Origin of the sequence: Acetivibrio saccincola (assembly GCF_002844395.1) — a bacterium.
Classification (GTDB): domain Bacteria; phylum Bacillota; class Clostridia; order Acetivibrionales; family Acetivibrionaceae; genus Herbivorax; species Herbivorax saccincola.
In genome coordinates this window covers 3,114,263-3,575,635 of record NZ_CP025197.1, presented here as the reverse complement: position 1 = coordinate 3,575,635, position 461,373 = coordinate 3,114,263, and the positions used below count along the sequence as shown (strand labels likewise).

Sequence of the window (461,373 nt, the reverse complement as noted above, 5' to 3'; positions counted from 1 at the left end):
GGTTATGCTTATAAATAAAAGTTATGTTCTGCAGGATTTTAAGGAAAAAGAATCGGATATAGTATATAGGTTAAAGATAAAGGGTAGGAACGTAATATTTTATTGCTTGTTGGAACTGCAATCATCAGTTGATTATCAAATGCCGCTAAGACTGTTGTTCTACATGATAGAGATATGGCGTGATATACTAAAAAACACTGAGCATCATGAGGCAGAGCGAAAGGGTTTTAAACTTCCCTGTATAGTACCTATTGTACTGTACAATGGAGTAAATAATTGGACGGTATGCAGAAGTTTTAGGGAAATGCTTGATGGCAATGAAATATTTTCAAATCATGTATTAGATTTTAATTATATATTGTTTGATGTAAACAGATATGAGGAAGAGGAACTGCTGGGACTTGCAAACCTTATATCAGGAGTATTTCTATTGGACCAGAAAATAGATTCTGAACAGTTAAAAGACAGATTGGTAAAAATGATAGAGATATTAGGGGACCTGTCGGAAGAGGAATTTGGTTTATTTAAAGGTTGGCTAAAATGGATATTAAAGCCGAGGATATCAGAAGAATTGCGTTTTAAGATAGATGACATACTGGAAAAATCGAGACCAACGGAGGTGGAAAATATGGTTTACAATCTTGCCAATACAATTGACGAAATGACTCAAAAAGCTATGGAAAAGGGAATAGAAGAAGGATTACAAAAGGGAATAAAAGAAGGGGTATTGAAAGTTGCGAAATCAGCCTTGGAGAAGGGGGCAGACATAGACTTTGTAGCAAGTATTACCGAATTGGATATTGAAATAGTAAAGAAACTAAAGGAAGAAATTGAAAGGACAAAATAAAAATTTTATAAGTATGTCAAAAGTATTCTAAAAGCAAAGAGAAGGGGAATAGTTCCCCTATATTTTTTGTTTAAAAGAGGGAATGAAGAGGAACTGCCGTATGAATATTTCTTTGTGTGGTGGTAAACGGCAGTAGGATAAACTTTCCGGATGCTCAGCCCTTTATTGATGAAAATGGACGTACACAGGTACCTGTAAGATTTGTAAGTGAGGCATTGGGAGCAGATGTAGGATGGGACGGCAAAACAAAGACGGTCACTATAGAACAGGGAAGAAATAAAATAACTTTGGTGGTAGGTAAATCAGAGTATACAGTTAACGGCAAGACAATGGAAATGGACACAACTGTGCTTTTGTTGGAAGACAGGACATTTGTACCTGTAAGGTTTGTAAGTGAGGGACTAGGTGCAAATGTTGAGTGGAATGCTTCAATAAGGACTGTGTATATAACAACAGGAGGAACTGTGCCAACTCCAAGTCCTGAAGAGGGGGAAATAAGGTATTATGACGGCATTGCCTTTAATCCTGCAACAGATGTTGATGAATTTGGAAGGATGACAATAGAGAAGTCCCAGGAGTTTTTATTAAAGATGGCAGACCAGTTAGCTTTTGTGAAAGAAAACGGCAGGTATTATATTGTAGGTGAGTATCCTGAAATACCGGAGGAATTTGAGTGGGCAGTGGGGATAGGTATAAACCTCAAAAGCGGAGGAAGGCGAAATTTTTCAACTTTAACTGCTCGTAAAGAATATCTTATACCTAATGAAGGTTCTTTTAAAAAGGATACAACAGGATTGATAGATATAAATGATATTGATAGTTTTGGTATAACAATTTCGGTACTTAATAAGGATATAAATGAGGATTTAGGGATATTAGAAATTGCATATGTTATAGATGGCACTTTAAGTGACGGCAACGACAGAAGGGTGGCTTTTGTTCCGGAATCAGGTTCAATTCCACAAATATCTTATACCGATTCTTTTAACTTTGAGAAAATGTTTCAATGGTAAAAGAAGGTAGGTGAAAATATTAGTGAAAATAAAAGGTATTTTTATAATAATATTCATTGCTTTTATAATTGTTGGTGTATTGTTATTAGATAATTATGCAAAAGCACTGGGTAATAGTGTAAATATAGAAATTTTAATAGATGGAGTAGATGATGTGCCAAAGGTCGGACGTATAGGTGAGCCTATTAAATTTGAAGAGTATATTGAAATGTGGCATAGTAGCGGAGGTTATTGGATATATAAAGATATAAGGATTTATGATACTTCTTTAAATCGTGATTTACTTAATGAAAATACTTTAGCAGATGCTATTAAAGGAGAGTTTAAATTTGAATATGAACTGGATTCTGAGCTGTATGAGAAGTTGATTAAAACTGAAGATTTAAAGGTGGTTTGTTCGACAACTTTAAAAAATCCGACAACAGAAGACCAATACAGGAACTAGGAGCAATTGCCCCTTCACAAATAAAAGATTCTTCAGGGCATCTTGTAGAGGGATTTAAACTTGTATGCGGAGGAAAGGTATATGTTTCCGATGAATGCTCCGTTGGTTCAGGAACATTTAAAAATGGCGGGGCTGTGGGCTTTCGTTTTGACTATCCGATTGTACTGACCTTTTACGCACCGGGAAATGACCTGTCTGCAAATTTTGAAGAAATACCTTCAGGTGCTGTAAAAGACAGCGAAGTTTTAGTAAGTGTCGTAGTTAATTCCACCTTTGAAGAAGAAATAAAAACAAACTATGAGTGGGAAATTATAGATAAAAAGTGAAAAAATATGAAACAGAAAGGACATTTGATTTACCATATAATGCACTGTCAAGAAAAATACGCTTTCCTTTAGCTGAAGGCGAAGACATTACCGCCCATTTAACTAAACCACGGGGGGAATGGAAAAAAGGAAGTGTTGCTACAGGAAGTTTAAACATAGAGCAAAAAGATTCTCAAATATTAAAAGGCATTAAACTATTCAAATCATACAGCCCAAAGAAAATCAGTGTTAGTGAAAACAGTGATACAATAGTATTAAACCCTGATGTAACGGCAACTGTTGAAAGACCTGTTTTTGGAGATGACCCTTTAAAGAAGAAGTGGCTTAATTTACCTGATCCTAGAAAACCCAAGGTTTTAGACGGGGAATTTACATACGGTGGAGAGGTAAGAAGGACATATGTTTACAAAAGAGATACCGGTCTGTATGACGAAGATGAAATAGAAGTTGAAGGAGTGGCAAAGGCACCGTTTAATCCAGGAAGTGATAGAATATTTATAAATGCCTACATATATAACGGCAAAAAGGATTTAAAACCACCAAGTTTTGAAAATAAAATAGAGAACAACGGAAACATGTACTTGCAAAAGAGACTTTTATGGCAGAGTGAACCTTATACTTTTGACGTGATAAGATGGATGTGCCACATAAAGGCTACAGTGAATCAGGTACTTTAGACAGCAGGGATAATTTTAAATACAGGGAATATGTAAAAGAAGGCCAGAGCATGTACAAAATAACCGAGACTACGGAAATCACAATTAAAGTGAACAAAGACAATATAAATTTTTATACCCATGCACATATGCCTGACGGAGAGTACTACATAAGGGTATGGATGGCGGATATAAACCTTGCAAGTAATAATTTTACAAGCATAAATAATGCATACAATTCATTAGGCACTTTAAAAGGAATAGTACCTTTGGATGAAATTATTATTACAGTAAAAGGCTCCATGTATGATGATACAAATTAATTGAAAGGTGAACAATTGGTTAAATATTTTGCTAAAAAGGATAACTGTTGCTTTTAGGCGGCAGTTGTTCTTTTTGTAAGAGATGATATTTTACTATTTATCAATATTAAAATACATGGGTATTTTTTGTAAGTACATAAGTTTTAATATGGTAGCTTATCAGGAAAAAAGACAGGTACGGGAATGGAAATAGCTTTATGATATTTTCACAATAGTTAAAAAATGATATACTATAATAAAAGGAAAAAGAGGAGTAAAAAATGCCGGAAGGAAGGATAAATAAGGAACATGACCTGGGCTACAAGCATTTATTGACGCATAAAAAGACCTTTATTCAACTGTTGAGAAGTTTTGTAAAAGAAGACTGGGTAAAGGAAATAGATGAAAGTCAGGTTATGCTTATAAATAAAAGTTATGTTCTGCAGGATTTTAAGGAAAAAGAATCGGATATAGTATATAGGTTAAAGATAAAGGGTAGGAACGTAATATTTTATTGCTTGTTGGAACTGCAATCATCAGTTGATTATCAAATGCCGCTAAGACTGTTGTTCTACATGATAGAGATATGGCGTGATATACTAAAAAACACTGAGCATCATGAGGCAGAGCGAAAGGGTTTTAAACTTCCCTGTATAGTACCTATTGTACTGTACAATGGAGTAAATAATTGGACGGTATGCAGAAGTTTTAGGGAAATGCTTGATGGCAGTGAAATATTTTCAAATCATGTATTAGATTTTAATTATATATTGTTTGATGTAAACAGATATGAGGAAGAGGAACTGCTGGGACTTGCAAACCTTATATCAGGAGTATTTCTATTGGACCAGAAAATAGATTCTGAACAGCTAAAAGACAGATTGGTAAAAATGATAGAGATATTAGGGGACCTGTCGGAAGAGGAATTTGGTTTATTTAAAGGTTGGCTAAAATGGATATTAAAGCCGAGGATATCAGAGGAATTGCGTTTTAAGATAGATGACATACTGGAAAAATCGAGACCAACGGAGGTGGAAAATATGGTTTACAATCTTGCCAATACAATTGACGAAATGACTCAAAAAGCTATGGAAAAGGGAATAGAAGAAGGAATACAAAAGGGAATACAAAAGGGGATAGAAGAAGGATTACAAAAGGGAATAAAAGAAGGGGTATTGAAAGTTGCGAAATCAGCCTTGGAGAAGGGGGCAGACATAGACTTTGTAGCAAGTATTACCGAATTGGATATTGAAATAGTAAAGAAACTAAAGGAAGAAATTGAAAGGACAAAATAAAAATTTTATAAGTATGTCAAAAGTATTCTAAAAGCAAAGAGAAGGGGAATAGTTCCCCTATATTTTTTGTTTAAAAGAGGGAATGAAGAGGAACTGCCGTATGAATATTTCTTTGTGTGGTGGTAAACGGCAGTAGGATAAACTTTCCGGATGCTCAGCCCTTTATTAGGGAAGAAATAAAATAACTTTGGTGGTAGGTAAATCAGAGTATACAGTTAACGGCAAGACAATGGAAATGGACACAACTGTGCTTTTATTGGAAGACAGGACATTTGTACCTGTAAGGTTTGTAAGTGAGGTACTAGGTGCAAATGTTGAGTGGAATGCTTCCATAAGGACGGTGTATATAACAACAGGAGGAACTGTGCCAACTCCAAGTCCTGAAGAGGGGGAAATAAGGTATTATGACGGCATTGCCTTTAATCCTGCAACAGATGTTGATGAATTTGGAAGGATGACAATAGAGAAGTCCCAGGAGTTTTTATTAAAGATGGCAGACCAGTTAGCTTTTGTGAAAGAAAACGGCAGGTATTATATTGTAGGTGAGTATCCTGAAATACCGGAGGAATTTGAGTGGGCAGTGGGGATAGGTATAAACCTCAAAAGCGGAGGAAGGCGAAATTTTTCAACTTTAACTGCTCGTAAAGAATATCTTATACCTAATGAAGGTTCTTTTAAAAAGGATACAACAGGATTGATAAATATAAATGATATTGATAGTTTTGGTATAACAATTTCGGTACTTAATAAGGATATAAATGAGGATTTAGGGATATTAGAAATTGCATATGTTATAGATGGCACTTTAAGTGACGGCAACGACAGAAGGGTGGCTTTTGTTCCGGAATCAAGTTCAATTCCACAAATATCTTATACCGATTCTTTTAACTTTGAGAAAATGTTTCAATGGTAAAAGAAGGTAGGTGAAAATATTAGTGAAAATAAAAGGTATTTTTATAATAATATTCATTGCTTTTATAATTGTTGGTGTATTGTTATTAGATAATTATGCAAAAGCACTGGGTAATAGTGTAAATATAGAAATTTTAATAGATGGAGTAGATGATGTGCCAAAGGTCGGACGTATAGGTGAGCCTATTAAATTTGAAGAGTATATTGAAATGTGGCATAGTAGCGGAGGTTATTGGATATATAAAGATATAAGGATTTATGATACTTCTTTAAATCGTGATTTACTTAATGAAAATACTTTAGCAGATGCTATTAAAGGAGAGTTTAAATTTGAATATGAACTGGATTCTGAGCTGTATGAGAAGTTGATTAAAACTGAAGATTTAAAGGTGGTTTGTTCGACAACTTTAAAAAATCCGACAACAGAAGACCAATACAGGAACTAGGAGCAATTGCCCCTTCACAAATAAAAGATTCTTCAGGGCATCTTGTAGAGGGATTTAAACTTGTATGCGGAGGAAAGGTATATGTTTCCGATGAATGCTCCGTTGGTTCAGGAACATTTAAAAATGGCGGGGCTGTGGGCTTTCGTTTTGACTATCCGATTGTACTGACCTTTTACGCACCGGGAAATGATCTGTCTGCAAATTTTGAAGAAATACCTTCAGGTGCTGTAAAAGACAGCGAAGTTTTAGTAAGTGTCGTAGTTAATTCCACCTTTGAAGAAGAAATAAAAACAAACTATGAGTGGGAAATTATAGATAAAAAGTGAAAAAATATGAAACAGAAAGGACATTTGATTTACCATATAATGCACTGTCAAGAAAAATACGCTTTCCTTTAGCTGAAGGTGAAGACATCACCGCCCATTTAACTAAACCACGGGGGGAATGGAAAAAAGGAAGCCTTGCTACAGGAAGCTTAAACATAGAACAAAAAGATTCTCAAATATTAAAAGGCATTAAACTATTCAAATCATACAGCCCAAAGAAAATCAGTGTTAGTGAAAACAGTGATACAATAGTATTAAACCCTGATGTAACGGCAACTGTTGAAAGACCTGTTTTTGGAGATGACCCTTTAAAGAAGAAGTGGCTTAATTTACCTGATCCTAGAAAACCCAAAGTTTTAGACGGGGAATTTACATACGGTGGAGAGGTAAGAAGGACATATGTTTACAAAAGAGATACCGGTCTGTATGACGAAGATGAAATAGAAGTTGAAGGAGTGGCAAAGGCGCCGTTTAATCCAGGAAGTGATAGAATATTTATAAATGCCTACATATATAACGGCAAAAAGGATTTAAAACCACCAAGTTTTGAAAATAAAATAGAGAACAACGGAAACATGTACTTGCAAAAGAGACTTTTATGGCAGAGTGAACCTTATACTTTTGACGTGATAAGATGGATGTGCCACATAAAGGCTACAGTGAATCAGGTACTTTAGACAGCAGGGATAATTTTAAATACAGGGAATATGTAAAAGAAGGCCAGAGCATGTACAAAATAACCGAGACTACGGAAATCACAATTAAAGTGAACAAAGACAATATAAATTTTTATACCCATGCACACATGCCTGACGGAGAGTATTACATAAGGGTATGGATGGCGGATATAAACCTTGCAAGTAATAATTTTACAAGCATAAATAATGCATACAATTCATTAGGCACTTTAAAAGGAATAGTACCTTTGGATGAAATTATTATTACAGTAAAAGGTTCTATGCATGATGATACAAACAACTAAAAAACGAGAAGACAACAAATAATAGTAAGACAATTTAAATACTTGTCTAAAAAATAGCTGTCACTTTTTAGGTGGCAGCTATTTTTTATCTGGATAAATTCCGGATGAATAAGTTTTCCTTAAAAGTGGCGCAAAACGTCTTTCAAACTAATTTAAGGAAATAAAATAAAAAAGCAAAAATCATAAAAAAGGCAATAAACATAGAAAAACATTTTTCCTCCTAGCTTTATACAACCATTTTGTAGTATAATGTATATAAAGAACTCTACTTTTTTGCAAAAATGGTCTTACAATTTGAGTCATGTCACTTACCAAATCCATAATCAGGCAGGAAAGTTGAGTTGGGAAAAACAAAATATGGGGGAGGATGATGTAGAATGAGGTTTATACAAGCTATGTCCTACAAAGGTGCAGACTACTTGATGAAGCAAAGGCAGGAGAACCATGAAAAAAGAAGGGTATACTACTATGGTTTTCAAATTTTGATAGGCGGTATGGTAAAACTCATATTACTGACTCTTCTGGCTCTGATAACTCAAACCCTCAAATCATCAATTGTCATAGTACTTATATTTTCATCATTCAGGATGCTTGCCGGCGGATATCATATGGATACATACGGTAAGTGCATAGGGGTATCGGTAGGTCTTTTTATAATTGCCGGTATGGTATCTACATACACCTATCAGCAATGGCCCACATATTCAATTATTGCTTTAATTGGTATTGTATTTATCATCTCTATTATAAGTGTTATAAAATGGGCGCCTTCAGATAATCCAAACAGGCCGATTACAGATGAAAAGGAATTTTTGAGGTTTAAAAGGCTGTCAATTGTATATGTAGTAGTATGGGGAGGTGCTGTTTTGACAGCTTTATATTATAATTACAATATGTATGTACTGGCAGCATGTTTTGGGTTACTTCTGGAGGTGTTTTCAATTACTCCTTTAGGGCATAAATTTTTTGATACTGTTAAAAATAGTTTTAATAAGAAAAAGAAAAGAAAAGTGTCACACTGATATTAAACAAAATGACACAAAACACATTCATTTCTTACAATTGCCACAAAATACAACAACTTAACCCAATATAAGTTAATATATGGACGCATTATAAATTTTTATCTTTACAAAAAGCAATTAAAGTATTAAAATTTAAAATTAAAGCATTAAAATTTAAAAGATATGGTTGAATATTAGTAAACTACATAGTAATATATTTATTAAAAAACAATTAACTAAAAAGTTTGTAAACGCATAAATTTATTATAAAAGTTTATTGTGAAATATATAAATAGGCAGGTAAGGATTTAAAGATGAATAAGAATGAAATCAGAAAAAAAATATTAGAATTAAAAGAACAAAGGGACGCTATAATTGTAGCTCACAATTACCAGATTGATGAGGTACAGGAAATAAGCGATGTAATAGGGGATTCACTGACTCTCAGTAAATATTGTGCAGAAAGTACCAAGAAAGTTATTGTATTTTGTGGTGTGCATTTTATGGCAGAGAGTGCCAAGATACTGTCACCTGAAAAAACAGTACTACTGCCTGAGATAGATGCAGGATGTCCAATGGCAGATATGGTGACTGTAGAAGAATTAAGGAAAGCTAAGAAGAAACATCCTGAGGCGGTTGTTGTATGCTATATAAACTCATCAGCAGAGGTTAAGGCAGAGAGTGATATTTGTTGTACATCTTCTAATGCTATACAGGTGGTAAAATCCATTAAAGAAAAGGATATACTATTTGTGCCTGACCAACACTTAGCAAGTTATGTTGCAAAAATGGTCCCGGAAAAGAACATCATTCCGTGGCCGGGATACTGCATTACACACCACAGACTGACACTTGAGGATGTAAGAAAGGTAAGGGAACTGCACAAAGACGCTGAGCTTTTAATTCACCCTGAGAGCCCTAAAGAAGTTGTGGATAAAGCAGATTTTGTGGGCAGCACAAAACAAATAATTGAATATGCTTCAAAGTCCAAATCAAAGAAATTTGTAATAGGTACAGAAATGGGAATAATGTATAAGCTAAAGAAAGATAACCCGGATAAGACATTTTATCTGCTTTCACAGGGTCTGATTTGCCCGAACATGAAGAAGAATACCCTGATGAGTGTATATAATGCACTAAATGAAATGAAATATGAAATTAATATAGATGAAAACATCAGGGTTAAAGCAAAAGAAGCATTAGACCGTATGCACAATATCCAGCTTTAAACCTTTGAGGGGAAGCTTTAGGGAGATGAAGTGTTAATTGGAAACAGACAGGTATCTTATAGATTTTGACACAAAGGATATAGAAAAACAATGCTATGATGTGGTTATCATAGGAAGCGGCATCGCCGGTGTGTATACAGCATTGGAGATACCAAAAGATTATAATGTCCTAATTTTAACAAAGGAAACTATAGAGATAAGCAATTCCGTACTGGCTCAGGGAGGAATTGCTGTATCTTTAGATAAGGATGATTCCCCAGGACTTCATTTTAAAGATACAATTAAGGCCGGTGCAGGTCTATGCAATGAGGAGAGCGTATGGGTGCTTGTAAATGAAGCAGCCCAAAACATAGAAACCCTGTGCGAGTATGGGGTTGAATTTGACAAAGAAGGCATCAACCGGCTTTCGCTGACAAGGGAAGGGGCTCACAGTAAAAGAAGAATAATACATGCAGGGGATACCACAGGAAAGGAAGTCTGCGACAAGCTGGTTTCCGTTGTAAGGACAAAGGAAAATGTAAAAATAAAAGAAAGAACCTTTGCTGTGGATCTTATAACAGAAGGGGATGCTTGCAAAGGCGTTTTAGCCTATGATGAAGATACATCTTCATACATTTTATATTTATCTAAAATGGTAATTTGTGCTACAGGTGGTTTTAGCAAGCTTTATTCATACACAACCAACCCGGAAGTTGCAACAGGGGATGGTGCTGCATTGGCATACAGGGCAGGGGCGGAATTAATGGATTTAGAATTCATTCAATTCCACCCGACAGTATTATTTCACCCTGAAAATAAAAGCTTTCTTATCTCTGAAGCAGTAAGGGGTGAGGGGGCTTACCTTAGGAATGTCAATGGAGAAAAATTTATGCCCCAATATCATGAGCTTGCTGAATTAGCACCAAGGGATATTGTTTCCAGGGCGATTTTTAACGAAATGCAAAAAACTAAATCTAGCAATGTGTATCTTGATATAACATTTAAGGATAAGGAATATTTGCAAAAGAGATTTCCCAAAATATATGAAACCTGCTTAAGCTACGGGATAGACATGTCAAAGGACTATATCCCTGTTGCTCCTGCTGCCCACTACTGTATGGGGGGGATTAAGACGGATATTTACGGCAGGACAAATATAAAAGGGTTGTACGCCTGCGGGGAAGCTGCCTGCAATGGTATTCACGGCGCCAACAGGCTTGCAAGCAATTCATTGCTGGAAGGTCTTGTATTTGGAAGAAAAATAGGATTTGAAGTTCAAAGTGTGATTAAAAAGGGTAAAGAGCCTTTAGAATTCAATGATTTTTCGGTAAAATCAAAAAGAGTTTCAAAAGCTATAAATAAAGAGGAAGTAAAATCAGAAATACAAAATATTATGACAAAGTATGTAGGAATAATAAGAGACCGTGGAGGTCTTCTTTATGCCAAAGATAAAATAAATGAATATTATAACGCCGTGAAAGATATGGAAAATCACGGAATAGAGGATTTTGAACTGCAAAATATAATTTTGTTATCAAAATTGGTTGTTGAATCTGCTTTAGAACGTGAAGAAAGCAGAGGCGCACACTACAGGATGGATTTTCCAGAAACTAATGATGTAAAATGGAAGAAAAACATAATAAAATCTAAAAAATAGCACATAATAATAGGGAAGGATTAACAAATGTTAAATGCATTTGAAATTGATAAAATAATATTAGCCGGTTTAAAAGAGGATATGCCCTTTGGGGATATTACAACTGACAACTTAATTGATGAAGCTTCACAGTCGGAAGCAGTATTAATTGCAAAGGATACAGGTGTAATAGCCGGCATTGACATTGCCAAAAGGGTTTTTGAAATTTTAGACAAAAATGTTGTTTTTGAAAAAAAGATAGTAGACGGGGAAAGGGTAAAAAGTGGTGATATAATAGCAGAAATAAAAGGAAATACAAGGGCATTACTAAAGGGAGAAAGAACAGCTTTAAACCTCCTTCAGCATCTTAGCGGCATTGCCACAAAGACAATGAATTTATGTGATAAGATAAAAGGCACAAAATCTAAAGTTGTTGATACAAGAAAGACCACTTTAGGACTCAGGGCTTTGGAAAAATACGCTGTAAGGGTGGGAGGAGGGAATAACCACCGGTTTTCCCTGTCAGATGGTGTAATGATAAAAGATAACCATATAAAAGCGGCAGGTGGTATAAAAGAAGCAGTAAAAAAAATAAGAGAAAAAATACCCCATACAATTAAAATTGAAGTGGAAACAGAGACGCTAGAGCAGGTAAAAGAGGCACTTGAGGCAGGAGCGGATATAATTATGCTGGACAATATGGGGGGTGACAAAATAAAAAAAGCTGTTAAAATAGTTAGTGGAAAAGCTGTCATTGAAGCTTCTGGAAATGTGGACTCAGATTCTATATCAGCAATAGCGGAAGCCGGAGTTGACATAATTTCAGTTGGTTCACTGACACATTCAGTAAGTGCCTTTGATATAAGTATGAAGTTCAAATAACTGTCTTATTAAGGAAGGAAGGTCTGATTTAAATTCCATATTTAGCAAGTAGAAAAGTTCAGGTTAAGATGTAATGACGACTTGTGGATAAAACGTAAAACTATCCACAGATATTCAATGTTATTCACATATTTAATTGTGGAAAATTTAAAGCCCTTGATTTAAGCGGCTTTGGAGATGTTTATAATTTTATAGATATCCACAGTTTTGTGGATATCTCATGTTGATAAACCTAAAAAGGTCTTAATATTTCCTTCTTTTTATCAACAGGATAATCCAATTTTTCCTTTAACATTTGGTGAATTCTTTCAAAAACTTTTTTATTGTTTAAAATTCCTTTATGATTGGGAGCTTCTAAAATACTTCCATCAAGGAGATTGTCCATTGTAAATTTGTTTTCTTCCACACTGAAAATTTCAGTTTTTATATTCCATTCATCAAGGCCGGCGCTTTCTAATGTGACAACCTCATCATACTGGCTGTAGATATTTCCCACTTGTATTGAAGAATTAAGACCTTCGTTTATCATATTGGAGAATGTTGTGGAAAAGAGAGGACTGTCCGGAACCAGGTCTTTTATAGACCGGTCATTAAAATAGTTCTTTCCAATTGATGCAATATGTGAGCCACTGTGAGGCACCGACAGAAAAATCATTTTATATACATTCTCATGTTCTAAATAATCTTCACTGGATGTATAGTATCTGGAGACAAGGCCTCCTAAGCTGTGGGAAATAAGGGTAAACTTATTTACCAGTATTCCCTCCTTTAAAAATTCTGACTTTTTTTCTTTTAGGAATTTTTTTAGCTCATTAGAAGCAAAAACAACACCTTTGGTAGAATCAAAGTCAACAGAAAGGGTTGTAAAGCCCTTAGATACCAAAAATTCATTCATGTTGTCAAATACCATTGAGCTTTCCTGGTACCCGTGGACAAAGACAACAGGTACTGGGATAAGTTTAAAGGAAAGGGATGAATATATATCTGTATCCTTTATTTTAGATTTAATAGTCACGATTAAAGGGTTTAATGGGTTTATTTCGTGACTTTCAGGAGGGATATAAACAGAAAGCAGCTCACCGTATTTATTTGTTGTTCTACTTAAAGTAAGTATTTCCCCCAAGCCCTCTTCAATGGTAATTTCAACTTTGGCACCGGGCATAACCTTTCCGTTGGAATTTTTAACCACGGTTTTTATATATACTTTATTTGACGGTTCACTTACCACAGTATTAATTTGGCAATTTAAAAAATGTGAGTGAATTTTAAGGCTGCTTTTGTCATACATAAGGTAAACAAAACGGTTATATAAAAAATTAAAGTTGGCTATTATAATAAGGAATAAAAACAGCAGGATAAAAACAATTTTGGATTTATTTAACTTAAACACAAATATCATCCCTTCACATATTTAATTATAACATCTTAGATAATTAATATGAATAGATTTTAAAGGTTTTTAGTCAGGAATATTTTACACCGATTAAATTAAATTCTGACGGGGAAAATATCATTGAGACTGATATAAGGGGAGGATTAATTTGAAGGTTAGGGACAAAATGACCAGAAGTGTTGCATATGTTGACCCTGGAAAAAGCGTTGTAGAAGCAGCACAACTAATGCAAAAGCATAATGTTGGTTCTATTCCTGTCTGCGACCACACAGGTGTGGTGGGAATTGTAACCGACAGGGATATAGTTGTAAGAAATGTAGCACATGGTAAAACACCCCATGACACAAAAGTCCAGGATGTAATGACGTCACAAGTTATGACAGTAACACCGGATATGGATATAGAAGATGCAACAAGCCTTATGGCACAGGAGCAGGTAAGAAGACTTCCTGTTGTTGAAAACAACCAGATTGTAGGTATGCTCTCATTAGGTGACATTGCATCAGATGTAAGGTTTGACATGGAAGCAGCAGAAGCATTATGTGAAATATCAAAACCATCAAAGCCTTTCAAAATGTAAACTGCTAAGTTATCCGCAAATTTTTAAGCATAAGCTTTTATCCTTTAATTAAAGGAAAAACAGAGGAGGTAAAAAAATGAGCAAGCGTAAAGTAATGTCCGAAGAACTAAAGACGGAGATTGCTAAGGAACTAGGAGTCTACGACACAGTTGCAACTGAAGGATGGGGCTCAGTAACCTCCAGAGACTGCGGAAATATAGTGAAAAAGGCAATAGAAATTGCAGAAAGAAATATTTCTAAAAAGTAATTAATATTAAATAAACTAACGGCCGGCGATAAGCCGGCTTTTAGTTTATTTTTATGAATCATGGTTTGTTTCAATTCTATTACAATTTCTTTACACTTAAAATCTACATGTTGACTCTCAAAAAAGCCGATGATATAATTAGTTTTGAATTCGAGATAGGTTTGTGCGCCCATCTTGAAGCAAAATGCAGGATAGGTCAGGTTAGTAGACAAAGGGATAAGGCGGACCTGACTTTTACATCTAAAGCCAACATCCCAAAAAAAACTTACAAGGAGGATTTGAGAGTATGAAAAATCTCAAAAAATTAGTGGCATTATTTGTTGCAATCGCAATGATCTCAACACTTATGGTGCCTGCATTTGCGGATTCTTCATTCAAATATGAAGAAGAAGCAAGGGATATGTATGATCTAGGATTGTTTAAAGGAGAATCAGAAACTGAGTATGTTCCTAACCTAGGCGAATTGCTTAGCAGGGAAACAGGTGCTGTTATGCTTCTAAGAATTTTTGCTCAAGAAGACGAAGCACTTGAAATGTCAGACGAAGAAGCGGATGAAAAACTTGCAGCATTCTCAGACGGCGACACTGTTGCAAACTGGGCTAAGAAGCAAGTTGCATACGCTACTGACAAAGGATATATAAAAGGATATCCTGATGGAACATTTGCTCCAAAAGAAGCTCTTAACGGAAAAGCTTATTGTTCATTAGTACTTCAGTTGCTAGGATATGATGGAGACTTCAATTATCATACAGCAGCAACAAGCCTAAGCGAAGTTGGCGGATTAACTTCAGCTGAAGCAGCTATATTCAACTCTAATGATCCTATTAACAGAGATTCATTAGTAGGTATTTCCTACGGTGCATTAAAAGCTACTTTTAAAGGATCAAACGAAACTCTAATTCAAAGACTTGTTCGCTTAGAAAAAGTTGATGCGAACTTAGCGAAAGACAAAGGTCTTGTAGACGCTGTTATTAAAGAAGTTGCTGAATTAGAAGACGTATACGTTAAAGTTGGAGAAACTGCAAATCTTCCAAGCACTGTAGAAGTAACTTATGACAATGATGAAACTGGTGAAGTTGAAGTAACATGGCCAACAGTTGACACATCAGAAGTTGGCGAACAAGAAATCGAAGGTATAATCGCAGGTACTCCATTAACTGCGAAAGTTAAAGTTATTGTACAGCCTGATGAGCTTACAGTAACAAGTGTAACAGCTGACAACTTAAAAGAAGTAGCTGTTGAATTCAGTGCAGCTCTTGATGAGGACACTGTAAATGCTGACAACATTTATGTTAAAGATGTAACTGGTTCAGTTGAACTACAGGAAGACGGCAGAACAGTTATTATAACTGTTGATGGTGATGACGGTGGTGATGACGGTTTAGATAACTCAGGAGAATATACTCTTGTAGTTAAAAATGTAAAAGACACAACAGGAATGGAAATTGAAGAAACTGAAATAGACTTTGAAGCTTTTGACGGAACAAGACCGGAAGCTGAAGAAATAAAAGTAACAGGTCCTTCAAACTTAGAAATAACATTCAGTGAGCCTATTAAAGAAGGCGATGGTGACGACATTGAACTTAAGATTGGAGATACTACAATAGGTGCTGAAGTTGATGAAGGATATGGTACAAGAACTCTCTCAGTTTCTGTTTGGGATGAATTAGAAGATGGTAAAACTTACGAAGTAACAGTTAAAGGTTTTAAAGACTATGCTGGTTATACAAATGTAACAAAGACTTTTGAATTAGAATATGTAAAAGATAATGAACCACCAGTAGCAGAAATTACAAAAGTTGACCAAAAATATATAAAAGTTGAATTCAACAAACCGGTGACAGGACTTCATCCTCAAAACTTCTACCACACTTTCACAGCGTGGGAAGCTACAGGAATATATAAAGATGAAGCAAGGACTGACGAAATTAAGCCTGAAAATTCAGTAAGTACAGTATGGGTTTATTTCATGGATGACGAAGATGATAAAAATAGCAAACCTTTAGCAGAAGGAACTCAGAAGGTAGGAATCAGAGGAAAATACGATGACGTAGATGTAGTTGACAACTGGGGCAATAAATTTGAAACTGTAGAAATAGAAGTAACTGTGACTGTTGATAAGGAAGCACCTGAAGTTACAAGTATTACAGTTGAAAGTGAAGATAAGATTAAAGTTACTTTCAATAAAGTTGTAAACTTTAGCGAAGATAACATTGAAGTACTTGATACTGACGGAAAAGAAATTGCAAGTGTTTCTTCTATAGACCCAGCAGAAGAAGCTGCAAAAGAATTTACAGTAAAATTAAGTGAACCAGTTGAAGGAAAAACTATTATTGTAAAAATTGCTAACGTAGAAGATACAGCATTAGAGCCAAATAAATTGTCAGAGTATAAAGCAACAATAGAAGTAGGCGACCAAACTGCTCCATCAGTAAAAGTAGCTAAAGACGAAGCCGGTGAAGCTCTATACTTTATCTTTAATGAAGATGTATCAAATACTGCACTTGACAAAAACAACTACGCAATAATGGACGACAGTAATGGAAAATTAACAAACTTCAAGAACTCACCAAAATTTGCTGAAGGAAGCAGGATTGTTAAAATTGAACTTGCAAATGATGAGAATTTAACAGGTAAAAAGATATTCGTGCAAAAGATTGAAGACAAAGCTGGAAATGCTATGGCAGGCGTTATAGTTGAATATAGTGGTATAGATACTCTTGATAATGCTGTAGCTCCTAATGTAGAATCAGTTGAAATAACTGCAAAGGACAAAATAGTTATAACATTTGACCAATATCTCAAAGAAGCTCCTATAGATGGATTTGTAGTTACAGTAGATTCAGAAACATTTGATAAGAAAGCTGATTATAAATCAACATCTGTAACAAGAAACAGCAAAGGAAATACAGTTGTAACTCTTGTTCTAAAGAGCGCAGATATCAAAGCTGATGCAAGTAACGTTACTGTTCAGGTACTTGATAATAAGTTAAAGAACAGACTTGATGTAGCAGTTAAAGGAGTAATATTTAACCCAGCAGCAGACGACGAATTACCAGGACAAAAATATGTTGCTGATAAAATAGCTCCTTCTATAAAAGAAAAAGAAGAAGAAGACGTTCTAGACGTTACAGCAACAGCTGGTAAAAACACTATTAAAATAGAGTTTACTGAAGATATTAATGATAATGCATTATCAAGCAAAACTTTTAAAGTTGACGGTTATACAGTTGAAAGTGTAGAAGCTTCTGGTAGCACAGTAACTATAACTTTAACAGATAATATTGAAGCTGGTAAAGTTAAAATAACTCAAGCGCAACCGGTAGAAGACATGGCCGGAAACGAATACACTCATAAGGGTACAATTACCATAACAGTAACAGAAAGCGACGACTAATATCAACGCGAAAACTTATGAAACTTAAACAAAATAACCCTTGGCAGGTCATGAGAGCAACCGCTCTCATGGCACCAAGGGTTTTCTTTTTAATAAGAGGCAGATTTTCATACCCTGATTCCACAATCAAGACATAAAAATCTGCCTCTTATTTCTTACCTTTAAATAGCACACTTTGTGACATTATTCACTTCACATGAATTTAAACCTGAATTGGCATCTTGGTTTACAATCTTGTTAAACCTGGATAATACCTTATCCAACCTCTGACTGTAGTGCAAAACTTCCTCATCAAGTAAATTATAATTTTTCTCCTCAATAAGCTGGTTTAACCTAAGATGCATTTTTGTAATAAGGATGTACATAAGCTCCTTAGACATGACTTGCAGCCCCCTTTAAGAATTTTTTAAGAAAGCCACTTACAAGAAAGAAGAACAACTATAGTTTGGACATCCACCTTTTTCTATTATATCACATATCAGGCTAATTTCAAATAAATTTATTCAAAATACAAGTAAAATTTAGAGTTAAGTATTACAAAAAGAATATTATGGTGCAATTGCTGTAAAATATATATTCTTTTTTTTAATATAAATGTTATAATTGAAAATAGAGAGTACAGGTCACTTAAAATAAAAAAGAAAAGGGTGGTTCTTATGGACGAGAAAATTCTTATAGTAGATGACGAAAAAAACATTGTCGATATCCTCAAATTTAATTTGACCAAGGAAGGATTTACAACACTTGAAGCATATGACGGTGAAGAAGCTGTTAAAACAGCTTTAAATGAAAACCCTGATTTAATACTGTTAGATGTAATGCTCCCTAAAATAGATGGTTTTACAGTTTGCCGTAAACTAAGAGAGTCTATATCCACTCCTATTATAATGCTGACAGCCAAAGAAGAAGAAGTTGATAAGGTTTTGGGATTAGAATTAGGTGCTGATGATTATATAACAAAGCCTTTTAGTACAAGAGAGCTGATGGCAAGGGTAAAGGCAAATCTTAGAAGGGTTGCTGCAAATAATACAATGAAAGCACAAAAGGTATTGAAATTTGGCGATTTAGAAATTGATATAGACCGCTATGAAGTAAAGAGAGAAGGTAAGGTTATAGAACTTACTCTTAGGGAATTTGAATTAGTTAAATTTTTAGCATTACAGCAAGGTCAGATTTTTACAAGGGAAACCCTTCTTGAAAAAGTGTGGGGTTATGAATACTATGGTGATGTCAGGACGGTGGATGTAACAGTAAGAAGAGTGAGGGAAAAAATAGAGAAAAACCCCAGTGCTCCAACCTACATCTTAACTAAAAGAGGCGTGGGATATTATTTTAACAAGCAGGAGGACTAGATTTTTAATTTACCATGTACTGTTTTGCTAGTAAAGACATCAGGTGGGATTTAAAATCCACCTGATGTTAAAAAAGGGGAAGTATTATGCGGTTAATAAGACGGCTTAGATTTTTTAGAAGTCTGCAGTGGAGACTTGTTACAATTTTTATACTAATAGCATTTGTCCTCATGTCCACAGCGGCAGTATCCTTAAATCTTTTTGTGGAGTCTTTTTACTACAATACCTTTAAACAAGGTTTAGAAGGGGGATTTGAGAGAGGTTTTTTAAACCCAGGAGAGGATGCCACAGAAGAGGATGCAGAAAGAATAGTAAGGCATTATTCCAGTAATAAAGCAAATGCCATGCTGGACTTTTATTTAAATGACCATAAGACATTTACCATACTTGACGGAAGGACAAATGAAGTTAAGTTTTCAGATGAAAGGTCATTTTCTCAGGACTGGGATAGTTTGAGTTTGGAAATACAAAAGTCAAAAAATTATCTTAAAGCTTTAGCCGGTGAAATAGGGGACAGCGAGTCTCTTTTTATAGTGGGGAATAAGGAGTATTTTGACTATGCCCGGCCAATAGAAAACACTCCCTTGATTTTTTACTTTAGATATGACAGGGAAGAATGGGCAGGTCTTATGGATGAGTTTAATAAAATAATACAGCTAAGCTTTCTGATTGCTATTATACTGTCGCTGCTTTTTGGATATGTTCTTTCTAAGACCATAACAGTCCCTATAGTAAACCTTATGCACAGGGCTAGGAAAATTGCTTCCGGGGACTTTGGAAGGGTGCTAGAGGTAAAATCAAAGGATGAAATAGGCAAGCTTACAAAAGCATTTAACTATATGGCAAGTGAACTTAAAAAGAATTTAAATGAAGTTTCAAGGGAAAAGAACAAAATTGAAACCATTTTAAACTATATGACAGACGGGATAATTGCATTTAATCTTAAAGGGGAAGTTATTCACATTAACCCTGTTTTAAAGGTGATGCTTGGAATAAAAGAAGAATGGGATATGAATTTTAATGAATTTTCAAAGAGGTATGATTTAGGTGTTTCAATTGAGGAAATATCATATCTTGAAACATATAAAACCAAAGAAGTAAACACAACCATAGGGGATAAATATGTAAAGGTTTACTTTGCCATTTTTACAGATGAAAACAAAAAGCCGGATGGTGTCATTGCAGTTTTTCACGATGTAACAGAACAGCAAAAATTAGATGAAATGAGGCGTGAATTTGTTGCTAATGTATCTCATGAACTAAGAACCCCTTTAACATCAATTAAAAGCTATTCAGAGACATTATTAGAAGGTGCTTTGGAAGATAAGGAAACAGCAACAAAATTTTTATCTGTTATTAATTCAGAAGCAGACAGAATGACAAGGCTGGTTAAAGATTTACTACAGCTTTCAAGACTTGACAACAACCAAATGAAGTGGAATATTACAAAGTTTTCTTTAGAGAAGCTTGTAAGAGATTGTATTCAGAAACTGGAAATTTCAGCAAATGAAAAAGATCAGACAATAGAATGCTATAAAATAGGGGATGTAGAGGATGTTGAAGCTGACAGGGACAGAATTGAACAGGTATTGATAAATATACTGTCAAATGCAATGAAATATACGCCTAAAGGCGGAAAAATAAGTATTTATGTTGGAAAGATGTACAGCAGTGTATATGTGAAAGTGAAGGATTCGGGAATTGGTATTCCAAAGGAGGATCTTCCCAGGATTTTTGAAAGATTTTACAGAACAGACAAAGCCAGGTCCAGGGAAATGGGAGGAACAGGTCTTGGTCTTGCAATAGCAAAGGAAATTATTGAGGCACATAATGGTGAAATTTCTGTTACAAGTGATATTGGAAAAGGTACTGAATTTACAATCAAACTCCCGGTAAAATGCGGACTTTGATGTAATTCAATTTTAAATGCCATGTAATTTAGCTGTAATATAACTATAGTATAATTTATCTATGGAGGCTTGAGGTAATTTCAAGGATTTATTACCCGGGTTTAAGAGGTGTGGATTATGTTGAAAAGATTAATAGGGCTTTTTGTTTTTGCAATGCTTCTGTTAGGGTGTTGCATAAGTACATATGCTAATGATACTGCTAATGTGCCTGCCGTTAATATAATAAACGATGGTACAAATCAGGAAGAACTAAGCCTAGATGATGCACTATTTAGAAATAAAGACACAGAGGATACAGAGCAGTTTTTAGTAACCATTACACGACCGGAAGGTGATGAGTCAACTTTTAGAAAATCGTACATAGTTTGTGGAAATTCAACTGCTGAAGGTATTACAGTTAAACTATATATGTACAGTGAAGAAAGCGGGACTTTTGAACCTTTTAAAAACACAGAAGGGGAAAGCTCATGGAACATTGGTATTTCAGGTTTTTTTATAAAGGAAATTGAACTTCCCAATGTAGGAGCTAACAGAATAAGAATTGCAGCATATAAAAACGGCGGCGAATTGGTATTAGGTGAAAATGCACAAGTTAATACTTTTACAGTTACATTACTTGACAGCGAGGTTAAGAACTCACTGAAAAGAGGTTTCTTTAACATTAATCAAATGCTAATGAAAATATTTGGAACATAAAGGTCTGGGATATTATATGTTCTTAATTAAAAGCGAAAGAGTTAAACAGTACATATTGATAATTTTAGTAATAACAAGCATAATACAAGTAGGTATCCTCTGGAACTATCAGAGAAGGGGAATGCCTACTAATTTTTTATGGAATATAATTAGCGCTAAAAATAACCAGGCAACCATTGATATGGAAGATTTTTTTAAACCTTTCAAAATAGTGGTTTCAGGCGGTTTTGAAAATCCCCACTGGGTATTAAATGAGGAAGATTCATATTACGATGAAATTTGGAAAAATGCCAAGCACTATTTAAAAAACATAATTACCCAGAAGAAAATAACAGACGAAAGGGAATATGGAGAAAGTAAGTGGAAGGATGTAATTGAAAAAAAATCATTTATCATTGAATTTAAAAATAATATAAGTTCAAATTTAATGGCGGCATTTCTGGGTGTGGCGACATCCGGCGGTATTAAACCACAAGAAATATATAAAATAGCAATTTTGCCTGCAGAGAATATAAATAACAATGTAAATGTATATATTTATGACGGTGAAAAGGTGTATCTTTATACAATGTCCTTTTATGACAAAGGGCTTAGCAGGTGGGATTATGATTTAATTATTGAAGAGTTGTATGAGGCGAAAAAAGAAAGTTTTGAAGTTGTAAGTGAAATAATCAGAAGTACAGACAGATCTCCCTTTTATTTCAAACCTGACGTTCTCATTGTGGCAAAGGGAAACAAATACAGAAGTTTTAGAAATGCCATAAGCAGCATACCTTTTGATATGCCTGATTTGGATTCTAAAAGCAGTGAAGATATTGATTTAATTGCTGAAGAAGTCCTTGGAAATGAAAAGGACAGCTTTATACAGAGTGTGGATATGGAAGATGTAATAGTATTTAAAAATTTCAGCAACAGGTATAATATTTACAAGGACGGGCTTTTAGAATACAAATATCTGTCTGTAATAGGCAAAAGAGACAAGGGAAATGAGACAGAGGCATTTAAAAAGGCGTTGGAATTTATAAAGATCCGGGGAAATTTAATTTCAGATGTTGATATTTATTTGGCAAAAGCTGTTGATGAGGGTGAATATTATTCATTCTATTTTGATTATAAATTTAATAATATGCCTGTAGTTGTAAACGGGTATCCCGTAAAGAATTCAGATAAAAGACTCAATCATGCAATTAACATTAGTGCAAACAGCAAAAGGGTTTTAAGCTGTGAGTGGGTGCTTAGAAATTTTAAAGCCGGGGATGAAGTTTTGGAGCTGAATATGAATTTTGGGGATTTGTTGGATGATACATTTGAAATGTATACTGACCTTGCCACCGGGGGATTTTCCATAAAGGATAAAAATGTGTCGTATGAGATTAAGTACAGTGTAAATACTGAAAGCATTGTGCCAACCTGGGTGATAGAAGGCATTGACGGCAGGCGGTATATCGTTCCAATGAAAGAAAAGTAAAGAAGGTGTATGGACTTGGACTGGTCAAAAGCTAAAAGCATTTTAATAGTGATATTTGTCATTCTAAACCTTTTTCTTGCAGGTGTTATAATAAAATTGGCAAATGATGAAGGCATATCCCAGGATACAATTGAAAATGCAAAAAAAGCTCTTTTAAACAGAGGAGTTATTGTAAATTCTGAAATCCCGTTATATAATAAAAAAATAGGGACATTAGTTTATGGTGATGAAAGTATAAATAAGAAGAGAATTGTTAAAAACTTTTTAGGGCAGGAAGAGTATATAAAAGAAGAGTTAACGGAAGATTTAGAGGAAGGTTCAAAAGAAAATTTAAAAGAAGACTTAGAAGAGAGTGCAAAAGAAAAAAATATGTCCCAAGAGATTATTGAAAAAGACGGGAAGGAAATAATTTTTAAGGATAACGATAATTTTATTTACAAAAACAAAAATTTGTCATATATTATAAGTGCAGACAAAAGCAGCGGGGAGGTACTTGATAGTTTAAAAAAACTGTTTAAAGGAACCGGTGTACCAATAAACCAGTTTGTATTTGATAAAATGGAAAACGGGGATACCTATATTTTTAGACAGAAGTACAATGAATTCTGGATATTTGAAAACTATATTTCCGTTCTTATGTCTAAAGAGGATGTTTTACAATTAGAGTGCAGATACAGGAAAATAGACGGGATAGAACAGGGCAGTGATATATTAACAGCTCATCAGGTTTTGATAAAAAACCATGACAGTATAAAAGACATAGAAATTGTAGCAATTGATTTGGGTTTTAAAGAAATTGCCGTTCAAAACGGAGCAAGGGAGACGACAGATGATATACCGGTATGGCGTATCAGGACTTCCGGAGATGAAGAGTTGTTTTACAGGGTATATGACGGTGAAAAAATAAATACACAGTAGTAGCGGCAGGATATAAAGTCAGCACATATTTAGATAGTTGGGGGCGTTACAATGGAAAAGTTAGTAATAGAGGGTGGAGTACCTCTAAAGGGTGAGGTTAGTATCAGCGGAGCTAAAAATTCAGCTGTTGCAGTAATTCCGGCAACTATATTGGTAGATGGACCATGCACCATAGAAAATATTCCGGATATAAAAGATGTAAAAGTATTAATTGATATACTGAAAAATCTAGGTTCTGAAATAAGCTGTGGCGGGGAAGGAACCATTACCATAGATTCTAAAAATATAAAATCCAGTGTAGCAACATACGATATGGTTAAATGCCTTAGAGGCTCATATTATTTATTAGGAGCTCTTTTGGGACGGTTTAAAAAGGCTGAGGTGGCACTTCCGGGAGGATGTGATTTTGGTTTTAGACCAATAGACCAGCATATAAAGGGTTTTGAAGCCCTTGGGGCAAAGGTGGAAATAAACCATGGAATAATAAAGGTGGAAGCGGAGAAGCTTACAGGAACGCAAATTTACATGGACGTTGTAAGCGTAGGTGCTACCATAAATATTATGCTGGCAGCAGTTAAGGCAGAAGGGGTTACAACCATTGAGAATGCGGCAAAAGAGCCTCATGTGGTGGATGTAGCCAATTTCCTCAATGCAATGGGGGCAAATGTAAAGGGAGCAGGGACAGATGTTATAAAAATTAAGGGAGTTCCAAACCTTTCCGGCAAGGCAATCCACTCTATAATACCGGATCAGATAGAAGCAGGCACCTTTATGATAGCAGCAGCTGCTACAAAAGGTGATGTAACTGTCAAAAATATAATTCCCAAGCACATGGAATCATTAAGTGCAAAGCTTATAGAAATGAATGTTGAAGTTATAGAAGGCGGGGACTGGATAAGAGTCAAGGGTACTCCGGATATCCACAGGGTAAATATAAAAACCCTTCCGTATCCGGGCTTTCCAACGGATTTGCAGCCTCCTATTTGTGTTATGCTGTGTTTGGCAGATGGCACAAGCACAATTACAGAAGGGGTTTGGGAGTCCAGATTCCAGTATGTGGATGAATTAAAACGTATGGGTGCTTCTATAAGAGTTGAAGGCAGGATGGCAGTTATTGAAGGGGTAAAGAAACTTACAGGTGCACCTGTTGAGGCACTTGATTTGAGGGCAGGGGCTGCCATGGTTGTTGCAGGTCTTGTTGCAGAAGGCAGGACAGAAGTGTATAATACATATTATATAAAAAGAGGTTATGAAAAATTAGAGGAAAAACTAGAGGCTTTAGGTGCCAGGGTAAAAGTAGTTAAATAGTGCGGGCATTTTAGAATTTAGACAGGAGATTTACAAATGATAAAATTTTGTAGTTTATATAGCGGAAGCAGTGGAAATTCTATTTTTGTTTCTTCAGGCAGGACAAAATTATTAGTTGACAGCGGTTTGAGCGGCAAAAAAATAATAGAAGCTCTTTGTTCCATAGGAGAGGATCCAACTGAAATATGTGCTATTTTAATATCCCATGAGCACAGTGACCATATTAAAGGAGCCGGGGTACTTTCCAGGAAATTTGATATACCTATATATGCAAATGAAAAAACCTGGTGTGAGATGGAAAAAGCAATAGGTCCTGTGAGTGTAAAAAATAAAATGTACTTTGATACAGGATGCGGTTTTGAAATAGGTGATATTTTTGTGAATGCATTTCCAATTCCCCATGATGCGGCAGAGCCTGTGGGTTTTAATTTTTTTGCAGACAATAAAAAGATAACAACGGCAACAGATATAGGTCACATGAACAGGCAGCTGTTAAACAACTTAGAAGAAAGTGACTTATTGCTTATAGAGTCAAACCATGATGTAGAAATGTTAAAGATGGGCAAGTACCCATGGTATTTAAAAAAAAGGATAATGGGGGAAAAGGGTCACTTATCCAATGAAGTGGCGGGAAAAGTAGTGGCTTACCTGGCTGAGAACGGCACCAGGCGCTTTATATTGGGACATCTTAGCAAAGAAAATAATTTTCCCCAGCTGGCATATCAGACGGTGAGCAATATATTAAGGGAAAAAAATATAGATATAGAGAAGGATATTATGCTTTCAATAGCATCAAGGTCGGAAGCAGGCAAGGTAGTGGAAGTTTAATGGATGTTTTTAAAAAGAGGTATATATATGAAGATTAATATAATTGCAGTAGGGAAGTTGAAGGAAAAGTATTTAAAAGAAGCGGTAAATGAATACAGCAAAAGGCTTTCTAAGTTTTGTCAATTAGATATTGTGGAAGTAAGCGATGAAAAGGCACCGGACAAATTAAGCAAATTAGAAGAGGAAAAGGTAAAAAAAAGAGAAGGCCAGAGGATTATAAAAAAAATAAAGGATGGAAGTTTAGTTATTGTTTTGGATATTAAGGGGGAGAAGCTGGATTCTGAAGGCTTTGCCAATAAACTTAATTCTTTTTTTATTTCAGGTAAATCAAACATTACATTTATAATAGGTGGTTCATTGGGGTTAGATGATGAGGTGCTGAATTTAGCAGATTTTCGTTTTTCCCTGTCAGATCTTACTTTTCCGCATCAGCTTGCGCGGGTTATACTTTTAGAGCAAATTTTCAGGGCGTTTAAGATTTTAGCCAATGAGACATATCATAAGTGACAATTGTTTTAGATTTATGAGACTTAAAAAATAATATCTCCTTAGTATATACTAAGAAGATATTAAATAAAAATATTCATCTGGAGACGAACAAGGTCTCCGATAGTCATTGTCGTTTGTTCATAGAAATGAACATATATGTTCATATAATATAATATGCAGAATCCTTAAAATTATGTGTATAAGAGGACAAGTATATACTTGTCCTCTTATACACAATATAAATATTTTCTTCTGGGAATGAACAAGATTCCCGACATTAAAATGATTCGTCAGTTCGCGAGCACCAGTAATAATTACCAGAGACGAACGATATATATTTATGTAATTAAATTATATAATTTATATTAAAAATTGTCAATCATTAATTTTATAATTGTAAAGCAGATTTTAACCTTTTTTTAATTTGCTTCATGTCTGTCGCTAAGTCTACAGAACATATATATTGACCTAACCGAGCCTTGCTTACAACTCTAATATCTTCGCATTGAACTGCAGAATCAAAAGCCAACTGTGGATACTTACTTTTTTTAAGTACATAATGTGTATCATATTTCAGTTTTCGTTTTGTTATAGGGTCTTCCCATTTAATATTTTTACTTAATGTGACAACAATTACATTACCACTTTTCCTATTAATGTTATCTGCTGATACAATTAATACAGGTCTACCAATTCCACATTTTTCGTCACCAATATTTTCACCGAAGTGACAAGTATATATATCTCCTCTTACTGTAAACCAATTTCTAAAATTATTATTTTCATGTTTCTCTTGTAAATACATCTTTACGCAAAACCATCTTGCAAGTTTTTTTGCCTTATCATCCAATGGTATACCTCCTTAAAGAATTATTGTATTGGTTTATATTATATAATAAATATACCTTGTTTTAAATATAAGAAAGAGTTAAAATTTGTATAAAAAATAGAAAAAAGAAATAGATTGTCGTTAGATATCATATGTGGCTTAAGGGAGAGCAATAAGAAGAAATCGGTATTATTTACGAATTTGTGAAGTCATGTATTCGGTAAACAACGGCGAGACATATCATAAGTAAGAGGGCAGTATTGTCCTTATAACACAGTATAACATATTTAAATGTCTTTTGGAATGAAAGGCAGTGTTGTAATATAGTGTAAATTTCAGATGTGTTTGTGATATAATATTAGTATAACAATATATGATGGGCAGGTGAATAATGTGAGTCCGCTATCGAGAGAATTAATTATAAAGTTAGCAAAGGAAAATGACACAGAACTTCTCAAAGAAGTTTTAAATTATTATGCCTTTCTAAAAAACAAGAAAGAGAACGAAGTAAAGAAACAGTGGGAAAGCGTTAAAGAAGTCCAGCCCGATGAGGAAGAAATAAAAATCATTGATGAATTTGAGAGAAATCCTGAAAAGTTTGAGTTTGTCAGTATGGAAGAAGTTCTGAAGGAGTTAGGGATTAATGAATCTGAACTATAAGATTAGTATTAGTAGAATGCTTTAAAATTTATTAATAAACAGGATATTCATCAAAGAAAGAGAATTTTATCTGCTGTTTATAGATTGCCTGAAGGAGATGTAAAAAAGTTAAAGGGTTATAAATATTATAGGCTTAGGGTTGGACATTTTAGAATTATTTTTTCCAAAAATGACCAAGAACTCACAATACTAGTTATTGATATAGGAAATAGAGGACAGATATATGAGAATTTATAAATTTGTAGTATATAATGTAGGTCTTAAAAAACAAATAAACTATTAAAGAGGTGAAGTTTGCAGAAAATTTAAATGTGCAAACTTTGACTTTTTATGGTATAATATTTTGCATATATTTTTAATTATACAAATATAGTGTTGTTAAATTAGCAATATTAGACATGAGCTAAGGTTGGGAGGAGTTATTTTGAGCAAAAAAATTAGAATTGGTATTGTAGGATATGGGAATTTAGGAAGAGGTGTAGAAACCGCCGTTAAAAAAACACCTGATATAGAATTAGTTGCAGTGTTTACCAGAAGAGATCCTGCTGCTGTAAAGACAAATGACCCAAATGTTAGGGTTTTTCATGTTGATGATGCAGTAAAGTATACAGATAAAATTGATGTAATGATTCTTTGTGGAGGGTCTTCTTCAGATTTGCCAAAACAGGGACCTGAATTTCTCAAATTGTTTAATACTGTGGATAGCTTTGATACTCATGCAAAAATTCCAGAATACTTTGAAACCATGGATGCTGTTGCAAAATCCAGTAAAAAGATTGGAATTATTTCTGTAGGATGGGATCCAGGGCTTTTTTCAATGAACAGGATGCTGACAGAAGCGATACTGCCTGACGGGGTAGGTTATACTTTTTGGGGTAAAGGTGTCAGTCAGGGACATTCTGATGCAATAAGAAGAGTTGAAGGTGTAAAGAATGGCGTTCAGTACACAATACCTAAGGAGGAAGCCCTTGAAAAGGTAAGGGCAGGCTTGTGGCCGGAGCTTAGCAACAGGGACAAGCATTTACGAGAATGTTTTGTTGTGGCGGAGGAAGGAGCAGATAAAGAAAAAATAGAAAATGAAATAAAATCAATGCCAAATTATTTTTCAGATTATGAAACGGTGGTTCATTTTATTTCAGAAGAAGAGCTAAAGAAAAATCATTCAGCAATGCCCCATGGCGGAAGAGTCATACATACTGCTGTTACAGGAGAAGGCAATAAGCAAATTGTAGAGTTTTCCATAAAACTTGACAGCAATCCTGAGTTTACATCCAGTATTTTAGTGGCATATGCAAGAGCGGCTTATACTATGTATAATGAAGGGCACATTGGTGCAAAAACGGTATTTGACGTGCCTCTTTCATATTTGTCATATAAGCCGGCGGCACAGCTTAGAAAAGAGTTATTGTAAAAACAGGCAAGGTTTTTCCCTTGCCTTATTTTTTTGTTTATATATTGACATAATAAATAAAAAATTACTTTTATAAATATAAGTATTGATTATTTATGGAAATTGATATATAATAATCTAGAATTTTGTTTAATTATATAAAATTAATTATTTCAAGGGGAGTTTTTTTATGAGAAAGTTTAAATCTATCATTTCTAAAGTTTTATTAGCAGTTCTTTTAACATCCTTTTTTATGAAAAATAACAAGAACACAAAAACTTTCTGTTGTTTTTATGATAGTTAAAAGTTTTACAGAATTAGTTATAAATTTTTTAAGCGTTAGCAAATATTGCTGACACTAGGTTTTTAAACAGTAGCGTATGAACCTATAATATTGATGTAAGTTAACGTAAAGTTATTTTAGGGAATAATAAATAAAAAGAGGTGGCTTATGATGAAGAAGATAATCAAGGTAGTCAAGATAATAAGTATACCGGTAATGATATTTTTGTTTTTTTAGGTTTTTTAAGTGATATGTTAGCAGACTTTGAATTGGGATTAATTTGCATAAGTTTATTTACAATTTTGGCCATTGCAAATATAGTTTTTGCCATAAAAAAACACAGAAAAAATTTAAAGAAATTGATTCCAATTGTTGTATCACTGGTGCTGGTTGTATGTTTTGCATTTTTTATAAGGATTTTGTTAATTGAGTTTGCACATGTAAGTACTACACACAAAATACTTATGCGTACTATTGATACAGTAGAAAGATATTTTGAGAATTCAGGGGATTTTGATTTAAAAGGAACTGTTGACGGAGAACGGATAGGAAAGGTTTTAATTAATAGACCGGACTTAGATGAAGACAGGATAAATGACTATTTCAATAGAAAAAATAGAGGATAGAATTGAATTTGTAATGTCAACAGGGGAAACACCAAGGTTAGCTCCTGACGGGAAGACTTTAGAAGGCGAAATAATAGTATTTAAAGATTAAATCAAGAATTAACTTCTGAAAATATAGAAATGAGGCAGGAAATATGGGGGATAAAGTAAAAAAATTATATTATTCATACCAATAGCCATTTGCTTTATAATTCTATTTTCTTTTGGATTGTCATATATAAAGTCCAAGATTGTCGATACTGACTATGCAATAAAATATTCAGAGGTATTTGGAAGTTACGATATAAATGAAGTGGATAAATACTTGGACGAAGATACATTAATTGTCTACAAAGGTATGACAAAGACATATAAAGAATTAAGAAACAATATTATTAAGGCTTTTAATGAAAAGAAGTATGTTATGCATAATGATTCATACGGGCATGGTAACAATAAATTTGTCGATGGTATTCAGGAAATAGGCGTTCTTACATATGTTGAGTATAATGAAAAAAGAAGTGAAGATGTTATATTAGAACTTGAGCGTAAAGGGTTGTTTTCTTACAGGATTAGATCCCTTAAAAGTGAAGGGCGGTTTAGGAGCGGTCAGATAGGGATTTATAATTCCTGAAAAATTCGGCATAGTCGTTGATATTCGGCTATGCCGTTTTTTGTTTACTTTGGCAAATCAATAGCACCAATGCAGTTATAGAAAATTTGAATCCGCTGGGTTCTGCGGCCATCTATCTTTTCAGCCTTAAATACAATAATTTTGTCAATGAACTCTCGGATAATCTCTGCATCCAATTCTGTAATTTCTGTGTACTTTTTAACCAGTGCCAAAAAGCGGTCGGTATTGAGGGACTGTTCATTTGCTGTATCAATGGTATGCTTTAATTTGGTTATCCTTTCTTCCAGTGCCTTCTGCTCCGCTTCATATTCAGCCGACATCTTGTAAAAACGCTCTTCGGGAATTTTGCCCATCACATTGTCCTCATATAGCTTTCGAATGATTTTATCTATGTCAGCAATGCGAGTCTGTGCTTGTTCGTACTCCTTTTGACTTTGGCGGAGTTCTTTGGCAAGTTCCTTTTCTGAATTATTCATTACTATACGGATGAATTCCTGTTCATGGTCTTTGGCAAAGGAGGTTACACGTCTTAAGTCTTCTAGCAAAAGCTGTTCCACTACAACATTGCGTATCTGATGTGAACTGCACATACCCTTTTTCTTGCGGTAAGTAGCACAAACGAAGTATTCCTTATCGTGTGTCCATCCCTTGCCTCTAACCTGATACAGCTTTGCTCCACAGTCGGCACAAAACATCATGCCAGAGAGCATTCCCATTTCACCTAATCGTGATGGTCTTCGCTTGCCATCTCTGATTTTCTGCACTGTTTCCCAAGTGCCTTCATCAATAATTGCTTCATGGGTATTTTTGAAAACCAGCCAATCTTCTGGATTGTTCAATATCTTGACTTTGCTCTTATATGACTTTTTAGAAGTCTTGAAATTTACCGTGTGACCTAGATATTCCATTTTAGCCAGAATATCTGCTACGGTACGAGCCGACCAAGCATATGGGTTTTCAGGTGGTCTTGCTGGAGTGTTAATACCCATTTTGCGAAGATGAACCGTAGGTGTATCAATGCATCGCTTTTCAAGTTGCTTTGCTATCTGCGTGGGTCCAAAACCAGCCATACACAGTCGGAAAATATCTCTGACCACCTCTGCGGCTTCTTCATCTATAAACCAGTGCAACTTATCTTCAGGGTCTTTAATATAACCGTAAGGCGGATTGGTGCAGAGTGGCTTACCGGACTGTCCCTTGGATTTGAATACAGCACGGATTTTCTTGCTAGTATCCTTAGCATACCATTCATTAATAATGTTAAGAAACGGTGTAAAGTCACTGTCTGTTTGGTTAGCACTATCAATACCGTTGTTAATAGCAATGAATCGTACATCTGATTCAGGAAACATAATCTCGGTATAATATCCTACTTTAAGGTAATCCCTGCCAAAGCGGGACATATCCTTGATGATAATCGTTCCGATTCTACCGGACTCTACATCAGCAATCATGCGGTTAAAGTCTGGTCTATCAAAAGTTGTACCGCTGACCCCATCATCCACATAAAATTCGATGTTGCGAAAACCGTTGTCCTCAGCATACTTTTTTAGAATTGCCTTCTGGTTTACTATACTATTGCTGTCCCCTGCAAGCTCATCATCACGGGAAAGCCTGCAGTAAAGAGCAGTAATTTTCGCTTCTTCAAATGCTAATGTTGATTTACGTATAGTGCTAAATGTTGACTGTCTATTCATTTTTATCCTCCATTTCCGACAGTCTTCAAGCGGTTTAGCACTATGTATATTACCGTACTACCTTGAAGAAGTCGAGTTGATTTCCGTGGATTTATTTGAACTATTTGATAACTTTGAAAGGCTTTTTGCGTTGACCGTAATCAGTCGTTTCAGCTTGGAATATGCACTTTCCTTTGCTGAATCACTTATTCGTGATTCCACCACATAGACCGTACCTCCGATATCGGATTTGGTTGTGCGGCTGCTAATTTGGTTTTCCATATCGTGACCTCCTGTCCGATGTTTTGAAGGAACTGGCACTGAGCCGAATTGATGACCCAGTGCCTAATCCATTATTTAAGCTTTTATTTGTAATATTTTCAGAGCATCCGGTTGAATTAGCTTTCCATCCAATCTCTCGTAAGCAGAAAATCCAATTTGCCCCTGCAATGCATATAACTCACTTAATTTTTTTATTGTTATTGGTTGACGCTCAATCAGCCAGTAGTATGATAAATCTCCAAATACAATGCTTTTTGCTCCTGCTAATACTGTAGGCATATATGGAGAGGTAACTACAGGCTTTCCGAAGATGGTGTTATCTGAAGAATTCCACAGATAACTGCCGCTTGTATCCTTAAGGGTTCTAAGAAGCATGGCTGTATTATCGTGCATGATAAACACAGCGTTATTTCGGTATTCAGCTTTTAATGAAAAATACAGAGAGATGATTTCATCAAAAGAGATGGTACTATTGTCTGTTGTAGTTACATCTGCGTCTGCCGTAAGGATACCTGTTGGCTGAGTTGTGCCATTTCCATTAAGCAATGCATTTTCCTCAGCCTTGCCAAAACGCTTCGCAAAATCACCCATCAGATATTTTTCAAGATTAAAGTTCATATCGGTGACGAATGAGCGGTTTAGCTTGACAAGAGATGCCAGCTTGTATGATTTCACCAGAAACTGTGTAAATGTATCGGCACTTTCGGGAATTGGATCTCCGTCTTCAACCCAATCTGCTGTACCCGTTGAGGATACCGCTTGAATTTTACCTTCTGCAGAAGATAGATTGATAACAGTAGCAAATCTGCGGAATATATTCTCCTTTGCCAAAGCAGTGTTAAAGCCTTCTCGGAACTCGTCTGGTGCGACATAGGCTCCTGCATTATCAAAGCCCTCGCTTAGATTTTGATTATTTTCTTCTTTTCCTTTCATAACATTCCAAAACGCTCTATTATAAGTTGTTGATGTTGCCATAATCGTTTACCTCCTAAATTCTATTAAATGTGGGGTATATACCCCGTTTGAAACTGCGTTTTTTTACGCGTTGCCCCACGCCCGTTGTCCAGATGAAAAGGTGTGGAGATTTGACCTCCCCTAGGGGGACATGGAGTTGTATCCAGTGGTTTTAGTGGTTTTAAGCTTTGTAGCAAGATGTAGCAGGTAAAAACTAAACTCTCTATACGAGAGCGTTTTTTTATATAACCTGTTTTTTTTGCTACAAGCTGCTACACTGTGTTTAAATAAGAAGAAATTCTTCTTCTGTCAGCTTATATCCGATAAGCATTGTGGTCATTCCACCACCAGAACGTGGTCGTTTCCGTTCTACACGGGCGATAGCTGTTAATGCCTGTTTAAAGTTTCTTGCATTCTCCGAATAACATCCATTGGCACTGCACCAACGCTGATACCGGGCATACACTTCGGATGTCCGCACCTCACTGTTAGGACTTTCCTCCAAGGCATCCTCGAAAAATAATGCTATTTTATCGCTGTCACGTTTATAAGCCTCCGTTGCTGTCTTAACGGAATCAGGTAAAGTAAAGCCTTCCTTTTTTAACAGCTGATAGCCTTCAATTAGCCAGTTAAAGATAGCACTCTGATTCTTCGGTTTGGCAAATTCACGTTTTAAGCTTTTATCCTGTTCGCTTTCATCGAAGTGTCGTTCAAAAGGGATGATTACCACTCTGCCACTGGAAAACAGCGTCATATCCGTAATAACGGGCAGATAATTGGTGTTGATATACAGCTTAAACTTTGGCGAAAAATCAAAGGAATTCTCATGTAGAAACCTTGCGTTGATGGTGTCACCACCCGTCATGCTTTTTACCTGTGCAGCATTTAAGACAAGTCCTCTGCTAGGTTCGGAGATATTCACAAAGCGTACTCCTGCAAGCCGGGCAATATCTTCACTTGGACTTGAACTGTTATTGTTCTTTTTCAGACTGATAGTCTCTGGCCTTGCGGTACAGCCATAACTGCCTAATACCTTAAGAATGCTCTCACACAGCGTACCTTTACCATTTCGAGTTGTAGCACCATAGAGAACAAACAGGCATTCATACCGAGTGTCTCCGCTGATACTGTAGCCAAAGGCTTTTTGGAGGAATTTTGCCTTTTCCTCATCTCCGCTCATAATCTCATGAATAAATCTATCCCATCGCTCGCTTTTTGCTTCCGGGTCATATTTAACACCAGATATCTTTGTGAGTCTGTCCTCGCTGTTGTGGGGATGAAAATCCATGGATATTAAAAACAATGTTCCATTGGCACAGTTGAGTACCTGCGGGTCTTGGTCAAATTCAGCCATTGATATGGGATATACGCTCTGTGCATCCTTAAGTACCGTTTCTCGGTATCTTCTTGACTGCCACTTTCGGCAATAGTCAATGTATGCCTTTCTTTGATGTTCATCCTGAATAGTTAAAGCATAGGTTAGCAGTTGGTTAGCCAATGATTTACACATTTCCATTACTTTTAGATTACCGACATCAGGAATCCAAATGCCATTCTCATAGCAAAACCACATCTTCCTTTCAGGAACAAAGCGGGCAAAAGATTTATAATAATCAGCAAACAACCTGCTTGCCCCAATATCCGTCCAAGGGTAGCGATCGTTACTCTCAGGCTTAAAGCCAGCAAGGGAACATTCACCAAAATCTTCTGTAGCTGATGAACGCTTACCACCTGGTTTGTATATCTCAGTAGCATTTGCGATTGCTTTTTCTATGGTTATCATTCCATAACTGCTGCCGGACTGTGGTCTATTCCATTTATCTCGCATTAGGCCGCTCTGCCGGAAAAGTCTGTCCATCTGCCCAATATCCCTGCCACACCAAAATGCCAGCATACCGCAAAGTGCCAAATCAGCTTCACTGGCAGAAGCATAGCCTGACGTATCTCCTTGCCATAATGCTTTGAATTTTTCTCCATTTGCCGATTTTAAAGCCTTCTCAATAACAGACTTGTCAGACAGATAGGATTGACTTTCTGTATCCAGAATTTGCTTCACAGGGGTAGGACGCAACATATACTTGTCTAGTATCATCTGTAGTTCATTCGATTTCTCCGCTATATCACCATTTGCATATACATTGCCTGTTACGGTAACAAAACGATTTGTTGCTCCGCCCACATAGACCTCAACTCCCAGCTTTCTGTTGTTGATATAATATTTTGTTTTGTCAAAGTTAAAGCCTGTGGCCTTAAAGAAAATATGAAGCCCTTTTTCAGATGGACTGTGTTCCATATAGCAATCAATAAAAGCGTCTACAATACTTTGGACAACAGGCTTAAGCTTACCACCGCTATCAAAGCAATCATCTAAGTCGATAACACAAATGTCATTACCTACCAAAAATCCGATACCGTCATAATCACTTATAGCAGCTACCGCCGAACTAAAATCTTTAAATGTACCACGTTGATTTGGTTTTGCCCTTTTTCTCGTTACTGGGTTATAGGGAACTTTGGTTTTTCTACCACTTCGTTCTTCATATTTCCAACAGCAAAACTGTGGCTTATCTTTAAGCACCTGTGGCAAGTTATCATATTGTGGTTTCAGTTATTTCACCTCCTTGCCTGTTAAAAATGACCCGAAACGCTACTGTTCCAGAGGGTTTGCCTTGTTGGACACAACCTCGTTATCTTTCAAGGATTACGCTCGGAATTATCGTCATGGCATATTCTGCTTGAAGTATCTCTTGCATTTCGGGGTATTCAGTTGTCAAGGAGCAGTGAGAGAAAAACTCTGCTTTTATTGGTGGATTATTTTCCTCTCACCTTATAGCCTTGGTAGGGCACATTAGTTGAGGATTTTCTAAAAATATTTTTCTTCCTCATCCATAAGCGAAGAATTCTATTGATTCGAACCCCTAAAATAAAAAATAGCCTGTCTGTTTTCCAGAAAAGACGGCTGTAATGCTTATGCTTTTGCTCAAATTTGAGCGAAAGTGGCATTAAATTTAAGAAGGCTGAATGTTATAACTTTGCCTTTGGTTTTACATATAGACTTACAGACTTTTTTGTCTAAAAGTATTTATTTAAATAAAAATCAAAAATAAAGGCATACACAACTATCATTATCTTTGTTAACATTGTAAAATTACTTCACAAACACAGAATTATCATGTTTCTTTTGAAGAAAATGTGCTATAATGGAAAAAAGATATAAAGAGGTGACCAAAGTGTCCGTTAGCTATAAAAAGCTTTGGAAATTGTTGATAGACCGCGATATGAAGAAGAAAGATTTGCAAGCTGCTGCGGGAATAAGTCCATCGTCAATTTCAAAGCTTTCTAAAAACGAATATGTCAGTATGGACGTTCTTGTAAAGGTTTGTACGGCACTTGGTGTCGATTTTAAAGATATCATGGAATTAGTGCCAAATATGGTTGAAGAAAGGGAGTAGAGTTATGGAAAATAACAGAAAAGAACAGGAACGGGCGGAATTACACCGCACGATATGGAATATGGCAAATGATTTAAGAGGCAGTGTAGATGGATGGGACTTTAAGCAATATGTTTTGGGAATGCTGTTTTACCGCTACATATCTGAAAATATTACTGCCTATATTAACGCCGGAGAATGGGAAGCTGGCAATACGGAATTTGATTATGCCAAGCTATCCGACGAAGAAGCAGAACAGGCACGAGAGGATTTAGTTAAGACAAAAGGCTTCTTTATTTTACCCAGCGAACTTTTTGAAAATGTCCGAGCTCGTGCAAAGGATGACGAAAACTTAAATGAAACACTAGAGCAGATTTTCAGTAATATAGAAGCATCTGCCCAAGGAACAGAGAGTGAAGATAATTTCAAAGGTCTGTTTGACGATATTGATGTTAACAGCAATAAGCTAGGTAACACTGTAGCAAAGCGTAATGAAAAACTGGTTAAGCTATTGAATTCTGTTGGAGAAATGAAGCTGGGAGATTACAAAGATAATACTATAGATGCTTTTGGTGATGCTTATGAATTCTTAATGGGTATGTATGCATCCAATGCAGGAAAAAGTGGTGGTGAATACTATACGCCGCAGGAGGTTTCTGAACTCCTTACCCACTTAACATTAGTAGGAAAAACTGAAGTCAACAAGGTATATGACCCCGCTTGCGGTTCTGGCTCTCTACTGCTAAAGTTTGCAAAAATCTTAGGAAAAGAAAATGTACGTCAAGGTTTCTTCGGTCAAGAAATCAACATTACAACCTACAACCTGTGCAGAATTAATATGTTCCTGCACGATATTGATTATGACAAATTTGATATTGCCCTTGGTGACACACTAACAGATCCGCAACATTGGGATGATGAGCCTTTTGAAGCCATTGTATCAAATCCACCTTACTCTATTAAATGGAAGGGCGATAATGATCCTATTTTGATTAATGACCCTCGCTTTTCTCCGGCAGGAGTATTGGCTCCTAAATCCAAGGCAGACCTTGCTTTTATTATGCATAGTCTTTCTTGGCTTGCAACAAACGGAACAGCGGCTATCGTTTGTTTCCCCGGTGTAATGTACCGCGGAGGCGCTGAAAAGAAAATCAGACAGTACCTGATTGATAATAACTATATCGACTGTATCATTCAGTTACCGGATAACTTGTTTTATGGTACCAGCATTGCTACCTGCATTATGGTTCTAAAGAAATCTAAATCAGAAAATAGCACCTTATTTATCGATGCATCAAAGGAATTTGTCAAGGTTACGAATAACAACAAACTAACACAAGAAAATATTGAGACCATTCTTAACGCATTCAAAGATAGAAAAGATATTGAGCATTTTGCTAGGCTTGTGCCAAACAGTGAAATAGCTGAACAAGATTATAACCTGTCTGTTTCAACATATGTGGAACAAGAGGATACGAGAGAAAAGATTGATATTGTTGCTCTTAATGCTGAGATAGAAAAGATTGTGGCGAGAGAGCAGGTTTTAAGGGAAGAAATAGATAAGATTATTGCGGAAATTGAGGTGGGCAAATGAGTAAGTTAGATGAATTGATTGCTGAACTTTGTCCAGATGGGGTGGAGTATAAATTATTGGGGGATTTAGAAAAGGATAGCATACTGGAATTAGGAAGAGGTAAAGTAATATCTAAAAAAACAATAAGTGATAATCCAGGGAAATATCCTGTTTATTCTTCATCAGCAATTGGAGAAGGACTAATGGGAAAATATAATCAATATATGTTTGATGAAGTACTTTTATCATGGTCAATTGATGGTGGTGGTAGATTTTTCTACAGAAATAAACATAAGTTTTCTTTAACAAATGTATCAGGATGGTTAAGAGTATTAAGAAAAGATGTATTGAATATAAGATATTTATATTATGTAATGGATAGTCTTTGGTTGGGGAAAACTTATGACTATGTAAATAAGGCACATCCATCAGTTATTAAAAATGACTATTTAATTCCCCTTCCCCCTCTGCCTGTTCAGCAGGAAATTGTCCGTATTCTGGACAATTTCACAGAGCTTACAGCAGAGCTTACAGCAGAGCTTACAGCAGAGCTTACAGCAAGAAGAAAGCAGTATGAGTATTATAGGGATTTGCTATTGACATTTGGAGATGAGGTAGAGTGGAAGACTTTAGGGGAGATTGGAAAATTAATAAGAGGAAGTGGATTATTAAAATCTGATTTTGTAGAAGAAGGTTTTCCATGTATTCATTACGGACAAATACATACTTACTATGGTACAAGCGCTACTGAAACAATATCATTTGTTTCAGTAGACAAATCAAAAAAACTGAAAAAGGCTAAAAAGGGAGATGTACTCATTGCAGGTGTAAGTGAGAATGTTGAAGATGTATGTAAGCCTTTGGCTTGGCTTGGTGGAGATATATGTATAAGTGGTGATATGTTTGCCTTTAGACATAATCAAAACACAAAATATATAACCTATTTATTACAAACAACAGATTTTAGCAGATACAAAGAAAAATTTGCTCATGGTGCAAAGGTAACAAGGTTAAGACAAGATAAATTATTGGCTTATAAAATCCCTGTTCCACCCTTAGAAGAACAAGAGCGCATCGTAGCTATCCTCGATCGCTTTGACGCCCTCTGCAACGACTTAACCAGCGGTATTCCTGCTGAAATTGAAGCACGTCAAAAGCAATATGAATATTACAGAGATAAACTGTTATCTTTCAAGGAGGTGACGGCATGAGCATTTACAACATCGTTGCCAGTACTGATGAAGCAACGGTTGTTGCTGAATATGCAGCTGAATATAATGTCCGTCCTGAAAAGTATCAGAGCGAGGCAGAACTTGAGCGGGAGTTTATCAGGCAACTAACTTCACAAGGATATGAATATATTTCAGTACACAATGAAGCTTCATTGATAGAAAATCTCCGAAAGCAACTTGAACTGCTTAATGATTTTACATTTACTGATAGTGAATGGGATAAATTTTTCACAGAATGTATAGCAAATACTAACGAGGGAATTGTTGAAAAGACCAGAAAAATTCAAGATGACCATATCCAGATTCTAAAACGTGAAGATGGAACAACAAAGAATATCTACCTCTTAGATAAGAGGAATATCCATAACAACCGCCTACAGGTTATTAACCAGTACGAAGAAGCAGGCGGCAAGCATGAAACTCGATATGATGTAACAATCCTTGTAAATGGACTTCCACTAGTTCATGTAGAGTTAAAGCGTCGTGGTGTTGCTATCCGAGAAGCCTTCAACCAGATAAAAAGATACCAGCGTGACAGTTTTTGGGCGGCTTCTGGTTTATTTGAGTATGTGCAAATATTTGTAATCTCCAATGGCACCCATACAAAGTATTATAGCAACACCACAAGAAACGCACATATCAAGGAGCAAAATAGCAGTGAACGTCGAAGAAGCAAAAAAACAAGCAACAGCTTTGAGTTTACCAGCTTTTGGGCAGATGCAAATAACAAAATTATTCCTGACCTTGTGGACTTTACTAAAACATTTTTTGCCAAGCATACCCTCTTAAATATACTAACAAAATATTGTATCTTTACATCTGAGGATCTGCTCCTTGTAATGCGTCCTTATCAAATAGCGGCTGCAGAACGTATATTATCACGCATTGTAGTATCAACCAACTACAAGAAGATGGGCACAACTGCAGCTGGAGGATATATCTGGCATACAACAGGCTCTGGTAAGACATTGACCAGTTTTAAGACAGCCCAATTAGCTTCTGCCTTGCCTTACATAGACAAGGTACTGTTTGTCGTTGACCGTAAAGACCTAGACTATCAGACTATGAAGGAATATGACCGTTTTGAAAAGGGAGCTGCTAATGGTAATACGTCCACAAGAGTTCTTCAAAGACAATTGGAAGACAGGGATGAAAAAGGAAATCCTCATGAATACAAAATCATTGTAACCACTATTCAGAAGTTGGATATATTCATCCGTAAAAATAAACAGCATGATATTTATAAGAAACACGTGGTGCTGATTTTTGATGAGTGCCACCGTTCCCAGTTTGGTGAAATGCATCAAGCTATCACGAAGAGTTTTAAGAACTACCATATCTTCGGCTTTACGGGAACTCCGATTTTTGCTGCTAATGCCAGTTCAGGAGGTAACCCATTGCTTCGTACAACCGAGCAGGCTTTTGGAGAAAAGCTACATACTTATACCATTGTAGATGCCATCAATGATGGGAATGTTCTGCCTTTTAGAATAGATTTTATCAATACCATTAAGATGCCTGATTACGTTAATGATAAAAAAGTCTATAGCATAGATAGAGAAAAAGCCTTAGCAGATCCACAGCGAATCAGTGAAATTGTTTCTTACGTTCTTGAACACTTTGATCAAAAGACGAAGCGCAATAGTTATTACACATTCTCTGCGAAATGGGAAGAAGCAGAGAAGCACAACCCTAAAAAGATGATAGAAAAGCGTGAAACAAGGCGAGTTGCCGGTTTCAACTCCATATTTGCTGCTGCATCCATCCCAATGGCAATCAGATACTATAATGAGTTTAAGAAGCAGATAGCGGAAAAGAACCGTAACCTTACCATTGCAACTATTTTCAGTTTTAGTGCAAATGAAGAAGAGCCAGATGGATTGCTTCCTGAAGAGGATTTTAATATGGAAAACCTTGACCAGAGCTCCAGAGATTTTCTTGAGGCGGCTATCCGAGATTACAATTCCACATTTAACACGAATTACGATACTTCCTCGGATAAGTTCCAGAATTATTATAAAGACCTCTCTCTTCGTGTAAAGAATCGGGAGATTGATATATTGATTGTTGTCAATATGTTCCTGACAGGTTTTGATGCAACAACCCTGAATACGCTATGGGTAGACAAAAATCTGCGCCAGCATGGACTTATTCAGGCTTTTTCAAGAACCAACCGCATCCTAAACAGCGTTAAGACCTATGGTAATATCGTTTGTTTCAGAGATTTGAAAGAAGAAACAGACAAAGCTATTGCACTATTCGGCAATAAGGATGCTGGCGGTATTGTACTGCTAAAAACATACGAAGAATACTATAACGGCTATGATGATAAAGGTGAGTATAAGCCGGGCTATGCTGAATTGATTACAACTCTTACAACACAGTATCCCCTTGGACAACCTATTCTCGGAGAAGAAGCGGAAAAAGACTTTATCAGGTTATATGGAGCAATACTCAGGCTCAGAAATATTCTTACTTCTTTCGATGACTTTGAAGGAAATGAGATTTTATCTGAAAGGGATTTTCAGGACTATCAGAGCATTTATATTGACCTGTATCAGGAATATAGAAAAGGTACTGATGGTGACAAAGAAACTATCAATGATGACATAGTTTTTGAGATTGAACTGGTCAAACAGATAGAGGTAAACATTGACTACATCCTTATGCTTGTAGCTAAATATCAACAATCCAACTGTAAGGATAAAACCATTCTTACAACTATTGATAAGGCTATCAATTCGAGTATTGAACTTCGAAGTAAGAAAGAACTTATCGAGCGTTTTATTGAGCAAGTCAATGTATCGACCAAAGTGGATGAGGATTGGCGTAAATTCCTCCATGAGCGTAAGGAAGCGGATATTACAGCAATTATAGAAGAAGAAAAATTAAAGCCCGAAGAAACCCGCCGTTTCATCGACAATGCTTTCCGAGACGGAATGCTTAAAACGACCGGTACAGCCATTGATAAAATCATGCCACCTGTATCCCGCTTTGGCGGAGGCAGAGCCGCGAAAAAGCAAGGAATTATTGAAAAACTGATGTTATTCTTTGAGAAGTATTTAGGGTTGGTGTAGCAAAATGCATTACGATCATTAATTATAATTAGCATTATAGTTGCTATGCTAATTTTTAGGGGGAGGGAAGACAGTGGAAATAGAAAACTTGAAAAGTGAAGAATATGGAGAACAATATAAGGATCATTTACTTGAACAATGGAAGACCTGTGTTGAAATGGCTAATTGTAATAGTGAGAGACGAATCAGTACTAACAATGTATACATCACAGTCAATGCTGCTATTATTGCGTTGATTTCATTTACGTTTGATTATAAAAGCATACTTCTATCTATGGTCGGAGCAATTGTAAGTATACTGTGGTTAAATTCGATAATAAGCTATAAGAAACTTAATAGTGTTAAATATCAAATAATAAATGAAATCGAAAAAAAGTTGCCCATATCTCCATATGCCTATGAATGGTCATTGCTTGGAGATAATAAGAAGTATAGGCGATTTACACATCTGGAACGAATTCTTCCATGGCTTTTTATTATCCTCTACATAATATGCATATTTTGGCAAGTGGCAATTTGTATTTTTAAATGAATACATACATGAACAATAGTTGTGCAGTAGTATTACGAAAATACATGTAAAAAAATTTTTATACTAAGGAGGTTAATAAAATGTATAATTTATTAATAAGCCATTCATGGACTTATTCGGATGCATATGACAGATTGGTTGATCTATTAGATAACGCTAGCTATTTCTCGTATAGAAATTATTCTGTGCCTAAAGATGACCCTATACACAATGCCCCGACACAGTGGCAGCTAAAAGAAGCCATTAAAGCTCAAATGGCTCCTGCCAGTTGTGTTTTAATTCTTGCTGGTGTCTATTCTACATATAGTAAGTGGATTAATATAGAAATAGACCTTGCGAAAAATGGTTTTTATACTCCAAAACGGATTATTGCAATTGAGCCTTGGGGCTCTGAACGAACTTCACAAGTTGTTAAAAATGCAGCTGATGAAATTGTTAAGTGGAATACAAGTTCAATTGTTGGAGCTATACGCAAATAATTGTATAAAAAAGAGACCAGTCACTACAAGCAATTACGCTTGAACATGACTGGTCTTTTTTGCCACGCTTGAAGCTGTTCATTTAAGTTTTCTTCAATCCCTAAGTGAACGCTTCTTTTTTGGCTATCTTTTCTTTGGTATAGAGGAGTAATGAAAGTTTATAAAATAATCTGGAAAAATTAACAGGAAAAATGAGTCAGGAATTTGCTTCCTGACTCATTTCAACAAGGTGTTTCCAATATCTTTTTGGGAGGAACCGTTTTTGAAGTTTAGGATTAATTCTTTCCTTAATGCAAATACTTTTGAAAAACTCCTTAAACAGAGTTTCATACTCATCTGTTTTAACCATTGGCTGCCCGCTAATTTCTCCCAGTAAATCTGTAATTATACAATTGTTTTTGTTGTACACAGCTGCAATATTTCTTTTTATATCATGTATTATCCAGTTTTGATTTGAAAGCCTTTTGGAAAAATGTGAAACCAAAAGGGAAGTTATATTGTGGTCAGGTTCATAAGAGGCATAGTATAAATCCTCATGGAGGCATTTAAACCTCAATATACCCAATATTAGATGCCTTTCCATTTGGACCGATTTAGCTGCTTTATGTACAGCAAGGACGTTTTCGTCTGTTAAGTGATAATCCACTTCTTTACCTAACTTAAAACCAAGTTTTAAGTATTTGAATATGTTCTGGCTGATACCTTCAATTTCTGAAAGGTATGCATGGTACACATTTTTTAAAGCATCATAGGAAATTTTTTTATATATTGCATCATATACCTTTGATGCCTTTTCCTCTGAAGTTTCAATTTTTACATTTGTTGAAAACAACTGCATTTGAATATTCTTTTCTTCAGGCATAATAGTCGGAGATTCCCTCCTGTAGTATGCTTCATATATAGCTGTCAAAAGCCCTTCAAAACTTCCGTCATAATAGTAAAATATCATTATATCTCACCTGTTATGCTCATAAAATTATCATTTGCCGTAGGGACTTTATCAATCATGGAAAAAAGGGAAATCTGCTCCCACTTAATATTGTCGTCATTGATTTTAACATTGTCTGTAAGGGCATACCTTATAAGTCCGCTGTCTATGTCTATTCCTCCGCTGTATCTGCCGTTACATGTGATAAAAAATTTAGCCCGCTTTAAAACTATACCCAGTTTTTTCAGGTCATCATAATTTAGTGCTTTAACCTTCCGTGCCCTTAAGATTTTATAGGCAGAGCGTATGCCTATACCCGGCACACGGAGAAGCATTTCTAAGTCAGCTTTGTTTACCTCCACAGGAAAATAATTTAAATTATTAAGAGCCCAATTGGCTTTTGGATCCAGCTCTACATCAAAGTTTGGGGTTTTTTCATCTAAAAGTTCGTCAGCATTAAACCCGTAAAACCTTAAAAGCCAATCTGCCTGATAAAGCCTGTGTTCCCTCAATAGCGGGGGTGTGTTTATCGCAGGAAGATTGGGGTTTGATGAATTAACAGGCACATATGCAGAGTAGTATACCCTTTTTAATTTATAGTGCTGATACAGTTTTTCAGAAAGACGTATAATGCTTAAATCATTTTCAGGACTTGCCCCTATAATCATTTGAGTGCTTTGACCGGCAGGAACAAAGCCGGGGGCTTTTTTTAAATGTCTTCTTTCATCTTTTTTTTCAAGTATTTTTGATGTAATAAAGGACATGGGTTTTAGTATTGATTGCTTTTCTTTCTGGGGCGCTAAAATTTTAAGGCTGCTGCTGGAAGGAAGCTCGATGTTTACACTCATTCTGTCCACCAAGAGTCCTGTTGCTTCAATAAGCCTAAGATCAGCACCCGGAATGGCTTTTATATGTATATAGCCGTTAAAACGGTATTCTTCCCTTAAAAGCCGGACAGACTCATACAGAAGTTCCATGGTGTAGTTTGGGTTTTTTATAATGGAAGAGCTTAAAAAAAGCCCCTCTATGTAATTTCTTTTATAAAAATTAATGGTAAGGTCCGCAACTTCTTTCGGGGTAAAGCTTGCCCTTGGAACGTCATTTGATATTCTGTTTACACAATAGGCACAGTCATAAACACAGTAATTTGTAAGAAGGATTTTTAAAAGGGAAATACACCTTCCGTCATCAGCCCAGCTGTGGCAAATACCGCAGTATGCACCGTTTCCGATTCCGCCTTTAGTATTTTGCCTGGAACTTCCACTGGAAGAACAGGACACATCATATTTTGCAGCAGCTGATAAAATTTTAAGCTTTTGTTGAAGCTCCATAAAAACCCTCATCTCCAAACCAGGTTAGTTGTTGGTGTAATTTATAAATAAATTATACCACAAAAAACAGAACAAATCAAACATATGTTCGAAAAAATTCAAAAGAAACAGCACCCTCTTTTAGATGGTGCTGTTTCTTTTAAGTATTTATTATCAAGTTTATATAATTATTCTACAGTAGGATTAAAGAAGTATGCCCGGTCAGTGTTATCTGCACCGGTAATTTGAATTCCGTTTGCTGCAAAGCCTATTTTTTTAACTCCTGTTATATCGATATCTTCAACTTTTTTTATTTCACCGGCCATGACAGTTATAGATGCTAATTTTTCTCCATTATCAATATTATAGATAATGATTTCATAAGGTCGTTTGCCAAAATTATCTTCGTGGGTAGCAACATATGCATCAAAAGATAGGTTAGTATAACCTCCCCCAATATTAGCTTGATATGCCCTGTCAGCATTAGCAGAAGAGGTTCCGTTCCAGATTCTAAAGCTTACTCCGTCATTATACACGATATCTGCCCCATTGGCTCCTTTAACTGTAAGGGAAGCTTTGTCAGTTACTTTGCTGCTGTAATCAGATGTTTTTCCTTCAAAGCTTAATACACTTTTCGGAGGCTTTTCCTCAGTTCCAAGGATAACGGTTTTTGTACTTGCATCCCAATCAACGGGTATGCCCATCATATCGCTGATAGCACGGACAGGAAGGTATGTAGTACCGTTATAGACGATAGGATATACAGGATTGCCTGAGCCGTCTTTCATCTCTTGAACTTCACCGTAATACTTGATTGTAAATTCCTGGGTTAGTATTGCCTTAATCTCAGTGGTAAGAGAAGATGCAAAAGCAACTATACCTGCACATAAAACAATAACACTAGTTAAGACAATAAGTTTTGTTAGATTCTCTTTTTTCAAAATTTTCAGCTCCTTAAGTATTTTATTTTTTAAACCATGATTACTAATTGTATTATAAAAATTATGTTAATGCAAATATCGGTAAGTTTTTAATAAGACGCAATGGCTAAAAAAAGGCAATAAATTATAAAAGATAAAACTTGAACTTATAAAAAACACTTCCATAATAAGTTATTATGTTATCTAATAAGGTGCAAATAATTTCATAGTGCCTTAAAAGGAAAATGAGTAAGTAGAATATGAAGCTTTAAGAAAAAGGCTGAAAAAGGTTGTTTAAAAAAGTACGAAAGCTTAAGCCTTCGTACTTTTTTAAAATTTTACTTTTCTTTCGGAAATGTTGTAATTATCTCAAGGAGATATCTGCTAAAAAGTGAACAGTCAACGGTATCAACTACTCCATCCCCATTTAAATCTGCTGCAAGGAGCTGGTTTTCTGAAAGGGTGGACACTTCTAAAACATGTCTTGTCACTAAAGAATAATCTATTGTATTGATTATCCCGTCTTCATTTATATCACCAAGGGTAAAGTCAGGCGGTTCTATAATAGCACCTTCTGGAGGGTATACTTCAAATGTGTAGAGTGAGTTACCCCACTGGGTTGCACGCTGCATACAGTAAAGCCTTACATACCTGCCGGTTGCCTCAACTTCAATTTCTTCAATACCGCCTTTGCCGTTGTACTCAACATGGATGTCCGTCCAATTTTCTGCATCATTGGAAACTTGAATTTTGTATTGAGCTGCATATGCATCTTCCCACTCAATGTAAATTTTGCCTATTTCGTACACATCTTCAAGATCCACATATAAGTATTGAGGGTCATAATAATCAGAAGACCACCTTGTAGTTACATCCCCATCCACTGCATGTTCAGGAATGTTGCCCAAACCAGGTTCTGTTGAAGAGACAAAAACAGGTTTGTTGCGTGATAAACTGCCTGGCGGAAGTGAAAGGTCAGGTGGTGGAACATTAGATGGCTCAAGCATTGAAGCCGGGCGTACTGCAATATTTTTTATACTGTATTCATGGGTTACACAAACTTCCAAACCCCATCCATGTAAAGATTCATATGTACCATCGGTTGTCATATCAAGAAAAGTCTGAGGATTGTTTCCAGGCCCCCATGACCATGGCATGTATCCAATTTCATTTAAATAGCACTGTTCCATTATTGTCTTATAAGGAATAGCACCTTGTTCAGTTTCTTCCCAGGCATTTCCAAACTCACCGACGATAAGGGGAAGCCCCATTTCAACAGACTCTCTTATTTCATTAATAACTCTCTGCTCATCATTTCCCCACATGTATGGCCACCACATATGTACTGAAAACATAAGATTTTTATCTGGGTCAGCCTCTATCAGATAAGGTCCTGTTGCTTGCAAAATATCTATATTTTGACCCCAGTTGCAGGCGTCAATTATAAGGGGAACGTGAATTCCCGCCTCTCTCATTCTTTTTACAGCTGTTTCATAGCCTTCTTTAAAATCGCTTTCAGAAACTTCTGCACCTACTTCATTGCCAATGTTAATGAGAAGGTATTCCTGGTGTTTTTTAATAACCTCTACAATCTCAGGACTTGTCCAGTAGTCCACAAGTTGGGGGAGCTTGTGCCATTCACCTGTTGCATCATGAAGTTCAACCATTGGTATCATATTGTTTTTGCGGCAGTTGTATATTGCCAGGTCAAGATTTCTGGCAGAGCCGGTAGTAAGCCAGACTATTCTGATGGCATTTGCCCCTGTTTTTGCAATTTCGGCAAAAGTTTTTTCACCGCTTATCTCGCCCCATATGGTCATTATATTTGGACCATAGAGGATGACTTTTTCCCCTCTGTTGTCATAAAGGTGTCTTCCTATTACCCTGAATCCCGGGTATATGTCTTCTTCTGCAAATGTTATGTTTGGAAGGCAGGCAGCAAGAAGAATTATCACCACCATAAAAAAACTAAACTTTCTCATATATAAAACCTCCTTTAAAATAATAAACCAATAGGACGAATCCTTTTACAATAAAATTCGATAAATTTAGCAGTTTTAATGGATATTTGGTTTTAGACAAACATAGTTATTAATATAGAGTTGTTAATATAAGTTTCTAATATAGTTACTGATATAGCTATTAATGCAGTTATTAATAATGTATCTGGTTTTTAAAAACCACTAAAAAAGATTTAAAAATTACTAAAATAAAAGGAATATTAAGTATGAAAAAATTTGTTGATTACGTTTTTTTAATGACAATGGTTATAGTGCTTTTACCATTAATAATAGTGCGGGGATGCAGCACCGTTGCTGAAGAACTTATACCTATAGACGACGGCGGGTTTTTGCCGCCTGAAGAAGATGCCGGAAAAGAAGAGGGTGAAGAGGAAGTGCTTTATCTGGATGTTTATATAGCATCTGAGGATGAAGTAAAAAAAATGTCCCTTGAAGAGTATCTTTTAGGAGTGGTGGCAGCGGAGATGGCGGCAAATTTTGAAATTGAGGCTTTGAAGGCTCAGGCAGTAGCTGCAAGAACATATGCGTATGGGAGAATGAAAAAGATGTATGCAGCCAACGGTGCAGATGTTCACAAAGGGGGAGATATCTGCACTGATCCCGGACATTGCCAGGCTTGGATTAGTAAAGATGATGCCCTTAAAAAATGGGGTGAAAGCAACGGGCAAAAAAACTGGGATAAAATTAAAAGAGCTGTTGATGAGACCAAAGACATAGTCATTTTGTATGAAAATAAAGTTATTAATCCTCTTTACCATGCAAATAGCGGTGGTGCAACTGAAAATTCTGAGAATGTGTGGGAAGGGGTGGAAGTGCCCTATTTAAAAAGCGTAAAAAGTGAAGGGGAGGACGCTTGTTCAGATTATGAAGTGGTGACAGCATTTAAACAGGAGGACTTTATAAGTGCAATTAAATGTGAAATTCCTGATTTAAAAATTGAAGGTGAAAACATTATAGATGAAATTGAAATACTTAACAGGACAGATAGTGAAAGGGTGGATAAAATTAAAGTGGGGGATGTTACTTTAAAGGGTACTGATTTTAGAAGGATTTTAGATTTAAGGTCTACAAATTTCAGCATAGAAGAAGGGGAAGACGGGGAAATAAATATAATCACCATAGGACATGGCCACGGGGTTGGGATGAGCCAGTGGGGAGCTAACCACCTTGCTAAAAACGGAAAAGACTTTGAAGAAATTATAAAATATTATTATAAGGGTGTTACTTTAGAACATATACAAAATTTAGAAAAAACTAGAAAATTTTTAAAAAATCTTTACCTCCATGTATATTGTTCCCATTTGCGGAAACAATAATTTATGGAGGTGGAAAAAGTGAATTTCAAAAAATTATTTCCGGACAAGAAAATTACGCAAAAGAAAGTGCTGGACTTTTTTGACAAGAAAGGATTTTTTATTGTTTTAGGTTTATGTTTGATAATTATAGGTGTGACGGGTTATTTAGTGGCATTTGACAATGACGGGGAAGAAATAATTACTCCTGATATGATGGGAAATATGGACCAAAGCACTGCTTATTTTGAAAGGGATAAGGAGGTGATTGCCCAAAATCAGGATGAAGGAGATATTTCTGTAAGCGACAATGAAATATTTGAGGAGGACTATAAGGGAGACAGGGGAGAAACAGAAGGGCAGGCTTCTATTGAAGAACAGGGAGATGAGGCTTTAGACGGGAAAGCTTTAGAAGAGAAGAGTTTAGAAGAGGGGAATGAAAAAGTTTCTTTGGAAGGGAGTGCAGAAACTGCTTTAGAAGACGCAGTTGAGACATTTGGGACAGCCGGGATAGTTGAGGCAGAAGAAACAATTGCACAAGACCAGGAAGATGTTCTTGAAACGGCTGGTACCCCTAAATTTATCATGCCTGTTCACGGGGAGATAATACTGGAATTTGCTGTAGACAAGCTTGTTTTCTCAAAAACTTTAAATGAGTGGAGAGCCCATACAGGAGTTGGGATAAGTTCAGAAAGGGGAACACCTGTAAAAGCTGTGGCAGATGGTGTCGTAACCAGTATTAAAAATGATCCGAGGTTGGGCGTAACAATTATTGTAGAGCATTCAAAGGACTTAAAAACAGTATATGCAAATCTTGCAAGTGATGATATGGTTACTCCTAATCAAAAAGTAAAGCAGGGAGAGGTAATAGGATGTGTTGGAGATACAGCAGCTTTTAAAGCAGCAGACCCTTCACATCTTCACTTTGAAGTATTGAAAGACAACCAACCTGTAAATCCGGTAGAGTACTTACCAATTGACTAATGCTTTATTGACTAATGCCTTTTAGAAAACGGGTCAGACTTAAGTAAATTTACTTGTATATATGTGCAGGTAAATTATTTAAGCCTGACCCTATTTATATATCATAAGTGTATCTGATGCAGCATATATATTACTGTAGTTATTGAAATTTGGGGGGCATACCATTGAAAGGATACATAGAAGAAAGAGCTATAGAGCTTGCTGGATTTATAATTGAAAACAATGCTACAGTGAGGGCTGCAGCTAAAAAATTCGGGATAAGTAAAAGTACGGTACATAAAGATGTCACAGAAAGGTTGGCAAAAATAAACACTGTGCTGGCTGAAGAGACTAAAAAGGTTTTAGAAAAAAATAAAGCTGAAAGACATATCAGAGGCGGGATGGCAACTAAAGCTAAATATAAGCAAAGAAGCGAAGCTATGCTTAAAAAGAAGCGAGAAAATGATAAATATAAACATGGGTAAAAGGCAGTATAAATATGTTTATTAAAATGATAATTTTATAAAAGTTGATGGTAACTGAAGGCTTTGAGTGAATTTTTATACACTTAAAGTCTTTTCTTTATAATTGCAAAAAATAATTGTAAAAATAATAACAAAAAAACCAAAAACTTAGTCAACAAAAATCTTGCAATATTAGTATAGTGTGATAATATTAATATGGTATAAATAATTCGGGGTAATTTTTATTTTTTCTATCTTGAATTTCGAAAGGAAGATGCGTTTTGTTTGGAATTGGGCAGGATATAGGAATAGATTTGGGAACAGCTACAATACTTGTATACATAAAGGGAAAAGGTGTTGTGCTGAGTGAGCCTTCAGTTGTGGCATTGGATCGAAACAACAACAAGCTTTTGGCTGTAGGGGAAGAAGCCAGGAGGATGTTGGGAAGGACGCCGGGTAACATAGTTGCAATACGCCCTTTAAAGGACGGTGTAATTTCAGACTACAATATAACCGAGAGAATGTTAAAGTACTTCATTAATAAAGTCACAGGAAACAGGATATTCAAATTTTTCAAGCCAAGAATTATTGTATGTGTCCCAAGCGGTGTAACGGAAGTTGAGAAAAGGGCTGTAAGGGAGGCAGCCAACCAGGCAGGTGCAAGAAGAACGCACCTTATTGAAGAGCCTATAGCAGCAGCTATCGGGGCAGGGATAGACATTTCAAAAGCCTGTGGAAGCATGGTTATAGATATTGGCGGGGGGACTACTGATATAGCGGTTATATCTCTGGGCGGGACTGTTGTGAGCACTTCCATAAAAGTAGCTGGAGACAAATTTGATGAAGCCATTGTAAGGTACATGAGAAAGAAGCATAACATAATGATAGGTGAACGTACTTCTGAGGAATTGAAGATAAATATCGGAACTGTATATCCCAGGGTTCAGGAAGTTACAATGGATATCAGGGGAAGAAATCTTATATCCGGACTGCCTAAAACCATTACCGTTTCGTCAACAGAGATTATGGAAGCATTAGAAGAGCCTGTTTCCAGTATTGTTGAAGCTGTCCATTCAGTACTTGAAAGAACTCCGCCGGAACTGGCATCAGACATCAGTGACAGGGGTATTGTTATGACAGGCGGTGGAAGTCTTATATATGGTTTTGACAAGCTGATTCAGGAAAAGACAGGTATAGATGTGGTTGTTGCAGATGACCCTGTATCATGTGTTGCTTTAGGTACAGGAAAAGTTCTTGAAAACATTGAAATTGTAGAAAAAACTGAAGAAGCAGAACAGATGAGTCGGAGATAATGCAAAAAAAGCAATAGCAGACAATAAAAAACTTGAAAAGAAAAGGGAACAGTTTAAAGAGAAAAGGGAAAAGCTGAATTTAGAATGCTTTTTCCTTTTTTGTTTTTAAATGTTCAAGTCTTGCATATGTTTATAAAAAACACCTACTTACTTAACTCTAAAGGGGAATACTCTGCATCTTATTTTCTTATAAAGGATTTTACCCTTTGATAAAGAATTATATATATATGCAATATAATATATACAATATATACAAACAAACACAAACAAAATATACAAATAAGCAACAAACAAATAAAACATGGAGGGAATATGAATATGATACTTAATCTAAACGGTATCTGGAAAATGAAATGCACGGATGAGAATAATTGGTACAAAGCAAATGTACCGGGGACTGTATTTAATGATTTATTAAATAATGGTGTTATTGACGACCCCTTTTACAGGGATAATGAAATAAAGGCTTTGGAAATAGCAGCAAAGGATTATGAATACAAACGGGAATTTTATATAGATAAAGAATTACTAAATCATAAAAGGCTTGTTTTGTGCTGCAAGGGGCTGGACACATTGGCTGAAATAAGAATAAATGACAAGCCGGTGGGAAGGACCAAAAATATGCACAGAACATATGAATTTGACATTAAGGAGTATGTTCACGAGGGGGAAAACACAATACACATTATTTTTGAATCCTCCTTAGAGTATGTGCGGAAAAAGAATGAAGAAAACCCTCTGTGGGGCGCAGAGGACGCAGTTAAAGGCTTCCCCCACATAAGGAAGGGGCATTGTACCTTTGGGTGGGACTGGGGACCCCAGATACCTGATTTGGGCATATGGAGGGATATATTTATAAGGGGCTATAGTTTTGGAAAGCTGGATGATGTGTATATTACACAAAAACATGAAGAGGGCAAAGTGGGGCTTCTTATAAAAGCTGATATTGAAAATTTTTGTGGAGAGCTTTTAGACCTAGAGGTTACTGTTACTTCACCGGATGGGGAAGTGATTGCTTCCAAAACAAAAACAAAAGATAATAAAAACCATATTTACCTGGATATTGAAAACCCAAAACTTTGGTGGCCAAATGGCTACGGGGAACAGCCCCTTTATACTGTGGAAGTTAAACTAAAAAATAAGGATGTGGAATTAGACAGCAAAAAATTCAGAATAGGGCTTAGAACCATAAAAATCAACAGGCAGAGGGATGAGTGGGGCGAAAGCTTTGAGTTTGTCGTAAATGGTAAAGATATATTTGCAATGGGTGCAAACTACATCCCGGAAGACAGCATACTGGCAAGGTGCAGCAGGGAAAGAACCGAATACCTTATAAAAAGCTGTGTAGAGGCTAATTTTAACACGATTAGGGTATGGGGCGGGGGAATTTATCCTGAGGACTACTTTTTTGATTTGTGTGATGAATACGGATTAATTGTGTGGCAGGATTTTATGTTTGCATGTGCTATATATGAGGTTACGGATGAGTTCATTGAAAATGTGGAAGAGGAAGCTATAGATAATATAAAGAGAATAAGACATCATGCATGTCTTGGACTTTGGTGCGGAAACAATGAAATAGAGAGCGGTTGGTTTTATTGGGATTTTGAAAGAAAAGCAAGGCACAAGACAGGGTATATAAAACTTTTTGAAATTGTTCTTCCTGAGTTGGTGAAAAAATACGACCCTAACAATTTTTACTGGCCTTCATCCCCTAGTTCCGGCGGAGGTTTTGAGAACCCTGACGATGAAAATACAGGGGATGTTCACTATTGGGATGTGTGGCACGGGCTGAAGCCTTTTACCTACTACAGAAATTTCAAGTTCAGGTTTGTAAGTGAATTTGGATTTCAATCATTTCCTTCTGAGAAAACCATTGAGTCCTTTACCCTGCCTGAGGATAGAAATATATTTTCATATGTTATGGAAAGGCATCAGAAAAATGGTGCTGCCAATGGAAAAATACTTTACTACCTGTCTGAAACATTTAAATACCCAAAGGATTTCAGCTCCTTAATATATGTCTCCCAACTTCTGCAGGCTGAGGCAATAAAATATGGTGTGGAGCACTGGAGACGGAACAGGGGAAGGTGTATGGGTGCTATTTACTGGCAGCTTAATGACTGCTGGCCTGTTGCTTCCTGGTCTTCTATAGACTACTACGGCAGGTGGAAAGCCCTTCATTATTTTGCAAGAAAGTTTTTTGCCCCTGTTTTACTATCGGTAAATGATGAGGGTACACAGGTGGAATTTCACGTGACAAATGAAACTATGGAGAATGTAAAGGGAAGTGTAGTGTGGAAGCTGAGAAATGTAAAGGAAGAAATTTTAAAAGAGGGAAAGGTGAGTTTTGAAATTGCCCCTCTTATGGCAAAAAAGCTTAAAACATTAGACTTTAAAGATGTTCTGTCTTCATATAATGATAAAATGGAAACCTATTTAGAGTACCGGCTTTACACAGAAAAAGGGATAGAATCTGAAGGTACGCTTCTTTTTGTTAAGCCAAAGCACTTTTTATTAAAAGACCCGGAAATAAAAGCAGAAATAACGGAAAAAGAGGACAGGTATTTAATATCCTTGACCTCAAAGGCATTAGCTAAATATGTGGAGCTAAATATAGAAGGGGAAGATATCATCTTCATGGACAATTATTTTGATTTAGTTCCCGGAAATGAAAAGGTAATTGAAGTTGAAAAAGATATTTTTACAAGTGTAAAAGATATAGAAAGTTTAAAAGATAATTTAAAAATCAGAAGTCTTTTTGATACGGTGGAACAAATGTGATTTTGAATTTCCAGGAAAAATATCACCTCCGGGGGTTATTTTAACCGTTAAAATACCGATAAATAATATAGTGGTAAATTTATATGCTTTAAAATTTATAAGTTTTATATGAAAAATTTTAACATAGAGCAATTTTAATACTAAGAACTCCAACGTATTAGCATTTATGGATTAATAACCCTTATAACAGGAGGAAGCACCATGAAAAAGCACACAAAGCCAATAATATTTTTGGTAGTATTGATTTTACTGGCATTTGCTATTGTTGGTTGTGGCTCTAAGACAGGTATTAATAATGATGTTGATAATAAGGCTGATGCTAAATCCGGTGAAGAAAGAGATGAGGAAGATGAAAATTTAAATATTAATAAGGAAGATATAAGGGATAAATATGAGGCTTTTGACTTAGGAGGAAGGACTATAAAAATTTCAAGCTGGTGGCCTGTAGTGCCGGACAGCAATATGAAAAAACCGGATCCTACAGTCTACTCAGAAGATATAGCAAAGTACGAAAACATTAAAAGAATTGAAGAAAAATACAATTGCGCAATTGAATTTATTGAAGTTCCATGGGAACAGCTGGAATCTAAGCTGGAGGAGTCTGTTTTAGAAGGTTCGCCTTTTGCAGATATTGTATATTTGCCAATGAATTTTTCCGTTTCGGCTATTGCAAAAGGATATCTTCTGCCTGTTAGTGAGTTTGTATCCCCCAATTCGGATGTTTTGACAGACAATATTGTAGTTACATTAATGGGGAAGTTAATAGATGATGAGTACGGTATAAAAACTGTTGAGGTACCTGATAATGGTGTTTTTATGGGATACAATAAATCAATTATTGACGAATTAGATCTTGAGACACCAATGGAGATATACAAAAATAATTTTAAGAGTTGGAACTGGGAAAAGTTTTTGGAATATGCTAAGGCTGCAACCGGCGATACCGACGGGGATGGAGAGATAGACAGGTTTGGATATGGAGGATTTATACACCGGACTATAGCAAATTTTGTGGTTGCCAATGACGGAGAAATATTCAGTGATTTTGAATCAGGAAAGCACCGGTTAAAAAGCCCAAAGACTATACGTGCACTGGAGTTTATAAATGAATTGTACAATGTGCACAATGTGGCTTATATTGCAGAAGGGGATTTATGGAATTATGAAGCCAATTACTCATCCTTTAAAAATGGAAATATTTTATTTTTTCCTATTCTCTCATGGATGCTTGAAGAAATAAAGGGACTTTCATTTGAATATGGAATTGTTCCTTTTCCAACAGGACCTGACAATATAAGCGGGAAAACATGTGCAATTTCCTATGATGCATTTTATATTCCAAAAGGTGTAAAGGAGCCGGAGAAAGTATACCAGGTCCTTGAAGAATTGTTATGGTTTTTTGGTGACAATATAGACTTAAGAGATGCCGGTAAAGAGAAATGGCTGAGAGGTTTATGGGTGACGGAAGAGAGTTATGAAATGTCCATAGAGGTATCAAAATACCACGGCAAATTAGAAATGTATGAATTTGTCCCTGATTTTCCCATGGGAGAGATAATGGGTGCCGTTATTTTAGAAGGAATGACGGTGAAAGAGGCAGTAGAATTATATGATAAGCAGGCACAAGATGCAATTGACCGGCTTCTTGAAAAAAACAACTAATTTCATTATTAATTTCATTTCCCAAACAAGTTATTAGTTATTTATTTTTTTAGCCATTTATATTATTTATGGTCATTTATACTTTCAGTCATTTATTTTTTACCCGGTTATATTAAAATGCTTATTTTCTAAGACAGTTTTTTACTACCAAATTATTTTTTTTGTTGTATAATATTGATATGTAAATAGAAAATTTATGAATATAAAAATTTTTAGGGGAGTAGAAGTAAATATGGTTAAGGTAGTAAAAAAAGCGCATTTCACTACTAACGACAAAATGTGCCAATTCAAGCTAAACAAAGCAATTCTTGCCATGACTTCAGATATTAAAAAAAGATACAATAGGATTGCAGTAGTGGGCATCGGCTCTGACAGGGCTACAGGGGACAGCTTTGGACCATTAGTGGGGCATATGCTTTCTAAATACCGGGTTTATGATTTTGATGTTTATGGCACAATTTCAGATCCGGTTCATGCAAAGAACATAGAAGAAACCATCAAAAGTATTGACCACTCCAATACACTTGTTATAGCAGTGGATGCATCTGTAGGAAGTCCGGAACATATCGGGCATATTGTTTTGAGCAACCAGCCAATTAAGCCGGGAAACGGTGTAGGAAAAAACCTGCCGCCTGTGGGTGACATAAGCATATCTGCTGTTGTGGCTGTTGCGGGTTTTTTACCGTTGATTATGCTTCAAAATACAAGCCTGGGAATGGTGTATAAAATGGCAGAAATAACTGCCAACTCCATAAGACATGTGCTTTATAAACAGCAGCTTGAACCTGTGAGGAGAAATAAAATTAACTTACATATTCAAACCTGATTTCCGATTGTAACAATCTTTTATATAGTCTGTATTGTCTATGTAGCTCCCTTTTCTTTATGAAAATATTTGTAAAAAACTCCCATAAAAACACCCAACCCCCAACAAAAATACCTTCGTGTACAATATTATATATTATATTTTCAGTGTCCCAGGAAAAAAAGTATCCTATGCCTAAAAGAAAAAGGGACAGGCACAAGTAAAAAACAGTCCTGTTATTTAGATTTGAATTAGCTCTTTTGTGTCTTTCTATTGCGTATTGGTAATAATTGCGGAAAGCCGCTATTAATGTGGATTCTTTTCTTTCGTCTTTTTTATCTTGGGGCAGATAAAGCACCAGAGTTATGTTGAAAGTTAGGGGGATGTCCATTGAAGAATCCAGTATAAAATCGCTAAATTCATCTTCTATATCTCTTTTTTTAAAAGGGGAGGGATCCCAGTCATCAAAAACATCATCATAATCATCAAGAGATACTTCTATTAAATAGGTCTTTGATTTCTTGTCAAATTTATATAGCTTTTGAAAAAAACCTCTTCTCATAAGTAATACTCCTTAAATATGACTCCTTAAAATTAAAGAAACAATGGTATCTTACATAATATTCCATATTATTTTCTAATTATCAATTATTTATTATATCAATTGTTATAAAAATATTTATTATATTATTAGTATCGGGAAATTGGAATTTAAGTTTTAATATAATAAAAAAATGACTAAATAAAAAAATTGGCTTAAAAAAGAATTGCCGGCACGTTTATAGAAAAAGGTGCAATGAATTTTAATTGTTACCGGTATGCACTGTATGTAGTAAAGGAAATTTCAAGAAAGAAACTTCAAATGGTATATCAATATTATTATATTGAAAGATGGTGATAAATAAGGTGATTGTTACTCCATATAGTACAATAAATGTTAGTATAGTTTTTTGGGGATATATACTTGTTCTTTAAAAATCATTGCAACCTTTAGATTTTATATTCTCTATATTTTTATTTTCTATATCCTTTACATGTATTTTGCAGTATTTTTGAAAAACTTACAATTCGCAAAATAGACAAAAAAAATCCGGTATTTAAATTTCTTTTGTCTATTTTGCACATGGGTATAATTTATTTTAGAATTAAGATAAGTAATTACAGTTTTCAATATGGACAATTATAGTTTTACATTTTTGCTATATAAGGTACAATTATAACTGGGAAAGTCATATTTATAATAAAAATTATTTTAAAAATTATATTTTAAAAGGTGATTTATTTGGATAAACAATATAAAACCGTTTTAAAACATGCTGTAGCTGAGATGGAAGAAAAAAAGTCAAGGTTTATTGCATCGGTTATGCCTGTTGCAACTGAAAAAGAGGCGCTGGATTTTATTAATGAAATAAAGGCAAAATACTGGGATGCCACCCACAATGTATATTCTTACTACATCGGGGGAAAGAGTATTATACAGAGGTTTAGTGACGATGGGGAACCTTCCGGGACGGCGGGACTACCTATACTGGAAGTTATAAAGAGAATGGAAGTAAGGGATTTGGTGGTTGTTGTTACCAGATACTTTGGCGGCACTCTTTTAGGTGCGGCAGGTCTTGTACGGGCATACGGGAAAAGTGCTTCTTTAGGCATTGAAGAGGCGGGGATTATAACAAAAAAATTGTGTACGGAAGTAAATATTGTGATTGAATATGATTTATTTGGGAAAGTACAGAATACACTTATTTCTAAAGATTATATTATAAAAGACATAATATATGAGCAGGATGTAGAGATAATAGTATATGTAGAGGAAGGCGGGCTTGGGCATTTAACGGAATTAATTAACGAAGTGACAAATGCAAGATGTTTAATAGAGGCGGGAAATAAAACTTATATTTCCCTTGATGAACAAGGGAAGCTGATTTTGTAGAGGAGGATTTTTATGTTGGAGCAAAAAATGCTGGAGAAAAAAGTATGGGCCGTTGTAGGCGTAAGTCAAAATCCTGAGAAATATGGAAACATGATTTATAAAAAACTAAAGAGATATGGGTATAAGGTATACCCTGTAAACCCCAATTACCAGACTATAGAGGGGGACAAATGCTATAGCAGCCTTTCACAGCTTCCGGAAAAGCCGGATGTTGTAAATATGGTTGTTTCCCCTAATATAGGGAAATCAGTAATTGAAGAGGCGGCAGACTTAGGAGTTGAATATATATGGCTTCAGCCAGGGACTCATAATGAGGAAATTGTAAAATTAATAGATAAAAAGGGTATGAATGCTGTTAAGGCATGTGTCCTCATGTCCTTGAAATAAGCCAGGTTCCCTTACAAGCAACCTTATTACAGGTTCCTCCCTTACAGGCAGAGGTTTAAACCGGCTTAAATTCTAATAAGCGGGAAAAATGTCTGAAAACTCAATTTTTATAGAGTCTATAATTCTGTCGTTGTTTTCACGCCTGCAATTTTTCCGGGGTGTGGTACTGCCTTTTTTAATTGGAATTTTTATCAGAAAATCACTTCCTTTATTGAGGATGCTGTTTACTTCAATGGTGCCGCCGTGAAGCTCAACAAATGATTTTACAATTGAAAGTCCTATCCCGCTTCCTTCAATTCCTGTTGTAAGGGAGTTTTTTATTTGCTGGTATCTTTTAAATATATTATTTATTCTTTTTTTAGGAATACCTATGCCGGTATCAGATACCTTTATTACGAAAGAATCTTTTTCCTGGTATACGTTTACAGAAATTTTCCCCCCGGGTTCTGTATACTTAATTGCATTTGACAAAAGGTTAAGTAGTACCCTGTCGAATTTTTCAATATCCACGCTGGCAATAATTTCTTCTGCTGAAGTATCAAATTCTAAATATAGGTTTTTTTGCTCTACATAAGGTACCACAGACTGGGTTATTTCTTCAACCAGGTATACTATATTGCAGCTTGTAGTGTTTATTTTTATATAGCCGGATTCTATACGGCTGATGTCTAATATGTTGTTTATTAGCCTCAAAAGCCTATAACAGTTTTGTTTTATAATGAAGAATTGTCTTGCGGAATATCTCTTTTCAGTAACAACCTGTGAGTTTTTCTGATCTATAAGCTGAATAGCACCTAATATTACAGTTAAGGGTGTTTTGAGCTCATGGGAAATATTATAAAAGAACTCGCTTTTTTCTGCACATAGTTTTTCAGTTTCCTTGCCAATGGAAGAAAGCTTTTTTATGCATTTGTTTTTCTTCTCTATTTCTTGTTTGTGCAGTTCAATTAATTTCTTTTTCTCCTCTTCAAACTTTTGTATTAGTGCCTTTTTCTTTTTATTCATATTGCAAAAAACAACCAATACAAAGAGAAAAAAACTAATGTTTAGCACCAGTAAGAGACAAAATTTATCAGAAACAGACAAAGGCAGAAAGGATTTTATTGCATAGACAATGGATTTTTCAAAAGGCGTTAAAAAACTTGCAGAGATTATGTTTATAGCAATTAAAAAGGTAAATATGAATATTGCAAATACTTTTACAGGTCTAGACAAACTAATTTTGTTACCCAAGAGACATCAACCCTTCTCATAATATTTAAATTAATGAATTAAATTACACAAACATAATGTCATAACATAAGTTACATATGTTAGTTAGTAGGACATAAAATGTCATAAACATTTTATACAAAATTTCTCAATATGTAAATAGATTTTTGTATTACCCATAAATTTTTTTTGAAAAAAAGAAGAAACTTTAGCAAATACCTTTATAAATTATGATATTAATATTATAATTTATATATACATTGATTTTAATTAATTCATTTAATTATAGGAGGTTTTTTAATGGCTGGGCATTCTAAGTGGTCAAATATTAAACGTAAGAAAGAAAAGACAGATGCGAAGAGAGGAAAGATTTTTACCAAATTAGGCAGGGAGATTGCTATTGCAGTTAAAAGTGGAGGACCTGACCCAGAAGTAAATCCTAAGCTCAGGGATGTTATAGCCAAGGCCAAAAGTGCAAATATGCCTAATGATACAATTATGAGAAGTATAAAAAAGGCTTCCGGAGATGCAGAAGGGGAAAGCTATGAAGAAGTTGTATATGAAGGCTATGGCCCGGGAGGGGTAGCTGTTATTGTAGAATCTGCTACGGACAACAGAAACAGGACTGCTGCAGATGTAAGGCATTATTTTGATAAATTTGGCGGGAATTTAGGGACTACCGGCTGTGTATCCTTTATGTTTGATAAAAAAGGATTGATACTTATAGATAAGTCCACTGTTGAAAGTGAAGATGATTTAATGATGGAAGCACTAGAAGCAGGGGCAGAAGATTTTAATGCGGAAGAAGAATATTATGAGATAATAACAGACCCTAGTGATTTTTCTAAAGTGAGGGAAGCACTTGAAAAGAGTCAGGTTAAATTTATATCTGCTGATTTGGAAATGATTCCTCAGACTACAACTAAGCTTACAGATGAGAAGCAAATTGAAATGATGAAAAAACTTATTGACAATTTAGAGGATTTAGACGATGTTCAAAATGTTTACCATAATTGGGAAATACCAGAAGAAGAGTAAAAAACGGAGGGGTTTAAAAAGTACCCCTCCGTTTATAAGATATGCTCTTTTTGTGATGTTATGCTTATTCTCTTGCAGGTTCTGCCTCCCTGAACAACAGGCTTATGGTGTAAAGCCCGGAAAGCCCCACTATTGAATATATAATTCTTGATAATAATGTGCCCATTCCAAGTAAAGTTGACACTTCATAAACTAAATTATAATCCAGTAATCCTATCAGGAGCCAGTTTATTGCGCCTATAATAACAAGAACAAGTGCTACTCTGTCTAGGGCTGTTCTGTTCATAACGACAACTCCTTTTGTTTTAAAAAACTGTGTTACGATATATTATTCTCTCCTTATAATTATTCTTAATTCATAGAAAAAAAGATTTATTTTTCCTACGATTGCCACATGAAACATAAGTTTTTAAATTAAGTTTTTAGATGCTTCATATTTTTATTGATACTTTATGTTCAGCCAACCGGTATTTTAATTAAAAGAAGGTTAGCTGACGCATGTCAGATAACCTTCTTTTGACTTTTTTTAAAAACTTTTTCTTCGAAAAAAATACAATTGGATTTTACCGAGGCTGAGTTTTTGCTGACAATATCAAGTGTACACTTGCCGTCTACCTGGTGGATACAGTTTGAAGAGCAGTTTATCGTTGTCATAATTACACTCCTGATAAAAGGGTTTTAGTGTGTAAAATATTTTATATGTTAGTATTGTTCCACAAAATTTAAAAATATATAAAGTTAAATAAAGTTATAAATAATATATTGCTCCAAGGCAATATATTTCTCTAAGATATGAAATGGGGCCGTTGCTTTGCAACAGCCCATTTATCTGAATAACTAATAATTTCATAAAGAAATTATTAGTTAGTAGCACTTTTATAAATGCTGTATTTTATTGCATCATAAAAAAATTTTATTGCATCATAAAAAAATTACTGTACAATAATTTATATATGGCATATATTTATATATTATGTAAGAAAGAAAGGACAGGAATCTTGTCCCATTAAAAAATATAAATTATTTTTATTTGGAAATTATTTAAAAATGCATTATAAAGCAGGAGACAGAAGGGTTATGAATTTTTTGGACATTCCTAATTTACCTGAAAAAAAAGTAAACCTGGTACTGGTTGATGGCAGGATAGGACAAGATATAGAAGAGAAACTTATGTCGCTTAAAATTAATTACATAAAAACAAAGCCTTTAGATTCTTTATATCCAGCCATTTCATATCATCCGGATATTTTTTTTCACCATTTAGAAAAGAATATTATTGTATATGCGCCGGGGGTATGTAAAGAAATTTTAAAAAAATTACATAGTTTAGGGTTTGAGCTTTTGGAGGGAAAAAGCCGCTTAACTTCAAAATATCCCGGAAACATTTGTTATAACGGTGCAAGGGTGGGGAAATATTTTTTCCACAATACAAAATATACAGATAGTGTTATACTGGAGCATTTAAAGAAGAAGGATATAGAAATTGTTCATGTTAATCAAGGGTACACTAAGTGTTCAGTATCAGTTGTTAATGAAAATTCAATAATAACCATGGACAGGGGAATTGCAAAAATTGCTGAAAAAAAAGGACTTGATGTACTGTTAATTGAAGAAGAGGATAGAATTGTCCTTGAAGGCTTAGACAAAGGATTTATTGGTGGAAGCACTTTTCTTATTGACAAATATAAATGGGCAATTTGTGGAGATATTGAAAAATTAAAGACAGAAAAAAAGATACGGGATTTTCTTGATAAAAAAGGAATGGAAATTGTTAGCCTTGGAAATGAAAATTCTGTGGATGTTGGCTCTGTAATACCTCTTTTGACAGGTTAAAACATACATATTATCATCTTATAAAGACACACTTATATTGGAACTTACAATTTCTTTTTGCATATAATGAACATATAACATGGTGATATATGCTTTAAAAAAATATGGTAAAGATTGCATATAACCCTTACTGCATACAACAAATTGCAAAGACATATACTATGTTTGAAGGGATGTGAAGTTGATGCAGTTTCTTTGTATTGAGGCTGGAGAGAGTTCAGAAGATATAAAAGATTATATAAATAGAGAATTAAATAAATTTGATATAGATTGTTTTATTGAAAATGTTGTTAATTCTGAAGGGAAAATAACCGTTAAATGTAAAATTGATTTGTCTAAAATAGAAGAAGAAAGGCAACACATAATTTTTGATGAAATAAAAGCAGGTATTTCCAGTGCATTAGCAGATTATATAATTAAAGAATATGAAGAAAAATTAATATACAGGATAATAAACAACAATTACTGCTATTTTAATTCGTTGGAGAAAAAAGAAATATTTAGAATTGCGGTAAGTACAATAAAAAATAGTGAAAAAAGCTTTTTAAACAGCTTATTTCAAATAAGAAGGAGAAATATCATCATACGAAAATTATTAGACTACTACCAGGGAGCTAATGATTTAATTTTAGATGGTTTTGTTAATTTCAGACTAAAGGAATATATAAAAGACTTAGAAGAAATAGTGGATAAAGCTGTAGATGATTTTTTAATGGAAAGAGAGTACAGGGAATTTATTCGGTTATTAAGGTATTTTGTGGACATTCAGGAGCCAAAATTCAACACTATACATGTAATTGCAGGGTATGATGATAAATATATTCTTTTAGATGAAAATAAAAGGGAAATTACAAATGAATGCATACAGGAGTTTATGAATGATATTTCCAGTGAAGAAATAAAATATGATGATCTGCTTGTAAGTTCCCTTATTACTATGGCACCTAGGAAAATAATGATTCACGGTGCTAAAAATTTTAAAAATAAAGAACTGTTAGAGACAATAAAGAATGTTTTTTGGGAAAAGACCTTTATATGTGCAGGTTGTGAACTATGCATTGTAAATATGGTAAGAAATGAAGAAAAGGTATAAATGAAGAAAAGGTATAGTGTATGATTTTAAAAAAAATCAGATTTTTTGTAACATATGTATTGACAATTATTTATCTAATGATACAATATATTGTGGAACACAATATATTGTATTGTTTTATCTAAAAAACTACACTATGTTGATATTGCTTTTAAGTGGACACGCCATGAAGCTATCTTGGGGAAAAACAGCATGAAGCTATACAGGAGGCAGACATCATAATTTTATATATCAATTTCTTTCTACTTAAGATAAAAAACTTAAAAGCAAAAGATAATTACAGTAAAAAACAAAAGATAATATTTTTAGGTAAATAGAAAAAAGAGAGTATTGACCTACTCTCTTTTTCCCTTTTAGAATAGTGTTATAATATTAAAAAATGGTATAATGTTATATAGGGATTATTTTTAAATAAAGTTTTTTATTTTATAGAGTTTATTTATATAGAGTTTATATAATGTTATATAGAGGTTATTTTAAAAGGTTGGAGGTATAGTTTTGAATGTTGTTGGTTTTATAGGACCAAGTGGGACCGGTAAAAGCCATAGGGCTGTCTGGGTGGCTAAGGAAAGAGGTATTGATTTTATTATAGATGATGGTCTTTTAATAAGGGGAACGCAGATAATAGCAGGAACTTCCGCTAAAAAGGAAAAAACCAAAGTGGGTTCCATTAAGCGTGCCCTGTTTACAGATGATGAACATGCAAAAGAGGTAAAGGCTGCCCTTGAACAATATAAGCCTAAATCCCTTCTTATTTTGGGCACATCTGACGGGATGGTTGAAAAAATTGCCCAGCGCCTGGGGTATAGTGTAAATGAAAAAGTCTATATTCATGAAATTGCCACAGAGTTTGAAATAAAGCAGGCTCTTACAACAAGAAAAGAGCAGGGGAAGCATGTTATTCCGGTGCCAACCTTTGAAATAAAAAAGGACTTCTCCGGGTACTTCCTTGACCCTCTGCAGATATTCAGAAGAAAGGGAAAGGGAAGTTTCCAGCTGGTGGGGGAAAAGTCTGTTGTAAGGCCTACATTTAGCTATATGGGAAACTATACAATTTCAGATTATACAATATATCAGATTGTGGAATATGTTACTTCAAGTATAGAAGGGGTAAATAAGATATCCCGTTTCAGGGCGGAAAATCATTCTGACGGGATTTATATTGAAATGGACCTGGTGCTTGTTTATGGATACAAGATAAGACCTCTTTTAAGGGAAGTACAAAAAAGGGTTATTGATGAGGTGGAAAAGCTTACAGCCATAAATATTAAAAGACTAAATCTTCTTGCCAAAAGCCTTGTTGTAGATACTAAAAAACAGGAAGCCAAAAAACAGGAAGCTAAGAGACAAGAACTGAAAAAACAGGAAGCTAAGAGACAAGAACTGAAAAATCAGGAAGCTAAGAGACAAGAACTGAAAAATCAGGAAGCTGAGAAACAAGAGCTTCAAAAGCAAGAGCCCAAAAAAAAAGAACTTAATAAAAAGCAAAAGTCCAAAAAGCAAAGGTCCCAAAAATAGCTATTTGAATATAATTATTTTAAATTAGAGTAGCCTACAAGCTTTTGTATGCTTCTTAAAAGTGCATCCTTTGAGTTTTTCCAAGGTGCATCATTATAGCGGTAGTCAAATTTTTTGGTAAACCAGTTGACTTCTTCTTGTATACGCTCCATATTTTCAATCTGGATGGACATAAGTTTATTTATAAAAATAGCTGTTTCTTTTGGAGCAAGGTATTTTTTTGTACCTTCGAGAAGAAGCTTTAAGTGCTTTAAGCAAAAACCTTTTTGATTGTCAAACATATTTTTAAAATCCTCTTCTTTAAAATACAAATACAATATTACATCTACATACCTGTCCATGGTTTTGTTTAATCTATTGCAAATTGTACATGAGCTGTTTAAGTCATCTAATTTTTCTATAAGGGCATCCACAAATTTTTTAGATTCTGTCTGTTTGGATATGATTTTTCCGGATAAGTTTTTTATCATGGATATTTCAGAATCTCTTCTTAAAACCTCTTCATTTTCACTATACATTTTTTTTAAAATACTATTTTGTTCACAAAGGAGGGTATCAACAATGAGTCCTAAGCCTAACCTATTTGCCTGTGTGTTGTACAGCATTTCAAAATGCTTTTGGCAAAAGCCTTCTTTATTGGTTTGTATCCTTCCTTCAGGTTCCATTAAAAAAGGACCTAAAATGTATTCAACATTTTCATCTTCTAATTTTTTCTCTAAAATGCACATGGGGCATTCACAGTCATTTTTAAATGCATCTGTAACGGGTATGGTATAAATTTTTTCTTTCATAAACAAATTCCTTTCTAAAAGTTATTATTAATTTAAATTATAACAGAAAAACAGGGTATTATATATATAATAATTAAAAACAGGGAACAAAATAAATCAAGGGGAAGTAATATGAAATATAAGGGTTGTGTGGAATATAAGGGGTACAAAATAATACCGGGAGACAATAAAGTTTTAATAGAAGGCGTAAAAGATTTTAATCTTACCCATACCTTTGAATGCGGGCAGTGTTTTAGGTGGGTTAGGCAAATAGACGGGAGTTATACGGGAGTTGCAAAAGGACGGGTTGTAAATGTAAGTTTTAATAAAGAAAGGCTTCAAATATACAATTCCAATGTGGAGGATTTTATAAATATCTGGTATCATTACTTTGACTTAGGGACAGATTATTCAGAAATTAAAAAAAACATAGTTAATGATAAAATAATGGAAAAAGCCGTAGAATTTGGATGGGGTATAAGGATTTTAAAACAGGATTTGTGGGAAACACTGGTTTCATTTATTATTTCCGCCAATAATAGAATACCCAGGATAATGAAATCGGTGGATACATTAGCCCGGCTTTACGGAAAAGAAGTTTATCTGGGGGTAAAAAAATATTATACATTCCCGGAGGCTGAAGAGATAGCCAACTCTACCCTTGAAAGCTTAGAAGTCTGTAAAGCAGGTTTTAGGTGTAAATATGTGCACGGAACTTCAAAGATGGTGAGCAGTGGAAGTATAAATTTGGGAAATATTAAAAAAATGAATACTGATGATGCCAGGGAGTATTTAATGGAACTTCCGGGAGTAGGTCCTAAGGTAGCGGACTGTGTTTTACTTTACAGCGGTACTAAAAGGGATGTATTTCCCACAGATGTATGGGTTAAGAGGGTGATGGAGGAACTTTATTTCAAGAAAAAAACAGCCTTAAAAGATATTCAAAAAATGGCCAAAGAAAGGTTTGGGGTTCTTTCTGGATTTGCCCAGCAATACTTGTTTTATTATGCCCGGGAAAATAAAATTGGGGTGTAAAATTTAAATTATAAAGTTTTATAATAAAGTTGAATTTTTAAGAAATCAAAAGCCTAACATTAATTTACTTAGTATAAAAGCTTTAAACTGTATTTTCGGTTATTTGAAATTAGGGTGGGTATAATGATATAATGTCATTAAGTTGATTAGATAGGTTTTTGCCTGAAATGTACGAAGTAAACTATAATTTTGAACCTACATTTGACATAAGGGAGTCCGGAGTTTAAAAACGTATGCCAGGCCTTAAGCTAAAGCCGGATTATGCTTTAAAGCATAGGTCACGGCAAGGGAAGGCAGAAATTTTTAACAGGACACCCACCTAGTTGCGGCTAGGTGTCAAAATATAGTGAAACGGCATTTTGGGTTACATTTAATAAAAGAAAGCCTCCTAAATATTTGGCGGCTTTCTTTTCCTTATGTGCTGTTATGCATTTTTTTGTATAATAATTAAACTCATGTCTCAATAATTTTTACTCATGTCTTTTCAAGGTTTTTATATACCTTTAAACTTAGTGAAATTACATTGCTTTAGCCGGTATGACAGCGTCAATAATACCATAAATCAAAGCACCTATTACAGCACCCCAGAAGTCAACTTCAAATCCTGAGACAAAAAATTGTGTAGCATAGATTATCGCTGCTGCCAGTATAAAACCTGTAATTCCTTTTCCAAAGGGTGTTGCGTCCAAACCAAATATTCTTGTTACCAGGTAGTCCAGCGCTGCCAAAACGATTGCACTTACTACAAGAGGTAAGAGTCCTGATATTGAAAGGCCTTTAGTTACATAAGATGTAATTGCAAAAACAACGCTTCCTACAATCACTCTTATTATAAAATGCGTAATATTAAAAGTTTCTGTCCGTGCATTGTTTAAATCTGCCACAAAATCACTTCCTTTCAAAGGCTAAATAATTATAAAAGCTTAAAAAATATCAGCTTTTATCAATATTATTATTTATAAATATTATTATAATTATTCAAATTGCAAAGAATATATATACCTTGCACAAATAGCAATATTTAAATATGATAATAACTGTGGTGGTTTTTTAAAATAAAAAAGCGATGAGAGGAGAAGGTGGAAAATGGTAAAAGTTAGATTTGCTCCCAGCCCTACAGGACATTTACATATAGGTGGAGCCAGGACGGCATTATTTAATTATTTATTTGCCAAAAAACACAACGGTAAATTTTTAGTGCGTATAGAGGATACTGATTTAGTAAGGTCTTCTGTTGAATCAGAGCGGGTTATAATAAATGATTTGAAGTGGCTTGGTATTAACTGGGATGAAGGTATAGATGCAGGTGGTGAAAACGGCCCTTACAGGTCTACAGAAAGAAGAGAGATATACAAAAAATATGTAGATAAACTTTTAGAAGAGGACAAGGCATATTACTGCTACTGCACCCAGGAGGAGCTGGAAGAAGAGAGAAAGCGCCTTGAAGAAGCAAATTCAGATATGCTTGGGTATTCCGGCAAGTGCAGCAATCTTACAGAAGAACAAATAAAAAAATATGAGGCTGAAGGCAGAAAACCTACCATCAGGCTAAGAGTTCCTAAGGATCAGATTATAGAAATAGACGACATAGTAAGAGGTCATGTGGAATTTGACAGCAACGGGGTAGGGGATTTTATAATTGTAAAGTCTGACGGTATCCCTGTTTATAATTTTGCAGTTGTAGTTGATGATTACCTTATGGGAATAACCCATGTAATAAGGGCGGAGGAACACCTTTCAAACACCCCGCGGCAAATATTGATATATGACGCTTTAGGTTTTAAAAAGCCTCAGTTTGCCCACGTATCATTGATATTAGGGCATGACAGGACCAAAATGAGTAAAAGGCATGGGGCTACATGGGTTGAGCAGTACAGGGACTTAGGGTATTTGCCGGAAGCCATTGTAAATTTCCTTGCCCTTATGGGATGGTCTCCGGAAACTGAAGAAGAGTTTTTTACCATTGATGAGCTTATATCTCAGTTTTCTCTTGAGAGGGTATCAAAAAACCCGGCGGTTTTTGACAATGAAAAGCTCAACTGGATGAATTCACAGTATATAAAAAATGCGTCCTTAGAGAGAATAACCGATATGGCTATACCTCACCTTAAAAAGGCAGGTTTTATTGGTGAAGAAGTTGACGGTGAGACGTATGAATGGATTAAAAAGATGGTAAAAGCTGTAAAACATAGTTTGGATTATGTGGCGCAAATAACGGAAAAGGTAAAAATATTTTTTAATGATGAAATATCCCCTGAAAATGATGAAACCCTGGAGGTGTTAAAGGGTGAGCAAGTTCCACAGCTGATGGATGCATTAATTTCTAAAGTCAATGAAGCAGACGTTATAGATGAGGAATTTGGAAAGAGCGTATTTAAAACAATTGGAAAGGAAACAGGAATAAAGGGGAAAAATTTATTTATGCCTATCCGTGTTATGCTTACAGGACAAATGCACGGACCGGAGCTGTATGACATAATATCAGTTTTAGGAAAGGAAAAAATCATTAAGCGCATAAACTGGATAAGAGAAAACTACCTGTAAAGGGTTTTATCTATTTACTTTACACTATGATTTTGATAAAATGATAAAAAAATTTTGATTAATTAGGGGCACTTTTTGGTAGATATAATTATAGTATAATAGGAGTATTTTAAAAAGAATATCCGGCTAATTATATTAATTTAAAATGAGTTGGAATGTGAGAGGTTTTATTTATGTTTAAGCAATTAATTGAAGATGCAAAATCTATTGCCGAAAGGGATCCTGCAGCAAAGGGTATTTTAGAAGTTATTTTGCTGTATTCAGGGTTTCATGCAGTGTGTCTTCATAGAATAGCCCACTGGTTTTACTGTAAAAAGCTATTTTTCATTGCCCGTTTGATTTCCCAGATCAACAGGTTTTTGACCGGCGTAGAAATACATCCGGGGGCAAAAATAGGGAAAGGGCTTTTTATCGACCACGGAATGGGTATTGTTATAGGGGAGACTGCTGAAATTGGTGATAATTGTACTATATACCATAATGCCACTCTTGGCGGTACCGGAAAGGATAAGGGAAAAAGGCACCCTACAGTGGGTAATAATGTTCTTATAAGCACGGGAGCTAAGATATTAGGTCCATTTAAAGTAGGGGACAATGCAAGGATAGGGGCTAATTCTGTGGTTTTAGAAGAAGTGGAGCCTAATACTACAGTGGTAGGTGTGCCGGGGAGGGCAGTGAAGAGAGGGGACCAGAGAATTGCACCTTCAGTTGAACTTGACCAGATAAATATAGGTGACCCTATCGCCCAGGAATTGTGCAAGCTTATTGCCAGGATGGAAAGAATGGAGAAGCTTTTGGAAAAACATGGGATAAAAATGGAAGACGAAAAGGTTGATTTGTCTAAGGATATATTAAAAAAAGCGTGCAAAGATAGGAAGGAGACAGGTAATGAAGATATACAACACTCTAACTAGAAAAAAAGAAGATTTTAAGCCTCTTGATGAAAAGGAAGTTAAAATGTATTCCTGCGGACCAACAGTATATAATTATTTTCATATTGGAAATGCAAGACCCTTTATTATATTTGACACTTTGAGAAGGTATCTTGAGTACAAAGGGTACAAGGTCAAATTTGTCCAGAACTTTACAGATATTGATGATAAGATGATAAAGAGGGCAAGTGAAGAGGGAGTAGAGGTATATGAACTTGCCCAAAAATACATTGATGAATATTTTAAAGATGCAAAGGGTCTTGGCATCAGGGAAGCTACCATTCATCCTAAGGCTACTGAAAATATAGATGCAATAATAGACATTATAAAGAAACTTGAAGAAAAAGGATTTGCGTACAATGTGGACGGGGATGTGTATTTTAGCACCAGGAAATTTAAGGAGTATGGAAAATTATCTCACCAGTCAATAGAAGATTTGGAAGTTGGTTCTAGGGTAGAAGTTGACTCTAAAAAGAGGGACGCCTTAGACTTTGTGTTGTGGAAAAAACACAAGCCAGGGGAGCCCTGTTGGGAAAGTCCCTGGGGGAAAGGCAGACCGGGATGGCATATAGAGTGCTCTGCAATGGCAAACAAGTATTTAGGAGAGACAATTGATATACATAGCGGGGGACAGGATTTGATATTTCCACACCATGAAAATGAGATTGCCCAGAGTGAAGCTGCCCATGGGAAGCCTTTTGCAAGGTACTGGATGCACAACGGTTTTATAAATGTGGACAATGAAAAAATGTCCAAGTCCAAAGGAAACTTTTTTACTGTAAGGGATATCGTAGAAGAATTTGACTATGAAGTAATAAGGTTTTTTATGCTTTCTGCCCACTACAGAAGTCCCATAAATTTTAGCAGGAAGCTTTTAGAACAGGCTGAAAGCGGGCTGGACAGAATTTATACTTGTATTGAAAATTTAGAGTATTTAATGGAAAATGCAGATAAATCAGAAATTACTGATGAGGAAAAAGAAGTAGCAAAAAAACTTGACGGTTTAAAAGGAAAATTTATAGAAGCCATGGATGATGACTTAAATACTGCAGATGCAATTGCTGCAATTTTTGATATAGTGAAAGAAAGCAATACAAATATTAATGCTGGTTCGTCCAAGGGGATAATTGAAAAAGCACTGTCTCTTTTAAGGGAACTGGGAGAAGTTTTGGGAATAGGTTTAAAGAAGAAGGAGAAAAAACTCGATAAAGAAATACAAGAACTTATTGAAAGAAGGCAGCAGGCAAGAAAGGAAAAGAACTGGAAGAAAGCTGACGAAATCAGGGACAAGTTAAAAGAAATGGGAATAACATTACAAGATACCCATCAGGGAGTAAAAGTGATTTATGACAAACGGTAAATATTTACTTGAAAGCATTGATGTTATATAATATTGATAATAATGATGTTATATTATATTTAGTGTTATATAATATTAATAGTATATGATGCTGATGTTACAAAATAGAGTGTTGGAAAATAAAGTATCGGATAAGGTGTCCGGTAAATTGTCATGACTCATTAGAGGTAAAATATGTCTGAAGAAACATGTTGTGGTTTTGTAGAGAGATTTGAATTTAGTGAAAATGCAATAAACAGTTTGTCACCATTGGCACTGGCATATGTGGGTGATTCTGTATATGAGGTCTTTGTGCGTACATTTTTGGTAAGCAAAGGGAATGCCCCTGTGCATGTGCTTCACAAAAAGTCCATTAATTATGTAAAGGCAAAAGCCCAATCGGATATAATACATAGAATAATGGACGTTTTAAATGATGAAGAACTGGACATAGTAAGGCGTGGGAGGAATGCCAAATCCGGCACCGTCCCTAAAAACGCCAATGTTGCTGACTATAGATATGCTACAGGTTTTGAATCCCTGATAGGGTATTTGTATTTAAAGAAAAGGTACAAGCGTTTAATGTATATACTTGAAATAGCTGTTTTAGGAGATACGGAGGAGACTAATATAGATTATGGCAAAGAACATGGGAAAAAAGAATGTGAAAAATAATAAGAAAAACAATGGGAAAAGTATGGGGAATAACAACAATAGGGAGAGTAACAACAAGAAAAATTCCAACCTGGATATCAATCCGGATATACTAGAGGGGAGAAATCCTGTATTAGAAGCCATAAAGGCCAACAGAACAATAAATAAGCTATTGGTCCAGAAGGGAAATAAGGAAGGTTCTATAAATCACATAATTGCTTTAGCCAGGGAAAGAGGAATTGTAATACAGGAAACAGACAGGTCTAACTTGGATAAAATCTCAACTACCTACGCCCACCAGGGAGTAATTGCATATGTTGCTGCAAAGGATTATGTTGAAGTTGATGATATTTTAGAAATTGCACAGTCAAAAGGGGAAGAACCTTTTATTGTCATCCTGGACGGTGTAGAAGATTCACATAATTTAGGTTCTATTTTAAGGACTGCAGATGCAGTCGGTGTCCATGGGGTTATCATCCCCAAAAGAAGGGCAGCAGGTCTTAATGCGGCTGTTTCTAAAGCTTCGGCAGGTGCCATTGAGTATGTGCCGGTAGCGCGCGTTACTAATATTGGACAAACTATAGAGTATTTAAAAAAGAAAAATATATGGATAGTGGGAACGGATCTTTCGGGTGAGAAGACATTTTACCAAAGTGACCTGAAAGGACCGCTTGCACTGGTTTTAGGCAGTGAAGGGGAAGGAATGAGCAGACTCGTTTCTCAAAAATGCGATTTTATTGTAAATATACCCATGAAGGGTAATATATCTTCCCTGAATGTAGCCGTAGCAGGTGCTGTAATTATGTATGAAGTTTTAAGACAAAGAAATCTTTAAGAATCTTTAGTTTATCTACTATAGTAAAAAAATAAAATGCCGATAATAATACAAACGGTTTATTTAAAAAATAATAAGGCTTAGATACACAGTAATTACTTTACTTAAAGTATGGAAAGTGGCAAATAGCACTTGACAGATGGATTGACTCTAATGTATAATGTCAATGGGTGTGCTTTAATTTTGAGTGAAAAACTGCTTATCTATTTATGTTCAGTTTTTCGTATTTATTCCTATTCTGTATATCTAGCCTTAAAACCTTATAGTTAACAAAATAAAAGGGGGCGTTATTTTGAAGTCAAACGCGCAAATGGAAACAGCAAAAGTTTTTAGTACCATGGTTGATGAAGAAATAGTTGAAGATAGCAGAGCTGGTGATGATAAGGCCCTCGAGTATTTAATCAACAAGTATAAAGGTTTTGTCCGTGCAAAGGCAAGAACCTACTTTCTCATTGGAGCGGACAGAGAAGACATAATCCAGGAAGGAATGATAGGCCTTTATAAAGCAATAAGGGATTACAGGGGGGACAAGCTTTCATCTTTCCGTGCTTTTGCAGAGCTCTGCATAACCAGGCAGATTATAACAGCAATAAAGACTGCTACCAGGCAAAAGCATATTCCGTTAAATTCGTATGTTTCCCTCAACAAACCCATATTTGATGAAGAGTCCGACCGTACACTCATGGATATAATAAGTGAGGAAAGGGTTAGCGATCCTGAGGAAATGGTTATAAGCCGTGAAGAGTTTTCAGGTATTGAGACAAAAATGAATGAGATTTTAAGCGGCTTAGAATGCGATGTTTTAACGCGGTACTTACAAGGAAAATCCTATCAGGAGATTGCCGAGGATTTAAACAGACATGTAAAATCAATAGATAATGCCCTGCAAAGGGTGAAGCGTAAGTTGGAAAAGCATTTTGAAGAAAGCAGATCATAAATGATAAAGCAGTTTGTAAAAGCCGCAAGCAGCTTATTGTATATTCTTTGAAAGGGTTTATATGAAAGCTTTATAAAAGTTACAATAAAGCTATAATAAGCTATTATAAAAGGCGGTAGAAAGCTTAAATAGTAAGTAAAAAGTAATTATAAAAGTGAGAAGAAAAATGGCTACAAAGATTAATTATAACCTTTGTAGCCTTAATTTTGTCTTCAATGTATTTTTATTCAAATGTTTTAATTTCGATACTTATTATCTTAACATCTTCAACAGGTTTATCATTTCCATCCACTTCTACGGCTGCTATTTTATCCACAACATCCAGTCCCTCATAAACCTGTCCAAATACTGTGTGGCGGCCGTCAAGATGCGGAGTTCCACCAAGTTCAGTGTATTTTTCCAATATTTCCTTGTCGGTTCCGGCCTGTCCTGCAGCTCTCAGAGATGCATAATCCACTTTTTTATTTTGCACTATAAAAAACTGGCTTCCGTTTGTATCAGGTCCTCTGTTGGCCATTGAGAGGGCACCCCTGTAGTGGCGGTAGGAGTCGTGAAATTCATCTTCAAAAGGCTCGCCCCAGATGCTTTCGCCGCCTCTGCCGGTACCTTGTGGGTCACCGCCCTGGATCATAAAATCGTTTATTACCCTGTGAAAAATTACACCTTCATAATACCTGTTTTCTGCATGGGTTGTAAAATTTTCAACAGCTTTTGGTGCTATATCAGGGAAAAGTCTTATTTTTATTTCCCCCATACTTGTAGTCATAATTGCAATCTTGTCCCCTGGCTTGGGGGGATTTAGCTGCTCAAATTTGTTTTCCCCTTCACTTCCTGCGCTATTTTCCTTAGAGTTTGATTTGCAGGCTGCAATGCCAAATAAAAGTGCTATGGTTAAAAAAACAATAGATATTTTTTTAAACATATTTTACTTCACCTCATGTTATGATTTGTTCTTTGGACTACTTATATTAAACAGTATTTTGAGGTGTTTTTCAATAAGTGCTGTTTAAATTTAAATAATTGTTTACACTTTCTTTAAACTTTAATTATGCGCAATTGTTTAGATTTCCTTAATGGATACCCATATTTTAAAGACTTTTGATAAAAGTATTCTTTCCACTTTGAGTCTGTATTCTTTTTCTTCCAAAATAAAAACATCCCTGTCCACAACATTTGTCAAAAGCTCCATGTCAAGAGTATCAACTTCTTTTCCCAATATGCTTTCATATTGTTTTTTTATATATTTTTCAAATTGTATTTTATCAAAAATATCTTTTTCCACATTATCATAAATTAAATAAACTACGATATCTTCCACAATAAATTTATTTTTGTCCAGTTCCTCTAAAGACTCTTTGAGTTTTGTATATTTTATTTTGGTCTCTTCCACAGTATTTTCTAAAGATACTATTTTTTCGTGGTAGCTGTCAATCCTGTAGCTGATTAAACATGTCATTGCTGTGCAGCCAATTAAAATACCGGCTAAAAGTCCTGTTATAGAGGAAATTAAAAATTTAACCGCTATAGTTTTCATTTTATTATTGACTCTCCGCACTTTTGAATTAGCCTTATAAACCCGTACCCCATATTTGCACCTAAAACCGCTACCACAACGTAAACGGCTTGCTTTATAATTGATTTTATTTCCCCTTTGAATATGCCCTTTTCTATTGCTTCAAAGGAAGAAAATGTTCCTCCTAAAGCAACGGCTACTGCCCAGATTTTTACCGAGCCGGCGATGTTAAACATGGTTTTTAAAGGGGGGTGGTCGTTAATAAGTGCCCCGATTCCCGCTAAAAGGCTTGCGCCTACAATTACACCAAAGGATATTAAAAAATTATATATTATATTGCTTGGAAGAAAAGACATATTTGTCACCATATCTTTTAGATTATTTCTCTATATCCTATGACAAAGACAAAGGGTTTATTCTTTTAGGTTTTTTTCTTAAAAAGCGGTATAAAAAAAGCGGTTCATAGATACAAGACCATTAGCATAAATTTCTATATAAAAAACTTCGGGGTTACCGGAAAAAAATTCGGAATTACCGGAATAAAATCAGCAGAAATACCAAGAGAGTTATCAGATAAGTGCAAGAATAGAAATACCAGAAGAGATATCAGGATAAATACAAGGAGAAGTATCAAAGAGATATCAGAATAAATACAAGGAGAAGTATCAAAGAGATATCAGGATAAATACAAGGAGAAATACCTGGAGATATATCAGGATAAGTAACAGGAAAAATAAGCGGAATATAAGGGAAAATACGGGGGAAGGGTTATGAAGTTGAAAATACTCTTAATAGTTTTAAATTTTGTAGTTGGAACGGGTTTAATTATGTACGGGGTAAATTTAATGAGCAGCGGCCTTGAAAAAGCAAATGTAAAGTTTATAAAAAAGCTGCTTTCTAAATTTACCGGGAGGGTTTTTACTGCATTTTTAACAGGTACTTTCCTTACGGCACTGGTGCAGAGCAGTACAGCAGTGACGGTTATAACTGTAGGACTTGTAAATTCCGGCTTAATAAAGCTACCCCAGGCGGTTGGAATAATATACGGTGCAAATATCGGGACAACAATTACTGCACAGCTTATGTCCATAAAAGTGGATAAAGCAGCATATTTTATTGTGCTGCTTGGCATTCTCATAAGATGCATGTCCGGGAAAAAATCAATAAAAAGTTTAGGTTCTGGGGTTATAGGGCTTGGACTTATGTTTTCAGGCTTTAACATTTTAAACCTGAGTGTGTCATGTATGAAGGATAGCGCTTTTTTACACGGGATATTCCAGAAGTATGGGCAAAACTGCCTTTTGGGTATTTTTGCAGGGGTGATAAGCACCATGCTGGTACACAGCAGCAGTGCAACGGTGGCAGTAACAATAGCTCTTTTTAATTCCGGCTTAATAAGTTTAGATGCAGCTTTGGGCCTTATGTTTGGGGACAATATCGGAACTTGTATTACCGCCCAGATGGCAAGTTTCAAAATGAGCGTACACGGGAAAAGGGCTGCCTGGGCACATACCATGTATAATATAATTGGTGTGCTTATTGCTCTTGTTTTTTTCATGCCATTTGTTAAAATAGTACAGGGAATTACATATTATGTGGGACAGGACAAAAATAAACTTATAGCCAATGCCCATACTATTTTTAATATATTTAGTGCTGTACTGTTTTTACCTTTTACGAAATACTATGTAAAATTTATTGAATGGATGGTACCTGATAAAAATTAAAAAATATTTATTTTATATGATTTTTTTTATATAAATATATAATAAAAATAAAATATCATTATATAAATGTTAATAAAATTAATAAAGGGGTAATAAAATGTTTACATAATGTTCACAAAATTATTATAAAATATTATGACATTCTTTAATATTTTGTAGTAAAATAGTTAATAGAAGAATTGTTAAAAAATAATTATCAACTTTAGCTGTTAAATATTCACAAAAGCAATAGTATAAAGCATTAAGTTATAAAACTAAAATAAAATATATAGAACAGGGGTTAATTTACTATGTTGCAAGTTGTAAGGGATATAAAAGACAATCCACATTACGGGGAAGCATTTTATTGGATTTTTTTTATCTTTGCTATTTTAATAAAATGCATATATTTTCAATTTACCACTAACATAAATAATGAGCCATATTTTTCTTTTACCAATTTAATGATGACAATATCAACTTTTGCAATTATATTGATGATATGTGCTTTTATAGCACTGGTGTTTAACAAAAAAAGAATTCAGGCTTTGTTTGTTACAAACATTCTTTTAACTGCATTATTAATTGCAGATACTAATTTTTTCAGGTATTATTATGACGTAATCACAATACCTGTATTTAGCAATCTTGACAGCAGGATAATGAATTCAATTAATCAGAGTATATCAAGCCTTATTAATGTAGCTGATATAATTTTTATCATTGATTTTCCTGTAATGGTGGCAGGTCTCATTGTTTTAAAAAACAGAGTGGGAGAAATACAGTTTTACAAAAGGACGATAAGGTCACTGGTTTTATTGTTAGTGGGTGTTTTAACCTTTTTAAGTGTCTACGGTAAAGTGGAAATTACAGCCTTTGCATACAGTAACAACTATTCTGCACAAAATTTAGGGGTTTTTTACTCTCATTTTTACAGCACAAAATTATTTATAAGGGAAAAGTTATCTGAGGATGACGACATTACATATGAAGAAAAAGAAATGATTAAAAATATGTTTGAAACTAAGAATAAAGAAAGGACCGGAGGAAGATATTCAGGCATTGCAGAGGGTAAGAACCTTATTATAGTGCAAATGGAAGCTATTCAGAGCTTTATAATAGGCAGAACTATAAACGGGAAGGAAATAACTCCTAATTTAAATAAATTTATAAATGAAAGTATTTATTTTGACAATATATATTATCAGACAGCAGGGGGAAATACATCTGATGCAGAGTTTTTATGCAATACCTCCCTGTACCCTGTGGCAGAAGGAGCGGTGTATTACAGGTTTTATGAAAATACTTATCATTCCCTGCCTAAGGTACTGAAAGAAAAGGGGTATGATACATATGCCTTCCACGGGTATGATGAGGTATTTTGGAACAGGAATGTAATGTATGAGACCCTTGGGTTTGATAAGTACATTAGTGAAAAAGACTATGAATTGGATGAATTTGTAGGCTGGCATGGTGAGGCTTTAAGCGATATGTCCTTTTTCAGGCAGTCTTTTGATAAAATTGATACAAATAAGCCCTTTTACGGCTTTTTTGTGACCCTTTCCTGCCACCATCCTTTTGACTACTTTGAAGATTATGATTTTGACGTTGGTGAACTGCAGGGAACTTATTTAGGAAATTATATAAAGGCTGCACATTATGCTGATAAATGCATTGGCTATTTTATTGATGAGCTAAAAAGGCGTGATTTATTTGATGATACCTTGCTGGTTTTATACGGGGACCACAAGGCTATCCCAATAGTAAATGCAAAGGAGCTTTATGAATTTTTAGGCTTGGAGGAAAGGGAAGATATATGGGCAAAGCTTCAAAAAGTACCCCTTATGATAAAGTACCCTAATCAAAATACTCCGGAGGTAATAAGCCGTATAGGCGGACAAATTGACATTTTGCCAACTATATCCAACATGATGGGATTTGATTTCCCGTATGCCTTAGGAAAAGATTTGTTAAATACAGATAAGGAGTATGCAATATTTAGAAACGGCACCATAGTTACAGATGAGTATGTGTATATTAATTGTTCCAGGAATGTGTATGACTATAGCGATGGGACAATGTTGGATCTAGAGCTTTTTGAAGAAGAAATTTCTTCTTACTTGAAAGAGCTGCGGGTGTCTGATCTCATTATTACAAAGGATTTATTTAAAAAATAAATTAGGTTAAAGTATAAGTTAAAGATATCAAAAAGGGCTGTGCAAAGCATTTTTTAAGTGCTTGTGCGACAGCCTCTTTTATTTCACATATTATCATCTTTTAACCATTTTCCGTTTTTAATCATTTCTGGTTGTTAACCGTTTTTGACCGTTTTTACTGGCCGCAGCATTTTTTGTATTTCTTGCCGCTTCCGCACGGGCAAGGTTCGTTTCTGCCTATTTTATTGCTAACTGCTATTTTTGACCTGTTGTAATCTTTAATCATCTTGTCACGTTCTTCTTTTGAATAAATATTGTCCCACATTGGTAAATTATAGAGCCAGTGGGCTTTAGCATCCAGCATATTATAAAATAGTTTTTTAAAGTCAACTTCCAGTTTTACATTGGAATCTTCTTCTAATGCATCTAAGTCCAGCTCTTTTACCAGACTGTCATTAATTCCGTCTAAAAAACCTAAAAAGTGTGTGTTTTCCATTTCAAATTTTTTTGCAAGTTCACTTACAGTTCCCTCTACAACTTCATCATGATGGGTAAGTATATACTCATAGACATTTTTTTCTTGAATGAGATAATCATTCCAAAATTTATTCTGCTCTTCTTCACTTCTTTCTATGTCTGTGAGGTCTTTCCATTCACTGTATATACTCATTTGTAATTTATCTCTCCTTCTTATTTTTTTTTATGTATTTTAAATTTTTAAAATTATCATGAAAATTATTATAGCACAATTTATTTTTTTATAACAGCTTTTATTCTAAATACATCTCTGGCTCTTCCAAAGCCTAGCCTTTTTGACCACTGGGTGTCAAATTCTTTTAAATCCTCATTGTCCACTATGTCAATTTGAAAAATATCAATTCCACAGGACTGATATATTGGAAAAAGGGTTTTTTCAATGTATTCAACAGAAAGGGAAGGGAGATTTCTCCGGCTGATTTCCCCTGCTTCATGAAGGTCGTTATATGTAAACCAAATTTCCAAATGAGCCTTTGAGGGCTTGGAAATATTTACAATGTTATTTAATATGACAGGGTTTCCCTTTACCACTCCCTCCAGCAAACTTCCCCAGGGAAGGTTTACATATATTTTGTCTGCTTTATTGTATAGTTCCCGTGGCATTTCTTCTGCAGCTGCAACAACATAAAGGGCGTTGGAAATACCCCCTTTAGACGGCTTCTTTATGGATTTTGAGGCGTATTCTGCCATGTTTTCAGAGACGGGGTCAATTCCTACATAAAAAATGTCGGGGTTTTTTTTAGCATTTTTATATACAAATCTGCCATTGCCCGTCCCAATGTCCACAATTATTGAATTGTATCCTTCAGTTATTTTGTCAAAATCAAAAAAATCAACTGTTGTTTTTCCCTTTAGTACCTTCAATGTAAACAAATCCTTTGCAAACTATTTTAATAAGGTTTACAAGTTTAATACGGCTAAATGTTTAATAAAGCTACAAGTTTTTTAATTTGAGCTGTTTTAATTCAAGCTGTCTTTTTACACATGCCGTTTTAACATTAAGATTATAGCATTTTTACGTCTTTATGTACAAGTGGTAATGTTTTAGTTTAGAAAAACTTTAAAAGTGCTGGTTCGATTGAAGGCATAAAATTGGAGCAATAAAATTGAAGCTATTAAATGGGTGCCTATTAAATTGCCAGCTATTAAATAGGCAGTTATTAAATTTGGAAGTTATTAAATTGCAATTATTGAATTGAAATTATTAAATTACAGCTATTAAATTGTAGCTATTAATGGCATATGATATAATTTTTGTGAAAGGATTGCATAAAGGTATTTAAAGAAAGTGAGGGGGAAATTTTTTGCTTAAGAGGGTTAATACAATAATTTGTGTTTTGGTAATGCTGTGCACAGTTTTTATATTTCCAAAGAATAATGTATTGTCATCTGAATGGGAAGTAAAAGTGGGAAAGGGAAGCTATTCCACTGTTTTGCCCCCGGGTGCGGAAAATGTCCTGCCCACAATATACAGGACGAATAATTTAAAAGGACCCATGTCAACAAATGACTGGTGGAGTTCTACAGCTTTTTTGCGGTATTCAGAGAGACAATACCCCCATCCCCTTGCAGTGATAAATAAAAAAGAAGGTATACAGGTATATTACCCGGGACCTTCAATATTTGCAAACAAGGATGCCATTTGTGGATGGATGAACTTGCCGGAAGATACTCCTGATGATTTTACAATAGGGCATTCCCAAGTCCAGGTATTTCCTGATACAAGATGGATGTACCGGGCAATGTCAGACCCTGCTGATGCAATAAACCAGATGGAGGCAGGCATTGACGACAGCTCAAACTGGTTGGAGGCCGGAAATTCAAAAGCACACACTTATCATTGGATACATAATTTTAATGCCGTTGGCCATGTGTACAGAAATGTTACTTCCAGTCACCCGGTTTATGCTGTGTTTAATAAAGAGGGGAAAAAGACATATGTGGCTTATAACTACGGGAATTCCCCAATAACGGTATCTTTTTCAGACGGAAAAACCGTGAATGTGCCTCCAGGGTCCATGGCTGTATCGGCAGAGGAAGCTACGGGTGAGAGTTTGGTTATAGATGATTTTAACAGTTCTGCCCAATGGGATTCTGCTAAAAATGATTTGGGGGAAAAGATTATTAGAAATGGCGGGCTTTACAATTTAGAAGCCAATACCAATTTGTATTTTTTCTATAATGGAGGAAACAGTCCTGAATCCTTTGATACATATATAAACAGGGATATTTCTTCTTACAGTCATCTTGTTTTAAATATAAAGGGAGGCTCCGGCGGGGAAGAAAAGTCTGTAAGGATTATTTTAAACGACGGCTCAAATCACGGTGTTTCCCTGTCAGACTACGGGAATTTGACTACAGAATATAAAGAAATTAAAATACCCCTTAAAGATTTCGGGGCAAATTTAAAGAATGTGAATTACTTGAGAATTGAGGGGACGGGAACTGCTAAAGTTTTGAGAATAGAGGAAATAAGACTTTCTAAAACCGGGACGGTTTTGGTATATGGGGATCTTGATGGCGATGGGATTATAAATTCAAATGACTATGTATTAATTTCAAGATATATATTAGAGGTTATAAATAATTTACCCGGCCCCTATGCTAAAGAGGCGGCGGATTTAAACGGAGACGGCAGGATAGATACACTGGATGCCGCTATTTTGAAAAGATATTTGCTTGAGATAATTAATGAGTTTCCAGTAGGAAATTACAGATTTATTATTTTGTTAGTTTAGCTGCAATTTCAGCTACATATTTTCCTTGGAATCTGGCACCGGCCAGTTCTTTTTCAGACGGCATCCTGCTTCCGTCATTTCCGGCAATGGTTGCAGCTCCGTATGGAGAACCGCCCATAATTTCTTCCAGTGTATTTTGTTCGGTAAAAGTATAAGGCAGACCTACAATAATCATTCCGTGGTGAAGTAATGTGGTATGAAAGCTTAGTATAGTTGATTCCTGGCCGCCATGCTGTGTGGCAGTACTTGTGAATACACTGCCGATCTTTCCAACCAGTGCACCTTTTGCCCAAAGTCCCCCTGTTCCGTCTAAAAACTGCCTCATTTGTCCTGCCATATTTCCAAAACGGGTAGGGGTTCCGAAAATTATTGCATCCGCTTCAGCCAATTCATCAACGGTGCATATGGGTATATGTTCAAAGACTTTTGCAGCATCGAAAGCTCCAATTTGTTTTAGTAAGTCTTCGGGGAGGGTTTCAGGTACTCTTCTTAAAATAACTTCCGCACCTTCAACTTCCCGTGCCCCTTCAGCAACAGCTTCTGCCATTCTGTACGTGTGTCCGTAAGCAGAATAAAATACAATTAGTATTTTCATAAAATCAGCTCCTTAGTTTTGTTTTTTAATAGATATATAACCATATATTTATTTGTTAAACGTAAATTTGTTATTAAAAAATTTCAAAGAAATGAAAAAAATAATGCTGGACATATTTAAAAATTAATGTTATAATTGTTGTGTTTCCAGCAGTGCCCTCATAGCTCAGTTGGTAGAGTGCATCCATGGTAAGGATGAGGCCACCGGTTCAATCCCGGTTGAGGGCTCCAGGATTAAAGCCACTGAAACTATTGAATTTTAAAGGTTTCAGTGGCTTATTTTTATGTTTATGTGAAAATTAAAATTATTGTGAATAAAACTGCTATAAAACCTATTATACTTACCAAGCATCCGCCGCCGGTCACTATCCTTCCTATTTTTTGCTGCCTTCCGGTTTTAGTAGTGGGTATCCCTGTTTTTCTGGCTATTTTTTGTTTCATACCGGATATTCCGGTTGCCCTTTTCCAGGAAAAACTAAATCCGTATTTTTTTCTTCTCCGTGCCATTAAGCCAACATCTCCTTTACAAGATTTTAAACCAGCCTTAATCCGTCTGAATTTCTTAATTTTCCTGACAATTTGTGCCATAGAAGTATTTACACTTTTATCGGCTTTATTTACATTTTTATTAACATTAACGGCAATTTTATAAAGCCAGGTGGTAATTTTCCAGCTGCTATTATATTTATAAAGGTTTTTAAATACACTTATAAATGTTTCTTGAAGGATGTCCTCCGTATCTTCCTTTGATAACGTCATTTTAAAAATAAATGAATATATTTTATCTTTATAATATTGCAATTTAATGGAAACAACTTTTTTAAAGAATCCAGCTACCTTTACACTAAAAAATTCTGATTTTAATATTGTTGCAAAAATTAAAATATCAAAGGATCATGCTGAGTATTCAGTAAAAATTTTGTTTTAGATGAAAGTAATTTTTAAAAAAAAATTTAATTTTTGGGTTGACAAATATTAACATATTTAGATATAATACAACTCATAGATAAAAATAAATTTATTACAAGGGGAAGAATTTAATATGAAAAAGAAGTTATGTAGTGCAATTCTTATTTCCTTTTTATGCGTTTTTCTATGTGTGTTAAATTCACATGCACAGGTTCAAACAGAAGAAGGAATGGAGCAAAAGGAAGAGGTATATGCTAGCGTAATAAGTGAAAATTTGACGTTAAGCGGAAATTTTGTAGTTGAAGGTAACTTGTTAATTCGTGGTGGTAATGTGAATTTAAATGGGCATAATCTCATCGTAGAAGGAACATTGAGGCATGTAGATGGAAGTTTGAGAATAAACGGAGGCACATTGGAGGTAAAGGGCAACTACTACATTGAAACAATTGAAGGCGATGAATCAGATGGAACTTTGGTAATGTCCAAAGATTTTGATACTGTAAAGGTATTTGGGGATTTTGTGATGAATTCAGCAATGGGGAGTGGCTACAATGTTTTTTCTGCCGGAGTTATGGAAGTGAAAGGTAATTTTATACAAAAGGGATCTGGCAGTAGCGAAAACTTTGTTGCAAAATCAAATCATAAACTAAAATTAAATGGTGGTGACCTGATAATTACAGCCAATATAGATTTAAATGGGCATACACTTGTAGCAAAAGGAAATTTATGGCATACTGAAGGAAGGATCTCTGTAAATAACGGAAATTTAATAGTATACGAAAGTTATTACATTGAATCTTTTGAAGGCGGGCAAGTAGATGCTAAGTTAGCAATGTTAAATGAAAAAGATTATGTACAAGTATTTGGAGATTTTGTTATGCATTCAATTAGCGATAATGGTAGTATTTTAAGAGCAGGAACATTGGAAGTAAAAGGTGATTTTTATCAAAGGAACGAACGAAATAATTCAAATGCAGTACGTAATTTTGAGGCAAATGGAACACACAGGGTAAGATTAAGCGGAGATAAAGTGCAAACTGTTGTTTTTATAGATTATCCAAATTCAATGTTTAACATACTTGAAATAAGTCTTTGGAAACCGGTTATTTATTCAGAAATGAAGCGCAGGTATGGAAAGTACTCGAGACAGAAGAAAAATCTATACTTTACGGCGATTTAAATAATGATGGAGTAATAAATTCAGTGGATGCGTCAATGCTAAAAAGATATATCATTACATATAAATAAAAAAAATAAAAAACCTCCTTCATGTTTGGTGAATCAAATGTGAAGGAGGTTTTTTACGGGCTTTAATAATGCCTGACAATCCACCGCCGATTATTGCTACTTTCAAGTGCCATTTTGCGGGATCATTTCCCCAAAGAATTTTGCCACTTCAGTACATAATGGGTGGATAGGCATTTTTACATCTTCAACATATGAAATAGCTGCAACTCCCAATAAACTGTTTGTTAAAAAGCCTCCTTGGGAGGATTTAAGCTGTTCTTTAGTGATGTGTTCTTCATAAACGGTGAAATTTTCAATAACTTTTTGGCGGATAATCCCGGGCAAAAGTCCATCAGAGACGGGAGGGGTTAATATTTTGTCCTTATAAATGATAAATAAATTGGCAACAGCGCTTTCTGTAATATGACCCTTTTCATTTAAAAACAGGCAGTCGTCAAATCCTGATTCTTTTGCCTTCCGGAGTTCCAAGATATTTTCGCCAAAGTTTAGGGTTTTATGAGTCAAAAGCTTAGAGTGGCTGCTTTTTATCACATTACTAATGGTTACTTTTCTTCCCTTTTGGTATGTTTCTAAATTATATGAAATAGGGCGGGTCATGGCAAAAATGTTTTTTTCCGTGGCAATTATTTTTAAAGCGGTATTTTTTAAAGAACGAGCTTGTATCAATTTTTCCACAGCCTCAAAAGGCACATAATTCTCGAGCCCGAATTTTTTCAAACTGTTATTAAGGCGCTGGAGATGTTCCTTTAAAAAGTATGCTTTTTCCCTTATTAAAATGGTCTCAAAAAAACCAATGCCAAATTGAAGACCTTCATCCACTTTATATAATACAGCTTGGTTTTTCTCTTCATCAATATATATAATATCATCATATATAATTTCATCTTTTAAATAACTGTTTTTTTCCCCCATAATATACCTCCACAGGATTTTTAAACACCCGGTTTTAAATTAAATAGTCTGCATTCAGGCTTTTAAACAGGGCAATTGCTTTTGCAATGGTTTCATTGTACTCCCACATGGGGTCTGATTGGCTGGTGATGCCGCCCCCAACACCAATATGTGCATATTTGTCTTTTATTAAAATGCTCCTTATGACAACATTAAAATCTGCATTCCCGTCAAATCCAAAGTAGCCAATTGAACCTGTATATATATTCCTTTGGTTTCTTTCCAATCCGGAAATAATATCCATAGACCTAAGTTTTGGAGCCCCAGTTATAGAGCCGCCTGGAAACATTGCTTTCATACAGTCTACAGAGGTACAGCCATCCTTTAAGATACCGGTTATGGTAGCTACCAAATGAAAAACCGTGGCAAAGGATTCAACTTTAAAAAGTTCAACAGTCCTCACAGTGTCTTCTTTGCACACCTTTTTCAGGTCGTTTTTCTCAAGTTCCACTATCATTGCAAGTTCAGATTTATCTTTTTCACTGTTTTCTAAAGTCCGCCTGTTTATTTCGTCCTCATTAGGGGTTTGTCCCCTTGGAATGGTGCCCTTTATAGGGCGTGTTTCAACAATTCCGTTTTTGACTTTTAAAAACCTTTCCGGGGATGAACACAAGACATAAAACCCGTCTAAAGGCAAAAACGCCGAGAATGGGGCAGGATTTACCTTTCGTAAGTTTTCATAAGTGTCTTGAGGATTGTTTTGAAAAACACCGGAGAAGGTATGAGTCATATTAGCAAGATAAATATCACCTTTACGGATGTAATGTTGTAATTCTTTAACCGCCTCTAAATATTCTACTTTGGAAAAAGGGGATTTAAAAAAAGGTTTGGGCACTGCCTTTTCGAAAACTTCTTGTTTATTCTTAATGTATTTATTTTCAACATTACCAGCACACTTATTATTAAATTCATTATTTTTTATAAATTTATTATTCTTTATTAGAGTAACTAAAGCATCAACACTTTTTTCAGAGTCTTGTAGAATTCCAAGCCCGGTAACGGATACTTTTTTAGTGCTGTGGTCAATAATGACGGCATTGTCATAAAAAACAAAGTATACTTCAGGAATCGATGCAATTTGTTTTGCAGGCATTTTAATATTTTTAAGACGGCACCCAAAATCATAACTGAAATATCCTATAGCCCCTCCTATAAAAGGGAGGTCTGTAGAATTATTGAGTTTGTATTTTTGAATTTTTTCTTTTAAATAATCAAATACATTTATATTTGTACCCAGCGGGGAAAAAGATTCCCCTCCGGCTTTTTCATAAACACAATTATTTTCATATTTTACAGTTAAAAACGGATTTACGCCAATTATGCTATACCCGCCATAGGGAAGTTCCCTTTTTGAACTGTCTAAAAAAATGCAGTCTTTACCATTTTCCACAAGCTTATAAATATAAAATGCATCTGAAGGTGTGGAAAAGGTTTTTATATGAAATTGTACAGCCATATTTCACTCCTCATAGCCAAATAAATAGATAAATGCAAATAAAATATACAAACGCAAATTAAATGGCAAATTAAGTCAATTAAGCCTGTTAAACAGTCAGGCAAAAATCAGAACAAACCAGGGAAATCGGGGTTGTTAAAATCATTTTCTTTTTGGTTTTCTTCTAAATTCCCTTCTAATTTTTCATCTAATTTTTCACTTAAGTTTTTATCTGAATCTTTATATACACTGTCCTCAGCATTATCCTCATTTACTGTTTTACTGTTTTCATCTTTGTTTTCTTTTTTCTCACCTTCTAAATAATCAGGAAGCTCCATGCCTGCCATATTAAATAAATCCTTCAAAGGTGGGATGGATTTAAACATTCCTGATAGGAAATTTGCTGTTGAAGGTGTGCCTTTTCCATTACCCATACTGTCCCAGACAGTAATTTTATCAATTTTAATTCCTTTAATTGCTTCAACTTGTGTTTTTATAAGTTCAGGAAGTTTGTCAGCTACCATAAGCATTACTGCCTTTTGAGCATCCCCGCCAGCCGCTGCTACTATCTTTTCAAAACCTTCCGCCTGTTTGGTCATTATTTCTTTTATACCCCTTGCTTCAGCTTCCATCCTGGCAAATATTGCATCTGCTTCCCCTTTGGCTTTAATGCGGATTTTTTCAGCTTCTGCATCAGCGTCAATTTGTGCTTTTCTCTTTTCAATTTCAGCAGGAATGATGACGTCTGCTTCACGGGTAGCTTTTTCCCTGTTTGCCCTTGCTTTTTCTGCTTCTTCTTCTGCATGATATGCCTCTTCAAGGGCTTTAGCCTGTTGCACTTTTTCTGCTGCAATAGCCCTTTTATTGGCTTCTGCTTCCTTTTCTCTTCTAATTGCTTCTGACATTGCTATTGTTATTTGAGAGTTATTTTCCCCTTCCACGGCTGCTGCGTTAGCTTCTGCAACTTTAATTCTTTCGTCTCTTTTTGCGTTAGCCTCACCTATAGAACCGTCCCTGTTCTTTTCTGCAACGCTTTTCTTTGCATCGTTGATGGCTTTTGCAGCTGCTTCCTTACCAAGGGCATCTATGTATCCTGATTCATCGTTTATATCCGTTACGTTAACGTTTATAAGTCTTAAACCTATTTTCTTTAATTCAGCTTCAACGTTTGCAGTGACATTGCTTAAAAACTTATCCCTGTCAGAATTTATTTCTTCAATTTCCATTGTAGCTATTACAAGTCTTAGCTGACCAAAAATAATATCCTTTGCCAGTGCTGCTATTTCATCCTGCTTTAAGCCTAAAAGTCTTTCAGCGGCATTTTGCATTGTACTTGGCTCTGTAGATATAGCCACTGTGAATATTGACGGGACATCAACCCTTATGTTTTGTCTGCTTAATGCACTTTGCAGCATTACCTCAATGGATATTGGTTTGAGGTCTAAAAAGCTGTAATCCTGGATTATAGGCCATATGAAAGCGGCTCCGCCATGAATACACTTTGCAGAACGCGTACCACCTTCTTTGTTTTTGCCTACCTTACCATATACTACAAGTATTTTGTCCGAGGGACATTTCTTGTACCTTGAGAATAGCGCTATTATAGTAGAAAAAATCATAACTACAATAATGGTAACTAAAATTAACAAACTGCCTGATAGTCCTATTTTACATAACATGATACCATCACCCTTTCATATCAGTTTTTGTTACAACAAAAGTATCATCATCCCTAAGTTTAATAATTAGTACTTTTGTACCTGTGGGTAGAGATTCTTCAGGGGTTACCGCATCTATTTCCCTGAAAACCCCGTTAAAAGTTACATGTACCTTGCCGATTCCCGACTCATTTGCAGGTATTGGCACATATACTTCTCCTATATGGCCTACCGCATCTTGTAAATTAACATTTCCACTTTCTGTTAGGCGAATAATGGTTAAAAACAACATTGATATTACTATTGTTACTGCCAATGCAAGAAAAATAGAAGCAATAACAGTTATAATTTTACCTGCCCCGATATTGCAAAATGTGATGCCTGCCCAGCCAAATATGGTAAAGAAGGTTATGATATTTCTAATGGACAGTACTTTAAACACACTTGAAAAAATGCCGTCATCAGCATCATCCGGTATATCAACACCGTCCGGCGGGTCACCACCGTCTAATACACCGGAACCCTTTAAAGGAGCATCTAAAGAACCGTCTAAAACACCGGAGCCGTCAAACATGTCAGCATCGCCCGGTATATCGCCGGCATCATCGCCAAGACCTATAAACAGCATTATTAATTGGATGAGAAAAATTAGTGTAAAAGGTATAGCGAAAAACCAAAAGAATTTCTCAAAGTCTGGTATGGCGTTCCACCATTCTGCCAAACATATTCCCCCTTTCTTGATGATATTTAAATAAACAACACATTTTATCAGCAACATAAAACTTTATCTATCTGTTATTACAATTATATCAAAAGTTAACCAGTATATGCTATTATTTTTATAAAAAACTTATTTTTTTCAGAAAATTTATTTAAATTTTATTTTTATGTATGGTTTTCATCTATTATCTATTGTTTTCTGTTAAAAGCAAAAGCAGAGCATATATTGCTTCCAGGTTTGGTACTGGAAAGTTTTTCTTTCTGGCAAGCCTTACAGCATTCCCCAAAATAGCTTCCACTTCAAGACGCCGGTTATTTTCATAATCCAATAACATACTTGTTTTATAAGGTTTCATTTTTACAGTAAGTGCTATATTTTCATCCACCAGGTTTTTAGGTAAATTGTGTCCGTAAATATTTGCTAAGTCTATAACCTCGTTCATTATATTTTTTACAAGTTTTAAAGATTCACTGTTATTTATAATAACATCGGTGGTAACTCCCCCGCCTATTACGGATACCGGATTAAAGGGAGCATTCCAGATGAGTTTTTTCCATCTTGCAGTTACTATGTTTTCATCTATTATACATGGGACATCTGACGCATTAAACATTTCTTGAAGTTTTTCAACTTTTTCTGACTTTCCTTTTGGATATTTACCTATGACAATACGGCCGTATTCTTGATGATTAATTTGTCCCGGACCTGTTTTTGATACACCGATAAAAGCAAGACAGCTTATAATTTCATTTTCAGGGAAAGCCTTTGCGACAGGCTCTTCAATATCAATGCCATTTTGGATTAAAACTATAGCAGTATTTTTTCCAACTTTAGGACGTATTATTTCTTCTACATTTATACCTGGAATAACTTTAGTTGAAACAATTATATAATCAGGTGTTTTTGAGTAGTTGTCAACTTTTTGTACAACTTCGTCCGGTTTAAAAACAAAGTCACCATTTATACTTTTTATTTTTATTCCATTTTCTTTTAAGTATTCATAATCAGACCTTACAAGGGCACTTACATTTGCCCCTGCCACAGAAAGTTTTCCGCCGTAAAAGCTTCCAACTGCACCAGTTCCCACTACTAATATATTTGCCGGCTTCATACACTTCTCCTTCTGTTTATTTTATTAAATATTTATTACTTATTTGTTTTTTAGTTTTTTGATTTTGTCACTTTTATAATAACAAAAAGTATGTATTGCAACAAGTTATTGTTTAAAATTATTTTTAATTGGTATGAATAATAAAAAGGTGCTGCTTAAAAATTTTTACATGTCGGATTTAACAGAGTCAGGCATCAAATATGTAAAAATAAAATAAGGAGGGCAATTATGAGCATATATGATTTTAAGGTAGAAAGAGTTGATGGAAGCAAGATTTCACTAGGAGAATACAGAGGGAAGGTTTTACTTATAGTTAATACGGCAAACTCCTATAAAAATTAGTGTAATTAGTGTTTTATAATGTGTAATAAAAAAACAGACAGTGTACTTAAATAAAAATACTAAAATTAAAACGTCTTATAACCATCGGAGCTATAAGACGTTTTTTACAGCACAAAAAACACATTTATTACTCCTCTATTCCCATAGGGTATATTTTTGCAATAGGGATGCTAAACATAAAACCCACGCCGGGTCTTGGAGCATGCCCTATAATGTTTTGGACAACAGATACAGCCTCATCTAAAAGCTCTTCCTTTTCTATTACGGTAAAGATGGTTTTGTTGTACGGCCGGCTGTCTTGCATAAATTTTTTCAAATGCCCGTATAGAAAAGAATGCTCTTTGCTGCTTTTGACAATGATATTTGCCATACCCTGGCTGTCTAAAACTGTTGCACCGCTTAAACCAATATCAACGAATCCCGCCAGGATATCGTCTAAATAATCTAATTCATTTAACACTATAAAAAGTACGTGAATGATACTCACCTTCCCTTGTACGGATTTAGTAAGCTATTTTTGGATTTTCGTTGTTTTTACTGGCTAAATCCCTTCTTTTCTTTCCACCGTCAATTTCTCCTGCTTTTTGCAGGGCAATCTTTGCAAAAACCGGTCCTAATAATTCGTACACAAGTATGCTAAACATGATAATTGTTGTAATATCTGTTGCATATTGCGGCAGCTGCTGTCTTACCAATACTGAAAGCCCTATTGCCACCCCTCCCTGTGGAAGCAAGGAAAGACCTAAGTACTTTCTTACTGCAGGATCAGCTTTAACTGATTTTGCTCCAACCCAGGAACCCAGCATTTTACCTGCAGCCCTGGCAAAGATATACGCCACCCCCATCAAACCAACCTTAGTAAGTATGCTTATATCCAGACTTGCTCCGGCTAAAGTGAAAAACAGCACATAAATTGGTGATGCAAAGTCGTCCACTGAGTCAAAAACCCGCTGGGGCTTGTGGGCTAAATTTACCAATGTTGTTCCCATCATAATACAGGTAAGCAAAGGTGAAAGATTGAGATAGTGTGCCAGACCTGCAGCAATTCCAATGGCTGCTAAAGATGTTACCTGCATTTCGTCCCTGCCCTTAGCTTTTTTAGTAATTAGGGACAATAAAATACCCAGTACCAGTCCTAACAGGAGAGAGCCTCCTATTTCTATAAAAGGACCGCTGAACATTTTAAATAAAGAAGTTTGCTGGTTCCCTACAGATAATTTGGCTAATGACATTGCAATTCCGAAGGAAACAATTCCAAATACGTCATCTAATGCTACTACAGGCAAAATGGTTTTTGTAAGTGGTCCTTTTGCATTATACTGCCTTATTATCAGTAAGGTTGCTGCTGGTGCTGTAGATGCTGACATAGCTGCAATTACAGCGCTAAATGCAAAGGACTGGTTAAACAAAAAGTACATAATGGAAAATACTATAGCTACAGCTCCTACAACTTCTGCAAAGGTTATAATTGCTATGGACTTTCCCAGCTTTGACATTTCTTTTATGGTAAACTCGTTGCCAATGCTAAATGCTATTATACCCAGGGCAAACTCACTAATAATTGTAAAGGAATTAATATCTCCACTGCTTAAATAGTTAAAAAAGGATGGTCCTAAAAGCAGTCCTGCCACCAGGTATCCTGATACATTAGGAAGTTTAAAGTGACTGGTTATTTTACCCCCTATTGCACCAGCTAATAAAACAATACAAATTTTTAAAATTAACTCCAACTTAACTCCTCCACATCATAAATATTATAAATTATGATGGTGGCGCTTTTCATTTTAGCTATTTTTAATCAAAATATAAGAGTAAAACTCACCTTCCCTTCTTTTATGTATTGGCTTAAACAAAGGTCCAAAGGCGTTTTTCCCTTGGGCCTTTGTTTAATGCCAAACAGTTAAAATGAAAAAAGCGCATCACCCTACTCAAAAATGAGTTTGTCATACGCTTGGTTACATCCTATGGGGTTAGCTGACGGGTTAGGACCACCAAGCAGCCCTTCTTAAAAAATTAAGATTCACCCCTGAAAATTGGTTCCCCCATTACCAAAAGGTATTCGGATTTTCTATATTTAGAATAACATTTTATTGCTTTAAAGTCAAATAACTGTGGTTTTATTCCGAACCATGATGAGCAGGGAGGAATGAAAATCTGTAGCTTAATCATTTACAGAATTTTTAAATTTTCTTTTTGAATATTGAGGATATAGGAATTTAAATCCCACTGGGATTTAAAAATTTAATGCATGCTAGACCAAAGAGAACATGTAAGGCTTTCCCGGAAGGTATTCCTGACGTAATATTTGATAATTTGTTTATTCATACAAAGCATTATGAGGGCGATCAAGGAATACTGTATGAACCAAGAGAAGAGAGGTGCAATAGGTGATGCCCTTTTACAAAAAACTTGCCATCGGCAAAATGCTGAGTTATTATATTTTTAAAAGAAAATACGGTAAGCTGATATATTTAGCCAAAATAACCATTGATATTGAAAGGAACATAAAGTTGAAAAAAAACAAATATCAAGGCCATGTTATTAAAAAAGTACACATAAATTCAATTGCTGATGAAATGGATATCAATGTGGGGGATATTCTTTTGACAATAAACGGTCGGGAGATAGAGGATGTATTTGACTACAGGTACCTTATTACAAATGAATATATAGAGGTTCTAATTAAAAAGCAAAACGGCGAAGAGTGGATTTTAGAAATTGAAAAAGACTATGAAGAGGATTTGGGTATTGAGTTTGAAAGCGGCCTTATGAGCGCCTGCCGTTCATGCCGCAACAAGTGTATTTTCTGCTTTATTGACCAGATGCCCCCCGGCATGCGTGAGACATTATATTTCAAAGATGATGATTCCAGGTTGTCATTTTTACAGGGAAACTACATTACCCTCACCAACATGAGCCAGAAAGATGTTGACAGGATAGTTAAGTTCCGTTTGGCGCCAATTAACATTTCAATACACACCACAAACCCTGAATTGCGATCTAAAATGCTGAACAACCGGTTTGCAGGGGAGAAGCTGAAATATCTTGAAACCTTTTATAAAGCAGGCATTGAAATGAACGGTCAGATAGTGCTTTGTAAAAATGTTAATGACGGGGAGGAACTTAAGCGTTCCATTGATGATTTATCTAAGTTTTTGCCTTATTTAAAAAGTGTGTCGGTTGTTCCTGCAGGTGTTACAAAGTACAGGGACGGGCTTTTTAAACTTGAAATGTTTAACAGGCAGGATGCAGACAGGGTTATTGATATGATTGAAAGCCGGCAGCAGGAATTTTATAATAAATATGGACTGCATTTTATACATGCCAGTGATGAGTGGTATATTATGGCGGAGCGTGATTTTCCGGAAGAAAACAGGTATGATGGCTATCTTCAAATTGAAAACGGCGTTGGGATGATGAGAAGTTTTATAAACGAGTTTTATAAAGCCCTGCACAATATTAAGCGCCGTAAGGATTATAACAGCCTTTCAAATAATATAAAGAATAAGTTAACAATAGCTACCGGAAAGCTGGCTTATGCTGCAATAAATGATTTTGCAAAAAAAATAACCGAGGCATTTCCCCACATAGAGATTAACGTAGTTTGCATACGGAATGATTTTTTTGGGGAAACCATAACGGTGTCCGGCTTAATTACAGGAAAGGATTTAATTAAGCAAATAAAAGAAAGGCTGGATAAAGGGGAAGAATTGGGAAAAACGCTAATGATACCTTCAAATATGCTCCGGGTGGGGGAAGATGTTTTTTTGGATGATGTAACGATTTCCCAGGTGGAAAAAGCTTTAGGGATGAAGGTTGTTCCTGTGGACTCAGACGGCAAGAAATTTTTAGATGCCGTAAGTAAACAAGGGCAAATGTAAAGGATAATAAAAGCGTAAAGAATAATAAACATATAAATATAAAAACACAATAAAAACAATAAGTATGCTTAAGCTTTGGAAAAGAGGAAGAAAAATGAACAAAATTAATTATCACAAACTGATGACTGCAGAAATAGAGAACATAAAAAACAAAGGGTACTGGCCTAAATTGGTGCTCCACAGCTGCTGTGCTCCATGCAGTACACATGTTTTAAATGTACTTAGTGAAACTTTTGATATGGAGATATTATATTTTAACCCCAATATATACCCGGAAGAAGAGTATTACAAGAGATTACAGGAGCAAATTAATCTCATACCTAAAATGGGACTTGATGTAAAAGTTGCAGAAACAGGTTATGAAAGCCACTTATTTTATGAAAAAGTCAAAGGACTGGAAAATTTAGGCGAAAGAAGTGAGCGGTGCAAACAGTGTATTGCACTGAGACTGGAAAAAACAGCTGTGTATGCCGCTGAAAACAAGTTTGGTTATTTTACCTCGACCCTGTCAATAAGTCCTTTAAAAAATGCTGATATGATTAATGAAATTGGACAAACACTGCAAGACAAATATAATGTCAAATTTTTAGCAGCTGATTTTAAAAAGAATAATGGTTTTAAAAATTCCATTGATTTATCAAAAAAATACAACTTGTACCGGCAAGATTATTGCGGCTGTGTTTTTTCAAAAAAAGAAAGAGAGTCAAAAACCTCTTTCTAAAATCATACCTTTTATCATGCCTTTTTCTAATGTCATATCTAAAATTTTTAAATGTGATAAATGCCATATATAATTTTTCACTTCATTTTAGTGTGTTTTTTTGCACTTCGATTTAATTTTTACTTCAATTATTTTAAAAAAAATTTACCGGTTTACTTTGAAAAAAGGCTGCATTGAAAAATAAAATTAATAAAATTAACTTAAAAATTAAAAATATTTAATGCCCAATTGACAAATATTAAATAATATATTATTATAATAAATATAATGAAAGAAAGACGTGAATAAATATGAGGAGTGATTATATGAACAGGGAAGTGTTGGGCAAATGTCCTGTATGCGGCGGTGACACTTCAATAACTAAAATCAGGTGCTCTAAATGTAAAACCACCATTGAAGGAGATTTTGGTTTGTGTAAGTTTTGCAGGCTTACTCCTGAGCAAAAAGAATTTATCGATGTATTTATCAGGTGCAGGGGGAATATAAAAGAAATAGAGAAAGAATTGGGAATTTCATATCCTACAGTTAAAAATAAAATTGAAGATGTGGTAATGGCTTTAGGACATAAAGTTGATGATAAAGTATATGAGTCAATAGACAGAAAAGAAATTTTGGACAGATTGAATAATGGAGAGATATCTGTTGATGAAGCTCTTGAATTGTTGAAACAATAATTGTTTATTCTGATGGTAAAAACCAAAAAAAGGAGGATACTGATTATGCCATTTAGTGAGGAAAAGATGTATATACTTAAAATGCTGGAAGAAGGAAAGATCACCAGCGAAGAAGCAGCAAGGCTTCTTGAAGCTATAGGTCCGGATTCAAAGAGTACTGAATATGATTTTCTTAAGAAAAAAGATAAAAAGGTTAATTTTAACGAAGAAATTACAAAAGTTAAAGATAAGTTAAATGACTGGAAGAATGAATTTAAAAAGACCTATAAACAAAAGGATTTTGACAAAGCTGTTGAAGAGTTTGCATCTAAAATGGAGAAGGTTGGAAAAGGCGTAGCGTATGCTACCATGGGAGTTGCAGATAAAATAGTAGACTTTGTGGGAAGTGTTGTAAATATAAATGCATTTGATATTTTCGGAAATTACAAAGCTGTGACTAAAACCTTTGAAATAGAAAATGTAAATGAAGATATGGAAATTGAAGTTGAAGGGTTGAATGGACATATTCTGGTTAAAAAGCATATGGATAATAACATAAAAATAAGAACTGTAATAAAAAGCCCTCAGGACAATGCTGATGAAATTTTAAATTTTTCCCAAAGCGACAATTTGGTATCCGCAAAATACAATAAGATAGGTAATATAAGTGTTTCCCATGAAATATTTTTGCCGGTTATAAAATTTAAAAAATTGAGTCTCACAACCAAGAACGGAAAGATATATGTTGAAGATGTACAGGCAGGAGATTTTAAAACAGCTACAAGCAGCAGCAGTATAGACCTTATGGGTGTTACAAGTGACAAACTGAGTGTTTCAAATAAAAACGGTAAAATACAATTTGGGTACATTATAGGAAAGGACATAGATATTAATACCGACAACTCAGTTATAGAGATAAAACACATAAAAACTGAAAATCTCAATGCTTCAACCAGAAACGGCAGGATATTGGTTGAGAATATTCACCACTATGAAGGCTCTTCAATTATAAACATGAATTTAAACACCCAAAATTCAGGAATAAAAGTCAATATGAATGATATGGACACTAGGGGATATAAAGTTAAAGCGCATGCTACAAATGGGGAAATTAATCTTTTAATACCGGAGATGGTGTATAAAAATATAAGCAAGCAGATGAAAAATAATTTTGTTGAAGCAGAAAGTAATGGATATGAGAGCTTTGGCAATAAAGTGAATATTATAGCAGAAGCCCAAAATGGATACATTGAAATCATAAAATAAATTCAAATTATAAAAAATGCTTGTAAAATGAATATGTGTATAATGTAAATACAGTGCAATAAATCCATTGAGGCAGCGGGGTAAGATGGATGAAATTTATTTAAAGTCCCTGGAGAACTATCTTCAGGGGTTTTTATTTACACCGACCATTAATTCCCAATCAAATAACAATGCTAGTATAAAATACAAATTCGTGATATAATACTTCATTGGGAATTTTAAATATTGTTAAGAAACCAGGGGTGTAATATGTTTGATAAACTTCAAGCTGCAGAAAACAGATATGAGGAAATAAATAATAAGCTTCTTGATCCGGAAGTGTTAGGGGATCAAAATGAATACAGAAAGCTGATGAAAGAACATTCGGATTTAGAAGAGATTGTTGCAAAATATGGGGAATATAAAAAGATAAACAAAGAAATAGAAGAGGCAAAAGAGCTTCTTGGTGAAAAGCTTGACAGGGAATTTAAGCAGATGGTTGAGGCAGAGCTTAAAGAAGCTGAGAGACATCTTGAAGAGGTGAAAAAAGAATTAAAAATTTTACTCCTGCCTAAAGACCCTAATGACGATAAAAACGTAATTGTTGAAATAAGGGGAGGCGCAGGCGGAGATGAAGCTGCCCTCTTTGCAGCAGACCTTTTTAGGATGTACTCTAAGTATGCTGAAAAGCAAAGGTGGAGTACAGAGATACTTGATTCCAATCCAACGGAAATAGGCGGGTTTAAGGAAGTTATATTTTTAATTAAGGGTAAAGGTGCATACAGCAAATTAAAGTATGAAAGCGGTGTGCACAGGGTACAAAGAGTTCCTACAACAGAGGCGAGTGGAAGAGTCCACACATCTACGGTTACAGTAGCTGTTTTAGCTGAGGCGGAAGAAATTGATATAGAAATAGATCCAAATGATTTGAGAATTGATACATTCAGAGCATCTGGAGCAGGGGGACAGCATGTTAATAGAACTGACTCCGCCATAAGGATAACTCATATCCCGACGGGAATGGTTGTTACATGCCAGGATGAGAGGTCACAGCACAAAAACAGGGATAAGGCCATGACCATCCTAAGGTCAAGGCTTTATGAAATTGCCCGGCAGCAGCAGGAAGGGGATATTGCCCAGGAAAGAAAGAGTCAGGTGGGAACCGGTGACAGGAGTGAAAGGATAAGGACATATAATTTCCCTCAGGGGAGAATTACAGACCACAGAATAGGGCTTACAATTTATAAACTTGAAGATGTGCTAAATGGTGAAATAGATGAAATAATAGATGCACTTATTACAACTGACCAAAGTGAAAAACTTGCCAGCGGGGAAGGTAATGGTAAATAATGTATTGGGCACCTGAATATAATATAGGGATATTATGAGGGTGCTGGGTGACACATGTGAATTATTTACTAAAAGTAACCTTGACAGGTCTTTTGACAGGAATGATAGGTACAGGTATAGGCGGTCTGACTGTTTTTTTTGTAAGTGGGATAAATAAGCGGCTTTTAAGTTTTGTACTAGAATTTTCAGCAGGGCTTATGACAGCGGTGGTTTGCTTTAAACTGCTCCCTGAAGCCATAGGGTTTGGAGGAATAATACTGACACTTGCAGGCGTGGCTGCAGGTGTTTTGTCAATTGTATGTGTTGAAGAAATTATCAATAAAAAAGGCCGCAAAAAGACAGTTGTTGGTAGTAAGGCAATTGTAAGCAGAAAGGCAGCTTTAAGCGAAAAGAAAGTTTTAGGCAGAAAGACGGCTGGAAATACCGATATAAAAACAACAGGGCTTTTAAGGGCAGGAATACTGATGGCGATAGGAATAGCCATCCACAATTTCCCTGAAGGTTTTGCCATAGGGGCAGGTTTTGAAGCATCTGTGAGTCTTGGGATTATACTTACTGCGGTGATTGTGATACACGATATTCCTGAAGGGATTGCAATGGCAGTTCCAATGAAGCTGGGAGGATACAGTTCAAAAAAGGCTTTTTTCCTTACCCTTTTGTCCGGTGCCCCCATGGGCTTAGGAACCCTGTTAGGGGCAATTTTGGGAAAAGTATCCACAGACTTTGTAGGAATATGCCTGGCTTTTGCTGCAGGAGCAATGCTTTATGTGGTACATGCTGAACTTATAATTGAGTCAAAAAAACTTTATATGGGAAGATTGCCGTCACTGGGTAATGTAACTGGGATAATTTGTGGTATAATAATATCAATGCTTAATTAATTGTACGGGAGTAAGTGGAGTTGAAAACAGAAATACTTAAAATAGATGAAAATAATATAGATTTTGAAAAAATAAAATATGCAGCTAAGGTATTAAAAGAAGGAGGATTGGTGGTTTTTCCCACAGAGACAGTCTATGGTCTTGGGGCTGATGCTTTAAACGGAAAAGCTGTTTTAAAGATATTTGAGGCAAAGGGCAGACCTTCGGACAACCCGTTGATTGTACATATAGCCTGCAAGGAAGAAATATACAATTTAATGGTGGACATACCTTGCGATGCCCTAAAGCTTATGGATAAATTTTGGCCGGGACCTTTGACTTTGGTGGGGAAAAAGACGTCCAACGTTCCTGACAGCGTTACAGCAGGTTTAGATACTGTGGCTGTAAGAATGCCAAAAAATAAAATAGCTTTAAGCCTTATAGAGGAGGCAAAACTTCCTGTAGCGGCTCCAAGTGCCAACTTGTCAGGAAGACCTAGCCCTACAACGGCAAAGCATGTTATTGATGATTTAAATGGAAGGGTGGATGTTATTATAGAAGCCGGTAATTCAGATATAGGAGTGGAGTCAACGGTTTTGGACATTACCCTTTGGCCGCCTGTAATTTTAAGACCCGGCGGTGTTTCCAAAGAACAGCTGGAGGAATTTTTAGGGAAAGTAGATGTTGACCCCTCTCTGACAGAAAAGGATTTGGACGGGCTTATTCCAAAATCCCCAGGTATGAAATATAAGCACTATTCCCCTAAGGCAGAGCTAATCGTGGTTGAAGGGGAAGTTTCAGATGTTGTAGGAAAAATCAATGCCATAGCAGGAGAATATAAGGAAAAGGGGTTGTCTGTCGGGGTTCTCTCGACAGAGCAAACTAAAAATTTGTATAACGGGGCAGTGGTGATTTCATTAGGAGACAGGTTAGAGCCTGAAACCATTGCTTCTAATCTTTTTAAAGCTTTGAGGGATTTTGACGATTTAGGGGTACAGATTATATTGGCTGAAGCAATTGATGATAAGGGAATAGGTTTTGCAGTAATGAACAGGATGCGAAAGGCGGCAGGCTACAAAATAATACACATATAGTGTATACATATATCAATGCATATATTGATATATACATTAATATATGGCGCTATATATTTTACTATATATCAATATATAGTAGCACATATAGTAGTATAACTTGGTGGTATACCTGTATATTTGGTGATATACTATATTTGATGATATACCTATATATCAGGAAAAGGAGAAGACCTAATGAAAAACATTCTTTTTGTGTGTACCGGAAATACATGCAGAAGCCCTATGGCAGAGGGAATATTTAACCATGTCGTTTTAGGGGAGGAAAAGCTGGAAGGTGTCAGGGCTTTTTCTGCCGGAGTATCTGCATTTAGCGGGGATGGTGCAAATCCTAAAGCCCAAAAGGCTGTAAAAGAGCTTTTTGGAATTGATATAAGCGGTCATAAGGCAAAGACAATTGGCGAAGAGGATTTAATAAAAAAAGCAGATATAATACTTACAATGACAGAGGGACACAAAAAAATAATTTTATCTGTTGTGCCTGAGGCAGAGTCTAAAATATGGACTTTAAAGGAATATGTTTCAGGGTACAAAAAAACAGATGAAAGTTTGGATGTGCAAGACCCTTATGGAATGGGTGAGGAAGAATATAAAAGCTGTGCAAAAGAATTAAAGCATCTTATTGATGAGCTGATAGAAAAACTAAAGAAAGAGGGAAGCTAATAATAAAAGAGAGAAGCTAATAATATAAGAAATAATATAAGAAAGAGAGATGCTAATAATATTTGAATTTTTAAAATAGAAAAAAATAAGCTAAATTAATCCAAGAGGTTTTTTGACACGGGGAGTCTAATATTATACAATATATTCTTAATAACGGAGGTTCGTATGGTAATAGCAATTGGAAGCGATCATGCAGGTTATGAATTAAAAGAAGAAGTAATCAAATATTTAGAAGAAAAGAATATTAAATGCATTGATTTTGGGACATGCAGTTGTGACTCTGTTGACTATCCCGATTACGGGCTAAAAGTTGCAGAGGCAGTTAAAGAGGGTAAATGTGACAGAGGAATTATAATATGTGGAACAGGTCTTGGAATTTCAATGGCGGCCAATAAAGTTCCAGGGATAAGGGCTGCTGTCTGCACAAACAGCTATATGGCAAAAATGGCCAGGGAGCACAATGATTGCAATGTCCTTGCTTTAGGAGCCAGGGTGGTAGGAACTGGACTTGCCCTGGATATAGTAGAAACTTGGCTTAACTCTGAGTTTGAAGGCGGGAAACACAAAAAGAGGATAGATAAAATTAGTGAAATAGAAAAAAAGTATATATATATAAAGGAATAAACCGATAATAGGAGTGGCAGAAATGGAAAACCTTATTGTTTTAGATCATCCTCTAATCCAGCACAAGATATCGCTGTTAAGGGATAAAAATACCAAAACAAAAGAATTCAGGGAACTTGTTTTAGAAATATCCATGCTGATGGGGTATGAAGTAACAAGGGAAATGCCTCTTAAAGAGGTGGAAATAGAGACTCCTGTGGGAGTGGCAAAGGCAAAAGTTTTATCAGGCAAGAAACTGGGAATTGTACCTATACTAAGGGCCGGGCTTGGAATGGCAGACGGGATATTAAATCTTTTGCCCATGGCTAAAGTAGGTCACATAGGTTTGTACAGGGAGCCTGATACATTAAAGCCTGTGGAATATTATTGCAAGCTGCCTGAAGATGCAGAAGAAAGGGAGATTGTTATTTTGGATCCCATGCTTGCCACCGGCGGTTCGGCATCTTTGGCTATACAGTACTTAAAAGAAAAAGGAGTAAAAAGTATAAAGCTTATGTGCATAATTGCATCAGAGGACGGGATAAAGACAATAAACAAAGAACATCCTGATGTTACCATATATGCTGCTGCAGTTGACAAAACTTTAGACGAAAAAGGTTATATTGTTCCAGGTCTTGGGGATGCCGGAGACAGATTATTTGGAACAAAATAAATATTTTTAAGTCAAATATATGGAGGGGGTTTTATGAGGCCGTCTTGGGATGAGTATTTTATGGATATAGTGGAACTTATAAAAACCAGGTCCACTTGTTTAAGGCGTCAGGTAGGAGCTTTGATTGCAAAGGATAAGCGGATTCTTGCCACAGGATACAATGGTGCTCCTACAGGCTGCAAGCACTGTGAGGAAGTTGGGTGTTTAAGGGAGAAGTATAAAGTTCCTTCCGGGCAGCGGCATGAACTGTGCAGGGCTATACATGCAGAGCAAAATGCAATAGTCCAGGCTGCATATTCAGGAGTAAGTGTAAAAGGTGCAACTATGTATGTTACCAACCAGCCATGTGTGCTATGTGCAAAAATGATTATAAATGCAGGAATAGAAAAAATTGTTTTCAAAGGAGATTACCCTGATGAAATTGCCATGGATCTTTTAAAGGAGGCAAGCGTCAGGGTCATTAAATATGAAAACATTAAAAAGCTGTAATGGCAGATTTAATTTAAAAATGATATGGTATATTTGGAATTGGTATAGTATAATAAAATATACTTGACTAAAAAAGTAAAATTGGAAAAGTGTATATTTTAAAAATATTTTATTAAGGACTGTATTTCACCAAAGATACCATTAAGGATTTTAAATTACAAAAGTAAAATCCTAATACAAAAGAAGGTGTTAATTTATGAATTACGAATATATTATTCTATTTGCTCTGGCATTTATTGTAGCCTTTTCATCCACACCGGCGGTGAGGAAGCTAGCTTTTAAAATAGGGGCTGTAGACATCCCTAAAGACACAAGGAGAATGCACAATAAGCCCATTGCAAGGCTGGGAGGTATGGCGATTTTTCTTGGATTTGTTGTGTCTTTAATGTTTGGGGTGGTAAGTACATTTTTAGGTGCCTCAGGAATACTTCCGGACAGAGAGCTTTTAGGGCTGCTTATAGGGGCGCTTATTATAGTGGGGATTGGAATTGTTGATGATATAAAACAATTAGGTGCAAGGTTTAAACTTGTATTTCAAATAATTGCAGCATTATGTGTGGTGTTTATTTCAAATACAAGGATTACAAATCTCACCAACCCTTTTGCAAGTGAAGGTGTATCACAATTAAATGATATAACATCTTATGTAATTACTGTATTGTGGATTATTGGGATAACAAATGCAATAAATTTAATAGACGGGCTTGACGGACTTGCTGCAGGGGTATCTTCTATATCTTATTTATCACTGTTTTTCATTTCAATTTTAAACGGGGAATCTAGTGATGCCACCATTATAGCAATTTTAGCCGGTGCAACTCTTGGATTTTTACCATATAATTTTAACCCTGCAAAAATATTCATGGGAGACACAGGCTCAACTTTTTTAGGATTTACTTTAGCTGTTGTTTCTATTCAAGGTATGATAAAGACATATGCGGCCTTTTCCATAGCAATACCTCTGTTGGTTTTAGGACTGCCGCTATTTGACACTATTTCTACGATAATCAGAAGAATTTTAAAAAGGAAACCTATTATGCAGCCTGACAGGGAGCATTTACACCACAGGCTCATAGACATGGGGCTTTCCCAAAAGCAATCGGTAGGTGTCATGTATACAGCAAGTGCAGTTTTAGGTCTTTGTGCAGTTGTATTAACGGACAGAGGGGTTATAGGTGCAATTGTACTTATTGCTTCTGTTTCAATATTTATAATTGCTGGTGCAAAATATATGAGTGAAATGGAAGATATAGAGGTAGAAGAGAAGGAAGAAAGCAAAAGAAGCATTGGCAATCTTTCAATTAAAAAAGTAAAAGATGCAGAGCGTTAATAAAAATGTAACTATTTCACAGACCTCGTAATATTATGTATATTAGATGTTAGAATAGTCCTTATAGGACAATAAAAGAGGAGGACTGTGATTATGACAGAAATATGGGCAGAGGAAAGGGGGATGCCGGGAATGTATTCTATGCACCCTGCGCCCTGCATACCCCAGGAAACTGTTTTAAGAAATGTGAGACTTGCAAGGGCATATGTTCCTTTCCAAAAATTATGCAGTCTTTATCCGCCAATTGAAGCGTTAAAAAGAGGCACTGCATTTCCAGAATTATATAGCCCCTACAGAGGCGTCGATAAAAATTACAGACCACCCAGGGATTAATAGAAGGCTAAGTTAGAGGAGGGTAAAATATGCATAATAGGAATGAACTTTTAAAGCAATTGACTGCCCTTGATTTTATGGCTGTGGATCTTCAGCTTTATCTTGATACACATCCAAATGACAGGGAAGCTCTTTGCAAATACAATGCTATAGTTACTCAGGCTGCCATGCTAAGAAGCATGTATGAAAGATTATATGGGCCATTGTATTCATTCAGATCCTGTAGTCAATATCCGTGGCAGTGGATAAACAACCCATGGCCATGGAATTATAGTTTTAATTTTAGTCTTGCAGGAGAGGAGAGATAGAAAGTGTGGATATATGAGAAAAAACTAGAATATCCTGTGAAAATAAAAAATCCGGATCCTAGAATGGCAAAAGTTATAATTACACAATTCGGCGGACCGGATTTAATGTTTTTATAGTGTATTTTTTTAATGTGTTTTATAGTGTGTTATAGTGTATTAATATTTTTTTAGCGAGTTTTAAAATGTTTATTTTAAACATTTATTAGTGCCCTTTAAGCAGTTTACAATTCAAATGTAAAATGTATTTTAACTGTATAGTCCTTACTGATTTCGACACTTCTAACCAGCTTTTTTAAGATAAATTTCTTCACATGGTAATCAGCTTTCTCAAGGTTTTCTAAAGTACTCAAAACTTTTTCTGTAATAAATTCCAGCTTTTTATCTAATTTAAAACCACTTTCATTTATCTCTTTTATTATATTAATTTTGCTGGTAACTTCTTTTTTTTCTTTCCTCAATTGTTTCATTCTGATACCGTATTCTTCAATGGAAATAACATCTTTTTCGTAGGCTTCCTGCTGTTTTTTTATAGCCGTATTTATTGAATGGAGATTTGTCTTCAGTTGTTTTATGTGTTTTTCGCTGATATTTTTATTTCTTAACATATATTTTTCTTTTATTATTTTCTTAATTAAATTTTTATCTTCAAAAAACTTTTTAATTTCAGCTAAAACGGCATTATCAACCTTTTCCATATTCCAATACTTGGTTTTGGTATTACAAAGGCCATATCTGTTTTGATCCACATAGTAGTAAAAAACCTTTGATTTATCAGGGGTAGTTTGTCTGCCTCCATAGAGTTTTCCTTTACATACGCTGCAGTAGAGGATTCCTGATAATAAATATTTCTTTTCTTTAGTCCACTCTCTGCAAAACTTTTTTTTTCGGTTTTCAATTATATCTGTAATTTGATTGTATTCCTCCGGGGTTATAAGGGGAGGGTGGGTGTTGTGGCGCACTATCCACTCTTCCTTAGGGCGGACCACTCTTTTTTGTTTTCCGGAGCTGTCCCTTATTAAAGTTGTGGCGTTGTATATTGTAATTCCAAGATAAACAGGGTTCATTAAAATTGACTTTATGGTATTTGTGTGCCAACATTTTGCCCTTTTTGGCGGAATGCCTTGCTGGTTTAGCCATTTGCATATTTTAAGCTGTCCCCAGCCCTCCAAAAACTTTTCAACAATAAATCTGTATATTTTTGCTTTTTCCTCATCAATAACAAGATACTGCTTGTCTGGGGACAATTTATACCCGAAGGCAGGAGAAGGGACGTTGGTTTTGCCTTCCCGGGCCTTTAGCATTTGTGTTATTTTCACCCTGCCGGCAGTTGTTTTCCGCTCTTTTTGGGCAAGGGCTGCATAAATTATCAGCAAAAACTCATCATCATCCGTCCTGCTGTCGTAATTTTCTTTTAAGGATATAAAAAAAGCGCCGTGGCTTTCTAAAGTTCTTTTTAACTCCAGCACATCCATAATGTCCCTGGAAGTTCTGGAGATTTCTTTTGCTACAACGCCTTTTATTATTCCTGATTTTACATCCTCTTTTAGCAGCTGCATTTCATTTCTGAGGTAAGAGAAGCTGCCGCTTTTAATATCCGTATAAAATTTTAGCAGGTTGTATCCGTTTATATTTGCCCATTCCTTTAAAACTTTTTTCTGATTCTCTATAGATGTAATTTGAGCTTCTTTTTTTGTGGAGACCCGTATGTACCCTCCAAGGTCAAGACCGCTTTTCCCAATGGTTTTATGAGAACTGACAAAGCTTTCAAGATTATTGCAGCTAACTAAGGGAGGAATATAATTTATTTTGTCATTCATAATCCTCCCTCACTTCTTTTTTAAATATTTCCCAATCTTCCATGGCTTTTGTTATCAGATATTCAATTATGTCATTTAAAAGCTCGATTTTTGACATATTTCCTAACCTCAATTGATTAATACAATTTTATATAATATAATATTCATATAATAGTTTGTATCATAACTATAAATAAAATTTGCATTATTTAAAAGTTTGACAAAAAAATTAATCTTTTGAGAATGTTAATTAGGGGCAGGTTTTTAAAAGGTAATTTTTAAAATATGCCAATGAAAAAAGAGATAACTTGACATTGTAAAAAAAAAAATAATATTTATTAAGTGCCAGGATGAATTTTTATATGTGTTAATCTTAATTGATATACTTTTTAAAAAGGAGTGATTTTTATGGGTAATAAGAAAGATATAAACTTATTACCAGAGGAGTATAGATCTGTATCGCCTAAAGTAATAGCCAGAAAGAAAGAAGGAGTAAAAAAAGAAGGTATATTACATAAAGATGTAAGTGACGGGATAAAAGGTCTAATGGACATGATATCTTCCAGGGTTGCAACAATTCAATATGAGAAAAGTAAACAGAAGATAACTGAGTTTTCAAAAAATCTAAAATACAGGTTAACCGGCAACTTGCAACAAAATCCTGGTGTAAAAATAAATTTAATTCAATATCTTAAAAATCATAAATTAAGAAGGTTAGAAAAGCTTTTAGGTTTACAAAAAAGAGATTTAATTGTATCAAGCAAAATGAATTATATGTACTGTACAGATACAGGCAAGGTTGTTATTGTGGATAAAGATATAGGAGGGGAGCCTTGTACCGTTACTATAAAAGAATCACATAAGGTTACCATTAAAAGTGTAAAATTTTTCAAAGACAATCCTTTCATTTTCCCTGTATTTAACGAAAAGAAACTGGTTGGTGACATAGTTTATGTCGATACAAATGAGATTTGGTATGTGGACAAAGATGAAGCCACGCTGGTGCTGTTTGAAAATGATGAACCGGTGTTTTTAAAGATAGATCTAAAGAAGTTGCGCCACAACAAGAGCTATAAAGAATTAACCAACTACCTTAACAACCATAAAATGCTGTACCTGAATGAAGATTTAAAAAAGATGCTGTTAGAGGATAGAGGTCTTGCAGTTGAGGATATATTGAGAATTACTATGTCATATATAATATACAAAGAAGACGAGGAGTTCAGGGTTATACTATTAGGTGACAACAAAGAAATATATAATGAAGTTAAGATGCATAAACTTCCTAATGTAAATGAGGAAGCCTGGGATATCCTGTTCTCAAGGGAAATTTACGATTACATAGTAAAAAATGGCTACTCATTTGATAATTTCAGACAGGATGAAGATTTTATAGAATATTGTCAGGAAATAGGGGATAGAAAAGTTTGTGTTATGAGATGTAAAATATAAATAGAATAAAAGATTATGCATAAATTTTTAATCACTATATAAAAGACATGTAATAAAATGTGATTATTTTTTTGTATAATGTATTCAATTCTACCTTAAAATATCTTAAAATCCTATTAATTATGGCTTATCGTGTCTAAAAAAGGCGTGTATTTTTAAATTTATTCTACTATATCGCTACTATAAAAAAATTAAATCAGGCGGGCCGGATGGTGAGCTAGCTGCCTCCTTAAGGTATTTAAGTCAAAGGTTTTCAATGGTAACTCCCCAGGCAAGGGCTATATTAAATGATATTGGCACCGAGGAACTTGCACATCTTGAAATGGTAGGAAGTATAGTACGGCAGCTAATAGAAGGCGCAAGCATTGATGAAATGCAAAAAGCTGGATTTGATGCTAGTTACGCAGACCACGGCAGGGGTATTTACCCAATGTCCGCAGCAGGCAACCCCTTTACAGCAGCATATATTCAGTCAAAGGGAGATCCCATAACGGATTTGTATGAAAATATGGCTGCTGAACAAAAGGCAAGGTCAACTTATGAGTATCTTATAAATATGGCAGATGACCCGGATGTAATAGAGCCTCTTAGATTTTTAAGGGAAAGGGAAGTTGTGCATTTTCAAAGGTTTGGGGAAGCACTTAGGATTGTACAGGATTACCTAGACAGCCCAAAGCTTCACCACATACCAAAACCTGAATGTATGAAGTAATAGTTGTAAAAGGAAAATAGTGAGGATTTTAATTAATGGTGCAGTGTAGAAGGAATAAGACTAAAAGATTCATCTTGTGATGAATCTTTTAGTTTGAAAAAATATAGAAATTAAAGGAATTTTAAAACTGTAAACAATATCCCATAATTTATTAACTTTAAACAGTAATTTACCGATATAAATATTGAAGTGTAAGTATTGAAAAAATCCAGGCTATTTATTAATATACGGGGGTTTTACTATGAAGAATACGATGAAGTTACCGGTTGCAATAATTATACTAAGTTTACTATTGGTAAACTCTGTACTCTTTAAAATGAACATTGTCCATGCTGCAGAGGCTGTTAATATTTATGTTGAAGACTATTCAGACGGTGTTTTAACCATCAGGTGGATAAGACCTTCTGGAACTAATTCCTTTAAAATTACATATCATACTCCTTCAGGGACAGAAGAGACAATTGAAAGTAATGAAGGAAATGTTAACACATATAAAATAGAAGGGCTTCAAAATGATTTTATTTATGATATAAAGGTTGAGTTTTATAATGGTGAGTTTGATGAAAGTTCAAATCAGAGTGGAGAAATAATAGGAGAAGGACTTTTGTATTTCCTTCCCCGCATATCTTTTTATGCTTCCCGTGCAAATCAGGAAAAAGAAGAAATACCGGGTGGAGGCTATCAAATCGGGCATAAGCCAAGACTTAATTTTGAATGGGCTATGCCTAAAGTGTGGAATGGTAATGGTGTAGTAGAGGCATCATCTGCTGTAAGTTTTATCAATGACAATTTAAGCCAAATCTATGGTAGCGATTTAAACATAAGTAGTTTAGATTTTAAAATAAATATTTCCACTGATTCATCAAACCTAAACAGCGGGCCTTCCCAGGCATCTGTTAATATTAATTATAATTATGATGGTGGTTATACGGCACATGTAGCAGGAAATGAAGATGATACATTAAATGTTCAAAACTCCGGTAAACCTGATTTTTTAAATTTTGACATTATCGGAAGAAGCGATTTGACTGCTCCACTTCCGAAAGTAGGAGAGCCGGAAGCAGAAGGTGCATTGCCACATAAAGACATACTTCCGGGAACTGTATACTATATGAACATTAAGCCTGAGTTTAAAGACAGCGATGGAAATACAAAATCGGTAATATCAGTGGGCAAACCTTCAGATTTTAATGGAAGCCGTCTGGCGGGAGAACATTCATACACATATACTCCTATAAGATTTGAACTTTCAAAAGATTCTGATAACAATATATATGTTAAGATATACAGGGTAAATGAAGGAAGCCTTGATTTGCCAAGACTTTTTTATGAAGTGCAGTCAAGTGTTGATCCGTCAATACCAGGGGATTGGCCGGTCAGAAAAACAATAAACGACACCTTTTTTACAGAAGGAGCCAAAAGTGCCATAACGGTTATATCAGGGGTTAATCCTGACAACCAGATATATTATAAAATAGTTGTTAAGACAGATGGCGCAGATGACCGGATAGAGTCACTGCCAATGGACTATACGCTGAAAGAAGATACAAGTAAGCCTCCTGTGCCAAGGGAGGTAACAATTGTTGACAGAAAGCTTGTAAGCAGAATTAATGAAGAAAGCGGTGAAGTAGAATACTCCACTGATGTAACTATTTCATGGGCAAAACCCCACAACTGGGATGAAATAAAAGCCAACACAGACCCGGATAAGGATATTGTGTTTCATTTTATGCTGAATACCCACCAATCTGAAATTGAAACGGGAAACAATCCTGAACTTATAGCGGATGGTAAATCATACGGGCAGTTTCCTTTAAAATACAGACTTGTCTTGTCGGTTTCTTCCAAAGCCGTCAGGGATGTTGGAAACCGTTTGGAGTACACAATTGAAGGATTTAATCTCTTTAAGTACGAGAGGTTTATAGGAATGAGTGATGGAGAACCACAATTTAAAAAACATGACATTCAAAATGAAGAGGGTTACCCTGACTTTTTGCTGCCTAATACCGTGTATTACCTTCAAATGTTCACAACAGGCGCAGCCGGTGAAGAAGATTTTGACGAAAAGTTTAAAGAATTGGAAAAGTTATCAGACAAATCTGTAATAGTAAGCTTTACCACCCGTTCAGTGAGGGAAATTGATGTACCGCTGCCTATAAATTTAAGAGTCAGCAAAAATGATGCGGATGTTTTAATTGACGGTGAAAATATAGAAATATCAAACTATATAGAAATGCAGTTTGACAAAGTAAATATAAACTGGTCAAATTACCTTCTGGACACATCTGTTGAGAAAAAAATATATTATGACATATATATGAGCACAAGACCGGATATAAACTCATTTAAACTAATAGGTACCACTGAGGATTTGGACGGGGATTTGTTGTTTATTGGAGTGGATGACCCAAGAAGCACATCCATAAAATTTACAGTGAGGGAATTTTCCCAGGACAATCCGGGGTATGCTGCCTTTGGGAAGAAATTAAGACCAAATACCACCTACTACTTTATTGCAAGAACCAGGCTGAGCATAAAAGATGAAGACCAAGAGAGGGAACGCCTGTCAGAATATACACCTGCTGTATCGGTTACAACAGTTAAAGGAGAAGTAGGTGACGGGGATGAATCAGCCAAAAGACCACTGGCGCCTACAGATTTTGCAATTGCAATGGATGAGGAAGGAAACCCGAAAGTCAGTGGCTCTTCTGTGGAATTTGCCTGGATGAGAAGGGAAAGCAATGTAATTTATAATATCATATGTACAGCAAGGAGGGTTGAACCTAATGAAGGTATATACAGCGACGTTGAAGATGCCATATATCAAAGCTTTATGGCTAATTTTGGTGAAATACTTTTAGATCCTTTGGCAGAAACACCTGCAGATAATTTTGTATACGATCCGCTAACTGAACAGATGAAATATATAATAGATAAATGGCTGTTTCCAAACAGGCTGTATTACTTTAGCATAAGGGCAATAGATAAGGATGATCCTTCACGTTACAGTGTCTGGGTTTCCATTCCGGTTACAACATCTTTGATAGAACAGCCGGAGTTTTTGGAAGCGGTAACAGATGTACAATTGGGATTCTTTTTTGACGACCATGATATATACACAAAATCTGAGGACTACACCGTTTATATAAAATCAGACAAAGACTTAAAGCTTAATTTACTTACAAGGGACAAGTATACAATAGTAAAAACAGGCACCAGGTGCTATGTGAGGATGGTAAACTTAAAACCTAATTCTTATTATGACGTGAGGGTATATAAAAACAACGGCACCACTTTGGTATATACTAAAGACGGGTTTACCACAAGGGATGCTTACCACAATGTGGAGGTTAAATGGAGAGGTATCCCTGAGTACAAATATGAGTTTGCAATTAAAGCTGAGTTGGATGATGAATATACCGTACTTACCGATGCAAATTTTGAAAGATATATAGATGAAAACGGCAGAATACGCCCGTATTATGGCGAAAAAAGCATAAGGACAAGCGGCACACAATATGTGGACTATTACGCCAGGATAAAAACAATTCCCGTTGAAACGGAAGACGGGGATGTTAAAAATGTTCCTTTGTCATCAAATACCAAGTACCACATAAAGGTACGGGCTGTCAGGGAAGACCCTGTGGACAAGTCACTTGTTGCATATTCAAAATATGCAGGACCTGTTCAAATCAGGACGGATTTTAACCAGGAGGACTATGACGAAGAAGACACCAAAAGAAGAAAAGAAGCAATGTTTTATGACAAGATAGACAAGCTTGAAGAAGCCCTTTATTGGAGAGTGGATATTGAAAACGGAGTGTCGAACAAGATACTTATTAAAAGGGACAGAATGGTAAATGCAATAGAAAATAATATAAATAACATACTTGTATTGGACATTTCAAAACATGCAGAAGGGCTTTCTGAGGATATTATATATATACCTGTAAAAGTTATTGAAGCTTTGGATGCTTCGGGAAAAGGTCTTTGTATCAAAACAGCGGGGGCGGAATATACACTAAGACCCGGTGTGGTAGATACAAACCATATTGATGTTAAAGAGATGTTAAATACGGCAAATATAAATGATATTTACTATAAATTAAATATCAGGCGTTTGGATAAACCTGCAATAAAATTATCTAAAGATGAAAAGCCTGTATCGATAATCAATAAAATGAGCATGGACATTGTGGGAACAACAATAACTTCCACAAAACTTGAAGAAGAAATATATGACAGGATGTACAACAAAAGCTCTGGAATTGTGGCAAGAAAATTAAATGAATTTTTAAATACACCTATAAAGGGAAGTGTTTCGTCTAAAGAAATTGAAGATGAAGTACTTAAAATAATTGAAGAAATAGAGTATGAACTTTCAAAATTTTTAAAAAACAGGATTGAAGGTACCAGAGGCGTAAGTCCTGTAATGGCAAAAACCAAAGAAACGGCACAATTTGAAAAGCCTATAATGGTAAGACTTGTGCATACCGGAGAAAAGGGATTGAAAATACCTTATGTAAGCTACAACAGTGATAAGGACTGGAACAAGGTATCAAATGCCGTTTATATTCAAAACAGTATAGTGTTTAATGTGTTTGAGCCTGGTGAATTTGTAATTATAATATTGGACATTCCTGCAAATGATGTTTATGAAGGACATCCTTACAGTGAGGATATTAGGCTGCTTTTATCCAAATATGACTTAAGGGAAGTTTTTGGTTCATTGGAATCTTTTTATCCAAAAGAAAATGTGAGGGTAAATGAAATAATTTTGCTATATGAAGTTGTGACGGAAAAGGACATTTTAAATGGCGGCCTTAACATAAGGCAGAGGGCTCAGAAATATAATCTTGAGGATTTGTTAAATTCAGGCGGGACGGCCAGGAATGTAAACAGGCAGGAAACAGCCAGGGTTATAATGATGGTTTATTCAGACAGGACTAATTTAAACCTTGATTATGCCGTACCTTCCAAAAATATTTACATTAATGATGAGAATAAAATACATAAAACAAATTACGGGCAGGTTTTGATGGCATTGGATTTAAACATATTCACATTAAATGAAGGGTATAATTTTGAACCTGATAAACCTGTTACAAGAGGAGAGATTGCCGCACTTTTAGTTAAAACTTTAAAGCTTACAGGCGATATGTAAGCACAGCCGATATAAAAAATTTAATAAAAGCGGTTTAAGAGCATTAAAACCAGGTAGCAAAAAAGTATGCAGATAAGGTATGTAGCAAAATTTTACATAAAAACCGGCGAAGGGCAGGGGATAATGTTATGAATGCAGCAAAGAAGCTTATTCCAATAATCATTATATTAAGTATGGTTATTCAACCGGAAATTGGATTTGCGTCCAACAGTGCAAATCCTCCAACGGAATTGAGAGTTGAAGCAATAAATGATGATCAGCCTGCTATCGGCTATAATGAATATGACAGGTATTATGTTGATTTTGCCTGGAATTTAACTTTTCCCGGAGAGGCTGTAGGTAAATATGTAAACTTTTACACCAGAAAGATTCCGAAATCTTATAGTCCGGGGGGAGCAAGGACGTTAAAAGAAGGAAGTATTCCGGTTACCTCAGGTGCGTATAAGCACAGGTTGAGGGAATTAGATTCAGGTACAATTTATCATATTGACGCAACGTCATACTATACCTACTATAACGAAGGCGGAAATATTCTTTACAGTACTGAATCCGGCCGTTCAAATATAGTAAAAGTACTGACGGATATAGAGTTAAATGCATATGCACTAGGAACAAATCAAATTAAAATAGAGTGGGACGATGTCTGGGATTCTGACGGGAGAATAGGTTACAAGCTGTATGTATCGGAAAACGAAACTTTTGCCAATACTCCTCCTATATTTATAAGGAAAGACCAGATAGGGGAAGGAAAAGCGGTGTCCGTCAATGAATCTACGGGGAAGCTTGAGTATATACACAATGTAAGGGACCCGGGAAGGGTGTATTATGTAAGGATTGAACCTGATATTACAGATGAGGAAATAAAGAGAAACCAGTACACCAAAACCATTGCGGTGAGCAGTTTTATACTGGTAAAAACCACAAAAATGTCTTCCACACCGGAGGGTACCGTGTGGAAATTGGAATGGACTCCTGTGGTTACAGGTTTAGGTGACGGGGATATAGATATTACATATCATATATACCGAGGAAATGCTGATTCAAATGAGTTGCCCCAGTACATGTCAGAGGTTAACGGAACAGAGTTTTTTGTTACCATCCCATATGATGATATACAGCATTACTTTATAATCAGGGCAATAGTGACCAGGAATGGGCAGGATGTCTATAAAGGCATTAGAATTGAGTCCCAGGAAGTCTTCCTGAAAGAGTCAGAAGTGCCTTCAAGACCTGCATCACCTGAACTTGTGGATTCGTTTAAACGTTTTGACGGGGAAGTTATTATAAGCTACCAGGATGAATTAGAACCCCGCAGTGCTACAATTTTGTGGAGGGCACCTGCTAAAGCAGATGGGGAAATTGATACAGATGTTTTATATGACATCTGGCTTGTTGATGATCCAAATACCGTTGATAATCCACCGCCCCATACTAAGATTGCATCGGATGCAAATATGGGAAGCGGGAACTTTGTATTTGACGGGAATAATTTAATTGGGTATAAATTTTCTATTACAGGTTTGACTCCTAATTCCACTTATTATCTTAAAATAGTTGCCAAAAAACAGTATATTGAATATGTAAACGATGTACTTCAATTGGTAACTTATAATTCAGATCCTGCTTATAAAATTATAATAACGCCTCCGGAAGGTCCGGATGAGCAGCCGCTGGTGCCTGGAAGACCGCCTCTTAGGGTAAAAAAAGATGCAAAGGGCAATAATATGATTACCCACGACTCGGTGGTAATCCAGCTTAAAAACTTATGGTATGAGAAATACAACCATGAAACGGGCAAGTGGGAATATATAAGTGCTGAGGAATATTTTGAAAAAACCAATCCAACAGCCGGAGAAGAAGAGCCGGAGGAAGAAGAGCCGGGCGGAGGAGACCCGGACGGAGGAGACCCAGACGGAGGAGACCCGGACGGAGGAGACCCGGACGGAGGAGACCCAGACGGAGAAGACCCAGACGGAGAAGACCCGGACGGAGGAGAACCTGACGGAGGAGACCCAGACGGAGGAGACCCGGACGGAGGAGACCCGGACGGAGGAGAACCTGACGGAGGAGACCCAGACGGAGGAGACCCGGACGGAGAAAGTGAAGAACCGGAGGAATACAGGATAGTTTCATACGATCCCGGAGTTACCATTGATGTTGGGTGTATAGAATTTGTTGAAGGAATGTCTTACGACATTTTAGCCACAATACCGGCAGATAAAATAACGGATTTTCCCACAGATCCCAATGATGATATGGAAAATCCAAACTTAAACCCTGACAAAAAGAAGCACAATATTGATATTGTTGTAACAGGTCTTAAACCAAATACCACTTATGTAATATGGGTAAGGGCTACAAGAAAAAGCGTGGGGCTTTCTTCAGGACCGTCAGAGCCTTTAATAATAACCACCAATCCTGTAATAGACCCTCCTGTTGAACAGCCTGTTGTACCTGCATTTAACTACAGCCTTGCAAGTGATACGTATGTAGACTTAGGCTGGGAATATGTACCTACATATAACTACTACATTAAATACGGGACAGAGGACAATATTAATTCAGCAGGGCAGGAAATCCAAATAACACCTGAAGACTTATACGAATCCATATACTACAGGGTGGGAGGACTATCCCCAGATACGCTGTACTATTTCTGGATACAGGCAGAATCGGTAAATGAATCAGGTGAAACAAAAAGGTCTTTGTGGAGTGACTCATATTCAGTCAGAACTTTAAAGTACATTCCACCGGATACTCCTGTGGGATTTGGGATAAAAAACAGCCTTGATGCCATTACTTTAAACAGCATAACTTATGAATGGATGATGGAAGAAGGTTTAGAATATATAATTGAGATATCCCGGTATTATGATTATAAAGAAGCAGTGGAATACAATGTGGGAGAAGTTTCTGAGTATACCGTGGAGGGGCTTCTTTCAAATCACAGGTATTATGCCAGACTTTATGCATATGACAGGGAAAAGGGTTTAAGGTCTGAACCCACTTATAGTGTAACTGTAAGGACAAAATCAAGCTCAGAGGATTATGACTCCGGTCAGGATATAGATGATGCAATAACGGGGGATTTTGTTGAAAAAGATGAAAAAATAACAGACGGGGTATGGAATGTAAGAATTACAGGTGTTAATGCAGACAGGCTATTGGAAAGTGTTATTAAGGATAAAAATCCGGACTACAAAATTGACCTTACAAACCCCCCGGGTAAATACAAAAAAATAAGAATGCTTGTGTCTGACAGGGTTTTTATGGGATTTACCAGGCTTAAGAAAAATCTTATTATTGCAACAAAGGAAAGTTCCATAATAATAAGACCCGGCACCGTTACAACTGAAGACAGCAACCCTTTGGCAGGAGGCAAAAGAAGGATTGATTATGAAATTGTAATTTCACTTCCGGAGAATTTTAAAACAGATGTAGAAAACATGAACTTTAAAAAGGAAGTTTGCAATATAGAAGTTGGAATAAGGGACTTAGGATATATTACTACATTTGATAATCTTTTAAAACCTCTGAAATTTTCGGTGGAGTACAGTGATAGCAGCTGGTATGCAAATGGGAAGACTTTTGGTTATGTGTATGATAAAAACACCTCTCTTTGGCAAAAACTCAATACTTCTGCCTCTTATAACGGGGATAGGAGAAAGGGAGAGGTTTTTATAGAGACCAAAAAACTTGGGGATATAGCAATTGCTGAGCCGGCAAAAGACTTTTTTGACGACATTTACTACCACAGGTTTGAAACAGCCATAAACAACGTGGCATCGGTATATCAGCTAAAAAGCATTGAAGGTAGGTTATTTAAGCCTGATTTGTATGCTACATTAGGTGATACCGTAAAAATCATGTTTGATATTTTAGGATATCAATACAGCAATAACTATATGCTTGAAGCTGCAAAGGCAGGTCTTATAGAAAACCGGGAAGTTTCAAGACAGGTAAGAAACTGCACTGTAGATGAAGTATATGAAATGATGATAAAAGTTTATGAATTAAAAACCGGTGAGGTTTTAGGACATAAAGAAAGACAAGAATTTATTAAGGAAAACGGTATGGTTTTAGTAAGGGAAAACGGAAGAATTGCAGAGGGCGGAAGTGAAATCACAAGAGGAGAAGTTGTGTGGCTTTTAGAAAAGCTTTTGGTATATACAGGAGAACTTTATTAATGCAAATTAGTAAGAAAAAATTACATTAGTAAAAAAGAAGGAGTTGGGGGACATAATAATGAATATAAATAAGGTGAAAGTATACATAATATGTTTAATATTTGCCAGCCTGCAAGTTGTAAATGTAGGCGCGGCTGCAAATAACAGTGATACCGTATATACTGCTGCACATAATAGTGAAACTTTACATGATGAAACTTTAAAAAACAGCGGAGATATAAACGGCGGTGTAAAAAACGGCGGAGCTGTTTATAATATAGAGGAAATAAATGAGTCTCAAATTTTAATTGAGATTAGCCAAAGAGACGAGAAGGCATCAGAAGGAATAGGCATTGTTTACTTTTACCTTGTTAATGGAAAAACTTTGCATGTAGGTTATGAAACAGGAGAGAATATGCCTCAAAAAGCCTATTTACGCTACAACTTGATAAATGCGATACCACCTGTAAAGGTGAGATTAATAAATGTAAACAATAGAAATTGGCTGCCATTTAGTGATATAAAAGGTATTGAAGCAGAAGAATATATTATGCATTTATACGATGCCGGAATTGTAAACGGCAGGGGTGATGGGACATTTGCACCTGATAGCTTTATAACCAGGGCTGAGTTTATGGCTCTTTTGGTTAACTCCCTGAAGCTGAAAAGAAGGACGGAAAATGCATATACTTTTTCTGATATAAATAACCATTGGGCAAAGGATATTATATTAATTGCAGCAGAAAACAATTTTATATCCGGCTACCAGGACAATACAATAAGACCTGATAATTTTATAACACTGGCGGAGGCCAGCTCCATAATAACTAGGGCATTTAATTTTAAAACATCAAAAAACGGAATGTATTCCAAGTTAAAAAAAGACAAGTGGTACAGTAATCAGGTTAAAAAAATGTTTGACTCCGGAATTCTTAAAGTTACTGACCGGATATATAATGATTTTGACGAAGAAAGATTTATAACAAGAGGAGATTGTGCTATTATGATAAGCAGGGCACTTTCTACATATTGATGTAAAAAATATTGGACGTATATCCCTGTGAATAAAGGGCAATAATTTAACTATGACAACCGGTTAAATGGTAAAAAGGGGGATATACGTGAAAAAGGCCATTGCTAAAAATATATATTTTTTGATTTTAATAATGACAATACTATTTACAATTGTATATATTAAGTTTTATCATATAGAAGGTTCTACTTTTTCTATACTGAAAGAAGCTTTTAACTCCTCAGGGGCGGAGCATTTAAACAGTGAAGTTTATATATGGAGCCGGGGGGGAAGTTGGTTTGGAGATTTTAGCAGTTTAAAAAAAATGGCAGAGGAGTTTGAAACTGATTTTGGAATTATCCAAAATGATTTGTACTCAAAAAATTACATCAACAACAACTTTGTCAGCAAAATAGAAATAATAGGAGTAACTTGGGATGGAAACAAAATAAATATTACTGCACAGACCGGCGGGGAAAATTCCGGTTCAAAAGAAACCTATGTTTCAGTATGTGTATCCACTGATTTTGAAAACTGTGAACTAGAGGGGGTAATAGAAAACATTAAAGACAGCTTTAGAAAATACAATTTAGAGCCTGTAGTAAGTACTTGCATAACGGGATACTTTGACGGGAAGCTGGATTACAAAGCCCTTAACGCCATAAGTAAAAACATATTCAAAGACTCTAATGCAAGTAAGGTAAACGGCATTGCAGACAGAAATTTAATAAGCGTTTCCGCCTATTCTCCGGCAATTGGTGACTCAATAAATGTAGATGGTAAAAAGATTAACTTAAATTTAGCAATAAGATATAACTCTTATGAAGACAAAACATATATATGGCTTGCATCACCTGTGATAACGGTTGAATATTGACGACCGGGAGGCTACAGTTTAATTACAACTTTTATGAAAAATAAAAAGTTGTAGGTGATTGAGCCATGAGATTAAAGAAATGCATACTAAAGAAAAAATATAATAAAACACGAAAGGAAGAATTGATGTGCCAAAAATAATTGTATCTGAAGGAAAACCTTTAAAAGGGGTTGTACGAGTAAGCAGTGCCAAAAACTCTGTACTGCCCATTATAGCTGCATCAATTTTAGGGGATAAGGAAAGCATTTTAGAGGAAATACCTTATCTTACAGATGTAAAAGTTATGGCTGATTTACTAAAATGTTTCGGCGTAGATGTTGAGTTTTTTGACGATAAAAATAAACTCCGCATAAAATGCAGCAATATAACAAATACAACTGCACCATATGAATTGGTAAATAAAATGAGGGCGTCAATTCTGGTTATGGGACCTTTACTTGCAAGGACAGGTGTGGCAAAAATATCCCTTCCGGGAGGTTGTGCCATAGGAACCAGACCTGTTGATCTTCACCTTAAGGGTTTTGCCGCAATGGGAGCGGAAATCAACCAGGAACATGGGTTTATTGAGGCAAAAGTAAACGGGAAGCTTAAAGGAAGCAAGATATATTTAGACTTCCCAAGTGTTGGAGCTACTGAAAACATTATGATGGCAGCTGTTTTGGCGGAAGGGCAAACCATTATTGAAAATGCAGCCATTGAGCCGGAGATAGTTGACCTTGCCACTTACCTTACATCCATAGGGGCAGATATAAAGGGTGCAGGAACTGATACAATAAAAATAAACGGTGTAAAATCACTGGGGGGAACAACCCACACAGCCATACCTGACAGGATTGAAGCAGGTACGTTTATGACAGCTGCAGCAATAACAGGCGGGGATGTATTAATTGAAAATATCGTACCTGATCACGTAAAGCCTATAACTGCAAAGCTTAGGGAGGTCGGCGTTGAAATTTCAGAAGAACTGTCAAGTATTCATGTTAAGGCTGGGGACAACATAAATCCTATAGATATAAAAACCCACCCGTATCCAGGTTTTCCAACAGATATGCAGCCACAAATGACATCTTTAATGACTAAGGCTAAAGGCACAAGCATGATTATAGAGACTATTTTTGAAAATAGATTTATGCACTTAGCGGAATTAAAGAGAATGGGAGCTAACGTTAAAATTGAAGGCAGAAGTGCAATTATAGAAGGAAGTCCTTTGACAGGTGCAAAAGTTAAAGCAACGGATTTAAGGGCAGGGGCAGCTCTTATCCTTGCAGGTATGATTGCGGAAGGCACCACTGAGATTACTGATATTGAGCACATTGAAAGAGGATATGTAAAAATACATGAGAAGCTTAGGGCACTAGGTGCTAATATTGAAAGAGTTGAAGATGAGGAAGAGTAATACATACTTAGTTTCAGTGTATTCTAAAAGCATATTTAAAAGTGTATTTTAAAGGCAAATTTTAAAGTCTTATTTAAAAAGTGTTTTTTAAATGAGAATGATATGTACTGTGTTTTTTCAGAATTTTGCCGATATATACACTGAAACTATAAAATGTGAGGTGCAAAAATAATGACGAATGATACAATAAAGAGGGAAACACTGTTAGAAAATGATGCAGCAACACTATGGTATTATCCGGATTACGGGATAATTCACCATAAAATTCATAAATTCATAATGGGGGATAAATTCAAAGAAGTAATGCTTACGGGGGCTGAATATTTTGAAAAGAAAAACTGTAAAAAATGGCTCTCTGACAATAAAAATAGTTCAGCCCTTAGAAAGGTGGACGTGGATTGGGGAAAAGAAAACTGGAAGCCAATTATGATTAAAGCCGGCTGGAAATACTGGGCGGTGGTGATGCCGGATTTAATGGCAGGAAAGCTCACTATGAGATCCATTATCGAATATTATAAAGAAAGAAACGTAACGGTGGAAATATTTGATGATGTTGATTTAGCATTAAAATGGCTAATGGAAAATGACTGAACTGACTGAACTTACTGAACTGATAAACTTACTGAGATAAATTAAAATAACAGCAAATATAAGATTAATTAAGAGCCGGGGAAATTTTTCCCTGGCTCTTAAAATATTTGAATAAATTAAGGCGCAGTGTTATTCTTTTTATTGGGATTGGGTTTTAAAGAAGGAAATTTTCGAAAAATACTTGCAGTTATTTTAAAAGGAGGGGGCTTAATATGAATAAATATATGAAAAGGCACGAAAAGCTTATTTCAGAACTTTTAAAAGAGCGGCGAGATATTGATTTTTTAAAAAAATATAATAAAGAGCAAATAGGGATAATCCAGCATGAGAGGTTAATCCACCTTTTGGTTACTTTGTTTTTTGGGTTGATTTTTTTTATTTCTGTTTTATTTGCAGTGGTTTATGAAAAACTAGTGCTTTCATCTTTGGCAGGTTTGATGCTTGTATTGCTGATTCCATATATATTTCACTATTACAGGCTGGAAAATGGCGTGCAAAAATGGTACAAGATTTACAATGATATGATTTTGGGTGATAGGGAAAATAAAGACTCAGAATAAATGCTTTTTTTCTTTGTATTGTTTTTTATTCTTTAATAGTTTAATATTAAATGTGTTTATTATAAAATATGTTTAATATAAAATATGCAGGATAAATATTAATAGTAAGATAAATATAGATAGTAAGGATGATTAAAACATGGACGTAAAAACATTATTTACCGACTTAGACGGGACATTGGTGGAACACAGCGGTGATGTAACTGAAGATATTATAAAGTCAGTGAGAAAGTTATTGGATAAAAAAATAAATGTGGTTTTGGCATCCGGAAGGCATCCTGATATGATGAAAAGCATACATTATAAGCTGGGACTAAAAACCCCTGTTATAGCTTGTAATGGAGGGATAATTAAGGATTTAAACACAAAGGAAGTTCTATATGCAAACCCCTTGTCTAAAGATGTTATAAAAAGAGCTATAGAAATAGCAAGGGAACTTGGGGTAGAGTGGGTGGTTTATGAGAAAAACGATATACTTTTTGAAAAAATGCCTCCAAAGTCCTACAAGCTTCCATATATTAATCCTCACCTACCAAAGCATTTGCAGGCAAATTATTTAAAAATAAACTCTTTAGAGGAAGTATTTAAAGATGATTGTTTTTTCTTAAAGATATTTCTTTTATTTGACAACAAAGTAGAGGCAATGGAAAGAGGAAGGCAGATGTTAAGTGAAATAGAAGGTATTGATGTGGTACAATCTGCAAAAACTTATTTAGATGTTATGGTACATGGTTCATCAAAGGGACAGGCTATGAAAAGGTATGTGGAATTAACGGGTATTGATATAAAAAACACCATAGCCATTGGGGATGCGCAAAATGATATAGACATGATTGAATATGCAGGTTTTGGCATTGCAATGGGAAATGCCGTGGACAGTGTAAAAAAAGCGGCTGATTATGTGACAACACCGCATCCGGAAGGGTTTAAGGATATGGTTGAGTACTTGATTAAAAATGTGTGATATGTTTTAAAATTTAATTCTTACCATAGGGTATAGTGCTTTAGTTAGTACCTTAGTTAGTCCCCTAGTTAATACTTTGGTTATATTGAATTTAATTACAGGTTATGATAAAATTCAAAGAGAAGTATTTTATATGGAAGAAAAAAGGGGGGTATAATAGTGAAAACTAAAATAAAGAGGATATCTTTATTTGTAGTTTTAATCACAATGCTTTTTTTTAATGCAGTTTATTTAAATGCTAAAGAAAGTATGCTAGAGGACAGGACCATTGGTGATATAGTTGAAAAATATCAAGAAAACCCGTTCCGCTTTAATGTAGCTGTTTTTGACGGGTATGAAATTGAGCCAAAGGCAGAAGCACCATATGTTGCAGGGAAATTAAAAAACCAGTACTTAGAGGAAGCATTAAACTGCGTGAATTTTATGCGCTATCTGGTGGGGCTTCCTGCTGATATTACTTTAAATGAAGAATACAACAATTATGCCCAGCACGGGGCGGTAATACTTGCAAGCTTAAAAGGCTTAACTCATTTTCCGGAAAAACCTGCTGACATGCCGGAAGAATTTTATGAACTTGCATACATTGGAACTTCAAGGGCTAATATTGCTTTTGGTTATCCATCTATTATGGACAGCATAATAGGATATATGCATGATTCTATAGGTGAGTCAAATATCAATACAGTGGGACACCGCAGATGGATATTAAATCCGGGTATGCAGCAAATAGGATTTGGTCAGTGCGGTATTTTTCATTCTACATATACATTTGATATAAGCAGAAGACCGGCCATTCATTTTGATTTTATATCATGGCCTGCAAGAAATTATATGCCTTTAGAGTTTTTTGATGAGGATACCCCTTGGTCAGTTAACCTTGGAGGGGATTATGGGCTTTCATCTTTAGATGATATTGAAGTAACCCTTACAAGAAGAAGTGACAATAAAGTATGGGTTTTTAATAATAGCAGAGATAATACTGAAAAATACGGGCTTTTTAATGTAAATGATGAGAATTATGGAATGAGGAAATGTATTATCTTTAGACCTAAAGATGTTGGCGGGTATAATAAAAATGATGTATTTGATGTAAGCATTAAAGGGATAAAGGAGTATATTGAACCTGAAATAATAGACGGTAAGCTTTATACCAGCATACCTGCCGAGATTAATTACACTGTTGAATTTTTCAGCCTGCTTGATGCCATTGATGAAAAGGAAGAAGATTATATATATGGGGATTTAAATGATGACGGGGAAATAAACTCAATGGATTTAGCGGTAATGTCAAGGCATATTTTAGAGATAAAAGAAATTTCAGATATTAAAGCGGCGGATTTAAATGGTGACGGAAGGATAGATACAGTTGATTACCAATTGCTTATGCGGTATATTTTAGGAATTATAAACGGGTTTCCTGTTGAGTAGTTTTTAGTGTAATTTGTAAGTTTAAGTTGTAGGCTAAATTAAAGTTGTAATCTTAGATTATAATCTTAAATACAAATAATGATGTATAATTCTATGTTTTGTTAATGAAAAGCATTGGTTAGTTTTAACCTGTGAGAGTTGGCAGTTATCTAAAAAAAGAGATAGCTGCCAACTTTATTTAAAATTAAAATATAGTGTTAATGTGAATTATATTTATAAAAATAGTAACTATATGTTACATTTAGTTAAAAACTGTTGTAAAATATTTTAAAAATGCTTGTAATTATTACAAAAAAATATAAGGGGGGAGTAACAAATGAAGAAGTTATTTTTTTGTATCATTTTAGTGATTTTATGCACTTTAAATTTTAAAGTACAAGCTGGGTATGTATCGTTAAGTGATGGAGAATATGAGTAAGATACTCAAGTTAATGAAATATCGACATTAGAAGGCAAATTAGAAGTAGAGGAAAGAATAGAAGAAAGATTTGAATATAAAGAAAATAACAATTCAAAAGATGTTGATAATCCAAAAAATAATTTTAAAAAAAATAGTTCTAAAACGACAGATGCTATTTACAAAGCATCTAGTGTGACGACTCAATCTGAAAGGATGTATGGGGATTTAAACGGAGATGGAATGTTTAATACCAGTGATTATGTTTTGCTCCAAAGATACATTCTAGAAATAATTAATGATTTTTCATACAGTGAAGCTAAAATAAATGCAGATGTTAACGGGGATGACAGAATAAGTAGTTTAGATGCATCTCTATTTACAAGAAAAATATTAGGTATTATTGATGCGTTTCCAGTTGAAAATATTATTGGACCATCAAAACCTACAAATCTCCAGTTAATTAAAACTACTAATTCTTCAGCAACTATATCCTGGACAGAGTCTATTAGTGATGTAGATATAGAAGGATATAAAATATATAATAACAATGAACTTGTTGGCACGACTACTGATACAAGCTATACAGTTGAGGGATTGGAAATATTCTCAGAGAATATATTTACTGTAGAGGCATTTGATAAAAATGGCAGACACTCAGGTAAAAGTGCTCCATTGCGTGTGGTTATAGATTTTGTTTTGGAAGAAGATATTGTAATTGATAAAGATTATGAATTAGGTGACAATACAATATATTTAAATGGGTTTACTCTAACAGTGAATGGAACACTTAAACAAAATTCAGGAGAAATTAATTTAGGTGAAGGTAATTTAATTATTAATGGAGATTTCATCCAGTCCGGTGGAATAGTCAATGTGGAAAGCGGTAAGCTATATGTAAAAAATGATTACCTCATATGATCACAGACCTCATTTAAAAGCAGGAATTATTAGATTAAGCTGTTGGGATTTGAAAGTATCCGGTTAATCTTGCTTATCGCTGCATCACAGCTTGCCAATAAAGTGTGTATCCCACGAATTTGTCCCTCCTTGAGCTTGTCTGAAATAGTGACAACAACAGTCATGTCCCGACCCCATATGTTTTTAAAGGTGCGATAAGCCATAATGGTCTTTCTGTTGACCTCGGTTTCCTCAAGTCTTGTGGATGCCTCCTCTACCAAGCTTTTGTGATGGAAGGGCATCAGAGCCCCTACATATTTCATACCAAGGGATTCTACTAATTCTATATTCTTTTTTGAGTTGTTTCCACGGTCAAAAACAATAGTATGGTTCTTTGTGTCTGCTCCAATTGTTTCTAATCTGTTCTTTATTTTCTCTATCACTTTTCGGAACACTTTGGCATCGTTCATGTTCCCTTCATAGGAATGGTGGAACAGGGGAATCATATCGTCTTTGGTCACAACAAGAGCTAGTCCGATTTGGCGAAGATCCATGCGTTTTTGCTTATTCTTGCCTCTTTTTGCAATATGGCATCTTCTGCACTTTCTATTGCTTCGGCAGGAATTGTTTTAAAAATTTAAATTTTATGATAAACTCACGCTAGGCTTGGAGATGATTTATGCAATTATTCCAAGGACTTTTTAAAGGTGCTTAAGAATTTGGATTGTAAGAATGACACAGTAGAAGTGATATCGGAGGGCGGGGATGATGCAATAGAGGCGATTTCCAAGAATATCGATCCGGATTTAATTAAGAAACTTGATGACTTTGGTGTTAAACCCTCTGATTATGATAATTTCAGAATTACCGGACGTGAATCGGCAGAGAAAGTGGCTAAAGCTGTTGAAATGGGCAATTCTCTTAAAGAGATAACCCATCTGGATGATGCACTTGATGCAATTAGAAGTTTATCATTTAGCGGACTGGATGATATAAAAATTAAGTCAATGTTAAAGAATATAGATGACAGTGCAATGTCAGTTTACGATAAAGTAACCGCCAAAGCGACTTTGTTTGAGAAGGCATTAGTCGATGGAGTAGTATTGCCGGATGTACTAGTTATAAAGAGCTCATCCTTTGTTGATGAATTTGGAAATGCTAAATGGGCAAAAGGAGGATGAAGCAGCCCCTCAATGGTAGCTTCCTTTGCCACTTAGATTTCTAGAAGCTTTAGGATTTATTAATGAATTATTTTAAGTAAGGAGGCATGAACATGCTAGACAGGGAAAAAGTCAGAAAAGAAGTTGAGAGCTGGGAATCTTTTTTCTACAATTATAACTTAGGTGATAGACCTATGAGGCATAATGAACTTGGAATACGTTTGGTTGATGGAAAATGGCAGTTATATCAGTCTTTTGAAAGAGGAGGGTATAATGTAATTGATACATTTGACAAAGAAAGTGACGCATGTGAAGCATTATTATATTATCTTCGATCTGAAAAAAGAAGGCAAGAGAGATATAGAAAGTTTAGAGAACAAGAACTATTAAAACATAAAGAAAGATTAAAACGTGAGGAAGAATTAAGAAAACAAAATACTGATGAATTCAGGACAGTCGATCCTTTTGATTGGAGGTGAGTGAAATGGTGGAAAAGGAGTTATTGTTAAAGCTATTGAAAAAAACGAAATAATTAAATATTTGCAAGGCAGAGATGGGTATAGAGTCGAAATGGAGCCTTGGACTCCTGGCGTTCTTCCTACGGATTGGATGAAAATTATACCTGACGGTATTTATGAGGTGTATAAAGAAAATCCGGAATTAGGATTAGACAAAATGTTTGAATATGCTATATTAGAAATGATGGATGGGGAACCTTTTGATACTTATGTAGCATTTTTTGGTGTACATTCAATATAAAAGTATTTCACGGTCAAAAACTTGCTTTAATTAGTAGTTAATATAGGGAGGAAAATACAAAACATATGAAAAAGAAGGTTGCGTTTGTATGTGTTCACAACTCTTGCCGTTCCCAAATGGCAGAAGGTTGGGCTAAAAAATTAGGAAGTGAAGTATTTGAGGTGTACTCAGCAGGTACTGAAAGTTATCCTGAAGTAAAACCTTTGGCAATTAAGGTAATGGAGGAAGCAGGGGTGGACATGAGCGGCCATTATCCGAAGTTATTAAGTGATATTCCGACGGAAATAGATATATTAATAACCATGGGCTGTAATGTAAAATGTCCTCATGTGCCGTGCAGATATAGAGAAGATTGGGGGATTAGTGACCCGTCAGGGGGAACAATAGAGGATTACAGGGGGACAAGGGATGTAATTAAAGAAAAAGTAGAGGATTTAATTGAGATGGTAAGGAGGGAGTGTAAATAATTTTATGCTGGGTTTGATGTTCTGTTTTTAATTATTTCAACAATTATTTTATTTAAATTTTACAGTTGTGGAAGTATCTTTTTACACTTGTCAGCATTGTGAGTATATAGGGGCAATTTTTCATATTTATATTTTGTAAATTCTTTGACTTTTACAAATTATATTTTACCGGAGCCATTTTAACTGCATGATCTGCCAGTCGGGTTGTTTCAGAGAGATGGTATTTAGGAGAAAGTTGCACATAAGCTAGTTTATATACTACAAAACTACAATTTATTAATAGCATTTACGTGTATTAAGGGCTTTCAGACAAACAAAAATGAATTTTGCATACAATTATTAAACAAATATGTGATAATATAAAATAGAATAATAGCAATAAAGGGAATGGGAATATGCTTGATAACAACTATTATGTGTACAAAAAAGAAGTGGATTGGTCGCTGCTGCATCAGGGGTTAACCATCCCTGTAACTATACAGGTAGTTTTTCATAATGCTGTAAACAAATTTTTACCAAGAGGTAAGTCCACAGATATATATCTTGTATTAGAAGGGAAAACTTATAGAGCAGAGCTTGTAAACCAAAAATTTAATGAGAAAAAATATCCCAACAGAAAGGATATCCTGCAAATAAGGTATAATCCTCGAAGCGGGATTGCTGAAAGGCTTAAGGAAATTTTTGCTGCAAGTTACAGGTATATATTAGAACAAAGAAATAATTTGCCTGAAAATTCACGCAGAAAATATATCAAAATACCTGAAGAACAAAAAGAATACCTGATTATGTATACAACAGAGTATCCGGATACGTATCTTCTTGAATGCATTACACAGGATGATACAAGAGTAATAAAAGAAACAATAGCCCGTGAAGATGAGCAGAAATATGAAGCCGACATAAACTACAACATTGTTGATCCTAATGCTGCCATTAATGAAGTTAACCAAATAGTAAAAATCCGTAAACTTAACAGGGCTATAGGGGAAACCTTGAAACTTCTTTATAATTACCGCTGTCAGATATGCGGAGAGAATATCAGTGTAAAATATGGAGTTAATATTGTAGAATCCCACCATATAGACCCTTTTGTCGAATCTCTAAATAATAATGCTGAAAATCAGCTTATTGTTTGTCCTAATCACCATCGTATTATTCATATAGCAAAACCTGCTTTTCACAGGAGGAAATTGATTTTTGTTTACCAAAATGGAGTAGAAGAAAGAATTGTATTAAACAGGTATTTATAGAAAACGGTGCAGCAGATTATGGGGTTGGAATGGTAAAATTCACTGAAAGAGGTTACACCGTCAATAAAATAATTTATAGTGAATCGGCTTACAATTCCGGCAACAATCAGGTTATTTTTTATTTTGTTGACCATAAAGCTGCTGCAGAAAAAGATTTTTAGCTGCAGTTAATAAACGAAACGGTAAGGTAGGGGTTACCGGTATGATTTTACTGATGACAATATAAAGACGCTGTTATCAGATTATAAGTAATGTTTAGAAAATTGCTTAATAAGCTTAAACTTTCTACATTAATTAGGTTACACAGTTTAGTTTTATGTGGTCTTTTTTTCTAAAAACAGAAGTATTTTAAACAGATTAGTGATATAATTATTTTAGCAATATAAAACATATAGGGGGTTAGGAACAATGGATGATTTTATGAAAAATGCAATAAATCCGGGGAGAGATCCTATTGAAAGACAGATGATAATATCAGAGGCTATATGGGAACTTTTAAAAGAGAAAACCGGGCTTACCGATGAAGATTTGGTTAAAAAAGTAAGGGAGATAGACCTAAGAGACGGGGTATTAGATGGGAGGGTAAAGCCGGAGCCTCCGGTAGCTTGTCCAAAATGCAACAAGAAGATGAAGAAAGGCTCCTCAACATGTATTTATTGTGGGCACATTATTCCGGCTGATGTTTTTTCACGATAATAAATTTGGGCATTTTTAACAGTTGGTTTGTAGTTATTATTTATTTTTTATAGATATTATTTATTATTGAAGTTTTAATAGTGAGTACCAAGAAACTGCAGAATTATGTCAAAGAGGGGATTGAGTGAATAATACAATAAAGAATAGAATAATTTTAGGATTAAAATCCTTTATAATCATATTTTTAGGAGGATTATTATTAGAATTAATTGTTGCAAATATTGGACATCATAAAATAAATATTTTAAAGAGTTTTTTAAATTCATTTGGCTTTTCAGTGGGTTTATCGGTGTTTGGTAATGTATTTATTACGGCAAAGAAATTAAACAATGAGACGTTAGAAAATGAAAAGCTTGACAGATCTTTTTATGGGAGTTGTAAACATACCTTCTTTTTCTCTTATAATACTAAGTATACTAGGAATAGCTTATGCAGCCCTATCATTAAAAACATCAAAAAACAAAGTTGTAATAGCAGGTGGCGTTTTAAGCTTTGTTAGTTATTAGCTTTGGTATTCTATGCAAGTTGTTTATACGCCCAATTAATTTAAAAATAGTTAAAGTTTAAAACTATTCAAATGTTTATTTACAAATCTAATGGGTAATTAGATTTGTAAAGGGAGGTGCTGTTTTAATGAAAATCGGTTTGGTTGGAATAGGAAAGATGGGATATAACCTTGCATTAAACATAAAAGACAAAGGGCACCAGGTGGCTGCATATGACAAATGTTCTGAATCAGTAAAGGAAATTCAGAAACATGGGATAGAAGGAGCTTTAGACTTAAAACAGCTTGTTAGCCTGCTGCCGGAGAGAAAAATTGTATGGATTATGGTTCCTGCAGGGGATGCCGTAGAAGAGACTGTAAACTGTCTTTATGACCTATTAAATAAAGGCGATATTGTCATAGACGGCGGTAACTCCCATTATAAAGACACTTTAAGAAGGTTTGAACTATTACAAAAAAAAGGGATAGATTTTGTGGATATAGGCACAAGCGGCGGACTGGAGGGAGCCAGAAACGGAATATGTGCCATGGTTGGTGCAGAAAAGGAAGTGTTTGAAATTATTGAACCTTTAATAAAAGATATTTCTGTTAATAACGGGTATATCCACACCGGCAAAACAGGTTCCGGCCACTATGTCAAAATGATTCACAATGCCATTGAATACGGTATGATGCAGGCAATCGGGGAAGGTTTTGAAATTTTAAAAAAAGCACCCTTTGAACTTGATCTGGTGGATATATCAAGGGTTTGGAACCACGGTTCCGTCATCAGAAGCTGGCTGATGGAGCTGACACATCAACTTCTTTTAAAAGAACCTTCTTTAGACTCCATTAAAGGAAAAATTAAATCATCAGGTGAGACCATATGGGCTCTTCATGAGGCACTGGACCTTGGAGTGCCGGCACCTGTAACCGCTCTTTCCCAGTTTACAAGATTTAGCTCTGAAACGGAAGATTCTTTTTCCAACAAAATTGTTGCAGGTTTGAGAAATGAATTTGGAGGCCATTCAGTAACTAAGAAGTAATATGTCAAAGACAGTAGGTCAAGATGATAAGTCAAAAATAATAAATTAATAATATGTCAAAGACAGTAGGTAAGGATAATAAGTCAAAAATAATAAATTAATAATATGTCAAAGACAGTAGGTCAAAGATAATAACTTAAAACAATAAGTCAATGATAAATTTAGCGACAAATTTAGCGACTAAAAATAATGGGGGATTGACATGAAGAGTGGATTTTATCATAATACTCCGCTGGCTTTTGCTATATTTGGCGGGACAGGTGATTTAACCAAAAGAAAGCTTATTCCGGCTCTGTTTTCCCTTGTAAAAGAAAAAAGAATTTCAGATGAAATTTCCATTGTTTTGGTAGGGAGAAGAAATAAAGATGTAATAGAATTTAAAGAAGAACTTTTGGAGTTTGTAAAAGCTTATTCAAGGCATAAAGTAAAAAAGGATGACTGGGAAGCATTTGCTGAAAAAATTAATTACTGCAGGTTTGATTTCGAAGATGAAGAAAGAGGATACAATGATTTGGCTAAAATTTTAGAAAACTGCCACGACAGGATTTTTTATCTGGCAGTGGCACCCGGGCTTTTTGAAATTATCATTAAAAACCTTAAAAAATACAATCTTATTGAAAGGGATACGGGTTTTCAGAGAATTATGATTGAAAAACCCTTTGGTTTTAGTCTTGAAAGCGCCGGAAAGCTAAATGCGGCCATAACAAAAATAATTCCTGAGAAAAAGATATTCAGGGTAGACCACTACCTTGGAAAAGAAATGATACAAAATATTCTTTCTATAAGATTTGGCAATTCCATTTTTGAGCCTTTGTGGAATCACCATTATATTGACAATATCCAGATTATATCAACTGAAACAATAGGTGTGGAAAACAGGGGTGGGTATTATGACAGCACAGGAGTTGTTAAAGACATGCTTCAAAACCACATTCTTCAAATGCTTGCCCTTATAGCTATGGAGCCCCCTGTGGATTTGGAGCCGGAATCCATAAGAAACGAAAAAGTTAAGGTGTTAAAATCATTAAGATTATTTGACAAAGAAAGTGCACAAAAGAATATTGTTAGGGGGCAGTATGGAAGAGGAATTATAGGTGGTGTGGAAGTTCCGGCATATAGGGAAGAGGAGAGGGTTTCTGAAAATTCAAATACAGACACATTTATTGCCCTTAAAATAAATGTGGATAATTTCAGGTGGGCAGGGGTGCCGTTTTATGTTAAGACGGGAAAAAGACTTGATAAAAAAACAACCCGGATAATTGTCCAGTTTAAAAAGCTTCCCGGGATAAATTTTTATAAAAATTTAAATAATGGGAAACCTAACCTTTTGGTGATAAAAATTCAGCCGGAGGAAGGTGTGTTTTTTCAGATAAATGCAAAAAGCCCGGGAATTGACTTAATAGAACCTGTAAAAGCGGATTACTGTCATTCCTGCAGAGCGGATTATAATTCCCCGGAAGCCTATGAACAAATTATACTGGAGGCAATAAGAAATAACTCCTCTATTTTTACCAGGTGGGATGAATTGGAATGTTCCTGGAAGTTTGAAAAGAGCATTAGTGAATCCTTTGAGGGAATAGAGCCTAACTTTCCAAACTATGCGGCAGGTTCTAAAGGTCCTGTGGAAGCTGCAGAGCTTTTAGAAAGGGATGGCAGAATATGGTGGGACACTTTTATTTAACAAAAACAGATCTTTGTTGGGATAAAAGAATTAAAATTAAAGAGTTTAAAATAAAGCATTAAAATAAAAAAACTTTTTAAAAACCTTTAAAAATATAAAAACCTTTAGAAATATAAGAAGGGTTTTAGACAAAGGGAGGAGATTTCATGAAGATATTTGACGTCTCTATGGCAATACATGAAAATATGACGGTTTATAAAAACCGTGAATCCAAAAGACCGTCTGTAAAAAGGGTTAGAAATTTTGAAGAGGATGGCATTAATGAATCGGAAATAACCATGAACCTTCATACAGGTACTCATATAGATGCCCCCTTACATGTTTTTAAAGACGGAAGTGCTGTGGAGAGTATAGATATCCAAAGGCTTATAACAAAATGCAGGGTGCTGGACATGACAGGACTGGAAAAGATTACAGAGGCTGATCTTAGAAAAAAGGAAATTGAAAGGGGCAGCTTTGTTCTTTTAAAAACAGACAATTCTTATACCGATGATTTTGGAGACGGATTTGTTTTTCTTGAAAAAAGTGGTGCAGAATACCTGGCAGGTTTAAATGTAAAAGGTGTGGGAATTGATGCATTGGGCATAGAAAGAGACCAGGGAGGACATCCTACACATAATACTATAATTGGAAGCGGGGCAATTATTATAGAAGGCTTGAGGCTTAAAGAAATAGAAGAGGGAGACTATATGATGTATGCTCTTCCCTTAAATATCCTAAATGCTGACGGTGCCCCTGCAAGAGTGGTATTAATAAAATAATAAAGCTGTGGATTGGCTTACAGGACTGAAAGAAGCTATAAATGCTGTATTTCCTGTGGAGGAGATACAAAGATGCATAATACACCAACCATCTTTATTTATAACTCTATCTTTTTTTCCGTTTTTCCTTCGGCATTAAATTCCTTGGCAAATTTACTTGCCCTAAAGGGTGAATTTGTAGCCTCGAAAGCAATGTAACTGACCGAATTGTCCTCTTCATAGCTGAAGATCAAATAAGTCCGTATATTGGTTGATGTTCGTGTATTTGCACGACCGACGATTATGGCGCCGACAGGTTATATTCATATTCTATAATCTCTTTTCGTTATGTATTATTTGATAATAGTTTGTCGACATATAAGAATTTTATACAAAGGGATATTATTTTCGAATTATGTTTCTTATTTTATGAAGATAAAAACAAAAGAAATTTTTGCCATACTAATGCAGTTGATATTGAAATATGGTATAATTATCTTACATTTAAATATCGGTTATGTTATAAATTTAAAATTCTATTTATACATAATTACTATGTCCTACAATATTACTATGTCCTGCAATTTTGAGACAGTATCTGAATATGCTAAGTTCTACGATATCCATGCAGTATCCGTTTTTTAAAATATGCTTTATTTTTAATTCCTGAAAAATTTATTCATATAACAATGTTTCGTCTTGTAGTATAGATGATACAAATTGCCACAGCATGCCATGGTTTGCATTTTTCAAATGACACTTATTGATTTTAATATAAATTTTATTTTGGGAGGGTAATGTATGTTAAAAAAAAGTATTTCGCAATGGTTAGCAATGATTTTATGTATGGCTTTGTTAATTGGGGTGACAAGCTACTTTAGCCCTGCACCCGTAAAAGCGGCTTCCTTTGCAAAAGGGGCGGACATAAGCTGGGTACCCGGAATGGAAGCACAGGGCTATGTGTGGTATGACAAAAACGGCAATAAAAGAGATATATTGGATATCTTAAAAAATGCCGGCTACAGGAAAGGTGCATGGAACAGTGACGGCAGACCCACCATTGCCCTGGAGGGTTTTGGCTACAACGAAAATACCCCTGTGCCTTCAGGAGGCAATAACGATTCCCATAACAAAAACTCCCAAAGAATATATGGGGATTTAAACGGTGACGGGGAAGTTAACACTATAGATTACTCCCTTCTTCAAAGATATGTTTTAGAAGTGACAAAGACATTCCCTACACAAGATGGACTGATAAGGGCGGATTTAAACGGTGATGGAACGGTTAATTCTGCCGATGCGGTTTTTATGGGACGTTATCTTTTAGAAATAATAGATAAGTTTCCGGTTGAAGGAAATACAAATCCTCAGCCAGGCAGGCAGTCAATTAAAAATTTAACTGTTTACGATGCGGAAAACAGGAATAATTGGAAAATCATGAACAATTTAAGTGCCGGACAAAAAGCATTTGGCGACAGGGAGTACACAATATCATACGTGCCTCAGGAGCTGGCAGGGGCAGATTGGATTCAGCCGGCCATGAATTCAAGAGCCAACACGTCCTTAGATAATTATGCATCTTTTGAAGTTGAAACAGACGGTTATGTATTTATAGCCCATTCTGACAGGGTTTTGGTTAAACCTCAATGGTTGTTAGAATACGAAAAAACCGGTCTTTCTATAAAGGTTAGAGAGTCAGATACTGTGGAAAGGACCATGACAGTTTATTGTAAAAAGGTATCTGCCGGAGAAAGAGTTAATTTAGGAATAAACTCAAATGACGGCACAAGCTATTCACTTATTTATCTGGCTATAGCTACCGGAGATATAGAATTACCATCTCCTCCACCTCCACCGCCGACACCTGAGCCAGGTTCAGGAAGACAGATGGAATACTTAGACCGTGGACTGGTTGCAGTAAGAACTGACAATGGGGTATTTATAAGCTGGCGCTTATTTGGTACTGATCCACAAAATATTGCATTTAATATATACAGGGATGGAACAAAAATAAACTCCAATCCAATTACATCAAGCACCAATTATCTGGACAGATCTGGCAGCAGCAATTCAAAATACTACATTTGCCCGGTTATAGAAGGCAGGGAAATGGAAAAATCAAAAACTGTAAGTGTATGGAATCAAAATTATCTGGAGATTCCGTTAAACCGACCCGCCGGCGGAAGTGTAGGAGGTTCTTCATATACATACAGTCCTAATGACATAAGTGTGGGTGACCTTGACGGTGATGGTGAATATGAACTGGTTTTAAAATGGGAGCCGTCAAACGCAAAGGACAATTCACAGGCAGGTCATACAGGAAATGTTATAATTGACGCATATAAGCTTAATGGTACCCACCTTTGGAGAATAGATTTAGGCAGAAATATCCGTGCCGGTGCCCACTACACCCAATTTCTTGTATATGATTTTGACGGCGACGGAAGAGCTGAAGTTGTAATGAAGACAGGTGACGGCACAAGGGACGGAAGGGGCAATGTAATAGGCAATCCTTATGCAGATTACCGCAACGGGGAAGGATTTGTTTTGGACGGTCCTGAGTATTTAACTGTTTTTGATGGTTTGACGGGAGCCGCTCTTGAAACCATCAATTACATACCTCCAAGGGGAAGGGTTACAGACTGGGGGGATAACTACGGAAACAGATGTGACCGCTTCCTTGCAGCAGTTGCATATCTTGACGGTGAAAGACCAAGCATTGTAATGTGCCGTGGTTACTACACCAGAACTGTTTTAGCAGCATTTAACTGGCGTGACGGAAAGCTTACCCACCTTTGGACATTTGACAGCAATACCGCAGGAAATGGCTATACCGGTCAGGGAAATCACAATCTCAGTGTAGGTGATGTTGACGGGGATGGCTGCGATGAAATTATTTATGGTGCAATGGCAGTGGATCACGACGGAAAAGGACTTTATACAACAGGATGGGGACATGGGGATGCAGGTCATTTGTCTGACTTAATACCTGACAGACCGGGGCTGGAGTACTACCAGATTCACGAAAACCCACCCCAATATGGAGCCACTGTCAGGGATGCCCGTACAGGACAGTTGATATTTTCAATAGGCACAGGTGATACAGGAAGGGGACTTGCAGCAAATATTGACCCTAGGCATATTGGTTACCAGTTTTGGAGCAGTACATCCGGAGGCCTTTATAACTCAAGAGGTCAGAGAATTACCACCGCTACTCCTTCATCTACAAACTTTGCAATATGGTGGGATGGGGACCTTTTGAGAGAGCTGTTGGACAGCAACAGAATAGATAAGTGGGATTGGAATAACAACAGGACTTACAATATATTCACTGCAGTTGGATGTTCCTCCAATAACGGAACAAAATCAACCCCGGGTTTAAGTGCAGACATATTAGGTGACTGGAGGGAAGAAGTAATATTTAGAACAAATAATGACAATGCCCTTAGAATATACACAACTACGCATCTAACAGACCAAAGGATATACACGCTTATGCACGACCCCATTTACAGGCTGAGCATTGCATGGCAAAATGTAGCTTATAATCAGCCGCCACATCCGGGATTTTATTTAGGACATGGCATGGAGGCACCTCCGGTTCCACATATATACCTGGTTAGGAGAAATTAATAATGTGTTTAAGTAGATTTTAAAATGTGAATAAGGGCTGTCTAAAAAGTGTTAAATCTTTTTAGACAGCCCTTATTTATAAAGTAAATAACAAGGGATTTCACCTTTTTAGAACAAACCCTATTCCAAACTGGATTTCCAGAGTCCGTGAAGATTGCAGTAAGCATAAACATCTACATTGTTTCTGTCACGGAAAACAGCTTTTGGTTCATTTCCAGGTGAAAGTTCTATTCTTTCAATTCCATCATCAGATACAACGGCAATCCACTCTATATAATGCTCTTCTGTCATTGGATGTTCTACTGAGCCAACTGTAACGTAAATTTTTCCGTCTTTTCTTTCAGCAGCGGGAACGTGTTTTTCAGTGGAAGCATCAAAGGTATTCGGGTCAAGTTTTACCATGGGTTTGCCACAGCATACAAGTTCTCCTCCACCATTATTTATAAGCTCTACAAGGTTCCCACAGACTTCACATCTGAAAAATGCTATTTTAGATCTCATATTGACAGCTCCTTTCAAAAAAAATAAAAATTCTCTTCCTTCATAATGTTTATACCCAATAGTTCATACCGTAAACATTTTTTTAAAATATAAAAATTCAAAACAAAAGTCGTCATAATGTGTTCCCATTTAATTATTCATTTGCATATTATGCAGTATGTAAATTTATTTTGGAGAGATGTTCATGGCAAAATTTGACATAGGGGATATAGTAGTTAGAAAATCTTATGGAAAAGATATATATTTTACAGTAGCCGGGATAAGGCAAGATGAATTACGTAATACAGAATATGTTTTAAAAGGGGTGTTTTACAGAATAGAAGCGGATGCCCATGAGGAAGACCTGTTAAAAGAAGATGTTCGGAATGTGGAATTAAACTTAAGAGCGGAGCTTATGAGAGCAAGGAAAAATGCTTTAACAAAAGCTCATGTAAGCAGAAACTATTTAGGAAGAATATTTGGAATATACCGTTTGAGAAAAATACCGGGAACAATTTTGCACATTGATTCAAGCAGCAGGTTTTTGAATATGTGTACCAAGCTGTACAAGGAAGCCGGTATAAAGAGTAAGGGATATGTTGTGGCTGAGAAAAACCAACCAGGCATAATAAGACAGGCTTTGATGCGGGTAAAGCCGGATATACTTGTTATAACAGGGCATGACGGTATAAAAAAGGGAAAAAGCAATTTGAACAATATTGAGAATTACAGAAATTCAAAATATTATGTTCAAAGTGTTAAAGAAGCAAGGCGGTATCAAAAGGATCCTGATAAATTATGTATATTTGCAGGAGCTTGCCAGTCTTATTTTGAGGCGATAATGGAGGCAGGGGCAAATTTTGCAAGTTCACCCGGCAGGATAAATATTAATGCACTAGACCCTGCATTATTATCGGAAAAAGTGGCTCTTACAGACAGAAGGAATTATGTAACTCCTGAAGAAGTGGCAAGTATTATTATTTCAGGAAGCGCTGGTATAGGGGGAATAAAAACAAGGGGACGATTGACTGTTGTGTAACGGTATGTGCTTTTGCCTTGTCTTTCTATAGGGGTTGTTGTAAAATAAATAAAAAGAAAGGCAATCAAGGAGGAAGCTTTGGGTAAAAGTTTATATATAACGGAAAAACCTTCTGTGGCATCAAGTTTTGCAGAAGTCCTTGGCATAAAGATAACACCCCGGGACAGGAAAAGAGGTTTTGCAGAGTCGGATGATTCTGTAGTGACCTGGTGTTTTGGTCATCTTATTACATTGGCTCTTCCCGACGAATATGATCCCATATACAAACAGTGGAGAATAGAGCACCTTCCCATAATTCCTAAAGAGTATAAGTATGTTGTCATTGATAATGATGGTGTAAAGAAACAGTTTGAGACCATAAAGGCATTGATGACAAGGGAAGATATTGATTTAATATACGCATGTACCGATAGCGGGCGTGAAGGTGAGTATATCTACAGGCTTGTGTATGAACACAGTGGTTCTGCCAAGCCTGCAAAGAGGGTGTGGATTTCTTCCCAGACAGAAGAAGCAATCAGGGAGGGAATTAAAAATGCAAAGGACATAAATGAATACAATTCCCTTTCTGATGCTGCATACTGCAGGGCAAAGGAAGACTGGCTTTTTGGTATGAATTTTAGCAGGATTTATACATGCATGTACGGAAGGACGGTATCAAATGTAGTAAAGGAGGAAAAGTCCTCGGTTATTGCCGTTGGAAGGGTTATGACATGTGTTTTGGGTCTTGTTGTGGACAGGGAACAGGAAATAAGAAATTTTGTGCCCAAAAAACATTATGGAATAACTGCAAGTTTTTTATCCGGAAAAAGCAATCTTGAGTATAAGGGAAAGTGGCAGCCCCAAAAGAAAGACAAGGATGATGAGGAAAAATACATTGAAAAAAAAGAGGCAGAAGAGGTTATTGAAAGGCTAAAGGGTAAGGTGGCACAAATTAAAAAAGTTGATATCAAAAAAAAGAGAGAGCAGCCGCCCCTTCTTTTTAACCTTGCAGAGCTTCAGTCGGAAGCAAATAAAAAATTTAAACTTCCGGTGGAAAAAACCCTTGAAATTGCCCAAAAGCTCTATGAGAGAAAGCTAATAACCTATCCCAGGACAGACTGCAGGGTGATTTCTACAGATGTACTGGCAGAAGTGCCGAAGGTATTAAACGGGCTTTTTAAGAATCCCGATTACAAGGAAAATGTTTCAAGAATTAAAGAATTTGGGGAGCTTAGGGTAAAAAAGACTACAAAGAGGTTTGTTGATGATAAAAAGGTAACGGACCACTATGCAATTATACCCACTTATGTTACCGCTGATATGGACAAGATGGACAGCAATTCTAAAAAAATATATGATTTAATTGTAAAAAGGTTTTTGGCAATTTTTTATCCACCGGCAGTTTACAATACAGTGAGGGTTGAGACGCATATTGATGAGGAAGTTTTTGTATCAAACGCAAAGACATTAGAAGACCCGGGATGGAAAGAAGTATATGAGGTTACATCCTCTAAAGAGGATGACGCTACAAATGTACCCATTCACCTTTTAAAGAAAAATGAAAATTGCAAGGTGGAGGCATTTGATTTGGATGAGAAGGAGACAAAGCCCCCTTCCCGCTATACAGACGGTTCCCTTATAATAACAATGGAAAAGGCAGGGAAATTTATTGAAGATGAGGAACTGAGGGAACAAATAAAAACTTCCGGTATAGGAACTTCAGCCACAAGGGCGGGGATAATAAAGAAACTAAAAGACATAGGATATATAAATATAAACCCTAAAACCCAGGTTGTCACCCCTACAGTGAAAGGGGAGGCAATAGTTGAGGTGGTGAGAAGGACTGCTAAGGAGCTTTTAAACCCTTCCTTTACTGCCAGTTGGGAAAAAGGTCTTGCCATGATAGAAAATAATGAAACTACGGTAGAAATTTTTGAAGAAAAACTTCATAAATACATTATGAGGACGATAGATAAAGTTAAGAGAAGCAAGGGGAACTTTAACTTAGCCAGCATTATCAACCGGAGTTATTAAACAGATTGCCAGGCGCAGCAAGTTAGGACGTAGTAAGTTGTGAAAAATAAAAAAACGGCTGCAGCATATCAGTATACAAGCTGCAGCCTTTATAAAATTAATGCATTAAGGGGGATATAACAATGTTATAACTGTTATATCCTTTGTTATAACAATGGGGCTAAGAGCATGATTTCCTCATTGTTTCTGTATATTGTATCGAACTGTTGTATTGGAAGGGGATTTCTGCCTAAGCCCACTTCAATTGTAAAGCCTGGCCGGCGGTATTCTTGTATAAACCAATCTTTATAGCCTGCAAAAGCAGCTTCAGGGGGAACATCAGCAACTTCATAACCGCTGGCTCTTGCAAAGAGATTTGCAATTTCTAAAGATTCAGGTGGAGCCAGGTCCAAAAAAGACCAGAAAATAACCCTTCCTTGTGAATGATATGAAATAACCAGACTGAAATCCCGCCGGTTGGTGAAATTTGCAATAGCCGTTGTCTCAGGTTCTGACAGAGGGTATGGACCGCCGTACCTTGTAGGTCCCGGTCCGTATACGCCAAGTTCTTCTTCCTGGGCTTTTCCCAGTTCCCATCTGGCGGGATAATTTCTATTTAAATCAACGCCACGGATGTTGGCATTCCAAACTTCTGAAAAAGGCCTTCCGGTGGTATTCCAGGCAAGAAGCTGTTCATAAAAAGGATATGAAGGATCAAGACCTTTTAATACCAGATCTACTCCGTCAGGATTTACCATAGGGACGATATATATGCTGCTCCTATTCCATATATCAGCTATATCATATCCCCTTATCTGACCGCCTTCAGAGTATGCCTTTAGAAAGTTTTCGGCAAATTTCATAACCAGCGGGCTGGTAATCCATTCAAGGGAGTGGTGTGCACTGTTGTAAAAGACTTCATTAGGTCCGTTTCCCAATTTTAAATAGTATAGGTTTTTACCTAAAACACTTGTGCCAATGGAGCCTGTTTCCAGAAAAGGATACCTAGCTTTCAGGCCTTCTATGTCTCTTTCCAGTATCTCATATGTATAATCAATGTCGGTAAAAACCACTTCTATGTTATAGGGGACAACTATCTGCTGTCCGGGATATATAAGGTTTGGGTTTATCCCCGGGTTTGCAGTTATAATTGTATTTAGCGTGGTATTGTACCTTCCGGCGATATTGTAAAGGGTATCCCCTGACCTGACGGTATAAATATCGTATCCTCTTAAAAACTTTAAAAACACATTCCACGTTCTTTCCCTCACAATACCATCGGGGGTAAGACCGTTATCCCTTTGAAAATCAATAACCGCTCTTTGGGTTTGGGAACCATAGACACCGTCTATTTGACCGGGTGAATATCCCAGTTTTATTAAAAGGCTTTGAATAAGTTTTACATTTGGTCCTGTTGACCCAAGTCTTAAAGTCTCCATTTAGTACCACCTTCAAAATATTAGCTATTATATAGCATATTAAGGTGGTACTGTTTTTGTTCATGAAATTTAAATTATTACACTAAGAATAATAAATTATCACACTAAAGAATAAATTATTAACCACGAAATTAAACTATGGAATTAAACTATGAAATTAAACTACAAAATTAAGTGAGCTTTCAGAAAGCCAGCGTATTTTATCCCCTAAATTTTCTATATCTATACCTATACTTCCTAGTATTGCCGGAGCAAAGAAAGACAGCACTGTGAGAATGATTGCTGAAATTAAGGCTCCTAATAAAGCACAAAAAAGAGACTTTTTCATATCAAGACCTAAAACAGCAGCCACTGCTGATCCTGTCCATACACCTGTTGTAGGAAGGGGTATACCAATAAATATAATAAGACCAATTTCTTTATATTTTTCAATTTTAGGTGTGTTTTTCTGAAGTCTGTTTTCTATAAAGCCTGTAAACCAGTTTAAAAACTTAAATTTTTTCAGCCAATTAAATATAGGATTAAATAACAAAAGAATTATAGGTGCAGGTATTAAACTTCCAAAAAGGCAAGTTAAAAAAACTAAAGCGGGGTTTAAATTAAAAAGCAAAATTCCTATAGGTATAGATCCCCTTTGCTCAATCAGAGGAATTGCTGAAATAAAAGTAATAATAGCATAAGGTATTAATTTTTCCATTTTAAATCCTCCACACAGCACTTTTAATAGTACTTTACTTATATTTAAATTTTAAAATAAGTGCAAAGTATCCTTTTCAAATAGTTTGTTATTAAAATAACTTCTAACAATATACCATATTGTAGCTTAAGTTGCAATGCTTGTTTACCGTTGAAAGAAAAAGGGTAATTATATATACTTAGAAATATACTTTTATATACATATAAATATGCTTTAAATAATGAAATAAGATATGCTAATTAGTATACTTTATGGGAGGGGTATCATGTCAGTTCCTAAATTTTACATAGGGGATATTGTAGAGTTAAAAAAGCAGCATCCTTGTGGAAATAAACAGTGGGAAATTACAAGGCTAGGGATAGATATTAAAATTAAATGTTTAGGCTGCGGGCACCAGGTAATGCTTCCGAGGATAAAATTTGAAAAAAGCGTAAAAAAAATTATACAATCTAAACAAAACCAAGATACAGAAAATTAAAATTTATTAAGATTTAATAGTACTTAATAATATTTTAATAATATTTATTTAGACTTATTTGATTAATATTTATTAAGACTTATTAAAACATATATTAAATTCATATTGAGAATTATCCCCAAAATAGTGTTTTTTAAGGTTGAATTCTTTTAGGTTTTCATTGAGATAATAAAAATAAAAACCTAAAAGGATGATTTTATGTTTAGTGATGGCAAAGAAAGATTCAAAAATTTTACAAGGATATTGCTGACGGTGGTTTTCACAACTTTAGCAATAGCCTTAGTTATGATTTTTGGGCTTACAAGTTATATATCGAAAAACAATGTATCTAAAAATCCTGATTTTTCTTTACAAAAACAAAATACTCAAATGGATGAGAATCCTGATAATCCTCCAAGGAATATTCAGGTGGGATATTCAGAGGATAACAATTTTGTTGCAGATGTTGCAAGAAATGCATCTCCGGGGGTAGTTGGGATATCGGTTTTAAAAGTTGACAGCAACGCCCTGTTTGATACAGGGGCTTCCCAGAAATGGGGAATAGGCTCCGGGGTAATTGTCAGCCCTGAAGGGTATATTCTTACAAATCACCATGTAGTCGGAGGCAGAAACAAAAAAATTATAGTATCCCTGGCCGATGGAAGAAATATTGAAGGGGTGTCTGTGTGGTGTGAACCAGTACTGGATCTGGCAATAGTGAAAATAGAAGCCCCGGATCTCGTGGCTGTACCTTTGGGGGACGCAAGCAAGCTCAAGGTGGGGGAACCTGCCATAGCGATAGGAAACCCTTTAGGACTTCAATTTCAAACAACGGTGACATCAGGGATTATAAGTGCATTAAACCGTACCATTGAAATAACCACCGACCTTGGAACAAGTTATATGGAGGATTTAATCCAGACTGATGCCAGCATAAACCCCGGTAACAGTGGGGGACCCTTGTTAAATTCCAAAGGGGAGGTTATAGGAATAAATACAATAAAAGTAGCCAGTGCAGAGGGAATGGGGTTTGCAATACCCATAAACGTGGCAAAACCCATTATTAAGAGATATGTTAGTTTCGGTGAGTTTATAGAGCCCTATATAGGGGTTTTTGCCTACGACAGGGAAGTGATAAAATATTTAGACGGCAATATAGATTTAGAACATGGGATATATGTTGCCAATATAGATGAAAACGGACCTGCATACAGAAGCGGGATACGGACAGGGGATATAATAACCCATATTGACGGAAGGGAAATTGATACAATGATGGAATTAAGAAGTTATATATACTCTAAAGATCCTGGAGATAAAGTGACAGTAATATATGACAGCAAGGGTGAGACAAAAGAGGTGGAAATTATACTGGCAGCCAAAGAAGGTTATGGGGAAAACAGATAAATACTATGAAAAAACATACAAAAGCATGGTAACTTCTACAAAAACAAGGTATCTTCCGTAGAAAAAGTGGAAATAATTACAGGTGTATCAATAAATAGAGAACTTTACGGAGGATAGAAAGTTGGGTAAAAATAAAAAACTATATAAAAGAAGTGAGTTAGAGAAAATTTTAAGGGAGTATTTAAGGCAGGCCAAGTGCAAGCTAGAACATGAATATCCCGGTACCAGGGAAGCTATGAAACTTGTTGCAGAGAGTAAGACAAGAGAATTTATGCAAATTATGGACAGAGGGCTGGACCGGGAAGAAAGGGATTTTTTAAGCTCACTGATTGTATCAGGAATGTATCAGTCCTTTTGTTATGGATACGGAGTTGGAAAAGTTGAAGCAAAAAGTGAAAGTTAACAAAACCCTGCTCATATGCGGCAGGGTTTTGTTATTACCATTCTTTTGTTAGTAGGAAGATAAAGAATGAAAGGCATGGTAGTAGAAGTTAGCGTAAAGTTATTGTAGGGAATGAGACATAAAATACCATATATAATTGAAAAGAAGATGACATCCTGTTAAGATATTAATTAAGCAAAAATAATAAATAGAAAGGATGACATCTTCTATGTATAATAGTATACAACATTTTAATGAATTTGGGGTAAAAAGAATTGAAAAAAAGATAAAAAATTTTATTGAAGAAGGAAAAGACTTAGCTGATCTTGTTCTTGGTCTAAAAGAAGATTTATTTAAACTTGGACGCGATATACTTAAAGAAGTGCTTGAAGATATGGATGAATATTTCCGTAACTGTGAAATAAGGAAACAGTATTGGGAAATTATAAGAAAAGATAAAACAGCTATTTTAACGACATTTGGAACACTAAGTTATAACAGGACATATTTTAAGCATAAGGAAAATGGTAATAGACAACACCTAGTCGACAGGATTGTAGGTGTAGAACCACATGACAGAGTAAGTGCCGATGTTGTAATTAATGCAATAGATGAAGCAGCTGACAGCAGCTACAGAAAGGCAGGAGAAAAGGCGACATATATTGATGAAATCAGCAAACAAGCAGTGATGAATAAAATACATAATATTGAAATAGTTGAGCCTGAAATAAAAGTAGATAAAAAGAGAGAAGTAAAAATATTGTATGTTGAGGCCGATGAGGACCATGTAGCATTACAACAAAAAAGTATATTGAGACAGAATGAGAAGGGCAAGAGAAATACAATTATGCCAAAACTTGTATATGTGCATGAGGGAATTGACTTTGAAAAAAGTAATAAGAAGAGAAAAGTATTAAAGAATGTTCGATATTTTGGGGGAGTGTATAAGAATTCAGAAGATTTGTGGCTTGAAGTATCGGAATACATATATAAACAATATGACGTTGATTTTTTAGAGACGGTGTATATATCAGGAGATGGGGCGTCATGGATAAGGCAAGGAGTTAACTGTCTTTCAAAAAGTAAATTTGTACTTGATAGATACCATCTTCAAAAATACGTAAGAGTTGCGACCACACATTTAAATGATGAAGCAATAAGCCAAGATTTACAGGAGGCTTTGAATTTATCTGATAAAAAAATGCTAACAAAGGTTTTTAAAAAGATAATCGAAAAGACAGGCGATAATGAAAGTAAAATAAAGGCTATAAAAAATGCAAAGCGATATATTTTAAATAATTGGGATGGTATAGAAATAAGGTCAAACAGAGGAATAGTGGGTTGTAGTGCTGAAGGTCATGTGAGTCATGTATTTTCATCCCGTTTAAGTTCAAGACCTAAAGGCTGGTCGAGAAAAGGTGTAGAAAAGATGTCAAAGCTGATAATATACAAGAAGAATGGCGGTAAGGTATATGACATAGTTATGGCACAAAAACAAAAAAAGTTAGCAGCTAGTAGGCAAGAAATTCAGGAAAAATTAATTAAGGAATTAAAGAAGTCATCAAACAGGTATGAGAGTGTATGGAATAGTAATTTAACTGTTATTCATAAGGGGTGTAAAACTGGTTTATATAAAGAATTAAGGCGTATTATAGGTATATGCGGATAGGGATGAGGTAATAATAAAGCAAAAATTACGGGAAAGTTTACAAGTAAGCCTATCCAATAGGAATTATACATATCTGGAAAAAAGACAAAGAAAAAAAAAAAAACATAAAAAAAGAAAAAGAAAAGAAAAAAGCAAAACTTTAGTACCATGACCCGCGGAGCCCTACTACTTGTCAAGGCCGGGCTTTGCCCGCTTGTTTTAGCCTTGACAAAATGGAAAATGGTACAATAGAAATACTTTTTTCTTTTAAAAGTAGCGTTAAAATGTGAAGGAACATAGATAACAAAACGTACTGATTTGTGACAATCATTGAGTAAAATGGATTCTTTATAGGAAGAAAGAGTTATATGGTATAATAGAGAATAAGTTAGAGGAGTTATAAAAGAAAATAATTAGCTCAGCATGCAAATTATGCAAAATACTCTCGTTACTAAGAGACCGTTATTTGAAATAGTTGTATAAAAAATGGGATGCCATCTACTTTTCTTTTTCCTACAATAAATTGACGCTATCGTAGTAGAAAATCTCCTTTACAATTGGTATAGCTTGGAATATAATGATGTATCGAAGGGGTAGTGTTTTTTGTACAATCATTTGCTGTGGATGAATTTTACAACCACAAATCTCAAACAGATAATGAAATCCAGATAGAAAATGCAGAGGTGGGAGATGATTCTCAAAATAGTTTAGAAACCGATGTTGTATTGCCCACGGGTTTGGAAGATGACAATAGTGAAGAAGAGATAGAAATTCTTGTTGAAGATTCAGATACAGGATTAATAGCATGGTATATATTTGATGGAAATACCACTGACCTTATAAATAATAATAACGCAACTGTTTCAGGAAGCGTGGACTATATTGACGGAGTCTTTGGAAAGGGTATTGAACTTGATGGAAATGGTTACGTTTACATTGATGATTTAGAAATGAATTCTTCCCACAGGACTATTTCTCTTTGGGTGTCCCCCTATAAAAATAACAGTTCATCTAATATATTATCCAAACATGGAAGTAAAAATGATATAGAAGTTTTGCTTGGAACAACAAATGAAAGAGAATATTTTACACAAATAAATGTTGGCAATGAGTATTTTGATTTGAGTGATGAAACTTCAAAAGGAAGTACTTTTATAAGTGATTATGATTTAATTACGGAAACATTTGACGGAAATGAAATCAGGCTTTACGTTAACGGTATATTAAAAATAAAAAGATCTGCATCTGGAGAAATATGCAATAATGATTTACCGTTGGTTATAGGAACTAATGCTTATCCGGCGGGCTCAGAAGGATATTTTAAAGGGTGCATTGATGATTTGAGAATTTATAACCGTACATTATCTTCTGATGAGGTGCAACAACTCTATAATGAGGCAAGAGAACAACTGCCTGTAGATGATGTTCCGGACAACTTGGAGATTAAGTCAAAAAAATTAGGTAAAGATAATTTAATAGTATAGGAATTTGCATTTTAGCCTTTGGTCTTAGTAGGTAAAAAATACATGTCAGAGAAATAAAATTGTTGATTGGATTGCAAAATTTGTATAAAATAAAGTGGAATATATGTATAAAAGGTGGGTTATAGTTTTTAAGAATAAAAGTGATAACAGAAGAAGAAAAGAAAGACAAGAATATATTTAAGCAGATAATAGAAGAGAACTGGGAAGACTTCAAAAAGAAGTACCCATCGTATAACAAACCGTATTATGAAGAAGTTATAAAAAAGACATTGCTATGTGGGTCAGAGCAGGGAGGATATACGGAGTATAGATGTATGGAATGCGGACAGGGGATGAGGCGTATACCATTTACCTGTAAAAGTTGTTTTTGTCTTTCGTGTTCAAAAGTTTATACAGATGAAGTAGTAAGCCAAGTTAGTAAGATGCTAAGGTCTGGAATGAAGTACCGACATGTGGTGCTGACAATTCCAGAGCAATTAAGAGAAGTATTTTATAAGGATAGACATAACGGGAAAATATTGTCTGAATTAATGCGTACAGGCTACAGATGTGTGGAAGAAGTAGTAGGAACAGCAGTAAAAAGGAAAGTGAAAATAGGCATGATAATGGTGCTGCAAACCCATGGAAGATCAGGACACTATAATCCCCACTTGCATATACTTTTGACAAGTGGAGGAATAAATGAAGAGAGGAAAGAGTGGAAGGAATTGGGGTACCTGCCTTTTGAGATTATCCATACGAAATGGCAGTATCATTTATTGAACATGATAAGAGAACAAGTACCCACCAAAGAGATGAATAAAATGGTAGACAATTTGTATAAGTTATATACAAAGGGATTTGTTGCAAATGTAAGTAAGGGGGAAGCACCTGAGAAAGCAAAAGGTATTGCAAAATATTTGGCAAAGTACATGGCATCACCACCAATCAGTGTAAGGAGAATCATCAGATATGACGGTGAAACAGTAACATATTGGTATAATGATCATGAAACAAAAGCTAGAAAAGAAGAGAGTTTGGATGTGTTGACCTTTATAGGTCGTATGGTACAGCATATACTTCCGAAGGGATTTCAACGTATAAGATATTATGGTTTGCAGGCAACAAAAACATATGAAAAATGGAGTCAAGTGATAAAAGAAGGTCTTAAGAACTTTTGTAAAGCAGTACAAGGAGTTTATGAAGTAATTGAATCTAGGAATTATAGACAAAGATATAAAGAAAGTAGTGGGAAGGACCCGTTAAAGTGTCCTTTTTGCGGGAGTGAAATGAAAGTATGGAAAATATGGCATCCGATATATGGAGTAATATATGACGAAGAGAAAAATATCAGACAGGGAAAGTATGAAAAATATTCTAAACCAAGAGATAGAGGAGGATGTACCCTTCGGGGGTGCACCAGAATATTACAAATATCGATGTTCTCATTGTCACTTTGAGAACACAATGAATGAGGCCAATGTAGATGTGGCTTTCGGTTGGACTAAGAAAAGGACAAAATGTTCAAGGGGGTTAATGCCCGTACTTGAATGTCCCATTTGTTCATGCTTAACATATGAATGTGTGGATTAAAAAAGTCCGCCCGATAGGGCGATAAGTTCATTGGCTTTTTGTCAATATAAGAAGGAATTTAATTATTCATTCATACACAAAATTTGTTACATCCTTAAAGAAGCAGACAACAGTCGACCGTCATCAGATTAATTTCCACATATTACATTTTAAATCATATTTCACCTTTTTGTCACACCCGCGTTCTCTCAAAGAAGTTACGGCATTTTCCAAATCATCCAATGTGCTGATGCCATTGAGTATATATATATACCGATTTCATCGGTTTGAACTTCCTGTAAATCTATTAACAGTCCGTCCGTGCACATTTCAAACAATTCGTTAACGATATTTCCGTCCATGTTTTCTTTTCCTGATTTTTTTAATGCCTGTGACACTTTATAGTTCAAAACACTCTTATATTGCGATATATCGCATAAATATGTGTTGTTCCATATACCGTCGTCATGACATAAATAAGCGTATTCATTTATCAGACTGTCTATTTTAAAGGAGTCTAAAGGTTCTTTCATATGACTCATGTATAGCAGTCTGGCAAGTTCCTCTTTTGTTACCGAATCCAGTTGTTTTTCATTTTCAAAATCAACCCAGCAAAAATCTCCAAATGCCTGGACATTCTGCTCAATCAGGGAATCAGCCTGCTCTTTGGTGACATATTGCAGGAATAATTTCATATGGAACTTGTACTCATCAGGGGAACCTGCCATTATCCGTATGCCGTTATTCTTCATTGTAAGCTTATAAAAACTTTAATCTTCATACTGTATAAAATTGTTTTATGTCTATTTTGCCGGCAAAATATCAATAAACTTAATTAAATCAATTTCACATTTTTAGTATATTACTTAAAAAAGTCAAAACCGCACTTTACATATAGGTATTGCATTTTAATATGTGTTCATGTTAGAATGTTTTAAGTAAGCAGAGAGTTTAAAGTAAGTGGAGAGATGGCTGAGCTGGTCGAAGGCGCTTGACTCGAAATCAAGAGAACGTCATTGGCGTTCCGTGGGTTCGAATCCCACTCTCTCCGCCAATTATTTATTCTTAACAGAAGGAGTTTTTTTTTATGAGTAATAATCAGGTAGTTGCTAAAGTTGGGGACAGGGAAATTACAAAAAGAGAAGTGGAAGAGGTTTTAAAACATGTGGACAACAGAGCTAAAGCCGAATTTGCCGGTCCCGGAGGTATAAAGAAGCTGGTAACCCAGTTGGCACAGCAGGAACTTTTTTACTTAGATGCTGTAGAAAGAGGACTGGATAAGGAAGCTGACTATATTGAAGAAGTTGAAAAGACAAAGGCAGCTTTACTTAGAAGATATGCCATAGATAAATTTTTAAATGCGATAGTTGTAAGTGAAGAAGAGATGCAAGAATTTTACGAAAAAAACAAACAAAGATACATTCAGCCGGAGACCATAAAAGCCAGTCACATCCTTGTTAAGGATGAGGAAACAGCAAATAAAATTATTTCTGAATTGGAAAGCGGTTTGAAGTTTGAAGAGGCTGCAAAGAAATATTCCATGTGCCCGTCAAAGGAAAGGGGCGGGGATTTAGGATTTTTCCCAAGGGGAAGAACCGTTCCGGAATTTGAACAGGTGGCATTTACTTTAGAAAAAGATGAAATTACCAAAAAACCTGTAAAGACCAAATTTGGATACCATATTATAAAGAGGACGGGAAGAAGGGAAGCAATGCAGCTATCCTTTGCAGAAGCTAAAGATATAGTAAAAAGAGAGTTAATTTTAAGAAAACAGGAAGAAATTTATTTTAGCAAAGTTGAAGAGTTGCAGAATAAGTATAAAATTGAAATATTTATATAATTATTTTTATGAAAAAAGAGCTGAATTTAATAGTATAAAAACTGAAATGATGCAGAAAACCCATTCTATTATGCTGCCTGTTTTAAAAGTCAGGGGGAAAGAATACTTTTTATTAACAGGAAATAGTAGGCTTACCCCTCTTTGTGTACACATGTCTCCTAATATGTGGCTTGACATGCCAACACAAAAACTTAGTGAATAGTCAAATATGCCATAAAATCTAAAAGTATATCTCAATATAACAAAGGCTAAAACTACAGCTATAAAAGAGTGGGAATATCCTCTGTGGGTTGACAGAAGTAATGACAGCAAGTACAATCCCAGCAGCACTAAGGGTATGTGCCTGAAAAAGAAGCCTGCCGTAACTAATGACAATGAGATTAGTATTACCACGGCTTTTTTTATGCCATTAAAAATTTTAGATGATATGTTGTTGAGATTTAGTCCACCTAAAATTACCAACACCAAAAATAAATATATGTACTCACTGCCTCTTAGAAAAAGTGCCCCTATAATCATAAAAAGTGCAAATATAAAGTTTACCGCCGCCTTTATGTATTTTTGCTTTACAGGGCTGAATGCACCGGAAATAGTTGATTTGCCCGTATCTATATCACATATGAGAGAACCGGTAAAGGCAAAAGCATATGGAAGTAATTTTTCAGTTGCAGCGGCATTTTCTGCAAGCGGCAAAAAACTTGCTGCAGCAAGACCTATAAGTGCATGGGTATGTCCTTTCATTTTTTCTCCTTATCTAAAGTATTTTAACTAAACATTTTTCATATGTAGTTATTTATAAGTTATTTATATATAGTTACTTATTAGATAGTGGCTTATAGCAATATAGCAAATGCAAATATAAGTAACATTATGAGTACAATTATAAATACAATTAATTTAGTCAATACCTATTAATATTATAGTATTAGTGAAATGTTTTGAAAAGTGCTGTAAAGCTTTGAAGGGGGATTTTGTTGACATGAAATTTAAAAAAACCTATACTAATAATTAGAATTAACAAATTTAACATTTATATAAAAATTTTTATAAACAATTTTCGAATAAACACAAATTACACAAATAAATATTAATTATTAAATAAATCAAAATAAATATAAATAATTTTAAAGGTGGCATGTTATGATAAAAAAATTTTTAGTATATTGTCTGTTAATATTAATTGTTTTCACAATTCCGTTTACAGTAAAAGTGGAGGCATCTGATATTGCAAATCTTGGCTTTGTGGAAACTGACATAATCCTGTTTCCTGACGGGGATGCCCTTGTTTCTTACACCGTACGGTATAATTTGGTGGAAGGCAAGACTATGCTGGCATTTACCATGGGGGGATTTGACAGGATAAAACCTGTTTTTGATTTTGAAAATGCATGGGTTATAACTGATGACAATACTTCTTATGGTATTGATATAGTGGATCTAGGGGGAGGAAAATACGACATTATAAATGCCGGTGAAAAAAGGCTTGGGGGAAAACATCTCACATACAAGTTCAGGTTTATGGCAGATATGGCGAGGGCAGGGTATCTGGCTAAAACCACCTCCCGGGATGGTCACAAATTAGTGGTATTTCACTGGGCGCCCAGTGAGTGGGATGAGAAAATGGATCATTATACCGTCAGGATAAATTACCCCTTAGAGTATCCACGTAAATCTGCTTCAAGGGAAGAAGTGGAAGAATTTTTGCTGAGCCATAATTTTGCAACAGAGGAGTGGATGAATAAGGAATACCTTATAGACTACAAAGTGGAAATGATAGACGGGACGTACTGGGTGCAGGTACAGCTTCATAAAGATAATGTGCCAAAAAACTATTCTTTTAAAATCCAACAGTACATTTCAGAGGAGATTTTTACCGGTATTGATCATTTGGTTCAATTATGGATTCAAAGACAGGTGTATTTGCATGCCATTCTGCCTGCCATGATGCATGCCACTCAGCCTGTCACTCGGCGTGCCATTCGGCATGTCATTCTGCATGCCACTCAGCTTGTCACTCCGCCTGCCATTCTGCTTGTGTAAGCGGAGGTGCCAGATGAAGAAGCATAAGCTTGCCTGGGTGGATGAATTTTTAAAAAGAATAAAGCCATATGTTTATATGCGCCTTAGCGACAATGTTTTAATCAGAATGCCCAATGAGGCCTTTAAGCTTAATACAACCGGTGCAAGGGTTGTAGCCCACATTTTAAACGGGGGTTCGGTTTTGGACTTTATAAAGGTCAGGGCTGATTTTCCGGAGGCAGAAAACCAATTAGAGAGGTTTTTTGTAGATTTTTTAAGGGTGTGGAACGGGGAAGTTTGTGAAAATTACAAAACCGATGCTGTAAGAAGGGTGGAATTTAACCTTGGGTATATTGAACTTCCTGTTTTGTCAGAGGTGGCACTTACCTACAGCTGCAATATAAAATGCCGTTTTTGCTACGCAAGCTGTACAAAGGACAGAAAGGCTTCCCTTGATATAGAAGGGTTTAAAAAAGTTTTGGATATTATCCGCTATGAAGCAGAAGTGCCAAGTGTCTCCTTTACAGGTGGGGAGCCACTTTTAAACAAAGACCTTCCCAAACTCATAAAGTATGCTTCAAAGAAAAACAAAATGAGGGTTAACCTTATTACCAACGGAACACTTATTACCCCGCGAAAGGCAAAGGAGCTTGCTCGCATGGGACTTTCCTCAGCCCAGGTGAGCATTGAGTCTGCAAACAGTTTAGAACATGATAATATTACAGGGATACCCGGTTCACATGAAAAATCTGTAGAAGGTTTTAAAGCCTTAAAGGAAGCAGGTATAGTTGTACACCCTCATATGACAATTTGTAGTTTAAATAAAGACAGTTTAATGAAATATCCTTACTTTTGCAAAGAAATTGGCGCAGACAGGTTTTCCGCCAATTTAGTAATTCCGGCAGGCCGGGGCGGGGATGAGAAGCTTAAAGTAAGTTATGCCGGTATAGGCAAGCTGGTGACGGCTTTAATGAAGGAAGCAGAAAGAGCAGGTGTAGAATTTATGTGGTACTCCCCCACTCCCATATGTCTTTTTAATCCACTGACTGCAGGGCTGGGGAATAAGGGCTGCAGTGCATGTGAGGGGCTGTTGTCTGTAGACCCTGTGGGAAATGTACTACCCTGTTCAAGCTGGCCTTCTCATAAAGAACAAGACAGTGTACAATTTTATATTTTTAAAAGCATTCCTTACACCACCAGGATGACCATGTACTCGATGCTTATATTAGTAGGGTTTGCATTTCAGTTTTTAACATTTACTGCTTCTTCGGGTGTTGTTTTTCTGGTATGTGCCACTTTGCTAAATCTGATGAAAGGATATAACGGCAGGATTAACATTCAGGAATTAGACTTAGCTGAAGAGTGGACAGCAGTGGATATGGAGCGCATTAATGAAATAGAAAAAATAGATGATAACATATCGAAGTGGAAAAGAGACTTTTTTGACATTACCAATGGAAAAGGGATACTTGGTTTTATACTTACAGGCTTTGTGATAGTGGTTTTATCTGTGATTTTAGAGGAGTTTTTTGAAAATTTCCAAATAGCCAAAATAATTTTAATTGATTCGGCAATTCTCCTGCTGCCCTTATGGTTTAACGGGACTAAGCAGGCATTCAGACAGAGTGGACTTAAACAAAAAGCAGGCATTATCAAAGAAATGGAAAAATGTTTTCAAAGTGTAAAAAAGGAAGGTGAAAGCTTCAAACCTGCATTAAAGCTTGCCAGGGACAAAGATGGCAAAACCATTCCCATTGATGCACGGTTTACCGTTTTTTTTGACGGCATGCCTTCTGATTTTTACGGACTTCAAGCACAAATTAGTATGAATAAAGTCCAGACAGCTCAGTACCCTTATTTTTACTGTGTTATTCCTGCAAAACCTGGCTATGGACTAAAAAATTACATAAACAAAATATCCAAGAATAAAAAAATTATTGTGGAATTTCAAATGGACCTGCAGGCGGAGGTAATTGTCATCCGCCAAAACCCTGACAAAGTCCCGGCGGGTTATCATACAAAGAAAAACGACTGCATAGATATTTTCATGACTGCTTTAGGGACAGCAAGAAAGATTTTAAGTGAAACAAAATAAAAAAGGACGGGTACTTCACCCGTCTCTTTTATTTTAAATTTATTTTAAAATTATAATTATTTTTTGACTAAAACATATTCTTCGCCAAATTCTTTAAATATTAAGCCTTTTACACTGCCGTCCTCACCTTTTACAAATTCAATCACTACTTCATAATCTTCATAGAAAAATTCCGTTTCTGACATTGGGAATATTTCTAAATATAAATGCCCGGTTATTTGGGCAAAAATCCTGTCGTCTTCCGTTGAAACCGTCAGTACAAGACCTGTTTCAAACTCATATTCCCCTGCATATTCTTTATAAATTTCAGGGTCCACTTCTGCAATTTTCTTCTCTTTTAAAGCAACATCGGTTTTTACCGTATCTATAACTATATCTCCCTGTTTAAACTGAAGACCTGTTATATTTCCGGTATCATCTTTTGTAAAAGTGATGTAGGCTTCTATCACTTTATAGAAAAACTCCGTTTCTGACATGGGGTATATTTCAGCCTTATCCTGGCCGGGAAGCTGGGCGTAAAGTTGGTTTTCACTTTTTGTAATGGCAATGTTGGCTCCACTGGAGTGCTCATAAAGTCCGGTGTATTTTTCCAAAACTTCTGGGTCGGGTTTTATTTCTTTAATTTCAGCCGGCATTTGATAATTCTTTTTATTTAAAATTCTAAACAAAACTTCAGCTACAGCATCATAATTGTAATTATCTTTATTTATTGCCACTATAATGGTATAATTTTCATCTACATATCTTGACATATAACAAGTAAATCCGTTTATTGTTCCGGGATGGTATATTATGTCCCCAAAATCTTCAGATTTAAAAATAAACCATCCGAGACCGAAACCACCTGGGAAGAAATCATCCTTTACATGAACGTCAAAAATCATATCAAGGGTTTCCTGCTTGACAAGTTTGTCAGTTTTAAGTGCTAGGTCCCACTTAAACAAATCTTCCACCGTTGAATACATATAGCCTGAAGCATAAGTGGTTTTTATAATGGTTTCATTGTCCTCTAAGGGTTTTAGCTCTAAAAATCCAAAATAGCCTTTAGCCAGGTCTTTTATATCACTTTCGGAATAAACACCTGTATCATTCATTTTTAAAGGTTTGAATATATTTTCTTTAAAATATTCTTCCAAAGTAAGGCCGCTTACCTCTTCAATAATATGACCTAAAAGCACGTACCCGGAATTGTTGTACTGCCAGTCTGTACCAGGTTCGAAAATAGGAGGATAATTTTTTATAAGGTCAATAATGATTTCTTTATTTAATTTTTCAGGTTCAATTTCAATCATGCCGATTATATCGGTATAATTTACTATACCGGAAGTATGGGTAATAAGATGCTTAATGGTAATATTATCGCCATAAGCCATATCTGGTATATACTTTGAAATTTTATCTTCTATGTTCAAAAGTTTTTTCTCATGAAGCTGCATTACTGCCATTGCAGTAAATGTTTTTGTAAGTTCTCCAATGGCAAACTTTGTTTTGGATGTGTGTTTTATATTATTTTCAATATCTGAATAGCCGTAGCCTTTGGTAAACAGTATTTCATCATCCTTTGCAATTAAAACGGCGCCGTTAAAGCCCCTGTTTTTCTCCATTGCAGAAAGGTACCTGTCAAAGTGTTCCGGTAAAGTTAAAGTATCGTCAAAAGGTGTTGATATTAATACCGTCCTTGTATTAGCATCCCAGTCAACATCCATGTTAAAAGCTTCACTTATAAACCTTAAAGGTACATAAGTCCTGTTTTCAAAAATCTGAGGCACCGTGTCAAAGTCTTTTTCAGTACCGTTAACTAAAGCTGTATTTTTACCTATTGTAAGTAAAATTTCAGTGGATTCTTTGGTAATCAGTACAGTTTTATTGGCACCGTTCCATTCAACTTCAGCCCCTAAATTTTCAGCAATAAATCTTACAGGGCAAAGAGTTCTGGAATCTTCGTTTATAAAGGGCTTTGCATCCGGAAAGTCTACCGCTTGTCCGTCAATTTTCACAACTATGTCCTGAGAGTTTGCCACCACTTGAAAACTCATAAGGGACATAATTATTGCCAGTACCGTCAGAATAGTAATTAATTTTTTAGCCATCTTTTACGCTCCTTTAAATCAAAGTATTTCTTTTATATTAACACTGAAAAGGCATAAAAAACAAGCTTTCATCCCTGCAAATGGGATGTTAATTTCTAACACAGGGTGTAAAATGGGTGGTAAATATATTTTTTAATTGATAGTAAAAAAAACATATGTTACAATAAGTATTATTATGTCGAAAGTAATAATATGTAGCAATAACATGATACAAATTGTTTTTTAAAAACATGATTTTGTAATACCTGAAATAAACATTGTAAAGAAAAGAATTTAAACTTGAAAAGGGGGAAAAAAATGAATACTAAACGTTGGGTAGCAGTAGGAGTTTTTATTGGTTTACTATTCATCCAGTTATTATCAAACACGGCAATTCAAGGTGACGACATAAGCAGCTCTGCGGGTGGCGTAACTTGGTCTACTAAGTACTACAAAACGGGCACATCGGGAGCCATTGCCCTTCTTGATATTAACGGGATTATTCAGGAAACAAGTGAAGTATCTATGTTTTCCGGTGAAACATACAAGCATAGTGTTTTTTTAGACCAGTTGGAATATGCATTTAGCAGTGCTGATATAGACGGTATTGTGCTAAGGGTAAATTCACCAGGCGGCGGGGTTTATGAAAGTGATGAAATTTACAATAAGATAATAAGCCTAAAAGAAGAATATGACAAACCTTTTGTAGTATATATGACTCAGCTGGCAGCTTCAGGAGGATACTATGTTTCAGCACCGGCAGATAAAATTTATGCAAACAGAAATACAATTACAGGCTCAATAGGTGTGGCGCTGGGCGGACTTAATATGAAAGAGCTTATGGACAAAATAGGGATAAAAGATACCACTATCACCAGTGGCAAAAATAAAACCATAATGTCTTCTACTCATGAGATGACAGATGAACAAAAACGAATTCTTCAGTCCATGGTGGATGAATATTATGACCAGTTTTTAGATGTGGTTAGCCAGGGCAGGAATATTGATAAAAATGAGTTAAAGCCTATTGCTGACGGAAGGATATATACTGCACGGCAGGCTAAAGAAGTGGGATTAATAGATGAAATAGGGGAATTAGATGATGCTATAAATGAAGTTGCCGGTATGGCAGGGCTTTCTGACCCTAAGGTTTTACAATTTACTCACAGTGATTTCGGGTTTTTAAGCATTTTTTTAAATAAGGCTGCAAATGTTTTCAGCTCAAAGGATTCAATTAATTTAGAAAGTGCCGGGAAATTAGCTGATATAAAATCTTCATTGCCAATGTATTTGTGGGAACAATAAAGGGGTGAAAATTGTGAATCATTATAGAGTTGCTGGATTTTGGTCAAGGTTTTGGGCATATGTTTTGGATTTATTTTGTGTTTTTGCTTTAAGTTCCGTTATAGTATCAGTTATTGTTGCAGTTTTTAAAATTCCGCAAAATTATTTGAGTTGGATGAAAACAAACACCTATATGTTAGGGGCAGTGGGATTTGCTTATTTTGCAATTATGACCCGCTATTGGGGGCAGACAATAGGAAAGATGATATGTGGAATTATGGTTATAAGGGAAGACGGAAAAGAGATGGACTGGATAACCGCTTTAGTAAGGGAAGTGGCAGGAAGAACGGTATCACAGTTTCTGGGAAGCTATATTGGTTATTTAATTATCCCGTTTGTCAAAAATAAGCGTTCATGCCACGATTTACTGTGCGATACTTATGTAGTTCATGTTGATGAGTTGGAAGAAAAAAGATGGGTAGCCATTAATGCAAAACCTGATGCAGAAACTGTTGATGAATTTAAAATTGAGGACAAAAAAGATATATTTAATGGCTTTGTAAAAAATACAGAAGAAAAGTACGCAGAAAAAACAACAGATGCAGCAGATGGTGTAAGTAAAACAGGTGATGTAAGTCTGACAGGTGATAATGAAGAAAAAACCGGTGAGAAAGAGGATGTTGAATTTTAAAAATAAAAGTGTTTTGTAGTAAATGTGTCTTATAGCCTGAAAGGTTATAAGGCATTTTTATTTAATCTTTTTAATGCATTTTTGAAATTTTTATGAAGGAAAAAGTTTCTGTAAATAAAAGAGTGATTTTTATACACATATATTATATAATTGTGTTATGAGTTATTTTCGTGTTTACTTTGTAAGTAAATTACATTGGTAAATCACACTAGTATATGAATTGATAAATTACATTAGTAAATACTTACATGCACTTTTTAGATTATAATTTTAGATGTGTATTTTGGGAGGGTCAGGATGAGAATTAATTCATTTATTGCTTTTTTGTCAAGTTTAATTGCCGGGGTAATGCTTTTTTTTGTTTTGGGTGGGAAGTTCACCATTTATTTAGTTATACCCCTGATTTTAATAAGCATTTTCCTGGGCGTATTTGTGTTTTACAAGAAAATTCCGTTTGCAAACAAATTACCATTTAAGATATCTTTATCTATACTGTCAGCAGTGGTATATCTGGCAATGGCAGTTTTTATTTTGATATATGCTATAAATTACCCGCCTGAAGGGAATTTTGAAGAAAAACTGGAGTTAACCATTGGTACTGAAGAAGAATACAAAAATGGTGAAGAACTCTTTGAATTATTAAATGAATTCAACGAAGTATTTCATTTATTAAACGTTGAAGTTAAAGAAGATGAGTGGGATTCATATGCTGTTGAATTTTTAGAAAAGACTGCTGATAAGAGGAGGAGCATTTCAAAATTTATAAGAACTAATGACATTGCAATCTCCACCAGACCCATCTTAGAACCTAAAGATTACATCTTTTCAGATCCAGAAAGCGGGAAGTTTGTAGATGCGGTGATTAATTTTATAAGTCTTGAACTGGTGGAAGTAAAGACTTTGCAAAATCAAGGAAAAGGCCAGGAGGCAGCTAGCAAGTATATGGATTTATGGCGTACTGTGGACGCTATTACTTCAATAAAAAATACCAGTGTTTATTATGCAATGTTGTACAGCTATATAGTGGCACAAATGGGAGAGTACTATTATAACAATCAGGAAGAGCTTAAAGAATATGATTTTTCACGGATTAGCAGTATTACTGAAAATGCATTGGAAAAACTTGATAAAGCATATGAAAACCTAATTATAGCTGATTATCATATTATAAAGAATAATAAACTTGAAGTATCCCAAGTTTTAAAATGGCCGTTTTTTGATTTAAATGCTACACTGAAGAAATATCACAGTTATTTTTATTCAATGACCCAAAGGCTAAAAGCACCCTATGATGAAACTATAACCTATGAAAAGCCGTTGGAAAAAGTAAATATTTTTGTCAGGAATGCTTTAGGTGAAGTACAATACGCTGAGGAAATTAAGAATTTTGAAATTGCTTTGTATGAAAATGTTATAAAGAACTATATAAATAAAAAGACAGAGATAGGTGTATATATGTATGCAATAAATTACAATAGAAATCCTGATAACATTCCTAAGGACTATAAAACAGGGGGAGAAGTTCAAATAAGAGATTATGATGATGTTATAGAAATTTTTATAGGTGGGGAAGATTCAAGGGAGAAAAAGTTTCAAATATTGAAATAAAAAATATTATTTAATGATTTTAAAATTCAAAAAATCACTAAAAACAAATACTGCGAAAAACAAATGATATGAAAATTATAATACTTTTTCAAAACTACCGGATTAGGTAGTTTTTTTATAAATATCTATACATGTATGAATAATTAAGGATACTCCTAATAAAATTCATAAATAACATTCATAAATAACATTCATAAATAATATTCATAAATAATATTGTTTACAACTTAAATACCAATTAATACACCATATGCATATAAAATAACAATTACGACAATGGTATACATAAAAAAGAAATAATTTATAATTACTTCTACATCATAAAAGTTAGAGGAAATAAAATATTTTAAACATAGCTATTATAGGTATTTCCCTTTATAGAATTTTTATACAAATACTAAAAACACATGCCCAAAGTTTACATAAAAACAATTCAGGTAACAAAAAACACAGACTTATCCACAGATAAAACAAGCTTATATAAGTTATTCACAAAACTATCCACATTATCCACAGCATTTATGTGCACAAAACAGGTGTTTTGTGAAAAAAGTGTGGGGAATAGTGTGGAAAACTTTTTTATCCGGCTAAAAGCCTGATAATACAGTGCATTTGTCCTGGGGACATGGTGTGGATAAAGGGGTATGGAATAAAAAGTTATCAGTTTAAAATATTAAAGATAGGACTATTTTTTGAAGGAATTATTTGCTTAACGTAGAATTAATAATAGTATATAATATTCTTTAAAACATCCCTGGTTGCAAAAAATACCAAAGCCAGATTTTACGTTTTATTGGGGATGTTTTTGGGTAAGAATATTATAGGAATATAAAGACAAGCATTTTTAAATATAATTTATTTAAAAATGCTTGTGGAGGACAGAAAGGGGCTGTAGACGTATATGAAATTCATTGTCAGTGGGAAGAACATCGAGATAACTCCGGCTTTAAAAGAGACAGTTATTAAAAAAGTAGGGAAGTTAGACAAATTTTTCCGACAAGATGTAGAAGCATATATAACAATGAGCGTTGAAAAAAACCGGCACATAGTTGAAGTTACCATTCCATTTAACGGCGGGGTTTTGAGGGCAGAAGAAGAGAACCATGATATGTACACATCAATAGATAAAGTAGTGGACAGCTTAGAAAGACAAATGAGAAGAAACAAAACAAAGATTGAGAAAAAGTTTCACGGCGGAAGTTTGCGCTTAGAGAATTTCCAATTTGAAGATGACGATGTAGATGAAGAGCAAGAATTTAAAGTAGTCAGGACAAAAAGATTTGCAATAAAACCTATGGCAGTAGAAGAAGCTATTTTGCAAATGAATTTGTTAGGTCATCAATTCTTTATGTTTTCAAATGCAGAAACCAACGAGGCAAATGTAGTCTATAGAAGAAAGGACGGAAATTACGGTTTAATTGAGCCAGAGTTTTAAAATCCACTACCCCTATAAATAATTAATCACAGTAGAATAACCATTTGTAATTTAGCTTATTTTTTACTATAATAAAAAATGCCGAAGCTTTTTAAGTTTCGGCATTTAAATTTTTTTATAACTAATTTACAAACTCATATTTTTTATGTATTTATTTGCATGTATATTTACAAAATTATTTAGGAATTTACGGAGAGGAGAACTATGGATTTATTAAGTGCTTTAAATAAAGAACAAAGGGAAGCTGTACTTCATGTGGATGGGCCACTCCTTGTGTTAGCAGGTGCAGGAAGTGGTAAGACAAGGGTTTTGACCCACCGTATTGCTTATTTAATAAGTGAAAAAAATGTACATCCGGCAAGTATCCTTGCAATTACATTTACAAATAAAGCAGCCCGGGAAATGCGGGAGAGAATAGATGCCCTTGTAGGTAGGTTTAGTGATTACATATGGGTTAGTACATTTCACTCTATGTGTGTCAGAATGCTTAGAAGGGATATTGAAAAGATTGGATACGGAAGCAATTTTGTTATATTTGACTATTCAGATCAGCAAACCCTTGTTAAGGAATGCCTTAAAGAACTAAATATAAATGACAAAAACTTTCCGCCAAAATCTGTCCTTTCAGCAATAGGAAGAGCAAAGGATGAGCTGATTACACCTGAAAAATTTACAAAAATGTATCAGACGGATTTCAGGATGAGCAAAGTTGCAAAAATTTATGAACTGTATCAAAAAAAGCTAAAAAACAACAATGCCCTTGATTTTGATGACATAATAATGCATACAATTAAGCTGTTTACAGAGCATCCTGAAGTTTTGGAATACTATCAGAGAAAGTTTAAATATATACTTGTGGATGAGTATCAGGATACAAATACAGCACAATATGTGCTGGTTAGTATGTTGGCAAAAGAACACAAGAATCTGTGTGTGGTAGGGGATGACGACCAGTCAATATACGGCTGGAGAGGTGCTAATATTAGAAATATACTGGATTTTGAAAAGGATTTTAAAAACACCAAAGTAATTAAACTTGAGCAAAACTACCGCTCTACAAAGACAATACTTGAGGCTGCAAACAGCGTAATCAAAAATAACCACGGAAGAAAAAGCAAAAAACTTTGGACTGACAATGAAGAGGGAGATCCTATAAGTGTATCAGAGTGCATTAATGAGCACCAGGAAGCTCATTTTATTGCCGGTGAAATAAAAAGGCTAAGAGAGAAGGAAAATTTTAAACTAAGGGATTTTGCAGTATTGTACAGAATAAATGCCATGTCCCGTGTTATAGAAGAAATGTTTATGAAAGAAGGCATTGCTTATAAAATATTTGGAGGGCTAAAGTTTTATGACAGAAAAGAAATTAAAGACATTATAGCTTATTTAAGGGTTATCCAAAACCCTTCAGACAATATAAGTTTAAAAAGGATAATAAATGAGCCAAAAAGGGGTATTGGAAACACTACTTTAGAAACGGCAGAAAGATATGCCAATGAGGCAGAAGTGAGTATATTCACTGTAATTTCCAATGCTTCAAAGATACCCGGTTTGTCAAGGGCGGCGTCAAAGCTGGAAGATTTTGCATCAATGATAAATGTCCTCAGAACATTAAAAAACACCATGACAGCATCTGAGATAATTGAAGAAGTTATTGAAAGGACAGGGATAGTTAGAAAATACGAGGAAGAAAATACCCCTGAATCAGAAACCCGGATAGAGAATATAAAAGAGCTTTTATCCGTTGCTTTAGAGTTTGAAGCTCAAAGCGAAGAAAAGGGATTAGAAGAATTTTTAGAGCACATCTCGTTGGTTACTGATGTGGACGAGATGGATGATGAAAGTGATTATGTTGTTTTGATGACGCTGCACAGTGCAAAAGGTCTTGAGTTTCCCGTTGTATTTATGCCGGGATTGGAGGAGGGGGTTTTCCCAGGGTACAGGTCCATGTTAAGTGAAGATGAACTTGAAGAGGAGAGAAGACTTTGCTATGTGGGAATTACCAGGGCAAGAAAAAAACTCTACATCACTCATACTTTTACCAGAACTTTATTTGGAAATACTACCCATAACAGAGCTTCCAGATTTTTAGATGAAATCCCAGACAAATATACCTGTGCTGAGGACACCAATGAAGTGGGAATAAAATCCGCAGCAAATAAACTACCTTTTATAAACCAATTTAATAAAACATTTAACCCTGCTGCCGGTTTTAAGCCTCAGAATGCAATTAACCCCCGTGGTGCAAGCCAGGCCGGTAAAAAAACCACTTTAGAATTTAACAAAGGAGATCAAGTGGAGCATAAAAAATTTGGTTTTGGAATTGTAACCTCTGTTGAAAAAGAAAATGATGATTACAAATTGGAGATACATTTTAAAGGGGTGGGTATGAAAAGGTTAATGGCCTCATTTGCCAATTTGGTAAAAATAAAATAATATTTTTAAGTTTTTCAACATAAGTTTTTTTGATAAACCTGCCGATGATAATATAGAAATAGTACACGATTTAGTAATATTTACAGATAAATTTGAAGATTAAATATTCTAGAGGGTGGTGTTTATTGCTAATGCTAAAAGACAGAAAAGACAAAAAAGACAAAAAAGGAAACATACGCAAAACCAAGAAAACTGTTATTTTGCTGCTAAGTTCTATTATTACCATTTTGTCAAGTATAATGTTAATGGATTTTCTGGTAGACGATCCCGAAAAATACAGAAATATTCAGGGTATTATGTATATAATTTCTTTATTTATAATATTTTATCTTTTTTATTTTTCATTTAGGTTTTTTAAGGGAATTGACTTAATAAATTACAATGCATATTTAATGGCAAAAGGTGAGCTGAATATCAGTGATATAATATTAGACAAAGCAAAAGGTCTTGAAACCTTATGCATAGCCTTTAACGACATGAAAACCAATTTATTGACCTTTACAGAGTTGACCAAAACCAATATAGTTATAATTTCTGATGCAGTGGATGAGGTAACAAAAAGTGTTGACAACAGTCTTAAGGGAAATGAACAAATTGCTGCCAGTATGGGGGATTTGGCAGAAAAATCACTCCAGCAGTTAAAAAATGCAAAAGAAACTTTAGACAGCATTTCCAATGTTGATGAAAGAGTAAGTTCCATTGAAAAAAATCTGGCTAATATAGAGAAAATCGTAAAAGAAGTAGTGGCTTCCACCACCCGGGGCAATCAAAACTTAGACGAATACCATCATCAGATGAATGTTATTACAAAGGATCTTAGCAACACTTCCGGGTCTATAGATCGGTTAAACAATGAGTTAGAAGAAATCAACAAATTAGGCGAATTGATAACCGAAATAGCAGAACAGCTAAAGATGCTTGCGCTAAATGCATCCATCGAGTCAGCAAGAGCAGGAGAGAGCGGTATAGGATTTTCTGTTGTGGCAGCTGAAATGAACAAACTTTCTGATGAAACAAGTAAAAGCATTAAGAAAATTAATTTACTTTTAAATACCGTTTCTTCCAGTAGTGAGAATGTTAAAAACAGTATTGCAAATTGTATTGAAAACTATAATTTAAGTAAGGATTTGTTTTCTAAAGTTAAAGAATCTTTTTATACAATTAAAAACAGTACGGATATATTAAGTGAAAATGTAAACCAGGTATATTCTGAAGCAGGTATCATATCAAACAGTACCCATGAAGTAAAAGAAAAGAGCAAGTATTTCTTAAATGTATCTGATAATATTTCTTCAGCAAGTACAGAAGTTGCAGCGGTAACACAGGAAGAAGTTGCCAATACAGAAGTAATCAGCAAAAACATTTTGTCGCTAAAAGATATGCTGTTTGAGATTGAAAAGTTGGTAAGACGTTTTAAAACTTCTGTAATCCCGGTGGATAAAGTAAGTGAAAAAAGGCTTAAAATTGTTTTTCTAAGTCCTTTAGATCATGAATTCTGGTATGGCGTAAGGCAGGGGGCAATGTATGCTAAAAAAGAATTAGCTGAAAAAAATGTAGATGTAGAGTATTATGGCTTTACTGAAAAAAGCTGGAAAAACACAATTGATACATTTCAAAAAGTTTTGGAAGAAGGGGCAGACGGAATTATACTTCCTGGATTTAGTAAAGAAGCTGTACCGTTAATAGAAAAGGCATCACTAAGAAATATACCTGTAATGACTTATAACTGTGATTTACCTGTGGAATCAAAGAGAATGGCATATTTTGGTCCGAATATAAGTGAAGCGGGGATTTTAGCTGCTGATTTTATGGTAAAAGCTTTAAACGGAAAAGGTAAAGTAGCAATAGTAAACGGGTCTGATATAACTGTTTATAATACCCGCAGGGAAAAAATAATAGAACGCTTAAAAAAGAAGAAAAAAGTAAAAATAGTTGTAGAACTTAAAGGCGGTCATGATAACGAAAAAGTATATGCCATGATTAAAGACTTGTTAAATAAGCATCCTTATTTAAATGGTATTTTCATTGTAGGACTAGGGGTAAGAGGTGCAGCAAAGGCTTTAAGGGAACTAAACATGGTTGGGAAAGTAAAGGTTATATGCTTTGATTTTGATAAAGAAATTTTTGAGTTAATAAAAGAAGGTTCAGTATATGCTGCCATCGGACAAGACCCCTTTGGACAGGGACATGACCCTATTATATACATGTATAATTACCTGGTGACAAATAAAAAGCCTGAAAGAGAAATGATCTGGACAAGAACAGATGTGGTAAATATAGATAATGTTGAGGATTTAATATAAATGATACAAAAATAATGGGCAAACATTTGAATTTTTTGTATTTTTCATTTGATATTAAGCATATTTAGTATTTAACATTTGGTATTTAACCGAGAAGGCTGTTGCACAAGGATTAAAAATTCTGTGCACAGCTTTTATTATTATTTTTGTTTTTTAAAAAAATTAATTTTGTCCTGTGCTTGACATAGGATAAAAGTTGTTTTATAATAAAGCATAATTTATCAATTTAGCGTGATAAAGCGATAAAGAGGAGGGGAAGATTTGGCAAAGTGGAGAATTTATACTCCTGAGGGAGTTCAGGATATATTGGCAAAAGACTGTTATCATAAAAAGAATTTAGAAAACAAAATAAGAAATGTGTTTAGAAGTTATGGTTACTACGAGATTGAGACACCTATAGTGGAGTTTTATGATGTTTTTATTTCAGAGGATGAAATAACACCCCAGGAAACTATGTTTAAATTTTTTGATAAGGAAGGTCGTATATTGGTTTTAAGGCCGGATATGACCATACCAACAGCAAGGGTGGCTGCAACAAAGTACAAAGATGCCGACTACCCGCTAAAATTTTCTTATATAGGAAATACCTTTAAGTACAATGAAGTTGGCGGAGGAAAGCAAAAGGAATTTACCCAGGCGGGTATAGAAATAATAGGTGTCAATACCCCGGAGGCAGATGCAGAGGTTATTGCTGCTGCAATTGACTGTGTAAAAGCTTCAGGACTTGAAAACTTCCAGATAGACATAGGGCAGGTGGAGTTTTTTAAAGGCTTAATGGAAGAAGCAGATTTGCCGGCTGAAGAAGTTGAGCAAATGAGAGTACTTATTGACAGGAAAGACTTTTTAGCCGTTGAAGAATTGGTTAAAAAACACAACATAAAAGAACATTTGAAAGAAATTATATTAAGTTTGCCTAAATTATTTGGTTCTATAGATGTCATTGAAAAGGTTGAAAAGTATTCAATCAATAAAAGATGCATGAATGCCCTTGAAAACCTCAGAAAAATAATTGAGATACTTGAAGATTACGGGGTTTCTAAATACGTTTCAATAGACCTTGGAATGGTTCAAAGCTTAAATTACTACACAGGTATAATTTTCAGGGGATTTACCTACGGCGTAGGTTTTCCGATACTAAGCGGCGGAAGGTATGACGGGCTTGTGGAAAGTTTTGGCAAAAAAGCCCCTGCCACAGGTTTTTCACTTGGGATAAATATGATAATGATGGCTTTGGACAGACAAAAGATAGAAAGAGAAGAGCTTAAAACAGACAGTTTAATTTGCTATCAGCCAAAGGGAAGGAAAAATGCATTTAGTATTTGTGATGCATTGAGAAGACAAGGCCTGGACATTGAAATGGATATTACAGGAAGGAGTTTTGAGGACATTAAAAAGTATGCAAAGGACAAAGGCATAGGTGGCATACTCCACGTTTTAGATGAGGAGAATATAGAGGTACATAATTTAGAAAAAGAGGAAGTCAGGAAGGTAACGGTAAAAGAACTTTTAGAACGGTAATTACAAGTGTGCATAAATCAGGAGGTAGCTTATGAGATATTTGACAATAGCCCTTTCAAAAGGGCGCCTTGCAAAGCTGTCAATAGAGCTGTTTGAAGCAATAGGTCTGGACTGTTCAGAACTTAAAGAATCATCCAGGAAGCTTATTTTTGAAGATGAAAAAAATAAAATAAAATTTTTTCTTGCAAAGCCCAGTGATGTTCCAACTTATGTGGAATACGGCGCTGCGGATTTAGGAATTGTAGGAAAGGATACCCTTTTAGAAGAAGGCAGGCATTTATATGAAGTTTTAAACCTTGGATTTGCAGCCTGCAGGATGGTTGTAGCAGGACCAAAAGAGTACTGCGGCAAGCTTGACCAGCTTACCAACAAAAGGGTTGCCACCAAGTATCCTAAAATTGCAAGGGAATACTTTGAACACAAAAGAGGCGAGTCCATAGAGGTGATAAAGCTCAACGGTTCGGTGGAGCTGGCACCTTTGGTAGGGCTTTCTGAAGTAATTGTTGACTTAGTGGAAAGCGGCAGGACACTTAAGGAAAACGGTTTGGTTATTCTTGATGAAATTGCAGATATAAGCGCAAGACTAGTTGTAAACAGGGTAAGCATGAAAATGGAAAGTGAGCGCATAAACAAAATAATTGATGGTTTAAGAAGAGAGCTTGAAAAGAGGTGATTTTTTTGATAAAGATTATAGATTTAAGAGACGGCAGGGACAGCGGTATATTTGAAAAACTTGCATCAAGAAGCCAGATAGAATATGGTGATGTATTAAGGCGTGTAGAAGATATAGTTGGGAATGTAAAAAAAGAAGGAAACAGTGCAGTTATTAAGTACACTGAAATGTTTGACAAAGTTTCCCTTAAAGAAGAAGAGCTAAAAGTAACACCGGAAGAAATAGAAGAAGCCTATGGGAAAGTTGACCGAAATCTTTTAGAAGCCATAAGAAAGGCCAGGGAAAATATAGAAAAATTTCATGAAAAGCAAAAGGAAAAATCCTGGTTTTCCACAGAAGATGACGGTGTGATTTTAGGACAGTTAGTAAGACCAATAGAAGTTATGGGAATATATGTGCCAGGGGGGACAGCTGCGTACCCATCCTCAGTTCTCATGTGTGCAATGCCGGCTAAAGTTGCAGGGGTTGGCAAAATTATTATGGCAACACCACCGGGAGAAGGCGGCAAAGTCAATCCTGTCATATTGGTTACTGCATGTGAAGCCGGTGTGGAAGAAATATATAAGGTTGGCGGGGCCCAAGGGGTTGCTGCCATGGCATTTGGTACAGAGACCATACCAAAGGTTGACAAAATAGTGGGACCTGGGAATATATACGTTGCAACAGCAAAGAGAATTGTATATGGATATTGTGATATAGACATGATAGCAGGGCCCAGTGAAATTATGGTTGTAGCTGATGATACTGCAGAGCCGGCTTTTGTGGCGGCAGATTTGTTGTCACAGGCAGAACATGATGAGCTTGCTTCCTCTGTGCTGGTTACAACTTCAGAGGACATTGCCAAAAGTGTAAAAGGGGAAATTGAAAAACAGGCAGAAAGACAGCCAAGAAAGGAGATGATTTTAAAGTCTTTAGAAAACTACGGTGCAATAATTATCGTTGACAATTTAGATTCTGCAGCAGAAGTTGTAAACAGAATTGCCCCTGAACACTTAGAACTTTGCATAGAAGATCCCTTTTCATTTTTAGGAAGTGTAAAAAATGCAGGAGCCATATTCTTAGGAAATTATTCAACAGAATCTTTAGGGGACTATATTGCAGGACCTAACCATGTTCTTCCTACAAGCGGGACAGCCAGGTTCTTTTCACCTTTAAATGTTTCTGATTTTATAAAAAAGAGCAGTATTATTTCATACACCAGAAAAGCTTTAGAGAAAGTAAAAGACGATGTCATTTTATTTGCTGAGTCAGAGGGGCTCAAAGCTCATGCTGACGCAGTAAGAGTCAGATTTGAAGAATAAATAGCGGGGGATTTTTATGGTTAAAAATTTAGTAAGAAGAGACATTAGGGAATTTGATCCATACAAGACAAATCAGATTCCGTACAAAATAAAGCTTGATGCCAATGAAAGTCCGTTTGATTTACCTGAAAAAATAAGGCAAAAGGTTGTGGATTTTTTCTTAAAAGGTCCGGAACTTAATTTATATCCTGATACAGAATCCACTGAACTTAGAAAAATATTGGCATCTTATTGGAAAGTTGACAGTGATAATATAGTTGTAGGAACCGGTTCAGACCAGTTAATACAGGTTATAATAAATGTTTTTGTAGAAAAAGGGGATAAAGTAATATGCCCTATGCCAAGCTTTGGCATGTATAAAATAAACACAATTATAGGCGGGGGGACCCCTGTAGAAGTTCCTTTAAAAAGAGAAGAGGATTTTGAATATGATATAGACCTTTTTATTGAAACAGCTAAAAAAGAAAAAGCAAAAGTGGTATTTTTATGTACTCCCAATAATCCTACAGGCGGCTCTATTCCTAAAGCAGATATTGAAAGAATTGTAAAGGAATGTCCAAATACAGTTATAGTTGTAGATGAGGCCTATGCAGAGTTTTCAAAAGAGTCTTCTGTAGACCTTATATTTAAATATGACAACTTGATTATACTCCGTACTTTTTCAAAGGCATATGGTCTTGCAGGGATAAGATGCGGGTATTCTTTAAGTTGTATTGAAATGGCAGAGGAGTTAAGCAAGGTTAAACCGCCGTATAATATAAGCTCCCTGTCCCAGTATATAGCAATCCTTACTTTTAAAGAGAGGGAAATTATAGACAAACAAGTGGAATACTTAATTGAACAGAGGGAGTACTTAATGAGGGAACTGAAAAAAATAGATAAAATCCATGTTTATCCTTCCCAGGCCAACTTTATATGTTTTGAAGTGCCGGATGCCTCTTTGGTACACAAAAAATTAGAAGCTAAAGGAATATTAGTTAGAAGTTTTGGAAACGCACCTGTTCTAGGAAATTGCATAAGGATAAGTGTGGGAAGCAAAGAACAGAATGACATTTTATTAAAAGAGCTGTCAGAATGTTTGAAATAATTAAAAACTGGGCCGTTTAGCCAAACTAGACGGCTTTTTTTGTTTAATTAGATTTTTTATGCAAATTAGTAGAATTAACGCCCTTTTATCTGTTATAATAAAATGGACTTTATATATACCATATGTTTTTGGCTTAAAAAGAAAAAATACCTGGCCTTTAGATACAGGCATTTTAACTAAAAGCATTTATAAATAATAAACTTGGAGGTAAAGGATGATAAGAAAGGCAAGTCTTAAAAGGAAGACTTACGAAACAGACATCAGTATGGAACTTAATATAGATGGTGAGGGGAAAAGCAACATCAGTACAGGGATAGGTTTTTTTGACCATATGCTGAATCTTTTTGCAAGGCACGGGCTTATGGATTTAACGGTGGAAGCAAAAGGGGATTTAGAGGTGGACGCCCATCACACCGTTGAAGATGTTGGAATTGTACTTGGACAGCTGATAAAAGAGGCATTAGGGGACAAAAAGTCTGTAAAAAGGTATGGAACATCCTATGTACCCATGGACGAATCATTGGTTTTGGTATCCCTTGATTTAAGTGGCAGGCCGTTTTTGGTATTTGATGTCAATTTTGCCTGCGAAAAGACAGGTACTATGGAAACTGAGCTTTTTGAAGAGTTTTTTAGAGCAGTATCTCATAATGCAGGTATGACACTGCATATAAAATTGCTGCATGGCAGCAATTCACACCATATAGCAGAGGCTGTTTTTAAGGCTTTTGGAAGAGCTCTTGATGAAGCAACAAAGATAGATGAGAGAATCAAAGGAATTATGTCAACTAAAGGAACACTTGATTAAAATAACAATTAATACAGCACTGTTTTTAAAATGCAGCAATGTTTTTGAATTGTGGGAGGTATTTAATTATGATTATTTATCCGGCAGTAGATATTAAAGACGGGAGATGTGTAAGGCTTCTTCAGGGGGAGTTTGACAAGGTTACCGTCTATTCTGATGACCCTTTAGAGATGGCTTTAAAATGGGAAAGCCTTGGAGCTGAATACCTTCATGTAGTGGATTTAGACGGGGCAAGAACCGGGGAACCTAAAAATATTTCCATTACAAGCAAAATAGCCGCAAAACTTAATATACCGGTTCAGTTAGGAGGGGGAATCAGATCCATAGAGACAATTGAAAAGGTCATTTCTATGGGGATTAGAAGGGTAATACTGGGAACTTCTGCAGTAAAAAACCCTGATTTGGTAAAACAGGCAGTGGAGAATTTTAGGGAAAATATAGTTATTGGAATAGATGCAAAGGACGGAAAGGTAGCAATTGACGGATGGGAAAAAACAAGTGAATTTACAGCCATAGATTTTGCCAACAAAATGGTAGAGCTAGGTGCAAAGACAATAATATACACTGACATTTCACGGGATGGCATGCTTACAGGTCCAAATTTAGACGCTATGAGGGAAATGGCTCAGTCAGTAGACGCAGAAATCATAGCTTCCGGCGGGGTAAGTAACCTTAAGGATATAAAGAATCTTAAAGAAACAGGAGTATCGGGAGTTATTGTGGGAAAAGCCCTGTATACAGGAAATGTGGATTTACAAGAAGCTATAAAAGCAGGAAAGGAATAATTTCTTCGGATTTAGGATATAGAGTAAGGAGGGGTTTATAAATGTTTGAGGGACAAGAAATGTTCATAAAAAGGGTAATTCCTTGTTTAGATGTGCATGAAGGAAGAGTTGTTAAAGGGGTTAATTTCGAGAATTTAAAAGACGCAGGAGATCCTGTGGAAATTGCCGCTTATTACAACCAAGCCGGAGCTGACGAACTTGTCCTTTTGGATATATCAGCCACAGCTGAAGCAAGGAGTATAATGCTTGACATCGTTGAAAAAGTTGCAGAAAAACTAACCATTCCTTTCATTGTAGGGGGAGGAATAAGAACAGTAGATGATGTAAGGGATCTTTTAAAAGCCGGGGCTGATAAAATATCAATTAATTCTGCTGCTATAGAAAATCCCCAGCTCATTACAGAGTGTGCTTCACGTTTTGGCAGCCAGTGTGTTATTGTAGCCGTTGATGCAAAAAAACGTGAAGACGCTTCAGGATGGGATGTTTACAAAGACGGGGGAAAAGTAAACACTGGAATGGATATTGTACAGTGGGCAGCACTAATTGAAAGCCAGGGGGCAGGAGAGATTCTGCTCACAAGCATGGACTGTGACGGTACTAAAAACGGGTACGATATTGAGCTTCTAAAAGCAGTAACCGATACAGTGAGACTTCCTGTTATTGCCTCAGGCGGGGCAGGACAAATGGAACACTTTTATGATGCAATAGAAGAGGGAAAAGCAGATGCAGTGCTTGCAGCATCATTATTCCATTTTAGGGAGATTGAAATAATGGAATTAAAGAAATACTTAAAAGAAAGAGGAATAGAGGTAAGGATGAATGAAAATGAGTGAAATATTAAATAGCATAAAATTTGACGACAGGGGATTAATACCTGTTATAGCCCAGGATCATAGCACCAATGAAGTGCTTATGATGGCATATATGAATAAAGAGGCATTGGAGAAATCTTTAGAAACAGGTAAGGTTCATTATTTTAGCAGAAGCAGGAATAAATTATGGCAAAAAGGCGAAACCTCCGGTCACTATCAGTACATAAAATCAATAAAGGTGGATTGTGACGGGGACGCACTTTTAATAAAAGTAGAGCAGGTTGAAGGTGCATGCCATACCGGGCATTTCTCCTGTTTTTACAGGGAAATTAGTGATGAAGGACTAAAAGAAACACAAAAAAAAGTATTTGATGAAAAAGAAGTATATGATGGGTCTAAAGTTTTAAAAGAAGTATATGATGTAATAGTTGACAGGACTATAAACCCTAAAGAGGGATCTTATACAAACTATTTATTTGAAAAAGGTCTTGATAAAATATTAAAGAAAGTGGGAGAAGAGGCATCAGAAGTCATTATTGCTGCAAAAAATAAAGACAAAGGTGAAATTGTGTATGAAATTTCAGACCTATTTTACCATCTCTTTGTTTTAATGGTTGAAAGAGGGGTAAAACTTGAGGATATATACAATGAATTAAAGAAAAGACGGTAAAATTCTTCCGGAGGTTTAACATTGGATAGTTGTAAGCTTAGGGCGCTTTTAAAAAAGGAAGAAGGGCCAAAACTGGACTTCAAAGCAAAAATTAGTCTGGAGACCTATGGGGATAAAAAGGAATTTGTCAAAGATGTTATCGCCATCGCCAATTCCAGAGGTGGAAGGGGATATATAATTTTTGGCGTCCAGGACAAAACCAAAAAAATTTTAGGCATCAATCCTGAGGATTATAATGAAGAGCGCATCCAGCAGGTTATATACAACAGGTGCGACCCGCCTGTAGCTGTTTCTATGGATTTTATTGAGCTAGAGGGAAAGACATTAGGGGTGCTTACAATTTACAAAAGCCATCACAGACCCCATCAAATGATTCAAAACGGTGCTTTTTACATAAGAAGGGGCTCTACCACTGACACGGCAAGAAGAAATGAAATAGCTAATTTATTTCAGGAAAATGGGCTGATGAGATATGAAACAGTAGTACTAAAAAATGTAAGTTTAGATGAAATTGATGAGACAATTGTAAAAAGTTACTTTGAAAGATTAGGATTTGTCGGCGAAAAGCCTAGTGAAATTTTGATGGAATCTTTGGGAATAATTAGCCAAAAAGTCGGGGGTGAAGGTTACAGTCCTACAATAGGTGGGCTGCTTTTGTTTGGCAAAAACCCCTTTCTATACCTTCCCCAGGCTTATATAAAAGTAATGTATGATGATAAAACAGAGCTTTTTTATGGAAATATTTTAAATATGCTGGATAATACAATGGGGGTTTTAAAAGATTTAATAAAAGACAAAGACTATCCCTTTGAGGCATTAGAAGAAGTAATTGCAAATGCATTGGTTCACAGGGATTACTTGGACGACTCAAGAGGTATTACAATAAATATTACGCCCGGATTTATTGAAATTACCAATCCGGGTGCACTTGTGTCCCAAAACAGTGCCTACCAGTTTACCAGGGGAAACAATCCTTACAGGAGAAATTCATGGCTGTACCAGAGGCTTTTAATGCTGGACCATAAAAAAAGATTTATGAGAACCGGCATAGGAATGACAAGAATAAAAAATTCTTTTTCCGGTATAGGGAAAGTTAAATTTATAAATATAGGTTCTCAAAACTTGTTTAAAGTTATACTACCTAGAAATACTAATACAAGAGAAAACAAAGGAAATTGATAAAATCATGAGAATTTCTGTGATATACCCTTGTAAACCCTTAAAACAATTAAATATAGTGAAAATACGCGTTTGATAATAAAATGCAGAATATAATAATATTATATTTGCGATTAGCACTCACTAGGGGTGAGTGCTAACAAGAAGATGTCTATTTATTTTAATTGTGAAATTACAATGAAATTACAAGTAAAAGAGGAGGTAATATTATGAACATTAAGCCTTTGGCGGACAGAGTTGTTGTTAAAATGGTAGAAAGCGAAGAGACTACAAAGAGCGGTATAGTTTTACCAGGTTCAGCAAAGGAGAAGCCACAAATAGCTGAAGTTGTAGCAGTTGGTCCAGGTACTGTTCAAGACGGAAAAGAAGTAAAAATGGAAGTAAAGGTAGGAGACAAAGTTATTATAAGCAAGTATTCAGGAACAGAAGTTAAATTTAATAATGAAGAATATACAATTTTAAAGCAAGGGGATATTTTAGCTATAGTAGAGTAATATAAAGCAATAAATATGTACTTATTTTTCTAAAAACGTTGGGAATAGCAGTTTATTAGCAATTTGGAAACAGTAGTTTAGCAATTAGTGATTTTAAGAAAGTATCTTAAGGAGGGTTATTTTATGGCAAAGGAAATTAAATTCTGTGAAGACGCTAGAAAAGCATTGGAAAACGGTGTAAATAAATTGGCAGATACCGTGAAAGTTACACTTGGACCTAAGGGAAGAAATGTTGTATTAGATAAAAAATTTGGTACTCCTCTAATTACAAATGACGGGGTTACAATTGCAAAGGAAATAGAATTGGAAGACCAGTTTGAAAATATGGGTGCGCAGCTGGTTAAAGAAGTTGCAACAAAAACTAACGATGTAGCAGGAGACGGTACTACTACAGCAACACTTCTTGCACAGGCTATTATAAGAGAAGGTCTTAAAAACGTAGCTGCAGGTGCAAACCCAATGATACTTAAAAAAGGAATAGAAAAAGCAGTAGATAAAGCTGTTGAGGGAATAAAAGAAATCAGCCAGAAAGTAAAAGGAAAAGAAGATATAACAAGGGTTGCTTCAATTTCCGCTAATGATGATGTTATTGGAAACCTTATAGCTGACGCTATGGAAAAGGTTACAAATGACGGTGTTATCACTGTTGAAGAATCCAAGACAATGGGAACAAACTTAGAAGTTGTTGAGGGTATGCAGTTTGACAGAGGTTATGTATCCCCTTACATGGTAACAGACACTGAAAAGATGGAAGCAATCTTAGAAGATCCATACATCTTAATTACAGACAAGAAGATTACAAATGTTCAAGACATTCTTCCTCTACTAGAGCAAATAGTACAGCAGGGCAAAAAGCTTGTTATAATTGCTGAAGACGTTGAAGGCGAAGCTTTGGCTACTTTAGTGGTTAACAAATTAAGAGGAACATTTACATGTGTTGCAGTAAAAGCTCCTGGCTTTGGAGACAGAAGAAAAGCTATGTTAGAAGATATTGCAATTCTAACAGGCGGTCAGGTAATTACTGAAGAGTTAGGACTTGACTTAAAAGACGCAAAAATTGAACAGCTAGGAAGGGCAAGACAAGTAAAAGTACAAAAAGAAAATACTATAATTGTTGACGGTGCAGGAAAACAAGATGAAATTCAAAAGAGAATTGCATCAATAAAAGCACAGATTGAAGAAACTACTTCAGAATTTGACAAGGAAAAATTACAAGAAAGACTTGCTAAGCTTTCAGGCGGCGTAGCAGTTATACAAGTTGGTGCTGCAACAGAAACTGAAATGAAAGAAAAGAAATTGAGAATTGAAGACGCACTTGCAGCAACCAGGGCTGCTGTTGAAGAAGGTATAGTATCAGGCGGCGGAACTGCTCTTATAAATGTTATACCAAAAGTAGAAGAACTATTAGACGCAACTTCAGGGGACGAAAAAACAGGTGTTCAAATAGTTTTAAGAGCATTAGAAGAGCCTGTTAGACAGATTGCAGAAAATGCAGGACTTGAAGGTTCAGTTATAGTTGAAAAAGTTAAAGCTAGTGAAAAAGGCATAGGATATGACGTATTAACTGATAAATACGTTAATATGATTGAATCAGGTATAGTTGACCCTGCAAAAGTTACAAGATCTGCTCTTCAAAATGCTGCGTCCATAGCTGCAATGGTTCTTACAACTGAAGCTGTTGTTTCAGAATTACCTGAAAAAGAAAATCCAATGGCGGGAGCACCAGGCGGAATGGGCGGAATGTACTAATTTAGCATAAAATTCATGAGTTTTGCCAATAAAAAGAATCCTCTGGACAGAAAGATGTACCTTCTGGTTCAGGGGATTTCTTTTTTGCCATATAATTTCTTACCCTACAGGGTATTGCACATCTTAATTAAAAAGTATAAAATGATATTATGTTATTTTAAAAATTAGGGGGAAAAGAATGGATATATTTGTAGAAAGGATTATCGAGCGGAAGAAAAACATTATTGACTACATGGTGATATTTTCCATATTCTTTGGCTCATTATTTGTAGCACTGCTTATAATTTTGTTTTTTAATATTAACGCCATATCCGCTGCTTTATTAATAGCGCTGGGATACCTTGTGTATTATCTCATTTCAATGAGGAATGTAGAGTTTGAGTACGCATTTACAAACGGCGAACTTGACATTGATAAAATAATAGCCCAGAGAAAGAGAAAGAGACTGTTTAGCGCAAATTGCAGGGATTTTGAGGCTTTCGGAAAGCTGGACAGTAAAAACTTTACTGATGATATAAAAAATATCCCGCAACAGATAAAGGCAGTTACTTCAATGAGTTCACAAGATGTATATTTTCTTGTAGCCAATTATAAAGGAAACAGAACTTTAGTGTATTTTGAGCCGGATGAGAGAATGCTCAATTCATTAAAGCCTTACATTTCTAAAAGGATAACCATGTGATAATTTAATAATAAGTACCCTGTTTGAACTTTTTGCAAGCAGGGTATTTATGTTACCTGACAAGAGGGGGTACAAATTGTGAAAAAAGCTGCTGCTATTGTTATAGCTATTCTGATTGTTTCTGCATTGGCATATGTTGTTTTTAGATTAAACCATTCCAATGAAAATTTAATTCCTGCCTTTGAAGAGGGAGGGTTTAATCTTATAATTGAAGATGAATATATAACTTCCCCCAAAAGCTTAAAAATTGAAAATGGGGAGATACTATTAGATTTTGACACTTTAAAAAAGTATTTTGACCCTTCTCTTAAATGGGATGAAACTTCACAAAAGGTTATAGTTTCAACAAAGGACAGAACAATAAAAATGAAAACAGGAGGTCTTACTTCCTTTGTAAATGACGGTCTTTTAAGCTTAAATATTCCCATTGTACAAGATGAGGATGTAATTTATATTCCCATAGAGTTTTTAAGTGATTTTTATGGTATTGAAATTACACATGTAGAGCAAAACAATGTGGTTATAATAGATTATAAAAAGGATTTTCTCCATACGGCCAATATCATAGAACCCGGAGCAGTGCTAAGAAGCGGAAGGGATTCTAAATATCCTATACTCCGGAGGTTTGATGATTTTGACGGCACCGGTAACAGCTTCAAATATCAAATGAGGATTTTTGAAGAATATGATAAATGGTATAAAATCAGGACATGGGATGGGATTGTAGGATTTATAGAAAAACAATATGTAGTTGCAAAAATAGAAGGTGGGACTATATCAGGGAAAGAGCAAAAAGAATCATTAGATGAAGAAAAAGAAAAAAAGTCTTCTTCTGAGGCTTATGAGGGTAAAATTAATCTGGTGTGGGACATGGTGTATACCAGAAGAAGCAATCCCTGGTCTGTACCTGATATGAAAGGTTTGGACATTATATCCCCCACATGGTTCCAGCTTCAAAATTCCAAAGGGGATTTAATGAACAGGGCATACTCTGGCTATGTAAAATGGGCTCATGAGAAGGGATACAAGGTATGGGCGCTATTGAGCAATGATTTTCAGGATGCAGAGATGACAAGTAAATTTTTAAAAGATGATAAAGCCATAGAAAATTTTACAAGACAAATTTTAGCGTACGCATCCCTTTACAATTTAGACGGCATAAATATTGACTTTGAAAACTTTTATCAAAGGGACAGGGATTTATTTACCCGCTTTATAGAAATTATAACCCCAAAATTAAAAGAACAGGGGCTTGTGGTTTCCGTTGATGTAAATGACATTCCCTGCTACGACAAAAAGGCTCTTAGCATGACTGCGGACTATATTATGTACATGTCATACGACCAGCACTGGAGAACAAGTCCGGTGGCAGGCTCTGTGGCACAGGTTTCCTGGCAGGAGAGGATTTTAAAAAGGGTTCTTGAGGAAGAAGGTGTTCCAAGGGAAAAGCTCCTTTTAGGGCTGCCTTATTACACAAGGCTTTGGGAGGAAAAGACGGAAAATGGTGCCATGAGCCTTTCAAGTGTGGCTCTTACAATGGAAGAGGCTAAAAATACAATTATAGAAAACGACGCAGAAGTTGTGTGGGATGAGGAAAGCGGGCAGTTTTATGCAGAATATGAAAAAGAAAATTCCAGGTTTAGAATCTGGCTGGAAGACGAAAACTCAATAAACCTTAAATCTTCCCTAGTTCATAAATACAATCTTGCAGGTGTATGTGCCTGGAGTATGTATTTTGTATCTGACAATATATGGGACGTACTTTACCGGAATTTAAAGGAAATAGATGGATACGAACAATGGCTTAAATTAAACGAAAACAATGAATATATATTTGTTTATTGATTTTCCTTGACGCTGATTATGTTCTTTTAGTATAATTATCCTAACTATTTCTGAAGATACTTATTAAGCAGTATTTTAGATTAAATAGTATTTTGGGCTTTTGTGAACTTGTAGCATAAAGCTTTATAAAAAAACCGTTACAAAATAACATGGATAATAATAAAACAGGGTATTATATTTTTGTAAAACAGGGAGGGACCGATGTGGAAGATAGATTTTCCAAAGTAGGACTAACATTTGACGACGTGCTTTTGATACCGCAAAAATCAGAAATTTTGCCAAGGGATATTGATGTATCCACCTATTTAACAAAAGAAATAAAGCTGAATATTCCCCTTATGAGTGCTGCTATGGATACCGTTACTGACTCAAGGCTTGCCATTGCCATAGCAAGGGAAGGCGGGATAGGCATAATACACAAAAATATGTCTATTACAGACCAGGCACAAGAAGTGGACAAGGTGAAAAGGTCAGAACACGGTGTAATTGTAGATCCCTTTTACCTTTCACCGGAGCATCATGTATACGAAGCCATGGAGTTGATGGCAAAATACAAAATTTCCGGTGTTCCCATAACAGAAGGCACTAAATTGGTGGGTATAATAACCAACAGGGATTTAAGGTTTGAAACAAATCACCAAAAGAAGATTAAAGAAGCCATGACAAAGGAAAACTTGGTGACAGCGCCGGAGGGGACAACCCTTGATGAAGCCCAGGAAATATTGAGAAAACACAAAATAGAAAAACTTCCTATTGTGGACTCAGAGGGGAATTTAAAGGGGCTTATAACCATAAAGGATATTGAAAAAGCCATTGAATTTCCTAATTCAGCAAAGGATTCCAAGGGAAGGCTTTTAGCGGGGGCTGCAGTAGGTGTTACTTCTGATATGATGGAAAGGGTAAAAGCCCTTGTAGATGTTAAGGTTGATGTCATAACTTTAGATTCTGCCCATGGACATTCCAAAAATATCATTGAAGGGGTAAAGAGAATAAAAGATGCGTACCCTGATATCCAGGTAATTGCAGGTAATGTGGCAACTGCAGAAGCTACAAGGGATTTAATAGAGGCCGGTGCGGACGCTGTTAAAGTGGGAATCGGACCCGGTTCAATATGTACCACCAGAGTAATTGCAGGTATCGGCGTTCCCCAAATTACTGCTATATATGACTGTGCTCAGGCTGCAAAGGAATACGGGATTAAAATAATAGCAGACGGCGGCATTAAATATTCAGGTGACATTGCAAAAGCAATAGCAGCAGGAGCTGATGTTGTCATGATTGGTAATCTTTTTGCAGGTACGGAAGAGAGCCCGGGAGAATCAGAAATCTTCCAGGGCAGAAGGTTTAAAGTATATAGGGGAATGGGTTCATTAGCTGCTATGCAAAAAGGAAGTAAGGACAGGTATTTTCAGGAAGATGCAAACAAACTTGTGCCTGAAGGGGTTGAAGGAAGGGTACCATATAAAGGGCCTTTATCAGACATTGTATTCCAGCTTGTTGAGGGCTTAAAGCATGGAATGGGTTACTGTGGTGCAAAAAATATTGAAGACCTTCAAACCAAGTCAAAATTTATACGCATAACAAATGCAGGTTTAAGAGAAAGTCATCCTCATGACATTTATATAACAAAAGAAGCTCCAAACTACAGCATTAATTCTTTACAGTACTAATTTAAAGGTGTTATAAAGGAGCAGGCCGTAAGGTTTGCTCTTTTAATTTTTTATAAAATAAAAATATTTATATTTCCCAAATGTCTCCTTACAGAATATATAATTACCTGAAGTAATATATATAGATAAAAGCAAGGCAGCATTTGAATTTTACAAAAGGTCTTAAATAGATTTGGAGATGTGTGGATAGATGACTAATTTAGGATTAATTGTATTTTCAAGCAAAGAAGAAAGTAAATTATTAAAGATAAAAAGGTTTTTTTTAAGAAAATTTATTGATGAACCAACAAAAAAAATAAAAATAAACGAAGAACTTAATATATACATTATAAGAATTAAATATACACTGGAAGAAATAAATAAATTTAAGAGATTTAAAATAAAAAGATTTAAAAAAAACATATATAAATATTCTGTGGAAAACCGCTTGGATAAATGCATTTTACCTGTTTCAGCACCTGAAAGCCTAGAATTTGGAATATGCATTAAAAACCCCTTTTCAGGGCATTTTATCTATGCTGCACTTTTAGTTAACATTTTAGAAATAATAGCAGAGAAAAAAGGTGTAAGCATTAAAGAATTTGAGATTGGAATTTTGCATGGGGACAATAATAATTTACTTTATTCATATATAAAACTTTTGTCACCTTTAGTGAAGTTTATTACTATCATAACTAATAAAAAGAAAAATATTCAGGAGGAGATTGATAAGATATATTATGAAACCGGTTTATCTATAAGACTTACCGAAGATATTGAAAGCGGTTTAGACGGTTTAGATATAATTATAAACTTAGGTGATTTTAATAATTTTAAAAAAGGTAAAAAGATAAAATCCAATGCAATAGTGATAAATTACGGCACTCTCAATTCAGATGAGATTATTTTTAGTAACATAGTTGTGAACGGTATTTCCATTAAGTTTGATAATTCATTTGAAAGTGCATTGGATAAAAATACAATAAGCTGTTTTACAAAACTTGAGCTGGCATCTATTATTTTTTGCCATAGTGAAGACAGGACTAATGTTAACGGGAATATTGCCGATAATAGTACTGTAAGCAGTATATTGAGCCAATTTTTAAAAAGTGGTTATAAAATAACTTCCCTTGTGGGAAGTTTTCAGGGGACAGAGTGTAAAAATTTAGATTTAAAAATTTAACATAGTGTAAAATAATTGTAGGACATTTTAAGGATAAAAAAACAAGAGATCCTCACTTTTTGATACAATAGAATCACCATCAAAAACCTTTGAAAAGGAGGATCTCTTGTGAATACTATTGTAATACAAAACTGCAAAAATTTCATCCATAAAATCATGAATTTCATGAGCGAACCTAATGCTAAGAAACTAGAAGAACTGGAAACTGGACTAGAGACCATCACCTTTGACTTCATACTAAATATGATGAAAATCTACGTGGAAAACCTTGATAAGGAGATAAAAGCCGATAAGAAATGGCGAAGAAAAAACGGCATTGTAGTAGAGCGAAATAGTGATAAACGAGAAATCTTTACAAAGTTCGGAGTGCTCACATACCACAGGACCTACTTTTACGATAAGAAAAATGATACATATATATACCTAGTCGATACAGTCTTAGGAATAGACCCCTATGATAGAATATCAACAGCGGTAGCAGCTGACATGGTAGAATACTCCGGCGATAACTCCTACGCTAAAAGCAGTCAATATACAACCGGTGGCCTGATAAGTCGGCAAACAGTAATGAACAAAACGAGAAAACTAAAGGAAGAAAAACTAAAGATGGAAGCTGAAGGGCCAAAGCGCAAAATGCAGGTTATACACATAGATGCCGATGAAGACCATGTTGCTCTGCAGAATGGCAAAAACGCCATAGTTCCACTGATTACCATATACGAAGGCACAAAAAGAATAGGAAAACGGGGAAAATGTATAAATCCCTACCACATACATGGATACGGTCAAAATCCTGAAGAAACATGGTTAAAAGTTGCCAACTACATTTATGACAGATATGACATAGACTATTTAAAGCGCATCTATATTCACGGAGATGGTGCCCTTTGGATAAAAACCGGCCAAGAATGGTTACCCAAATCCAAAATGGTCCTAGACAAATATCACCTAAACAAAGCCATCCTCAAAGCTACAGCAGGTCAAGAGCAATACAGAAAATCAATATACAGAAGTATTTACGAAGGCAATTGGATTGAATTTTGTAAACTAGTAACAGAGCTTAAGCATGGTGTTCAAAGCCCTAAAAAGCGAGAGAGAATACATGAATTTAGAACCTACATAAAAAACAACTGGGAAGCCATCACTATATACAAAGAAGAAGGAGTAAGTGGCAGCTGCACAGAGGGTCATATTAGCCATATATTATCCAGCCGTTTTAGTTCTCGACCTATGGGCTGGAGCAAGAAAGGTCTAAAAACCATAGCAGATATAAGAATCTATTGCCAAAACGGTGGGAAGATAACTCCAAATCATTTTACAAAAGTAAATTTACAATACAAGATAAAAAAAGAAACCATAAAAAAGGGCAAAGAAGTATTTAGTAAAACTACACATGAGAAATTAAACAACATACCCGCTTTTAACATGGGTAAAAAAACTCCAATATCAACAATTTTAAAGGGCATACAACGCAGCGGGTATGTGATATAGCCCGTTGTATCAAAAAGATGGGGATACCTTTAAGTTTAATTATCCTACAACAAATTGACACTATCAAAATTTAATCTGTTATTGACAATATTAATATAGTGGTCTATAATAGTTAAAAGTTTTGATAAATATATTAGGGAACATTTTACATTCAAAGTACTAAGCTCTGTATCTGAACTTATAAGCACAATAGCCGTGTTTTTCTGTCTTCAATGCAATTTACTATTTTCTTTAAAAAAGTTTTAAAAGGTTTTTTTAAGGGATACTTGAATAAAGTATAAATACTTTATTTTGTAATTGTGAGTTGCAATGGACTAGAATAAAAAAACAAAGCATATATTATCAACACAAAATTATAAGTAAAGGAGAGGCTTCAAATGATTAACAAAGAAGTTGTTCTAACGTTCGAGGGTCTGAAAAAGTTAGAACAAGAGCTGGAATACCTAAAAACCGTCAAAAGAAGAGAAGTAGCAGAGAGAATAAAGCAGGCACTTTCGTTTGGAGATATATCTGAAAATTCTGAATATGATGAAGCTAAAAATGAACAAGCCCAGGTGGAAGGAAGAATTGTTCAACTTGAGGGTATGTTAAAGCGTGCAAAAGTTATTGATGAGGATGATATAAAGACTGATGTTGTAAGCATTGGTTCAAAAGTAAGTATTTATGATATGGAATATGATGAGGAAGTTGAGTATTATATAGTTGGCTCCACAGAAGCAGATCCAAGTAAATACAAAATTTCCAATGAGTCACCTGTAGGTAAAGCACTTATTGGAAAGGCAAAAGATGAAATTGTAGAAGTCCAGGTACCGGACGGGGTTATTAAGTATAAGATTTTAGATATCCGCAAATGATATTAAAATGTTGTATAATTAGATATAAATATTATATAATTATAGAATAACAGTTTACATTGATAGTGTAAGCTGTTATTTTATAATTATGAGTAGTTAATAATTATAGTTAGTTTATTTTATAGTCAGTTTATTTTATAATTATATTAGCTTTTAATACTTTTGATTTTAAAATATAGTTTGTTAGTGGGAGGATTAATAATGACAAATATAAATAACATTGATGAAAAAAAGCAACAAACCAATGCTGAAAGCCAAGACTTACAAGATTTAAATGAAATACTGAGAATAAGAAGAATGAAGCTGGAAGAACTTCAAAAGAACAATAAAGACCCTTATAAGGTAGTAAAATATGATGTAAGTCATTCAACAAAATTTATAATTGATAATTTTGAAGATATGGAAGGCAAAGATGTTTCCATTGCCGGCAGGATTATGTCCAAAAGAGACATGGGGAAAGCAAGTTTTTGTGATATACAGGACAGGGACGGAAGAATTCAAATTTATATAAGAGTTAATGAAATTGGTGAAGAAGCATATGAAGGTTTTAAGAAATTTGACATTGGTGACTTTCTTGGGGTAAAAGGGGAAGTTTTCAGAACCAGAAAAGGAGAAATATCTGTAAAGGCGAGTGAAATACAGCTGCTTTCAAAGTCCCTAAGGCCATTGCCTGAAAAATGGCATGGACTAAAGGATGTGGATTTAAGATACAGGCAGAGGTATTTAGACCTTATTGTAAATCCGGATGTACGGGAAACTTTTATTACAAGAAGTAAAATAATAAGGGCTATAAGGTCATTCTTAGATGAAAGAGGATTTTTAGAAGTGGAAACACCTCTTTTAAATGTTATCCCGGGCGGGGCAAATGCAAGACCTTTTATAACCCATCACAACACATTGGATATAGATTTGTACCTTAGAATAGCTCCTGAGCTTTATTTAAAGCGCCTTATTGTGGGAGGCCTTGAAAAGGTATACGAATTGGGAAGGATGTTCAGAAATGAAGGAATGTCAGTAAAACACAACCCTGAATTTACACTTATGGAGGTTTATGAAGCGTATACTGATTATGTGGGAATGATGGAGCTTACAGAAAGTTTAATTTCTAAAGTGGCAGAAGAGGTATTAGGTACAACTGTAATTACATATCAGGGAGAGAAAGTTGACCTTACACCTCCATGGATAAGGATGACCATGATTGAGGCTGTTAAAGAATATGCAGGGGTTGATTTTGATAAAATAGAAACTGATGAAGAAGCAAGGCAGATAGCTAAGGAAAAATCCCTTGAAGTTGAGGAAGGAGCTACAAAGGGAGAGATTCTTTTCCTTATGTTTGAAGAATTTGCAGAGAAGCATCTTGTACAGCCAACTTTTATAATGGACTACCCCGTTGAGGTTTCACCTCTCACAAAGAGAAAACCAGAAAGACCGGAATTGACTGAGAGATTTGAATTGTTTATTACAGGCAGGGAAATGGCAAATGCTTATTCAGAGCTGAATGACCCCATTGACCAGAAGGAAAGGTTTTTAGACCAGGTAAGGAAAAGGGAAGCAGGGGATGAAGAAGCTAATATGATGGATGAAGATTTTGTAACTGCATTAGAATACGGAATGCCTCCAACAGGCGGACTAGGTATTGGTGTTGACAGGCTGGTAATGCTACTTACTGATTCTTATTCCATACGTGATGTACTGCTGTTTCCAACAATGAAGCCTAAAGATTAGTAATATATTAAAACAGAAACTTTATAAAAGAACAGAAACTTTATAAAGCTGCTGTTTAATCAGTTATTGTTATAGGAGGAGGTGCCATTTGTATGGCTGAAGAGCTGAACTTTGTAGAGGAGATAGCCGGTGACCACGTTAAAGTGGTTTTGTCCGGGGAAGTTGATATTTATACTTCCCAGGAACTAAAGGAAAATCTTTATAGAGTAGTTGAAAGTAATAAAAAGGACGTAATAATTGATTGTAAAGAACTTAATTATATTGACAGTACCGGTCTTGGGATTTTTGTAGGTGCTTTAAAAAAAGCAAAGCAGTATGAAAAAAAAATAAAAATAATAAACCTTAAAGATAATATTAAAAAATTATTTATCATTACCGGTTTAGACAAAATATTTGAAGTGGAATAGAGAGGTGAAAGGTATGGAAGGTGTTTCTGATAATATAGAACTGGTCCTGCCCTTTAAAGCCGGGTATGTAAGTGTTGCAAGGCTGGTAGCTTCAGGTGTTGGAAGCAGGATAGGTTTTGATATTGAAGCCATAGAGGATATAAAAGTGGCAATATCAGAAGTGTGCAATAAGCTGGTGAGCATCGGGAGCAAAGTTTCTGACTGTTATAAAATTGTGTATTCAGTTTCTGAAGAGGGCCTCAAGGTTACATATTTATGTGATGACCCTTCAATAAAATGTGTATTTAAAAAAGAAAGTGATGCTCTGGCAATTCACATAATAAATGCTTTAATGGATGAAGTGGAATTGTGCACAGATAAACATGTATTATCTATGTTCAAAGTACTTGAGAGGGATGCTTAAATATGGAAAATAACACAGAGAGTGCTATGTTTTTAAAATATCAAGAAACAAGGGATGTTAATATAAGAAATGAAATAGTAAATGAATATCTTTATTTAGCAGAAATAATTGCAAAGAAGTTTATAAACAGGGGAGTGGATTATGAGGACTTGTATCAGGTCGCGTCTATTGCCTTGATTAAAGCTGTTGAGAGATTTAACCCTGAAAAAGGTGTTAAGTTTGTCAGCTTTGCAACCCCGACAATTGTTGGTGAGATAAAAAGGTTTTTCAGGGACAAAGCATCAGTTATACGGATTCCCAGGAGGATTTATGAAGAATACAAGAAGGTAAATTATGCAAGAGATAATCTGACACAGAAACTAGGCAGACCTCCACGCATTGATGAAATAGCAAAGCATTTAAATATTAGTGAAGAAACAGTAATAGAAATAATAGAGTCTAATAATGCTTATAATATCCAGTCTTTTGATCAAAATGTATATACAGATGAAAATTTTGAATTTCATGAAGCTATAGGGGAAGAGGATTCTACATTTGAAAGGGTAGAAAACCGTGACTTTTTAGTAAAAAGTCTAAACAAATTTAATGAAACAGAGAGAGATTTCATTAACATGAGATATTTTAACAGCAAAACCCAGAAAGAAATAGCAGAAAAGCTGGGAGTATCTCAAATGTATGTATCAAGACTAGAAAAGAAAGTATTAAATAAATTCAGGACTATATTAGAGAAATAAAGTTAATTGGGGAAGTAAATTTTTTGGGGAAGTAAATTTTGTGCTTATCCTTTTTTGCTCTCTCAACAAAAGAATAAAAGAATAATTACATAAAAGATGATTTTAAGTACCTGTTTTTATCTACCTATTATAATGTTTACCGTACAAATTAGTGGGTATTATTATAATATGGCTAAATTATCAGTCATGTTAATTTATTTAGTGATTTAAATTTATTTAGGAGATTTGAGGAAATTGAAATCATCAAATTCATTTAAGCTATTTGTAGTTAACAAAAATACAAATATCCGTACCTTAATAGAGGAAATACTAAAATTCTTGTTTGATGAAGGGATATGCACCAAACAAGATATTTTGTTTGAAATTAAAGTTATTCTATATGAACTTATTCAAAATGCCATATGTCATGGCAATAAAAATGATGCAGTAAAGTCAGTTAAGCTTAATGTAAAAACAGAAGGGGATACCATTTGCATCATTGTAGAGGATGAAGGTGAAGGGTATAACTTTAAACAACTTTTAAACTCTATTAAGGATGATGAATCAATTAATTGTGATGTATGTGATTTAAAAGAAAGCGGCAGAGGGATGATTTTAGTTACAAATCTTTCTGAAAAAATATCATTTAACGCCAAAGGAAACAGGGTGGAAGTGATAAAAAGGCTGAGATAATTATTATAAAGCAAACACCATATATAAGGTAGAAATAAAAATTTAAAATCATTTCATAGTAAAATGACGAATAAAGCATATTTTAAAAGAATAATAAAGTTTTATTTGTTTAAATTGTTCTTATAGTTTAAAATTGCAGTATTGTGAAGTTGATAAAGCAACGCTAAAGATGTTATATTATTAAAGCTGTTGCACATAAGGTTGCAGCGGTAAGGTTTAAGTCAGCACTAAAAAAATATTTAAAAAAAGTGTTGACAAAGAAAAAAACCTGTGGTAACATATAAAAGTCGCTCTCAGAGAAGGGCGCTTTTTAAAGCAAGGTTGGACTTTGAAAAGTGAACAGTGTAACATGGAAATGAAATCCGTTAATTCATTTGAGTACTCTAGCCAAGAAGCATGGAGTAATTCATGGATAAGAAGCGTAAGAGCTAGATAAATTTTCTAATGAAAATAGTGGAGTTAGCGCGAGCTGACTTTACGGATAAATTTTTATTAGAGGGTTTGATCCTGGCTCAGGATGAACGCTGGCGGCGTGCCTAACACATGCAAGTCGAGCGGGGTATACGGAGCAGCTTGCTGCACTGTAGACCTAGCGGCGGACGGGTGAGTAACGCGTGGGTAACCTGCCTTACACAGGGGGATAACACTGGGAAACCAGTGCTAATACCGCATAACATCATTTTATGGCATCATGAAATGATCAAAGGAGAAATCCGGTGTAAGATGGGCCCGCGTCCGATTAGCTAGTTGGTGAGGTAATGGCTCACCAAGGCAGCGATCGGTAGCCGGACTGAGAGGTTGGCCGGCCACATTGGGACTGAGACACGGCCCAGACTCCTACGGGAGGCAGCAGTGGGGAATATTGCGCAATGGGGGGAACCCTGACGCAGCGACGCCGCGTGAAGGAAGAAGGCCTTCGGGTTGTAAACTTCTTTGATTGGGGAAGAAAAATGACGGTACCCAAAGAACAAGCCACGGCTAACTACGTGCCAGCAGCCGCGGTAATACGTAGGTGGCGAGCGTTATCCGGAATTACTGGGTGTAAAGGGCGTGTAGGCGGGGATGCAAGTCAGATGTGAAATTCCGGGGCTCAACCTCGGCACTGCATCTGAAACTGTGTCTCTTGAGTGCTGGAGAGGAAAGTGGAATTCCTAGTGTAGCGGTGAAATGCGTAGAGATTAGGAGGAACACCAGTGGCGAAGGCGACTTTCTGGACAGCAACTGACGCTGAGGCGCGAGAGCGTGGGGAGCAAACAGGATTAGATACCCTGGTAGTCCACGCCGTAAACGATGGATACTAGGTGTAGGAGGTATCGACCCCTTCTGTGCCGTAGTTAACACAATAAGTATCCCACCTGGGGAGTACGGCCGCAAGGCTGAAACTCAAAGGAATTGACGGGGGCCCGCACAAGCAGTGGAGTATGTGGTTTAATTCGAAGCAACGCGAAGAACCTTACCAGGGCTTGACATCCCTTGACCGCTGTAGAAATACAGTTTCCCTTCGGGGCAAGGAGACAGGTGGTGCATGGTTGTCGTCAGCTCGTGTCGTGAGATGTTGGGTTAAGTCCCGCAACGAGCGCAACCCCTGTCGTTAGTTGCCAGCACGTAGAGGTGGGCACTCTAGCGAGACTGCCGGTGACAAATCGGAGGAAGGTGGGGACGACGTCAAATCATCATGCCCCTTATGTCCTGGGCTACACACGTACTACAATGGTTGCTACAGAGGGCAGCGAAGCCGCGAGGTGGAGCAAATCCCTAAAAGCAGCCCCAGTTCGGATTGCAGGCTGAAACTCGCCTGCATGAAGTCGGAATTGCTAGTAATGGCAGGTCAGCATACTGCCGTGAATACGTTCCCGGGCCTTGTACACACCGCCCGTCACACCATGAGAGTCGGCAACACCCGAAGTCAGTAGTCTAACCGCAAGGGGGACGCTGCCGAAGGTGGGGCTGATGATTGGGGTGAAGTCGTAACAAGGTAGCCGTATCGGAAGGTGCGGCTGGATCACCTCCTTTCTAAGGAGAACTTAGTTCTTCGGAAGAATAGAATTCCGGAGACAGTATCCTAGGTCGGTCTAGAAGCCAAGTGCTTTTAGTATAACGGGTTCATTCCAGAAGTTACACTGTTTAGTTTTGAAAGGTTTCCAACCTTTGAAAACCGGAAGCAGGATAAAGGAGTTATGTTTTAGCATGGTTAATGAAGGCATGCTATAAATCCAAGCTCTGGTATTTAAACGGGGATATAGCTCAGTTGGGAGAGCACCTGCCTTGCAAGCAGGGGGTCAGGAGTTCGAATCTCCTTATCTCCACCAAATAGAGGTTAGAAGTGAGAGATAAGAAGTGTGGACATCCGACTTCTAACATCTAACATCTAGCTTCTGGTATATGTACCTTGAAAATTATATAATGTAAGTGAAGCGAAATGAGAAGCAAAAGGGTAAAGAGCATACTTTAAAGTATAAAACTTTAAGGGGTGCAAAAGACTCTTAGGAAACTCATTAAGATGGTAAGAGGCAAGAACTTTACGAGAACCGAATAGGTCAAGCTATTAAGAGCATAGGGTGAATGCCTAGGCACCAGAAGGCGAAGAAGGACGTGGTAAGCTGCGATAAGCTGCGGTTAGGCGCAAACAGCCATTGACCCGCAGATTTCCGAATGGGGGAACCCACCTGAGGTAAATGCTCAGGTACTATTGCATGAATCCATAGTGCAATAGGGCGATACGTGGGGAACTGAAACATCTAAGTACCCACAGGAAAAGAAATCAACAGAGATTCCGTGAGTAGTGGCGAGCGAAAGCGGAGGAGCCCAAACCATACTAGCTTGCTAGTATGGGGTTGTGGACTGGCATAATGATTCTCGGAGCTTAGCAGAATCAGGCTGGAAAGCCTGGACCATAGAGGGTAAAAGTCCCGTATGCGAAAAGTGAAGAGACAGGCCAGAATCCAGAGTACCACGAGGCACGTGAAACCTTGTGGGAAGCAGGGAGGACCACCTTCCAAGGCTAAATACTAACTGGTGACCGATAGTGGAGCAGTACCGTGAGGGAAAGGTGAAAAGAACCCCGGGAGGGGAGTGAAAGAGAACCTGAAACCCTATGTTTACAAGCAGTTGGAGAGCGTTAAGGCTCGACAGCGTACTTTTTGTAGAACGGTCCGGCGAGTTACTGTATGTAGCGAGGTTAAGTACTAAAGGTACGGAGCCGCAGGGAAACCGAGTCTTAATAGGGCGATTAAGTTACATGCAGTAGACCCGAAACCGGGTGATCTATCCATGGGCAGGTTGAAACGAGAGTAAAATCTCGCGGAGGACCGAACCCGGAACCGTTGAAAAGGTTTGGGATGACCTGTGGATAGGGGTGAAATGCCAATCGAACTCGGAGATAGCTGGTTCTCCTCGAAATAGCTTTAGGGCTAGCCTCAAGGTAGTCTAACGGAGGTAAAGCACTGATTGGGCTAGGGGCCTTACCGGGTTACCGAACCCTATCAAACTCTGAATGCCGTATAGATGTTCCTTGGGAGTCAGACTATGTGAGATAAGTTTCATAGTCGAGAGGGAAACAACCCAGACCACCAGCTAAGGTCCCAAAATCGCAGTTAAGTGGAAAAGGATGTGGGTTTGCTAAGACAACTAGGATGTTGGCTTAGAAGCAGCCATTCATTTAAAGAGTGCGTAATAGCTCACTAGTCGAGTGAACCTGCGCCGAAAATGTCCGGGGCTTAAACTGTGTACCGAAGCTGTGGCTTTGTGTGAGAGCACAAGGGGTAGGGGAGCGTACTGTACTGGCAGAAGCATGATCGGAAGGACATGTGGACGGTACAGTAGTGAGAATGCCGGAATGAGTAGCGAGAGTAAAGTGAGAATCTTTACCGTCGAAAGCCTAAGGTTTCCTGGGGAAGGTTCGTCCGCCCAGGGTAAGTCGGGACCTAAGCTGAGGCCGGAAGGCGTAGGCGATGGGGAACAGGTTGAAATTCCTGTACTACCGCTGTTCGTTAAGAGAAGTGGGGACGCAGGGGGATAGGTTAAGCGAGCGGCTGGAAGAGCTCGTCCAAGGGAGGTAGATAGGCCGGTAGGCAAATCCGCCGGTTGTTTCGAAGTCCTGATGGGGAGGGAAATATAAGTACCGAAGTAACTGATTCCGCACTGACAAGAAAAGCCACTATCGAGAGCAGAGGTACCCGTACCGCAAACCGACACAGGTAGGTGAGGAGAGAATCCTAAGACGAGCGGGAGAAGCGTTGTTAAGGAACTCGGCAAATTGACCCCGTAAGTTCGCGAGAAGGGGTGCCTGGTAAGACAGGCCGCAGAGAGTAGGCCCAAACAACTGTTTATCAAAAACACAGGTCTCTGCTAAATCGAAAGATGAAGTATAGGGGCTGACGCCTGCCCGGTGCTGGAAGGTTACGGGGATCTGTTAGCTTAGAGCGAAGCAGTGAACCTAAGCCCCAGTAAACGGCGGCCGTAACTATAACGGTCCTAAGGTAGCGAAATTCCTTGTCAGGTAAGTTCTGACCCGCACGAAAGGCGTAATGATTTGGGCGCTGTCTCGACAACGCACCCGGTGAAATTGTAGTACTCGTGAAGATGCGAGTTACCCGCGACAAGACGGAAAGACCCCATGGAGCTTTACTGTAGCCTGATACTGGGTTTTGGTATTCTTTGTACAGGATAGGTGGGAGGCATAGAAGTATGTACGCCAGTATATATGGAGCCGTCGTTGGGATACCACTCTAAGGATGCTGAAGCTCTAACCAGAGGCCGTGAATCCGGTCTTGGGACAATGTCAGGTGGGCAGTTTGACTGGGGCGGTCGCCTCCTAAAAGGTAACGGAGGCGTCCAAAGGTTACCTCAGCACGGTTGGAAATCGTGCATTGAGTGCAAAGGCATAAGGTAGCCTGACTGCGAGACAGACAGGTCGAGCAGGTACGAAAGTAGGGCTTAGTGATCCGGCGGTATGAGAGTGGAATTGCCGTCGCTCAACGGATAAAAGCTACCCTGGGGATAACAGGCTTATCTCCCCCAAGAGTCCACATCGACGGGGAGGTTTGGCACCTCGATGTCGGCTCATCGCATCCTGGAGCTGGAGTAGGTTCCAAGGGTTTGGCTGTTCGCCAATTAAAGCGGTACGCGAGCTGGGTTCAGAACGTCGTGAGACAGTTCGGTCCCTATCTGTCGTGGGCGTAGGATATTTGAAGGGAGCTGTCCTTAGTACGAGAGGACCGGGATGGACAAACCTCTGGTGCACCAGTTGTCACGCCAGTGGCACAGCTGGGTAGCTAAGTTTGGAAGGGATAAACGCTGAAGGCATCTAAGCGTGAAGCCCCCCCTAAGATGAGATATCCCACCGTTTACGGTTAAGACCCCATGAAGACTACATGGTAGATAGGCCAGGTGTGCAAGTGCAGTAATGCATTTAGCTGACTGGTACTAATAGGTCGAGGGCTTGATCAAGAAAAAGGAGAGTCTTTTACTGTAGCTTAGTGAGTGAAGAGCTTCTTAAAAGCTTCATTACATTATATAATTTTGAGGGTATATCCTTAAAAAGTTTACAATTTTCTGGTGGCTATAACGAGGAGGACACACCCGTTCCCATACCGAACACGGAAGTTAAGCTCCTCAGTGCCGATGATACTTGGATGGAGACGTCCTGGGAAAGTAGGTCGCTGCCAGATTTATATCAAGACTCTGAGTTGATTTCTCAGAGTCTTGTCATTTTAAATTGCAATATTAAACTTAAAAAAGTTCTTGCAAAATTAAAAAAAGTGTAGTAAAATATTGAATGTTGTGACAAGACATACGATGAATTGGGAGATTGCTGTACTAGATACAGGGAACTTCCAAGGAGAATGTCCGATTCTAAGAAACCGGGCGACAAGTCACTGTACATTTTGTAATGCATAAAGTATAGGTATTGACTAAGTACAGCTCAGGTTTTAGTACCCTAAAAAGAGAGGGATTATTGCCTGAGTTTTTAAATAGCTTAAAAAGAAACACCCGGCATAGTGTACAGATAGTTGCTTGTTGTACGTAATAATTATAAGGAGGATTATGTATGGCAAACAAACAAAAAATCAGAATCAGGTTAAAAGCGTTTGACCACCAGATTCTTGACCAGTCGGCTGAGAAGATAGTTGAGACAGCGAAGAGAACGGGAGCAAGTGTATCAGGGCCGGTACCACTGCCCACTGAGAAAGAAATAATTACTATATTAAGAGCTCCACATAAGTACAAAGATTCACGTGAGCAGTTTGAGATGAGGACTCACAAAAGACTTATTGATATACTTCTTCCAACATCTAAGACTGTTGATTCATTAATGAGACTTGATTTGCCAGCTGGGGTTGACATTGAAATTAAACTGTAAGGTATTGTTTAGAGAAAAGGTCATGTTCACTTTCATTTAAGTGAACCAATAACCAATAGGAGGGAAGAGAGATGGAAAAATTTATACTAGGCAAAAAGCTAGGGATGACACAAGTTTTTACTGATGACGGATTGGTAGTGCCTGTTACAGTAATAGAGGCTGGTCCTGTTACTGTTGTTCAAACAAAAACTAATGAAACGGACGGATATACAGCTGTAAAAGTAGGATATGAGGATGTAAAGGAAAAAGCATTAAATAAGCCGGAAAGAGGCGTATTTGCTAAACATAAGTTAACTCCTAAAAGATATTTAAGAGAATTCAGAGTTAGCAATACAGAGGGGTTTGAAATCGGACAGGAAATCAAAGTAGATGTATTTGAAGAAGGAGACAAAGTAGACGTAACCGGAACATCAAAAGGTAAAGGATTTGCAGGTGCTATAAAGAGACACGGCTATTCAAGAGGACGTGAAACTCACGGTTCACACTATCACAGAGGAGTAGGGGCACTCTCAGGATGTGCAGATCCAGGAAAGGTTTTTAAAGGCAGAAAGCTTTCAGGTCATATGGGAGTAGAAAGGGTTACTGTTCAGAATCTTAATGTGGTGAAAGTAGATTCAGAAAGGAATTTACTATTAGTTAAAGGTGCTGTGCCAGGAGCAAGAGGCGGTCTTTTAATGATTAAGAGTGCAGTTAAGGCTAGCAAGTAAACTAGACGGAAGGAGGAGAAATTCAAATGCCAAAAGTAGATGTTTATGATATAAACGGAAATGTAATTGGTGATATTGAACTTAGTGATAATATATTTGCCGTTGATATTAACAAAGGAGCGGTTCACCAGGTAGTAGTTAATCAACTGGCAAATAAAAGGCAGGGTACACAGTCTGCCAAGACAAGAGCTGAAGTCCGTGGCGGCGGGATAAAGCCATGGAGGCAAAAAGGAACAGGAAGGGCAAGGCATGGTAGCATACGTTCACCTCTATGGATAAAAGGTGGAGTTGTATTTGCACCAAAGCCAAGAAGCTACAGATATACACTTCCTAAAAAACTAAGAAGGCTTGCGCTAAAGTCAGCACTTTCTTCAAAAGTTGCTGAAGACCAAATTATTGTTTTAGATTCACTTAATTTAGATTCAATTAAAACAAAGCATATGGCAGAGATATTGAAAAATTTAAAAGTGGACGATAGTGCAGTTATAGTTATCCCTGAAAAGAATGAAAATATTGAAAAATCATCCAGAAATATACCTGGTATAAAGACGCTTCTTGTAAATACAATTAATGTTTATGACATTGTAAGACACAATAAATTCATTGTAACCAGGGAGGCAGTATCTAAGATAGAGGAGGTGTACGCATAATGAAATTAGCTGAAGATATTATAAAAAAGCCTCTTATAACGGAAAAGAGTAATATGGAAGTAGCAGAGGGCAAGTACACCTTTATAGTTGACAAGAATGCTACAAAGACAGAAATAAAGAAGGCTGTTGAAAAATTATTCCAGGTTAAGGTTCTAAAAGTTAATACCATGAACTTTAAAGGAAAGAAAAAGAGAATGGGCGTTCATGAAGGATTCAGACCTGATTGGAAAAAGGCAATTGTAAAAATTGACACTGATCCAAAGCCAGTGTCTTACATTGAAAAAGGCGGTAAAGAAGCTGTTATTAATAAGAAGTTCAAGACATCCATCGAAGAGTTTGGAGCTACACAATAGAATTGACCTTGTGATGTAAGATTGATAAAGGAGTGAAAAGGTGAAATGGCGATAAAAAAGTATAAACCCACTTCTCCAGGCAGAAGATTTATGTCAGTATCTACTTTTGAGGATATAACCAAAAAAGAGCCTGAGAAATCCCTGGTAATGCCTTTAAAGAAAAATTCCGGAAGAAACTCATACGGAAGAATCACAGTTAGGCACAGGGGTGGCGGTGCGAGAAGGAAATATAGAATAATAGATTTTAAGAGGGATAAAGACGGCATAAAGGCAAAAGTAGCAGCTATTGAATATGACCCGAACAGGACAGCTAACATTGCACTATTACACTATTTTGATGGTGAGAAGAGGTATATAATAGCTCCTGAAGGCTTAAAACCAGGGGATATTGTGGAATCAGGTGAAAATGCGGACATAAGACCTGGAAATGCATTACCTCTTATCAACATACCTGTAGGAACAGAAATACACAATATTGAGCTTAAACCTGGCAAAGGTGGTCAGCTTGTAAGAGCGGCAGGTAACTCAGCCCAGCTGATGGCTAAAGAAGGAAAGTATGCACAAGTAAGACTTCCGTCAGGTGAAGTTAGAATGATTAATGTGAAATGTAAAGCTTCCATTGGTCAGGTAGGCAATATTGAACATGAAAATATTACAATAGGTAAAGCTGGAAGACAAAGATGGCTAGGCAGAAGGCCAAGTGTAAGAGGGGTAGTTATGAACCCTGTGGATCACCCACATGGTGGTGGAGAAGGTAAATCACCAATTGGTATGCCAAGCCCTGTTACACCTTGGGGTGTGCCTACATTAGGATACAAGACCAGAAAGAAAAATAAAGACTCTGATAAGTATATTGTAAAGAGAAGAACTAAGAAGTAATTTTAGGAAGCGGTTTTTCCTTCTCTATATAATCAGAATGAAAGGAGGACACTGAGTAATGAGTAGATCCACAAAAAAGGGGCCATTTGTTGACAAGAAGCTGTTTAAAAGAATTGAGGAAATGAATAATAAAAATGAAAAGAAAGTAATTAAGACATGGTCAAGGGCATCTACCATATTTCCACAGATGGTTGGACATACAATAGCGGTGCACGATGGAAGAAAACATGTGCCTGTATATATAACAGAGGATATGGTTGGACATAAATTAGGTGAATTTGCTCCTACAAGGACATTTAGAGGTCACGGGAGCCATACTGAAAGGTCAACGGCGTTAAAGTAAAGGAGTTCATCATGAAAGGAGGAGATCAAGTTGGCAAAAGAAACTATTTCTAAAAGAGAACTTCTTAAAGACAGGGAAAAAGCTTTAGAAGTTTATAGTAAAAAGCATAGAAAATCAAATAAACCTGCTTTGCTTACCAAGAAGGAAAGAAAAGCTTTAGGGATTGGCAAGGACAGGGGTATTGCAACACTTAGGTATGCGAGAATATCTCCTAGAAAAGTTAAGATTGTTTTAGATCTTATAAAGAATAAGGACATTGGCGAAGCTTATGCGATTTTGAGATATACTCCAAAAGCTGCATCGGAGATATTATTTAAACTTTTGAAATCTGCTGAATCAAACGCAGTGAATAATAACGATTTAAACAGGGATGAATTGTACGTGGCTGACTGCTATGCTAACCAAGGTCCTACATTAAAGAGAATAAGGCCAAGAGCTCAGGGAAGGGCCAACAGAATAAGAAAAAGAACAAGTCATATTACCATAGTAGTTAAGGAAAGAGAATGATGTGAAAAGGAGGGTGGATAATGGGACAGAAAGTTAATCCACATGGGTTAAGAGTTGGAATTATAAAAGACTGGGATACAAAATGGTATGCAAATAAAAAGACTTTTTGTGAGTTTCTTATTGAAGATGTTAAGATAAGAAATTTTATAAAGAAGAAACTTTATACAGCAGGTATTGCAAGAATAGAAATTGAGAGAGCAGCTAATAAGGTTAAGATTAATGTTCACACTGCAAAGCCGGGTCTTGTAATTGGAAGAGGCGGTTCAGGAATAGACGAATTGAGAAGACAGTTAGAAAAACTTACACAAAAGAGTGTGCTTATAAATATAACAGAAATAAAAACTCCGGAACTTAATGCACAGTTAGTAGCTGAAAACATAGCGGCACAGCTTGAAAAGAGAATTTCCTTCAGAAGGGCTATGAAACAGGCAATGGCAAGAGCCATGAAATTAGGTGCAAAGGGTATAAAAACCCAGGTTTCAGGAAGATTAGGCGGTGCAGAGATAGCAAGGACTGAACATTATCGTGAAGGAACAATACCACTTCAGACTTTAAGGGCAGACGTGGATTATGGATTTGCTGAAGCTGATACAACTTACGGAAAATTAGGCGTTAAAGTCTGGATATATAAGGGAGAAGTTCTTCCAGCTGCTAAGAGGGATAAAAGGGCGGAAGGAGGAGAGAAAAGTGTTAATGCCTAAAAGAGTGAAGTATAGAAGGGTTCACAGAGGCAGAATGAAAGGTGTTGCAACAAGGGGCAACAAAGTAACTTATGGTGATTATGGTATAAAAGCTGTAGAGCCAGGATGGATTACAAGTAATCAAATAGAAGCTGCCAGAGTAGCTATGACCCGTTTTATAAGAAGAGGGGGAAAAGTTTGGATAAAAATTTTCCCAGACAAACCTGTAACACAAAAACCTGCGGAAACACGTATGGGTAGCGGTAAAGGTTCACCGGAATACTGGGTAGCTGTTGTGAAACCGGGAAGAGTTATGTTTGAAATTGGCGGAGTGCCAGAAGATACTGCAAGGGAAGCTCTAAGGCTTGCTATGCATAAACTTCCCATTAAGTGTAAATTCGTGGCACGTGAAGATGAAATGGGTGGTGAAGCAGATGAAAGCTAAAGAAATAAGAGAAAAATCACGGGAGGAATTAAATAAAGAATTAATGGATTTAAAATCCGAGTTGTTTAAATTAAGGTTTCAACATGCTACTAACCAGCTTGACAATCCAATGAGATTAAGAGAAGTAAGAAAGTCAATTGCCCGTATTAAAACTGTTTTAAGGGAAAGGGAACTTAATGATATAAAGGTGTAATCCTGGAAGGAGGTAGGCTAAGTGTCACAAAGAGGTTTAAGAAAGACAAGAGTGGGCAAGGTAACAAGCGATAAAATGGATAAAACAATAGTTGTAAGTGTGGAAAGTGCAGTAAAGCATCCATTATATAAAAAGTTTGTTAAAAGGACATATAAACTAAAAGCCCACGATGAAAACAACGAATGCCGCGTAGGCGATATTGTAAGAGTTATGGAAACACGTCCTTTGAGCAGGCATAAAAGATGGAGACTTGTAGAGATAGTTGAAAAAGCCCGTTAGGATTATTTATAACACCAAGTTGCTTTTGAAAGGAGGTTTTAAACATGATTCAGTCAGAATCCATGCTTAAGGTGGCTGATAATACTGGAGCAAAAAAAGTAATGTGCATAAAGGTTCTTGGTGGTTCTAAAAGAAAGTATGCAAATATCGGTGATGTAATAGTCGCTTCAGTTAAAGATGCAACGCCAGGCGGCGTTGTAAAAAAAGGTGAAATTGTAAGGTGCGTAATTGTCCGTTCTAAAAAGGGAGTTAGAAGACCTGACGGTTCATATATCAGATTTGACGAAAATGCAGCGGTAATAATAAGGGAGGATAAAAACCCCAGAGGAACGCGTATATTTGGCCCTGTAGCAAGGGAACTAAGAGATAAGGAGTACATGAAAATATTATCACTTGCGCCAGAAGTTTTATAGGAGAGGAGGCGGCTTTTAAATGAAAAACAAGATTCATGTAAAAAAAGGTGATACTGTTATAGTTTTAAGCGGAAAAGATAAAAACAAAAAAGGTAAGGTTATAAGAACTTTCCCTGGAAATAGCATGGTTTTGGTTGAAGGGGTTAACATGGTGAAAAAGCATGTAAGACCAAGACCGCCAATGCAGCAGGGAGGAATTATAAATCAGGAAGCACCTATACACAGTTCAAAAGTAATGTTGATTTGTTCAAAGTGTGGCAAACCTTCAAAAACGAAAATAACTGTCTATGAAAATGGTGCAAAGGACAGGGCATGCAAAAAATGCGGCGAGGTTATAGATTCAATAAGAGGACCAAAGAAATAAGTACTATGTGTAGGGAAGGAGGTTGTTTAAATGCCGGGACTAAAAGATAAATATTTAAATGAAGTGGCACCAGCTTTGAAATCAAAGTTTAATTATAAAAGTGTAATGGAAGTTCCCAAACTTGAAAAAGTTGTGCTAAATATGGGAATCGGAGATGCAAAGGACGATCCAAAAGCATTAGATGCTGCAGTGAATGACTTGACATTAATTTCAGGTCAAAAACCTATAGTTACAAAAGCTAAAAAGTCTGTTGCGGCTTTTAAGCTTAGAACAGGTATGAATGTTGGCTGTAAAGTAACTTTAAGAGGAGACAGAATGTACGATTTTGTTCATAAGCTCTTTAACGTAGCACTACCAAGAGTTCGTGACTTTAGAGGGGTACCTGTAAATTCCTTTGATGGAAGAGGTAATTATTCCTTAGGCGTTAAAGAACAGTTGATATTTCCTGAAATAGATTATGACAAGGTTGAGAAGATAAGAGGAATGGATATAACTTTTGTGACAACGGCTAAGACTGATGAGGAAGCAAGAGAGCTTCTTAAGTTAATGGGAATGCCGTTTACACAGAGCTAAAGGAGGGATTTTTGCGTGGCAAAAAAGGCGATGATATTAAAGCAACAGAGAAAGCAAAAGTATAAGACAAGAGAGTATAACCGTTGCAAACTGTGTGGACGTCCACATGCTTACATTAGAAAGTTCGGCATATGCCGTTTGTGCTTTAGGGAATTAGCTTATAAAGGCCAGATACCAGGTGTTAGAAAAGCAAGTTGGTAGTTATCTTGTGAAAGGAGGTTAAGCACATGCAGGCAACAGATGTAATTGCAGATATGTTGACAAGAATAAGAAATGCTAGTTCTGCAAAACATGAAACAGTTGATGTACCGGCTTCCAATATAAAGAGATCAATAGCAAAAATACTATTGGAAGAGGGTTATGTAAGAGATATAGAAGAAATAGATGATGGTAAACAAGGTATTTTAAGGATAAAGCTAAAATATGCTCCTACTAGACAAAGTGTAATTACAGGAATTAAGAGAATTAGTAAACCGGGACTAAGGGTTTATGTAGCAAAAGATCAGATACCAAAGGTGCTTGGAGGTTTGGGAATAGCGATAATTTCAACCTCTAAGGGCGTTATGACTGATAAGAAAGCAAGAGCTGAAGGTGTTGGCGGAGAAGTTTTAGCTTATGTATGGTAATAAAATGTATCTGAAAAGGGTTCAAAGTATTTGGGCTCATAATGTTAAGAACAGGAGGTTTAGTTATGTCCAGGATAGGTAAAGCACCTATAGAAATACCTTCAGGCGTTGATATCACTCTTAATGACGACAATACCGTTGTTGTAAAAGGTAAAAACGGTGTTTTGACAAAATCATTTCATAAAGATATGATTATAAAAGTAGAAGACGGAAAAGTTGTAGTTGAGAGGCCTTCAGACCTGAAGAAGCATAAATCATTACATGGATTGACAAGAACGTTAATAAACAATATGGTTGTTGGAGTAACTGAAGGGTTTCAAAAGGCCCTTGAGATACACGGGGTTGGTTACAGGGCACAAAAGCAAGGGAAAAAGCTAGTACTCTCATTAGGGTATTCCAACCCGGTTGAGATGGAAGAGCCGGAAGGTATAACTGTTGAGGTACCAGCTCCCAACCAGATTATTGTAAAGGGAATAGACAAACAGGCGGTAGGGGAATTTGCTGCTAAAATAAGAAGCAAGAGACCACCAGAGGTTTACAAAGGCAAAGGTGTCAGATATGCTAATGAAGTTGTAAGAAGAAAAGAAGGTAAAACTGGTAAGTAGAGGGAGAGTGAGACTGGATGATTAAAAAGCCTGGTAAAAATGTGGCTAGACTTAGAAAACATGCTAGGGTGCGTAAGAAAATAAAGGGAACAACAGAAAGACCACGTTTAAATGTATATAGAAGCCTTACAAACTTTTACGCCCAGGTTATAGATGATACCACAGGAAAAACTCTTGTTGCTGCATCATCACTGGACAGCAGCATAAAAGGAAAATATAAAAATTGCGGGAACAAAGAAGTTGCCAGGGAAGTTGGAAAACTTCTTGGTCAAAAAGCCATTAAAGAAGGTATAAAAAAAGTGGTATTTGACAGAGGCGGATACTTGTACCATGGAAGAGTAAAAGAGTTTGCAGAAGGTGCAAGAGAAGCGGGATTAGAATTCTAAGTAAGGAGGGAGAATAAATTGCAACGAATTGATGCCAGTGTATTGGACTTAAAAGAAAAAGTAGTTAATATAGGACGCGTAACCAAGGTTGTTAAAGGTGGTAGAAACTTCCGTTTCAGTGCTTTGGTAGTGGTAGGCGACGAAAACGGTCATGTTGGAGCTGGTATAGGAAAGGCTGCTGAAATACCTGACGCAATTAGAAAAGGTATAGATGCTGCTAAGAAAAACCTTATAAAAGTTCCAATTGTAGATACAACAATCCCACATGAAATGATGGGGGAATTTGGTGCCGGAAAGGTACTTTTAAAGCCAGCCGGTCAGGGTACCGGAGTTATAGCTGGGGGTCCTGTGAGAGCGGTATTGGAGTTGGCAGGTATTAAAGACATCAGGACAAAATCGCTGGGCTCAAACAATCCTATTAACATGGTCAGGGCAACCATTACAGGTCTCTCTCAGCTAAAAACTGTAGAAGAGGTTGCAAAGCTTCGTGGTAAAACAGTGGAAGAAGTATTAGGTTAGGAGGGGACTTTGGTGGCAAAACTCAAGATAACTTTAGTAAGAAGTACCAGTAAACTTAAAAAGCCCCAATTAGCGACTTTAGAAGCTTTGGGCTTGAAGAAAAAAATTGGTTCTTCTGTGGAGCAAAATGACAATCCGCAAATAAGAGGTATGATAAAGAAAGTGGAACATGTAATAGCTGTAGAAGAAATATAAAGGGAGGTGTAATCAATGAAGCTATACGAATTACAACCTAACAAAGGAGCTAGAAAACAGCCTAAGAGAAAAGGAAGAGGCTATGGCTCTGGCCTTGGAAAGACGGCTGGAAGAGGTCAAGGCGGCCAGAAATCCCGTTCAGGCGGCGGCGTAAGGATTGGATTCGAGGGCGGACAAATGCCTCTTTATAGAAGGGTTCCAAAAAGAGGTTTTAACAATATATTTGCAAAAGTTTACTCGGTGGTAAATGTTTCGGACTTAAATATTTTTGATGACGGGACTGTTGTTGATGAAAACTTACTAATAGAAAAAGGTTTAGTAAAAAAAGTGGTAGACGGTGTTAAAATTCTAGGTGACGGGGACTTAAAGAAAAAGCTTACTGTAAAGGCTACCAAATTTACCAAAACAGCTTCTGAAAAGATTGAGGCTGCAGGAGGAAAGGTCGAGGTGATATAGTATGCGAGCGATAATAGAGACCCTGAGGAATGCCTGGAAAATAGCAGACCTGCGTAAAAGAATACTGGTTACCTTGTTTTTTCTGTTGCTTTTCAGGCTAGGAGCTGCTATACCTGTACCTGGATTAAATCCGGATATTCTAAAAGAACTGCTAGGCGGTGCCTCCATATTTAACTTTGCCAACATTATCGGGGGAGGTGCCCTGGCAAGAGCAACAATATTTGCATTAGGGATTACACCATATATTACTGCATCCATTATTATGAACCTATTGGCCGTTGCAATTCCAAAACTTGAACAGCTTGCAAAAGAAGGAGAAGAAGGACGGAAAATAATGGCTCAGTATACCAGGTATGGGACTGTAGTTTTAGCATTTTTGCAAGCAACAGGTTTTTACTTTGGATTGCGTGATGCTGTAATGACAAGAGGATGGTTTTCATTTGTGACAATAACGCTAACTTTTACAGCAGGAACTGCAATTTTAATGTGGTTAGGAGAACAGATAACAGAACATGGAATAGGAAACGGGATTTCACTTATAATTTTTGCAGGTATTCTTTCACAGGGTCCCGCAGCCTACGGCGCATTAATGGCTCAAAAAGAAAATATAGGAACAGGAATAATGCTTTATGTAGGAATAGCTGCAATTGTACTTGTATTTTTAGCTGTGGTAACAGCTGTTGTGTGGGTGCAGGAGGCTGAGAGAAGAATTCCTGTTCAATATGCAAAGAGGGTTGTAGGAAGAAAAATGTATGGTGGCCAGAGTACCCATATACCAATTAAGGTAAATATGGCCGGAGTTATACCTATAATATTTGCATCTTCATTTATTATGCTTCCACCTACAATAGTAGGGTTCTTCTGGGCTAATTCCACCCATCCCGTTGCGGTATTTTTCAGACATTTTCCGGAAAAACCATGGGTGGCTGCATTAAACGGTGTTTTAATAATGTTCTTCACATTTTTCTATACTTTTATACAGTTTAACCCAGTAGAACTTGCAAATAACTTAAAGAAGAACGGCGGATTTATACCGGGAATAAGGCCAGGAAAGCCAACTTCAGACTACATTTTTAAAGTTGTTAACAGAATAACTTGGTTTTCAGCAGTATTTATTGCGGCAATACAATTATTCCCATCCTTACTTGGAACTTTGACAAAATTACAGGGTGTTTGGATTGCCGGATCCAGTATAATGATTATGGTTGGGGTTGCACTAGAAACTGTTAAGCAGATAGAGTCACAGATGATAATGAGACATTACAAAGGATTTTTAGAGTAGTTGCCAGTAGCAGTTAATATTTAAAATTATGGAGGATGCTATGAGACTAGTTATATTAGGTGCCCCGGGAGCGGGCAAAGGTACACAGGCAGTGAATTTAGCAAAGACCCATAATGTTCCTCATATCTCTACTGGGGACATATTCAGAAGCAATATTAAAAACGGGACGGAACTTGGGAAAAAAGCCAAAGAGTATATTGACAAAGGGCTGTTGGTTCCGGACGAAATAACAATAGGAATAGTAAAAGACAGGCTGACAGAGCCGGATTGCCAGAAAGGTTTTATTTTGGACGGGTTCCCCAGGACAATTGAGCAGGCAGAAAAACTGGATGCTATGCTGGAAGAAATGGGTGTTAAGCTTGACAAAGTGTTAAACATCCATGTTCCGGATGATGAAATAGTAAAGAGAATGTCCGGGCGGAGAGTTTGTCCAAAATGCGGAGCAAGTTATCATACAGTATATAAGCCCACAGCTAAAGAGAATGTATGCGATAACTGTGAAGCAAATGTTGTACAAAGGGAAGACGACAAAGAAGAAATTGTAAGAAAAAGACTTGAAACCTATCATAAGCAGACAGAGCCATTAATTGAGTACTATACTAAAAAAGGAAACCTTGTCACAGTTGTAGGCAAAGAGAAAATAGAAGACACGACTAACGAAGTAATTAAAGCTTTGGGTGAATTTTAATGATTTCAATAAAGACAAAAAGTGAAATAGATCTTATGAGGACAGCCGGAGAAATAGTAGCTTTAGTTCTTAAAAAGATTGAAGAGAATATCAGCCCTGGAGTTACAACCATTGAACTTGACAGAATTGCTGAAGAATCCATCAGAAGCAAAGGGGCTATACCTTCCTTTAAAGGATATAAAGCTGCATATGCTAATATTGATGATTTCCCGGGAAGTATATGTGCATCAATAAATGATGAGGTAGTTCATGGAATACCAGGTTTAAGAGAACTAAAAGATGGCGATATTATAAGTGTTGACGTTGGAGCTTATATAAATGGGTTTCATGGAGATGCAGCAAGGACTTTTCCTGTAGGAAATATATCATCTGAATCCCGGAGACTGATTGAAGTTACCAAAAAAAGCTTTTTTGAGGGACTAAAAAAAGCGGTGGTGGGAAACAGGATAATTGATATTTCAGGAGCAATTGAAGACTGTGTGGTAGAAGCGGGATACTCTGTTGTACGTGAGTTTGTAGGTCATGGTATCGGGAGAGAAATGCATGAAGAGCCGCAGGTTCCCAATTATCGCTGCAGATTCCAAAGAGCAAGGTTAGTGGAAGGAATGACCCTTGCCATAGAGCCAATGGTAAATGAGGGCGGCCACGAAGTTAAAGTTTTAGACAATGGATGGACGGTGGTTACAGCCGACGGAAAATTATCAGCTCACTATGAGAATACCGTCGCCATCACTGAAAAAGGTCCTCTAATATTGACCATGCTTGACTAGGTTACCATGCAAAACTAGTTTTAGGGATTTTAATAGAGGTGATGTAATGGATGTTGACTTAGGACGGGTAGTGTTATCAATTGCAGGCAGAGACGCAGGAAGAGTATTTGTTGTAGTAGGAAGAATAGATGACAAGCATGTTTTGATTTCAGATGGTGACTTAAGGCGCATTGAAAAGCCAAAGAAAAAGAAGATAAAACATATAAAGGCTACTAAAGAAGTTATTTTACCTTTGAAAGAAAAACTTTCTAAGGGAGACAGGATTTCAAATTCAGAAATCCGGAAGGCATTAGCTGAGCTGGAGAATGAAAAAAGCGGCACTTAGTCTTTTGGGTGGATGATATTTGATTTAAGAGATAAGGAGGGGTTTTAATCTTGTCTAAGGAAGATGTAATTGAAGTTGAAGGAAAAGTTGTTGAGGCGCTGCCAAATGCGATGTTTGAGGTTGAATTGGAAAATGGACACAAAGTTTTGGCTCATATTTCAGGCAAACTCAGAATGAATTTTATAAGGATTTTACCTGGGGATAAGGTTACCGTAGAACTTTCTCCTTATGACCTGACCCGGGGTAGAATAACATGGAGGGCTAAGTAATTTAAGGAGGTAGTGATAATGAAAGTAAGACCATCTGTTAAGGTTATATGTGAAAAATGTAAAATCATAAGAAGAAAAGGCAGAGTAATGGTTATATGTCAAAATCCTAAACACAAGCAAAGACAAGGCTAAAAAAGGATTGGACTATAAAATAAAAATAACATACAGGAGAGCGGCTGCGTAGGTAATAGTTCTGTTACCTATGTCCTGGTGTGTTTATTTTATAGATTATAAAGTTATTAAACAGTAATACTAGTGGAGGTGTAAAAAAAATATGGCGCGTATTGCCGGAGTAGACTTACCCAGGGAAAAAAGAATTGAAATAGGATTAACCTATATCTTCGGTATTGGAAGAAGCTCTGCTAAAAGAATAGTAAGAGAGACCGGGGTTAATCCGGATACAAGAGTAAGAGATTTGACAGATGAAGAAGTTAACAAGCTTAGAGAATTTATAGATAGGAATTTTACTGTTGAGGGGGATCTTAGAAGAGAAGTAGCCCTTAACATAAAGAGGTTAATGGAAATTGGATGCTACAGGGGAAGAAGGCATAAACAAGGACTGCCTGTAAGGGGTCAAAGGACCAAAACCAATGCAAGGACAAGAAAAGGTCCAAAGAGAACAGTAGGAGTTCAAAGAAAAAAATAGTTAAAGGAGGTTAACGGTTTAATGGCAGCTAAAGCATCTGGTGGAAAAAGAACCACTAGAAGAAGAAGAGAAAGAAAAAATATAGAGCGTGGGGCAGCACACATACGTTCTACATTTAATAATACAATTGTGACTATAACTGATGTTGCAGGTAATGCAATTTCATGGTCTAGTGCAGGAGGGCTTGGTTTTAGAGGCTCAAGAAAAAGCACTCCATATGCAGCTCAAATGGCAGCTGAAACTGCTGCAAAAGCAGCAATGGAACATGGTTTAAAAACTGTAGAAGTATATGTAAAGGGTCCAGGGTCTGGAAGGGAAGCTGCTATAAGGGCACTTCAGGCTGCGGGACTTGAAGTTAGTCTTATAAAAGACGTAACTCCCATCCCTCATAACGGATGTAGACCGCCTAAGAGAAGAAGAGTGTAGTTGTTTGAAAATTTAAAAAATTGCTGGAGGTGTAAAAGTAAATGGCGAGATATACCGCTGCATCTTGCAGACTCTGCCGCAGGGAAGGTGAAAAACTTTACCTTAAAGGGGAAAGATGCACTACAAATAAATGTGCTGTTTCAAGAAGACCATATGCTCCTGGACAGCATGGACAGGGCAGAAAAAAACTATCTGAGTACGGTTTGCAGCTTAGGGAAAAACAAAAAGCAAGAAGATACTATGGTGTTTTGGAAAGCCAGTTTAGAAAATATTTTGACATGGCTGTTAAAAAAGAAGGAATCACTGGGGAAAATTTACTTCAAATATTAGAACTAAGGCTTGATAATGTTGTTTACAGAATGGGGCTTGCTATGTCCAGAAAAGAAGCAAGACAATTAGTAAGACATGGTCACTTTACTGTGAACGGCAAAAAAGTTAATATACCATCATATTTAGTTAAAGTTGGGGACGTTATATCTTTAAGGGAAAAGAGCAGAAATTCAGCTAAATTTAAAGACAATGCAGATTACGCAGCTTCTAAGCCGCCTACCAACTGGATTGAGTATGATGCGGACAATTTAACTGGTAAAATAGTTTCACTACCTACCAGGGAAGACATAGATTTACCAATAAAAGAAAGTCTGATAGTTGAGTTATACTCCAAGTAATTATAGTATATTTTTAGCTGTATTTGTTTGGTTCAGCAACTGAGGATCTATGCCAGAGATGAAAGTTTAAAAGCGGGTATTGTACAGTAATCAGAGTTTTGAATCAGTTGCCCTCAAAAAAATCAAAAGCTATTAAAAGGGAGGGTTTTTGATGATAGAAATTGAAAAGCCAAGAATTGAAAATGTGATAACTACGGAAGATAACGTGTATGGCAAGTTTGTGGTGGAACCATTGGAAAGAGGATATGGTATAACTCTTGGTAATTCACTAAGAAGAATATTACTTTCATCTTTGCCCGGTGTAGCTGTAACATCAATAAAAATAGATGGAGTATTACATGAATTTTCAACTATTCCCGGTGTAGTTGAAGATGTAACAGAAATAATTCTTAATCTTAAAGGATTGTCACTGGACATACACAGTGAAGGACCAAAAGTTATTTACATTGATGCTGACGGTGAAGGAGAAGTAACAGCAGGTGATATTAAGGCAGATGCTGATGTGGAAATTTTAAACCCTGACCACAAAATAGCCACTCTTACTGGTGAAGGCAGGCTATATATGGAAATGACAATAAACAGAGGCAGAGGATATGTATCTGCTGAAAAAAATAAGCTGCCCTCCCAGCCCATAGGAGTTATACCTGTTGATTCAATTTTTACTCCGGTGAGAAAGGTTAATTATACAGTTGAAAATACTCGTATCGGTCAAGTTACAGACTACGACAAGCTGACGTTGGAAGTATGGACTAACGGAAGTATAAAGCCGGACGAAGCAATTAGTTTAGGTGCAAAAGTGATGAGTGAACATTTGAACCTCTTTATTGATTTATCCGACAGTGCTAAGAACGCAGAAATAATGGTAGAAAAAGAAGAAACAAAGAAAGAAAAAGTTCTGGAGATGACAATTGAAGAACTGGATCTTTCAGTAAGATCTTATAATTGTCTGAAGAGGGCAGGAATTAACACTGTTGAAGATCTTACAAACAGGACAGAAGAAGATATGATGAAAGTCAGAAACTTAGGTAAAAAGTCATTAGAAGAGGTTTTAAGCAAATTAAAAGCACTAGGTCTTTCACTTGCACCAAGTGAGGATTAGTAAGGGATTAGTAAGTGTATTGATTTTTTATGCAAAGGAGGTATTAGAGAAATGCCATCTCATAGAAAATTAGGGCGTCCTACAGCACAAAGAAAAGCAATGCTTAGAGGTTTGGTAACCGCCCTTATTGAAAACGGAAGAATTGAAACAACTGAGGCAAGAGCTAAAGAAGTTAAAAGTATTGCAGAGAAACTTATTAGTGCAGCTATTAAAGAAAGCGATAATTATACATCAAAGCAAGGCAAGATAAGTACTGCAAAAGTTGACGCAAAAGGTAATAAAGTTACAGTTTCCAAAGAGTCAAAGCGTGGCAATACGTACGAAGTTGTTGAAAGAGAAGTAAAAACAGACATGGTAACGGTGGATAACCCATCAAGACTTTCTGCAAGAAGAAAGGCTATGAATTGGCTGTACAGGGTAAAGGACGAGAAAGGAAACAGAATAAACCTTGTAAACAAGCTGTTTGATGAAATCGCACCTAAATACAAAGGTGTAAATGGCGGATATACAAGGATTTACAGAATTGGTCCTAGAAGAGGCGATGGCGCCGAAATGGTTATTTTAGAGTTGGTTTAAGTGAAAAAGTCAAGCTTTAAGGGGTCAGGGGACTTATAACGTCAACTTGGCCCCTATAGTGTATTTAGAGATAAAAAGATGTTTTTTGTTATAAGTACAGGATATTTTTTGTCCGAAAAATAAAGACATTCTTTGTCTTAAGGGAAAATAGATGACAAGATGTGATAAAATGCTTATAAAAATGGAGGATGTCCAATACAGATACAAAAGAAATTCAAAAGGTAAACCTGCAGCAGACGGTATAAATTTAAAAATAGACAGAGGGGAATTTGTCTCTGTAATAGGCAGAAACGGTTCGGGAAAATCTACCTTTGCAAAGCTTCTAAACGCCATCCTTATTCCCACAAAGGGAAATATATATATTAATGGAGTGAAAACCACAAATGAAAAATATATTTGGGAAATAAGAAAAACTATAGGGATGGTATTTCAAAATCCTGATAACCAGATTGTTGCTGCTACAGTGGAAGAAGATGTGGCCTTTGGGCCTGAAAATTTAGGGCTTTCAAGGGAGGAAATATTAAAGAGGGTAAAGAAGGCTTTAAAAGATGTGGGGATGCAGTCTTACCGCCAATTTCCCGTACAAAATTTATCGCAGGGTGAAAAACAAAAGGTTGCAATAGCCGGGATACTTGCAATGAAGCCTGAATGTATAATTTTAGATGAAGCAACTTCCATGTTAGACCCTTTAAGCAGGAAAGAAGTGCTGACCATTGTAGAGAGATTAAATAAAGAAGAGGGCATTACTGTAATATACATAACTCACCATATGGAGGAAGCAGTGAGAGCAGACAGGATTTTGCTTTTTGATGAAGGAAAAATACAAAAAGACGGGACTCCTGAGGAGATATTTTCTAATGTTTGCTACATGAAAAAGGCAGGTCTTGATGTTCCGGAAATTACCCAATTATTTTATGAATTATCCCGGGAAGGATATATAAAATGCGATAAAAGCATTTTGACGGCAGAAGAGGGCATAAAAGCCTTTAAGGATTTATTACATTCTTGATTTTTTATATTTATTAATTTTAAATTTTAAATTTTATATTTAATATTTATAATTGTTGCTTTGTACACTTATTTATTGTTTTATCTTATTTATTCTTTATACTCTTAATTATCCAATATCCCTTGCTCCTGTTTACAACTTCACAATTTCCGTATATAGAATTAAGCTTTTCAACAGTTGAGGGGGCGCCTTGTTTTTTCTGCACCACCATGTATATGGACCCGCCTGGATTTAAAAAATTAATGCTGTTTTCATAAATGGGATATATAACCTTTTTCCCCGCCCGTATTGGGGGATTGGTTACAATAAGGTCAAACTTTTCTGTGACATTTGAAAAACCGTCGCTAAAAAAGGCACAGGCGTTTTTTATATTGTTTAAATTAATGTTTTTGACGGCTAAATCAACTGCACGTTTGTTTATATCAATCATTGTAATAAAAGAATGAGGGTTTAAAATTGCAAGGGAAATTCCTAAAACACCGTATCCGCACCCTATGTCCAAGGCTTTGCCTTTAAAAGGGGGGACTGATTTTATAAGCAAATCACTTCCAAAATCCACTTTGTTTTTAGAAAAAACTCCGGAATCTGTGATTATTTCTATGGTACGACCATTTATACTGTAGCTTATTTTGCCTAAATTGTGCTTTACATCCGGATCTTTTGAAAAATAGTGTTCCATACGAAATCTCCTTTAAAAGTTAGTGCATTTTTTTATTATACCACTAAATTATACCACTAATTTATTGGATTGCCATATAAATTTCAAGAGGAAATTATTGTATTTAAAGGTATGTTGTAAGGTTTTACAGTCTAGTGCTATAATCAATATAAAATATTAATTCAACATAATATAAAAATGAAATATAAAATAAAAGCGAAATATAAAAGTAAAAAGCTTTTGGAGGAAAAATGGCAGTACAAATAGATAGCCTTACACATATTTATATGAAGGGGACAGCCTTTGAAAAAAAGGCGTTGGACAATATAAACCTTACCATTGAAGATGGTGAATTTGTAGGGATTATAGGGCATACAGGTTCGGGAAAGTCTACATTGGTGCAGCACCTTAAAGGTATTTTAAAGCCTACATTCGGCAGCGTCTGTATTGGGGGTAAGGAGGCAAATGTAAAAAACAGTGTGGGTATTTTGTTTCAAAACCCGGAACATCAGCTTTTTGAAGATACAGTATATGAAGATATAGCATATGGCTTGAAAAATAAGGGAATGGACAAGGGGCTTATAGATGAAAAGGTTAAAGAAATTGCAAAAATTTTAGGTATTGGTGATGAAATTTTAAAAAGCTCACCCTTTGAGCTTTCATGGGGCGAGAAAAAACTGGTTGCTATGGCAGGTGTGCTGGTTTTAGAGCCTGAAATATTAGTGCTGGATGAACCAGGTGCAGGATTGGATGCAAGGGGAAGGGATGCAATTTTTAATATTGTACAAAATCTTTATAAAAGAAAAAATTTAACGGTTATTTTTGTATCTCACTGTATGAAAGATGTAGTAAAGTTTGTGAACAGGGTTATAGTGCTGGATAAAGGGCAGATAAAAATGGACGGCCCTAAAAAAGAAATTTTTAATTGTATGGAAGAGCTTAAAAAAATGGGGATTGATGTTCCTGAGATGGTGTATTTTATGAAAAGTTTAAAAAGTTTTATTCCTGATTTAAAAGATGATGTTTTTACTGTAAGAGATGCAAAGGAAGAGATTAAAAAAATTTTAAAACTTAAAAGTTTTGGGGGAGAGAAAGTTTAAATGCTAAAAGATGTGACGTTAGGGAGGTATTACCCGGGAAGTTCACTCCTTCACAGGACAGATCCAAGAATAAAAATTATTTTGACAATATCTCTTATGATAACTGTACTTTTTACAAAATCATATGTGGCATTTGGAATACTTGCCCTTTTTATTTTCTTTGGGATAAAACATGCCGGAATTCCGATGTCTTTTACTTTAAGAGGCTTAAAACCTGTTGTATATATAATTATTTTTACAGCTTTAATTAATGTTTTTCTTACCCCGGGAAGGACGGCATTTGAATATGGGTTTATTAAAATAACCTTTGAAGGGTTGGACAGGGCCTTTAAACTGGCTCTTAGAATTTTACTTCTCATGGCAGGTACATCACTATTAACCCTTACCACCACCCCGATAGCCCTTACAGACGGGATAGAAAAGCTTTTAAAGCCGCTAAAAATAGTAGGTGTCCCTGTAAATGATTTTGCACTTATTATATCCATTTCACTAAAGTTTGTACCTGTCCTTTTGGATGAGACTAATAAAATAATAAAGGCTCAGGCGTCAAGGGGTGTGGATTTTGAGACAAAAAACCCGGTAAAGAAGCTTAAAAATTATATTCCCGTAATGGTGCCATTGTTTATAAATACAATTAAAAGGGCGGACGAACTTTCCTTGGCCATGGAGGCCAGGTGCTACAGGGGCGGGGAAGGACGAACCGGGTTAAGAAAACTTAAACTAACGGCAAGGGATATTTTGGTGCTGCTTTTTGTATTGGCATTTGAAGGCATGCTATTATATGTACAATTTTTTAAAATACTAGTATAATAATTGTTGGAGCAATAGAATTTAATAAGGGTGCATCATAATGATGTATTTTTCGAGCAAATAACAAATAATGTTTGGGAGGAAAGAAATGTATTGTGTAGGAATTGATCTTGGGGGAACAAATATAGCAGCAGGTCTGGTTGATTTGGATGGGAACATTATATATAAAGATAGTGTACCTACCCAAAGGCAAAGGCAGTATCAGGAAATAATAAAAGATATGGCAATGCTGGCTAAGGAAGTTATTGAAAAATCCAATGTACCAATGGAAAAAGTTAAAAGTATAGGGGTTGGAAGCCCTGGAACGCCGGATTGTAAAAATGGAATAATTGTATATAACAACAATTTAAACTTTAGAAACGTACCAATAAGGGAAGAAATGCAAAAGTATTTGGACTTGCCTGTTTATGTGGACAACGATGCCAACTGCGCAGCTTTGGCAGAAAGCGCCGCAGGGGCAGCAAAGGGAACAAAAACTTCTGTGACAATTACTTTAGGTACAGGAATAGGAAGCGGTATAATAATTGACGGCAAAGTTTACAGCGGGTTTAACTTTGCAGGTGGGGAAATAGGACACACAGTTATAGTAGTGGACGGAGAGCAGTGTACCTGTGGAAGAAAGGGATGCTGGGAAGCTTATGCGTCTGCAACTGCTTTGATAAGACAGACAAAGCGTGCTGCAGTGGAAAATCCTGAATCAGCCATAAACAAGCTGGTTGATGGGGATTTGGATAAAATAGATGCTAAAACCGCATTTGATGCTGCAAAACTTGGGGATGAGACAGGAGAAGCAGTTGTAAAGCAATATATAAAATATATTGCTGAGGGAGTTATAAATGTTATAAATATATTTATGCCTGAAGTTTTGGTTATTGGCGGAGGAGTTTGTAAAGAAGGGGATTATTTATTAAATCCTTTAAAGGAAATGGTAAAGGCGGGGGTTTACAGTAAAGAGGAAATACCCCAGACCCAGATAAAGACTGCACAGCTGGGAAATGACGCAGGAATTGTAGGCGCGGCAATGCTGGGTGCGTAAATCTAAAGGTTATAATAATCAATAAAAAATAGTTTTAGAATAAAGGGGACATATTACAGCAGGGTAAATGTGTCCTCTTTATATTAAGTGTGATGACTAATTTGTGACGGTTAAGCGAGGAATGTGCTATGAGAAATATTAAACTTACAATAGAGTATGATGGGACAAATTATCACGGGTGGCAGATACAAAAAAACGCAAAAACAATTCAAGGTGTGATTTTAGACGCTATAAAAAAGCTTACCAGGGAAGAAATTGTTTTAAATGGGTCCGGGAGGACTGATTCTAAAGTTCATGCATACGGGCAGGTTGCAAATTTTAAAACAAATTCAAACATTCCTCCGGAAAGATTTGCTCATGCCCTAAACAGGATACTTCCTGATGACATAGTGGTGAAAAAATCAGAAGAAGTGGATATGGATTTTCATGCAAGGTACAGTGCACAGGCTAAGATTTACAGGTATCTTATATACAATTCAAAATTTCCCTCTCCCCTTTTAAGAAACAGGGCTTGGTATGTTCCCTATTCTTTAAATTTTGAAGAAATGATGCGGGCAGCGGAATTTTTCCGCGGCACCCATGATTTTTCTGCATTTAGGGCAGTGGGAAGCACTGTTGAATCTTCAATAAGGACAATTAGCCGCATATCTTTAGAAAAAAATAGTGACATAATAAGTTTGGAAGTAACCAGCAACGGTTTTTTATACAATATGATGCGTATTATTGCAGGGACTTTAGTTGATGTTGGAAGGGGGAAATTTAAATGTGAGGACGTAAAGGGGATAATAGAAAGCCGGGATAGAAAAAAAGCCGGTCAGACAGCACCGCCGGAGGGTTTATATCTTGTCCGTGTATATTATTGATTACAGTAAAAAATTACCGTTGACACAAGTGCATTGAAATGCTAAAATAAAAATTTTTGACATTCATTTCTCAATGTAGTATACTTATATATAGAGTTCAATTAATTGCATTTATTTTTAATAAGCAGTTCTCTTTTATGCAAATGTATTTTTTGTTATACCTTGCTAAAGTATAATATTTTAATTTTTATATAAATAAAATAACTATGTTTTTATATTTGTGGAGGAGTTCATATGTATAATGTCGGTGATAAGATTGTATACCCTATGCACGGTGCAGGTATTATAGAGTCAATTGAAGAAAAGGAGATTTTGGGAAACAAGCAAAATTATTATGTAGTCAAAATCCCAATAGGCGAAATGAGAGTACTTATTCCCACTGAAAATGTAGAGAATATAGGAATCAGGGAAATAATAAGCGAGAAGGATGCGGACAAAGTATTTGAAATGCTTGGCAGCAAAAGCAAAATAAGCAACGACAGCTGGAACAAAAGGTACAGGGAAAACATGGACAAAATAAAAAGCGGGAATATCTATGAAGTTGTTGAAGTTGTCAATACTCTGATACAAAGAGAAAAGGAAAAAGGGCTTTCTACAGGTGAGAAAAAAATGTTAAGTAGTGCAAAGCAAATCTTGATAAGCGAACTTGTATTGGCAAAAAACATGGATCCCTTTGAAGTTGAAAATATAATTGATGGATTTTTAAATCACTGAAACTATAAATATTGCATATATAAAATACATATACATTATAAGGCATACATGAGGAGCTGTTGTATAAGTAGTTAAAAAATGCTTTACACGGCTCTTTTTTATGGGTTAGGCTGGGATTGATTCTAAAATATAACGTGTTGAAAGTGTTATTCTAAAAAATACAGTTTGATATTCCATTTAGATGAAAATAATGATATTATATCATTAGGCTTTTAGAAACAAATATAGACTGTCTAATATTATGAGTTTTGGAAATAATTCATGTTGTGTCATAGAAGTTCTGTAGGTAATTAAGTAGTTTTATTAGCATAATTTTTAAAATATATTAATGCAAAATTTCCTTTTGATAAGAGTTTAATAGGAGGAAAAATGATAGGAGTAAGTTTTAATAAATTTGGTTATGTTGAAAACGGTGAAGTTGATTTAAACAAACTAACTATTTTAACAGGAGAAAATAATACCGGAAAAACATATGTTAGTTATGCTATTTATGGTTTAATCGGGAGCATGAAAGATGTGGTAATTGATGATATTGTTGATGGTTTTGAAAATATAACCGGTTCGGGAGTTATTGTTGTTAATTTGCGTGAAGTTCTAAATAAAAGCTTTAGAAAATTATTAAATAAAATTTCGTCATCATATTCAGAAAATCTTCATGATATTTTTAGTGTATCTAGAGAAACTTTTAAAGACAGTCTGATAAAACTAAAAATTGATAAGGGGCTTTTCTTTGAGAAATTATATGAGAAATATCTAGAGTCTAAAATTAAATTTCCTAGTACAAGCTAAGACATTTGACAAAGTAATTAATTCTTTTAATGAGTCTTCAGACGAAATTTTTTATACTCTTCAGGAGGAAATGAAAACCTACAAAAAGAGGAGAGATTATTTACCAAAATCATTGCGGCTTAGAATGCACAATACAAGACTGCAATAGAGAGTATAACCTTTTTCAGTTTTTATGCAGTTAGTTTAAAACTACGAATATTTTGCCATAGATCCTTGGCTTATAAGCTGGGGATTTGTTTTTACACAAAATGAATCAGTACTCAGATTTTTTAGAGCAACAGTACTTAGTTTTAAAATAATAGATAAAAACAGCTTTTAACTTTATAAATTACGTTATAAAAGATAAAGAACAGGAGAGTTTGATATGAGAAAAAACAAACTTTTTATAAGTTCAGTTATTGTTGCAGGCGGCAAAGGAACCAGGATGAATATGGATATAAACAAGCAGTACATATACATTGGTGACAAACCTGTTCTTGCCAGGACCCTTGAGGTATTTGAACAATGCCCTGCTATAAATGAAATTATTTTGGTGGTAAATGAAGAAGAAATATTTTACTGTAAAGAAAATATTGTTGACAAATTCGGGTTTGAAAAGGTGAAAAAGCTGGTATCGGGGGGAGTGGAAAGGCAAAACTCAGTATACAAGGGATTGGTGGAAGTAAATAAGCAGTCTGATGTTGTGGTTATACATGACGGGGCAAGGCCTTTTGTAAACAGCAGAATAATTTTAAACTGTGTCCAGGAGGCGTTGGAATTTGGAGCGGTAACTGCAGCTGTCCCCGTTAAGGATACTATAAAATCAGTTAGTGATGGCTTTGTGGAAAAGGCGTACGACAGAAAAACCCTGTGGTCAATCCAGACACCCCAGGTTTTCCTGTATGACACAATTATGAAAGCCCATGAAAAGGCAAACAGGGAAAATATAATTGCTACTGATGACACAACCCTTACAGAGATGTTAGGAATTAAAACCAGGATTGTAAACGGCAGCTATGACAACATTAAAATAACCACAAGAGAGGATTTGGTATTTGCAAAGGCTATAGTAGAAAAAACAATATAAATAGTAGAAAAAACCATATAATAGGAAACAATATAATAGAAAACAACATAGTTAAAGTTTAGAGGATTTTTGTTTTTGCCAGCGGTATACACTATAATCTGGAGGATAAATATGATTTTTCTGCAAATAGAACCAACGGATGCTTTGAAAGCCCAAGGTTTTTTCAGCAGCAAGATGCTAATGCCTATAGTTTTTATTATTCTGGGAGCTGTAATTGCCGTCTCAGTTATTCAAATAATAAAAATATGTAAGCTAAGAAACAACACAATTATTGAAAGAGAAAGACTTGCCCGGTTAGGAGAAATTACCGCAGGTATAATCCACAATTTAAAAACTCCTGTAATGTCCATATCGGGAAGCTTAGAAGAGTTAAAGAGCCTGGTAGATGAGTATGAGAATTCCATAGGGGACAAAGAGGTTACAGATGAGGATCACCAGGAGATAGCAGCTGAAATGCGGGAGCATATTTTAAAAATAAAGCCCTACTGTTCATATTTATCGGATGTTATAGCCACGGTAAAAGAACAGGCAGCTGTGAAGAAGCATTCAGGAGATGAAAGTTTTACAATTAAGGATATGATAAAAAAAGTAGAAATACTTATGGGATACCAGCTAAAAAAAGCTACCTGTAAATTAAATGCAGACATAAAAACAGAGGAAAGCCTTGAGATACAGGGAAGTGTAAATGAATTTGTCCAGGTAATGAATAATTTAATTTCAAATTCAATTGACTCCTATGAAAATAATGCTGGAGAAATTGGTATATTGATAGAAAAGGAAAAAGACATTGTAAAGTTTAAAGTTACCGACTATGGCAAGGGAATACCTAAAGATGTAAGGAAGAAGCTTTTAAAAAATATTATAACCACAAAAGGGGAAAAGGGTACGGGACTTGGACTTTATATATCTTATCACATAATAAAAAATAATTTTAAAGGCTCAATGGAAATTGAAAGTGAAGAGGGAAAGGGTACAACCGTCTATATTACCGTCCCAATAAAGCAGGCTAATCAATAGTTACACAGCAAAAAGCCTGAATACCTTTACCCTGCCCAAATGCAGTAAGTCCTTCTCCTGTAGTCGCAGTTATGCCTATGCTGTTCTCAGGAATTGAGAGGATATTGGCAATGCTTTTTCTCATTTCAGGTATTTTAGGACTTATTTTTGGTGTAAGGCATTCTATGGAAATTGATACATGTACAATTTTTCTGCCGTTTAAGTATTTTAAAGCTTCTTCTAGGTATACTTTACTGTCTTTGATGCCTTTTTCAAGGCACAGTTTATCGCTTATCTTTCCTAGAATGTTGACACAGGTAACGCCGGAAATGGCATTGGTTATGGCATGAAGGACAACATCTGCATCGCTGTTGCCTTCTAAGGGTGGGTGGTTTTCAAACACAACCCCGCCTAGAATAAGTTTTTTTGATTTATCGTTAAAGTCAAATTTATGGCTGTCCTGCCCGATTCCAACTCTCATACCATTAGCCCTCCGAAAATATAATACAAACATTATATATTAAATGTAAGTGGAATGTCAAAATATAAGCCAGGATTTAAAAAACCTTAAGAGCTGAGTATTGCGGGGTTTATTATCAGGAATAGATAAGCCGGAGGATAGTATATTATATTTTATGAACAGAATGTTAATTTATTAACAAATTTGTTGTTTCCTTGGTACGTCGGGTTCCGGAAAGTCAACTCTGTTAAACGTTCTTGCCGGTCTTGAAAAATCCACAACGGGGAGTATAAGAATAAAAAATATTTCCATTGAGAAGTTAAATGAAAAAAACTGCTGAATTCAGGCAAAAGAACATAGAGTTTGTTTTTCAATCATATAATCTTGTGAATCATCTGAATGCTGTGGAAAACGTAGCCCTGACTCTTATATTCAGAGGTATACCCAAAAAAGAGAGAACCAGACGGACCGTTGAAATTTTAAAGGCAGTAGGGCTTTCTAAGCATTTAAAAGTACAAACCTACCCAGATGAGTGGGGGACAGCAGCAAAGGGTGGGCATTGCCAGGGCTTTTGTGGCAAACCCTGATATTGTATTTGCCGATGAGCCTACAGGTAACCTGGATTCTAAAATGTCAAAGGAGGTTTTAGACCTTTTGGTTGATTTATCAAAAAAGAATAATAAAACATTAATAATGGTGACCCGTGATTTACCGAATACATGACTCCAAATTATCCGTGCTTTTCATGTGTTATGCTAAGAACAGAAGAGAAGCGCAGGAAGGAGGCATGTTATTATGGGTAAAATTGCAGTATATACAAGGGTTTCATCGGCACGACAGGCTGCAGATGATGCTTATTCCTTGGATGTGCAAAAAGAGAGATGCATTTTTCTTTTAAAAAGTAAAGGATATAATGATGCAGATATTGATTTCTATTGTGATGCTGGAATATCTGGAACAACTATACTAGAGAGAGACCAATTAAAAGAACTGTTGGATAAGTTAGAAAGAGGGCAATATGATGGTATATGCTGCTATGATTTAAGCCGCATCAGTAGAAGTATCAGCCATACACTTCAGATTTTCAAATTATTGAAGGAAAATAATTTAAGGCTTTACACCTGTGATGGCGCTTTCAATGGGGATATAAATGGGCAAAATGCAAAAATTATGGTGAGTATATACAGCATGCTCAATGAATTATTTATCGACCAACTTAGGGAAAGGGTAATTGACGGTATGAGCAAATCTGTAGAAGCGGGGAATTATTTTGGAGGGCCACCTCCCTATGGGTACAAATATGAGTATTTCTCAGTAAAGCAAGAAAATAACTTTCAAGAAAATCAAAACAGCAAAACAAAGAAAAAAGATATAAAGAAGAGGCTTATTATAAATGAAGAAGAAAAACCTATAGTGGAATTGATTTTTACTTTATTTGTTAGAGAAAAGTATAGTATAAAAAATGTAGCCCAATACTTAAATTTACATGGTTATAAAACAAGGGCGGGAAAACAATTTGCAACTGCAACTGTTCAAAAAATTTTAGAAAATCCTGTATATTGTTCGAGACTTTTTTGGGCAAAACGTAGGCAGAAGAAAAAAACAGAAGAAGGTGTGCGGGTTTGGGAAAAGAAAACTATATTTGATGTAAACTTTTATGATTTGCCTTTAGGAAACCATCAAGCAATAATTCCGGAAGATGTTTTTCTTGAAGCATTAGAGCGTTTACGCAGCAGAAGAAAAGTTAGAGTAAATGAAAATACAGCAGATGCCATGCGTGGGATTACAAAACAGCAGTTTGACGATGCAAATAAAAAAATGTTTATAAATATTTTAAGATGTCCTGGATGTGGCGGAAGAATGACATCCTCTCTACAGCCAGCACCTAAATTGGCCAATGGAAAAAGAGGTAAAGCAAAAGTATATTATAAATGCAATAGTTTTAATGCGGGTCGGAACTACTGCGATGGCTATTATTCAGTACAAGAAGAGCGAGCGTTTAATCTGATAAAAGAAGATTTTTTTAAGCGACTTAAAGAAGCATTTATGTTAGTTAAAGAATATCAGCAATATATTTACGAGAAATACGGAACTGATGAACAAATGCTTTTTGATAAGGAGATTGCCAAAATTAAAGATGAAATAAAGATACTTGAGAAAAATAAAACTAGGTTAGTATCAAAGTTGGATACTTTGATTGAACGCCAACTATTAGAGGATTCTGGAACCTTTAAATATGAAAGGCTTCAGAAAATGATAAATGACACAGAAATTGATATTGCAAAAGTTCAACAACTAATAACGGAACAGCAAAATAATATCAAACAAGCAGAAAGACGTAAAGAAGCCCTGTTAAAGGAAAGTCGGGAACAAGAACAGTTTGACAATATAGAAGACTATTTTTCTTCATTACCATGTAAATTTTCAAATTAAATTAGATAATATTTTCAAATTATTTTAGGTCAATTTTACCACAAATTGGTGAATATTTTCAAATTAAAATAGGAACGCGATAATCAAATTTTCAAATTCCAGTAGGATTCAAAATAAAATTTGGAAAAATAAGTATTGCATAACACTTTCAAATTTGTATAATAAAAATGAGCAGATTAACTGCTCTTAAAATTTTAATCAAAATATTGATAATAGAAAACTTTTAAGTATAAATTCAATAAGTTTACAACATTTATTACTTAAACGGTTTATAACCGTTGTACTAAGGCTGCCGGTTAAAGATAAAAGTATTTTAATCAACTTTCGCAGGAAACAACTGATAGCTTTGCCTTGATATAATCGGGCAAAGAAGAGACAAAGTAGCCCAAAAGTTCGTTAATTGTCTCCTTTGACAAAAACAGTTTTTCCTGTAAAGTTACTTTTAAAGCTTCTATTATGAGCTGCAATGCTTCAACAAATTTGATATCCTCAAGTTCATCGCAGCAGTAGTAGAACAAAGCACCAATCGTACGCAAATCAGTATTATTGCGGTTTTCAACCGCTAACATGATGTACCTTGAAAAAACAATAGTAGTATGGGCAACCATCATATCGTACGAACGGCCTTGGAATTCCTTTGCAAGCTTTAAGTATGACTTGCACATTTTAAAGAACACCTCGATGTCCCAGCGTTTTCCATATATCCTGATTATCTCTGACTCAGGAAGATTCATATCCGTTGAAATTAGAGCCAGCCATTTGCTCCTATTTCTTCGGTCACGTACAAAGACAATTTTTGCTGGAACAAGGTTATCTTCTTTGTCGTGCAGTTCTACCGCGACAGACGCCAAGTATTTTGCCCTTCCTCTACGTTTCCTGACAGTTCGGTATATCTCGCGTAATGATTTCTTTTCACCATTGAACGTGTAGTAAATCTTTGGCGTGTCTTTTAACATGGCTATTACATTAAGATTCATTTTGCAAATCTTGATAATAGTAGCCGGAAAGGAGAACCAACTGTCAAACAGGACGTATTTTGCCTTAATGCCCACAGACATAGCTTGTTTCAGCATTGAAAGAGCAGATTCCGGCGAAGTAGTCAAGGCATTTTGACGACGTTTAAACCCAACAGTTCTTTTATCTATACATTGTCTCGCTGGATTGATACGAACCTTTGAATTTGCTGAACTTAAGAGGTTAAAGGCTACAGGAACAAATGAATTGCCGTCTGTCCAACCAAGAGTAAGCATACGAAAGCCTTTTTTTGTTTTTATTACCGTCAGCATGATCTTTGACCCAGCATAGGAGTTCTACTGCTTTGCTTCTTGTCCTGCTAAAGAAGGAATCGTCTATCACAAATGCATCAGCTCGTTCATCTGTTGTTAGTGGAGCAATATGATGGTTTATAACCTTAGCAGAAAGTAACAAGAGAAATCTCTGCCAGTTGATATGCATAGAATTCAGGAATCTGTAGGCTACATCCTTTGCAAATGTATATCAGAATTTTCGGTTTCATAATTCATAAACAAGTTCATACCTGTAAAAACAAGTTTGAATAATACTTTGAAAACTTTGACACAAGGGACACCCTTTTCTTTATATGCATTTGCCTGTTTTAGCAATGAGCCTACAGAAAACTTTTTGAAAAAGTTATCAACTGTCATAGAAAACCTATTTTCTGCTTTCATCTTATGTGATATAATAGACATGTTCAAGAACCTCCAAAGTGTTGATTTTAATGGGTTTTATTCACTTCTATTATATCACATATAAGAGGTTTCTTGAACTTCTTTATTGCCAAAAACTATTGATTTTTCAATGTTCACTGCACATTAACTATGTGCGAAAGTTGATTCAAATTGCTAATTCTTGGACACTTATGATAAAATATTGATAAGTGTGGCATCTATGTTTAGGATTTAATTATTAGGACCGGGGTGATATTGGTGAACAAGAAGGATTTATCTGAAAGGGATATATGTTCTAAATACATAACCCCCGCTTTAATAAATGCAGGATGGGATTTAGAAAGACAAATTAGAGAAGAAGTTACCTTTACCGACGGAAGAATTATCGTCAGAAAAAAATTGGTTACAAGAGGAGAAAGGAAAAGAGCAGATTATATACTATATTATAAATCCAATATACCTCTTGCTATCATAGAAGCAAAAGATAATAAGCATCCAGTAGGGGCTGGCATGCAGCAAGCATTGAATTATGCTGAAATACTGGATATTCCATTTGCCTTTTCAAGTAATGGAGATGCATTTTTAGAACACGACAGAACAATTAAAGAAGGAAAAAAAGAAAGAGAAATACCTCTTAACCGGTTCCCATCTCCTGAGGAATTGTGGAATAGATATAAAAGTGCAAAAGGAATCACTGAAAAAGAAGAAGCAATTGTTACACAGGAATATTATTTTGAGCAAGATGGAAAGACCCCAAGATATTACCAGCGTATTGCCATAAACAGAACGGTAGAGGCAATTGCCAAAGGACAAAAACGAATTCTGCTTGTTATGGCTACTGGTACTGGGAAAACTTATACAGCCTTCCAAATTATCTATAGGCTTTGGAAATCAAGGGCTAAAAAGAGAATTCTATTTTTAGCCGATAGGAACATTTTGGTAGACCAGGCTATGGCAAATGATTTTAAATATTTCGGCGACAAAATGACGAAAATCACCAACAGAAAGATAGATAAAGCCCATGAAATTTATTTGGCACTATATCAAGGAATTTCAGGTGAAAATGAATTTAAAAATGTATATAAGCAATTCTCACCAGACTTTTTTGATTTAGTTATTATTGACGAGTGCCATAGGGGAAGTGCTAAAGAGGATTCCGCATGGAGGGAAATCTTGGAATACTTTTCTCCCGCCACCCAAATAGGACTTACGGCAACACCTAAGGAGACAAAGGACGTGTCAAATATAGAATACTTTGGTGAACCTATTTACGTCTACTCACTAAAGCAGGGAATCGAAGATGGTTTTCTTGCTCCATACAAGGTTATAAGAGTAATATTGGATAGAGATGTAGAAGGTTATAGGCCGGAAAAAGGGAAAAGGGACAAGTATGGCTTTGAAATTGAGGATAGAGAATATAATATAAAGGATTTTGATAAAAACTTAGTCATTGAAAACCGGACAGAGATTGTTGCCAAAAAAGTGTCTGATTACTTAAAAAAGAATAATTCCAGGTTTGCTAAGACAATTTTTTTCTGCGTAGATATTGAGCATGCCGAAAGAATGAGACAGGCACTTGTCAATGAAAATGCGGATTTAGTAGCGGAGAATCCCAAATATGTCATGAGAATTACAGGGGATAACGAAGAAGGCAAGGCTGAACTGGATAATTTTATTGACCCTGCAAGCAAATACCCTGTTTTGGTTACAACAAGCAAACTAATGACAACTGGAGTAGATGCTCAGACTTGCCAGTTCATTGTATTAGATGCTAATATCAATAGTATGATTGAATTCAAACAAATCATAGGTAGGGGTACAAGAATAAGAGAAGATTATGGAAAGCAATATTTTACCATTATAGACTTCAGAGGAGTTACTAAATTATTCGCAGACCCAGACTTCGATGGAGACCCTGTAAGCGTTAAGACTACGAAAGGAGACATTCCTACAGAAGACGAGGAAGAAGGTATAGGTGGAGTAGGAAAACCAGACGAGGACTATAATACTGAAGATGGTAACGAAGGTGATATTCCTCCCGAGATTATAGATGGCGGGAATATAAATGAAACTCCGGCCAAGTACTATGTAGATGATGTTCCTGTAAAGGTAATACATGAGAGGGTTTATTATTACGATAAAAATGGCAAATTGATAACTGAATCACTGGTTTCCTACACCAGGAAAAATATAAAAAATGAATTTAAAACCCTTGATGAATTCCTTAGAAAATGGAATGAAGCAGATAGAAAAGAGGCAATCATAAAGGAATTAGAAGAACGAGGAGTATTTTTTGAAGAACTGAAAGATGAGGTAGGAAAGGATTTAGACCCCTTTGATTTGATTTGCCACATAGCCTTTGACATGCCTCCTCTCACAAGACGAGAAAGGGCTAATAATGTAAAGAAAAGAAACTATTTTACAAAGTATGGCGAGAGTGCGAGGGAAGTATTGGAAGCGCTTCTGGAAAAGTATGCTGATGAAGGAATTGAAAATTTAGAGAACTTAGAAATACTTAAAGTTCCTGATTTTAAGAAGTTCGGTTCTCCTATTGAAATAGTTAAAAGGTTTGGCGGAAAGAAGAAATATTTAGAAGCAATTAAAGAATTACAAAAAGAAATATATACTGCATAGATTAGGAAGGTGAAGCAAAAAATGTCGATATCTGCAACTATAAAAGCAGTACAGGATATAATGCGCCAGGACGCTGGCGTTGATGGAGATGCTCAAAGGATTTCCCAACTTGTTTGGATGATATTTTTAAAAGTATTTGATGCAAAAGAAGAAGAATGGGAACTAATGGATGACGATTACACCCCAATTATTCCAGAAGGATTGCGCTGGAGAGATTGGGCTGCAGATGATGAAGGCATCACAGGCGATGAACTTTTAGATTTTGTAAACAACAAACTTTTTAAAGAGTTAAAAGAAATGAAATTGGACGAAAACAGCAACCCAAAGGCGTTTATCGTAAAGGCTGTTTTTGAAGATTCTTATAATTATATGAAATCTGGAACTTTAATGAGACAGGTAATCAATAAGTTAAATGAAATAGATTTTACGACTCAAAAAGATAGGCATTTATTTAATGATATTTATGAAAGTATACTAAGGGATTTACAAAGTGCAGGGAATGCAGGAGAATATTATACCCCAAGGCCTGTAACCCAATTTATGGTGGATATGGTTAATCCCCAATTGGGAGAAAAAGTTTTGGATTTTGCCTGTGGAACTGGCGGATTTCTCGTATGTGCTTTAGAGCATTTGAAGAAACAAGTTAAGAATATAGAGGATGAAAAAACCTTACAGGAAACCATACTTGGTATTGAGAAAAAGCCTTTACCTTATATGCTGGCAGTCACAAATTTAATATTACATGATATTGACGTACCAAAGATAAGACATGATAACTCCCTGGCTCGTAATGTAAGGGATTATAAACCTGTAGATAAGGTGGATATCATTGTAACCAATCCGCCTTTTGGTGGTATTGAAGAGGATGGCATACTGGTTAATTTTCCACAGCAATTTCAAACAAAAGAAACTGCTGACCTTTTTATGGTGCTTTTAATGTATTTATTAAAGGACAATGGAAGGGCTGCAATAGTATTGCCCGATGGATTCCTTTTTGGAGAAGGTGTGAAAACTACTATCAAAGAGAAATTGCTTGAGGAATTTAACCTCCATACAATAGTAAGACTTCCTAACGGCGTATTTGCACCTTATACAGATATTAATACTAATCTTTTGTTCCTTGAAAAGGGAAAACCGACAAAAGAAATTTGGTTCTTTGAGCATCCATTGCCAGAGGGATATAAGAAGTATACAAAGACTAAACCAATAAGACATGAAGAGTTTGAACTTGAAAAACAGTGGTGGAATAACAGAGAAGAGAATCAATATGCTTGGAAGGTTAGTATAGAGGAGATAAAGAGCAGGAATTATAATTTGGATATAAAAAATCCCGATAAACAAACTGAAGAATTTGTTCTCTCGACTGATGAATTAATAGATAGAATAGATAAGAATTTAGAAAAGAGTAAGAATTTGCTTCATGAATTAAAAGGAGTATTGAACAATGGATAGTAAATTGGATAGTAAATTCTTTAAAATAGGAGACGTTTTTAATGTTGAAAAAGGATTAGTCCAAAGTTCTAAAAATGTTGAGGGACAATTTGATTTTATAACTGCAAGTGCAGAATGGAAAACACATAATGAGTATTCGCATGACTGTGAAGCATTGGTTTTTGCAGCAGGTGCCGCAGGTTCTTTAGGTAGAACTCATTATGTAAATGGTAAGTTTATAGCCAGTGATTTATGCTTTGTCTTAACTCCAAAAGATAAATTAATAGATAAGGTTGATTTGAAGTTTTATTTTTATTATTTCAACTTAAATAAAGATACTATAGTTAAAAGTACTGCTACTGGAACCTCAAAGTTGGCTATAAATATGAGGAATTTTATAAATTATTGTATACCATTACCAAGCATAGAGTATCAAAAACTAGCGCGAGAAAAAATAGAAGAAGTTGAGCCAAGGATTAATGAGTTAAATTTAATTTTTGAAAAAAACTTAGATTACATAACTAGACTTCGCCAAAGCATCCTTCAAGAAGCCGTACAGGGGAAACTTGTGCCGCAAGACCCTAATGATGAACCGGCAAGTGTTCTTTTAGAAAGAATAAAAGAAGAAAAAGAAAGGCTTATAAAGGAAGGCAAAATTAAAAAAGAAAAACCTCTGCCACCTATTTCAGAAGATGAAATTCCCTATGAATTGCCGGAAGGATGGGAGTGGGTGAGGTTAGGTGAAATTGGAGAAACACATACAGGAACAACGCCATCTACAAAGCATCCTGAATATTTTAATGGTGAAATCCCATTTATTAAACCTGCTGATATAACAGATAAAGGTATTAATTATAATAATGAAAGTCTTACATTATTAGGTGTTAATAAAGGAAGATTAATACCAAAAGATTCTGTAATGATGGTATGTATAGGTGGCTCCATAGGTAAATGTTATTATACAGATAGAGATTGTTCGTGTAATCAACAAATAAATGCTATTACGGCATATGGTAATATGCATGGAAAATTTTTATATTATTTTTTATCATCACCATATTTTTATAAGCAAGTATTGGCAAGGGCAACTGGCTCTGCTACCCCAATAATAAATAAAAATAAGTGGAGTAATATTTTATTTCCCTTACCTCCACTAAGCGAACAAAAACGCATTGTAGAAAAAGTAGACCAGTTAATGGATTTATGTGATGAACTTGAAAAGAATATTGAGCAGTCTAAAAAAGACAGTGAACTATTAATGCAATCTGTTTTGCAAGAAGTATTTAAAGAAGCATAGCAAAAAGACTTTCGGGTAACCCTGAAAGTCTTTTTGCTTAGATTATTTTAAAGAATAGAAATTTTTGAAGAAAAGGACCTTACAACTTGGACACTATGCGCTATATTTGTTATGAAGCAATTATAATAAAGTAAACAATGCCTACTTGTACTGCTAATAAATTGCTAAGTAATGTCCAACATTCTGTTTGGTTTTAGTAACGATTCTTGTAAATGTAGAAATATCAAGGCATGTGAAGTGACTTAAGGTTGGACATTATGAATATATTGTCCAAGTTTAAGGAGGATGTTATGGATACCATAATAAAATATTTTACACAGGATGAATTAAGTAGGTTATTTAATGCAATAAAAAACTCTGGTGATAGGCATGCACTCCGTAATTTATGTATTTTTAGAGTAGCATATCGCTGCGGACTTAGAGCCTCGGAAATCAGGCTATTAAAATTGGAATACTACAATAAATCCAAAGGAGAGTTATACTGTAAGAGACTGAAAAGTAGTTGGAATAATACCATTGCCTTAGATAAACAAACTGTTAAAATTCTAAATCAATACATTAAAGAATATGGAGTTAAAGAAGAATCAGAGGTACTTTTTAAGAGCCAGGAGCAAAATCCAATCTCCAGGAAAATGCTGGATTATTTAATGAAGCGATACTGCCAAATGGCAAAAATTAAAGATGAAAACAAATGGCATTTTCACTGTTTGAAACATTCTACTGCAGTGCATCTAGCAGAATCAGACTTGGATATAAAAGAAGTTCAATTTTGGCTAGGACATAAATCTGTAAACTCCACTTTATGTTATTTTCAATTTACGACTCAGCAGCAAAAAAATATGCTGAAGAAATTAGAAAAACAAAGTATGCTTGTATAGAAATACAAGCACAAATAGGCCATTGTGTATTTCAAAAATACATAATGACCTTACTTGCGTATAAATTTGAATTTAACACGTGTTAAAGTTTTTATATGGTTATTAGATGACAGTTTGTAGTTGTGGTTATTTGGAAAAAGGGATTAATTTTCCCTATGATATATACAGCCTATATTAGCGCTACCCGCCTCCATCTTCATGAAAATATGCTTCTGCAGTAAATATCGAGGTCAAGGCTTCAGGCTTGATATAATATTTTTTATGTGTTGTATTATACATTCTTAAAAGGGCTGATAGTAAAATTATTTTTAAAATAGTAAATTTGAGGCTTGGTTTAGTTTGTTCTTCGAAATCAGTAAAATCAATCTTCTTGTTTACTTTATTTGGAAGGAATACAGGATTAATATTCCTTTCTTTTAGTATTCTTAGATAATTACCTTGTGTTCTTTTTGAATATTTTGCATTAATGAAATGTTCTGGTTTTTCGTTGTAATCAATGGCAAATTCTATTAAGTTTCTAGCCTTTACCTTACTGAACTCCTTTTTAATTTTGCTGATGACTTCTTGTTTGTATAGAAAAGAATTATCAAGGCCAATGTCTTTCATAACTGCTTGGAGTATGCTTTTACAGAAATCTTTTCTCAGAACATCTTTTACTTTTTTGTTATTTTTAAATTGGTATTTTAAAGAATACTTCTTGAGTTGATATTCAAACCTTATTACATTTTCTATATTATTTATTGATAAATCCTGAAGTGATATTGCAGAAGGCCTATTATCAGCCCTAAATTTTATTTCATCTGATTTACTGTAAATTGTAATTGAGCGGCTTTTGTTTCTAGCCTGTATCCCCATTGGATACGTATGTTTTTTCAGCCTAGGATAGTATAATTTCTTAAGACATTCCAGGTAAGTGATTTTGTCTTTTACATTATCCGCATATAAATGAGTAAAAGGATGAATTTCCGAGCAGGTCCAGTTTTCAAATGGAACTATACCACTGCTTGAGGGAAAAAGCCTTTTAATTCTATGATTTACTAACTTAATAATTAGACTAGCATTGTCCAAGTTAAATACTTTGGCGTTTGTACCGTAAAAAAACTTTGGAATACTAAATTTAATTAACAGTATTCCCTGAGGGAAGTACCAAAATAGTAGATGCTTATCCTTTTTAAAAAAAGTAATAGTACCGTCTTTTCTAATTACCCATTTTCTCCATCCATTCTTTATAAGATAATTTTTATTAATATAAGCAAATGTGTATGCTCTGATTGTGTCTACGGATACCATGTGCGCTCACCTCCTTTCCCTAAATCCTTTTAGAGATTTGGAGGTAATTTTACATATCATCTTCCGAGATTCAAATTTTTAGGTGAAATATTTTATAGATATTAATAGATATTAATTGCATTCAATATCCAAGGGCATCTAGGTTAGCGTAAAGTTATTGTAGGGAATGAGACATAAAATACCATATATAATTGAAAAGAAGATGACATCCTGTTAAGATATTAATTAAGCAAAAATAATAAATAGAAAGGATGACATCTTCTATGTATAATAGTATACAACATTTTAATGAATTTGGGGTAAAAAGAATTGAAAAAAAGATAAAAAATTTTATTGAAGAAGGAAAAGACTTAGCTGATCTTGTTCTTGGTCTAAAAGAAGATTTATTTAAACTTGGACGCGATATACTTAAAGAAGTGCTTGAAGATATGGATGAATATTTCCGTAACTGTGAAATAAGGAAACAGTATTGGGAAATTATAAGAAAAGATAAAACAGCTATTTTAACGACATTTGGAACACTAAGTTATAACAGGACATATTTTAAGCATAAGGAAAATGGTAATAGACAACACCTAGTCGACAGGATTGTAGGTGTAGAACCACATGACAGAGTAAGTGCCGATGTTGTAATTAATGCAATAGATGAAGCAGCTGACAGCAGCTACAGAAAGGCAGGAGAAAAGGCGACATATATTGATGAAATCAGCAAACAAGCAGTGATGAATAAAATACATAATATTGAAATAGTTGAGCCTGAAATAAAAGTAGATAAAAAGAGAGAAGTAAAAATATTGTATGTTGAGGCCGATGAGGACCATGTAGCATTACAACAAAAAAGTATATTGAGACAGAATGAGAAGGGCAAGAGAAATACAATTATGCCAAAACTTGTATATGTGCATGAGGGAATTGACTTTGAAAAAAGTAATAAGAAGAGAAAAGTATTAAAGAATGTTCGATATTTTGGGGGAGTGTATAAGAATTCAGAAGATTTGTGGCTTGAAGTATCGGAATACATATATAAACAATATGACGTTGATTTTTTAGAGACGGTGTATATATCAGGAGATGGGGCGTCATGGATAAGGCAAGGAGTTAACTGTCTTTCAAAAAGTAAATTTGTACTTGATAGATACCATCTTCAAAAATACGTAAGAGTTGCGACCACACATTTAAATGATGAAGCAATAAGCCAAGATTTACAGGAGGCTTTGAATTTATCTGATAAAAAAATGCTAACAAAGGTTTTTAAAAAGATAATTGAAAAGACAGGCGATAATGAAAATAAAATAAAGGCTATAAAAAATGCAAAGCGATATATTTTAAATAATTGGGATGGTATAGAAATAAGGTCAAACAGAGGAATAGTGGGTTGTAGTGCTGAAGGTCATGTGAGTCATGTATTTTCATCCCGTTTAAGTTCAAGACCTAAAGGCTGGTCGAGAAAAGGTGTAGAAAAGATGTCAAAGCTAATAATATACAAGAAGAATGGCGGTAAGGTATATGACATAGTTATGGCACAAAAACAAAAAAAGTTAGCATCTAGTAGGCAAGAAATTCAGGAAAAATTAATTAAGGAATTAAAGAAGTCATCAAACAGGTATGAGAGTGTATGGAATAGTAATTTAACTGTTATTCATAAGGGGTGTAAAACTGGTTTATATAAAGAATTAAGGCGTATTATAGGTATATGCGGATAGGGATGAGGTAATAATAAAGCAAAAATTACGGGAAAGTTTACAAGTAAGCCTATCCAATAGGAATTATACATATCTGGAAAAAAGACAAAGAAAAAGAAAAAACATAAAAAAAGAAAAAGAAAAGAAAAAAGCAAAACTTTAGTACCATGACCCGCGGAGCCCTACTACTTGTCAAGGCCGGGCTTTGCCCGCTTGTTTTAGCCTTGACAAAATGGAAAATGGTACAATAGAAATACTTTTTTCTTTTAAAAGTAGCGTTAAAATGTGAAGGAACATAGATAACAAAACGTACTAATTTGTCACAAGTATTGAGTAAAATGAATTCTTTATAGAAAGAAAGAGTTATATGGTATAATAGACAATAAGTTAGAGGAATTATAAAAGAAAATAAGGCTCAAAATGATGTAAAACACTTTCGTTACTAAGAGACCGTTATTTGAAATAGTTGCACAAATAAAAAATGGGATGCCATCTACTTTTCTTTTTCCTACAATAAATTGACGCTATCGCATCTAGAGATTAAATAGAATAGAGTTAAAAATTGTATTATAATGGAATTAAGTAAAATTAAATATAACATGAGTAAAGATGAAAAATAAAAATTTCTATAAAAATAATGATTTTGTTGAGGTGATATTATTTGGATTTAATAAATTACTATAAGTCTATAGGTGAAGAGATTTGTTCGTCAAAAAATAGAATAAGATTTTTGATGAATGACCCTCATTATCTAACAGATGGTGAATTAAAAGAGTCGGTATTACGTCATGTTATAAGAAGATATATGCCTGAACATATTAAAATTGCTAGAGGTTTTATTCATAATGGTGAAGTATGTTCTAGTCAGGTAGATATTTTAGTGTATGATAGTAGATATCCTGTTTTATTTAAGGATGGCGACTTAGTATTTGTTACACCTGATTCAGTTAGAGCAGTAATAGAAGTGAAATCTAAGCAGAATATAACTGATTTGAGAGTAACATTATTAAAATTAAATCAAATTGCTGAATTGGTAACAGATATAAACTGTTTTATTGGGTTATTTTCATATGACTATGAAAGAGAATATTGTAGAGATTTGATAGAACGAGTTAGTGAAATTACTAATGTAGGCGGCAAGTCTTATATTAATCATTTAGTGCTAGGCAAAAATTATTTTATGAAATATTGGACAAACGACCCAGTTACGAATGAAGAATGCTCAAAATGGCATTTCTATAAACTTAAAGATTTATCCTACGCCTATTTTATTAATAATTTACTAGATTACATTTCTAATGGCACTGTGAGTATTAATCATAGAGCATGGTTTCCTTTAGATTCAAAAGAGCGTTTTAAATTGGATGAGATAAGCCTTGAAGATGAGCATAGATTATAGATTAATTTATAAAATTATTAACTTTTAATCAGTAGGGAGGTAAGTGGGTTGGATAATAGAAATAGATTAAATAATAAATTGATATACGTTCAATTATTATTTTCTCTGACACCTAAAGGATATGGGGGAATTGCCAATAGTGAAGTCAAAGAGATGATACAAGGATTACATAATTGGATTATAAATTCGACAGATGAAGAATTATCAAAAAAAGAGAATGAAGTAAACCAGTTTTTAGACAGTATTATAGAAAAGTATAAAGATAAATTTGAAAATATTAAGGATATAGATGTTATTGCAACCGAATTTAATAATTTTTTTAGGGGTAATAATAATGTTTATTCAAAGGGTGTAGAATACGGCTGGTTAATTGAGATATTTAATTACTTAAAATTGCCTTATCCTAATTATTTACCATACCAAACAAAAATTGGACTAGGAATTCACGCAGGGAATATTAGTGTAGAAGAGGAGTTTTTATTAAGAGATGCTTTCTATCTTTTGGTAAAAGCAGAAGATACCTTTAATAAAATGCATGAATATAGTAATTTTGTAAAACAAAATGAAAAAAATAAAGAAAATCAGTATATTTTTAGAGCACTATCAAATACTAATCAAACTGTGGCAACTTATAGTAGGTTATCGATAATAAGTTTTTATTCATTTTTTGAAGCATTTATTAATAGTATTGGTTATGATTACTATTGCAGAAATATAGATAGGTTAACAAATATTCAAAAAAATAATTTATTAGGAAGAGAAAGCAACAAGCCTAACGATTTTCTTTCCATTGAGGAGAAAATTGAAAGGCTACAGCAAATAATAAGAGAGGATAAAACAGTTGTACTAAAAATAAATAAAAAGAAAAGAACATCAAATGATTATAGATTATTTTTTGATGAAATAAAAAAATTAAGGAATTCTTCCGTCCATTTTTCGCCTAGTAAAGAGAGCATTTGGAGAAAACCAGACGAGTGGATAGAAAAAGCCCATAAAACATCAATATTAACATTGCAAATTAGCAGAGAAATCTGGAAAGCCATTTTCCCAACGAAGAATTTACCGGAGTATTTAAATGAATTGAGATTTGAACTGAATTATAATTTGGCTAAACAGAGGCTGCAAGATGTGGTCAAGATTGAGAATAAGGAAATAATATCAGATTAATAAACATTATATTAGAAACTCCGTTATATTATTTAAGATAATGGAGTTTTTATATGTTCTATATATTAAGAAAAACGAAAATAATGTTATTAGGTGTTATTGTAAGAAAAATTGAGAATAACACAGAATAACACAGATATATTAAAATATTGGATGATTTTCGTTGTAATTGTGTAATTTTAATGGTATTCTCTTATTAAATAGTTTAATAAGAGAAAGGAATTTTTATTAAAGGTATATGGATGAATATATGAAAAATATAAAAATATATACAGATGGTTCTTTTAAGAAAAGCAAAGCAGGAATTAGTTTTTTAATAATTAATCCTGGTAAAAATAAAATACTTGGATATACAAATCTAAAGTGTAAAAAAAATATACAAGCAGAATTACAGGCTATAATACATGCACTGCAATATTTATTGAATATTGATATGAGTCTTGAAAATAAAAAAATAGAGGTTGTAACAGATGAAATTTCCATAGTAGAATGTAGATTTTCATTTTAATTTAGGTAAATCTACCCTTATTTTATCACATTAAAATAGGTGAAAAAAATTTTTAACCCTACCGCAATTTGAAAAAATATTTTCACTTTACAGTAGGATTATTTTTTATAATATATTGCGGAGGGTGATGTAAAAATGCAATATATCTTCAATGTTCATGAAGGAATTCATGAATATATTAAACTTGGGAGAAATTATCCTTTTCCACCGCCACCAACTAAAAGATGTCACAATCAAAATGCAATAAATTAGTTAGTTTCCGCAAACATGGCTTCTATGAAAGATATTATTACTCAAAAGAATATAAAGGAAAATAGTAATCAGACGCTATATATGTCCTCTATGTGGATGCACCATATCATATATTCTAACTTTTGTTTACCGGATTTATTAATGCAATAAATCATATTTTTGAATACATATATAATTTATTTTATCGTAAAGGTAGTATTAATTCAGTTATAAAACAACTAAATCTAAAAAACAACGTACAGTTTTCAAGGCAAATTCTATACTATTACAGAAAAAAATTCATTAAAAATCTCAATACAATACAAAATGGATTAAGACAAATAATACACAAAGTGAAATTACCGGATGAAACTCTTGGAAACACAGAAAAAGCAAGAAACGTTTTAGCAATAGTAGTAAGAGAATTCCCCAACATTCAACTATTCTCTCAAAAATACTATCAAGCTACCGCTAAAACATTTCTTGCAGCATGATTATAACATTAAAATAGGATTTTAAAAAGCGTCTTATGAAAAATTTTTAATGAAATCAACCAACACCATATTTTCCTTTACTTGAGCAAATAACTATGGTAACATCCGTGGTAAAGAACAGCCTGACCGGTCATGGCTTCCTAAAAATGCAACAGGAGGTCAGGAATATGTTAAGTGAAGAGGTAAGAAATGCCATTGCGTTAAAAAGATTTTCACTGATAAGTCCGATCCTAAATGGACAAGTGAATAATCGTAAGGACTATTATGCTCAAATTTCATCAAAACCCGTAGAAATGCCACACTATGGCATAAGAAAATATTCACCTAAAACAATAGAGTCCTGGTACTGTGATTACATGCGTGGAGGATTGGATGCATTAAAACCCGGATACCGGAAAGACAGGGGTAATTGTAGAAAAATAGATACAGAACTTGCTGAAAAAATCCTTGAGACGAAAAGAAAATATCCTAAAGCGCCTACTACAATCATCTATGATAAACTAATAAAAAAAGGCATATTAAAAGAAGGGCAAATATCACTTACCACACTATACAGGTTTTTAAAATTTTCAAATCATGAAAGCATTTATGAAACTGAAGAGAAAAAAGAAATTAAAAGATTTGCACATCAATATATAAATGAGTTGTGGTATGGGGATTTAATGTATGGACCTTACATACAGGAAGAGGCATACCTTCCCTGCTCTATACGGACAATGGGAAGATTTACCGTTCACAGCAGTTTGAATTTATGTGCGCGGACGTAGGATGCGCTCTTATACATTCGAAACCCTTTGTTGCACATAGCCGGGGAAAAATAGAAAGGTTCTTTTTAACAGTTAGAAAAAGATTTTTATCCCAACTTAATATGAATAAAATTAAGAGTTTAGAAGAGCCGGTATTCATATACTATGAAGGCAAGAAAATCGGTGAAGCCTTGCAGGTTAATTTTCATGACAATGCCCATATGAAACGAAGGGGCAGACCTAAAAATTCTGAGTTAATAGTGGATTTACAAAATAACGAAGTATCTGTAACACATGCTGACATGCCTAAATCAAAACAAACAATTTCATTTAAAACAATTATGGAAGGAGAGAAATAATTATGTTCAGACAGTTTTTTGGACTAAAATACAATCCTTTTGGAAAAGAAATTGATATTTCTGATGTTTATGAAAGTGAAGATATTAAGGAATTAAATTCAAGATTTAAATATATTCAAAACATCCGGGAATGTTTCTTTTAGTCGGTGAACCGGGAATGGAAATCCACCGCCTTAAGAAAATTTTCAGCCGGGTTAAATCCGGACTTTACAAACCCTGCTATTTTTCTCTCTCAACAGTTACCGTTATGGATTTTTACCGGGGTCTTTTAATATCTTTAGGAGAAGTGCCTTCACATAAGAAGGTTACAATGTTTCATCAGATACAACAAGCAATAATGTCTTTGTACTATATACCCAGGCTGCAATTGAAGCTATTTATTCTGCATCAAAAGGCGTACCCCGCCTTGTTAACAGTCTTGCAACCTCAAGCCTTATGTATGCTTGTTCAATAAAGCAAAAGCATGTAGATGAAGAAATCGTATACCAAGGACAAAAAGACTTTGATATCTAAAATACTTTTATCTTTAACCGGCAGCCTTAGTACAACGGTTATAAACCGTTTAAGTAATAAATGTTGTAAACTTATTGAATTTATACTTAAAAGTTTTCTATTATCAATATTTTGATTAAAATTTTAAGAGCAGTTAATCTGCTCATTTTTATTATACAAATTTGAAAGTGTTATGCAATACTTATTTTTCCAAATTTTATTTTGAATCCTACTGGAATTTGAAAATTTGATTATCGCGTTCCTATTTTAATTTGAAAATATTCACTAATTTGTGGTAAAATTGACCTAAAATAATTTGAAAATATTATCTAATTTAATTTGAAAATTTACAATAACGGATAATAAAAACTTCCCCTTTGCTCCTTTTCTTTATCACTTTCTCAAACCATAAGCACATAATGAAGATATATGTTTGCCAATATCGGTGAAACTACTGAACCCTAGGCTGTACCCTTGTCTGTTGCTTCAAATCTACCTCTCTCCATTATCCCTGCTTTTAGAAATCTCACTATCAGCCTTTTTATGTTTGGGTCCGCTATCCTGTGTCCTATAAACTTCATCATCCATTCATGGTCAACGTTGTTGAAGAATCCTTTTATATCTGCATCAACTATATAGTTTATCTTATCTTTTATAATTGTTTTGTTTATTGCTCTCAGCGCATCATGACCGCTCCTGTTTGGTCTGAAACCATAAGAAAAGTCAAGAAAATCTTGCTCATAGATTGCTTCCAGTATTCTTGCAAGTCCCATCTGTACTATCTTGTCCTCGTATGCAGCTATGCCCAGTGGCCTTAGTTCTTTCCCATTCGCTTTCGGTATATATGTTCTTCTTGCGGGTTGTGGTTTATAACTATGTGTTTTTAGACGGCTTATTTCGTTTCCATCAATCCCTACCCCTGTGTGTAGTTAATGTTTCCTTAACAAGAGCGATTGTACGTAACCTCCTTTTCTCCTCCGGCATTACCCAGCATCATTAATACTATTAGGTTATCCGACTCCCTGACAATCTTTTGACTTCCTTCCTTTTTATCGGTTGTACATCATACTTGCTTTCGCAAGAATCGTCAGGGTCTCCCGGGTTACCGTGGAGTCTTTGTACAGTATGCCCGGCTCTTTGACCTCGGGGAAGCCACATCACGCTCGCCGTTAACGCTTGATGCAATCCTGCCTTCCTGGTTTGTGAGCCAGTCGGCCTTCCCGACTTTGTAAAATTTTCGAGGTTCAATCACTCGCCCTTGCGGACTTCGGACCTACTGCCTAACTGTCTACGCTTAAGCATCAATATCGCTACTGATACTCCAAGACTTGCTACTAGTTCCTCGGCTTAAGGTTTCCTCGGCGGGGTTTCCACCCGCTGTACTCCACGGCCTTGCCCGGCCGCACCACAAAATAATTTATATTTCCTTTTGAAATCTATTGGACGGTTAATTTTCAGAAAAAAGGATTTATGTATCAGGATTAAATGCTCATAGTTTCCCCATTTATTTCAACTTTCCATTGTTCAATATCTACGTTTAACTCGCCTGATATTACTTTATCCAAGTGCCACCACCAATGCGTATAAGGCTTTTCACTACTTCCCCAACGATATATTGGTTTTAAATAATTATAAAATTCCTCCGCCCTTAATAAAAGCTTTTTATCATATTCTTTCAATATAGCTTTATCCTCATCATCCAAAGAATAGAATATATCTGTCAAATAACTCCTACACGCAAATGTATCAATATATTCAAATGGACTAACATCTAGAACTTGACTAACATCATAACCATAATCTTTAATTTTCATTTTGTTATCAATCATTATTTATACACATCTCCAATCTTTCCAATAAATTCAACTTTTAAATGTTCATTCAGGTAATCCGAATATGTCATTGTATCTGGTGGAAAAGTTGTCTCCATAATACCATTTTCACCAACCATTACAATCCAATCCCCATCCCCAAATATATAATATTTTTGATCAAATTCTTCTTGATAATATTCATAAATGCAACTGTCCGGATTACTACAAACCTCTATTATTTTGTTATTATAGTCAATAACCGTCCAATTGGAAGGGACTTGATCCCTCTGGATTCTTTTTTTAAGATGTCGTTCTAATGCTTCCTGTGATTTCCATTCTGGTCCTTCTTCCAAAATTTTCTTTATTATTCTATGTACATTCCGTAAACTCTCATCTTCCGCAGCTTCATCTTTACTCAGTATAGTTCCATATTCAGTAAAGGGTGCACATACCATTTTTGAATCCGAATTACTTGTTATGCTTTTTGTTGTCATCAGATCGACAGTATTCTGTTTTTGTTCAACGATTATCTTATTTTTCGTTTCTTCTTCCAACTCAGGTAGAGGAGTTGAATTTGCATTGTAAGTTGCGGATGGCGCTTCACATAAAACTTCAATTTCTTGTCCGTACAGCGGCTTTATATGAATGGTAAAAGTACCTACACCTTCGTCGCTGGAATAACTTTCAGTATATTTTACCACAAATGCCTTCGAAAGTATAACCTTTCTTAACAATTTTTCTGATTTATAATGTTCTATAGTTATTTCTTTATAACAGTCAGGATTGGTTGCTGGAAGTAATGCCCATTCATATAGTGCTATAGTTCTCTCTTCAGTGTCAATATATCCTGTTATTTTTACTAAATTTTTATTATTACATCTAGAAGTAAATATGTAATCATTTGGAGTAGAAACATTATACTGAACATTTTCAATACATTTCTCTAGAATGGTATTTCCCCACAGTGACTTTGTATGACATTCCCTGCTTTTCCTCTCCCTTCTTTCTATATTATTTATGCATATTTTATCAAAAATTTTCTATATAGGGAATACAATCTCATATTAACTTTTATAAGATAAAAAAATTATTTTAAAAAAGTGGTAAGGAAGCAGTGGAAATTTACCGATATAGTAAAAAATGCAATTAAACAAAATATTTCCGTAAAAGTCTTACCATAATTAACTTAATTAAAAAATATTATGGGAAAGACAAAGGGAGGTTGAGTATAATGGACAAAAATATCCAGGTTGTAAAACACATTTTCCCACTGCTTCAGACAATGGAAAAAGGAATTAATCATATACAAAAGAGATTGTCCGAACTTCGTTATGAAGAAGCCAGGACGGTTTTAGAAGATACAATGCATGGAATTATATGTATTGAAAAGGCAATTAAAAACATGCAGGAAATGCTACCAGACAGTCAGATAGACGTTCTTACAGCTAAAATTAAAGACTGTATGAGCAAAGTAGTGGAGAATTATGAAAGTGAAGTTGCTTCAAATTTAGAAGAACATATACAAAATGAGATGCTTCCCATATTTTCAGACTGGAAAGCTGAGGTTGAAAGATCTTTATCTATTTTCAATGTAAGTACAGATATTTTAAGCAACTAATTTTGAGTAATTGATTTTGATTAATTAATTTTAAATGATTAATTTCAATAAGTAAAAAAACCCGTAAATAAAAACCCCCGTAAATAAAAACCTCGGTAAAGACTTAACAAAAACCCAATAATAATTTGACACTTTAAGGGAGTTTTTATATTAAATAAGAACTCTCTTATTTTTTAAAAACAAATTAAAATTTTTTTAATAAAAACTGCCGTATACCTTGAAATAAAGCACTGAAATTAATTGTAAACTATGTGTAGTGAAATTCCGATAATAGATATGAAGGAAATATCACGGAGGGATTTTTTATGAGAATTGATAGCATGGATGCTTCTTTAATGCAATTAAAAAACACACAAAATACAGTTCAAAATACCCTTGGTGTAAAGAAAACCAGTTTAGAAAATAATAATGTACAAAAAGTCACAAAAGATGAGGGCCAAAATTATTCTGACGTTACAGCTAAGGAAATCATTGATGCTATTGAAAAGGCAAACAAGGCGATTATAGGAGCTCGAACCCAGTTGGAATTTTCAATACATGAGGGAACAAAGGAAATATTAGTTAAGGTTATTAATACAGAAACAAAAGAAGTTATAAGGGAAATTCCTTCTGAAAAAATTTTAGACATGGTAGCAAAAATGTGGGAATTAGCCGGCATATTGGTGGACGAGAGGAGGTAGAACTATGTCTTTATATGGTATCTACAACACGGAATACAGCAGATTGAGATTTTCAGGTCTTGTATCAGGAGTAGATACAGGATATATGATAGAACAATTAATGTACATTGAAAAAATGAAAGTGGACAAAGTCGAGCAGGACAAGCAGATTTTAGAGTGGAAAAGGGATATGTACAGGGATGTTACAAATAAGCTGAGAGCCTTTTCTGACAAATACTTTAACCTTTTAAAACCTGAAACAAATTTCAGGTCTTTATCTGCATTTAATTTATTTAATATAAGTTCAAGCAATGAAAAAGCGGTAACAGCTGTTGCAGGTTCGGCGGCAGAAAGCAAAGTTTACACCATACAGGTTCATTCCCTGGCTTCAGGTGCAAAAATTGAAGGCACATCAAATATTACCAGAAACATAATTGCAAGTGAAGCTGTAGAGGATTTTCAGCTTGTCGGAAGAAAAATAAATGTTACTTTAGACGGTGTTACCAAAACAATTGAATTAAAGGATTATAGCGATATTGATCATATGATTGAAGATATAAACGCCTCACTGTCTAAAGCTTTTGGCGCAGGTAAGGTGAAAGTTAGCAATTCTGGCGGAAGAGTGGAGTTTAATGTGCTTTTAAACGGCAGTACTTTAATGCTGGCAGATGGAACCTCATTTTCCGGTGACCTTAAGAAATTAGGTTTTATGCCGGAGGATAATACCAGCAACAGGATATCCTTAGCATCCGGTCTTGAGAGCATTAAAGATAATTTTAAAAACACTTTGGCTATAGATAATCCGGAGGAAAATGTTGTATTTACAATAAATGATGTAGTTATTGATGTGGGCAAAAGTTACAAAAACGCAACATTAAGGGATGTTATGAACGCAATAAATAACAGTGATGCCGGTGTAAGAATCCAGTATGATTCTTTAAATGACAAATTTACTTTAACATCCACTGTTGAAGGTGCTGCGTCATCCATTACATTTGTGGATACCCATGAAGAAAACGGGCTTTTAAAGGCATTAGGAATTGTTGACGGGACCTATACCCAGGGAACAGATGCAGAGTTTACGTTAAACGGCGTTGAAGGAATGAAAAGAAGCAGTAACCAGTTTACCATTGACGGGGTAAGGTTTTCCCTAAATGAAATTTCAGAAGAGGAAGTAACAATTGAAATTAAAAATGATATAGATGCTGTTGTTGAAAATATTAAAGGTTTGGTTGAGGACTATAACAAGATTTTAGATGAAATAAACGGATTGATTCATCAAAAGAAGAACAGGGATTATAGACCCCTTACAAAGGAACAAAAGGATGCTATGTCAGAAAAAGAAATTGAATTGTGGGAAGAAAAAGCCAAAGAGGGTCTATTAAGTAACGACAATATACTATTTAATATATTAAATGAAATGAGAAAAGCTTTGTTTGATAAAGTGGAAGGAGTATCTATAAGTGTTTTTGATATAGGCATATCAACAGGTGCTTATTATGAAAGGGGTAAACTTACCCTTGATGAAGCTAAGTTAAAATCAGCACTTATGAATAATTTTGATGAAGTGGTTAAACTTTTCACGACTAAACCTGAAGATTCTGGAGTAAATACCGTTAATGACAGGGAGAAAGTTGTCCAAAACTACAATCAAAGCGGTATAACTCAGAGAATATATGATATTTTGCAAAAGAACATAAGAACTACCAGGGATTCAAGCGGCAAAAAAGGTATATTACTTGAAAAGGCAGGTATAGTAGGAGATGCATCAGAGTTTAATAATCTAATTGTAGATGAAATAAAAGCAAAGGATTCCATGATCCAAAAGATGCTTGAAATTATGTATCAGAAGGAGGAGGCTTATTATAGAAAATTTACGGCTATGGAAAAAATGCTGAGCCAGATGGAAAGTCAGTCTGTATGGCTTATGCAGCAGCTTGGTTTAGGATAACGGCAGGGCATCAGGATAACGACCTTAGTATAACGGCTGGGTATCAGTGGACAATTATGTATTAATATAGCAGCTGGGTTTGTAAATATTTTTATAATGGAAACTTGGAGGGGTAATAAAATGATAAGTAATAACCCGTATGGACAGTATAAAGAAAACACAGTGTATACAGCAAGTAGTGAAGAACTGACTCTTATGTTGTACAATGGGCTTGTAAAATTTTTAATGCAGGCACAGATAGCTTTAAATGAGAATAATATTGAAAAATCAAATACAGCAATAATAAAAGCCCAGAATATCGTTGCAGAGTTTAGAGGAACTTTGGACATGAATTATGAGATAGCAGAGCAATTGGATTTACTGTATGATTATATGTACAGGCAGCTTTTAGAGGCAAATATAAAGAAGGATGTTTCAATTGTTGAAGAAGTTTTAGTGATGGCAAAAGAGCTTAGAAATACATGGGAGCAGGCTATGAAAATTGCAAGACAAAAAAATAAAACCGCCAAAAGCGGCTAAATAGGAGAGGCATACAATGGAAAACCAACAAACTGAAAATTATATTGAAAGACTTATAGAAATTTCAGTGGAAAAACAAAAAAAGCTTGAAGATATACTCACCTTAACCAGAGCCCAGGCAAAAGCAATAGAGGAAGAAGGCATAGAGAGTCTTGGGAAATTATTGGATGATAAGCAGAAAATAATTGATGAAATAAATAAAAACGACGAAGAGTTTTATGCATATTATGAAAAAATTAAAGAAAAGTACGGGGTCAAAAGTTTGGAAAACCTGGAAACACTAAATACAAAAAACACCAGGGAACTTCAGGAAGTGATAAGTAGTATAAAAAAGACCCTTCAAGAAATAAGTAGGTTAGAAAAGGAAAACAATAAAAAAGTAAAGGAAACACTAGAGGATTTAAGTAGCAAGATAAGGAAAATAAATCAAGGGAAGAAAGCCAGCAACGTCTATAGCAGAGATTCAGAAACTAACGCAGTATCATATTTTATTGATCAGAAGAAGTAGATGAAAAGTCTGCTTCTTCTGATTCTTTTTTGAATGTTATGATTTATAAGATGATTTATCAAAATATTATGATTTTCTGAATTTTATGAAATTTCCGAATCTACTAAAGTTTATGAGTTCTCAGCATCTTCAATATCTTCCCCTTTAATACTGTTATTTATAAAATCTAGTACTTTTTTTATGTATTCATCAGGGTATTCTTTATAAGTCTTGATATGGCTTGCCCCGGACGTTTCCCAAAGTTCCACGTTATCACCTGAAGCTTCTTTTAGAATATAGCTGTGCTTTACGGGAATTAATTCGTCGTCTGTGCTGTGAATAAGCAGCACAGGTCTTGGATAAATTTTGCCTATTTCATTTACAGGGCTTACATCCTTAGTATCCACACCCGTTAGAAGTTTCATAGTAAATAGTGTGGTTTTGTTAAAAAAAGAAGGTAAATTACTCCATACGCTAAGGTTTTCATCCAGGTACGAAGTAAGATCAGAAAATGGACTGTCTGCTATTACTGCATCCACGTCCTGGCTTTCAGCAGCTGCCAGAATAGCAGTTGAGGCTCCCATGGAAAAACCTAAAAGCACTATTTCATCAGAACCTCTTTTTTTAGCATATTCAATGGCACCAAGTAAATCGGATTTTTCAAAATAGCCTACAGATGTAACATCTCCTTCGGATTCCCCGGAGTTTCTGAAATCAAAGGTCATAAGATTATACCCTTCATTTAGAAAACTTTTTATAAGTCCAATTGTATCTTCTCCAAAGGGAAGTCTGTTGGAACCGTAGCCGTGGGCCAGGATAATTGTTTTATTGCTTTCGGGAGAGATGAAAAACCAACCTTTTAAAGTAACTTCATTATTTATATCCCTAAAAGATATGCTGTCATATTCAGGAACAATATTCGCTGAAAAAACAGGTAATTCCGACCTTTCAGGCTTTGTTAAAGTCATTGCTGTTTTTATGGAAATAATGGATATAATTAAAGCGGTTAAGGTTATTAACAATATCACCACTAAAATCAATTTTTTGGGCACCTGTCTTTTACGTTGTGTGTAACTTATTCCAGAAATCCTCACAAAAACATCCCCAATCTTAATGTATTTAAATTATTTAAAACTGTTTAATCCATTTAAAGCTATTTAAACTATTCAATAGCTGATTTTTATCTGAAAATAAAAATAATTATATACTTTATTATATTTTCTTTTTGGTAAATAGTAAAGCTTTGTTTGATTTTTTTTGTATAATTAATTTTTATATAATTAACTATAGCTTAATGATTATAGCATTAACTATAGTTTAGTGATGATAGTTTAATAATTGCAGTTAAATAATGATTTTCACTTAAGTTGACTTTATTATAAATATAAACTATATTATTTATAAATATCAAAACTTTTTTAAAACTCATTTACTTAGGAGTTGGTGGTTATTTTAAAAGAATTTTTTAGTCAGAGTACTTATGCAATGGTAATTCTTCCCCTGTTCATTTTTGTAGCAAGAGTTTTGGACGTTTCCATGGCAACAATAAGGATTATTTTTGTTTCAAGGGGAAAAAAATTTCTTGCACCTATCTTAGGTTTTTTTGAAGCTTTAATTTGGATTATTGTTATTGGCCAGGTGATGCAGAATTTAGGAAGTATTTTTTCGTATATAGCATATGCAGGCGGTTTTGCAACGGGAACTTTGGTGGGGATGATTATTGAGGAAAAGCTTGCAATAGGAGTGGTGGTAGTCCGGATTATAGTTATGAAGGATCAATGCCAGATACAAAGACGCTTATCTGAAGCGGGATTCGGGGTTACCACTGTTGATGCCCAGGGAAAGACTGGGGCAGTAAAAATAATATACTCTATTATGAAGCGTAAGGAACTGGACGATGCTATTGATATAATAGAAAGCTGTGACTCAAAGGTATTTTACTCCATTGAGGATGCTAAAAAAGTAAACTTAGGTGTGTTTAGGACTAAAGAGGCAATACCCTACAATTTGAAGAACAAATTTGGAATTGACAGGTTTCACAGAAGAATTGGGAAGAAATAAAAGCAGGCTGTATCAAATGCAAAACGGGAAGTGGTTTAGAAGTGGGTAAGGATATTTTGCCAAAGGCATGGGAAAGTGTGCTGGAATCAGCAACTTTTATACCTGTAATAGTAAAATCTATTAAAAGATTCCATGATACCAGCTGGCACATGGAGCCTAATATTCATGAGTTTTTTGAGATGGTTTATGTTAAAAAAGGGAATGCTGTATTTGAAATTTCAGGAACTTCTGTTGAAATAGGACCTAACAACATCATTATAATAAAGCCAAGGCAGTATCATAAATTTGAAGTAAAGTCCCAGGCAGGCTGTGAATTTATCGTTTTAAATTTCGGGTTTGAAAATAAATTTGACAATCAGTTTGCGGAAGTTTCATTGGAAGATTTTCTAAACTTTGTAAACAAAAAAGAATGGGGACGTTTTATATCTTTAAAAGTCAGCCACAAAAATGAAATAATCAATTTGCTAAACAGAATACTAAAAGAGAGGGAAAATCCTGAAATTGGAAGTGAATTTTTAAATTATCTTCTTGTTTTAGAGCTTTTCGTATTAATATCCAGGGCATTAAAAATGGAGTGGGAAAACAGTATAAAAAATAAAAGTCCCAAATTAAAAGAGCTTATACAGGCAGCTGTTAATTATATAAATAATAATTACGAAAGGGATATTTCCCTAACGGATATTTCTAAGTATGTATTTTTAAGCACAAGCTATTTTACCAGGGCGTTTAAGGAAGAAATGGGGGTAAGCCCTATAAACTATCTTTTAAATGTCAGGGTTGAAAGAGCAAAGGAATTATTAAGGGAAACAGATGCTAAAATAAGTGATATTGCTCTAAGTGTAGGTTTTTCTAATCAGCAGAGATTTAATGATATATTCAAAAAATATACCCAAAAAACCCCCCTTCAGTATAGGAAGAGCTTTTGTTGATAACTAAAATTTTTTCATGTCCAATACTTTTATTTTTATAAATTTTAATGATTTTCTTCTTATCTATTTTTAAAAGTTTAATTTTTTTCTTTTTGGCTTATAAAAAGTGTAATTTTTGAGGCTGTAAAAAAATATATAAAAGCTTCTTATTTTTTTATCTTTTATGTTATAATTGTGTTTGGCAGTGTTTGCATAAAATAAGCAAATATACATTAAGTAAAAACTTTGAAATTCTAAATTATGTCAAATACTGCAGGAAGAGCATAGCTTTATGTTAAAAAAACAGTATTTTTAGGGGAGGTTAATTTATGAAGGGATTAAAAGGACTAATATCCTACACACTCATTATCTGCATTTTATTGACAGCAACATTATCTTCCATGGGAATGACAGAAGAAGAAACTTTTCCAGACATCAAAGACCATTGGTGTAGAGAAACCATTGAAAAGTTTGTAGAAAACAACTGGGTTGTTGGTTATGACGATGGCTTATTTAGACCGGACAGACTTGTAACCAGGGCTGAATTTACGGCTATGGTTGTGAACATCTTTAAAGAAGAAAAACAGGTGGAAGAAAACAGTTTTACAGATGTAAGTAAAAGTGACTGGTTTTATAATGCAGTATCTTATGCAGCAAGTGAAGGTTTAATATCAGGATATGAAGATGGAACCTTTAAACCAATGGCGAATATGCAAAGACAAGATGCAGCTGTGCTTGCATCAAAGCTTTTTGAAGTAGATTTTTTTGAAGGTGCAGAGGATGTAAAATTTGAGGATGAAGATACATTTCCTGAGTACTCACGTCAGAGTATAAAAAATCTTGTATCTCATGGAATAGTGCAAGGTTATCCTGATGGGACTTTCAGACCTTTTAATTTAATAACGAGAGCAGAAGCAGTTCAAATGTTAAATGTTGTACTTAAGTATATTGAGTTGCCGGAAGAGACGCCACCTTTAGCTCCACCTGAAACACCGGAGCCAACAGAAGAGCCAACGCCAACACCAACACCACGCGTTAGAAGGGATACACCAAGAAGAACCTCTACGCCAACTTTGTTGCCGGTAGTGTCTCGTACATATACTACAACTGAGGACTTTGAAGAAGGAGAGATTTACAATCTAAGCACTGAAATTGAGGATAGGCTGATACTTAAAAAGCAGGAAATAGAAACTATTAAAAGAGAATACAGAACTACACAAATGACATATGGAAGAGATGGAGAACCTATACATATTGAAGTTACTCAAAAAGTAAACAAATCTGTATTAATGCCGGGGAAAGATGAAGTTGAAATTTCATTTAATCTTTTTGGACATGGAAAACCTGATATGCCAGAGAAGACTCCTATTGATCTTATACTTGTACTTGACCGTTCCAGCAGTATGTCAGGAAGTAAGTGGACTGCTACTTTAGAAGCTTGCCGCAACATACTTAATTTTGTGAGAAAAGAAGACAGAGTTGCAATAGTTACTTTTGATGGTAGTGCATACCTTAATAATAGCTTAGAAAGTGATTTAGATGTACTACTAAATGTAATAGACAATTTAAGCGGTCCCGGTGGGTCAACGAATATTGGTAGTGGTTTGGCAAAAGCAATAGAGACTTTTAACAATGAAAGTACGGATGGAAGAGATAAGGCCATTATATTATTGTCCGATGGTAATGCAAGCAGAAACCCTGCAGTAGCACAAGCAGAAATTGCTAAAGAAAAAAATATAATAATACATTCAGTAGGACTTGGTTCAGGGGCTAATGAAGCACTTTTAAAAGAACTTGCAAATATTACAAGCGGAATATACAGGTTCAGCCCTTCATCAGAAGAATTGGGTGAGATGATGGAGTATATGGCACAGCAGGTATTTGATACGTCCGGAAGAAATGTTGTTTTGAAGACGACGGTGTTAAAAGATAATGTAATAGATTTAGAAGTGTTGCCTGAACCTGCAAATATAGTTGAAAATGAAGATGGAAGTTATACATATGAATGGAAGTATGACAGGATAAAAATGCAAGAAGAAGAGGATATGTTGCTGTCAGTCTATTTTGAAAACCTTGAACATGGCAAAAAAATCATTCTAAAAGATACATCACTTGAGTACATTGATAGAAACAACAATACAATTGTTATAGATATAGACGATTTATCACTTCCGGTTAGTGAATATGTATCATATGGAACATGGAGCGTTGTATTTGACAGTAAAAGATCAAACACTCAGTGGGGAAGCATCTATTGGAATGACAAAGTATATAGCGATGACAAAGTAAGCGTAACGGTATCAACCAGCAATGACGGGAAAAATTATTCTAAGCCTTTAAGTGTATCAAATTATAGTACATTTAATATTAAAGACGGAAGATATATAAAGATTTTAGTTGAGCTTGAAATATCAAGTGAGGGTTTCAGTCCTGAGTTATTAGATCTTACAATAGGTTCAAAAGGTTTTAAATTACCAGCACCAGGAACAGAGCCAGAGCCAGCACCGGAACCAACACCGGAACCGACAGAAGAGCCAGAACCAACACCAGAACCAACACCGGAACCGACAGAAGAGCCAGAGCCAACACCGGAACCAACACCGGAACCGACAGAAGAGCCAGAGCCAACACCGGAACCAACACCGGAACCGACAGAAGAGCCAGAGCCAACACCGGAACCAACATCGGAACCGACAGAAGAGCTAGAACCAACTCCGGAACCAACACCAGAGCCAAAAGAATAATTACATTGTGTGAAAAATAGTTGCACTTTAAACAGGTGCAACTATTTTTTTAGAAAAAATTATTTATTTTTATATATTTTATGCTATAATTTAGGTTTGCATAAAACAAACAAATATATATTATAAAAACTAAAAAAAACATAAAAAACTAAAAAACTTTTTTTCTAGGGGAGGTTATTTTTTAATGAACACATCAAAAAGGATTATATCCTGCACTCTTATCATTTGTCTTTTATTAACAGGGACATTGTTTTCCATGGAAGCGACAGATCTAAAATTTAAAAGAGACTTTTCCGGACATCAAAGACCATTGGTGTAGGAAAACTATTGAAAAGTTTGTTGAAAACAACTGGGTTGTAGGCTATGATGACGGATTATTCAGACCGGACAGACTTGTGACTAGGGCAGAATTTACAGCTATGGTTGTAAACATTTTTAAAGAAGAAAAAGAGGTAGAAGGAAATAATTTCAAAGATGTAAACAAAGATGACTGGTTTTATAATGCAGTATCTTATGCAGCAAGTGAAGGTTTAATAGCCGGATATGAAGATGGAACCTTCAGACCAATGGAAAATATGCAAAGGCAGGATGCAGCAGTACTTGTATCAAGGCTTTTTGAAGTGGGTTTTTTTGAGGGTGCGCCTGAATTTACATTCAAAGATGAGGAAACATTTCCAAAGTATTTATATCAGAGCATAAAAAACCTTGCATCCCATGAAATAGCCAGAGGTTACCCTGATGGAACTTTCAGGCCGTTTAATTTAATAACAAGAGCAGAAGCAGTTCAAATGTTAGATGTTGTTCTAAAATACATTGAGATACCTGAAAAGACGCCACCTTTAGCTCCGCCTGAAACACCAAGACCAACGGTGACGCCAAAGCCAACATCTACGCCGATTTCAACACCAAGTCCGACACCAACAACTCCTAAAGGGGGTAGTACGGGAGGAACTAAGTCAACGCCAACACCGGAACCAACACCTGTTAATAATGCTCCTATATTTATAAGTACACCTGTTGAAGAAGTTGTTCTTAATATGGTAGAGGGCAACAGGGAAATAATAGATTTAACTAAATGGACTGTGGTTCAGTTATGTGATACAAATGATGATATTCCAAATTGGGTGCATTCTGAGCCGACAAAAGCAATGCAGACAAGAAATGCAAACCCATCAGTACTATTAAGTGATATTCAGGTGGATAAATGTATAGTTAACGGTAAATGGAGAGTTGATACATCAAAGGATGACGACCTTATGGGTTTTGTTTTTGGTTATCAGGATGAAGGACATTTTTATCTCTTTGATTGGAAGCAGACTACCCAAATGTGGAAAGGAAATAACTGTGAACAAGGAATGAGTGTAAAAGTAATTAATACCGACACGCCTATTTTAGATGGAGATTTATGGATGTCGGAGGGGAATGAAAGGGTTAAAGTAATTTATCGCAATACCATTCCATATAAGGATTTTGAAGACTATGAGTTTACTTTGAAGTTTTCAGGTAATGGGCATTTTAATATAATTATAAGACATGATGATGTTGTGTTGGATGATATTTCATTGTACGATGATACCTACACTACAGGAAAATTTGGATTTTACAATTATTCGCAAGAAATGGTTGTTTATGAAGGTTTTACAACTGAAGAGATGTCAGAGGGAGTTTATATATATAATGCTGAGGCCTATGATGAAGACGGTGATGATTTAAAGTACACTTTAATAAATGGTCCTGAAGGAATGACCGTTGACAGTGAAACGGGGGAAGTAAAATGGTTTGTTACTTCTTTAAACAGAGGGATATACGATGTCAGTATTAAAGTTGAAGATACAAAAGGAGCTTATGATATTCAAGAATTTAAGATAAGTATAGTTGAACCAACAGAAGAACCAACGCCTGAACCAACACCAGAGCCAACACCAGAACCTACTCCGGATCCGGATTATGAAAAACAATAATTGAACTTGCAACAAACGCAACTGTTTTAAATACCGGAACTACAGTAACAATAAAGGTTACAGCCATAGATAATGTAGGTGTGGAACACATTAGTGCTGAATTTAATAATCAACCTGTTGAATTGGATGAAACAGGTATTGGTACTTTTGTCGCTGATACTGCAGGCATGTTTGAGGTTGTGGCAAAAGCATACGATGCTGCAGGAAATGAAGGATATGCAAGTAAAGAATTATTTGTAAAAGAAGAAGGAGATAAAGTGCCTCCTGAAGCTTTTATAGAAAGTCCTTTGGAGTATACAAAGATACATGAGCCTGTAGAAATTATAGGCACCGCTTACGATGAAAACCTTGTAAAATACATTCTTGAATATTCCCAGTCAGGTAAAGACCGGTATATAAAGTTTGCAGAAGGCACAAAAAGTGTTAAGAATGATGTACTTGGTATTTTTGATCCAACAATGATGAGAAACGGGCAATATGACATTAGATTATCTGTATATGATTCAGGCGGCTATGTATCTGTTTATAATGTTTCGTATATAGTTGAGGGAGAAATGAAAGTTGGAAACTTTACAATAAGTTTTGAAGACTTAACAGTTCCAATGGCAGGATTGCCTATATCAATTGCAAGAAATTATGACAGCCGGAATAAATCCAAAGGTGATTTTGGTATTGGCTGGTCATTAGAATATAAGTATGTACGTATTGAGCAAAACATGAAACCCGGGGAGAACTGGAGACATGAAGAAAGTGGGGGAGTATTCAGCAGGGTTTACAATTTGTATGAGATAAAACCCCATAATATAACTGTAACTTATCCTGACGGAAAAGTTGATGAATTTAGAGTAGCTGTTTCACCAAGTATGCAGCCGTTTGCTCCCATACAAGAAGTAAGTGTATCATTTGTTGCAAAAAAAGGCACATTTTCAAAACTTGAGGCTTTAGATGAAGATAAAGTTGCTTATGTAGTGGGTAATGAATTAAGAAATTTTGACATGGAGTGTTATAACCCTCAAAGATATAAACTTACTACACGGGAGGGTACTGTTTTAATATTAAATATGAACAGTGGTCTGGAAAGTGTTACAGATATTAACGGTAACACCATTACATATACAAAAGACGGAATTACACACTCAGGAGGCAAAAGTGTAACTTTTGAAAGGGACAGAGAAGGAAGGATAACCAAAATAACAGAACCTATGGGTAACAGTATAAATTATGAATATGATTATTACGGAGATTTAGTAAAAGTAACGGATCAGGAAGGCCATGTTACAAGATTTACGTATAATTCAAACCATGGTTTGATAGATATTATTGATCCAAGAGGAGTTAAAGCAGTACGGAATGAATATGATGACGATGGAAGAATTATTGCACATATTGACGCTGAGGGCAACAGGATAGAATATTCCAGAGACATAGGTGCAAGGCAGGAAATAGTAACGGATAGAATGGGTAATGTAACTGTATTTTCATATGATGAAAAGGGGAATATATTAAAGAAAGTTGATGCAATGGGAAACACCACATCTTACACATATGATGAGAATGGTAATATGCTGACAGAAACTGAGCCTCTTGGAAATACTATTACATATACATATGATGAAAATAATAATGTGACTTCTTTCACTGATGCAATGGGAAATAAGACTGAATATACTTATAATGCCAAAGGTCAGGTGCTTACAGAAACAGATCCAATGGGAAATACCAAAATAAATGAATACGATTCAAAAGGCAATTTGATAAAAGTAACGAATCCTTTAGGAAATACAACATTTTTTGAATATGATTCAAAAGGGAATTTGACTAAAATGACAGACTCTAAAGGAAATACCACAAGCCATACTTATGATTCCTATGGAAATGTAATCCGAAAAATAAGTGCAGACGGAACTGAAACAGTTTATACTTATGATTCTGCAGGAAAATGTCTGACAGAAACCATAAAGATAGGAGAAGAAGAAATAACACAACATATGAGTATGACAAAAAAGGACGCCTTACAAAAATTATTGATGCATATGGGAATTCTACAACCATAGAATATAATCCTATTGGTAAGAAGTCTGCTGAAACTGATAGTTTGGGAAGGCGTACTGAATATATATATGATATTTATGGAAATTTAGAAAAAACCATTTATCCTGACGGAACGGAAGAAAAATTTACTTACGATAAAGAGGGCAACAGACTAACTTACACTGACAGGGCCGGAAATGTTACCAAATACTTTTACGACAAACTTGGAAGATTGGTTAAAAAGGTTAATCCTGACGGCAGTTTTACAGAGACGGAATACGATGTCAATGGACGTAAAATCAAAGAAATTGATGCGCTTGGAAATGTTACAACCTATGAATATGATAAAGCAGGTAACAATATTTCCGTTACGGATGCATTAGGAAATACTACTTTTTACGAGTACGACGGCAATGGAAATATAACCAAAATAATTGATGCAAGAGGAAATGAAATAAATTATGAGTATGATGAAACGGGAGCAAGGACAAAGAGTATTAATGCAGAAGGAAATACTCCTTTAGGTCAAAGGGCAACAGTAACAGACAATAGGGGAACTACAAAATTTGAATATGATGTTATGGGAAGACTTATAAAAGAAACCGGTCCCGATGGAATAAGCATTGAATATACTTACGATGCAGCAGGAAACAAAACCGGTGTCAAAGTTCCGTCCGGGACAACAACCTATACTTATGATAAGTTAAATAGGCTTTCTACAGTGACGGATCCTGACGGGGGAGTGACAACATACATATATGATGAAGTGGGCAACAGAACTGGTGTTACCTATCCTAACGGAACAAAGATGCTATATACCTATGATGAACTTAACAGATTGGTAGAGCTTGTAAACCAAGATGCCAACGGGGAGATTATTTCATCTTACAAATATACATTAGGACCTGCAGGTAGCAGAATAAAAATTGAAGAACATACCGGAAGAGTTATAGAATATGAGTATGATAATACTTATAAACTGTTAAAAGAAACTATAAATAATCCTGATGGAACTATACGTGAAATAAGCTATACTTATGATGCTGTAGGAAACAGGCTGACTAAGACGGATGACGGAAACACTGTGAATTATACTTATGATGAAAATAACAGGCTTATTTCAGAAGGTGAAAATGTCTATACTTATGACAATAATGGAAACACTCTTTCAAAGAAAAATGAGACAGAGACAATATTATATACCTATGGATATGATAACAGGCTTGTAAGTGTAGTTACAACCAACCAGACCGGTACATCAACTGTTGAATATGTTTATGACGTGGACGGGATAAGAGTTGGAAAAATAGTTGACGATGCAAAATTTAGCAGATATACTGTAGATAAAAATACAGATTATGCGAAAGTTTTAGAAGAAAGAAATGAAAAAGGCAAGCTTATAGTTAGTTATGTTCATGGGGATGATCTTATAAGCCAAAAAAGAGGAGATGTTAAAAGCTACTATCACTTTGATGGTTTAGGAAGTACAAGGGCTCTGACAAATAGCAACGGAGAAGTAACTGATACATACACATATGATGCTTTTGGAAATCTAATTGAAAAAACAGGCGATACAGAGAATGAGTTTTTGTACACAGGAGAACAGTATGATGCTAACATAGGATTCTACTACTTAAGAGCAAGGTACATGAATCCGGCTATAGGAAGATTTACAACAATGGATCCGTTTGAAGGATTTATACAAGATCCATACAGCTTGCACAAGTACCTATATGCCCATGCAAATCCTGTAATGAATATTGACCCTTCGGGTAACTTTACTTTAGTTAGTTCGTTATTGGGTAAATCATTAGCAGTAAGCATTAGTTTAAACACTATATTTACAACAATTAATGTGTTTTACCAAGGAATATTTAACGACATATATTATACTCCAAAACAGTTAATTAAAGATTACAGTATTGATGTAATAACAGGTGCTGTGGGTGGATTGGCAAGTCATTTTATAGGAGTTGGATTTGTTAATGGTAAAGGTTTAAGTTTTGGAGGGCGTATTATACAGGGAATGATTTCAGGAGGTGCCAGTTCGTTTCTTGTTGCACTGACAGATGAAATGTTAAGAGGCAATGCATATGATGCTTTTTTAGAATGGGCAATTACCGGTGAGACTATAGAAGTAGGAAAAATGGGAAATAGAATTGTATACGCAACTTTTTCCGGTGTGTTTTTCGGAGCAATTTTTACTATTGTTGATGAGGCGCATACTACCAGAGTTTTTGATGTAGAAAATGTTTATACAAAAACTATAAAAGAAAGATCATCAAAGACGCCTTACGATTCTGCAGCAGGAGTTACAGCAGTTGTAACATCCAGATCTTTTGCTGAAGTTCTAATAGAAAGATTTAAAGAATCAGTAGAAGAATGGTTTGGGTGGAGTTTTGATTAGACAGGATGTATAATTAAATTAAAGATATAGATAAACTACAAATATCAGGTAAATTGCAATTTACCTGATATTTGTAGTTGAAAAAATTCTGCTTAATAACAAAAATAAAAGGTTATATGGCTTTTGGAGGAATAAAATGCTTAGAGATATTATTAAAAAGATTGCTTATTGTTTTAAAACTAAGTTTATCTGTGTTGATTTTTTTCAAGGCCGGCTAAAAGCTGTTGAGCTGGGCAGAGGCGTGTATATTGACCGGTCTATTGAAGAAATAAGGAATGAAATTCCGGATAAGAAAAAATACAAGGAAGTTAAGGAAGGACTATTAATGGAAAAGTACTACAATAATATACATGTTATAAATTACTTTCTAGATATGTTAATTAAACATGTAAAATTTTATATAAAAGGATTTAAAGTTAATATTTTTTTACCCTATGAAAAAAAAGACTTTATTGATGAGTGGTATGCGAAGGTTTTCTTCTATAGCAGGATGCCTTTTTTATTCATAGAAGCTATTCCGCTGGATAATTTTACGTGTATATATAATGGTTTTGATATACCTATAGAAAATGAGCAAGGAGAATATATAAAGAATATAGTGTTTTTCATATATGACCATACTGTATATGTAGGTTTTGCTTTTGTTGGTTATGTTTTTGTTATCAGACCAATTGAAAAAAAGGCAGAAGATTTATCATCTGATGATATTTTGCTTATAATCAAAGAATTACTGGAAAACACAAGTGAAGATGTACATAAAAGATTTGACCAATTAACAAACAAGAAAAAAGAATATAAAAAAATTATTTCCGGTTGGAAAAAACCCTTTCAAAATACAATATATTTATTCTCAAAAGAAGATTTGAAAAAACAATACCACGTTGACGGGTACAAAATTAAATTCTTTAAATATGACGAAAACGACATTACAACAGGAATGGAAAAAATAATGGCAATAGAAAGAAAAATACGAAGAATTATTTTCAAATAAGTTAATTATTAGTTATGTCAACATAAATTGCAAAAATATGATTATTTATTTTAGACCAGAAAAAGCTGAGCCAAAAAACTGAACAAAAAAGCAGCGCTCATTGATAATATAGCAATAATAATCAACACTTTTATTACTATATCATGAGATACACCTTTTATTATAGAGAGATAAAAAGATTTAAATTCCAAGGTTTGACCAATTGCCATGGAAGGCTTTTTTGGTATTGATAAAAAGAGAAACTCTTTAGTAACTACAATACCATAATTTTCTTTCATTGCTATAAGTACCCCGGTTTTTTCAAATTTTTCATCTAAGAAATTATTAATATATCCTTTTAAAGTATCTAATTTTGAGGAAAAAATTAAAACGGCAGAAACAATAAACCCTTTATGATACCTAATGTCCCTTTTTTTGACTTGTGTAATTTTTTGCAGTTTTGACACGGGATAAATTTTCTTAGTTAAAATATCCTCCAATAAATCATTATTTTTCAAAATTTCTTCCGCCACTTTAAAACATTTATGTTTTATTATGTCATTTCTTGGTGAATACTTGAGAAGATTTTCATCAGATATTTTAAAAGGTTTAAGCATTTTTTTAAATATACTTATTTCATATAACATGGTATACTCTTTATGGTACTTGTTTTGTTCCGGTAGATGCAGTTGTTCAATTAAATGTAAATGCTTTTTTTCAAAATTGGAAATAGAAAATGTTTTTTTTCCATTGCTGAATTTTACATAGTCTAAAAGACGCTTTCTTATCAATAAAGAAGAAAAATCCAAAAAGCTTAAATGCTGGTTTTTACTATAGTAATCAATGGCCTCTTTAAATGCTAAAACAGCAACACTAAATTCAAAAGTATTTTCTATTTCAAAAGGCTTTTTTGTAAATTTTATTACTTCTTTTTTAATAAAAGGGGTAAATTCAGATATAAAGTTATCCATCAAAAGGCTGTCATTACTAGATTTAATTTCATTTATAGTTGAGATTATTGAACTTTCATTAAAAGTATCTTTATTTTTTTAAAAGACAAGGTGCCTTACCTCCATATCGCTGCATCTTTTCCTAAATTCCATTAATATCATTTTAACATGAAAGGGCTGTGGAGAAAATGGATTTGGCGAAAAATTATAAAATAAATCAAAAAACATTAAAAAGCCGGCATGATTAAGGTAAATATCAGGTAGAATAAACTAGTTTTAAGAATTATAATTAATATCTATAAATCAATATTTATAATGACAAAATATAATTAGTGTTATAATATTTAGAGAGAGTATATTTACAAGCAGACATTTTAACATACAAAAATTACAACATGTAAATTACTTATGACACACCGGTACAGAAACATATGGACATTTATCATATGAAATTACAAAAGGAGGATTTTGAATATGAAAAAGTACAATATCGGAGTTATACCTGGTGACGGTACAGGACCTGAAGTTGTCCGGGAAAGTGTTAAAGTTTTAGAAGCAGTCAGCAAAAAGCATAATTTCCAAGTGGATTTAGAGTATTACGACTTAGGTGGGGACAGATATTTAAAAACTGGGGAAGTATTAACTGACAGTGATATTGAAAAAATAAAATCAAGGGATGCTGTTTTGCTTGGTGCAATAGGACATCCTGATGTAGCCCCTGGTATTTTGGAAAAAGGTATACTGTTAAGGCTGCGTTTTGAGCTTGACCAGTACATCAATTTAAGACCTGTTATCCTTTATGAAGGAGTGGACACTCCTTTAAAAGACAAAGGACCTGAGGATATTGACTTTGTTGTTGTAAGGGAAAATACAGAAGGTCTGTATGCAGGAGGAGGAGGCTTTTTAAAGAAGGGTACTCCTGATGAAATTGCAATCCAGGAATCAATAAACACCCGTAAAGGTGTTGAAAGATGTATAAGGTTTGCATTTGAGTATGCAAGAAAGAGAAATAAAGGTAAAAAAGTAACGCTATGCGGAAAAACCAATGTTTTAACATTTGCATTTGATTTATGGGAAAGAGTATTTTATGAAGTGGCAAAAGAATATCCTGATATAGAGACAGATTACTGCCATGTTGATGCTACATGTATGTGGATGGTTAAAAATCCTGAATTCTTTGACGTTATTGTGACAGACAATATGTTTGGGGATATTATAACTGACCTTGGAGCAGTTATCCAGGGAGGAATGGGAATAGCTGCCGGCGGTAACATAAATCCTGAGGGAGTATCAATGTATGAGCCTATAGGAGGTTCAGCGCCAAAATATACAGGTAAAAATGTTATAAACCCACTTGCAGCAATAGCAGCAGGACAAATGATGCTGGAACAGCTAGGAGAAGTTAAGGCAGCAGAAGATATAGAAAATGCCATTAAGAAGGCTGTTAAAAATGATATTAAAGACTTAGGCGCAGGCAAAATGGGTTATGGAACTGATGAAGTGGGCGACCTTATTGTAAGTTACCTGTAAAAAATGCATGTCTAAAAAGGCATACATATAAAAAGTTTGTAAAAACCAAATATGCCCACAAAAATAAATACAAAGAAACAATGAAAGTCAAATAATATAAACAGCAAAAATAAGCAATAAATAATAAAAAAACAACAAGGGTTAAGCTTTTAAATAATTAGCTTAACCCTGTTATTTTTAATACTAATACAGATGAATTAATAAAAATAATCAGGTACTTCAATTAGTATTTGGTGAATTTAGCAACCATTTTACCTATTATTTTTATTTCATCTCTACTAAATACTTCCTTTCCAATTAAATCGCTGTCAGCTTTTAAAACAACTTTGTCTGAGTCTTCGTGAGGGCTATAATACCTTAGGATAGTAAGGTTTTCATACATAAGTAGTACTATATCCCCGTCTTTAAGGTCTGGTTTCATGTCAATTACTAAAGTGTCTTCATAGGAGATGCCACTGTCCAAAAGACTGTTGTCAGGACATTGGATTATAAAATGATTTTCGGCATTTTCAAACAAATGAGCCGGTACAGGATAGTACTTGACGATGTTGTACATATTGAGCAGGTCGTCTACATTACGTTGGCTTATTTTTTTGATTAGCGGCAGATATACGTGGTCGGCATAGTTTGAGTTTTCTTGTACAAGCTGGATAGATCTTGCTACTCTTGGCTGCCTCCTTATAACACCTTTTTCTTCAAGCCTGTTTAGTATACCTTGTACAGCTCCAGGTGTTTTCTCACCAATTAATTCGCCTATTTCCCTTACGGTAGGAGGCATTCCATTTTCCTTGATGAATGATTCGATTGCAGTATAGACCTTTTTTTGTTTTGAAGTTAAGAAATTAAAATCCACAGACACTTTAACCATCCTTTATTTATTAATTTAGTTTTATAAAATACCTTTGTAAGTTTAAATAAAAGTTCAAATGAGTTTACATAATAAGCAACATGTTAGGTATAAGTTTAGCAAAAAGTAAGCATGTTTTCAAATTTAATTATTGGCAATTATGTAAACAAAATGAAGCAGTATAAAATGCTTGGAATATGCAAGAACAGATGTTATTTGTATTGCTGAATCTATTGCAAAAAATAAATTGGAGATAAATGCAAATAAAAATAAGTTACTAATAATATTATAACCCATTTATTATATTTTGTACAGTGTTTAGTGAAAAGATTTTACAAAAAAAATGAATATGGATATCAAAAGCAGGAAATACTTAAACAGGGTGATAGATATGGAGAACATTAATAGCCAGAAAACAGCTACATTTAGTACCATTGTCCTGGTTGTAGGCGGGTTGGTTTTTGCCCTGGTTTCCCTACTGGGATATTCTTTTATTTTTGGATTTGTAGGTGTTATTATGGGCATATTAGCAACAAAAAATGGCAGTAAAGCAGGACTTACCGTTATAATTGTAAATATGATTTTTATGGCTATAGGTTTAATATTTAGTGAGATAATTGCAGATTATATAATGAATCTGATTAGTTAACATAAAATTCAACAATACCATCCGATATCACTTGGTTTTTTAGTTACCTTATTATGTATATTTGGATATTATATACACCGTGGTTACGTATAGCCTTCATTTCAGAATTTATTGTCATTTTCCCATGCATACAGTATAATGATTTGTATGTGAAGTTTAATTTATTTTAACATGCCAATTGTGTATAAAAAGCAATTTTAAAAGCAATTTTATTTATATAAAAATAATATTAAAAAAATAATTTAAACAATTTTAATTTGTATAAAATTAATTTGTATAAAATTAATTTGTATAAAAAGTAATTTTATTTTCAGAAAAGAGGTAGTGAAGATGATTGATAAAGAACGTGTAAAGGCAGCTGTCAGAGAGATACTTATAGCTATTGGAGAAGATCCTGATAGAGAAGGACTGGTGGAAACACCTGACAGGGTGGCAAGAATGTATGAAGAGATTTTTGCAGGGCTTTATACCGACCCTAAGGATTGCATTAAAGTGTTTCAGGAAAACACTCATGAAGAAATGATTCTTGTAAAAGACATTCCTATGTATTCGGTATGTGAACACCACCTGCTTCCCTTTGTAGGTGTTGCCCACGTGGTTTATATACCCAGAAAGGGCAAGATATTAGGCCTTAGCAAACTTGCCAGGATTGTAGATATTATTGCCAAAAAACCACAGCTTCAGGAGCGTTTGACCAGCGAAGTTGCAGATATAATTATGAACAGCATAAACCCATTGGGGGTTGCTGTAGTTGTTGAAGCGGAACATTTGTGTATGACAATGAGGGGTGTAAAGAAACCGGGGTCTAAAACCGTGACTTCAGCCTTAAGGGGCATAATAAAAACCGATGCCAGAACCAGGTCAGAGGTAATGTCACTTATAAACGGCCTGTAATTTCTCCTTTAATTTATTTTTTCTGACATAAGTTTTTGATATAAATTTTTATAGTAAAAATATTAAAGTGATAAATTAATCTTTTAAAAAGGGTTAAACGCCTTTAAGAGGGCTTTTTACAAATAAGCAAGGAGATTTTACATCAATCCAAAGCAGACAACAAGGGAGTGTCGTTAGAACAATTTCCATATGTTGCATTTTAAATCATATTTTAGCTTTTTGTCACACTTGCGTTTTCTCGAAGCAGTAACGGCATTTTCCAAATCATCCAATGTGCTGATGTTATTTAGTATATATAAACCGATTTCATGGGTTTTTGTTTCCTGTAAATCTATTAAGAGTCCCTCCGTACAAATTTCAAACAATTCGTTAATGATAGTTCCGTCCATGTTTTCTTTTGTCCATGTTTTCTTTTCCTGATTTTTTTAATGCTTGTGACACTTTATAATTCAAAACATTCTTATATTGGGATATATCGCGTAAATATGTGTTGTCCATGTACCGTCGTCATGACATAAATAAGCGTATTCATTCATCAAGCTGTCTATTTTAAAGGAGTCTAAAGGCTCTTTCATATGACTCATGTATAGCAGTCTGGCAAGTTTCTCTTTTGTTACCGAATCCAGTTGTACGATGCTGTTGCCGTTATCGGTCACAGTAATCATCCTTTCCGTTTATTCATCTAACAAATCTTCTGACTTGCTATTTACGATATATACATTCAAATACTCTTTTTTTTATCAAAAAATTGAAAGCATTACTTGCTAAAATTCTATCTACATTTATAATAACTGCTTTACATATAACAACTGATTACCAATGGTCAAATAAGCATAGGTGTTAAAAAAATTGCCAATGCTCAGTGAAAATTTGTTTAATTGTATATTTAGGTTTAGATTTAATGCTTGTTATTATTTCCTGTTTTATCTTATTTTAGATTATATAATAAATTCTAATAAATTTCGACTGAAGGGAGATGCGGCTTTAGGCGCTTTGTTTTTTAAGTACTTTTCAGGAAGGGACAGTTAGCGTAAAGTTATTGTAGGGAATGAGACATAAAATACCATATATAATTGAAAAGAAGATGACATCCTGTTAAGATATTAATTAAGCAAAAATAATAAATAGAAAGGATGACATCTTCTATGTATAATAGTATACAACATTTTAATGAATTTGGGGTAAAAAGAATTGAAAAAAAGATAAAAAATTTTATTGAAGAAGGAAAAGACTTAGCTGATCTTGTTCTTGGTCTAAAAGAAGATTTATTTAAACTTGGACGCGATATACTTAAAGAAGTGCTTGAAGATATGGATGAATATTTCCGTAACTGTGAAATAAGGAAACAGTATTGGGAAATTATAAGAAAAGATAAAACAGCTATTTTAACGACATTTGGAACACTAAGTTATAACAGGACATATTTTAAGCATAAGGAAAATGGTAATAGACAACACCTAGTCGACAGGATTGTAGGTGTAGAACCACATGACAGAGTAAGTGCCGATGTTGTAATTAATGCAATAGATGAAGCAGCTGACAGCAGCTACAGAAAGGCAGGAGAAAAGGCGACATATATTGATGAAATCAGCAAACAAGCAGTGATGAATAAAATACATAATATTGAAATAGTTGAGCCTGAAATAAAAGTAGATAAAAAGAGAGAAGTAAAAATATTGTATGTTGAGGCCGATGAGGACCATGTAGCATTACAACAAAAAAGTATATTGAGACAGAATGAGAAGGGCAAGAGAAATACAATTATGCCAAAACTTGTATATGTGCATGAGGGAATTGACTTTGAAAAAAGTAATAAGAAGAGAAAAGTATTAAAGAATGTTCGATATTTTGGGGGAGTGTATAAGAATTCAGAAGATTTGTGGCTTGAAGTATCGGAATACATATATAAACAATATGACGTTGATTTTTTAGAGACGGTGTATATATCAGGAGATGGGGCGTCATGGATAAGGCAAGGAGTTAACTGTCTTTCAAAAAGTAAATTTGTACTTGATAGATACCATCTTCAAAAATACGTAAGAGTTGCGACCACACATTTAAATGATGAAGCAATAAGCCAAGATTTACAGGAGGCTTTGAATTTATCTGATAAAAAAAAATGCTAACAAAGGTTTTTAAAAAGATAATTGAAAAGACAGGCGATAATGAAAATAAAATAAAGGCTATAAAAAAATGCAAAGCGATATATTTTAAATAATTGGGATGGTATAGAAATAAGGTCAAACAGAGGAATAGTGGGTTGTAGTGCTGAAGGTCATGTGAGTCATGTATTTTCATCCCGTTTAAGTTCAAGACCTAAAGGCTGGTCGAGAAAAGGTGTAGAAAAGATGTCAAAGCTAATAATATACAAGAAGAATGGCGGTAAGGTATATGACATAGTTATGGCACAAAAACAAAAAAAGTTAGCATCTAGTAGGCAAGAAATTCAGGAAAAATTAATTAAGGAATTAAAGAAGTCATCAAACAGGTATGAGAGTGTATGGAATAGTAATTTAACTGTTATTCATAAGGGGTGTAAAACTGGTTTATATAAAGAATTAAGGCGTATTATAGGTATATGCGGATAGGGATGAGGTAATAATAAAGCAAAAATTACGGGAAAGTTTACAAGTAAGCCTATCCAATAGGAATTATACATATCTGGAAAAAAGACAAAGAAAAAGAAAAAACATAAAAAAAGAAAAAGAAAAGAAAAAAGCAAAACTTTAGTACCATGACCCGGAGCCCTACTTGTCAAGGCCGGGCTTTGCCTGTTTTAGCCTTGACAAAATGGAAAATGGTACAATAGAAATACTTTTTTCTTTTAAAAGTAGCGTTAAAATGTGAAGGAACATAGATAACAAAACGTACTAATTTGTCACAAGTATTGAGTAAAATGAATTCTTTATAGAAAGAAAGAGTTATATGGTATAATAGACAATAAGTTAGAGGAATTATAAAAGAAAATAAGGCTCAAAATGATGTAAAACACTTTCGTTACTAAGAGACCGTTATTTGAAATAGTTGCACAAATAAAAAATGGGATGCCATCTACTTTTCTTTTTCCTACAATAAATTGACGCTATCGATGTTAAATAGATAATTGACATTGCTTGGAATTAGTGATATTTTGTTTATATTATAAAAACTTAAGGAGTGAGCGCAGTGAAAAGAAAAAATTTATTAGCTGTTGTATTGGTTATAGCTCTGGTTTTAAGTTTTATTAACCCGGTGGTCTATGCCAGACAGGAAGAAATAACCGTACACTTTAACGGAGCAATAACAATGATTTTGGATGGGGAAGAGTTTATTCCTTTAGAAACAGACGGTTCGTATCTTATACCTGTAATTTACAATGGCCGTACATATCTTCCGGTAAGGGCATTGTGCGATGCTCTGAAATTATTCGTTGACTGGGATGCTTCCACCAAAACGGTTTCCATCGGAGGAGGTGAGTGGGTACCACCTCAAAAGGTAACTCCGAAAGGTTCAAAAGACAGAAGTCTTCGAACCGGTAAGGCATATAAAGATACTGATTTAAAAATGGTTTTGTATGGGAACCCATTCAATCCGAGAGAAGCAGACGGTACATTGGTTTATCCCATTTTGGTTAACAACAGAACATATTTACCTCTTAGGGCATTGTGTGATGCGGTGGGAGTGGATGTGCAATGGGACGGAAATACAAGCACAATAACCATGACCAGCACCGGCAAAGGTCCGAAAAAGGACGGGGAATATATACATGATGGTAGTACCTATGAAGAAAATATTTCTTATTTTCAGGATCTTGAGCCCATTTATAATGTATCCGAGGATCAGGTATTTAAATTTAAGTTAAAGCTTTCAGATGCTCCTTTTGCGTCTTTTGGCATTAAAAATATGTTTAAGGTGTTTTCCGATAGGGATTGTACTACGGAGTTGATAGCAAGAGTTGATTACGATGAAGAATCAAACATTATTACAATAAAGCCTGATGACTCTTCATGGGGAATGTACCCAAGAAAAGGTGTTGATGTCAAAGGCCTGTCATGGGGTGGATTGCAAAAATATTACATAGTTATTTATCATGACTTAAATGCTACGGAAGTAACTAAGTTGAGCAAACCAATGAGACTAATGTTTACAGTGGGTTCCGACATTCCGATACCTACTGTGAAGGTTAAAAAGGACAATAACGGGAATATAATTCTTACTTGGAATAAAATAGAGGGTGCGCAAAAATATAAGATTTACAGAGGCAGCAGATATGAGATGGAGCTTTTAAAAGAAACAACAGAGAACAGTATGTCAATGACTGCGGAAGAATATGCTGATGTTGTTATGAACTCTTATTTGTCGGATGTATATAGCTATGCAGTTACGTCAGTAGTTGGCGGGAAGGAATCCAGACTTAGCAATATAATAGAAGGAGAGGACTATATTTCAATAGCACCGAGTAAATTGACAGCCTCCAGTTATTACTATGTCGGAGAGGATTTTGATTATGAGAATATCTTTTCACTTCCCAAATCCGTGAGTGTCGATTATCTTGAGTATATTTCCAGCGATGTTCCCGGAAGATTTGGAAGTTATAAAACTTCAAACCATAAAGTAGTATGGGATTTTTCAAAGGATAGCGACGAATATTTCCCAACCTATGAAGGTAAGGTTTTAGGAACTAACTTCAAACTGAAGGCTACTTTTTATGATGGTCCTCCGACCTCTGACGAAATAGCAATGTTTTTGGATGATTCAAAATCCTCTGAAAATACAATTATAGGCGGAGCGGAGGATTTGAAGGATATTATAGATATTAAATCCGTTCCCGACGCCGATGAGATTAGCTCTGGCATTCAAAGCAATGATAATGTCGTTGAAGTAGCCGAAACAACTACAGAAAACCGGAAGCCCTTTGAGCAGGTTTTGGTTGAAGGTTTGATGGAGAGAAAAAAATCAATATATGTGGGAAATTACCCGGAGGCTGAGGATTCCACATATCTTGAGGATGTTATTTTAAAGGTTATAGTACAAAACCCGTTAATTCTCGATGAGAGCCGTTTTGGATATGATTATAGGACAAAATCCGTATTGGTTGAGTATAAATCCACTGCGGAAGTGGTTGAGAAAAAACAGAAAGAAATAAAGGAAAAGGTTAAAAGTGTTGTGGAACAGGTTATTAAGCCCGGCATGTCGTTATATGAAAAGGAGTTGGCTTTGCACGATTGGTTGGTTGATAACGGAGAATACCATCATGAAATATTGGACGCATACTTTGAAGGAAAATCCCTTAATGAAATAGCTGAGATTTATCCCGATTCCTTTAATGCATACGGAATACTGATTAACGGTCTGGGAGTATGTCAGAGCTATGCGGAAGCCTTCAAGCTGCTGTGTGATGAAGCCGGTGTTCCTTGTGTTGTTGCTACCGGAGATCTTCAGACCGTTCCTCATGCATGGAATATGGTAAAGATAGGTGAGAAATGGGCCCATGTTGACGTGACCAATAATGACATAGGAATAGATTATCCGGTGTTTAATGCTACAGATAATTCAATAGCACTGGAATACGCATTGAACAGCGAGTTTGAAATTGACAGCCATCTGGTAAATTATGTTGCAGATTCATATGAGTATGATTATTATTATGTCAATGATTTATATGCCAGCAGTCCTGAAGAATTAAAGGAAAAGCTTATTGACTCCTTCAGTGACCCTGATGAACAATACAGCATTAAAATATTAAACTGGGCTCCGACTCAGGATGAAATAATGGATTGTTTCAGCGAGGTATATATGGAGTATAATAAACCTGCCAGCTTATCGATGTTTGCATCGGTATTGTATGGAAAGAAAGAGGAATAATGATGAGTAAGCAGTACTTTTAAATTGCTTGGCTAGAATAGGCTTTAAAAACCTTGGAACATATTGTTTCTCGGTTTTTAAGGCCTTTTTTTCATTTGTGGCTTCTATACGAAAAGAATGTATAATAAATATATAAATACATTTGATTTAATTGCTGTTATATGACTGTTGTGAAGAGTAATAATGTATGATATTATTCATATATAATAAACAAAATAATATCCGGAAATAGTTTTAACACTGCGCTTTACAAAGCATGATTTTGCGAACGGAGGATTACGGCATTGGATAACAGATTTGATAAAAGCAAAGATGTAACCCATGTATCAATTAACGGCATAGAATTGATCCAGTTTAATAACTTGTTAAAATATAAGGATGTTATTACCCACTGTTTTACCACCAGGCACGGAGGGGTAAGCCAAAAACCCTATGAGTCGTTGAACATGGCCTTTAATAAAAAGGATGAAAGAGAAAATGTGGAAGAAAACTACAGAAGGGTGGCTAAGGCGCTGGAAATTGAAATTGAGAACATGGTTCTTTCAAATCAGGTGCATGATAGCAAAATTCGGGTGGTAACCGAGGAGGACAGAGGCAAGGGCATTATAAGGCAGAGCGATATAATTGGATTTGACGGACTTGCTACAAACAGAAGAAAAGTGGCACTGGTTACCTTTTATGCCGACTGTGTACCTGTTTTTCTGTTTGATCCGGTAAAAACCGTAATTTCAATTGCTCATTCCGGCTGGCGCGGTACGGTGAAGGAAATAGCAAAAGAGGCTGTAAGGAAAATGAAAGATGCTTTTTTTTGCGAACCGAAGGATATCTTGGCAGCGATAGGTCCCTCAATCGGCAGGTGCTGTTTTGAGGTGGGGGATGAGGTATATAGGGAATTTGAAGCAAACATTGAGTGGAGCACGAAATACTGTGAAAAAAAAGACGGGAAATGGTATTTTGATCTTCCTGCGGTAATTAAAAACAGTCTTTTAAATGAAGGGCTTGCGGATGATAATATTGTTTTAAGCGGTATATGTACCAAATGCAACAAAGACATGTTTTTTTCACACCGGGGCGACAATGGCAAAACCGGGACTCTTGCGGGTATTATGATGATTAATTGATTATATGATTGAAAAAAGACAAGTTTATCGATTATTGAAAAAAGAAAAGTTTGACAATGATTGAAAATGAGGGATCATTACTGGCAGTTGATATTATACAAAGGAAAAAGTTTTATCAGTACCGGTGTATTGATAAAAATATAAATCAGGGAGAGATACGTTTTGAAAAAGAGGACGTTATTGCTTGTTGTATTTATATTCATAAATGTGCTAATAACAGGCTGCAATGTGGATTTAAACAGTCTTTTGGGTGAAAATTCAGGTAACGATTACAGTTTTTTAAATAATGATATAGATGATATATTGGATACCGGGCCTGTAAAAAGCGGTGTATTGAACCTGTTTTCCACCGCTCCCGATACTCTGAATCCGATATTGACGGCTAATGCCTTTGTCAAGGATTATTCTTGCTTTATATATGAAAGTCTTGTTAAGCTCAATGATAAGCAAAAACCCGTACCGGTGTTGGCAGAGAGATGGGAGCCGTCTGAAGGCGGAAAGGTGTGGACTTTTTATTTAAGGGACAATGTTTACTGGCATGATAACATTCGTTTATCGGCGGAGGATGTGGAATTTACGGCAAGTACCATAGTGAATGCCGGTTCCAAAAGCCCCTATGCCTCCAGCTTTAAAAATGTTGTAAGCTTTTCGGCTGTTGACTCAAAAACCTTCAGGGTTGAAATGGACGGTCCCAATTCCTTTACTCCCGAGCTTATGACTTTTCCCATAATTCCAAAACATTATTACTTGGGGGAAGACATTATGAATACGCCAAAAAATGACAGACCTATCGGGACAGGGCCGTATAAATTTGTAGAGTATAGAGAGAACGAGTTTATAAGACTTGAGGACAATGAGAGCTGGTGGAAAAATTCCGATACAGATGAGAGCGGGCTTACCTTGCCGTATATCACGGAGATTAATATAAAAATATACGGAAAGGACAGTTCTGTAACCAATGCCTTTCAGTCCAGGGAAGTTGACATGATCATAGCCGATACAAAGAATTGGATCGGTTACAGCGGAAGATCGGATATAACTCTTAAGAAATATGTGAGCAACAGGTTTGAATTTATTGCCTTTAACCTGTCCAACAAAATTCTCAAGGAAAAAGAAGTAAGAAAAGCGATAGCCTATGCTGTTGACCGGAGCAAGCTTGTAAATGATGTTATGCCCGGTGAGGCAGTGGTGTCGGACTTGCCTGTAATTCCGGATACATGGTTGTATGATACAAACATTGTTTCCTATGAAAGGGATGTTGAAAAAGCAAAGCAAATACTTAATGACAGTGGGTGGACGGAGAGAAACGGTGTTTTATACAAGAGGATAAACGGTGTTAATACTTCTCTTACTCTGGAGTTATTGGTGAATACCGATAACGAACGTAGACTCGAGGTGGCAAAGGAAATACAAGGCCAGCTTCAGGAAGTGGGAATTGCTCTGAATATCAAAGAGGTAACATGGGAAGATGAGCTAAATAAAGTAAAATCCGGTAAGTTTGATATGGCTTTTGTTGGATGTAATGTGCCGTCAATACCGGACATATCCTTTTTGTACTCATCGGCTGAAATCGGAACGGGTATTAATATTGCCGGCTACGAAAATGAGATTGTAGATAGTTATTTGTCTATGATTTTACGGGAAACAGACTCATCAATGAAGAAAGCATATTTTATTAACATGAAAGAAGCAATATACGAGGATATGCCGTATCTCGGATTATATTTCTTTTACGATGCGGCTATATACAACAAAAGAATCAGGGGAGAGTTTAACCCTTGTATATGGAGCAAGTATGATAATTTTGCAAAATGGTATATACCTGATGTGGAATAGTTTTAAAGTTAGCGTAAAGTTATTGTAGGGAATGAGACATAAAATACCATATATAATTGAAAAGAAGATGACATCCTGTTAAGATATTAATTAAGCAAAAATAATAAATAGAAAGGATGACATCTTCTATGTATAATAGTATACAACATTTTAATGAATTTGGGGTAAAAAGAATTGAAAAAAAGATAAAAAATTTTATTGAAGAAGGAAAAGACTTAGCTGATCTTGTTCTTGGTCTAAAAGAAGATTTATTTAAACTTGGACGCGATATACTTAAAGAAGTGCTTGAAGATATGGATGAATATTTCCGTAACTGTGAAATAAGGAAACAGTATTGGGAAATTATAAGAAAAGATAAAACAGCTATTTTAACGACATTTGGAACACTAAGTTATAACAGGACATATTTTAAGCATAAGGAAAATGGTAATAGACAACACCTAGTCGACAGGATTGTAGGTGTAGAACCACATGACAGAGTAAGTGCCGATGTTGTAATTAATGCAATAGATGAAGCAGCTGACAGCAGCTACAGAAAGGCAGGAGAAAAGGCGACATATATTGATGAAATCAGCAAACAAGCAGTGATGAATAAAATACATAATATTGAAATAGTTGAGCCTGAAATAAAAGTAGATAAAAAGAGAGAAGTAAAAATATTGTATGTTGAGGCCGATGAGGACCATGTAGCATTACAACAAAAAAGTATATTGAGACAGAATGAGAAGGGCAAGAGAAATACAATTATGCCAAAACTTGTATATGTGCATGAGGGAATTGACTTTGAAAAAAGTAATAAGAAGAGAAAAGTATTAAAGAATGTTCGATATTTTGGGGGAGTGTATAAGAATTCAGAAGATTTGTGGCTTGAAGTATCGGAATACATATATAAACAATATGACGTTGATTTTTTAGAGACGGTGTATATATCAGGAGATGGGGCGTCATGGATAAGGCAAGGAGTTAACTGTCTTTCAAAAAGTAAATTTGTACTTGATAGATACCATCTTCAAAAATACGTAAGAGTTGCGACCACACATTTAAATGATGAAGCAATAAGCCAAGATTTACAGGAGGCTTTGAATTTATCTGATAAAAAAATGCTAACAAAGGTTTTTAAAAAGATAATTGAAAAGACAGGCGATAATGAAAATAAAATAAAGGCTATAAAAAATGCAAAGCGATATATTTTAAATAATTGGGATGGTATAGAAATAAGGTCAAACAGAGGAATAGTGGGTTGTAGTGCTGAAGGTCATGTGAGTCATGTATTTTCATCCCGTTTAAGTTCAAGACCTAAAGGCTGGTCGAGAAAAGGTGTAGAAAAGATGTCAAAGCTAATAATATACAAGAAGAATGGCGGTAAGGTATATGACATAGTTATGGCACAAAAACAAAAAAAGTTAGCATCTAGTAGGCAAGAAATTCAGGAAAAATTAATTAAGGAATTAAAGAAGTCATCAAACAGGTATGAGAGTGTATGGAATAGTAATTTAACTGTTATTCATAAGGGGTGTAAAACTGGTTTATATAAAGAATTAAGGCGTATTATAGGTATATGCGGATAGGGATGAGGTAATAATAAAGCAAAAATTACGGGAAAGTTTACAAGTAAGCCTATCCAATAGGAATTATACATATCTGGAAAAAAGACAAAGAAAAAGAAAAAACATAAAAAAAGAAAAAGAAAAGAAAAAAGCAAAACTTTAGTACCATGACCCGCGAAGCCCTACTACTTGTCAAGGCCGGGCTTTGCCCGCTTGTTTTAGCCTTGACAAAATGGAAAATGGTACAATAGAAATACTTTTTTCTTTTAAAAGTAGCGTTAAAATGTGAAGGAACATAGATAACAAAACGTACTAATTTGTCACAAGTATTGAGTAAAATGAATTCTTTATAGAAAGAAAGAGTTATATGGAATAATAGACAATAAGTTAGAGGAATTATAAAAGAAAATAAGGCTCAAAATGATGTAAAACACTTTCGTTACTAAGAGACCGTTATTTGAAATAGTTGCACAAATAAAAAATGGGATGCCATCTACTTTTCTTTTTCCTACAATAAATTGACGCTATCGAAGGGACAAATGGCTATGGAATTAATTTAATTTAGATGATAAAATATAATCATGAGATATAAACAGATAAAAAAAGATGTAAAAGAATAAAAACATATAAAAATATTAAAAAAAACGAAAGAGATAAGATAAAGAGGGCTTTTTAAATTTATTTTTGATTTATTTTATAGGGTTTATTTACCCGGGCGGGGTTGTATTATATAGGTATATGTATTTTTCTGGAAGAGGTGGTATGGTGATTATCATTTTTACTGTCTATAATTCAGACGGGGAATCTGTTGCGCAAACTATAAAAAGAATAAAAGAAGGAGACAACGAGGCCAGGGAAAAATTCATTAAAGATTACATACCATTTATTTTAAAAGTACTTTCAAAGGATATTTTTGAGACCTCTAACATAAAAAATTGCGATGAATACAGTATAGGATTGATTGCATTCAACGAAGCTATTGAAAAATACGATTCCAAAAAAAGTTCCACAGGATTTAATTTTTTTAGTTTTGCAGAACAGGTAATAAAAAGAAGAATAATAGATTATTTCAGGTTTAAATCAAAAAGCAGGCATGAACTTCCCTTTTCATATTTAGAAAATGATGAACAAAATTATGAAGAAAGATATTTAAGAGATGATACAGGGTCAAAGTTTGAAAGAATTGAATTATTTCAAGAGATAAAGCACTACAATAAGAAATTAGAATCCTTTGGAATGAAAATCAGCGATATGCCTAAATACATGCCTAAACACAGAGATTCAAGAGAAATGTGTATTAAAGTAGCACGAAAGATTGTTGAGCATAAAGAAATATACAACAAACTAATCACCAAGAAGTACCTCCCTATTAAAGAATTAACAAAAATTGTAGATCTTCATCCCAGAACTTTACAAAGAAATAGGAATTATATCATTTCATTATGCCTTATATACGGCAATGATTATGAGCATCTAAAGTCCTACTTGGGAAGCTCGAAAGAGGTGGTTAAATGAGATTAAAAGGCTTAATTATGGACATTAGCGAGCATACAGTTACTGTTTTAACTAAAGATAATGAATTTTACAAGCTGAAAAGAAGACCTACTATGTACAAATCTCAGGAAGTGGAATTTAAAAAATCCGATATTATAAATTTAACTTACTACATGAAAAGGTTTTCAATGGTTGCGGCTTGCTTTATATTGATTTTATCGGGACTAATGTTTAGCGGCATTGTTCCTTTTTGGAGTGTAAATAGTTCAGAAGTTTTTGGATATGTAAGTCTTGATGTAAACCCTGGTATAGGGTTTGAAGTAGATGAAGGACAAAAAATATTAAGGCTTTCATATTTAGAAGGTTTACCAGACAACTTCGGGGAGGAATTAGCCCTTGAAGGAATGGAAATTAGTGAAGGACTGTTTAGCATAATAGAATATTACAAAAAAACAGGTATATTAAGGGATGGGGAAGAAAACTATGTTTTGCTCGCAGGAGCAGTTAATGATAAAAATAAAACAGCCAGAAAAGATATGGACGGTGCAGAAAGCAAAATAATGGATAGTTTAAAAAGTTATAGAAACACAATAAGAGAAGAGTTTCCTAATATAAATATGTTGGTTATAGAATCTAATGCAGAGCAAATGAAATTGTCAGAGAAAAATCATATTTCAATGGGGAAATACACTATATTCACCGAAATTAACCAAGGAGAAGGCGGTATTTCAATTGAGGAGTTTAAAAAATTATCCTTAAAGGATATTATTGAGGAATATATGAAGCTTGCAAAAAATAATCCGGATTCAGACGAAGAAGCTAAAACAACACCGGATGTAACAGCTGTTCCGGAAGATACGCCGACACCTAAATCCGGTGATTCTACAGAAGAAGATGTGACAACTCCTGATGAGTCCCGGGAAGAAGTTACTTCAACACCTGAGGTAACAGATGAATCAACAGATGAAACAACGTCTGAGGCAACACCTGAAACGACACCCGGAACAACACCGGGAGATGTACCTGCAGCAACAATGCCTGAAACAACAATGCCTGCAGTAATACCACCTTCAACAGAAACACCTGCAGCAACACCTGATTCTACTTCGAAGCCACAAAATACACCAACTACAACACCAACAGTAACGCCAACCAGAACTCCAACGGTAAAACCAAGTGAGACGCCGGAGCCGGATGAGACACAAAAACCAAGGCCGACACCTAGTATAACACCTACTACAACACCTACTACAACACCAACAAGCACACCGGTGCCACGTGAGACGCAGAGACCAATGCCAACATCAAGTTCAACACCAATAATAAGACCAAGTGCTACGCCAACACCGGGTGAGACACAAGACCCAAGGCAAACGCCTGACACAAAGCCAACTACCACGCCAGGGGACCAGGAACCGGAAGATGTTGGTACAGGACTTAGAGGAGAATATTATAACAATCCGGATTTTACAGATTTAGCCGGAACCCGCATAGATCCGGAGATAAACTTCAATTGGGGAAGAAATCTTCCGCATCCGGATTTAAATGATGACGGATCCCTTAGCATCCGTTGGGAAGGGCAGATAAAGGTGGAAAACACTGAGATGTATACCTTCTACATTAACAGGGGCTATGGCGTAAGATTGTGGGTTAATAATATAATGGTTATAAATGAATGGACTAAAGACATATGGGGAATGTCAAGTTTTGGACATATATTCCTTATAGGCGGTCAGAAATATAATATTAAACTTGAGTATCATGATTTTAATAACTTTAGAAACTATGGAAATATGAAATTAGAGTGGAGCAGTCCAAGTATATCCAGGGAAGTGGTTCCGCAAAGAGTACTGTTTCCATCTGAAAAAACATTGAGCATGCCTAAAGAATTGCAGGGAGATGGAAACGGTCTTAGGGGTGAGTACTATAATGGCATGAATTTTATGGATTTTAAGGCAACAGTAGTAGACCCGGAAATTAATTTTAACTGGGGGATCTACCCACCCCATGAGTCAATATATAACAACGGAGTTTACAGTATAAGGTGGACAGGCAAAGTCCAGCCCCCGGACAGCGGGGAATATACATTTTACGTTACACATAGTAGCGGCGCCAAATTGTGGGTTGACGGTAAATTGATAATTGATGAGTGGAATGCCATGTGGGAAGTAACAAGTACAGGGAAAATTTACCTTGAAGCAGGAAAGAAATATGATATATACCTGGAATACAATAAAAACATGGGCAACGGGACAATAAGGCTTGAGTGGGAAAGGCCGGGTATGGCCAGGACTGTTATTCCACAAAGCCAGCTGTATTCAGAATAAAATTTATCATTTTGTTAAAATGGCTACTTATTAAAATGTTATAAATTAATGTTATAAATTTTAAAATACCAATAATTTTAATGGATGACTAAGCCATTAAATAATGGCAGTCAATATAAATAAAAAGAGGAGGAGATGTAATGAAAAAAGCTTTCACAAAGGCTGGAATTTTACTTTTGGTTGTATCAATTATTATGACCATGGTAATTTTCACCGGTAACAACCTGCCAAAAGAAGTTTCAGCCAGCGCAACTGCATATGGTGACTTAAATAGCGACGGGGTAATTGACACTTTAGACTTGGCAATGTTATCAAGGTACATAATGGAGATAACCGATACTTTACCGGTGCAAGAAAAGGTAGCGGATCTAAATGGGGATGGGGTTTTAGACTCAGTGGATGTATCGCTGATGAGCAGATACATACTTGAGATTATTGACAAATTCCCTGTTGAATCAGAAGGTGGAACCAAGCCTACATCACCACCGCCACCGCCAACCAAGACACCTGGTCCAAATACCAAGGATGCCTTTAGGAAAATTGAAGCTGAAAACTTTGACGAAACAAACTCAACAACAATCCAAACTGTCGGAACAGGAGACGGGGACAATGCAATAGGCTGGATTGAGCCGGGAGACTATGTTGTGTACAAAGATTTAAACTTTAGCCCAGGTGCTAAATCAATGGAAGTATATGTTGCAACTCAAAACGATACAGTTGACATAGAAATAAGACTTGACAGCCCTGATGGTAATCCGGTAGCTATACTGACAGTTGAAAACACCGGTGGATGGAATTTCTATCAAAGGGCATCTGTAAACTTACCAACAATTAATGGTGTATATGATTTATACCTGACATTTAAAGACTCAGTTAATGTCAATTGGATTCAATTTTCAACAGATGAAGCAACACCACCGCCGACACCAACACCTGTACCTCCTACAACGCCTATTAATGGAACTACATTAAAAGAGCTTGCGGAAAGCAGGGGAATGTATATAGGAACATCTGTTGGAAGCGTATTCCATCAGAAAAATGACTTAATGTACTATGAAGTACTAAAGAGAGAATTTAATATGGTTGTAGCTGAGAATGAAATGAAGTTTGACACTATACAGCCGGCAAGAGGACAGTACAACTTCGGACCTGGAGACAGACTGGTTGAATTTGCAGAAGAACATGGAATGGCAGTCCGTGGACATACATTGATATGGCACAATCAAACACCGCAGTGGCTGGAAAACGGAAACTGGACACGGGATGAGCTTCTGGAAATTATGAGAGAGCATATATACACTGTAATGGAACACTACAAAGGAAAGATTATACATTGGGACGTTGTGAATGAGGCAATTTCTGACAATAACGGTGCTTTAAGAACCCACGATTCCATATGGATGAGGGTTATTGGTGAAGACTACATTGAATATGCATTTAGATTTGCAAGGGAAGCAGATCCGGACGCATTGCTGTTCTACAATGACTACAACATATCAGATATGGGCGGTGTAAAAGCGGATGCTTGCTATAACCTTGTAAAGAGACTGGTTGAAAAAGGAGTACCAATTGACGGGGTTGGATTCCAGGGTCACTATATTAACAATATGCACCCAAGTTATATACAAAACATTGACAGAAACGTAAAACGTTATGCAGATTTAGGTCTTAAAGTTGCATTTACAGAAGTTGATATTAGAATGAATGAACACGGAAGCGATTATGATTTACAAGTGCAGGCGTCAAACTATAAAGATGTGGTTTCTATAGCAGTGAACAATCCTAATGTAGATACATTTGTAATGTGGGGATTCACTGACAAATATTCATGGGTACCACGTGAATTCCCGGGTCAGGGACGTGCATTGATCTTCGACGAAGAATATGAGCCAAAACCAGCGTATTTTTCAGTTGCAGAAGCACTTAAGAAGAGATAAAAATTTAAGAAGAGATAAATTTTAAAATTAAAAAGGGCTGTTGCAGTTAAGAAATTGGTGCAGCAGCCCATTTTTATTAACAATTTCCCTTAACGTCTCTTACAGTTTAACATTCTTCATAGCTTAGCATCTCTTACAACTTAATATCTGGTCATAATATAGTCAGGGATTTCCCAAAACATTTTTTGAACAAATCATTATATTCATTGGAAAGGCTTAACTCAAGTTCAGCATCCCCGTCTTTAATTGTTTGAATTTTAACTGAGGCATCCAGTATTTGACACTCTAAGGATTGTATTACTCCCGTCTCACTTCTGTCAAGACACTCTGCAAGTTTTAAAAGTACAGAAAGCTTTTCATATATTTCAATATCACCAGGCAAAAGAATAGATGAATATTTATCCTGCCAGTCATCATTAAAGGGCTTGTCTGTATGGGAAGCGGCTATTGCGGAAATAAGGACGGTTTCCCTCTGGGTAATGCCGTTTAACCTGGAATTTAATATAATGTAAAATGAATGTTTGTGATGTTCGTAGTAGCTTATGGAAATACCAATGTCATGTAGAAGGGAAGCCACCTTAAGAAGCTTTCTCTCATCTTCTCCTAATTTGTGAAGGGGTTTTAGCTGGTCAAATAAAGACAATGAAATAAAGCAAACCTGTTCTGCGTGTTTATGCCTTATACCGTAAAGGTTCATATAGCTGGAAAGGCTTAATGAAAGAGCATCATTTTGAGGTATTAGCTTGGAATTTGAAAAAATATGTTCATAGAGAATGCCCTCCCTAAGGCCAAAACCGCTTATCACAAGTTTGGACGGGGAAATTGCAGATATTATAGCATTTAAAATGGCAAGTCCCCCTACTATTATGTCATTTCTGTTTTTGGAAACACCGCTGATTTTTTTTCTGGATTCTAAATCAGTATTTTTTAACATATTATATATAAACTGAAAATCCTCTATACTCATCTGGTAGTTATGAGTTTTGTTTAGAGGGTAATTTATGTGATTCCTGTGGATTTTGCCAAGGTTCCTGATTACACCGCCTACACCTATTAAAACCGGGTTTTTTTCTTCAAAAAGCCAGTCTGATTCAGACAAAAGTTCTTTGATGTAGCTGTGCAGGGCGTCAAGTTTATGGGGTGATATGGTATTTTTGTCCAAAAACTTTTCTGTAGCAACAATAGAACCAATGGGCAGGCAGACATAGTTTTTCATATGTTTATCTTTAAACTTTATTATTTCAGTGCTTCCTCCGCCAATATCCACAATTATACCTGCATTTATGTCCATGGAATTGGCAATGGCTTTATACACATACAGACATTCTTCCCTGCCTGATAGAATTTTAAAGTTTATTCCTGTGGAATTGCTGAGAAGCTTTAAAAGGTGATCCCGGTTTTCTGCCTTCCGCATAGCAGCAGTAGCCACGCCGATTATTCTGTTGGCACTGATTTCATGGGCAGCACAAAGTTTTTTATATAGCTTAATGGTTTTTAATGTCCTGTGCATTGCCAAATCGTTTAAGTATTTATCACATACCATATTTTCCATAAGCCTTATAGGGTCGTTAATATCGTCAATTAACCTGAAGGCACCGTTTTTCCCAACCTCAAAAACCACCAGTCTCACTGAGTTTGAACCTAAATCAATTATTCCTACTTTTTTTGGCATTTGTAATCCCACTTTTCTAATTATAGTTATATAAAATTATAGTTATATAAAAATTTTGTTTAAAAATTTCACTTTGTAAATTTTTAATTGTAATTTTGTCAGTTCTTCATTGTAATAATGTAATTATACCACAGAAAGCAAATGCCCCAAAATACTTTAATAATTTTACTATTTTTATTATAATAAATATATTGGAAGGAGAGAAAAACCTATGGTTAATACAATAAATAATCAAATTAAAGGAAAGCCGGAATATTTTCAATGCGGGAAGTATAAACTCCCAATCGGGGAAAGAACATATATAATGGGAATACTAAATGTAACTCCCGACTCTTTTTCTGACGGGGGAAAATATACAGATATAGACAGCGCCGTAAAAAGAGCTATAGAAATGGTAGAAAATGGAGCGGATATAATTGACGTGGGAGGTGAGTCCACAAGGCCGGGATACCAGCCTGTTGACCCTCTTTCTGAAATGAACAGGGTTGTTCCTGTTATTGAGAGATTAGCTAAAGAAATAAATGTTCCTATTTCTGTAGATACATCAAAGGCGGCTGTGGCAGAGAAGGCAATTATGGCCGGGGCGAGTATTGTAAACGATGTCTGGGGTATGCAAAGGGACAAAAACATGGCTGAGGTTGTTTCTAAAACAGGTGCAGGGGTTGTTGTAATGCATAATAGCCATAGTGAAGAATATACAGATTTAATGGGGGATATAATAAAATTTTTAAAAGAAAGTATCAGGATAGCAGGAAATGCCGGAATACACAGAGAAAGAGTAGTTGTGGATCCTGGTATAGGATTTGGCAAAACCCTTCAGCACAATTTAGAGGTGATGAGAAGGCTTAAAGAGTTGGATTGCTTAAATGTACCAGTATTAATTGGAACTTCAAGAAAGTCCCTTATTGGAAATGTACTAAACCTTCCTGTAAACGAAAGGCTTGAAGGAACGGCAGCCACTGTAGCATTGGGAATTGCAAATGGTGCAGACATAGTCAGGGTTCATGATGTAAAAGAAATGACCCGGGTGGCAAGAATGACAGATGCCATAGTCAGGACTTAATGTCATTTTATGGTTTTAGTATATTTAATATAGTTTTAGCACATTTAATATTGAGGTTTAGCATATTTGATATTTGGCAGAAATTTAATATTGATGGAAAGGGTGATTTTTTTGGACAGCATTATTTTAAAAAGCATTAAACTTCATGGTTATCATGGGGTGCTGCCAATTGAAAGGGAAAACGGGCAGACCTTTAAAATAGATGTAGAGCTGTTTTTGGATTTGAAAAAGGCGGGGGAAAGTGATAACCTTGAGGACACAGTGGATTATTCAAAAGTCTATGATATTGTAAAAAGAATTAATGAAACCAACAAATTCCGACTTATAGAGAGATTTGCCCATGTAATTTCCCAGGAAATAATGTCGACATATAAAGAAGTACAAGAAGTAATAGTATCTATTAGGAAACCCCAGGCACCTGTTAAAGGGAAATTTAAATGGATGGGAGTAAAGATAAAGAGGTCAAGGAATGAAGCATAATGTTTTTTTGTCCCTTGGTTCTAACGTGGGAGACAGGGAAGAATATCTAAAGATGGCGGTAAAGGAAATTTCCTCTTTAGAAAATGTGGAGCTTCATAAGATATCAGATATTTATGAAACTGAGCCTTGGGGATATTCTAAGCAGCAGGATTTTTTAAACATGGCAGTATCAATTTACACAAAATTAGATGCTGAAGTTCTTCTTAAGGAGCTACAAAATATAGAAAAATTTTTAAACAGAAAAAGCACAATTAAATGGGGACCTAGAACTATAGATATTGATATACTGCTTTTTGATTTTTTAAAACTGAATTTAGAGCATCTTAAAATACCTCATCCTTTAATGTTTGAAAGGGCTTTTGTATTGGTGCCCCTAAAGGAAATATATGAAGGAGACGAGATTTTTGGAGTAAACATTGATGAAATGATAAATAAGTACAGGGAAAAGCAGGGAGTAAGGCATTATAAAGAATTTGAATTTTTACCATAGAAAAATTCACCCGGATAAGAGTTAAAGATTTAAGATCTGACCTTAAATCTTATTAATATATAAATTAAGCATAAAAAGCATAAAAAATGTTATATTGAGGTGTTATAATGACGAAAGGGTCACGGAGGTGTCTCTATGGTAGAAGTATACTATTATGTGCCCGTTGAGGAGATTGAAAATGCCGTAGAGTGCGGGTTAAAGCTTTCAAAATGGTATGACAAGGAAGTTTTAATTGGTTTGGAAAAAACCAAATGCATTTCTGCGCTTTTAAATCCTAAAGACGATATGGAAAAATATAATTCAGATAAGCTGGTATGTGTTAAATTTGAGTTGTATCAAAGATACTGCTATGTAGCGGACAGGTACTTATATGAAGCAGGGCTTGTTCATGAAGAAATTATGAAGCTGTATTTAGATTCCATTATGCCTGTAGAAAACTACACTTTTGGTTTGTACAGAATGCCTGAATGCCTTGTAACAAGCACAATTATAGGGGACCAGGTGAGTATTTTAGACAAGAGGATGGATTCTCCGGTCTTGTATGACAACTCCGAAGAATTGTACGTAAATAATATAGTGGAAGACTATAAAAATGCCCATTCTGACTTTTATGATACTTTGCTATATCATTATTATTCGCACCTGGCAGAAAACAAAAAGCTAAAAAAATACGAAACTGACAAAACGGTGGTTTTTGTTGATGAAAAAATACAAAGACCTTTTGTTGTAAAAAAGCCGGTTTAGCCGTCAAAATATATTTATTTCATGTTATGTTTTAGTTCTATATATTAATTATTTTTTATTAAAGATAAACTATTTAAAGATAAATTATATTTTAAAGACAATTTAAATTTCAAAGAGGGTTGGAAGTGAAAAATAAAGTTTTAAAGAAACTAAAAAGTGCAGAAGGAAAATATGTTTCAGGAGAGCAGCTAAGTGAGTATCTTGGTGTCTCAAGGACATACATATGGAAGTGTATAAAAGAACTTAGGGAAGAAGGATATGTCATTGAATCTTCCCCTAAGGTAGGGTATAAATTGACTTTTATTCCGGATATTATAAATAGCAAAGAAATAATGACAGAAAGGGAAAGTAAAATTTTAGGTAAAAATGTCATCTATTTTCCACAAATTGACTCAACAAATAATTATGCAAAAAAAATAGCCCAGGAGGGGTGTGAAGAAGGTACAGTTGTTATAGCTGACCTACAGACATCCGGAAGGGGCAGGCTGGGAAGAAAGTGGAGTTCTAAGAATAAAAAAGGGATTTTAATGTCAGTTGTGCTAAAGCCTGAAATATCTATAGAAGAACTGCAGATTATCACACTAGCAGCTTCCGTTGCTGTGGTTGAAACTGTGAAAGAATTGATAGGTATTGGCTTGGGTGTAAAGTGGCCAAATGATATAATATTAGACGGGAGAAAAGTTTGCGGCATTTTAACTGAAGCCAGCATGGAAATGGATAAAATTAATTTCGTAGTTTTAGGTATTGGTCTGAATGTCTGGCATGAAAAAGAAGACTTTCCCGATGAGCTGGAAGAAAAGGCCACATCATTATCAATTTATATGAAGCAAAAAAGCCAATTAAATGATATAATTATAAGAAGAAGCAGATTAATTATAAGGATATTATATAAACTGGAAGAACTATATGACAAGATAAACAAAGGAGATTTAGGCTCAATAACGACTCTTTGGAAGAAATACTCTGTTACTTTAGGTAGAGAAGTACTTATTTCAGTTAAAGGTGAACAGCATAGTGGAATAGCTATAGATATAACAAATGAAGGTAAACTTGTTGTTGAGTGTACCGATGGAAGCAGAAAGGAAGTGTTATCAGGTGAGATTTATGTAAAAGGTCTTTTAGGGTATCAGTAAGTTTAGTGGTTTGACCTGTTACAACAAAACCTTCCTAAGTTTAACAAAATACAAAAACCAATTATAAACATAAAAGAAAAGGGGGTTATTACAATTAATAGTAATAGCAAAGGGAATAATTATAATAAAAACACCAGGATAAACGGTGAAGGCAGCGACAGAACAAAAGACTATCAAAAGAAAAAGAACGGTGATTCCATGACATCTAAAAGCAGTAACTCAAAATTTCAAAATAGAAATAAAAAAAGCAGCTATAGCAAAAGTAATAATTACAAAGACAGCAGCTTACATAGAAGTGCTAACTACAACAAAAGGGATTATAGCAGTTCAAAACAAAATTATCAAAACAGAAAATCCCATTACAAAGATCCGGAAAGGATTAAGGAAACTGAAACCATTGCAGATATAAGGTCAGATATTGAGAGAATAGAAAAGGAAATAAGACTTGAAATAAAAGAAATAAAAAGTTTAAAACTTGGTGTTTAAAAACTAAAAAAATTTAAAAAAGAAGGTAATAAAAGAAGGTATAGGAAATGATACTAGTTTTAGATGTGGGAAATACAAATATAACATTAGGAGCTTATGAAGGAAAGAAACTCATTAATTACTGGAGAATGAATACCGACAGAGGGATATCATCAGATGAATTTGGTATGTTTGTACTGGATTTATTGAGATATGAAAATATTAAAGTTTCTGATATAGAAGCGGTAGTTATAGCATCTGTTGTGCCTCCCATTATGTATTCGTTAGAACACGCATTTAAAAAATATTTCAAATTAAAGCCCATTGTTGTAGGTCCGGGTATTAAAACAGGAATTAATATTAAATATGACAATCCAAAGGAAGTTGGTTCAGATAGAATTGTAAATGCAGTGGCTGCATGTACTATATACGGGGGTCCTGTAATAATTGTTGACTTTGGCACAGCCACTACTTTTTGTGCTATATCTTCTAAAAATGAATATCTTGGCGGGGTAATTTGTCCGGGAATTAAAATAGCAGCAGAGGCTTTATTTCAAAAGACCGCCAAACTTCCCCGGATAGAAATTGCAAAGCCTGATACTGTTATAGGCAAAAATACTGTGGCCAGTATGCAGTCAGGAATGGTATACGGTTATGTTGGAAAAGTAGATTATATAGTCAGGCGGATGAAAAAAGAAATGAATGAAAACAACGTAAAAGTAGTTGCCACAGGGGGAATGGCAAGGTTAATAGCCAGCGAATCTGAGACAATTGATGAAATAAATGGTCTTATTACATTGGAAGGTTTGAGAATAATATATGAAATGAATAAACAAAATTAAAAATTTAGAAATTTAATGTAAGATCCGGAGGTATTTTATGACAATAGAAGAAGAGGCAATAAAGGTCCATAGAGAATGGAAGGGAAAAATTGAGGTCATCAGCAAAGTGGCTGCAAACAGCAAAGAGGATTTGTCTTTGGCATATACTCCAGGAGTTGCACAGCCCTGTCTTGAAATTCAAAAGGATGTAAATTTGTCTTATACATACACAAGGAGATGGAATTTAGTTGCAGTTGTTACTGACGGAAGTGCAGTTTTAGGACTTGGTGATATAGGACCGGAGGCGGCAATGCCTGTTATGGAGGGTAAATGTGTATTATTTAAAACTTTTGCAGATGTTGATGCATTTCCCCTTTGCATAAAGTCAAAGGATGTTGATGAAATAGTTAATACAATAAGGCTTTTACAGGGAAGCTTTGGGGGAATAAATATTGAAGATATTTCAGCCCCCAGATGTTTTGAAATTGAAAGAAAGCTCAAAGAACAGTGCGACATACCTGTATTTCATGATGACCAGCATGGGACGGCAATTGTGACTTTGGCTGCCCTAATTAATGCTTTAAAGATAGTAAAGAAGGACATAGGGGATATATCTGTAGTTATAAACGGTTCCGGGGCAGCAGGAATAGCAACGGCCAGGCTTTTAATGAGTACAGGACTAAAGGATGTTATTTTGTGTGACAGAAAAGGGGCTATTTATAAAGGACGAGAAGGTTTAAACAAAGAAAAAGAAGAAATAGCTGCCATTTCAAATTCTGGTATGAAAAAGGGCACACTGGAGGAAGTAATAAAGGGTGCAGATGTATTTATAGGGGTTTCAGCACCCGGGGTTTTGACAAAGGAAATGATAAAAACAATGGCAGAAGACCCGGTGATTTTTGCCATGGCAAATCCTGTTCCTGAAATAACGCCAAAAGAGGCAAAAGAAGCAGGCGCAAAAGTTGTAGGTACGGGAAGGTCAGATTTCCCAAACCAGATAAATAACGTCTTGGCTTTTCCGGGTATATTCAGGGGTGCTTTAGATGTGAGGGCAAGTGATATCAATGACCAGATGAAAATAGCTGCTGCAAAGGCAATAGCATCTATAGTAACTGATGAGGAGCTGAATGCAGATTATATTATACCTGAACCTTTCAATCCCAAGGTAAGCCAGGAGGTTGCAAAAGAAGTTGCAAAGGCGGCGAAACAATCAGGTGTAGCAAGAATATAGATGCAAAAATGCGAATGCAATCGGCTTTTTTCTTTAAGAAATTAATGGTATAATAGCTGTGTAGAAAATAGATAGAGATATAGAAAAATATATTAAGTTAGGGGTATGTATAATGAAAGAAAAAAAGAGAGCAAAGATGTACAGGGTTTGGCACACCGACAAAAAAATCTGTTCCAAATTTGACGAAAAACAGATTTCCAAAGTAACAGCTTCAAATGTCAAAGAAGCAAGGCAAAAAGTCTTGGAGATGTTTCCGGGACACAGGGTAACATCGGTGTGGCTGATAGAGAAATAAAATGTTCCGCAAATAAAAGAGAGGGGAGCTGTCAGCATTAATCTGAATGTTCCGATATACCAAGCTTTAATGCAGTATTCAGGTAAAAATCCTGTTTGTTTTCACATGCCGGGACATAAATTAGGAAATGATCCCTATATTCCTTATGGGGACAAACTGTATCTAATGGATGTTACTGAAGTTCCCGGCTTGGATAATTTGCATCAGCCCAGTGGAGTAATAAAAGAAGCCCAGGAACTTGCGGCAAAAGCTTTTGGAGCCGATTACACTTTTTTTTTGGTAAATGGCTCCACTTGCGGTATACATGCTGCCATTATGTCTGTGTGCAAAAGAGGGGACAAACTTATAGTGGCTAGGGATTGCCACATGGCGGCAATAAACGGGATGATGCTTGCAGGGGTTGAGCCTGTATATATAAAGCCGGAGTTTGACCATAGCTTTAAAATACCATCGGTACTCAAATGTGAACATATCGAAAAAGCATTGACAGAAAACAGTGACGCAGTTGGAGTATACATAACAAGACCCAATTACTACGGAGTGTGTTCAGATATAGAAGAAATATCTAATTTGGTGCATTCCTACGGAAAAGTACTTATAGTTGATGAAGCTCACGGGGCACATTTTAATTTTTCTGACAAACTTCCGCCGGGTGCCCTGGAATTTGACAGTGATATTTGCATTCAGAGTGCTCACAAAACTCTTCCTGCACTTGGTCAAGGTGCATATCTTCATGTTAAAGGGACCAGGGCGGATGTGGAAAAAGTAAGATACAGCCTTAATATTCTGCAGACATCAAGTCCCTCGTATTTAGTGATGGCTTTTTTAGATATATCGAGGGCCATTATGGAAAAGGAAGGCAGGGAAATTTTAGAGTCTTTACTTGAGGATATTGAGAAGTTTCATGATAGTATAAGTTATAATACCCGGTTTAGAATGCTTTCAAAAGATAATTTTAAATCAGGGGATTTGGACAGGACGAGACTGGTTATAAATACAAAAAGTTACGGGTTAACAGGCTTTGAAATTGAAAACATTTTAAGAAGCCGGTACAATATACAGGTGGAAATGGCTGATTTATATAATATAGTTTGTATAGTTACAAATGCCAACAGGGGACAGGATCTAGAAGAGCTTAAAAATGCCCTTATGGATATTCACAGGGATTGCAAAGATTCTTTGCCCCTTCCTGAAATACATATCGGAGCTTATGAAATACCGGAGCAAAAGGTTAAATTAAGTGAATTGATGCATAAAAGTTTTAGAAGAATAAAACTTAAAGAGGCCTGCGGTATGGTAAGCCGGAGGATGATAACACCATACCCTCCGGGAATTCCTGTTATTTGTCCCGGGGAAGTTATGACAGAAAGTTCTATAGAATATATAATGGGGATTTTAGAATCCGGCGGAAATGTAAACGGTGTATATGAAGGGCCGGAAGTAGAAGTTTTGGCTTGATTGTGATAAAAATCTTGTTGAAAGAAAAGCCCTGTGAAAGGAAAAGTATTTATGAAAGGGAAGGTCTTATGAAAGGAAAGCTTATTATAATAGAAAGTGGGTCTGATGCAAGCGGCAAAGCCACTCAAACTGAAAAGCTTTATAAAAGGCTTGTAAGTGAAAACTATAAAGTCAAAAAAATAACTTTTCCTGATTATGATAGTGATTCATCTGCCTTGGTAAAAATGTACCTAAAGGGGGATTTTGGTAATAACCCGGAAGATGTAAATCCATATGTGGCTTCAACTTTTTATGCTGTTGATAGGTTTGCATCTTATAAAACAAAATGGGGGAAAAATTATGATTATGGGGAAATAATTTTAGCAGACAGGTACACAACTTCTAACATGGTTCACCAGGCTGCTAAAATACAGGATTTGTCCAAAAAAGATGCTTTCTTAGACTGGCTTTGGGATTTTGAGTTTAATTTGTACAAACTTCCCGTGCCGGACTGTGTTTTCTTTTTGGATATGCCCCCAAAGTACAGCAAAATCCTTATGGATAATAGGGCAAATAAAATTACAGGGGAAGATAAAAAGGATATACATGAGAGTAACTACAAATACCTTGAGGACTCTTATAATAATTCCCTTTACATTGCCAAAAAATACAACTGGCTGAGAATTGAATGTGTAAGGGACGGAAATCTTAGAACCATTGAAGATATACATGAGGAGATTTACAATAAACTTGTTGAAACTGTGCTGTAAAATTGCAACTAAAGAAAATAACCAAAAAACATAAAAACACAATAATAAAAACTTAAATAAATAAAAATACACAAAAAAAGTTAAAGCTTTCAGTCTGTATGCAAACTATAATATAAACAATGTAAATATACAAATGCTGAATTTATATACAAACCTTGAAAATATATAAACTCTCATAAAAGAAACAGGATATATAGACGATATAAAAGAAGAAGCATTGTCTTAAATATCAAACCATGGAGTGATAATGATGAGAATAAAGGAAACAGTTGCAAATACAGCCGGTATACAAGGAATAACAACTAAAGAAGAGAAAAAAGTAATTGAAGGAAAAGAAACTTCTTTTAAAAATCATTTAAAAGAAATGGACAAACTGTCCTTTGAAGAAAGAATCAAACATTTGGTAAATAAAATTGAAGAACAGGGGGAAAAGCTAAGTAAAAAAATAGACTTAAGGGAGCTTAAAATATATAAAAGACTTATAGCTGATTTTTTAGATGAAGTTGTAAGCAACTCCCACAAATTCACTAAAGACAGTACTTTAGACAGAAGGGGAAGATACAAGGTTTATGCAACTGTGAAAAAAATCAACAAAGAATTGGATGAGCTTACTCAGGAAGTTTTAAAAGAAGAAAAAGACAATATTGCAGTACTGAAAAAAATCGAAGATATAAGGGGACTGGTTTTAGACCTTTTTATATAATTAGAGGCACAATATGTATATGAGGCAGGGATTAGCAGTGAATTTTAAAGGCATTATTGGGCAAAGGGAAGTTGTAAAACGCCTTGAAGAGCAAATAAAAAATAAAAAAGTTGGACATGCATATATATTTTCAGGACCTAAAGGGATAGGAAAGAGAACTGTGGCTGAAATATTTGCTTCAATGGTTATGTGCCAGGAGGACGGCGGATATGGAAACTGTGGGGTGTGTCATTCATGCAGGCTTTTTAAGGGGGGTACAAATCCTGACTTTTACCGCATTAAAACAGAGAAAAACACAATTAGTGTTGAAGAAATAAGGAGTATGCAAAAAGATGTGTATGTAAAACCTCTTTATTCCCCTAAGAAAGTTTATTTGATAGAGGAAGCAGAAAAAATGACTGTACAGGCTCAAAATTCCCTCTTAAAGACATTGGAGGAGCCTCCCCTGTATGCAATTATTATAATGACCACATCCAACAATGAAAGCCTTTTAGAGACAATACGCTCAAGAAGTGTAATTTATAATTTTAAAAAAAATACTTATGAGGAAGTAAAAAAATATCTAATTGAAAATATTAATTTAGATGAAAAAGAGGCAAGTTTCATTGCTTCTTATGCAGACGGGGTAATAGGGAAGGCAAAAGAGCTTTCAGAATCTGATGAATTTAAAGAACTCAGGGAGAGAACGATTGGAATTTTATTAAAATTAAATGAAGGAAACCTTAAAGATATTTTTTTTGCGTATGATTTTTTTGAGGAGAATAAAGAAAAAATACAGGATATACTGGATATAATGCTGATATTTTATAGGGACATACTTATAGCTAAAAAGTTTGGAAATGAAAAAATGTTGATTAACTTGGACAAAAAAGATATTATATTAGAGAATCTAAATAATTTTTCTACAGAAAAAATTTACAAGAATATTGAAACAATAGATAATTTAAGCAATAACATTGGTAAAAATGTAAATTATCAACTTGCTGTAGAAGTTATGCTTATGAAACTTCAGGAGGAAGAATTGTAATGGTAAAAGTGGTAGGAGTAAGATTTAAAAAGGCGGGGAAAATTTATTATTTTGATCCAGGGGATTTGGAAATAGGTCTTAATGAAAATGTTATAGTAGAAACTGCCAGAGGCGTAGAATTTGGTTATGTAGTGGTTCCAAATACAGAAATCAGCGAAGAAGAGATTGTAACACCTTTAAAAAGCGTAATAAGGGTGGCTACCGAAGAGGATAAAAAGCACCATGAAGAAAATACAAGAAAAGAAAAAGAAGCATTTCATATATGCCTTGAAAAAATAAAGAACCACAACCTTGAAATGAAGCTAATTGATGTGGAGTATACATTTGATAACAACAAGATACTTTTTTATTTTACTGCCGATGGCAGGGTGGACTTCAGGGAATTGGTAAAAGACCTTGCCTCTGTATTCAGGACAAGAATTGAACTGAGGCAAATAGGGGTAAGGGACGAAGCCAAAATGATGGGGGGCTTAGGAGTATGCGGCCGGGTTATATGCTGCTACTCATTTTTGACAGACTTTCAGCCTGTGTCCATAAGAATGGCAAAGGAGCAGGGATTATCCTTAAACCCTTCAAAAATTTCAGGAGCCTGTGGCAGGCTTATGTGCTGTTTAAAATATGAGCATGAAGCTTATGAAGAAATGCTTACAAGAGTTCCTAAAGAAGGAGCTATTGTGGAAACACCTGACGGACAAGGGGTTGTAATTTCTTCAAGTCTTTTAAAAGAGCTGGTTAAGGTAAAACTTGACGATGAAAATGAGACTGACCTTAAAATATACAATGCAAATGATGTTAAAGTGATAAAAGATGCCAGACGGGATGAAGCTGAAGAAGCTGAAATTGATATGGAAGAATTGAAGGAATTAGAGGACTGATAATAATATTTTTAAAATTTATTTGCATTCGCTAAATTTAGTGGTAAAATAAAGGATGGGGTAAAGATATTATTCTTAAAAAAGCAAAAGCGTATTCTTTATAGGAGGTGTTAGTCATGGCATACTTTATAACTGATGCATGTATAAGTTGTGGCGCTTGTGAGTCAGAGTGTCCGGTTTCTTGTATTTCAGCTGGAGATAATATTTATGTAATTGATGAAGATGCATGTATTGATTGCGGAGCATGTGCAAATGTTTGTCCTGTAGACGCTCCAGTACAGAAATAAATTTTAAAGGAAATACCTTAAAAGGGATACTATTTTAAGAAGAATTCACAAGCTAATGTTGTTAAAACAGGCTAAAAAAGGAGTCGAAGGGTTTTAAACATCTTTTTTGACTCCTTTTTTGAGTATTTTTTTAAGATATTTTTAATGGCGCAGGTGTTGGATTTGGATGTATTGCTTAAAAAAAATGAGAGAATAGATGATTTACAATATAAAGGTTTGAAAATTATCCAAAAGGATGATGGATTTTGTTTTGGACTTGATGCAGTATTGGTTTCTAATTTTGCAGATGTCAGGAAAAATGATTGTGTTATAGATCTTGGCACCGGTACAGGCATTATTTCAATTTTAATTGCCGGAAAGACAGAGGCTAAAAGCATAACAGGAATTGAAATTCAGGAAGATATGGCAGAGATGGCAAACAGGAGCATTAAGCTCAATAATCTTCAGGACAGGGTAAAAATAATTTGCGGTGATTTGAGAAAAAGTCCTGAGATTTTCGGCATTTCTAAATTTGATGTTGTTGTTACAAACCCCCCCTATATGAACGTGGGAGGAGGTTTGTTAAACCCAAATGAAAAAAAAGCCATTTCAAGGCATGAGATTTTATGTACTTTAGAGGATATTATGAAGGTATCTGAAAAGATATTAAAGCCTATGGGACGCTTTGTTATGGTTCACAGGCCGGACAGGCTGGTTGATATCATATGGTTCATGAGAAAATATTCTATAGAGCCTAAATATATGAGATTTGTTTATCCGTCAGCAAATAAAAAGGCAAATTTAATTTTAATAAAGGGTACAAAGCAGGCAAGACCGCAGCTTAAAATGATGGAACCCCTTTATGTATATAATGAAAAAGGGCAATTTACAGATGAAATAAATAAAATTTACGGGAGAGAATAAAATGCCAGCAGCTGAGTCTAAGGGGACTTTGTTTTTGGTTGCCACCCCTATAGGAAATCTTGAAGATATGACATACAGGGGAATAAGGGTATTGAATGAAGTGGATATTATTGCAGCGGAAGATACCAGGCATGCAATGAAACTTTTAAATCATTTTGAAATAAAAAAACCCCTTGTAAGTTATTATGAGCACAATAAAAGGACGAGAGGGGATTTTCTAATAAATAAGCTTTTAGAGGGAAAGAACATTGCATTAATTTCAGATGCCGGTACCCCCGGTATTTCTGATCCGGGTGAGGATATTGTAAAGCTTTGTATTGAAAATGAAATCAAAGTTACAATGGTGCCTGGAGCGGTAGCGGCAATTGTGGGTCTGGTTTTGTCAGGGATTTCTTCAAAGAGTTTTGTATATGAAGGCTTTTTATCCATGAATAAAAAAGAGAGAAGGGAAAAAATAAGTTCACTGAAGGAAGAAGTGAGAACTATAGTACTGTATGAGGCACCTCACAAACTTTTAAAAACATTAAATGATTTATATGAAGCTTTAGGGAACAGAAAAATAGCTTTAGCCAGGGAGCTTACAAAAAAATACGAAGAAGTGCTGCGTTTAAATTTAAAAGATGCCATTTTAAAATATGAAAATGAAGCACCTAAGGGGGAATTTGTAATTGTAATTGAAGGTGCAGACAGGGATGAAATTCTAAAAGAAAAAATAAACAAGTGGCAGGAGCTAAGCCTTGAGGAGCACTATCAGATGTATATTTCCCAGGGTTTTGAAAAGAAAGAAGCCATGAAAAAAGTAGCAAGTGACAGGGGTATTAGTAAAAGGGATGTATATAATAAGCTCATTAAAGGTAATTAGGATAAAATTAAAAGAAGCCTGACTTTTGTCAGACTTCTTTTAATTTAAATTATAAAGCCTAATTAACTCTTCAACTCTCTTAAGCAATCAGGACATATGTTTTTTGATTTGTAAACAGTTACGTCCTTTGCATTTCCGCAGAAAATACACGCAGGCTCATACTTCTTAAGTATGATGGTTGAACCGTCCACATAAATTTCCAGCGCGTCCTTTTCGGCGATATCAAGAGTTCTTCTTAGCTCGATTGGTAAAACCACTCTTCCTAGCTCGTCAACTTTTCTTACAATACCAGTAGATTTCATAATAAATCCTCCTCCATTATAACAGTATTCGACAAACTTTGCACTTTCATCATACCATATATGCCAATAATAGTCAAGGATTTTTTAAAAAATCTTCAAGAAAATACAATGATAAAACATCAAAATAATTTCAAAGTACAACAAATTCTATATTTTACTGTTTATAAAACAATAAAATACGTAAGGGAATAACAAATAAACCAAATTCAAATAAAATATGCAGACAATTAAAATATTGATATTTCTGCATAAATATTAAAAATATGATACTTAAAAGATTATTTTAAAATATCATATATATATATAATTTATATAATTACATAAAATTATTTATATAAAATAATTATACATGAATTTATCTAAAAAACAACTAAAACCTTTAAAAAAGTCAAAAAATTTTTTAAATTTTACATTTTGTTCATAAATTTATTTCAATGCTGAAATAATGCTGAAACAATAATAAAAGACGGATTACTTAAAAAGTTTACAACAAAAAAATTTACTAAATAAAAAATATAAAAGTCTAAATATAATAATTTTTAAATAAAACATTTAGTATAAATACAATATAAGCCCATATAATTAATTTAGAGAAATGCTTTTATATCCGAGGGTTTGATGTGCTGAATTATATTTGGGCAGGAATGCTTATTACGGGAATTATTGTAGGTGCAATGAACGGAAGAATTGATGAGGTGACAAAAGCAATCATCACCTCATCCCAAAACGCAATTGAGCTTAGCATAGGACTTTTGGGGGTTATGTGCCTTTGGACCGGTCTTATGGGGATAGCTGAGAAAAGCGGGATTATAGAGGGTATTGCCAAAATTTTGAGACCATTAATAAAATTCCTATTCCCTGAAATACCCAAAAACCACCCTGCAGCAGGGGCAATAGTGATGAATCTGGTTGCCAACTTTTTTGGACTGGGAAATGCAGCTACGCCATTGGGCATTAAAGCCATGAAGGAGCTCCAAAAGCTGAATAAACAAAAAGACACTTCAACCAATGCCATGAGTACATTTCTTGTTCTCAATACATGCTGTGTACAGTTTATACCTGCGACAATTATTGCAGTAAGGGCTTCTGCCGGTTCAAAAAACCCTGCAGGGATAATAGGAACCATCTGGGTTGCGACCATATGTGGCACTATAGTGGGGATAATAGCAGTTAAATTTTTCTCAGCTGTTTATAAAAGCAATAATTAACTACTAATTATGAAAGCAACAAATTATAAAAGTAACGAATTATAAAAGCAAGCAATTAACTACAAAAAGCGGGGGGTTTTATGGACATAATAAAGGCAGTGTCTTCATATGCCGTACCGGCAATTTTTGCAGTTATTCTGATAGCCGGTATGTATAGGGATGTAAAGGTGTATGATATATTTGTTGACAGTGCTAAGGAAGGCATAACAACCGTTGTAAAAATTATTCCCCCATTAGTGGGATTAATTGTGGCTACCGGGGTGTTTAGGGCGTCTGGTGCCCTTGAACTTTTAATTTATGCAGCAAAGCCAATTGCAGGGCTGTTTAATATTCCATCTGAAACCCTGCCCCTTGTATTTATCCGCCCTATTTCAGGCAGTGCTTCCCTGGCTTTACTCTCTGACATATTAAAAGAGTACGGGGCGGATTCTTTTATAGGAAGGGTTGCATCTACAATGATGGGTTCAACGGAAACAATATTTTATACCCTGACCGTTTATTTTGGCGCTGTGGGAGTAAAAAAAGTAAGATATACCCTTTTAGCAGCCCTTATGGCAGATTTTGCAAGTGCCATTGTGTCAGTGTGGATATGCACTCTGGTATCCTGATAGAAGAAATTAGCTTGAAAAAAACTTCTTAAATATGTATATTAGTATTAATGGAATTTTTGAGGGATGATATTTATTCTATGCGGCTATTTAATTTTTAAGGAGGAATTTTTAAAATGAGCAGTGGAAAATTTTATATAACAACACCAATATATTACCCAAGTGACAAATTGCACATAGGTCATTCTTATACAACCGTTGCGGCGGATGCAATGGCTAGATATAAAAGGCTTAAAGGTTATGACGTAATGTTTCTTACAGGAACAGATGAACATGGGCAGAAGATACAAAGGGTTGCAGAAAAAAGAGGTGTTACACCTAAGCAGCATGTTGATGAGATAGTTGAAGGAATAAAGAAAATGTGGAAACTTATGAAAATAACAAATGATAAGTTTATAAGAACCACAGATGATTATCATATAAAGGCAGTTCAAAAAATATTCAAAAAACTATATGATAACGGGGACATTTACAAAAGCGAGTATGAGGGCTGGTATTGCACTCCTTGCGAGTCATTTTGGACTAAAACCCAGCTTGAGGACGGGAAATGCCCTGATTGTGGAAGGGATGTTGAGCTGACAAAAGAAGAAAGTTACTTCTTCAGGCTTTCTAAATACCAGGACAGGCTTATGAAGCATATTGAAGAAAACCCTGATTTTATCCAGCCGGTTTCAAGGCGGAATGAAATGATCAACAATTTTTTAAAGCCTGGTCTTGAGGATTTATGCGTATCAAGAACCACCTTTAACTGGGGGGTTCCTGTAACCTTTGATGAAGGTCATGTGGTGTATGTGTGGATTGACGCCCTTTCCAATTATATTACAGCACTGGGCTATATGTCAGAAGATGATTCCCTCTACAAAAAATACTGGCCGGCAGATGTTCAGCTGCTAGGAAAAGAAATTGTGCGTTTCCATACCATTATATGGCCTGCTATGCTTATGGCTCTTGGCGAACCGCTGCCTAAGCAGGTTTACGGTCATGGCTGGCTTCTTTTAGAAGGGGGCAAGATGTCCAAGTCAAAGGGGAATGTGGTTGACCCTGTAATACTTGTAGAAAAATACGGGCTTGATGCTGTAAGATATTTTCTTTTAAGAGAAGTGCCCTTTGGTTCTGACGGGGTTTTCACCAACGAAGCTTTAATTAACAGAATAAACTCAGACCTTGCTAATGATTTGGGCAATTTGGTAAGCAGGACCGTTGCAATGATAGACAAGTATTTTGACGGTACTATACCTTCTAATAGAGAGCCGGGGGATTTTGACGATGATTTAATGGAAGTGGTTATGAATACACCCGGAAAAGTTGAAGAACTTATGGACAATCTCCAGTTTAATGTGGCTCTTTCAGAGATTTGGAAAACAGTTTCCAGGACAAACAAATATATAGATGAGACAATGCCCTGGGTTTTAGCTAAAGAAGAGGCAAAGAAAGACAGGCTTGCTGCAGTACTTTACAACCTTGCAGAGAGCATCCGGGTTATCTCAATCCTGATACAGCCCTTTATGCCTGAAACACCTGAGAAAATATGGCATCAGTTAGGACTTGCACAGGGTGATGCAACATCCTGGGAAAGTGCAAAGAAATGGGGAGGCTATCCTGAAGGTGCAAAGGTGAATAAAGGGGAAAGCTTATTCCCTAGAATAGATTTAGAAAAGGAAATGAAAGAGCTTGAAGAAATTGAAAAGAAAATAAAAAAAGACAGCAAGGAAGAACCTTCCCAAAAAGAGAATGAAGGCGGCAAAAAAGAATATATAACTATAGAGGATTTTGCAAAAATAGACCTTAGGGTGGGAAAGGTTTTAGAGGCAGAGAAAGTTGAAAAAGCCGACAAACTTTTAAAATTAAAGCTGGAAGTTGGAGAAGAGACCAGACAGGTGGTGGCCGGCATAGCCAAACATTACAAACCTGAGGATATTATAGGAAAATATGTCTTAATTGTTGCAAATTTAAAACCGGTTAAACTCCGCGGTATTGAATCCCAGGGAATGATTCTTGCCGCTTCAAATGACAAAGAACTGGTTCTTGCAACAGTTGACAATATGATAGAAACAGGAGCTAAAGTTAAATAAAATTTATAAAAAACAGGAGAGTACTATGTTTTTTGATTCACATGCCCATTATGATGATAGAAGATTTGACAATGACAGGGAAGAAATTATAAAGGATGCATTTAATAACGGGGTAAGCTACATATTAAATGCATCATCAAGCAGAAAGTCGGTGGCAGAGACCGTCTCTTTGGCCAATGAATTTGAAAAAATTTACGCTGCAGTGGGTATTCACCCCCACGATGCAAAAGATATGGATGAGGATTTTTTGGAGGAGCTAAAAAATTATGCAAAAAATCCGAAGGTGGTTGCCGTTGGGGAGATAGGACTTGACTACCACTATGATTTTTCCCCCAGGGATACTCAAAAATTCTGGTTTAAAAGGCAGATAAATTTAGCAAAAGAGCTAAAGCTTCCAATAATAATACATGACAGGGAAGCCCATAAAGATGTTCTTGATATAGTAAAAAGTGAAAAAGCCGGTGAAGTGGGAGGAGTTTTTCACTGTTTTTCAGGCAGTGTGGAGATGGCCAGGGAAGTTTTGAATAATAATTTCTACATTTCACTGGCAGGTCCTGTAACTTTTAAAAATGCCAGAAAAGCAGCTGAAGTTGCAGAATATGTGCCAATAGACAGGCTTTTGATTGAGACGGATTGTCCCTATCTGACACCGGAGCCTTATAGAGGCAAAAGAAATTATTCAGCCTATGTAAAATATGTTGCAGAAAAAATTGCAGAGATAAAAGGAATGGAATTAGAAGAGGTGGCAGAAAAGACTACTGCCAATGCTAAAAAATTATTTAAAATCCGGAAAGGGTAACCAATTAACCTCCAATACATATAATGGATATATAATATTCATCATGTATTGGAGGTTGTTTTATGGAGAAAAACAGAAGTGTTAAAGGCGGAGCAATGCCAGGTGAAAATATTCCCAATCAAAAATGCGGGACACAGGAAGCATTAGCAAATCTTCAAATGCCCCAATGCCCGCCGCCGGTACCCCAATGCCCCCCAAAGGCACCTCAATGTCCGCAGATGCACATGGGACAAATGCACGGAGGTTTTCCTCATATGCCCTGTATGCCTCAAATGCCTTACATGGGACATATGCCATATCAAATGCCTTATATGCACCACATGGCAGGTATGCCAATGATGTACTGGCCGATGATGATGCACGGTATGATGCCGGGTATGGATTGTGCAGGCATGTACTATGGTATGCCAAATATGGATTATACAGGTATGGGTCAGGGAATGTCAGGCAGTGATTGCATGGGATTGTACTAAATGTAAAAAAATTAAATAACTTTAGAATAAACAGTGAATTTCTGGTCAAAACTAGATATTGAGGATTTAAGAGGAATTGTATAAAAAGTAAAAGTAAATAACGGAAAAGCTTGTGGTGTAAAGGTTTAGCCCACTTTGAAACAAGAAGGATTTGACAAAAAAAAATATTTGAAATAAAATAACCATTAGCCCCTAAAAATTATTAGGAGGATGATAATTTGTCACCGTTACTTGGAAAAAGTATCAGACGGTATATTTCATTAAAAGCACTTGCAGTAATGATAGTAGCTTTCATAGTATCTATGTCAGCTGTTGTTGGTACTTGTCTTTACTTAAGTAAAGATGTAGTTATCAATGCAGATGGTGACGTTATTGTAGTGCGTACAATGAAATCTACCGTAGGAGAGATACTGAATCAAAGTGGGCTGGAAATAGGAGAACACGATTACATAAGCTTACCATTAGAAACTAAGTTACAAAAGAAAAATACCAACATTATAAACATAAAGAGAGCAGTACCATTAATTGTGGAGGTGGATGGCAAAAAGATAACTTTAATGACTGTAAAGGACACCGTTGGCGAGGCATTAAAAGAGGAACCTGTAAATCTTCGCATAGGAGATAGAATTGAAGGTGCTAATTACAGTCAAAAAGTAAAAGAGAATCTGGAAGTAAAGGTTATCAGGGTAAAGCACAAAGTAGTAACAGAAGAAGAAACCATCCCTTATGAAGTTATAGAAAGAGAAAACGGCAACATGGAAATTGGAGAACAAAGGGTAGTTCAAGAAGGTACTGAAGGTAAAATAGAAAAAGTGTATGTGGTAAAATACGAGGACGGTAAGGAAGTATACCGTCAGCTTATGTACGAGGCCGTTGTTTCAGAGCCTTCAGAAAAAATTGTTGAATATGGTACTGTTGCAAGCTATGTAAGTTCAAGGGGAGACCGGTTCAGGTACTCAAAGGTACTTGAAATGCGGGCTACAGCGTATACAGCCTCTTATGAGTGTACAGGTAAGAGACCCGGCGACCCTGGTTTTGGTATTACATATACAGGTATACCGGTAAGACCGGGGATTGTAGCTGTAGATCCTAATGTCATTCCATTAGGGTCAAGGCTGTATATTGAAGGTATCGGGGATACTCCGGATTATGGGTATGCCTTGGCTGCTGATATTGGAAGTGCTGTAAAGGGTGATATAATAGACCTTTACAAAGAAAGCACAGAAGAAGTAAAAAAATGGGGCGTTAGAAAAGTCAGGGTATACATATTGAGGGATTAACAAAAATTTAAATTCCACCTTAAATATTTAAGGTGGAATTTAAATTTTATCATGAATATTTTTTAAAATTCTTAAATCCGGTGAGAACAAAATAATTTAGCGAGGATATAAGATATGCAAAATACAAGGGAAACTATTAAAAAATATAATATACAATTGACAAAGTCTTTAGGGCAAAATTTTTTAACTGATTTTAATGTGGTAAAGAAAATAGTAAATACTGCGGATGTGGGGCAAGAGGATGTTGTAATTGAAGTAGGACCGGGAATTGGTACAATGACTTTAGAGCTTGCCAAAAGGGCTAAAAAGGTAATAGCAATAGAAATTGACAAAAGACTTATTCCTGCATTGGAAGATAATTTAAGTGGTTTTTCTAATGTACAAATTATAAATATGGATATAATGAAGGCAGATATAAATGCTATAACATCTGAATATGACAGCTCAAATATAAAGGTGGTTGCAAACTTACCTTATTACATAACAACTCCCATCATCATGAAGTTTTTAGAAGAAGATACAAAAGCAGATATGATGGTTTTTATGATTCAAAAGGAAGTTGCCAGAAGGATAGTTGCCGGACCGGGAACAAAGGATTATGGTGCCCTGTCTGTGGCTGTCCAATACTATTCCAAACCGGAAAAGGCTTTTGATGTGCCGCCCCACTGTTTTATCCCTCAGCCTGATGTGGACTCTGCAGTTATAAAGCTTATTATTAATAAAGAACCACCGGTAAAACTCTTAGACAAAGGTATGTTTTTTAAAACTGTAAAGTGTTCTTTTGCCCAAAGAAGAAAGACTTTAATAAATGCCCTTTACAATACAGGAGGGCTTAACAAATCCAAGGAGGAAATAAAGGAAATTCTAAAAAGCATGGGTGTGGATGAAAACACAAGGGGAGAGATGCTGTCAATTCAACAGTTTGCCATGCTTTCTAATTTACTTTATGAAAGCTCTCTTTAGTTTTCAAAGATTTTTTTAAGTATTACATTTAAAATAGTAATGTCCCTCCTAAAGTAACATATAAATATGAAGGGGGGATGTAAATGGTTAAATATTATAAAACTTTTTTTATGTTAAATGAGGAAGACAGAGGCTTTAAAGAAGGCAACAGTCCTTCTGGCTATGTAAAAATCGAGGCGAGGGAAGGAAAAGGCAGGCTTGATTGTCATGTTTCCAATTTGAAAAGTGAAAATTTAAAATACAAACTATATATTATGAAGGTGGATGAGGAAAATGTTGTGTACTTTTCACCAGGCTATATTAACTTTAAAGGAAGGGAAGGGGAACTTATAAAATATTTTGACCCTTCCAATGTAGGAGGTACAGGCATATCCATCGAACATTTTAATGCCGCAGCACTGCTGTTGGACTCTTCTTATGACAGCATTATATGTCCTTTAGCAGGGTATAAAGACAAAAAAAAAGAGTGGAGAAGCAAACTAAAAAGAAGTCTTAATGCTAAAGCTATACCCCAAAATAAAAATTTTACAGAAAATAGTGCAACACGGACTAAAAAAGATGAGTCTATAACGAATAATATAGTAGATAACATCATTGCTAATAATAAGGTAGCAACAGATAATAAAGAGACTAATAAAGATACAGGTATTAAATATGGTAAAGGGGATAGCGACAAAGATAATAATAAAGGTGGTAATAATAAAGATAATAATAAAGGAAATATTAAAAATGATATAAAAGATACCGGTATAAAATATACAGGCAGGGGTAATGAGTACGGCAGTGAAAATAAAACCGGAAACAGCAATGGAAATAAGGAAGAGAGTATTATAGGTAATACAGGAAATACCGGGATAAGTGAAAAAGGTATTAAGTTTGAAGAAGAAAAAAACGATAAGAATACAAACCCTAAGAATTCAGAAGAAGAAAAAAACCTGGAAGGGTATTTTGATAAATTTTTTAAAAAAATCAAACCCTTCAGGGTGGAGAGAAAGGACTACAAATGGTGGCAGATACTTAATCCCGCAGACTTAAATAATATTTTTTATAAATTCAATATAAAAGTTCCTTTACTCTTTAATCCCCTTGTAATGATGTCGTACTTTAAGTATAAGCACATGATAGTGGGCTTGTATGAAGACCGGAAGAAAAAACTTAAGTACATTGTATGCGGGATTCCCGGTCTTTACTGGGTGGACGAAAACCCCTTTGGGGAAGTTTGCAGATGGGCACAGGTAGAAGGGGATAAACCCAGGTATGGGGCTTTTGGATATTGGCTGATTTATATAAATCCGGCAACAGGGAGGATACTCAGCAATAATTAAAACCAAGGAGGGCTATTATGTCTATACAATGGAGAAAAAGCTATGAAATAGGTGTAGAGGAGATAGACAGCCAGCACAAAGAACTATTTAAAAGGATAAGGGATCTTTTAGATGCATGTTCCCAAAACAAAGGAAGACAAGAAGTTTCTAAAATGATTGACTTTTTAGAAGAGTATGTTGACATTCATTTTACATCAGAGGAAAAGCTTCACGTAAAAAATCTATATCCTGAGTACAAGGGACACAAACTTCTGCATATAAAATTTGTAGAGAATTTTGAAGAAATAAAAAGGAAATTTGAAAGTGAAGGACCAACCCTTCAGTTTGTAGCAATGGTAAACAAATTTGTTGTAGAGTGGTTAATTCACCATATAGGTACTGCTGACAGGGCTTTTGGGAACTATTTAAGAAATAAGGAAGACAAAAACGGTGACAATTGAATATTATTACTTGCACATAAATGGGATGTGTATTATAATAAAATTGAATCTAATATACAGGATTATGTATTATTTTTACAATAACTAGATAATCTTTTTTATCTTTATGATAAATTTATTGATTATCTAATTATTTTAATGTAAAATAGAACTAGGGATTTGCCCTGTGGAACATTGAAAATTAAATATTTTGGCATATTTACTACATATTGTTTAAGTTGAAAATTTACCGGTCTTTTTTTAACATCCCACTATAGAAGTGCAAATTTATGAAGTAATGTATAAGTAAGAAATGATGTTTTTTTCAAGTACAGTCCGTTCAATGTTCATTGTTGTCTGTTCAACTAAGATTTAAAAGCAATTTGGAAATAATTCATCTCACCAATATATCCATTTTAATTTAAGTATTCCAATTAATGAGTTTTCAACGCCTTTATATACTTTATGTATATGTTTTATATTATAACCTTTATATAACTTTACCTTTGTTTTCTGCTGCATTTTTATGCAGAATTATAAATTTACCAATTTTGTGTTTTGGTTAAATTTTAAGTTTTATGATGAGTTTAATGTAGAAAAAATAATATCTGCAAAAAGGGGGAATGATTTAATTGTAGGTAGGACTGCATTATATCATCATATTACTTAAAAACAAACATGTATAAATGAAAGGGGAAGAAGTGAGAATGAAAAGAAAAATTTCAATTCTGCTAGCAGTAATTATGATTGTCAGTATTATGACACCTATTACGTCATTTGCAGAAATTAGAAGAACATCTGAGCACAAGCCTTATAACCACACAAAGAGTGGGGCATCATACAAGGACTTGTTCTTAGAGCTTCATGAAGACATTACAAACAGCGGCTACTACAGCCCAGACGAAGGTATTCCTTACCACTCAATTGAAACAATGCTTGCTGAGGCACCTGACTATGGACATGTTACAACCAGTGAAGCATTAAGTTACTATGTTTGGTTAGAAGCTGTTTATGGAAAATTCACAGGAGACTGGTCACGTTTCAACAAATCATGGGATGTGCTTGAATACTTAATTCCTAGTGACAGTATCCAACAGGCAGGTATGAGAAATTATAATCCTAGCAGCCCTGCTACTTACGCTGCTGAGCATGAACTACCTGACTACTATCCATCCCAATTAGAATTTGACAAGCCAGTGGGAAGCGACCCTGTTCATAATGATTTAACAAGTGCTTATGGTCCAAGCATTTACCTAATGCACTGGTTAATGGACGTTGACAACTGGTATGGATTTGGTAGAGGAACTGAAGCTACATTTATCAATACTTTCCAAAGAGGGGAACAGGAGTCAACATGGGAAACAATCCCTCACCCATCAATTGAAGAATTTAAATATGGTGGACCAAACGGATTCCTTGACTTATTTACTATAGACAATTCATACTCAACACAGTGGCGTTTTACAAATGCTCCTGACGCAGAAGCACGTACTATCCAGGGTGTATACTGGGCTAACAAATATGCTAAAGAGCAAGGTAAACAAAGCCAGATAAGAACTGTAGTTGAGAAAGCTACAAAGATGGGAGACTTTGTAAGAAATAACTTCTTTGATAAATACTTTTACGAAATTGGTTCAGCTCAAAATGATGGTAACCCAACACCTGGTACAGGTTATAACAGTGCACACTATCTATTAGCATGGTATACAGCATGGGGTGGCGGAATACAGTATGACTGGTCATGGAAAATAGGCTGCAGCCACGCTCACTTTGGATACCAGAGCCCATTCTTAGCATGGATTATGTCAACTCAAAGCGATTTTGCTCCTAAGTCAGCAAATGGTAAGAGAGACTGGGAGACAAGCTTAGAGAGACAATTAGAATTCTATACATGGTTACAATCAGCTGACGGTGCTATAGCTGGTGGAGCTACAAACTCATGGAAAGGTAGATACGAAAGATATCCATCCGGAAAATCAACATTCTACGGAATGGCATATGTAGAAAACCCTGTTTATGCAGACCCAGGAAGTAACACTTGGTTTGGTATGCAGGCATGGTCAATGCTTCGTATGGTTGACCTATACTTAGAATCCGGAAACAAGATGGCAGAAGAATTACTTGACAAATGGGTACCTTGGGTTCTGGATGTAACTGAAGTTGAAGACGGCGGAACTATATACATACCATCAGGAATAGACTGGAGCGGAGAGCCAGATACATGGACAGGAAGAAGATCAGCTAACAGTTCACTAAGAGTAGAAGTTACTTCAAGAGGACAAGACCTTGGAGTTGCAGGTGCACTTGCAAACTGCTTAATTACATACGCAGCAGCTGTAGAGAGACATAAGGGTTCACGTACAGAACTGGCAAATAAAGCTTTAAAACTTGGTAAAGACATAGTTGACACTGTTTGGACTATATACCGTACAGACAAGGGAGTTATGGCTCCTGAAACCCGTGGAGACTTCCACCGCTTCTTCTCACAAGAAATATATGTTCCATCAGGATGGAGCGGAAAAATGCCTAACGGTGACGAAATTAAACCTGGAGTAAAATTCATAGACATCCGTTCAAAATATAAAGATGACCCAATGTATGACACAATTAGAAGAGCTTACGAAGCTGGAGAAGATCCAGAAGTTTACTTCCACCGTTACTGGGCACAGGTTGACTACGCACTTGCAATAAGCAGATTGGAAGAATACTTCCCAGATCTGAAATATAGAAATACTATGGAAGATAAAGATGATGATGACGGCGGCGACGTATTGCTTGGAGACATTAACAGCGATGGAGTAATTGACTCAATAGACGCAACATTGCTATCAAGACTTATCCTTGAAATCAGAGTAAACAATGCAAACAGAAAAGCTGCTGACATTAACCAAGACGGTGAAATCGATACTTTAGACTACTCACTACTATCAAGACACGTATTAGAAATTTCTCCAATAAGACAACCTAGATAATAAAATTAGGGGGCAGATTGCCCCCTTAATTTTATTTTAAAGTAAAAAAGAGAATGATAAAAATATCATTCTCTTTTTTAAATATTCTTTAAATAAGGGGTTTTTAATTTGTAAATGCTTTTTATGACGAAATATAGTATAATATTAAAAAATGTGTCTTTTTTGTGGGGAAGGTAAGCATTAATTTCCAAAAAAGGAGCTGGTAACTGTGGCAGAGAGAAACAAGGTAAATGTGAGGATAGCAGGCAAAGACTATACCCTTCTGGGAAAAGAAACTGAAGAGTATATACAAAAAGTTGCCCTTTACGTTGACAAAAAGCTAAATACAATTATGAACCAAAATAGTAAACTCAGCACCTCCATGGCATCTGTTTTAGCGGCTATAAATATTGCAGATGACTATTTTAAAGCATGTGAAAATATAGATAATTTAAGCAGGGAGCTAAACAGCCTGAGGGAAGAAATCCAAAAGCTCAGAGACGAAAACACCAGTCTTGCCAATGAAAATGAAGTATTAATAAATAAGAACACCAATTACCAGTTGCAGCTTGCCAAAAGAGAAGCAGAATTAAATGAAGTTAGAAACTCATTTAAAAGGGAAAAAAGGCAATAATAAAATTAATAAATTAATTAAAGAGGAGAGATATGCATATAAAGAGTAAGGTTGAACTTCTTGCACCATGCGGAAGCCGGGAGTCTTTTTTAGCAGCTGTTGAAAATGGTGCGGATGCTGTTTATTTAGGAGGAAAGGATTTTAGTGCAAGACAGTTTGCAGAAAATTTTGATAATGATTTATTGAGACAGTCCATAGAATATGCTCATATAAGAGATGTAAATGTGTATCTTACCATGAATACCCTTATATCAGATAAAGAATTGAAAAGAGCCCTTAATTTTTTGGATGAAGCATGTTACTCAGGCATTGACGGGGTAATCGTACAGGATTTGGGGTTTGCCAGGGAAGTAAGGAGATTTTTTCCCCAACTTAGCTTGCATGCAAGTACCCAGATGACTGTATATAATGTGGAAGGCGTTAGAATTCTTGAAGAACTGGGTTTTAACAGGGTTGTACTTGCAAGGGAGCTGTCTTTAGAGGAAACAGACAATATCTCAAGAAATACTTCCATTGAGACAGAGGTATTTGTACATGGGGCTTTATGCATTTCCTACTCAGGACAATGCCTTATGAGCAGTATTATAGGGGGAAGGAGCGGAAACAGGGGAAGATGTGCCCAGCCCTGCAGGCTTAACTATCAGCTGATTGATAAAAATGATAAAGTTTTAGGGAATTCATATCTTCTCAGCCCTAAGGATTTATGTACACTAAATTTTTTAAATGAAGTGGTAAATAGCGGGGTTAAATCCCTTAAAATAGAGGGCAGGATGAAAAGTCCGGAATATGTTGCTGTTACTGTTAGAATATACAGAAAATATTTGAATAAAATTTTAAAAGGGGAAGAAAACCATCAAGATTGTATAGATGAGGATGATTTAAAGGATTTAGCCCAGATTTTTAACAGGGGAGGCTTTACAGAAGGGCATCTTAAAAGAAGGACAGGAAAATCCTTAATGTCCTTTGAAAAACCTAAAAATTGGGGAATATATATTGGAGATGTAATTTCCTATAACAGGCATTCAAATACAATTACATTAAACCTTAAAGATAACATTTCCATTGGAGATGGAATTGAAATCTGGAATGGTGAAGATGAAAGTCCGGGCACAATTGTAACTTCAATAAAGAACAGAAAAAGAGATGTTAAAAGTTCTTATACAGGTGAACTGGTATCTATAGGCAGCATCAGAGGAAATATTTCAAAAGGGGATAAAGTCTTCAGGACATCCAGCAGCAGGCTGAATAAAGAGGCCCAAGAAACTTTTTCAGGGAAGGATATCCGTAAGGTTTATATAGAAGGGGAAATTAACATTTTACACGGGCAGCCGGCAATTTTTACTGTGAAGGACAATTTGGGAAATGAACATAAAGTAGTGGGCAGCCAAATTGTACAAAAGGCAATAAACCGACCCCTTACGAAGGAGAGAATAGAAGAGCAGCTAAAAAAAACAGGGGGTACTGCTTTTGAATTTAAAAAGATAGAAATTAATTTAGAAGAAGGAGTTTCTTTACCTATAAGTGAGATAAATAATTTAAGAAGAGAGGCTATAAAAAAATTAGAGCATTACAAGAAAAATAAGTATAAGAGAGTGCTTGTAAAGGAATTTGACAATCTCTCATGTGAAGGTGAAGATATAGGGGATAAAGAAATTTTAAAAGAAAGGGAACTCGTTATAGCTGCGTATTTTTATAGAGCAGATGAAAAGGAAGAGTATTACTGTGTTGGCACAGACAGAGTGTATCTTCCAATAAAGATTTTTCAAGATGAAAAAAATATAAAAATGATTTCTAATATAAAGAAAAGAGTTAAAGAAGTATTTGTAAGCATTCCTCCTATAACACGGGGGAATTACCAAGGCATTGTAAATTCAAAGTTAAAAGCTTTAGTTAATGCAGGGGTTGATGGTTTTATTATAGGAAATACCGGAGCTTTAAAAGATATACAAAAAGTAAATAAAGAAAATATAAAAGTAATGGGGGATTATTCTTTAAATATTTTTAACGGCAGCAGCATTTGTGCATTAAAAGACTTAGGATTTTCAGGGACTGTACTTTCTTATGAGATGAATTTAAACCAGATAAAAAACATTAAAGATATCCCGGGTTTTCAAAAGGAAATAGTGGTTTACGGAAAGATTCCTTTGATGACAAGCCAGTACTGTCCGTTAAGTGCTTTAGAAGGGTGTAAGGGAAGGTGCAGGGAAGAAGGTTTTTATTTAAAGGACAGAAAAGGCATGAAATTCCCTGTTATTATGGATGATACTGATTGCAGGACTACAATTTTCAACGGACAGGTATTACTTTTTACAGAAAATATTGATAAAATGAGTTTGTGGGGAATTGATGTGCTAAGACTTATTTTTACAGATGAAGAACCTTTAAAAATGAGAAATATAGTCAGTATGTACAGGGACATGGTTCAAAATAAAACTGATGCATTTTCAAAACATCAATCCTTAATAGAAGGAATAAAGAAAAAAGGATTTACAAAAGGACATTTTTTAAGGGGTGTACTTTAGGAGGGGATTTTATTGAATGAGGTAAATGTATATTTAGAAATTTGCAGAGAAGATGCCATAATACCAACCTATGCCAATGAAGGTGATGCGGGGATGGATGTCTATGCGGCAGAGGATGTTTTAATAGAACCCGGAGAGACGGTTATAGTTCCTACAGGAATTAAATTTGCCATCCCTAAAGGATACGAGATACAGGTAAGGCCAAGGAGCGGTATATCTTACAAAACCCCCCTTAGAATAGCCAATTCGCCGGGAACCATTGACAGCGGATACAGGGGGGAATTGGGAATAATAATCACCAATACTTCAGAAAGAAATGATTATCCGCTAATTGAAACTAATAGTGACGGAAATAAAAAGGGAACATACAAAATAAAAAAAGGGGACAGGATAGCCCAGATAGTCCTTCAGGCTGTCCCGCGCATCAATTTTGTAAAAGTGGATTCCGTAAAGGATATAGGCAATGACCGGGGGGGAGGTTTTGGCTCTACAGGGGTTTAAACATTTTAAAGATATTTTTTTATGCCTTAAATCAAGGTGGAAGGGATGATACTTAATATGTATGCTGTTACATTTGACTCCAGTGTTTCAAAATATATATTCACTAAAGCGGCAGGTAAAATAAACAAAAACTTTTATTGCGGGAAATTGTCCTGTGTAAAATATGAAAAAGTAAAAGAACCGGAACTTTTAGGGGATGACTGGGTAAAGATTAAGACCATATACGGGGGCATTTGCGGAAGCGATATCAATTTGGTTTTTTTAAATGATACCCCGGAACTTTCACCTTTTGTGTCAGATAAGTTTGTAATGGGTCATGAAAATATAGGCATCATAGTGGAAAAGGGGGCAAATATTAAAGAATTTCAAATAGGGGACAGGGTTGTTGCAGATATCCTCCTTACCTGCCAAACAAGAAATATTCCCGAATGCAAAGCCTGTAATGAAGGTAAGACAAATCAGTGTTCTAATTTTTCAAAAGGCGGTATTTTAACAGGAATGATGCTCGGGACTTGTAAAGAAACGGGGGGAAGTTGGGGGGAGTATTATATTGCCCACAAGTCCCAGTTATTTAAAGTGCCTGACAAACTAAAAAATGAGGAGGCAGTGCTTGTTGACCCCTTATCATCAGCTATTCATCCCGCTCTTGTAGGTTATCCTGAGGATACTGATAAAGTTCTTATTATAGGCATGGGGATTGTAGGGCTTTTAATGGTGGCATTTTTAAGGTATGCTGGATGCAGGGCTGATATAACTGTTATGGCAAGGTATCCTTTCCAGGGGGAGCTGGCAAAAAAGTATGGCGCAGACAGGGTAATTTATTCTTCCTCACAAAATTTGACAGAGGAAATAGCGGAAATAACCAAAGCTTCCATACAAAAGCCAATAATGGGTGAAAGATATTTATTAGGCGGTTTTGATAAGATATTTGATTGTGTGGGTTCTAAAAAAAGCATAAGTGATTCTTTAAGATATGCAAAAACAGGAGCCACCATTGTATTAACAGGACTTGCTTCTAATATAGATATTGACTGGACCCTTATTTGGTTTAAAGAAATAAATCTAAAGGGAATATATTGTTATGGAAGTGATATTTTTAAAGGGGAGAAAATCAGGACATATAAAATTGGACTTGATATGCTTTTATCTGATAAAATAGATGTGTTGCCTTTGGTTACCCATATTTTTAAACTAAGTGAATATAAAAAGGCAATAGATGTGGCAACTTCAAAAGGTAAGGAAAAATCAGTAAAAGTGTTGCTAAAGCCTGATTGAAAATATATAATTTTTGATATTGAGTTTTGTAAACTTATTATTAAAAAGATATTAATTGTTGGAGGGGAAAAATGGACTCAGCTAATTTAAGTTTTTCAGATTTTTTCAACATGCATGATCTTGATATAATGGAAAAAGCCAATAAATACTACGAGCTTTTAGAACACCTTAAAGAAAAGCAGCATTTGCACTACAAAAGAGTTGCAATTGAAGGCTCAGGTCCGGTTAGGAAAATCAGGGACAGCTATAGCGGAAAAATCAAGGAAATGGTATATCTGGCATCTAATGACTATTTAAACCTTACCAGGCATCCAAAGGTTATAGAAGCCGGAAGGATTGCTTTAGAGAAGTACGGGGCAGGTGCCGGAAGTGTACCTCTTTTAGGAGGAACTTTGGATATACACATAGAACTAGAGGAAAGGGTTGCAGCTTTTAAAGGGTGTGAGGCTGCAATTATATATACTTCAGGATTTGGTTCAAATTCCGGGACACTCCTTTCAATGCTTCACAAAGAGGATGTGGCAATCCTTGACATGCTGGTTCATGCCAGTATAATTGACGGGTGTAAAAACACAAATGTTAAATTTTTTAAACACAATGATATGGACAGTCTGGAAAGTGTGTTAAAAAAGGTAAAGGATAAATACAGGACAAAGCTTATAGCGGTTGATGGTGTTTATTCAATGGACGGGGACATAGCCCCCCTTGACAAAATAGTGGAAATAGCCAAAAAGTACGGTGCATATGTCATGGTGGATGAGGCACATGCCACAGGTGTTATAGGTAAAAATGGCAGGGGAACACCGGAATATTTCAATCTGGAAGGAAAAGTGGATATTGTTGCCGGCACATTTTCAAAAGCTGTTGGAGGTGTGGGTGGATTTATTGCTACAAATAAGGAACTGGTGAGTCTTTTAAACTTTTATTCCAGGACATATATGTTTTCCACTGCAATGACCCCCCAGGCTACAGCTTCAATTACCGAAGCACTGAATGTAATTGAAAATGAGCCGGACCGTAGGGAAAGGCTGTGGGATAACATCAGATATTTCAAGAAAAATCTAGAAAATTTAGGGTTTTCCCTTGGTAATTCTGAGACGGCTATATTCCCTGTAATAATAGGGGATGAGCTGAAAGTGAGGGAAATGTGCAGGTACCTCCATGATGCCGATATATATGTAAACCCTGTTCTGTATCCTGCAGTACCAAAGAGGCTTTCAAGAATCAGAATGAGCCTGATGTGCGACCACACTAAGGAACATTTGGATAAAGCGCTTAATGCCTTAGAAGCTGCAGGGAAAAAATACGGGGTTATATAATACAGCATTATATAATTTTATATAATACGGGGTTGTATAATAAGGAGGGAAGAACCATTAACATAAGAGGCAATATAGAATCACTAAAGAATTCAGTTTTAGAGGAAATTGAAAAAATATACGATATTAAGATTCCCGGCGGCTTTTTAATTACAGAAGACCTTGCCTCTAAAATGGCGGTGCTGACAGAAAAAATCAACCGTGAAATAGCAGTATATATTGACAGGAAAGGAAATATAACGGACATAAGCGTTGGGGACAGCAGTACTGTTTCCCTTCCATTTGTTGAGGGAAAAAGGAGCCTTAAAAGGCTTTCCGGAATAAGGTGCGTCCATACACATCCAAGTGGCGGGGGAATGGTCTCAGCAGTTGACATAAGCTCCATGATAGATTTGCGCTTAGATGCCATGATTGCCATTGGTGTAAGGGACGGAGAAGCGGATGAGATATATGCAGCCCTTCCCCAAAGGGATGAAAACGGGGAGTTTAGAGAGTCCCAGATATTCGGCCCTTTTAGAAAAGACGACGATGAAATTAATAAACTTATGGACTATATATATGAAATAGACAAGGAAAAGACAGATTTACTGTATGAGAATGAAGAGGAAAGTGAAAGGGCGGTTCTTGTAGGATTAGAAAGTACATCCAAAGATAAAATTAACGGGATGAGTTATGGTGAAAGGTCACTGGCTGAACTGGAAGAGCTTGCAATTACAGCAGGTGCTATTGTGCTGAAAAAAATACTTCAGACAAGACCCAAAAAAGACCCGGCCTTCTATGTGGGGAAGGGAAAACTTGAAGAAATAGCACTTATATGCCAGGCTCTCCATGCAGATTTACTTATTTTTGATGACGAACTTTCAGCTTCTCAGATAAATAATATAGAAAGTGTTGTCGGTATCAAGGTGATAGACAGAACCAGCCTGATTCTTGATATATTTGCCCAGAGAGCCAGATCCAAAGAAGGGAAATACCAAGTGGAACTTGCCCAGCTAAAATACAGAATTTCAAGGCTTTCAGGGCTTGGAAGGCAGCTTTCAAGGCTTGGGGGAGGTATAGGTACAAGAGGACCCGGGGAGAAAAAGCTTGAAACCGACAGGCGCCATATAAGAAACAGGATAAAATATTTAAATTCACAATTAGAGCAAATAGAAAGCAGGAGAAATTCCTTAAGAAGTGCCAGAAGTGACAGGGATGTGCCTGTTATTGCATTGGTGGGATATACAAATGCCGGAAAGTCCACCCTTATGAATAAATTATGTGATGCAGACGTATTTGCAGAAAATAAATTATTTGCAACTTTAGACCCTACCACAAGAAGGCTCCCATTAGAGGATGGGAAATATGCACTGCTTATTGACACAGTAGGGTTTATAAGAAAACTGCCCCACCACCTTATAGAAGCATTTAAATCCACATTAGAAGAGGCGGTGTATGCAGATTTACTCATTCATGTAGTGGATGTATCAAGTGAAGAAGTGGAGGAACAAGTTAAAGTGGTGGACAGTATTTTGGAAGACTTGGGAGTTTTGGACAAACCTGTTATAATGGCATTTAATAAAATAGATAAGGTTTCTTCTTACACAAGACCCGGCATAATAAATAAAAACGGCAAGTGCTTTGAGATTTCAGCAGTAAACGGTGACGGCATTGAGGAATTGAAAAAGGGGATAAAAGATGCACTGCCCCAGAATGAGGTTGAGGTAAAATTATTTGTACCATATGCTGAAGGCTGGGTAATTTCATACCTGCATCAAAACGGGAAAATACTAAGTGAGGAACATAAAGAACAAGGAACTGAAATTGTTGCAAAAATAAACAAGAGTAAAACAGGTGCAATAAAAAAGTATTTTGTATAAACTAATTCATCTTTTTTTTAAGGTATTCTTTTTGCTTTTGAAAAATATATTTTATTATGACGTCTCTGGCAGGCTGGGTTATTTCAGTGAATTCTAGCTCTGCCTGGTATTTGTATTCATTTTTATAGACGTTTGTATTTTGCAACAGCTTTTTTTTCGTTACAACGCATACTGCATTTATAATTTTAGTGTCGCTAATCCAAATGTAAATATCAATAAGCTCATGGAGCTCTAAATCTTCATTTAGCAGTAAAGTCAGGCCGTATTTGCTTATATTTATCACTTTTGCCAGGTTAAATTCCTCATAGTTTTTTAAATTAATCTGAAGATATTCTGCTTTTAAATTGCAGTCTGTTTTGACTGTTAATGTGCTGTGACATCTTTCTTTATTTTCACTGTCTAATTTAATTTTTAGCAATATTTCATTTTCACCGGCGGATTTAGAAACAACTACACCATTTAAGCACATATTTCTCGCCGGCTGTGTTTCTAAAAATATTTTAATTTTTGTTTCAGCCGGAAGTGGTATGGTGTACTTGTCAAAAGAGGGGGCTAGTATATCTATTTCCTCTGGAGTGTTCACATGGACAATTTCTGTAGTATAAGAAGGTCCTACTTTTTCACCGTTATTATCTACCACTTCCAATGCTAATTTTTTATTCATGTATTTTGTCAAAGATTCCATATTTAAAAATCCTCCTTAACCCTGGTTGTTTATTTAAAAATAAGTTTATTTTTAATGACTCTTGCATAAATATTTGTCTGATAATTTATAAACTTATATGAATGTCTTCCAATCATAATTGTAGTATCAGGGTAGACAATTCTCATTTTTATAAAACCCTTATCAGGCACCCTGATAAAAGTCTTAGCACCCATACTGGTCCCAGCGTTATTTATTTCTACACTTTTTTCAGACTCCACCCTTCCACCCCTTAAGTTTCCTAATATGGATACTTTACCGCCGGCAAAAATTTTGGTGTTAAAACAGGTTTTACCTGATATAATTACGTTTCCATAAGACTGTATTTCTGAATTAAGTGCCCCTGTTAAAGAAATGTTGCCGGAAATTTTGCGTTCTCCTTCTATGAAATAGGTATTTTTGATAGATTCAATTACTCCATATATGTAGTCTAAATCTGTAATTTCATTATAATTTCCTAAAAAACATTTGCATTTTTCCACCAATTTGTATATGGAAATATCATCGATATCATAACTACCTTTTCTTAAATTGCGGATTACATCATATATAGTGGTGGAAAGTTTTCTGTTTTTTGTATTCAGCAAATAAAACACTGTATTCGGGAAAGTTGATATATTATAAAATTCAAACTCATTTTGAGAAAAATTTTTAATATTTGAAATAAGGTCTTCTATTTCCCAAATAATTCTCTGTACTTCAGTGGCAGGAGTTTTTAGTGCTAGTGAGGTGTCTCCGGAAATTAACTTGCTGGAAATAACATTTCCCTTAACAACTATTTCATTCCCGGAATACAATCTTGAAAAGTTTACATCTCCTAATACAGTTATATTATTGGTGGAAATTACCTCCATATCCTCATGTACACTGCCTATTACTTCCACATCACCTTTAAAATTTATATTTCCTGTTTTTAAGCTTACTTCATTTAATTTTAACTGTTCACGTATATCATAAGTTATTACATTGCCGTTTTCTTTTTTTTCGGGGGTTCCGTGTTTTTTAGCTATTATTAAATTGGTTTCTTCATCAAATTGAATGTTACTATTGCTTTCAATAATTATTCTGCGGGCTTCCTTTGGTTCAATAGGGACACCTAGCACAGATATTCCCTCTTCACCCCTAAAGCCCCTAATTAAGCGGGCAATTTTATCTCCTGGTTTTACAGATATATATGTAATGAGATTTTTATAATCAATATTTTCGTTTTCACCAATATCTTTTTTATCACTGATGGTTAATAAGCATTCTAAGGTGTCATCTGTAGCATCTATGGGGGCTTTTCCTTCTGCTATAAGGAATCTGCCCTTTTTGTTATTTTCGAATATTTCTCTTATTAAATCCTCCTTTATCCCATAAACAATACCCTGTTCTTTTATTATATTCAGAAGCTCATTTACATCGCTTTTTTTGTAAATTTCCTCCTCATATACACATATATCCAGCTTATTCATTGGATAAGAGTCTTTTAGATATCTTTTAACGGTGCGGCGGGGTTTAAAAGACATATAAGCTTTTAAATTGTCCGGGGATATTTCTATATCTATTTCCATTTCTTTTTCTTCATGAATAGCTTCAACTTCTATAGTATCTTTTTCAGAAACCATAACAAGATGTCTTGTCTCCACACCATTTACAGTAAGCTTAACACCTTCACAGGGATTAAGGGCAGGAGGGATGCCTTTACCAATTGGATCCTTTACAAATACTTTTCCCTCCAGTATCCACACATAGCCATCTTCATTTTTTACTGTATTTCCTAAAATCTTGTTCTCAAACAAGAATATCACCTCTTTAATGTAGTAAATGCATATAATTCTTTTTTTTGAGTATATATGCAAAATTTTATACATATCATGTATCGAAATTATTTATAGTTTTATTTAGATTATTTTAGTTTTTATATATAGTTTTTATAAAAAAGAAATAATGTGAAAAGTATTAGAAATAATTTTTAATAATAATTGAATAAAAACCAGTTCTGTAGTATTATAATATATAATGAGACATTTATATATACAATTCAAAATAACAGCCCGACGTAAGAAACGATAAGTGAAACAAATTTCTCTAAAAGCCAGTCTTAATAAACTTTTTAGGGGAATGGAATAAATTATCAAGTTTAATACGAAAGGGGTTTTAGTTATGATTGTCAGAAATTATGCCGGCGGAGTAGTATTCTCAGGCGACAGGGTTCTTCTTTCAAAAGGAGAAGGCGGCAAATGGATGTTGCCAAGAAGCAAGATTAGCAAAGGTCAGCTTTCTAATGAAGTTGTCAAGAAGAAGATGGAAGAGTCGGGTATATTAGCTGAGTTTGTTTCGACGGCAGGTTACACGAATTACGAGTATTCTTCAAATCCACGTCAAAAACCTTTCTGCGATAAAATCACATGGTATATAATGAAAGCCCAAAAACAAAATGATAATTTTTATAAAATAGATGAAGCAATGAAGCTTATTGAGGAAAATCAAGAAAAGTCTTTAATAAATCTCTCTTTTAAAAAATACATAGGAGAAGAATCTATATTTAACAGTCTGTAAATGATAAATGGTGGGACTGTTTTTTTAATATTTAAATTAAGGATAAAATAAAAGAGAGACATTTAAATGTCTCTCTTTTTTCGGCATTTTATTAAAATTTAAAAAGGTATTTACCAAGTACATGATCCAGCGGGATAGCACCTATTGCCCGGCTGTCTTTACTGTGGTTCCTGTTATCACCCATTACAAATACATGTCCCTCAGGTACCGTTACAGTCCAATTCCCGCTTGGATACATAGGTTCGTTAATATAGGGTTCTTCTAACAATTCGTTGTTTCTATAAATTTTACCGTCTTTGAATTCCAGCACATCCCCTTCTTTTCCAATAACCCTTTTAATCCAAAGCACTTCTTCCTGTTCTCCTGTGAAAAAATATGAAATAGCATTATATTTAATGCTGTCCATAATATCGTCTTTTATTGAACGGGGACGGTGTACACGGCTGTCAATAACAACAATATCGCCATAATCAGGTTCTTGCCTTAAGGTATGCATAAGTTTATTTATTATTACCCTGTCATTTTGCGTCAACGTGGATTCCATTGATATTCCTTGAACTTGTGTAGGCTGAAGGATAAAAATATTTATTGCAAGACCGCATACAACGGCAATAACTATGTGTAGTGTCCAGCTTAGTATTTCTTTTAAAACTTTTTTCATAGGCTTTTTACCCCCAAGAGAAATTTATTTTAAAGGAAATTATTTGTCTTTATAATATTATAGCATAGATGCTGTGAATAAGTTGTGAACAAATTAAAAAAATTAAATTAATGAAAAATAAAATTAAAGATAAAAATGATTTTTAAATTGCTAATATGGTAAAATAGAGTGTGGAGGGATGAAATGCGTATAGGAAATATTGAATTTAAAAACAATGTTTTTTTAGCCCCAATGGCAGGAGTTACAGATATGCCATTTAGGCTTTTGTGTAAAGAACAGGGCTGTGGTTTTACGTATACTGAAATGGTCAGCGCAAAGGGGCTTTATTATAAAGATGAGAAGACAAAAAAACTTACATTCATTGATAAAAGAGAAGAACCCTGCGCTATTCAGATATTTGGTTCAGAGCCTTATGTTATGGCAAAGGCTGTAGAGCTTTTAAATGACAGCAATGCCTGCATAATTGACATAAATATGGGGTGCCCTACCCCTAAGATAACCAAAAATAGTGAGGGATGTGCACTTATGCTTCAGCCTTCCCTGGCAGGGGAAATTGTAAAGGAAGTTTCAAAGGCATCTGAAAAACCTGTAACTGTTAAGATTCGCAAAGGATGGGACGATACAAAAGTAAATGCCGTTGAAATTGCAAAAATTGCTGAGGAAAACGGTGCTAAGGCAGTTACAGTCCATGGCAGGACCAGGGAGCAGTTTTACAGAGGGGAGGCAGATTGGGAAATAATAAAAAAAGTAAAAGAAGCGGTGAGCATTCCGGTGATTGGAAACGGGGATATATTTTCATCAGAGGATGCAAAAAAAATGTTCAGGGAAACAAATTGTGATGCCATAATGGTTGGAAGGGGAGCACAGGGAAATCCATGGATTTTTAAGAATATACTTCAAAATTCAGACGAAGAAATAAGTTGCGAAGAAAAAATATCCATGATAATAAAGCACTTTAACCTGATGATTGAATTTAAAGGTGAACATAAAGCCGTTAAGGAAATGAGAAAACATATTGCCTGGTACATGAAAGGTATGTATAAATCAGCTGATTTAAAGGACAAAATTTTTAAATCAGACTCAAAAGATGAGATAATTAGTTTATTATATGAATATTTGCAAAATATCAGTACTATAAATATAAAGAAACGGAATTTAACTTTGTAAGGCAAAAAAAAGAAAAACAAAAAAATTATATTAATTTTATATGTAAGTTCAATCAAAATTATTGATTTTAATATGCATGGGTGATAAGATATATTATATAGGAACAAAATCATATAAAAATTTATAATACTTAAGGAGTAATACAATGGTGACTATACCTTTCTTAAAAAACAACCTTTTAAGTATTGACATCGGTTTCAGGAACATAAAAATTGTAGAAGTAGAAGTAAACAGGAATAAGGAGATTTTTATAAAGAATTTTGGTATAGCTTCCACACCTAAGGGCTCTATTAAGAATGGTGCCATTCAAGATGTCCGTGCTGTCACCAATGAAATAAGCAAGGTATTGAAAGAAATAGGTGTGAAGACCAAGAATGCCAAAATTGTTATGTCAGGTACTAACATAATATCCCGTGTTTTTTTGGTGGAGAATATCCCGGGTGAGAATTTAGACAACACTGTAAGAATGACCATTTCTCAAAGCATGCCTATTGATTTAGATGCCCACAAAATCGATTATAAGGTTTTAAAAGAAATAAAAGATGATGGAGTTCCGAAGGTTAAGGTTTTTGTTACCGCTGTTTTAAAAAATATTATAAAAAGCTACATAGATATACTGGTAGAGTTGGGATTAAAGCCTATATCGGTGGATATTCCGGCTAATAGTGCTGCCAAGTTTTTTAACAGGGATATAATAACCACTGAAAGCGATACATGGTTTAAGAGAAACAAATACTCAAAGCTTGACCAAAGTACACTTGCTGTTATAGACTTTGGTTCTGAAACAACAATAGTTAACATATTAAAGGACAGGGTTTTGGAATTTAATAAAGTTATATTAAAAGGAAGCAGCAATATAGACGAAGCCATAGCAGAAAGCAACCATGTAAAATTGGATGAAGCAGAAAGGCTTAAAAAGATTCAAGGGCTGACACCTTTAGATTTAAGCTTTGACGAAGAACAGGTAAAGATTCACAACAGCATAAAAGGTGTCATAAACGAAATAGTAAGACAGATATTTCAATGTTTTGAGTTTTATGAAAAAAGATGTTTTGGAGATAAGGTGGGGAAAGTATATATAATAGGTGGTGGTTCCCAACTTAAAGGACTGACTTCTTATTTAGAAAGTGTTCTACAGGTTCCTGTTTACCATGTGGGCTTGCTCAGCATAGCTGGTATAAGAATAAATGAAGGTTTAGATAGTGACAGGCTTAATTACCTGATAAATTCTGTTGGAATAACATTGTCCTGATTTTACTGTTATGTTCATTTAATTTAAAAAAAACCTTCAGTTTGAAGGTCAAAACATTCCGTAAAATAATCAATTCTTCAGACTAAAGATGTCTTAGAAGGATGTTGTGTTTTTTTATCAGCAAAAATGGTATCTTTTACTTAAATCTATTGATAAATGTATCTTTAATAACTCAAAATTTTATACTTAATTTTTTGTTAATTCATATCTTAAAAATTTTTTAAAGTCCTAAAGTCTTTAAATATTTCATTTAAATTCAATTATATTTTTTGATACAATATGCAAAAAGAAGGGAAAGATTAATATAAATACACAAGGATAAGGAGAATGACGGATGGACAAAGATTTAAATGAGCATAAAAAGCACCTTAAAGGGAAGACTCCCGGTCAGTCTGAGATAGAAATGACACAATTAGTGCTTCCTAACGATACAAATATTTTAGGGAACTTATTAGGCGGGCAGCTGATGCACTGGATTGATATTGCAGGTGCTTTGGCTGCATCAAGGCATTCTAATAAAGTAGTTGCCACTGTCGCATTAGACAGTCTTGATTTCAGGCATCCTGTGCGCTTAGGAGAGATGGTAATATTAAAAGCAAGGCTCACCTGGGTGGGAAGGACTTCTATGGAGGTAAGTGTAGATGTCTACGCTGAAAATATGAAGACAGGCAATACCATACTTACAAATAAAGCTTTTATAACTTTTGTAGCTTTGGACGACGATGGAAAGCCTACAGAGGTGCCGCCCCTTATTTTAGAGACAGAAGAAGAAAGAAGAGTTTATAAAGAAGCAGAAAAAAGGCGTGAATATCGTCTAAAAAGAAGAGAAAAGGAATAAAACCATATTCACATTTATAACAAAAATACATGCAACAGGTCATGCTAAAAAAGTCTGCCACAAAAATTATATATGTGGCAGACTTTTTTGGTACAAATATAGGTTATAACCTGTAATTTACAAGGAATACGCCGTTATCAAGCGTTTATCTGTTGCCGATATATAAAATAGAGGTGCATTATTTATGTATAAAGGAAAGATAGTAAAAATAACAGATGAAGAAGCATTTGTAATGGTAAAAGAGTACGAATTTGTACGTATTAAGAGACGGGCTGGTATGATTGTAGGGGATGAAATTGAGTTTTCAACAGAAGACATTATTGTCTATGATGAGGGGATACAAGATTCACAGTTGAAAAATTCATCAAAAAGCAGCAGGGTAGAAAGGTTTACCCGTATATCAGGCATGGAAGATAAGGAGTCGTTAAAAGGTGATAAAATAGAAGGGTTTACCCGCATATCAGGCATGGAAGATAAGGAATCGTTAAAAGGTGATAAAATAGAAGGGTTTACCCGCATATCAGGCATGGGAGATAAGGAGTCGTTAAAAGGTGATAAAATAGAAGGGTTTACCCGCATATCAGGCATGGGAGATAAGGAATCGTTAAATGGTGATAAAATAAAAGGTTTTACCCGCGTATCAGGCATGGGTGGAGATAAGGAACAGTCAAAAGATGATAAAATAAAAGGGTTTACCCGTATAAGTAACAGGAAAAAAATAATAAAGAATTTTACAAGAATAGCAGGAGTAGCAGCAGCTTTTATAATGATTTTTGCAATTGTAGAGTTTTTCTATACCGGAGATGGAAAACCAAAAGGACTGGGAGAATTCGCATACGTGGATGTGGATATTAACCCGAGCATTACATTTACTTTAGATGAGAATGGTACAGTAAATAAGGTAACGTTATTAAATGATAATGATGACTTTGCAATTGAAGACATGGAATTAGACGGGATATATTTTGCCAATGCCCTTGAAATGGTGGTAGGAAAGCTAAAAGATGAAAGAGATTTAGGAGAAAAAATGGCTGTATTTATATCTGCGTCACTTAATGCAGAAAACAATGCCGCCAATGAAGAAAAGATTATTAACCAGTTATTAGACGCCAAAGATTCTTTAGCTACATTTGGAGAAAATATTAGTGTAAAAGGCATTATAGTGGATAAAAGTATAAGGGAAAAGGCATTAGAACACAATGTTTCAATGGGAAGATATACTGTTTATTTAGAAGTTAATAAACAGTTTGATATGCCATTGGATTTAATTGCAGAAAAAACCGTACATGAATTATTTGAAATTATTGACAAACAGGAAATTGATTTAGAATCAAAAATTATAATTGATACAAGCTCAGTACCAGCCCCATCACCAATATCAACGCTGGTGATAACATCAACACCGGTGCCGGATGTGGTACCAATGCCAACTTCAGTATCAACACCAGCACCGGAGCCAACGACAATATCATCACCGGAAGTAATACCAACTCCAACACCAACCCCGGCATCAACCACTATACCAATATCAGCACCAACATTAACATCAACATCAACACCAACCCTAACGCCGGTGCCAACGCCAACACCTGTACCAACACCAACACCGGTGCCAACGGTGACGCCAACACCATCACCTACGTTGGTAACAACGCTAACACCAACATTAGTGCCAATACAAACGCCAACACCAGTGCCAACAGTGACACCAACACCATCACCTACTTTAGTGCCAACGCCAACACCTACACCAACACCAAAACCATCACCAACATCTACTCCAATACAAACGCCAACACCGGTGCCAACAGTAACATCAACACCAACACTTGTGCCATCACCAACACCAACACCTGTACCAACATCAACTCCAACACAAGTGCAAAAACCTACGCCAGAGCCGGTAACCGGAAGTGTATTGGAAGATTGGGAGAACGGTGAAAACGGATGGAAAGCCCCAAACCCGCATACATCAGATGCCTGGGCCTCCAGCGGGAATAAGTCCCTGGCAAGTCCTAATATTTCACTGTCAGGTGACGGCGGAATGATTCATATGTACAGAAGGGATTATACAGGACTTAATATTAGCCAAAAAAGCAAGCTGCAGGTGGATGTATATATTTCTGACAGAGGCAGCTTTGGAGGTGAAGTACAAGCAGTTCTATATATAGTAACTGATAAAGAATATTCTACAGGTAAAACAACAATCCAGCCGGGCAGTAAACACACTCTGATTTTAAATTTAAATGGCATACCAGATCTATATGATGTAAGTGAAATTGGAGTTAAGTTCTATTATCCGTCAGGAAGCATAGGCCAAACTGATTTTTATATAGACTATTTGCGTTTTTAAAAAAATTAAGAAAAGTAATATGCTCCTCTTTTTATAAGGTTTCAAAGAGGAGCATATTTTTTATCTATATAAACATAAGAGGGCTTTTAAGTATAAAACACTTTTATATTATTGGATAAATGAAGCTGGCTAAAGCGCTGAGAAAATTCAGCTCGTTAAATCCATATTCCTTTCGTGTCATAGGACAGGACAAGTACAATACAGCTTTTACACTTTCGTTTTTTATTATAGGTTCAACAAGTACAGAGTTTAATATTGGTTCCCCGGATTCTGAGTCAATTATATTTACATTTTCCCAATCAAGCATATATGTTCCGGTCTGGGTTTTAATTGCTTTTTCTACGATTTTTTCATTATAGCTCTCCCCGTCATCTGATTGGGGCGTTCCTTTATGATGTACATATGTTTTAAATTTTCTTGAACCTGAACTTAAAATTTTTATAAAAGCACAGTATTCTGCCTCAAATATATCCATTAGCTTTTTAAGAATATTATATATTTTTATATCGGTACTTACTTTACTATTTATTATATTATTTATTTCCAACATTGCAAGAACATTTCGCTGATCCTGTACCACATTTCCGGTAATAATCCCTGCAAGGGTGTCCATTCTTTTGCTTGTTTTTTGCATTTTAGGAGTCCAGACAGAATACTGGTTTCTTCCGGATTCCTTTGCATGGTATAGTGCCTGGTCAGCTTTGGCTATAAGTTCCTCCTTTAACTGGCTGTGTTTAGGGTAGGATGATATTCCAAGGCTTATAGTAAGGCTGTTTGTCTTCCCCATAAGGTGTGCATTTTCCACCGCACTTCTTAACTTTTCTGCCATCATTTCTGCATCCTTCAAACCGGTATTTGGGAGAACAATTATAAATTCTTCCCCCCCATACCTACAGCACATATCTGTTGACCTGATATTGTTTAAAATGATGCCCCCTACCTTTGCCAATATCTCATCGCCTTTTTGATGGCCAAAGTTGTCATTTACATTTTTAAACTTATCAATATCAGCCATTATAAATGTCAAAGGCTGTTTGCTTTTGTAAGCTTTATTTAGATAGGCATCAATATTATTTTCAAAATGTTTTCTTGTATAAGCCCCCGTTAATTTGTCAATGGATGAGGCAAGTTTTAAATTATAGTTGTCAATAATTATAGCTGCTTGTTTTGAGAGAATATTAATAATATCAAAATTATCCCATGTAAATCTGTTAAATATATTATTAGTTGAAAGGTAAATATATCCTTTCACATCCAGATTTGAGTTTTGGGCGTATTTTCTTTTTTCTTTAAAATGTTTTTTCTCTGTATCAGAGATATGTAAAGGTATGCAAATAACTGCTTTTATTTTCCCGGGAAGAGCGATATCAGTGTTTCCGATTTTTTTGTTTAAAACGTCTGATACAAAGATACCTTTGGGATTTCCGGCAGCTTGTTCAATTACATATTGATAGTAATGAAAAGTGTTGCCACTATAGTGCTTTACAAATACATCCAGTTCCATATTGTCATTGTATTTAAGTATGCACCCCGTATCTGCTTGTGTCAATTCATAAGAGAATTCCAGGATTTGTTTTAAGTTTTGCATATGGTTATTTGAAAAATTAGCAAAAATATCTTTAATTCTGCCTAAGCCTTTATTGTCTAAATAATTTTTAAAATGCATTTCCTCAGGAAGTAATGAAAATCCGGAGTTTACAATTTCAAAGAAAGATTCAATTTCATTAAAATTGCTGCATAATTTTTTATTCATCTGGTTATTTACATAATCCTTATATTCTGATAGCCAATTTAAACGTATAGACAAAAGCTTTTCACGTGGAATATATCTGTAATGGGAGTACAGGAAAGCTTCCTTATATTTTTCAGGAACATGCTGTACAAGAGAATACAATGTATTTAAAGCTTTCATGTAATAAAAGTATGCGGATTTATTGTTTTTTTCTTCAAAAAAGATGTCACCTAGTGCTTTGTATCCTCTCCACTCCATGCGCAGGGATTTATATTCCTCATTTAAATTGAGGGCTTCATTAATATATTCAACTCCTTCCCTGCCTCTTGTTGCAGCGCCAAGGGCAATTAAATATTCTATTTTAAGCCGTTTTGTATCTATTTTATCACTTAAGTTTTTACTTTCATTGAGGAGCAAAACAGCATTTTCATATTTTTTTTCTTCAATAAAAACATTTGCAACCCTGTGCAGGGTTTCTCTTTTTTCTTTTAGGGAAGGGCAGCTGTTGTACTTAGGAAGAAAATTATAAAATTCAGTAAAAAGACTGTCTATACCGCTGTCAGGGGACATAAAATACTCTGACAACATTTTAATGCTATAAATAGATATGCTTTCTAACGCCCCTGAGTTTTTAAATATTTCTATTCCCAAAGAAGCATGGTCTCTTGCTTCTTTGAAGCTTCCAATTTCATAGTAAAACCTGGTGGCGTATTCATAAAAAATTTGTAAATCCAAGCCCCTGTCAGCATTTGATTTTATTTCAGCCTTAGCCTTTAGTAGATAGTCATGGGATTTTTCATACTCATCCAGTTCCAAAAACGCAAGAAGAATATTTTTATATACTCCAAAGAGAATTGAGTTCAAATCACATTCTTTGGAAATTTCTTCACATTTAAAATAGTATTTTAACGCATTCTTATAATCATCTTCTAACCTGCATATTTCGCCTAAATTGTCGTAGCAGCCTGAGATGCCTTCAACCAAATTATTGTCTATATTTATTTGAAGGGATTTTTGAAAGTATTCCCGTGCCTTTTCATTATCATTTAAAAACTCAGCAAATACAGTGGCAATATTGTTTAAAGGATATGCAATTTCAACATTGTTACCGGACTTTTTAAAAAGTTCTATACTTTTGTTATAACAGTAAATAGCCTTGTCAATATTTCCAATTTCTAAATAGTGAGTTCCTAATACATTATATAAAGATGCATGATAATATGAGTATTTTTCATCAGGATATTCATTGAGGACATTATTAATTATATCAATTGCCTCAGAATTTTTTCTTTTAAAAATATATATCCAGCATATTCTTCTAAGGGATTCTAAGTATCCTTCCACATACCCGATTTCTTTTGAAAGTGAAAGGGATTCATTTAAAAGGTCAAGGGCTTTGTTAAAATCATTTTTCCTGGTGTACAGTGCCCCTATCATTTCTTTTACTTTTGCAATGGTGATTTTATCGTCAATATTTGTTGCATATTCTAAAGCCTCATTATAGCAGTCAAAAGCCTTTTGGTTTTCACCGTTTTTACGGTATAATTCCCCCATCATCAGAAGAATTTTAATGGTGTGTTCTACAGAGGAAATTTTTTTTGACAGCTCAATACCCCTTTTAAGGTATGCCATTGTCTGGGCACTGATGTGAAGCTTTAACATTTTTTCCGCAGCTTTTATAATTAGTTCTAAAGCTTTTTCATTGCTGTCCGCCTGTGTATAGTGATAGATTAGTTCATCTGTATTAATTTTTTCTTCTATAGAATAAATACTTTCCAAAATCATTGCGTACTGCCGGTGAAGTTCCTTTTTCCTTTTTGAATCTATCTTTATGTATATTTCAGTTTTAAGGCTTTTAGAATGAAAAGTATAGGTATACCCTAAGTCCGCCAGTCTTTTTTCAATTAGCTGGTAAGATATTAATTCTTCAAGGATGGATTTTAATGTATTTTGTTCAATTTTAGAAACCTTTTCAAGGACATGAAAATATACAGGTGTATTAAAAACAGAAATTGGCTCTAAAACTTTATAAGAGTCTTCTTTCAAATTGCCAATATATTTTTGTACTGCTTCTTTTTTGCTTGAAGGTATATAAAGCATGGAGTAGTCTGCATTATCATCAAAGTCAGTACACCAGTCGCCATAAGAGTCCATGTATAATTTACCGTCTTTATATAGAGCTGCAATAACATCAATTATAAAGCCCGGGTTTCCTTCAGTATATTTAAAAATTTCTGTGGAAAAGGCAGTAGGGGAATATTTAATGCCTAAAAGCTTTTGGATAAACTTATTTGTCTCTTCAAATCCAAATTTACCTAACGGCATATCTATGGCAATTTGGGCTTTTAGAAATTTTTTAATATAATCATTTGCAAATTTATTTTTTTCCAGTTCCTTTTTTCTATAAGAAAGTATTATGCAAAGGGGTATTGTCTTGTTAATATTTGCAAGATAATCTATAACTTCAAAACTAGCCTCGTCCAGTAAATGTGCATTATCAAACATCATTATGGTAGGTCTTTTTTCCAGTACATTTGAAATAAAAGCGGTTATAGCTATTTTTAAACGTAGTTTCTCCTTTTCAGGAGATAAAGGAGGGGACGGAATTATGTCCTTTAAAAGTTTTTCATCAGGTAGTACTTTAACCAATTCAGGACCGTACTTTTCCAAAATATCGTTGTGTGCTAAAGGAATAATTTTTTTTAAAATTTGTATAAAAGGCTCGTAATTAATTTTATCATTATCCAATGACACGCCTGATAAAACCAGTAGTTTATCCATATTCATGTGGAAGGAAAATTCCTTCAAAAGCCTAGTTTTTCCAATACCTGCATCCCCGTGTATGCAAAAAATCCTGTTTTTTGTACTGTTGTTTATAATTTTGTTTTTCCAATTATACAGCTGCAAAATATTTTCTTTTCTTCCAATAAGTTTAGTATTTGTTATTATTCTTTCCAAAGGTTTAATATTTAGGGCAAAAGTGGTACGACAAATTTTCTCCAGTTCTTTAACTATATCAAGTACGCTTTGGTATCTTTTGTATGGATTTTCACTTGTTAGCTTATCAATTAGGTTTATAAAAGAATTTTTCATATCTGTTGGAATACAATCTAAATCAAAGGGATTTTTTTTGTAAGATTCCCAAAGGTTTAAAAAATTATTTTTATCAGGATTTTGCCTTGAAAAAAGATAAAAAATAATTACACCTAAAGAGTACAAATCAGAAAGATAAGTAATTTTATTATATTTTAAAACCTCAGGTGCCCTAAACTGGAGGCTGTTTCTCTTTAAGTTAAGGACTAGTTTATCAAAATCCGGGCATCCTGACAGCCCAGGCAGTATTTTTACCAAAAAGGGGTTTATTGATTTTGAAACAATTATATTTTTAAGATCAAGGTTTCCATGATGGTAGCCTCTTTTGTGAAGATAATAGAGCCCGCTGCATATTTGCATAAGAATATTTATAATGTCATTAAAACTTAAATTTTTAGAAAAATTGAATAAATCTTTACCCTCTACATATTCAAACGTACAAAAATATTGTTTTTTACTGATATAATTACCATCAATATTATCAACTATCCCTATACCGTATATATATGCAATATTAGGGTGATATAGGGATGAAAAGGATATAAAATCCTCTTTTATAAAATCAATAGCTTTTGAAGAAAGCAAATCAGAATTTATAATGCGCAAAGCTAACTTTCTATCATCATTATATAAATCCGATACAAGAAAGAATAAATTATTGGCACCATCTTTAATATTTGACAATATTTTGTACCTATTGTTTATTAAGTTCATATAAATTCTCCATTCTTGAGTTTGTACTACAATATTAAAAAATTAAGACACAAATTTGAAAAAGCTTTTGAAATTATGTGAAGTGTTGGTATAATAAGCGTTAGAAGTCACTAGTTTCACGAATATATTATAACACATTGTTATTTAAGTAGCAATAATATATAGATGTGGTTTATGTTTTTTTTATAGATGAAAATATTTCCTGTTTTTTATTGGGTGTCCATGACCTGTTGCTTTTTAAAGAGAACTTTGTCGAATTTTGAGAAGTATTGAAGTATGCTTTTATTTTTAAAAGGTTTAATGTATATTAGTTTATGGTGATTAAAAAAAGTTACTCCCCTATATAAATCCCGTGGCATTCTCCCGTCTCTTCTTGGAATGCACGGGTGCTTTTTTTTATTCACTCCTTTTATGGTTTTTCATTTCATTATTTCTTAAGTTCATGCTGAAATCAGAATTTACAAAGGGCTTTTAAGAAAGAATAAAATTTAAAAAGCAAGATGTAACGTTTAGTGTACTTTTAACGTCATTATTATTGTACAAATAAAATTATTGTACACACAATATAATTGTCCACACAATTGACCGGTCAAAAAAAGGAGCTATGAATATGTTTGTAGAGAAAAGTTTACAAAAACTACAAGGAAAAGATGCAGATACAAGAGCCTTAAGTACAAAAAACGCAGATAATAAAGCCTCAGATAAAGAAGCCAGGGATACAATAGAAGAAATATGCTCTTTAACATGGAAGGCTGTATACCGCTTTATATACTTTAAAGTACAAAACCGCCAGGAAGCTGAAGATATTACACAGGAAGCCTATGTAAAAGCACTTTCGTATCTAAAAAGAAACAATGTAGAAGTGGAAAAACACATAAGCTTCTTAAAGACCACTGCACTAAATATTTTACGCGACAGGTGGCGGAAGAAAAAAACGTAATTTCCTGAATGTAGATTTAGAAGCAGTAAACCCTAAAGAAACAGCGGTGGATGATGATGCCGGATTGTATGCCCAAAGGGCCATTGTGCAGGAAGCATTAAATAAACTTAGCGCCCATCAGCGTAAGGTTATTGAACTTAGGATACTTAAAGGCTATTCCACGAAAGAAACTGCAAGGATTTTGAACAAAAAAGAAGGGGCAATCCGTGTGCTGCAATACAGAGCCCTAAAAAAACTTTCTGAAATCCTTGATGAAATGGAAGGCCAACTATAAAGGAGGTAAAAAAATGAAGAGGGATATAGACAAATTATCCAGTTATATTGACTCTTTAAATGATGAAAAAAAACCTAAAGCCCATAAAAATTTTAATGAGTCACCAGAAATAGAAAAACTTATGGATACTGTAAGAAAAGTCCGCAGTTTAAAAGAGCCTGTTTTTCCGGAGGGGGACTATTCTAAAAAGCTGGCTGGAAAGGTTTTAGGACAATTATCAGATAAAAAGCCCGGCAGAAAGAAAAGGGGAATATGGGCTGCTGCAGCGGCGGCGGTTGTTATTTTGGCACTTTTATTAAACTTTGCACTATATCCTAAAAATACCGATATTGTATTTGCTATGGAACAGGCATTTAAGGAAATAAAGGCATATCATGGAATTATTGAAATCATTGAAAAAAATGCAGAAGGAAAAGAAACTGTACAAAAAGTCCGGGAAGTATGGGCGGATAAGAATGGCCGCTATTATGTAAAGGAGTTGGAAGGTTCAGAGACGGTTATGATAACTGCAAACAACGGCGAGAAAAAATGGCAGATGCGTTTTGATGAAGGAAAGGTATTTATTTTTCCGTCCTTTCCGGACCCCTATCAATTTACATTTGAGTTGGGCAATGAAATAGACAGGATTAAAAATGCCGCTGAAGTTAAGACCATTGGAGAGGACAGGGTTTCATACAGGGAAGCTGCAGTTCTTGAGGTAACTCCCGAAGGTGGGGAGCCCTACCGCATATGGGTTGATAAAGAAACTAAACTTCTACTGAAAAGAGAAAGTGCGATGCTAAACGCAATCCAGTATGTAGCTGTTTATACAAGCATTGACTATCATGATGTTTTACCTGAAGAACTAATTGCTTACAACATCCCGGAAGGCTTTGAAGAAATAGACAAAAACCCTGAGCAGCTGGTAAGCAATATGGAAGAAGCGGAAGAGATGCTTGGATTTTCTTTTAAAATACCAAATGAAATATTAAAGGGGTATAAATTAGACAGTGTATCAGTTATAAAAGATGGAAAATCAGCTAAACTCAACTATATTTCCCAGGATAAAGAAAACAGGGTGATTGTTTTTCAAGGTAAGGCAGAAGGCGAATTTAATCCTGCATCAAGCGCTATTTTAGGTGAAATTGACGGGAATATTGCTGAAATTCAGTCACCTGTCAGGGAGGAGTATGGAATTATTTCAGGCGGGGGAATATATTCAGGTATAACAGATATTACCTCTATACGCTGGCAGGAAGACGGGCTTGAATTTGCCGTGGTCGGAAACCTTTCATTGAATGATCTGGCTTCCTTTGTAAAAAACTTATGGGATGGCACAGTTGTACTTCTTCCAGAGGATGAAGAATTTTTGGATAAGCCTCAGATTGAAGTTCCTGTTGATTTAAATATAGAAGAAAATGAGCAAAAAAGCGTGGATGCCGGACATTCCCCCTGGAAACTTGATCCCGTTTATGTGGCACAAGTATTTGTAAGCCTTGAAATTTCTCCTGAAGGCATTGTGGGAAATTATCCTGTTAATTATGAGGACATAAAGGTTATAAAAAATAACGGAATAGAGGCTGTTTTAGAAGTAAGCGGGGACGTGTCAAATATAAGCAAGGTATATTTAAAGAAATTGATAAGGCAGGATAGTACAGGAATATGGACTGTAGTCGGATATGACCCCCTTTAGTTTAGAAATATATAGCGTAAAATGACTGATTTAGATAAATTTAAGCTAAAGAAAAATTTACCGGGACATGGGATATTTCTCATGTCCCGCCATTATATTAATGTTATGCAAGAAAATACACCGGCAAAAGTAAATAGCCCGTTGCTTTTAATAGTATTTTTTGTCGAAATTCAAGAAGTGTTGAAGTTAACTTTTATTCTAAATAATTATAGTGTATATTAAGATATGTGATTAGTGAAAAAAGTTACTCCCCTAAACCCGTGGCATTCTCCCGTCTCTTCTTGGAATGCACGGGGCTTTTTTTTATTTTCACGGGGTATTTTCTGTTTTTTAAGGACAAAATACAGCTGTTTTTAATGGCAAAAGTATAACTAAGTCCCTAAATGCAAATAAATATAATTACAATGAAAGCTTATAACAGGGGTAAAAAATGAGCATTAGGGATGCTTTTGAAAAGTGGAAAGACTATTTGTGGATAGTAATCGGGGCAGTTGTTGCAGCAGCCGGAATTAATATTTTTATAGTTCCCTACAAAATTGCTCCTGGAGGAGTCAGCGGAATAGCAACGGTGTTATACCATTTAAGTGGGGGGAAGCTGCCGGTAGGTACTACTATGCTTGCCCTTAATATTCCTTTGTTTATATTGGGATATCGGTTTATTGGAAAGAAGTTCATTATAAAGACTTTTTTTGGGACTGTACTTCTTTCTGTAATTATAGATACTACAAGTACAATTGGCGCTAATTTGGTGGAAAGGTTTCTTCTAAATCCCCAGGCAGGGGACTTTAATCCTGATATTCTCCTGTATTCAATGTTTGGAGGATTTCTCTTGGGGTTGGGGCTGGGGTTGGTATTAAAGTCCGGAGCCACTACAGGAGGTACTGACCTTGCAGCTAAAATAGTAAATGAATTTGTACCTTCATTAACAATGGGGCAGACCTTGCTTTTAATTGACTTTGGTGTTATTTTATTTGCAGCCGTTGCTTTTCAAAGTTTCCGTATTGCACTGTATGCCATCGTTTCCCTTTATATAAGTTCAAAGGTAATAGACGTTATATTAGAAGGAGTTGGCTTTGCCAAAGCTTTATTTATAATATCAGATATGTCGGACAAAATAGCCCCCAGGATTTTGAAAGAGCTTGACAGGGGGGTGACGGCATTAAGTGGCATAGGTATGTACACAGGAAGTGACAAACAGGTTTTGTTGTGTGTTGTTCACAGGGGACAGATTGTAAGGCTTAAAACAATTGTTAGCCAGATAGATGAAAAGGCATTTATAATTTTGACGGATGTAAGGGAAGTATTAGGGGAAGGATTTAAAAGAATTTACTGAATATGTTTCCAGCTTTCACTAGACGAAAGCAATTTAATATAGTATACTTATGTAGGAAAAAGTAATGAAATAAAAGGCTAGGAGTTGTTATAATGGACGAGAAAAGAATAAAAGAGCTTAAAAAACAGGCTACAATTATAAGAAAACATGTAATTGAAGCGGTTTATAATGCAAATTCCGGACATCCGGGTGGTTCACTCTCCAGTGCTGATATACTTACAGTATTATATTTTGACGTAATGCGTGTAGATGCTAACAACCCCCAATGGGAAGACAGGGACAGGTTTGTACTGTCAAAAGGTCACTGTTCCCCTGTATTGTACGGTACTTTGGCTGAAAAAGGATTTTTCCCTGTTGAGGAAATAAAAAAATTCAGGCAGGCAGACAGTTTCCTCGAAGGGCATCCAAGTATGAGGTATGTACCGGGTGTTGATATGTCCACCGGGTCGTTGGGTCAAGGAATATCAGCGGCGGTGGGAATGGCTTTGGCCGGTAAGCTTGATAAAAAAGACTATTATGTATATGCCCTCTTAGGAGATGGAGAAATACAAGAGGGGCAGGTTTGGGAAGCCCTAATGTGTGCATCCCATTACAAGCTGGACAATTTAATTGCATTTTTAGACTACAATGGGCTTCAGATAGACGGGAAAATTACAGACGTTATGTCACCGGAGCCTGTGATAGACAAGTTTGAGGCTTTTGGATGGAATGTTATTGTTATTGATGCTCATGACTATAAAGAGATAAAAGAAGCCATAGAAGAAGGAAAGAAAACAAAGGGTAAGCCTACAATGATTGTTGCAAAGTCCATTAAAGGAAAAGGTGTTTCCTTTATGGAAAATGAAGCAGGCTGGCATGGTTCTGCTCCTAACGCTGAGCAAAGGGATGAGGCTATTGCCCAATTGGATGAGTTCTTAAAGAAATTGGAGGTGGAGTAATATGCAGGTAGCAACAAGGGAGGCTTACGGTAAAGCTTTAGCAGAAATAGGTGCAGATGAAAAGATAGTGGTTTTGGATGCGGATCTTTCTAAATCCACAAAAACTGATTTGTTTAAGAATAAATACCCTGAAAGGTTTTTTAATATGGGAATTGCAGAAGGAAATATGATGGCTACTGCTGCCGGTATTGCAACATGTGGTAAGACAGTATTTGCAAGTACTTTTGCAATGTTTGCTTCAGGCAGGGCTTTTGAGCAGGTAAGAAACTCAATAGCGTACCCGAGTTTAAATGTTAAAATAGGGGCAACTCATGCAGGAATTACTGTCGGAGAAGACGGGGCTTCTCACCAGTGTATAGAGGACATTGCTGTTATGAGGGCTATACCTAATATGACTGTGCTCTCTCCTGCAGATGCAGTTGAGACAAGACATGCAGTTATTGCAGCATATAAGACGGAAGGACCTTTTTACATAAGGCTGGCAAGGCTTGCAACCCCGGTTATATTTGATGAAAGTACCTACAAATTTGAGCTGGGTAAAGGTGTTACTGTAAGAGAAGGTTCTGATGTCACAATAATGGCAACAGGTGTAATGGTTTCAGAGGCCCTAAAGGCTGTGGATATCTTAAAAGAAGAAGGTATAAGTGCAAGGCTTGTTAACATTCACACAATAAAGCCTATAGATAAAGATATTATAATAAAGGCAGCAAGGGAAACCGGAGCCATTGTAACATGCGAGGAGCATAATATAATGGGCGGGTTTGGCAGTGCAGTGGCTGAAGTGCTGGTTCAAAATTGTCCGGTTCCTTTAAGAATGGTCGGGGTTCAGGACAAGTTCGGTAAATCAGGGAAACCGGCGGACCTTATGAAAATGTTTGGACTTACTGCCGAAAATATTGTGGCAAATGTTAAGGATGTTTTAAGAATAAAAAAGTAAAAAAGCAAAGCCAAAGTTTAATATAAGTAAAACTTTGAAGAAATGAACTTACTTGAATATATTTTAAGTGAGTTCATTTTACTATATAGAGGTAAATAAGAAGTAACGGAGACGGTGAAATTTTATAGTTTGGAAGAGAGGGAGTATAAAATGAAGAGTTTAAGAAAAATATTAATTTTAACAGTGGTAATGTTTTTAATTTCAGTGTATTTTTCTGATGTTTTATTTGCCTTTTCAGCAATTGAAAATTTTAATGAGGGAACTAAGCTACTGGAGCAGGGGAATTTTGAAGAAGCAATAAAATATTTTGAAAGGGCTATAGAACAAAACCCAACCATGTCTGAAAGCTATTACAATAAAGCATATGCTCTGCAAAATCTTTACAAATTCGATGAAGCATTGGAACAATATGAAAAAGCAATAGTGTACAATCCTAATTTTTTAGATGCACATATAAACAAAACGGCTATTTTGTGTGAAATGCTAAGAAAAGAAGAGGCTTTAGAATCAGCAAAAAAATTAATAGAACTAAATTCACAAAATACTACAGCTAATTATTTAATGGCATTGGCACTAACTATAAACGAGAGATATGATGAAGGAATAGAGTATTATGACATTGTTATTAATATGAATCCGGGGAATGAGTATTTAAGCTATGTTTATGCAGATAAAGCAAGTATTTTAGCTGATATAGGCAAATGGGAAGAGGCTATTGATTATTGTGATAAAGCTATTGAAATAAATCCGCAGCTCTCAAAGGCCTACACAGTCAAAAGTTTAGCTTTGGCAAATATGGGAAAAATTGAAGAAGCTCTTGAACAGTCCCATAAGGCAACTGAGTTGGACTCTGCAAATGCTGTTTACTATGGTAATAAAGCTTTTTTGTTAAATAAATTAGGAAGAAACGAAGAGGCTTTAGAAGCGATAAAAAAAGCAGAGGAAATTGATAATTACGTTAATACGGAGACTACTCTTAATATTTTAATAAATAAATCATTAATTTTAGCTGAACTGGAAAAGTTTGAAGAGTCTTTTGAAGTGACAGACAAAATAATCGGTATGGATGAAACCAACTATGAAGCATATGTAAACAGATGCTTTGCATTATTAGGAATGGGGAAGTATAAAGAGGCGGTGGAAGCAGGAAATATTGCTATAGAGTTAGATCCTGATAAGTCATTGGCATATTTAAACAGATCAATTGCTTTTTTTAATACGGAAGACTATGAAAAAGCAATTGAGGATGGAGAAACAGCAATTCAATTGGCAAAGAATGAAAATGATGAAGACATTATTTCTAAAGGATATATAAGTATCGGAAATGCCTATGTAGGAAAACATCAATATGACAAGGCAATAGAAATGTATCAAAAAGCCGCTGAATACAATGTGAATGACAGATTGCTAAGTGAAATAAATTCAAATATGGGCAAAGCTTTTTTAGAAAAGAATAATTTTGATGAAGCAATAAGATTTGCAGATATTGCAATTGAATTAAATGGGAAGGATGATAAGCCATATGTTGTAAAAGCTGAGGCTTTGCTGGAGGCCGGTAAAAAGGAAGAGGCTATGGAAACTATTTTAAAAGCTATAGAAATAAAGCCGGATAGTTTTTTGGCTTACAACGGTAAAGGATTGGTGCTGGAAAAATCAGGAGAATTAGAAGAAGCTCTTGTTGCTTTTGACAAGGCAATTGAATTGGATTTATATAATAAGATGACTGATTTGGTAGAAGAACATAAAATGAGAGTGGAAAGAAAAATAAAAATGAGAAAAGCATCTGTCCTTCTTGTAGTATTACCCCTGGTATTAATTATTTTTGCAATTGTGATAATTACAAAAATAAAGAAAACGGGTATGCAAGTTTAAGGTGGGATTCCATTTCATATAAACGTTTTAAAAGGAATTATCTTTATTAAATAAGGGAATATTAAAATTTAGCGAATACAGTCTTGAATTATTGGCAAAACACCTATATAATTTAAGAAGCGCAAGGGAATGTTTTGTAAAAAAATGTACAATACTGTTCTTGTAAGATTTTAAATGGTTGAACACAATTTATTTTATAAAATAAACAGGAGGATTTGATATGAAATTTGGTTATTTTGACGATGTGAACAAAGAGTATGTGATTACTCAGCCTGACACGCCATACCCGTGGATTAACTATTTAGGAACAGAAAACTTCTTTTCACTGATTTCAAATACCGCCGGCGGATATTCATTCTACAGGGATGCAAGGCTAAGACGTATCACAAGGTACAGGTATAACAATGTGCCATTAGACATGGGAGGACGTTATTTTTACATATATGATGACGGCGATTTCTGGTCTCCTGGATGGTCACCTGTTAAGAAAGAACTTGAAAGCTATGAATGCAGGCACGGGCTAGGCTACACAAAAATTAAAGGAAAGAGAAATGGGATAAGTGCAGAAGTTACATTCTTTGTTCCTTTGAATTACAATGGAGAAGTACAAAAAGTAGTGTTAAAAAATGAGTCTTCAGAAAACAAAAAGATAACACTGTTTTCATTTATTGAGTTTTGCTTGTGGAATGCATTAGATGATATGACCAACTTCCAGAGAAACTTAAGTACTGGTGAGGTGGAAGTTAAAGACTCTGTTATATACCACAAGACTGAGTACAGGGAGCGTAGAAACCACTATGCATTCTACTCTGTAAATGAAAAGATAACCGGGTTTGACAGTGACAGGGAAAGCTTTATAGGTCTTTATAACGGTTTTGATGCACCTGACGCAGTAGTAAACGGAAAATCTAAAAATTCCGTTGCTGACGGATGGTCACCTATAGCATCCCACAGCATTGACATTGAGTTAAAGCCAGGTGAACAAAAAGACCTTGTATTTATACTGGGCTATGTTGAAAATGAACAGGACGAGAAGTGGGAGTCAAAAGGCGTAATAAACAAAAAGAAAGCTATTGAAATGACAGATAAGTTTAAGACATCAGAGGATGTGGACAAGTCTTTAGAAGAATTGAATAAATATTGGGACGACCTTCTTTCAAAATACAGACTTGAAAGCCATGATGAAAAACTAAACCGTATGGTTAATATATGGAATCAGTACCAGTGCATGGTTACTTTTAACATGTCAAGAAGTGCATCATATTTTGAGTCAGGTATAGGAAGAGGAATGGGCTTTAGAGACTCAAACCAGGACCTTTTAGGCTTTGTTCATCAGATACCTGAAAGAGCAAGGGAAAGACTTTTAGACCTTGCAGCTACACAGCTTGAAGATGGTGGTGCATACCATCAGTACCAGCCTCTTACCAAGAAAGGTAATAATGAAATTGGCGGAAACTTCAATGATGACCCGCTATGGCTGATTATGGCAGTTGCTGCATACATTAAGGAAACCGGGGATTATTCAATATTAGATGAAATGGTTCCATTTGACAACGATGAAAGCAAAGCAGATACAATGTTTGAACACCTGAAGAGGGCGTTCTATCACGTTGTAAACAACTTAGGACCTCACGGACTTCCTCTCATAGGAAGGGCAGACTGGAACGACTGCCTGAACTTAAACTGCTTCTCAACTGAGCCAGATGAGTCTTTCCAGACTACCACAAGCAAAGATGGTAAGGTTGCAGAGTCTGTTATGATTGCAGGTATGTTTGTGTTCGTTGGGGACGACTTCATCAGATTATGTAAACACAAAGGTCTTGAAGATGAAGCTGAAGCAGCAAGAGGCCATATTGAAAACATGAAGAAGGCTATAATGGAACATGGATATGATGGAGAATGGTTCTTAAGGGCATATGACGACTTTGGAAGAAAAGTGGGAAGCAAGGAAAACGAAGAAGGTAAGATTTTTATTGAATCTCAAGGTTTCTGCGTAATGGCAGGACTTGGACTTGAAGACGGAAAAGCAATAAAGGCATTGGATTCAGTTAAAAAATACTTAGATACGCCTTATGGCTTGGTTCTTCAAAATCCGGCATATACAAAATACTATTTGGAGTATGGTGAAATATCTACGTATCCACCTGGATATAAAGAAAATGCAGGAATTTTCTGTCACAACAATGCATGGATTATTTGTGCAGAAACTGTTGTAGGCAGAGGGGACAGAGCATTTGAATATTATTCAAAGATTGCTCCTGCATACACTGAAGAATTCAGTGAAATACACAGGCTTGAGCCATATGTATATGCACAGATGATAGCAGGTAAAGATTCCAAGCGCCATGGAGAAGCAAAGAACTCATGGCTTACAGGAACGGCGGCATGGAACTTTGTAGCAATATCCCAGTGGATACTTGGAATAAAACCGGGATTCGACGGGCTTGTAATTGATCCATGTATTCCAAAGGATTGGGATGAATATAAAGTGACAAGATGGTACAGGGGATCAACTTATGTAATTACAGTGAAAAACCCTGACCATGTTTCAAAAGGTGTTAAGAAGGTAATTGTAGACGGAAAAGAAATAGAAGGCAATACACTTCCTGTATTTAATGACGGCAAGGAGCATACTGTAGAAGTAATTATGGGTTAAAAATAAAAGTATAAGACAGGGGAATTTATGCCCTTGTCTTTTTTTCGATAAATCAAGGGATTTTTTAGATGATTTATAATATAATATTAGGTATGATAATATTAGGTACGATTAATATATTAATGAACAAGGAGGGATTTATCATCTTTGAAGAAATTATTTATGCAGGAATAGGAATAGTACTGATTTTTGTCATTATTATTATGAATAATATAGCTCAAGAGATTAAGAAGACAAATATTTTGCTAAATAAAATTGCAAAAAAACTAGGTGTTCCCGAGCCTTGTGAAGACAGTATAATAAAAACATTTGTAGCAGAAGGAAAAAAGGTAGAGGGCGTCAAAAGGTATAGAGAAATTGCAGGTGGGGGTTTAAAGGAAGCACATGAATACATAGAAAAATTAATGCAGGCTAAAGATATTAAAGCAGTGGAAAATAATATATAGTTTTATATAAAAACAAATTAGGGGGGAACGGCAATGTCAAAAGAAAAGGCTTTGAATTCAGTTTTATTAAGCATTGTATGTGTAATTTTAGTAGGTTTGAGTTACGCAATTTTTAAAAATCCAATACAAAAGATATTGTTTTTTGTAGTAGTAATTGCGTCTGTTATTTCAGTTATTTACTATATTGTAGGAAGTAAAAAAGGGAAATTTAATTAATGATGGTTATTTAAAAAGGATGCACATTTACATGGGATTATTATTTAAAGATTAAGATATATAGGTGATGCAGGGAAAAGTACACTCTGTTTCGCCTTTTTTATTATATTTAATTTTTTAAAGCCACTGTCTCAAAGGTTTTGATGTATTAAGTTTAGGTGGTAACGTGACCTTTTCGTGACTTTAGTCACGAAAAAAAGTGACTAAAAAAGTGACTAATGGCACTTGTGCAACACTGAAAGATATATTACCATGTAAGAAACGAAGAACTAAATTAATTTTGGAAATTGCATAAAAACAAGGAGAAGCACCGGTTATCTTTAAAAAAGGGTGTATGAATTATGGATTTAGTGTGGGAAATACTGGTTGTAATAGCATATATTTTGCTTATTATATGCATATTTGTAAAGAAAAGGAATGATTTTTTAGCTAAGAAATCAGGATTAAAAGATGTTTATAAAAATGTTTATAGAAACATTGAAGAAAGAAAATTGCCAAAATACTTGTTAATAATCAGCAAAATTTTAATAGTGATAGTTTTTGTTTATATGTTGGTGGAAGTATTATTATTAGCCATTTTAATTTCATTTCCAATTTACTTGTTAGGAACAGGTTATGAAATTGATTTTTTTAAAGAACATTTAGTGTTTATAGGAAAATATAATTATTTTTTAGATTGCATTAAATTTTTTTTCTTTCTAATAATATACATGCTTTTAATAAGAGCTATACATATTAATAGACAGGTTTATAAATTATTGAATCAACTTTCGCAGGAAACAACTGATAGCTTTGCCTTGATATAATCGGGCAAAGAAGAGACAAAGTAGCCCAAAAGTTCGTTAATTGTCTCCTTTGACAAAAACAGTTTTTCCTGTAAAGTTACTTTTAAAGCTTCTATTATGAGCTGCAATGCTTCAACAATTTGATATCCTCAAGTTCATCGCAGCAGTAGTAGAACAAAGTACCAATCGTACGCAAATCAGTATTATTGCGGTTTTCAACCGCTAACATGATGTACCTTGAAAAAACAATAGTAGTATGGGCAACCATCATATCGTACGAACGGCCTTGGAATTCCTTTGCAAGCTTTAAGTATGACTTGCACATTTTAAAGAACACCTCGATGTCCCAGCGTTTTCCATATATCCTGATTATCTCTGACTCAGGAAGATTCATATCCGTTGAAATTAGAGCCAGCCATTTGCTCCTATTTCTTCGGTCACGTACAAAGACAATTTTTGCTGGAACAAGGTTATCTTCTTTGTCGTGCAGTTCTACCGCGACAGACGCCAAGTATTTTGCCCTTCCTCTACGTTTCCTGACAGTTCGGTATATCTCGCGTAATGATTTCTTTTCACCATTGAACGTGTAGTAAATCTTTGGCGTGTCTTTTAACATGGCTATTACATTAAGATTCATTTTGCAAATCTTGATAATAGTAGCCGGAAAGGAGAACCAACTGTCAAACAGGACGTATTTTGCCTTAATGCCCACAGACATAGCTTGTTTCAGCATTGAAAGAGCAGATTCCGGCGAAGTAGTCAAGGCATTTTGACGACGTTTAAACCCAACAGTTCTTTTATCTATACATTGTCTCGCTGGATTGATACGAACCTTTGAATTTGCTGAACTTAAGAGGTTAAAGGCTACAGGAACAAATGAATTGCCGTCTGTCCAACCAAGAGTAAGCATACGAAAGCCTTTTTTGTTTTTATTACCATCAGCATGATCTTTGACCCAGCATAGGAGTTCTACCGCTTTGCTTCTTGTCCTGCTAAAGAAGGAATCGTCTATCACAAATGCATCAGCTCGTTCATCTGTTGTTAGTGGAGCAATATGATGGTTTATAACCTTAGCAGAAAGTAACAAGAGAAATCTCTGCCAGTTGATATGCATAGAATTCAGGAATCTGTAAGCTACATCCTTTGCAAATGGTATATCAGAATTTTCGGTTTCATAATTCATAAACAAGTTCATACCTGTAAAAACAAGTTTGAATAATACTTTGAAAACTTTGACACAAGGGACACCCTTTTCTTTATATGCATTTGCCTGTTTTAGCAATGAGCCTACAGAAAACTTTTTGAAAAAGTTATCAACTGTCATAGAAAACCTATTTTCTGCTTTCATCTTATGTGATATAATAGACATGTTCAAGAACCTCCAAAGTGTTGATTTTAATGGGTTTTATTCACTTCTATTATATCACATATAAGAGGTTTCTTGAACTTCTTTATTGCCAAAAACTATTGATTTTTCAATGTTCACTGCACATTAACTATGTGCGAAAGTTGATTTATTGATTAATAAACAAAGAGAAAGTTACACAAAAAATAATCAATTCTGATTTTATGCTTTTATAAAAGGAGAGGGAGAAAATAATATGACAGAACAAAAAAGAAAAGCTTATGAATATTTGATTTTTATATCTATTATAGGTGTTGTTGTGAGCGGAATTAATTTCTTGGCTTTTAAGTTGCCGACAGTTGGAGTTGCATGTATTATTACAATGATTTCAACTATTATTACAATAGCATGCTACAATATAGAAAAACAAAGTAAAAGAGAAAGTTAATCAAAATCACTTATTAAAGCAATAAAAAACAGATTTAAAAAATATCTTAAGGCTAATGTTTTTCCGTTCCGGGTTCACCTGTAAATTAATTAATTCCTTTTAATATTTTTAAATGTTTCAAGTCTTGCAGTGGTATTTTTATATTTTTTCTTTTGATTTTAGAATAATCAATATATAAAAAATATAAAACATATAAAACATGTACCTCTTTGTTGACAAGTGAAATAGTTGGTCAAGAAACGACAAAAAGTGACTAAAATAGTGGCCTGTACCCGGTTTGCTGGACACGCAGTTAAGTTGGTATAATAATACTAGAAAGGGCGTGTAACAGTTGGCAAAAAGACGAAAGAGGTATACTAAAGAATTTAAGCAAAGTCTTGTAAGTATGATATGTGAGGAAGGCAAGAGTGCAACAGCTATAGCAGAAGATGTTGGAATTCACGTAAATACATTATACAGGTGGGTTAGTGAATTTAAAGACCACGGCAATGATGCTTTTCCTGGCAATGGTAATTTAAAGCCTGAGGATGCTGAGATTAGGAAAATGAAAAAGGAATTAGATGATCTCCAGGAGGAAAATGCGATATTAAAAAAAGCTATACGCATCTTCACAAAGCCAGGGAACTAAGATATCAATTTGTATATGATCACCGCTTCGAGTTTTCTGTGCAGAAGATGTGTGAGGTTTTAGGATTGTCGGGAAGCGGATACTATGACTGGGTAAACAGGCCAGAAAGTGAGAAAGAGAAAGAAGATAAAAAGTTACTGAAAGAAATCAAAAGAGTGCATAAGGAGAGCCATGAAACATATGGAGTGAGAAGGGTAGCGGCTCAGCTTAACAAGGAAGGTATTTCTTGCGGAAAGACAAGAGTGGGAAGGCTTATGAGGGAAAACAACATATACTGTAAGACAAGAAAAAAGTATAAGGCAACAACGAATTCGAAGCATAATTATCCAATAGCGCCCAACCTTCTTGAACAGGATTTTGAAGCAGAAAAACCAGACGAAAAATATGTTGGAGATATAACATATGTATGGACAGACGAAGGCTGGCTGTACCTTGCAGGGGTAGAAGACTTATTTAATAGAGAGGTAATTGGTTGGAAGATATCTGAGAGAATGACAGTGGATATTACGATTTCAGCAATGGAGATGGCAATAGGAAGAAGAACTCCGAAAGAAGGTTTGATATTTCACTCGGACAGAGGTAGCCAGTATGCAGCAAATGCGTACAAAGAGTTATTAAAGAAATATGGAATAAGACAGAGCATGAGCCGCAAAGGGAACTGTTATGATAATGCATGTGCTGAATCATTTTTCTCAAGTTTGAAGAAGGATGTAATATATGGAGCCTGCTTCAAGACGAGAGAAGAGGCCAGAAAGACGATAATTAACTACATAGAAGGATTTTATAACTCAAGGCGTTTGCATTCATCACTAGGATATAAATCTCCAAGAGAATATATAAATGACTATTATAGGAATCAGAAAAAAGTAGCCTGATGCGAAACAAAGAAGAAGTGGCGAAGCTTTTCTTTACAATAAGAGGAATCTGTATGATACCCTGCTAAAGGCGGTAGCCACCTATCGCCAGAGGCCTACCACATATAATGTGGTTGCGCTTTGGCTGCTAAAATCATACGGGAGATGCTTGTTGTCAAGGGCACTCCGGAAATAAACAATTGACCTAACGAAAGACAGATGAATTTTGAGAATGAGGTAGTAAACTAACGTAATTGCATGTCCAGTTTAATCAGGACAGACCATTGAACGGAAGAAACAACAAAATACTTGACTTGTCAACTGCTTGTACAAGACAGGAATTAATGGTTTATGCCAAAAATGCATATGAGTTTGTGGTATACGAAGCGGGTTTAGATTCAAAAGGAGCTTTTTGGGAAGTAAGTTATAACGGCAACACAGTATATCTATTTGGCTCAATGCATTATGCTGACAGTTCAATATATCCTCTTTCAAAAGATATTTTAAATGCATTTGAAGCATCTGATATTTTAGTTCTTGAGGTGGGTCCTGGGAATAGGGAAGACCCTTCTCTATATATGATGGAAAGGGGAATGTACCAGGATGAAAATACACTGGAACAGAACATACCGGAAGAAGTCTATGAAATGTTTGTAGAAACAATACAACCTTATGGTATACAGGAGGAATTTTACAACAAGTTAAAGCCTTGGTATGCGGGATTTCTTATTACAGGTTTGAATATGGAAGCAAACTCATATAGTGCAGGTCTGGGTATTGAGATGTTTTTCACATTAAAAGCAATGGGCACAAAGGAAATTACGGAAATAGAAGGTATAAAATTTCAGGCAGATATGTTGGATTCTTTTTCAGAAGAACTTCAAATTGAGTTTTTAAAATGGGCATTAGCAGAAATAGAAGAAGAGGAGTCTATAGAAACAGTTGATAAAATATTGGAAAGTTGGAAAAACGGAGATGCAGAACAATTAGCAAAGCTGCTTAGAGGTAATGATGATGGTGATAATGAAGCATTAAAAGAATATAATAAAAAGATGTGGGAAGAAAGAGACAATAATATGACTAAAAAAATAAAGGAATACCTTACTGATTCTGAAAACATATACTTTGTAGTAGTTGGGGCAGGACACATGGTTGGAGAAACAGGTATAATTGCACAACTAGAAAAAGAAGGCATATACCAAATAAAGCAAGTAAAATAAAACATGTACCAAAATATACATACAATTATTTATCCATATAACCAATATTTTTTAAATTCAACCTTTAGTTTAAAATACACAGGTGGGACGGGAAATATATACTGTCTCACTTTTTTATTTAATTTATCCTTTGAATTATGCGGTTTATTTGTTAAAATGATTATGTTGTAATACTTTTAAAAGGAGAGTTTTTATGGGATTTCTTGACAGATTGGAAAGAAAAATTGGAAAGTTTGCAATAAAGGGATTAATGATGTACATTGTAGCACTTAACATGGCGGTGTTTTTGTTAGACCTTTTTGGAGGAGAGTTATTTCAAGAAAGTGTCATTTTAAAGCTTGCACTTATTCCTGAAAAAGTTTTAGCAGGCGAAGTGTGGAGACTTATAACATTTATTTTTATACCCCCGCCAACAACTCCTTTATTTATTGTCTTTGCCCTGATTTTGATATACAATTTTGGAACAGGTTTAGAGGAAGAGTGGGGAAGCTTCAAATTTAATGTGTATTATTTTGTGGGGATTTTAGAAACTGTAATAGGGTCAATGATTACCGGCTACCCGCATGTGGTACCTCACTATTTAAATTTATCACTTCTGTTTGCATTTGCACGGCTTTATCCTAATTATATAATTAATATATTTTTTGTATTACCTGTGCCAATCAAGTATATAGCCTGGGTTGACTGGGCTTTCATGGGTATTTCATTTTTATTGGGAACCGGTTCCACAAGGATAGCAGTGGCAGCAGCGGTGGTAAACTATTTCCTATTCTTTGGAAAGGATATATTGTTTAAATCAAGGGTGAGAGGCGGTTCTGTTGTCAGAAAGGCTAAGTATCAGCAGTATGTGAAAGGTAAAGATTATATGCATAAATGTACGGTGTGTGGAATAACGGAAAAAGATGACCCACAGATGGACTTTAGATACTGTTCCACTTGTGAAGGGGATTATGAGTACTGCATGGAACATCTTAAAAATCATGAACACATAAAAAAATCCTAAAATTGAAGTAATTATAGTACAGTCTGAGTTTAATAAACCAACTTTTTTAAAAAGTTGGGTTTTATAAATATTAAAAACTAAGGAGGAGAGAAAATGGTTAAGTGTAGAAGAACAGTTGCACTAATTACAGCTATAGTTCTTACTTTGCCGGTGTTTTTAACGGCATCTTTTGCAAAAACAGAAGAAGTTTTGCCATACTGCGAAAGAATTGTTGAGTCGGTTTTAGCTGTTAACTTAGGAGGTGAAGATGTTACCGTTGAAGGTGCACCCTTTACAGGGGAGAAAAATGAAAAAAATATAAAGACATTTATAAAAGAGCCGGTGGAACTAAAAGCACCCAGTGGCACTATTAATGCATTTACAAGGATAGAGGCTGAAGATTTTACATTTAATAATGGCATTGAAGTGGAAGAGACAGGAGATGTTGACGGAGAGGAAAATATTTGCTACATAGCAAACGGGGACTATGTGGGATATGAAAACATATATTTCCCTAAAGGTACAAAGGGATTTATAGCCCGTGTTGCAAGTGAAACAGAAGGGGGATATATTGAATTAAGGCTTGATTCACCGTCCGGAGAACTGGTGGGAAGAGTACGTGTTGAAAACACAGGAGGCTGGCAGGATTACACCGAAGTGTACTGTGAGTTAAATAAAAATGTTTCAGGGGTACATAATCTTTTCTTAGGATTTGTAGGAGACAGGGACGGGCTTTTTAACGTTAACTGGTTTAGGTTTACAAAAAGTGCCTATGACCCTGTAATGGCAGACAGTTACGATGAAAAACTAAGCGGTGCGTATAAATATAACTTTATAGACTTTGGAGAAGGCGGAAATCTGGAATTTAAGGTGGACTTTTCCCAAAAGGTTGACGGTACTATTGATGTAAGGTTGGGAAGCCCTACGTCATCACCTGTTGCATCAATTAATGTGTCTAATGAAACCAGTGTACATGTAAAATCAAATGTTAAGGGAGTAAATGAACTTTACCTTACTGACAATAAAAACGGTGAATTGTTATCTAAATTAAATTGGTTTGTATTTGAACCTGAAGAAGAAAAGATAGATTTTGACGACAAGGGTTATGACAAACTCTTTAATACAAGCCTTAGGGGCTATACTGTTGGAATTGAAGCAAATTTGGACAAAAACAATATATATGAAGTGTATATTTATCCAACAGAATACCATAAAGTGAACAAGCAAGTATTTGATTTATATATAAATGGTGAGCTGGCTGATACAGTTAACATGGAGGAAAACGAATTTGAATGGGACAGGAAAGGCCCTTACCTTACAAAGGTTTTAGATGACGGGAAGCTTTCAATTGAATGCAGGGCTATACAGGGAATTGCATCTGTTGGAGCCATTGAAATAAATAAAATCAGCTATACTAAAGAATTTGATGATGTAAAAATTAAAGATTGGTCTTATATACCTATAATGGAGCTTGCCAGCCAGGGAGTTATTTTTGGTAAAGGAAATGATAAATTCAGCCCTGGGGATCATATTATTGGTGAACACGTGGCATACATGATGTTTAATGTTATGAAAAGATCCATTGCAGAAAAGAACAGTGATTTTAAACCGGAAAAATACAGACTGTTATCAGATATATCCCCTGATTTTTGGGCATATCACTATATGAGTGCATATTACAATTATTTCTTTGTTGAAAAAATGTTAAAATACGATCTTGATACACGTATTCCATACAGTGCAGATGAATACCGTGAAAAGAGAAAAGTAAGGCGTGAAGAGTTTGCCATGGCAATAATAGGTGCAAGACGCCTTGACTATAATGAGGACGGAAGAGTATTTGTACTTGACCCTAATCTTGAGCCGGGAGCAAACCTAAACAGGTATAAGGATAAGGATGCCCATGAAATTACCGACTCCTACAGGTATTTTGTCGAACTGGCACTTGATAAAGGTCTTATGAGAGGCGACCATTTAGGCTATTTAAATCCTAAGGACCCTGTTACAAGGGCGGAGGCAGCAGCTTTTATTTACAATGCACTGAATTTAGAAGAAAACAACTTTGTTAAACCAAAAGAAGGTGAAACTTTACCTGTTCCGAGGATTACTGCTAAAAAGAGGGAGGTTAAAGTGGGAATACTAATTCTCCCTGCACCTGCCTGGGATTCAATAAATAATATAGATACCAATGACCCAAACCCGGACTTTACTTTATTAGAACTTTTAGACAGAAACATAAATAAGCCAATGGACTGGGTGCTGGTAAATCCTCATCCGCCGGCTTTTAATAAAAATGAGTTTAAGGATGTTATGCACTTAAATTCAGCAGAAATCCCGGGAGCAAAAAGTGATGACTTTGAGGCTTTTTGCAGTTATTTTAATGATTTAAGAAGTGTTGCAAAAGCACAGACAGACTTAGAAGCTGATATAACTCATACAGGGGTTGTAGGATACAGTGAAAACATAAAAAAATCAAAATTCTTTAAATACTGGGAAGTATCAATTGACGACCCGGACCTTACACCTGAACAGATAGCAAAAGATTATGATATTTTGTTCCAGACATCTCATGGTAAAATCTCATATCCTAAAGATGTCCAGGATAAGGTTAAAGCATTTTTAAATGCAGGAGGACAATTATGGTGGGAAAACTGTGACGGGCTTGTTATAAAGCCAGGGGATGGCTTTACACAGGAAGTAAAATTCGAATCAATAAGACCGGGTGGAAATATTAAGTTTCCGAAGATTCCTGTTTTAGATGATGATAACAAAATGCATCCTCTGTTTGACAATATATTCAGAATAGACCCTGAAAAATCAACACGTGTTTTGGCACCGGGTATTTTTACAGAGGCAAGTGAAATAACCCTTTTAGGTGACGGGGAAGAGTGGTTAAATGACGATAACCGCTACCTGGATAATTTACTTCCTACCGATGAAGTTGTACTTTTGGTTGAAGATACAACAACAGGTGAATTACTTCCTAACCTTGCTATTAGAAACATTATTAATAAAGATAAGCCTGCAGGAAGAATTGTTATCAGCACAGGTGATATGGGTTGCGGAATATCAAAACATGTACACCGTGGAGGAGGAAAGGCGGTAGAGGATTATAAATTCTGCTACAACCTCTTTGGATGGATGTCAAAAATAGGGGTAAGTTTTGATGAAACCAAGGCAAATTCATGGGACGGCAGCAATGAGTTTTCAATAGAGGCTACATTTATAAACCACGGTGCAAGAACCCAGGTTTATGATGTAGAAGAGGTAATTAACACTGATTTGTGGGAGCTTGTACCTACAAAAGAATTCAACAACTATAAAGTACATCATCCATGGATTAAGAAACTTAACTCCAAAGGCTATCCGGAGAAAATAGAGCTTGAACCAAACCAGTCAGAAGTTGTGAAATATAACTTCAGGATTAAAAAGCCAGGTATCCAATACTATAACTTTACCCTGAAGGCAAGTGAATCCGGTGTTGAAAATCCAAGGGATACAGCAGAAACCACATTCAGGCTCAATAACACCAGAATAAAAGCGCCTGTATTTACAGGCTTTAGGGCAGATGGGTTTGATGTTACATTAAGTGCTCCGGAGGAGATAAAAGCTGATTTAAGACCTGAGACATATGAATTAAACCTTAAGTTCCAGAGAGGTGGAAGGTTTATAGATCCTCAGGAAATTTTCAGGCACGTACAGATAGAGCAAAATAACCTGACTCCAGAACTGGAAGGTTTAAGCTACAGCTATATGTTAGATGCAAAAGGAAACCTGTATGTAAAAGTTATAATAGACAATGTACTGTTTACAAGGACAAATGAAAAAATCAAACTCAATATATTTGTAGAAGGCGGGGATTGGCAGGTACTTGGAAAGGCAGAAGTGTATGATCCTGTTTCACGCCAGAGAATTGCTTTTTCAGATGAAGTAAGAGGTAAATAATTTATAAAAGCCTAAAAAAATCACAAAAGGCAAAAAGCCGTCTCATTAATCAAATGAGGCGGCTTTTTTAAGGAAAAAAATTGTTGAAAAAAATAAACATTTATAATACAATATAGCTTGTGACTAAAAAAGATTTTGGAGCTGTGAATTTTGATAAAATCTAGAATAGGTTGTCTTATAATACATGGTTTTGACGGGACCACTTTAGATGTTGAACCTTTAAGTAAGTATTTGCAGTCAAAAGGATTTATTACATTTTGTCCTTCCCTTAAATGCAGTATGGAAAACAGAAGGGTGTTTCCCAATGCAAATTACAAGGACTGGCTGGAGTCGGCAGAGTTAGGTTTATATTACCTTAAATCCAGATGCAAAGATGTTGTTATAATAGGTCTTTATATGGGAGCCCTTATTGCCTTAAATTTTGCCACGAGATTTAAAAATATAGGAGTGGTTACCATAAATGCCCCCATATATCACTGGGATGTAAAAAATATGTATTATAATATACTCCTTGATTTTAAAAGAAAGAATTTTACCAATGTAAAAAGATATGTAAAATTGTCTACAAAAATTTCAATACCTGAATTGATTAATTTCAAACTGCTTATTGAAAAAACAAAACACATTTTAGAAATGGTAAAAACCCCTGTATTTATTGCCCAAGGTTTAAAGGATGATACTGTAAACTATAAAAGTGCAGAATATATTTATAAAAAGGTTTCTTCCAACATAAAGGTATTAAAATATTATGAAAAAATAAACCCGGATTTATTTGTTTATACTGATAATAATTTATTATTTGAAGATGTTGAAAAATTTATAAAGCAAATAATAAAGAGAAAAAATGGGGTGAGTAATAAATTTCTTCCTAATTATACGTATTTGGATAGAATTTATAACAGTTTGTTAAAAGATGTTTCCTGGTAAGTTACAAAATATTATTCTTAACTGCAAAAACCGCCAGTTGTGTGCGGTCTTTTAATTTTAATTTGTCAAGCATCTGTGAAATGGTATTTTTAACGGTTCCTTCTGTGATATACATTATTTCTGCTATTTCTTTGTTGTTTTTACCTTCGACGATTAAACTTAAAATTTCCAATTCCCTATTACCGAGTTTTACATTTACTCCCCCTGTTTTAACAGTTTTTGATGATTTTTTATTTCTTTTTTCCTTACTTTGTGCAAAAGTATTTAAGGTGCTTTGCTGCATTATACTAAATCCATTAAAAACACTTTTGATGGCAAGAATTAATTGTTCAGGTGAGATGTCTTTTAGTACATATCCGTCTGCGCCGCTTTTTATTGCCCTTGATACATTTTTCTCATCATTGAAGGTTGTTAAAATTATTACCTTTATTGATTCGTATTTTGATTTAATCAGCCTGGTACCTTCTACGCCGTCGCAATCCGGCATCATAATGTCCATTAAAACAACATCAGGCTTTAATTTTCCACACAGGGAAAAAGCCTCTGCGCCATTTCCTGCAAGACCCACCACATTTATATCAGTATCTTGCTCAATAATAAATTTGAGACTTTCACGTAAAATAATTTGATCATCTACGATTAGTACTTTTATCATACCTTTATTTTATACCTCCCTAAATCAGAACCTCCTTATATCAAGAGCCTCTATATTTATTAGTCAACATGGTCTAAAGGAATTACCAGCTTAACATTAAAACCGCTTTCCCCGTCAGAACCAAAAACAATGTTGCCTCCTATATCTTTTACCCTTTGAGTCATTGAAGTTAACCCAAATCCTTTTTTTAAGTCCGGACATCCTATTCCGTCGTCAAATATGAATAATTCTATTTTTTTAGGGTTGGCTCTCAGTATTATAGTAACATTTTTTGCTTTTCCATGCCTCAGGGAATTTGTAAGTGCCTCCTGGCAAGTTCTGAATATAACGCTGGAAAACCTGGGGTCAATATTGACTTTTTCTACATCATGTGAAAAATCAATATTTATGCCAGAAGGTTTAAAATCATCTATAAGGCTTTTAATGGAACTTAATATATCTGAATTTTTCAAGTTTTCCGGTACAAGTCCTTTTATAGATCTTCTCAGCTCCTTAAGACCCTCCCTGGCTACTTTAAGTGCCTGGGCTATTTTTTCCTGTGTTTTTTCAGCATCCTTTTTGCAGGTTATATTACACACTTCCAATAGAGAAATGAGCAATGTCATACTATGACCTAAAGTATCATGCACATCTCTTGCAAAACGGTTTCTTTCCCTTGCTATTGAAAGCTCTTCAACTGTAGCCGCATATTCTGACAGCTGCTGATTCATGGCTGTAAGTTCAGCGTTTTTCTCCTTCACTTCATCTAAAAGCTCTTTATATTCTGTTACATCATTAAAATGAATAATCCTGCCTAAAAAATCCTGTTTCTTTCCAAAAAGAGGCTGTATACTCACACGGAAACTTTTTTTATCAGGTGAAAGCATATCTATATCACCATACTCATAGTTAGTTGATTTTTCATCATTAATGGTATTAATAATTCTTTCTAATTCAGCTGTAGGCGCACAATTGGATTTTAAATAATGGGTAAAATTTTTTATATCGTCATATGTATTTATATTTTCAGCAACAGGAAAAGTTTTCAAGAAAGATTCATTATAATTGTCTATTTTATTAAAACTATCAACCACTATTATTGACTCACTTAAATTAGAAACAATTTTTCTATATGCAATGGGGACAATATTTAAAAACCTGTATTTGTACATTGCTACGGAAAATAGTAAAAGGGACAGTGAAAAGCTGACCGGGGTGAGGTCGTATCCTTGAGGTAATATATTCAAGCCGATGGTGGAATTTAAAACATAAAAGAAATTAGCAAGTATAGGAATAATGGTTGCAAATATAAACATAAATGTTCTTTTACGTGCATAGCCTATGGTTTTGATGGAATGCCTGATGAGAATAATGGTTCCTATTAGTGCATATAGATAGGACGAACTAACGTGAAACCAGAAAACAGGTCCATAAACCAGTTCTGTCATTGTAAAATCGTAATAAAACTTGTGATGATATTTATTGGTAAGCAAGAGTATATAGACTAAAACAGATGGTAAAAACATAAGATAAATCAGCTTTCTTTTTTTAAGGATTTTGCTGTAAGTGTAAATTAGGCAAAAAAGAAGCCAGCTTGGTCCTATAAATACAATGGCTATATATTCAAAACATGTTGTAATAAATCTTGTTTTTAAATTAGTTGAGAATAAGAAAAAAATATGGCTGGAAGACCATATAAAAACAATTACCTGGCACCACAAATAACTATAGAGCAAAGGGGTTTTCTTCCCTTTTGAAACAAATAAAATAATCATAAAAAGGGCAAGCAAAACAGATGTAGATTGAAATAAAATTTTTAAGTCAAAATAAAAACTCATATTCCACCTCTAGCAGTTTAAAAGTGTTTTACAAGTAAAGCGCGCACATATCCGTCCTCTTTACTTGTGGATTCTATGTGAAAGCCTAAATTATAGTAAAAAATAATCAAATCCTTATAAGTGGATGCGGTATGGAGGTATACTTTTTTTATCTGGTTTGAAATAAGATATTTGTCCACCAGTTTAATAAGAGCTTTTCCCACTCCTATGTTGCGGTATTCAGGTAAAACTCCAAACCTGTTTATATATGCCGTATTGTCCTCCTGAATGGCAATCCTTATTGTGCCTGTAGGGACGTTGTCAATTAACCCTATAAACACCTCTTTAGTGCGTATGTCATTTTTAATATCTTCAATAGTTTCATTTAGTGATTTAACGGTTCCGGAAATTCCAGCCCGGCTTATATAATCTTTAAAGGCTTCATTTAAAATATTATGAATTGCTTCTGCGTCAGACTCAACTGCTTTTCTGATGATAAAAGAATAATTCATATAGCACCACCTTTACATTTTTTGCACAACCAGGCTAAAAGCCCACTATCCCATTAACAGAGCCATAATAGCTTTTTGTACATGCAGTCTGTTTTCTGCTTCGTCAAATACAACTGAATTAGGGCCGTCTATAACGTCCCCTGTAACTTCAAAATCCCTGTATGCCGGAAGACAGTGAAGGAAAATAGCATCTTCTTTAGCTTTTGAAAAAAGAGAAGAATTTACCTGATAAGGCATAAATGTTTTAATGCGTTCCTCCTTTTCCCCTTCTTGTCCCATACTTATCCATGTATCAGTGTAAACAACATCTGCATCTTTAACGGCTTCTACAGGATCATCAGTAAGCACCACATTAGAGCCCGACATCTTTGCATCTTCCAGTGCCTCTTCTACAATTTCACTGTTGCACTGATAATCTTTAGGAGAAGCAACGTATATATCCATGCCTGTTTTAGCACAGCCATGGAGAAGGGAGTGAGCAATGTTGTTGCCGTCTCCTACATACGCCAATTTTAATCCCTTTAAAGTTTTCTTGTATTCATATATGGTAAACAGGTCAGCTAAAATCTGACATGGATGCATCAAATCGGTAAGTCCGTTTATAACAGGTATACTTCCATATTTAGCCAAATCGTCCACATCACTTTGCTTAAAGGTACGTATCATTATACCATCCACATATCTGGACAGTACCTGTGCAGTATCGTGTATTGTCTCACCCCTGCCTAATTGTATATCATTAGAGCTTAAAAACAGGGGGTAACCTCCTAATTGATACATTCCAACTTCAAAGGACACCCTGGTCCTGGTAGACGACTTTGTAAATATCATACCAAGGGTTTTACCAGCCAAAAGTTTGTGGGGAATTCCCTCTTTAAGCTGTTTTTTTAATTTCTCAGCTAAAGAAAATATTTTTTCTATATCTTCAATTTTTAGATGATGCAGACTGATTAAATGCTTCATTTTGTATACCTCCGTTATTTAAAAAATTAAAACTTAGATAAAATATTATCTAACATGCTTACCATTTTGTCAATATCTTCTTTTGAAATAATCAATGGAGGCAGTATTCTTATAATACTGTTTCCTACATTTCCAATTAAATATCCCTCTTCAAAACATTTATTTTTTATTTCTACTGCATTATCTGTTGAAAATTCCACAGCTATCATGAGACCTTTTCCCCGTACCTCTTTTATAAAATCATACTTTTTAGCAAGTTCAGACAACTTTTCTATAAAATAAGCGCCCATTTTTTCAGAATTTTCAACTAAATTTTCCTCTAAAATAATTTCCAAAGCAGCTATTGCCGCACTGCATGCAAGAGGGTTTCCGCCAAAGGTAGAACCATGGTCCCCGGGTTCAAATGCTTTTGCCACGTGTTCTTTAGCACATAGGGCACCAATTGGGAATCCCCCGCCTAAAGCTTTTGCCAAAGTAAATATATCCGGTTCAACATCAAAATGCTGGTATGCAAAAAGTTTGCCTGTTCTTCCAAAACCACTTTGAACTTCGTCAAATATAAGAAGGATACCCTTTTCATCGCAGAGTTTTCTGACCCCTTTCATGTATTCAGGAGTGGTGAGATTAACCCCGCTTTCTCCTTGAATTGGCTCAATCATTACCGCGCAGGTTTCGTCGCCTATTGCATTTTCCAATGCCTCAAGGTCGTTAATGGGCACACTTAAAAAACGCGGTGTAAGCGGAGAGTAAGGTTTTTGATACTTATTTTGACCCGTTGCAGCTATAGTTGCAAGGGTTCTGCCGTGGAAAGAGTTTGCCAGGGTAATTATTTCATATTTTTCTTCCATACCCTTTTTCTTAAAATATATCCTTGCAAGTTTGATAGCCCCTTCATTTGCCTCTGCACCGCTGTTGGCAAAAAACACTTTGTCAGCGCAGGAGTTTTCAACCAAAAGTTTTGCAAGCTTTGCCTGAGACTCTATAAAGTAAAGGTTTGAACAGTGAATGAGTTTTTCAGCCTGGGTTTTTATAGCATTGACAAGCTTAGGATGTGAATGACCCACGGCATTTACCGCTATTCCTGCCAAAAAATCGTAGTATTTTTTTCCGTTGACATCCCACAAATTAATACCTTTTCCATATTCAAAGCATACAGGAGTCCTGTCGCCAAATGTATTCATAAAATATTTTTTATCCAGATCAATTATTTCATTTAAATTCATATGAGAATCCTCCTATAAAAAATTATATTTATAATTATACATAGAGATGCATAAAGATGCAATAGAAAAATTAAAATTTATATTATAAAGATAGGATTAAAAAAGATTTATTGTAAAACAAAATTAAAAAAGGATAAGATTAAGGAAGATTAAAAATATAATTCTAATGTAAGAGTAAAAAATATAAAGTAAACACAGATAAAATATGACTTAAAACAGGCACGACAAAATAAGATTTAAAAAATAAGATTTATATTTAGACATAGAATAATATTTGAAAAGAATATACAGACTGTTAAATATCTATATTAAATACTAAATATCTACATTAAATGTTTTTTTATAGAGCTGGTATAGTGTTCCTTAAGCTTTGTCTTTTCTTCTTCAAGCTCATTAAAGAAATCAGACAGGCTGTTATTGTTTTCCTCATGCATTTCAGTAAACTGGAATCCATAATCAATGATGTCATCATTTTTAAAAGCTGTCCTGGCAATTTTACCTTTGGCAGATATAGTTTGCTGGTTAGGTAGGTATAAAAAAATATCAATTTGTTTGCCATCAGGTTCTAAAATATCCTTGCAGTAAAAACCCAGACCTACAAGGCTTATATCGTGAATTACTGAGAAATATTCCTTTTCTGTACCTTCCACTCTGACATTTGCCGCTAAAAACACATCAGCCCGGGGGAAAATACGCTGGTTTTTTATTTCTGTTACATTTGCTATATCTATTGTAACTGAAGAAGGGAAGTCAGGATTGATTTCCGATACTTCGCCTTCGAATATGTATTCTGAATTTTCAGTGGTATATTTAATTGAAAAAGGCTGACCAAACATTATAACATTTTGAAGATAGTCAGTTAAGAGGGCAATGGTAACTGAACGCTTTTTTACTTTATATATAATGTTTTGAACCCAGACATTGCAGGAAGAGAGTTTAGTGCCTACAACCATACCTTCTTTTAGTACTGTGGATACAATGTCTTTTCTCAAAAAAATCAGCCTCCTTTTCCATTATATTTATTCTTCTTCTTTTATTAAAATCCTTCTAAAAGAAAGCAAAAATTATTTATAACTTTTCATTTTTGTGATAGAGGACTTTTTCTTTCATAATCATAGTTCCGATACCTTTGTTAGTAAAGATTTCAAGAAGGAGGCAATGAGGTATTCTTCCGTCAATTATATGTGTCCTGTTAACTCCTTTTTCAAGAGCTTCAATACATCCTAAAACCTTTGGAATCATACCTCCGTTTATTACATTTTCCTCAATGAGGCTGTAGGCTTCGTTTATTGTAAGTGCAGGAATAATCTTTCCGTCACTTGTTTTTACCCCTTCCACATCAGTTAAGAGCATTAGCTTTTCAGCTTTTAAAGCAGCGGCTATTTCACTTGCAACGGTATCGGCATTTATGTTGTAGCTTTCACCGTTTTTACCCACGCCTATAGGGGCAACAACAGGTATATACTCATCTTGTGCAATAAATTCTATTAATTTTGAATTTATTTTTGTCACTTTTCCCACATAGCCTAAATCAATTTTTTCGCCATTTACAGAAGTTTTGTGTTTTTCGCACTCTATAAGCTTTCCGTCTATGCCGCTTAATCCGATTGCTTTTCCGCCCTTTTGGTTGAGTAAAGATACAATTTCCTTATTGGTTTTGCCAATTAAAACCATTTGGGCGGTTTCCATTGTTTTTTTATCAGTTACCCTGAGCCCTTCAACAAATTTGCTTTCAATATTAAATTTATTAAGGGCATCGGTTATGTCAGGTCCCCCGCCGTGAACAACAACAGGGTTCATTCCTATATATTTAAGCAGCGTAATATCTTCAATGACGGAATTTTTTAAATTTTCATTTATCATTGCGTTTCCGCCGTATTTTATAACCACTGTTTTTCCAAAAAGTTTTTGGATATATGGTAAGGCTTCAATTAATATTTCGGCCTTTTTTATTATTGTCTCCATAGATAAATTCAATTAAAATCCCTCCATTATATAAGTAAAGAGTCCCTCTGTTTTAAAAGTAAAAAGTTTCTACATTTTAAAAGTAAAGAGCGGGAGCGGTAAGTCCTGAATGTTCAGGCAGCCCGAACATAATATTTAAATCCTGTACTGCCTGGCTTGATGCTCCTTTTCCTAAATTATCCAAAGCTGACAGCACAATTACCCTGCTTAAGCGCTCATCTACCACAATTCCTATATCTATATAATTTGAACCTGCTACATATTTAGTTTCAGGCAGTTTCCCTTCATCCATTATCCTTACAAAAAATTCATCCTTATAATATTCTTTGTATATATCAATAATCTCCTTTGCAGATTTATCACATGCCAAATCTGCATAAATTGTACAAAGCATTCCCCTCTTCATAGGCACAAGGTGAGGAGTAAAGGAAACCATTATTTCTTCGTTGGCTAAAAAGGATAATTCCTGCTCAATTTCAGATGTATGCCTGTGATTAGCCACTTTATATGCTTTAAAGTTTTCGCTGCTTTCACAAAATTGAAAAGGCAAAGTTGTATTTCTTCCGGCCCCTGTTATTCCGGAAGCTGCATCTATTATTATACCTTTTGTTTTTATAAGCTTGTTTTTTAAAAGTGGTGCAATGGCTAAAATGGAACAAGTAGGATAGCAACCGGGGTTGGCAACTAATTTGGCATCTTTAATCTTGTCCCTGTATAGTTCAGGAAGTCCGTAAACAGATATATCAAGCAAATGAGGCATACCGTGCTTTGTGTTGTACCACTTTTCATAAACCTCAACGGATTTGTAGCGGAAATCCCCGCTGTGGTCAATAACCCGCTTGTTTCTTTGTATAAGCTTTGGAATTACCTCTTTTGAAATCCCGTGTGGAAGGGCTGTTATAAAAATGTCTGCCTTTTCAGAAATCTTGTCTATGTCAAGACTTTCACATTCCATATCAAATACATTTTTTAAATTTGGATATACATCGGATATTTTCTGTCCTGCAAAACTGTGGGAAACCACAGTGCTTATATTAATTTCAGGATGGTTTTGTAAAAGCCTGACTATTTCAATACCTACATAACCTGTAGCTCCTATTATACCAACATTAAACATTTCATTACCTCCGGATTTTAAAATTTATATAATTAATATAATGAATTATTTAAATTCAATGAATTATTTTGCGATACTATTTTATAATTATACATATCTGTGTATAAAAATTCAACTCCTTTTTTTATTTATGCAAATTTACTAAATAGATTTTATTTTTTTGTTAAAAAGTATACTAGCAGAGTATAAATTGACATGTTATATTAGTAGTAAATACTGTTCAAACAAATTAGGAGGGGAAAAAATGGCAAGTGTAAAACTAAAAAACATTTACAAAAGGTACCCAGGGGGAGTTACAGCTGTTAATGATTTTAATCTGGATATTGAAGATAAGGAGTTTATCATATTAGTTGGTCCTTCTGGATGCGGTAAAACTACAACACTTAGAATGATTGCAGGACTTGAGGAAATAACTGAAGGAGAATTATACATAGGAGATAAACTGGTAAATGATGTTGCTCCGAAGGACAGGGATATAGCGATGGTTTTCCAAAACTACGCTTTGTATCCTCATATGACTGTGTATGATAACATGGCATTTGGTTTAAAACTTAGAAAAATGCCTAAGGATGAAATAAAAAGAAGAGTTTTAGAGGCTGCTAAAATTCTTGACATAGAGCATCTTCTTGAAAGAAAACCTAAAGCATTGTCAGGTGGTCAAAGACAGAGGGTTGCCCTTGGACGTGCGATAGTACGTGAACCCAAAGTGTTCTTGATGGATGAGCCCTTGTCCAACCTTGACGCGAAGCTGAGAGTTCAGATGAGAACTGAAATAAGCAAATTGCACAATAAACTTCAAACAACAATTATATACGTTACCCACGACCAGACAGAGGCTTTGACAATGGGAACAAGAATTGTTGTTATGAAAGACGGATTTATACAACAAGTTGACACTCCTGCAAACCTTTATGAGCGTCCACAAAATATGTTCGTTGCAGGCTTTATAGGAAGCCCTCAAATGAACTTTGTGGATGTAAAAGTTGAAAAGGTAACTGATGAAAAAGGTGGAGAAGGTGTAGCTCTAAGATTTGGTAAGAACTCCATAAAATTACCTGAAGGTAAAGCAAAGAGATTGTTAGCTAGTGAGTACATTGGAAAAGAAGTTGTTATGGGTATAAGACCTGAAAACCTTCATGATGAGGCAGTATATCTTGAGTCCATGTCTGACAGTGTTGTAACTGCCAGGGTGGAAGTTGTAGAAATGCTTGGTTCTGAGACTTTACTATATGTACTTGTAGACGATGTGGACTTTATTGCAAGGGTAAATCCAAGAACTAAAGCTAAAGTTGGTGACATAATCAAAATTGCCTTTGATGCAAACAAAGTTCACCTGTTTGACAAGGAAACTGAAAAGACAATAATGAACTAATAAAACAATAGCCTTATAATACCAAAAGGGAAAGTGAAAAAAGACTTTCCCTTTTAGTTTTATTAAGTATATAATATTTATATAGGTATATATTTATATAAACTCAATATTTATATAAACTTTATTTATATTTACATAAACTTTTTATAAGCTTAATTTACTTAGCATTTAATATAAAAATAATTAGGAATTTAATAAGCATCAAAACTAAGCTTTTCAGGAATGGTTTTTAAGGGGGATAAGAATTGCTGACTAAATTTTGTCAAAACCTTGCGAATCAGGTTAAACATGTTATTGATGAAGAATTTGGAGTTATGGACGAATCAGGCACCATTATTGCTTGTTCAAATCCCAAAAAAGCTGGGACAAAAAATCCGTCTGTATCAAAAGTATTAGAATCTGATAAAATTTTTAATATTTTTGAAAACCAGTCTTTTCAAAAGATATATGTAAAAAACAAGCTGGAATTTATAGCGTATATTAATTCACCAGATGAAAACAATGCTAAATTTTTATCTCTTATTTCTATGAATGTTGTAAATTTTAAATTATATTATGAAGATAAATATGATAAGACAAATTTTATTAAAAATATAATTACCGACAATATTTTATTAGGGGATATTACAGTAAAGGCAAGGAAATTCAAACTTGACAATAATGTCCGCCGTGTTGCACTGGTTATAAAGACTTTAAAAGCAAAGGACATATACCCCTATGAAATTATTGAAGGCTTGTTTCCTAACAGAAATAAAGACTTTGTCATAATTCTTGATGATGAAACAACAGTACTTATTAAGGAAGTGGAATGTGAAACAGAAACTAATTTTAAAGAAGTAGAGGAAACTGCAAAATCAATAGTGGATACCCTTTCCACCGAAGCAATGATAAAAGCTAAAGTTGGCATCGGGACAATAGTGGATAGTTTAAGGGATCTGGCAAAATCTTTTAAAGAGGCTCAGATGGCCCTTCAGATAGGGGAAATATTTGAAAGTGAAAAATCGGTGATGAATTATAATAGATTGGGCATTGGAAGGCTTATATACCAACTGCCCACAACCCTTTGTAAGCTGTTTTTAGATGAAGTTTTTCAAAAGGGGAGCTTTGAAGCTTTAGATAAAGAGACAATGGACACAATTCAAAAATTCTTTGAAAACAATTTAAACATTAGTGAAACCTCAAGACAGCTATACATTCATAGAAATACCCTGGTCTACAGGCTTGAAAAAATCCAAAAAACCACGGGACTGGATATAAAAATGTTTGATGATGCAATTATATTTAAAGTAGCAGTTATGGTAAAAAAATACCTTGACAGTCAGCAGGGGATTTAATGTAAAAAAATTCATTGCCATTAAATAAATTTTAATATAAAATAAAGTTTAAAAAGAGGATATATTTGTTTTTTTAGGAGGCTAAAGTGATAGAATTTAAATGTGTTTCAAAGAAGTATCCCAGTGGAACATTAGCATTAAATAAAATAGATCTTCATATTAGTAAAGGAGAATTTGCTTTTATTGTTGGACCAAGTGGTTCAGGCAAGTCAACACTTTTAAAACTTATATTAAAAGAAGAAGACGTCACAGAGGGAGAAATATATGTCAATGGATTTAATATCACCACTTTAAAACCAAAAGAAGTACCTTATTTAAGAAGAAGCATAGGTGTGGTTTTTCAAGATTTTAGATTGCTTCCTAAAAAGACAGTTTATGAAAATGTTGAATTTGCCATGCGCATTACAGGGGCATTGCCAAAGGAAATGAGAAGGCAGGTTCCAATGGCTTTGGGATTAGTGGGCCTTAGTAAAAAAGCAGATGCATATCCGGATGAGCTTTCAGGGGGCGAACAGCAAAGGGTGGCCTTAGCCAGGGCATTGGTAAACAGGCCGTCATTATTAATTGCCGATGAACCAACGGGAAATTTAGACCCTGAGACCTCATGGGAAATAATGAAGCTTATAGATGAAATTAATCACAGGGGAACTACCGTTATAGTAGCCACACATGAAAAGGGAATAGTGGACTCCATGAAAAAGAGGGTAATTGCCATTAGAAAAGGTGAAATTATAAGGGATCAACAGAAAGGACAGTATCAAGATGAAACTGAGAACAGGGAGATATATACTTAAAGAGGGAATTATTAACATACACAAAAATATATTAATGTCCTTTGCCTCTATAACTGTGGTAACTGCTTCGCTGATTATACTAGGAGGATTTTTCGCAATAATAGCAAATATAAACCATAATATTAACCGTCTAAGCGAAAAACCGGAAATGGGAGTATTTTGCAATGCACAACTTGACGATTCAGAGGTTGCATCAATTGAATGGCTGATTATGTCAGATGACAGGATAAAGGAATACACCATTGTTACAAAAGAAGAGGCGTACAAAGAAGTGGAAGAATTATTGGACAACAACAAATCTTTAATGGAAGGGCTGGGAAATGATTTTTTATCTGTTTCATTTTCAATAAACCTGGCAGATTCCGAATATGCAGAGGAAGTGGTAAATAAACTGTCAGTTTTTCCCGGAGTGGATAAAGTTGAATATTCCAAGCGTGCATTAGACTTAATGAGCAAAGTAAGGTATTGGGTCAGGGTAGGAAGCAGTTTTATACTTTTTTTATTGATTGCAATATCTGTTGTAATTATATCTAATACAATCAAATTAGCTGTGTTTGCAAGAAGAAAAGAAATAAATATAATGAAATATATCGGGGCAACAGATTGGTTTATCCGCTTGCCATTTATTGTAGAAGGTGTTATCATAGGTTTGATAGGGGCAATTATGGGTTTTGGCTTGTTAAACTTTATTTATACCAGGTTTTTTAATAAGTTTGATTTAACCTTATTTGGGCTGGAGATGATTCATAAAAGTGAGTTTTTTTCCGGTCTTATCTTGAATATGTTATTGATAGGTGTAATTGTAGGTGCTTTAGGAAGTGTGGTTTCAATACGTAAGCATTTGCGTGTTTAATGACAGCTAATGAAATCCAACTTTTAGGAGGTAGAATCCGGTGAAAAAGTTAGTACAGCTCGGTGTGCTGATATCAGTGATGCTTATGGTTATAGTCCCAATATATTCAAATACACTGACAAGCACACAAAATCAAAAAAGTAAAATTGACAGTGAAATTAATCAGATTTCTTCTCAAAAGCGAAATGAAGAGAAGAAATTAAATTCCATAAAAAATGAACAACAGTATTTAATGAGTGAACAGGAGAAGGCAGAAAAAGAATACAATGAGCTTGTACAAAAGGTAAATGAACTAAATGAAATTTTAGAAGAATTGGATAAAGCCATACTTGAAAGTGAAGAAGATTACGAAAAGCAGTTGGAGCAATTTAAAGTAAGGCTTAATGTTATGTACCAAAATTCCAATACTTCCTATCTTGAGATTTTAGCAGAATCAAAAAGCATAGCTGATTTCTTCAGGAAAATTGAGCTTATTAAAGCCATAAGCAAAAAGGATAAAGAGCTTATAGAGGGAATAAAAGAAGCCAAGAAGGAAATAGAATACAAAAGACAGCTTGTAGCGGAAGAACACAGGGATTTTGAAAATAAAGCTTCCAGTGCACTGGGTAATTTAAATGATATAAAAGCTGCCACTCAAGCCTTGGAAGTTCAAATAAGAAGCATCAACTCTAAACTTAACAGTTTAGAAAGAAAAGAGAATGAATTAATCCAAAAGTCCAGGGAGCTGGAAAACCAGATAAAAAATCTTCAAAGGACGGCAGATTACACCGGCGGAGTTATGAGATGGCCGGTTCCTAGTTCAACTTATATATCGTCTCCCTTTGGAAACAGGTTTCATCCTATTTTGAAAGTATATAAAATGCATACGGGTATAGATATTTCAGCAAGTTCAGGGCAGGCTATAGTTGCAGCAAATGACGGGGTGGTAATAATGTCAGGGTGGCAAGGTGGATACGGCTACACTGTTGTTATCGACCATGGCGGCGGGATTACAACTCTCTATGCCCATTGCAGCCAGCTTCTGGTGAGTTCCGGTACCTCAGTAAAAGCTGGGGATACAATAGCAAAGATAGGCAGTACCGGATTGTCTACCGGTCCTCATTTACACTTTGAAGTAAGGGAAAACGGCGTTCCTGTTAATCCTGTACCATATGTTTCTAAGTAAGTAAAAATAAAATCCGGGTTTTTCCCGGTTTTGCTATATTACAAGAAAAATAATCATATGATATAATGAGTAAATGACAAAAGGAAGGGAAAAGGTATGAAAAATATGGCGAAAGCAGCAGGGGGAGTGTGGAATATTGAATAATGGTTCTGGAAGTAAGATTCTTTCTATAATAATTGCTGTTATTACTTCGGTTACAGTTACAACATGCGGGTTTTTAATATGGTACAAAAACAACCCGTACATTATTGTTGTTCCTGCCGATGATGCAGAAAATATTGGCAGTAATGGAAGACAAAGTTTTGACCCGTCATACGGCATTGTTTTTGATAAAAATAAAGTGGATTTTGTAAATGTAAAGAAATACAAAGAAGTATATAACCTTCTGAGGAAATATTTTTATAAAGAAGTTGACGAAAATGTTTTGCTGGAAGGTTCTATAGCAGGAATGGCAAATGCTTTGGAGGATCCCTATACTGTTTATTTTCCAAAAGAACAGATGGAGCTTTTTATGGAGAGATCCAGGGGAAGTTATGTTGGAATCGGGGTTACCGTTAACATGCCTGAAGATGGTATTTTAACTGTGGTTGAGCCCTTTGAAGACTCACCGGCCATGAAAGCAGGCATGAAAATGGGGGATAAAATAATAAAAGTTGATGGCGAAGATGTTACTAATATAAGAGATGCTGACATGATTGTGAGTATGATAAAGGGTGAGGAAAATACAAAAGTTGATATCACTGTTTACAGACCTTCTGAAGAAAGATATATTGATTTTGAAATAGTGAGGCAGACAATAAAAATAGTGAATGTGACAAGTGAAATGCTAGAGGGCAATATAGGGTATATCAGAATATCCATGTTTGACAGTGAATGTGCCCATTATTTCGGAACTCATTTGAACCAGCTTTTAGACAGGGGAATGAAAGGACTTATAATAGATGTCAGGGATAACCCCGGAGGGGATTTAAATGAGGTTGTAGCCATTGCAGACCGTCTGGTGCCAGAAGGACTTATCGTTTACATGGAAGACAGGGCCGGAAACAGAATGGAAAAAACCTCAGACAAAACGGAGATTGATATACCCCTTGCGATTTTAATTAATGAATACAGTGCAAGTGCCTCAGAAATTTTAGCAGGTGCTGTTAAAGACCACAAAAAAGGAACCCTTATAGGTCAAAAAACATTTGGTAAGGGGCTGGTTCAAAATGTAGTGGAACTTGATGACGGTTCCGGCTTGAAGTTAACCACTGCCACCTATTTTACACCTGCAGGAATAAATATTCACAAAAAAGGCATTGAACCGGATATAGAAGTTGAACTGGATGAGGAAAACAGACTTCTTCCTGTTTCCCAGCTGCCAAAAGAAGATGACGAACAGCTAAAAGAGGCTATAAAGGTAATAAAAAACCAGATATATTCATATTAATTCTCCATTTTGCTAAAAATACTTTTCCATTGTTTTTATAACTGATGGAAAAGTATTTTTATTTAAAGAGGATTTGTAAAAAAGTATACCAACATACATATATTTAGTCTAAATTGTAAATAATACTTTATGGAGGTGGTATACATTGGAAAACATAGACGAAAAATTAAAATATGAGGTGGCAGCAGAATTAGGATTATTTGAAAAGATAAAAAAAGAAGGCTGGAAGAGCCTTACTGCAAAAGAAACGGGAAGGATTGGCGGGCTTATTACAAAGAGAAAAAAAATGTTGCAGGCACAAAAAAAGCAAAAGGCACTGTAGGTATTTATTTTAAAGACTCTGCTTTTTAAGAAAAAGTAGAGTTTTTTTATTTAAAAACTTTAAAGATGCTATGCAATACTTATTTTTACAGATTATATTTTGAATCCTATAAGATGGCACTGTTTTAAAAAAATGTATACAAGATGTTCAGTTTTCATAAAAGAAAGTACTTTAAAAGAAGGTGTATTGAGTTTTACCAAAAGAGTTGAAAAGAAAAAGGAAAAAGTGGATAATGAAACTGTAGTAGAATATGGCGACCATTTTGCCATGGATGGAAGAAGGAAAGCATTAAAGCCCAATGTACATTATACTTCACCGGAAGGTTATACATATAGAACTGACGAATTAGGGCGTATTATAAGTTGTGAAGGAACGCTACAAAAGGGAATTGCCGAGAGAAACGAGTATGCTCAAAGGGTTGTGGGACGTGAAGACAGACTATCTGATGATGATGGAGGCTACTTAATAGCAACTATCTTTAAAGGCTCCGGTGATATTGACAACCTTGTACCAATGAATAGCAATTTAAACAGAGGAGAGTGGAAACCCAAAACCGTGATAATCAACCAATATATAGCCAAAATATACCTGAATTATTTGGTATTGATGAAAATGAATGAGGCTTTTTTATAATAGCTTGAATGTTATTGCACCCAAGAAGAGGTGTATGATTTGGGAGAAAAGCTAAACAAATTTTTACACCTGTAGGAGCCCTATTAATTAACATTAACGTATTATTTTCTTGAGGTTTATTTAAAGTTTGTGCTATACTATAATCATATTTTTAACGGCATATTTGCAGGGCAGATAAAGGCCTGCAGGGATAATTTTAAGGAGGCATAAATGGCGGGGAATATTCCTTATTCTGATTTTGCTTATGTATATGATAAACTGATGTATGATGTGGACTACAAAAAATGGGCGGATTTTATTGAAAGTATTTTTAAAAAATACAAACAAAACCCTTCCCTGGTTTTGGATTTAGCATGCGGCACAGGAAGCTTTACCATTGAAATGGCTAAAAGAGGCTATGATATGATAGGAATAGACATATCTGTTGATATGTTAAATTGTGCAAAAGAAAAATCTTCTCATTATGAAAACATTCTTTATTTAAATCAAGACATGGTAAACTTTGAACTCTACGGCACTGTAGATGCTATTGTACTGCTTATGGACAGTTTGAATTATATATTATATAAAAAGGATGTAAAAAAATTATTTAAAAATGTACATAATTACTTAAATCCCGGTGGACTGTTTATTTTTGATATAAATACGCCTTATAAGTTTAAAAACATATTTAAAAATAATGTTTTTTATGATGTATCAGATGAAATAACTTATATATGGCAGAATTCCTTTGACAGCAAAAGAAATATATGCGAATTTGACCTTACTATATTTACAAAAGAGAATGGTATGTATAAAAGAATGGATGAAATTCACTTAGAAAGATGCTATGAGATAAATGATTTAAAAAAGATGGTAAATGAAAGCGGCTTAAGGCTTTTAAATATTTATGATGACCTAAAGTTTGCTAAAGCACCTTCAAATGCCCAGAGAGTTTTTTTCGTATGTGAAAGAGAAAAACTTTAAAAACAGCACATATTTCTATAAAAGATACATATTTTAATTAATAAATCCACTTAAACATACATTTTACAGTAATAGACATGAGTGTAAGCAAAAAATCAGATTGACAAGCAATGCAAAAATATGATACAATGATGTAGATTTAGTAAGTGCATGAAAATGCCAGCTAAGTTAAAGTATTAAAGTTCAGGAGGAGTGCAGGATGGAAAGAGGTAGAGTAAAATGGTTTAATGCTGAAAAAGGATTTGGCTTTATTGAGAGAGAAGAAGGCAAAGACGTATTTGTACATTTTTCAGCAATAAACATGGAAGGCTACAAAACATTAGAAGAAGGTGCTGAAGTTCAATTTGAAGTTGTGGAAGGTGCTAAAGGCCCTCAGGCTTCAAATGTAAGTAAGTGCTAGTGTGACTTTGAATTTAATAAAAAGAGATAGCCTAAACCACCCCGGTATAAAAATACCGGGGTTTTTCAATTGCCTTTTTTCTAGACAAATTTCCTATACAAACGGGTAATTTTATTATATAATTGTTTTTTGGGAAGATTATAAGAATGATGAATTATAAAAATAATAGATTTTAAGATTAACAGATTGATAGCTTTATAAGGTTGATTGTTTATAAGGTGGGATAAATATATGAAAGATTATCTTGTAAGGGCGACTGCAGAAGAAGGAAAAGTAAGGACAGTTGCAGCAGTGACTACCAATTTGGTAAAGCATGCCCAGAAAATTCATGGACTTTCCCCCCTGGCATCTGTTGCGTTAGGGCGAACTCTTACTGCCGGGGTTTTAATGTCGGTATTTTTAAAGTCGCCTAAAAACACACAGACAATACAAATTAAAGGTGACGGACCTTTAGGCGGGATTGTTGTGGTTTCTGATTCTGAGGCAAATGTAAGGGGATATGTGCATAATCCATTGGTATACCTTCCTTTAAACAGTGAAGGAAAATTTGACGTAGCAGGAGCCATTGGCAAAGGCTATTTAAATGTGATTAAGGATTTGGGGCTAAAAGAGCCTTATGTAGGTTATGTGGACCTGATATCAGGAGAAATTGCTGAAGATATAGCATACTATTATGCCTATTCAGAACAAATTCCTACAATTGTAGCTTTAGGTGTTCTGACCAGTGCAGATAAAATTATAGAAACAGCAGGAGGATTTATTATCCAGTTAATGCCTGATGCTGGTGAGGAGACCATCAACTTTCTTGAAGAAAAAATCAAAAACCTGTCTTCAGTTACAGGCTTATTGAAAGATGGTAAAACCCCGGAAGATATACTTGATATGATATTTTCTGAAAGGAACTTAAAAATCGGGGAAAAAGCACCTTGCAATTATAAATGCAACTGTTCAAGGGAGCGTATGTATAGAAATATAATCAGTCTTGGAAAAGAAGAAATAAAGAATATATTAAAGGAACAAAGTGAAATAGAGGCACAGTGCCATTTTTGTGATATGAAATATCAGTTTCAGGAGTCAGATTTAAGGGAAATAATTGGAGAGGAAAGTTAATATCCGAAATTATTTAAAATAATGAAATAGTGAGAATTGTAAAGAATATAAGAGAAAGAAGAACATAAATTTAAAAAGATAGGGTTTAGGGTGTTGACTTTATTAAATAATTTTTGTATACTATCTATTGTCGCTTAAATAACTTACAAGCACGGGGGCGCTTAGCTCAGCTGGGAGAGCACCTGCCTTACAAGCAGGGGGTCATAGGTTCGAGCCCTGTAGCGCCCACCATATGCGGCCTGGTAGTTCAGCTGGTTAGAATGCCAGCCTGTCACGCTGGAGGTCGAGGGTTCGAGTCCCTTCCAGGTCGCCAATGTGCCCAGATAGCTCAGTCGGTAGAGCAGTGGACTGAAAATCCTCGTGTCGGTGGTTCGATTCCGCCTCTGGGCACCAACTTTTTTTGAACACATAAGAAAGTTTGTTCTAAATGACAAAGTATGCGGGTTTAACTCAGTGGTAGAGTGTCACCTTGCCAAGGTGAAAGTCGCGAGTTCGAATCTCGTAACCCGCTCCACAAAAATTCTAAGGATATCAGTATTTTATAAAGCTGGTATCCTGTGTTTAATATATGGCGCCATAGCCAAGTGGTAAGGCCGAGGTCTGCAAAACCTCTATTCCCCAGTTCGAATCTGGGTGGCGCCTCCAAAGGAAAAAAGGCTGTTGCACTAAAAAGTGTACAGCTTTTTTTGTCTGTAGAGTATAATTTATACATTAAAAAGTCTTTCTTGCATCCTTAGGCTCAAGCTTTATTTCTTATGCAGTCTATTTACCTTTTCTATTTTTTACTTTTCAAATATATCTTTTTGATATATAATGGGCAATGTAAGGTTATTTTTTCATATTCTTTTTCCGATATTTATGTTAGTATGATTATAAATAATTTTCAAAACATTTGTATTTAATATTGTAGTTAAAAGGCATTATTTTGTAATTTATAAAGTAAGGATTAAAGAAATGAAATATATAAAATAAACTTCGATAGGAGTTTTTTGTAATGTTTAAAAAAAAGATATTAATAATTGAAGATACTGAGTTTATGAAAAAATTGATTTCTGATGTATTGAAAGAAGCAGGCTATGAGGTGGTAACTGCTTCTAGTGGTGAAGAGGGTCTTCAAAAGGTAAGGGAGGAAAAGCCGGATCTTGTTTTATTAGATGTGGTTATGCCCGGCATGGACGGCTTTGAAGTTTGCAGAATCTTAAGGGAAGATGAAAGTAACAATCTCATGCCCATTATAATGCTTACAGCCCAGGAGAATGAAGACCATAAACTTGAAGGGCTGGAGCTCGGAGCGGATGATTACATAATAAAACCCTTCAATAGCAGGGAATTGGTAAGCAGGGTCAGAAATACATTAAAACGCATAGACAGAAACAGGTTGGCAAATCCCTTGACGGGACTTAGAGGAAATATCGAAATCCAGGTGGAAATCAATCAGAGAATTGCCAAAAAAGAAGTGTTTGCAGTTATTTATGGAGACCTGGATAATTTTAAATCATACAATGATGTATATGGATTTGCAAGTGGTGACAGGGCTATAAAGTTAACGGCAGATGTATTGATAGATGCCACTAACACATTTGGCAACAGCAGGGACTTTATTGGTCACATTGGTGGGGACGATTTTGTTATAATAACCACACCTGACAAAGTGGATGCAATTTGTGAAAACATCATAAAGACTTTTGATATAAAAATTAAAGAATTATATTGTAAAGAGGATGTTGACAGAGGTTACATTGTAACTAGCAACAGACAAGGTCAAATTATGAAGTTCCCGCTGGTATCTATATCTTTATCAGTTGTCACCAACGAAGAGAGGGAACTTATAAGTCATTTACAGATAGCTGAAATAGCTGCAGAATTAAAGAAAAAGGCAAAGGCAATGCAGGGAAGTGTATATGTAAAAGATAGAAGAAGGGGATAGAATTTGGACAGGGAAAAATTATTGTTTGAAAGCTATAACAGGGCAATAGAAAAAGGTTTTGACAGACTTTTTAACAACACTGCTCCTGAAAAAATTTTAAAAATAAAGGAAAAGGATATAACGGCTTTTTTAGACGAAGAGCTAAAGGAATGGCAAAACACAGAGCTGGATATTTTAGGAGGAATTACTCCTAAAAAATATTTTGATGGCATAGATAATTTAGATGATTTAATTGAACTATTTAAAAAGGCATCTAAGATATGCGATGTGGATGTGCCTGAAGTCCTCATACAGAGATTAAAATGCTATGGTGAGGACTTTGTAGACCAATTGATAAAACTGGCTTCTTTAGCCTCTTCAATAGAAGATGATGAAGAAATGCTTGTGCCGTTAATGGCCATAAGGTTTCTTGGAAGGTTGAAGGCACAAAGATCTGCTGATATGCTACTAGATCTTTTATATGATGTAAATTCTGAAAATGAAGCTATAATTGAGGAAATAAACGAAGCCATAATAAATATTGGAGATGCTGGTGTAGACGGGATATTAAACAAACTAAGAAGTGCAGAAAAGATTAAAGATATTGAAGAGTACCTTTTGTACTCATTGGTTCAAATAGGTGCAAACATGCGCAAAAAAACTGATTATGATGACGTATATGCATGCATTAAAGAGACATTTATAAAAATGGACGATAAAATTATAGGTGCCATTTGCATCGGGGATTTAGGAGATGGAAGGGCAATACCTTTTTTAAGAGGTTACGTTGAAAAAAATATGGATTCAATAGACTACGATGTATTTTGTGAGATTAAAGCAGCAGTTCATAAATTAGGCGGAAATATGGACGACATAAAATTCAAGAATCAGTGAGTAAGCATCCTGAGTTGCTAATTAAGGACTTAATGTCATTAATTAGATTAAGGAGGCAGCTTTCTATGAAGCAAAGTATGTACCATTTGTTGTTGTCTATTCTTTTAATTTCCTTTAGCGTTTTACCAACCGGATGCAGAAGTGTAGATGCTATTTCCAATGAAATAGTTATATGCTTAAACGGCGAGCCTCAAACCACCGACCCTCAATTGGCATGTGATACTCCTTCTGTCAGGGTGGTTAATGCCATATTTGAAGGGCTGGTAAGACTAGATGAAAAGGGCAATCCTGTTCCCGGGGCAGCAGAGTCATGGGAAGTAAGTGCTGACAAGTTGACATATACCTTTTACATTAGAGAAGATGCAAAGTGGTGGAACGGAGCAGACGTTACTGCACATCATTTCAGGGACGGCTGGCTCAGGGCAATTGAGCCGCTCCTGGAATACCATGAAGTTTCCCCTATGAGGCATCTTTTGTTTTGTATAGAAGGTGCATTGGAATATGCACAAGGGAAGGGAACAAAAGAAGATGTAGCTATTTTGGCAGTTAATGAAAAAACATTGTCAGTTAAATTAAAAAATCCAACCCCGTATTTCTTAGAACTTATATCCAATAGCGTTTTTATGCCTTTATACACTGAATTTTACGAAAAACAGCATATCAACTCATCAAATATAACCACATATGGTCAAGAAGCCAAAACCATTATGGGAAACGGGCCTTTTAAAATATCTTCATGGGATCATTATCAGGAGATTGTACTGGAAAAAAACTATTCTTATTGGAATTTTGAAAACATCCGTTTGGAGAAAGTTAATTTCAAAATAATAACTGATAACTGGACAGCTTTTGCCGCATTTAAAGCTGGGGAAATAGATGTTGTAGACATAACAAATGAGATACAAAAGGAAGAGCTAAAAAACGGCAAGGCTTTTTTGGGAAGTTACTATTCAGGACATACCCTGTATATATCCATAAATAATGAAGATGATATACTGAAAAACAGGAATATAAGAAAGGCTCTGGCCTGCTCCCTAGACCGGAAGGCAATAGTAATGAGAAATTTGATAGAATTTTAGATGAAGCAGCCAGCCAGGAGGATGAAAAGAAAAGAATGGATTTACTCATTGAGGCTGAACAAATACTTATAGAGGATATGCCGGTGGTACCGGTTTACTATTTATGTCTTGACTATGCCATAAACCCAAAATATAAGGGCTTGGCAAGGGGGAAAACCCCCATTCAGGACATGGATTTATACTGGACTTACATTGAATAGCACCATAATAGCGTCATGAAATTTAGTTTTTATCCGAATATCTAATAATAGAAGGAAAATACAAAAGTGATGGTGTAAAAAAGCATATGAAAAAGTATGTTAAAATATTATGTAAGCAAAATATCGTGTAAAAAATATGCCAAAAAATATTGCTGTAAATAAATATAAACAAACAAAAAAGTATATAAAAGCATAAAGTACATAAAAGCGTAAAATTTCAAAAAGGTGGTAATGGAAAGAAAAAATATAATAGGAAGGGAAATGGGTGCTATGAAAAAGAAATCATTAATTATGCTTGCTATTGTTTTCTTACTTATTACTACATGCTTTGCATGCTTTGTATATTCAGAACAGTTTATGTATGGCGATGTTGACGGAAACGGCATGGTTAATTCTGCTGATTATGCTTTGGTGCAAAGATATATAATGGGCATTGAGGATTCTTTTTCATATCGGTATGGAATAGAAGCAGCAGATGTAAGTGGTGACGGTTTAATTGATTCAAATGACTCTGCCCTTCTGATAAGATATGTATTGGATGTTATATCAGAGTTTCCGGCATCTCAAAAGCCAACACCTATGCCAACACCTACACCAAAGCAAACAGGAAATGTTACATATACAATTGTGAAGGCACAAAACCCAACACAAGACCAGTTGGATGCATACAGAAGAATAGAACAGGCTATGGAAACAGCAGTATATTATTATAATACCTATACTACAATAACAAAACACATTACCGTTTTATATGAACCGTCAGTTCCAACGGCTGACGGAAATATAAACGGCACAATACGGTTTGGAAATAAAAGCTATATGAATCATGTTACTGCAATGCATGAAATTGCACATACAGTGGGAGTGGGAACTTCCGGTGCATGGCGGAATTTAATAGTAAATGGTGTCTATGTAGGGAAACACGCAACAGAAGAACTTAGAGCCATTACAGGAGACAGCAATGCGGTTTTAAAAGGCGACGGTCAGCATTTCTGGCCATATGGTTTAAACTATGTACATGAAGCAGAATCAGAAGAAGACCTTATAAATCACTGCAGGATAGTAAATGCAATGAAAAAAGACGGTATTTAAATTTACAAAGTATTTAATTTGTAAATGCCGCTATAGTTGCCATTACATTATGAACGCCATTTTAAGTACATTGTAGATTTTAAGTACTTTATAGATGTCATTATAAAATTTATTTTTATAGTACAAAATTATGAAAACAATATTATAAAATTAAGATATATAAATAATAGGAGGAGGACTGCATGGAAGATGCAAAAATATATGAGCAGAAGGCTGAAAAAATAAAAGCTTTAGCTCATCCACACAGATTGTGCATTGTAAAAGGATTAATAAATAAAAAATGCAATGTTACAAAAATACAAGAATGTTTAAATCTACCTCAATCAACAGTGTCCCAACATCTTGCAAAACTCAAGGCAGCAGGTATAATTGAAGGTAAAAGAAATGGTCTTGAGATTTGTTATTCTGTAGTAGATAAAGACATCATAAATATAATTTCAGTGTTATTTTAAAACCATGTTGGGAGGAAAAGAAAATTGAATATAAAAAATATTGTGGCTTCAGCCATTGATCATGCTGTACTAAAACCTGAGGTTACCGATTTCCATCTTGAAAGGGAAATAAATTCTGTTAAAAAGTATAATATAGCCAGTGTTTGCGTTAAACCATGTCATGTAAAATTAGCCGCTGATATTTTAAAAGGTTCAAAAATACTGGTAAGTACAGTTATAGGGTTTCCTCACGGCACTACAACCACTAAGTGTAAAGTTGCCGAATCTATAGAGGCAATAGAAAATGGTGCTAAGGAACTTGACATGGTTATTAATATAGGTAAATTAATTTCAGGAGACTATGAATATGTAAAAAAGGATATAAGCGAAGTTGTAAAATGTGCCCACAAGAGAAATGTTATAGTAAAGGTAATTATAGAAACTGCCCTTTTAAATGATGAGCAAAAGGTACAGGCATGTAAAATTGCTGAGGAAGCCGGGGCTGATTTTGTTAAGACTTCTACAGGTTTTAACGGCAAGGGGGCTGAATTAAGTGATATAGCCCTTATGAAAGATGCTGTTAGTTCAAAGGTAAAAATAAAGGCCTCCGGAGGCATTAAAACATTAGAGCAGGCTGCAAAATTTATAGATGCAGGATGCTCAAGGCTTGGTACAAGTTCTACAGTTGCTATTTTAGAAGATGGTTTAGCTGATACAGATACTGCTTATTGACGGTAGGAGGAAAAAGAAGAATACCTAAGGTACAACCGGCATAAAAATAATTTATAAAGAATATATAGTGAGGTGGCCGGTTGATGAAAAAACAGTTGTGTATTATATTTCTATGTATTATGATAATAACATTTATAGCAGGTATGGCAGGGTGTTCCCCCAAACGGGGCAATCCGGAGGATGAAGATTTATCCCCTGCCAGCAGCATTTCATTAAGTGAAGAAGAAGCAAGGCAAATATCGGATAAAGTTCCGATAAATCTTTATTTTGCCAATGAGGATTATACAAAGTTAAAGCTAGAGATTAGGTACATAACTATTAGTGAAGCAAAAAAGAGTGTAAATCACTTAGCAGAGATTATAGTCAATGAACTGATAAAGGGGCCTAAAGTTAAGGAGTTAAGGTCTGCTATACCACCTGAAACCAAGCTTAATTCAAAGATAGAAATAGATGGTGATGTTGCAATTGTGGATTTTAACAGTGAGTTTAGGGATAAGCATCCGGAAGACAAGGCAAAAGAAAAGATGACTATTTATTCCATTGTAAATTCCCTAACTGAGCTGAAAGAAATAGATAAGGTACAGTTTTTAATTGAAGGGGAAAAGGTTAAAGAGTTTAAAGGCAATTTCAGGTTTAACAATGCCTTTCCAAGAACCACTTCAATTATATCAATGGATACCCCTTCTATAGAAACTATAAAAACCCAGGAAGAATCTGAGGAGGAAAAGGACCGGGAAGATAAAGATAAAGAAAAAGACCGGGAAAGAGATGATAAAGACGGGGACAAAAGAGAAAAAGATGAAAAAGACAAGGATAGAAAAGATGCTGAAGATAGTGACTACATAATGGAAGAGGAAGATGTTTTTTCAGATACGATAGATGAAGATGTATTTTTTGAAATAATAGAAGGTGAAGAGTTTTAATAATTTATAAAAATAGAAACAAAAAAACAAAACCTGGTAAGTTGCATGGATTACCAGGTTTTGTCATTTTTGGTGCGCCATCAGGGACTCGAACCCTGGACTCCCTGATTAAGAGTCAGGTGCTCTACCAGCTGAGCTAATGGCACATTCACCAATCAACAAAATAATTATACTACTTTGTTTTTAATTTGTCTAGTATAATTTTTGAGAGTTTTTTTATTTTATGAGAGTTTTTTATTTCAGGCTTTACTTAAAAAACAAAACAAATATATAATATAGTTATGGTTGAGTTGGCTGTGTTAATTATGATAATTTTTAGGAGGTATAAAGATGAGAGTATCTAATATGTTTATTCCAACGTTAAGAGAAGTTCCTGCAGAAGCTGAGATAGACAGTCATAAGCTTATGTTAAGGGCTGGATTGATGAGAAAAATAGCATCGGGGGTTTATTCCTTTTTACCCTTAGGATACAGGACATTTAGAAAAATAGAGCAAATTGTAAGGGAAGAAATGGACAGGGCAGGCGCCCAGGAACTTATTATGTCTGCACTTTTGCCGGCAGAAGTGTACCAGGCATCAGGAAGATGGGAAGTATTTGGTGCTGAAATGTTTAGATTAAAAGACAGAAATGACAGGGAATTTTGTCTTGGACCTACCCATGAAGAAGTTTTCACCGAGACAGTTAAAAATGAAATAAGATCCTATAGAGCCCTTCCCCTTACTCTTTATCAAATCCAAACAAAGTACAGGGATGAAAGAAGACCAAGGTTTGGGGTAATGAGATCCCGTGAATTTGTAATGAAGGACGCATATAGTTTTGACAGGGATGAAGCAGGACTTGATATATCATATCAAAAGATGTATGAGGCATATTGCAGGATATTTGACCGCTGTGGCTTAAACTATATTGTCGTTGATGCAGACACAGGTGCTATGGGAGGTTCCGGTTCACAGGAATTTATGGTAAAATCCTCTGTTGGTGAGTCAGGTATCGCTTATTGTGAGGCTTGCGGATATGCTGCCAATGATGAAAAGGCGGAGTGTATAAGTGACAGCTGCTGTGATACAAGCTGCTGTAGTGAAAGCGGACAAGACTGCTGCAGTGAAGAACTGGAGCTTACAAAAGTTGCAACACCTGATGTAAAAACTATCGAAGAACTTACAGAATTTTTTAAATGCAGTCCGAAGGAATTTGCAAAAACCCTTATATATAAAGCTGATGACAAAATAGTAGCTGCTATGGTAAGAGGGGATAGGGAGCTTAATGAAACAAAACTTCAAAATCTTCTAAACTGTATAGAGCTTGAAATGGCGGATCCAGAGACAGTTCAAAAGGTTACAGGGGCAGATGTGGGATTTGCCGGACCTATCGGGCTTGATATAGAAATCATAATTGATAATGAAGTTGCAAATATGAAAAACTTTATTGTAGGGGCTAATGAATCTGGTTTCCACTATAAAAATGTAAATATAGAAAGGGATTTTAAAGCTTCTATGGTAAAGGATATCAGGACTATATGTGAAGGAGACAAATGCCCTAAATGCGGTGCGCCTGTAAAAGTTGAACTGGGTATTGAGGTAGGTCACATATTTAAGCTTGGAACTAAATATTCAGATGCTTTACACTGTGTTTATTTAGATGAAAACGGAAAAGAAAACCCTATGGTTATGGGATGTTACGGAATAGGAATAAACAGGACAATGGCAGCAATAATTGAACAAAACAACGATGAAAACGGTATAGTCTGGCCTATGTCTGTAGCTCCTTATCATGTCATAATTATACCGGTAAACACAAAGGATGATTCACAGGCGGCACTTGCAGAAAAGATATATTCAGACCTTTTAGAATCAGGTGTTGAGGTAATGATTGATGACAGGGATGAAAGGGCAGGAGTAAAATTCAAAGACGCTGACCTTATTGGTATACCAATTAGAATTACAGTGGGCAAAAAAGCAAGTGAAGGAATTGTAGAATATAAATTGAGAAAAGATTCTGAAGTTATAGAATTAAAAGCGGAAGAAGCTGTAGAAAAAGCTAAGTCTGAAGTTTACCAGACTAAGGTTGTGTAAAAATATTTTTTTATGCCGTGGAAATGTAAATAATTCATGCAATTTTGTCAATACTATTATCAACTGTAACTATTATAAAATAATTTAATTTGTAAACCTAATTTTAAGAGTTGGAGGGATTGTTATGAGTAGGAAAATTGTCTTGTTAGTTGCGGTGATGGTAGTATTGACAGGGGTGTTGGGTTTTATGAGAAACAATGCTCAGGAAGCCACTGCCGTATCGCAATTTGAAAGAATTGATTTTGAAGAAGGAATTGTAACAGCATCAAATTTAAATTTACGTCAGGGGGCGTCTACGGAATATCCAGTTGTAACAGTACTTGAAAATGGAAGGAAAGTACAGATTTTTGGAAGGCTTTCTGACTGGTTTACCGTGTACGACCCTGAAACAGGATATGTAGGGGCGGTGTCGGCAAATTATATACGCAGGGTTGAAGCACCTGAAGATTCAACACCTGAAGAGACCAAGACTCCGGAAGACAAAGAGACTGTATCAGACGGTGATGAAGTTGAAGTTTTAAATCCTGAACAAAATGAGATGGAGACTGCCTCTGAACTAAAAGGCATAACTGAAGAAGAACAGCTTTTATTAAACTTAATTAACAAAGAGAGGGAAGAGGCAGGAGTTGAACCGCTGAAAATAGACATGAAATTAATGGAAGTAACAAGGCTTAAAGCCAAGGAAATGGTTGAAAAAAATTATTTTTCTCATCAGTCCCCCACATATGGCTCTCCATTTGATATGATGAGGAAATACCATATTGATTTTAGTTCTGCAGGTGAAAATATAGCCGGCAACCGTACAATAGAAGGAGCAGTTAAAGCATGGATGAAATCTGAGGGGCATAGAAAAAACATATTAAATGAAAAATTCGGGTATACAGGAATAGGGATAGTTGACAGTCCAACATATGGAAAGATAATTGTACAGCATTTTGTAGGGAAGTAAAATGCATAAAGTTAGTTTAAAAAGGCCTATATGGGGTAAGCATTAATTCTCCGTATGGGCCTTTTAAAATTTAATCAGAGAATATTTTTACATAGTGTAAAATAATTGTAGGACATTTTAAGGATAAAAAAACAAGAGATCCTCACTTTTTGATACAATAGAATCACCATCAAAAACCTTTGAAAAGGAGGATCTCTTGTGAATACTATTGTAATACAAAACTGCAAAAATTTCATCCATAAAATCATGAATTTCATGAGCGAACCTAATGCTAAGAAACTAGAAGAACTGGAAACTGGACTAGAGACCATCACCTTTGACTTCATACTAAATATGATGAAAATCTACGTGGAAAACCTTGATAAGGAGATAAAAGCCGATAAGAAATGGCGAAGAAAAAACGGCATTGTAGTAGAGCGAAATAGTGATAAACGAGAAATCTTTACAAAGTTCGGAGTGCTCACATACCACAGGACCTACTTTTACGATAAGAAAAATGATACATATATATACCTAGTCGATACAGTCTTAGGAATAGACCCCTATGATAGAATATCAACAGCGGTAGCAGCTGACATGGTAGAATACTCCGGCGATAACTCCTACGCTAAAAGCAGTCAATATACAACCGGTGGCCTGATAAGTCGGCAAACAGTAATGAACAAAACGAGAAAACTAAAGGAAGAAAAACTAAAGATGGAAGCTGAAGGGCCAAAGCGCAAAATGCAGGTTATACACATAGATGCCGATGAAGACCATGTTGCTCTGCAGAATGGCAAAAACGCCATAGTTCCACTGATTACCATATACGAAGGCACAAAAAGAATAGGAAAACGGGGAAAATGTATAAATCCCTACCACATACATGGATACGGTCAAAATCCTGAAGAAACATGGTTAAAAGTTGCCAACTACATTTATGACAGATATGACATAGACTATTTAAAGCGCATCTATATTCACGGAGATGGTGCCCTTTGGATAAAAACCGGCCAAGAATGGTTACCCAAATCCAAAATGGTCCTAGACAAATATCACCTAAACAAAGCCATCCTCAAAGCTACAGCAGGTCAAGAGCAATACAGAAAATCAATATACAGAAGTATTTACGAAGGCAATTGGATTGAATTTTGTAAACTAGTAACAGAGCTTAAGCATGGTGTTCAAAGCCCTAAAAAGCGAGAGAGAATACATGAATTTAGAACCTACATAAAAAACAACTGGGAAGCCATCACTATATACAAAGAAGAAGGAGTAAGTGGCAGCTGCACAGAGGGTCATATTAGCCATATATTATCCAGCCGTTTTAGTTCTCGACCTATGGGCTGGAGCAAGAAAGGTCTAAAAACCATAGCAGATATAAGAATCTATTGCCAAAACGGTGGGAAGATAACTCCAAATCATTTTACAAAAGTAAATTTACAATACAAGATAAAAAAAGAAACCATAAAAAAGGGCAAAGAAGTATTTAGTAAAACTACACATGAGAAATTAAACAACATACCCGCTTTTAACATGGGTAAAAAAACTCCAATATCAACAATTTTAAAGGGCATACAACGCAGCGGGTATGTGATATAGCCCGTTGTATCAAAAAGATGGGGATACCTTTAAGTTTAATTATCCTACAACAAATTGACACTATCATATTTTTATATTGTATTGACAGTGTTTTTCATTAAATGTATAATTATTAATAAGAAGTTTCAGATATATTAAAAGTTGCAATTATTTTTAATAAAAAGTTATCCTGTGCTTTTCAAGTGGTATAAATTTTGTATCTTTAAGTTTTAAAATGAGTTTAATGTCTTTGTTTTTAATGTATGTTCGTTATTTGATGTATATTCATTAGATGTAATTAATTTAATAAATGTAATTAATTTAATAAATTTAGAAAGGAGAAGCTGTTAAGTTAGCAGTCCAAGGTTCCTGATATTTTGATTTTAATATTGTTATTTGTTTAACGTTTTTATGAATGTTAGTGGGAGAAAGGTTTTTTTAAGGAAAAGTACTTTAACTTAGCTAGGCAAAAAATCCGGGTTGTAAAAATTAGAAAGGTATAGAAAAGGTTTAGGGGAGAAAATATAGTAAGATTTGTGGAGAGAAAAGTTTGCAAACTAAAAAAAGAATTTAAAAAGGACTTTGGGCTGCTAAATTAGCAGCTTTTTCTATGAAATTTTATCTAAAAAGCTTACCGGTATAAAGGACGGTTTTAATATATTGAGGTATTGACACATAATGATGTGAAATATAAAATATAGACATGCCATTTAAAATTATAATAATTGATAATAAATATATTTGAGTCCATCAGCCGATTATGTGTCGGCTGAAGTTTTGTTTTATTGGAGGATAAAATAATGTCAGTTAAGTATATTTTTGTAACAGGTGGAGTGGTTTCAGGTCTTGGTAAAGGCATAACTGCTGCGTCGCTGGGACGTCTTTTAAAAGCAAGAGGTCTTAAAGTTACTATTCAAAAGTTTGACCCGTATATTAATGTTGACCCTGGAAATATGAGCCCTTATCAGCATGGAGAGGTTTTTGTAACAGATGACGGTGCAGAAACTGACTTGGATATAGGGCATTATGAGAGGTTTATTGATGAAAATCTCAGCAAAAACAGTAATGTTGCTACCGGGAGAATATACTGGTCTGTTATAAATAAAGAAAGAAAAGGTGAATACCTAGGGAGAACTGTACAGGTAATCCCCCATATAACAAATGAAATAAAAGAGAGAATGTACCGTGTAGGAAAATCCAATAAGACAGATGTGGTTATAACTGAGATAGGTGGAACGGTGGGGGATATTGAAAGCTTGCCTTTTCTTGAAGCCATAAGGCAGGTGGCAACAGAGGTTGGCAGGGAGAATGCCATGTACATACATGTCACCCTTGTACCATACCTTAAAAAGCCGGGAGAATTAAAGACAAAGCCGACACAGCATAGTGTTAAGGAACTTAGAAGCATAGGCATTCAGCCTGATGTAATTGTTTGCAGGACAGAAAAAGAGTTGACTCAGGATATGAAAGACAAAATTAGTCTTTTTTGCAATATACCAAGTGAGGGAGTAGTACAAAATTTAGATGCAGAGACCCTCTATGAAGTTCCTCTGATGCTTGAAAAAGAAGGACTGGCATCAATTGTATGTAAGCGGCTGAATTTAAAATGCCAAGAGCCTGATTTGGAAGAATGGCGTCAAATGGTATATAAACAAAAGAATTTAAGTAAAAATGTAACCGTTGCGCTGGTAGGAAAATATGTGGAGCTGTCTGACGCATACCTTAGTGTTGTTGAGGCATTAAAGCACGGGGGAATTGCAAATGATGCAGAGGTTAATATAAAGTGGGTTGATTCTGAACAGGTTTTTGAAAACAATGTGGAAGAAATTTTAAAAGATACAGATGCAATATTGGTACCGGGAGGATTTGGTGACAGAGGGATAGAAGGGAAAATATTTGCTGCAAAATATGCCAGGGAAAACAAAAAGCCTTATTTAGGGATATGCCTTGGAATGCAAATGGCTGTCATTGAATTTGCCAGGAATGTGGTGGGTTTAAAGGAGGCAAATAGTATTGAGTTTGATCCCCAGACCCCTTATCCGGTTATTGATCTTATGCCGGAACAAAAGGACATAGATGAAAAAACTGGAACAATGCGCTTAGGTCTTTACCCTTGTAAGATTGCCAAGGATTCAAAGGTTTTTGAAGTATATAAAGAAGAACTTATTTATGAAAGACACAGGCATAGATATGAGCTAAACAATGAATACAGGGAAGTATTGGTATCTAATGGAATGATGTTAACGGGACTGTCTCCTAGTGAAAAACTGGTTGAAATTATTGAGATAAAGGATCATCCCTGGTTTATAGGGGTACAGTTTCATCCGGAGTTTAAGTCAAGACCAAACAGGCCGCATCCTCTTTTTAAAGATTTTATAAAGGCAGCGCTTGGCTAATTGCTGAATTGATACTGCATATATTAAAATGCATTAAACACAATATAGTCAGAAAAAAATAGTCGGGTCATTTAGTACCTCAGACTATTTTTTTTGTGTCAAAAAAAATTGATAAAAGTCCTGAATATAGATTCATATGAAAAAAATCTTATGTATAGTATAAAATCTTTTAAACTTGTAAACAATTATACTAAGTAATTAAAGTTTGTACTGTAAATTTAAGTTGCGTGAAATGATATTAAACAAATTTTAAGTGAAAATTTTTATAAAAAAATATAAACCTGAGGGGGAATTATTATGGTTAAAAAATTTAAAATTCTATCTATAATTTTATTATTAAGCTTTATAGCAGCCGGAATAATTTTAAAATCTGATTCTAAAAGTGCAAAAAGTGAATTGGCAGACAATTTAATCAGGCTCCATGTTGTGGCAAACAGTGATTCACCGGAAGACCAGGAACTAAAAAATCTTGTAAAAGATGAAATAATAAAATACATGAAGGATGAATTAAAGGGTGTCAGGGATATAAATAAATCAAGGGAAATAATTAATAATAATTTAAAATATATAAAAAGCATTGCAGAAGATGAAATTAAAAGGCAAGGAAAAAATTACAATGTAAATGTATCACTGGGATATTATCCATTTCCAACCAAGGTATACAGTGACATTAGTCTTCCTGCCGGGGTTTACCAGGCACTGAGAGTTTCTATAGGAGAGGGTACTGGAGAAAACTGGTGGTGTGTGTTATTCCCGCCTCTGTGCTTTGTAGACGCAACTCACGGTGTTGTCTCAGAGAGCTTTAAGGAAGACTTAGAAGAGATTGTAGAAAATGATAAAGACCGGTATTATATTTTTGCTTCAGAAAAATCAGATGCCAAGGAAATATCCATTGAGTTTAAATTTAAATTTGTGGAAGTTTTAAAAGACTCAAAGGAAAAAGTTGGTGGAATGGTTAGCAGGATTTTTAATAAGACCAGTAGCTAAAAAAGCTAAAAAGCGGATATATCTTCCTCCTGAATATTATATTAAAGGGCGGATATCTTTATAAAAAGAATTCCGTCCTTTTTGTATTTGATTTTATAAATGTGCTATAATTATAGCGAAAGGCATAACGAGGAGGCGGTTTTGTAAAAATGAAGGAAGTAATATTTGCAGTATTCAACAGCTTTTCTTTTACTGTATTAATAAGAGTATTGTTAGCAGGTTTTTTAGGAGGAATTATAGGCTATGAGAGAGAAAGCGTAAACCGTCCCGCAGGATTCAGGACACACATATTGGTGTGTGTGGGATCGGCTCTTGTAATGTGTACATCCCAATTTATATTCAAAGAGTACAATTCTTTTGTTAATGTTGACCCGGCACGTTTAGGTGCACAGGTTATAAGCGGAATAGGTTTTTTAGGTGCAGGAACAATAATCCGTGATGGTATAAGTGTAAGAGGGCTTACCACTGCAGCAAGCTTGTGGGCGGTTTCATGCGTGGGAATTGCTGCAGGGATTGGTTTTTATGAGGGGGCAATAATTGCCACAGCAATTATTTATATTACATTAATTTTACTAAAGAGAATGGAGTCCTGGTTTACAAAGAGAAAGCGCCTAAGCATCATTCACATAACGACTAAAAACATGCCGGGACAAATAGGGACTATAGGATTTGTTTTAGGGAAGCACAATGTAGCAATAAAGAATATTGAATTTATAAACAGTGAACATGATGAGCAGGTTGTAGTTAAGTTTTTAATTAAAATACCTGGTGATGTAAAAAAAGAGTCGATAATTAGTGACCTTCAGGAAATAAAAGGGGTTAAAGAAGTACATGAGGAGTAGGGTATGATTACCAGGGAGTAAATTAAATGATTCATATGAAAGTGCTGTAAGACAGTACTGTAAAACAAAATGCTTATAATTATCTTCTGTTTATCATAATGTTATCATAATGAAAAGCTTAATATGTTTTTAGAAAAATTATTATCACGTTAAATAAACCTAATGCTAAACAAACCTAATATTATAGGCTATAAAACTAAAATTAGTTTAAATATGCAATATAAATTGATGTATTTAATATTTTTATGAAAAACTTCATGTTGATTGAATCGGCTAAGAGAATATAAAGGACCTTTCAAAGAAAAAATATTTTATAGATTACTGAAGATTATATAAGTAGTATTAACTTGACAGACACTAACATATATTATCTAAGTCATAAATTATCTATTATATAAACAAAACAGGATGTGTTTAGTTTTTATTATCCAAAAATTGGAGGATAATTAGATATACTTATTTAAAAAAAGGTGTATTTTTTGTATAAATTGATGAAGATATTACAGGAATGATTCACTATTGTCCATTGCTACCTGACAAATCTAATATGAAGACCATTAAAAAATAGTATATTTGAAGAATTTGATGGTAATAGTTATTTTATCAGGGTACAATATAATGTTGCCAGGGTGGTCCAGTTAAAATAATTCAAATATTGTGCATCCAAAGGGACAAAGATGCAAGTAACCAGCATGGCAGCCACTGCCATTGCAAGAACCGTTTGTTGCTTTAAAAACTGTATTATGTAGGAAGTGCAATTGTTTTAAAAATACCGCCTTTCTTTATATTTCGTTAATGATGATACGACAGTTTTGTTGATATCTGCATATATATTGCTTTTCATAAATTCCTCTTTCTTTCCCGTTGATATTCACAAGTAAAAATTATAGCAGGTTGCATTAAAAAATCAATTGCTTTTTACTTTATATTTTTTTTCAAAATTTTTGTCCTATAGTTTTTACAGCCGGCAATAAGCAAGAATCGGTTTCATTGATATCCGTCGGAATATCGGCTGTATTTTTGGCGATTGGCAGGTTAAATAAAAGAAAATTTTAGTTGACTTTTGATTTTTAATAATCTATAATTCTTATATTGTTTTGGGGAGACTTATACATTTTGACTGCAAATATATTGTAAGAGAGAGGAATAAAAAGTGAAAAGGTTGACTCAATCTAAAACCCCGCTTTTTGATGCGGTTAAAAAACATGTTGAAAGCAATGTAGTGCCCTTTCATGTCCCGGCTCATAAAAAAGGGGAAGGGCTAAAGGAGTTTAGGGAGTATATAGGGGAACGTGCCCTTGAAATGGACTTAAACGGCATGGAGGATCTTGACTTTGCAAATAACCCCACCGGCCCTATCTATGAAGCGGAAAAGCTTCTTGCCCAGGCGTTTGGGGCTCAGCATGCATTTTTTTTGGTTAACGGTACAACTGCCGGAGTCCAGGCCATGATAATGAGTGCATGTGAGCCGGGGGATAAAATTATAATTCCAAGAAATGCCCATAGATCCACTATAGGCGGAATAATACTAAGTGGGGTAGTTCCGGTTTATTTGCAGCCTGAGATTAATGAGAGTTTAGGAATTGCCATGGGAATAGACGAGAAGAGCCTTAAAAATGCAATAAAAGAAAATCCCCACGCTAAAGCAGTATTTTTAATTAACCCCACGTATTATGGGGTGGTTTCAGATTTGAAATCTTTAGTAAGAATAGCCCACAGGCATGAGATGGCGGTTTTGGTGGATGAAGCTCACGGTGCCCACATGTGTTTTCATGATGACTTTCCACTGACTGCTATGGAAGTGGGAGCGGATATGAGTGCTGCCAGTCTCCATAAAACTGGTGGTTCAATGACCCAGAGTTCGGCGCTGTTTTTAAGGGGAAGCATGATCTCTCCTGAAAAAACAAAAGAAGTGCTAAACCTGACATATACTACAAGTGCATCCTACCTTTTGATGAGTTCTTTGGATGTGGCGAGAAAGCAGTTGGCCACTGAAGGAAGTGAACTTTTAGAAAATGCTCTAAATCTTGCCAGAATGGCGAGGGAAGAAATAAACAAAATTGATGGTCTTTATGCATTTGGAAAAGAACTAATTGGCACCCCGGGTGTCTATGATTTTGACGAAACCAAGCTTGGAATAAACGTTTCAAGGCTAGGATATACAGGATATGAAATGGAAGCCAAACTTAGAAAAGAGTACAATATACAAATAGAACTTTCAGACATGTGCAATATTTTAGCTATTATAAGCATTGGTGATACTGAAGAAAGCGTTACAGCACTAATTAATGCTTTAAAAGATATAGCATCTAAATCTGAGGTAAGGGAATATAAAAGTCCTGCAATTATCTTACAAAACCCAAAAATGATAGTATCACCAAGGGATGCATTTTACAGTCCTAAGAAAAAGGTGCCTTTAGAAAAGTCTGTAGGAGAGATAGCAGGTGAAATGGTTATGGCTTATCCTCCGGGCATACCTGTTATTTGCATGGGTGAGAGAATTACACAGGACATAGTGGATTATATAAAGTTATTAAAAGAGCAAAAATGCCAGATGCAGGGAACGGCAGACCCCTATATAAATCATATAATGGTGCTGGGTTCTGATTAAAAGACAAATCAATTAAAGCAATTTATAAAAGCAAGGGCTATTAGCAGTAATCCTGGCATTACGGCCATTGCTTTTTTATTTACCTTTTCAATTAAAGTAAATTTTTCACCTAAGTAAGTTCCTGCATATAAAAAGGCAAATTGAAAAATTCCTGCAGCAAAAGGTATAAAAACAGAATAAAATCCAGTGAGGGAAACTCCCAGCGTAACTCCAATAGCATCAACTGATAAAGCAAGACCTAAAAGCACCGACTCTATAAATTCTATTTTACCTGATTTGTCAATATCGCCTTCTATAGGATTTTTAATTACTTTAACGGTTATTCCAAGGGATTTAATTGCTATTTTAGCAAGGGTTTTTTCTTCATTTATATAGCTGCATAGTGAATTCTGCCGGTTATCTTTTTTTATCAGTGCCTGAATAATAATTAAAGTACCCATTCCAAATAAAATTGTTATTCCGATGATTTTTGATATATTTTGTGGTAAAAAGGATGCTAAGTATTTACCGCCTATTAATGCTATACCAGCATAAAATATAGAAAAAAAACATATAATTATTTTAGAAAGTATGGGAATTTTAATTTTTCTTACACCGTAGGAAAGCCCGACACCAAAGGCATCTAAGCTTAATGAAATTGCCAGGAGAACAACAGAAAAGGTCATACAATCACCTTAAATCCACATAAAGAGTTTAATATCCTTTGGTATTATATGAATTTGGACTTGAAAAGGTTATAATGTGTTTCTGTATATGTTTTATGACATCAATTCCTTTTAAAAACCTGCCATATCTAATATGCTGCAAACTAAAGATTTCGTTCTTTTTATTAATTAATATTTACAATATGACGATAAAGAGAAAAAGAACATATCAATGTTTAAAAAGTATAGAATTTCTAAGTACTAAATAAAAACCTATATACCATAACCTATGTACCATAAAACAAAATCCATTATTTCATAAAAATCATTTATAAATTTTTACGGTTTGTTGCAATTGCAATGGACTATAAATATGATAAAAGGATAAAATAAGTTTAACATAAATTCAGCATAAATTTAGATTAAGTGCCCGGTTAGTGATTTATATCGCTGAAAATAACCATAAATTACTTTACAAGGAGGAAAGTGTTATGACTATGTTTTGTTTTCAATGTCAAGAGGCAGCAGGTGGAAGAGGTTGTACAATACGCGGGGTATGTGGAAAAAATGAAGGTGTTGCAAAACTCCAGGATCTTTTAATTTATACGCTAAAGGGGATATCAGATGTAGTTGTAAAGGGAAAAATTAAAAAAGATGAGCTTGAAAGTTTAAATCCTGAGATGTTTAGCAGTCTTTTTATGACCATTACCAATGCAAATTTCGATGCCGACGCTATTGAAAATCAAATTAAAAAAATGATTTCTGTAAGAGACCGGTTGAAAGAAAAAGCAGAAGCAGTTGATTTTCATGATGCAGCAACTTTCCAGGTAAATTCGAGGGAAGAAATGCTGGAAAAAGCAGGTACCATAGGTGTGCTTGCTACAGAAAATGAAGATATCCGTTCCTTAAGGGAAATGATTATATATGGGATTAAGGGTATGGCAGCTTATGCAGAACATGCAAAAAACATTGGGAAAGAGGACCCTGAAGTAAGCAATTTTATCTATGAAGCACTGGCAGCTACCCTTGATGATTCCCTGACTGTTGACCAGCTTGTTTCACTTACATTAAAGACAGGGGAACACGGTGTTAAAGTTATGGCTCTTTTAGATGAAGCCAATACTTCTAAGTACGGTAATCCTGAAATTACAGAAGTAAATATCGGAGTGAGAAACAACCCGGCAATTTTAGTTTCCGGACACGACCTGACTGACTTAGAACAGCTGTTAGAGCAGACAAAGGGTACAGGGGTAGATGTATATACCCACGGTGAAATGCTTCCGGCTCACTACTATCCTTACTTTAAAAAATATGATAATTTTGTAGGGAACTATGGAAATTCATGGTGGAAACAGCTTAGTGAATTTGAAACCTTTAACGGACCTATATTATTTACAACAAACTGTATTGTACCGCCAAGAAATGAAGATGTGAGAAAGAGAATATTCACCACAGGTTCTTCAGGTTATCCCGGATGTAAGCATATAGAAGCTGATGAAAATGGTAAGAAGGATTTTTCAGAAATTATAGAGCTTGCCAAAACTCTCCCGGCACCTGCTGAAATAGAAAGTGGAAGTATTGTAGGAGGATTTGCCCACAATCAGGTGATGGCATTGGCGGACAAGGTAGTGGATGCTGTTAAATCCGGAGCTATAAAAAAATTCTTTGTTATGGCAGGGTGTGACGGCAGAATGAAATCCAGGGAATACTACACGGAGTTTGCTAAAAAACTTCCAAGTGATACCGTTATACTCACTGCAGGCTGTGCTAAATACCGCTACAACAAGTTAAACTTAGGTGATATAGGTGGTATTCCAAGGGTGCTTGATGCAGGTCAGTGTAATGACTCTTATTCTTTGGCTGTAATTGCATTAAAGCTGAAAGAAGTGTTTGGACTGGACGATATTAACAAACTGCCTATTGCTTATAATATTGCATGGTATGAGCAAAAAGCCGTAATTGTACTTTTAGCCCTTCTATACCTGGGAGTGAAAAACATCCACCTTGGACCTACTTTGCCAAGCTTCTTATCACCAAATGTAGCCAAAGTTTTGGTAAAAGAATTTGGTATATCAGGTATTGGCACAGTTGAAGAAGATATTGAAGCATTTATGGGATGAAAAATATAAAAACCGGTATAATAAAGAGAATGGAGCAAGAGGAGATATTATCTCCTCTTTTTATATTGTTTTTTTATTGTATAAAGATAATTTCTTATTATGTTTTAAAAAAGTATCCTCAAAAATAATTTTTCCTAGAATCTTTATTATATTATAAGGGAGTATATTATTTTTGCACTTGTACAGCATCCCAACTTTAAGAAGTAAAAAAACTTACTCTCCGTTATTTTAAAAAAATATTAACAAAATATTTTTTATAAAAATTATGATTATTAAAAGTCAATTACTGCGAAATATATAAATGCCGTAGTATTGTGATTAAAATTTTATAAGGCTTTGTATGTAAATTTTCAAATTAAATTAGATAATATTTTCAAATTATTTTAGGACAATTTTACCACAAATTAGTGAATATTTTCAAATTAAAATAGGAACGCGATAATCAAATTTTCAAATTCCTAGGATTCAAAATAAAATTTGAAAAAATAAGTATTGCATAACACTTTCAAATTTGTATAATAAAAATGAGCAGATTAACTGCTCTTAAAAATTTTAATCAAAATATTGATAATAGAAAACTTTTAAGTATAAATTCAATAAGTTCACAACAATCATTACTTAAACGGTTGATAAGCGTTGGACTAAGGCTGCCGGTTAAAGATAAAAGTATTTTAGATATCAAAATTTTTTTGTCCTTGGTATACGATTTCTTCATCTATATGTTTTTGCTTTATTGAACAAGCATACATAAGGCTTGAGGTTGCAAGGCTGTTAACAAAGCGGGGTACGCCTTTTGATGCAGAATAAATAGCTTCAATTGCAGCCTGGGTAAATATATTTTCATGTAAACCGGCACACTTTAGCCTTGTAAAAATATAGTCTGAAAGTTCTTCAGGCTTTAACCCCTGCATTACGTATTTTACGGCTATACGCTGCTTTAAAGGTGCATTTACCGCTAACTGTAATTTGTTCCTGATTTGCGATTGCCCCGACAATATTAATATAAAAGGATTTTCAAAGTCCATTTTAAAGTTAAATAAAAGCCTTAATTCTTCAAGTATGCTGTTTGACAGCATCTGTACCTCGTCAAGGATAATAACCGGAGTAATTTTTTGATTATAGTACAAAGACATTATTGCTTGTTTCAAGAAATGTTTTGGCGGTAGCTTGATAGTATTTTTGAGAGAATAGTTGAATGTTGGGGAATTCTCTTACTACTATTGCTAAAACGTTTCTTGCTTTTTCTGTGTTTCCAAGAGTTTCATCCGGTAATTTCACTTTGTGTATTATTTGTCTTAATCCACTTTGTATTGTATTGAGATTTTTAATGAATTTTTTTCTGTAATGGTATAGAATTTGCCTTGAAAACTGTACGTTGTTTTTTAGATTTAGTTGGTTTATAACTGAATTAATACTACCTTTACGATAAAATAAATTATATATGTATTCAAAAATATGATTTACTGCATTAATAAATCCGGGTAAACAAAAGTTAGGAATATATGATATGGTGCATCCACATAGAGGACATATATAGCGTCTGATTACTATTTTCCCTTTATATTCTTTTGAGTAATAATATCTTTCATAGAAGCCATGTTTGCGGAAACTAACTAATTTATTGCATTTTGGATTGTGACATCTTTTAGTTGGTGGCGGTGGAAAAGGATAATTTCTCCCAAGTTTAATATATTCATGAATTCCTTCATGAACATTGAAGATATATTTCATTTTTACATCACCCTCCACAATATATTATAAAAAATAATCCTACTGTAAAGTGAAAATATTTTTTCAAATTGCGGTAGGGTTAAAAATTTTTTTCACCTATTTTAATGTGATAAAATAAGGGTAGATTTACCTAAATTAAAATGAAAATCTACATCAAACTGATGCCTGAATTCAGCTGATAGAGAATAGAACTATTGTCCTAATTAAGAACCGTGTTTTCATATTCTTGTACTTTATTTTTTGAGTAAATTCCTTTACATATAAAGAAAAATTCGATATAATTAAAGTAACAAAAATAGACTTTTTAATATTGTTAAATACCTTTATATTTAAAGAAATTACAGCATAAATTAAAGAGGTGTCTATGTTGGTAGGATATACTCAGCTCGTAAAACTAAATACCTTTACGATGGATGATGTATACAAGCTTGTCGGAAATAAAAAGACTGCATCATCCCTTGTTTTTCGTTTGTCAAAAAAAGGTTTAGTGAAGAAAATCAGAAATAATTTATATACATGTATCAATGTAGCCGATGAACAGCCTGTAGCAACTAAATACCACATAGCTTGTGCCGTCAATAATACTGCTTATCTTTCGCATCATTCAGCTTTTGAGTATATGGGTATATCAAATCAGGTGTTTTATGAGATCTATGTTTCTTCTGAAAAACGCTTTGATGATTTTGAATTCAATGGGATAACGTACAAATATGTTTCATCGAAAATATCAAGTGGAGTTATGGAGCCTAAAAATACACAGGGAATTCGGGTTACCACACTGGAGCGTACAGTAGTTGACAGTATAAAAGACTTTGAAAAAATCGGAGGTCTTGAAGAGCTGCTAAATTGTATAGAATCTATACCATACTTGAATGAAAATAAATTAATCAAGTATTTGGATGCATATAATCTTCAGTTTTTATATCAAAAAGCCGGCTTTCTATTAGAACATTATAAAGACCAATTACAGTTATCTGACGAATTTATACTCTATTGCAGGAATAAAACCGGGAAAAGCACACGTTATCTGACGAAGGATAGTACAAAATATGTGAATGAATGGAGGTTGGTGGTTCCGGAATATATTTTTCAAATAACTGAGCAAGGAGGAAACTTTCTTGTTTAATTACGATAAAAGCTATATATCAAAAAGAGCTTCTGAATTTGGATTTGTAAGGGACACTTTGGAAAAGGTTTATCGTTTGGCAGATATTCTTGAATTTATAAACACTGAACCGAAGCTGAAAGGCAAATTGGCTCTAAAGGGTGGCACAGCAATTAATCTAACCATCTTTACCTTCCAAGGTTATCTGTGGACATTGACCTTGATTATTTAGTTAATGAAAGCAAAGAGGAAATGCTTCACAATAGGGAATTTATTAATACGACACTTGCAAGATTCATGGAACTTGATGGCTATAACCTAAGTCCTAAATCAAAAAAACCGCATAGTCTGGATTCGTGGGTATATGAATATGTGAATTTGGGAGGAAACAAGGATAATATTAAGATCGAAATTAATTATTCCTTGCGAGCACATGTATTTCCGGCACAGGAAATGCGAATAGTAACGGAACATTTTGAAAGCGAATACAAATTAAACTGTCTTAATGCCATTGAAATATTTGGAAGCAAGATTAATGCCCTTCTAAATCGTTGTGCTGCGAGGGATCTTTATGATACATATAACATGATAAAGTTTAAATTGTTTGATGAAATGGAAGAAGAACTTCTAAGAAAATGTGTAGTGTTTTATGCGGCCATTTCTGCAAAGGAAATTACTAAAGAGTTTAATACTGCAGCCATTGATAGCTTGACAAACTATAAAATAAAGACGGATTTGCTCCCAGTATTGACTAAACGGGATTCTTTTGATTTGGAAACTGCGAAGAAGGTTGTTAAGGATTATCTCTCCGAATTACTTGTTTTAACACCTTCAGAGAAAGAATTCCTTGATCACTTTGAAAAGAAAGTATATATACCTCAGGCATTATTTGACGATCCAGAGATTTTAAAACGAATAGAAAATCATCCTATGGCACTGTGGAAAACCAGGAGATAATTCAAAATTTTTATATGCATATAATTGGGAATTTAAGAAAGAAAATAAATAGGTTCTTAGGGAAAATGAAAAATCATTGACTTGTACAAAAATATAGTTATAAGAAAATTAGCAAATATAAATTTGTGGAGGACAAACACTATGCTTGAAAAAATGGGCGAGTTCTTTGACAAACGGCTGGAAGAATATGAAGAACATCAATTGAATTGTAATAGAATCAGCACGTGAATTTTATAAATACACAGCTAAGTGTCTTCCTATGCATTCCGGTTGTCGAGTTATTGATCTTGGCTGCGGAACAGAATTGGAGTTAGACGAATACTTTCCCTTGAACCCGTCAGCAAAGGTTACCGGAATTGATTTGGCTTCCGGTATGCTTAACAGACTGCGGGAAAAGCACAGCGATAAGAAATTGACTCTGATTCTTGGTTCATACTTTGATGTTCCCTTTGGAATTGAACAATTTGATGCGGCTGTTTCAGTAGAATCGCTGCATCATTTCACAGCGGATGAAAAGAGACCTCTATATCAAAAGTTACAGAAATCATTAAAGACTGATGGGTTTTTTATTCTTACGGATTACTTTTTCCTATCTGATGAGGAAGAGGTATTTCACAGAGAAGAACTGCTTTGCCTGAAGGCAGAACAAGATATTAAAGACAATGAGCTCTATCATTTTAATGAACCGGTATCCTGAATTCTGTTAAACGCTTCTCTAAACATAGTAATATGAGCTTCTTCACGGTTTAGTAAAAAGTCGATTATTTCCCTTACGCCTTTATCGTTGATTTGCCTATACAGATATTCGAAAAAACTTTTGCTCTCTGCTCTGCTGCGATATTGGACAATATGTCGGCTGCAAGGTCACCCGTCGCATTTACATAGGCAGCAGTCCATAAATAGCCTGATGCATTGCTTAACATAGGGGTAAGTCCTGTTAATACGTGTGCTTCTATATTACCAATTGTTGCATTCTTTGCATCGGGTACATGACCGTTAAGCATATTCGGCGAGTTGAAGAAAACTGGTGTTGCAATCTTCTTCTCTACGCACATTATTTCCGATATAGAAAAATGTGCGGATGATATTGTGTATATATCAGGAGGGAATATCATTGCTGCAATGCCAAAACCCGATTTTGTGACACAATTTTCAATGACAGGTGAAAATCTTGAGCAGACTTTTTTAAGACTGGAAAGAGGTGAGCTAAAATGATTAATTTATTAAGAAAAGAAATGAAGCTCAGTGCATCTGTGCTTTCCTATCTGTTTATTGCCTTTGGACTTATGTTTTTTCTTCCCGGTTATCCGATACTCTGTGGGGTGTTTTTTGTTACCCTTGGCATATTCTATAGTTTTCAAAATTCACGGGAAACGAACGATATTATTTATTCAATTTTACTTCCCATTGCAAAAAAAGATGTGGTAAAAGCTAAATTTCTGTTCTCATGTTTTATTGAATTGTGCAGCTTTGCTCTTATGGTCGCTGTAACCATACTGCGAATGACAATTCTTTCGGAATCATCCCTTTACAGAAATAATGCTTTGATGAATGCAACCCCATTTGCTCTCGGTATGGCCCTTGTGATATTTGGCCTGTTTAATTTTATATTCATCGGAGGCTTTTTTAAGACAGCGTATAAATTTGGGAAGCCTTTCATAATATACATTATAGCCGCCTTCCTTACCATCGGAATTGGAGAGACACTGCATCATTTTCCCGGACTTATGATGTTGAACGCATTTGGTTTTGAACATATAATACTGCAGCTGGGCTTATTGGGCATAGGTGTGCTGTGCTATGTTCTGATGACATTGCTTTCGTACAGGAATGCCTGTGAACGTTTTGAAAAAATTGATTTGTAAAGGAGTTTTATGCCATGCTGAAAGATAATTTGATTATGCTTCGCAATATGCACGGTTATTCTCAGGAAGAAATTGCGGAGAAAATAGGTATTTCCCGTCAGGCTTATGGTAAGTGGGAAAGCGGAGCTACCATTCCGGATATTGAAAAATGCAGCTGTCTTGCGAAGGTGTATGGCGTTACTATTGACAGCTTAGTTAAAACAGAAACGGCAGATGGTATCGGTATGATTCCCCCCGCACCGAAGGGAAAAAATATTTGGGGCTCTGTTACAATCAACGAGCGGGGGCAGATTGTCATTCCGAAAGCCGCAAGGGATAAGTTTGGGCTTACCGGTGGGCAGCGTCTGATTGTGCTAAGTGATGAAGAAGGTATTGCTCTTATACCCGCAGAAATATTTGAGTCCAAAATGAAGGCCATATTGAAGTTTGGATCTATGAAGAGGGATGAAGAATAACCTGCCAAATACTCTGTACGGCATATCAATACAAGGAAATTCGGGCATTCAATTCAGCGGATTGGCTGTCTGAAAACAGTTGATAGAAAAAATTTCTTGATTGGCGTATTTTTTTAAAATAGATATTGACATACGTCAAAATGAGGGTATAATATACAAGTTTGGTCCTCTTGATCTAAATGTGGATGTTGCGCGTACTACTGTTCAGGGCATTTACGCTGAAGCCAGAAAAAAGATAGCCGAGTCTTTGGTAAACGGCAAGGTACTCTTAATAGAAGGCGGGGAATACAGGCTGTGTGAAGGGTTTGGAAAAGGATGCGGACGAGGTTGTCGTTTGATATAGACTGTATTAAAATAACAATCTGAAAAAGGAGCTGAGACTATGAGTGAAAATTGCAACAAAAGCTGCAGCAGTTGATCGGAGAACTGCGCAGAAAGAGAGGAAAAGAAAAATGATTTTTCCGATTGTTCCTTCTATATCAAAAGGCAACACCACCGGAGAAACTTTTTTTTCACCAACAACGGCGAGGGTGATCTCGTGGTTATGGATATAGAGGTTTTTACCCGTCGAGAAAAATGCTGAAGCTACGGGAAGAACTGCTGGCAGTTGAGGAAGAACGCTTGGCTGGCCGTGTCGGAGTTACACCGGATGAATTGGACAGCTAACTCGAAAGTATTATTGACGAGGTGGAACATGTAAAAGGAGAAAAAGTATTTCCGACAGTGCCCGTCAATTCCCATTTCTTAAATTGATGATTAACAATATTTCATCAGCTTTATCTTTAGCAGTGACGAATATGTAAATGTTTCTTATAATTTATAGGGGGGTGTCTTCTTATATGAAAATAAGGAAAGTATTAGAAAATAAGAAAGCATATATAGACTTGCTTTTATTGGCTGATGAGCAAGAAAGCATGATAGACAAGTACCTTGAACGTGGTGAAATGTTTGTTCTGGACGATGACGGAGTTAAAGCTGAATGTGTGGTTACAAAAGAGGGAGACGGTATTTATGAAATTAAGAGCATTGCGGTTAAGCCTGATTGCCAGCGAAAGGGTTATGGAAAAAACTGATAGATTTTCTGTTTTCACATTATACCGATTGTAAATTAATGCTTGTGGGAACGGGTAAAGTTCCTTCTACGCTCAACTTTTATTACAGAAGTTTATTAACTATGGAAAAAAGATTGCCATTGAGGGAAGCCTGGCTATGCAGCATCGGTTGATGAGTTATTGCCGTATAGCACAATATGTTACCTGAAAAAGTTTATACACCCATGCCTAAAAAAGAACTGGAAAAGTATGCCTGGGAGGAAGAAGAATGAAAATCGGGAAACACACATCGTTTATGATAGATTTTATTAAGGATTTCATATTAGTCATATATTTCCAAGGCCCTGTTTATTGATTTTATAATGTCAGTATGTTACTATAGAAATATAATTTTTTGAAAGGAAGATAATTGGTATGAGGGAAAAAAGATATTACAGACGTGTTTTAGTGCGACGGCGGTACCCTCATGTCTTTTTTAGCCTTAATAAATCAGAATTCTAAAAACCCTGTGACTTTTTGTGTCATGGGGTTTTTTTCTATTAATCAAAGGAGGGAAGTTTACTTATGTCATCAGGAAGTAATATACTCTTCGATGAAACAACTGTATTTAGAAGCTTGGGGAAAGGTGAGCTTACATTTAAAGAAGCTTTTGATGAAATATTAAACTATATAAAAGCTGATAAAAACAGTTCGTATAAAATATCTATAGGAACTGATTCCCAGGTTAGCGGCAAAACCTATTTTGTGACATGCATTCATGTTCACAGGGTGGGGAAGGGGGCTATAGGCTTTTTGCATAAAAGTGTGCTGCAAAGACCTATTAGAAACTTGCGGGAAAAAATATATATGGAAACTTGTATAACTCTTCAATTGGCTTATTTATTTGATGAAGAAAGAATTGGCATGATATATGACGCATTGGGTAAAAAAGGGATAACATTTGAGTTTCATATTGATATAGGCAGGAAAGGTGAAACCAAAGTGCTTATAAATGAAATGGTGGGTATGGTTAAAGGGCTGAATTTTGTGCCTAAAATAAAGCCGGATAGCTTTTGTGCCAGCTGTTTTGCCAACAGGTACACAAAAGCTATATAACATTTACCAATAATAAAGTTTTTAAATAATTAAGTTTTAAATAATAAATGTTTTAAAATAAAGGCTTAAATAATAAATGCTTTAAATAAATTTACCTTTTAAGTTTTGAAAGGGCTTTATAAACTTCATGTATTTTTCCTTTAACAGTGGAAATATCACTGTTTTTACCCTCAACACAGTCAACAACTTCAAGTACACTATTTGAAATGCCATATGGGGATAGCTTTTCCTTTATTGCTGCCCTGGTGCCGGCTTTTATACTTAGATTAAAACAGTATTTTATCATGTCGTTAAATACATTATAAATTTCTTCAATGCTAGTGGATTTCTTTATTTTTTTGTACATAATCCCCAAATTTTTGTCGCCTTTCTTTTTAGAAATAGTTATAAAAATTATAGAAAGCACAATAATTGCTAAAAGAGAAAGTGCAATTAATACAGTATACAGCATACTTTTTTTAAGTTTTATTGTCATATATCCATTGTCTTTATTTTTATAGCTGATTTGCTCTATTTTAATTTGTTCCACATCAGCTGAAGCCGGGGCATCGTAGCTTTCCCGGGACTGGGGCATGTTGCCGGTTACCGTAATGGTTGCACCGGGAATTTCCAGATTTTTATAAGTTTTAGTCCGGGTATCAAAATAATTTATATTTATAGGCGGAATTTCAAGCTCTCCTGTTTTTTCCGGTACAAGTATAATTTCAAATTCTTTTTTGGAGAAATATTTATTATCTTCCACCCCTTCTTCAGAATTCTTTTCTGTTTCATATACAGAAAACCCGGGTATTTCATCTTGAATTATATTCTTAAAGTTTTCCAGGTCACAATCTCCGGACAAAGTCACTTCCAGGGTAAGTGAGTCTTTAATGTCAATTTGCTGCTTTGTATAATTGGAAGTTATATTTAAGTTGCCCACCAGGCCGGAAAAATTAGCAGGTTTGTTGTCCGTTGGAAGGGGATTAACTTTTAATTCTACAGGTTCAGTCTCTAAATAATAAGGTTTTGAAGAATCAAAGAAACCGCCGGTACTTACATTAGCCTGGAAAGTGTACTGGGGTATTTCGAATGAGCCTGCTTTAATGGGTGTAAGAAAAATTTGCTTTACAATGTATTTTACATACCTCTTTCCATTAATGTACAAAAAATCATAGGACAAGTTATCATTTTCAATTTCTTGTGTAATAAAGCTGTCTAGTTTAATATCATCTAAAAAACCAAGCCTTTCTATATTAAAACGTGAATAAAATTCATAAGTGAGGACCGCCTTTTGTCCGTAATATATTTCATTTTCAGACAAAACGGTTTTTATAAAGAGGTCTTTTGCTTCCTCTTCTTCAGCCGGGGGAGAATCAGTTACAGTAACCGTTAACTCATTAGTCTCGTATATGCTGCCATTGTATCTTATTTTTGCCACAAGGGTAAACTCTCCGGTGAATTTTGGTATTATAACATGCCTGTAAGTTCTTGTATGTGTTACCTGGGAGTTGATAATTTGAGTGCCGTCTGAAGTACTTGTTGAGACAATTCTAAAATTGTCTATGCCTTCGATATCTACAATTTCAGCATTTTGAGCATTGACAATGGAAACTGCCAAAGTAGTGCTTTCCCCCCTGCTTAATTTTAAAGAGTCAATATCAAGCCTGAATTCCGGGGTATTTCCCCACACAGGTATATTAGCTGCCAGAAGAAAAGTAATTAATAAAGTTGTTATAAAAACTATTTTAAAATTTGTTTTTTTACCAGCCATATTTTGATTCCTCACCTTCTATTACAATTCCCTGATTATTTTTAAGACTTTCTTCTTCAAGTTTTTCCAGCATTTCTAAAACTCTTAGCACCTGTTCCGGATCCTCAATTTCCCTTCCATGGGCATCTTCCCTTCCAGGCATATTTTCACTGTCTCCGGCATCTTCTTCCTGATTTCCCGATTCATTTTCGCTGCCGTCGGCATCTTTCTCTTGGTTTCCTGATTTGTTTTCGCTGCCTCTGGTATCTTCCTCCTGGCTTCCTGATTCATTTTCACTGCCATCGGAATTTTCCTCACCGCTTTCGGATTCGCTTTCACTGTCATTATTTTCTTCATTTCCGGTTTGATTTTCACTCTGTTCCTGACCTTCATTTTCCTGCTGTTCTTCCGGATCTTCTTGATTTTCACCATTTTGTCCATTTTCTTGATTGTCCTTTTTATCCTGATTGTCCTGTTCCTCCTGATTATTTTCTTCTTGCTGTTCATTTTGGGATTCTTGAAGGTCTTCTATTAATTTTTTCACATATTCATAATTATACTTTATATCAACATTGTCAGGAAATTCCACAATCCCCTCTTTATAAAACTCTAAAGCCTCCCTGTAGTACTGCATTTTTTCAGAAGGCTCTGTTGCTTTTTCACCTAACTTAAAGGCAGAGTTTCCTGACTTTAAGTATTTTTCCAATTGGGAGGGGGTTTTTTGATAATACTCCAGAGCCTCCTGATAATTTTCAAGTCTGTATTCACAAAGACCACTGTTAAAATTAAGCTTATCCCGGGCAATTTCTTTTAATTTGCCTTTATTGTAAGTATCCAAACCTTCCTGATAGGTATTCAGGGCATTTTGGTAGTCTTCTTCCTTATAAAGGGAATTACCCTTTGCCAGCACTTTATTTAATGAATTGGTAATGTCACTAAACTCTAAAAAATGTGCGGCAAACACCAGTATTGATAAAATTCCTGATACAATAAAGGTGGATAACAATATTTTTTTCATAAAATCCTCCTTTCCGGCAGAAGATAACCTATTGTAAAAAGCAGAATTCCTGCTGCTAAAAAGGGTTGGTAAAGGAGTTTGTACCTTCTTATTTTTTCTGTTTTAGTAGTGCTTCTTTTTAAAGAAGCCATATCTTTTATTAAATTAGAGCCGTCATTTTCATAGTAAAAACCATTTCCTATTTGGGCCAGTTTCTTTAAATTGTCAGAATACAAGGATGAGGTAACAAAATTGCCGTCCAAATCCTTCATATACCCTGTTGTTTTTTGATCATTATCATCATAAACAGGTATTAAACCGCCTTTTTCAGTGCCTATGCCTATTGTGTATATTTTAAAATTTTCATCACTAATCTGCTGCGCTGCTTTTATACTGTCTGTTTCATGTTCTTCCCCATCGCTTATAATTATTATGACTTTGTCAGAAGAAGCGGTTTTTTCAAAGGATTTGTAAGCTAATTTAATTGCAGCTTCTATATTTGTACCCCCGCCGCCAATCATATTTGTATCAATTACATCCAAAAACATATTTGCCAGATTATAATCATCTGTTAAAGGCATTTGTATATATGCATCGGAGGAAAAGGGGATAAAGCCTATCCGGTCCCCTTCAAGCTTGTCAATAATATCTTTTATTATCTTCTTTGCCCTGCTGATTCTGTTTGGCTGGATATCCTCAACCAGCATACTTTTTGAAGTATCAATTAAAACATATATATCAAGACCTTCTTTTTTCAGTTCTAAAAGTCCCTGGAAGGTCTGAGGTCCCGTTAGGGAGTATACAACCAGCATAAGCCCTAAGGTTATGAGTATACTTTTTAAAAATTTAAATTTTAAAATGACTTTTATATTCATTGCATTTAGTATTTTTTCTTTTTTCCTGTAAGCTAAAATTAACAAAATCAAAGCAAGTATAGGAACAAGTATAAAAACAATATTATAAGGATATTTATAGTTCATAAATCTAAAAAGCCCTCCCTTATCAAAATCAGCCTTTTAAGGAATTTTTGTATAATAATACTTATCAAAGAAAATACCAAGTAGCAGCAGTAAAAGGCCTGTTATTGCGAACATAACATAAAGCTCCATATATTGTATAAAATCATCTTTTTCAAATTCACTCTTTTCTAGCATGTCTATAGTTTCAAAAATCTGCTCTAAAGCTTTTGGGTCTTTGGCACGGAAATACTGTCCTCCTGTTTCTTCCGCAATTTCTTTTAGAAGCTCTTCATCAAAACCCCCGTCATATGCTTGCCTGCGTACTCTTCCAAAAATATCTGTCACCTCTACAATGGTTTTGTCACTTCCCACACCTATTGTGTATATTTTAATACCCATATCTTTTGCAAGCTGGCTTGCAGTGTAGGGATTAATTTCCCCTGCATTGTTGTCGCCGTCTGTTAAAAGAATTATTATCTTGCTCTGGGAATCACTTTTTTTTAGCCTGTTAATTCCCACTGAAATAGCCATTCCTATAGCTGTACCGTCTTTGTTCAGGGAATCAAAAGTTACTTCATTTAAAGACTGTGTTAATATGTCGTGGTCTAAAGTCAGTGGTATTCTTGTATGTGCGGTGCCTGCAAAAATTATAAGGGCTATCCTGTCATTAACCCTTTCCTTTATAAATTCATTAATGGTTGCCCGGGCAACTTCTAAACGGTTTGGTTCAAAATCCACAGAACTCATGGAACTTGATATATCAAGGGCTATTGCAATGTCAATCCCCTTTTGGTCTATGGGTATGGTTTCCTTTTGCAGCTGAGGTCTTGCTAATGCAAATATAAGAAAGACAAGACCTGCCGCTATAAGATACTTTCCTAGTTTGTGTTTAAAAGTATCTTTTTTTGCTGAAGCCTTAAGAAGCTTTACACTTGAAAATTTTAATGCACTTTTCTTTTGTTTTCTAAAAAATAAATATATGACTAAAGGTATTAAAAGCAGAAAATACCAACCGGCTAACTCTATCATACTTCTCCCTCTTTTGTTTTTTCTATTTTGCCAACTATCCCCATAAGGCTTTCAAACAATCTTTTTTTGTCCTCAGGTGCAGGGGTTTTGCCTGAAAATTTGAATATATCACATTCATAAAGCCATTCTTTTAAATTTTTTATAAAGGGGTCAATCTCTTTTATATTTTTAATTTCCCCTATAATTTCAGAAGAGGTTTTGCCCCTTATGGAATAGGAGTAGACATCTTCAATGTATTTTTTAAAACATTCCGTTAATTTTACAAGGTAAGCAGCATCGTTTGGTGAAAGAGCCCCGGTGTTTTTTACAAACAGCTGATAGGGGATGAGGGAAGCTGCTTTTTTTCTCTTTATAAAAGTAACTAAAAGCATAATGCCGCAAAGGAAAAAAACACAAGGAAATAAAAAGGCAGCATATCCGGCAATATTAAATTTTCCCCCTGTTTTTGGCTCAAAACTTCCCTCAAATATTCCCTCATTGTCTATTTCATCTAAAGTGGATTTTATATCAATTACAATTTCTTTATTGCCTACTTTAACAATTTTTTCACCGGGTTCAAAGCTCCGAATGGTTATTATATAACTTTCCCCGTCACTTTTTATATCAACTATATCGAACTCTTCAAATTTTTCCCGTAGCTCATCCTCTGTAATTGTACCGGAGGTTATTTTAAGTTCAATTAAATCCCCTATATAAATATTTCTTTCACTTTCCGCATTATCTTTACTTTCCGGAACCCCTTGAGTTTCTACAGTACCTTCAATACCGGCAGTATCCTCACTTTCTGCTGCGGCAAAAAACGGAACAAAAAACAAAAATACAATAACAATCAAAAAAACTATTTTTATCTTTTTCATCTGCGACTCCTTCTTTTAAAAAATTGTTTTAAAGGTTTTACGAAGTCTTCATCTGTGTAAATTTTAATATAGTTTGATTTGGGTAAATCTAAATGGTCTTTTGTTTTATACTGGTTTTTTGTATTGTCCAAAACAAAAATTTCACCTGTTTCTAAATCTTCAAAAGTAAAAACAGCCCCCTGGGGTATCACTTCTTCAGCCCTGTCCACAATGTGTATTAAAACCAAGTCGTGATGCTTGGAAGTAATTTTTAAATCCTTTTCAAATCCCTGGTCTAAAAAGTCTGAAATTAAAAAAATAACGCTTCTTTTTTTCTCAATCCGGTTAAAGTGCTGCAGGGCATTTGACAAATTAGTGCCTTTTAGTTCAGGTTTAAAATCCAAAATATTTTCAATTATTGATAACACATGTTTTTTTCCACTTTTAGACTGAATATATTTTTCAACTTTTTCAGTAAAAAGAAGCATTCCAACTTTGTCATTATTTCTTATTGCAGAAAAGGCAAGAGTTGCACCTAATTGGGCAATTAACTCCATCTTTTTTCCAAAACTATTGGAATGAGACATATCTATTAAAAGAAATACATTTAATTCCCGCTCCTCTTCAAACTGCTTTATATAGGCTTTATTATGCCTTGCAGTGACATTCCAGTCTATATTTCTAACATCATCTCCGGGATAGTACTCCCGTATGTCTTCAAATTCCATACCTCTTCCCCTGAAGCCTGAGCGGTACTCCCCTGAAAATATCTCTTCCGCCAGTTTATTTGATATTATCTCAATACGCCGTATTTTTTTTATCAGTTCTTTAGAAGTCATATTAAATCTCCTGCCCTATTATATTTAAGCCTGTATTTAATATTTAACCAACACTTAATTTAACACTTAACATTCTGTGAATTTTAATATAAAATCTTTAATACAACAAAATCTTTAATACAAAATTTAAATAATACAAAAATTTAACACAAATTGAATTTAAGGCAAATTAACTTTTTCTAAGATTTGTGTGATCAAATCTTCAGAGGTAATATCCTCTGCCTCTGCTTCATATGACAATAAAATTCTGTGTCTTAAAACATCGTACACTACGGATTTAACATCATCAGGTATGACAAAATTCCTGCCTTCCATGAAAGCTTTACACTTAGAGGCTTTAATGAGGCTTATGGAAGCACGTGGGGACGCCCCGCATGCAATGTATATATTTTTCTCCCTTGTCATAAATATAATATCCAACACATAATTTTTAATATTTTCATGCACATATACCTCATCAATAAGGTTTCTAAGCTGCATTATGGTGTCGTGGGATAATATTTTCCTCAAAGGAGGTTCATTTACCCTGTCTTTAGAAAAGCGTTCAATAATTTGCTTTTCTTCTTCCCTTTTTGGATATTCTATTTTAAGTTTTAGCATAAACCTGTCCTGCTGGGCTTCAGGAAGGGGGTATGTACCCTGCTGCTCAATAGGGTTTTGAGTTGCAATAACTAAAAAAGGTTTGTCAAGGCGGTAAGTCACATCACCAATTGTAACCTGGTTTTCCTGCATTGCCTCTAAAAGAGCAGACTGTACTTTAGCAGGTGCACGGTTTATTTCATCTGCCAGCAGGATGTTGGTGAAAATGGGGCCTTTTTTAATTACAAATTCCCCTGTTTTTTGATTATATATTTCAGTTCCTAAAATATCTGCAGGAAGTAAATCGGGGGTAAACTGTATTCTTTTAAAGCCAATTCCGATGGTTTCTGCCACAGTATTTGCAGTCAGTGATTTTGCAAGTCCGGGAATACCTTCTAATAAAATATGCCCCCCTGTTAAAAGCCCCATGATTATCCTGTCAACCATATATTCCTGACCAATTATGACTTTATTTATTTCAGCCCTTAAAGAAGTTATCAGTTTTCCTTCTTCCTCAAAACTTTTAACTTGTACCTGTGCGTTTTCCACTTTTTTCAGTCCTTTCTATACACCAATTATATACATCAATTTTATATACTAAATTAAATAAAATTTCTATTCCAAAATATTATTTTAGAATAGAAAAGCATTCATAAAATATTAAATAAAATTGTATATAAAACCATGTATAAATAAAAGAGTAATTTTATTGACTTCAAGATTTATTCTAAATTATTTTTTTGAAGTATGTGTGAATAAAATGTAAATTATATTTTTTTATCATATCCATGGTTAACGATTGAATAGCAAGTTTAAATATGGTAAAATAAAGTGAAAAACAAAACAGATTTTAGGTGATTTAATTTGGACGAATTTACAAGGGAAAGAGAACTTGATGGGAATGGGAAAGACAAAGAGAATTATAATTTAGTTGAGAGAAGTCTTGAACTCAGTGAGGAGAAAAGCCCCCCAGGATTACTCAAAAAAGTAATATACCTAATGCTTATAATTTTTATAGGTGTTTCCATTGTTGTATTAGCTGGTCTTTTTATATCTGATTTCACCAACAAGGATCCTCTCATTTCACAGTTTAGCACATATGAAAAACCTATGATAAAAAAGACTCCTCTAGGTGAACCTTTTACAATAAATAAAGAGGGTATTGAGTATAAAATTGTGCCATTGGCTGATTACAGGATTTTTGGACGCATGCTGGCGAAAAACAGGTATCCTGATGGTTTTGACCTTGCCGTTCCAATTGCACCCTATGATATCGGTATAGCCCATGGTAGATTGGCATTGCATTCAAGTATAGAGCTTTTTGATTTTAGTTTTGGAGACAGATGCTTAATCTACAGTTATGATGCTGTAGACCATCCCTTCACTACTGAAGAAATGTATATGCATATAGATAATATTCATGCCATTCATGCAAATGACAGGATTTTAGAAGCCATAGAAAAGGTAAAAGAGAAGCAGTTTATTATATTGGAAGGGAAACTGGTAAAAGTAGACATTTTAGTAAAAGCCGGAGGCGAAAGAGCGGTTTGGGAAAGCAGCCTTGTTCAGGGGACAAATGAATGCAAAGTTATGTACATTACAAAAATAACTTTGGGTAATGAGGTATATGAGTAAAGCAAAAAACAACAAAATATGTTAAACCATAAACAAAGCCATAAACAAAACCGGAGGGTATTTATATAAGACGTTATTTTTTTATATAAAATAAATAAATTAATAAATAAATTTACACCAAAAAAGGAGGACTTATAATGAAAAAAATATGCAAAAATTGCGGCGCTTCAAACCAGCCTGCTGCAAAATACTGTAATAACTGTAATGAATCTTTAATCGGCAGCATGCTTAAGAGCGAGGATGAAAGCCTGCAAAGTGTTAGACCAGCAAATAATTATGCTTCTTTAGGGAATGATACGGTATCAATAGGTAAATGGTTGCTGGTAATGTTTTTGCTTACTATTCCGCTAGTAAATATTGGTACTTTATTTTACTTAGCATTTGTATCGCAAAACCAAAATCTAGAAAATTTTGGGAAAGCCGCTTTAATTTTAACAGTTATTTATTTTGTATTAACTATTGTATTTGTCATAATTGCGAGTATCTTTTTTGTTGAGATTTTAAAATCATTATCGTATTAATGTTATGACAGATTCAAAAGTTTCATGAGTATGTTGAATTTTAAATTTATTTGATGATATAATAACATCTGGATTGGAAAAATTCTATAAACTTCATTTAAGAATTATCTATGCACCACTTTCTTGCCATTCTTTATAAAAAGCTTTTAAATGCTTAAAAATTACCATAAGTCTTATAATGTATAATTTTATTATAAAGGAGGGTGCTTTTTCAAAAAAATTGTAAAACAACGTAAAAACAAAAAAATTTAGGGGGATGAAGTGGGAGAGTACGGTTATGCCACAGACCCGAGTGTAAAGGACCTGGTTTACAAAGGGATAGAATTGGCATTTGAAAATGATATGTATGTAATAGTGGACTGGCACGTTCATGCTCCGGGAGATCCAAGGGCTGAAGTATACTCAGGAGCATATGATTTCTTTGAAGAGCTGGCAGATTACTATAAAGACCATGAAAAATTTCACTACATAATCTGGGAGCTTGCAAATGAACCAAGTTCCAACAGCAGCGGCGGCCCCGGTATTACAAATGATGAAGAGGGCTGGCAGGCGGTAAAGGAATATGCAGAGCCTATTATAAAAATGCTCCGTGAAAAAGGGGATAACATTATAGTTGTTGGTAGCCCTAACTGGAGCCAAAGACCTGATTTGGCAGCAGATGACCCTATAGATGCTGAAAATATAATGTACACAATTCACTTTTATACAGGGACACATATGCCTGCAGATGAAGGGTATCCTGAAGGTACTCCAAGTTCAGAAAGACAAAATGTAATGAACAATGCCCGCTATGCAATGGAAAAAGGCCTTGCGGTAATTGCAACAGAGTGGGGTGTAAGTGAAGCAACAGGTGACGGCGGTCCTTATCTGGATGAAGCTGATATGTGGATTGAATTTTTAAATGCAAATAATATCAGCTGGATTAACTGGTCATTAACCAATAAAAATGAAATATCAGGTGCATTTGTTCCCTTTGAATTGGGAAAAACAGAGGCAACTCCTTTAGATCCGGGAGATGACCGGGTTTGGGCTGTGGAAGAGCTGAGCCTTTCAGGTGAATATATACGTTCACGCATTAAAGGTATTGAATATGAACCAATTGATAGAACTATCTTTACAAAGGTAATATGGGATTTTGATGATGAGACAACTCAAGGGTTTGTTTTAAATGCAGACAGTCCAATAGAAGTGGAACTTTCCAATGAAGAAAACGCACTTAAAATATCAGGGCTTGGTGAAAGCAATGATGTTTCAGACGGCAACTTCTGGGCTAATGCCCGTATTTCAGCAGATGAATGGGGAGGAGCCGTAGACATTTTAGGTGGTGAGGAAATATCTTTTGATATTATGCTGGATTCGCCTTCAACTGTATCCATTGCCGCTGTTTTACAAGGACCGGCAGCAGACTGGGCAAACCCTGCAAGGGCAATTCAAGTGACGGAAGATGATTTTGAAGAATTTGAAGGCACGTACAAAGCTACTTTAGTTATTTCAACAGAAGATGCTCCTTCTTTTGAGGCAATTGCTATGGACCCTGACGACAATACTTTGACAAATATTATTTTATTTATAGGAGCAGAAAATACAGATACCATCTATCTGGACAACATCACAGTTTCGGGGAAAATTGTTGAAATACCTGTAATTCATGATGAACTTGGAGAGGCAACACTTCCTTCTGATTTTGAAGACGGAACACGCCAGGGATGGAATTGGAATCCGGAGTCAGGTGTAAAAAGTGCACTGACCATTGAAGAGGTTAATGGTTCAAATGCTATCTCATGGGAGTTTGCTTATCCTGAAGTGAAGCCAAGTGACGGCTGGGCATCTGCTTCACGTTTGGAAATGTGGATGCCGGGAATGGTTCGCGGGGATAATGACTTTGTAGTATTTGACTTGTATATTGACCCAATCCGTGGGGAAGACCAGGGTTCTATGTTGATTAACCTTGTTTTCCAGCCACCTGAGGCAGGTTGGTGGGCACAGTCAACGGATGTTTTTAAAGTTGATTTCACCGCATTGGATGAAGCAGAAGTTACAGAAGAAGGTCTGTATCATTATGAAGTTCAAATGTCACTAAGAGACATTTTAAACATTGAAGATGACATGGAACTTAGAAATATAATTCTCATATTTGCTGAAGGGGACTATACCCTTTTTGCAGGAAGGCTGTATCTGGACAACATCAGGTTTGAAAAAGGAAATACAGTTGAAGTTGCAGAGTGCGAAGGAGGAACTGTAAAGGTCAGCAGATCCGTTGCACGTCCGGGAAATGTTATTGACATTACTGTAATTCCTGATGAAGGAATGAAATTAAAAGAAGGTTCACTAAAATACACTGACGGTGTTGAAGAGGTAATTATAACCGGAACAAGCTTTGTTATGCCTGATTCAGATATAACTGTATCTGCAGAATTTGAAGAAGCAACAGAAGCGGTACTTAAAGCTGAAAAGGTTGTTGTGGCAGGAGAAGAGTATAAAGTTACATATGGGTTAAAGGATGTAAAAGGAGTATATGCCCAGGACATAGTGCTAAGCTTTGATGGGGAAGTATTTGAATTTGTAGATGCTGAAGCTGCGGCTGAAGGTACGGAAATTATTGATACAATTCTTTTAGAAGAGGGCAAAGTAAGGGTTATTGCAGTAAACAGTGACGGATTTAACGGAGATGTTGAAGTGGTAAACTTTATACTTACTCCAAAGGATATAGATACTGATGTATATACTGACATTTCAATAAATGCAATGCTTGGCAAAGCTCCTTCAGGAGATGTTTTAAATGTTGAGGGTTCCTTAAAGTCAGTGAGGGTTGCGGTGACAGACCCTGCGGATGTTAACAGGGACGGCGTTATAAATGTTGGGGACCTGGCTATTGTTGTATACTACAACACAAAAAATTCAGACAGTGATGACTGGTTAGAGGCAAGAATAGCTGATGTAAACAATGACGGGGTTATAGACATACTTGATATAGCATATGTTGCAAGCAGGATTGTTGAATAAAAAAGGAAGGGCTTAAACCCTTCCTTTTTTATTTTATTGAAAAGCCATTGGGACTTTACTTTAGTTCAACTCTGGTTCCGTTAATATCAATGGATTCAACCGTTGAAACATATAAAGGCAAATCAGATGTAAATTTAATTTTAATTTTGTCATTTTCCATTCCGGATATAACTGAATCAAATTTACGGACGCTTCCGTTATTTAAATTTACAGCTACATCTATATTTTCTAAGGTGGCATCTTTATTTTCATTCCCTTTCAAAGTACCGGTTAAAGTTACTCCTAGCGGGGAAATTGATATATTATCTATTTGAAATGAATCTAAGTCTATGCTGCAGGGAAAACTTTTTTCTTCATTCACTGACTGCATTTCAAACGAAACTTTCCAATTTCCTGTTACATAGTTGCCGTTAGTTACAAAATGCCCTTTAAGTTTTGCATTTTCCAAGTCTAAATTTTGCACATCAAAAATATATTCCACATAATCCCTGCCATTTTTAGCAGTACCTGATTTGGTCACGCTGTAGTAAATGTTTCCGGAACTTATTTTTTTGTCAGAGATGTTATCAAAGTAAAAATATCCATGATCGTCAATATTGTCTTTTGACCACTTGGTTTGAATATGGAGCCTGCCGTCAATATAGCCGATATTTGAAATGTACATAAAATCTATTTTGGGAAGATGTATTTTCATTAAAAGTCTTTGGCCGTATGTATTTATGATATTTGAAAGTGCTTTTTCATCCCCTTTGGAAAAATCGGCACCTAAATTGCTTTCATCCATTAACAATCTCCTTTCTTTGTGAACTGAAAATGCATTTTCACCCCTGTAACGTAAAAAATTATTACTTTGTGACATTTAATTAAAAATATTATAAAAACAGATGAAAATTCTTTAATGATATAATGTTAACATATAGATAATTAATTTAGATGATTAATTTTGAAAATCAATATTTTGCAAAATTAATATACATTAAGAAAAATTCCTGCATTGAAATTAGGGTGATATATATTTATAATAGGAGTAGATAATTGGCATTTTGTTAAAACTTAAGCATGGATGCTTCTTTATGAGTCTTAAAAAAAATTATAGTTAAAGGAGTTTTTGTTATGAAGGCATATATTTTTCTGGCAGAAGGATTTGAAGAAATTGAAGCGGTAACTGCTATTGATACTTTAAGAAGAGCTGAAATTGACATTAAAGCTGTATCCATGTCAGAGAGCTTGGAAGTAAAGGGCTCTAGGGATGTTGTTTTAAAGGCGGATATTTCATTTGATGAAAAGCAATTGGAAGATGCCAATATGCTTATACTGCCCGGAGGTATGCCGGGGACCAAAAATCTTAAAAATGATGGCAGGTTGGCAGAATTATTAAAGAAAAGTGCAAAGGAAAATAAATATATTGCAGCTATTTGTGCAGCGCCAATGGTTTTAGGAAAACTAGGGCTGCTCTCCGGTAAAGAGGCTACCTGCTACCCGGGGTTTGAACCTTACCTTGAAGGGGCAAAAGTAAAAGACGAAAAGGTGGTTGTTGACGGAAAATTCATCACATCCAGAGGACCCGGTGTTGCATTGGATTTTTCATTAAAGCTGGTGGAGATATTGAAAGGAAAAGAACTTTCAGATAAACTAAGTAAAGATATGATTTATAACAATTGATTTTTGCGGGGTTGAAAAATGAGCGACGGGATTATAATAAAAAGGGCAGTTTTGCATGTTTTAGACTCAGAAGCATCCATGCCCGTTATATCTAAAGGTGAACTTGAAATAACAGAGGAGTTGTCAAATTATATATCAAAACATATACATAAGATTATAGACGACCCAAATACAAAAAAAGCAAAATTTATAGAGGATGATAATCCAATATATATAATGGTGGAAAGCCTTAATGAGGACAACTTTCTTTCAATGACGTCAAATATGGCAAATATTCTATTTGCATTTATGCAAAAAAATATAGACATTCCACCGGCAGATTTACTTTGTTGTATTTTTGAAGAGGAAGAAAAAGAGCATTTAGCAATTTTAAAGCTCAATTATAAATCTGCATTTACCCATTGGGTGAATAACTGTGAAGATGGCAATATAAACACAATTATAAGTTATAAAACGCTGCTTCCCCCTGAAAGCCAGAGGGTTGAAGAATGTGCATTAATAGATCTTTCTGATTATTCATTGAGGATTATTGAGAAAAAGTATGAGATAAACGGTGAAAAGGAATTTTATTTTAGCAAGTACTTTCTTAAATGCAAAAGTGATCTGTCTGTAAATGAAAAGCTTAAAATATTAGACAAAGTAACTAAGGACATAAATAAAAAGTATTTTGATGATGATTTTGAAAAAACCATGGAGATCAAAAAAGCTTTCTGTGAAAGCTTAGAGGAAAATGAGAGGATAGATATAGAAGATATTGCCCAAAAGGTTTATGACAGAAATTTAGAAATTAAAAATGAATACATGGAGGAAATATCAAAGTCAGGGCTTTATGAAAAAGAAATAGTGGTGCCTGAAAGATTAGTTGAGAAAAAATTCAGTATGCAGAAAATAAAGACAGATTCAGGCATTGAATTAAAATTTCCTTTAGAATTTCTAAACAGGACTGATAAAATTGAGTTTATAAACAACCCGGATGGTACGGTATCCATCTTAATTAAAAATGTAGGAAAGATTGTAACGGGGCGGTGAATTTCCCGCCTCATATTAATTTGCAGAGCTTTTCTATTCCTGCTTCTATTTTATCATCTTCAACTGCTGCAAAGCTAAGTCTTATGTTGTTTAGATTAGAAGAGGTGCTGCTAAAGAAAATTCTTCCCGGGGTAAAAACTATATTGTTTGAAGCTGCACGTTCTAAAAGGCTGTTTACCACACAGTTGTAGGGAAGCTTGAGCCATATATTAAGACCGCCTCCGGGTTTTTTGTAAGAAATATTGTCCGTTTTGTATTTTTCTAAAGAGTTAACTACTTTGGTGTAGCGGTTTTTATAAGTTTCATACATGGAATAAAAGTGCTTATGCCAAAATCCTTTTCGTATATAAAGGTCCAAAGCTCTTTGTATAAGTCCGGAAGTTGAAATGTCCGTTGCGTGCTTTGCACCTAAAATATGCTTTTTAAGATGGGGTGGAACCACCATAAACCCAAACCTTAAGCCGGGCATAAATATTTTAGAAAAACTTTTTATATATATTACCCTGCCGGACTTATCATAATATGCTACGGGCTTAAAGTTTTTATTTTCAAAATCCAGTTCGCTTACATAGTCATCTTCAATTATATATGTATCATATTTTTCTGCCAGCATAACCAGCTGTTTTCTTTTACTTTTTGAATAGGAGACACCTGTTGGGTTTTGAAAAGCAGGTATGGTATAAATAAGTTTTGGTCTGTGTTTTTTTAGGTGATATTCAAGTAAATTAAGGTTAAGCCCGTCTTCTTCTAACTCTACATCTGTTACCACAGCCCTTCTTGAATTAAAAACAGCAACAGCACCCCTGTATGTAGGACTTTCTGTTATGACATGGTCGCCGTCCTTTAAAAGGGTTTTTGAAATAATATCAATTCCCTGTTGTGCACCGGAAACTATTATTATATCATCTTCAGAACAATTGACACTATGTTCCTTAAGTAAGTTTGATATGGAAAAGCGTAAGGGCCGGTACCCCTGGCTGTCCTGATAGTTAAAGGCGTTTCCCATATCACGGTCTAAAACTTCATTTAAAACCAGTTTAAAATCCTCTACAGGAAACAGGTTTGAAGAAGGGGTGGCACTTGCAAAGTTAATGGTTTTCTTGTCAAACCTTATTTTGCTGGTTAGTATGGAAATATCTTCACCAGGGTAAATCTCATCCAGTATAACATTTTTATCTACATAGTCATATTTATTTGTATACTCTTTTTTATCAACTGGGGGCAGTACAGTGGATACATAGGTACCGCTGGACTTTTTTGCATATACATACCCCTTTAATTCAAGCTGCCTGTAGCAGTTTACTACAGTCACGGTGTTTACATCCAGCAAAGAAGCCATTTGTCTTATAGAAGGAAGTTTAGTCCGGGGCAAAAGAGTTCCCTTATCTATCATGCTGCTAATTACGTTAAAAAGCTGCATGTACAAAGGAGCGCCGGAATTTTTATCTAATTTAATTGATTTAAATAATTCAAGCATTTTTATCACCATGTAAATTATAGCATATGTAGAAGATGAGCCACAATTAATACTTTATGCTAACTTACGACAACCTTTGCACTTACTTTTGCCACTTATTCCGTACTGGAAATGGCAAAAATCAAGTGATATAATAAGACATTGAAATTAAGATTAAAATACTTTAGGGAGTGTAGAAATGATTAAATCTCAAAAGATAAGTTTTTTTGCAAAACTTAAAGGTTTTCTTGAGCTTGCAAGGCCAAAGCAGTGGATAAAAAATCTGTTTGTTTTTGCAGCATTGGTTTTTGCAGGTCATGCTTTTGATGAAGATTATTTGCAAAAAACAACTCTGGCGTTTTTGCTTTTTTGTCTGATTTCTGCATGTGTCTATATTTTAAATGATATTGTTGATGTAAATAAAGACAGGGCTCATCCTAAAAAGAGGACAAGACCTATTGCATCAGGGATTATAACCCCAAAGGAAGCTGTAGTTTTTCTCATAATACTGCTGCCTTTTTCTCTGGCTGCTTCTTTTAAAGTTGATTTCTTTCTGGGAATTGTAATACTTGTGTATTTTTTAAATAATTTGCTTTATTCATTGGTTGTTAAACACTGGGTTATACTGGATGTAATGTCTATAGCTTTAGGTTTTTTACTAAGGGTAATTGGAGGAGCTTTGGTAATAAAGGTATATATTTCACCCTGGATATTGCTGTGTACCCTTTTGTTGTCCTTATTTTTGGGATTTAGCAAAAGAAGAAATGAGCTTACGGTTTTACAGGAAGATGCGGATTCACACAGGAAAATACTAAAGGAGTATTCTTTGGAGTTTATTGACAATATGCTGTCCATAGTAACCGCCTCCACTGTAATGGCATATTCCCTGTATACTTTTTCATCCAATTCAGAAAATTACTACATGATGGCTACCATACCCTTTGTGCTGTATGGGATTTTCAGGTACCAGTATATAATATATCAAAAGCAGGAAGGGGGAAGTCCGGAAGAGACAGTGCTGTCCGATGTCCCTCTTATGATAAATATACTTTTGTGGGTAGTTACAAGTATAATTATACTGTATTTCATTTAAATTACTCTTTTATGCATATTGCATCCTGATAGGTTTGTTCTCCTTTTTGTAGACTATATAAATTTTGTAACAAATGAAAGAACTATGCTTTTTAGTTTATCATGAGATATAATTATTAACAAGCTTACCGCTTATTTATTAAAGAAAATTTAATATACAAGGTTTATAATATATTTTATAAAAGACAAAAATCATTAATGTATATGGAATTTAAGCTGATTTTATGGGATAATAGCCTAAGGAAAAACATTATAAAATACTAAAGGCGGGTTTTCAGGAGGAGTATATGAAAAAAATAAGCTACTATATATGTCTTATTTTATATTATTTTATAGCCAGGCACCTTCCCGGCTCTGACATGCCCTATAGTCTTGGTGCCAAAAGAATCAGGCGTTTTTTATGCAAAAGAATATTTAAAAAGGCAGGTAAGAATATTAATATAGAGCATGGGGCATTTTTTGCGTCAGGAAGGGATATTGAAATTGGGGATAATTCAGGACTGGGACTTAATTGCAGAATTACCGGACCTTTAAAAATAGGAAGTTATGTAATGATGGGGCCGGATGTTATGATATTTACCCAAAACCACAGAAATGACAGGCTTGACATACCCATGATGCTTCAAACAGACCCTAAAAAACCCGTTGTAATAGGGGATGATGTATGGATTGCCGCAAGGGCTATTATTTTGCCCGGGGTGACAATCGGAAAGGGTGCCATTATAGGGGCAGGAGCGGTGGTTACCAAGGATGTTCCTGAATATGCAGTGGTGGGTGGAAATCCTGCAAGAGTTATAAGGTATAGAAATCAGGAAAGAAAAAATGAAAGCAAAGAAAATAAAAATGTTAAAGAGAAAAATAAGGATTAGTTTAAATACAAATAATGTTGTATAATGCAAGTAGATATTTATATGAATAAAAATTTGGAGACCTTAGGGAGGTGAAAAGGTGATAAAGGTTTTATATTTACTAAACCATGCAGGCAAGGCGGGGACAGAGAGATATGTTCAAACCCTTATTGAGAAGCTTAATAATAAAAAGATAAAAGCATATTTTGCGTACAATGAATACGGGCTTTTGGTTGAAAGGCTTGAAGCTTTAGGAGTTGAGACCTTCAGGATAGAGATGAAAAATCCTTTTGACCTAAAGGCTGTAAGAGAGCTTTCAAAGCTTTGCAAAAAGCTTGATATAGATTTAATTCACACCCAGTTTTTAAGGGAAAATTATATATCCCTTTTATCTAGGATTTTAAACAGAAAGGTAAAAGTGATGTACACCAACCATTTTGTCATGAAAAACGGTCCTGTTTTAAAAATTACAAACAGGCTTTTAACAAGTTTAGAATCCAACATTATAGCCGTTTGCAACAGGGGAAAGGATGTCATGATATCAAATGGTATAAGGGGCAAAAAGATTCATGTAATATTTAACGGTGTGGATGTGGAGTATTGGGGTACACCTGTAGAATCCACTATAAGAAAAGAACTTGGAATAGATGATGACACATTTGTATTCTTGTGTGGTTCGAGGTTTGCCCACGACAAGGGACATAAATTTTTGATAAATGCAGTTCACCGGCTTAAAAAAATGACGGGAAGGAAGTTTAAGTGCATTCTTTCCAATGACGGCCCCCTGCTTGAAGAGTGCAAAAAACAAGTGGCGGATTTGGGGCTTGGTGATGATATTATATTTACCGGATTTAGGGAGGATATAAAAAACCTTATTTACGGCAGCGACCTTTACGTAAATGCATCAGAGCACGAGGCTCTAAGCTTTGCCATAATAGAAGTGCTGGCATGTGGTATTCCTGTTATTGCCACTAATGTGGCAGGAAACGGGGATATAATAAATGAAGAGACCAACTGTGGCATACTTGTGGAGTATAATGATGAAGAAGGGCTGGCACAGGCTATAAATAAGCTTATGGAAGATGGCAAATTGAGAAATGAGTTTGGGAAAAATGCGCTAAAAGCGGTGAAAGAAAAATTTAATCTTGATAAGGTGGCAAATGAAACATATAATTTATACAAAGAAAGTTTAAAAAATTGACAAGAGGTGTAGAGGTATGATCATTGATAGCAAAGGGAAATTATTTGGGAAAATAAGCATAATAGATATTTTGATCCTGGCAGTTATAATTGCAGGAACAGCAGGTGTATGGCATATGTTTTTCAGATCCTCAGGAGGTGCTGTCATTGGAAGGACACCGGATACAATAGTGATTAAGTTTTATGGTGAAGAAGCACCTGATTATGCAGTTGATGCAGTACAAATAGGGGATCTGGCAAGGGATTTTGACAGGGGAACGTCTTTTGGAAATGTTACAGACATAGTTACAGGTGAGTCTGTAACATATGTAAAAACTGCAGATGGGAAAGTGGTGCAATCTTCCACCCCCAATTATTCCTCCTTTTACTTTACCGTTGAGGGGACGGGTACATTAAATGATGTTGGCACCGTTACTATTGGCGGTTATGAGTATGCAGTGGGAAGAACACTTACATTGAGATTCGGAAAAGCAGTGGTGCAGGGCAGGATTTACAGCATAGACAAGAAGGAGTGATCCTTATGTGTGATAGTGTTTTTGTAAAAATTATGTTTTTCATAATAAACAGGATTGACTCCTCTTATGAAAACAGTTTTTTTAAAAAAATTCTAGATTTTATTATAAATGCATTTAAAAAATTGAATTTATTTTACGAAAACAGCATCAGCGGACGTGCCATGAAAAAGATGACTGAGCTTTTATATAACAGTGCCATATTAGGGTTTTTCTTCAGGAAGGGAAGATTGGCCAAGTGGTATGAGGAAAGCCTGGTTTTTACTGCAATAAATGCAGCTGTGAACTTTCCCTCAAGACTTTTAAAAAAAGTATATTTAAAATTTGAAGATGTTTTTTTAGAAAGCAAAATCATAACCCTTGTGAGAAATATTCTCTCTAAAATGGAGATAATAGCAGGACTTTTTATGGTACTTATGCTGATTGTACCTCATGCTAAGTGGAATAACAGGTATAATTTGATTATAGCTCTTATTCTTATGGCACTGGTTTTTATTAATACAATTATCCAGAGAAACTGGGTGTTTAACGTAAAGGCAATGGATTTTACTTTGGTGATTTTTGCAATTACCGTTGTCTTTTCATGCATAGTCACCTTTTTTGAAAGTGTGAATTTTTTGGCTTTTTACATCACCTGTTTTATGCTTGTATTGTCAATGGTGAGTTTTTTAAGAACTGAAAATGCATTAAAAACATTTATTGAAATAATGCTGGCAGGAGTATTTATAGCAGGTTGTTATGGAATGTGGCAGGTAGTGACTGATGCGGTGGCATTTGACCCTTCCCTGACATCTATAGAGCAAAGCGAGGGGCTTCCGGGGAGGATATATGCCACAATGGCAAATCCCAATAATTATTCACAGGTACTTATAATGACTCTTCCTTTTTTTGCAGCAGTTATATTTAATTCTAAATCTTTTTTTAAAAAATGTGTTTATTTGATAATGGCACTTCCACCTTTGGTGTCACTGTTTTATACAGGCTCCAGATCCGGGTGGATAGGACTTGCAGTTTCAATTATAGTATTTACCTTTTTTGCACAAAAAAGACTTATTCCTTTTGTAATAGCAGGGGGCATTTTGATGATACCATTTCTGCCAAGCCATGTGTATTACAGGATACTGACTATTTTTAATACCGAAGGGGATACCTCTTCCCAGTACAGGGTGGAAATACTCCAGACAGTTTTCCCTATGCTAAAGGACCATGCAGTATGGGGTACAGGTCTTGGAACTAATGTATTTATGAGGGTGGTAAATACTTACCATCAGTATACAAAGGCTACACCACTGCACACCCATGTGCTGTACCTGCAAATATGGATTGAAATGGGTATTGTTGCGTTGCTGAGCTTTTTGTGGTTTATTTACAGGACAATAAAAAACGCCGTTATTTGTCTGGCAGATTCCACAAAGGAGATGAAAAATATTTTAATTGCCGGTGTGTCAGCATTATCAGGAGTATTGGTTATTGCACTTGTAGAATATATCTGGTACTATCCTAGGGTCATGGTGATTTTTTGGGTAATTACAGGTATTCTTCTTGCAGGTATATCCATTGTATTTAATAAAAACCGCAAGCTTTCAGAAAGTTAGGTGTTTACAATATGCTTTAACAAAAAAATACTATAACAAAAAAAGCCCATAATAAAAAAAGACTTTAACAAAAACATGCAGATTAGCCGATATTAAATTAGCCGGTATTAATGTATGCCGGTTAAAAAAAATTTACTTTTATAAAATGCGGGGTAAATTTGCATGTTTAACGCTTTTAAAAAATCAAACAGAAGATCGGCAAAAAAGAAGATAAAGTTTGATAAAAAGATATTGAGAAAAAACAATATCTCAATACTTGTATTGGATGAGAGATGGAATTCCCTTTTTAAAAATATTGAAAAGACAGAAAGAATAATTAAATTAGAAAGGGAACTTATTGAGCTTTTGAAAGAAGAAGTAAGGCTTAATTCCGAGTACAAGGATATTAGCGCCCAAAAAAGCAAATGTCTTAAAAGAATAATGGAACTTACTCCGAAAGTCTTTGAAGAAAATGATGAAAAAGCAAGAATGGAAATGGAAGAGTGTGAAAAAAACATAAAAGAAATAAATAAGAGGTTTAAAGAAATAGAAAAAGAACTTGAAACCATTCCTGACAGGATAAAAGATAAAAATTTAGAGCTTTTAGAAAGTGTAGTATTTACAGTGTATTTTAAAATCCGTGAAAATCAAAGAAGGATTAAGGAATTAGAAAAACATATTGAAGAGGCAAGAAAAAATTTAGAAAAGTATATTGATGAAAAGGGAAAACTTGCAGAAGATTATACTGACATTTACACATATTTTCATGATTTAATTGGAAAAGAGGAACTTGAAAAGCTGGACAGGGAATATTTTGGGGATTAATCAGCTTATTAGGAACTAACTACCGGGAGCTAACCGGCTTGATTTAGCAACTTCAAAGGGCAAATCTTAGGAGGGGAGAGTAATGATAGCAGTAACACCTGCTCAAATGGCGGGGATAGATAATTTTGCAATAACCGAAATGGGTATACCCGGTATGGTGCTTATGGAAAATGCAGCTCTTAGCGTGGTAAAAGAAATAGAAAAAGATATTGACTGCATTGAAGGGAAAAGAATATGTTTATTGGCGGGAAAGGGCAATAATGGAGGGGATGCTTTTGCAATTGCAAGGCATCTTTATAATAAGGGGGCAAAGGTTTTAGTATTTTTGCTGGCAAAAAAAACAGAAATAAAGGGAGATGCAAAGACCAATCTTGATATACTGGGTAAAATGGGTATAGAGGTAATTGAAATTTTAGATATAAGAGATTTAAATGACGCCAAAAAATATATCAGCCATTCCCACCTTATTGTTGACGGCATTTTTGGCACTGGGATAAAAGGGAATATTCCCTATTTGATTTCACAAACCATTAATTTTATAAATGAAAAAGATATTCCCGTAATATCTGTAGACATTCCTTCCGGTATAAACGGAGAAACAGGGGAAATATTGGGAACATGCATAAAGGCATATAAGACAGTTACTTTTGGATATGCAAAAGTAGGGCTTTTTGTACATCCGGCTGCTCAGTATACCGGGGAAACAGTTGTAGCGGATATAGGAATACCTAAAAATGTTGTAGATAAATTTGATATAAAAAATTACATTATAGATGATGAAACGGTAAGAAAGATAATTCCAAAAAGATATTCTGACAGCAATAAGGGGAGCTATGGCAAATTGCTTTTATTAACCGGTTCAAGGGGAATGACGGGTGCAGGGTGCCTGGCAGGAAAAGCAGCCTTAAGGTCCGGTCTTGGACTTTTGTACCTGGGAGTTCCGGCATCTCTTACAAATGTTTATGATTCCATTTTAATTGAGTCTGTAACCCTTCCTTTAGAGGATGATGATACAGGATATATTACAAAAGGCTGTATTGAAAGTCTTAAAGAATATATGGCCGGTGTTGATGTAATTGCTTTAGGTCCCGGACTTTCCACCAAAGGGGATGTGGGAGATGTTGTTTTTAGCATTGTTGAAAATTCCAAAGTTCCTTTGGTAATTGATGCAGACGGGATAAATGTTATATCTAAAAATATAGAGGTGCTAAAAAAATCCAATGTGCCTGTGGTTTTAACCCCTCATCCCGGGGAAATGGCAAGGCTTCTTGGCACAAGCCCTGAGGAAGTGCAAAAAAACAGGATTAATGTGGCAAGGGATTTTTCAAGGAAGTGGAATGTAATTACCGTTTTAAAGGGTTCAAGAACCATTGTGGCACTTCCAGATGGCAGTATATATATAAATACAACAGGAAATTCTGGAATGGCAACAGGGGGGACAGGGGATGTTTTAACCGGTATGATAGCAAGCTTTATATGTCAAGGCGCAAAGGTACATGAAGGTGCCATATTAGGCGTATATTTCCACGGATTATGTGGGGATAATATTGCTAAAACAAAAGGGGAATACGGTATTATTGCAGGGGATTTAGTTGAGGAGATTCCTTATGTCATAAAGAGCAGGCTTATGTAGAAAAAATAATGGTATACAAAAAACATAAGCAGTAGTCCTATATATAAAATGATTTAAACGACAGCTTTTAATATGAACATTAAATAAAAGTATCACAATACTTTTAGCTGTGTAACAAGGCAGGGAGAAAAATGGAATACAAATTTAACAGGGCGTGGGCAGAGGTAAACCTTGATAATATTGCCCACAATGTACGGGAAATAAGAAAAATAGTTGATAAAAAAACTGAAATACTAGGGGTTGTAAAGGCTGATGCCTATGGTCACGGGGTAATGGAAGTGGCAAAGGTTCTTCTAGAGAACGGGGTTAGCCGTTTAGCGGTTTCCATGCTTGATGAAGCAATACAGCTTAGGAAAAACGGAATTGAGGTGCCGATTCTGGTATTAAGCTACACAGACCCCGGCAGGGCGGAAGAAATAATTGAAAATGATGTAACCCAGACGGTATTCAGTCACGATTTGGCGGAGAGCTTGTCTCAAGCTGCCCAAAGACTTAGAAAGAATATAAAGATTCATATAAAGATTGATACAGGTATGACAAGAGTGGGGTTTATGCCTGGCTACAGTGCTGTTAAAAATGTTATTTCAATAAGTAAGCTTCCCCGCATAATTGTAGAGGGGCTGTTTACGCATTTTGCTTCAGCAGATGAAAAGGATAAAACGTATACAAATATGCAGTTTGAAAGATTTACCACCATAATAAATGAACTGAACAGGGTAGGAGTGTATATCCCTGTAAAGCATGTGTGCAACAGCGCAGGAATAATTGAATTTCCCCATATGCATCTTAACATGGTAAGGCCGGGAATTGCTTTATACGGCTTATACCCGTCTTCAGATGTGGACAGGGAAAAAATAAATTTGAAACCTGCCATGACGTTAAAAGCCAACATAATACTTGTAAAAGAGGTAGAAAAAGACACTTCTGTAAGCTATGGCAGGATATTTAAAACAAACAGGGAAAGTAAAATTGCAACCATTCCCATAGGTTATGCCGACGGCTACACGAGGCTTTTGACAAACAAAGGGGAAGTGCTGGTAAACGGACAGAGGGCACCAATAGTGGGCAAAATCTGTATGGACCAGTGTATGGTGGATATAACTGATATAAAAGGAGATGTAAATGTAGGTGACGAAGTGGTTCTCTTTGGAAAGCAGGGAGAAGGAGAAATAAAAGTTGAGGAGTTGGCCCAAAGTATTGGTACAATAAATTATGAAGTGGTAAGCATTATAGGAAAAAGAATACCAAGGGTGTATTTTAAAAACGGTAAAGTACACAATGTTCTAAATTATTTAATTTAATATATTGAATTTTAAAATTTAATTTAAAAAGGATTAGCTTATAAAGAAAAGCTAATCCTTTAAGGTAGTAACTCACATAAGACGGTAAATAATATAATGCAATGGTTTATATACGGCGGTAGTTTATAAATTTACATATTATAGCAACTCATATAATTTGCAGCGTCCCCTTCTTAATAATACGATGCTTAAAACTAAAAATATAACGGACATTATCAGAATGAGTATTGAAATATTTATATTACCAAGCCAGTGGGTTATTCCATATAGTGAGCTGTAAAAAACTCTTAAAGAGAAGGAAAATAATCCGGACAATATGGCTGGGGTGCTGCCTCTGCCAAATGACAGCTTTAAAACAGAAGTAATAGCATAAATTGACCAAAAAGCTATGGAAAAAATCATTACCGGCGATTTGTGCATGGATGTAAATAATGCTGTTACCCACAATAGAATAAAAACCAGTGTAGAATAACCACCTAAACTTTTTGCAGGTTCATCAATGACAGAGTTAGGAGAATTCAATAAAGAAACAATAAATGTCAATATAAGTAAAACAAATATGGCATAGTTTCTCTTTAAAAACTTTTTCATATGCACAATCCCTCCTTTAAAAAATGTATGTTTAAAAAAATCATATTAAAATCCGGGATAATGATTGAATTGTATTCATAAGTATTCAAATTTTAAACTTTTGTAGAAATTTTGTATATACCAAAAAAGCATATTGAAAGAATAGTAATAGTAGGTTTTATTAATTGCGAACCGTATAATTTAGTACGTTTTAAGCTAAATCTTAATTATGTTAAATTATACAAAAACTCTAACAGGATATTTTAACTACCAACTTTCATATTCATTATATGGATAGGCAAATATATAGTCAACACTTTTTTAAAATTTACATATAATATTATGAGGAAAGGGAAAAAATAAAGATTTGTGCCACATTATACCAAGGGATTTGCGGGGAAATAATTTAATAAAAAGATATTTTATGAGAATAATAGTATAAAGTAAGGTAAAAAATAAAAACTAATAATGCTTCAAAACACGCTTATACAGCTATAGAAAAAATTACATAGGAAAAAATTGGGTAAGTAATTAAATTTTAATTTGACCCATGCATATGTTAAAGGATATAATGATATATATAGTGATATCTAAATACGTCATTTGAATTTTTCTTTAGATTTCAACCCAAATTAAAGAAGTGGGGGTTTTACTTTTGGCGCAAATTAAAAAAATTTTAATTAGTCTTCCCGACAATTTATTAAAAGAGGTAGACTCAATAGTAGCTATGGAAAAAACCAACAGAAGCCAGTTTGTCAGGGAGGCAATGAAGTTTTATATACGGGAAAAAAGAAGAATTGAAATGAGGGATAGAATGAAAAAGGGTTATCAGCAAATGGCCGAAATCAATTCTAAGCTGGCTGAGATGTGTTTTGAAGCAGACAATGATCAACAGCAAAAATATGAGGAAGGTCTTAGGGAGTTGGAGAAATAGTGCTAATTAAACGTGGTGACATATTTTATGCAGATTTAAGTCCGGTTGTCGGTTCTGAGCAGGGTGGAGTAAGGCCGGTATTAATCATTCAAAATGATATTGGCAACAAGTATAGTCCTACTGTTATAGCTTCAGCTATAACTTCACAAATAAACAAAGCTAAATTACCTACTCATATAGAACTTAAAGCAAAGAGTTACGGCATCCCAAAGGATTCGGTAATTTTACTGGAGCAGGTGAGAACCATTGATAAAAAAAGGTTAAGGGAAAAAGTTGGGCATCTTGATGATGAACTTATGGAGAAGGTAAATGAGGCAATTGCCATAAGCTTTGGATTGGTGGATATATAAAAAAACGGTGTAGAAAAATACAGGGGGTTACAAAAGATGAGGAATTTAAATTTCATTAAAAAAACATGGTTTTTAGTGGTATTTCTTATTTTAGGTGTTTTTGCAGTACATATTATTCAGACAGCCTATGCTGAACCAGAAGAAAATGAAAAAACCTCCAATGAAACTATACTTGTTACTCAGGACTATGTTGATGAAAAAATCAAACAACTGGCTGACGCTAATGAATTAAAAGTAAAAGAGTTAGAAGAACTGGTTGAAAAAATGAAAAAACAAATGGAAGATATGGAAAAGGAACTTGTTGAAGTTGAAAAGTATGGAAAGTTTATACCTTTAGAACTGGAAGAAGGTCAGACTTTAATTGTTGGTGAAAGTGGAGAGATTATATTAAGAGGAGGAAAAGCTAAGGCCATAGCTGGAGAAGCTGGTGGACTTTCAGATGTTACAGCAGGTTCCGGTGTAGATATTACCACCGGCCAGGATGTACCCTTAAATCACTTACTTTTGATATCAAGAGATGATGGAAGAGGTCTTAAAGTTGTAAGTTCAAAGGCATGGGTTCTTGTAAAGGGGCCATATACAATAGAAGAATAAAAAGCGTGAGGTAAATTTTAAAGAGGCTGCTGCGCTAAAGTTTAGGTGCACAGCCTCTTTTAAAAAAGCCTCTTTTAAATATATACTAAAATATATACCAAAATATATACTGTTTTAAATATAAATTATTTAGTTATACATCAGTCTTTATTATATAATTTCATTTTTTTTGCAACAACTAAAAGCATAAACTTTGGAAGGTCCATCATTCTAAAAAAACGCCTGGGGTCTTTGTAAAGGCGGTAAAGCCATTCTAAGCCGTGTTCCTGAAAGAATTTTGGCGCACGCTTCATCCTTCCTGCGATGCCGTCAAAAGATCCCCCTACTCCGATGCAAACCTTCACATTTAACTTGTCCTTGTTTTTATATATCCATTTTTCCTGCTTAGGTGCCCCTAGGGCTACAAGGAGGATGTCAGTTTTAGAAGAGTTTATCTCATCTATTATTTCTTTTTCTTCACTTTCTGAAAAATAACCGTTTCTTGCACCAACTAAATTTATATTAATATTTTTCTCCAATAACTTTTGGTATGCTTCTTGGGCAACTCCGGGTTTTCCTCCTAGGAAAAAAAACCTGACGTCTTTATTTGAAAACCTTTCAAAAAGGTTGCAAAGCAGGTCAAAACCCGCAACCCGCTCTTTTAGCACAGGCTTTAATATTTTTGACGCCAGCACCACACCGGCACCGTCGGCAACTACTAAGTTGCCACTGCACAATATTTGTTTAAACTCAGCATCCCTTTGTGCCTCCATCATTATTTCCGCATTTGGGGTAAATACACAGTGAACCTTATCCTGGTTTAAAAAACCTTCCACTATGTTTACAGCTTCCCCCATTGTAATATTATCAACGGGCACACCCAAAATATCTACTGTTGTACGCATATGTGAATAATTCCTCCTAACTACCCCTTAGCTGGTTTCTCCCTACCCGGTTAGTTTTTTTCTATAAGCTCTACGGCAATTTTGGCGTTTTCAAGAGCTTTATTCCTAAGTGTTTCAGTGGTTTCTTCCAGTTCCCTTCTTATTTCATCCCTTCTGTTCCAAACATAATCCACTATTTCAATGATTTTTTCAAATTCTAAGGAACTGACGTGGCCTGCGGAAGGCTGGTTTATATATTGCATAAAGCCTTCTACTTTTGTCTCGTATACCAGTCCAACCAAAGGAACTTTAAGGCTGGCGGCAAATATAAGGGCGTGCAGCCTCATGCCTATCAGTAATTGAGTACGGCCTATTATTCCAAGCATTTGTGCTACGCTGTATTTATTTCTTATTACGTAGCATTTATTTTTCATTTTTGCAACAATATTATCAATTATCAAAAGGTCACTGGGATAGTGCATAGGTATAAAGAGAGGCTTTGCGCCATAATTTTCACATACATAGTCTGCAACCCGGGCGATAACCGTCTGGTATTTTTCATAGTCTGACCACTTTCTTACGGAAAAGCCAATAAGCTTTTCATTTGGGTTGATATTTTCTTTCATAAATATTTCATCTATTTCCTCTTTCCCTCCTGCCTCTATGGTTACAGCAGGGTCTGCAGTTAAAAACACCTGGGGTTTTTCTATATTAAGGTTTTGAATTTCCCTGTAGGATAATTCCTCCCTAAGTGTAATAACATCCACCTGATTTACTACTGCTTTGGTCATTCTGCGGTTGTTTTTTTTGTTTAAAGGACCTATGCCGTTGGCATAAATCATTGTTTTCATGTCCATTTTTTTAGCAAGCCATATCATTCCAAGATAGTATATCAAGGAACGAGTGCTGGTGTTGTCCTGAAGTAAATTTCCTCCTCCGTTTAAAAACAATTTGGACTTTCTCATAACGCTTATTATTTTAAGGATATTAAATCTGTTTATTGAATTCACATTGTATGTTTGCCGTGTTTCTAAAGGATTTTTGGACAGCACCATTATTCTTATGTCCTCGTGATATAGTTTAAGATTATCTATTATAGCCTTTAACATTGCGTCATCCCCAATGTTTTTAAAGCCGTAGTAGCCTGAGATAATTACATCGTATTTGCATCCGGATTTTTTCTTTTCCTCTTCCCTTCTTAATATGGTTTTATATATATTAAGCTGGGTGCTGCACATATTGTGCAGGGAAAAGTAGGTGTTTGTCTTTTCATAGAGGTTGTCACCTATTTTTTTTCTCAAAAGAGGGTCATTAATTAAATTTATAAGGTGTTTTGCAAAAGTTTTATAGTCTTTTGGCTCAAAAAGAAAGCCGGTCTTTCCGTTTTCAATAAGGTCTGATATTCCTCCTACATTACTGCTGACAGTTGCTTTTTTGTAAAGGGCACCCTCTAAAATGGCATAGGGAAAGCTTTCACTTAAAGATGTAAGTACATTAATATCTATACAATTAATAAAATCCAAAGGTTCATTTACAAAACCAAGGAAAAATACATTGTTATTTAGCCCCAGTGAAGAAGCCTTTTTTTCTAAAGACTTTCTTTCTTCCCCATCCCCCCCGATTAAAAATCTCACAGAGGGGTTTTCATCAACAATAAGTCTTGCAGCCTGCAACAGAGTACCTATACCCTTTACAGGATGGAGCCTTGCCAGTATTCCAATTATTACATCATCTTTTCCAAAGTTTAAATTGTATTTTTTTAAGAATTCTTCCCTTGAGATGGTGGGAACTTTTTTGTTAAAATCAATTCCATTGTATACGGTAAATATATTCTGAGGGCTGAATCTTCTTCTGATAAGCATTTGTTTGAAATTATTTGAGACCCCTATATGGTACTCTATAAACCTTAACGATACAGTATTTATAAGGCCAAAGGAAAACATTTTTAAAATGTTTTGCAAATAGTCTAGCCTGTAGTCACTGTGGACGGTGGTAACCACAGGGATTTTTGTAATTTTTTTCACAATAACTGCAATCATATTTGCCTTTGCCCCGTGTGAATGTATTATATCATAGCCTTCATTTTTTATGATATTCAGTACTCTCCGTATATCGGTAAATATGGTTCCTGTTCTCACTACCTCTACATTTATGCCCATTGCCCGGGCATCATCTGCAAAGGCACCTTTTCTAAAACTTATTAATTTAACATCTATATATTTTCCAAGCTCATTAACAAGTGACAAGACGTGGCTTTTTGCCCCGCCGATATCACCACCGCCGATTAAATGAAGAACTTTCATAGTTATACTCCTTAGTTATAATCCTTAATATAAGCTATTTTTACATCCACCACATTATAGCATAACCAAGGCATAGCTGCAATTGAATAAGAAGGTTTTGCTGGAATAAAGGGAGCAAAATAAAAGACTATTGAAAAATGTATTATATGTTTGCTAAAATAATATATAGTGTAGAATCTTTATATCTATAGAATCTATATACATTCTTGAAATATTACTCATGTCTTGACCTGTATAATCTTGACCTGAATAAAGCTAAAAGTCAACGTAAGTCAGGGTAAAGTTTTAAAATCTGTACTAAATGCAATCCAGAATATTATGTTTTGGAGGAATAAAGATGAAAAAGATGCTGCTGCTTTTCTTAATTTCAAGCATTTTAATGTTCAGCATGGTAACTGCAAATGAAAGGGATATAACCATTAAGGTAGACGGGAGTGTAGTAAAAACTTTTGGTGCAGCCCCCTACATAGATCCTGCTGCCGGCAGGACAATGGTACCTGCTGAATTTGTAGCTGAAAGTATAGGAGGCACAGTGGATTTAGATATTGAACCTGGAATTGTACATATCAAAAATGATTTCGCAGACGCAAAATTTAAAACAGGTTCAAGTGAGGTAATAGTGAATGGAAAACTGCTTAAAATTGATTCTGTCCCGGTAATTAATGAAGAAGTAATTTTTATTCCCTTACGTTTTGCATTTGAAATATTTAGTGCCAGGGTTAAGTGGGACAAAAACACCAGGACTATTGAAATACTTACAGGTGAATTGGATTTTTTAGAACCTGAAATAAGCGTAGTGTATCCAAGAAACAAATGGGAAGTTTATGAGTTTAGGATACAGCTGGACAATTGGGTAGATTATTTAAAAGATGATTTGGATTATGAAGTTAAAATTGAGTTTACTGAGTATCCTATTAATAAAAAAGAGCAGCCTGAATTTTATGGCAGCGGCTGGGTGCTTATTGAAACAGACCGGTGGAGAAAAATAGACAGTCCCAGCTTATATGAACTTTTGCCCTATTACACCACCCGTGAAAATATGTTTGAACTTAAAAAAGGAATGGAGTTTGAGTTTATTGTTTCTCTTCGCAATAATAAAACAGGGGAAATAAGAAGGTATCTAGGAAGTGCAGTATATAAAGATTTGGTGGAATGGATAAAATAAATTTTAAAATGTTTACGTCTTAGTCATAAGTTATTACTTTTTTTAATACAAATAATGAGGACAATTTTTTAAAAAAGGTAAAATGGCTTCATGACTAAGAAATCATTTGTAAGCAGTGCAATAGTGTTAATGATAGCCGGGTTTATTGTAAAGGTTTTAGGATTTATATATAGGATATACCTTTCTAACCTTATAGGGGCAGAAGGTATGGGAATTTTCCAGCTCATTTCCCCTGTATATTCCCTTATTATACTTACCCTCTCTTCCGGCATATCAATTGCCGTTTCAAAAATGGTTGCAGAGCAGGCGGCAAAAAAAAATCATGCTAATTTATTCAGGATAACATACTGTGCGTTAGCAGTTGTGGTAACCGCCGGCTTAATTGTATCAACAGGTATATTAATTTTTATAGATCCCATTGTGAATATCATTTTAAAAGATTCAAGAACATACTATTCCATGATTCTGCTGCTGCCGTGCATTCCGGTAATTGCTGCTGCCTCCGCTGTCAAAGGTTACTATTATGGTATGCAGGATGTTGTTCCCACTGCCTGTTCTCAGGTTGTGGAACAGGTTGTAAAAATAGGGATAGTAATTGCTATGTCAGCTTATTTTTTGAATATAGGTCTTGAGTATGCCTGTACCCTGGCGACAGTGGGAATGGCTCTGGGGGAAATATCAAACCTTGCTGTTTTAATAATAATTTTCAAAATAAAAAAGAAAAAAATTCCTCCTTATAAATATAAAAAAGATTTTATGAGGAAAAGGACTATCCTTGCCAATATAATAAAGATATCGGTGCCTGTATCCTTTAACAGGTTTATCACTTCTATGATGGGAGCCGTGGAACTTATACTAATTCCCAGAATGCTTTTAATAGGAGGTATGAATTATCAAGCCAGCATTGCAGAATACGGGAAGCTTACAGGTATGGCAATGCCGTTGGTTTTCTTCCCCTCACTTGTTACGTCTTCTTTAGCCACCACCCTTGTACCGGCTATTTCTGAGGCATTGTCTTTGAAGAATTTTAAAACCGTCAATTACAGGATATCAAAATCAATTCAATTTACATTTATCCTTGGTTTTATATTTACATCTATATTTATTGGTTTTTCAAATGAAATAGGGAACTTAGTTTATAAAAATGAAAACATAGGTGATATTTTATATTTACTGTCTTTTACATGCATATTTATATATTTGCAGCAGACTCTTTTGGGAATATTAAACGGGCTGGGCAAACAGGGGGTTTCCCTTAGAAATTCAACTGTAGGATATATTATAAGAATTTTATTTGTAGTGTACTTTATACCCGTATATGGTGTAAAGGGTTATATAGCAGGGATTATAGTGAGTTCTGCTTGTGTTTGCGTTTTAAACACTTACACTGTAACAAAAATGACAGGAATGGTTTTAGACTTTAGAAATTGGATACTAAAACCGGGCGTGGTATGCACTGTAATAATTTTTGCTCATAAATATATAAACAGTTTCTTTAACATATTTAACATAAGCGGAGATGGTGCAGTAATAGCAAATATCCTTGGTAATACAGCAGTTGCCTTTGGTCTTATGTTTGTAGTGGGGGCAATTGACAAGGAAGAGATATTAAAGCTTTTTAAATGAGGCTTCACAAATAATGATTATTTTACATAATCTATAAGTAAGAAAAACAAATAAGTAAGAAAAACAAAGAAAATCATAGATATTTTAAGTATAATGAATATATTTACAAAGGAAGGTCAGGGAAGGTCAGAAACAAATATTGTTTAAATGACTGGATATGTGGTATAAATAAAATAGAAGGTCAAAGAAAGTCAAAATCAAATCAAAATCAAAAAAATAAAAATAAAAAAATGGAGGTGTTTAACAATGTTCAGTCTAATACCATATAGAAGAGGAAATAAGCTTTCACTAAATGATGATTTTTGGGGGTTTGGCAGAAATGTTATTGAGAATTTTTTCAACGATCCTTTTTTCTCTGGGGTTCTTTCAGCCACAAGTGGAATTAGGGCCGATATACGTGAAAACGACAAAGAATACATTGTAGACGCTGAAATTCCCGGAGTAAACAAAGAAGACATTAATGTAGAATTGAGAGATGATACTTTAACTATTTCAATTGACAGAGGGGAAGAAATAAAAGATGAAGGAGAAAATTACATCAGAAGAGAAAGGAGATATGGTTCAGTTTCAAGAAGCTTTTATGTTGAAAATGTAGTTAACGATGCTGTAACTGCAAGGTATAAGGACGGAATACTGACTATAGTACTTCCAAAGGATAAAAAAGCAAAGAAAAACAAACATAGGATACCGGTTCAATAACAGGAATGTATAAAAGTATTTGAACATATTTAATTCCCTTGCCTGAATCCGGAAAAAAGCAAAGATAAAAAGCTCAAAGTGGGGACTTTAAGTCCCTGCTTTAATGTTGTTTGCGGGAAATACAACAGGAAATATTAAATTTATATTACTATTTGGTAAAAAGTATGTTAAACATGGGATAAGCAGGACATTTATATTTATTAATGGTAGATAATTTCATTTTTATATGCTATAATAATTTTCCGGGGAGTACATTTGAGGAGGTGTGACATCATGAATGAAAATACAAGTAATTTAGAGAGAAAAATAGTTGAGAAAAATATGCTTATTAATTCTTTTGACAAACATGATGACTCTCAACAAACAAAGATTCAAGATGTTGAGATGGAGTTGGATGGTCTCTTGTATCAGTATTACAAAATGCTAGGAAATAAAAAAGATTAAAAAATGTCCTGTCTGAAAAATTAATAGATATAAAATAATAAAGAGAGAAAAAAGAAAAGCCGGTAAGAGTACAGCTAGTACTGTTTTCGGCTTTTTACAAAAAACAAATCCCAGGTTTTAAAGCCTGGGATTATGTCTTAATATATAAGATTAAAGTTTAAATTTATCTGTTAACAGGAAATTCAGTTATCATACCTAAAATGAATCTGTTCAAGAGAGTATAGTCTAGAGAATCTATATCACCGTCCCCGTTTAAATCAGCTGCATCATTTCCTGCAGGGATTTCATCTATTATACTTACTATATATCTTTTCAGTATAGTTGCATCCGTTGAGTCGACGGTGCCGTTTCCATCTAAATCACCAGGTTTAAATGAGGTACCGGGTTCTATAAGCGTATTCCAAACAGGTGTGTGTGAGAACACATAGCCGGTTTCAAGAGGTTTAGTCAGTTCAAGTATGTTGAAGGATGAAAGTTCAGGGTATTCAAAAGTGACATATTGAACGTCCTCACCGCTTAAAACAACCCTGTGGTTTTGAGAAGGTAAAAAGTTACCTTTTGAAAAGTCATAGAAGTCTCCTTTGACTTCCAAGGTACCGTTGATTAAATAATCACCATGGGGTATGAAAGAATTAAAGTAGAAATCTTTGTGAACAAGAACATAGTCGTTTTCCTGGACCATATAAAGAATAACATTATCATATGTGTCAAAATTACCTTCAATAATAAGGTTACCGTTATTGATATCCAAAACAGCAGGGTTGGAAGTATCAAATCCATTTATATAAAAATCTCCGTTAACGGTTAAGCTTCCTGAGCCCAGATCCAAAGAACCGTTGTCTATACATAAATCCCCTTCCACAGTCATACTGTAGCCGTTTAGTACAACAGTGTGCCCATCAATTCTAAAGCTTGAGTCTACCACAATGTCACTAGTTAAAACATAATTTCCGTCTTCATAATAGAAATAATCTTCAAAATCCAAGACAGAAAGGACATCTTCTTCAGCTAATACCCCGGTGATGTTCAATAGAGAAAAAGCTGAAAAGATAAATAAACAAACCATCATTTTTACATACATAGATTTTTTAAAAGTTTTTTCATCATAGTAACTCCAGGTAAGAATTATATACTCTTACCCACTACCCCCCTTTACATTATATTTTTGTTATAATTATACCATTTAAATTAATTTTATACAACATAAGAAATAAACACAAGCAACAAAGTGGTACAAATGACATTTAAAGAGAAGTTTTTGCTGGCTGTATAAAAAATTAACAGTGAAACTTCTAAGGACGGGTCTAAAAAATAGGTAACAAGAAATTTTCTTATGTTAATTGCAAAGAAATTATATGGAAAAAAACATAATTAAAAGATATAATATAGCTAAGAAAAATAATTTTTCCTGAGGGTATATGTGTAAAAACATATAAAGCATGTTTGTAATATAATTGATAAATATATATTGCAAGTTAAAATACTTTCTACCATAACTTTTTTATAAATTTTATAAAATTCACAAAGCAAAAGAGGTGTGGTTACATTGGAGCAAAAATTAAACAAAGACGGATTAACTGAAGAAGAGTTCCTCAAAGCTTATGATCCTAATAAATTTGAAAGACCATCTGTAACAGTGGATATCCTTGTTTTTACAGTGGCTGATGGAGAAAAAGAAAATTACAGGAAACTTCCAAAGAAAACTTTAAAATTATTAATGATTAAAAGAGGGAATCATCCGGACATAGGAAAGTGGGCACTGCCTGGAGGTTTTGTCAATATGGACGAGAGTTTAGAAGAAGCTGCATTAAGAGAACTCAAAGAAGAAACAAATGTTGACAATATATATATGGAGCAGCTTTATACATGGGGGGATGTTGACAGGGATAAAAGGACAAGAATAATAACCACTTCATATATGTCTCTTGTAGACAGTTCCACCCTTAATGTTAAGGCTGATGATGATGCAGATGATGCAAAATGGTTTGCTGTTTCCTGTAAATGCTATGAGGAAAATAAAATCCCAAATGAGAAGGGCTATGTAGTAGAAAGGTTTTTTAATTTAAATTTAGAAAATGAAGAAGATAAACTTTCAGCGGTTGTAAAAGTATCAAAAATTATTGAAGGGAAAGTAGCTAAAATAAAAAGGGAGATATTAGAAAGTGACGGAATAGCTTTTGACCATGCAAAAATTATAGTATATGGAATAGAAAGGCTTAAAGAACAAGCAAAAAACACGGGTATAGTATTTAATTTAATACCTGAATTGTTTACATTGACAGAACTTCAGCAGGTATATGAGGTGATTTTAGGCACCAGGCTTTTAAAGGCAAACTTTAGAAGAAAAATTTTAAATGTAGTTGTTGAAACGGATAAGTACGTTAAAAACGGAGGACACAGACCTTCAAAGCTCTATATGCTTAATCCTGATTATATTGATTCTAAAGATATATACTGACAAGTATTTTCTGACAATAAGTTGTATAAAAGATTGACAATAACTTATTAAAAAGAGTATAACCAAAAACAAAATATAATTGAAAAAAGTTAAAGAATGTCTATTTGGGTTTTATCCGGATTGTAACGGATTAAGCCTTTTTAATTAAATAATAAATAAGTAATAGTATTTGAATAAGCACTGGGAATAGTTGTAAAAAACAGTTGAAAAAATTCAAGCTTTTTGATTAGAATAGTATTTAATGAGTTTACTTATAATACTCTTTTTAATACTTTTTAAAATATCAAGGGAGGTAGAACATGAATATAGCTGATTTTGAGAAGTTGTGGAAAAAAGGAAGCAGGGATAAAAATGCCCAGATAGCTTTTTGGGATGGAAGGGCTGAGGAATTTAATATAATTCACCAAAACAATAAAAACAAAAGTTTAAATGATGTGATGGTTTTTTTCCGGTCAATGGGCATTTTAAATAAAGATACAGAGGTTCTTGACATTGGCTGTGGACCGGGCAGGTATTCAATAGAATTTGCAAAAAAAGCAAAGAGTGTAGTGGGAATTGATATTTCACAAAAGATGATAGAGTTTGCAAGGGAAAATGCTGAAAAAGAAAAAGTTTATAACGTTTCTTTTGATGTTTTAGACTGGGAGGATTTGGACATTGAAAAATCCGGCTTGGAGAAAAAATTTGATATAGTGTTTGCCTCTATGTGCCCGGGAATAAGCAGCAAAAAAGCCATTGAAAATATGATAAAAGCATCAAAAAAAATTTGTTTTATAAGTAATTTTGCCAGCAGAAAAGATTATATAAGGGACCGGCTTAGCAGCATAATTTATAAAGATGGAAAAAAAGAAAACCACAATAAAACCATTTATTGCGGATTCAATATATTATGGTTTATGGGGTACTACCCTGAAATAACATATTTTGATGCTGAATGGGAGAATGTTTATACAATTGACAAAGCCATTTCAACTTATACTTCTTTTTTTGAAATGAGAAATCCTTTGAACGAAGAGCAAAAACAAGAGATACATAGCTATCTTAAAAAAATAGCAAAAAACAACCATGTTGTAGAAAAGACGGAAGCTAAAATAGCCTGGATGTACTGGTACGTATAGAAAACACAGGTTTTTATGATAGTGGAAAAATATTGTAATGAAGCAACAGCTATAGCAAAGAGGCTATAGCAATAAGAATTTACTGCTATATAAGCCATACATAAATGTAAGCTATTTATAAAGACTAAAATACAAGCCATACATAAAAACTAAAAAATATAAGCTGTACATGAAAGCTAAATTGAAAATCAGGGGGTAACAAAATTGACTGTTAAAAAAATGAGCGTATTCATCCTTATTGCAGCTGTATTGTTTTTAGGGATTACAGGCTGTTCTGATTCTGATACTTTGGAAAACCAATATAAAGATAAATCAGTTGTTGTTAACCTTCAAGGAGGGGACTGGGGATATCCGACACCTTTTAGCCATTATTCAAGGGGACCTGGGATATATAAAATGACACTTATTTTTGACAGCCTGCTTGAAAGAGGGGAAAAAGGCTATATCCCTTGGCTTGCAAAAGAATGGACTGTATCTGAAGATGGATGTAAATACACCTTTATTCTAAGGGAAAACATAAAATGGCATGATGGAATAGACTTGACAGCAGAAGATGTTGTTTTTTCATTTAAATACTATGAAAAACATCCCCCTGTATTTAATGACCTTACAGTTGATGGGGAGACCTTTATTAAGTCGGTGAAAGCCATAGATACACATACCATTGAATTTGAAGTGGAAAGACCCGTGGCATTCTTGCTTGGTAAAATCGGAAATACAAGAATAATACCTAAGCATATATGGGAAGGGGTTGAAGACCCTGTAAATTTTAATGGACCTGAAGCAGTAATCGGCAGCGGTCCGTATATCTTAACTTACTACAGCAGGGAACAGGGGGCTTATAAATTTGAAGCATTTAAGGATTTTTGGGGACCCGGGCAAAGGGTTGATGTTATAAAGTTTATTCCTGTAAGTGACAATATACTTGCTTTTGACAGGGGGGAAATTGACATTACAGGTGTTAGCCCTGATGTTATTTCTAAATACAGTGATGAAAATGAGTACACTATAATAAAAAATCCTGCCTTTTGGGGATACCGCCTTATTTTTAATATGGAAAAAAGGCCTGAACTACTGGATGTAAATGTCCGGAAGGCTTTTGCCCATGCGATAGACAAAAACGAGCTGATAGAAAAGGTGGCAAGGAATGCAGCAGTACCTGCAAGCCCAGGGTATTTACCAATACATCATATATGGTATAATGATAAAGTTGTAAACTATGAATTTGATATTGAAAAAGCAAAAGATTTAATGAACGGGAGAAAATTATCTTTTACGCTTCTTACCGGAAATTCCAATGAAGAGGTAAAAATTGCCGAACTAATAAAAATAAATCTTGAGAGAGCAGGTATTGATATAATTATTACGAGTGTGGATACAAAAACCAGGGACGGGGCTATAAAAAACGGGAATTATGAAATAGTTTTAAACGGGCATGGGGGCTGGGGAGGCGACCCGGATATATTGCGTACTACATATGCAAATGGCAGGATAAGAGGATATAGTAATGATGAAATAAATGAATTGTCAGAAAGACAATTGTATGAAATGGATGTGAAAAAGAGGAAAGACATTATATACAAACTTCAGGAAGTAATAGGGGAAGAAGTTCCAATGCTGCCACTGTACAACACTACAGGATACTGCGTATTCAGGCATTCTAAATATGATGGTTGGAAGTATATGTTTGACCATCATGAAGTAACCCACAATAAGCTTTCGTACCTGGATTCTTGGGAGGAAGGGAATATACCTTGAAGCTTACCTTTAATTTAAAATATAATACTAAATTTTTTGAGTATTTATTCACGTTTTTTATTATAATTACTTTAAACTTTTTTATCCCCCGACTTATGCCAGGAGACCCCTTTACTTTTTTGTCATCGGAAGAAGGGGGGATTGCAATAAGCTATTCAGATGAGCAAATAGAAAAGTACAAAGAGTATTACGGGTTAGACAAGCCGGTATTTGTGCAGTACATAGAGTACATAGGAAAACTTTTTAAAGGGGATATAGGCTATAGTATATATTATAATGACGGTGTTCTTAGCATTATATTAAAAAGAATGGTGTGGACTGTATCAATAGTTATTATAGCCCTTATTTTAAGTTTTTTTATAGGCACAATATCAGGAAGTTATTCTGCATGGCACAGAAACAGTATTTTTGACAGGATTTTATATATTGTTATGACTTTTATACTTCAGATACCGGCTTTTTTAATTGGTATTTTATTTCTTTTTTTTCTGGCAGCTAAAACAGGATGGTTTCCCTTAGCAGGGGGAATGAGGGTTTTTGCAGAACACCAAAATTCTTTTGAGAAAATATTAGATATAATCCACCACGGATTTTTGCCGGTTATTACACTGTCTCTTGTAAGAGTGGGGGAGTTTTATTTTATTGCAAGAAACAGCATGATGACCGTACTTACAAAAGACTATATGAGGACAGCGGTGGCTAAAGGACTTTCAAAAAGAAGAATAATATTCCGCCATGCACTAAAAAATTCCATACCTCCGGTTATCACCAGGGCATTTTTAGCTGCAGGCTATGTATTTGGCGGGGCAATACTGGTAGAAAATGTTTTTAATTATCCCGGGATTGGAAGTTTAATGAGGGAGGCGGTTATGGTAAGGGACTACCCGCTTATACAGGGAATTTTTTTGTTTGTGGCAATTTCAGTTTTGACTATGAATTTTTTGGCAGACGTTGTTTATAAAAAACTAGACCCAAGGGTGAATTAAATGAATGCTTTGAAAGCCAAGGTGCAAGGCTTAAAAATTAAATTTCAGGATTTAAAAGCAATGCTTAAATTAAAGTTTCGGTTTTTAAACAAACTAACACTTATGGGAAAAACAGGCCTGGCTATTTTACTTCTTATTATACTATTGGCCCTCTTTGGTCCTCTATTATCCTCCAACCCCCACAACGTACCAAGCGGAGATGCCCTGGAAGCACCAAGTTTAAAGCACTGGCTGGGTACTGATGATTTGGGTATTGATATATGGGCACAAATTTGTTATGGTGCAAGGATAAGCGTTATTATAGGTATATCCACGGCTTTACTGTCGGGAGTCGGGGGAAGCATTATCGGTATGGCAGCAGGGTATTTTGGAAAAAGAACGGATAAAATAATTATGCGCATAACAGATATAATAATTGTCCTTCCTGACTTGCCGGTAATGATTGTGTTGGGGGCTTTTTTTGGACCTGACGTAAAAAATATCATTATTGTGTTGACGCTTTTTTTGTGGACCTACCCTGCAAGAATTGTCCGCTCTAAGGTGCTAAGCCTTAAAGAGGAAAAATATTTTCTGGCTGCGAAAAGTTTTGGAGCAGGTTTTGGACATTTAGTACAGAGGCACATTATTCCCCACATATCCCCCCTCGTTATGGTTAGTACCATGAAGATTATAAACAGGGCAATTATTGCAGAAGCCTCCTTGGCTTTTTTAGGATTGGGGGACCCTGCATCAAAGAGTTGGGGAATGATTTTAAACCGGGCTGTAAATTTTAAAGGAATATACTTTACTAACTTCTGGAAATGGTGGGTGCTAAGTCCTGTAGCCGCTATTTTGTTGTTGGTTGTTTCCCTGAGTTTTATATGCCGAGATATTGAGAAAATTTTAAACTCAAAGACCCGCTATGTTTAAAAATTTATATTTTATAGCCACCGGAAGAAGTCCTAGTAACTTTTTAAAACATCATTTTTTAAACGTCATTTTTAAAATAAGAAGTTAAATAGCATTTAAAATAAGAGGTATATAACACTTAATAAGAGGTTGTAAAAGTAAGAGGGTGTAGCATTTGGGTATAAAAATTAAAAATCTTTCTGTATGTTATAATTTAAATGCATTAAAAATAAATGCAGTAAACAACCTGAATATTGAAATAAAAAAAGGTGAAAGCCTAGGGATAGCAGGTGAGTCCGGAAGTGGCAAGACTTCTGTTGCCATGGCTGTTATGGGGCTTTTAAAAAATCCTTGCGAAGTAAAGGGTGAAATTTTTTATAAAAACATTGAATTAAACAGCCTGCCGGAAAAAGAGAGAAACCTCTACAGATGGGATAAAATTGCAATGGTGTTTCAAAACAGCCTGGATGTATTAAACCCTGTTCTTACCATTAAAGAACAGATATCAGAGTGTATTGTAAAACACACCGGCATTAGTTTGAGGGAAGCTGAAAAGAGGGTTTTAGAGCTGTTAAATTTAGTTGGTTTAGAATCTAAATATAAAAACTTTTATCCCCATCATCTTTCAGGTGGAATGCGGCAGAGGGTTTTATTGGCAATGGCACTGTCTTGCAGCCCGGAAGTGCTTATTGTAGATGAGCCTACGTCTTCACTTGATTTTGAGTCTAAAAAAGAAATAACGGGTCTTATTAAAAGACTTCATAGAGAGAAAAAATTAACTTTAATTGTAATATCCCATGATATGAAAACCATTACAGAACTGGCAGACAGAATGTTGGTAATGTACTCAGGTTATGTGCTGGAAGAAGGAAAAACGGCGGATGTTTTAAAAAAGCCGGCTCATCCCTATACGAGAGGCTTATTAAATGCCTCCCCTTCTATAAATCCCTACAGGGATTTGTGGGGAATACCAGGGGAAGCCGGAACAAACCCATATGGGGGATGCAGCTTTTATAACAGATGTGGTCAAAGACATTTAGAGTGCAAAACAAAACTCCCAAAGTTAAAAACAGTAATGGAAGACAGAAAGGTAGCGTGCAACAGGGGAGGTATTTTGGTACTTCTTGAAGGAGTGAATATAAATAAAACATATCATTTTAAAAGGGAAAAAATAAAGGCGTGTGACGGTTGCAGCATAAAAATTCACTCAGGAGAAGTTGTTGTTTTGACGGGTAAATCAGGCTCGGGAAAAACAACACTTGCCCGCATACTTTCAGGAATTATTTCCCCGGATGGTGGGGAGGTTATTTTTGAAGGGGAAAAGGTAAAGGGAAATAATGCCACAAGCAGGGAAAATGGCATACAGATGGTATTTCAAGACCCCTTTACTGCCACAAATGAGCTTTTGTCTGTTTTTAAGGTTGTATCTGAGCCCCTGGATATATTAAAAATTGGCTCAAAAAAGGACAGGATTGAAAAAGTTGAAAAAGTGTTAGAAGATGTCGGGCTACCTCATCATCAGGAATTTTTAGAAAGAGCCTGCTACACTTTAAGCGGGGGGCAAAGACAGAGGATTGCAATAGCCAGGAGCCTTATTTTAAAACCAAAAGTATTAATTGCAGATGAAATCAGTTCCATGCTGGACCCTTCCAGCCAGGCAAATATATTAAGACTTTTAAAAAAAATTCAAAACTCTAAAAATTTTGCAATGTTATATATTACTCATGACCTGGATTTGGCAAGGAAAATTGCCGATAAAATTTATAGAATGGAAAATGGCAGGGTTTTTCCTGTTTCTTTACCAAGTACATACATTGAGAAGGATTTTTTTTGATTTTGTAGAATCAATATAGTATGGCTGCTTTTCAAAAAGCACTGTTCTGTCATCCGGCAGAAAACAATATCATGCATATTTAACATCTGAATAGTTTACTCTAAAGGTGCTATTTATAATTTATTTTAACGATATACCAGATACTTTATAACACTTAACAAGCTTTTTGTTACAATTAAACTTCTCAGGAAAGGTTGGAGAGAAAAATTACTACTACAGGCACCGTAGCTTCTGAAAAATCACATAAAAACATAATATTATTATTGGCATTAGCGGTTATAAGCTTTTTGTCAAGGTTTTATGACCTGCCTTTTTCCTATGGCATAAATTTTGCCTTCGGGAATGTCTCTATTTTTCTTATTTTAAGATATTATGGAGTGACAAAAGCTTTTATAGTGGCTGCTATTGTCAATTTGCTGGAGTGGTACTTTCTGAATCCAAACTTTTATATACTTTTTTTCACTCTGGAGATTTTATTTGTTGGGATTTTATACAAAAAGACAAAATATAATGTCTTATTTATCGATGCTTTGTATTGGATTTTTGTTGGTTCACCTGCCATTGCCATAGTTTTTTATTTACACAGGGGTACAATAGGCAATGAGTGCTATTTAATAATGGTAAACAAAAGTATTAACGGCTTTTTAAACATGCTTATTGCGGACATGATAATGTCTTATATTCCTATTCAAAAAATAGCAGGGCTTAAAAAAAGCAAGTTTGCTGACTTAAATAAAATGCTTATACATTTAACAATTGCTTCAGTATTTGGTCCTTTTTTACTGTACACTTTGCTTGATGGATGGCTGTCCCAGGAAAGGATGAATGCAGAAGTATGCAGCATGTTAGAAAGAACCGGTTCTAGTATTATGTCTGAAGCAAGTGAGTGGGAAATAAAAGAACTTCGTAAAGTCAGGCTAAAATCCCCATTGCAGTTAAGCAAATTTAGCTCAATCATTGAAAAAAACCCCATAGAAGAAGGAATTGAAATATTATTAGTTGACAAAAGTCATAATGTATACATTACAAATACTGATGACGGACAGTACAAAGAGGTGTATAACTGGCAGGACAATGGCGAAATTACAAAGATTGACGATAACACATTTCAGTGGCTGCCTGCCCACAAAGGACTGAGTTTTGATTTGAGCAGGTGGAGCCAGGGATTTTACATAAACACCAAAACCTTTGATAATGTTGACTTAGTGATTCTGGTTAAAAAGCCTCTTAGAAATCATATTGAAAATGCATGGGAAAACTATCTCAATAAACTCTTGGTTTTATTAGGTTTTTCCGTAGCATCAATATCTGTTGCCATTGCCATGAGCAGCTTTTTGTCCCGGGACTTATCAAAGCTTACCATAAGTACCACGGGGCTTCCTGAAAAACTAAAACGGCAGGAGTCAATAGAATGGCCTAATATATCTTTTTCACAGGTAAATTCACTTGTAGAAAACTTTAAAGTAATGTCAGAAAATCTTGTTAACCTGTTTTCTGAAACCAGGATTATGAACAACCAGCTTTTGTTACAAACCAGAGAGTTGGAAAAATCCAGGGAACAGATGAGAAGGCTGGCATACTACGATACCTTGACAGAGCTGCCTAACAGACTTTGTTTTACAGAGTATTTAGAAAACCTGTTAAACTCACCCGAGAAGAAAAAACTAGCTGTAATGTTTATTGACCTTAACAGGTTTAAAAGGATAAATGATACATTAGGTCATGAAATAGGAGACATTTTAATAAAAGAAATAGGTAAAAGATTAAGTTACTTTTTAAAAGAGGATAGTTTTGTTGCGAGATTAGGAGGAGATGAATTTGTTGTTGTGCTGGAGTATAGGGATATAGAGATGGTTTCAAAAGCTGCTGCCAGCATCAACAAAATGCTCTCTGATACAGTTGTAATCAGGCAGGATGGAAAAGTACATGAATTGCATGTTGCAGGAAGTATAGGTATATCCCTGTATCCTGACGATGCCTTTGAAAAATCCACATTATTAAAAAAAGCAGATATTGCCATGTATGCAGCAAAGGAAACAGGTGAAAACACTTATAAATTTTATTCTGAATTAACAGAACTAGATACCGTGGAAAAGCTGTTTTTAGAGCAAAATCTTTGTAAAGCTTTAGAAAGGGACGAAATTATAATAAACTACCAGCCTAAGATGGATGTCAAGACAGGAGAAATTTCCGGTGCAGAGGCATTGATTAGGTGGAACAGCCCGCAGCATGGATTAATTTCCCCTGCTGAATTTATACCTTTAGCAGAGGAAATAGGGATTATCAATCAAATTGGAGAGTGGGTACTCATTGAAGCATGCAAACAGAACAAAATGTGGCAAGACAAGGGATACCCCAAAATGCGCATCTCTGTAAACTTGTCCTTAAGACAACTTAAAGGAAATAATTTTGTAAAAACCGTTGAAAGGGCTTTGGAAATATCAGGTTTAGAATCAAAGTATTTAGAACTGGAAATAACAGAAGGATTCTTTATGAAAAATTCTGAGTATGTAATTGAAATATTAACAGAACTAAAGAATATGGGAATATGCATATCCATTGATGATTTTGGTACCGGATATTCCTCCTTAGGAAGGATTAAGGAGCTTCCGGTTAACATTTTAAAAATAGACAGAAGTTTTGTTACCAACATTTGCTGCGAAGAGAGTAATAAGGCTATAGTAGTAGCAATTATTGAACTTGCCCATTCACTTGGATTAAGGGTTTTGGCAGAAGGAGTTGAGACAATTGAGGATTTAAATGTTTTAAGGGAATTACATTGTGATGAAATACAAGGTTATTATCTCTCTAAGTCTTTACCGGCAGAGGAATTTGAAAAATTTATCCTTGGCTTTATGGCTGAACAAATTGAACGGAGCAAACAAATCAAGGGAATGGAGGTAGCTTACCATGAGAAAAAATATTAAATTAATAGCTTTATTGGTTGCAAGCGTTTTTTTAGTATTTACAATAGGATGTGCAAAGGAAGTGGAAGGCTCTGACGAAGATGTGCTAAGAGGAGATGCAAAGGGACAGTCGGAAGAGAGCATTAATGAAGATGATGACGGTACTGTAGTATTGAAATTTTGGAGCTGGTTTAGTTATGAAAATATAATAAGGGAATTTGAAAAGGAAAATGAGGGAATAAAAGTAGAACAACAATTATTTGAATTTGGAAAATGTGAAGAAGCGTACATGGAAGCAATTACAAAAGGCGAAGGACCTGATGTTTTGATTTTGGACAGCAGTTTCTTTGGTACATTTACAGCAAGTGGCATTTTACAGGATTTGCTCCAGGAGCCTTTCTCTGCCGGTAAATATAAAGACGATTTTTTAGGCTGGGAAAGCGGATTTTCAGTAAATAATGATGAATTACTGGCCCTTACAATCAATACTTCTCCTTATGTTACCATATACAGGGCAGATATCATGGAGGAATACGGCTTCCCTCATGAGCCGGAAGAGTTTGGGGAGTTTATAAAAGAACCAGAAAACATATTAGAAATAGCCAGAAAATTAAAAGAAGATGACAAATACATATTTCATTTCCCAACGGATCTTCCGGACTTAGTAGGCGGTACCTTGGGTTTTTTCAATGAAAAGCTTGAGTACACACGTTTTGGAGATTTATTTGAACTGGCTTTAAATATGGCAAAGGAAACTTATCAAAATGAATTGGAGTCTAAAGTAAACTTTTGGGGTGAAAGCGGTGAGGAGGCTGTAAAGGAAAACAGGCTTGTAATGATAACTGCAGGATCATATGCCATGTCCAACATAAGAAGATATGCCCCGGAACAAAGCGGGCTATGGAGGGTGACCACACCGCCGTTGGGTGTGGCATCATGGGCATCAGACTCAAAAATAGCTATAAACAGCCAGAGTGAGCATAAGGAAGAGGCATGGAGGCTGGTTGAGCACATAGCAACCCATAAGAGCTTCAGGCAACATATAGATGTGGTACCTGGATATATCCCTATACATGGAGACGAGATAAATACAACAAGAGAAGAGGAGTATTTTGGAAATCAAATTGTATACCCGTTACTAGAGGAACTTGCAATAAATATGGTTCAATACAGGTTAACACCTTTTGATTCTCAAGCACTGCAAATGTACAGGGACGGGGTTTGGCAGGCGGTAGGCAGTTCATCACCTGCTAAAGTCCATATTGAAAAGATGAAAAAAGAAATAGAGGCAGCTGTGAAATTGACACAGTAATAAAAAACAACCAAAACCCAAAATATGGAACGGGAGGTGTTTATTATGAGAGGAAATGCAAGACTGGCAATATTATTAATTATCAGCATGCTTTTAATTTTGACAATGGGATGTGCTAAAAAAGTAGAGGGTTCTGATGATAAAACAGAGGAACAGCCGGTTGAAACAGATTCCGGCGAAGAAAGTGATGGCACCGTTGTACTAAAGCTTTGGAGCTGGTATAGTTATCAAGGTATAATAGATAGTTTTGAAGAGGAACATGAAGGAATAATGGTAGAGGAAGAATTATTTCCCTTTGATAAGTGTGAGGAAGAATATATGAGAGCAATTACCAGCGGTGAAGGTCCTGATGTTTTAATATTTGACAGCGGCTTTTTTGGACACTTTACGGCAAGCGGGATTCTTCAGGACTTGCTTAAGGCACCTTGTTCAGCCGGCAAGTATGAAAATGATTTTATAGGCTGGGAAAGCGGGTTTTCCATGGACAATAATGAATTAATATCCCTTACAGTTACCACAGCCCCTTACGTAGCTTTATACAGGGCAGATATTATGGAAAAATACGGCTTCCCCCATGAACCGGAGGAATTCGGGGAGTTTATAAAAAACCCTGAAAATGTATTGGAAATTGCCAGAACTTTAAAGAAAGATGACATGTACATATTTCAATACCCGACAGATCTTACAGATTTGACAGGGGCAACTTTGGGCTTTTTTGATAAAGATTTTAAATACAACCGTTTTGGTGACTTATTTAAATTGTCGCTGGATATGGCAAAGGAAACCCATCAAAATGACTTGGAGGCCAGAGCAAACTTTTGGGGTGAAGACGGAAAAGAGGCCATAAAACAAAACAAGTTGGTTATGGTTACCCTGGCTTCATATGCTATGCTGACTCTAAGAAATATTGCTCCTGAACAAAGCGGTCTTTGGAGGGTAACAACGCCGCCTTTAGGCTTGGCAGCATGGGCATCTGACTCAAGGATAGGTATAAATAACCAGAGCAAACACAAAAAAGAGGCGTGGAGTCTGGTGGAATATATTGCAACCCACAAAGGGACAGGTGGAGCCGCTTTCGATGTGGTGCCTGGATACAAAAAAGTCCACGGCTACGGTCATAATATGAACAGGGAAGAGGATTACTTTGGAAACCAGATTGTATATCCAATGCTGGAGGAACTTGCAATAAATATGTATCAGTACAGATTAACCCCATTTGACTCTCAGGCTCTTCAAATGTACAGGGATGGTGTGTGGAGGGCAGCAAGTGACAGCCTTCCGTCTGAAGTCCATATTGACAAAATGAAAAAAGATATAGAGGAAAGTGTAGAATTAATGAATAAATAAAAGAAATGCAAATAAATAAAAAAATACAAAGCAAAAATAATATAACTTTGGCTATTATCCCTGAGTGCAGGAGACAAGGCCAAAGTTTTTTTTATAAGGTGTGGTTTACAAGGGTGTCAATCTTCCACTATCCCGCCGTCTGTTGAAATAACCACAACTTGCCAGGGGATTAATTTACCGCTGTTTTTAAGGGCTGTTTTAACAGCTAATTCTAAGCCACCACAGCAAGGCACTTCCATTCTTACCAATGTCAATGATTTAATATTATTCATTTTTAGTATTGCAGTCAGTTTTTCACTATAATCAACGCTGTCAAGCTTCGGACACCCGATAAGGGTAATTCTGTTTTTCATGAACTTATTGTGGAAGTTGCCGTAGGCGTATGCTGTACAATCTGCTGCAATAAGCAGGTTGGCATTATCAAAATATGGTGCATTAGGAGGAATTAGCTTTATCTGCACCGGCCACTGGTTAAGATGGGTACTTACGAAATTGTCCTGGGTATTATCCCTATTATCACTCATTTTGGCAGAATGATTAATTGTTTTTAAACGTGTACCAGGGCATCCTCTAAATGCTTCTTCAGGTTCTTCCTGATTTTTGTGAGCCTTTTCATCAAAGGGAAGAGTTTCCCGTTCTTCAAAGCTGATGGCCCCTGTGGGACATACAGGAAGACAATTTCCAAGACCGTCGCAGTAGTCCTCTCTTAAAAGTTTTGCCTTTCCGTCAACAATCCCTATTGCTCCTTCCTGACATGCGTTTACACACAATCCGCATCCGACACACTTTTCTTCATCTATTTTTATTATCTTTCTAATCATATTCAAAACTCCTTTTCTCTTGATTTTCTAATTTTATTATAGTAGAATAAATAAAAATAGTCCGTTGCATTTGCAACATAGGAGGAATTATGAAAGGAACTATGATAAATTATGAAATAATAAAGAAAAACGAACTTTTTAAGGGCATAGAAGACAGAGACTTAAAAAGCATACTTTCATGTCTTTCTGCAAAAGTTTCAGTATATGAAAAAGGTGAATATGTATATATGGATGGTCAGAGTATCCACCATATAGGAATATTGCTAAAGGGCCAGGTGGTGGTTTTAAAAGAAGATGAAAACGGGAATATGAATATCCTCTCTAAAATTTCTAAAGGTGAAATGTTTGGGGAAGCTTTGGCATGTGCAGAAATGGAAATAAGTTCTGTATCTGTACAGGCAGTGGAAGCAAGCGAAATTTTGTTAATTGACTATAAAAAAATAATACGTACATGTTCTTCTGCATGTATTTTTCATACCAAGCTGATAGAAAACATGTTGAAGATACTTGCCAAAAAAACAATAATACTTAATCAAAAGATAGAAATTATCTCCAAAAGAACTATCAGGGAAAAGATTATGGCATTTTTAACACTTCAAAAAAGTTTGGCCAATTCCAATGTATTTACTATACCGTATAACAGGGAACAGCTTTCTAATTATTTATATGTGGACAGAAGTGCCCTGTCAAGGGAACTTGGGAAAATGCGGGATGAAGGATTGATTAAATTTAAAAAAAACAGGTTTGAAATAATAGAACATTGACATAATAGAATAATAGAACATAAAAAGCAATAATTACAATATTTTTTACAACATTTTTTGCAATATTTTTATTGACAAATATTTAACAATGTGATATTCTATATATTGACAAACATTTAACAATCTTTTTTTATGAGCAGTTTTAAATGGAAGCGAGGGATTAAAATGACAGACAAAAAGAAAAAAACCACAGATGTTAATGAAATGATAGAGAAGCTTGTAAAAAACGGGCAAAAAGCTCTTGAAGAGTTTATGGAAATGGGACAGGAACAAATTGATAAAATTGTACACGCTATGGCTTTGGCTGGGATAAATGACCATATGCGCCTGGCAAAATTAGCCGTTGAAGAGACTGGAAGGGGTGTTTTTGAAGACAAAGTAATAAAAAATATTTTTTCTACAGAATACATCTGGCACAGCATTAAAGATGAAAAGACTGTAGGAGTAATTACAGAAAACGATTTGGAAGGCTATGTAGAGGTGGCAGAGCCGGTGGGAGTAATTGCAGGAATTACCCCTGTAACCAACCCTACTTCAACCACCATGTTTAAATCCCTTATATCTGTTAAGACAAGAAACCCTATTATATTTGCATTTCATCCGTCAGCCCAGAAATGCTCAGCAGAAGCAGCAAAGACACTCAGGGATGCGGCTGTTGCAAAAGGAGCACCGAAGCATTGTATACAGTGGATAGAAGTTCCTTCCATTGAAGCCACCAATGCACTTATGAAGCATCCAGGGGTGTCACTGATTCTTGCAACAGGTGGTTCAGGCATGGTTCATTCTGCATATAGCTGTGGAAAGCCTGCCCTGGGCGTAGGACCTGGAAATGTGCCTTGTTATATAAATAAAGATGTTGATGTGGAAAGGGCATGTACAGACCTCATTTTGTCAAAAACATTTGATAATGGGATGATATGTGCTTCTGAACAGGCGGTTATTGTGGATGAGGACATAAGAACTGAATTTGAAAGCATAATGAAAAAATACTCCTGCTACTTTTTAAATGAAGAAGAAACTGAAAAAGTTACAAATTATGTTATAAACAAAGCAAAGATGGCTGTTAATCCGGAAGTTGTAGGTAAAAGTGCAGCGGTAATTGCTAAAAATGCCGGAATAGAAGTTCCGGAGGATACAAAAATTCTTATTGCAAAACTGCCAAAACCTTCAATTGAATATCCTCTTTCAATTGAAAAACTGTCTCCGGTTCTTGCATATTTTGTAGTTAAGGATGCAAAGCAGGGATTTGAGTATGCAAGGGAAATGTTAAAACTTGGAGGACTAGGGCATTCAGCAGTTATTCATTCAAATAATGAACAGCTTTGCAAGGAATTCGGGGAGATAATGAAGGTGGGACGTGTAATAGTAAATTCTCCTTCCTCTCAAGGTGCAATTGGTGATATATATAACACCAACACACCATCATTGACCCTTGGATGTGGATCTTACGGAAGAAACTCCACTACATCAAATGTGTCCACAGTTAACCTGATTAACAAAAAGAGGATTGCAAAGAGGAGGGTGAATATGCAGTGGTTTAAAATTCCACCTAAAATATACTTTGAACATGGTTCGGTGCAGTATTTACAGCATATGCCTGATATAAGCCGTGCATTTATTGTTACCGACCCTGTTATGGTCAAATTAGGATATGTATCAAAAGTTTTGTACTATCTCAGAAAGCGTAAAATATACTGCCATAGTGAAATTTTTGCAGATGTTGAACCGGATCCTTCCATTGAAACCATTATGCGTGGTGTGGATCTGATGAAGAAATTTGAACCGGACGTTATTATTGCATTGGGCGGAGGATCTGCAATTGATGCAGCTAAATGTATGTGGCTGTTTTATGAAAATCCGGATACATCTTTTGACGGGCTTAAATTAAAATTCCTTGATATAAGAAAACGTGCATTCCAATATCCAAACTTAGGGGAAAAGACAAAACTTGTAGC

424 protein-coding genes, 9 tRNA genes, 3 rRNA genes, 1 other RNA gene, 13 pseudogenes and 1 riboswitch (2 of these 451 only partly in view) are annotated in these 461,373 nt (G+C 35.2%); of the genes and pseudogenes, 365 read left to right on the top strand and 85 right to left on the bottom strand.

Annotation, left to right across the window (positions count from 1 at the left end; translation table 11 throughout):
* From HVS_RS16080 to nadC, 16 genes are all read left to right on the top strand, one after another.
* Window positions 1–847, top strand: the 3' portion of a protein-coding gene (locus HVS_RS16080) for an Rpn family recombination-promoting nuclease/putative transposase (protein WP_101303968.1). 131 nt of this gene lie to the left of the window's left edge; 847 of the gene's 978 nt are visible here — the last part of the coding sequence; the start codon falls outside the window, past its left edge; its stop codon occupies window positions 845–847.
* A 119-nt stretch (window positions 848–966) separates the two neighbouring features.
* Window positions 967–1,860, top strand: coding sequence for a copper amine oxidase N-terminal domain-containing protein (locus HVS_RS16075; protein ID WP_159063477.1), 894 nt, complete (start codon window positions 967–969; stop codon window positions 1,858–1,860).
* Between the two features lie 22 nt (window positions 1,861–1,882).
* A complete protein-coding gene (locus HVS_RS16070) occupies window positions 1,883–2,305 on the top strand; it encodes a hypothetical protein (RefSeq protein WP_101303956.1) in 423 nt (140 codons plus the stop codon).
* Window positions 2,254–2,631, top strand: coding sequence for a hypothetical protein (locus HVS_RS16820; RefSeq protein WP_101303954.1), 378 nt, complete (start codon window positions 2,254–2,256; stop codon window positions 2,629–2,631). Before HVS_RS16070 ends, HVS_RS16820 begins: the two co-directional genes overlap by 52 nt.
* Window positions 2,628–3,308, top strand: a complete 681-nt coding sequence (locus HVS_RS16815; protein ID WP_101303964.1) for a hypothetical protein — start codon at window positions 2,628–2,630, stop codon at window positions 3,306–3,308. Before HVS_RS16820 ends, HVS_RS16815 begins: the two co-directional genes overlap by 4 nt.
* Window positions 3,266–3,610 carry a hypothetical protein gene (locus HVS_RS16810; protein ID WP_101303962.1) on the top strand — a complete coding sequence of 115 codons (345 nt, stop codon included), beginning with the start codon at window positions 3,266–3,268 and terminating at the stop codon, window positions 3,608–3,610. Before HVS_RS16815 ends, HVS_RS16810 begins: the two co-directional genes overlap by 43 nt.
* Before the next feature lie 260 nt (window positions 3,611–3,870).
* Window positions 3,871–4,884 (top strand): Rpn family recombination-promoting nuclease/putative transposase, encoded by a 1,014-nt coding sequence (locus HVS_RS16050; protein WP_101303960.1) that lies wholly within the window; start codon window positions 3,871–3,873, stop codon window positions 4,882–4,884.
* Window positions 4,885–5,074: 190 nt separating this feature from the next.
* Window positions 5,075–5,797: a copper amine oxidase N-terminal domain-containing protein gene (locus HVS_RS16045; RefSeq protein ID WP_207654788.1), complete on the top strand. Its 723-nt coding sequence runs from the start codon at window positions 5,075–5,077 to the stop codon at window positions 5,795–5,797.
* Window positions 5,798–5,819: 22 nt separating this feature from the next.
* The gene (locus tag HVS_RS16040; RefSeq protein ID WP_101303956.1) at window positions 5,820–6,242 is read left to right on the top strand and encodes a hypothetical protein; all 423 of its coding nucleotides are present in this window, start codon (window positions 5,820–5,822) and stop codon (window positions 6,240–6,242) included.
* Entirely contained in the window at window positions 6,191–6,568 is a 378-nt protein-coding gene (locus tag HVS_RS16035; RefSeq protein ID WP_101303954.1) for a hypothetical protein, read from the top strand. Before HVS_RS16040 ends, HVS_RS16035 begins: the two co-directional genes overlap by 52 nt.
* The gene (locus tag HVS_RS16030; protein WP_101303952.1) at window positions 6,565–7,245 is read left to right on the top strand and encodes a hypothetical protein; all 681 of its coding nucleotides are present in this window, start codon (window positions 6,565–6,567) and stop codon (window positions 7,243–7,245) included. The genes HVS_RS16035 and HVS_RS16030 overlap by 4 nt, the downstream gene beginning before the upstream one ends.
* Window positions 7,203–7,550, top strand: coding sequence for a hypothetical protein (locus tag HVS_RS16025; protein ID WP_101303950.1), 348 nt, complete (start codon window positions 7,203–7,205; stop codon window positions 7,548–7,550). The genes HVS_RS16030 and HVS_RS16025 overlap by 43 nt, the downstream gene beginning before the upstream one ends.
* Before the next feature lie 377 nt (window positions 7,551–7,927).
* Window positions 7,928–8,572 carry an accessory gene regulator ArgB-like protein gene (locus HVS_RS16020; protein WP_101303947.1) on the top strand — a complete coding sequence of 215 codons (645 nt, stop codon included), beginning with the start codon at window positions 7,928–7,930 and terminating at the stop codon, window positions 8,570–8,572.
* Between the two features lie 296 nt (window positions 8,573–8,868).
* Entirely contained in the window at window positions 8,869–9,783 is a 915-nt protein-coding gene (nadA, locus tag HVS_RS16015) for a quinolinate synthase NadA (RefSeq protein WP_101303945.1), read from the top strand.
* A gap of 37 nt (window positions 9,784–9,820) precedes the next feature.
* Window positions 9,821–11,419, top strand: coding sequence for an L-aspartate oxidase (gene nadB / locus HVS_RS16010; protein ID WP_101303943.1), 1,599 nt, complete (start codon window positions 9,821–9,823; stop codon window positions 11,417–11,419).
* 27 nt (window positions 11,420–11,446) lie between these two features.
* Window positions 11,447–12,280, top strand: coding sequence for a carboxylating nicotinate-nucleotide diphosphorylase (gene nadC / locus HVS_RS16005; protein ID WP_101303940.1), 834 nt, complete (start codon window positions 11,447–11,449; stop codon window positions 12,278–12,280).
* Window positions 12,281–12,512: 232 nt separating this feature from the next.
* Here nadC and HVS_RS16000 read toward each other — a convergent pair whose 3' ends face one another.
* Window positions 12,513–13,568 (bottom strand): lipase family protein, encoded by a 1,056-nt coding sequence (locus HVS_RS16000; RefSeq protein WP_242971615.1) that lies wholly within the window; start codon window positions 13,566–13,568, stop codon window positions 12,513–12,515.
* A gap of 253 nt (window positions 13,569–13,821) precedes the next feature.
* Here HVS_RS16000 and HVS_RS15995 point away from each other — a divergent pair, with 253 nt between their 5' ends.
* From HVS_RS15995 to HVS_RS15980, 4 genes are all read left to right on the top strand, one after another.
* Window positions 13,822–14,253 (top strand): CBS domain-containing protein, encoded by a 432-nt coding sequence (locus tag HVS_RS15995; protein ID WP_101303933.1) that lies wholly within the window; start codon window positions 13,822–13,824, stop codon window positions 14,251–14,253.
* Window positions 14,254–14,329: 76 nt separating this feature from the next.
* Window positions 14,330–14,500: a small, acid-soluble spore protein, alpha/beta type gene (locus HVS_RS15990; RefSeq protein WP_101303931.1), complete on the top strand. Its 171-nt coding sequence runs from the start codon at window positions 14,330–14,332 to the stop codon at window positions 14,498–14,500.
* Between the two features lie 107 nt (window positions 14,501–14,607).
* On the top strand, window positions 14,608–14,790 hold the full coding sequence (locus HVS_RS15985; RefSeq protein WP_159063475.1) for a hypothetical protein: 183 nt from the start codon (window positions 14,608–14,610) through the stop codon (window positions 14,788–14,790).
* A complete protein-coding gene (locus tag HVS_RS15980; protein ID WP_101303927.1) occupies window positions 14,787–17,897 on the top strand; it encodes an Ig-like domain-containing protein in 3,111 nt (1,036 codons plus the stop codon). The genes HVS_RS15985 and HVS_RS15980 overlap by 4 nt, the downstream gene beginning before the upstream one ends.
* Before the next feature lie 161 nt (window positions 17,898–18,058).
* Here HVS_RS15980 and HVS_RS15975 read toward each other — a convergent pair whose 3' ends face one another.
* Entirely contained in the window at window positions 18,059–18,277 is a 219-nt protein-coding gene (locus HVS_RS15975) for an aspartyl-phosphate phosphatase Spo0E family protein (RefSeq protein WP_101303925.1), read from the bottom strand.
* Between the two features lie 276 nt (window positions 18,278–18,553).
* On the opposite strand from HVS_RS15975, the gene yycF reads away from it, so the two are divergent.
* The 8 genes from yycF to rlmH all read left to right on the top strand — a co-directional run bounded on the left by yycF (window position 18,554) and on the right by rlmH (window position 26,884).
* A complete protein-coding gene (yycF, locus tag HVS_RS15970) occupies window positions 18,554–19,249 on the top strand; it encodes a response regulator YycF (RefSeq protein ID WP_101303923.1) in 696 nt (231 codons plus the stop codon).
* 86 nt (window positions 19,250–19,335) lie between these two features.
* The gene (gene pnpS, locus HVS_RS15965) at window positions 19,336–21,159 is read left to right on the top strand and encodes a two-component system histidine kinase PnpS (protein WP_101303921.1); all 1,824 of its coding nucleotides are present in this window, start codon (window positions 19,336–19,338) and stop codon (window positions 21,157–21,159) included.
* A 117-nt stretch (window positions 21,160–21,276) separates the two neighbouring features.
* Window positions 21,277–21,855 (top strand): hypothetical protein, encoded by a 579-nt coding sequence (locus HVS_RS15960; RefSeq protein WP_101303919.1) that lies wholly within the window; start codon window positions 21,277–21,279, stop codon window positions 21,853–21,855.
* Between the two features lie 55 nt (window positions 21,856–21,910).
* Window positions 21,911–23,323, top strand: coding sequence for a hypothetical protein (locus HVS_RS15955; protein ID WP_207654787.1), 1,413 nt, complete (start codon window positions 21,911–21,913; stop codon window positions 23,321–23,323).
* A 15-nt stretch (window positions 23,324–23,338) separates the two neighbouring features.
* Complete coding sequence (gene yycI, locus HVS_RS15950) at window positions 23,339–24,241, top strand: two-component system regulatory protein YycI (protein WP_159063474.1); 903 nt, start codon at window positions 23,339–23,341, stop codon at window positions 24,239–24,241.
* A gap of 51 nt (window positions 24,242–24,292) precedes the next feature.
* The gene (locus HVS_RS15945; protein WP_101303913.1) at window positions 24,293–25,549 is read left to right on the top strand and encodes a UDP-N-acetylglucosamine 1-carboxyvinyltransferase; all 1,257 of its coding nucleotides are present in this window, start codon (window positions 24,293–24,295) and stop codon (window positions 25,547–25,549) included.
* Between the two features lie 36 nt (window positions 25,550–25,585).
* Window positions 25,586–26,377, top strand: coding sequence for an MBL fold metallo-hydrolase (locus HVS_RS15940; protein ID WP_101303911.1), 792 nt, complete (start codon window positions 25,586–25,588; stop codon window positions 26,375–26,377).
* A gap of 27 nt (window positions 26,378–26,404) precedes the next feature.
* The gene (gene rlmH / locus HVS_RS15935; protein ID WP_101303909.1) at window positions 26,405–26,884 is read left to right on the top strand and encodes a 23S rRNA (pseudouridine(1915)-N(3))-methyltransferase RlmH; all 480 of its coding nucleotides are present in this window, start codon (window positions 26,405–26,407) and stop codon (window positions 26,882–26,884) included.
* Window positions 26,885–27,254: 370 nt separating this feature from the next.
* Here the strand turns inward: rlmH and HVS_RS15930 are convergent, their stop codons facing one another.
* Window positions 27,255–27,716 carry a type II toxin-antitoxin system PemK/MazF family toxin gene (locus HVS_RS15930; RefSeq protein WP_101303907.1) on the bottom strand — a complete coding sequence of 154 codons (462 nt, stop codon included), beginning with the start codon at window positions 27,714–27,716 and terminating at the stop codon, window positions 27,255–27,257.
* A 372-nt stretch (window positions 27,717–28,088) separates the two neighbouring features.
* On the opposite strand from HVS_RS15930, the gene HVS_RS15925 reads away from it, so the two are divergent.
* From HVS_RS15925 to HVS_RS15905, 6 genes are all read left to right on the top strand, one after another.
* Window positions 28,089–28,355, top strand: a complete 267-nt coding sequence (locus tag HVS_RS15925) for a hypothetical protein (RefSeq protein ID WP_101303905.1) — start codon at window positions 28,089–28,091, stop codon at window positions 28,353–28,355.
* 84 nt (window positions 28,356–28,439) lie between these two features.
* The gene (locus tag HVS_RS15920; RefSeq protein ID WP_242971614.1) at window positions 28,440–28,592 is read left to right on the top strand and encodes a type II toxin-antitoxin system RelE family toxin; all 153 of its coding nucleotides are present in this window, start codon (window positions 28,440–28,442) and stop codon (window positions 28,590–28,592) included.
* A gap of 187 nt (window positions 28,593–28,779) precedes the next feature.
* Window positions 28,780–29,766 carry a diaminopimelate dehydrogenase gene (locus HVS_RS15915; RefSeq protein WP_101303901.1) on the top strand — a complete coding sequence of 329 codons (987 nt, stop codon included), beginning with the start codon at window positions 28,780–28,782 and terminating at the stop codon, window positions 29,764–29,766.
* Window positions 29,767–30,189: 423 nt separating this feature from the next.
* Window positions 30,190–30,654, top strand: a complete 465-nt coding sequence (locus tag HVS_RS15910; RefSeq protein ID WP_101303899.1) for a hypothetical protein — start codon at window positions 30,190–30,192, stop codon at window positions 30,652–30,654.
* Entirely contained in the window at window positions 30,623–30,745 is a 123-nt protein-coding gene (locus HVS_RS17595; RefSeq protein ID WP_278278666.1) for a hypothetical protein, read from the top strand. Before HVS_RS15910 ends, HVS_RS17595 begins: the two co-directional genes overlap by 32 nt.
* 117 nt (window positions 30,746–30,862) lie before the next feature.
* Window positions 30,863–31,267 carry a hypothetical protein gene (locus HVS_RS15905; RefSeq protein WP_159063473.1) on the top strand — a complete coding sequence of 135 codons (405 nt, stop codon included), beginning with the start codon at window positions 30,863–30,865 and terminating at the stop codon, window positions 31,265–31,267.
* A 44-nt stretch (window positions 31,268–31,311) separates the two neighbouring features.
* Here HVS_RS15905 and HVS_RS15900 read toward each other — a convergent pair whose 3' ends face one another.
* The 4 genes from HVS_RS15900 to HVS_RS15885 form a co-directional block, all read right to left on the bottom strand.
* On the bottom strand, window positions 31,312–32,964 hold the full coding sequence (locus HVS_RS15900; protein WP_101303895.1) for a recombinase family protein: 1,653 nt from the start codon (window positions 32,962–32,964) through the stop codon (window positions 31,312–31,314).
* A gap of 57 nt (window positions 32,965–33,021) precedes the next feature.
* The gene (locus tag HVS_RS15895; RefSeq protein WP_242971613.1) at window positions 33,022–33,168 is read right to left on the bottom strand and encodes a hypothetical protein; all 147 of its coding nucleotides are present in this window, start codon (window positions 33,166–33,168) and stop codon (window positions 33,022–33,024) included.
* A 132-nt stretch (window positions 33,169–33,300) separates the two neighbouring features.
* Window positions 33,301–34,200: a phage major capsid protein gene (locus HVS_RS15890; RefSeq protein ID WP_101303890.1), complete on the bottom strand. Its 900-nt coding sequence runs from the start codon at window positions 34,198–34,200 to the stop codon at window positions 33,301–33,303.
* A 262-nt stretch (window positions 34,201–34,462) separates the two neighbouring features.
* Window positions 34,463–36,757 carry a phage/plasmid primase, P4 family gene (locus tag HVS_RS15885; protein ID WP_341456957.1) on the bottom strand — a complete coding sequence of 765 codons (2,295 nt, stop codon included), beginning with the start codon at window positions 36,755–36,757 and terminating at the stop codon, window positions 34,463–34,465.
* 652 nt (window positions 36,758–37,409) lie between these two features.
* On the opposite strand from HVS_RS15885, the gene HVS_RS15880 reads away from it, so the two are divergent.
* From HVS_RS15880 to HVS_RS15855, 6 genes are all read left to right on the top strand, one after another.
* Window positions 37,410–37,631 (top strand): helix-turn-helix domain-containing protein, encoded by a 222-nt coding sequence (locus tag HVS_RS15880; protein WP_101303886.1) that lies wholly within the window; start codon window positions 37,410–37,412, stop codon window positions 37,629–37,631.
* A 4-nt stretch (window positions 37,632–37,635) separates the two neighbouring features.
* On the top strand, window positions 37,636–39,204 hold the full coding sequence (locus tag HVS_RS15875) for a type I restriction-modification system subunit M (RefSeq protein ID WP_101303885.1): 1,569 nt from the start codon (window positions 37,636–37,638) through the stop codon (window positions 39,202–39,204).
* Window positions 39,201–40,394, top strand: coding sequence for a restriction endonuclease subunit S (locus HVS_RS15870; protein ID WP_101303883.1), 1,194 nt, complete (start codon window positions 39,201–39,203; stop codon window positions 40,392–40,394). Before HVS_RS15875 ends, HVS_RS15870 begins: the two co-directional genes overlap by 4 nt.
* Entirely contained in the window at window positions 40,391–43,492 is a 3,102-nt protein-coding gene (locus tag HVS_RS15865; RefSeq protein ID WP_101303881.1) for a type I restriction endonuclease subunit R, read from the top strand. The genes HVS_RS15870 and HVS_RS15865 overlap by 4 nt, the downstream gene beginning before the upstream one ends.
* A gap of 73 nt (window positions 43,493–43,565) precedes the next feature.
* Window positions 43,566–44,024 carry a RipA family octameric membrane protein gene (locus HVS_RS15860; RefSeq protein ID WP_101303879.1) on the top strand — a complete coding sequence of 153 codons (459 nt, stop codon included), beginning with the start codon at window positions 43,566–43,568 and terminating at the stop codon, window positions 44,022–44,024.
* 80 nt (window positions 44,025–44,104) lie between these two features.
* Complete coding sequence (locus tag HVS_RS15855) at window positions 44,105–44,503, top strand: TIR domain-containing protein (protein WP_101303877.1); 399 nt, start codon at window positions 44,105–44,107, stop codon at window positions 44,501–44,503.
* Window positions 44,504–44,699: 196 nt separating this feature from the next.
* On the opposite strand, the gene HVS_RS15850 is transcribed toward HVS_RS15855, so the two are convergent.
* From HVS_RS15850 to HVS_RS15835, 4 genes are all read right to left on the bottom strand, one after another.
* The gene (locus HVS_RS15850; RefSeq protein ID WP_101303876.1) at window positions 44,700–45,452 is read right to left on the bottom strand and encodes a TIGR03915 family putative DNA repair protein; all 753 of its coding nucleotides are present in this window, start codon (window positions 45,450–45,452) and stop codon (window positions 44,700–44,702) included.
* Window positions 45,452–46,762 (bottom strand): putative DNA modification/repair radical SAM protein, encoded by a 1,311-nt coding sequence (locus HVS_RS15845; protein WP_101303874.1) that lies wholly within the window; start codon window positions 46,760–46,762, stop codon window positions 45,452–45,454. Before HVS_RS15845 ends, HVS_RS15850 begins: the two co-directional genes overlap by 1 nt.
* Before the next feature lie 167 nt (window positions 46,763–46,929).
* The gene (locus HVS_RS15840) at window positions 46,930–47,682 is read right to left on the bottom strand and encodes a stalk domain-containing protein (RefSeq protein WP_207654786.1); all 753 of its coding nucleotides are present in this window, start codon (window positions 47,680–47,682) and stop codon (window positions 46,930–46,932) included.
* A 317-nt stretch (window positions 47,683–47,999) separates the two neighbouring features.
* A complete protein-coding gene (locus tag HVS_RS15835; RefSeq protein ID WP_101303872.1) occupies window positions 48,000–49,643 on the bottom strand; it encodes a galactose-binding domain-containing protein in 1,644 nt (547 codons plus the stop codon).
* A gap of 245 nt (window positions 49,644–49,888) precedes the next feature.
* Here HVS_RS15835 and spoIID point away from each other — a divergent pair, with 245 nt between their 5' ends.
* The 7 genes from spoIID (at window position 49,889) to yyaC (ending at window position 58,986) form a co-directional block, all read left to right on the top strand.
* A complete protein-coding gene (gene spoIID / locus HVS_RS15830; RefSeq protein ID WP_101303870.1) occupies window positions 49,889–50,998 on the top strand; it encodes a stage II sporulation protein D in 1,110 nt (369 codons plus the stop codon).
* 18 nt (window positions 50,999–51,016) lie between these two features.
* The gene (locus HVS_RS15825; protein WP_101303868.1) at window positions 51,017–51,958 is read left to right on the top strand and encodes a M23 family metallopeptidase; all 942 of its coding nucleotides are present in this window, start codon (window positions 51,017–51,019) and stop codon (window positions 51,956–51,958) included.
* 164 nt (window positions 51,959–52,122) lie between these two features.
* The gene (gene spoIIID / locus HVS_RS15820; protein WP_101303866.1) at window positions 52,123–52,422 is read left to right on the top strand and encodes a sporulation transcriptional regulator SpoIIID; all 300 of its coding nucleotides are present in this window, start codon (window positions 52,123–52,125) and stop codon (window positions 52,420–52,422) included.
* Window positions 52,423–52,682: 260 nt separating this feature from the next.
* The gene (gene mreB / locus HVS_RS15815) at window positions 52,683–53,714 is read left to right on the top strand and encodes a rod shape-determining protein (protein ID WP_101303864.1); all 1,032 of its coding nucleotides are present in this window, start codon (window positions 52,683–52,685) and stop codon (window positions 53,712–53,714) included.
* A 312-nt stretch (window positions 53,715–54,026) separates the two neighbouring features.
* Window positions 54,027–56,498, top strand: a complete 2,472-nt coding sequence (locus HVS_RS15810) for a beta-mannosidase (protein ID WP_101303862.1) — start codon at window positions 54,027–54,029, stop codon at window positions 56,496–56,498.
* Between the two features lie 201 nt (window positions 56,499–56,699).
* The gene (locus tag HVS_RS15805) at window positions 56,700–58,160 is read left to right on the top strand and encodes an ABC transporter substrate-binding protein (RefSeq protein WP_101303860.1); all 1,461 of its coding nucleotides are present in this window, start codon (window positions 56,700–56,702) and stop codon (window positions 58,158–58,160) included.
* 232 nt (window positions 58,161–58,392) lie between these two features.
* A complete protein-coding gene (yyaC, locus tag HVS_RS15800; protein ID WP_101303858.1) occupies window positions 58,393–58,986 on the top strand; it encodes a spore protease YyaC in 594 nt (197 codons plus the stop codon).
* On the opposite strand, the gene HVS_RS15795 is transcribed toward yyaC, so the two are convergent.
* Entirely contained in the window at window positions 58,964–59,527 is a 564-nt protein-coding gene (locus HVS_RS15795; RefSeq protein WP_101303856.1) for a hypothetical protein, read from the bottom strand. The genes yyaC and HVS_RS15795 overlap by 23 nt on opposite strands.
* 720 nt (window positions 59,528–60,247) lie before the next feature.
* On the opposite strand from HVS_RS15795, the gene HVS_RS15790 reads away from it, so the two are divergent.
* A complete protein-coding gene (locus tag HVS_RS15790) occupies window positions 60,248–60,898 on the top strand; it encodes a YigZ family protein (protein WP_101303854.1) in 651 nt (216 codons plus the stop codon).
* A 12-nt stretch (window positions 60,899–60,910) separates the two neighbouring features.
* The gene (locus tag HVS_RS15785; protein ID WP_101303852.1) at window positions 60,911–61,285 is read left to right on the top strand and encodes a CoA-binding protein; all 375 of its coding nucleotides are present in this window, start codon (window positions 60,911–60,913) and stop codon (window positions 61,283–61,285) included.
* Between the two features lie 72 nt (window positions 61,286–61,357).
* Here the strand turns inward: HVS_RS15785 and HVS_RS15780 are convergent, their stop codons facing one another.
* Window positions 61,358–62,518 (bottom strand): sensor histidine kinase, encoded by a 1,161-nt coding sequence (locus tag HVS_RS15780; protein ID WP_242971612.1) that lies wholly within the window; start codon window positions 62,516–62,518, stop codon window positions 61,358–61,360.
* A 279-nt stretch (window positions 62,519–62,797) separates the two neighbouring features.
* Here HVS_RS15780 and HVS_RS15775 point away from each other — a divergent pair, with 279 nt between their 5' ends.
* The gene (locus HVS_RS15775) at window positions 62,798–63,535 is read left to right on the top strand and encodes a YebC/PmpR family DNA-binding transcriptional regulator (protein ID WP_101303850.1); all 738 of its coding nucleotides are present in this window, start codon (window positions 62,798–62,800) and stop codon (window positions 63,533–63,535) included.
* Between the two features lie 64 nt (window positions 63,536–63,599).
* On the opposite strand, the gene HVS_RS15770 is transcribed toward HVS_RS15775, so the two are convergent.
* Window positions 63,600–63,821 carry a DUF378 domain-containing protein gene (locus HVS_RS15770; protein WP_101303849.1) on the bottom strand — a complete coding sequence of 74 codons (222 nt, stop codon included), beginning with the start codon at window positions 63,819–63,821 and terminating at the stop codon, window positions 63,600–63,602.
* A 270-nt stretch (window positions 63,822–64,091) separates the two neighbouring features.
* Between HVS_RS15770 and HVS_RS17590 the strand changes: the two genes are divergently transcribed.
* From HVS_RS17590 to HVS_RS15750, 4 genes and pseudogenes are all read left to right on the top strand, one after another.
* The gene (locus tag HVS_RS17590) at window positions 64,092–64,217 is read left to right on the top strand and encodes a hypothetical protein (RefSeq protein ID WP_278278665.1); all 126 of its coding nucleotides are present in this window, start codon (window positions 64,092–64,094) and stop codon (window positions 64,215–64,217) included.
* A 365-nt stretch (window positions 64,218–64,582) separates the two neighbouring features.
* A complete protein-coding gene (locus HVS_RS15760; protein ID WP_242971611.1) occupies window positions 64,583–65,368 on the top strand; it encodes a DUF6873 family GME fold protein in 786 nt (261 codons plus the stop codon).
* Window positions 65,369–65,552: 184 nt separating this feature from the next.
* On the top strand, window positions 65,553–66,461 hold the full coding sequence (gene ytxC, locus HVS_RS15755; RefSeq protein WP_101303843.1) for a putative sporulation protein YtxC: 909 nt from the start codon (window positions 65,553–65,555) through the stop codon (window positions 66,459–66,461).
* A 498-nt stretch (window positions 66,462–66,959) separates the two neighbouring features.
* A pseudogene (locus HVS_RS15750) lies at window positions 66,960–67,778 on the top strand (Asp23/Gls24 family envelope stress response protein); the annotation flags it as partial.
* Window positions 67,779–67,993: 215 nt separating this feature from the next.
* Here HVS_RS15750 and HVS_RS15745 read toward each other — a convergent pair.
* Window positions 67,994–68,770: a DUF6062 family protein gene (locus HVS_RS15745; protein WP_101303841.1), complete on the bottom strand. Its 777-nt coding sequence runs from the start codon at window positions 68,768–68,770 to the stop codon at window positions 67,994–67,996.
* Between the two features lie 111 nt (window positions 68,771–68,881).
* On the opposite strand from HVS_RS15745, the gene HVS_RS15740 reads away from it, so the two are divergent.
* Window positions 68,882–69,784: a DNA-3-methyladenine glycosylase family protein gene (locus tag HVS_RS15740; RefSeq protein ID WP_169926548.1), complete on the top strand. Its 903-nt coding sequence runs from the start codon at window positions 68,882–68,884 to the stop codon at window positions 69,782–69,784.
* A 156-nt stretch (window positions 69,785–69,940) separates the two neighbouring features.
* Window positions 69,941–70,154, top strand: a non-coding RNA gene (gene ssrS, locus HVS_RS15735) — 6S RNA.
* 148 nt (window positions 70,155–70,302) lie between these two features.
* Here ssrS and HVS_RS15730 read toward each other — a convergent pair.
* Entirely contained in the window at window positions 70,303–70,686 is a 384-nt protein-coding gene (locus HVS_RS15730; RefSeq protein ID WP_242971610.1) for a phage holin family protein, read from the bottom strand.
* 184 nt (window positions 70,687–70,870) lie between these two features.
* Between HVS_RS15730 and gltX the strand changes: the two genes are divergently transcribed.
* The 6 genes from gltX (at window position 70,871) to sigH (ending at window position 77,025) form a co-directional block, all read left to right on the top strand.
* The gene (gene gltX / locus HVS_RS15725) at window positions 70,871–72,328 is read left to right on the top strand and encodes a glutamate--tRNA ligase (protein WP_101303837.1); all 1,458 of its coding nucleotides are present in this window, start codon (window positions 70,871–70,873) and stop codon (window positions 72,326–72,328) included.
* A gap of 173 nt (window positions 72,329–72,501) precedes the next feature.
* A complete protein-coding gene (epsC, locus tag HVS_RS15720) occupies window positions 72,502–73,242 on the top strand; it encodes a serine O-acetyltransferase EpsC (RefSeq protein WP_101303835.1) in 741 nt (246 codons plus the stop codon).
* A complete protein-coding gene (gene cysS, locus HVS_RS15715; protein WP_101303833.1) occupies window positions 73,217–74,620 on the top strand; it encodes a cysteine--tRNA ligase in 1,404 nt (467 codons plus the stop codon). The genes epsC and cysS overlap by 26 nt, the downstream gene beginning before the upstream one ends.
* A gap of 174 nt (window positions 74,621–74,794) precedes the next feature.
* On the top strand, window positions 74,795–75,274 hold the full coding sequence (locus tag HVS_RS15710) for a Mini-ribonuclease 3 (protein ID WP_101303831.1): 480 nt from the start codon (window positions 74,795–74,797) through the stop codon (window positions 75,272–75,274).
* Window positions 75,237–76,088 carry a 23S rRNA (guanosine(2251)-2'-O)-methyltransferase RlmB gene (gene rlmB / locus HVS_RS15705; RefSeq protein WP_412779107.1) on the top strand — a complete coding sequence of 284 codons (852 nt, stop codon included), beginning with the start codon at window positions 75,237–75,239 and terminating at the stop codon, window positions 76,086–76,088. The genes HVS_RS15710 and rlmB overlap by 38 nt, the downstream gene beginning before the upstream one ends.
* Window positions 76,089–76,380: 292 nt before the next feature.
* Window positions 76,381–77,025 carry an RNA polymerase sporulation sigma factor SigH gene (gene sigH, locus HVS_RS15700; RefSeq protein WP_101303829.1) on the top strand — a complete coding sequence of 215 codons (645 nt, stop codon included), beginning with the start codon at window positions 76,381–76,383 and terminating at the stop codon, window positions 77,023–77,025.
* A 223-nt stretch (window positions 77,026–77,248) separates the two neighbouring features.
* Here the strand turns inward: sigH and HVS_RS15695 are convergent, their stop codons facing one another.
* The 3 genes from HVS_RS15695 to HVS_RS15685 form a co-directional block, all read right to left on the bottom strand.
* Window positions 77,249–77,947: a peptidylprolyl isomerase gene (locus tag HVS_RS15695; RefSeq protein ID WP_101303827.1), complete on the bottom strand. Its 699-nt coding sequence runs from the start codon at window positions 77,945–77,947 to the stop codon at window positions 77,249–77,251.
* A 138-nt stretch (window positions 77,948–78,085) separates the two neighbouring features.
* Window positions 78,086–78,559: a sporulation membrane protein YtrI gene (locus HVS_RS15690; RefSeq protein WP_101303825.1), complete on the bottom strand. Its 474-nt coding sequence runs from the start codon at window positions 78,557–78,559 to the stop codon at window positions 78,086–78,088.
* Window positions 78,556–78,894, bottom strand: coding sequence for a YtrH family sporulation protein (locus HVS_RS15685; RefSeq protein WP_101303823.1), 339 nt, complete (start codon window positions 78,892–78,894; stop codon window positions 78,556–78,558). The genes HVS_RS15690 and HVS_RS15685 overlap by 4 nt, the downstream gene beginning before the upstream one ends.
* A gap of 414 nt (window positions 78,895–79,308) precedes the next feature.
* On the opposite strand from HVS_RS15685, the gene HVS_RS15680 reads away from it, so the two are divergent.
* Together HVS_RS15680 and HVS_RS15675 are read left to right on the top strand one after the other, a co-directional pair.
* Entirely contained in the window at window positions 79,309–80,265 is a 957-nt protein-coding gene (locus tag HVS_RS15680) for a Na/Pi cotransporter family protein (protein ID WP_101303821.1), read from the top strand.
* A gap of 290 nt (window positions 80,266–80,555) precedes the next feature.
* Window positions 80,556–82,421, top strand: a complete 1,866-nt coding sequence (locus HVS_RS15675; RefSeq protein WP_101303819.1) for an LTA synthase family protein — start codon at window positions 80,556–80,558, stop codon at window positions 82,419–82,421.
* Between the two features lie 154 nt (window positions 82,422–82,575).
* Here the strand turns inward: HVS_RS15675 and HVS_RS15670 are convergent, their stop codons facing one another.
* On the bottom strand, window positions 82,576–83,070 hold the full coding sequence (locus tag HVS_RS15670) for an SEC-C metal-binding domain-containing protein (RefSeq protein WP_101303817.1): 495 nt from the start codon (window positions 83,068–83,070) through the stop codon (window positions 82,576–82,578).
* 80 nt (window positions 83,071–83,150) lie between these two features.
* Window positions 83,151–83,801: a methyltransferase domain-containing protein gene (locus tag HVS_RS15665; RefSeq protein WP_157942937.1), complete on the bottom strand. Its 651-nt coding sequence runs from the start codon at window positions 83,799–83,801 to the stop codon at window positions 83,151–83,153.
* 440 nt (window positions 83,802–84,241) lie between these two features.
* Between HVS_RS15665 and HVS_RS15660 the strand changes: the two genes are divergently transcribed.
* The gene (locus HVS_RS15660) at window positions 84,242–85,675 is read left to right on the top strand and encodes a dockerin type I domain-containing protein (RefSeq protein ID WP_101303813.1); all 1,434 of its coding nucleotides are present in this window, start codon (window positions 84,242–84,244) and stop codon (window positions 85,673–85,675) included.
* Here HVS_RS15660 and wrbA read toward each other — a convergent pair.
* Complete coding sequence (gene wrbA, locus HVS_RS15655) at window positions 85,659–86,270, bottom strand: NAD(P)H:quinone oxidoreductase (protein WP_101303811.1); 612 nt, start codon at window positions 86,268–86,270, stop codon at window positions 85,659–85,661. The two genes, HVS_RS15660 and wrbA, sit on opposite strands and share 17 nt — an antisense overlap.
* A gap of 154 nt (window positions 86,271–86,424) precedes the next feature.
* Here wrbA and HVS_RS15650 point away from each other — a divergent pair.
* A tRNA-Thr gene (locus HVS_RS15650) sits at window positions 86,425–86,500 on the top strand.
* A gap of 57 nt (window positions 86,501–86,557) precedes the next feature.
* On the opposite strand, the gene HVS_RS16805 is transcribed toward HVS_RS15650, so the two are convergent.
* Window positions 86,558–87,028, bottom strand: a complete 471-nt coding sequence (locus HVS_RS16805) for a sigma factor (protein ID WP_207654785.1) — start codon at window positions 87,026–87,028, stop codon at window positions 86,558–86,560.
* 283 nt (window positions 87,029–87,311) lie between these two features.
* On the opposite strand from HVS_RS16805, the gene HVS_RS17420 reads away from it, so the two are divergent.
* Complete coding sequence (locus HVS_RS17420; protein ID WP_242971609.1) at window positions 87,312–88,358, top strand: bactofilin family protein; 1,047 nt, start codon at window positions 87,312–87,314, stop codon at window positions 88,356–88,358.
* The gene (locus tag HVS_RS17795) at window positions 88,340–88,426 is read left to right on the top strand and encodes a dockerin type I domain-containing protein (protein ID WP_423230886.1); all 87 of its coding nucleotides are present in this window, start codon (window positions 88,340–88,342) and stop codon (window positions 88,424–88,426) included. Before HVS_RS17420 ends, HVS_RS17795 begins: the two co-directional genes overlap by 19 nt.
* 102 nt (window positions 88,427–88,528) lie before the next feature.
* Here HVS_RS17795 and HVS_RS15635 read toward each other — a convergent pair whose 3' ends face one another.
* From HVS_RS15635 to HVS_RS15615, 5 genes are all read right to left on the bottom strand, one after another.
* Window positions 88,529–89,338, bottom strand: a complete 810-nt coding sequence (locus HVS_RS15635) for an aminotransferase class IV (RefSeq protein WP_101303806.1) — start codon at window positions 89,336–89,338, stop codon at window positions 88,529–88,531.
* Between the two features lie 34 nt (window positions 89,339–89,372).
* A complete protein-coding gene (locus HVS_RS15630; RefSeq protein ID WP_101303804.1) occupies window positions 89,373–90,833 on the bottom strand; it encodes an anthranilate synthase component I family protein in 1,461 nt (486 codons plus the stop codon).
* 107 nt (window positions 90,834–90,940) lie between these two features.
* Window positions 90,941–92,491, bottom strand: coding sequence for a flotillin family protein (locus HVS_RS15625; protein ID WP_101303802.1), 1,551 nt, complete (start codon window positions 92,489–92,491; stop codon window positions 90,941–90,943).
* Between the two features lie 7 nt (window positions 92,492–92,498).
* Window positions 92,499–93,191 (bottom strand): DUF1449 family protein, encoded by a 693-nt coding sequence (locus HVS_RS15620; protein WP_101303800.1) that lies wholly within the window; start codon window positions 93,189–93,191, stop codon window positions 92,499–92,501.
* 184 nt (window positions 93,192–93,375) lie between these two features.
* Window positions 93,376–94,302 (bottom strand): ketopantoate reductase family protein, encoded by a 927-nt coding sequence (locus tag HVS_RS15615; RefSeq protein ID WP_101303798.1) that lies wholly within the window; start codon window positions 94,300–94,302, stop codon window positions 93,376–93,378.
* Window positions 94,303–94,530: 228 nt separating this feature from the next.
* Here HVS_RS15615 and HVS_RS15610 point away from each other — a divergent pair.
* A pseudogene (locus tag HVS_RS15610) lies at window positions 94,531–94,626 on the top strand (glutathione peroxidase); the annotation flags it as partial.
* A gap of 145 nt (window positions 94,627–94,771) precedes the next feature.
* Here HVS_RS15610 and HVS_RS15605 read toward each other — a convergent pair.
* Together HVS_RS15605 and HVS_RS15600 are read right to left on the bottom strand one after the other, a co-directional pair.
* A complete protein-coding gene (locus tag HVS_RS15605; protein ID WP_101303796.1) occupies window positions 94,772–95,104 on the bottom strand; it encodes a hypothetical protein in 333 nt (110 codons plus the stop codon).
* Window positions 95,105–95,147: 43 nt separating this feature from the next.
* The gene (locus tag HVS_RS15600) at window positions 95,148–96,374 is read right to left on the bottom strand and encodes a cation:proton antiporter (protein WP_101303794.1); all 1,227 of its coding nucleotides are present in this window, start codon (window positions 96,372–96,374) and stop codon (window positions 95,148–95,150) included.
* Between the two features lie 213 nt (window positions 96,375–96,587).
* Window positions 96,588–96,719: riboswitch (cyclic di-AMP (ydaO/yuaA leader) on the bottom strand.
* Between the two features lie 429 nt (window positions 96,720–97,148).
* On the opposite strand from HVS_RS15600, the gene HVS_RS15595 reads away from it, so the two are divergent.
* From HVS_RS15595 to HVS_RS15525, 15 genes and pseudogenes are all read left to right on the top strand, one after another.
* Window positions 97,149–98,525 carry a DUF512 domain-containing protein gene (locus tag HVS_RS15595; RefSeq protein WP_192876543.1) on the top strand — a complete coding sequence of 459 codons (1,377 nt, stop codon included), beginning with the start codon at window positions 97,149–97,151 and terminating at the stop codon, window positions 98,523–98,525.
* Window positions 98,526–98,619: 94 nt separating this feature from the next.
* Entirely contained in the window at window positions 98,620–99,246 is a 627-nt protein-coding gene (locus HVS_RS15590) for an epoxyqueuosine reductase QueH (protein WP_101303792.1), read from the top strand.
* Between the two features lie 305 nt (window positions 99,247–99,551).
* Window positions 99,552–99,920, top strand: coding sequence for a DUF2089 domain-containing protein (locus HVS_RS15585; RefSeq protein WP_101303790.1), 369 nt, complete (start codon window positions 99,552–99,554; stop codon window positions 99,918–99,920).
* A 45-nt stretch (window positions 99,921–99,965) separates the two neighbouring features.
* Window positions 99,966–101,165 carry a DUF4097 family beta strand repeat-containing protein gene (locus HVS_RS15580; RefSeq protein ID WP_101303788.1) on the top strand — a complete coding sequence of 400 codons (1,200 nt, stop codon included), beginning with the start codon at window positions 99,966–99,968 and terminating at the stop codon, window positions 101,163–101,165.
* A gap of 249 nt (window positions 101,166–101,414) precedes the next feature.
* Window positions 101,415–102,494, top strand: coding sequence for a peptide chain release factor 1 (gene prfA, locus HVS_RS15575; RefSeq protein ID WP_101303786.1), 1,080 nt, complete (start codon window positions 101,415–101,417; stop codon window positions 102,492–102,494).
* Between the two features lie 56 nt (window positions 102,495–102,550).
* The gene (locus HVS_RS15570) at window positions 102,551–103,375 is read left to right on the top strand and encodes a ZIP family metal transporter (RefSeq protein ID WP_101304349.1); all 825 of its coding nucleotides are present in this window, start codon (window positions 102,551–102,553) and stop codon (window positions 103,373–103,375) included.
* A gap of 20 nt (window positions 103,376–103,395) precedes the next feature.
* Entirely contained in the window at window positions 103,396–104,448 is a 1,053-nt protein-coding gene (locus HVS_RS15565; protein ID WP_101303784.1) for an L-threonylcarbamoyladenylate synthase, read from the top strand.
* 177 nt (window positions 104,449–104,625) lie between these two features.
* Window positions 104,626–105,111: a low molecular weight protein arginine phosphatase gene (locus HVS_RS15560; protein WP_101303782.1), complete on the top strand. Its 486-nt coding sequence runs from the start codon at window positions 104,626–104,628 to the stop codon at window positions 105,109–105,111.
* A gap of 165 nt (window positions 105,112–105,276) precedes the next feature.
* On the top strand, window positions 105,277–105,735 hold the full coding sequence (gene rpiB, locus HVS_RS15555) for a ribose 5-phosphate isomerase B (RefSeq protein WP_101303780.1): 459 nt from the start codon (window positions 105,277–105,279) through the stop codon (window positions 105,733–105,735).
* 22 nt (window positions 105,736–105,757) lie between these two features.
* Window positions 105,758–106,387 (top strand): uracil phosphoribosyltransferase, encoded by a 630-nt coding sequence (gene upp / locus HVS_RS15550; protein ID WP_101303778.1) that lies wholly within the window; start codon window positions 105,758–105,760, stop codon window positions 106,385–106,387.
* Window positions 106,388–106,420: 33 nt separating this feature from the next.
* Window positions 106,421–106,876 carry a deoxycytidylate deaminase gene (locus HVS_RS15545; RefSeq protein WP_101303776.1) on the top strand — a complete coding sequence of 152 codons (456 nt, stop codon included), beginning with the start codon at window positions 106,421–106,423 and terminating at the stop codon, window positions 106,874–106,876.
* 196 nt (window positions 106,877–107,072) lie between these two features.
* On the top strand, window positions 107,073–108,206 hold the full coding sequence (locus HVS_RS15540) for an MraY family glycosyltransferase (RefSeq protein WP_101303774.1): 1,134 nt from the start codon (window positions 107,073–107,075) through the stop codon (window positions 108,204–108,206).
* Window positions 108,207–108,299: 93 nt separating this feature from the next.
* Window positions 108,300–108,539 carry a spore coat associated protein CotJA gene (locus HVS_RS15535; RefSeq protein WP_101303772.1) on the top strand — a complete coding sequence of 80 codons (240 nt, stop codon included), beginning with the start codon at window positions 108,300–108,302 and terminating at the stop codon, window positions 108,537–108,539.
* A 29-nt stretch (window positions 108,540–108,568) separates the two neighbouring features.
* Window positions 108,569–108,847, top strand: coding sequence for a spore coat protein CotJB (locus HVS_RS15530; RefSeq protein ID WP_101303770.1), 279 nt, complete (start codon window positions 108,569–108,571; stop codon window positions 108,845–108,847).
* A 3-nt stretch (window positions 108,848–108,850) separates the two neighbouring features.
* A pseudogene (locus tag HVS_RS15525) lies at window positions 108,851–108,949 on the top strand (manganese catalase family protein); the annotation flags it as partial.
* A gap of 119 nt (window positions 108,950–109,068) precedes the next feature.
* On the opposite strand, the gene HVS_RS15520 reads toward HVS_RS15525, so the two are convergent.
* Complete coding sequence (locus HVS_RS15520) at window positions 109,069–110,664, bottom strand: recombinase family protein (protein ID WP_242971608.1); 1,596 nt, start codon at window positions 110,662–110,664, stop codon at window positions 109,069–109,071.
* 387 nt (window positions 110,665–111,051) lie between these two features.
* Between HVS_RS15520 and HVS_RS15515 the strand changes: the two genes are divergently transcribed.
* The 12 genes from HVS_RS15515 (at window position 111,052) to HVS_RS15460 (ending at window position 130,283) form a co-directional block, all read left to right on the top strand.
* On the top strand, window positions 111,052–112,095 hold the full coding sequence (locus HVS_RS15515) for a hypothetical protein (RefSeq protein WP_101303768.1): 1,044 nt from the start codon (window positions 111,052–111,054) through the stop codon (window positions 112,093–112,095).
* Between the two features lie 151 nt (window positions 112,096–112,246).
* Window positions 112,247–112,807: a manganese catalase family protein gene (locus tag HVS_RS15510; protein WP_235827727.1), complete on the top strand. Its 561-nt coding sequence runs from the start codon at window positions 112,247–112,249 to the stop codon at window positions 112,805–112,807.
* A 241-nt stretch (window positions 112,808–113,048) separates the two neighbouring features.
* A complete protein-coding gene (locus HVS_RS15505; protein WP_101303764.1) occupies window positions 113,049–117,971 on the top strand; it encodes a fibronectin type III domain-containing protein in 4,923 nt (1,640 codons plus the stop codon).
* Between the two features lie 128 nt (window positions 117,972–118,099).
* Window positions 118,100–122,158 (top strand): fibronectin type III domain-containing protein, encoded by a 4,059-nt coding sequence (locus HVS_RS15500; protein WP_101303762.1) that lies wholly within the window; start codon window positions 118,100–118,102, stop codon window positions 122,156–122,158.
* Between the two features lie 58 nt (window positions 122,159–122,216).
* Window positions 122,217–123,170, top strand: a complete 954-nt coding sequence (locus HVS_RS15495; protein WP_101303760.1) for an S-layer homology domain-containing protein — start codon at window positions 122,217–122,219, stop codon at window positions 123,168–123,170.
* 88 nt (window positions 123,171–123,258) lie between these two features.
* A complete protein-coding gene (locus HVS_RS15490; protein ID WP_159063472.1) occupies window positions 123,259–124,026 on the top strand; it encodes a YwmB family TATA-box binding protein in 768 nt (255 codons plus the stop codon).
* 127 nt (window positions 124,027–124,153) lie between these two features.
* The gene (gene murA / locus HVS_RS15485) at window positions 124,154–125,422 is read left to right on the top strand and encodes a UDP-N-acetylglucosamine 1-carboxyvinyltransferase (protein ID WP_101303756.1); all 1,269 of its coding nucleotides are present in this window, start codon (window positions 124,154–124,156) and stop codon (window positions 125,420–125,422) included.
* 171 nt (window positions 125,423–125,593) lie between these two features.
* Window positions 125,594–126,013 carry a hypothetical protein gene (locus HVS_RS15480; RefSeq protein WP_101303754.1) on the top strand — a complete coding sequence of 140 codons (420 nt, stop codon included), beginning with the start codon at window positions 125,594–125,596 and terminating at the stop codon, window positions 126,011–126,013.
* Window positions 126,014–126,225: 212 nt separating this feature from the next.
* On the top strand, window positions 126,226–126,573 hold the full coding sequence (locus tag HVS_RS15475; protein WP_101303752.1) for a hypothetical protein: 348 nt from the start codon (window positions 126,226–126,228) through the stop codon (window positions 126,571–126,573).
* 139 nt (window positions 126,574–126,712) lie between these two features.
* Window positions 126,713–127,537 (top strand): HAD family hydrolase, encoded by an 825-nt coding sequence (locus HVS_RS15470; RefSeq protein ID WP_101303751.1) that lies wholly within the window; start codon window positions 126,713–126,715, stop codon window positions 127,535–127,537.
* Between the two features lie 159 nt (window positions 127,538–127,696).
* Window positions 127,697–128,965 (top strand): dockerin type I domain-containing protein, encoded by a 1,269-nt coding sequence (locus HVS_RS15465; RefSeq protein WP_101303749.1) that lies wholly within the window; start codon window positions 127,697–127,699, stop codon window positions 128,963–128,965.
* 592 nt (window positions 128,966–129,557) lie between these two features.
* A complete protein-coding gene (locus tag HVS_RS15460) occupies window positions 129,558–130,283 on the top strand; it encodes a dockerin type I repeat-containing protein (protein WP_159063471.1) in 726 nt (241 codons plus the stop codon).
* 29 nt (window positions 130,284–130,312) lie between these two features.
* On the opposite strand, the gene HVS_RS15455 is transcribed toward HVS_RS15460, so the two are convergent.
* Window positions 130,313–130,816: a transposase gene (locus tag HVS_RS15455; protein WP_101303745.1), complete on the bottom strand. Its 504-nt coding sequence runs from the start codon at window positions 130,814–130,816 to the stop codon at window positions 130,313–130,315.
* 165 nt (window positions 130,817–130,981) lie between these two features.
* Between HVS_RS15455 and HVS_RS15450 the strand changes: the two genes are divergently transcribed.
* From HVS_RS15450 to HVS_RS17665, 13 genes and pseudogenes are all read left to right on the top strand, one after another.
* Window positions 130,982–131,443, top strand: a complete 462-nt coding sequence (locus tag HVS_RS15450) for a hypothetical protein (protein ID WP_101303743.1) — start codon at window positions 130,982–130,984, stop codon at window positions 131,441–131,443.
* Window positions 131,444–131,535: 92 nt separating this feature from the next.
* On the top strand, window positions 131,536–131,901 hold the full coding sequence (locus HVS_RS15445; protein ID WP_207654784.1) for a hypothetical protein: 366 nt from the start codon (window positions 131,536–131,538) through the stop codon (window positions 131,899–131,901).
* A 91-nt stretch (window positions 131,902–131,992) separates the two neighbouring features.
* Window positions 131,993–132,181, top strand: coding sequence for a hypothetical protein (locus HVS_RS15440; protein WP_101303741.1), 189 nt, complete (start codon window positions 131,993–131,995; stop codon window positions 132,179–132,181).
* 65 nt (window positions 132,182–132,246) lie between these two features.
* A complete protein-coding gene (locus HVS_RS15435) occupies window positions 132,247–132,648 on the top strand; it encodes an arsenate reductase ArsC (protein WP_101303739.1) in 402 nt (133 codons plus the stop codon).
* Window positions 132,649–133,043: 395 nt separating this feature from the next.
* Entirely contained in the window at window positions 133,044–133,898 is an 855-nt protein-coding gene (locus HVS_RS15430; protein WP_101303737.1) for an HNH endonuclease signature motif containing protein, read from the top strand.
* 29 nt (window positions 133,899–133,927) lie between these two features.
* Entirely contained in the window at window positions 133,928–134,059 is a 132-nt protein-coding gene (locus HVS_RS17585; protein ID WP_268876568.1) for a hypothetical protein, read from the top strand.
* A 247-nt stretch (window positions 134,060–134,306) separates the two neighbouring features.
* Window positions 134,307–134,594, top strand: a complete 288-nt coding sequence (locus HVS_RS15425; RefSeq protein WP_101303735.1) for a zinc ribbon domain-containing protein — start codon at window positions 134,307–134,309, stop codon at window positions 134,592–134,594.
* A gap of 124 nt (window positions 134,595–134,718) precedes the next feature.
* Window positions 134,719–135,093 (top strand): hypothetical protein, encoded by a 375-nt coding sequence (locus HVS_RS15420; RefSeq protein ID WP_101303733.1) that lies wholly within the window; start codon window positions 134,719–134,721, stop codon window positions 135,091–135,093.
* A 134-nt stretch (window positions 135,094–135,227) separates the two neighbouring features.
* On the top strand, window positions 135,228–136,124 hold the full coding sequence (gene gnd, locus HVS_RS15415) for a phosphogluconate dehydrogenase (NAD(+)-dependent, decarboxylating) (RefSeq protein WP_101303731.1): 897 nt from the start codon (window positions 135,228–135,230) through the stop codon (window positions 136,122–136,124).
* Between the two features lie 202 nt (window positions 136,125–136,326).
* The gene (gene zwf, locus HVS_RS15410; RefSeq protein ID WP_101303729.1) at window positions 136,327–137,805 is read left to right on the top strand and encodes a glucose-6-phosphate dehydrogenase; all 1,479 of its coding nucleotides are present in this window, start codon (window positions 136,327–136,329) and stop codon (window positions 137,803–137,805) included.
* A 146-nt stretch (window positions 137,806–137,951) separates the two neighbouring features.
* Complete coding sequence (locus HVS_RS15405; protein WP_101303727.1) at window positions 137,952–138,566, top strand: cyclase family protein; 615 nt, start codon at window positions 137,952–137,954, stop codon at window positions 138,564–138,566.
* Between the two features lie 7 nt (window positions 138,567–138,573).
* Window positions 138,574–138,654, top strand: a pseudogene (locus HVS_RS17790) (transposase); the annotation flags it as partial.
* A gap of 692 nt (window positions 138,655–139,346) precedes the next feature.
* Window positions 139,347–142,178: a rhamnogalacturonan lyase family protein gene (locus HVS_RS17665; protein ID WP_108593949.1), complete on the top strand. Its 2,832-nt coding sequence runs from the start codon at window positions 139,347–139,349 to the stop codon at window positions 142,176–142,178.
* A 120-nt stretch (window positions 142,179–142,298) separates the two neighbouring features.
* On the opposite strand, the gene HVS_RS15395 is transcribed toward HVS_RS17665, so the two are convergent.
* Window positions 142,299–142,679 (bottom strand): desulfoferrodoxin, encoded by a 381-nt coding sequence (locus HVS_RS15395; protein WP_101303725.1) that lies wholly within the window; start codon window positions 142,677–142,679, stop codon window positions 142,299–142,301.
* Between the two features lie 184 nt (window positions 142,680–142,863).
* Here HVS_RS15395 and HVS_RS15390 point away from each other — a divergent pair, with 184 nt between their 5' ends.
* Both HVS_RS15390 and HVS_RS15385 read left to right on the top strand, forming a co-directional pair.
* On the top strand, window positions 142,864–143,697 hold the full coding sequence (locus HVS_RS15390) for a sporulation peptidase YabG (RefSeq protein ID WP_101303723.1): 834 nt from the start codon (window positions 142,864–142,866) through the stop codon (window positions 143,695–143,697).
* A 78-nt stretch (window positions 143,698–143,775) separates the two neighbouring features.
* Entirely contained in the window at window positions 143,776–145,710 is a 1,935-nt protein-coding gene (locus HVS_RS15385) for a DNA topoisomerase 3 (protein WP_101303721.1), read from the top strand.
* A 146-nt stretch (window positions 145,711–145,856) separates the two neighbouring features.
* Here HVS_RS15385 and HVS_RS15380 read toward each other — a convergent pair whose 3' ends face one another.
* Both HVS_RS15380 and HVS_RS15375 read right to left on the bottom strand, forming a co-directional pair.
* On the bottom strand, window positions 145,857–147,128 hold the full coding sequence (locus HVS_RS15380; RefSeq protein ID WP_101303719.1) for a M14 family metallopeptidase: 1,272 nt from the start codon (window positions 147,126–147,128) through the stop codon (window positions 145,857–145,859).
* Window positions 147,129–147,285: 157 nt separating this feature from the next.
* A complete protein-coding gene (locus HVS_RS15375) occupies window positions 147,286–147,825 on the bottom strand; it encodes a COG2426 family protein (protein ID WP_101303717.1) in 540 nt (179 codons plus the stop codon).
* Between the two features lie 265 nt (window positions 147,826–148,090).
* Between HVS_RS15375 and HVS_RS15370 the strand changes: the two genes are divergently transcribed.
* The 6 genes from HVS_RS15370 to HVS_RS15345 all read left to right on the top strand — a co-directional run bounded on the left by HVS_RS15370 (window position 148,091) and on the right by HVS_RS15345 (window position 154,642).
* Window positions 148,091–148,303: a DUF951 domain-containing protein gene (locus HVS_RS15370; RefSeq protein ID WP_101303715.1), complete on the top strand. Its 213-nt coding sequence runs from the start codon at window positions 148,091–148,093 to the stop codon at window positions 148,301–148,303.
* Between the two features lie 198 nt (window positions 148,304–148,501).
* On the top strand, window positions 148,502–149,689 hold the full coding sequence (locus tag HVS_RS15365; RefSeq protein ID WP_101303713.1) for a S1C family serine protease: 1,188 nt from the start codon (window positions 148,502–148,504) through the stop codon (window positions 149,687–149,689).
* A gap of 121 nt (window positions 149,690–149,810) precedes the next feature.
* Window positions 149,811–150,092 (top strand): hypothetical protein, encoded by a 282-nt coding sequence (locus tag HVS_RS15360; protein ID WP_101303711.1) that lies wholly within the window; start codon window positions 149,811–149,813, stop codon window positions 150,090–150,092.
* A 208-nt stretch (window positions 150,093–150,300) separates the two neighbouring features.
* Window positions 150,301–151,740 carry an ISLre2 family transposase gene (locus HVS_RS15355; protein ID WP_242971550.1) on the top strand — a complete coding sequence of 480 codons (1,440 nt, stop codon included), beginning with the start codon at window positions 150,301–150,303 and terminating at the stop codon, window positions 151,738–151,740.
* A gap of 575 nt (window positions 151,741–152,315) precedes the next feature.
* Window positions 152,316–153,203 (top strand): LamG domain-containing protein, encoded by an 888-nt coding sequence (locus HVS_RS15350; RefSeq protein ID WP_101303709.1) that lies wholly within the window; start codon window positions 152,316–152,318, stop codon window positions 153,201–153,203.
* Between the two features lie 140 nt (window positions 153,204–153,343).
* On the top strand, window positions 153,344–154,642 hold the full coding sequence (locus tag HVS_RS15345; RefSeq protein ID WP_101303707.1) for an IS91 family transposase: 1,299 nt from the start codon (window positions 153,344–153,346) through the stop codon (window positions 154,640–154,642).
* 330 nt (window positions 154,643–154,972) lie between these two features.
* On the opposite strand, the gene HVS_RS15340 is transcribed toward HVS_RS15345, so the two are convergent.
* A complete protein-coding gene (locus tag HVS_RS15340) occupies window positions 154,973–155,506 on the bottom strand; it encodes a hypothetical protein (protein WP_101303705.1) in 534 nt (177 codons plus the stop codon).
* A gap of 210 nt (window positions 155,507–155,716) precedes the next feature.
* Here HVS_RS15340 and HVS_RS15335 point away from each other — a divergent pair.
* Together HVS_RS15335 and HVS_RS15330 are read left to right on the top strand one after the other, a co-directional pair.
* Window positions 155,717–155,808, top strand: a tRNA-Ser gene (locus HVS_RS15335).
* Between the two features lie 33 nt (window positions 155,809–155,841).
* Window positions 155,842–156,594 carry a peptidylprolyl isomerase gene (locus HVS_RS15330; RefSeq protein WP_101303704.1) on the top strand — a complete coding sequence of 251 codons (753 nt, stop codon included), beginning with the start codon at window positions 155,842–155,844 and terminating at the stop codon, window positions 156,592–156,594.
* A 6-nt stretch (window positions 156,595–156,600) separates the two neighbouring features.
* On the opposite strand, the gene HVS_RS15325 is transcribed toward HVS_RS15330, so the two are convergent.
* Complete coding sequence (locus HVS_RS15325; RefSeq protein ID WP_101303702.1) at window positions 156,601–157,335, bottom strand: metal-dependent hydrolase; 735 nt, start codon at window positions 157,333–157,335, stop codon at window positions 156,601–156,603.
* Between the two features lie 399 nt (window positions 157,336–157,734).
* On the opposite strand from HVS_RS15325, the gene HVS_RS15320 reads away from it, so the two are divergent.
* Both HVS_RS15320 and HVS_RS15315 read left to right on the top strand, forming a co-directional pair.
* A complete protein-coding gene (locus HVS_RS15320) occupies window positions 157,735–158,634 on the top strand; it encodes a hypothetical protein (protein WP_235827405.1) in 900 nt (299 codons plus the stop codon).
* A gap of 13 nt (window positions 158,635–158,647) precedes the next feature.
* Window positions 158,648–160,708 (top strand): radical SAM protein, encoded by a 2,061-nt coding sequence (locus HVS_RS15315; RefSeq protein WP_101303700.1) that lies wholly within the window; start codon window positions 158,648–158,650, stop codon window positions 160,706–160,708.
* Between the two features lie 56 nt (window positions 160,709–160,764).
* On the opposite strand, the gene HVS_RS15310 is transcribed toward HVS_RS15315, so the two are convergent.
* On the bottom strand, window positions 160,765–162,798 hold the full coding sequence (locus HVS_RS15310) for a serine hydrolase (protein WP_101303698.1): 2,034 nt from the start codon (window positions 162,796–162,798) through the stop codon (window positions 160,765–160,767).
* A 297-nt stretch (window positions 162,799–163,095) separates the two neighbouring features.
* On the opposite strand from HVS_RS15310, the gene sppA reads away from it, so the two are divergent.
* The 66 genes from sppA to HVS_RS14985 all read left to right on the top strand — a co-directional run bounded on the left by sppA (window position 163,096) and on the right by HVS_RS14985 (window position 218,544).
* A complete protein-coding gene (sppA, locus tag HVS_RS15305) occupies window positions 163,096–164,082 on the top strand; it encodes a signal peptide peptidase SppA (RefSeq protein ID WP_101303696.1) in 987 nt (328 codons plus the stop codon).
* 13 nt (window positions 164,083–164,095) lie between these two features.
* A complete protein-coding gene (locus tag HVS_RS15300) occupies window positions 164,096–164,752 on the top strand; it encodes an RDD family protein (RefSeq protein ID WP_157942941.1) in 657 nt (218 codons plus the stop codon).
* Between the two features lie 297 nt (window positions 164,753–165,049).
* The gene (locus tag HVS_RS15295; protein WP_101303692.1) at window positions 165,050–166,360 is read left to right on the top strand and encodes a hypothetical protein; all 1,311 of its coding nucleotides are present in this window, start codon (window positions 165,050–165,052) and stop codon (window positions 166,358–166,360) included.
* A gap of 901 nt (window positions 166,361–167,261) precedes the next feature.
* Window positions 167,262–167,795, top strand: coding sequence for a ribosome hibernation-promoting factor, HPF/YfiA family (hpf, locus tag HVS_RS15290; protein WP_101303690.1), 534 nt, complete (start codon window positions 167,262–167,264; stop codon window positions 167,793–167,795).
* Between the two features lie 204 nt (window positions 167,796–167,999).
* Window positions 168,000–170,231: a DNA helicase PcrA gene (pcrA, locus tag HVS_RS15285; protein WP_101303688.1), complete on the top strand. Its 2,232-nt coding sequence runs from the start codon at window positions 168,000–168,002 to the stop codon at window positions 170,229–170,231.
* Between the two features lie 131 nt (window positions 170,232–170,362).
* Window positions 170,363–172,534: a substrate-binding domain-containing protein gene (locus HVS_RS15280; RefSeq protein ID WP_101303686.1), complete on the top strand. Its 2,172-nt coding sequence runs from the start codon at window positions 170,363–170,365 to the stop codon at window positions 172,532–172,534.
* A gap of 261 nt (window positions 172,535–172,795) precedes the next feature.
* Window positions 172,796–174,052: an ATP phosphoribosyltransferase regulatory subunit gene (gene hisZ / locus HVS_RS15275; protein WP_101303684.1), complete on the top strand. Its 1,257-nt coding sequence runs from the start codon at window positions 172,796–172,798 to the stop codon at window positions 174,050–174,052.
* A gap of 31 nt (window positions 174,053–174,083) precedes the next feature.
* Window positions 174,084–174,725: an ATP phosphoribosyltransferase gene (gene hisG, locus HVS_RS15270; protein ID WP_101303682.1), complete on the top strand. Its 642-nt coding sequence runs from the start codon at window positions 174,084–174,086 to the stop codon at window positions 174,723–174,725.
* 5 nt (window positions 174,726–174,730) lie between these two features.
* A complete protein-coding gene (gene hisD / locus HVS_RS15265) occupies window positions 174,731–176,026 on the top strand; it encodes a histidinol dehydrogenase (protein ID WP_101303680.1) in 1,296 nt (431 codons plus the stop codon).
* Between the two features lie 16 nt (window positions 176,027–176,042).
* Window positions 176,043–177,113, top strand: a complete 1,071-nt coding sequence (hisC, locus tag HVS_RS15260; protein ID WP_101303678.1) for a histidinol-phosphate transaminase — start codon at window positions 176,043–176,045, stop codon at window positions 177,111–177,113.
* Window positions 177,114–177,171: 58 nt separating this feature from the next.
* Window positions 177,172–177,309 (top strand): hypothetical protein, encoded by a 138-nt coding sequence (locus tag HVS_RS16635; protein WP_159063470.1) that lies wholly within the window; start codon window positions 177,172–177,174, stop codon window positions 177,307–177,309.
* A 21-nt stretch (window positions 177,310–177,330) separates the two neighbouring features.
* Window positions 177,331–177,918: an imidazoleglycerol-phosphate dehydratase HisB gene (gene hisB / locus HVS_RS15255; protein ID WP_192876544.1), complete on the top strand. Its 588-nt coding sequence runs from the start codon at window positions 177,331–177,333 to the stop codon at window positions 177,916–177,918.
* Window positions 177,919–177,986: 68 nt separating this feature from the next.
* Window positions 177,987–178,703 carry a 1-(5-phosphoribosyl)-5-[(5-phosphoribosylamino)methylideneamino]imidazole-4-carboxamide isomerase gene (gene hisA / locus HVS_RS15250; RefSeq protein WP_101303674.1) on the top strand — a complete coding sequence of 239 codons (717 nt, stop codon included), beginning with the start codon at window positions 177,987–177,989 and terminating at the stop codon, window positions 178,701–178,703.
* A 59-nt stretch (window positions 178,704–178,762) separates the two neighbouring features.
* Window positions 178,763–179,536, top strand: coding sequence for an imidazole glycerol phosphate synthase subunit HisF (gene hisF / locus HVS_RS15245; protein WP_101304343.1), 774 nt, complete (start codon window positions 178,763–178,765; stop codon window positions 179,534–179,536).
* Complete coding sequence (hisIE, locus tag HVS_RS15240) at window positions 179,529–180,185, top strand: bifunctional phosphoribosyl-AMP cyclohydrolase/phosphoribosyl-ATP diphosphatase HisIE (protein WP_101304341.1); 657 nt, start codon at window positions 179,529–179,531, stop codon at window positions 180,183–180,185. Before hisF ends, hisIE begins: the two co-directional genes overlap by 8 nt.
* A 21-nt stretch (window positions 180,186–180,206) precedes the next feature.
* Window positions 180,207–181,364: an RNA-binding domain-containing protein gene (locus tag HVS_RS15235; protein ID WP_101303672.1), complete on the top strand. Its 1,158-nt coding sequence runs from the start codon at window positions 180,207–180,209 to the stop codon at window positions 181,362–181,364.
* Window positions 181,365–181,573: 209 nt separating this feature from the next.
* The gene (groES, locus tag HVS_RS15230; protein ID WP_101303670.1) at window positions 181,574–181,858 is read left to right on the top strand and encodes a co-chaperone GroES; all 285 of its coding nucleotides are present in this window, start codon (window positions 181,574–181,576) and stop codon (window positions 181,856–181,858) included.
* A gap of 123 nt (window positions 181,859–181,981) precedes the next feature.
* On the top strand, window positions 181,982–183,607 hold the full coding sequence (gene groL / locus HVS_RS15225) for a chaperonin GroEL (protein ID WP_101303668.1): 1,626 nt from the start codon (window positions 181,982–181,984) through the stop codon (window positions 183,605–183,607).
* A gap of 178 nt (window positions 183,608–183,785) precedes the next feature.
* Window positions 183,786–184,289 (top strand): DUF6106 family protein, encoded by a 504-nt coding sequence (locus HVS_RS15220; RefSeq protein WP_101303665.1) that lies wholly within the window; start codon window positions 183,786–183,788, stop codon window positions 184,287–184,289.
* 78 nt (window positions 184,290–184,367) lie between these two features.
* The gene (locus tag HVS_RS15215; RefSeq protein WP_242971606.1) at window positions 184,368–186,134 is read left to right on the top strand and encodes a glycosyl hydrolase family 18 protein; all 1,767 of its coding nucleotides are present in this window, start codon (window positions 184,368–184,370) and stop codon (window positions 186,132–186,134) included.
* Window positions 186,135–186,337: 203 nt separating this feature from the next.
* Window positions 186,338–187,804: an IMP dehydrogenase gene (gene guaB / locus HVS_RS15210; RefSeq protein ID WP_101303661.1), complete on the top strand. Its 1,467-nt coding sequence runs from the start codon at window positions 186,338–186,340 to the stop codon at window positions 187,802–187,804.
* Between the two features lie 190 nt (window positions 187,805–187,994).
* Complete coding sequence (locus HVS_RS15205) at window positions 187,995–188,966, top strand: Rossmann-fold NAD(P)-binding domain-containing protein (protein WP_101303659.1); 972 nt, start codon at window positions 187,995–187,997, stop codon at window positions 188,964–188,966.
* Window positions 188,967–189,074: 108 nt separating this feature from the next.
* On the top strand, window positions 189,075–190,457 hold the full coding sequence (locus HVS_RS15200) for an ISLre2 family transposase (protein WP_101298771.1): 1,383 nt from the start codon (window positions 189,075–189,077) through the stop codon (window positions 190,455–190,457).
* Between the two features lie 377 nt (window positions 190,458–190,834).
* Window positions 190,835–191,311, top strand: a complete 477-nt coding sequence (greA, locus tag HVS_RS15195; protein ID WP_101303657.1) for a transcription elongation factor GreA — start codon at window positions 190,835–190,837, stop codon at window positions 191,309–191,311.
* A gap of 297 nt (window positions 191,312–191,608) precedes the next feature.
* Window positions 191,609–193,036, top strand: coding sequence for a lysine--tRNA ligase (gene lysS / locus HVS_RS15190; RefSeq protein WP_479715010.1), 1,428 nt, complete (start codon window positions 191,609–191,611; stop codon window positions 193,034–193,036).
* Between the two features lie 92 nt (window positions 193,037–193,128).
* On the top strand, window positions 193,129–193,443 hold the full coding sequence (locus HVS_RS15185) for an STAS domain-containing protein (RefSeq protein WP_101303652.1): 315 nt from the start codon (window positions 193,129–193,131) through the stop codon (window positions 193,441–193,443).
* Window positions 193,444–193,456: 13 nt separating this feature from the next.
* Window positions 193,457–193,846, top strand: coding sequence for an ATP-binding protein (locus tag HVS_RS15180; protein ID WP_101303650.1), 390 nt, complete (start codon window positions 193,457–193,459; stop codon window positions 193,844–193,846).
* Between the two features lie 2 nt (window positions 193,847–193,848).
* Window positions 193,849–194,580: a SigB/SigF/SigG family RNA polymerase sigma factor gene (locus HVS_RS15175; RefSeq protein ID WP_101303648.1), complete on the top strand. Its 732-nt coding sequence runs from the start codon at window positions 193,849–193,851 to the stop codon at window positions 194,578–194,580.
* 234 nt (window positions 194,581–194,814) lie between these two features.
* Window positions 194,815–195,252 carry an ATP-binding protein gene (locus tag HVS_RS15170; protein ID WP_157942942.1) on the top strand — a complete coding sequence of 146 codons (438 nt, stop codon included), beginning with the start codon at window positions 194,815–194,817 and terminating at the stop codon, window positions 195,250–195,252.
* Between the two features lie 489 nt (window positions 195,253–195,741).
* Window positions 195,742–197,265 (top strand): 16S ribosomal RNA (locus HVS_RS15165).
* Window positions 197,266–197,485: 220 nt separating this feature from the next.
* A tRNA-Ala gene (locus HVS_RS15160) sits at window positions 197,486–197,561 on the top strand.
* A 226-nt stretch (window positions 197,562–197,787) separates the two neighbouring features.
* Window positions 197,788–200,700: ribosomal RNA gene (locus HVS_RS15155) — 23S ribosomal RNA — on the top strand.
* A gap of 104 nt (window positions 200,701–200,804) precedes the next feature.
* Window positions 200,805–200,921, top strand: a 5S ribosomal RNA gene (rrf, locus tag HVS_RS15150).
* Together the 16S, 23S and 5S rRNA genes with 1 tRNA gene alongside form the textbook arrangement of a ribosomal RNA operon.
* Before the next feature lie 380 nt (window positions 200,922–201,301).
* Window positions 201,302–201,613: a 30S ribosomal protein S10 gene (rpsJ, locus tag HVS_RS15145; RefSeq protein WP_101303644.1), complete on the top strand. Its 312-nt coding sequence runs from the start codon at window positions 201,302–201,304 to the stop codon at window positions 201,611–201,613.
* Window positions 201,614–201,684: 71 nt separating this feature from the next.
* Window positions 201,685–202,320, top strand: a complete 636-nt coding sequence (gene rplC / locus HVS_RS15140) for a 50S ribosomal protein L3 (RefSeq protein WP_101303642.1) — start codon at window positions 201,685–201,687, stop codon at window positions 202,318–202,320.
* 26 nt (window positions 202,321–202,346) lie between these two features.
* Window positions 202,347–202,970, top strand: coding sequence for a 50S ribosomal protein L4 (gene rplD, locus HVS_RS15135; protein WP_101303640.1), 624 nt, complete (start codon window positions 202,347–202,349; stop codon window positions 202,968–202,970).
* Entirely contained in the window at window positions 202,970–203,323 is a 354-nt protein-coding gene (gene rplW / locus HVS_RS15130) for a 50S ribosomal protein L23 (protein WP_101303638.1), read from the top strand. The genes rplD and rplW overlap by 1 nt, the downstream gene beginning before the upstream one ends.
* 45 nt (window positions 203,324–203,368) lie before the next feature.
* Complete coding sequence (gene rplB / locus HVS_RS15125) at window positions 203,369–204,202, top strand: 50S ribosomal protein L2 (RefSeq protein WP_101303636.1); 834 nt, start codon at window positions 203,369–203,371, stop codon at window positions 204,200–204,202.
* Between the two features lie 58 nt (window positions 204,203–204,260).
* Window positions 204,261–204,545: a 30S ribosomal protein S19 gene (rpsS, locus tag HVS_RS15120; protein ID WP_101303634.1), complete on the top strand. Its 285-nt coding sequence runs from the start codon at window positions 204,261–204,263 to the stop codon at window positions 204,543–204,545.
* 129 nt (window positions 204,546–204,674) lie between these two features.
* Window positions 204,675–205,052, top strand: coding sequence for a 50S ribosomal protein L22 (rplV, locus tag HVS_RS15115; RefSeq protein ID WP_192876545.1), 378 nt, complete (start codon window positions 204,675–204,677; stop codon window positions 205,050–205,052).
* Between the two features lie 20 nt (window positions 205,053–205,072).
* Window positions 205,073–205,753: a 30S ribosomal protein S3 gene (rpsC, locus tag HVS_RS15110; protein ID WP_101303630.1), complete on the top strand. Its 681-nt coding sequence runs from the start codon at window positions 205,073–205,075 to the stop codon at window positions 205,751–205,753.
* A complete protein-coding gene (rplP, locus tag HVS_RS15105) occupies window positions 205,740–206,177 on the top strand; it encodes a 50S ribosomal protein L16 (protein ID WP_101303628.1) in 438 nt (145 codons plus the stop codon). The genes rpsC and rplP overlap by 14 nt, the downstream gene beginning before the upstream one ends.
* The gene (gene rpmC, locus HVS_RS15100; RefSeq protein WP_101303626.1) at window positions 206,167–206,370 is read left to right on the top strand and encodes a 50S ribosomal protein L29; all 204 of its coding nucleotides are present in this window, start codon (window positions 206,167–206,169) and stop codon (window positions 206,368–206,370) included. The genes rplP and rpmC overlap by 11 nt, the downstream gene beginning before the upstream one ends.
* Window positions 206,371–206,391: 21 nt before the next feature.
* A complete protein-coding gene (gene rpsQ, locus HVS_RS15095) occupies window positions 206,392–206,649 on the top strand; it encodes a 30S ribosomal protein S17 (RefSeq protein WP_101303623.1) in 258 nt (85 codons plus the stop codon).
* 44 nt (window positions 206,650–206,693) lie between these two features.
* Window positions 206,694–207,062 carry a 50S ribosomal protein L14 gene (gene rplN / locus HVS_RS15090; RefSeq protein ID WP_101303620.1) on the top strand — a complete coding sequence of 123 codons (369 nt, stop codon included), beginning with the start codon at window positions 206,694–206,696 and terminating at the stop codon, window positions 207,060–207,062.
* A 19-nt stretch (window positions 207,063–207,081) separates the two neighbouring features.
* Window positions 207,082–207,426, top strand: coding sequence for a 50S ribosomal protein L24 (gene rplX, locus HVS_RS15085; RefSeq protein ID WP_101303618.1), 345 nt, complete (start codon window positions 207,082–207,084; stop codon window positions 207,424–207,426).
* A 30-nt stretch (window positions 207,427–207,456) separates the two neighbouring features.
* Window positions 207,457–207,999, top strand: coding sequence for a 50S ribosomal protein L5 (gene rplE / locus HVS_RS15080; RefSeq protein WP_101303616.1), 543 nt, complete (start codon window positions 207,457–207,459; stop codon window positions 207,997–207,999).
* A 15-nt stretch (window positions 208,000–208,014) separates the two neighbouring features.
* A complete protein-coding gene (locus HVS_RS15075; protein ID WP_101303614.1) occupies window positions 208,015–208,200 on the top strand; it encodes a type Z 30S ribosomal protein S14 in 186 nt (61 codons plus the stop codon).
* A 26-nt stretch (window positions 208,201–208,226) separates the two neighbouring features.
* Window positions 208,227–208,625, top strand: coding sequence for a 30S ribosomal protein S8 (rpsH, locus tag HVS_RS15070; protein ID WP_101303612.1), 399 nt, complete (start codon window positions 208,227–208,229; stop codon window positions 208,623–208,625).
* Window positions 208,626–208,690: 65 nt separating this feature from the next.
* On the top strand, window positions 208,691–209,230 hold the full coding sequence (rplF, locus tag HVS_RS15065; RefSeq protein ID WP_101303610.1) for a 50S ribosomal protein L6: 540 nt from the start codon (window positions 208,691–208,693) through the stop codon (window positions 209,228–209,230).
* Between the two features lie 17 nt (window positions 209,231–209,247).
* Window positions 209,248–209,616, top strand: a complete 369-nt coding sequence (gene rplR / locus HVS_RS15060) for a 50S ribosomal protein L18 (RefSeq protein ID WP_101303608.1) — start codon at window positions 209,248–209,250, stop codon at window positions 209,614–209,616.
* Window positions 209,617–209,634: 18 nt separating this feature from the next.
* Window positions 209,635–210,135 carry a 30S ribosomal protein S5 gene (rpsE, locus tag HVS_RS15055; protein WP_101303606.1) on the top strand — a complete coding sequence of 167 codons (501 nt, stop codon included), beginning with the start codon at window positions 209,635–209,637 and terminating at the stop codon, window positions 210,133–210,135.
* Window positions 210,136–210,147: 12 nt separating this feature from the next.
* A complete protein-coding gene (gene rpmD / locus HVS_RS15050) occupies window positions 210,148–210,330 on the top strand; it encodes a 50S ribosomal protein L30 (protein ID WP_101303604.1) in 183 nt (60 codons plus the stop codon).
* A gap of 15 nt (window positions 210,331–210,345) precedes the next feature.
* Window positions 210,346–210,786, top strand: coding sequence for a 50S ribosomal protein L15 (rplO, locus tag HVS_RS15045; RefSeq protein ID WP_101303602.1), 441 nt, complete (start codon window positions 210,346–210,348; stop codon window positions 210,784–210,786).
* Window position 210,787: 1 nt separating this feature from the next.
* Window positions 210,788–212,068, top strand: coding sequence for a preprotein translocase subunit SecY (secY, locus tag HVS_RS15040; protein WP_101303599.1), 1,281 nt, complete (start codon window positions 210,788–210,790; stop codon window positions 212,066–212,068).
* 40 nt (window positions 212,069–212,108) lie between these two features.
* Window positions 212,109–212,756 carry an adenylate kinase gene (locus tag HVS_RS15035; protein ID WP_101303597.1) on the top strand — a complete coding sequence of 216 codons (648 nt, stop codon included), beginning with the start codon at window positions 212,109–212,111 and terminating at the stop codon, window positions 212,754–212,756.
* Complete coding sequence (gene map / locus HVS_RS15030; RefSeq protein WP_101303595.1) at window positions 212,756–213,526, top strand: type I methionyl aminopeptidase; 771 nt, start codon at window positions 212,756–212,758, stop codon at window positions 213,524–213,526. Before HVS_RS15035 ends, map begins: the two co-directional genes overlap by 1 nt.
* A 46-nt stretch (window positions 213,527–213,572) precedes the next feature.
* On the top strand, window positions 213,573–213,851 hold the full coding sequence (locus tag HVS_RS15025) for a KOW domain-containing RNA-binding protein (RefSeq protein ID WP_101303593.1): 279 nt from the start codon (window positions 213,573–213,575) through the stop codon (window positions 213,849–213,851).
* 50 nt (window positions 213,852–213,901) lie between these two features.
* On the top strand, window positions 213,902–214,120 hold the full coding sequence (gene infA, locus HVS_RS15020) for a translation initiation factor IF-1 (RefSeq protein ID WP_003514670.1): 219 nt from the start codon (window positions 213,902–213,904) through the stop codon (window positions 214,118–214,120).
* Window positions 214,121–214,138: 18 nt separating this feature from the next.
* Window positions 214,139–214,252 (top strand): 50S ribosomal protein L36, encoded by a 114-nt coding sequence (gene rpmJ / locus HVS_RS15015; RefSeq protein ID WP_003514672.1) that lies wholly within the window; start codon window positions 214,139–214,141, stop codon window positions 214,250–214,252.
* Between the two features lie 142 nt (window positions 214,253–214,394).
* Window positions 214,395–214,766: a 30S ribosomal protein S13 gene (gene rpsM / locus HVS_RS15010; RefSeq protein WP_101303591.1), complete on the top strand. Its 372-nt coding sequence runs from the start codon at window positions 214,395–214,397 to the stop codon at window positions 214,764–214,766.
* A gap of 21 nt (window positions 214,767–214,787) precedes the next feature.
* Complete coding sequence (rpsK, locus tag HVS_RS15005; protein ID WP_101303589.1) at window positions 214,788–215,192, top strand: 30S ribosomal protein S11; 405 nt, start codon at window positions 214,788–214,790, stop codon at window positions 215,190–215,192.
* 41 nt (window positions 215,193–215,233) lie between these two features.
* Complete coding sequence (gene rpsD / locus HVS_RS15000; protein ID WP_101303587.1) at window positions 215,234–215,860, top strand: 30S ribosomal protein S4; 627 nt, start codon at window positions 215,234–215,236, stop codon at window positions 215,858–215,860.
* Window positions 215,861–216,011: 151 nt separating this feature from the next.
* Window positions 216,012–216,959, top strand: coding sequence for a DNA-directed RNA polymerase subunit alpha (locus HVS_RS14995; RefSeq protein WP_101303585.1), 948 nt, complete (start codon window positions 216,012–216,014; stop codon window positions 216,957–216,959).
* Between the two features lie 51 nt (window positions 216,960–217,010).
* Window positions 217,011–217,535 (top strand): bL17 family ribosomal protein, encoded by a 525-nt coding sequence (locus HVS_RS14990; protein WP_101303583.1) that lies wholly within the window; start codon window positions 217,011–217,013, stop codon window positions 217,533–217,535.
* Window positions 217,536–217,686: 151 nt separating this feature from the next.
* Entirely contained in the window at window positions 217,687–218,544 is an 858-nt protein-coding gene (locus HVS_RS14985) for an energy-coupling factor transporter ATPase (protein WP_235827409.1), read from the top strand.
* 85 nt (window positions 218,545–218,629) lie between these two features.
* On the opposite strand, the gene HVS_RS14980 is transcribed toward HVS_RS14985, so the two are convergent.
* The gene (locus HVS_RS14980) at window positions 218,630–219,223 is read right to left on the bottom strand and encodes a class I SAM-dependent methyltransferase (protein WP_101303581.1); all 594 of its coding nucleotides are present in this window, start codon (window positions 219,221–219,223) and stop codon (window positions 218,630–218,632) included.
* Window positions 219,224–219,453: 230 nt separating this feature from the next.
* Between HVS_RS14980 and HVS_RS14975 the strand changes: the two genes are divergently transcribed.
* The 8 genes from HVS_RS14975 to HVS_RS14940 all read left to right on the top strand — a co-directional run bounded on the left by HVS_RS14975 (window position 219,454) and on the right by HVS_RS14940 (window position 226,597).
* Entirely contained in the window at window positions 219,454–220,302 is an 849-nt protein-coding gene (locus HVS_RS14975; RefSeq protein ID WP_101303579.1) for an energy-coupling factor transporter ATPase, read from the top strand.
* On the top strand, window positions 220,303–221,112 hold the full coding sequence (locus tag HVS_RS14970) for an energy-coupling factor transporter transmembrane component T family protein (RefSeq protein ID WP_101303577.1): 810 nt from the start codon (window positions 220,303–220,305) through the stop codon (window positions 221,110–221,112).
* An 88-nt stretch (window positions 221,113–221,200) separates the two neighbouring features.
* The gene (locus tag HVS_RS14965; RefSeq protein ID WP_101303575.1) at window positions 221,201–222,148 is read left to right on the top strand and encodes an ROK family protein; all 948 of its coding nucleotides are present in this window, start codon (window positions 221,201–221,203) and stop codon (window positions 222,146–222,148) included.
* Window positions 222,149–222,276: 128 nt separating this feature from the next.
* Window positions 222,277–223,011, top strand: coding sequence for a tRNA pseudouridine(38-40) synthase TruA (gene truA / locus HVS_RS14960; RefSeq protein WP_101303573.1), 735 nt, complete (start codon window positions 222,277–222,279; stop codon window positions 223,009–223,011).
* A 234-nt stretch (window positions 223,012–223,245) separates the two neighbouring features.
* Window positions 223,246–223,725, top strand: coding sequence for a CarD family transcriptional regulator (locus HVS_RS14955; RefSeq protein WP_101303571.1), 480 nt, complete (start codon window positions 223,246–223,248; stop codon window positions 223,723–223,725).
* Between the two features lie 369 nt (window positions 223,726–224,094).
* On the top strand, window positions 224,095–224,514 hold the full coding sequence (locus tag HVS_RS14950; protein ID WP_101303569.1) for an OLD family protein: 420 nt from the start codon (window positions 224,095–224,097) through the stop codon (window positions 224,512–224,514).
* 364 nt (window positions 224,515–224,878) lie between these two features.
* On the top strand, window positions 224,879–225,580 hold the full coding sequence (gene ispD, locus HVS_RS14945; protein WP_101303567.1) for a 2-C-methyl-D-erythritol 4-phosphate cytidylyltransferase: 702 nt from the start codon (window positions 224,879–224,881) through the stop codon (window positions 225,578–225,580).
* 111 nt (window positions 225,581–225,691) lie between these two features.
* Window positions 225,692–226,597, top strand: coding sequence for a sensor histidine kinase (locus HVS_RS14940; RefSeq protein ID WP_101303565.1), 906 nt, complete (start codon window positions 225,692–225,694; stop codon window positions 226,595–226,597).
* On the opposite strand, the gene ispF is transcribed toward HVS_RS14940, so the two are convergent.
* A complete protein-coding gene (gene ispF / locus HVS_RS14935; protein ID WP_101303563.1) occupies window positions 226,587–227,057 on the bottom strand; it encodes a 2-C-methyl-D-erythritol 2,4-cyclodiphosphate synthase in 471 nt (156 codons plus the stop codon). The two genes, HVS_RS14940 and ispF, sit on opposite strands and share 11 nt — an antisense overlap.
* Window positions 227,058–227,238: 181 nt before the next feature.
* On the opposite strand from ispF, the pseudogene HVS_RS17785 reads away from it, so the two are divergent.
* Window positions 227,239–227,747 (top strand): annotated as a pseudogene (locus HVS_RS17785) (ABC transporter ATP-binding protein); the annotation flags it as partial.
* 84 nt (window positions 227,748–227,831) lie between these two features.
* Window positions 227,832–229,469 carry a recombinase family protein gene (locus HVS_RS14925; RefSeq protein ID WP_101303561.1) on the top strand — a complete coding sequence of 546 codons (1,638 nt, stop codon included), beginning with the start codon at window positions 227,832–227,834 and terminating at the stop codon, window positions 229,467–229,469.
* Between the two features lie 317 nt (window positions 229,470–229,786).
* Here HVS_RS14925 and HVS_RS14920 read toward each other — a convergent pair.
* Window positions 229,787–231,178, bottom strand: a pseudogene (locus tag HVS_RS14920) (IS4 family transposase).
* A 237-nt stretch (window positions 231,179–231,415) separates the two neighbouring features.
* Between HVS_RS14920 and hsdR the strand changes: the two are divergent.
* The 4 genes from hsdR to HVS_RS14900 all read left to right on the top strand — a co-directional run bounded on the left by hsdR (window position 231,416) and on the right by HVS_RS14900 (window position 237,397).
* On the top strand, window positions 231,416–233,791 hold the full coding sequence (hsdR, locus tag HVS_RS14915) for an EcoAI/FtnUII family type I restriction enzme subunit R (protein ID WP_037306083.1): 2,376 nt from the start codon (window positions 231,416–231,418) through the stop codon (window positions 233,789–233,791).
* A gap of 21 nt (window positions 233,792–233,812) precedes the next feature.
* Window positions 233,813–235,243 (top strand): type I restriction-modification system subunit M, encoded by a 1,431-nt coding sequence (locus tag HVS_RS14910; protein WP_101303559.1) that lies wholly within the window; start codon window positions 233,813–233,815, stop codon window positions 235,241–235,243.
* The gene (locus HVS_RS14905) at window positions 235,236–236,519 is read left to right on the top strand and encodes a restriction endonuclease subunit S (protein WP_101303557.1); all 1,284 of its coding nucleotides are present in this window, start codon (window positions 235,236–235,238) and stop codon (window positions 236,517–236,519) included. Before HVS_RS14910 ends, HVS_RS14905 begins: the two co-directional genes overlap by 8 nt.
* Before the next feature lie 290 nt (window positions 236,520–236,809).
* Entirely contained in the window at window positions 236,810–237,397 is a 588-nt protein-coding gene (locus HVS_RS14900; RefSeq protein ID WP_101303555.1) for a tyrosine-type recombinase/integrase, read from the top strand.
* Between the two features lie 180 nt (window positions 237,398–237,577).
* Here the strand turns inward: HVS_RS14900 and HVS_RS14895 are convergent, their stop codons facing one another.
* Window positions 237,578–238,687, bottom strand: coding sequence for a hypothetical protein (locus HVS_RS14895; RefSeq protein WP_101303553.1), 1,110 nt, complete (start codon window positions 238,685–238,687; stop codon window positions 237,578–237,580).
* A 263-nt stretch (window positions 238,688–238,950) separates the two neighbouring features.
* Between HVS_RS14895 and HVS_RS14890 the strand changes: the two genes are divergently transcribed.
* The 9 genes from HVS_RS14890 to HVS_RS17385 all read left to right on the top strand — a co-directional run bounded on the left by HVS_RS14890 (window position 238,951) and on the right by HVS_RS17385 (window position 245,727).
* On the top strand, window positions 238,951–240,390 hold the full coding sequence (locus HVS_RS14890; protein ID WP_235827484.1) for an ISLre2 family transposase: 1,440 nt from the start codon (window positions 238,951–238,953) through the stop codon (window positions 240,388–240,390).
* Between the two features lie 640 nt (window positions 240,391–241,030).
* Window positions 241,031–241,768, top strand: a complete 738-nt coding sequence (locus tag HVS_RS14885; RefSeq protein ID WP_101300160.1) for a DUF6602 domain-containing protein — start codon at window positions 241,031–241,033, stop codon at window positions 241,766–241,768.
* A gap of 48 nt (window positions 241,769–241,816) precedes the next feature.
* Window positions 241,817–242,935 carry a hypothetical protein gene (locus tag HVS_RS14880; RefSeq protein ID WP_101300162.1) on the top strand — a complete coding sequence of 373 codons (1,119 nt, stop codon included), beginning with the start codon at window positions 241,817–241,819 and terminating at the stop codon, window positions 242,933–242,935.
* A 238-nt stretch (window positions 242,936–243,173) separates the two neighbouring features.
* Window positions 243,174–243,443 carry a ribonuclease HI gene (locus HVS_RS14875; RefSeq protein ID WP_101300166.1) on the top strand — a complete coding sequence of 90 codons (270 nt, stop codon included), beginning with the start codon at window positions 243,174–243,176 and terminating at the stop codon, window positions 243,441–243,443.
* Window positions 243,444–243,817: 374 nt separating this feature from the next.
* Complete coding sequence (locus HVS_RS14870) at window positions 243,818–244,168, top strand: hypothetical protein (RefSeq protein ID WP_101303551.1); 351 nt, start codon at window positions 243,818–243,820, stop codon at window positions 244,166–244,168.
* Window positions 244,169–244,335: 167 nt separating this feature from the next.
* Window positions 244,336–244,935 (top strand): hypothetical protein, encoded by a 600-nt coding sequence (locus tag HVS_RS17400; RefSeq protein WP_242971602.1) that lies wholly within the window; start codon window positions 244,336–244,338, stop codon window positions 244,933–244,935.
* Window positions 244,936–245,036: 101 nt separating this feature from the next.
* Complete coding sequence (locus tag HVS_RS17395) at window positions 245,037–245,273, top strand: hypothetical protein (RefSeq protein ID WP_242971601.1); 237 nt, start codon at window positions 245,037–245,039, stop codon at window positions 245,271–245,273.
* Between the two features lie 2 nt (window positions 245,274–245,275).
* The gene (locus HVS_RS17390) at window positions 245,276–245,416 is read left to right on the top strand and encodes a hypothetical protein (protein WP_242971600.1); all 141 of its coding nucleotides are present in this window, start codon (window positions 245,276–245,278) and stop codon (window positions 245,414–245,416) included.
* Window positions 245,417–245,430: 14 nt separating this feature from the next.
* Window positions 245,431–245,727, top strand: coding sequence for a hypothetical protein (locus HVS_RS17385; RefSeq protein WP_242971599.1), 297 nt, complete (start codon window positions 245,431–245,433; stop codon window positions 245,725–245,727).
* Between the two features lie 499 nt (window positions 245,728–246,226).
* Here the strand turns inward: HVS_RS17385 and HVS_RS17380 are convergent, their stop codons facing one another.
* From HVS_RS17380 to HVS_RS14840, 4 genes are all read right to left on the bottom strand, one after another.
* Window positions 246,227–246,547, bottom strand: a complete 321-nt coding sequence (locus tag HVS_RS17380) for a reverse transcriptase domain-containing protein (RefSeq protein ID WP_235827728.1) — start codon at window positions 246,545–246,547, stop codon at window positions 246,227–246,229.
* 223 nt (window positions 246,548–246,770) lie between these two features.
* Window positions 246,771–246,923 (bottom strand): hypothetical protein, encoded by a 153-nt coding sequence (locus tag HVS_RS16630; RefSeq protein ID WP_159063404.1) that lies wholly within the window; start codon window positions 246,921–246,923, stop codon window positions 246,771–246,773.
* A gap of 323 nt (window positions 246,924–247,246) precedes the next feature.
* A complete protein-coding gene (locus HVS_RS14845) occupies window positions 247,247–247,594 on the bottom strand; it encodes a hypothetical protein (RefSeq protein ID WP_101300172.1) in 348 nt (115 codons plus the stop codon).
* Window positions 247,594–248,280 (bottom strand): hypothetical protein, encoded by a 687-nt coding sequence (locus tag HVS_RS14840; protein ID WP_101300174.1) that lies wholly within the window; start codon window positions 248,278–248,280, stop codon window positions 247,594–247,596. Before HVS_RS14840 ends, HVS_RS14845 begins: the two co-directional genes overlap by 1 nt.
* A gap of 530 nt (window positions 248,281–248,810) precedes the next feature.
* Here HVS_RS14840 and HVS_RS14835 point away from each other — a divergent pair.
* The 5 genes from HVS_RS14835 (at window position 248,811) to HVS_RS14815 (ending at window position 252,834) form a co-directional block, all read left to right on the top strand.
* Window positions 248,811–249,197 (top strand): DUF8042 domain-containing protein, encoded by a 387-nt coding sequence (locus HVS_RS14835; protein WP_101300176.1) that lies wholly within the window; start codon window positions 248,811–248,813, stop codon window positions 249,195–249,197.
* A 305-nt stretch (window positions 249,198–249,502) separates the two neighbouring features.
* Window positions 249,503–249,877 (top strand): flagellar protein FlaG, encoded by a 375-nt coding sequence (locus HVS_RS14830; protein ID WP_101300180.1) that lies wholly within the window; start codon window positions 249,503–249,505, stop codon window positions 249,875–249,877.
* Window positions 249,878–249,881: 4 nt separating this feature from the next.
* A complete protein-coding gene (fliD, locus tag HVS_RS14825; protein ID WP_101300182.1) occupies window positions 249,882–251,807 on the top strand; it encodes a flagellar filament capping protein FliD in 1,926 nt (641 codons plus the stop codon).
* A 120-nt stretch (window positions 251,808–251,927) separates the two neighbouring features.
* A complete protein-coding gene (gene fliS, locus HVS_RS14820; RefSeq protein WP_101300186.1) occupies window positions 251,928–252,326 on the top strand; it encodes a flagellar export chaperone FliS in 399 nt (132 codons plus the stop codon).
* 16 nt (window positions 252,327–252,342) lie between these two features.
* A complete protein-coding gene (locus HVS_RS14815; protein WP_101300189.1) occupies window positions 252,343–252,834 on the top strand; it encodes a flagellar protein FlgN in 492 nt (163 codons plus the stop codon).
* 110 nt (window positions 252,835–252,944) lie between these two features.
* Here HVS_RS14815 and HVS_RS14810 read toward each other — a convergent pair whose 3' ends face one another.
* Window positions 252,945–253,907, bottom strand: a complete 963-nt coding sequence (locus HVS_RS14810; RefSeq protein WP_101300192.1) for an alpha/beta hydrolase — start codon at window positions 253,905–253,907, stop codon at window positions 252,945–252,947.
* A gap of 391 nt (window positions 253,908–254,298) precedes the next feature.
* Between HVS_RS14810 and HVS_RS14805 the strand changes: the two genes are divergently transcribed.
* The 9 genes and pseudogenes from HVS_RS14805 to HVS_RS14775 all read left to right on the top strand — a co-directional run bounded on the left by HVS_RS14805 (window position 254,299) and on the right by HVS_RS14775 (window position 265,916).
* Window positions 254,299–254,874, top strand: coding sequence for a DUF5698 domain-containing protein (locus HVS_RS14805; RefSeq protein ID WP_101304095.1), 576 nt, complete (start codon window positions 254,299–254,301; stop codon window positions 254,872–254,874).
* 41 nt (window positions 254,875–254,915) lie between these two features.
* Window positions 254,916–255,803 (top strand): AraC family transcriptional regulator, encoded by an 888-nt coding sequence (locus HVS_RS14800; protein ID WP_101300194.1) that lies wholly within the window; start codon window positions 254,916–254,918, stop codon window positions 255,801–255,803.
* A gap of 308 nt (window positions 255,804–256,111) precedes the next feature.
* Window positions 256,112–258,526 carry an S-layer homology domain-containing protein gene (locus tag HVS_RS14795; RefSeq protein WP_101300197.1) on the top strand — a complete coding sequence of 805 codons (2,415 nt, stop codon included), beginning with the start codon at window positions 256,112–256,114 and terminating at the stop codon, window positions 258,524–258,526.
* A gap of 184 nt (window positions 258,527–258,710) precedes the next feature.
* Window positions 258,711–258,845, top strand: a complete 135-nt coding sequence (locus HVS_RS17580) for a hypothetical protein (RefSeq protein ID WP_268876570.1) — start codon at window positions 258,711–258,713, stop codon at window positions 258,843–258,845.
* Window positions 258,826–258,879: pseudogene (locus tag HVS_RS17780) on the top strand (hypothetical protein); the annotation flags it as partial. The gene HVS_RS17580 and the pseudogene HVS_RS17780, both read left to right, overlap by 20 nt.
* A 42-nt stretch (window positions 258,880–258,921) precedes the next feature.
* Window positions 258,922–260,487 carry an S-layer homology domain-containing protein gene (locus tag HVS_RS14790; protein WP_101300199.1) on the top strand — a complete coding sequence of 522 codons (1,566 nt, stop codon included), beginning with the start codon at window positions 258,922–258,924 and terminating at the stop codon, window positions 260,485–260,487.
* Between the two features lie 80 nt (window positions 260,488–260,567).
* Window positions 260,568–262,541: a DUF6531 domain-containing protein gene (locus tag HVS_RS14785; RefSeq protein WP_101300201.1), complete on the top strand. Its 1,974-nt coding sequence runs from the start codon at window positions 260,568–260,570 to the stop codon at window positions 262,539–262,541.
* A complete protein-coding gene (locus HVS_RS14780) occupies window positions 262,427–264,925 on the top strand; it encodes an RHS repeat-associated core domain-containing protein (RefSeq protein ID WP_101300203.1) in 2,499 nt (832 codons plus the stop codon). Before HVS_RS14785 ends, HVS_RS14780 begins: the two co-directional genes overlap by 115 nt.
* 136 nt (window positions 264,926–265,061) lie before the next feature.
* Window positions 265,062–265,916, top strand: a complete 855-nt coding sequence (locus HVS_RS14775; protein WP_101300205.1) for a hypothetical protein — start codon at window positions 265,062–265,064, stop codon at window positions 265,914–265,916.
* A 50-nt stretch (window positions 265,917–265,966) separates the two neighbouring features.
* Here HVS_RS14775 and HVS_RS14770 read toward each other — a convergent pair whose 3' ends face one another.
* Window positions 265,967–266,866, bottom strand: a complete 900-nt coding sequence (locus tag HVS_RS14770; RefSeq protein ID WP_101300207.1) for an anti-sigma factor domain-containing protein — start codon at window positions 266,864–266,866, stop codon at window positions 265,967–265,969.
* 453 nt (window positions 266,867–267,319) lie between these two features.
* On the opposite strand from HVS_RS14770, the gene HVS_RS14765 reads away from it, so the two are divergent.
* Window positions 267,320–268,375 carry a 3-isopropylmalate dehydrogenase gene (locus HVS_RS14765; RefSeq protein ID WP_101300209.1) on the top strand — a complete coding sequence of 352 codons (1,056 nt, stop codon included), beginning with the start codon at window positions 267,320–267,322 and terminating at the stop codon, window positions 268,373–268,375.
* Between the two features lie 223 nt (window positions 268,376–268,598).
* Here HVS_RS14765 and lexA read toward each other — a convergent pair whose 3' ends face one another.
* On the bottom strand, window positions 268,599–269,243 hold the full coding sequence (gene lexA / locus HVS_RS14760; protein WP_101300211.1) for a transcriptional repressor LexA: 645 nt from the start codon (window positions 269,241–269,243) through the stop codon (window positions 268,599–268,601).
* Window positions 269,244–269,571: 328 nt separating this feature from the next.
* On the opposite strand from lexA, the gene HVS_RS14755 reads away from it, so the two are divergent.
* Window positions 269,572–269,871 carry a hypothetical protein gene (locus tag HVS_RS14755; RefSeq protein ID WP_242971598.1) on the top strand — a complete coding sequence of 100 codons (300 nt, stop codon included), beginning with the start codon at window positions 269,572–269,574 and terminating at the stop codon, window positions 269,869–269,871.
* Between the two features lie 330 nt (window positions 269,872–270,201).
* Window positions 270,202–270,765 carry a GTP cyclohydrolase I FolE gene (gene folE, locus HVS_RS14750; protein WP_101300214.1) on the top strand — a complete coding sequence of 188 codons (564 nt, stop codon included), beginning with the start codon at window positions 270,202–270,204 and terminating at the stop codon, window positions 270,763–270,765.
* A gap of 173 nt (window positions 270,766–270,938) precedes the next feature.
* Here folE and HVS_RS16625 read toward each other — a convergent pair whose 3' ends face one another.
* Window positions 270,939–271,130, bottom strand: coding sequence for a hypothetical protein (locus HVS_RS16625; RefSeq protein WP_207654783.1), 192 nt, complete (start codon window positions 271,128–271,130; stop codon window positions 270,939–270,941).
* Window positions 271,131–271,214: 84 nt separating this feature from the next.
* On the bottom strand, window positions 271,215–271,430 hold the full coding sequence (locus HVS_RS14745) for a hypothetical protein (RefSeq protein ID WP_159063406.1): 216 nt from the start codon (window positions 271,428–271,430) through the stop codon (window positions 271,215–271,217).
* Window positions 271,431–271,898: 468 nt separating this feature from the next.
* Here HVS_RS14745 and HVS_RS14740 point away from each other — a divergent pair.
* The 8 genes and pseudogenes from HVS_RS14740 to HVS_RS14705 all read left to right on the top strand — a co-directional run bounded on the left by HVS_RS14740 (window position 271,899) and on the right by HVS_RS14705 (window position 286,871).
* Window positions 271,899–273,353 (top strand): annotated as a pseudogene (locus HVS_RS14740) (ISLre2 family transposase).
* Between the two features lie 577 nt (window positions 273,354–273,930).
* A complete protein-coding gene (locus tag HVS_RS14735; RefSeq protein WP_101300220.1) occupies window positions 273,931–276,609 on the top strand; it encodes a stalk domain-containing protein in 2,679 nt (892 codons plus the stop codon).
* Between the two features lie 284 nt (window positions 276,610–276,893).
* Window positions 276,894–277,730 carry a peptidoglycan editing factor PgeF gene (gene pgeF / locus HVS_RS14730; RefSeq protein WP_101300222.1) on the top strand — a complete coding sequence of 279 codons (837 nt, stop codon included), beginning with the start codon at window positions 276,894–276,896 and terminating at the stop codon, window positions 277,728–277,730.
* A gap of 162 nt (window positions 277,731–277,892) precedes the next feature.
* Window positions 277,893–279,566, top strand: coding sequence for a peptide ABC transporter substrate-binding protein (locus tag HVS_RS14725; RefSeq protein WP_101300224.1), 1,674 nt, complete (start codon window positions 277,893–277,895; stop codon window positions 279,564–279,566).
* A gap of 128 nt (window positions 279,567–279,694) precedes the next feature.
* Complete coding sequence (locus HVS_RS14720) at window positions 279,695–281,134, top strand: ISLre2 family transposase (protein WP_235827484.1); 1,440 nt, start codon at window positions 279,695–279,697, stop codon at window positions 281,132–281,134.
* Between the two features lie 717 nt (window positions 281,135–281,851).
* A complete protein-coding gene (gene sigI, locus HVS_RS14715) occupies window positions 281,852–282,628 on the top strand; it encodes an RNA polymerase sigma-I factor (RefSeq protein WP_242971597.1) in 777 nt (258 codons plus the stop codon).
* Window positions 282,625–284,934 (top strand): PA14 domain-containing protein, encoded by a 2,310-nt coding sequence (locus tag HVS_RS17575; RefSeq protein WP_101303547.1) that lies wholly within the window; start codon window positions 282,625–282,627, stop codon window positions 284,932–284,934. Before sigI ends, HVS_RS17575 begins: the two co-directional genes overlap by 4 nt.
* Before the next feature lie 140 nt (window positions 284,935–285,074).
* The gene (locus tag HVS_RS14705; RefSeq protein ID WP_101303544.1) at window positions 285,075–286,871 is read left to right on the top strand and encodes an endo-1,4-beta-xylanase; all 1,797 of its coding nucleotides are present in this window, start codon (window positions 285,075–285,077) and stop codon (window positions 286,869–286,871) included.
* Between the two features lie 151 nt (window positions 286,872–287,022).
* Here the strand turns inward: HVS_RS14705 and HVS_RS14700 are convergent, their stop codons facing one another.
* Window positions 287,023–288,543 carry a Ppx/GppA phosphatase family protein gene (locus tag HVS_RS14700; RefSeq protein ID WP_101303541.1) on the bottom strand — a complete coding sequence of 507 codons (1,521 nt, stop codon included), beginning with the start codon at window positions 288,541–288,543 and terminating at the stop codon, window positions 287,023–287,025.
* Window positions 288,544–288,754: 211 nt separating this feature from the next.
* Here HVS_RS14700 and folP point away from each other — a divergent pair, with 211 nt between their 5' ends.
* The 17 genes from folP (at window position 288,755) to rsmI (ending at window position 302,129) form a co-directional block, all read left to right on the top strand.
* Complete coding sequence (gene folP / locus HVS_RS14695) at window positions 288,755–289,606, top strand: dihydropteroate synthase (RefSeq protein WP_101303539.1); 852 nt, start codon at window positions 288,755–288,757, stop codon at window positions 289,604–289,606.
* 93 nt (window positions 289,607–289,699) lie between these two features.
* Window positions 289,700–290,086, top strand: coding sequence for a dihydroneopterin aldolase (gene folB / locus HVS_RS14690; protein WP_242971596.1), 387 nt, complete (start codon window positions 289,700–289,702; stop codon window positions 290,084–290,086).
* Entirely contained in the window at window positions 290,076–290,576 is a 501-nt protein-coding gene (gene folK, locus HVS_RS14685) for a 2-amino-4-hydroxy-6-hydroxymethyldihydropteridine diphosphokinase (RefSeq protein WP_101303537.1), read from the top strand. Before folB ends, folK begins: the two co-directional genes overlap by 11 nt.
* Window positions 290,577–290,711: 135 nt before the next feature.
* Window positions 290,712–291,320 (top strand): hypothetical protein, encoded by a 609-nt coding sequence (locus HVS_RS14680; RefSeq protein WP_101303535.1) that lies wholly within the window; start codon window positions 290,712–290,714, stop codon window positions 291,318–291,320.
* Window positions 291,321–291,445: 125 nt separating this feature from the next.
* On the top strand, window positions 291,446–292,453 hold the full coding sequence (locus HVS_RS14675; protein WP_101303533.1) for a biotin--[acetyl-CoA-carboxylase] ligase: 1,008 nt from the start codon (window positions 291,446–291,448) through the stop codon (window positions 292,451–292,453).
* 198 nt (window positions 292,454–292,651) lie between these two features.
* Window positions 292,652–292,939, top strand: coding sequence for a hypothetical protein (locus HVS_RS14670; protein ID WP_101303531.1), 288 nt, complete (start codon window positions 292,652–292,654; stop codon window positions 292,937–292,939).
* Window positions 292,940–292,986: 47 nt separating this feature from the next.
* Entirely contained in the window at window positions 292,987–293,760 is a 774-nt protein-coding gene (locus HVS_RS14665; protein ID WP_101303529.1) for a type III pantothenate kinase, read from the top strand.
* A gap of 37 nt (window positions 293,761–293,797) precedes the next feature.
* Window positions 293,798–294,970: an NAD(P)-dependent malic enzyme gene (locus tag HVS_RS14660; protein WP_101303527.1), complete on the top strand. Its 1,173-nt coding sequence runs from the start codon at window positions 293,798–293,800 to the stop codon at window positions 294,968–294,970.
* Window positions 294,971–295,082: 112 nt separating this feature from the next.
* Entirely contained in the window at window positions 295,083–295,265 is a 183-nt protein-coding gene (locus HVS_RS14655; RefSeq protein WP_101303525.1) for a hypothetical protein, read from the top strand.
* Between the two features lie 69 nt (window positions 295,266–295,334).
* Window positions 295,335–296,723 carry an aminotransferase class I/II-fold pyridoxal phosphate-dependent enzyme gene (locus HVS_RS14650; protein WP_242971595.1) on the top strand — a complete coding sequence of 463 codons (1,389 nt, stop codon included), beginning with the start codon at window positions 295,335–295,337 and terminating at the stop codon, window positions 296,721–296,723.
* Window positions 296,724–296,791: 68 nt separating this feature from the next.
* Entirely contained in the window at window positions 296,792–297,472 is a 681-nt protein-coding gene (locus HVS_RS14645; protein ID WP_101304332.1) for a dTMP kinase, read from the top strand.
* Between the two features lie 250 nt (window positions 297,473–297,722).
* Window positions 297,723–298,175 (top strand): YaaR family protein, encoded by a 453-nt coding sequence (locus HVS_RS14640; protein WP_101303521.1) that lies wholly within the window; start codon window positions 297,723–297,725, stop codon window positions 298,173–298,175.
* Window positions 298,176–298,194: 19 nt separating this feature from the next.
* On the top strand, window positions 298,195–299,202 hold the full coding sequence (holB, locus tag HVS_RS14635; RefSeq protein WP_242971593.1) for a DNA polymerase III subunit delta': 1,008 nt from the start codon (window positions 298,195–298,197) through the stop codon (window positions 299,200–299,202).
* Window positions 299,202–300,077 (top strand): PSP1 domain-containing protein, encoded by an 876-nt coding sequence (locus HVS_RS14630; RefSeq protein WP_101303519.1) that lies wholly within the window; start codon window positions 299,202–299,204, stop codon window positions 300,075–300,077. Before holB ends, HVS_RS14630 begins: the two co-directional genes overlap by 1 nt.
* Window positions 300,078–300,193: 116 nt before the next feature.
* Window positions 300,194–300,364, top strand: coding sequence for a DUF362 domain-containing protein (locus HVS_RS14625; protein WP_101303517.1), 171 nt, complete (start codon window positions 300,194–300,196; stop codon window positions 300,362–300,364).
* Window positions 300,365–300,508: 144 nt separating this feature from the next.
* Window positions 300,509–301,267: a tRNA1(Val) (adenine(37)-N6)-methyltransferase gene (locus HVS_RS14620; protein WP_207654782.1), complete on the top strand. Its 759-nt coding sequence runs from the start codon at window positions 300,509–300,511 to the stop codon at window positions 301,265–301,267.
* 1 nt (window position 301,268) lies between these two features.
* Window positions 301,269–302,129 (top strand): 16S rRNA (cytidine(1402)-2'-O)-methyltransferase, encoded by an 861-nt coding sequence (gene rsmI / locus HVS_RS14615; RefSeq protein ID WP_101303515.1) that lies wholly within the window; start codon window positions 301,269–301,271, stop codon window positions 302,127–302,129.
* Window positions 302,130–302,191: 62 nt separating this feature from the next.
* Here the strand turns inward: rsmI and HVS_RS14610 are convergent, their stop codons facing one another.
* Window positions 302,192–302,431, bottom strand: a complete 240-nt coding sequence (locus tag HVS_RS14610) for an AbrB/MazE/SpoVT family DNA-binding domain-containing protein (RefSeq protein ID WP_101303513.1) — start codon at window positions 302,429–302,431, stop codon at window positions 302,192–302,194.
* 620 nt (window positions 302,432–303,051) lie between these two features.
* Here HVS_RS14610 and HVS_RS14605 point away from each other — a divergent pair.
* The 16 genes from HVS_RS14605 to hflX all read left to right on the top strand — a co-directional run bounded on the left by HVS_RS14605 (window position 303,052) and on the right by hflX (window position 322,639).
* Complete coding sequence (locus HVS_RS14605; protein WP_101303511.1) at window positions 303,052–303,639, top strand: nucleoside recognition domain-containing protein; 588 nt, start codon at window positions 303,052–303,054, stop codon at window positions 303,637–303,639.
* 80 nt (window positions 303,640–303,719) lie between these two features.
* Window positions 303,720–304,247, top strand: a complete 528-nt coding sequence (locus tag HVS_RS14600; RefSeq protein ID WP_101303509.1) for a spore maturation protein — start codon at window positions 303,720–303,722, stop codon at window positions 304,245–304,247.
* Window positions 304,248–304,363: 116 nt separating this feature from the next.
* The gene (metG, locus tag HVS_RS14595) at window positions 304,364–306,319 is read left to right on the top strand and encodes a methionine--tRNA ligase (RefSeq protein WP_101303507.1); all 1,956 of its coding nucleotides are present in this window, start codon (window positions 304,364–304,366) and stop codon (window positions 306,317–306,319) included.
* A 25-nt stretch (window positions 306,320–306,344) separates the two neighbouring features.
* A complete protein-coding gene (locus HVS_RS14590; protein ID WP_101303505.1) occupies window positions 306,345–307,118 on the top strand; it encodes a TatD family hydrolase in 774 nt (257 codons plus the stop codon).
* Window positions 307,119–307,180: 62 nt separating this feature from the next.
* Entirely contained in the window at window positions 307,181–307,591 is a 411-nt protein-coding gene (locus HVS_RS14585) for a hypothetical protein (RefSeq protein ID WP_101303503.1), read from the top strand.
* 218 nt (window positions 307,592–307,809) lie between these two features.
* Window positions 307,810–308,871, top strand: coding sequence for a 3D domain-containing protein (locus tag HVS_RS14580; RefSeq protein WP_101303501.1), 1,062 nt, complete (start codon window positions 307,810–307,812; stop codon window positions 308,869–308,871).
* A gap of 114 nt (window positions 308,872–308,985) precedes the next feature.
* Window positions 308,986–309,834 (top strand): 16S rRNA (adenine(1518)-N(6)/adenine(1519)-N(6))-dimethyltransferase RsmA, encoded by an 849-nt coding sequence (gene rsmA, locus HVS_RS14575; protein WP_101303499.1) that lies wholly within the window; start codon window positions 308,986–308,988, stop codon window positions 309,832–309,834.
* A gap of 83 nt (window positions 309,835–309,917) precedes the next feature.
* A complete protein-coding gene (locus HVS_RS14570; RefSeq protein WP_101303497.1) occupies window positions 309,918–311,159 on the top strand; it encodes a hypothetical protein in 1,242 nt (413 codons plus the stop codon).
* 17 nt (window positions 311,160–311,176) lie between these two features.
* Window positions 311,177–311,599, top strand: coding sequence for a bacteriohemerythrin (locus HVS_RS14565; protein WP_101303495.1), 423 nt, complete (start codon window positions 311,177–311,179; stop codon window positions 311,597–311,599).
* Window positions 311,600–312,285: 686 nt separating this feature from the next.
* Entirely contained in the window at window positions 312,286–314,550 is a 2,265-nt protein-coding gene (locus HVS_RS14560; RefSeq protein ID WP_278278664.1) for a glycoside hydrolase family 48 protein, read from the top strand.
* Window positions 314,551–314,758: 208 nt separating this feature from the next.
* Window positions 314,759–315,163, top strand: a complete 405-nt coding sequence (locus HVS_RS14555) for a cell division protein ZapA (RefSeq protein WP_101303491.1) — start codon at window positions 314,759–314,761, stop codon at window positions 315,161–315,163.
* Between the two features lie 32 nt (window positions 315,164–315,195).
* Window positions 315,196–317,685: a U32 family peptidase gene (locus HVS_RS14550; RefSeq protein WP_101303489.1), complete on the top strand. Its 2,490-nt coding sequence runs from the start codon at window positions 315,196–315,198 to the stop codon at window positions 317,683–317,685.
* Window positions 317,686–317,697: 12 nt separating this feature from the next.
* Entirely contained in the window at window positions 317,698–318,186 is a 489-nt protein-coding gene (gene dut / locus HVS_RS14545) for a dUTP diphosphatase (protein ID WP_101303487.1), read from the top strand.
* Window positions 318,187–318,231: 45 nt separating this feature from the next.
* A complete protein-coding gene (locus HVS_RS14540; protein ID WP_207654780.1) occupies window positions 318,232–319,461 on the top strand; it encodes a zinc-dependent alcohol dehydrogenase in 1,230 nt (409 codons plus the stop codon).
* A 71-nt stretch (window positions 319,462–319,532) separates the two neighbouring features.
* Window positions 319,533–320,780: an aminotransferase class I/II-fold pyridoxal phosphate-dependent enzyme gene (locus HVS_RS14535; protein WP_101303485.1), complete on the top strand. Its 1,248-nt coding sequence runs from the start codon at window positions 319,533–319,535 to the stop codon at window positions 320,778–320,780.
* Between the two features lie 32 nt (window positions 320,781–320,812).
* Window positions 320,813–322,639 (top strand): GTPase HflX, encoded by a 1,827-nt coding sequence (gene hflX / locus HVS_RS14530; RefSeq protein ID WP_459562253.1) that lies wholly within the window; start codon window positions 320,813–320,815, stop codon window positions 322,637–322,639.
* Between the two features lies 1 nt (window position 322,640).
* Here the strand turns inward: hflX and HVS_RS14525 are convergent, their stop codons facing one another.
* Window positions 322,641–323,324, bottom strand: a complete 684-nt coding sequence (locus HVS_RS14525; RefSeq protein ID WP_101303484.1) for a PilZ domain-containing protein — start codon at window positions 323,322–323,324, stop codon at window positions 322,641–322,643.
* A 29-nt stretch (window positions 323,325–323,353) separates the two neighbouring features.
* On the bottom strand, window positions 323,354–325,123 hold the full coding sequence (locus HVS_RS14520) for a DUF342 domain-containing protein (protein ID WP_159063469.1): 1,770 nt from the start codon (window positions 325,121–325,123) through the stop codon (window positions 323,354–323,356).
* A 364-nt stretch (window positions 325,124–325,487) separates the two neighbouring features.
* Here HVS_RS14520 and HVS_RS14515 point away from each other — a divergent pair, with 364 nt between their 5' ends.
* Window positions 325,488–325,883, top strand: a complete 396-nt coding sequence (locus HVS_RS14515; RefSeq protein ID WP_101303480.1) for an NUDIX hydrolase — start codon at window positions 325,488–325,490, stop codon at window positions 325,881–325,883.
* Between the two features lie 91 nt (window positions 325,884–325,974).
* Here HVS_RS14515 and lepB read toward each other — a convergent pair whose 3' ends face one another.
* Complete coding sequence (gene lepB, locus HVS_RS14510) at window positions 325,975–326,544, bottom strand: signal peptidase I (RefSeq protein WP_101303478.1); 570 nt, start codon at window positions 326,542–326,544, stop codon at window positions 325,975–325,977.
* A gap of 183 nt (window positions 326,545–326,727) precedes the next feature.
* Here lepB and dusB point away from each other — a divergent pair, with 183 nt between their 5' ends.
* From dusB to HVS_RS16300, 4 genes are all read left to right on the top strand, one after another.
* Window positions 326,728–327,711: a tRNA dihydrouridine synthase DusB gene (gene dusB, locus HVS_RS14505; RefSeq protein ID WP_101303476.1), complete on the top strand. Its 984-nt coding sequence runs from the start codon at window positions 326,728–326,730 to the stop codon at window positions 327,709–327,711.
* Window positions 327,712–327,856: 145 nt separating this feature from the next.
* Complete coding sequence (pilM, locus tag HVS_RS14500; RefSeq protein ID WP_101303474.1) at window positions 327,857–328,963, top strand: pilus assembly protein PilM; 1,107 nt, start codon at window positions 327,857–327,859, stop codon at window positions 328,961–328,963.
* A gap of 334 nt (window positions 328,964–329,297) precedes the next feature.
* Window positions 329,298–329,801 (top strand): acyl-CoA thioesterase, encoded by a 504-nt coding sequence (locus HVS_RS14495; protein WP_101303472.1) that lies wholly within the window; start codon window positions 329,298–329,300, stop codon window positions 329,799–329,801.
* Between the two features lie 184 nt (window positions 329,802–329,985).
* Window positions 329,986–332,154, top strand: a complete 2,169-nt coding sequence (locus tag HVS_RS16300; RefSeq protein ID WP_108593948.1) for an anti-sigma-I factor RsgI family protein — start codon at window positions 329,986–329,988, stop codon at window positions 332,152–332,154.
* A gap of 103 nt (window positions 332,155–332,257) precedes the next feature.
* Here the strand turns inward: HVS_RS16300 and HVS_RS14485 are convergent, their stop codons facing one another.
* Complete coding sequence (locus tag HVS_RS14485) at window positions 332,258–337,693, bottom strand: diguanylate cyclase (RefSeq protein ID WP_101303470.1); 5,436 nt, start codon at window positions 337,691–337,693, stop codon at window positions 332,258–332,260.
* A 610-nt stretch (window positions 337,694–338,303) separates the two neighbouring features.
* Here HVS_RS14485 and HVS_RS17360 point away from each other — a divergent pair.
* From HVS_RS17360 to HVS_RS14435, 11 genes are all read left to right on the top strand, one after another.
* Window positions 338,304–338,633 (top strand): RNA polymerase sigma factor, encoded by a 330-nt coding sequence (locus tag HVS_RS17360; RefSeq protein ID WP_235827415.1) that lies wholly within the window; start codon window positions 338,304–338,306, stop codon window positions 338,631–338,633.
* Entirely contained in the window at window positions 338,596–338,907 is a 312-nt protein-coding gene (locus HVS_RS17355) for an RNA polymerase sigma factor (RefSeq protein ID WP_338076850.1), read from the top strand. The genes HVS_RS17360 and HVS_RS17355 overlap by 38 nt, the downstream gene beginning before the upstream one ends.
* A gap of 13 nt (window positions 338,908–338,920) precedes the next feature.
* Window positions 338,921–340,579, top strand: coding sequence for a LolA family protein (locus tag HVS_RS14475; protein ID WP_101303468.1), 1,659 nt, complete (start codon window positions 338,921–338,923; stop codon window positions 340,577–340,579).
* A gap of 430 nt (window positions 340,580–341,009) precedes the next feature.
* Window positions 341,010–341,912: a YitT family protein gene (locus HVS_RS14470; protein WP_101303466.1), complete on the top strand. Its 903-nt coding sequence runs from the start codon at window positions 341,010–341,012 to the stop codon at window positions 341,910–341,912.
* 92 nt (window positions 341,913–342,004) lie between these two features.
* On the top strand, window positions 342,005–342,850 hold the full coding sequence (locus HVS_RS14465) for a transketolase (protein ID WP_101303463.1): 846 nt from the start codon (window positions 342,005–342,007) through the stop codon (window positions 342,848–342,850).
* Between the two features lies 1 nt (window position 342,851).
* A complete protein-coding gene (locus HVS_RS14460; RefSeq protein ID WP_101303461.1) occupies window positions 342,852–343,787 on the top strand; it encodes a transketolase family protein in 936 nt (311 codons plus the stop codon).
* A 150-nt stretch (window positions 343,788–343,937) separates the two neighbouring features.
* Entirely contained in the window at window positions 343,938–345,659 is a 1,722-nt protein-coding gene (locus tag HVS_RS14455) for a tetratricopeptide repeat protein (protein ID WP_101303459.1), read from the top strand.
* A 220-nt stretch (window positions 345,660–345,879) separates the two neighbouring features.
* Window positions 345,880–348,315 (top strand): glycoside hydrolase family 94 protein, encoded by a 2,436-nt coding sequence (locus tag HVS_RS14450; RefSeq protein ID WP_101303457.1) that lies wholly within the window; start codon window positions 345,880–345,882, stop codon window positions 348,313–348,315.
* 68 nt (window positions 348,316–348,383) lie between these two features.
* The gene (locus HVS_RS14445) at window positions 348,384–348,761 is read left to right on the top strand and encodes a 50S ribosomal protein L7/L12 (RefSeq protein WP_235827416.1); all 378 of its coding nucleotides are present in this window, start codon (window positions 348,384–348,386) and stop codon (window positions 348,759–348,761) included.
* Between the two features lie 33 nt (window positions 348,762–348,794).
* Window positions 348,795–348,977 carry a hypothetical protein gene (locus HVS_RS14440; protein ID WP_101303455.1) on the top strand — a complete coding sequence of 61 codons (183 nt, stop codon included), beginning with the start codon at window positions 348,795–348,797 and terminating at the stop codon, window positions 348,975–348,977.
* A gap of 341 nt (window positions 348,978–349,318) precedes the next feature.
* Window positions 349,319–349,783 carry a hypothetical protein gene (locus tag HVS_RS14435; protein ID WP_101303453.1) on the top strand — a complete coding sequence of 155 codons (465 nt, stop codon included), beginning with the start codon at window positions 349,319–349,321 and terminating at the stop codon, window positions 349,781–349,783.
* Here the strand turns inward: HVS_RS14435 and HVS_RS14430 are convergent.
* Window positions 349,741–351,131 (bottom strand): annotated as a pseudogene (locus tag HVS_RS14430) (IS4 family transposase). The gene HVS_RS14435 and the pseudogene HVS_RS14430 overlap by 43 nt on opposite strands.
* Before the next feature lie 232 nt (window positions 351,132–351,363).
* Here HVS_RS14430 and HVS_RS14425 point away from each other — a divergent pair.
* The 6 genes from HVS_RS14425 to HVS_RS14400 all read left to right on the top strand — a co-directional run bounded on the left by HVS_RS14425 (window position 351,364) and on the right by HVS_RS14400 (window position 360,111).
* Complete coding sequence (locus tag HVS_RS14425) at window positions 351,364–351,555, top strand: hypothetical protein (RefSeq protein WP_101303451.1); 192 nt, start codon at window positions 351,364–351,366, stop codon at window positions 351,553–351,555.
* Between the two features lie 385 nt (window positions 351,556–351,940).
* Window positions 351,941–353,058 (top strand): IS3 family transposase gene (locus HVS_RS14420; protein ID WP_268876599.1). Its coding sequence is split into 2 segments (ribosomal slippage): window positions 351,941–352,154 and window positions 352,154–353,058, totalling 1,119 coding nucleotides; the frame shifts between segments, so codons are not numbered across the junction.
* A gap of 233 nt (window positions 353,059–353,291) precedes the next feature.
* Window positions 353,292–354,257 carry a TraB/GumN family protein gene (locus HVS_RS14415; RefSeq protein ID WP_159063468.1) on the top strand — a complete coding sequence of 322 codons (966 nt, stop codon included), beginning with the start codon at window positions 353,292–353,294 and terminating at the stop codon, window positions 354,255–354,257.
* 193 nt (window positions 354,258–354,450) lie between these two features.
* The gene (locus HVS_RS14410; RefSeq protein ID WP_101303447.1) at window positions 354,451–355,260 is read left to right on the top strand and encodes a rhomboid family intramembrane serine protease; all 810 of its coding nucleotides are present in this window, start codon (window positions 354,451–354,453) and stop codon (window positions 355,258–355,260) included.
* Between the two features lie 93 nt (window positions 355,261–355,353).
* Window positions 355,354–359,184 carry a carbohydrate-binding protein gene (locus tag HVS_RS14405; protein WP_101303445.1) on the top strand — a complete coding sequence of 1,277 codons (3,831 nt, stop codon included), beginning with the start codon at window positions 355,354–355,356 and terminating at the stop codon, window positions 359,182–359,184.
* Window positions 359,185–359,334: 150 nt separating this feature from the next.
* Window positions 359,335–360,111: an alpha/beta hydrolase gene (locus tag HVS_RS14400; protein ID WP_101303443.1), complete on the top strand. Its 777-nt coding sequence runs from the start codon at window positions 359,335–359,337 to the stop codon at window positions 360,109–360,111.
* Between the two features lies 1 nt (window position 360,112).
* Here HVS_RS14400 and HVS_RS14395 read toward each other — a convergent pair whose 3' ends face one another.
* From HVS_RS14395 to argC, 8 genes are all read right to left on the bottom strand, one after another.
* On the bottom strand, window positions 360,113–360,766 hold the full coding sequence (locus HVS_RS14395) for a response regulator (protein WP_101303441.1): 654 nt from the start codon (window positions 360,764–360,766) through the stop codon (window positions 360,113–360,115).
* 59 nt (window positions 360,767–360,825) lie between these two features.
* Entirely contained in the window at window positions 360,826–362,520 is a 1,695-nt protein-coding gene (locus tag HVS_RS14390) for a sensor histidine kinase (RefSeq protein WP_235827731.1), read from the bottom strand.
* An 80-nt stretch (window positions 362,521–362,600) separates the two neighbouring features.
* A complete protein-coding gene (locus tag HVS_RS14385; protein WP_101303437.1) occupies window positions 362,601–363,074 on the bottom strand; it encodes a GNAT family N-acetyltransferase in 474 nt (157 codons plus the stop codon).
* Between the two features lie 45 nt (window positions 363,075–363,119).
* The gene (gene argF / locus HVS_RS14380; RefSeq protein ID WP_101303435.1) at window positions 363,120–364,037 is read right to left on the bottom strand and encodes an ornithine carbamoyltransferase; all 918 of its coding nucleotides are present in this window, start codon (window positions 364,035–364,037) and stop codon (window positions 363,120–363,122) included.
* Between the two features lie 26 nt (window positions 364,038–364,063).
* Entirely contained in the window at window positions 364,064–365,260 is a 1,197-nt protein-coding gene (rocD, locus tag HVS_RS14375; RefSeq protein ID WP_101303433.1) for an ornithine--oxo-acid transaminase, read from the bottom strand.
* A 323-nt stretch (window positions 365,261–365,583) separates the two neighbouring features.
* Window positions 365,584–366,252: a PilZ domain-containing protein gene (locus tag HVS_RS14370; protein WP_101303430.1), complete on the bottom strand. Its 669-nt coding sequence runs from the start codon at window positions 366,250–366,252 to the stop codon at window positions 365,584–365,586.
* Between the two features lie 76 nt (window positions 366,253–366,328).
* Window positions 366,329–367,237, bottom strand: a complete 909-nt coding sequence (gene argB, locus HVS_RS14365) for an acetylglutamate kinase (protein ID WP_192876510.1) — start codon at window positions 367,235–367,237, stop codon at window positions 366,329–366,331.
* A 64-nt stretch (window positions 367,238–367,301) separates the two neighbouring features.
* Window positions 367,302–368,342: an N-acetyl-gamma-glutamyl-phosphate reductase gene (gene argC / locus HVS_RS14360; RefSeq protein WP_101303428.1), complete on the bottom strand. Its 1,041-nt coding sequence runs from the start codon at window positions 368,340–368,342 to the stop codon at window positions 367,302–367,304.
* 244 nt (window positions 368,343–368,586) lie between these two features.
* On the opposite strand from argC, the gene HVS_RS14355 reads away from it, so the two are divergent.
* The 24 genes and pseudogenes from HVS_RS14355 (at window position 368,587) to HVS_RS14245 (ending at window position 385,977) form a co-directional block, all read left to right on the top strand.
* Window positions 368,587–369,714, top strand: a complete 1,128-nt coding sequence (locus HVS_RS14355; protein ID WP_101303426.1) for an ABC transporter ATP-binding protein — start codon at window positions 368,587–368,589, stop codon at window positions 369,712–369,714.
* Between the two features lie 245 nt (window positions 369,715–369,959).
* On the top strand, window positions 369,960–371,048 hold the full coding sequence (locus HVS_RS14350; RefSeq protein ID WP_235827419.1) for a helix-turn-helix domain-containing protein: 1,089 nt from the start codon (window positions 369,960–369,962) through the stop codon (window positions 371,046–371,048).
* Between the two features lie 86 nt (window positions 371,049–371,134).
* On the top strand, window positions 371,135–371,842 hold the full coding sequence (ftsE, locus tag HVS_RS14345; protein ID WP_101303424.1) for a cell division ATP-binding protein FtsE: 708 nt from the start codon (window positions 371,135–371,137) through the stop codon (window positions 371,840–371,842).
* Window positions 371,811–372,695: a permease-like cell division protein FtsX gene (gene ftsX / locus HVS_RS14340; protein ID WP_101303422.1), complete on the top strand. Its 885-nt coding sequence runs from the start codon at window positions 371,811–371,813 to the stop codon at window positions 372,693–372,695. Before ftsE ends, ftsX begins: the two co-directional genes overlap by 32 nt.
* A 40-nt stretch (window positions 372,696–372,735) precedes the next feature.
* Window positions 372,736–373,860: a murein hydrolase activator EnvC family protein gene (locus tag HVS_RS14335; protein WP_101303420.1), complete on the top strand. Its 1,125-nt coding sequence runs from the start codon at window positions 372,736–372,738 to the stop codon at window positions 373,858–373,860.
* 136 nt (window positions 373,861–373,996) lie between these two features.
* Window positions 373,997–375,289 (top strand): S41 family peptidase, encoded by a 1,293-nt coding sequence (locus HVS_RS14330; protein ID WP_235827420.1) that lies wholly within the window; start codon window positions 373,997–373,999, stop codon window positions 375,287–375,289.
* Between the two features lie 145 nt (window positions 375,290–375,434).
* On the top strand, window positions 375,435–375,611 hold the full coding sequence (locus tag HVS_RS14325) for an alpha/beta-type small acid-soluble spore protein (RefSeq protein WP_101303415.1): 177 nt from the start codon (window positions 375,435–375,437) through the stop codon (window positions 375,609–375,611).
* 243 nt (window positions 375,612–375,854) lie between these two features.
* Window positions 375,855–376,157, top strand: a pseudogene (locus tag HVS_RS17860) (DNA/RNA non-specific endonuclease); the annotation flags it as partial.
* A gap of 348 nt (window positions 376,158–376,505) precedes the next feature.
* On the top strand, window positions 376,506–377,210 hold the full coding sequence (locus HVS_RS14315) for a class I SAM-dependent DNA methyltransferase (RefSeq protein WP_101304319.1): 705 nt from the start codon (window positions 376,506–376,508) through the stop codon (window positions 377,208–377,210).
* Between the two features lie 199 nt (window positions 377,211–377,409).
* Entirely contained in the window at window positions 377,410–377,610 is a 201-nt protein-coding gene (locus HVS_RS14310) for a cold-shock protein (RefSeq protein ID WP_101303411.1), read from the top strand.
* A 231-nt stretch (window positions 377,611–377,841) separates the two neighbouring features.
* Window positions 377,842–378,720, top strand: a complete 879-nt coding sequence (gene hslO / locus HVS_RS14305) for an Hsp33 family molecular chaperone HslO (protein WP_101303409.1) — start codon at window positions 377,842–377,844, stop codon at window positions 378,718–378,720.
* 155 nt (window positions 378,721–378,875) lie between these two features.
* Window positions 378,876–378,951: transfer RNA gene (locus tag HVS_RS14300), tRNA-Val, on the top strand.
* Window positions 378,952–378,956: 5 nt separating this feature from the next.
* Window positions 378,957–379,033 (top strand) — tRNA-Asp (locus HVS_RS14295).
* A 4-nt stretch (window positions 379,034–379,037) separates the two neighbouring features.
* Window positions 379,038–379,113: transfer RNA gene (locus tag HVS_RS14290), tRNA-Phe, on the top strand.
* Window positions 379,114–379,159: 46 nt separating this feature from the next.
* Window positions 379,160–379,234: transfer RNA gene (locus HVS_RS14285), tRNA-Gly, on the top strand.
* Between the two features lie 56 nt (window positions 379,235–379,290).
* Window positions 379,291–379,365: transfer RNA gene (locus tag HVS_RS14280), tRNA-Cys, on the top strand.
* Window positions 379,366–379,714: 349 nt separating this feature from the next.
* The gene (locus HVS_RS14275) at window positions 379,715–380,647 is read left to right on the top strand and encodes a GGDEF domain-containing response regulator (protein ID WP_101303407.1); all 933 of its coding nucleotides are present in this window, start codon (window positions 379,715–379,717) and stop codon (window positions 380,645–380,647) included.
* 3 nt (window positions 380,648–380,650) lie between these two features.
* The gene (locus HVS_RS14270; protein WP_101303405.1) at window positions 380,651–381,520 is read left to right on the top strand and encodes a hypothetical protein; all 870 of its coding nucleotides are present in this window, start codon (window positions 380,651–380,653) and stop codon (window positions 381,518–381,520) included.
* Between the two features lie 65 nt (window positions 381,521–381,585).
* Window positions 381,586–382,599, top strand: a complete 1,014-nt coding sequence (locus HVS_RS14265; RefSeq protein ID WP_159063467.1) for a peptide ABC transporter substrate-binding protein — start codon at window positions 381,586–381,588, stop codon at window positions 382,597–382,599.
* 35 nt (window positions 382,600–382,634) lie between these two features.
* Window positions 382,635–382,799, top strand: coding sequence for a hypothetical protein (locus HVS_RS16620; RefSeq protein ID WP_159063466.1), 165 nt, complete (start codon window positions 382,635–382,637; stop codon window positions 382,797–382,799).
* Window positions 382,800–383,030: 231 nt separating this feature from the next.
* Window positions 383,031–383,891 (top strand): dockerin type I repeat-containing protein, encoded by an 861-nt coding sequence (locus tag HVS_RS14260; RefSeq protein WP_101303401.1) that lies wholly within the window; start codon window positions 383,031–383,033, stop codon window positions 383,889–383,891.
* Window positions 383,892–384,073: 182 nt separating this feature from the next.
* Entirely contained in the window at window positions 384,074–384,343 is a 270-nt protein-coding gene (locus tag HVS_RS14255; protein ID WP_101303399.1) for an ArsR/SmtB family transcription factor, read from the top strand.
* Window positions 384,344–384,367: 24 nt separating this feature from the next.
* Window positions 384,368–385,054 carry a deoxyribose-phosphate aldolase gene (deoC, locus tag HVS_RS14250; RefSeq protein WP_202861482.1) on the top strand — a complete coding sequence of 229 codons (687 nt, stop codon included), beginning with the start codon at window positions 384,368–384,370 and terminating at the stop codon, window positions 385,052–385,054.
* Between the two features lie 83 nt (window positions 385,055–385,137).
* Window positions 385,138–385,977: a GerMN domain-containing protein gene (locus tag HVS_RS14245; RefSeq protein ID WP_101303397.1), complete on the top strand. Its 840-nt coding sequence runs from the start codon at window positions 385,138–385,140 to the stop codon at window positions 385,975–385,977.
* A gap of 70 nt (window positions 385,978–386,047) precedes the next feature.
* Here HVS_RS14245 and HVS_RS14240 read toward each other — a convergent pair.
* Window positions 386,048–386,123: transfer RNA gene (locus HVS_RS14240), tRNA-Lys, on the bottom strand.
* A gap of 184 nt (window positions 386,124–386,307) precedes the next feature.
* Here HVS_RS14240 and HVS_RS14235 point away from each other — a divergent pair.
* From HVS_RS14235 to HVS_RS14200, 7 genes are all read left to right on the top strand, one after another.
* Window positions 386,308–388,050 carry a proline--tRNA ligase gene (locus tag HVS_RS14235; protein ID WP_101303395.1) on the top strand — a complete coding sequence of 581 codons (1,743 nt, stop codon included), beginning with the start codon at window positions 386,308–386,310 and terminating at the stop codon, window positions 388,048–388,050.
* A 124-nt stretch (window positions 388,051–388,174) separates the two neighbouring features.
* On the top strand, window positions 388,175–388,999 hold the full coding sequence (locus tag HVS_RS14230; protein WP_101303393.1) for a CAP domain-containing protein: 825 nt from the start codon (window positions 388,175–388,177) through the stop codon (window positions 388,997–388,999).
* Window positions 389,000–389,197: 198 nt separating this feature from the next.
* The gene (locus HVS_RS14225; RefSeq protein ID WP_101298771.1) at window positions 389,198–390,580 is read left to right on the top strand and encodes an ISLre2 family transposase; all 1,383 of its coding nucleotides are present in this window, start codon (window positions 389,198–389,200) and stop codon (window positions 390,578–390,580) included.
* Between the two features lie 779 nt (window positions 390,581–391,359).
* Window positions 391,360–392,955 carry a CTP synthase gene (locus HVS_RS14220; protein ID WP_101303391.1) on the top strand — a complete coding sequence of 532 codons (1,596 nt, stop codon included), beginning with the start codon at window positions 391,360–391,362 and terminating at the stop codon, window positions 392,953–392,955.
* A gap of 297 nt (window positions 392,956–393,252) precedes the next feature.
* Window positions 393,253–393,942 carry a stage II sporulation protein R gene (gene spoIIR, locus HVS_RS14215; RefSeq protein ID WP_101303390.1) on the top strand — a complete coding sequence of 230 codons (690 nt, stop codon included), beginning with the start codon at window positions 393,253–393,255 and terminating at the stop codon, window positions 393,940–393,942.
* Window positions 393,943–394,091: 149 nt separating this feature from the next.
* The gene (locus HVS_RS14210; RefSeq protein WP_101303389.1) at window positions 394,092–394,784 is read left to right on the top strand and encodes an MgtC/SapB family protein; all 693 of its coding nucleotides are present in this window, start codon (window positions 394,092–394,094) and stop codon (window positions 394,782–394,784) included.
* 1,153 nt (window positions 394,785–395,937) lie between these two features.
* A complete protein-coding gene (locus tag HVS_RS14200) occupies window positions 395,938–397,395 on the top strand; it encodes an aminotransferase class I/II-fold pyridoxal phosphate-dependent enzyme (protein ID WP_101303387.1) in 1,458 nt (485 codons plus the stop codon).
* Between the two features lie 8 nt (window positions 397,396–397,403).
* On the opposite strand, the gene ytaF is transcribed toward HVS_RS14200, so the two are convergent.
* Window positions 397,404–398,060 (bottom strand): sporulation membrane protein YtaF, encoded by a 657-nt coding sequence (gene ytaF, locus HVS_RS14195; RefSeq protein WP_101303385.1) that lies wholly within the window; start codon window positions 398,058–398,060, stop codon window positions 397,404–397,406.
* Window positions 398,061–398,530: 470 nt separating this feature from the next.
* Between ytaF and hcp the strand changes: the two genes are divergently transcribed.
* Window positions 398,531–400,159 (top strand): hydroxylamine reductase, encoded by a 1,629-nt coding sequence (gene hcp / locus HVS_RS14190; protein WP_101303383.1) that lies wholly within the window; start codon window positions 398,531–398,533, stop codon window positions 400,157–400,159.
* Window positions 400,160–400,830: 671 nt separating this feature from the next.
* Here the strand turns inward: hcp and HVS_RS14185 are convergent.
* Window positions 400,831–401,307 (bottom strand): ExeA family protein, encoded by a 477-nt coding sequence (locus HVS_RS14185; RefSeq protein ID WP_242971591.1) that lies wholly within the window; start codon window positions 401,305–401,307, stop codon window positions 400,831–400,833.
* Window positions 401,276–401,890, bottom strand: coding sequence for a hypothetical protein (locus tag HVS_RS14180; RefSeq protein ID WP_101303379.1), 615 nt, complete (start codon window positions 401,888–401,890; stop codon window positions 401,276–401,278). Before HVS_RS14180 ends, HVS_RS14185 begins: the two co-directional genes overlap by 32 nt.
* Before the next feature lie 409 nt (window positions 401,891–402,299).
* Between HVS_RS14180 and HVS_RS14175 the strand changes: the two genes are divergently transcribed.
* The 4 genes from HVS_RS14175 to HVS_RS14165 all read left to right on the top strand — a co-directional run bounded on the left by HVS_RS14175 (window position 402,300) and on the right by HVS_RS14165 (window position 404,649).
* Window positions 402,300–403,016, top strand: coding sequence for a type IV toxin-antitoxin system AbiEi family antitoxin domain-containing protein (locus HVS_RS14175; protein WP_242971590.1), 717 nt, complete (start codon window positions 402,300–402,302; stop codon window positions 403,014–403,016).
* Window positions 403,009–403,227, top strand: coding sequence for a nucleotidyl transferase AbiEii/AbiGii toxin family protein (locus HVS_RS17350; RefSeq protein WP_235827424.1), 219 nt, complete (start codon window positions 403,009–403,011; stop codon window positions 403,225–403,227). The genes HVS_RS14175 and HVS_RS17350 overlap by 8 nt, the downstream gene beginning before the upstream one ends.
* Window positions 403,203–403,952, top strand: coding sequence for a nucleotidyl transferase AbiEii/AbiGii toxin family protein (locus HVS_RS14170; protein WP_235827425.1), 750 nt, complete (start codon window positions 403,203–403,205; stop codon window positions 403,950–403,952). The genes HVS_RS17350 and HVS_RS14170 overlap by 25 nt, the downstream gene beginning before the upstream one ends.
* 259 nt (window positions 403,953–404,211) lie before the next feature.
* Complete coding sequence (locus HVS_RS14165; RefSeq protein ID WP_101303376.1) at window positions 404,212–404,649, top strand: class I SAM-dependent methyltransferase; 438 nt, start codon at window positions 404,212–404,214, stop codon at window positions 404,647–404,649.
* Here HVS_RS14165 and HVS_RS14160 read toward each other — a convergent pair.
* Window positions 404,625–404,875 (bottom strand): annotated as a pseudogene (locus HVS_RS14160) (manganese catalase family protein). The gene HVS_RS14165 and the pseudogene HVS_RS14160 overlap by 25 nt on opposite strands.
* 166 nt (window positions 404,876–405,041) lie before the next feature.
* On the opposite strand from HVS_RS14160, the gene HVS_RS17570 reads away from it, so the two are divergent.
* The 8 genes and pseudogenes from HVS_RS17570 to HVS_RS14125 all read left to right on the top strand — a co-directional run bounded on the left by HVS_RS17570 (window position 405,042) and on the right by HVS_RS14125 (window position 408,419).
* Window positions 405,042–405,167: a hypothetical protein gene (locus HVS_RS17570; RefSeq protein WP_268876571.1), complete on the top strand. Its 126-nt coding sequence runs from the start codon at window positions 405,042–405,044 to the stop codon at window positions 405,165–405,167.
* The gene (locus tag HVS_RS14150; RefSeq protein ID WP_101303374.1) at window positions 405,164–405,817 is read left to right on the top strand and encodes an ABC-2 transporter permease; all 654 of its coding nucleotides are present in this window, start codon (window positions 405,164–405,166) and stop codon (window positions 405,815–405,817) included. The genes HVS_RS17570 and HVS_RS14150 overlap by 4 nt, the downstream gene beginning before the upstream one ends.
* A gap of 35 nt (window positions 405,818–405,852) precedes the next feature.
* Complete coding sequence (locus tag HVS_RS14145) at window positions 405,853–406,272, top strand: helix-turn-helix domain-containing protein (RefSeq protein WP_324455377.1); 420 nt, start codon at window positions 405,853–405,855, stop codon at window positions 406,270–406,272.
* Between the two features lie 124 nt (window positions 406,273–406,396).
* Window positions 406,397–406,615, top strand: coding sequence for a DUF134 domain-containing protein (locus tag HVS_RS14140; RefSeq protein ID WP_423230885.1), 219 nt, complete (start codon window positions 406,397–406,399; stop codon window positions 406,613–406,615).
* A 43-nt stretch (window positions 406,616–406,658) separates the two neighbouring features.
* On the top strand, window positions 406,659–406,826 hold the full coding sequence (locus HVS_RS16615; RefSeq protein WP_157942946.1) for a hypothetical protein: 168 nt from the start codon (window positions 406,659–406,661) through the stop codon (window positions 406,824–406,826).
* A pseudogene (locus tag HVS_RS14135) lies at window positions 406,781–406,938 on the top strand (prevent-host-death protein); the annotation flags it as partial. The gene HVS_RS16615 and the pseudogene HVS_RS14135, both read left to right, overlap by 46 nt.
* A 173-nt stretch (window positions 406,939–407,111) precedes the next feature.
* A pseudogene (locus HVS_RS14130) lies at window positions 407,112–407,428 on the top strand (GNAT family N-acetyltransferase); the annotation flags it as partial.
* 460 nt (window positions 407,429–407,888) lie between these two features.
* Window positions 407,889–408,419, top strand: coding sequence for a ribonuclease H-like YkuK family protein (locus HVS_RS14125; protein WP_101303368.1), 531 nt, complete (start codon window positions 407,889–407,891; stop codon window positions 408,417–408,419).
* A 91-nt stretch (window positions 408,420–408,510) separates the two neighbouring features.
* Here HVS_RS14125 and HVS_RS14120 read toward each other — a convergent pair whose 3' ends face one another.
* From HVS_RS14120 to HVS_RS14090, 7 genes are all read right to left on the bottom strand, one after another.
* Window positions 408,511–410,169 (bottom strand): BatD family protein, encoded by a 1,659-nt coding sequence (locus tag HVS_RS14120; protein ID WP_101303365.1) that lies wholly within the window; start codon window positions 410,167–410,169, stop codon window positions 408,511–408,513.
* Complete coding sequence (locus HVS_RS14115) at window positions 410,159–411,166, bottom strand: tetratricopeptide repeat protein (RefSeq protein ID WP_101303363.1); 1,008 nt, start codon at window positions 411,164–411,166, stop codon at window positions 410,159–410,161. The genes HVS_RS14120 and HVS_RS14115 overlap by 11 nt, the downstream gene beginning before the upstream one ends.
* The gene (locus HVS_RS14110; RefSeq protein WP_101303362.1) at window positions 411,163–412,125 is read right to left on the bottom strand and encodes a VWA domain-containing protein; all 963 of its coding nucleotides are present in this window, start codon (window positions 412,123–412,125) and stop codon (window positions 411,163–411,165) included. The genes HVS_RS14115 and HVS_RS14110 overlap by 4 nt, the downstream gene beginning before the upstream one ends.
* Before the next feature lie 36 nt (window positions 412,126–412,161).
* Window positions 412,162–413,133, bottom strand: coding sequence for a vWA domain-containing protein (locus tag HVS_RS14105; RefSeq protein WP_235827426.1), 972 nt, complete (start codon window positions 413,131–413,133; stop codon window positions 412,162–412,164).
* Entirely contained in the window at window positions 413,130–413,990 is an 861-nt protein-coding gene (locus HVS_RS14100) for a hypothetical protein (protein WP_101303360.1), read from the bottom strand. The genes HVS_RS14105 and HVS_RS14100 overlap by 4 nt, the downstream gene beginning before the upstream one ends.
* On the bottom strand, window positions 413,987–414,808 hold the full coding sequence (locus tag HVS_RS14095; RefSeq protein ID WP_101303358.1) for a DUF58 domain-containing protein: 822 nt from the start codon (window positions 414,806–414,808) through the stop codon (window positions 413,987–413,989). The genes HVS_RS14100 and HVS_RS14095 overlap by 4 nt, the downstream gene beginning before the upstream one ends.
* A 159-nt stretch (window positions 414,809–414,967) precedes the next feature.
* A complete protein-coding gene (locus HVS_RS14090) occupies window positions 414,968–415,945 on the bottom strand; it encodes an AAA family ATPase (protein WP_459562255.1) in 978 nt (325 codons plus the stop codon).
* Window positions 415,946–416,251: 306 nt separating this feature from the next.
* Here HVS_RS14090 and HVS_RS14085 point away from each other — a divergent pair, with 306 nt between their 5' ends.
* The 3 genes from HVS_RS14085 to HVS_RS14075 all read left to right on the top strand — a co-directional run bounded on the left by HVS_RS14085 (window position 416,252) and on the right by HVS_RS14075 (window position 420,546).
* Window positions 416,252–417,022: a hypothetical protein gene (locus tag HVS_RS14085; RefSeq protein ID WP_101303354.1), complete on the top strand. Its 771-nt coding sequence runs from the start codon at window positions 416,252–416,254 to the stop codon at window positions 417,020–417,022.
* A gap of 137 nt (window positions 417,023–417,159) precedes the next feature.
* Window positions 417,160–417,543 (top strand): zinc ribbon domain-containing protein, encoded by a 384-nt coding sequence (locus HVS_RS14080; RefSeq protein ID WP_207654779.1) that lies wholly within the window; start codon window positions 417,160–417,162, stop codon window positions 417,541–417,543.
* 261 nt (window positions 417,544–417,804) lie between these two features.
* Window positions 417,805–420,546: a carbohydrate-binding domain-containing protein gene (locus tag HVS_RS14075; protein ID WP_207654778.1), complete on the top strand. Its 2,742-nt coding sequence runs from the start codon at window positions 417,805–417,807 to the stop codon at window positions 420,544–420,546.
* Window positions 420,547–420,601: 55 nt separating this feature from the next.
* On the opposite strand, the gene HVS_RS14070 is transcribed toward HVS_RS14075, so the two are convergent.
* Entirely contained in the window at window positions 420,602–421,330 is a 729-nt protein-coding gene (locus tag HVS_RS14070) for a hypothetical protein (RefSeq protein WP_101303352.1), read from the bottom strand.
* A gap of 329 nt (window positions 421,331–421,659) precedes the next feature.
* Here HVS_RS14070 and HVS_RS14065 point away from each other — a divergent pair, with 329 nt between their 5' ends.
* A complete protein-coding gene (locus tag HVS_RS14065) occupies window positions 421,660–422,208 on the top strand; it encodes a DJ-1 family glyoxalase III (protein WP_101303350.1) in 549 nt (182 codons plus the stop codon).
* Window positions 422,209–422,226: 18 nt separating this feature from the next.
* Window positions 422,227–423,237 carry a nucleoid-associated protein gene (locus HVS_RS14060; RefSeq protein WP_101303348.1) on the top strand — a complete coding sequence of 337 codons (1,011 nt, stop codon included), beginning with the start codon at window positions 422,227–422,229 and terminating at the stop codon, window positions 423,235–423,237.
* 10 nt (window positions 423,238–423,247) lie between these two features.
* Here HVS_RS14060 and pdxR read toward each other — a convergent pair whose 3' ends face one another.
* A complete protein-coding gene (pdxR, locus tag HVS_RS14055) occupies window positions 423,248–424,714 on the bottom strand; it encodes a MocR-like pyridoxine biosynthesis transcription factor PdxR (protein WP_101303346.1) in 1,467 nt (488 codons plus the stop codon).
* A gap of 178 nt (window positions 424,715–424,892) precedes the next feature.
* On the opposite strand from pdxR, the gene HVS_RS14050 reads away from it, so the two are divergent.
* From HVS_RS14050 to alr, 8 genes are all read left to right on the top strand, one after another.
* Entirely contained in the window at window positions 424,893–425,786 is an 894-nt protein-coding gene (locus tag HVS_RS14050; protein WP_101303344.1) for a decaprenyl-phosphate phosphoribosyltransferase, read from the top strand.
* A 286-nt stretch (window positions 425,787–426,072) separates the two neighbouring features.
* Window positions 426,073–426,654, top strand: coding sequence for an acyltransferase (locus HVS_RS14045; RefSeq protein ID WP_101303342.1), 582 nt, complete (start codon window positions 426,073–426,075; stop codon window positions 426,652–426,654).
* A gap of 79 nt (window positions 426,655–426,733) precedes the next feature.
* Entirely contained in the window at window positions 426,734–427,834 is a 1,101-nt protein-coding gene (locus tag HVS_RS14040) for a glycosyltransferase family 4 protein (protein WP_101303340.1), read from the top strand.
* A gap of 16 nt (window positions 427,835–427,850) precedes the next feature.
* Entirely contained in the window at window positions 427,851–428,348 is a 498-nt protein-coding gene (locus HVS_RS14035) for a DUF4330 domain-containing protein (RefSeq protein WP_101303338.1), read from the top strand.
* A 5-nt stretch (window positions 428,349–428,353) separates the two neighbouring features.
* Window positions 428,354–429,940 (top strand): O-antigen ligase family protein, encoded by a 1,587-nt coding sequence (locus HVS_RS14030; protein WP_101303336.1) that lies wholly within the window; start codon window positions 428,354–428,356, stop codon window positions 429,938–429,940.
* A gap of 162 nt (window positions 429,941–430,102) precedes the next feature.
* Complete coding sequence (locus HVS_RS14025; protein ID WP_101303334.1) at window positions 430,103–430,744, top strand: coiled-coil domain-containing protein; 642 nt, start codon at window positions 430,103–430,105, stop codon at window positions 430,742–430,744.
* 82 nt (window positions 430,745–430,826) lie between these two features.
* Complete coding sequence (locus HVS_RS14020) at window positions 430,827–432,377, top strand: NAD(P)H-hydrate dehydratase (protein WP_101303332.1); 1,551 nt, start codon at window positions 430,827–430,829, stop codon at window positions 432,375–432,377.
* Window positions 432,378–432,508: 131 nt separating this feature from the next.
* Window positions 432,509–433,678, top strand: coding sequence for an alanine racemase (gene alr, locus HVS_RS14015; RefSeq protein WP_101303330.1), 1,170 nt, complete (start codon window positions 432,509–432,511; stop codon window positions 433,676–433,678).
* 138 nt (window positions 433,679–433,816) lie between these two features.
* Here the strand turns inward: alr and HVS_RS14010 are convergent, their stop codons facing one another.
* The gene (locus tag HVS_RS14010) at window positions 433,817–434,269 is read right to left on the bottom strand and encodes a hypothetical protein (protein ID WP_101303328.1); all 453 of its coding nucleotides are present in this window, start codon (window positions 434,267–434,269) and stop codon (window positions 433,817–433,819) included.
* Window positions 434,270–434,903: 634 nt separating this feature from the next.
* Between HVS_RS14010 and HVS_RS14005 the strand changes: the two genes are divergently transcribed.
* Genes HVS_RS14005 through HVS_RS13995 form a run of 3 tightly spaced genes read left to right on the top strand, consistent with a single transcriptional unit; the run spans window position 434,904 to window position 436,126 of the window.
* A complete protein-coding gene (locus tag HVS_RS14005; RefSeq protein WP_101303326.1) occupies window positions 434,904–435,182 on the top strand; it encodes a CopG family ribbon-helix-helix protein in 279 nt (92 codons plus the stop codon).
* Complete coding sequence (locus HVS_RS14000) at window positions 435,182–435,532, top strand: type II toxin-antitoxin system PemK/MazF family toxin (protein WP_101303324.1); 351 nt, start codon at window positions 435,182–435,184, stop codon at window positions 435,530–435,532. Before HVS_RS14005 ends, HVS_RS14000 begins: the two co-directional genes overlap by 1 nt.
* Window positions 435,533–435,568: 36 nt before the next feature.
* The gene (locus HVS_RS13995) at window positions 435,569–436,126 is read left to right on the top strand and encodes a hypothetical protein (RefSeq protein ID WP_101303322.1); all 558 of its coding nucleotides are present in this window, start codon (window positions 435,569–435,571) and stop codon (window positions 436,124–436,126) included.
* A 140-nt stretch (window positions 436,127–436,266) separates the two neighbouring features.
* On the opposite strand, the gene HVS_RS13990 is transcribed toward HVS_RS13995, so the two are convergent.
* Together HVS_RS13990 and csaB are read right to left on the bottom strand one after the other, a co-directional pair.
* Window positions 436,267–437,010, bottom strand: coding sequence for a WecB/TagA/CpsF family glycosyltransferase (locus tag HVS_RS13990; protein WP_101303320.1), 744 nt, complete (start codon window positions 437,008–437,010; stop codon window positions 436,267–436,269).
* A gap of 50 nt (window positions 437,011–437,060) precedes the next feature.
* Window positions 437,061–439,292 carry a polysaccharide pyruvyl transferase CsaB gene (gene csaB, locus HVS_RS13985; RefSeq protein ID WP_101303318.1) on the bottom strand — a complete coding sequence of 744 codons (2,232 nt, stop codon included), beginning with the start codon at window positions 439,290–439,292 and terminating at the stop codon, window positions 437,061–437,063.
* A gap of 337 nt (window positions 439,293–439,629) precedes the next feature.
* Between csaB and HVS_RS13980 the strand changes: the two genes are divergently transcribed.
* The 4 genes from HVS_RS13980 (at window position 439,630) to HVS_RS16715 (ending at window position 443,226) form a co-directional block, all read left to right on the top strand.
* Complete coding sequence (locus HVS_RS13980; RefSeq protein ID WP_159063465.1) at window positions 439,630–440,457, top strand: copper amine oxidase N-terminal domain-containing protein; 828 nt, start codon at window positions 439,630–439,632, stop codon at window positions 440,455–440,457.
* Between the two features lie 90 nt (window positions 440,458–440,547).
* Window positions 440,548–442,083: a stage V sporulation protein B gene (gene spoVB / locus HVS_RS13975; RefSeq protein ID WP_101303314.1), complete on the top strand. Its 1,536-nt coding sequence runs from the start codon at window positions 440,548–440,550 to the stop codon at window positions 442,081–442,083.
* A 246-nt stretch (window positions 442,084–442,329) separates the two neighbouring features.
* Window positions 442,330–442,782, top strand: a complete 453-nt coding sequence (locus HVS_RS13970; protein ID WP_101303312.1) for an Hsp20/alpha crystallin family protein — start codon at window positions 442,330–442,332, stop codon at window positions 442,780–442,782.
* 273 nt (window positions 442,783–443,055) lie between these two features.
* Complete coding sequence (locus HVS_RS16715; RefSeq protein ID WP_169926547.1) at window positions 443,056–443,226, top strand: hypothetical protein; 171 nt, start codon at window positions 443,056–443,058, stop codon at window positions 443,224–443,226.
* A 163-nt stretch (window positions 443,227–443,389) separates the two neighbouring features.
* Here HVS_RS16715 and HVS_RS13965 read toward each other — a convergent pair whose 3' ends face one another.
* The gene (locus HVS_RS13965) at window positions 443,390–444,307 is read right to left on the bottom strand and encodes a dockerin type I repeat-containing protein (protein WP_101303310.1); all 918 of its coding nucleotides are present in this window, start codon (window positions 444,305–444,307) and stop codon (window positions 443,390–443,392) included.
* Between the two features lie 465 nt (window positions 444,308–444,772).
* Between HVS_RS13965 and HVS_RS13960 the strand changes: the two genes are divergently transcribed.
* The 9 genes from HVS_RS13960 to HVS_RS13920 all read left to right on the top strand — a co-directional run bounded on the left by HVS_RS13960 (window position 444,773) and on the right by HVS_RS13920 (window position 457,833).
* Window positions 444,773–445,684 (top strand): NUDIX hydrolase, encoded by a 912-nt coding sequence (locus HVS_RS13960; protein ID WP_101303308.1) that lies wholly within the window; start codon window positions 444,773–444,775, stop codon window positions 445,682–445,684.
* 299 nt (window positions 445,685–445,983) lie between these two features.
* Window positions 445,984–446,802 (top strand): class I SAM-dependent methyltransferase, encoded by an 819-nt coding sequence (locus HVS_RS13955; RefSeq protein WP_101303306.1) that lies wholly within the window; start codon window positions 445,984–445,986, stop codon window positions 446,800–446,802.
* 204 nt (window positions 446,803–447,006) lie between these two features.
* Entirely contained in the window at window positions 447,007–448,560 is a 1,554-nt protein-coding gene (locus HVS_RS13950) for an ABC transporter substrate-binding protein (RefSeq protein WP_242971589.1), read from the top strand.
* Between the two features lie 119 nt (window positions 448,561–448,679).
* A complete protein-coding gene (locus tag HVS_RS13945; RefSeq protein WP_412779115.1) occupies window positions 448,680–449,546 on the top strand; it encodes an ABC transporter permease in 867 nt (288 codons plus the stop codon).
* Between the two features lie 60 nt (window positions 449,547–449,606).
* Complete coding sequence (locus HVS_RS13940; RefSeq protein ID WP_101304306.1) at window positions 449,607–450,455, top strand: ABC transporter permease; 849 nt, start codon at window positions 449,607–449,609, stop codon at window positions 450,453–450,455.
* 154 nt (window positions 450,456–450,609) lie between these two features.
* Window positions 450,610–452,268: an ABC transporter ATP-binding protein gene (locus HVS_RS13935; RefSeq protein WP_101303304.1), complete on the top strand. Its 1,659-nt coding sequence runs from the start codon at window positions 450,610–450,612 to the stop codon at window positions 452,266–452,268.
* Window positions 452,269–452,462: 194 nt separating this feature from the next.
* Entirely contained in the window at window positions 452,463–455,195 is a 2,733-nt protein-coding gene (locus HVS_RS13930) for an EAL domain-containing protein (RefSeq protein ID WP_101303302.1), read from the top strand.
* Entirely contained in the window at window positions 455,179–456,486 is a 1,308-nt protein-coding gene (locus HVS_RS13925) for an ABC transporter substrate-binding protein (RefSeq protein WP_101303300.1), read from the top strand. The genes HVS_RS13930 and HVS_RS13925 overlap by 17 nt, the downstream gene beginning before the upstream one ends.
* 45 nt (window positions 456,487–456,531) lie before the next feature.
* Entirely contained in the window at window positions 456,532–457,833 is a 1,302-nt protein-coding gene (locus HVS_RS13920) for an ABC transporter substrate-binding protein (RefSeq protein ID WP_159063464.1), read from the top strand.
* A 116-nt stretch (window positions 457,834–457,949) separates the two neighbouring features.
* Here HVS_RS13920 and HVS_RS13915 read toward each other — a convergent pair whose 3' ends face one another.
* Window positions 457,950–458,654 (bottom strand): ATP-binding protein, encoded by a 705-nt coding sequence (locus tag HVS_RS13915; protein ID WP_101303296.1) that lies wholly within the window; start codon window positions 458,652–458,654, stop codon window positions 457,950–457,952.
* A gap of 89 nt (window positions 458,655–458,743) precedes the next feature.
* Between HVS_RS13915 and HVS_RS13910 the strand changes: the two genes are divergently transcribed.
* Both HVS_RS13910 and adhE read left to right on the top strand, forming a co-directional pair.
* On the top strand, window positions 458,744–459,418 hold the full coding sequence (locus HVS_RS13910) for a Crp/Fnr family transcriptional regulator (RefSeq protein ID WP_235827430.1): 675 nt from the start codon (window positions 458,744–458,746) through the stop codon (window positions 459,416–459,418).
* 165 nt (window positions 459,419–459,583) lie between these two features.
* Window positions 459,584–461,373, top strand: partial view of a bifunctional acetaldehyde-CoA/alcohol dehydrogenase gene (gene adhE / locus HVS_RS13905; protein ID WP_101303293.1) — the 5' portion only. Its footprint extends 808 nt past the window's final position; the window shows 1,790 of its 2,598 coding nt (coding positions 1–1,790); the start codon lies at window positions 459,584–459,586; its stop codon lies beyond the right edge, outside the window.

Coding starts and splice junctions, on each gene's coding strand:
- rplC (WP_101303642.1), top strand. CDS start 201,685: ATGGAAAAATTTATACTAGGCAAAAAGCTAGGGATGACACAAGTTTTT.
- rplF (WP_101303610.1), top strand. CDS start 208,691: ATGTCCAGGATAGGTAAAGCACCTATAGAAATACCTTCAGGCGTTGAT.
- wrbA (WP_101303811.1), bottom strand. CDS start 86,270: ATGAAAATACTAATTGTATTTTATTCTGCTTACGGACACACGTACAGA.
- HVS_RS15470 (WP_101303751.1), top strand. CDS start 126,713: ATGGACGTAAAAACATTATTTACCGACTTAGACGGGACATTGGTGGAA.
- HVS_RS14450 (WP_101303457.1), top strand. CDS start 345,880: ATGAAATTTGGTTATTTTGACGATGTGAACAAAGAGTATGTGATTACT.
- HVS_RS14680 (WP_101303535.1), top strand. CDS start 290,712: ATGGTAGAAGTATACTATTATGTGCCCGTTGAGGAGATTGAAAATGCC.
- HVS_RS15680 (WP_101303821.1), top strand. CDS start 79,309: ATGAAGTTGAAAATACTCTTAATAGTTTTAAATTTTGTAGTTGGAACG.
- argC (WP_101303428.1), bottom strand. CDS start 368,342: ATGTTTAATGTTGGTATAATAGGAGCTACAGGTTATGTAGGTATTGAA.
- HVS_RS17385 (WP_242971599.1), top strand. CDS start 245,431: ATGGAAATCCACCGCCTTAAGAAAATTTTCAGCCGGGTTAAATCCGGA.
- HVS_RS14950 (WP_101303569.1), top strand. CDS start 224,095: ATGATAGGAGTAAGTTTTAATAAATTTGGTTATGTTGAAAACGGTGAA.
- HVS_RS14410 (WP_101303447.1), top strand. CDS start 354,451: ATGGGATTTCTTGACAGATTGGAAAGAAAAATTGGAAAGTTTGCAATA.
- HVS_RS14255 (WP_101303399.1), top strand. CDS start 384,074: ATGGAAGATGCAAAAATATATGAGCAGAAGGCTGAAAAAATAAAAGCT.
- HVS_RS15770 (WP_101303849.1), bottom strand. CDS start 63,821: ATGAACAGAACAGCCCTAGACAGAGTAGCACTTGTTCTTGTTATTATA.
- HVS_RS14765 (WP_101300209.1), top strand. CDS start 267,320: ATGAAAAAGTACAATATCGGAGTTATACCTGGTGACGGTACAGGACCT.
- HVS_RS15805 (WP_101303860.1), top strand. CDS start 56,700: ATGAAAAAGCACACAAAGCCAATAATATTTTTGGTAGTATTGATTTTA.
- hisG (WP_101303682.1), top strand. CDS start 174,084: ATGAGATATTTGACAATAGCCCTTTCAAAAGGGCGCCTTGCAAAGCTG.
- HVS_RS14245 (WP_101303397.1), top strand. CDS start 385,138: ATGAAAAAACAGTTGTGTATTATATTTCTATGTATTATGATAATAACA.
- HVS_RS14455 (WP_101303459.1), top strand. CDS start 343,938: ATGAAGAGTTTAAGAAAAATATTAATTTTAACAGTGGTAATGTTTTTA.
- HVS_RS14795 (WP_101300197.1), top strand. CDS start 256,112: ATGAAGGGATTAAAAGGACTAATATCCTACACACTCATTATCTGCATT.
- HVS_RS15395 (WP_101303725.1), bottom strand. CDS start 142,679: ATGAGATCTAAAATAGCATTTTTCAGATGTGAAGTCTGTGGGAACCTT.
- HVS_RS16715 (WP_169926547.1), top strand. CDS start 443,056: ATGAATGAAAATACAAGTAATTTAGAGAGAAAAATAGTTGAGAAAAAT.
- dusB (WP_101303476.1), top strand. CDS start 326,728: ATGCGTATAGGAAATATTGAATTTAAAAACAATGTTTTTTTAGCCCCA.
- HVS_RS14975 (WP_101303579.1), top strand. CDS start 219,454: ATGGCAGTACAAATAGATAGCCTTACACATATTTATATGAAGGGGACA.
- HVS_RS15355 (WP_242971550.1), top strand. CDS start 150,301: ATGTATAATAGTATACAACATTTTAATGAATTTGGGGTAAAAAGAATT.
- HVS_RS14405 (WP_101303445.1), top strand. CDS start 355,354: ATGGTTAAGTGTAGAAGAACAGTTGCACTAATTACAGCTATAGTTCTT.
- HVS_RS14585 (WP_101303503.1), top strand. CDS start 307,181: ATGGAGAAAAACAGAAGTGTTAAAGGCGGAGCAATGCCAGGTGAAAAT.
- HVS_RS15500 (WP_101303762.1), top strand. CDS start 118,100: ATGAATGCAGCAAAGAAGCTTATTCCAATAATCATTATATTAAGTATG.
- HVS_RS14720 (WP_235827484.1), top strand. CDS start 279,695: ATGTATAATAGTATACAACATTTTAATGAATTTGGGGTAAAAAGAATT.
- HVS_RS14080 (WP_207654779.1), top strand. CDS start 417,160: ATGAAAAAAATATGCAAAAATTGCGGCGCTTCAAACCAGCCTGCTGCA.
- HVS_RS14175 (WP_242971590.1), top strand. CDS start 402,300: ATGGATGATGTATACAAGCTTGTCGGAAATAAAAAGACTGCATCATCC.
- HVS_RS14645 (WP_101304332.1), top strand. CDS start 296,792: ATGAAAGGAAAGCTTATTATAATAGAAAGTGGGTCTGATGCAAGCGGC.
- HVS_RS15745 (WP_101303841.1), bottom strand. CDS start 68,770: ATGAAAGAAAAAATTTATACCATACCCGTTACAGATGCATTTAAAAAT.
- groES (WP_101303670.1), top strand. CDS start 181,574: ATGAACATTAAGCCTTTGGCGGACAGAGTTGTTGTTAAAATGGTAGAA.
- HVS_RS14235 (WP_101303395.1), top strand. CDS start 386,308: ATGAGAGTATCTAATATGTTTATTCCAACGTTAAGAGAAGTTCCTGCA.
- HVS_RS14650 (WP_242971595.1), top strand. CDS start 295,335: ATGCAGTATTCAGGTAAAAATCCTGTTTGTTTTCACATGCCGGGACAT.
- HVS_RS14020 (WP_101303332.1), top strand. CDS start 430,827: ATGATAGCAGTAACACCTGCTCAAATGGCGGGGATAGATAATTTTGCA.
- hisC (WP_101303678.1), top strand. CDS start 176,043: ATGGTTAAAAATTTAGTAAGAAGAGACATTAGGGAATTTGATCCATAC.
- folP (WP_101303539.1), top strand. CDS start 288,755: ATGGTTAATACAATAAATAATCAAATTAAAGGAAAGCCGGAATATTTT.
- HVS_RS15940 (WP_101303911.1), top strand. CDS start 25,586: ATGATAAAATTTTGTAGTTTATATAGCGGAAGCAGTGGAAATTCTATT.
- HVS_RS14030 (WP_101303336.1), top strand. CDS start 428,354: ATGTGTGATAGTGTTTTTGTAAAAATTATGTTTTTCATAATAAACAGG.
- HVS_RS14830 (WP_101300180.1), top strand. CDS start 249,503: ATGAGAATTGATAGCATGGATGCTTCTTTAATGCAATTAAAAAACACA.
- HVS_RS17575 (WP_101303547.1), top strand. CDS start 282,625: ATGAGATTAAAAGGCTTAATTATGGACATTAGCGAGCATACAGTTACT.
- HVS_RS14385 (WP_101303437.1), bottom strand. CDS start 363,074: ATGAATTATTCTTTTATCATCAGAAAAGCAGTTGAGTCTGACGCAGAA.
- yyaC (WP_101303858.1), top strand. CDS start 58,393: ATGGTTAAGGTAGTAAAAAAAGCGCATTTCACTACTAACGACAAAATG.
- HVS_RS15495 (WP_101303760.1), top strand. CDS start 122,217: ATGAATATAAATAAGGTGAAAGTATACATAATATGTTTAATATTTGCC.
- HVS_RS14445 (WP_235827416.1), top strand. CDS start 348,384: ATGATTTATAATATAATATTAGGTATGATAATATTAGGTACGATTAAT.
- HVS_RS15690 (WP_101303825.1), bottom strand. CDS start 78,559: ATGAAAACTATAGCGGTTAAATTTTTAATTTCCTCTATAACAGGACTT.
- HVS_RS15945 (WP_101303913.1), top strand. CDS start 24,293: ATGGAAAAGTTAGTAATAGAGGGTGGAGTACCTCTAAAGGGTGAGGTT.
- HVS_RS15795 (WP_101303856.1), bottom strand. CDS start 59,527: ATGAGAAGAGGTTTTTTTCAAAAGCTATATAAATTTGACAAGAAATCA.
- HVS_RS14700 (WP_101303541.1), bottom strand. CDS start 288,543: ATGCCAAAAAAAGTAGGAATAATTGATTTAGGTTCAAACTCAGTGAGA.
- cysS (WP_101303833.1), top strand. CDS start 73,217: ATGAAGATATACAACACTCTAACTAGAAAAAAAGAAGATTTTAAGCCT.
- rsmI (WP_101303515.1), top strand. CDS start 301,269: ATGCCAGCAGCTGAGTCTAAGGGGACTTTGTTTTTGGTTGCCACCCCT.
- HVS_RS14630 (WP_101303519.1), top strand. CDS start 299,202: ATGGTAAAAGTGGTAGGAGTAAGATTTAAAAAGGCGGGGAAAATTTAT.
- yycF (WP_101303923.1), top strand. CDS start 18,554: ATGGACGAGAAAATTCTTATAGTAGATGACGAAAAAAACATTGTCGAT.
- HVS_RS13910 (WP_235827430.1), top strand. CDS start 458,744: ATGAAAGGAACTATGATAAATTATGAAATAATAAAGAAAAACGAACTT.
- HVS_RS14980 (WP_101303581.1), bottom strand. CDS start 219,223: ATGGAACACTATTTTTCAAAAGATCCGGATGTAAAGCACAATTTAGGC.
- sppA (WP_101303696.1), top strand. CDS start 163,096: ATGAATACTAAACGTTGGGTAGCAGTAGGAGTTTTTATTGGTTTACTA.
- HVS_RS15960 (WP_101303919.1), top strand. CDS start 21,277: ATGTTGAAAAGATTAATAGGGCTTTTTGTTTTTGCAATGCTTCTGTTA.
- HVS_RS14965 (WP_101303575.1), top strand. CDS start 221,201: ATGTATTGTGTAGGAATTGATCTTGGGGGAACAAATATAGCAGCAGGT.
- HVS_RS15785 (WP_101303852.1), top strand. CDS start 60,911: ATGTTGGAGCAAAAAATGCTGGAGAAAAAAGTATGGGCCGTTGTAGGC.
- HVS_RS14310 (WP_101303411.1), top strand. CDS start 377,410: ATGGAAAGAGGTAGAGTAAAATGGTTTAATGCTGAAAAAGGATTTGGC.
- HVS_RS15535 (WP_101303772.1), top strand. CDS start 108,300: ATGACAGAAATATGGGCAGAGGAAAGGGGGATGCCGGGAATGTATTCT.
- spoIIR (WP_101303390.1), top strand. CDS start 393,253: ATGGTTAAAAAATTTAAAATTCTATCTATAATTTTATTATTAAGCTTT.
- hpf (WP_101303690.1), top strand. CDS start 167,262: ATGAAATTCATTGTCAGTGGGAAGAACATCGAGATAACTCCGGCTTTA.
- HVS_RS15515 (WP_101303768.1), top strand. CDS start 111,052: ATGGGTAATAAGAAAGATATAAACTTATTACCAGAGGAGTATAGATCT.
- HVS_RS13915 (WP_101303296.1), bottom strand. CDS start 458,654: ATGATTAGAAAGATAATAAAAATAGATGAAGAAAAGTGTGTCGGATGC.
- HVS_RS14550 (WP_101303489.1), top strand. CDS start 315,196: ATGCATATAAAGAGTAAGGTTGAACTTCTTGCACCATGCGGAAGCCGG.
- rplX (WP_101303618.1), top strand. CDS start 207,082: ATGAAAAACAAGATTCATGTAAAAAAAGGTGATACTGTTATAGTTTTA.
- HVS_RS14095 (WP_101303358.1), bottom strand. CDS start 414,808: ATGACTTCTAAAGAACTGATAAAAAAAATACGGCGTATTGAGATAATA.
- HVS_RS15315 (WP_101303700.1), top strand. CDS start 158,648: ATGAAGAAGCATAAGCTTGCCTGGGTGGATGAATTTTTAAAAAGAATA.
- HVS_RS14940 (WP_101303565.1), top strand. CDS start 225,692: ATGATTTTTCTGCAAATAGAACCAACGGATGCTTTGAAAGCCCAAGGT.
- rpmJ (WP_003514672.1), top strand. CDS start 214,139: ATGAAAGTAAGACCATCTGTTAAGGTTATATGTGAAAAATGTAAAATC.
- HVS_RS17665 (WP_108593949.1), top strand. CDS start 139,347: ATGTTAAAAAAAAGTATTTCGCAATGGTTAGCAATGATTTTATGTATG.
- ispF (WP_101303563.1), bottom strand. CDS start 227,057: ATGAGAGTTGGAATCGGGCAGGACAGCCATAAATTTGACTTTAACGAT.
- map (WP_101303595.1), top strand. CDS start 212,756: ATGATTTCAATAAAGACAAAAAGTGAAATAGATCTTATGAGGACAGCC.
- HVS_RS14395 (WP_101303441.1), bottom strand. CDS start 360,766: ATGATAAAAGTACTAATCGTAGATGATCAAATTATTTTACGTGAAAGT.
- rlmH (WP_101303909.1), top strand. CDS start 26,405: ATGAAGATTAATATAATTGCAGTAGGGAAGTTGAAGGAAAAGTATTTA.
- HVS_RS14590 (WP_101303505.1), top strand. CDS start 306,345: ATGTTTTTTGATTCACATGCCCATTATGATGATAGAAGATTTGACAAT.
- HVS_RS16620 (WP_159063466.1), top strand. CDS start 382,635: ATGGATTTACTCATTGAGGCTGAACAAATACTTATAGAGGATATGCCG.
- groL (WP_101303668.1), top strand. CDS start 181,982: ATGGCAAAGGAAATTAAATTCTGTGAAGACGCTAGAAAAGCATTGGAA.
- HVS_RS14115 (WP_101303363.1), bottom strand. CDS start 411,166: ATGAAAAAAATATTGTTATCCACCTTTATTGTATCAGGAATTTTATCA.
- HVS_RS15580 (WP_101303788.1), top strand. CDS start 99,966: ATGCCATTTAGTGAGGAAAAGATGTATATACTTAAAATGCTGGAAGAA.
- HVS_RS15430 (WP_101303737.1), top strand. CDS start 133,044: ATGCTTGATAACAACTATTATGTGTACAAAAAAGAAGTGGATTGGTCG.
- HVS_RS15590 (WP_101303792.1), top strand. CDS start 98,620: ATGAACAAAATTAATTATCACAAACTGATGACTGCAGAAATAGAGAAC.
- epsC (WP_101303835.1), top strand. CDS start 72,502: ATGTTTAAGCAATTAATTGAAGATGCAAAATCTATTGCCGAAAGGGAT.
- hisF (WP_101304343.1), top strand. CDS start 178,763: ATGTTCATAAAAAGGGTAATTCCTTGTTTAGATGTGCATGAAGGAAGA.
- HVS_RS15370 (WP_101303715.1), top strand. CDS start 148,091: ATGTCAGTTCCTAAATTTTACATAGGGGATATTGTAGAGTTAAAAAAG.
- HVS_RS14440 (WP_101303455.1), top strand. CDS start 348,795: ATGTCAAAAGAAAAGGCTTTGAATTCAGTTTTATTAAGCATTGTATGT.
- HVS_RS14745 (WP_159063406.1), bottom strand. CDS start 271,430: ATGATTACTGTGACCGATAACGGCAACAGCATCGTACAACTGGATTCG.
- HVS_RS14660 (WP_101303527.1), top strand. CDS start 293,798: ATGACAATAGAAGAAGAGGCAATAAAGGTCCATAGAGAATGGAAGGGA.
- HVS_RS15220 (WP_101303665.1), top strand. CDS start 183,786: ATGGATATATTTGTAGAAAGGATTATCGAGCGGAAGAAAAACATTATT.
- HVS_RS14425 (WP_101303451.1), top strand. CDS start 351,364: ATGACAGAACAAAAAAGAAAAGCTTATGAATATTTGATTTTTATATCT.
- ytaF (WP_101303385.1), bottom strand. CDS start 398,060: ATGACCTTTTCTGTTGTTCTCCTGGCAATTTCATTAAGCTTAGATGCC.
- HVS_RS14540 (WP_207654780.1), top strand. CDS start 318,232: ATGATACTTAATATGTATGCTGTTACATTTGACTCCAGTGTTTCAAAA.
- gnd (WP_101303731.1), top strand. CDS start 135,228: ATGAAAATCGGTTTGGTTGGAATAGGAAAGATGGGATATAACCTTGCA.
- secY (WP_101303599.1), top strand. CDS start 210,788: ATGCGAGCGATAATAGAGACCCTGAGGAATGCCTGGAAAATAGCAGAC.
- HVS_RS14925 (WP_101303561.1), top strand. CDS start 227,832: ATGGGTAAAATTGCAGTATATACAAGGGTTTCATCGGCACGACAGGCT.
- HVS_RS15990 (WP_101303931.1), top strand. CDS start 14,330: ATGAGCAAGCGTAAAGTAATGTCCGAAGAACTAAAGACGGAGATTGCT.
- HVS_RS15875 (WP_101303885.1), top strand. CDS start 37,636: ATGGAAAATAACAGAAAAGAACAGGAACGGGCGGAATTACACCGCACG.
- HVS_RS15585 (WP_101303790.1), top strand. CDS start 99,552: ATGAACAGGGAAGTGTTGGGCAAATGTCCTGTATGCGGCGGTGACACT.
- HVS_RS15540 (WP_101303774.1), top strand. CDS start 107,073: ATGAATTACGAATATATTATTCTATTTGCTCTGGCATTTATTGTAGCC.
- HVS_RS14525 (WP_101303484.1), bottom strand. CDS start 323,324: ATGGAATCTTTGACAAAATACATGAATAAAAAATTAGCATTGGAAGTG.
- HVS_RS15295 (WP_101303692.1), top strand. CDS start 165,050: ATGAGAATTAATTCATTTATTGCTTTTTTGTCAAGTTTAATTGCCGGG.
- rplO (WP_101303602.1), top strand. CDS start 210,346: ATGAAGCTATACGAATTACAACCTAACAAAGGAGCTAGAAAACAGCCT.
- HVS_RS14815 (WP_101300189.1), top strand. CDS start 252,343: ATGGAAAACCAACAAACTGAAAATTATATTGAAAGACTTATAGAAATT.
- HVS_RS14475 (WP_101303468.1), top strand. CDS start 338,921: ATGAAGAGGGATATAGACAAATTATCCAGTTATATTGACTCTTTAAAT.
- HVS_RS14570 (WP_101303497.1), top strand. CDS start 309,918: ATGGTTAAATATTATAAAACTTTTTTTATGTTAAATGAGGAAGACAGA.
- HVS_RS15025 (WP_101303593.1), top strand. CDS start 213,573: ATGGATGTTGACTTAGGACGGGTAGTGTTATCAATTGCAGGCAGAGAC.
- HVS_RS15635 (WP_101303806.1), bottom strand. CDS start 89,338: ATGGGGGAAAAAAACAGTTATTTAAAAGATGAAATTATATATGATGAT.
- HVS_RS15480 (WP_101303754.1), top strand. CDS start 125,594: ATGACGAATGATACAATAAAGAGGGAAACACTGTTAGAAAATGATGCA.
- HVS_RS14065 (WP_101303350.1), top strand. CDS start 421,660: ATGAAGGCATATATTTTTCTGGCAGAAGGATTTGAAGAAATTGAAGCG.
- HVS_RS14900 (WP_101303555.1), top strand. CDS start 236,810: ATGGATACCATAATAAAATATTTTACACAGGATGAATTAAGTAGGTTA.
- HVS_RS15975 (WP_101303925.1), bottom strand. CDS start 18,277: ATGTCTAAGGAGCTTATGTACATCCTTATTACAAAAATGCATCTTAGG.
- HVS_RS13940 (WP_101304306.1), top strand. CDS start 449,607: ATGCTTAAATTAAAGTTTCGGTTTTTAAACAAACTAACACTTATGGGA.
- HVS_RS16630 (WP_159063404.1), bottom strand. CDS start 246,923: ATGTGGCTTCCCCGAGGTCAAAGAGCCGGGCATACTGTACAAAGACTC.
- HVS_RS13970 (WP_101303312.1), top strand. CDS start 442,330: ATGTTCAGTCTAATACCATATAGAAGAGGAAATAAGCTTTCACTAAAT.
- HVS_RS16635 (WP_159063470.1), top strand. CDS start 177,172: ATGCAAATTAGTAGAATTAACGCCCTTTTATCTGTTATAATAAAATGG.
- HVS_RS14905 (WP_101303557.1), top strand. CDS start 235,236: ATGGATAGTAAATTGGATAGTAAATTCTTTAAAATAGGAGACGTTTTT.
- HVS_RS14470 (WP_101303466.1), top strand. CDS start 341,010: ATGAGCATTAGGGATGCTTTTGAAAAGTGGAAAGACTATTTGTGGATA.
- HVS_RS15380 (WP_101303719.1), bottom strand. CDS start 147,128: ATGGAGACTTTAAGACTTGGGTCAACAGGACCAAATGTAAAACTTATT.
- hisA (WP_101303674.1), top strand. CDS start 177,987: ATGATTATTTATCCGGCAGTAGATATTAAAGACGGGAGATGTGTAAGG.
- rplD (WP_101303640.1), top strand. CDS start 202,347: ATGCCAAAAGTAGATGTTTATGATATAAACGGAAATGTAATTGGTGAT.
- HVS_RS14780 (WP_101300203.1), top strand. CDS start 262,427: ATGTCTGACAGAAACCATAAAGATAGGAGAAGAAGAAATAACACAACA.
- fliS (WP_101300186.1), top strand. CDS start 251,928: ATGATAAGTAATAACCCGTATGGACAGTATAAAGAAAACACAGTGTAT.
- HVS_RS15520 (WP_242971608.1), bottom strand. CDS start 110,664: ATGAATGACAAAATAAATTATATTCCTCCCTTAGTTAGCTGCAATAAT.
- HVS_RS14620 (WP_207654782.1), top strand. CDS start 300,509: ATGGCGCAGGTGTTGGATTTGGATGTATTGCTTAAAAAAAATGAGAGA.
- HVS_RS15630 (WP_101303804.1), bottom strand. CDS start 90,833: ATGGCTGTACAATTTCATATAAAAACCTTTTCCACACCTTCAGATGCA.
- nadC (WP_101303940.1), top strand. CDS start 11,447: ATGTTAAATGCATTTGAAATTGATAAAATAATATTAGCCGGTTTAAAA.
- folK (WP_101303537.1), top strand. CDS start 290,076: ATGAAGCATAATGTTTTTTTGTCCCTTGGTTCTAACGTGGGAGACAGG.
- rlmB (WP_412779107.1), top strand. CDS start 75,237: ATGGCAAAGAACATGGGAAAAAAGAATGTGAAAAATAATAAGAAAAAC.
- HVS_RS14805 (WP_101304095.1), top strand. CDS start 254,299: ATGGTAATTCTTCCCCTGTTCATTTTTGTAGCAAGAGTTTTGGACGTT.
- HVS_RS16025 (WP_101303950.1), top strand. CDS start 7,203: ATGGATGTGCCACATAAAGGCTACAGTGAATCAGGTACTTTAGACAGC.
- HVS_RS14845 (WP_101300172.1), bottom strand. CDS start 247,594: ATGATTGATAACAAAATGAAAATTAAAGATTATGGTTATGATGTTAGT.
- HVS_RS15205 (WP_101303659.1), top strand. CDS start 187,995: ATGACTAATTTAGGATTAATTGTATTTTCAAGCAAAGAAGAAAGTAAA.
- HVS_RS15695 (WP_101303827.1), bottom strand. CDS start 77,947: ATGTTTAAAAAAATATCTATTGTTTTTTTAACCATAGCACTTTTATTT.
- rplN (WP_101303620.1), top strand. CDS start 206,694: ATGATTCAGTCAGAATCCATGCTTAAGGTGGCTGATAATACTGGAGCA.
- metG (WP_101303507.1), top strand. CDS start 304,364: ATGAGCAGTGGAAAATTTTATATAACAACACCAATATATTACCCAAGT.
- HVS_RS14775 (WP_101300205.1), top strand. CDS start 265,062: ATGCTTAGAGATATTATTAAAAAGATTGCTTATTGTTTTAAAACTAAG.
- HVS_RS14985 (WP_235827409.1), top strand. CDS start 217,687: ATGACAAGATGTGATAAAATGCTTATAAAAATGGAGGATGTCCAATAC.
- pilM (WP_101303474.1), top strand. CDS start 327,857: ATGGTGACTATACCTTTCTTAAAAAACAACCTTTTAAGTATTGACATC.
- HVS_RS14145 (WP_324455377.1), top strand. CDS start 405,853: ATGCTTCGCAATATGCACGGTTATTCTCAGGAAGAAATTGCGGAGAAA.
- rplR (WP_101303608.1), top strand. CDS start 209,248: ATGATTAAAAAGCCTGGTAAAAATGTGGCTAGACTTAGAAAACATGCT.
- HVS_RS15330 (WP_101303704.1), top strand. CDS start 155,842: ATGAGTAATAATCAGGTAGTTGCTAAAGTTGGGGACAGGGAAATTACA.
- HVS_RS15320 (WP_235827405.1), top strand. CDS start 157,735: ATGATAAAAAAATTTTTAGTATATTGTCTGTTAATATTAATTGTTTTC.
- rpsK (WP_101303589.1), top strand. CDS start 214,788: ATGGCAGCTAAAGCATCTGGTGGAAAAAGAACCACTAGAAGAAGAAGA.
- HVS_RS15850 (WP_101303876.1), bottom strand. CDS start 45,452: ATGATATTTTACTATTATGACGGAAGTTTTGAAGGGCTTTTGACAGCT.
- HVS_RS15675 (WP_101303819.1), top strand. CDS start 80,556: ATGTTGCAAGTTGTAAGGGATATAAAAGACAATCCACATTACGGGGAA.
- HVS_RS14035 (WP_101303338.1), top strand. CDS start 427,851: ATGATCATTGATAGCAAAGGGAAATTATTTGGGAAAATAAGCATAATA.
- HVS_RS15365 (WP_101303713.1), top strand. CDS start 148,502: ATGTTTAGTGATGGCAAAGAAAGATTCAAAAATTTTACAAGGATATTG.
- HVS_RS14565 (WP_101303495.1), top strand. CDS start 311,177: ATGTCTATACAATGGAGAAAAAGCTATGAAATAGGTGTAGAGGAGATA.
- HVS_RS14485 (WP_101303470.1), bottom strand. CDS start 337,693: ATGAACTTAATAAACAATAGGTACAAAATATTGTCAAATATTAAAGAT.
- HVS_RS15845 (WP_101303874.1), bottom strand. CDS start 46,762: ATGGAGCTTCAACAAAAGCTTAAAATTTTATCAGCTGCTGCAAAATAT.
- rpsC (WP_101303630.1), top strand. CDS start 205,073: ATGGGACAGAAAGTTAATCCACATGGGTTAAGAGTTGGAATTATAAAA.
- HVS_RS14705 (WP_101303544.1), top strand. CDS start 285,075: ATGAAAAAAGCTTTCACAAAGGCTGGAATTTTACTTTTGGTTGTATCA.
- HVS_RS14230 (WP_101303393.1), top strand. CDS start 388,175: ATGAGTAGGAAAATTGTCTTGTTAGTTGCGGTGATGGTAGTATTGACA.
- HVS_RS15545 (WP_101303776.1), top strand. CDS start 106,421: ATGAGGCCGTCTTGGGATGAGTATTTTATGGATATAGTGGAACTTATA.
- HVS_RS15900 (WP_101303895.1), bottom strand. CDS start 32,964: ATGAATAGACAGTCAACATTTAGCACTATACGTAAATCAACATTAGCA.
- HVS_RS15985 (WP_159063475.1), top strand. CDS start 14,608: ATGTTGACTCTCAAAAAAGCCGATGATATAATTAGTTTTGAATTCGAG.
- HVS_RS14875 (WP_101300166.1), top strand. CDS start 243,174: ATGGATGAATATATGAAAAATATAAAAATATATACAGATGGTTCTTTT.
- HVS_RS17595 (WP_278278666.1), top strand. CDS start 30,623: ATGACTATTTCAATAGAAAAAATAGAGGATAGAATTGAATTTGTAATG.
- truA (WP_101303573.1), top strand. CDS start 222,277: ATGAGAAATATTAAACTTACAATAGAGTATGATGGGACAAATTATCAC.
- HVS_RS14465 (WP_101303463.1), top strand. CDS start 342,005: ATGGACGAGAAAAGAATAAAAGAGCTTAAAAAACAGGCTACAATTATA.
- HVS_RS14390 (WP_235827731.1), bottom strand. CDS start 362,520: ATGATTATTTTATTTGTTTCAAAAGGGAAGAAAACCCCTTTGCTCTAT.
- HVS_RS16050 (WP_101303960.1), top strand. CDS start 3,871: ATGCCGGAAGGAAGGATAAATAAGGAACATGACCTGGGCTACAAGCAT.
- HVS_RS14010 (WP_101303328.1), bottom strand. CDS start 434,269: ATGAAAAAGTTTTTAAAGAGAAACTATGCCATATTTGTTTTACTTATA.
- greA (WP_101303657.1), top strand. CDS start 190,835: ATGATTAACAAAGAAGTTGTTCTAACGTTCGAGGGTCTGAAAAAGTTA.
- HVS_RS15435 (WP_101303739.1), top strand. CDS start 132,247: ATGAAAAAGAAGGTTGCGTTTGTATGTGTTCACAACTCTTGCCGTTCC.
- HVS_RS15685 (WP_101303823.1), bottom strand. CDS start 78,894: ATGTCTTTTCTTCCAAGCAATATAATATATAATTTTTTAATATCCTTT.
- HVS_RS14105 (WP_235827426.1), bottom strand. CDS start 413,133: ATGATAGAGTTAGCCGGTTGGTATTTTCTGCTTTTAATACCTTTAGTC.
- HVS_RS15405 (WP_101303727.1), top strand. CDS start 137,952: ATGAAGATATTTGACGTCTCTATGGCAATACATGAAAATATGACGGTT.
- HVS_RS14125 (WP_101303368.1), top strand. CDS start 407,889: ATGTCATCAGGAAGTAATATACTCTTCGATGAAACAACTGTATTTAGA.
- HVS_RS14265 (WP_159063467.1), top strand. CDS start 381,586: ATGAAGCAAAGTATGTACCATTTGTTGTTGTCTATTCTTTTAATTTCC.
- rplB (WP_101303636.1), top strand. CDS start 203,369: ATGGCGATAAAAAAGTATAAACCCACTTCTCCAGGCAGAAGATTTATG.
- HVS_RS15710 (WP_101303831.1), top strand. CDS start 74,795: ATGTCTGAAGAAACATGTTGTGGTTTTGTAGAGAGATTTGAATTTAGT.
- HVS_RS14515 (WP_101303480.1), top strand. CDS start 325,488: ATGATTGTCAGAAATTATGCCGGCGGAGTAGTATTCTCAGGCGACAGG.
- HVS_RS17580 (WP_268876570.1), top strand. CDS start 258,711: ATGAACACATCAAAAAGGATTATATCCTGCACTCTTATCATTTGTCTT.
- HVS_RS15035 (WP_101303597.1), top strand. CDS start 212,109: ATGAGACTAGTTATATTAGGTGCCCCGGGAGCGGGCAAAGGTACACAG.
- rpsJ (WP_101303644.1), top strand. CDS start 201,302: ATGGCAAACAAACAAAAAATCAGAATCAGGTTAAAAGCGTTTGACCAC.
- HVS_RS15760 (WP_242971611.1), top strand. CDS start 64,583: ATGCATTATAAAGCAGGAGACAGAAGGGTTATGAATTTTTTGGACATT.
- csaB (WP_101303318.1), bottom strand. CDS start 439,292: ATGAAAGTTCTTCATTTAATCGGCGGTGGTGATATCGGCGGGGCAAAA.
- HVS_RS14995 (WP_101303585.1), top strand. CDS start 216,012: ATGATAGAAATTGAAAAGCCAAGAATTGAAAATGTGATAACTACGGAA.
- HVS_RS17585 (WP_268876568.1), top strand. CDS start 133,928: ATGGTAAAATTCACTGAAAGAGGTTACACCGTCAATAAAATAATTTAT.
- HVS_RS14050 (WP_101303344.1), top strand. CDS start 424,893: ATGATTAAATCTCAAAAGATAAGTTTTTTTGCAAAACTTAAAGGTTTT.
- HVS_RS15445 (WP_207654784.1), top strand. CDS start 131,536: ATGCTAGACAGGGAAAAAGTCAGAAAAGAAGTTGAGAGCTGGGAATCT.
- HVS_RS14610 (WP_101303513.1), bottom strand. CDS start 302,431: ATGAAATCTACTGGTATTGTAAGAAAAGTTGACGAGCTAGGAAGAGTG.
- alr (WP_101303330.1), top strand. CDS start 432,509: ATGGAATACAAATTTAACAGGGCGTGGGCAGAGGTAAACCTTGATAAT.
- hslO (WP_101303409.1), top strand. CDS start 377,842: ATGAAAGATTATCTTGTAAGGGCGACTGCAGAAGAAGGAAAAGTAAGG.
- HVS_RS15505 (WP_101303764.1), top strand. CDS start 113,049: ATGAAGAATACGATGAAGTTACCGGTTGCAATAATTATACTAAGTTTA.
- holB (WP_242971593.1), top strand. CDS start 298,195: ATGAGGCAGGGATTAGCAGTGAATTTTAAAGGCATTATTGGGCAAAGG.
- HVS_RS14100 (WP_101303360.1), bottom strand. CDS start 413,990: ATGAAAAAGATAAAAATAGTTTTTTTGATTGTTATTGTATTTTTGTTT.
- HVS_RS16805 (WP_207654785.1), bottom strand. CDS start 87,028: ATGACGTTATCAAAGGAAGATACGGAGGACATCCTTCAAGAAACATTT.
- HVS_RS14655 (WP_101303525.1), top strand. CDS start 295,083: ATGAAAGAAAAAAAGAGAGCAAAGATGTACAGGGTTTGGCACACCGAC.
- HVS_RS17420 (WP_242971609.1), top strand. CDS start 87,312: ATGAAAAAGAAGTTATGTAGTGCAATTCTTATTTCCTTTTTATGCGTT.
- HVS_RS14120 (WP_101303365.1), bottom strand. CDS start 410,169: ATGGCTGGTAAAAAAACAAATTTTAAAATAGTTTTTATAACAACTTTA.
- HVS_RS14755 (WP_242971598.1), top strand. CDS start 269,572: ATGGATATCAAAAGCAGGAAATACTTAAACAGGGTGATAGATATGGAG.
- gltX (WP_101303837.1), top strand. CDS start 70,871: ATGGTAAAAGTTAGATTTGCTCCCAGCCCTACAGGACATTTACATATA.
- spoVB (WP_101303314.1), top strand. CDS start 440,548: ATGACTAAGAAATCATTTGTAAGCAGTGCAATAGTGTTAATGATAGCC.
- HVS_RS14560 (WP_278278664.1), top strand. CDS start 312,286: ATGAAAAGAAAAATTTCAATTCTGCTAGCAGTAATTATGATTGTCAGT.
- HVS_RS17360 (WP_235827415.1), top strand. CDS start 338,304: ATGTTTGTAGAGAAAAGTTTACAAAAACTACAAGGAAAAGATGCAGAT.
- lexA (WP_101300211.1), bottom strand. CDS start 269,243: ATGGTTAAAGTGTCTGTGGATTTTAATTTCTTAACTTCAAAACAAAAA.
- rpiB (WP_101303780.1), top strand. CDS start 105,277: ATGGTAATAGCAATTGGAAGCGATCATGCAGGTTATGAATTAAAAGAA.
- HVS_RS14890 (WP_235827484.1), top strand. CDS start 238,951: ATGTATAATAGTATACAACATTTTAATGAATTTGGGGTAAAAAGAATT.
- HVS_RS13980 (WP_159063465.1), top strand. CDS start 439,630: ATGAAAAAGATGCTGCTGCTTTTCTTAATTTCAAGCATTTTAATGTTC.
- HVS_RS14210 (WP_101303389.1), top strand. CDS start 394,092: ATGAAGGAAGTAATATTTGCAGTATTCAACAGCTTTTCTTTTACTGTA.
- HVS_RS15180 (WP_101303650.1), top strand. CDS start 193,457: ATGGAAGGTGTTTCTGATAATATAGAACTGGTCCTGCCCTTTAAAGCC.
- HVS_RS15530 (WP_101303770.1), top strand. CDS start 108,569: ATGCATAATAGGAATGAACTTTTAAAGCAATTGACTGCCCTTGATTTT.
- sigI (WP_242971597.1), top strand. CDS start 281,852: ATGTATTTTTCTGGAAGAGGTGGTATGGTGATTATCATTTTTACTGTC.
- HVS_RS15560 (WP_101303782.1), top strand. CDS start 104,626: ATGAAAAACATTCTTTTTGTGTGTACCGGAAATACATGCAGAAGCCCT.
- HVS_RS14770 (WP_101300207.1), bottom strand. CDS start 266,866: ATGGATAACTTTATATCTGAATTTACCCCTTTTATTAAAAAAGAAGTA.
- HVS_RS15810 (WP_101303862.1), top strand. CDS start 54,027: ATGAATATGATACTTAATCTAAACGGTATCTGGAAAATGAAATGCACG.
- HVS_RS13925 (WP_101303300.1), top strand. CDS start 455,179: ATGAGAAAAAATATTAAATTAATAGCTTTATTGGTTGCAAGCGTTTTT.
- HVS_RS14260 (WP_101303401.1), top strand. CDS start 383,031: ATGGAAAGAAAAAATATAATAGGAAGGGAAATGGGTGCTATGAAAAAG.
- HVS_RS16000 (WP_242971615.1), bottom strand. CDS start 13,568: ATGTATGACAAAAGCAGCCTTAAAATTCACTCACATTTTTTAAATTGC.
- hcp (WP_101303383.1), top strand. CDS start 398,531: ATGACTATGTTTTGTTTTCAATGTCAAGAGGCAGCAGGTGGAAGAGGT.
- HVS_RS13965 (WP_101303310.1), bottom strand. CDS start 444,307: ATGTATGTAAAAATGATGGTTTGTTTATTTATCTTTTCAGCTTTTTCT.
- HVS_RS15890 (WP_101303890.1), bottom strand. CDS start 34,200: ATGGCAACATCAACAACTTATAATAGAGCGTTTTGGAATGTTATGAAA.
- HVS_RS15175 (WP_101303648.1), top strand. CDS start 193,849: ATGGAAAATAACACAGAGAGTGCTATGTTTTTAAAATATCAAGAAACA.
- rpsD (WP_101303587.1), top strand. CDS start 215,234: ATGGCGAGATATACCGCTGCATCTTGCAGACTCTGCCGCAGGGAAGGT.
- HVS_RS15390 (WP_101303723.1), top strand. CDS start 142,864: ATGGCAAAATTTGACATAGGGGATATAGTAGTTAGAAAATCTTATGGA.
- HVS_RS15325 (WP_101303702.1), bottom strand. CDS start 157,335: ATGAAAGGACATACCCATGCACTTATAGGTCTTGCTGCAGCAAGTTTT.
- HVS_RS15375 (WP_101303717.1), bottom strand. CDS start 147,825: ATGGAAAAATTAATACCTTATGCTATTATTACTTTTATTTCAGCAATT.
- HVS_RS15980 (WP_101303927.1), top strand. CDS start 14,787: ATGAAAAATCTCAAAAAATTAGTGGCATTATTTGTTGCAATCGCAATG.
- HVS_RS13955 (WP_101303306.1), top strand. CDS start 445,984: ATGAATATAGCTGATTTTGAGAAGTTGTGGAAAAAAGGAAGCAGGGAT.
- HVS_RS14970 (WP_101303577.1), top strand. CDS start 220,303: ATGCTAAAAGATGTGACGTTAGGGAGGTATTACCCGGGAAGTTCACTC.
- HVS_RS15440 (WP_101303741.1), top strand. CDS start 131,993: ATGGAGCCTTGGACTCCTGGCGTTCTTCCTACGGATTGGATGAAAATT.
- HVS_RS15775 (WP_101303850.1), top strand. CDS start 62,798: ATGGCTGGGCATTCTAAGTGGTCAAATATTAAACGTAAGAAAGAAAAG.
- HVS_RS14835 (WP_101300176.1), top strand. CDS start 248,811: ATGGACAAAAATATCCAGGTTGTAAAACACATTTTCCCACTGCTTCAG.
- lysS (WP_479715010.1), top strand. CDS start 191,609: ATGAAGCTGGAAGAACTTCAAAAGAACAATAAAGACCCTTATAAGGTA.
- upp (WP_101303778.1), top strand. CDS start 105,758: ATGGAAAACCTTATTGTTTTAGATCATCCTCTAATCCAGCACAAGATA.
- rplE (WP_101303616.1), top strand. CDS start 207,457: ATGCCGGGACTAAAAGATAAATATTTAAATGAAGTGGCACCAGCTTTG.
- HVS_RS15455 (WP_101303745.1), bottom strand. CDS start 130,816: ATGGATCTTCGCCAAATCGGACTAGCTCTTGTTGTGACCAAAGACGAT.
- HVS_RS17390 (WP_242971600.1), top strand. CDS start 245,276: ATGTTCAGACAGTTTTTTGGACTAAAATACAATCCTTTTGGAAAAGAA.
- ispD (WP_101303567.1), top strand. CDS start 224,879: ATGAGAAAAAACAAACTTTTTATAAGTTCAGTTATTGTTGCAGGCGGC.
- HVS_RS15625 (WP_101303802.1), bottom strand. CDS start 92,491: ATGTTATGTAAAATAGGACTATCAGGCAGTTTGTTAATTTTAGTTACC.
- HVS_RS14670 (WP_101303531.1), top strand. CDS start 292,652: ATGACATCTAAAAGCAGTAACTCAAAATTTCAAAATAGAAATAAAAAA.
- rpsS (WP_101303634.1), top strand. CDS start 204,261: ATGAGTAGATCCACAAAAAAGGGGCCATTTGTTGACAAGAAGCTGTTT.
- HVS_RS15310 (WP_101303698.1), bottom strand. CDS start 162,798: ATGGCTAAAAAATTAATTACTATTCTGACGGTACTGGCAATAATTATG.
- pcrA (WP_101303688.1), top strand. CDS start 168,000: ATGGATTTATTAAGTGCTTTAAATAAAGAACAAAGGGAAGCTGTACTT.
- folE (WP_101300214.1), top strand. CDS start 270,202: ATGATTGATAAAGAACGTGTAAAGGCAGCTGTCAGAGAGATACTTATA.
- HVS_RS14180 (WP_101303379.1), bottom strand. CDS start 401,890: ATGAAATATATCTTCAATGTTCATGAAGGAATTCATGAATATATTAAA.
- HVS_RS14315 (WP_101304319.1), top strand. CDS start 376,506: ATGTATGATGTGGACTACAAAAAATGGGCGGATTTTATTGAAAGTATT.
- HVS_RS14275 (WP_101303407.1), top strand. CDS start 379,715: ATGTTTAAAAAAAAGATATTAATAATTGAAGATACTGAGTTTATGAAA.
- argF (WP_101303435.1), bottom strand. CDS start 364,037: ATGAAGCATTTAATCAGTCTGCATCATCTAAAAATTGAAGATATAGAA.
- prfA (WP_101303786.1), top strand. CDS start 101,415: ATGTTTGATAAACTTCAAGCTGCAGAAAACAGATATGAGGAAATAAAT.
- HVS_RS15185 (WP_101303652.1), top strand. CDS start 193,129: ATGGCTGAAGAGCTGAACTTTGTAGAGGAGATAGCCGGTGACCACGTT.
- HVS_RS14665 (WP_101303529.1), top strand. CDS start 292,987: ATGATACTAGTTTTAGATGTGGGAAATACAAATATAACATTAGGAGCT.
- fliD (WP_101300182.1), top strand. CDS start 249,882: ATGTCTTTATATGGTATCTACAACACGGAATACAGCAGATTGAGATTT.
- pdxR (WP_101303346.1), bottom strand. CDS start 424,714: ATGCTTGAATTATTTAAATCAATTAAATTAGATAAAAATTCCGGCGCT.
- HVS_RS15615 (WP_101303798.1), bottom strand. CDS start 94,302: ATGAAGCCGGCAAATATATTAGTAGTGGGAACTGGTGCAGTTGGAAGC.
- HVS_RS15865 (WP_101303881.1), top strand. CDS start 40,391: ATGAGCATTTACAACATCGTTGCCAGTACTGATGAAGCAACGGTTGTT.
- rplW (WP_101303638.1), top strand. CDS start 202,970: ATGAAATTAGCTGAAGATATTATAAAAAAGCCTCTTATAACGGAAAAG.
- HVS_RS14045 (WP_101303342.1), top strand. CDS start 426,073: ATGAAAAAAATAAGCTACTATATATGTCTTATTTTATATTATTTTATA.
- ftsX (WP_101303422.1), top strand. CDS start 371,811: ATGAAACTGAGAACAGGGAGATATATACTTAAAGAGGGAATTATTAAC.
- spoIID (WP_101303870.1), top strand. CDS start 49,889: ATGAAAAAATTTGTTGATTACGTTTTTTTAATGACAATGGTTATAGTG.
- HVS_RS15870 (WP_101303883.1), top strand. CDS start 39,201: ATGAGTAAGTTAGATGAATTGATTGCTGAACTTTGTCCAGATGGGGTG.
- rpsM (WP_101303591.1), top strand. CDS start 214,395: ATGGCGCGTATTGCCGGAGTAGACTTACCCAGGGAAAAAAGAATTGAA.
- HVS_RS14460 (WP_101303461.1), top strand. CDS start 342,852: ATGCAGGTAGCAACAAGGGAGGCTTACGGTAAAGCTTTAGCAGAAATA.
- HVS_RS15670 (WP_101303817.1), bottom strand. CDS start 83,070: ATGAGTATATACAGTGAATGGAAAGACCTCACAGACATAGAAAGAAGT.
- HVS_RS16020 (WP_101303947.1), top strand. CDS start 7,928: ATGAGGTTTATACAAGCTATGTCCTACAAAGGTGCAGACTACTTGATG.
- HVS_RS15855 (WP_101303877.1), top strand. CDS start 44,105: ATGTATAATTTATTAATAAGCCATTCATGGACTTATTCGGATGCATAT.
- HVS_RS15835 (WP_101303872.1), bottom strand. CDS start 49,643: ATGAGAAAGTTTAGTTTTTTTATGGTGGTGATAATTCTTCTTGCTGCC.
- zwf (WP_101303729.1), top strand. CDS start 136,327: ATGAAGAGTGGATTTTATCATAATACTCCGCTGGCTTTTGCTATATTT.
- HVS_RS13920 (WP_159063464.1), top strand. CDS start 456,532: ATGAGAGGAAATGCAAGACTGGCAATATTATTAATTATCAGCATGCTT.
- HVS_RS14150 (WP_101303374.1), top strand. CDS start 405,164: ATGATTAATTTATTAAGAAAAGAAATGAAGCTCAGTGCATCTGTGCTT.
- HVS_RS15425 (WP_101303735.1), top strand. CDS start 134,307: ATGGATGATTTTATGAAAAATGCAATAAATCCGGGGAGAGATCCTATT.
- HVS_RS14435 (WP_101303453.1), top strand. CDS start 349,319: ATGGATTTAGTGTGGGAAATACTGGTTGTAATAGCATATATTTTGCTT.
- HVS_RS16300 (WP_108593948.1), top strand. CDS start 329,986: ATGTATAAAGGAAAGATAGTAAAAATAACAGATGAAGAAGCATTTGTA.
- HVS_RS14060 (WP_101303348.1), top strand. CDS start 422,227: ATGAGCGACGGGATTATAATAAAAAGGGCAGTTTTGCATGTTTTAGAC.
- HVS_RS14955 (WP_101303571.1), top strand. CDS start 223,246: ATGTATAATGTCGGTGATAAGATTGTATACCCTATGCACGGTGCAGGT.
- HVS_RS14640 (WP_101303521.1), top strand. CDS start 297,723: ATGAGAATAAAGGAAACAGTTGCAAATACAGCCGGTATACAAGGAATA.
- HVS_RS14535 (WP_101303485.1), top strand. CDS start 319,533: ATGGACTCAGCTAATTTAAGTTTTTCAGATTTTTTCAACATGCATGAT.
- HVS_RS14025 (WP_101303334.1), top strand. CDS start 430,103: ATGTTTAACGCTTTTAAAAAATCAAACAGAAGATCGGCAAAAAAGAAG.
- HVS_RS14495 (WP_101303472.1), top strand. CDS start 329,298: ATGGACAAAGATTTAAATGAGCATAAAAAGCACCTTAAAGGGAAGACT.
- HVS_RS14355 (WP_101303426.1), top strand. CDS start 368,587: ATGGCAAGTGTAAAACTAAAAAACATTTACAAAAGGTACCCAGGGGGA.
- HVS_RS14070 (WP_101303352.1), bottom strand. CDS start 421,330: ATGGATGAAAGCAATTTAGGTGCCGATTTTTCCAAAGGGGATGAAAAA.
- rsmA (WP_101303499.1), top strand. CDS start 308,986: ATGCAAAATACAAGGGAAACTATTAAAAAATATAATATACAATTGACA.
- nadA (WP_101303945.1), top strand. CDS start 8,869: ATGAATAAGAATGAAATCAGAAAAAAAATATTAGAATTAAAAGAACAA.
- HVS_RS14220 (WP_101303391.1), top strand. CDS start 391,360: ATGTCAGTTAAGTATATTTTTGTAACAGGTGGAGTGGTTTCAGGTCTT.
- rpmC (WP_101303626.1), top strand. CDS start 206,167: ATGAAAGCTAAAGAAATAAGAGAAAAATCACGGGAGGAATTAAATAAA.
- HVS_RS16810 (WP_101303962.1), top strand. CDS start 3,266: ATGGATGTGCCACATAAAGGCTACAGTGAATCAGGTACTTTAGACAGC.
- HVS_RS14895 (WP_101303553.1), bottom strand. CDS start 238,687: ATGGTATCCGTAGACACAATCAGAGCATACACATTTGCTTATATTAAT.
- HVS_RS15475 (WP_101303752.1), top strand. CDS start 126,226: ATGAATAAATATATGAAAAGGCACGAAAAGCTTATTTCAGAACTTTTA.
- HVS_RS14110 (WP_101303362.1), bottom strand. CDS start 412,125: ATGAACTATAAATATCCTTATAATATTGTTTTTATACTTGTTCCTATA.
- HVS_RS14910 (WP_101303559.1), top strand. CDS start 233,813: ATGTCGATATCTGCAACTATAAAAGCAGTACAGGATATAATGCGCCAG.
- rocD (WP_101303433.1), bottom strand. CDS start 365,260: ATGAATTTAAATGAAATAATTGATCTGGATAAAAAATATTTTATGAAT.
- HVS_RS13990 (WP_101303320.1), bottom strand. CDS start 437,010: ATGCGTACAACAGTAGATATTTTGGGTGTGCCCGTTGATAATATTACA.
- rpsH (WP_101303612.1), top strand. CDS start 208,227: ATGCAGGCAACAGATGTAATTGCAGATATGTTGACAAGAATAAGAAAT.
- HVS_RS14600 (WP_101303509.1), top strand. CDS start 303,720: ATGGACATAATAAAGGCAGTGTCTTCATATGCCGTACCGGCAATTTTT.
- pnpS (WP_101303921.1), top strand. CDS start 19,336: ATGCGGTTAATAAGACGGCTTAGATTTTTTAGAAGTCTGCAGTGGAGA.
- HVS_RS15740 (WP_169926548.1), top strand. CDS start 68,882: ATGAAATATAAGGGTTGTGTGGAATATAAGGGGTACAAAATAATACCG.
- HVS_RS17395 (WP_242971601.1), top strand. CDS start 245,037: ATGAATAAAATTAAGAGTTTAGAAGAGCCGGTATTCATATACTATGAA.
- HVS_RS14625 (WP_101303517.1), top strand. CDS start 300,194: ATGGCATACTTTATAACTGATGCATGTATAAGTTGTGGCGCTTGTGAG.
- HVS_RS13995 (WP_101303322.1), top strand. CDS start 435,569: ATGAGGAATTTAAATTTCATTAAAAAAACATGGTTTTTAGTGGTATTT.
- HVS_RS15280 (WP_101303686.1), top strand. CDS start 170,363: ATGCTAAAAGACAGAAAAGACAAAAAAGACAAAAAAGGAAACATACGC.
- hisIE (WP_101304341.1), top strand. CDS start 179,529: ATGAGTGAAATATTAAATAGCATAAAATTTGACGACAGGGGATTAATA.
- HVS_RS17400 (WP_242971602.1), top strand. CDS start 244,336: ATGTTAAGTGAAGAGGTAAGAAATGCCATTGCGTTAAAAAGATTTTCA.
- lepB (WP_101303478.1), bottom strand. CDS start 326,544: ATGAAAAAAGTTTTAAAAGAAATACTAAGCTGGACACTACACATAGTT.
- HVS_RS15340 (WP_101303705.1), bottom strand. CDS start 155,506: ATGAAGAATAACGGCATACGGATAATGGCAGGTTCCCCTGATGAGTAC.
- HVS_RS14165 (WP_101303376.1), top strand. CDS start 404,212: ATGCATTCCGGTTGTCGAGTTATTGATCTTGGCTGCGGAACAGAATTG.
- HVS_RS14990 (WP_101303583.1), top strand. CDS start 217,011: ATGCCATCTCATAGAAAATTAGGGCGTCCTACAGCACAAAGAAAAGCA.
- ytxC (WP_101303843.1), top strand. CDS start 65,553: ATGCAGTTTCTTTGTATTGAGGCTGGAGAGAGTTCAGAAGATATAAAA.
- folB (WP_242971596.1), top strand. CDS start 289,700: ATGGAAAGGGTGATTTTTTTGGACAGCATTATTTTAAAAAGCATTAAA.